Raw genomic sequence first — 461,373 nt, forward strand, 5'->3', positions numbered from 1 at the left:
GGCAGATTGGTGGAGGCGGTTGGCAAGGAACATATCGTCTTAGATCTTTCCGCACGCAGGGCAGATGACGATTATTTCATTGTGACAGATCGTTGGCAGCATTTTACCAAGGAAAAGATCACGACAGAGTTACTGGATCGGCTTTCTTCCTATTGTGATGAGTTCTTGATCCATGCGGCGGATGTCGAGGGCAAGTGCCAGGGGATCGAGGAAGATCTGGTTCGTCTTTTGGGAGACTGGGGCAAGATCCCGATCACTTATGCGGGAGGTATTTCTGATTATCAGGACATTACACACATCAAGGAGCTCGGTGACGGCAGGATCAATATCACGATCGGTTCGGCACTGGATCTTTTTGGCGGCAATCTCAATTATGAGACCGTACTAAAATATGTGCAGGATGTATAGAAAAGAGGAGTGCTGAGGGGAAGCAAATGGCGACAGTATTGCAACTAAAAGATTTTACAAAATCTTATGATGGACAAAAGCCGGCAGTGGATCATGTGTCACTTGAGGTAGAGGAAGGAGAGATCTTTGGCTTTATCGGGCACAATGGCGCCGGCAAATCTACAACGATCAAGTCGATTGTTGGCATCTTATCCTCCCATAATGGAGAAATCTATATCGATGGGAAAACACTTTGGGAAGCCAAGAAAGAATGCCAGAAAAAGATGGCATATATCCCGGATAATCCCGATCTGTATGAATATATGACTGGGATTTCTTATATCAACTTCATCGCAGATATTTATGAAGTGCCGACGGATGTGCGGACAGAACGTATCGAGAAGATCGCGGATGCCTTTGAAATCAAGGAAGCCTTGGGAGATCTGATATCTTCCTATTCCCATGGTATGAAGCAAAAGGTAGCCCTGATCAGTGCCTTTGTACACCAGCCCAGGTTATTGGTCTTAGATGAACCTTTTGTGGGCTTGGATCCCAAGGCATCTGCGGTATTAAAGCAAGAGATGCGCGCCTTGTGTGCACAGGGAAGTGCTATCTTCTTTTCGACCCATGTGTTGGAAGTGGCAGAAAAGTTGTGTGACAAGGTCGCCATGATCGATCATGGGCATATCGTTGTGAGTGGAAGTGTAGAGGAACTGACCAGGGAGGCTTCCTTGGAGGAGGTCTTTTTGGAACAGTTAGAACTCGCGAAAGCGCAGGTGGAAAGCTATGCGTAGTTTGGCACTTTTGGTGAAATTACAGTTGGATGGGATCTTTCGTTTTAGCGAATTCCGTTATGCAAAAAGCGGCAAAGCAAAAATCGCTTTCTTTTTGCGAAGTCTGGTGCCACTGCTTTTGGCATTTGTTCTGTATGGTGTCTGCTATTATCTGGGACAGACTTTGTCAAAGGGCGGGCTTGCAGGAGTCTTACCGGTCTTAGGCTATCTGCTGGGAAGCCTTCTCACGCTGATCTTTACTATGATCAAGATCAATGAACTCTTAGCCGGTGATGATAATGCCCTATTTCTTTTATCCTTGCCCATCAGTACCTTTTGGCATGTGTTTTTGATCTTTTTACGCTTGTATGTAGAATGTACCATACTGGTTCTTTTGAGCAATATTCCTTTTTTACAGGCATATCTGATGGCAGTTTCTGTAGATGGGGGCTTTTTGGGACGTTGGATCGTGGGGCTATGTTTTACCTGTCTGCCGATCACCGGGATCGCATCTCTGGCGGGTATTTTCCTGGCACTCATCCTTTGTTCCGTCAAAAACAGCAACTTACTGCATTCGATGATCATGCTGGCAGTGCTTTTTGTCATGGGACTTCTGGTGGGAAATTCCATAGGAAATGTATCCAATGCGGTGTCGATGCATAAAGATCAGTCTGAGATCATCCGGGCAATCTGTGCCAACTACTCCTTTGGCAGGATGTATCAAAATGGTGTTGTGGAAAATAACGGAGCCTTTTTCTTCCTGTTTTTGGTAGCCTCCTCCGTCTGGTTTTTATTCTTCTTTTTATTTATGCTGGTCGCCTATCAGGAAATCGTGCTGGCACTGCGCGCGCCAAAAGTATATAAAACGTTTTCTTATGGCACACAGGAGGCAAAAACCAAGCATCGGGCTTTGGAAGAAAGACTATGGAGTCAGTGGATCCATTCGCGGTCTTATATGGTAAGTACGCTGATCGGCCCCATGTATGCGCTTATGTCGAGTGCGTTTTGCCTGTTGAGGGCGCAGGAGATCAGGCAATTTTTATATGCTGACTGTGACAGAGGACGTGTTGACCTTGTGATCCTTTGTCTACTGTTGGCACTGCTCGGTATGGGAAGCAGTAGTTACTGCGGATTTTCCATGGAGGGAAAGCGGCATTGGATCATGGAATCTATGCCTATGGAGGAGAAAGATATGGAGGGACTGCTGGTCAAGAGAAACCTTTTTATCACCATTCCGGTTGCGGTCGTATCTTGTATTTTCCTGGGATTAGCGTTTTCTTTTGGCATATTAGAAAGTCTTGGTTTTCTCCTATGCAGCCTTGCTTACTGTTTGCTAACAGCCTTTTATGGTGCTAAGATAGATAAAAAATTTGCAGATTATTCTATGCTATCGGAGAATCAGATCTTACGGCAGAGCACATCCTTTTTCTTGGGATGGCTACCCGGTGTGGCAATACCGCTTCTTCTTGCGGTGGGGCTTGGAATCGGTCTTTGAGCAGGTCTGTTAGAAAAAGAAGAGAAAGGAACGTCATATGAAATTTACAAAAATGCATGGATGTGGCAATGACTATGTGTATGTAGATTGCACAAAGGAAGTCATTCCCAATATTTCAGAAACCGCCATTCGAGTGAGTGACCGTCATTTTGGCATTGGTTCGGATGGGCTGATCCTGATAAAAGCGTCTGATGTGGCAGACTTTGAAATGGACATGTATAATGCAGATGGCTCCCGTGGGAAAATGTGTGGAAACGGCATCCGCTGTGTTGCAAAATATGTCTATGACCATGGTCTGACAGACAAGACGACGATCACGGTCAACACTCTTTCCGGCATCAAGACATTGAAACTGACGGTAGAAGATGGCAAGGTCAGTAAGGTGCGTGTCGATATGGGAGAGCCGGAACTCATTCCGGCGCAGGTTCCCGTCAAAGCATCTGTCCTTGGCTTGGCGGACGATCGAAGGGAAGCGATCGTGGCGGAGCCATTAGAGATCAAGGGCAGGTCTTATGATATTACCTGCGTATCTATGGGAAATCCGCACTGCATCACCTTTATCGGGGAGGATGTCAGAGATTTTCCGCTGGAGGAAGTGGGGCCGGTCTTTGAAAAACATGAACTTTTCCCGGAGCGGGTCAACACCGAATTTATCAATGTGATCGACAAGGATCATTTGCGTATGCGCGTGTGGGAACGCGGTTCCGGCGAAACACTTGCCTGCGGTACAGGAGCCTGTGCTGTGGCAGTTGCGTCCTATCTTAACGGGTTCACAGGACGGAGTGTAGATATCGAACTTCTGGGCGGACATCTGGAGGTCGTCTATGACGAAAAGACCAACCATGTCTTTATGACAGGTCCGGCAACCGAGGTTTTTTCCGGGGAAATCGATTTATAGGAGTATAGAACTTGACAGCAAAAGTAACTTGTGAATGGACATAAAAGGAGAATGAAGATGTACAAGATCAATACGAATTATCAAAAATTACCAGGAAGTTATTTGTTCAGCAATATTGCAAAGAAAGTCAATGCCTTTACAGAGGCACATCCGGAGGCAGACATCATCCGTCTGGGTATCGGGGATGTGACCCAGCCGATCGCGCCGGCTATGATCGAGGCCATGCATAAGGCAGTGGATGAGATGGGAGATGCCAAGACCTTCCACGGCTATGCACCGGATTTAGGTTATGCCTTCCTGCGGGATGCCATCGTGGCACATGATTATCAGGCAAGAGGATGCGATATCTCTGCGGATGAGATTTTTGTATCCGATGGAGCCAAGAGTGATTCCGGTAATATTCAGGAGATTTTTTCTGTGGACAACCGTATCGCTGTCTGTGATCCTGTTTACCCGGTTTATGTTGATTCTAACGTTATGGCAGGAAGAACAGGTGTATACGATGCAAATACACAGATGTGGAGCAACGTGATCTATATGCCATGTACGGCAGAAAATAATTTCGTACCGGAATTTCCAAAGGAGAACCCGGATATCATTTACCTGTGTCTGCCAAACAATCCGACAGGAACCACACTGACCAAGGATCAGTTGCAGGAATGGGTTGATTATGCAAACCGTATTGGCGCTATTATCATTTACGATGCTGCTTATGAAGCATATATTTCCGAGAGCAATGTGGCGCATACCATCTATGAATGTCAGGGAGCAAAGACCTGTGCGATCGAGATCCGCAGTTTTTCAAAGAATGCAGGATTTACCGGCGTTCGTCTTGGCTTTACGGTCGTACCAAAGGATCTGGTATGTGACGGCGTTTCTTTGAACGGCATGTGGGCAAGACGTCATGGAACCAAGTTCAACGGCGCACCTTACATCATCCAGCGTGCAGGCGAGGCTGTATATTCTGATGCCGGACAGGCACAGATCAAAGAACAGGTCGGCTATTACATGAACAATGCCAAGACCATCTACACCGGACTCAAGGATGCCGGTTACGAAGTCTATGGCGGCATCAATGCGCCTTATATCTGGTTAAAGACACCGGAGAATATGACCTCGTGGGATTTCTTTGACTTCTTACTGGAGAAGGCAAATGTGGTAGGAACACCGGGAAGCGGATTTGGACCAAGCGGAGAAGGTTACTTTAGACTGACAGCCTTTGGCAGTTATGAAACTCTGTGCGCGCACTGGAACGTATCAAAAATCTATGAATACATTAACTTTAAAAAATCTTGTGGTCTATATAGAAAAAGAAAAATTCACACCACAGAATTATGAAAGACAAATGGCGTATTTGCAGGAAAATACGCCATTTTTTCAAAAGGTGGTCTTTTTGGAACCGGAGAATGCGGCAGGACTCTTTGATCTTTCGGATATGGCGGCGACCATCTGCCTGACGACTTCGCCGGATATGGCAAGGCAGATGCAGGGGTTGGGGATCGCTGTGCTTGGATTTCAGGCAGAGGAAGATGAAATGATGCAGGCAAACTATGTGGTGCTCAGCCTGGAACAGGTGACCTACCAGGATTTTGTCCGGGTCTTTGAAAGGTATCACGGGATCCCCTGGCAGATCTTAGAGACGAAAAGATGCCGCCTACGCGAATTCTGCATGGATGATCTGGACGACCTTTTTGCCTTATATGCCAAGCCGCATGTGACCGATTTTATTGAACCTTTGTATGAGTATGAGCAGGAAAGGCTGTATGAGGAGACTTATATCGAGCGTATTTACGGTTTTTATGGATTTGGTATGTGGCTGGTCTTTGAAAAAGACTCCGGCAAACTCATCGGGCGTGCAGGCCTGGAGTACCGGGAACCTTGTCGGGAAGGGGAGGCAGAACTGGGCTATCTGATCACACCGGAGCACTGGCGAAAAGGCTATGCCACGGAAGTCTGTCAGGCGATCCTTTCCTATGCAAAAGACGAACTCGGCATGGAGCGGATCATCAGCCATGTGGACGAAAAAAACCTGGCATCGCGGCAATTTTTGGGAAAAATGGGATTTCAGGGAAAACAAATGCCGGACGAATGGATCTATTCTTATAATTTGTAAAGGAATCCCGCGAGATTTGTTGCTTTTTTGGAGGATTTTAACTATAATCAAAGGTAAAATTTGTGCTACTTTTTGGTTTTGCTCGTGGAGAGTATCAGAAACAGAAAGGGGAGATGACGAATGGCAGATTTCACTGTAGAACAACTAGAACAGATGGAACAGAGTATCGACCGGGAACGCAAGGGCATTATCGCCACTGCGGATTTTGTTGAGCCGGAAGAACTGCATCGTGAACTGATCGAGCGCATCCGTAAGTATCACCCGAACACGGACATTACCATGATCGAAAAGGCATATCACATTGCCTATACAGCGCATGAGGGGCAGTGCCGTAAGTCGGGCGAGCCTTATATCATCCATCCGCTTTGCGTTGCCATCATCTTGGCAGATCTGGAAATGGATAAGGAGACGATCGTTGCCGGACTTTTGCATGATGTGGTAGAAGATACCGTTATGACGATCGAGGAGATCTCAGCAGAGTTTTCCGATGAAGTAGCGCTTTTGGTAGATGGTGTTACCAAGTTGGGACAGTTGTCCTATGATGCGGACAAGGTAGAAGTGCAGGCAGAAAATCTCCGCAAGATGTTTCTTGCCATGGCAAAGGATATCCGTGTTATTTTGATCAAACTGGCGGATCGTTTGCACAATATGCGTACTCTTAAATATATGACACCGGAGAAGCAGAAGGAAAAGGCGAGAGAGACCATGGAAATCTATGCGCCTTTGGCACAGCGTCTTGGTATTTCCAAGATCAAGATCGAACTGGACGACCTGTCGCTCAAATATCTGGAGCCGGAAGCCTACTATGATCTGGTGGAAAAGGTGGCACTGCGCAAGCAGGAGCGGGAGGCTTATATTGACGGTCTGGTTGCCGAGGTGTCACAGCACATGAAGGGGGCCGGTATCGAGGCTGACATCGAGGGACGTGCCAAGCATTTCTTTAGCATTTACCGCAAGATGGTCAACCAGCACAAGACGATCGATCAGATCTATGATCTTTTTGCCATCCGTATTATCGTTGAGACGGTCAAGGATTGTTATGCGGCACTTGGTGTCATCCATGAGATGTATACGCCGATCCCGGGGCGTTTCAAGGATTATATTGCTATGCCAAAGCCAAATATGTACCAGTCATTGCACACGACTCTGATCGGACCGACAGGTACACCGTTTGAAATACAGATCCGTACCTATGATATGCACAGGACTTCCGAATATGGTATTGCTGCACATTGGAAATATAAGGAGAGTGGCGAGGGTGCCACGATCAACAAAGAAGAAGAAAAGTTGAGTTGCTGCGCCAGATCTTGGAGTGGCAGAGAGACATGTCGGACAACAAGGAGTTCATGAGCCTGCTGAAAAGTGATCTCAACCTCTTTTCGGATATGGTATTTTGCTTTACGCCATCCGGTGATGTCAAGAATCTGCCGAACGGCTCCACACCGATCGACTTTGCCTACAGCATCCATTCAGCGGTCGGTAACAAGATGGTGGGCGCCAAAGTCAATGGCAAGTTGGTGCCGATCGATTATGTGATCCAGAATGGAGACCGTATCGAGGTGCTGACTTCCCAGAATTCCAGAGGACCGAGCCGGGATTGGCTAAATGTTGTCAAGAGTACACAGGCAAAGAACAAGATCAATCAGTGGTTCCGCAATGAGTTTAAAGAAGAAAATATCATCAAGGGCAAGGAACTCATGATGGCTTCTGCCAAGGCAAAGGGGATCAATTATTCCGATATCAACCGACCGGAATATCAGGAAAAGATCATCCGCAAGTATGGTTTCCATTGCTGGGATGACTGTCTTGCAGCCGTAGGGCATGGCGGCTTGAAAGAGGGGCAACTTGTCAACCGTATGTATGAAGCATACAAGAAGGATCATCCGATTTTGATCACGGATGAGGATATCTTGGCAGAAAATAACCAGCCGGAGGACAACACACCTGCGGCAAAGGAAAAACAAAAGGAACACAAGTCCAAGAGCGGTATTACCGTCAAGGGGCTTTATGATGTTTCTGTCCGTTTCTCTAAGTGCTGCACACCGGTGCCGGGGGATGAGATCGTTGGATTCGTGACGCGTGGACGAGGCGTTTCCATCCACCGTACGGATTGCATCAATGTGCTCAATCTGCCGGATAGTGAAAGAGAACGCCTGATCGAAGCAGAGTGGCAGCCGGATGCCATTGAACAGCGTTCCGGTGAAGTTTATCAGACAGAGATCCATATTTACGGCAACAATAGAACCGGGCTTTTGGTAGATGTTTCCAAAGTATTTACAGAGCGTGATATAGATATCAAGTCTATCTTTTCTAAGACCAGTAAGCAGGGCATTGCGACGATCGTGGTCAATTTTGGAACCAAGAGCAAGAACGAATTGCGTAGTCTGATCGAAAAGTTAAAGCAGATCGACTCTGTGATCGATGTGGAAAGGACGACAGGCTAGATGGGAGAAAGCATATGAGTGACAGACAGATTGTGCATCTGGTGGTAGGATCGGTGCAGACCAATTGTTATCTTGTGATGAACCAAAAGACAAAAGAGACGATTATTGTGGATCCGGGCGCGGAGGCTGACCGTATTGTATCTGCATTGACAAAGATGCAGGCAAAGCCGGTGGCCATTCTCTTAACCCATGGACATTTTGACCATGCCGGGGCGGCAGCAAGTTTGGCAGAAAAGTACGGCCTTTTGGTCTATGCCCATGAAAAGGAGGCAGAGACTTTGGCCGATAGCCGCATCAATTTGTCAGGACCTATGGCTGGCGGTGCCGTGACTTATCATGCAGATATCTTTTTAAAGGACGAGCAGGAGATCGACCTTGCAGGATTCCATATCCGGGTTCTGTTTACGCCGGGACATACACCGGGCGGATGTTGTTACTATTTTCCGAGAGAGGATATTGTCTTTTCCGGAGATTCTCTTTTTTGCGGTTCCATCGGACGCACGGATTTTCCGGGCGGAAGTGCGAGACTTCTTGTAGAATCTGTGCGAAACAAACTCATGACGCTTCCTGAGAATACCATTGTCTATCCGGGGCATGATGTGGAAACCAGCATTGAACAGGAGCGGATGTACAATCCATTTCTCTAAGAAAGTGAAGAGATAAATGATTACAGTAAAATTAAATGAAGCGAATTTTGAATACGATATCTACTCTTTGATCAAAGCCTTCTATCCACAGGAAGAAATTCTTGTGGATACGAATCCAAAGGCAGATCAGGAGAAGGTATCGTTTTCTTTTGTAGTGACCTATGCCATGGAGCAGATCACCATCACATGGAAGATAAAGGATGCTGAAACGACGAGAAGATGCGACGTTTGTTATCAGGATAGAAAAGATACCAAAAACAGACTGAAGCGCTTACTATATGAAATATTGCAGGAGATTTCAGGACGCGAACTGCCGTGGGGAACGCTGACAGGGATCCGACCGACGAAGATCCCACTGCGGATGCTGGAAGAGGGGGCCGATGAGACGGCAATTCGTACTTATATGAAAGATACCTATCTGATCTCCGAGGAAAAGGAGACGCTATGCACGGAAATTGCCAAGAAAGAGCATAGATTGTTAGCACCGGTGGATTATGAAAATGGATATAGTCTTTATATCGGGATCCCATTTTGCCCGAGTACCTGTCTTTACTGTTCCTTTACCTCCTATCCGATCGGTATCTGGAAAAAGCGTGTGGATGCGTATTTAGAGGCTCTTTTTAAAGAGATTGATTTTGTTGCAGAGCATTTTAAAGACAAGGTCTTAGATACCATCTATATTGGTGGCGGCACACCGACAAGTCTTAGTGCCGACCAGTTAGATCGGCTTCTGACCAAGATCGAAGAAAGCCTGGATTTATCTGATCTTTTAGAGTTTACTGTGGAAGCGGGAAGACCTGACAGTATCACCCGGGATAAATTGGAAGCCCTGCATCGACACGGAATCGGTCGTATTTCCATCAATCCGCAGACCATGAACCAAAAGACCTTGGATCTGATCGGAAGACACCATACGGTCGAGCAGGTGATAGACAGTTTTCATTTGGCAAGAGAGGTGGGATTTGCGACCATCAATATGGATCTGATCGTGGGATTGCCGGGAGAACATATGGAGGATGTGGAACATACCATGTCTGTGATAAAGGAACTGGATCCGGACAATCTGACCGTACATTCACTGGCGATCAAGAGGTCTGCAAGGCTGAATCTGGAATGGGATAAATATCAGGACATTCACATGGAAAATTCTGAGAAGCATATGGCGCTTGCACACCGGACGGCGCAGGCACTGGGCATGGAACCTTATTATCTCTACCGCCAGAAGAATATGACCGGAAATCTGGAAAACATTGGCTTTGCCAAGGAAGGCAAGGCTGGACTTTACAATATACTCATCATGGAGGAGAAGCAGTCGATCGTGGCGCTTGGGGCAGGAGCAGCCTGCAAATGTGTGAGTGACCATGGACTGACAGTGACAAGGTGTGAGAATGTCAAGGATGTTGGACTCTATATTGAAAGAATTGATGAGATGATTGAGAGAAAGCGGGAACTTTTTTCAGAAAGATGAATGTCTTTTTTGCACAGGCTCTGAAGCAGATCATTGTGCCCACTTATGAAAATGTGCTGGCGGTTTTCATCGCCCAATGCCAGAAGGATCTTCCGGCATTGGGCGAAGTCTTTGAAATGCGCAATGGTAAAGAAAATCGAGACCATTGCAGTGTCTTACATGCCGTGGAAAATAATCAAGAATTGCCTTGAACGAGATTGTATTTTGCGTATAATAAAAGGGAGACTTTGTGCTGAAGAAAAATGTAAGACTACCATGTATGGAGCGAAGATCATAGAAATGAGAAACAAAAAAGATGAGAAAAGATTTGAAGCCTCAGAGAATGTCGGGCTACAGCAATTTCATATTCTTGGAGCAGCCGGATGCATTGGAAATACGCTTGGATTTTTAGGTAATGTCATCATATACGGATGGACGGTTCCGTCGATTCTCTGTGCGGTCTGCGGCAGATCATGATGCCTTGACGGGACTTTACAACCGCAGATATCTCAACCATTACATGGAAAAGATCATGGGAGCAGCGCATGCGGATTTTTATACAGCACTTATGGATCTTGATTTCTTCAAAAAGATCAACGATAAATACGGTCACCTTTTTGGAGATGAAGTGCTGATTGGATTTGCGGATATTATGAACCGTTACCTGCCGGACGATGGTATTTCGGTACGTTTTGGCGGGGAAGAGTTCCTTCTGGTTCTACCGCAAATGACGGAGGAGCAGGTGCGCGATCTACTGGAAAAGATGCGTCAGGATTACAAGGCCTTTGGCAGACAAAAGTGTGGAGAAGACTTTACTTTCAGTTGCGGTATAGAGCGTTATGTAGCGGATATGGAGATTACAGCCTTGTTCAGTCGTGCAGATGACAAGTTATATCAGGCCAAGCAAAAAGGAAGAGACTGTGTGGTGTGATTTTGCGTCCTTCTGCAATTTGTAAAACGATCAAGTTGCTTCTTAAAAGAATACGGATTATAATGAAATGAAAATGTAAATACTGGAGGAAATGAAATGGCTTTAAGTAAGAAACCGGTCAATGGTATGAAAGATATTTTGCCAAGAGAGATGGAAATCCGTGATTACGTGACCAATGTGATCAAGACGACCTATCGTGAGTTTGGATTTACACCGATCGAGACACCTTGTATGGAGAATATCGCAAACCTGAGCAACAAGCAGGGCGGCGAAAATGAAAAACTGATTTTTAAGGTGTTAAAAAGAGGCGAAAAATTGCATTTGGACACTGCGAAGGAAGAAAACGATGTGGTGGACTTTGGTATGCGTTATGATCTTACTGTGCCACTTTGCAGATTCTATTCTAATAATGCCAATGATCTGCCAAGTCCTTTTAAGGCATTGCAGATCGGTAATGTATGGCGTGCAGACCGCCCACAGAGAGGCAGATATCGCCAGTTTACCCAGTGCGATATTGATATTTTAGGCGAGCCGTCCAATATGGCAGAGATCGAATTGATCCTTGCTACGACCACGACACTGGGGCGTCTTGGATTTTCCGGCTTTGAGATCCGTATCAATGAACGTCGTATCTTAAAGGCTATGGCTGCCTACAGTGGTTTTGAAGAAAAAGATTACGACAGTATTTTTATCACACTGGATAAGATGGACAAGATCGGCATCGAGGGCGTTTTGGCAGAACTTCTGGAAAATGGTTATGCAAAGGAAAGCGTCGATAAGTATCTTGGACTTTTTTATGCATTGGCAGACAAGAAAAACGTGGCTGAGGGCGTAGGATTTTTACAGGAGACCCTGGGTGGATATTTAGATGAAGAAATCTCCGGAAATCTGCGTGAGATCGCCCAGACGGTTGAGGCGGCTAAGGCTGCGGATTTTGCTTTGGTATTTGATCCGACTCTTGTGCGTGGTATGAGTTATTATACAGGAACCATCTTTGAGATCGCAATCCCGGAATTTGGCGGATCTTGTGGCGGCGGTGGTCGTTACGATGAAATGATCGGCAAGTTTACAGGGCAGAATGTACCGGCTTGCGGATTTTCCATTGGATTTGAGCGTATCATCTTACTTTTGATGGAGCAGGGATTTGAGATTCCGGAGCGTCCAAAGAAGGTGGCTTATCTGGTAGAAAAGAAGTACCCGGCAGAGAAACTGACGGGGGTCTTAAAGCAGGCAAAAGAAGCCAGAGAAAACGGACAACAGGTACAGGTCGTTCGTATGAACAAGAACAAAAAGTTCCAAAAAGAACAATTACAAAAAGAAGGCTACGAAGAATTCGTAGAATTTTTCAATAGAGACTAAGGCAGGAGGATAAGAAACATGGCAGAGTCTATGCAGGGGCTTCACAGAAGTCACCGGTGTACAGAAGTAAATAACACTATGATCGGCGAGGAAGTTACGCTGATGGGATGGGTGCAGAAAAGAAGAAATTTAGGAAGTCTGATCTTCATTGATTTAAGAGACCGCAGTGGTATGATGCAGGTAGTCTTTGATGAGCCTGTGATCGGAAGCGAAGGATTTGCCAAGGCAGGAACTTTGCGCAGCGAGTATGTGGTTGCTATCGTCGGCAAGGTACAGAAGCGTTCCGCAGCCGTCAATGAGAACTTAAAAACAGGAGATATCGAGGTGTTCGCAACGCAGATCCGCGTGCTTTCTGAGGCACAGACACCGCCATTCCCGATCGAAGCCGGTATCCAGACCAAGGAAGAATTACGTTTGAAATATCGTTATCTGGATCTGCGTCGCCCGGATCTGCAAAAGAATCTGATGATGCGGAGCCGTGTTATGGGCGTGATCCGTTCTTTCTTACAGGATGAAGGATTTTTAGAGATCGAGACACCGATCTTACAGAAATCCACACCGGAAGGAGCCAGAGATTACCTGGTACCGTCCCGTGTGCATCCGGGCAGTTTTTATGCATTGCCACAGTCACCACAGTTATTTAAGCAGTTGTTGATGTGCTCTGGGTATGATCGTTATTTCCAGATTGCAAAGTGCTTCCGTGATGAAGACCTGCGTGCAGACCGTCAGCCGGAATTTACCCAGGTGGATATGGAGATGTCTTTTGTAGATATGGAAGATGTCTTAGATGTTAATGAGCGTCTGATCGCCCGCGTATTCAAGGAGACACTTGACGTAGAAGTACCACTTCCGCTCAAGCGCATGACTTGGCAGGAGGCTATGGATCGTTTTGGATCTGACAAGCCGGATGTCCGTTTTGGCATGGAACTGATAGATGTATCAGAGGTTGTTGCCGGATGCGGTTTTGGCGTATTTACCGGTGCTTTGGAAAATGGCGGAAGTGTCCGTGGTATCAATGTCAAAGGTCAGGCAGCAATGTCCCGCAAAAAGATTGACAAGTTAGTAGATCATGCTAAGGGTTGTGGTGCCAAGGGACTGGCATATCTTTCTATCAACGAAGATGGCACTTACAAGTCATCCTTTGCCAAGTTTATGACAGAAGAAGAACTTGCCGCTTTGGTATCTGCTATGGATGGCCAGCCGGGAGATCTGCTTTTGTTTGCAGCAGACCGCAATAAGATCGTATGGGAAGTTTTAGGTTCCTTGCGTTTACAGTTAGGAAAAGAGTTTAATCTCTATGATCCAAATGAATTTGCTTTCCTTTGGGTTGTGGATTTTCCACAGTTTGAGTGGTCAGATGATCAGAACCGTTTTGTTGCCATGCATCATCCGTTTACCATGCCTTATGAGGAAGATCTGGACAAACTTACCAGTGATCCGGGTGCTGTCCGTGCAAAGGCATATGATATCGTATTAAACGGTTGTGAACTTGGTGGTGGTAGTATCCGTATCTATCAGAGCGATGTGCAGGAAAAAATGTTCAATGCACTTGGCTTTACCAATGAAGAAGCACATGAGAGATTTGGATTCTTACTGGATGCCTTCTCTTATGGTGTACCGCCACATGCAGGACTGGCATTTGGATTGGATCGTATGATCATGCTGATGATGCATGCAGATTCTATCCGTGATGTGATTGCTTTCCCGAGGTCAAGGATGCATCCTGTCTGATGACAGAGGCTCCGACACCGGTTGATCAGGCACAGTTAGATGAGTTGGGACTTGCGTTAGAAAACATAGAAGAATAATCAGGTACTAGAAAGGGTAGGGGTATAAATTATGGCAAAGAAACCAAAGAAAGCAATTGCACTTACACCGGAACAGACCGCCAGATCAAATAAATTAGGGGTGATGATCTACGGTATGTCTTTCCTAGGCTGGCTGCTGATCATGCTGATCACGCACACCATGTCTGCGCCGGGCATGGTAGTTATGCTGGTATGTTTTATATTGGCATCTTTCTGGGGATTGTGTAAGGGAAGCGAAGAAAATACGCATATCAAGATGTCAGTCATGTATCTGATTCCTTATATTGTTGTGACATTCACATCAGCAGCCAAAATATATCCGATTGTATTTATAACGGTGTATGCTTTGATTGTGTATCAGAATGTCCGTCTGGTGTCTTGCGGTACTACTGCAACAGTCATCATCAATCTGGTAAGTATTGGATATCGATCTGTACAGGGACAGATGACAGGGGAAGATGCAACCATAGAGTTGATCTCTACTATGCTGTTTGGTTTCTTTAGCATGTATACGGTACTTCGCATCTACAATGCAACCAAGGATAATATGGATCAGATCCAAAAGCAGACCAATGAAGCCATCGAGGTGGCAAATCAGGTGGGACAGATCTCACAGGACATTCTGGATAATTTCCATGTGATCACGGATGGCATGCATGACATCACAGAGCAGGCAAATGAAAATAAGGGTGCACTCAGTGATATTTCTTCCGCATCTTCCGTGAACAGTCAGGAAATGAGCCATCAGTCCGAATTGACACAGAACATTTATGCAATCGTGCAGGAAACACAGGCAAGTGCAGAACGTGTCCAGCAGAATGCGGAAGAAGTGTATGAAAAAGTCAGCGAAGGTGCTGTCCTTTCAGAGGATATGCGCACGCAGGCACAGGCAGTATCGGGAGATATCGAAGCGACCAATCAGATCATTACCGATCTGGTAGCACAGATCCAGGGCGTTTCCAGCATCACGGATGCTATTCTTTCCATTTCCAGCCAGACCAACCTCTTAGCCCTCAATGCGTCGATTGAGGCAGCCAGAGCAGGCGAGGCAGGCAAGGGATTTGCCGTAGTAGCCGATGAGATCCGTACGTTGGCAGAGCAGACCAAGAACTCTACGGAAGAGATTACACAGATTATGAACCAGTTGATCTCTGTGGCAAATCAATCTGTAGAAAAGATGAATCACTGCGTAGAGGGGATTCAGTTACAGAATACCAAGATCGCGGATGTCAACAGCAGTTTTGAACAGACCAAGGATAATGTCGGTAAGTTAAAGACTATGGTGGATGGTATCATTGATGGTGTCAATGAGGTGTCCAATAACACAGCCAAGATCGTTGACAGTGTAGTGAGTGTTTCTGAAAATACCAATCGTGTTTCTGAACTATCCGGAAACGGTGTAGATGGTGCTGTCATGATTTACGACACCATTCAGGATTTCTCCGATACGATTGGCAGATTGCATGGAAAAGTAGAAAAATTACAGGATACGATCTCAAACGAACAGTAATACATAAAAAGCCCGGGTGCAAACAGCATCCGGGCTTTTGGGTATGAGCATATATTAGCGGGCTAAGACATCTGTGATCTCGCCGATATACATGGTGTGCATATCGCCATCCGCATACCACTTGTCTGCGATAGTCGGATCAATGAACTGATCGGCTGTTATGCGGGTCGCAGATAATTTTTTACAGAGGATGACAAATTTGGCTTCGTCTAAAAACGGAGTGCCTGTCATGTGGTTGATATGCAGACGTGCTCCGGCGATCTTATCCTCATTGTGACCAGAAACCTTGCCCAGGTAATTCAGTGTGCTGTGCATATGATCATCTTCAAAGAAATTGATAGAAAATGTATCGCTTGCATCGATCAGTTCCTTTGTGTAACGGGAATCACGGATATAGATGGTGGCTACGTTTTTTCCCCACATGACACCGACACCGCCCCAACTAACAGTCATGGCATTGGCTTTGCCGTCTGCCTCTGCGGTCACGGCTGCCCATTCGCTACCGATCTTTTGAAAAGGATTAAATTCTAACATATTCATAGGATATGGTTGAAATGTATGCATAATGTACTCCCTTCGTATCTTTCTTATTTTTACCATTATATTATTTTTGAAAAAGGCTTTCAAGAACCATTACCTGTGGGGAATGAAAAAATATACAAAAAAGCCTAAGAAAAATGCAGGATAATTATAGACTGTATTCTTGACAAGCCTTGTAAAGAGGAAGATAATAAGAAAAACAGAGAAATTTTGCAGGATTTCATCTGCGATTATGCAATATATGGAGGAAGAAATCATGGAAATTAGATTTGAAGAACGTAAGCAGTTAAAGGAAAAGCCAGATCAGAAACATCTTGGATTTGGTAAGTACATGACAGACTATATGTTTATCATGGACTGGGACAAGGATCAGGGATGGCACGATGCTAGAATCGTACCACAGGGACCGATCGAATTGGATCCGGCATGTGTGACACTGCACTATGCACAGGAGACATTTGAAGGCTTGAAGGCATATCGTACCGCTGAGGGCAAGATCCAGTTGTTCCGTCCGGAAATGAACGCAAGACGTATGATCAATTCCAACGCAAGACTTTGTATGCCGGCATTCCCAGAGGACATGTTTGTAGAAGCAGTCAGAGCACTGGTAAAGCAGGAAGCAGATTGGGTTCCATCTGAGCCGGATACTTCTCTTTACATCCGTCCGTTTATGTTTGCTACAGAAGCAGCGCTTGGTGTGCATATGGCATCTTCTTACAAGTTTATGATCATTTGTTGCCCGGTTGGAGCATACTATGCAACAGGACTTGATCCGGTTAAGATTCTGGTTGAGGATGAATTGGTTCGTGCCGTAAAGGGTGGTACCGGATTTACCAAGTGTGGCGGTAACTATGCAGGATCTATCTTAGGACAGGTTAAGGCTGAGAAGATGGGCTATGCACAGGTACTCTGGCTTGATGGTGAGCATCGTAAATATGTAGAAGAAGTTGGTACTATGAATATCATGTTCAAGATTGCCGGCGAGATCTACACTGCACCGATCGAGGGAACCGTACTTCCGGGTGTTACCAGAGATTCCATGATCCATTTGCTTCGTGATTGGGGATACAAGGTCAACGAGACACGTCTTTCTGTAGACGATCTGATGAAGGCAGGGCATGACGGTACTTTGGAAGAAGTATTTGGTACCGGTACCGCAGCTGTTATCTCACCGGTTGGAGAACTTCGTTACAAGGATGATGTTGTTGTCATCAACGATGCCAAGACAGGCGAATTAACACAGAAATTATACGATACTTTGACCGGCATCCAGTGGGGCAAGATCGAAGATCCTTACGGATGGACACAGGTTGTAGAATAAGATCGCAGAATAGGATAAAGGAAGGGCTCGATCAGACAGGATCTGATCGGGCTTTTTTATTTTTGGGTCGCTGGAGGAAGCCTGCATATAATGGGCTTGACGTGGGTAAGGATAATACGATAATATTTAATTGGATAACTAGGATTTAAGATGAAAGAGGAGTATTTATGTTTGATAAGGTTTATGGTTATGTCAAAAAATGGGTGACGGAATTGTGTCACATTTTAGAGTTGATCGCAGCGATATTTGTTTTTATTGCGGTCGTGATCGCGCTGATCGCGCTGATCCCACATGTGGGTGAATTGTGGGAGAACCGTTCAACGGCTGGGGCAATGCTGGAGTTTTTAGAACAGGTATTTCTGGTCGTGATCGGTGTTGAATTTTTGAAAATGTTATGCAGGCCGACCGCAGATAATGTCTTGGAGACGATCATCTTTTTAGTGGCACGTCATATGATCGTTGTCACGACGACAACACCGCTGGATGATCTGATATCTACCATCAGTATTGTCCTCTTATGCTTTGTGCGAAGATATTTAAAGGAACATCGGATGAAGGACAAGATGCGGGAAGAAGATTGGCGCAGATTAGAGGAGTCAGATGAATCAGGAACTGCTGAATGAATTAAGACAGATCAGCGATGAAGAACAGGGCTATCTTAAGGGACAGGTCGATGTGGATCGCGGAATCTATATGGAGCCGGAGACCCATATGGTCGATTACAAGCGGCTGATCGAGAGTGGTAAGACCATAGAGATCCGTACCCATACCCGCTTTGTGCATTTTCCGGCGCACACACACAATTATGTGGAACTCATCTATATGTGTTCCGGACAGACCACGCATATCGTCAATGGTGATCGGATCGAGTTAAAGACCGGTGAAATGCTTTTTTTAAACCAGAACGCCACGCAGGAGATCTATCCGGCAGGCGAGGATGATATTGCTGTCAACTTTATCATCTTACCGGCTTTTTTTGACTATGCCCTCTCTATGATGGGCGAGGAGGACAACCTGATCCGTAAGTTTGTTCTGGAATGTTTAAAGAGTAAGGATGCGGATGTCTCCTATCTGCACTTTCAGGTATCAGGGGTGCTGCCCATCCAGAATCTCATGGAGAATCTGATCTGGACCATACATAACAAACAGCCCAACAAGCGGAGCATCAACCAGGCGACCATGGGCTTGCTGCTACTGCAACTGATGAATTATACCGACTTGGTCAGTGTTGGTAAAGACAATAAAAATCAGGAACTCTTGATGTCGGTATATCGTTATATCGAGGAGCATTACAAGGATGGTGAATTATCCGAACTGGCGCAGATGCTCCATTATGATGTGTATTGGCTGAGCCGCGCCATTCATTCCTTTACCGGTGCGACTTATACCGAGTTGGTGCAGCAAAAGCGTATGCGTCAGGCGGCATATCTGCTGGAAACATCCGGGCTGACCGTGGCGGATATCGCGGTGGCGGTAGGCTATGAAAATGTTTCTTATTTTCATCGGTTGTTTCAAAAGACCTATGGTATTTCGCCGCGCAAATACCGGACCGCAAAGCGGACAGATAAAGAAGAAAAGAATTTAGGATAGAGCATGGAAATCAAAGAATTATTGACAGAGATCACACAAACAGAAGAGGTAAGATCCATTTTGAGCAATCTGCGCAGTCAGATCAAGGAGGATAAAAAGGCGGCAGAGACCTATGTAGATGCAGCCTTTATCGGACGCTTAGGGGACTTGCTTTCCCATGCGGATGCTAAGACCAGAAAGAATGCAGCCCTTTTGCTGGGAGATCTTTCTGACCGGGTACAGGCACTGGAACTGGCAGGTCAGGTCACACAGGCACTCTGGGCGGCTTATGAAAGGGAAGATACCAAGTTTGTTTTGGCTTCTTATATCAAGGGACTTTCGGCTTACGACTGTGGAGAGATCTTGGAAAGCCTGCAGGCAGAGAGAAAGCGGCTGGGCGCAGAAGAGATCTGGGAAGAAGACAAAAAACATATGCGTCTTTTGCTGGAGCAGATGGATCTTTTGCTGGAGGCATACCAGGAGAAGGAAAACTACCGGTATCAGGGTATCCACAAGAAACACGCTCTGATCCTTACAACGGATCCTTATATGAGGGAGGCACTCCTGGCACAGGTGCAGGATCTGGGCTATGCGGATGCGAGGATGGTAGGGCGTGGGGTACGCCTGCTCACAGACTCCCTGGATAAATTGAGCCAGATCCGCATCTATCGGGAAATGCTCTTTGTCATTCGATTTCGCGGTCAGACCCTTGCGGCAGAAGAAAATCTGGCGCAGGCGATCGTACTTTCCGAACTTCTTCCCCTTTTGGAGGAGGTCTATGGAAAAAAGAAAAAATACCCGTTTGCCCTGCGGATGCAGATGGACGCTGACAGCAAGACGACCAAGCGACTTGCCTATGCTATAGAGGAAGGCAGTCAGGGAAGACTTGCTAACCGCCCAAAAGATGCGGTCATCGAACTTTTGCCGAGGCAAAAGAAAGATGGGACTTATGTGGTGTATGCCAGAGTCTTAGGACAGGCGGACAGACGTTTTATTTATCGAGAGCATGCCTTGCCGACCTCTATGGCGCCAGTCGTGGCGGCAGAGATGGTGGAGTTGGTCCGTCCATATTTAAAAGAAGAAGCACATGTGATCGACCTTTCTGCGGTCTTGGCACACTTTTGATCGAACGTATGCAGGCGGGAAGAACGCGTGATGTCTATGGCATTGACAGTTTTGGAGAAGCCATTTTTATGGCAGACAGGATGCCGAGAAGGCAAGAAAGAACATTTATTTTATCAATCGAGATTATTTTGATTTTACTTCATCGTATCTGATGGAGGAGGTGATCACGGAATTCCCACGCATGGAGCATAAGGAGCGGGAAGAAGTCGATCAATTTTATCGTAGATTTTTTGACAAGACCGGTGAGATCACGGCAGATCAGGCGATGGTATTTGCCCTTTCAACCGAGGAAGGGATCTTGAAAAAACAATTACGTCTGCATGAGGAGTTTCAACTGGTACGCCAGATTCCTATGCGTGGACGTGAGCAGATCTACATTTTGAAAAAAAGAGGGTAGGGTATGTATACAGATCATGAGGGACAGGAACAAGACTTACAAAAGAAAGATGTCATGAATTGTCTGGATCAGGAACAGATGCAGGCAATGCAGGATCAGTTTTGTCAGACACAGGGTGTCTATTGCGTATGCGTCAGCAGAAACATGCGCCGGCTGACATCTTTTTCTGGTACAAAGGAAGAACAGAACTTTATTGACCGCGTGTTTCCGGTGGCAACGCAGCGAAATTTGATCGCCAGTTTTTCGGATGTAGGGGGAGAAGATGTGATCGCGGTCGAATCCAGTATGCCATGTGTGCAGTTGCGTGGAATCGCCATCCGTGACGAGGATGGCAGATTTGACGGTGCGTGGGTACTGGTTGCTATCGACGCGGAATGCATCAGACCGGAGGATCAGGTGCCGCAGATCATGCGTAAAACAACGACAAAAGCCTTTGATGCGGCGGTGGCACTTTTGGATGTGCTGACAAAAAATTATTTTTCCAGCAAGATCCATCTGGCTGCGCAGGCAGAGGAGATCGCCCAGTTAGAAGCAAACGAAAAGCACATGGAGTATCTTTTGCAAAAGACAGAGGTGCTGACCGAGATCTTAAAGATGATGGAATCGGATGTCACTTTTGCACAGATCATGGAAGATATATTGGAGCGCGTGGGAACTTATATGCATCTGTCCAATGGCAGTCTTTTGAAATTGCAGGTGGACGAAGAACATGTAGAGATGATCTGTGAATGGGCAGATAAGCCGGAACATGAGCATATGCGGACTTACGGCAGCCTGCCGCTGGCAGAAGTACCTTTTATGACAGGACGCCCATACACGATCTCGTCAGAGACGATTATGCCAAAGCCATTTTTAGACTATTTCACCAAGTATGAGATTCGCTGTGGTGTATTTCTGCCTTTGAATGTCAACGGCAAATGCAGTATGTATCTGTGCTTTACCATGATGGAGGAAGACCGCAAATGGAGCGTAGAAGACCTGCGATTTTTAAATGACATCAAGCGCATCACGCAGACGATCCTAGTCAAACGTATCACGAAAAATTCACTGGCAAGTTCCTATGCGGCACTGGATGCGATCTTAGAAAATGCCGGCTGCGGCATCAGCGTCAATGACTTAAAGACCGGACAGATCCTATATGCCAATGATGCCTTTAAGGAAATGAGCATGACAGAGCAAGACCGAATCGAACTGGAGAAAGTGCTGACCATTTCCCCGGATGGCATGGAAGGCATTCATGAGTATCGGGTGGCAGGCAGTGACAAGTGGCTGGAGATCACGTTTTCAAAGATCGGCTGGGTGGACGGCAAAGAGGTGCGTCTGGCAACGATCTATGATATTTCCAAGACCAAACGCTATCAGGAACGCATTGAGCATCAGGCAAATGAAGATTATCTGACAGGCCTTTACAACCGTATGCGTTTTGAGGAGGATCTGACAAAAGAGATCCACGCGACCGTGCGCAGTGGTGGAGAGAGTGCCATCCTTTATATCGATCTGGATGACTTTAACCATATCAATGACGGGCTGGGGCATCATGTGGGTGACCTGCTCTTACAGAATGTGGCAGATGCTCTGGGACATATGGATGGTGTGGCAGGTCACTGCTATCGTTTGGGCGGCGACGAGTTTGCAGTGATCGTGACAACCCGTCATATCGAACAGAGGGATGCGATGATCCGAAATATACAGAATCTGTTTTCAAGACCATGGCTCTTACAGGGGACAGAGTATTACTGCACCATGAGTATGGGCGTTGTGCGTATCCCGAAGGATGGGATCGATCTGTCCTTACTTTTACAGAGAGCGGATATTGCTCTGCACTGGGCAAAGAGTCAGGGAAAGAATCGAGTCGAGTATTACAACAACAACCAGTGCACCAGTTCTGTGGAACGTCTGGATATGGAAAAATGCATGCGTGAGGCGGTAGAACAGGGCTGCAAAGAGTTTGAAGTCTACTACCAGCCTCTCATTGACATTAGCAAGCCGGAGCGTCCGTGCTGTGGGGCGGAGGCTCTGGTGCGTTGGAATTCACCGAAACTCGGCTTTGTGATGCCATCGGAATTTATCGCTTTGGCAGAGTATCTGGGACTGATCAATGAGATCGGCTATCATGTCCTGATCGAAGCCTGCAAGCGCTGCAAATACTGGAATGATTTCGGACATCCGGAGTATAAGGTAAATGTCAATCTTTCCGTCATTCAACTGTTACAGAATGACATTATTGATACGATAAAAAATGCACTGACAGAGACAGAAGTTCAGCCTTCTAATCTGACACTTGAGGTGACGGAAGGGCTTGCTATCAATGATATGAAACGCATGCAGGAGGTCTTAGGAGAGATTAAGAAACTGGGTGTGCGCGTTGCGTTAGACGATTTCGGAACAGGTTATTCTTCGCTGAATCACATCCGTAGTATGCCGATCGATGTGATCAAGATCGACAAGTGCTTTGTTGAGGATGTGGGAGAGGATGTCTTTTCGGAGGCTTTTGTCAAATCTGTTTCCCAACTGGCTGATGCTTTGCATATGCATGTCTGCGTTGAAGGTGTCGAGGACAAGAATCAGTGTGATGCCTTAAAGGATATGAATGTGGATCTGATACAGGGCTATCTGTTTGACAAGCCGCTTAGTGTAGATGATTTTGAACAGAAATATTTATATTGATAATGAAAAAAGGAATCCGAAAAGGATTCCTTTTTTGATGCAGGAGATGGGACTTGAACCCACACGATATTGCTACCACAGGCACCTGAAGCCTGCGCGTCTGCCAATTCCGCCACTCCTGCGCGCAAATAGTATTCTATCTGTTTTTACACATGAAGTCAAGGATAAATTGTAAACTTTTTACTGTAAAATCTGATTTATTCGATCACAAGGCTTCCGATCATGTAGCCGTTGGAGGTCAGAGGCATGGTATTTCCCAGTTTGATGACCTCTCCGCTAGCAGGATTCTGTACCAAAAGATAAAGGCTGTAAGTACCTTTGTCATAATCCCGCAGGGCAAGGGACTGCTTTAAGGTGGTCGTTTCCTGCGGATTCCAACTGCGATTATCCGTATCCAGTGGAAGGGTGATCATTTCTTCCGTGTCCTGATTGCGCATGAGCAGGCACACATCATATGGCATGTAAGAAACGGAAAAACCGACATTTTCTATGGAAAGCGTGAGACTTCCGCTTTCGTTTTTCCAGGTGTTAAAAGATAGGGCTGCATCCCGCAGGACATAGCGGTAACCCAGATGGGTCGTCATATAATCATACAGGGTAAGACCATTGTAGGCATCGGAAGAAGTGTAGGTCTGGCTTTTCCAGGATGTCAGCGTGCTTTCCGTCTGCTCGGCGTTCAGATAGGAAATATGGCGTGCCTGAAGCATCTGGATGGCGGTGGCTGCGTCTGCCAGCGAAGGGTCTGCCGCGACAGAGCCGCCGCATGGGGCAAAGGATGCGATCGTAGATGTGGCTTCTGCCTCTGCATTTGATAGGGCAGACGTCAGGCTATCGTTAAAAAGTCCCAGACGGTAGAAAAGGGTCTTGTCGGAAGTAAAAAGGGTCGGTGGTACACTGGTCTGTCCAATCGCCTGCAAATATTGCCCGGCATCGTGCAAGCCAGATAGAGCGATTTGTCGGTTAGGGAAGCATAGTAGTCTGTCAGGTCGGCAAGGGTGGCATCCGTCAGACTTGGCGATGAGAGTGTCTCACCCTGCGCACCGACAAATATCCCCTGCAACTGGTAGATGTGTGCGGCATAGTCATTGATGATGTCGGACACCTGTTCCATATGGCGATAGACGGTGGTCAGGTCGGAAGGCTCGCTGATGGAATTGTCGCCGGTCGTATCATAGCAGAAACGCAGGATCATCTGCTTGTCGGTCGCCGCCCAGGTGCTCAAAATGGCGCGGATGTCAGCCAGTCCATGATCGGATATGGCACCGGCGGCATAATTTTTGAGGTTGATGCGGACAAGACAGAGGCGTGTGGAATTATCCAGAACCAACGCATAGTCCACGGTGGATGGATCAAAAGATGTCTCGTCGGAGATCTCATACTCATAGGTGTGATACCAGCCGGTATAAGGATTTGCCAGAGTTTCGTTACTCTCGGCATAGTCCACCGGAGTAAAAGTGGCAGTGACATTGCGGCGCAATAAAAAAACAGTGCCGATGACACTGAGCGCTATTAAAAATAAGATCAGACCACACAAAAAGCGCAGACCGCGGTGCTTTTTCTTTATTTTTCCTGCCATGAGATGCTCCTTTGCTTTGATACAAGGAGTATATCATATTTATAGAAAGAAATATAAAAAATTGCCTAAAAATTGTCGTATTTGTTGGAGCGCAGGGGAGGGATATGATACAATGCTTTTAAGAGGATAATAGTAGGGGGCAGTATCATGGGGACAAGACTGGAAGAAAAAAAGAAAACGTTCAAACTCATAGTGGCACTCTTGTCAGCTGCGGCGACTTTGATCTGGGTTTTATTTTTTGCATGGATGCTATGCAAAAACTCGACATCATCGGAGGTCATGGAGTTGGCAGAGAACTGGCATGTCAGCGTGAACGGACAAGCGTTAGCGCAGGAGGACACACTGGCGGCATACAAGTTCTCACATTTACAGGTGGGGGATGAGATCGTCCTGATGGGAAGTTTCCCTAAGGATATGGCACGGCATCAGACCATGACATTTCTGTGTTATCTGTCCACGATCGATGTGGAGATCGACGGCAGACAGATCTATCATTATGGACAGGAGTATGCCGAGAAGAACTGGTTGGTAGGCAGCGGCTATCATTTTATAGACCTGCCGGACAATGTTTCAGGTAAAGACTTTGTCATTACCTTAAATGTGCGTGAGCCGGACGCTTTTACCAATATCACCAATCCGACGGTGACAGCGACCAGTGAGGTCTATCGGGAGTTTGCAAGACAGCATCTGCTCAGTACCTTTGTGGGGATCTTTTTGATCTTATTGGGAGCAGTCATGACCATTGTCAGTGCGGTCGCTGTCTGCTACAGCAAGTTGTATGTGCGTCTTTTGTATATCGGGATCTTTAGTTTTTTGATGGGCATCTGGTCCATGGGCAATATGAAGGTGTTTGAGATCTTCAAGATCGATCTGGCTTCCAACACGACGGTGGAGTACCTGACCCTGTATCTGGCACCGATCAGTTTTATCTTAATGATCGCGGAAATGCGAAAGCATGTGGCGATCTGGAAACAGCAACTGGCATATGCATCGGCTATGCTGATGGGACTGTTCTTTGTAGTTTCGACTATTTTGCACTTTTTGAATATCGAGCATTATCCGAGACTCTTGGGATACTTCCACCTCTTTGGCGGCATTTCCCTATTCCTGGTGGCGCTGACCGGATATGATAAAGAAAAAAAACGTGACCGTTCGGAAAGAGCCTTACATATCGGTGTAGTGATCCTGTGCGTGAGTGTGGCAATCGATCTGGTTCGTTTTAATCTGCAAAAATATGTCATGCAGGACAATGAACTTCTGACCATCAGTATCATTCCGGTGGGAACCCTGCTCTTTATCGTTATGCTGGTCGTAAGTTATATCTTCTACATCTATGGCATTCTGGTACATGAGGCAGAGCAGGAGTGGCTGGCTGACCGTGCATATCACGATGAACTCTGTGGTACTTACAACCGTACCAAGTGCAATGAGCGCTTTGACGAACTGGATGCAGGAGATGCGGAGTATGCCCTGATCAACATGGATCTCAACGGTTTAAAGACCATCAATGATTCTCTGGGACATGTCCAGGGAGATCTACTCTTGCAGGAATTTGCAGCCATCTTACAGGATGCCTTTTCCGGTATGGGTGAGGTATTCCGTATGGGCGGCGACGAGTTCTTAGTCTTAGTCCGCCAGGAACAGTTTCCACTGATCGACCAGTGCTTAAATAAAATGGTGCGTCTGGAGAAGCGGAGATCCAGCGAACTGACCTTTAATATTGAGGCAGCATATGGCGTGGCAAAAAGCAGCGAGTGTCCAAAGGAATCCGTGCAAAAAGTATATATGCTGGCAGACCGGCGTATGTATGATATGAAGACCAAGCAAAAGATCAATCAGAGACTGCGTTAGTTGTTGGTCTTTTTCGAGTACATGAGGTGGATTTATAGACAGTTTCCCTGAGCCGTGTTATATTACCAATATAAGATTGTTATTTTTTTGACAAAAGTAACAGACCAACCACACAAGTATTGAAAAAAGGGAGGAACCATACCAAATGTATGCTGACGAAAATGTAATTAAGATCAAACATGATGTACTTTATGAAGTAGCCAAATTAGCATTTGCAGATGAATTGGAAGAGAAGAGGGACGGCATTGCGCAGTCTTTGATTCCGGGACCAACACCGCAGTTCCGTTGCTGTATCTATAAAGAAAGAGAAATTATCCGCCAGAGAGTCCGCCTGGCAGAGGGAAAGGCACCGGGCATGCATGACGATGGCAATATCGTTCAGGTCATCAGTTCTGCATGTGAAGATTGCCCGATCTCCAGTTATGTTGTAACCGACAACTGCCAGAACTGTATCGGAAAGGCATGTATCAACGCATGTAACTTTGGTGCGATCGAGATGGGACGCCATCGTTCCCATATTGACGCTTCCAAGTGTAAGGAATGTGGTAAATGTGCCCAGGCTTGTCCTTACCATGCGATTGCAGCCTTAAAGCGTCCGTGTAAGTTCTCCTGTCCGGTCGATGCCATCAGTTATGACGAGAATGGCATTTCCGTGATCAACGAAGAAAAGTGTATCCGCTGTGGACTTTGTATTCACAGATGTCCGTTTGGTGCCATTGGTTCCAAGACCTTTATCGTGGATGTCATCAAGGCGATCAAGTCAGAGCATCCGGTATATGCATTGGTTGCACCGGCGACCGAGGGACAGTTCGGTGAGCATATCACCATGAACAGTTGGAAGAAAGCCATGAAGCAGTCGGCTTTACCGATCTTGTGGAAGTAGGACTTGGCGGTGATATGACAGCAGCCTACGAAGCAGAGGAATGGGCAGAAGCATACAAGAATGGCAAGAAGATGACCACTTCCTGCTGCCCTGCATTTGTCAACATGGTAAAGAAGCATTACCCGGAACTGATCGAAAATGTATCAACGACCATTTCACCTATGTGTGCCGTATCCCGTATGTTAAAGGCAAAAGAACCGGATGCGGTCACCGTATTTATCGGACCTTGTATCTCCAAGAAATCCGAGGTCAAGGATCATGCCATTGAGGGCAATGCAGACTATGCACTGACCTACAGTGAGATCCGTGCCATCATGCATGCGAGAAACGTAGAACTGGAGGAGGACGACAACTCTTATCAGGAGTCATCCATCTACGGCAAGCGTTTTGCAAATTCCGGTGGTGTTACCGAGGCAGTTTTGCAGAGTTTGAAAGAAAGCGATGATGAGATCGCAGCGACCGTCAACAAGTGTAACGGTGCCGCAGAGTGTAAGAAGGCATTGCTTTTGATGAAGGTCGGCAGATTGCCGGAAGACTTTATCGAGGGTATGATCTGTGAGGGCGGCTGTGTCGGCGGACCGAGTGCTTTCCGTCCACAGGCTTCTTTCAAAAAGAACCGTGAGACGATTCTTTCCGAAGCGGATGAGCGTGGTATCCATGAAAATCTGGATCATTACGATATGGATGCATTTTCCATGCATGCAAAGAGATAGAAGAAAACGAATACATAAAGACAACCGGAGCATCAAAACTCCGGTTGTTTTTCGTTTAGCCAGTCGACAAGAGCACAGAGACCTTCTTCGGAAAAGTCTGCTGTCTGGCGTGTCATTTTTTCTTCGTCCGTCTTAGCAAAGGCGAAAGGTCCCGGCCAGATGGTGGCTTGCAGTTTGACTTCTTTTTCATCCTCCGTATCCGGGATGGGGAACTCTATTTTTTCCACGCGGTAGCGCATATTGCCGTCGCTCCCGGTAAAGGGGGACTTTTTATAAAAATTGAGTGCTAATAAAGAATGACGATCAATCATGAAAAAATCCTTTCTTTGTATTATTTTCTTTTCTGTTTTCTATTATAATATATAGTAAGAAAAAGAAGTAAAAAATTTGCTTTTTTTCCGGTGGATTATGCTATACTATATTCTTATCATAATGGCACTTGGGGAAGTGCTTATAACAGGAGGTTTTTATATGAGGGGATTTTTCAGAAAATGGGGAGCAGTGGCTCTGGCACTGGTCTTGTCGCTATCGGTATTTGCCGGTATGGATGGATCAAGCGTGCAGGCGGCAGAAGATCATGCAGAGGATTGGATGGCAGACATTGATGGGGAAACGATGCTGAGTTCGATCTCCATTCCGGGCACGCATGACAGCGCGACACAGTATGTAGGCATGCGCTATATCTTTCAATGTCAGGACACCAGCATCGCACAGCAGTTGGTCGATGGCTACCGCTATTTTGACATGCGTCTGGTCTTAGACGGCAAGGAAGATGAGCAGACACTGATCTTGAAGCACAATTTTGCAAAGTGCAAAGAGGACGGCGGACTTTTTGCAAAAGCACTCAAACTGTCCAATGTCTTATCGGATGTCTATGCCTTTTTGCAGGAACATCCGTCCGAGACGGTCATTCTTTGTATGAAGGCGGAAAACAGCAAGGATGATGTGGCACAGGTACAAAAACTTTTGTATGAACAGATCGATCAGAATCCACAAATGTGGTATCTTGCCAACGAGATTCCGACTCTGGAGCAGGTGCGGGGCAAGATCGTTTTGGCAACACGTTTTGAGGATGCCATGGAACTTGGTCAGCAAAAGAGCGGACTGCATTTTTACTGGGAAGACCAGGGAGACCGGGAGATCGTGGATGTGCCGTATGCACTCTCTGCCATTAGTGACAGTGCCTCTTTGTGGGTGCAGGACCGCTATAATTATGACACGTCCGACAAACTGGATGCCATTGTGGATGACCTGGAAAATTGTCAGGCGGCGGATGATACCTTTTCCATTAACTTTACCTCGACCAGTGGCAGCGGTAAGGTAGGACATCCAAAGAAATATGCCACGACCATCAACGATTATCTCTTATCCTATGACTGGCAGGCAGGGACATCTTATGGTATTGTAGTGGTAGATTTTGCGACAAAGGATTTGGCAAAATGCATTTATGAGACCAATACCTTTGTAAAATAAGATAGGATAGAGGGTGAAGTTTATGCCGCAGGGCAGACCCATGCCGGGAGAGATCTACCGGCATTTTAAAAATAAGACATATCAGATTCTTGCCGTGGCAAGACATTCGGAGACCAGAGAATTATATGTCGTTTATCAGGCTTTGTATGGAGATTACCAGACTTATGTCCGACCATACGATATGTTCATTAGTCCGGTAGACCATGAAAAGTACCCGGAGGTAGAGCAGGAATATCGTTTTGCCTATATAGCATCCCCGGCAGAGACCATCTGCCAGCCGGAAGATATGGCATCCGCGGGCGACAGTACAAAAGCCATGACACAGGATCAGAAAGTGCTTGCGAAAAAAGCGGCAGGACAGCCGGAAAGACCTGTGGAAAAAGAACCGGAAGTTGACGCAGAATTACAGGGTGTCAACCCGCATTTTCTGGATTTTTTAGATGCAGATACCTATGGCAGAAAATATGATATCGTGACCGAGATGGAGGAGGAACTGGACGATCATCTGATCAATCAGATGGCGGCATCCATAGATGAGATCATTGAGGATGGGCGGCTGGAAGACCGCATCCTGCAACTGGAAGCCTGCCTTAGAACAAAGGCGCGGTATGAATTGAACCGCGCCAGATAAACTATTGGTAGAGAGCCATATTTACATTATGATAACGGCGATCCATGGTGACATCCTGACCGAACCAGTCCGGTGGCAGGAAGACATTGGCTTCCTCGATGGAGGCAAATTCCACCTCCGCCATGATGAGCGGTTCCATATCGCCATGAAAGACATCAAGTTCGATGGTGTGAGGCGCAAGCGGGATAAAATACCGGGTCTTGCTGATAATCTTACCATCGGCTTTGGTGCGCAGATGTTCATAGGCTTCTTTGGTAAGCGGGAATTCACTTTCCTCCCTTGCCATCATCCCTTTGGACTTGTAGGTAAGGATATAATCATCATCCTTCCTGCGGATGCGAAGTACAGGATTTTCATTTAAATAAGCCTGTTCGATCTGACTGCAGGGATAAGAGGTCAGATCCTTTGGCAGATCTTTGATCAAAAATTTACGTTCGATTTCCATGCGATTCTCCTTGGGCGCTTTTTCTTATATTATAGCGCAGGCGGGAGCCCATGGAAAGAAGGAAGAAAACAAAAGAAAGAAATGAGGAAAAGATATGAGTAAAGTAGCAATTTGTATGGCAGACGGCTGTGAAGAGATCGAGGACTTACCGTGGTAGACGTATTGCGTCGTGGGGGAATGGATATTGATACCGTATCCATTTCCGGTGATCCTTATGTGACAGGATCACACAATATTGCCTTTTGTGCAGATAAGCTGATCGCAGAGTTGAACTGGGCAGATTATGATGGGATCGTTTTGCCAGGCGGGATCCCGGGCACACCGAATCTGGCAGCAAGTCCGGCGGTGACAGATGCCCTTAAATTATTTGATGCAGAAGGAAAACTGATCGCAGCGATCTGCGCTGCACCGAGCGTCTTGGGACAGATCGGACTTTTGGAGGGCAGGGATGCAACTTCATATCCGGGCTTTGCAGAAAAGATGCCGGGCTGCAATTACAAGACAGATGCCGTTGTGCGGGATGGCAATATCATCACCAGCCGCGGCATGGGAACAGCGATCGAATTTGCACTAGCCATCGTAGAATATTTTTCAGACCATGAGACGGCAGTTGCTCTTGGCGATAAGTTTATCTACAGTTATGGTGCATAAGAGATACTAATAATTTCCAACTATATTTTCCCGTATTATGTTCATACTAGCATTAGATAAATCTTCTACAGAAGACATCAGACAAGATCCGGTGTCAGAAGATTTGTCTTAAAATAAATCTGGAGGTAATGAACATGAGCGGATCTTCAAACTCAAATTCTAACAGAATGGCAGTTCCTGAAGCAAAGGATGCCATGAATCGTTTTAAGCAGGAGGTTGCCAGCGAGATTGGCGTGCCACTTAAGGATGGTTACAACGGTGAGTTGACATCAAAGCAGGCAGGTTCTATCGGTGGTGAAATGGTCAAGAAGATGATCATGAAGCAGGAGCAGGAAATGAGCAAATAAGTTTGCCCAGACCTTAGAGAGCAGCCTCGGGACTATCCCGGGGCTGCTTTTTCCTTTTCCTTTATAAAAAAAATGTGAGGGATACATACATGAAAGAGTTTACAAAGGCTGCCATTGCAGATACTTTTATGGAATTGTTACAGGAGCACACGATCGACCATATCACGGTTAAGGATCTGGCAGAAAAATGCGGTATCAACCGGCAGACATTTTACTATCATTTCGCAGATATTTATGATCTGATGGAGTGGACGCTGGATAATGAGTTAAAGAAATTCTTAGAGCGTTATGACAAGACGGATGCAGACTGGAAAGAGCAGCTGCAGCAGTTGTTCGTCTTTTTCCGTTTTCGTGGACAGCAGGTCTTACATGCCTACGATTCGCAGAACCGTCTTTATTATGAGCAGTTTATTTACCGGCAGATGCTGCCCGCCATCCACAAACTGATCCTGACCTATGAGGAGGCAGAGACTTTGGCGGAGGGCAAGGCCGAATTCATCGAACATGTCTATACGCGCATGATCGTCAATTTCTTTTTGGATTGGCTGGATGAGGCATGCCGGATGAAGAAACGGTGCGCCTGAGTGATTATGTCCATTTTATGGAGGGTAGTTTACAGAGTACCCTGGTCACCTTCCAGGACAAAAATGTATAAAATTACTACAAATGTGCCTTGGTGTCAAAATTTTAGACATCTGGGCATTTTGTCTGTTTTATGAGGGAACGACCAGCGTTATAGTAATAAAAAATTTAAGGAAATGGCTGGTGTTTCATATGAACAGATCAAGTAAATTAGTTCAATTTGGACTGAAAAAAGCATTCGGATATATTGAAAAAGATCCGGAAAAGAATCTTGTCAAATTACTCGACATCGTCGATCAGTTTGCAGGCGATGATCCGAATATGATGGGAAAGCAAAGAGAGGCATTTCGTCGGGTCATCGACGATCCGGACAATAACATGAATCAGTTGATGATGCGTGTATTAAAGGATACTGATACCGAGGTCGTCAAAGCCATGTTTGAGAATTTCTTCCTCAATGCCAACTTTATCGGCTGGCAGACCCAGGAGGAAATGCGCAAGAAATATAACTGCAATATCCCGTGGGCGATCCTTTTGGATCCGACTTCTGCCTGCAACTTAAAATGTACCGGTTGTTGGGCGGCAGAGTATGGCAACAAACTGAACCTGACATTTGATGAGATCGATTCCATCATCATGCAGGGCAAGGAGTTGGGCGTATATCTTTATATCTATACCGGTGGCGAACCGCTTGTGCGCAAGAAAGATTTGATCGCACTTTGCAGAAAACACCATGATTGTCAGTTCCTGACCTTTACCAACGGTACTCTGATCGATGAAGAGTTTGCAGATCAGATGCTGGATGTCAAAAATCTGGTGCCTGCGATCTCTGTTGAGGGATTTGAGGAGGCAACGGATGGCAGACGTGGAAACGGTACTTATGAAAAGGCTGTCCGCGCGATGGGATATTTGAAAGAAAGAAACTTCCGTTTGGTATCAGTTGCTGCTATACCAGCCAGAACTTAGATTCCATTGCCAGTGATGCATTTTTTGACCAGATGATCGACTGGGGGGCTTACTTTGCATGGTATTTCCACTATATGCCGGTCGGAAATGATGCAGCACCGGAACTTCTGCCGACACCGGAGCAGAGAGAATATATGTACCACAAGATCCGGGAGGTGCGCGTGACAAAACCACTCTTTGCCATGGACTTCCAGAACGATGGAGAATATGTGGGCGGCTGTATCGCCGGAGGCAGACGCTATCTACATATCAATGCCAACGGAGATTGTGATCCTTGTGTATTTATCCATTATTCCAATACCAATATCCGCCACAATACCCTGCTTGAGGTATTACAGTCACCGATCTTTATGGCATATCATGATGGTCAGCCGTTCAACGACAACCATCTGCGCCCATGTCCGATGTTGGAAAACCCGGAGGCTCTGCAAAAGATGGTAGAAGCCACAGGGGCACGTTCCACAGACTTGCAGTCACCGGAGACAGTAGAGCATCTATGTGCTAAATGTGAGGACTACGCAAAGAACTGGACACCGACCGCAGAACGGCTGTGGAAAGACAGTTCCCGCAACCCGGCAAATCAAACACAAGCATAATTTTTGACAGGAAAAATAAATGGGGTTTTTCGAGGTCTGGATGCCTTGAAAAGCCCCTATTTTTCATTGGTTTTCCTTATTGCTATTTAAAATATGGTGTGATATAATATCCCAATGACTGCACAAGGGCTGAATGTCCTTTTTATAATAGAGGTTCTATTATAGGTGATTAGTACATGAGTTACAATTTTAAGGAGGAAATGAATTAAATGAGTGTACAGGTGAAACATTAGAGAAGAATATGGCAAAACTCACAGTTGAGATTGAGGCTGAGCGTTTAGAGAAGGCACTTGACGCTGCATACAACAAGCAGAAGAAGAGCATCTCTATGCCGGGATTCCGTAAGGGCAAGGTTCCGAGAGCCATGGTTGAGAAGATGTATGGCGTAGAAGTATTCTACGAAGATGCAGCCAACATCCTTTTACAGGAGACATATCCTGAGGCATATGACGAGAGCGGTCTTGAGATCGTTTCACAGCCATCTATCGATGTCGTACAGTTAGAGAAGGGCAAGCCATTTATCTATACAGCAGAAGTTGCTGTTAAGCCGGAAGTTACACTTGGCAAGTATAAGGGCGTTACCGTTACCAAGATCGACACAAGCGTTTCTGATGAAGAAGTAGACGCAGAGGTCGAGACACAGAGAAACAACAACGCAAGAACTGTTTCTGTAGAGCGTCCGATCGAGAATGGCGATACCGCAGTGATCGATTTTGAAGGATTTGTAGATGATGTAGCATTTGAAGGCGGAAAGGGCGAGAACTACGACTTAGAGATCGGATCTCATTCGTTCATTGATACCTTTGAAGACCAGTTAGTAGGCAAGGTTGCCGGAGACGACGTAGAAGTAAATGTTACATTCCCAGAGCAGTATCAGGCAGAGGAACTTGCCGGCAAGCCAGCAGTATTCAAGGTTAAGATCCATGAAGTAAAGGCTAAGGAACTACCGGAACTTGATGATGAGTTCGCACAGGATGTATCTGAGTTCGATACTCTTGCTGAGTACAAGGAAGATGTCAAGAAGAAACTGACAGAGCGCAAGGAAGCAGATGCACATCGTACAAAGGAAGATGAAGCAATCGAAAAGATCATCGATGATGCTAAGATGGACATCCCAGAAGCAATGATCGACAATCAGGTTAACAGCATGATCAATGATTTTGCAAATAACATGATGCAGCAGGGACTTTCTATGGAGCAGTATATGCAGTTTACCGGCATGACCATGGATAAGTTCAAGGAGCAGGTTCGCCCGGATGCTGTTAAGAGAATCCAGTCTTCACTCGTATTAGAGCAGATCGCTAAGGACGAAAATCTTGAAGTTACCGATGCTGATGTAGATGCTGAGATCGAAAAGATGGCAGCAGCATACGGCATGGAAGTTGATAAGGTTAAGGAATACATCCAGGATGCTGAGAGAGAATCTATGAAGAAGGATATCGCTATCCAGAAGGCAGCAGACTTCATCATGGAGAATGTCAAGGAAAGAGCAAAGAGAACCACAAAGAAGGCAGCCGCTGACGAAGAGAAAGAGCCGGCAAAGAAGACTACCGCAAAAAAGACAACAGCGAAGAAGACAACTAAGAAGGCTGATGAGACAAAAGACGCTGAGTAATCAGACGTAATAAGGTCAGGAAAGAGAGGTTCATAATATGGCAACAATACCTTATGTCATTGAGCAGAATAGTAGGGGAGAACGTTCCTACGATATCTATTCCAGATTGCTGAAAGATAGAATTATCTTTCTTGGGGAGGAAGTAAACGAGACAACTGCAAGTCTTGTAGTTGCACAGTTATTGTTCTTGGAGTCAGAAGACCCGAGCAAGGACATCCATCTTTACATCAATTCCCCGGGCGGAATGGTGACTGCGGGCATGGCCATCTATGACACCATGCAGTATATCAAGTGTGATGTATCAACGATTTGTATTGGTATGGCGGCAAGTATGGGAGCATTCCTCTTAGCCGGTGGTGCCAAGGGCAAACGTTTTGCACTTCCAAATGCGGAAGTCATGATTCACCAGCCATCCGGTGGTGCCAAGGGTCAGGCAACAGAGATCCAGATCGCTGCAGAGAACATCTTAAAGACAAAGAAAAAGTTGAATCAGATGTTAGCAGACAACACAGGAAAGCCATACGAAGTTGTGGCAGCAGACACAGAAAGAGATCATTGGATGAGCGCAGATGAAGCCCTAGATTATGGCTTGATCGATGGAATCATCACAAAGAAAGAGTAATGCATAAGAGGGTACCCCATATGGGATACCCTCAATGTGCATATCATAAGGAAATGAGAGAAGTAAAATGGCAGGAAGAATGAATGACGATAAGATGGTCAGATGTTCCTTTTGTGGCAAAACACAAAATCAGGTACACAAGTTGATCGCAGGACCCAATGGGGCGTTTATCTGTGATGAATGTGTAGACATCTGTACAGAGATCATAGAAGAAGATTTAATGGAAAAGGGACTGATGCCGGAGTATGATGAGCCGGAGCAGGAAGGAAAACATTCAGACGCTAAAAGAAAGGCAAATGAGGAATTTGAGATCAATCTTTTGACTCCACAGGAACTCAAAGCCTTTCTGGATGATTATGTCATCGGTCAGGATGAGGCAAAAAAGGTATTGTCTGTCGCTGTGTATAATCACTACAAACGTATCACATCCGGACAGGACATTGATGTGGAATTGCAAAAGAGCAATGTCCTCATGTTGGGACCGACCGGTAGCGGAAAGACATTGTTGGCACAGACACTTGCCCGTGTCCTTGGCGTACCGTTTGCCATCGCAGATGCTACGACACTGACAGAGGCAGGTTATGTAGGTGAAGATGTAGAGAACATCCTGCTCAAGTTGATCCAGGCAGCAGATTTTGATATCCAGGCAGCGAGATGGGCATTGTCTATATTGATGAGATCGATAAGATCACCAAGAAATCCGAAAATGTTTCCATTACCAGAGATGTCTCCGGTGAAGGTGTGCAGCAGGCACTCCTCAAGTTGATCGAGGGTACGGTTGCCAGCGTGCCGCCGAAGGGTGGACGCAAGCATCCGCAGCAGGAGTTGATCTCCATCGACACCAAGAATATCCTCTTTATCTGTGGTGGGGCTTTTGAAGGTCTGGACAAGATCATTTCTGAGCGATTGGACAGCAATGTCATTGGTTTCCAGTCAGAGACCAAGGAGCGCAATCAGGATGACCTTTCTACGCTCTTAAAGCAGGTATTGCCGCAGGATTTCATCAAGTTTGGTTTGATCCCTGAGTTTATCGGACGTGTGCCGATCAATGTTTCCTTACAGGAACTGACAGAGGAAGATATGGTGCGTGTCCTGACCGAGCCGAAGAACAGTCTGGTCAAGCAGTATCAGGCACTTTTTAAGATGGATGATGTGGACTTGGCTTTCGATCATGATGCCCTGGTTGAGGTTGCCAGAAAGTCCATCGAGCGTAAGACAGGTGCGAGAGGATTGCGTGCGATCTTGGAGAACGTCATGATGGATTCCATGTACGAAGTACCATCCGATAAAACGATCACAAGCGTGCATGTTACCAAAGAGATGGTGGATGAAAATCTCCTCTTGGAGGACAAAAGCGGAAGCATTACAGCCATCGGAGAAGAGCAGGAGAAGAGTGCATAATGGTCATTAAGAATGTGGAACTGGAGACGGTCTGTGGCGTGACGAGTATGCTTCCGGACAATAAACTGCCGGAAGTGGCATTTGCGGGCAAATCCAATGTCGGCAAATCGTCACTGATCAATGCGCTGATGATGCGTAAGTCATTGGCGCGGACATCGGCACAGCCGGGCAAGACACAGACGATCAATTTTTACAATATCAATAAAGAAATCTATCTGGTAGATCTGCCGGGTTATGGCTATGCCAAGGCTTCCGAAAAAGAACGGGAGGCATGGGGGCAGATGATCGAGCGCTATCTGAACACTTCAGAAAAACTGCGTGCGGTCTTTCTTCTGGTCGATATCCGGCATGCACCGTCTGCCAATGACAAGCAGATGTTTGAGTGGATGGCATATGTAGGATATGATCCGATCGTCATTGCAACCAAGTTGGACAAGATCAAACGAAGCCAGATTGATAAACAGATCAAGATCATCCGTCAGGGATTGGGCGCGGATAAAGAGACCATTATCGTTCCATTTTCTGCGGAGACAAAACAGGGAAGAGATATAATCTGGGATTTTATGGATCAGGTGATTGAGAATGAAGAAGAGGCATAAAGGATTATTTGTGAGTACGCTGCTTGCCGCCATTTTTGTGGTGGCATTTGGCTGTACTTTTTTTATTTATCAGAAACAGGAAAAAAATGCTAAGGCAGAGGATCTGACCGTGGTCACATCCTTTTACCCTATGTATATCGCAGCCTTAAATGTCTGTGATGGCGTGGAAGGCATACATTTGGAAAATCTGAGCGAGCCGCAGACCGGCTGCCTGCATGATTACCAACTGACACCGGAAGACATGAAACTTTTGCAGACGGCGGATGTTTTTATCGTTAATGGTGGCGGTATCGAAAACTTTCTTACCGATGTGGCAAAGGCATGTCCGAATCTGACCATCATCAATGCGAGTCAGGGACTGGATCTGATCGAGGACAATGCCCACGCATGGATGAGCGTTGCCCTGCATGAAAAGCAGGTAGACAATATTGCAGAGGGGCTGGCGGCAGCGGACGCAGACCATAGCAAGGCATATGCAAAAAATGCCAAGGCATACCAGAAAAAATTACAGGCGCTGGGAAAGCAGGAAGAAGAAATGACCCAATATACCAAGGGACGGTCTGTGGTTCTTTTTCAGGAAGCCTATGAATATCTGGCAAGGGATCTGGGGCTGGAAGTATCCTATGTCCTGGATCTGGACGAGGAACGTCAGGTCAGTGCGGGCGAGGTATCGGATGTCATGTCTGCCATTGCAGGAGACCGTATCCGGGTCGTTTTTGCGGATGATGTCTATGGCAAGGAGATGGGCGATATGGTGGAGGCAGAGACCGCAGCCAATACCGTCTATGTAGAGACTCTGGTCAGGGGAGACTATGACAAGGACAGTTATATAGAGCACATGCAGGAAAATTTGGATGCCATACAGATGGCTTTTGCTGCGAGATAGGAGATAGTATTTATGCATAAGATCAAAAAACCATGTGGTTTTCACTGTATCAAGATGAAAGATATCGGCGTGTCCTTTGGCGATCAGGTTGTGTTGGAACACATCAATCTGCATATCCACTGTGGCAGCCTGACGGCGATCATCGGACGAAATGGTGCGGGAAAGTCTACCCTGCTCAAGGCGATCTTAGGGGACATTCCCCATACGGGAAGTATTACTTTTTCCGATACCGAAAATGGAAAAATGAAAAAAATGAAGATCGGGTATGTGCCGCAGTCACTGAATTTAGAGCCAAATACGCCCATGAATGTATATGATCTGATCACGAGTTTCCGCTATGATTATCCGGTCTTTTTGAAGAATAAAAAGTTATATCAGGAGATCAAGGAAGCCTTGGCAGAGTTTGAGGCAGACCATCTGATCGACCAGCCGATCGGCAAGCTTTCCGGTGGAGAATTGCAGCGTGTCTTACTATCGCTTGCGGTCATGGACGAGCCAAATCTTTTGCTTTTGGACGAGCCGGTGTCCGGTATTGACAAAAACGGTATGGATCTTTTCTACGAAAAGATGGATTACCTGCGCAAAAATTACGATATGGCGATCATCATTATCTCACATGATCTGGACTATGTGGCAAAGTATGCCGATAAGGTCGTACTGATCGATAAGACCGTCACGGCAGACGGCAATCCCAAGGAAGTCTATGAAAGCCAGGCATTTCATCGCGTCTTTGGTGATGCGACCTATGCCTATGGCAACAATGTAGGACATGTGCGCAAGGTGGAAGCGAAAGAAGCCCCTTATGAGGCTGGCTATAAAGGAAAGAAGGAGGAAGCTTAATGACAGGTTATTTTACAGAGTTATTCCAATATGATTTTATGCGTCGTGCCTTTCTTGCCATCCTGATCATTACGCCGCTTTTAGGTATCTTGGGCACTATGATCGTCCATAAAAAGATGGCGTATTTTTCGGATGCACTGGGACATTCTGCCCTGACCGGTATTGCGATCGGCGTGGTCTGCGGTATCAGTGACACCAATCTGTCCATGGTGCTGTTTGCCATTGTATTTGCCTTTCTGCTCAATCAGATCAACCGTAAAAATCTGGCGGCGACCGATACCATCATTTCTGTTTTTGCCAGCTGCAGTACGGCGATCGGTCTGGCAATCCTATCTAAGGGGGGCAATTTTAGCAAGTATTCCGCTATTTTGGTGGGAGATATCCTGAGCATTTCTACGCGGGAGATCATTTATCTGATCCTGATCTTTGCGGTGACTCTGGTATTCTGGTGCTTTGCCATCAACAAGTTGAATGCTATCAGCATCCATGCATCCTTGGCAAAGAGCCGCAATATTTCCGTGCGTCTGGTGGAGGATATCTTTGCTATTATCATTGCGCTCATTGTGACATTGTCGATCAAGTGGATCGGTATTTTGCTCATCAATGCCCTTTTGATCCTGCCAGCGGCATCCAGCCGGAATATATCGGAAAACATGCAGGAATATCACCTCTATGCCGTGATCTTTAGTCTCTTTTCCGGAATCGTGGGATTGGTCATTTCTTATTTTACCAATGTGGCGACCGGACCTATGATCGTGATCGTGGCATCTGTGATCTATTTTGCAACCTATTTTTATGGAAAGAATAAGTAAGGAATAAGTAAGAGACGTTCCTTTTGCCACAAGGAGTGTTCCAAATGGTTTTAGACCTGTCAGTCTGACAGGTCTTTTTCTTTTGTAAAAAATGCATAGAGCCGGAAAAACTGGAAACAATAGTTAGAAAAGGAAAGGAATGATGGCAAGATGGGATATGATGGAAACAACGAGACCCTCTATATCAAATTAGACCGGTCTGCCCTGCGCTATGAAGCGGATTTTTACATCAAGGATCTGGGCGGGATAGAGTGCAGTAACAGTGATATATTAGCGAGGGTAAAGGCACATGCCGTTTACCATTTCAAACATCCGGCAATATGCCTGTATCCATTACCAAGGTGGTCGAGGAGATCCACAGCCTTTATCCTAAACTGACTGTGGTGAGTCTGGGCGAAACCGATGTCATCATGGAGTATCGGAGCAAGGAGCCGGAGCCCTTTATGCAAGTGGCAAAGACGGGATTCCTTTGCGTACTGCTCTTTGTCGGAGCAGCCTTTGCCATCATGGCATTTCACAACGATATCAGTATCACGGAACTCTTTGACCGTTTTTATTTGCAGGTCATGGGAAGCAAAAAGCCTGCGGTCAGTCCGCTGGAGATTGCATATTCGATCGGACTTGCGGTGGGAATCTTATTCTTTTATAACCATTTTGGCAAGAAGAAATTGACTCATGATCCGACACCGATCCAGGTGGAAATGCGCAAGTATGAGAAGGATGTAGATACTGCGATCATAGAAAATGGGGCAAGGAGAGGAGAAAATCTGGATGTTTCTTAAAAGGACGGTCATCATTGTCGCAGGGCTGATCTTTGGAGGCGCAACGGCAGCCGGTGTGATTGCCCTGCTCACGACCTTGGGGTTTGTCTCGCGTATGATCGCAAGGCTGCAACTGGCGAAAGATACCATGCATTGGGAGAATGTCATCATCTTAGGAAGCCTGAGCGGTTGCCTTTTATCGGTTTTTGAACCGAGCCCTGTGCTTTTCTCCTTTTGCCAGGGGATAGCCGGGAGAGTTTTTGCAAAAGGGCTGGGACTGCTGGCATTGGTTTTGATCGGCATCTGTGCCGGTATTTATGTGGGCTGTCAGGCAATGGCGCTGGCAGAGATCTTAAATATGTTTCCCATACTCTTTCGCAGGGTAAAACTGCAAATGGGGCTGTCTTTTGCCATCCTTGCCATTGCTCTGGGAAAGCTGGCAGGCAGCCTCTGGTATTTTATTTTTTCATATGCAAGTTCATAAAAATGAGGTGATAAGAGAATGAAACAGGAAGAAAAAGAGCAGATCAATGAGACTTATAATGACTATGTGGAGAGTGTGACGCCAAAGGCAAATCTTTGGCTGCGCATGGCAAAAGCTTTTTTGGTCGGCGGACTGATCTGCCTTTTGGGGCAGTGCATCATCAACATAGGAAAAAAATATGGCTTGGACGATCAGACGGCGGCAAGTTATTGCAGTCTGACCCTTGTATTCCTAAGTGCCCTTTTGACAGGCACGGGGATCTACCCGGTCATTGCCAGTTTTGGCGGTGCGGGAGCATTGGTTCCCATCACGGGCTTTGCCAACAGTGTAGCGGCTACCGCCCATGGTTTTAAGGTTGAAGGACATGTCTTTGGTGTCGGTGCCAGGATCTTTCAGATCGCCGGACCGGTGATCCTGTATGGGATTTTTTCGTCCTGGATCCTTGGTTTGATCTACTGGTTTATGACGACACTTGGTATGTGATTGAAAAAATACCATAAATTGTAGTTATAAATTTATAAAAACCACTAGATATTGTGCCGCACTTCCTGTATAATGAAAAACGCGCCAAGATGAAAAACATGTGCAAAGATTGTATCTAAATAAAAACTTGCACTTTTTTCAAAATCTTGTTATAAAATTAACGAGAGTTAGAAAAGCCTAACTCAAGTTATAAGGAACAAATCGTTTACTAGAATAGGAGGCAAACACAATGGTAGAAATGAAGGAATGGGACGGATTTGATGGACGACTTTGGAAGGAAGAGATCAATGTCCGCCAGTTCATCCAGGATAACTACACACCGTACGAAGGCAATGAGGACTTTTTGACAGGTCCGACAGAGTCGACCAACCGTTTATGGGATGCACTTCAGAAATTGCAAAAAGAAGAACGTGCCAAGGGTGGCGTGCTTGATATGGAGACCAAGGTGGTTTCAGGTCTGACCGCTTATGGTCCGGGATACATTGATGAAGACCTCAAGGATCTGGAAAAGGTCGTTGGTCTTCAGACAGATAAACCACTCAAACGTGCTTTTATGCCATATGGCGGTATCAAGATGGCGGTGCAGGCATGCGAGACTTATGGTTATGAAGTAGATCCTTTGTTAAAGGAAATCTTTACCAAGTATCACAAGACACATAATACTGCTGTGTTTGACGCATATACACCGGAAATGTTAAAGGCCCGCCACAATAAGATCATGACCGGTCTGCCGGATACTTATGGACGCGGACGTATCGTCGGCGATTATCGTAGAGTGGCGCTTTACGGTATCGACTTTTTGATCGAGGAGAAAAAGGAAGACAAGGCAAAATGCGGCAGTGGCAGCATGAAGGGCGAAGTCATCCGTCTGCGCGAGGAGATCGCGGAGCAGATCCGTGCACTGGAAGGCATGAAAGAGATGGCAGCCATTTACGGCTATGACATTTCCAGACCGGCAAAGGATGCAAAAGAGGCGATCCAGTGGCTTTACTTTGGTTATCTGGCAGCCATCAAGACCCAGAATGGTGCAGCCATGTCTGTAGGACGTGTCTCTACCTTCCTTGATATTTATTTCCAGAGAGATCTGGATAAGGGCATCATCACAGAAGAAGAAGTACAGGAACTGGTCGATCACTTTACCATGAAACTGCGTATGGTCAAGTTTGCCAGAATCCCATCTTACAACCAGTTGTTCTCCGGGGATCCGGTATGGGCAACACTGGACGTAGCAGGAACGGGCGTAGACGGCAGATCTATGGTGACAAAGACAGACTATCGTTTCCTGCATACCTTAGAGAACATGGGACCGGCACCGGAGCCAAACCTGACAGTATTGTATTCTTCCAGACTGCCGGAGAACTTCAAGAAATACGCATCCAAGATCTCCATTGCAACAAGTTCTGTCCAGTATGAAAATGACGATGCCATGAAGCCGGAATGGGGCGATGATTATGCCATCTGCTGCTGTGTTTCTGCAACACGTACCGGTAAGGAAATGCAGTTCTTTGGAGCCAGAGCCAACCTTGCAAAATGTCTGCTTTATGCCATCAATGGCGGTGTGGATGAAAAGACCGGCGATCAGGTCGGACCAAAGTATCGTCCGATCACATCAGAGTATCTGGATTATGATGAGGTCATGGAACGCTATGACGACATGATGGAATGGCTGGCAGATCTCTATGTCAATACACTGAACCTGATCCAGTACATGCATGATAAATATTACTATGAGTCAGCCGAACTGGCACTCATGGATACCAATTTGGAACGTACTTTTGCAACCGGTATTGCAGGATTTTCACATGTGATTGATTCTTTGTCCGCGATCAAGTATGCTAAGGTCAAGGTCATTCGTGATGAAAATGGTCTTGCAAAAGATTACGAGATCGAGGGCGATTTCCCAAGATACGGTAATGATGATGACCGAGCCGATGAGATCGGTGTATGGCTCTTAAAAACCTTTATGGATAAGATCAAGAGACATCATACCTACCGCAGAAGTATCCCGACCACATCCATTCTTACCATCACATCCAATGTGGTCTATGGTAAGGCAACCGGATCTATGCCGGATGGACGTAAGGCGGGCGAGCCGCTTTCTCCGGGAGCAAATCCAAGTTACGGAGCAGAGCAGAACGGTCTGCTGGCATCTTTGAACTCTCTGACCAAACTCCCATATGAGTGGGCGCTGGACGGTATTTCCAATACCCAGACCATCAATCCGGGCGCACTTGGCAATGCCGAGGAGGAGCGTGTGGATAATCTGGTACAGGTTATGGACGGCTACTTCGATCAGGGAGCACATCATCTGAATGTCAATGTCTTTGGCAAGGAAAAACTGATCGATGCGATGGAACATCCGGAGAAGGAAGAGTACGCAAACTTTACCATCCGTGTATCCGGTTATGCAGTCAAGTTTATCGACCTGACCAAGGAACAGCAGATGGATGTGATCGCAAGAACTTGCCACGATCATATGTAACATTCATCCTTTGAAAAGGATAAAAGTAAAGTCTAGGTAGAAGCAGGCCGCGGGATCTCATATCTCGCGGCTTTCTTAGAAAAAGGTGAAAATATGGAAAAAGAAATTTTGGGAAACATTCATTCCGTGGAAAGTTTTGGCTCGGCAGACGGTCCGGGCGTGCGCTATATCGTCTTTTTGAAAGGCTGTCAGATGCGGTGCAAATATTGCCACAATCCGGATACCTGGGCAAAAGCCTGTGGCAGTATGGATGCGCCCAAAGAGGGGGAAAACTGGCAGCGTGCGAAAGATGTGCTCGAAAAGGCAAAACGCTACAAAGCATACTGGAAAAAGAATGGTGGCATTACGGTTAGTGGTGGGGAAGCCCTTTTACAGATTGATTTTCTACTGGAATTATTTACACTGGCCAAAAAAGAGGGTATCCACACCTGCCTTGATACATCCGGGAATCCTTTTACGACAGAAGAACCCTTCTTTTCAAAGTTTGAGAAATTGATGGAAGTGACCGACCTTGTCATGCTGGACATCAAGGAGATGGATGCAAAAAGACACAGAGAATTGACCGGACAGGATAATGCTAATATTTTAGAGATGGCAAGATATTTATCTGACCATGGGAAGGTAATGTGGATCCGTCATGTCCTTGTGCCGGGTGTGACGGATCAGGAAGAGGATCTTTTGGCATTACGGGATTTTGTGGCTTCCTTAAAAACGGTAGACCGCGTGGAAATATTGCCATATCATACACTTGGCGTATTCAAATGGAAGGAACTTGGACTGTCTTACGGTCTGGAAGATGTCGAACCACCGACAAAGGAGCAGCTAGAACGCGCCAAGAAATTGCTTGGCATAGCCTAGTCTTTAATGTATTATTAACAAAACTATACTAGTATGGCAGATATGGGGAGAGAAGAGGGAAACGCATGGAAAAAGATTTTACAAAATACGAATATGTTAATGTGACCATCTTAAAAAGCCTTGCGGGTCTATGCAGGGAGTCCTACGAAGCCTTTGGTTGGGAAGTAATGGGAAATACAAGAGGAAAAGATGAGTGCATCCATATGCGCAGATCGCGCAATGTGCGTGAGCGTAACCGGCTGATGGCAGAGCAACGCAAGATGGAGGATGCGCTTATGGCGATTGAGAAATATGAGCAGAAAAAGAGTCTGACACCGGTGATGTTCGCAATTATGACTGGATTGATTGGTGCCGGCTGGCTGATCGCATCGGTCATCGCGATATCCTACCGACACATGATACTGTTTACCATTTTTGAAATCATAGGGTTTATTGTCTGTGCCATGGCGATGGTTGTTTACAACTGGGAATCGGATCGGCACAAAGACGATTATGCGGCAGAGGAAAACGCTTTGTATGACAAAATATATGAAGCCTGTGAAAAGGCTGACCGGATTCTCGGAAACTAAGGAGGATAAGATACATGATTACCATACTTGTTGTAGAAGATGATACAAAATTAAATTTTATCGTGAGCAAAAAATTAGGTGAGGAAGGATTTGAGGTAAAGCGTGCGGAAAATCCAATTCAGGCCTTTGATATCATGGAGAAGACCAAAGTTGATATGATTGTTTCTGACATTATGATGCCGCAGATGGATGGTTATGAGTTTGCCAGAGAAGTGCGGTCTTTTGATGACAAGATGCCCATCCTTTTCATGACAGCAAAAGATGATATTGCCTCCAAGAAAAAAGGATATGATATCGGTATTGATGATTATATGGTAAAACCGATCGATCTGGTGGAACTTGTGATGCGCGTGGAAGCCTTGCTTCGCAGAGCGGATATTGCGACCGAAAAGCAGTTGCAGGCGGGCAATCTGGTTCTAAAGGAAGAAGAGACTATGGCTTATTACGAGGGAGAGGAACTTCCACTTACGGTAAAGGAATTCCAGATTCTCTTTAAAATGCTTTCCTATCCCAAAAAGACCTTTACCCGTATGCAGTTGATGGATGAGTTCTGGGGCTTTGACAGTGAGAGTAATCCGAGAACGGTAGACGTTTCCATTACAAAACTCCGTGACAAGATCTCTGCTGTTAAGGAAGTGGAGATCCTGACGGTGCGCGGACTAGGCTATAAGGCGGTGATACATAGTGAAGATTAGTTACGAGGAACCGAAAGATCTGCGCATTGATGCCAAGCGTCCGATCTGGAGAGAGTTTTTCATGGTCTTTGTGGTGCAGACAGTATGTGTTTTCGCCGGCATTGGTCTGTATCAGAACCATGCCCTTTCCACGCTGGGAAATTGGGGCATTTATGTGGCATTGATCTTAAATACCATATTCTTGGCCGCAGTTTCCATGCTTTTCACCAAGATCAACTATCGTATGACCTTTTCAAAGCCTATACAGGAGTTGCGCGGTGCAGCCAGGCGTGTGGCTGGCGGAGATTTTACGGTTCGTATTCTGCCACAGCGTGGAGATGGCAAACGGATGAGATGGAAGTCCTGATCGAAGATTTTAATACCATGGTGACAGAACTTGCCGCCAATGAGACCTTAAAGAGTGATTTTATCGCGAATGTATCGCATGAGATCAAGACACCGATCGCCATCATACAGAATTATGCCCAGATGTTAGAGAGTCAACATTTGACGGAGCAAGAAAAAAAGGAGTACATTCATACGATCGTGGAGTCATCGGAGCGTCTGTCCGGTCTTGTCCAGAATATTTTGCGCTTGAATAAGATGGAGGGTCAGGCCATCGTTGAGAAGGAACGTTTCTGTCTGGATGAACAACTGGCAGAGTGCATTATCGCTTTCGATGAACCTTTTGATGAGAAAGAATTAGAGGTCAATATTGATCTGGACGAGGGAGTTTATATTGTAAGCGATGAGAGCCTCTTATCTATCGTGTGGAACAACCTGTTAAGCAATGCCATCAAATATACACAAGAAGGCGGCACGATCGATATTTCAATGAAAAAATATGGAGAAAATGGTGTCCTGGTTTCTGTGAAGGATAATGGTTGTGGCATGAGCGAGGAGGTTGTCTGCCGTATTTTTGATAAGTTTTATCAGGGAGATACTTCGCATACTTCCAAGGGAAATGGACTGGGACTTGCCATGGTAAAACGTGTTGTGGAACTTTTGGATGCCAAGATTTCAGTGGAGAGTGAGCCGGGAAAAGGGAGCACATTTACGGTCGAACTTTAAGGTTGTAAATACCCCTGCCGGATGGTATTCTTTTTACTATAATGTACAAAGAAAGGTACAAAATGAGAGGTGGGGTATTATGACAAAAGAAATTAAGACAGAGGCGAGACTGACCTTTTTTGAGGCGACCAGTATTATCGTCGGACATGGCGTGGGATCCGGCATTTTGTCGGTTCCTTTTTTGGCGTCCAGAAATGACTGGAAGGATATGCTCTGGATCGTTGCAGTGGCATATCTGATCAATCTGATCATGCATTATATGATCGCAGAACTTTCCTATAATAATGGGGGCGCGCAGTTTATCAAATGTTTTGAAAACGAACTGTTTGTTGGACGTTTCAAGAAATTTGCTACATGGGTGGCATTCGGACTTTTGGGATTGTCCGTTGTCCTCAATGTCAGTGGTTTTATTGCAGGAGCAGCAGCCGTATTTCATGCATGGTTCGGTCTGCCTAACTGGGCAGGCATGATCCTTTATTACATACTGGCTGCCAGTGTGATCTACTTTGGCATGAAACTGGTCGGTATCTGTGAAAAGATCTCCGTCGGTTCCATGGTGGCGGTTATCGGCATTTTGTTCGTAGCAACGCTGGTTTCCGAGATCAGCCCACTGCCGACCAAGTTTATTGCGACGACCAATCTGGTCGCACTTTACAGTATGATCTCCTTCTCCCTGTCAGCCGTGATGTCGGTGCCACAGGTGGTAAAGGGATTGCAGGGCGATATCAAACGGATCCGTGGAGCCATCGCGGCAGGAACAGGGATCAATACGGGCTTGATCCTTTTGATCACCTTTATGACATTGCTGGGGGCTGGATCGGATATTTCGGAAAACGGAGCATTGGTGGATCTGTCCGCACATCTGGGCGGCTGGGTCAGCATCATCGGTTATATTTTCTCCCTTTTGGCTTTGTCTACGTCTTTCTGGGCAAATACCTTAAATCTGCGTGACATCGTGCATGAGCAGACCAAGTGGAATGTCAAGGTCTCATGGCTGGTATCCAGTGTGCCGTGTCTTTTGATCGCACTGGTGGGCGTATCCAGTTTTGTAGGCTTTACCCGTTTGGCAAGTGTGGTACAGGTATTGACAGGTGTGGGTATCATCATCTCCTACAACCGTTCCAGAAGAAGGGAAAAGAATGCGCCGATCTGCGGTGTTTGGGGCACTTTACCATTTCAGATCCTTGTTGTGGTCAGTACGCTCTTTGCGACCATTGGTGCATTGGCAAAAGTGTACTAAAATCCGGCATCAGATTTGTAAATAATTTTGACACTGCCCGGAATTCATGCTATTATTTTCTCAGACAAAAAATGCATATTTATACAGAATAGATGAAGGAGATCGACATGGCTAAAACACCTTTTGTAACAAAAGAAAAAGTAGAAGAGATCGTGAAAAGTATCCCGACCCCGTTTCATTTGTATGATGAAAAGGGAATTCGTGCCAATGCGCAGGCAGTAAAAGAGGCTTTTGCATGGAATCCGGGATTTCGTGAATATTTTGCAGTGAAAGCCAATCCGAATCCTTTTCTGATCAAGATCTTGCAGGAGTATGGATGTGGGACAGACTGTTCTTCCCTGACAGAACTCATGCTCAGCAAAGAATTGGGATTTTCCGGGGAAGAGATCATGTTTTCTTCCAATGATACACCGGCAGAGGAGTTTGTCTATGCCGATGAGATTGGTGCGACCATCAATCTGGATGATTTTACCCATATTCAGTATTTAGAGGATACGATCGGACACATTCCGGAGACGATCAGTTTGCGTTACAATCCGGGCGGTGTCTATGAGATTTCTAATGGGATCATGGATAATCCGGGGGATGCCAAGTATGGCATGACTAAAGAGCAGCTTTTCGAGGGATACCAGATCCTGCGTGATAAAGGTGCAAAGCGTTTTGGCCTGCATGCCTTTTTGGTAAGCAATACCGTGACGAATGATTATTACCCGGCTTTGGCAAAGACTTTGTTTGAACTTGTAGTCGAGTTGAAAGAAAAGACCGGTATTGAGATTTCCTTTATCAATCTTTCCGGTGGCGTGGGGATTGCCTATAGACCGGATCAGACACCGAATGATATCCGCGTGATCGGTGAGGGCGTACATCGTGTCTATGATGAAGTCTTAGTACCGGGTGGTCTTACAGATGTCGCCATCTACACAGAGATGGGACGTTTCATGATGGGACCGTATGGAGCGCTGGTAACAAAGGCAATTCATGAGAAGCATACCTATAAGGAGTACATCGGCGTGGATGCCTGTGCGGTCAATCTGATGCGTCCGGCAATGTATGGCGCATATCACCACATCACAGTTCTGGGCAAGGAAGATGCACCATGTGACCACAAGTATGATGTGACAGGTTCTCTTTGCGAGAACAACGACAAGTTTGCCATTGATCGTATGCTGCCACAGGTGGAGATGGGGGATTATCTCTATATCCATGACACGGGAGCACATGGCTTCGCGATGGGATATAATTACAATGGTAAGTTAAAGTCTGCTGAGGTGCTTTTGAAGGAGGATGGTTCTTACCAGTTGATTCGTCGTGCAGAGACCCCGAAGGATTATTTCGCAACTTTTGACTGCTTCGATATCATCAAGGGACTTGTTTAAAAAGACTGAAAAAGATGAAAAAAGAGATTGACAATCTTATCATGTTGATATAAACTATTATTCGTTGATGGCGCATAGCCATAGTATCAACGAGCCGGTGTGGCGGAATTGGCAGACGCACAAGACTCAAAATCTTGCGGGGGCAACTTCGTGTGGGTTCAAGTCCCACCGCCGGCACTTTTGTTATTTGTTTGAAAACCCTTGATTTATAGGCAATCGAGGGTTTTCATTTTGTTTGGAAATGATATGATTTTTGGGTTACATTTTTGGTTGTTTTGGGTTACATTTTCCCTTTCCAAAATGTTTTCCATTTCTACGAGAAATTCATCATCATTTAGCGGTAAAGTATAAACCTCTTCGTTTATTTTCGCGGAATGCCCTAAAAATTTTGCGCGTTCGGAAACGCGGACACCATTTTTGGCTAATACATAAGAATTGAAGTATATTCTTATCGCGTGATTGTTTGTGCATTTCAGCCCCAATTCCTGCGCGGTGTGATAGAGAGCACTTTCAATCTGATTTGGATTTGAAAATGTTTCGTTTCTGCCAAAAACGAAGTCAGTCTCAATGCCATATTGTTTTTGCTTTTCCTTAGCCATCTGAAATATTGCCCTTAATTTTTTCGTTGTTGGTATGTATCTGCCACCGTTTTCATCCTCACGATATTTTTCATCTTTGGTTGTATTGATGTATTTGTATGTTTTTCCGTCGCGAACAATCTGACCGCATACATGAATTGTCTTTTCGGTTACGTGTTCCCACTTTAAACCGCTCAATTCTGCAATTCTCATTCCTGTGTTAATAGAACAGAGTAGTGCAAGTGCATTGATACATTGTATATAGCCTTTATTTCGCTCAATTCGGGCATTTAGCGTATTTTCTAGCATCTCTATATCAGCAGGGCTATATGCCTTATTTTCGACGTTGTTGCGATTGGGTTTACGCGTTCTAAAATGGCGGTCAAATAGGGCATTTTTAGGTAATGTAGTTACCTTGATTTCAATCTCAACGTCGATACAATAATCAATAACAACTTGAAAAACGTGTTTGGCTTTTTTCATTTCCTTGTCCGTGGCTTTTGTGCCTTTGCAATTTTCGTAAAAAGCCAGATAACTAAGGATATAATCTTTCACGTACTTATATGTGAGTAGACGTACATCCTTATTTCGTAGTTTTTCATCACATTGCAATAGGCGGTTATAATCAGCTAAATACGAACGTTTTGTTTCGGGCGTTCTGTCCATTTCAGCAATGGCAGTTTTATATATTGCTTCAAAATTATAGTCTGCGCGACCGAAATAAAATTCATAAATGGCATTGATAAAATCATCCTTTTTTGCTCGGGCAATTTTATTTTTTGAGCCTAATGGTTTATGGTACCAATAATCTCGATTGTTTTGTTTCGTTGGCTGATGATGATATATTTTTGGGTTGATTTCCTCCTGTAATCGTTGCATTTTTAGTAGTATGTCTGTTTGGTGTTGCATATTTTTTCTTGCCTCCTTTAATGATGAGGCATCACACTTCCTTGAGCAACATTATCGCCAAACATTTTCCACATGTCAATTAGTTTCATTACGTTTCATTATGAGCTCCTGTTTTCCTTTCGTTTATTTTTTTTCCTAGGATTTTTTTGACATTGCTTGATAGTTATCTAATCGAGGTTATATCAAGTAATGCCTATACCTTTAATATGTAAGTTTTTTGTAGAAAGGCATGGTTTTCCTTTACAGGTTTACGCAAAAAAGGAAGAGACAGCACTTTTACCAATTAAATGATAAAATCACTGTCTCTTTTTGTTTATCTTGCATAAATGTCCCGATTTTTTTCTTGTTTTTGTTCTTGAAGCATAGCCTCAATCATTCGGCAAACGTTTCTATATCCGTAATTTTTACATATGTCGGCAAAATCTTTGTTTAGATTTTTTGCCGTGGTTTCAACAAGCGAGTCAAAATTATCTTCCCGATTTTTTTGGTTTTTTTTCTTCTTTTCGAGTTGCTCAAGAATGTTATTAGCTTTAAATTCCAATTGCTCATAATGTTTATCTTTCTTTTTGACTTCCGCATCAAAATTTTCCTGTCGCAAGCCTGCTTGATAGAGTGCAGTGGCTGTATCAAGGTCTATTTTTATGTAATCTTTTTCACGACCAAAAATATCTTTTTGGGCTAATTGTTCTTTGATTTTTTTGTAGCCATCAATACATTTATCTTGTTCTGCTATGGCTTTTTCATTTTTGGCGAGTTCAATTTCCTGCTGTTCTATAATATACTCGTTTTTCTCTTTATGTTTTACGCCGCCTTTGGTTTTTTCGATTTTAAGGTTATATTCCTGTGCGATTTCTTGTATATAATCGCGCTCACGACGTTGCCAAGCCGCCATAAGTGTATCGTGGGGGATAGTCTTATCTGTGGTAATCCCCATTTCTTGGAGTGCTTTTGTCTGGCTGTTTCTTATGCTCAATCCTTTTTCATAATGACCTACAGGAATAAAATCAAGGTGCACGTGCATTTTTCCGTTCTCGTCATCATGTAAGTACGCGCCAATCTTTACAAAATTAGGATTTCTTTGTTGAAAATCATCCACATATCGCTTTAATATTTTTTCTTTGGTTGCCTCGTCAAGGTGCTCATTTTCTTTTTCATAAAGACCGATTATGACCTCATAAGATGCATTGAGCTGTTTATTTTTATTAACTTTATCGAGGTAATTACCTATTTTTCTATCTTGTCGTTTTTGAGAGGCATTATACTCCTTTACAGCACCGCCAAATATATTATCGTATGCTTTTTCAATGGGAATATCTTCCCACGCTTTAAAACGTGCAATTCGCCCATCTGGACGTATTTCTCCGTCCTTATATATCTTTGTTACGCCTTTCTCATTTTCGCGTCTAATCACGTTTAATTCGCGGCGATTGTGTCCGTATGCAGGGGAGTTAAATACGTGAAATTGCAAAGTTACTGTTTGCGAAATCATAATAATTCCATCCTTTCGTTATTACATATATTTTCTTGTAATATGATGAAATCGATGTTTTAAGATTAACTTTATTTTTGTTGTGCAAAAGTAATACCTCAATATTGGTTTTGGCACGTTGTTCCAAAACACATATTTCGCTCTGCCGAGGGCTTGCCTGCCTAATGGCAGGGTGGGCGATATGCGCCCATATGACACACCCTCTAAAGGGGTGTGATACCCAACCGCAAAATGAAATATATTTCATTTTTTGCTTGGGTTATTTTCCTCAACAACCGCAATGTAATTGTATATGGTTGGTCGTGATAAATTACACAACCGCGACATTTCGCTTATTCCAATTTTTTTATCTTTATATAGTTGATAGTATTTGAAAAACTTGTCGGGGATTTTATTGATATTTGTTTGTGGTCTACCTAGTTTTTTCCCTTTAGCTTTGGCGTTTGCTAATCCAGATTTGACACGTTGAGAAATAATATTACGTTCCATTTCTGAAAAAACACCCCACATCATAATCATACCTTGGGTCATTGGGTCTATTTCTCCTTTTGAACAATCAACTATAAATGAACCACCAATATTTAATACTAAGTGTTTATCCTGTACGAGTTGCATTATTTCACATAAGTGCTTTGTAGAACGTGTCAAACGTGACACTTCTGTTGTTATTATAGTATCTCCTGCTTTTACGATATCTAATAATTTGTTTAGTTCATTTCGGTCTTCTTTTGTTCCAGATTCATATTCCCAATATATTTTAGTTTCATCTTGAACACCTAGTTTTAATAGTTCTCGTTTTTGTCTATTTATATCTTGACGTTCCTCTGATGTTGAACAACGAGCATATCCATAAATAATATTAGTATTGTTTTCCATATTTTTCTCCTCTTGTAAATAAAAAGGGTAATTTATTTTCTTTACAAAAATAACCCTTTTTAATAGTTAATTGTTTATGTTTTAATTGTTAAGTTATACAGTTGTTTTTTATTACATAGTGTTTTTCATATAATTAAAAAGATATTTATTGTTATAAGGTATTTTTTTTGATGTTTTTTTGCTGACAAAATCGCTGTATCCCTTATGGCAGTAAGGCTCAAGGGCATTTTGGTGCGTAAAAAAGTTTTTTTACGTTTAATCGAAAGATACGCACTCGATTTTGGTTATCAATTCCCTATATTTTTGTAAGTCGTGATTATTATATACGGTGCTGTAATTTACAATTTTTTGTCTAAAACGTTTATAGATATAATACTTATTTTGTCGCGGTAAATTGAGAACATCAAGCCAATCTTTCATTTGTTCAATGTCGAACATCAAAGGGATTTCATGTATCATTTCGTAATCTGAGATTATATGAATGACGTTATCTATCCATTCATAGTCTGATTTTTTATAATTATCTTTTAAGATTTTTTTGACTTGTTTCTCTTGGAATTCGAGATGGTCGAAAAACGGATTGATGATATTTTTTGTGACATAATCAGAAAAATATTCTGTTATGATTTCGTCTGTTAAATCGCTTAAATTAGCAGAACCAAATCTGGTCTTGATTTTGTTCGCGTCATTGATAAGCTGTATTTCAATGCGCAATATATTGGCGTTGATTTCTTTTTTATGCTTTTGTTTTAATTGAGTTGCTTTATCGTATATTTTGAGTGTTTCCGTTTGGCTTTTATTTGACGCAGAGTAGGTCGTTGTGTCGGAGATAATCGGTTTTTTTATTTTGGATGCCGTAGTCGGCATTAAATTTATCATCGTTTTCACGACCCTGTCATATGCTATACTGTCTAGGGCTATTTCGAACGTTTTGTTTAATTCGATGTATTTAATTTTTGCATAATCAAAATTACATAAAATGCCTAAATCATCGGATAAGTAATGTTCCGCATTATCAATTTTTGTTTTTAATTGTTCCAGTGTGATGCAATTTAAATTACGCATTCCGTCTTTTCCATTTTCGGATAATTCCATTTTTGTATAGGGCTTGCCGCATTTAGAAAGAGCACATACAAACGTATCAAAATGTTCACATTTTTCTAATTCGATTTTTTGATATTGTTGACCGCTATTCGTTTCTATATAGCGCATTGGAGCGTTTTCGATTGTAATTAGATTTTTCTTTTTAAGTGCTTCGATGTCCTGGATATCCTCAACATCAAAGTTATAAATTGCGACTTTGTCAATAAGTACGTCGTCTTGATTTTTTATTACTTTATTTTTTTCCATACTGTCTCTTTTGGGAGCTCAAATGGAACATAATGGGTTACATGTGGGTTACATATGCATATAAAGGAAGTTGTAATGCCTGTTTTGGGCGGTTTGTTAATAACTGGAATTATGTTCAAGTCCCACCGCCGGCATTGTATTATAGAAACCTCGAATCCAAATGGGTTCGGGGCTTTTTTTCTATAAGGGGCTGGAATTTCAGTGGGATTTTTGCGGTAAACTCTATGATCCGAAGACAAGAGTGTTATATATTGCATTTTTTATACATATCAATTATTATATTGTTATTTGAAGAGACAGGAAAGTAGGTGAGCATATGCAGTTTCGCAAGATTGATGAACACAAGATCCATTGCATAATTTCGCAGGAAGAGATGAGCCAAAAGGGCATCCAGATTGAAGATTTCCTAGATCATCGAGACAAGACAGAGGCGTTCCTGCGTGAGATTCTTGCAGAGGCTAAATATGAACTGAACCTTGATGAGGATATGGGACGCTGTTTTAGTGTTCAGATGGCGGTTATGCCGGAAGGTGATGTTTCGCTTGTCATTAGTGGCGAAGATCACGGTAGCACCGAGGAGACGCTGACAGAGTTCGGCAAACGTCTGCAGGATTTCAAGGAGATCATGGAAGAAGCCAAACGAAAGTTAGATGCGAAAAAGGAAAAACTGCAAAAAGAAGCAGATGCGCTCGAAGGTGTGGAGACAGAGGAAGCCGGGCTGACAGCAGAGGAAGAAAAAACAACAGAGACCAGCCCGCAGGAGCAGGCACCACAAGAGGCGAAAAAGGAGAGGACGGTCTTAAATACACCGATCTGGGTCGCTTTCTCTAATTTAGATGATTGTATTAGTGCCTGTCATCATTTACAGTCACAAAAGGGGCTTTCCAGTGCTGCATACAAATATAAAGATACATATTATCTGCGTTTTCAGTTTTCAGAGGAAGAACATCAGGTGGCAGGTGTGATCCTGGTGGTGTCAGAGTATGGCAAGGAGATCCTGACGGATGATCATGGTGGAGCCGTGATCGCTGAGCATGGAAACATACTTTGCAAGGAAAATGCGGTCGAGACATTGGCTCGTTTATAATGCATGATAAGAGGTGGAGAAATGGCGAAAACACCGCCGTTTTCTCTATCTTTTTTATTGACAGACTGTTATCATATATGATAATATAAAAGAGGTTGGTGATGAAATGAAAAAGAGATACGAAGATGGCATAGTGCCACAGATGAATCAGGATATTCGAGCAGATTTTGCCAGACAGATCCGTGCGATCCGACAGAGTCAGCATTTGACGCAGCAGGTCTTGGCAGATCGTGTCGGCACGAAGAAATCCAATATTTCCCGGATGGAGAGCGGCAGATACAATCCTTCTTTGGATTTTATGGTACGGGTGGCTGCCAGCATGGGGAAGCAGGTTACGATCACAATAGAGGATGAGTAGAGGATATTTACATGAGACAGAGAGCACCAAAATTGGATAAGCATGTAGACAAGGATGTTGTTTTATGCAGCACGACGAACCGACGCGTGAGCAATCACACGACAGATATTTTATTGCAGGATGCGATTCCTTTTACCAAGAACTGGAAGCGGATCCCTTTTTACAAACGTGAGGAATATCGAGGTGCGGATCAGATCTGTGTCTTTTCGATCAACCGCAATCTGTACGGCAGGGCGAGACGCAGTATTTCGCAGTTGGATCGTATGGATCGCAATCGTTTGCTTTTAAATGTGATATAGGGCTTGTTGGGATAGGAGCAGATTATGTTACCGCTTGCATTTTGTGAGAGAATGAGGAGAATGTTAGGGCAGGCAGAGTATGAAACTTTTTTGAAAAGTTATGATGAGGATAAATACCAGGGCTTGCGCTTTAATATAGGAAAGGGAAAACAGGAGGATTTTCTGGCATTAGCAGAGGAGGCGTTTTCTCTGGAAAAGATCCCGTGGGCAGAGCATGGATTTTATTATGGTGCGGAGGCTGCACCGGGCAAGCATGCTTACCATGAGGCGGGTGTCTATTATATACAGGAGCCGAGTGCTATGGCACCGGCGGCTTATCTGCAAGCCAGACCGGGTGAGCGAGTGCTGGATCTTTGCGCAGCGCCCGGCGGTAAGACAACGCAGATCGCGGCACAGATGCGAGGGGAAGGACTGCTCGTGACCAATGAGATCCATCCGGCAAGAGTTAGGATCTTATCCGAGAATGTGGAACGCATGGGGGTGAGAAATGCCCTTGTCACCAATGCGGCTCCGGCAGACCTGCGCAGACATTTTGGTATGTTTTTTCATCGGATCATGGTGGATGCGCCTTGCTCCGGTGAGGGCATGTTCCGCAAGCAGGAGATGGCGGCAGATGAGTGGTCTTTGGAAAATGTGAGGACCTGCGCAGCGCGGCAGGACGAGATCCTGGAGGAAGCATACGCTATGTTGCTGCCGGGTGGGCGGATGGTCTATTCGACCTGTACTTTTGCACCGGATGAAAACGAGGGCAGTATCAGCCGCTTTTTAGCGATACACAGCGACATGCATCTGGTGGAGGTGCCAAAGTATGAAGGCATGAGCCCGGGACGGGCAGACTGGTACGAGGATTTTGCTATCCGCGAGAGCGCGTTTGCACCGGATCCCGAGGAAGTACTTCCGGTGGCAGAGCATCTGGAGCGTTCGATCCGTCTTTGGCCACATCTTTTACATGGAGAAGGACATTTCGTGGCAGTGATGGAGAAGGACGGAGCGTGTCCGCTCATAGACTATAAATTGGAAAAGACGGCTACATACAAAGAACAGAAAGAATTGCAGAAATTTGCAAAGGATTGTTTGGCAAAGGACTGGATGGAGACACTTGCGCAGGGACAGTATCTTACTTTTGGCGAGCAGTTATATCTTGTGCCAAAGGATATGCCGGCTTTAAAAGGATTGAAAGTTTTGCGCCCGGGACTGCATTTGGGAACATTAAAGAAAAACCGCTTTGAACCGTCACATGCATGGGCACTTACTTTATATAAGGAAGATGTTCGGCACGTGACGGATCTTTCGTCAAAGGACGAGACGGTCTATGCTTATCTGCGGGGAGAGACTTTACGGCAGACGGCGAGCCGGGATGGCATCTGATCACGGTGGATGGTTATGCGCTCGGTTGGGGCAAACTGACCGGAACGACCATGAAAAATCATTATCCGAAAGGATTGCGAATTACATATAAATAATTTAAAAAAATATAAAAAGTACTTGACGAAACACTTTGGTAAGGTTATACTATCAGTAGTTAGCAGGAACTAACCAAGAAAAATAAAAAACAGCAGGATATCGCACAGAATCCATTTGAAATCGTATGCCAACTTTTTCTCCTCTCGTGCGGACTGCTTTTTTTATGGCATATGAGTTAGAGACAACTAACTACATAATCCGACGAAATGGAGCACATACTAAGCACATGAAAGAGATGGAACAATATCTGATCTGCCACTGTTCTCCGACACTGGCATCGATCAAGACGGCAAATTTATTTTCCTGTTCCTTTGAGAGGCAGGAGGACTTCGCGGAATGTATCGCCTACTGGAACAAGCAGATGCATCCCAAGGGAATTGCAGTCACGGTTTTACAGCAGAAACCGAATTGGGCATTGGTCTATGTGCATCGTATAGCACAATTACAAAAGGATTTACAAAAACCGGGCGTTTCCTGTTTCTTAGAACAATATGGATATGTTGATCTGTGTGTGGAGAAGGCATTGGAACATTTGCAAAAGCGGATTGCAGCCAGTGACGGTTTCCCACATGAGATTGGTATTTTCCTGGATTATCCCTTGGCTGACGTGATCGGGTTTATCGAAAATCAGGGATGTAATTGTAAGTGCAGTGGCTGTTGGAAAGTATATCAGAATGAAGAAGATGCCTTGGAGACATTTGCCCGCTACAAAAAATGCACCCGGATCTACATGGAATTGTGGATGCAGGGGCGCAGCATCAATAAACTGACAGTTTCAGCGTAAAGGGCAGACTTGGCACGAGATCAGAATGGAGGATATGAGATGAGCAAAGTAGCAGTCGTATATTGGAGTGGCTCTGGCAATACAGAGGAAATGGCAAAAGCAGTTGTAAAGGGTGCACAGGATAAAGGCGCAGACGCAGAATTGATCTATTGCAGCGATTTTTCGGCAAGCAAAGTAGCTGATTATGATGCCATCGCCTTTGGCTGCCCTGCAATGGGAGCAGAGGTTTTGGAAGAAAGTGAATTCCAGCCGATGTTTGATGAAGTAAGTGTAGCACTCGGCGGCAAAAAGATCGCTTTGTTTGGCTCCTATGGCTGGGGCACAGGCGAATGGATGGAAAACTGGGAAAATGACTGCAAGGGCGCAGGTGCAAGTCTTGTCTGTGACAGTGTGATCTGCAATAACACCCCAGAGGATGAAGGACTGATGCAGTGCGAGGCACTCGGTGCAGCATTGGCATAGTCAGATGCCTGAAATAGGCAGATTTAATTTGTCATAAATGGATAGTTTCCGCTATTCATTTATATATAGTTCTTCCATAGGTAATGGAAGACTCCCTTTTCTTAATACTTATGTGTAAATAATCCTTCCGGAGTGTGGCCGGGGGGATTATTGCGTTGTGACTAACCATAAATAGCGTGGGCTGACAAGCGTTAAAACCCAGTAACCACGCTGGTTTGTGACATTTTTGTGAAATGATGGGATTGTATGAGAGAAGGTACAAAAACCCCCTTTTTTGACGTTGATAGACAAAAAAATAAGTGCTAGGATAGTTCATAAATAAAAATGCAATGTGCCATATAAAGAGCATTATATGGCAGTAAAATAAGAAAGAGAGGTATATGATTATGAGCGCAGGTAAAGGACGGGCAAAATTGTCCTTGGTATCCTTGGTATCTTGCAACCGACCACATCCGCACTCTTGCACAATACATCGGCCTTATTGATCGGATTGCATTCCATGAAAGATGTATCGCAAATTATAATGTATGAAAAGAAAAACAAGAACTATGTGAAATGTTTAACATGGTTCTTGTTTTTTTATACCCAGTATGCTACATTTTCCTTTGAGCGGTATTCATGGTATGAAACTGCATCAGATGATAGTGTGTTATCACAAGTGATGTGAGAAACAAAGGTAGCCGGTGGCACCAAAGCGAGAAACATCAAAACGACGGGTTCGTTTTAAAGGAAGGTGATGACATGAAGATAGGAATTATTGGTTCCGGTCGTGTAGGCTATTCCATGGGAAAGTACATGCAGGATCACGGGATCAGGGTGACGGGATTTTATGACCGGCACCGGGAGCGCGCACTTGATGCGGCACAATTTACAGGTACGGACAGCTTCGATAGGATCGAAGACCTGGTAGCAGCAAGCGATACCCTTTTTCTTACCACTTCTGATGGTGAGATAGCAAACGTATGGGATTGCATTCGGCATCTGTCTATTCAAGGAAAAATCATTTGTCATTTTAGTGGCTCATTATCATCCGATCAATTTCAGGGAATCGAAAAGACGAGGGCTTATGGTCTGTCGATTCATCCAATGTTAGCGTTCAGCGACAAATATACATCCTACAAACAATTACAGAATGCATTTTTTACCTTAGAAGGTCATGCGCAGGCACTTGCAGTCATGGAGCCTTTATTGCAAAAAATGGGAAACCCCGTGCAGAGGATCGCGCCGGAGCAAAAGGCATTGTATCATGCGGCGGCAGCAACACTGAGCAATCAGGTCGTGGCACTTCTGGCGAGCGGTTATGAGATGCTGGAAGCCTGCGGCTTTGACACAGAAAATGCGCGCCGGGCATCAGCGGCACTGGTGCGGGGTAATGTGGAAAATGTCATAGCGTCCGGCTGTGTGCAGGCTTTGACAGGACCCATAGAGCGCGGAGATCTTGTCACGGTAGAAAAGCACTTGCAGGTCATTCCTGCGCAGGGGAAAGAGATGTATATGGCGTTGGCAAGGGAGCAGATCAGGCTCGCAAAAAAGAAAAATCCGCACAGGGATTATACAGACATGGAATGTCTGTTGGCGGATGAAAAGAGAAGGAGACAAAACAATGAAGAATACGGTCGTAACATTTAAGGAAGCAAAGGCAAAGGGCGAAAAACTCACCATGCTCACTGCCTATGATTATTCTACAGCAAAGTTGGTCGATGGCGCAGGCATCAATTCCATCTTAGTGGGGGATTCTCTGGGAAATGTAGTTTTGGGCTATCCTGACACGATCTCAGTGACCATGGAAGATATGATTCACCACTGTGCAGCGGTCAGCCGCGGTATCAAAGATACACTTTTGATTTGTGACATGCCATTTATGTCCTATCAGGCAAGTGTTTACGATGCTGTTGTAAACGCAGGACGCCTCATGAAAGAAGGACGTGCGCATGCCGTCAAACTGGAGGGCGGTGTAGAGATGGAAGAGACCATCCGTTCCATCGTAAATGCCTCCATTCCGGTCTGCGGACATATTGGCCTGACCCCGCAATCCATCAATGCTTTCGGTGGCTTTAAGGTACAGGGAAAGGGCGAGGCGGCAGCGCAAAAACTTCTGGATGATGCCAGAGCCGTAGAGCGTGCAGGAGCATTTGCTGTTGTCCTGGAGTGTGTTCCGGCAGCATTGGCAAAGCGTGTGACAGAGGAGATCTCCATCCCGACGATCGGCATCGGTGCAGGCGCAGACTGCGACGGACAGGTGCTGGTCTATCAGGATATGCTGGGCATGTTTACGGACTTTAAGCCAAAATTTGTCAAACATTTTGCAAATGTAGGACAGATCATGACAGAGGCTTTCAAGGCTTATGATGCCGAGGTCAAGGCAGGAGAATTCCCGGCAGCAGAACATACTTACAAGATCGATGATAGTATTATAGAAAAATTATATTAAACACAAGGGAGAAAGAAAAAATGGAAATTTGTTATACCATAGCGGATGTCAGAAAACAGGTAAAAGAATGGAAAAAAGAGGGATTGACGATCGGTTTTGTACCGACCATGGGATATCTGCATGAGGGACACAAAAGTCTGATGGAAGAAGCCCGCAAGGAAAACGACAAGGTCGTTGTCAGCATTTTTGTCAATCCGATGCAGTTTGGACCGACAGAGGATCTGGAGTCTTATCCGAGAGATCTGAAAAAGGATGCGGCTCTTTGCAAAGATGTTGGCGTCGATCTGATCTTTCACCCGGAACCGGAAGAAATGTATCCGGAGGGTTTCTGCTCTTATGTGGACATGAACGGACTGACCACCGAACTCTGTGGCAAGAGCCGCCCGATCCACTTCCGCGGAGTGCAGACCGTTGTTTTAAAACTCTTTCACATTGTCTGCCCGGACAATGCATATTTCGGACAAAAGGATGCACAGCAGTTGGCAGTCATCAAGCGTATGGTCAAGGATCTGAGCGTGGATATCACCATTCACGGCTGCCCGATCATCCGCGAGCAGGATGGGCTGGCAAAGAGTTCCAGAAATACCTATTTAAATGAAGAAGAAAGACAGGCTGCCCTGATCTTATCAAAGAGTCTTGCGCTTGGAAAACAGATGATCGCTGAGGGCGAAAAGGACGCGGCTACCATCAAAAAGGCAATCGCAGACAAGATCGAAACCGAACCTTTGGCAAAGATCGATTATGTCGATGTCGTTGATTTTGCTACGATCACACCGATCGATCAGATCGCAGGAGAGACACTGGTTGCCATTGCGGTCTATATCGGAAAGACTAGACTGATCGATAATTTTATTGTTGAGGCATAAGAAAGGCAAAAAAATGGAAATCACAATGTTAAAAGGAAAGATCCATCGTGCTACCGTGACCCAGGCAGAATTGAATTATGTGGGGAGCATTACGGTCGATACCGAACTTTTGGAAGCGGCAGGCATTATGGAATACGAGTATGTGCAGATCGTCGATGTGGAGAACGGAAACCGTTTTGAAACCTACACGATTGCAGGAGAGGCGGGCAGTGGCATGATCTGTCTCAATGGTGCAGCAGCCAGACAGGTCATGGTCGGCGATCATGTCATCATCATGTCTTATGCATCCATGAGCCCGGAGGAGGCAAAAGACCACAAGCCGCATGTTGTTTTTGTGGATGATGCAAACCGGATCCAGCGGACCTCCCGCTATGAAAAACATGGGCTTTTGTCCGATAATCTGTAACGGGCGGGGCTTTTCTTTCTCGGACAGATGCGGTATAGTAAAGAAAAATATTTGATTAGGTAGGAAATGGATATGTTAGAGGGAAAGTGTATTGTGCTTGGCGTGACGGGAAGCATTGCAGCCTATAAGATCGCAAATCTGGCAAGTATGCTGAAAAAACAGCATGCGGATGTGGAAGTCATCATGACAAAGAATGCAACAAATTTTATCAATCCGATCACATTTGAAACGCTGACAGGAAATAAATGTCTGGTAGATACCTTTGACCGCAATTTTTCTTTTTCGGTGGAGCATATTGCGATCGCCAAAAAAGCAGATCTGTTTCTTGTGGCACCGGCATCTGCCAATGTCATCGCCAAAATGGCACATGGTATCGCAGATGATATGCTGACAACAACGATCCTGGCATGCAAATGCCCAAAGATCATTTCCCCGGCGATGAACACCGGTATGTTTGAAAATCAGATCGTACAGGATAACTTAAAGACCCTGAAAAAATATGGCATGCAGGTGATCGAGCCGGCCAGTGGCTACCTTGCCTGTGGCGACTCCGGTGCCGGAAAGATGCCGGAACCGGAAGTGCTCTTGCAGTATATCCTGCGTGAGGTCGCATACGAAAAAGACCTTGCCGGAAAGCATCTTTTGGTGACAGCGGGACCGACCAGAGAAGCCATTGATCCGGTGCGTTTTATCTCCAATCATTCGACCGGCAGAATGGGCTATGCCATCGCCAAAATGGCTATGCTGCGCGGGGCGGACGTGACATTGGTCAGCGGTCCGGTAGCATTGGAACCGCCTATGTTTGTAAAGACGGTTGCGGTGGAAAGTGCACAGGAGATGTATGAAGCCGTGATGGCAGAGGCGGATGATGCGGATATCATCATCAAATCTGCGGCTGTGGCAGATTATGCACCGGCTGAGGTCAGTCAGGAAAAGATCAAAAAAGCACAAGGCGACGCTGTGATCCCGCTTGTCCGTACAAAGGATATTTTAGCGGCATTGGGCGAAAAAAAGCGCGAAGATCAGTTTATCTGCGGTTTTGCCATGGAGACGGAGCATTTGCTGGAAAATGCAAAAGCCAAATGGGAGAAAAAGAAGGTCGATATGATCGTTGCCAACAGCATCCGCCAGAGCGGTGCCGGATTCGGCGGTGATACAAATGTAGCAACTTTGATCACAGGAGAGGGCATGCGGTCCCTGCCCTGATGAGCAAGGAAGCGCTGGCTATGGAGATTTTGGACGAAGCAGCCCGAGGTCTTCATTTACGATAGCAAGGATCTCTCTTGTAAAGTAGGTGGGAAAGAGCCACCAGGCAGTCTTGGCAGGGATCCCGTAGGCAGAAAAGCCGAGTTTTTTGGCAATGCAGAGACTGCGGTAAAGATGAAATTCATTTGAGACAAGGGCGAGATGTGGATCGAGCCCTTGTTTTTTTATGATGGCGGAGGAAAACAAGAGATTTTCCTGCGTGGTCCGTGACCGGTCCTCCATAAAAATACGGCTTTTGGGGATGCCATGACAGATCAGATATTGCTGCATACAGGCAGCCTCGGAAATGCTTCATCATCCCCCTTGCCGCCGGAAACAATGCATTTGCTGTCCGGATTGGCACGCAGATAGGCGATGGCGGCATCCATGCGTTCTTCTAGCATAAGGCTTGCCTTTGTGCCGTAGACCTTGCAGCCTAAAACAATGAGCGTGCATGCCTGCCGGGGATGCGCCTTTATGGCGGATAAGATGCGGCAGGCATTGATAAGAAACAGAAGGCAGGTAAGAGCAAGCAGGGCGAGAAAAAGGGCGCAGAGCAGGCGAGAAAATCCGGGCTGCGCGAGCGCCGCGGTCATGCCCTGCCGGATCTGCCTTGGAAAAATCCCGTAAATCGTCAGCAGGACGGAAAAGATAAGTCCGGTCACATTGCCGGGATTTAAGATTCTTTTGGTAAAAAAGGGCATGAGAAACCAGATACAAAATAGGATTCCTATAAAAAACAATAAAACATGCATATGTCGTGATCTCCTTTTCTGCAAGCATCATATCATATTTGGATTTTAAACGGAACTTTGGAAAATAAAATACTACATGCAATGAGACAATAATGGTACATGCTATGTGCTACCCTAAGGTCAACAAAAAAGACAGGTTGATCGAAAAGAGGAGGCAGCACAATGAAAGGATACACAGTAGGAAGCGGATTTATGGGATATGTAGATGGGGAATACATTTTATTTGCAAGTGAGGCGGATTACTACGAATTTATGGAAGAGGCGGCTTAGTTGTGGTATAATACATCAGTTAGATTTTATGAGTGGAACATGGCAGAAGTGTCATGTTTGCCTAGTGCAATAGAAAAGGAGATGTATGTATTATGAGCAAAAAAATCGATCCACAGGTCATCAATGAAAGACTGCGGCTCTGCGCCGCCTGATGCAGGAAAAGGGGATCATGGTCTATGTCGTTCCGACTTCCGATGATCATATTTCCGAGTATGTCGGAGAACACTATAAGTGTCGTGCTTATATCACAGGTTTCACAGGATCTGCTGGTACGGCGGTGATCACTTTAGAGGAAGCCGGTGTATGGACAGACGGACGTTATTTTGTACAGGCGGCTGCACAGGTGGCAGGCAGTGATGTGACCTTATACCGTATAGGAGAGCCGGAAGTGCCGACCGTCATGGAGTTTGTAGAGGAGCATCTGAAAGAAGGCGCTACGATCGGTTTTGACGGTGCCTGCATGGCAGCGGGAGAAGCCAAGGAGTTGCGTGGGATCGCTGAGAAAAAGTCCGGCAAGATCGCCATGGATGAGAATCTGATCGCCGAGATCTGGGAGAATCGTCCTGCCCTTCCACAGGAGCCGGTCTTTGTTTTACGTCAGCAGTATGCAGGGGAGTCTACCCAGGATAAATTGGCGCGTATCCGTGCAGAATTAAAGAAAAAGGGAGCAGACAGCCATCTGGTCGGCAGCCTTTATGATATTGCATGGATCACCAACTTGCGTGGCGGTGATATTTCGCATGTACCTGTATTTTTGTCTTTCCTCTTTTTGACGGGACAGGATGCTATCCTGTATGCCTTCTATGAGAAGTGGCCGGAGGAAGTCAGAGATTATCTGGCAGAATGTGGTTTTACACTGCGTCCGTATGATGCAGTTTATGATGAGTTGCCTCAGCGCGTGCAGGAAGCAGGAGGAAAGGTTCTCTTAAATCCGGGAACTATCAATGCCAAACTTATGAGCCTTGTCAGTCAGGATCAGATCCTTGAGGGACATGATCCATCAGAACTGATGCGTGCCATCAAGAATGAGACAGAGGTTGCAAACACGATCGAGGCCCATATTTATGATGGTCTTGCCGTGACTAAGTTTATTCATTATCTCAAGACCAATGTCGGCAGCGAACCAATGACAGAGATCAGTGCGTCTGATTATCTGCAGGAGCGCAGAGAGGAACAGCCGGGATTTTTGGATCTGAGTTTCGATACCATCAGTGCATATGGTGCCAATGCTGCCATGATGCATTATTCAGCAACACCGGAAGATCATGCAACACTTGCACCGGAAGGCATGCTGCTTGTGGATTCCGGCGGACATTATCTGGGGGGTACGACCGATATTACCAGAACCATCGTCTTAGGACCGATTTCCGATGAGATCAAAAAGATGTATACGCTGGTATTAAAGGGACACCTGCGTCTGGCACATGCAAAGTTTCCAAAGGGCGTATCCGGGACCAATCTGGATGCGATCGCCAGAGGACCGCTCTGGGATTTGGGCTTAGATTACCGTTGTGGAACCGGACATGGCGTAGGCCATATCTTAAATGTGCATGAAGGACCAAATGCATTCCGTTGGCGCACGACTGATATGTTCCCATCCCAGGAGTTGATCCCGGGCATGATCACAACGGATGAGCCGGGCTTCTACGAAGAAGGCGGTTATGGTATCCGCATCGAGAACGAACTTCTTTGTGTCGAGGCAGAAAAGACAGAGTATGGTCAGTATTATCAGTTCCAGAACCTGACCTTTGCCCCGATCGATCTGGATGCAGTACTGCCGGACATGATGACAGACAAAGAGAGGGACTGGCTCAATACTTATCACAGACAGGTCTATGATACCCTGAGTCCATATTTAGATGACAAGGAAAAGGAATGGCTACAGTATGAAACAAGAGCAATCTAATAAGTTATTACTCATAGATGGACACAGCATTTTAAACCGTGCTTTTTTTGGACTGCCGGATCTGACCAATGCAGCAGGACAGCATACCAATGCGGTCTATGGATTTTTAAATATCATGTTCAAGATCATGGACACGGAAAAGCCGTCCTATCTGACCGTAGCCTTTGATGAGCATGCACCGACTTTTCGTCACAAGATGTTTGCAGAATACAAGGGCACGAGAAAGCCTATGGCAGATGAACTGCGTCAACAGGTTCCTATGATGAAGCAGATGCTTACCGCAATGGGGATCACGGTGATCTCCAAAGAGGGACTGGAAGCGGACGACCTCTGGGTACTATGGCGCGCCTTGCTGAAGATCAGGGCATGGAAGTCACGATCGTCTCCGGCGACAGGGATCTTCTGCAACTGGCAACAGACCATACCAAGATCAGTATTCCAAAGACCAAAAAGACGGGTACGGAGATTGAGAATTATTATGCAGCCGATGTGGCAGAGCGTTATCTGGTGACACCGACGGAGTTTATCGATGTCAAGGCTTTGATGGGAGATACTGCGGATAACATCCCTGGCGTACCGGGGATCGGTGAAAAGACGGCGACAGCCATCATTTCCCAGTATCATCGATCGAGGCAGCACATGAGGCAGCAGATCAGTTACGCCCGCCGCGTGCCGCCAAGAATATCGTGGAGTTTTACGATCAGGCGGTCATGTCAAAGGAACTGGCGACCATTGAGGTGCACGCGGACATCACCTATGATTTGCAAGCGGCAAGACTTACGGATATCTTTACCCCGGAGGCATATGCGCTGTGCAAGGAATGGGAGTTCAAGAATCTTTTAGGCAGATTTCAGATCCAGGCACCAAGGAATGTAGCGGAAGATGCCTTCTCACAGGCAGAGGATACACAGAGCCTGACTGCTTTTGCAGAGGAATTGGCGAAGGGGCAGGCATCTTATATTGGTCTGTATCTGGTATGGAGACAGCGCAGTGCCAAGGAGTGGGAGGATGCGTCACTTGCCAAGGACGGCGATGGGCAGTTATCCCTCTTTACAAGTCAGAAAATATCGGAAGATGTTTGTCAGGAATACGAGATTTACGGTATAGCACTTTCAGATGGAGAAAAGAGTCTGTGGGCACCGATGGATGATATTTCCTGCATAACGCAGGTCTTAGAGCATCTGATAGCACGGGGAAAGCGTCTGGCATGTATGAATGTCAAGGAAGCCATAAAGATCTGTACACCGCATTTGCAGGAGCGGTTTTTACATTATGAGAATGTCTATGATGTGGCAGTGGCAGAGTATCTGTTGCAGCCGCTCAAGAATACCTATGTAGCAGAAGATCTGGCGAGCGAATATCTGGGTATCAGTGTGCCGGGCTATGGGGAGACCTTTGGCAAGAGAAGTCTGGCGCAGGCATTGGAAGAAATGCCAAAGGAATTTTGCTCCTTTGCCTGCTATGAGGCATATATCTGCAGCCGTGTGGCTGGTATGCAGTGGGAAAGCCTGAAAGAAAAGCAGATGGATGATCTGTATCGGGATGTCGAACTGCCGCTGATCTTTACACTGGCAGATATGGAACTGGAAGGCATTGCGATTGATGCTAAAGCCTTGGAAGAATATGGCGGACGCCTGATGGGACGTCTGGTGGAATTAGAGCAAAAGATCTATGACGAAGCCGGAGAAGAGTTCAACATCAATTCGCCAAAGCAGTTGGGACTTATCCTTTTTGAAAAGATGGGGATGCCGGGTGGCAAGAAGACAAAGACCGGCTATTCTACGGCGGCAGATGTCTTAGAAAATCTGGCACCGGACTATCCGATCGTGGCAGACATTTTAGAATACCGCCAACTGGCAAAACTGAAATCGACTTATGCAGAAGGACTTTCAAATTGTATTGCGCCGGACGGACGGATCCATTCTTCCTTCCAGCAGACCGTTACGGCAACCGGCCGTATCAGCAGTACGGAGCCAAATTTACAGAATATACCGATCCGCATGGAACTAGGCAAGTTGATCCGCAAGGTCTTTCATCCAAAGGATGGTTTTGTCTTTGTGGATGCAGATTATTCCCAGATTGAACTGCGTGTCTTATCCCATATGTCAGGGGATCAGAACCTGATCCATGCCTTTTTGCAGGGACAGGATATCCATAGGTCTACAGCGTCACTGGTATTCCACACAGCCTTTGAGGATGTCACAGAATTACAAAGACGCAATGCCAAGGCGGTCAACTTTGGTATCGTCTATGGGATCAGTGCCTTTGGACTGAGCCGGGATCTCGGTATCAGCAAGAAAGAGGCTGGCAAGTATATCGATGATTATTTTCTGGCTTATCCGCGCATGAAAGAATTTTTGGATGGGCTGGTAGCAGCGGGCAAGGAAGCAGGAGAGGTCAAGACCATGTATGGGCGTATCCGGCCGATTCCGGAACTTTCATCCAGCAATTTTATGCAGCGCCAGTTTGGTGAACGTATCGCGATGAACTCTCCGATTCAGGGAACTGCGGCGGATATCATCAAGATCGCCATGGTGCATGTGCATGACCGTTTACAAAAAGAAGGCTTGGCATCCAGACTTCTTTTGCAGGTGCATGATGAACTTTTGATCGAGGCAAAAGAGGAAGAGTTGCCGGTGGTAAAAAAGATCCTGCAGGAAGAGATGGAAGGTGCTGCAAAACTGGCAGTGCCGTTGACGATCGATATGCATACCGGCTATACATGGTATGATGCAAAATAACTTTGTTTTGCCTGTAGAAAATGATACAATGGAGTAGATTATGAAGTTTATAGGGATCACCGGAGGTGTCGGTGCCGGAAAGTCGACGGTACTGGCGTATTTGAAGGAAAATTACAAATGTCATATTGCTTTAGCAGATGATCTGGCAAAGTCATTGATGGAGCCAGGGAGCATCTGCTACGGTGCGCTGGTAGACCTGCTAAGTCCTTATCAGGTCTTTGATGGAGCCGGACGGATAGAAAAAGAGAGCATGGCGCGCCTGCTTTTTTCAAAAGAAGAGGTGCGCGCACAGGTCAATGCCATTGTCCATCCTGCGGTCAAGGAATGTGTATTGGCACAGGTCAAAGAGGCGAGAAATCAAGGCAGGTTGGACTATTTTTTCTTCGAGGCAGCGCTTCTTTTAGAGGATCATTACGAGGAAGTCTGTGATGAATTGTGGTATATCTATGCTTCAGAGGACGAGCGGAGGATGCGTCTGAAACGTGACAGAGGTTACACGGACGAAAAGATAGATCAGATCTTCGCCAGCCAGATGCCGGAGAAAGCCTTTCGGCAGGCATGTGCCCATGTGATCGACAGCAGTGGAAGTATGGAAGGGACGCAGGCACAGGTACGGCAGATCTTAGGATAGGAAAGTGATAGAGGAGAGCAGATTTATGAATGAAAAGAATCCATTGGAAGATATCATTTTTGGACTGGATATCGGAACGCGAAATGTCGTCGGAACGGTGGGCTATCAGGCGGACGACGGCTTTCATGTGATCGCCCAGTGTGTGAGGGAACACCAGACAAGATCCATGTTGGACGGACAGATCCATGACATCGGGCGCGTGGGAGATACCATCCGTGAGGTCAAGGAGGTCTTGGAAGAAGCGATCGGGACAAGCCTGACACAGGTATGTATCGCGGCGGCTGGTCGTGTCCTGCGTACGGTGACAACACAGGTGACCTACGAATATCCGGAAGAAACGGTTGTTACGGGCGAAGACTTACATACCTTGGATCTGATGGGGATCGATCAGGCGCAGCAGGAACTGCTTGCTGAGGGCGATAACAGATACAAATTCTATTGTGTCGGTTATTCTGTCATGAAATATTATCTGAATGATGAATTGTTCTCCAGTCTGGAAGGGCATAAGGCAAACAAGATCGACGAGATCATCATTGTGACTTTCCTGCCGGAAGATGTTGTAGATGGATTGTATTCTGCGGTAGAGCGTGCAGGACTACAGGTGGCAAACCTGACCCTCGAGCCTATTGCTGCTATCAATGTGGCAATCCCAGAGAATTTTAGGATGTTAAATATCGCACTGGTGGATGTGGGCGCCGGTACTTCCGATATCTGTATCACCAGAGATGGAAGCATCATCGCCTATGGCATGATCCCGTTTGCGGGTGATGAGTTGACGGAAGTGATCGTACAGGCATATCTGGTCGACTTTGCTACCGCAGAGCAGATCAAGTTGGATTCCAGTACTTTAGACGAAGTGACCTATGAGGACATCATGGGGATCTCCCATACTGTATCTGCAGAGGAAGTATGGAAACTGACTGAGGTCGTGCGTGAGAAAATGACGACAGAAGTAGCAAACAAGATCCGCGAACTGAATGGCGATAAGTCTGTTAGTGCGGCATTTATCGTTGGTGGTGGTGGCAAGATCCACGGCTATACAGAGTCCCTTGCCAAGAAACTGGATATCGTACCGGAGCGTGTTGCCCTCCGTGGCGAGGAAGTCATGAAGAATATCATTTTTGAGCAGGAAGGCATCAAAAAGGATCCGCTGCTTGTGACACCGATCGGTATCTGCCTCAACTATTATGAGCAGAAAAACAACTTTATCATGATCCATTTCAACGGAGAAATGATGAAGTTATATGACAATGGTCATTTGACAGTCGTAGATGCCGCTATGCAGGCAGGATTTACGACAGAGGAACTATTCCCGCGCCGTGGCCGTGAAATCCATTTTACGGTCAATGGAACGCCTCGTATGGTGCGTGGCGGCGAGGGCGAGTCTGCTGTGGTCAAGATGAATGATGTGACTGTCGGTATGAATACGCCGCTTGAGTTTAACTGTTTTATTACCATAGAGCCGTCAACGGCAGGAGAGGAAGCAGTCTGCACGATCGAGGAATTGGACGAGTATGTCGGCAATACCATGGCATTTGAAGTCTGTGGCAAACATGTGATGTGTCCGAAGTTCATGGAGGTCAATGGTTCATTAGAGCCGGGCTCTTATGAGATTCAGGAGGGCGATGTGATCGAGACCCGTAGTTTTTATACCGTAGGTCAGTTGGCAGAGTTTATGGATGTGGAGATCGACCCGGATCGTGAGATCCTGGTCAACAACCGACCGGCTACGCTGGAGTCTTTGATCTATGAGAATTTCTCGATCGACTGGACGGTACTTGCTTTTGGTGCAGCGCCGGTACAGGCAAAGGAGACAGGAAGCCAGGCGAGCAATATCTTAGATCAGTTAAAACATGCCAGCAAATACGGCTTTGGTTCTGAGGCACAGGCAGATGGCGGCACGCAGGCAGAAGCCCCTGACGAGGCAAAGCAGGCGGGCGCAGGTGCATCCGGCGGAGATAGTCCGGCAAAGGAAACCGCCGCAGAGGAAAAAGCACCTGAAGAAGCCGGGCTGCATGTAACAGTCAACCATGAACCGGTATATTTGAGTGGCAAGAGCAGTTATATTTTTGTAGACATCTTCAATGTGATCGATTTTGATGTGCACGCGGGTGGCGGCAGACCGATCGTAACGACGATCAATGGCGCGCCGTGCGGATATTCAGACGAACTTCACGAGGGGGATGATATCTTAGTTTATTGGAAAGAGTCATAAGATGGATTTTTTTAGTGTAGCCAGTGGCAGCAGTGGCAACTGCATCTGTCTGGGAAGCGATCAGTGCCACGTGATGATAGATGCCGGGATCAGCGGCAAGCGTATTGAGGAGGGAATGAATACATATGATTACACCACATCGGATATGGATGGGGTGCTGATCACACATGCACATAGTGACCATATACAGGGCTTGGGCGTGGTCGCGCGCAAATACGGACTGCCGATCTATGCGACAAAGGGGACGGCAGATGCCATCCTGCAATCATCATCGGTTGGAAAGATCGATCCGTCTTTATTTCATGTGATCGAGGCGGGCAAGACCTTTTTCATTGGAAATCTGGAGATCTATCCTATGTCGATCTCACACGATGCAGCAGATCCGGTCGCCTATCTTGTCTCAGATGGCAGACATCGTGTGGGCGTTGTGACAGATCTGGGCTATTATGATGCTGATATTGTCTCACATATGGAGGGCTTGGATGCCCTGCTGCTTGAGGCAAATCATGATATCCATATGTTGCAGGTGGGGGCTTATCCCTATCCTTTAAAGCAGCGCATCCTGGGTGAGCGGGGACATCTGTCCAATGAGACCAGCGGACAGTTATTGGGACAGATCCTTCACGATGGCATGCAGCATATTTTATTGGGACATCTGTCCAAAGAAAATAATTATGATGAACTGGCATATGAGACTGTCCGCTTAGAGATCTCCTTAGGGGATAATCCGTACCGGGGCAATGATTTCCCTATCGAGGTGGCAAAGAGGGACAGACCATCCAGTCTGATCCGGCTTTAGATAAAGACAGATTTTATTTGGCAGAAACTGAAATTGGTGTTATAGTTTATACAACTATAATCATAGATCAAAAATAAAAGGAGAATTGACATGGAGAAAAACACACAGAAAACAATTATCACAGTAGTAGGCAAAGATACCGTAGGCATTATTGCAGGAATCTGCACATACTTGGCAGAGAATGGCATCAACGTACTGGATATTTCACAGACCATCGTACAGGATTATTTTAATATGATGATGATCGTGGATTTTGCTGCATGTCAAAAACCTTTTGCAGAGTGCCAGGCAGATCTGCGTGAATTGGGAGAAAAGATTGGCGTTGATGTAAAATGCCAGCGTGAAGAGATTTTTGAAAAAATGCATAGAATCTAAAGGAGAGTATCATGATTAATTTTGGTGAAGTCAACGAGACAAACAAAATGGTAGAACAGGAAAATCTGGATGTGCGTACGATTACCATTGGTATCAGCCTTTTAGATTGTATGGATTCGGATCTGGATCAGTTAAATACCAACATCTACAATAAGATCACGACCGTAGCAAAGGATCTGGTCAAAGTCGGTAAGGAGATCGAGAACGATTATTGCATTCCGATCGTAAACAAGCGTATTTCCGTTACCCCGATCGCACTGGTTGGTTCCGCAGCATGTAAGAGCCCGGAAGATTATGTGACGATCGCAAAGACCTTGGATCGCGCGGCAAAGACCGTGGGCGTGAATTTTATCGGTGGCTATTCCGCACTGGTATCCAAGGGGATGACGCCTGCAGAGGAAAATATGATCCGTTCTATTCCACAGGCATTGGCATGCACAGATTTCGTGTGTAGTTCCGTGAATGTGGGATCTACTAAGACCGGTATCAATATGGATGCTGTCCGTCTGATGGGACAGATGGTAAAAGAAACCGCAGAATATACCAAGGAACAGGATTCTCTTGGTTGTGCCAAACTGGTGGTATTTTGTAATGCACCGGATGACAATCCATTTATGGCAGGGGCTTTCCATGGTGTGACCGAGGCAGATGCTATCATCAATGTCGGTGTCAGTGGACCGGGCGTTGTAAAGACAGCCTTGGAAGCTGTGCGTGGCGAGAGTTTTGAAGTCCTTTGTGAGACCATCAAAAAGACAGCTTTTAAGGTGACGCGTGTAGGACAGTTGGTCGCACAGGAGGCATCCAAGCGTCTGGGTATTCCGTTTGGTATTATCGACCTGTCCCTGGCTCCGACACCGGCGATCGGTGACAGTGTAGCAGGGATTTTAGAGGAGATCGGTCTGGAGTATGCAGGAGCACCGGGAACAACAGCAGCGCTTGCTCTTTTAAATGATCAGGTCAAGAAGGGTGGTATCATGGCATCTTCATACGTTGGTGGTTTGAGTGGTGCCTTTATTCCGGTTAGCGAAGATCAGGGTATGATCGATGCAGTTACCGCAGGTGCGCTTACATTAGAGAAGTTGGAAGCAATGACCTGTGTCTGCTCCGTAGGACTTGATATGATCGCCATTCCGGGCGACACCAAGGCAACGACGATCTCTGGTATCATCGCAGATGAGATGGCGATCGGTATGATCAACCAGAAGACGACCGCTGTTCGTCTGATCCCGGTTATTGGCAAGGGCGTAGGCGAGACCGTAGAGTTTGGTGGACTTTTGGGATATGCACCGATTATGCCGGTCAATCCGTATGGATGTGATGCCTTTGTAAACCGCAAAGGACGCATTCCGGCACCGGTACATAGTTTTAAGAACTAGAAAATATGATGGGAAATAAAAGTGGCAGGAAAACCTGAAGAAGGCTTTCCTGCACTTTTTATTGCTGTTTATCGAGCGATTGCATCAGTCTTAAAACGATAAGAAATCGATTCAGGCATGCAGTTCAACTGTAAGCGTCTTTGATGTCGGTGCGGTTTAAAAGATAATCTGTACTTGTATGATAATAGTTAGCCAATGTACATAGGGCATCCAAGGGAATGGCACGTTCCCCAGTTTCATATCTGGAATAAGCACGTTGGCTGATGTTTAATTGTTTTGCGAGTGTTTCCTGCGTTAGATCATTTTCTTCGCGTAAGTATCGTATGCGTTCATATCGTTTTTTCATAGTTGCCTCCGTTACACGAATTATATGAAGATAGAGTTTTTCCGTTTACATTTAGACCGATTTGGTCTAAAATGGAAATAATCACAGAATAGTCACATTCTTTTCACAATTTGAAGAATATGAAATTAAGAAGTATTTCATACAAGAAAGGGAGACGAAAGATGAAAAAAGAACTAGGAAAACGTTCATTGGCACTGTTGCTGAGTTTGTTGCTTGTGGTGACGATGACGCCGGCAAAGATGGTTATTGCTGAGGGTGCGGATAATTTGGAGAACAAGATTACGCTTACTGTGGACAAAAATGGCCTTAGCAATTGCTCGGTTAGTGCTGTGAAAGTGGCAGAGGGAGAAAATGAGCCTACAGTAGTTAGCAGCGATGCGAATGATGAAAATACGTATCAGGTGACTGCAGACACAAAACTTACGGTAACAGTCACCGTAAGCGCTAACACAGGCTATGACTTGAAAACGACTCCTATGGATGGCTGGACAGTGAGTGGAAGTGATTTTACATACACATATGAGAGTGGAATTTCGCAGATACAAGCTTGATCCTCCAAGATACGCTGTTTGTACAAGAGAAAGTAGAATCAGGTACAGACATTGGTATGATAGTAGGAAATCATGGAAAGGTATTGTGTGATGGTCAAGAGATTTCCGGATCAATAAATGTAAAAACGAACAAAACTTTTGTTGCAGTTCCGAATGTTGGATATTATGTGTCTACTGTTAAGGTGTCAGACGTCGAGTTGGCATTTGCTACTAATAATATCAACGCAGATGGATCTTATGATATCCCTTATGCATATACAGAGGGTAAATCAAACGATACCATAGAGGTTTCTTTTGCACCGGTGACAACAAAGCCAGTAGAAGAACTCAGTGTGTTTGGCGTTGATAGTAGTAAGTATTATAAAGAAGATACTTCTTTCTATACAAAAGATGCCCTTACATTGACAAATGCCAGAGTGACAATTAGTGCGACGGGAAATGGTGCAACATCATATGATTTTAAGCCTAGTCAGAGTATTGGTACATCATTTGAGGGTACATTCTATACATTCGATCAAGGGGCTGGTTCTTATGCGGCTATGATTAGCGGTTACACATTAACACTTAAACAGGACAATGAGGCTCCAACGATCAAAGATGCAAAGGGAAGTAGTTGGACGACAGATCAAAAGGTATGGATCGGTGGCAATCAGACAGGAGACACAGTAGAGGTCGGAGGAAAGATTCAGGATGATGGTACCGGCGTAAAGAGCGTTAAGTATATGCTGAGCGTTGGCGAACCAAGCGACTGGACGCAAGCAACAGAGATTTCTTTGCAACAGGATGGTACATTTTCACTTGCTATCGAAAAGAACATTCTGCTTAGTCAAACAGAAGCCAAGTGTTATATTCAGGCGCTTGATTTCCTTGGAAATGAAAGGGTAGTGCATTGTGCATTTGCCAAGGATGAGACAGCGCCAAAGTTAGAAATCACGGTCAATGAAAAGCATGGATCGTTGATATTTTCAAAAGGAACAGTGAAAGTATCAGTTAAGGCAAAAGATGAAGCCGGAGATAATGAAACGGACATCTCTGGCATTAATGCAGATACTTTTAAAGTATATGTCGATAATGTAGAGCAAGTTATTGATGGTGATGCTGTCAAAAAAGAAGGTAGCGGAAATACATATACAATTACAATAAAGGACGTTGGAAGAGCGGATCATGAGATTACGGCAGAAGTAGTGGACAATGCTGGAAATAGAACTTCGACAGGTGATAACAAGACGCATATTCGTTACGATGAGGAAAAGCCGGAAGTGGCAAACGTGACTGCGGCTGAGAACTCAAAACTGACACAAAAAGCAGATACGTTTTACTATAAAAATACAGATCAGTTGTCCGTTGATGTAGGATTGACTGATAATATCGGTATGCGTTCCTATGAAATTGAGACAAAAACATCTGGAGTTACATTATCAGACACAAATTATCCGGATAATAATACAGGAAAAATCACGCATACATTTGTAGATGCAAGTGAAGATATAGTGTATCACACAGATGAGCGGGTGAAGTTGAACTTCAATGTATCTGATGAAAATGTGTCTGTTATTACCTGTACAGTAAAAGTTATAGATTTAGCAGGCAATGAATCAGAGATTAGGACATTGACTTTTGAAAAAGATGATGTTGCTCCACAATTCACAACAGATGAGTCCAGTATTTTGAAAAAATCTGGACAGACAGCAACATTGACAGGGGATAAGTATTATATTGATGCCAGTAATAAACCGGTCACAGTAAGCACGATCGTTAAGGATGATAAGTCAGGTGTCGCAAAGATCCAGTTGTTAAATAATACGGAAGTATGTGCGGTATTTCCTTCCGAAAATGCGACATATGATTCAAAAACGGGCAAGGTGACCTTTAAAAATGTTGCATTAAACGATGGCGATAACTGGTTTACGGTTGTTGCAATGGACTTACAGGGAAATACGACGGAAAGCCCGGTTGGACTTTACACGGATAACAAGGCGGTTACCTACGATAGCAGTTTGCCTACCATCATTGCTACGATCACAGGTGATCAGAGTACGACGACAATAGCCAATCCGAATGCTGATCCGACTTTTTACTATCAGAATAGTAGAGATTTGGATAATGCGAACCTAAAGATTGTTGGTCAGGATAATGAGGGACTTGTAAGTCTGGTGGTAAAGACTGGAGAGACTGAGCATCCGGTAGACATCACAAAGCAATCTGTGAAGCAGTGGGAAGTTGAACTGACAGGATCTACTATTTATGGATGGTTAAATCAGTCAGATGGTGATGTCGCAATTATTGCAACGGACTTATCAGGTAATACATCCGCAGTAAAAACAATACATTTTGTGCAAGACAAGGCTGGCGCGGAAATTAACAATGTACAAGTTGCTGGTACTACAATTGATGCAAAGGGAGCAGATAATACTTACCAGTATTTCTTTCATGCTGGTTCCGTTACGATGACAGCAGATATTATTGATGCTTTATCAGGTGTACGAAGCATTACATATACAGTCGCAGATGAAAACGGAACGACAAGAAGTGGGGCTGGAGCAAGTGTTGCAATCGCAGCTCCGTTTAAGGGCATGGTTACCTATACTGTGTATGACAAGGTAAATAATAAGAGTGTCTATCAGACCAAGGGCATTGTGGTAACCAACGGAACTACAGGTAATGCAGTTATGACAACAAGCTCCACTGGTGTATCAGATGCAACTGGTAATCCACTATATGGAAAGGATACATCTGTCGCAGTTGATGTCGTAAATACATATGCTGGCATTGAAAGTATTTCTTATGCAGTTATTGCGCCATATAATACGGAGAATAATACAGAAGCAACGATTTTCCCTGGCACAGAAGGCTGGGAAACAGCAAGAGATGCTAATGGAATGGCAACAAAAATGACCGGAAGTATCCCTGTTACGAACAATAGTAACAATATTACGGTGTCTGTGACGATACGTGATAAAGCGGGAATTGAACAGACATTTAGCAGGACTATCAGTATAGATAAGACGGCGCCATCTATTAGTGTTAGTTATGACAACAACAATGTAGATAGTGGAAATCGCTATCGCGCCGATAGAACCGCTACTATAATCGTAAGAGAAAGAAATTTTAATGAGAATGATTTTAGATTAAATATTACAAATAGTGCTGGAAATGCCCCATCGTTATCGGGATGGACAGAATATTTGGATACAGAAAATCCGGATAACAGTGCACATGTTGCAACACTTACCTTTACCTCAGATGGTGATTATGTCATGGATATGTCATACGCAGATGTGGCTTCCAATGCAGGAAACCTTGTCGCAACACAGAGTTTTACGGTCGATAAGACAGCACCATCGATCAGTGTTACTTTTGACAATAACAGTGCTTCCAATGACCATTATTTTGCACAAAGCAGAGCAGTTACGATCACTGTCAATGAGCATTACTTTGATGCGTCCCGTGTCACTGTCAGTGGTACGGCAACAAATGATGGGACAGCCATTGCCTTTCCGGGAATCAGCGGATGGACAGATAATGGAGACCAGCATACCGCAACAATCAACTTTACGGCAGATGGGGATTATCAGTTTACTGTAAATGCACAGGATCAGGCAGGAAATGCTGCGCCGGAATATGCGGTAGCAGAATTTGTAGTTGATCAGACCGCACCTACTATTACCTTTGGTGGTGTAGAAGATCAGGCATCTTACAATGATGTGGTGGAACCGACGGTTACATTTGAAGATGTCAACTATGACAGCAATAATGTCAATATTACTCTGGTTGGTGCAAATCAGGGACAGGTAAATTATGGCAGTGGTGCTGGAGATTCTAACAATGGTCAGACCATTACTTACAGTGATTTTGAACACACAGCAGAAGTGGATGATATCTATACCCTGACAGCAACCATTACGGACATGGCGGGTAACAACTTTGAAGATAGCATTACCTTCTCTGTCAACCGCTTTGGTTCTAACTATGAACTGGATGACAGTTTGAAGGAGATTCAGGGAAAATATATCAAAGGGCCGATTGACGTCGTATTTACAGAGACAAATGTAAATACACTGACAGAGGGAAGTTCCAAGATTGTTGTAAGTACCAATGGAACACCGAAGACTCTTACGGCAGGCAGTGACTATCAGGTGGCAAATGCAGGTGGTGGCGGTTCTTGGAGCCGATACACCTATACCATTCCAAAAGATGTCTTTGATGCGGATGGTACCTATATTGTGTCTGTGTATTCTGAGGATACTGCCGGAAATGTAAATGAAAATGATGCCGAGGGCAAGGATGCTGAGATTACCTTTGGTGTGGATGGAACGGCGCCGGTCATTTCCATGACAAATCTGGAAGAAAACGGCAACTACAATGCGACGAATTATGATGCAACTGTGAATGTAAGCGATAACCTTGTTCTGGAGGATGTTTCTATTGAATTAAATGGTGAGAAAGTGGAGGCAAAGGTATCAAATGACAATTATACCTTTAGCATCCCAGAGTCTACCGACAAGCAGACGGTCACTGTCGTAGCGACTGATGCAGCAGGCAACTCTTTGACGCAGGAAGTGAGCGGCATTGTCGTAACAACAAATGCGTTTGTCCGCTTCTTAAATAATACAAAGGCTTTGGTAGGTACGATTGTCGGCGTAGTAGCAGTAGGTGGATTTACAGCCTTTATCGTTATCAACGGAGGCATTGGAAGTTTACGCTTCCGTCCAAAGAAGGAAAAGAAAAGCAAGTAGAATATTATGGCAGATACCTTGTTATCAGGTGGATGACAGGGTATTTGTTGTACCTAAAAATAGGAATAAGGGAGCAGAAGTATATGCAGAATTTCTATGCGTATCACACAGATATTGGAATTAAGAAAAAAACAAACCAGGATAGTTTACTAATCAAAACAGCAGAAACAAATCAGGGGAAAATACTTCTTATGACCATATGTGATGGTATGGGGGGACTCGCAAAAGGCGAAGTGGCAAGTGCATCTGTAATACGTGCATTTGACGAGTGGTTTGAAAAGGAACTTCCATATGTTTTGGCGGAAGAAGATGTTAAAGGAAAGATTAAAAAACAGTGGGATTCCATTCTACAAAAGATGAATCTGGAAATTACAAATTATGGTGTAAGAAAAGGAATTCAGTTGGGAACTACGGTCACATCTTTTCTGCTTTTGGAAAATGGAACTTATCTGGTATGTCATGTTGGGGATACTAGGCTTTATCGAATCACGGATACATCACTTACACAGTTGACAACAGATCAGACATTTATCGCAAGGGAAATACGCGAAGGTCGTATGACGCTTGAACAGGCAAAGTCAGATCCGAGACGAAATACACTTTTACAATGTGTAGGTGCATCACCGCAAGTGGATGTTGACTTTCTGGAAGGTAAAACTGAAAGAAATGACATTTATATGCTGTGTTGTGACGGATTCCGTCATGTATTGACTGACGATGAAATCCGTGTAAATCTGAGCCCGTCGGTTTGCACTGACGCAACGGTAGCAAAAAATCAACTGGTATATCTGGTTGAAACAAATAAGCAGAGAAAAGAAGAAGATAACATCACAGCGTTGCTTGCAAAAGTGTGGTAAGGGAGCAGGAAGTTGGCAGAAATAGGACAAGTTATTGATGGAAAATATGAAATTCTGACACTTATTGGTAAGGGTGGTATGTCAAAAGTATATCTTGCCAGAGATCAGAGATTAAATAAACAGTGGGCAGTTAAGGAAATCCAGAAGAACGCCAGAGATGAAAATGATGAGGCGGTATCGCAAAGTGCGATCGCGGAAGCGAACATGATCAAATCTTTGGATCACCCATATATCGTAAGAATAACCGACATTATCGAACTGGAGGATGTTATATATATTGTGGAGGACTTTGTCGAGGGGCAGACTTTAGGTGAAATCTTGGCAAAGGAAGGACCACAGCCACAGGAGCGAGTAATAAAGTGGGCAATTCAACTGTGCGAGGCACTGGAGTATCTGCATACCAGAGAGCATCCTATCATTTATCGTGATATGAAACCGGCAAATGTCATGCTTCGCACAGAGGGAGATAATTGGGATAATGACAAGATCAAAATCATCGATTTTGGTATTGCCAGAACCTATAAAGAGGATAACATTGAGGACACCAAGAGTCTTGGTACCAGAGGATATGCAGCACCGGAACAGTTCGGAGGTCAGGGACAGACGGATGCCAGAACGGATATTTATTGTTTGGGAAAAACGCTATATCATCTTTTGACAGGTAAATTTCCGTATGACAATATGGACCCGATCAGAACTTGGAATCCTATGCTTGATCCGGGCTTGGAAAACATTATTGAAAAATGTATCCAGCCGAAGCCGGAAGATCGTTTTCAAAGTTGTGCTGAACTGATTTATGCGTTTAAACATTATAATGAATACGGTGAAGCGTATCGAAACATGCAGAAGAAAAAACTGCATAAATTTATGGCTTCTGTGATGTCAGCACTGACTTTTCTTGTAGTGGGTATAGTCTGCTTACTGGTTCGCTCAAATATCAATAATGCGGATTACGATCAGAACATTTTACAGGCAGAAAAAGCAGCCACTGCGGAGGAAAAGATAGATTATTACGAGAAGGCAATCAACATTAAACCATCACAGATCGAGCCGTATACCGGTATGATCGAGGCAATGAAAGATGATGCGGTCTTTACCGTCGATGAATCCAATATTTTGACCAGTCAGATCACAACGAATGACGATGTCTTGCGTCAGCAGGATGGTTATCCTGAACTTGCGTTTGAAATAGGTAAGTTATACTGGTATTACTACGATTACGGAAATTCCGGTAATGGTGGAAGTTCGGATAATCAGGTCACAAGAATGAAGAGTGCAATTCAGTGGTTCAATGATGCAGTACAGTATGGTGATGAGAATGCATCTTATTATCAGATGAGTAAGGTATATGCTGCTATCGGAGAGTTTAATCGTGATATTACGATGAATGTGCAGGAGGCATCTGATCAAGGTCAGTATGAGGCATATTGGAACAATATCAAGGAACTGCTGTCTTATGTGGAAAACCTTGAGAATGCCAATGAGTTTGTACAATTGGAGATTTACAAATTGACATATTCCACCATTGAGACCTATGGAAAGAAATTGAAATCCGATGGTATCGAGCAGAGCGATATGCAATCCGTGTATGAAGAAGTGACGAAGGATATTAATGCTATGGAGACAACATCTGACACCACAGGAGATATTCAATCAGAATTAAAAAGTAGGGCGGTATCTGTACAGGATGCGATTACAAATGCCTACAGAGAGCAGGTGGTAAGTAATGAGTAGTGCGAATATTTTAATGTATGTAGCTATTGGTGCTTTTGTACTTGCCGCTGTATGTCTTGTTCTTGCAATTGTACTTTTTTTCCGACTTGACATTCGCGGTGTTGTCGGAGACTTAACAGGAAAAACTGTAGCAAGAGAAGTACAGACGATGCGTGCAGAAACAAAACAGTCAGAGGATTCTCACGAGAAAAAGCAGATTCCACATGGCATGACAACATCAACCAATCTTAGCAAATCAAAGTTGATAGATAAGAGAAAAAAAGCAAAAGAAGAGAACAAGGCAACAGATTTGGCTGGCAAGCAGGAATATATGATGTCCGATGAAAATGCAACAACATTATTAGATACAGATAATAATGCGACAACATTGCTGACACAGGAGGATGCTGCAACAACAGTTCTTTCATCAGAGGAAAATGCAACGACCTTGTTATCATCTGAGGGCGATGCAACCACACTGTTAAATAGCAGTCCTACAAGAGAGAAAGTATCTTTTAAGGTGTGCGATAGTATTATGATTCTTCATACAGAGGAAATGCTTGCATAAAAATACAGCGGATGGGAGAAGAAAATTATGGCAAATTACAAGGTGAGTAATCGAGGAGATTTTACAACAGTTACCTATCGACAGAAGGAAGCGTTACAGGTAAATCAGAGGGAGATGGGCTTGTTAGACCGAGGTCAGATCGCCGGTTTTATGAAACCTAGATGGGATATGGCAAACGAAATGTCCTTTTTGGCACCAACCTGTGTACCTCTCAAAAAGTATCTGGCAAAAGAAGGCACACTGGATAAGATATACAACGTGTTTGATAGAATTATTGGACTTATCTATCAGGTGGGAAACAATCAGTTAATGATTCAGAACTTGCTGGTGGATGTGAATTATGTCTTTGTTCGTCCCATGTCCAATGATGTTTTTATGATTTATGAACCTTATATAACCAACAAACCGCAACCCAATATTTTGGCATTCTTTATGCAGATCATATCGCTGGCGAAAATTAAGGATAAGGGACAGCAGATGCAATTGCAGCAGTTAGAGCATTTGTGTCTTCGCATACTCAGTTGCAGGAGTTGGAAGGTTATTTAAAGCAGGTGCGCCAACCACAGAATGGTATGATAAATCCGATGACCGGTATGGGTATGCAGGAACAGATTTTTGCGGGATCCATGGGAGGATTCCAACCGCAGCCACAGAATGATGTGATGGGAGATGAGGGGACGACCGTCCTGGGATATGAGGATGAGGGAACGACCGTATTGAACCCATCCATGCAGGAGACACCGGAGTTTGTAGAACCGGAGACGACCGTCCTTCGGAGAGAACCGGATGTTTTTCTGGTGAGAACAAAGGATGCTAGTAAAACGCAACTGGTCGGCAATGAGTTTTCCATTGGACGTTCTGCGGATAATTATATTGCGATTCGTGATAATACCGATGTAAGCCGCCAGCATGCAAAGATAACAATAGACCATGGAGTCTATGCAGTGACAGATTGCGGTTCTAAGAATGGGACAGTTTTGAATGGAAGAAATTTGATGCCGAATAATGCAGAATTGCTTCAAAATGGAGATGTTTTGGTGTTTGGTGGGGAAGAATTTACATTTGTGGTAGAAGAATAGAGTAAAAAGTGGGGCAAAGGTGGCTACAAATAAAATTAAGAAAAAGAAAAATGGAACAACTGTAATTTGGAAACGACTGCCAAAGGATTATATGACGAAAAATGATATTTATCTATTGGAGGATAAGGATATCAGAGGATTGTTTTTTCCAACAGAAATAAAAAGAAAAACAATCGTATATCAGATGCCAAAGGTTGAGTCACTTGAAGAATATTTAAAAAGAGAGATAACAGTATATCAATTTTATGCTGTTATTGTTCAAGTGCTTGAGATAGTTAAAAGCGCCGAGATATGTGGAGTACCACAGGAAAATATTATATATCAACCCAATCTTATCTTTGTAAAAAAAATGACAGAAGAAGTGTGCTTTCTATATTTAAGAGAACTGAGCCCCGGTATGAATGGAAATCCTTTTCAACTCATTCGTCAGTTGAGAGGGATGGTGGCAACAACAGATCGAAAAGCAATAAAAGAGTTTAATCAATTTCTCAAATATATAGAAGGAAATGCGCAATTGACCGTTCAGGTTGTAGAAACCTATATTCTTGAGAATTATCCCCAGATATATCAGCAAATAGAACGGATAGATGCTTGTAAGTTAAATAAAGCAGATGTGAGATATATAGGAGATCGAAAGAACAATAATCATAAAAGTGAATCATCCATGTGGAAATTAGTGAATGAAGTCAGTGGACAGGAAGTAATAGTTAATAAAACAAAATACTGTATTGGGAAGAGTACAGATAATGACTTGGTTTTAGATAGTGGAGCAGTGAGCCGGCATCATGCAATCTTATATAGACAGGAGACAGAATTGTTCGTAGAGGACTTGGGTTCGACAAACCATACATATATTAATGGACAATTACTAATTGGACATGTGAAAGGTAAACTGAACGGAGGGGATCAACTTCGTATTGCAAATATTGTGTTTCAAGTGATGAAGGAATAATGAGTATGGAAGAATATTTTGAAGGTTTAGTAACCGAGGTAGAAAATGATATTGAAACGGCATATGTATTAGAGAGTGAAAATCTGTTCTATGATATAGGATTTAGAGTTATGCAGAATGAAGAAAATCAAGCACTATTTCATTGTTATAAGTTGAAATACAATGGGAAGACTAAATTAGTGTATTTTACTAGCGAGTATCAATCTGTATATGATCTATGTGGACGAATTAGCATTGAGCGATTTTGTCTATTGATTGAAAAATTAACGCAGACCATCAATCAAATTGAAAGTTTGGGATTTTTAAATATGGCATTTGTAGATAATCGTTTGACACATATTTTTGTTGACCGTACAGAACAGAAGGTGAGAATTATCTATTTGCCTGTATCTGAGCAAAAGATCAGAAAAAATAAGAATATTTTTGAAAATGAGTTAAAATCTCAATTGATACGTTTAGTGGAAGAACGTTATCCGATGTCTGAGACGAAGACAGGAGCATTGCTTCAAATCTTAAAGGATGCAACCTTGACGTTACAACAAGTAGGAAGTATGGTTGCAAATATTGGCAGTGACATGAATGGCATGCAGTTAACTTCAACAGAGAAATTGAAGACGCAACTACTTAATCAAAGTGCAAAGGCGATGGCAGAAGAACATATTATGCACTCAAGTGGAATAAGAACAAATGATGCTGTGATGCCGATGGGTGAGTGGAGGTTAGAAGGAGTTAATAATCCATATATTTTTCTTATAGATAAACAGGAATATGTTATAGGGAAAAGTAAAGAACGCGTTGATGGTGTGATAACAGACAATCCAGCTGTAAGCCGCGTGCATTGTAAATTTGTAAAACAAAGAAGTTTATTGACGCTTACGGATTTGGGGAGTGCAAATGGAACTTATGTAGATGGAAAGAAATTAGTGGCAAATGTATCGCAGAATATAATGCCAGGAAACCGTATTCGAATAGCAAATATGGATTTTATTATACGAGGATAGAATGATGGAAAGACCTTTAGTTGTAATTGCCGATATGGATGAGGAATATTTAGCAACCTTAGAGTACAAATTTTTAGAACAGCTGGGTGATCAGATTGAACTTGAAGTGATTTCAGATGGAGCATATTTTCAATCTTATCTCAATCATCCAATTACGGCAGAAATATTTATTGTTGATGAGGAAATGTATTTGTCAGAATTGAAAAAGCATAATATAGGTCATTTATTTGTGCTTACAGATGAACAGAAACAAGATGGTAGCACAGAGGATTTGTCAACAACCAAAGTATATAAATACATGAGCATTCGGGAATTGTATAACGAAGTGACTTATATGAGTGAACAGGTTTTGCAAGGATATGCTGAGGATACGAAAAATACAGAAGTGATTGCATTTTACTCGGCTATTGGCGGATGTGGGAAGACATCCGTATCCTTAGCATTGGCAGGGTGTCTGGCAAACAAGCATAAGCGTATTTTGTATATTAATACGGAGTCAGTGCAAAATTTTGCGTATTATCTAAAAGATGCAAGTGGTTTGCCAGGAGAAGGCTATCGTGCACTGCGTGAAGTAAATGTGTATGAAAAAATCAAATGCTTTATTAGGAAAGAAAAGTTTTCATATCTTCCGCCACTTACTACAACGTTAGATGCCCGAAATCTTTCGTTTGAAGTTTATTATAAACTGATTCAAGATGCTCGAGATAGTGGTGACTATGATTATATTTTTGTGGATTTGGAATCAGGATATGAGAATGAAAGATTGCGAATCTTGCAGGATGCAGATCGTGTGATTATGATTGTTTTACAGGATGAATTTGCTGTGTATAAGACATATTATTTGCAACAATGTATGGATATAAGAAATCGAGAACATTATATGTTTGTGTGCAATGCATATAATGATGCAGGAGAAAATGCGTATGTGCAGTCAGATATGCAGGCAATGTTTCCAATCAAGGAATATATAGAACGGAGTGTTGTACCAATGAAATCATTGCAGCAACTAACAGAACTTGAGGGGATAGAAAAATTGTCATACGCATTTATTTAAGGAGGTATGAAAAATGTATCGGGATTTTACGGAGCAAGCAAAGAATCAGCTAAAAGGATATATTGATGATGTGACACCACAGGGATTCTTTGAGACTCTGGGAGACCGTATCACAGATTTTTTCAGAAATTTTGTGGAATCGGATATCACAAACTATGCCGGCAACTTTCAAGGGTATCAGAAACGAATCTTAGATGTAAAAAATGTAGGAAAGAGGAACATTGACAAACTTTTTGATAAAGAGTGGGGCATAGAAGATTCTTATAAGAATTGGCTGAGTGGTGCCTGTGATACTTATGATGATGAATTGATTAAGAGCTTCAGAGCATTGAGTAACATGTTGGATGCAAAGGGAGCAGGTTTTCATTTTAGTAGGCAAAATCTGGATGATTTCAAGAATGCAAGTGAGGCCGTTAGTGAATCCTCTGCTCAGATTGCTACGGCAAAAGAAGAGATCAAGACAAAAGAAAAAGAGATAGAGAAACTGAAGAAGGAGAAAAAGGGAAAAAGAGGTGAGTACAACCTCTTTAGTGCAGATCCAGTCAACCTTGCTACCGGAAACTTTATCTATGAGAAGACGGATATCAGACCAGAGGGAGAAATGGCGCTGTCATTCCGTCGTTTTTATAATGCTCAGGATAAGACTATGGGGGTGCTGGGACAGGGATATCGCCATAATCATGAGATTGCATTGCAAGAAGAAAAGAACGAAGTGGAAGTCATCATGGATGATGGAGGAGTCCGCTTTTTTGTAATGACAGAGGAAGGATATAAAGGAGTACTTGCGACCAGAGACCTGTTGGAAAAAGATAATGAGGGAGATGAGACGCAGTATGTCATGACGACACCGGAGGGGGAGAAGTATCGCTTCAATGCCCTTGGAAAATTGCTTGAACGAGAGGATTCAAATGAAAGAAAGATTTGTTATACTTATAATGAAGCGGATCAGCTTGTGCGTGCGGAGAGCGATAGGGGAGACTTTCTGATTTTTGACTATCATTCGAACGGTCGTCTGGCAAGTGTCACTGACAAGTCAGAGCGAATGGTACGCTATGTCTATGAGAACGAGCATCTGGCAGAAGTCATTATGGCAAATGGAAACCGATACTACTATCGTTATACACAAAGTGGGGAGATGCAGGAAATCAAAAATGCCAGAGAAGTCATAACGGTTAAAAATACCTACGATGAGTGGCATAGGATTATTCGTCAGGATTTTCCAGATGGAAGTAAGATGCTGTATGAGTATCAGGGGAATGAATTGATACTGACAGAAAGAAACGGAAGTAAGATTATATATACCCATGATGAGAAACTGCGTAATACAGATGTCAAGTATGAGGATGGTACATGGGAACACTATGAGTATAATGAAAAGAGCCAAAAGATACTGGTAAGAGACCGAAATGGAAATACAACAAGATACAGTTATGATGCCAAAGGAAATGTCGTCAAGGTAATCAATGCCTTAGGGCAAATTTCTACAATGACTTATGACGCTAGCAATAATTTATTAACTGTAAAGATCAATCGCGTAGAAATGGTCAAAAATGTTTATGATAAACGAGGCAATATGATTTCATCGACAGAAGCAGGTGGAGATCAAAAAAGTTATCAATATGATGACATGGGAAGATTAATTCATATAGAAAATGCAGATCATGAACAGACAGAAATCTTCTATACAGAAAATGGACAGATTGAAAAGACGATTGATAATGGTGTAGTGACAACTTATCAGTATGATGATAGAGGAAATGTTATTCAAGTCACAGATGCTTATGGGAATGTAACGAAATATGCTTATGATATTAATGACCAGATTATACATATTGAAAATGCCATTGGTGAAGAAGCATACTTAGAATATGATTTCTTGGGCAATGTAACGAAAATTACAGATTTTGACGGGCATAGTATTGAGACGCAATATAATGAACTTAACAAAGAAAGTAAGGTTATAGATAAAGAAGGCAATGCAATCACATATGAATATGATTCTATGTGGAACATTGCGGGGGTGTATTATCCAAACGAAACATCTATACAATATCAGTATAACCCCGATAATCACTTGGAAAGTGTTATGGGGTCTGCTTGTGATACGCAAAAATATCAGTATGATGCTAATGGCAATTTGATTAGTGAAGAAAACGGCAATGGAGAAAAGACCCGATATGTATATGACAGTTTAGACAGGATCAAAAAGGTGATTGATGCGCGAGGCTATACAACGGGCTATGCTTATGATGCCTATGGCAATATCATTGAGAAAATAGATGCCAAAGGAAATAAGTGGAATTGGGCATATGATAAAGAGGGAAGATGTATTTCAGAAACTGATCCAAAAGGTAACAGTACACATTATGAATATACCAGAGGCGGAAGATTAGAAAAAAAAGTATTACCGAATGGTGCATGGGAAGCCTACAAATATGAGGGAGGGCGGATTAAGGAACATCAAAAATCCGTAGGTGATGTAATTCAGTATACCTATGACAGAAACGGGAAATTGACTTCTCAAGAGAATTGCTTGGGTGAAAAAATCGAGTTTATCTATGATGTGCTTGGACGTTTAGAGAGTATTATTTTGCCATCAGGTAGTCAGAGAAAATTTATATATAATAGTGTAAATCGAGTGACAGAAATTCAGGATGAGAATGGAAATGTAACGCAATATACTTATTCCCCAAATGGCAATATGACATCGGTTACAGATGCCATGGGAAATAGGACAGATTACAAGTATGACTGCATGGGCAATCTGATTGAGATTACGCAGCACGGAGAACAGGAAGAGAGTCAGGTTACGAAATATATTTGGAATGAGAAAAGCCAGATTACGCAAATCATAAATCCGCTTGGAGACGGGGAAACTTATGCATACGATTTGGCGGGAAATCTTGTTTCTAAAATAGATGGAGACGGCTATGTGACACAGATGGCTTATGATGCCGTAGGAAATATAGAAAAGATAACATATGCAGATAATACGGCGGTTGGCTTCTTATATGATGAACTGAATTTGGTAAAAGAAATTCAGGATTGGAATGGAATTACTAGTATTGTAAGTGATGCGCTGGGACATCCAACTAAAATCACGGATGCAGAGGGAAAGAGTCTTGCATATGAATGGAGCAGTACCGGAGAAAGAAGCAAGGTTGTCTACCCAGATGGAAGTGAAGTCTCTTATCAATATGATGCGAATGGTCTGCTTTCGCATTTGGAAACGAAAGATGGAATCATTTCATATTACTACGATAAATTAGGACGACTGGTACAAAAAGATCTGCCGAATGGTATTAGTGAAGAATTAAACTATACGGTCAATGGTCAGATATCCCGGATGCAGAGTAAAGGAAAGGATCATTTTGAGGAATATCAGTATAGATATGATGCAGCAGGAAATAAGATATGGGCGCAAAAACAAAGAGGACTTGGGCAAACAATGCCGAAGGTGCAGGAGTACGCATATGATAGAATCAATCAACTTGTAAAGGTTGTAGAGAATGATGTGGTGCGCAGAGAATACCAATATGATTCCTTTGGTAATAGAACTGCATTGCGAGAATATATGGGTCAGGGGTCGAATCGACAAATCCAGTATTTGTATAATGTTGCCAATCAGCTGATACAAAAAACAGAAGATGGCAATCAATACACATATAAATATGATAAAAGAGGTAATTTATCAAAAGTCGCTGAAGAAAAACGGGAGATACGGAACTTTATCTTTGATGAAAAAAATCTTTTACGTAAGGTGCAGGATTTTAACGAAAATCATTATGATGAGATCGAATATCAATACAATGGCTTAGGTTATCGAACGCAAGCAACTACGAAAAGGCGTAATGAAAAAATCATGGCAGATACCTTTACGATTGATATGACCAAACAGTACAAAAATACGATTGGGATGGTAAGAACAAAAGAAAATAGTAAAGTTGAAACAACCAATTTCGTTTATGACTATAATATTGTGCAGTTTGACAAGGATAATGTCATCAATTATTATTTTAACGATGAACTAGGGTCGGTAATGAGCCTGACGGATGCATCTGGAAATGATCAGATATCCTATCATTATGACGAATTTGGAAATATTGACCAGACAGATTCGACAAAGATTGACTATCAGCCATTTGGTTATACCGGATATCAGTTTGACCCTTGTGAGGGACTTTATTATGCACAAGCTCGTCGCTATGATGCCCGAAATGGTCGATTTATCAGTCAGGATAAAGTGCCGGGAAGTCAGGAAATTGTCTTAGCATTGCATCGTTATATTTACTGCGCAAACCGTGTATTTTATTATGTTGATCCAGATGGTTTAATGCCACATATACTAGCTGGAGCACTGGTAGGGGGGATTGTCGATGGTGGGATGGAAATTATTACCCAGATTGTCGATGGAGAATTTGATCCTCTGGATATACATTCTTGGATGAAGGTCGGAGTTGCTTTCGGTGGAGGTCTTGTCAAAGGAGGTTTGACAGCTGCAGGTGTACCACCGACACTTGCCAATACTTTAGTGAATGCGGCAACTACCTATGGCAAAGACCTGATCGATGGAAAATCTAATGAAGAGATCGGTGTGGATGTGACGGCGTCGGTAGTTACGGATACTGTGATGGCTGTTGGAGGTGCAGTTGTAAAAAAGGCAGGGAAAGCAATAAAGAATACGAATGCAGCCAAGAAGTTGACCAAGATGGTTACAAAGTCAGAACCATACAAGGCAATTGACAATGTGCTTAAAAATAATCCGATTACAAAGGCGGCGAAAAAATCTGACCGTTATTACAGGATGGTTATAACCAAGGGACAAAAGTATAAGACTAGGGCACATGCAGCAACAATTGAAAATGGCGTCATAGCTGGATATTATAAAGGAATTATCGGAAAGATTAAAAAGATAATATTACCAAAAGACAGGCTCAAAGATGATGTGAAATCGCTGGTAAAACACAATTCTAAACTGGGAGTAGAAACTCTTATGGAGTGTGTAGCATGATGCTAAAAAAGGAGGCAAAGAGAAATGAAAACAAAAATCATTGCGAGTGGGGTTTCACTGATTGCATTATCCCTAATCAGTGGAATGATTGACCTACTTACCTATAGGAAAAACCCAAAGAACTATACCCGTTCTCTTAATAAGTTTACTATACGTACACCTGCGACAATGTGTATATATGGAATTATGGGTGTAGGTATGGCTTCGCTTTTGTTTATCGGATATTTCCTGTTAGCGAATGGTTTCGATGAAGGGACACCTTCTGGAACTACTATGATGGTGGTCATTATTGGGGTGGCTTTTGCATTAGGCTTGTTTGTTTTCTGTATCCTATGCCGGGATTTTGGGACATTGTTGTTGACGGAGATGACATTACGGTAATTAAATTATGGCTATTTAGAAAGTCGTTTAAAATTTCTGAAATTGACAAAGTCGTTATGAAAATCGGTGATATGCGTGTATACATAAAAGGAAAGAAACGCCCAGCATTCATGGTCGACGCTATGATGAATGGTGTGAATAATTTTCTGAAAAGAATGGATAAAGAGGGCATTCTCGTAGAAGATGACAGACCACAAGCAAATGCTGAAAAAGAAGAGTATCTGGATAAAGACCAAGAGGCGAAGATTACGGATAAGAATTATTTTATCAGTGTAGGGGTGGCAGTGCTTAGTCTGATTTATATGATAATGATAAGGCAGTTTATTTCCGTCTTTTTGATTTCAGCAGTCATACCATTTGTTGCATGGGGCTGGTTGGAATGCATCCGTTATACACCGCACAAGGAAGAAAAAGTCTATAAGGCGAATAAAGTGGCTGGCAAGATGAGTCTGATAGGCTTTATTCTGTTTGCTGTATTTGTGATAGTTGACATGATTTTTTAGTGGAAATTTAGATGGAAAGAATAGGTGATTAATCCTTCTCTTCTCATTTTTATTTTGTTTTTTAGACCAAAATGGTCTAAAATAATGATAAATATATATCAAAGAGATGAATCGAAAAAAGAAGGGAGAAACAAATGATTATTACTGTATTGACAATCGTAGCATTATGGAAAATGTTTACCAAGGCAGGAGAAGCAGGCTGGAAGTGTCTGATACCAATTTACAATGTTTATATTATGTATCAGATTGCGCGAAATGATGGCTTTGTAAAGATGATCATCTTTGCAGTAGCGGAAGGCTTGTGTTTTGCGCTTGGAGCAGGACTCATGGTGGCAGGTGCGATGGGAAGTCCTGTTGTGATGGTATTTGGTGTGTTAGCGTACATCGCAGGCATTGTAGCATGCGTCCTTTTGCTGATCGTTCAGTTTAGGATGTATGCAGATCTGGCACAGGCATTTGGGCATGAAAAAGGATTCGCATGGGGATTATTGTTATTGACCCCGATCTTTATCTGGATCATTGGACTTGGCAGTGATACATATGGTGGACAGGTTACTTATGGCAATGCAGGTGGTATGCAGAATATGGGAATGCCACAAGGAAATATGTCGCAGAATGGAATGGCACAAAACGGGATGCCACAGAATGGAATGCAGCAGTCCAACATGCCTCAGCAGAATTTGCAGCAGAACACAGGTGCCTATATGCCACCGCAGTATCAAAATAACGATCAGAAATAAAATAGACACAAAGCGGTTAAAACAACAAGAGAGGAATGAGTATGCAATGTCCAAAATGTGGTGCCTATAATGCAGATAATGCAACGAACTGCATGTCATGTGGAGCACCTTTAAACAGTCAAACAGCGCAAAATCCATATGGGAGCAATCCAGAGATGGCAGGGCAACAGCCAGCGACATCTGTTGTCAACAATATATGGGAAACTATGAAATGGCGTATTATTCGTGTGATGATAGGTGGAGTAATCGTCCTGGTTATTGCACTTGTCGCGAATTGGCTCCATCAATTTAAGCCGGATGAATATGTGCAGGCTATGTTTGATGTTGAGTTCAAGGCAGAGACGGAGGATTATGTTTCACAGGATATTGGTACGAAGGATGAGGTATTAGAGTGGCGCGGAGAAGAATTAGATGAAATGGTTGCTATGATAGTATCCAATTTTGAGGATGATGGTGTAGCGATTCCTGAAAAATCTCAGAAAAGATTATATAACATGTTTGATAAGTTGTTCCGTCAGGTTTCGTATGAAGTCAAATCAGCAGAAAAGATAGATGATCGGACTTACGGTGTGACAATCAGGTGTCAGAAGATGACCATTATGGATGATCTGCTTGATGATTTGTCAGAGGATGAACTGATGGGCAGGATATATAGCATGGATTTCTACAGTGTGTCATCGGAAGATGAAATGTGGGACATGATAGCAGAAGAGTATGTTGATTGGCTGGTGGACGGAGCCAATGCATGGCTGGATAATCCGGTATATGAGCAGCCGGAAGATCATATTGTATATGTGACAAAGAACGATCAGGATATTTGGGAAATCAGCAATGATGCTGACGAAATTTTAGATTGGTTGATGTAAAAGAGATGAGAAGGCAGGTCGAAGGACTTGCCTTTTTGATTGAGAAACAAATTATGGCAAGAAAAACACTATTAGTGTAAAATAGATTAGGATCAACTCGAATGAACAATTTCAGTAGAGAGGAAGCGGACTGATGATAAAGAAAAAACGATGGATCTTATTGGCAGCACTGCTTGCTGTTGTATGTGCGATACTGCTTGCTGGTTTTGCCTATAAAAAGCATAAGGAGACCTTGCCGGAAGAAGATATCTACGAACAGACAGATAATTCCGTGGCAGAAGATGATAAGGAAGCATCAGAGCCAATGGATACCGACCAGGATAAAAAACAGGACTCTGCGGTATCCGATGTGACAACCGAAGAACCTGCCGCCAATTCCCATGTGGTTGTGATTGATCCGGGACATCAAGGTCAGGGAGATAGCACAACAGAGCCAAATGGACCGGGCTCATCCACGATGAAGGCGCGTGTGGCAGGCGGTACACATGGTACGACCACAGGTGTATATGAGTATCAGTTGACCCTTGTTATCTCCCAGCAGTTGCAGGCGGAACTGGAAAACCGGGGCTATACGGTCTATATGACACGCACATCCCATGATGTCAATATCAGCAATATGGAGCGTGCGCAGTACGCAACAAGTGTAGGTGGTGAGATTGCAGTTCGCATCCATGCCAATGGGGTGGATAACGCTTCTGTCAGTGGGGCTTTAGCACTAGCACCATCGTCTTCTAATCCTTATATTGCATATTTATCAGACAGTAGTTGGAATCTGAGTAAGTGCATTTTGGATGCCTATTGTGCTGCTACCGGCATGCGAAATCAAGGTGTCAGCACCAGTGATACCATGACGGGCATCAACTGGAGTACAGTTCCGGTTACGATACTGGAGATGGGCTACATGACAAATCCGACAGATGATGTCAACATGGAAGATCCAGCCTATCAGGCACGCATGGTGCAGGGAATCGCAGACGGGATAGACGCGTATTTTGGTTTATGATAAGAATAGGAGAAGCAGGGATGGATCTTTAAAGATCTATCCCTGCTTTTTTATTGCTAACTGTCTTTGTGAAAAAATATACAAAAAAAGTAGGATATCTATACAAATCGTGTTATAATCATTCACGGATAAAATGTAGTAGAAAGGATGGAAAAATGGAAAGAATCAAGAGTTTTACCATAAATCATGATATTTTGATGCCGGGATTTTATATTTCCCGTGTCGATGGCGACATTACCACATACGATATGCGGACCAGACGACCAAATATGGGCAATTATATGTCAGATCTGACCATGCATTCTGTAGAGCATATGTTTGCCACATATATTCGTAATTCCGAGATCGCGGATGATGTGGTCTATTTTGGACCTATGGGATGTCAGACCGGCTTTTATCTGCTGATCCGTAATGCGGATGATAAGCAGGTCTTTGAGATCACCAAAAAGGTCTTGCAGGAGATCCTTGACCATGAAGGACCGGTCTTTGGCGCATCGGCTGTAGAATGTGGAAATTACCGCAATCTTGAACTTGCAGCAGCCAAGGAGGAGTGCAGGACTTATCTGGAAGTTCTGAAAAAGCAGACAAATATGGAATTTACCTATCCACAATAGGAAAACAAGAGAAATGGAGTAAAGGCAATATGAAAATTGGTATTATCGGAGCAATGCAGATCGAAGTTGACAATTTAAAAGCACATATGGAAGATGTGTCAGAGGAAGTTGTCAGTGGTGTTACTTTTACTAAGGGTACGATCGGTGGAAAAGAAGTGATCGCGGCGGTCTGCGGCGTTGGAAAAGTATTTGCAGCCATCTGTGCAGAGGCAATGATCCTGACTTATCATGTGGACTGTGTGATCAACATTGGTGTAGCAGGAACTTTGTGTGATGAACTGGGTGTTATGGATGTTGCCATTGCAAGCCGGGTTGTGCAGCATGACATGAACACATCAGCACTTGGAGATCCGGTTGGACTTTTATCCGGTTTAAATGAAGTATATCTGTCGGCAGACGAAAAGATTTATTCTGTTATTGAAAAATGTGTGGCAGCCAAGGGCATCAATCATAAAGTCGGCACAATAGCAACCGGTGATCTTTTCTTATCAAAGGAAAGCACCAAGAACCATCTGCACGAGCAGTTTGGTGCCATTGCAGGAGAGATGGAAGGCGGAAGTATCGGACAAGTATGTTATGTCAATCAAGTGCCATTTGCTATTTTGCGCAGTATTTCAGATGGAAAAGGCGCAGAAATGGACTATGCTACTTTTGCAGAAAAGGCAGCACAGGTCGGCATTGAAGTGATCCTTGATGTGATCGCAGAACTTGCCTAAGACAAAGATAGCATAGATAGAAATAGAATACGGAGGTAACAACATGAAAGTAGGAATTTTAGGTTATGGTAATCTGGGACGTGGTGTAGAAAGTGCGATCCGTCAGAATGATGACATGGAGTTGACCTGTATCATTACAAGACGAGATCCAAAGTCCATCACACCCGCAACGGAGGGAGTAAAAGTATATTCTGTAGACGAGATCGAAGATTTAAAAGACCAGATCGATGTACTGGTGCTCTGTGGTGGTTCCGCAACAGACCTGCCAAAACAGACACCGGAATATGCAAAGTATTTTAACGTGATCGACAGTTTTGATACACATGCAAGAATCCCGGAACATTTTGCAGCAGTTGATAAAGTGGCAAAAGAAAATGGACATGTGGCATTGATCTCTTGTGGCTGGGATCCAGGCATGTTCTCTTTGATGCGCTTATATGGTGCCAGTGTCTTACCGGAAGGTCAGGACTATACTTTCTGGGGCAAGGGCGTTAGCCAGGGACACTCTGATGCGATCCGCCGTGTTGCAGGTGTAAAAAATGGCAAACAGTACACGATCCCGGTAGAGAGCGCTTTAGAGGCGGTTCGTGCAGGCAAGAATCCGGAACTCTCCACGCGCGAGAAACATACCAGAGAATGTTTTGTCGTACCGGAAGAAGGGGCAGATCTTGCAAAAATCGAAGAAGAGATCAAGACGATGCCAAACTATTTTGCAGATTATGATACCACGGTACATTTTATCACGGAGGAGGAATTTGCAAGAGATCATGCAGGCATCCCACACGGTGGATTTGTCTTCCGCACAGGTGTGACAGGGCTTGAAAAAGAGCACAAGCATGTAATCGAATATAGTTTGAAATTGGATTCCAATCCGGAATTTACATCTTCTGTTATCCTGGCATTTTCCAGAGCCATCTATCGTTTGTCAGAAGAAGGGGTAAGCGGATGTAAGACCGTATTTGATATTGCTCCGGCATATCTGAGCCCACTTTCTGCAGAAGAATTACGTGCACATATGTTATAAGAAGACAATGCAAAACGCCTGACGGTTTATCCGTCAGCGTTTTTATTAAAGGAAAAAATATTAAAAAGATGTGAAATTAGCGAAATAATTTAGAAAAGAACGCCGATAGCATCTGCACAAAATTCTCCTTTTTTGCTATCAACTGATCGCAATAATCATAGCGCTCAGTTTTTACCCACTCAGGAGTAGGAGTACGAAATCCAAGTTCTGACAAACTATCAATGTAACCTACAGTAAGCATACCAAACACCTCCATCGATCTTCCTTCAACTTTTTCGTTGAACCTCTTTTCTGTTTACATCTATATTGTAGCACAAGAAATAGAGAAGACCATGGGTTGAAATCTTGAAAAAAAGCAAGAATTTTGTGACGATAGCACAAAAAGGTGCTATACTATAGCAAGAAGTAGGAAAACGCAGGACAAAAGAGACGATCTTTGGGAGAACACAAATGGGATTTACAGTGGAAGATATGCTGATCATTGCCAGAGACAAGTATAAAATGGAATTGGTGGCAGGGCAAAATGGCTGGGCAAATTCGATCTCCTGGCTGTTGATGGTAGAAGATACGACCATTATGGAGAATTTTAAAGGCAAGGAATTGGCGGTTACCATGGGGGCGGGTTTTCGCACGGAGCAAGATCTGCTTTCCCTCGTGGAGATCTTGGACAGGCATCATGCAGCAGGACTTGTGGTAAATACCGGATATTATGTAAAGGAAATACCGGCAAGTGTGCGCGCCTACTGCAATGCCCATGATCTGCCTTTGCTACAGGTTCCCTGGGTGATCGAGATGTCCGAGATGATCAAGGATCTGACGGTGCGGATCTTTTTGCAGACGGAGACAGATGAACAGATTTCGTCTGCCTTTATCAAATCCATCGAGAGTCCACAGCGCATCGAAGAATATCGTGAAAGATTATCGGCATCCTTTGATGTAGACGGGAAATTTCAAGTCGTGCTCATTACAACGGAGGGCTTGGACAGCATGGATACGCTGGATCGCAAGAGAATTGGCTACCGTTTGCAGATTTATATGGAAAATGTATCACATAATGCGCATTTCTTTTACTACAACGGCTATTTTGCCGTCATCATGAACGAAGTTAGCGAAACGCAGAAAGAAGACATCATACAGGGCTTTCTCATGCGGACGAGACACCGTATGCCGGATAAAACGATTTATTGTGGGGAAGGATCTGCTGTTTTGGATGTGGCAAATGTGCATATTTCCTTCGACAGAGCGGAATATGCCCTAAGATCAGCCATGCAAAGAAAACAGACCTTTTTACAATTTGACAAACTGGGCGTCGAGCGGATCCTGTATTCGGTAACGGATGAACTACTCATGCAGCAGATGGGGAGTCAGACATTACAGCCTCTTTTGGACTATGATGCAGGACATCATGCAGATCTTGTGGAAACACTCTTTTGTTATCTGAAAAATAATGGTAGTGTGAAAGCGGTCGCGGATGAGATGTTCATTCACAAAAATACCATCGTTTACCGTATGAGCAAGATCAAGGAATTGCTGCAGGCTGATCTGGAGTTGGGTGAGGAGCGCATGGCTTATTATCTGGCATGCCTGATCGTGAGAAAAAATCATTGACACTTTCTTTCGTGACTTCAAAGACAGAAAACGAAGAGTTATCAGGAAAAAGGTGAATTTTTATACGAAATGTAGAAAATGTGTACTCGTATTTTATTTGCCTGCGTTATGATATAGAAAACGAAGTGCAGAGGAGGAAAAAAGATGCATGATTTAAAAGATGGCGCTGATATTGTGCAGTTGATCAAAAAGACAAAGGAGTGTGCCGGTGAAGTCATTCTTCATACAGGTGAGGGGGATAAGTTGAACTTAAAATCTACATTATCTCAGTATGTATGTGTGGCAATGGTTGCAAAGCCTGAGATTCTCTTGAGAAGCAGCATTGAATGCTCTGAGGAGGACGCAAAGATTTTGGCTGACTTTGTAGAGGCATAATCAGACACAGTGCATTAGATATCGCCCGGGGCAGAATGAAACTCCCCGGGCGGTATTTTTATGTGCAAATGCATGCTTTTTCATTTAGTGAGAAGTATGCTATAATTCAAAAATATGCTTACACTAGACGAATTTATCAAAGAATTTCATATTATGTTAAATGACCAGCAACTGGCGGCGGTGCAAGCCATAGAAGAACCGACCCTGCTCCTGGCGGTTCCGGGATCGGGCAAGACGACAGTCCTTGTGACCCGCATCGGTTATATGGTCTACTGCAAGGGGATCGCACCGGAAGAAATATTGGTCGTTACCTACAACGTTGCCGCCAAGAGCGACATGCAAAGACGCTGTAAAAAGATGTTTGGTGAGGATTTATCCATGCGCGTGGAATTTCGTACCATCAATGGCATTTGTGCAAAGGCGATTGCCATGTATAGCCGTATGGTAGGGAAGCAGGCATTTGAACTGCTGAGTGATGAGGGAGAAAAGGCGCGGATCCTTGCAGGGATCTATCAGCGGATCGAACACGATTTTCCAAGTGAGAATGACTTGTCAGATCTGGCAACCCGCATCACCTATATCAAGAACCGCATGCTGTCTAAGGAAGAAATTGCCCGTCTGAATGCAGAGTGCGACTATGATCTTGCCAAGATCTATGAGGCATACCGGCGGGAAATGCGCGCACGCAGTCTCATGGATTTTGACGACCAGTTGGTCTATGCCTACACCATGTTTCGCAGTGCCCCGGCACTCTTGGATGCCTTCTGGGATCGTTATTCTTATATCATGGTGGATGAAGCCCAGGATACCTCCAAGATCCAGCATGCCATCATAGAACTTCTGGCAGGCAGGGAGCATCATCTCTTTATGGTAGGGGATGAAGATCAGAGTATCTATGGATTTCGTGCCGCCTATCCGGAGGCACTGCTTTCCTTTGAAGATCGCTATCCGGGGGCGCGTGTCCTTTTGATGGAGACCAATTACCGGTCGGATGCCGGTATTGTCGCGGCGGCGGATGCCTTTATCCGGCAGAATTCACTGCGTCACGAAAAACATATGCGTCCTTGGCACCAGGAGGCAGGCACGATCCGTACGATCGACATAGCCCGCAGAAAAGGGCAGTATGGATATCTGCTCAAAGTGGCACGGAACCTGATGGAAAAGGATGCGGGGGATCAAAAAACGACGGCGGTACTTTATCGCGATAATGAGAGCGCACTGCCTCTGATCGATCTTTTGGAAAAGCAGGAGATCCCTTACCGCATCAAGAATGCTGAGATCTCTTTTTTCTCTCACCGCATTGTAAATGATATCAGAAATATCATCCTCTTTGCCGCAGATACGACCAATGCGGAACTCTTTTTGCAGATTTACTATAAATTACAGTTCTTTATCAAAAAGGCGGATGCGGAAGCCATCTGCGCCCAGGCAAAAAGAGAGGAGATCAGTGTCTTTGATGCGGCACTTTCTTATTATGGCGAGGGCGATTGGACGGCAGGAAAAGTCAAAGCTATGCGCACCCATATGGCAAATATGATGCGGGAGCCCGCAGATAAGGCACTGTTCCGTATCCTAAATCCCATGGGATATCTGACTATGTCGAGCGTTCCGGATTAAAAAATACCAAGACGGAGATCTTACAGATGCTAGCACAGGGAGAAAGATCACCTTTGGCATTGGTAGAACGGCTGGATGCATTGGCAGAGATCCTGCGCAATAAGGAAGATGATAAAGAGGCAAAACTGGTCTTATCCACGATACACTCCAGCAAGGGCTTGGAATATGACACTGTCTATCTTCTGGATGTGGCGGATGGGATCTTCCCGGAGACAGTCCTGACATCTTACCGCAGTGCTGACAAAGAGGAGATTGCGGCGTATGAGGAAGAAAGAAGGCTCTTTTATGTGGGGGTCACGCGGGCAAAAGAAAATCTGATCCTCTTTCATGCAAAGACGAAATCGACTTTTTTAGAGCAGTTTCTGCCGGATCTGCGTGGAAGTGAGGCGGAGGCAGAACATATAGCCAAAAGACCCAATCCAAAGAAAACAAGTCTACAGGCAGATGGACAAAAGGCACTGGCGCGTTTTGCGTCCAGCAGAGAGTCCTATTCCAAGCAGGGCATCGTCCCTACCGTGCATCCGGGCGACATCGTGCTCCATAGCAAATACGGCAGGGGCGAGGTTGGAGCCCTTTTGGAAAAATCAGGAAAGATCCGTGTGTCTTTTGATGGCATCAACAAGACCTTTGCTTACCCCGGGGGCTTTTTGAACGGCAATCTGGTCGTGGAGGAGGACGAACTATAGTATATCAGGAAGGTCGCAGGCACTTTTTCTTCCATAAATTCGGTAAAATTTGCAAAAAGTTCTGCCTGGATCTTCTCTGCAACCGCATATTTATCGGCAAAATGATTACGATCCAATAGAGTAGAGAAATCCTTGAAAAATGTGAAAATAGTGTTATCATAGTTATAGATGACTAATTCGGGGGGAAATGGATTAGGAGCAGCAGGAATATGTGAGATCATGGGCGGTCTTTGGGTGTTCCTGCTGTTTTCGTACTATTTTTACATAAGATGAGGAAGGAAACAAACGGTATCATGGAAAGGTTTGAACCGGAAATCGAGGCATGCGTTGCAGAGGTAAAAGAGAGATTTCCAATGATCTTTACCCCTTTGTATCGGCAGTTTCGCAGATATTGCGAAAAGTTGTTTGAGTATGCGGCGAGAGAACAGTCTGATTATCTCTTCGCGCTTGCGTATTTTTACATGATGGAGTATTATGCCTCGGACAATGACTGTGTCAACGCGATCAGTTGTGGGCATGAGGGTATCAAATACCAGTTGGCAACGCAAGAGTATGAGTTGGTGGCACGGACATACAATGTACTTGGTGTATGCAATTTTGTCATGGGAAATTTTACCAAGGCGGTCGATTATTATTTATCCAGCATTGATTACAGCAAGGAATATCGTTTCGCGCAGATCCATGGGATGGCAGCATCCAATCTGGCAGATCTTTTCCGCTACAACAATGTCTACGAGAGAGCCATGTTCTATTATGCAGAGGCTGAGGAGTACATCATAAAGAGCGGGGAAGCGGAGACCAAGGAAACGACCTTTAATAATATGAACTGCATGCTTTGTAATAAGGGCTACTGCCTTTTAAACATCGGCAAGATCGATGAGGCGACTGAATGCGGTGAGCGCATCATAGACAATATTTACAAGAATCCGGATATTCCTTATGTCCAGTTTGGCGTACACACCTTTTTGGCGACTCTCTATCTGGCGCGTGATGAGCGGAGCAAGGCAGAGTTTCATCTTGGCATGGCGCAAAAGGATTTCCACCAGAGTGATAATTACACGGATTATCTGGATGATATCCGCGCCTATATTCAGGTATATATGGATCTGGAACAGTACGATGAGGTGACAAGGATCCTCAATTATTTCATCAAAAAGTGCGAGCAGGACAATGCGTCTTTCTTTATCTATAGTATGTTTATGGAAAAACGTATTCGTTGTGCCGCTATCCTAAAGGATCAGGTCGGCTATCTGGAATATACCAAGTGTTTTCTGGAAAGTTACTGGGAGCGTGGCATCTACAATCTGGAAGCCGTCGTGCAGGCGGAGAGTGCGCACAATGAGCACAAGCGCATCATGCATATGCAAAAGGAGATCACAGAGCAGAATGAAAAACTCATGATCAAGTCCAACCATGATGCCCTGACTGGACTGCCCAACCGTGCTTATTGGCACAGTTATGCAGAAGATGCGTTGGCAAAGGCGATCCGCAATGGTACGACTTTTGGCGTTGAGATCTTGGATATTGATTTCTTCAAATCGGTCAATGATACTTACGGACATATCGATGGCGATCATTATCTGGTGCATGTGGCAGATGCTCTCAGCAGTCTGGTGCAGGAAAATGAGGATGTATTTGCCGCACGTTACGGCGGGGATGAATTTGTCCTTGTCTATACCGGCAAGACAGACGAGGAGATCTGTCAGATGATGGCACATCTCAAAAGCAACATGGAGCGTATCGCACTGCCGGGCACAAGCCCTGTGGGCGTAGATTATATCACCTTATCGCAAGGATGTTGTCACTGCGTGCCGGAGACAAAGAACCGTTTGTGGGATTATCTGGCAACGGCGGACAAACTCCTGTATCAGGTCAAAAAAGACGGCAAGAATAATTATAAAGTAGGACGTTGGATAACAGAGTAGTTTCTGACAAAAAGAAGGCGATCCCTTATTTGGGATCGCCTTTTGTTAATGTATTATGCAATAATTTGAACCAGTTGGTCGGACCCATGGCAATAGCACTTGCCGGTTTTTTGATATGCAGCGCATGACGACCGGCAGGCTTCCAGGTTGGAAGATGGTCTGTATTTGGATCGCCTGTTTTGGCAAAAGCAACGATATAGGAGATCATTGCCTCAGAGACCTTGGTATCCTCGGCGTCGTAAGGTCGGTGGGATGCGTTCAGGGTTCCAAAGACATAACGAAGGTCGCTGGAATGGAAAGCACCATTATGGTCATTGCCGGGAGCATCAATGTCAAAGTAGTAAAGATAGGCGTGATTTGTCTTGGCATATTTGTGGGAGATATGTCCCATGATGATGGCATACATATCATTATTGGTGTAGCCCAGCATGTAGTCGATCGGCAGAGGGTGATCGATCAGAGTATCCACAGGTGCGCTGATCAGATAGCCGTCCACGACCGGCATGGTGTTGTAGGTGTTGTCCTTGCGACGGGATTTCAGTTCCTCGATCGCGGTAAAGATGGTCTTGGTATCTAAGACTTTTAGTTCATCTAAGGTTGAAACACCGGCGGTCGCCATCAGATCTTCCCAGTATTCATGGGTGTTTTCCGATGGGCGTGGCAGGGCAAATTTCGGGAACATGCCGCCACCGGATAACATGATGGCACGCTGGTAAAGTCCCTGGCATTTTGGACTGAGGCTTAAGTACTGGATGGAAATAGCACCGGCACTCTGTCCCATGACAGTGATGTTGTTGGCATTGCCTTGTAATCAGCGATGTTTGCCTTGATCCATTGCAGGGCGGTGAACTGATCGTCGAGTCCAAAGTTGCCGTCACGTCCGTATTTTTCCCGGATGTCCGGATGCGTCAGATAACCGAAGATGCTGACACGGTAGTGGATCGATACAAAAACAATGCCGCGTCTGGCATAGGCAGCACCGTCGATCGCACTGTCATAATTGGCACCGGAATCAAAGCCGCCTCCGTGGATAAAGACCAGTACCGGGAAAGGTCCGTCGCCGGCAGGGGAAAAGATGTTGAGGTTCAGGCAATCCTCGTCATAGTGGAAGGTCTGCCCCTGACGGAATTCATTGTGATAGAAAAGCCGTTCCGGGATTTCTAAATGTTCGTAAAAAGTGCGGTTCTGCGGACATACATTGCCGTAATGGGTGGCATCGTAAACGTCGTCCCAGTGTTCTACCGGCTCGGCATAGGCAAAACGCTCGGCGCTTGCGTAGCGGATACCAAGGTATTTATCGTAGCCGTCGCAGTGGATGCCACGGATCTGACCGCATTTGGTCTGGGTTGTGATAAAGTTCTCCATAATCGTCTCCTTATTTATACTCCTAAATTTGGATCTGTCTGTATTCTAGCACGAAAAGCCCAGTGTGGACAGGATTTTTTAAAAGAATTAAAAAATGTTAAAAAATTGCACAAAGTAACTTGCCATATGGAAAGAAACGTAGTAAAATGTAATAAATTAAATGAGTTAAATAATACAACTCGCGACATTATATTATTACAAAAAAGGAGAGTTATAATGGGGGAACAAAAAACACATGGTCTGACGACCAAGGAGAAAATGGCATATGCCTGCGGTGACTTTGGCGGGGTTTTGACTTTTTCTCTGATTTCATCTTTTTTAACAATGTTTTATACGGATTGCCTACATATTCCGTTGGCACAGATTACCATTCTGATGTTTGTGGCAAGAATTTGGGATGCAATCAATGATCCACTCTGGGGGGGCTTTATCGATTCCAGAAAGCCGACAAAGTGGGGGCGCTTCCGTCCTTATGTTATGTGGGCATCCATCCCACTGGCAGTAGCAGCGGTACTGATGTTTGTCAAGATTCCCGGACTGACGACCAACCAGTATCTGATCTACGCATATGTGACTTACATCTTATATGGTATGATGTACACAGGTGTCAACATCCCTTACGGATCTTTGGCATCCGTTATGACCGATGATCCGATGGAGCGTTCGTCTCTTTCTGTATGGCGTTCCGTAGGTGCAGGATTTGGTAATATCCCATCCATGATCTTACTGCCGCTTTTGGTATATTCTACTGTGATCGGTGCAGATGGTACCGAAACAAAGGTCTTAGATCCGACCAAGTTAGGATTTGCCGTACTTTGTATCGCAGTGGTATCTATTGGTATTTACAGCCTACATTTTAGAAATGTAAAGGAACGTATCACAGTTCCGCCAAAGCAGAAGCAGGAAGGTATGCATGTATTCCGTACCGTTGGGGATCTTTTTAAGAACCCGCCGTTCATTTTTCTGTGTCTGGTATCCATGCTTTTGATCGCATTCCAGATGTACACACAGACGACTTACAACTACCTCTTCCTGAACTTCTATGAGAAGCCGGGACTTTACAGTTTTGTGACCGTTTGTACTTATGTACCGATGGCATTGTTCTTACCGATCATTGGTAAGTTAGTCCGCAAGTTTGGTAAAAAGGAGATCTGTGCATTTGGTCTTGCTTTTGCCGCTGTTGTAAACTTTATCATGTATTTCCTCAAGTTTACACCGATGGTAAACAACCCATATGTCTTTATGATCCTCTTATTCTTCTCAGGCGCAGGACAGACATTCCTGACACTGGAAGTATGGGCATTGGTTATGGATGTTATCGATTACCATGAACTTCTTTCCGGCAGACGTGAAGAAGGTACATCTTATGCATTGTATTCTTTCACCAGAAAGTTAGGTCAGACCTTAGCAGGTGTTGGTGTACCGATCTTACTTGCAGTGATCGGCTACAATGTAGATGCAAGCAAGCAGTCAGCAGAAGTTGTTGCAAAATTATATGATATGGCAACACTGGTTCCGGCGATCGTGCTTTTGGTTATGTTCTTATTACTGACATTTGGCTATAAACTTTCAAAAGAAAAACTGGTTGATGTCTACGCAGAACTTGCAAAGCGCAGAGAGCAGGAAAATTAATAAATCTTTTTTGAGGGGCAGTCCCGAGTGAGGTATCTCACTCGGGACTTTTTGAGTGTAGAAGGGAAAGCGAGGAAGGGGGAGGCATTAGCCGGTCTGCCCCTATCCCCTCCCCCCTTCCTCGCTTTCCTTACCGCCATATTTATGCCATCGACTTGACAGCCTCATCTCCTTTGGTTATACTAGCACGAGTAATACACAAAATATCAAAAGTGAGGTATAAATACCATGATTAAGATAATTACAGATTCCGGATCGGATATTTTACAGGAAGAATGTGACAAGGTGCGGGTCCTTCCATTACATGTTTCTTTCGGAGAAGAACATTACCGTGATGGCGTTGATCTTTTACACGAGACCTTTTATGAAAAACTGATCGAGACTGATGTTTTGCCAAAGACCAGCCAGATCAGTCCTTATGAATTTATGGAGGCTTATCGGCAGGAACTGGATGCTGATGCATCGGCAGGAGAGGGGCAGATGAGCGACAAGCAGATCCTTGTTATCACGCTTTCCTCCAGGTTATCCGGTACTTACCAGAGCGCCTGTATCGCGGCAGAGGAATTTGAAGGTCAGGTCTATGTCGTAGACAGTGAAAACGTCACGGTGGGACAAAAATGCCTTGTCATGCGTGCGGTAGAACTGGTCGAGGCTGATTATGGGATAGATGAGATCGTAGGGATTTTGGAGGAGGAAAAGAAACAGATCCAACTGATCGCATTATTGGATACACTGGAATACCTGAAAAAGGGTGGACGGATCTCGGCAGCATCTGCTGCACTTGGTAATGCATTATCGATCAAGCCGGTTGTGGGAGTAGGTGCAGGAGAAATCCTTGTACTTGGAAAAGCGCACGGATCAAAGAATGGAAAGAACCTGCTGATGCAGCGGACCAAGCAGGCGGGAGGAATTGATTTTTCACGTCCTTTTTATTTAGGATATACCGGGCTTTCGGATAAGTTGATCTGCAAGTATATCGAGGATAGTCGTATGCTTTGGGAAAAGGCACACACAAAAGAGGAATTGCCGATCGTTTCCGTCGGGGCGGCGATCGGTACCCATGTAGGACCGGGAGCGATCGCGCTGGCATTTTTCGCACCGCAATAAAAAAGAATGTGCCAAAGCACATTCTTTTTATACATAATTTTTACGCCTCGGTATGGGCTTCCATATTCTTTGGCAAAACAAGATTTAAAATGATGGAAACGATAAATACGACGGCAACGCAGTTTTCTGCAAACACGGTCTGGATGATCTGCGGGAAAATAGCAAAGATTTCCGGTACCTGTGTAAAGCCGATGCCGACACTGAGTGAGAGTGCGGCGATCGTGATATTTCGCTGTGTAAAACCGGCTTTGCCCATCATTTGCAGACCGCTGATGACAATGTTACCAAACATCATCAGGGTACAACCGCCAAGTACGGCATCTGGCAGTGTGGCAAGCACAGAACCAAAGATCGGGAAGATACCGGCAAGGATCATGATCACAGCACCGGTAGCAATGGCAAAGCGGTTGACAACTTTTGTCATAGCGACCAGACCAACGTTCTGGCTGAAAGATGTGATTGGCATACAGCCGAAAAGACCGGAGAGTGCACTGATGAACCCGTCGCAGGCGATGGAGCCGGAGGTCTCTTTTAAAGTGGCTTCGCGGTTCAGACCGGAAGCGGCAAGTGCGGAGGTATCGCCGATCGTCTCGGTAGCGGACACCAAAAAGATCAGGGTCGTTGAAATAATGGCGTTGATATTAAACTCCGGTTTGAATGGCATGAGTGACGGGAAAGCAATGATCGCTGTGTTCTGCAGAGAAGAAAAATCAACTGCTCCCATAGCAATGGCAATCAGATAACCAACCACAAGTCCGAACAAAACAGATAACTGTTTGAAATAAGATTTTGCAAAAATATTAAATAGGATACAACATAAAAGTGTGATGCTTCCTAAGATCCAGTTTGTAGCGGAACCGAATGTTTCGCTGCCACTGCCACCGCCGAAAGAAGATGCTCCGACAGAAAGCAGGGAAAAGCCGATAGCGGTCACGACGGTCGAAGATACGATCGGTGTGATCAGTTTGATCCAGTATTTTGCCAGCAGTCCGAGAATACCTTCGATGATACCGCCGACAATGACGGCTCCGACAATGGCATTATAGCCATAGGCGACGCCAGATAGGTAAAGACAGAAACAAAGGTAAAACTGATCCCCATGACGATCGGAAGACCGGATCCAACCTTGTGGAAGATCGGGAACAACTGGATCAGTGTACCAATACCGGCGATCAGCATGGCTGACTGGATGAGCATGGCGGTATCCTGGGAAGAAAGTCCGCTGGCTCCGGCAACGATAAAGATCGGTGCGATATTGGATACAAACATGGCAAGAATGTGTTGCAGACCAAATGGTACTGCCTGCTTTACGGAAATCTTGCCATCAAGATGGTATAAATTTTCAATAGACGGGGTTTCTTTTGTAGATGTCATTTCTTATTATATATGGAACAATTCCATACAAGTCCTTTCTCTTAGTGTATTTGTCTGCTTATCCTACTGCTGACGAAAGACGATCTCTCCGCTTGTAGCGTCCATGCTCTCCACGATGGCGAGGGATTCCAGATGGAAACCGAGATTGCGAATGATGCGTCCGCCGTTCTGGAAGCCCTTTTCAACAGCGATACCGATGCCTTCTACGGTTCCGCCGGCTTCGTTGACAATGGAGATGAGTCCCTGCAGGGCACAGCCATTTGCCAAAAAGTCGTCGATGATCAGCACATGGTCATCCGGTCCCAAAAACTTGCGGGAAACAATGACGTTGTTCTTACATTTATGTGTGAAAGATTCGACCTCTGCCTTATAGACGTCGCCGTCGATGTTGATGCTCTTGGATTTTTTCGCAAATACGACCGGTACGTTAAAATGTCTTGCAACAATACAGGCGATACCGATACCGGATGCCTCGATGGTCACGATCTTATTGATATTTGCGTCGGCAAAGCGTTTCTTGAATTCAGCACCCATTTCATCAAAGAGGGCAATGTCCATCTGGTGATTCAAAAAACTGTCAACCTTTAGGACATTGCCTTCTTTTACAATTCCGTCTTTCACGATTCGTTCTTCTAAAAAGTTCATGATATCTTTTGTTCCTCCTGTTATGAACATTTTACAATTTTTTTGCTAAAAACAGACTATCAAAAAAAAGAGGAAAAAACAATCATTTTACAAAAATGCCTTCAACTGATTGCGCAGTTCTTCCTCGGCAGAAATGATCTTGCGGCAAAGATCTTTGATCTCGTCCCCGGCGCGTTCATATTCGTTCAAATATTTGCGCAGGGACTTGATGCCCATGTCACAACCGTCTGTGAGCAGGTCGGCGATGGTGGTGTCCTCGGCATCCAGTGCAATCTTGAGATTGGTGGAAAGGTAGGACATGCCGGAGAGGAGGGGATTCGGCGCGTCGCTTTCCTGCCCGTATTTTTGCAAGAGGGACTGTATTTTATCCTTCAGGTTCTCATGCGTATTTCTGCTTTTTTCTAAGACGGAGCGAAACTGGTCGTCACTGATCTTATCTGCCACCTGATGCATGGCAGAAAGCCCCATCTGTATGCCTTTGTCACATTCATGTAAGAGTTCGATGCTATCCTGTGAAATATTTTCTTGATCCATTTGATTATCCTCCAAAAAAATCTGTGATTTGTGTTATACTAAGACTACATATGGTTAATTTGTTACCAATGATGGAAAATTATACATGATAGCTCGCGCAAGTTGGGACAGGATGCGCGCAAATATAGAAATGAAAGGGAATAAGATGCAATATACAACAGTGCTTTTTGATCTGGACGGCACGCTGACAGAGTCGGCACCGGGGATTGTCAATTCGGCGGCGCATGCCTTGGAAAAATTTGGAATACATGTAGAAGACAAAAATGACCTTTTGTGCTTCGTGGGACCACCATTGATCGAGTCTTTTCAGAAATATTATGGATTAGATGAGGTGCAGGCAGTTCAGGCTGTTTCCTATTATAGAGAGTATTACAGCACCAAGGGCTTGTTTGAAAACAAACTGATCGACGGCATACCGGAACTTCTGCTTACCTTAAAAAGTGCAGGAAAGCAGTTACTGGTTGCGACAAGCAAGCCGGAGTTCTTTAGTGAGCAGATCATATCCCATTATGGGATACGTCCGTATTTTACCTATGTTGCGGGGGCAACGATGGATGAGACCAGAACGGCAAAGAGCGAAGTGATCGCCTATGCGATGGAGCAGATCCCGGGTGTGGCAAAGGGAAATATCGTCATGGTCGGAGACAGACATCATGATGTTGACGGAGCGATCGCCAATGGACTGGACAGCATTGGGGTGACCTTTGGCTATGGAGACCGGGCAGAACTTGCAGATGCAGGTGCCACCTATATCGTGGATTCCGTCGCAGAACTTCAGAATCTGCTCTTGCAAAATTCGTGGGATTTAAGTATAGTTAAGCATATGGAAACGAAATTATAGGATTTAGTTTCTTGTTGGCAATCATAAAGTAATCTAATTTACCCAATACACGTCAAAATACATTGTTATCTAAGCAATAAAAAGGAGGAGGAATAAATATGTTACAAGAAAGTATTAAAAAGTTGGTACAATACGGCATCAACACAGGATTGACCCCGGAGTGCGAGCGCATTTACACGACCAACCTGCTTTTGGATGTCATGAAGGAGGATGAGTACACGGATCCGGATTGTGATCTGTCTGACATTGTATTGGAGGATGTCTTAAAAGATCTTCTGGATGCGGCAGTAGAAAAGGGACTGATCGAGGATAGCGTTGTTTACCGCGACCTTTTTGATACACGTCTGATGAATTGTCTGATGCCACGTCCGGCGACTGTGCAGGCAAAATTTGCCGAAGAATACAAAAAGTCACCACAGGCAGCCACCGACTATTTCTTTAAACTCAGCCAGGACAGTGATTATATCCGTCGTTACCGTGTAAAGAAAGATAAGAAGTGGACCGTGGATACCAAGTACGGCACTCTGGATATCACCATCAATCTTTCCAAGCCGGAAAAGGATCCAAAGCGATCGCGGCAGCTAAGAATGCCAAGCAGTCTGCTTATCCCAAGTGCCTGCTTTGCATAGAAAATGAGGGATATGCAGGACGCGCCAATCATCCTGCCAGAGAGAACCACCGTATCATCCCGCTGACTATGAACGGCAGCAGATGGGGATTCCAGTATTCTCCATACGTGTATTACAATGAGCACTGCATCGTTTTCAACGGTCAGCATACACCGATGAAGATCGAGCGTGCGACTTTTGTGAAATTGTTTGATTTTGTAAAGACATTTCCACATTACTTCTTGGGCTCCAATGCAGACCTGCCGATCGTAGGCGGATCCATTCTCAGCCATGACCATTTCCAGGGCGGTCACTATACCTTTGCTATGGAAAAGGCACCGATCATTGAAGAATTTATGGTAAAAGGTTTTGAAGATGTCAAGGCAGGCATTGTGAAATGGCCGCTTTCCGTGATCCGGCTTTCCTGCAAGGATGAAAAGCGTATCATTGATCTGGCAGATCATATCTTGGGATGCTGGAGAACTTATACTGACGAAGATGCTTTCATTTTTGCCGAGACTGACGGAGAGTTACATAATACGATCACACCGATCGCCAGAAAACGCGGTGATATGTTTGAACTGGATCTGGCTCTGCGCAATAACATTACGACAGAGGAACATCCGCTTGGGGTTTATCATCCTCATGCCAAGTTGCACCATATCAAAAAGGAAAATATCGGTCTGATCGAAGTCATGGGTCTTGCTGTACTTCCTTCCCGTCTGAAAGGGGAGATGGAAGCCCTTGCGGATGCGATCGTAAATGGTAAGGATATCCGTGCAGATGAGACCTTGAAAAAGCATGCAGACTGGGTAGATGAATTTACTGCCGCATATGAGAAGCAGGGCATTAATATTGATGCGACCAATGTTGATGGCATTTTGGAACAGGAAGTTGGCAAGGTCTTCTGTCAGGTTCTGGAAGATGCCGGTGTCTTCAAATGTGATGAAAAAGGACTGGAAGAATTCCGTAGATTTATTGCTGTTCTTTAGGATAGAGTGAGGGACACTCCTTGTGGCAAAGGGAACGTCCCTCACGCACTTTTTACGCACAAAAATAGACCTGGCGATCTGCCGGGTCTTCTTAGGTTTATCAGATGAACGGCTTGCGCCGATTGTTTTCTAAAGTAGGTGCTTTTGGTAAATTACATATTACCAAAAGCATACTTGAAGAATGATACTGCATCTTCGCCGTTCTTTTCCTGTGCCTCTACATACTTATTGTAATTGTAAACTACATATCCAAGACTATTTGAGAATTCCATAATTCATATCTCCTTTCAAATCATGCTTTTAAAATTGAATCAAATCATACTGTAACTTTTCGTATCTCTTAGAACTGTCCTAAAGCAAATTTTAAGAGTGAAACTGGCTTCTGACCATTTGCGCTTGTTTTGTTAGCGTATGTGTTGTACTGGCTGAACAATTCACCGAATGCATCAAATTCGTTATACATATCTTTTCTCTCCTTTCGTTTTTTCTTTTTCAAAGGTGCTTTCCTTTGATGACCTTACTATAGCACCGCCTATAGGTAATGTCAACAAAAACTTTATGTTAAAATTGTGTAATGTGCATAAAAATAGGAGCGTTTACAAGCAAAATAACAAGTGGAGGAAAAATCACTGTGGTAAAAATACACAATATAGTAGTATATAAATTGTGCATAAACACAATAATAGATACGAAAACCGGAAAGGCTGTGAAAAAGAAAACGAGGAATTCGTACATTTTGCATAAAAATTTATTCTTTGAAATAATTGCCAAAAAAGGGGCGTTAAATTTGTAATATATGCTATGTTGCGGCAGGAGCAGACCGGTGTTACAATATAGGAAACGAAGAAACTGATTTTAGTTTTCTGGTTTCCTAAAGAGGAAAAGGGAGGACGCGGGATGGAGAAACGTATTATAGAAGGCGCTTTACATATTGTAGAAAAGCAGGGGGTCAAATTTACCATGGACGAGTTGGCATCGGAACTCGGCATGAGCAAGAAAACGATCTATACCGTTTTTCGAGACAAGAACGAACTTTTGATAGCAATGGTCGATTACGTCTTTGATTATATTAAGGAAAGCGAAGCTTTGGTCATGGAGGATAAGCACTTATCCCTCTTACAGAAGATTCGCAAGATCTTAGGTGTGATGCCGGAGAATTATACGGATTTTGATTTCACCCAGTTTTATGTTTTGCGGGATAAGCACCCGGAAGTCTATGAACGCGTCAGACAGCGTTTGGAGAGCGGATGGGAGATGACCAACCGCCTATTGGAACAAGGCGTAGAGGAAGGCTTGATCCGTTCGGTCGATTTCCGGGTTTTCCAGTTGGTATTTGAGTCTGCGGTAGAGCGCTTCATTATGGGAGACGAACTTGAACGCGAGGAAATCGACTACATGCAGGCATTAGAAGAACTTGTGACCATTATGGTTGATGGAATTGTGGTACACAGATAGAAAGAGGATGGCAAATATGAAAGATCGCATCTATTTGATGAGGGATTGGTTTTTTACCGAAGAATTTACAGAAGACATGATCGTCGATACCATGGATGTTTCCCTGGCACAGACCGTTTCTCTGCCACACACCTGTAAGGAAACACCTTATCATTATTTTGATGAGCATACCTATCAGATGGTATCCTGCTATCAAAAGATCTTATACGCACCGGAAGGCTGGCAGGGCAAACGCCTGCTTTTGACTTTTGAGGCGGTAGGACATGAGGCAGAGGTTTATGTCAATGGCAAAAAGATGGCAGAACACCATTGTGGCTACACCGCCTTTACGATCGATATATCAGAAGCCTTGCATTATGGTGCCGACAATCTTTTGACGGTGCGGGTAGACTCCAATGAGACATTGGATCAGCCGCCGTTTGGATTTGTGATCGACTATATGACCTATGGCGGTATTTATCGTGACGTTTATCTGGAAGTAAAGAATTCTATTTATATAGAAGATATTTTCTTAAAACCAAAGTTTGCAGAGACTGTAACGACCAAGGGTATGGATGCCAAGGCAATCGCACAGATGCAGGTATCCGGTATCTTGGCATCGGAAGTTACTTACTCGGTCAAAGCACAGGAAGCGATCAGTGCCGGTCAGGTCGGTATCCGTCAGATCGTGGATGATCAGGTCGTTTTGGAAGCCCCGATCGCAACGACATCCTTTAGCACACCAGTTGCGGATGTCATGCTCTGGGATATTGAAAGCCCAAGGGTCTATGAGGTGACCACCCAGTTGCTCTACCAGGGACAGGTCGTGGATGAAAAGAGGGTGACGGTCGGATTTCGGGAAGCCCTGTTTCGAAAAGACGGCTTTTACCTAAATGGCAGAAAGGTCAGGATCCGTGGTCTCAACCGCCACCAGTCTTATGCCTATGTCGGATATGCTATGCCGGAATCCATGCAGCGGCTGGATGCCAAGATTTTAAAGGAAGAACTTGCCGTCAATGCCGTGCGTACATCACACTATCCGCAGTCGCACTACTTTATGGATGCCTGCGACAGACTGGGACTTTTAGTCTTTACGGAAATGCCGGGCTGGCAGCATATCGGTGGTCAGGCTTGGCAGGATCAGGCAGTGGAAAATATCAAAGACATGATCGTGCAGTATCGCAATCATCCGTCCATTATCCTTTGGGGCGTGCGCATCAACGAGTCGCAGGACAATGATGCTTTTTACGAGAGAACCAATGCCACGGCACATGCCTTGGATGATACGAGACAGACCGGCGGTGTCCGTGCTATGAAAAAGAGTCATCTTCTGGAAGACGTTTACACCTACAACGATTTTGTCCACAGTGGTGCCAATGCCGGTTGTGAACCAAAGGAAAAGGTCACTTCCGATGTAGAAAAGCCTTATCTGATCACAGAGTACAACGGACACATGTATCCGACCAAGATGTTTGATTGGGAAGAACACAGACGCGAGCATATGATCCGCCATGCAAATGTCCTCGATGCTGTTGCAGGACAGGAAGATATCGCAGGTTCCTTTGGCTGGTGCATGTTTGACTACAACACCCACAAGGACTTTGGCAGCGGAGACCGCATTTGTTATCACGGTGTTTTGGATATGTTCCGAAATCCAAAACCGGCAGCTGCTGTTTATGCAAGCCAAGAAGACAGGAATCCGGTCTTGGAACTGTCATCGACTATGGATATCGGCGAGCATCCGGCTTGTAACCGGGGCGATACCTATCTGATATCCAATGCAGACAGTGTACGGATGTATAAGAACAACATCCTGATCAAGGAATACAAACAGAGTGATTCTAAGTATCAGAATTTAAAACATGGACCGATCCTGATCAATGATTATGTGGGGGATGCCATTGCAAAAGAAGAAGGCTATTCCAAGAGACAGGCAAAGATCGTCAAGGATTGTATGAACCATGTGGCAATGCATGGTATGCAGATCACACCAAAACTTGTCTGGAATGCTTTTCAGTTGATTTGTATCTACCATATGAACCCAAACGATGCGGTAGGTCTTTACAATAAATATGTAGGCGATTGGGGAGGCGAGTCCAAGCAGTATCGCTTTGACGCGATCAAGGATGGCAAGGTTGTCCGTTCCCTGATCAAGACACCGATGAAAAAAGCATCTTTGGCGGTTAGCCTGTCGGCAACGACACTGGTGGAAGATATTACCTATGATGTCATAGAGGCGCGCGTGCGAGCCGTTGATGAATATGGCAATCAACTTTATTATATGCAGGAATCACTTTCTGTCATAATAAGCGGTCCGGTCGAACTGATCGGTCCAAATGCAGTGCCACTTCGCGGAGGAGCCACAGGGCTTTATATAAAATCCATGGGGGAGCCGGGAGAAGCATCTGTCACGATAGCGTGTGCAGGCTTGGATCCGGTCACGATCAAATTAGAAGTGCAAAGCACAAGGAGGATAATTAATATGGAAGAAAAATCAAAAGTAATCTTTGGCAATGTCATGAGCGACAAGGTTTACAAGAGCGCTGTCAAATCTAAGAAAAAGTTTATCAAGAAGTTTGGAGATGACTCTAATGTAGATTACCCAATCTACATTCAGAAGAATGAGCATATCGGCGATTCACTTGGTGTCTATGACATCCTTTTAAAAGAGGGGGACAGCCCTGAAGAATTTGATCATGAAAAGGGTATCATTGTTGGGAATATCCGTATGGGATTCGGCCATTACCGTATTTCTATGGCAATGGCATCCGCTGCAAAAGCTATGGGATATATCCCGTACTGGATGGATCTCAACGGCTATCCACAGACCACCTGTACCAAGGTGATCAGTGCACAGAACGATCTCTATTCTTTGGGATCACGTCTTTCAAAAAATGCACTCTTTAACAAACTGGTCTGGGAGCCGACCAACTATGAGACCTTCCGTCAGTTGAAGTACAATGCATCCGATCAGAAGAATGCAGAACTGATGGCTCCGGTTTACCGCAATGTGCCAAAGGATATCCCGGTGATCGGTACACACGTATGGCCGGCACAGGCAGCCATTCATGCAGGCATGAAAAACGTTGTCAATGCCATTCCTGACAACTGGCCAATGGCACTGCATTTCGCAGAGGGAAGTGTACATACCATCCAGTGTAAAAATGCTTACATGGGCTACCTTATCTGTAACGGCATGAACGGCGATGAGGTCTGCAAGGAGATGCCAAATGAAGATCTGGTCTACACCGGACATTATATCGATCATGAACTGGTATCGAATATCGAGGCAGATTGCGATGCGAGAATGGCAAGAAAGGCAAAGGGAGCACCAATGCGTTTCCTTCTTACCATCGGTGGTGCAGGCGCACAGAAAGAGATCTTTGCAGCCATTATCAAATATCTGCTTCCGATGATCAAGGACAACAAGGCAGCCCTTTATGTCAATGTCGGAGATTACAAGAATGTCTGGGATGATCTTTCCAAGGATATCCCGGAAATGGCAGGCGTGGCAACCGAGCACTTTAATGAGTTTGAGGCAACAACAAAGTTTGCAGAAGAGGCACTGACCGGTGAGGTGACAGGCATCCATGCTTTCTATCATGAAAACATTTTTGAAGCCGTATATTGCACCAACCTTTTGATGCGCAGTGCGGATGTGCTTGTGACAAAGCCAAGTGAACTTGCTTTTTATCCGGTGCCAAAACTTTTTATCAAGCGTGTCGGAAAGCATGAAATGTGGGGAGCTATCCATTCTGCAGAGATGGGTGACGGAACACTCGAATGTCGCGATATCCCACATACTTTGCAGATGATCGACATCTTTATGAAGGATGACAAACTGCTGGGAGAAATGTGCGACAGTATCAGGTTGAACAAGTCCGTTGGTCTTTATGACGGTGCATATAAAGTAGTAGAGATCGCTATGGGCTTAAAAGAGAAGAATAAATAATCAAAGGGGTTTTTAAGGAGGTTTTCTAAAATGGAAGAAAAGAAGAACTTGAATGGCAAAGAGAAATTTGCTTACGGTATCGGTGCCGTTGGAAAAGACATGGTCTATATGCTGTCCGCGGCTTATATCCTTTATTACTATCAGGATATCATGGGCGTAAGTGCCATTGCCATGGGTATCATTTTGCTGGTGGCTCGTGTGTTTGATGCCTTTAACGATCCGATCATGGGCGTTATCGTTGCAAAGACCAAAACAAAATGGGGCAAATTCCGTCCGTGGCTGATGATCGGAACCCTTACCAATGCCATCATGCTATATCTGATGTTTGCAGCACCGCCTGCATTGAATGGTGGTGGACTCGTAGCATATGCAGCCGTTACATATATCTTATGGGGAATGACATACACCATGATGGATATTCCTTACTGGTCTATGATCCCAGCTTTCACCGAAGCAGGAAAGGAACGTGAAGGTTTATCAGCACTCGCAAGATCTTGCGCCGGTGTTGGTTCCGCATTGATCTCTATCGTGACGGTTATGGCAGTATCTGCCCTTGGTCATGCTTTTGGTACAGATGCAAATTATGAGCAGGTAGGTTACAAGTACATGGCACTTATCGTTGCAGTCCTGTTTGTTGTATTCATCACGATTACCTGTGTGACGATCAAGGAAAAGTCCTCTGTAGAAATGCAGTCCGCATCTGTTAAAGATATGTTCAAGGCTCTGATCCAGAACGATCAGGCAATGACCGTCGTTGTTGCGATCGTTATGATCAACACGGCACTTTACATTACCCAGAATCTTTTGATCTACTTCTTTAAGTATGATTTCAGCCCGGCAAACTGGGAAGCAAACTATACATTGTTCAATACCTGTGGTGGAGCATTCCAGATCCTGGCAATGATGATCCTCTTCCCATTGTTCCGTAAGTTCATGAACACAATGAAGATCTTTACACTGAGTTTTGCTATGGCACTTGCAGGTTACGTGATCATCCTTGGAATTTCTGCAAGCGGATCCAGCAACGTATATCTGTTACTGATCCCGGCATTCCTTATCATGGCTGCCATCGGTATGTTGAATGTCATTATCACGATCTTCCTTGCAAACACAGTGGATTACGGTGAGTTAAAGAATGATCGTAGAGATGAATCCGTTATCTTTTCTATGCAGACATTCGTTGTAAAATTAGCATCCGGTCTGTCAGCATTGGTAGCATCTATCGTTCTTGCCGTATTTAACATCAAGAAGAATGAAACCGGTACACTGACACAACTTGCCAGCGGTCAGAGAGTAGGACTCCGTGGCTGTATGACCCTGCTTCCGATCGTTGTTCTGATCATCGGTTATATCGTATATAAGAAGAATTACAAGTTGACCGATGAGAAACTGGAAGAGATCACCCAGGAATTAGAGGCGAAAAAGCAGGCATAAAACGAAAAAGAAAATAATTAATTTTTTGCAATCCGAGCGGCTTTCCTATTATAATGATAGGAGAGTCGTTTTGGACTAAAAGGATTAGGAGGTAGGAGAACTATGATAGAAATTCGGGATGGTTTTTATGCCCTGCACACCCTGCATACGACCTATGCCTTTCGTGTGATGGAGACAGGACAGTTAGAACATTTGTATTATGGCAGAAAGATTTCCTTGGGGGATGGCAGCAGCCTTGTAGAAAAGCATGCCTTTGCTCCGGGAAATACGATTGCCTACGATCAGGAACACTTGAATTTTACACTGGAAGATATGTGCCTGGAAGTTTCCGGCTACGGCAAGGGCGATATCCGCGAACCTTTTGTTGAGGTGATCTGTGACAATGGCAGTTCTACAACGGATTTTGTCTTTGTAGATGCGGCAGAAAAGAAGGGGAAAGCGGCACTTGAGACCCTGCCGAGTACCTATGACGTTTCCAAAGAAGCGGAACAACTCGTGGTGCATCTGCGCGATAAGAACGAGGGCTTTTTGCTGGAACTGGTCTATAGCGTATTTCCAAAGGAAGATGTCATCACGCGTTCCGCCAAGTTCATCAATAAATCAGATAAGCCGGTACGCCTGACGCGTCTTATGAGTATGCAGTTAGACCTCAACCGGTCCGGTTATGTCGTCACCTCTTTCCATGGCGGCTGGACAAAGGAGATGAACCGCTATGATACGACCGTCAATATCGGTAAGTTCGTCAATGCGTCCTATACGGGATCTTCTTCTAACCGCTGCAATCCCTTTATCATGGTAAGCGAGCCGGATACGTCAGAGACCATGGGCGATTGCTATGGATTTAACCTGGTTTACAGTGGAAACCACTATGAGGCTGTCGAGGTCAACAGTTTTGAAAAGACCCGTATCGTTACCGGTATCAATCCGACCAACTTTGCCTTTTTGCTGGCACCGGGAGAGTCTTTTGAGTCACCTGAGGCGGTCATGACATTTTCACACGAGGGATTTTCCGGCGTGAGCGCGCATATGCATCCTTTTGTCAGAGAGCATGTGGTAAGAGGAAGTTGGCAGCACAAGGAACGTCCGGTACTGCTCAACAGTTGGGAGGCTTCTTATTTTGATATTTCAGAGTCCAGTTTGCTTCGTCTGGCAAAGATGGGAAAAGACGTTGGCGTGGAACTCTTTGTCATGGATGACGGCTGGTTCGGCGAGCGTAACAACGATACACGTGCCCTGGGTGATTGGACACCAAATACCAAGAAACTGCCAAATGGTGTGGCAGGACTTTGCAAAAAGGTAAATGATCTGGGACTGGCTTTCGGTATCTGGATCGAGCCGGAAATGGTCAACACGGATAGCGACCTTTACCGTGCACACCCGGAGTGGAGCATGGAGATCCCGGGCAAGGACCATTCCGAAGGACGTAATCAGCGTGTACTTGATTTTGCCAATCCGACAGTGTAGATCATATGATCGAGCAGATGAAGCAGGTGATCGGTTCTGCAAATATCGCTTATGTAAAATGGGATATGAACCGTATTATCTCGGATTATTATTCGCAGTATCTGCCGAAGGACAGACAGCAGGAAGTAGCACATCGCTATATTCAGGGCGTCTATCGTCTGGCAAAAGAACTGACACAGGCATTCCCGGAGGTCCTGTTTGAGGGTTGTGCAGCAGGCGGCAACCGTTTTGATCTGGGGATGCTCTGCTATTTCCCACAGATCTGGGCGAGTGACAATACGGATGCCGTATGCCGTCTGAACATCCAGAATGGCTATTCCTATGGCTATCCGATGTCCTGTGTATCTGCCCATGTATCGGCATGTCCGAACCATCAGACCCTGCGTGTGACACCGCTGGAATCTCGTTTTGCAGTGGCATCCTTTGGGGTACTGGGCTACGAGTGCAATCTGTGTGATATGTCAAAAGAAGATCTGGAGAGCATCAAGGCGCAGATCGCACTTTATAAGGAATACAGAAATGTATGGCAGTTTGGCGATTTTTACCGGGTAGAAAGCGGAAATCATTACCAGTGGAATGTGGTATCCCAGGATAAAAAGACGGCTATCGGTATGATCATGCAAAGAGAAGTGCAGCCAAATACCATGTTCAAGAAATATCAGGCAAGAGGATTAGATCCGGCAAAGACCTATCATTTTGTCGGTCTGCCGCGCAAGTATAATATCAAGGAATTTGGCGATCTGGTCAATACGGCAGCGCCGATTCATGTAAAACCGGATTCACTGGTACACAATGTGCTTGCTAAGTTTGTCAAGATGGATGGAGAGACAGAAGACTATCTGTGCAGTGGAGATTCCATCATGTACGATGGTGTGAAACTGAAGCAGTCCTTTGTGGGAACCGGCTACAGTGATGAAGTCCGTCACTTCCCGGACTATGCGTCAAGACTCTACTTCATGACAGAGGAGTAAACGCGGCAGGACAGATGTGGGATATGGTAAGAAGGCGGGAGGCACTCCGGTTGGCGCAGGCACGTAACAGGAGATAGAGGCTCGGCACATTTTATCATGTAAAAAATTGGGAGCCAATTCGTCGCGTCTCTGAAAGAGGCAATTTGTTTGAATAGGAACTGTCTCTTGCACGGCTTCGACAGCCGGCAGGATGTGTCCGCCTGTGCCAGATATTCAGGGGCACCACTTATAAGAGGTTCTAAGAACTTGGGCATTGGTTACAATAACCAGTGGCAACCGGCGCAAACGAACATCATCCTAGACGGTTGTCTAACCTTGCAAAGACAGTTCTAATATAGAAAAACAAATGCCTCTTTCTTAGAGACGCAGAATTGCGCGACTTTTTATATGATAAAATGTGCCGTGCTGAATATCTGCTGTTACGTGCCTGAACCAACCGGAGTGCCCCTACGAAATCTGCATGCATCCCGCGTCTGCCCTTGTCTACTTGGCACTCTTGTCGATGAAGTTGGATTTGTACTTGGAGTAGACGATCTTCTGGCTGCTGTAAAGGCTGTAGTAACCGGATACGGTATAACTAAAGCCGATGGCAAGCAGGAAGAAAGGTGTCCCTTCAAATCCAAACAACTCAAAGCATATGAGCAGGGATGTGATCGGACTGTTGGTCACACCGCAGAAGAGTGCGCCCATACCGACAGCCGCACACAAAGATGGAGAAAAGCCGATCAGGTTGCCAAACATAGATCCAAAGGAAGCTCCGATGAAAAAGGTCGGTACGATCTCGCCGCCCTTGTAACCGCATCCAAGGGTCAATGCTGTAAAGAGGATCTTTAGCAAAAAGGCGAGGGAGGAAATGTCTCCCGCCATACAAAAGGTGATCATGGATGTACCGGTGCCGTTATAGGTCTGGTTGTCAATGCCGCCAACGGCAAAGGACAGTGCCAATACCGCACAGCCACCGACAAAGGCACGCAGGTAAGGATTGGCAAACAATTTCTGATAGAGGGCGCTGGTCTTATGCAAAGAGACACAGAAAAAGATACTCAGCAATCCGCAAAGGATGGAAAAACCGGAAATGATAAGTCCGGTATTTAAGTCAAAGGCTGGCAGTTCCAAGATTTCATAGGACGGCGATGCAATGCCAAAGACATACAGGGCAATGGCGCGCGCAATGAGCGAGGAGATCGCGCAAGGAAGCAGGGCTGCATAATGCATGATTCCGACGCTGACGACTTCCATGGAAAAGACAGCGGCTGCGATTGGTGTTCCGAAAAGAGCAGAAAAGGCAGCACTCATGCCGCACATGATCATAATGTTGCGGTCTTCTTTTTCACGAAATCCCAGATATTCACCAAAGGCATTTCCGATACTGCCACCCAGCTGCAGGGCAGCACCCTCTCGTCCGGCAGAACCACCGACCAAATGGGTCAAAATGGTGCTGATATAGATGAGGGGAGCCATGCGAAGGGGAATACGGTCATCGGAATGGATCGCAGAGATGACAAGGTTGGTTCCGGGATCTTTTTCGTGCAGGATCAGATGGTACATGGCAACGATCGCCATGGCACCGAAAGGCAGTCCGAACAAGAGATAGGCATGGCTGAGACGAAAAGCCGTCACTGCCTGTAAGAGATAGCCGAAGGATCCGCTGATCAGACCGACAACGATCCCGATGAGCACAGAGACTAAGAGCCAACGCAAAGTAGAGTTGAAACGTCTGACATTGTGCTCGGATTTTTGAAAGAACAGTGATTTATTAAACATAGTTTTATTCCTAACTTATTTATAGTAAAATGATAGTAACAAAGCAACTTGCGGATGCGAAGATGCATATGTATGTTATCACGTCTGGCACTATAATTCAAATGAGAAGATATAAGAGGAATACAAATGGATAAAACATACGATTTTATTGTCAATTTACATTCCAGGACAGGAAAGGCAAAGGAGATCTGGGAGTCTTTAGAGGAGATCTTAACCAAAGATGGGGTTTCCTACCGGATCCACATTACAGAATATGTCGGTCATGCGACAAAGATCGCCGAAGATCTGACCGCAGATGATGCATATCATTTTCTGGTGGTTGCCGGAGGGGACGGCACGATCAATGAGGTCTTAAACGGTATCCGCGATCTTTCAAAGGTCAGTTTTGGCTATCTGCCGCTTGGCTCTGCCAATGATTTTGCCAGAGGCTTACATATTACGGCAGAACCGGAAGTGATCTTAAGACAGATTCTGGCATCGGAGACAGAGGATGCCTATGATCTGGGGCAGGTCTGCTGTGGCGGACAGACGAGACGCTTTGCCATCAGTGCAGGCGCAGGCATTGATGCCGCGGTCTGCAGGGAAGCACTGACCTCAAGGCTCAAGGTCTTTTTGAACCGTTTTCATCTGGGTAAACTGACCTATGGACTGCTTACCGTCGCAGAACTTTTCCGTGCGCCTTTTGTATCCGGTAAGGTAGAACTGACGGACGGCAGAAAGTTTCATATGAAGAATATCATTTTTACGGCAGCCATGAACTTCCCTTGCGAGGGAGGCGGTGTTCCCATGGCACCTTCTGCGGATGCGCATGACGGTAAGTTATCTGCCTGTCTGGTCTATGGCATACCAAGATTTCTTTGTCTGTGTGCCTTTCCATTTCTGATCGCAGGCAAGCATGAAAATATCCGCGGCTTTGAGATCGTAGAAGCGGAGGAGTTGCATGTCGTTTTTGACAAGCCTATGGTGGTGCATGCGGACGGTGAGGACTGCGGTGACCAGACAGATGTGACTTTCCGCTGTCTGCCCGGAGCACTTCACATGCCACATTTAGATTAGTTTTACATGACAAAAGACACCTTTAGATGTATGATATAAAAATAAGGGGAAATGACATCAATGGGGGAAAGTTGATGGAATTACTATATAAGATCAAGGATCGTGTGCAGCAGGAGAGCATTGATTACATTGAGGAAAACAGATCCAGTGTTGTCAAGAACAACCAAAAGACCCTGTTTGCACTGAATATTATTTATTTCGTGGTCGTTGTCGGATATCTTCTGGCATCACTGACCGTCTTTTCAGAATGGCAGGTTACAGGCGTTTATGCCAGAGCCGTAGCCGTACATCTTGTTGTACTGCCGATCGTTATCATCCGTTATCGGAAAAAGACGAGATCCTATAAGGAAGTTTCGATCGTCTGCAAGGTCTTTCAGTTGTATGTGATGACCTTTGCCGGGATCATGAGTATCGTGCCGATCGAGATGAACCAGCCGGCAGTCTACTATATGCCGATGGCAGTAGCATTTGTCGTGGCATTTACCTATACCTTTTATCAGGCGCTGGAACTGGTACTTTTAGAGATGGCAGTCTATGTGCTGGCGTCCTTTTTGACCAAGTCGATCGAGGTCTTTTCGGTTGACCTCTTTAGTTGTATTTTTGGTACTATTCTTGCAGGCTATGTGGCAAAGATCTTGTATTCTTATCGCGCCAGCGAGAATGAGGCAAAGCAGCGGATCCGCCGTATGGGTATGATGGATCGCCTGACCTCGACCTACAACAAGGCAAGTACAGAGTTCCTTTGCAAGGAGTTTATGCGTTCTCATCCGCAGTCGGATTGTGTTATGCTGATTTTGGATTTTGACAATTTTAAAATGGTCAATGATACTTACGGACATCAGGCAGGGGATGAGGTCTTACGCAGTTTTGGCAAGATCCTGCGCCATTCGATCGGGACAGATGATATCGCCGGACGTTTTGGCGGCGATGAGTTTTTTTTGTTTTTCAAGAAGAAAGATATTACGGATGCCTTGATGAGCGTGGAGCGTGTCATGGAGCAGACCAGAGCCATGCGTGCACCGGATGGCAGACAGCCGTTTTCCTGTAGTGTGGGTATCGCCATCCGCCGTGCGACGGACGATACCATGGAGTCTTACGACCAACTTCTCGCCAGAGCAGACCGTGCGCTTTATGATGTCAAGCGCAGGGGCAAGAATAATTACAAGATTGATTCATAAATATAAGCCTCATCCCATATATTAGAGTAAATATGGGAGGGGCTTTTTCTTATGGGAGAAACAAGGTTTTCTTTATATAACGATATACAGAGCAGGACAAACGGAGAGATATACATAGGAGTTGTAGGACCGGTGCGTACCGGTAAGTCTACCTTTATCAAACAGTTCATGGAGCAGATGGTGCTTCCGAATATCAAAGAGGAAAATGCCCTGCGACGCACGGTGGATGAATTGCCACAATCAGCACAGGGGCGTACCATCATGACGACGGAGCCAAAGTTTGTGCCGAAAGAGCAGGTAGAGATCGAACTGGAGCATGACCTGACCTGCAAGATCCGCCTGATCGATTGTGTGGGATTTTTGATCCAGGGAGCCAAGGGGGCCATGGAGGGCGATAAGGAGCGTATGGTAAAAACGCCATGGTCAACCCGCGAGATCCCTTTTGAAAAAGCGGCTACGATCGGGACAGAAAAGGTCATTTCGGATCATGCGACGATCGGGGTGGTCATCACCTGTGACGGCACCTTTGGAGAGTTGGATCGCGAGGCATTTGTGGAGGCAGAAAGACGCACGGTGGAAAAACTGCGTGCCATCGGAAAGCCCTATGTTATGATCATCAATTCCGGGCATCCCCACAGCGAGGAGACCAAAAAACTGGCAGAGGCTCTGGAAGCGGAATACCGGTGCAGTGTGCTTCCTATGAATTGTCAGCAGATGGTCAAAAAAGATTTTGAAGAACTTTTGTCGCGTGTCTTATATGAATTTCCGGTCAGTGGCATCTCTTTTTCCATTCCAAAATGGGTGGAAATGCTGCCGGCAGATCATGAGATCAAGCAGAGCATTGCTTCTTATGCAAAGAGGATCTTAGCCGATACGACAAAAGTGCGGGATATTTTTGCCATTGATTTTTCCCAGCCGGAGGACTACATAGAGAAGACAACATTGACGGGCGTGGATCTGGCAACCGGACGGATCTCCATTTCCATCAGTCTGGAGGAGTCTTTCTACTATGAAAATATCTCGCAGTTAGCGGGCATGCCGATCACAGGCGAATATCAACTCTTATCCTACATCGGCAATCTGTCAAACCTGCGCAGATCCTATGAAAAGGTGGCAGATGCCATGCAGTCCGTGGAGCAAAAGGGCTACGGGGTGGTATCGCCGGAACTGTCTGATATCACCATGGAAGAACCGGTGCTGATCCGCCATGGTAATAAGTTTGGGGTCAAGATGAAAGCCTTATCGCCGTCCATTCATATGATCCGTGCCAACATTGAGACAGAGATCGCGCCGATCGTCGGCAGTGAACAGCAGGCGCAGGATCTGATCGACTATATCAAGGAGGGACAAAAGACCAAGGAAGGTGTCTTTGAGACCAATATCTTTGGTAAGTCGGTTGGTGAACTGATGGAGGACGGTATGCGCAGTAAGATCGCCGCCATGGATGATGAATGTCAGTTGAAGTTGCAGGATACCATGCAAAAGATCGTCAATGACAACAATGGTGGATTGATTTGCATTATTATATAGGTACAAATTCCAACTTTTGTGGTAATACGGATTTAATATATACTTTATGATACGGAATACAAATGAAAAATGCGTTCTCTTGTGCAAAAGATTGCGCAGGAGGATGACAAGATGGATCTGATGATCCGCGTTCATGACACCGGCAAGTACGGCAAAGATATTATGTGCAGAGTGGATCGCTGATTGGAAAGGATGCATTTTCGGATGCCGGTCGTGTAAAGACATTGGTACTGCCTAAGAGTGCAGATGTGACATTGGAGAAAGCAGGATTTTTTGGAAAAGGGGTGCATGATCGTAAAATGTGGCTGAAATTGCGATACGCACCCATCGCTTATGTGTGCAAAAATTAGACATAAAACCCCGCGTGTCGTACAAAATTCGACAAATTATTACACAATTCTAAACGAATGAGGAAGATTGTTTATATTTATTAAAAAAGTTTGAAATTATATAAACTAAGTGTTAAAATCATAACGAAATGAGGGATAAGTCCTCAAGAGAACAACGTATAAATACAAAGTAAGGGAGGAATGTAATTATGTTGTTTCAGATTTATGGCAGCACATCTGCTACACAGCTTTTAGGCTGGGTACTTGTGTTTGCAGGACTCATTATCATGAATGAGATTGGTCGTCGTACAAAGGCCGGCGGAATTTTAATTTTCGTTATCATTCCAATCATTCTGACAGTTTACTTTATTGGTATGCATTTAGGCGCATTTGGCGGTGCATCCAATACAACTATGGAGTACATGGATGGATGGTTCCATTACTTCAAACTCTATGCAGCAGATATCGGATGTGTCGGCTTCATGATGATCAAGTACAAGTGGGGCATTGGTGCCAAAGATTGGTTCAAGCCATTCCCATGGTTGATCGTAGCAGCCAACATCATGATCGCAGTTGTTTCTGACCTTGAGTCAGCAGTACATGCTTTCGCAATCACAGGCGACCTTTCAGGTGCTTGGTGGGCATCCAACGAAGGTGTATTCCTTTATGGTGGATGGTGGAACGTACTCAACGCTATCGCTGGTCTCATCAACATCTTCTGTATGACAGGCTGGTGGGGAATCTACTCATCAAAGGACAAGAACACAGAAGATATGTTGTGGCCTGATATGACTGTATGGTTCATTGTTGCATACGATATTTGGAACTTCCAGTATACATATGCTAACTTACCTACACATACATGGTATTGTGGTGTTGCACTTCTTCTTGCTCCTACATTTGCTAACGCACTTTGGAACAAGGGTGGTTGGATTCAGAACCGTGCTAACACACTTGCAATCTGGTGTATGTTCGCTCAGGTATTCCCATTGTTCCAGTTGAGCAAGACTTTCTCAGTTCTTCCATCTGTTTACGGTGGAGCAGCAGCAAAGGGTTACTCAGCACTTGATCTTTATGACAAGGCAATCGCTGTTTACAACAGTGGTGTAAATACTTCTAACGAAGTTATCGCTGACATGGGAATCACAGCAAACCCAACAGCACAGGGTGTTGTCTCAATCCTTGCACTTGTAGCAAACGTAATCTGTATCTCTGTTATCATCAAGAGATCTATTGAGCAGAAGAAGAACCCATACAAGAACGATATCTGGGTTGGTACAAGAGATTACGAGCAGGCTATGGCAAGAGCAGCAAAGTAATTTACTTTGTATAAGATACGATAAGTATGACGAGAGGTCGGGCAGTATTGCCCGGCTTCTTTTTTTATGTTAGACTTAGAAGTAAATTTGAAGAAGATGGAAAGCGGAGGAGAAGGGATGAATCCAGTATATGAAAAACTATGTGCCTGCTATGAAAGTATCCGTGCGCGTATTCCGTTTACCCCGGAAATAGCATTGGTACTTGGCTCTGGCTAGGTAATTATGCCAGCAAAATGGAAGTGGTCGAGCGGATCCCTTATGGGGATATTGCGGGATTTCCGGTATCGACAGCACCGGGACATGTCGGACAGTTTGTCTTTGGCTATGTTGAGGGGGTGCCGATCGTTGCCATGCAGGGACGTGTGCATTATTACGAGGGCTATGATATGACGGATGTGGTGCTGCCGATCCGTCTGATGAAGATGATGGGGGCAGAAATCTTATTTTTGACCAATGCAGCAGGCGGTATCAGACAGGGATTTTCTGCGGGAGATCTGATGATGATCACCGGGCAGATCGCGACCTTTGTGCCATCGCCACTGCGCGGTGCCAATATCGCAGAATTGGGAAATCGCTTCCCGGATATGAGCCATATCTATGATGAAGACTTGCAGCAGATCATCCGCAAGTCCGCCTGTCAGTTGGATATTCCTTTGCGGGAGGGTACTTATATCCAGTTGCCGGGACCAAATTATGAGTCGCCGCAGGAGATCGGTATGTGTCGCGTTTTGGGGGCAGATGCTGTAGGCATGAGTACAGCTTGCGAAGCCATCGCTGCCAATCATATGGGCATGAAGATCGCTGGGATCTCCTGCATTTCCAATCTGGCGGCAGGGATTTCACCACACCCTCTGACAGAGGAAGAAGTGATCGAAGCTGGTAAGATGGTTGAGCGTGATTTTTCTGCACTTGTGACCTGTGCCATCGGTCATATGCATGAAGCGGGTAAATAAGGACGGATCCGGTGGGGATTTAAGGATCCGATAAAATAGGAGAAAGGATATTTAGGGGAATGAATATACGTTTTTACAATGCAAAGATGCTCTTGCCGGGGCAGGGGCACGGCTTTGAGATCAAAGAAGGGGAATTGTGGGTCAGGGACAATGCAATCTGCTATATTGGGGATGGCAAGGATCTGTCGCATGTCTTTTCCGTGGACGAGATCGTGATCTGGGATCGTGAGATCGATGCCAAAGGCAATCTTTTGATGCCGGGATTTAAGGATGCGCATACGCATACGGCAATGACCTTCCTGCGCTCTTATGCAGACGACCTGCCCTTACAGCGCTGGTTAAATGAGGCAGTTTTTCCAAGGGAGGGACAACTGACGGCAGATGATATTTACTGGCTGGATATTTTGGGTATCATGGAATATCTGACGAGCGGAATCACCGCGAATTTTGATATGTATTTCTTCCCGGAGTCAAATGCCAAGGCTTCGATCGATTGCGGTTTCCGGACGGTGCAGACCTCGGGCTTTAATAACTTTTCCAGCAGTCTGGAAGAACTGGAAGAAGACTATTACCGCGTAAATGAGATGGGAGAACTGGCTTCCTTTATCCTTGGTTTTCATGCGGAATATACGACTTCAAGAGACCGTATGGAAGGACTGGCGGCACTTGCCAATAAGGTCAAATCTCCTGTCTTTTTACACAATGCCGAGACGGCACTTGAGGTAAAAGAATGTAAGGAAAGATGGGGCATGACACCGACCGGTCTGACGGATGCCCTGGGTATGTATACTTACGGCGGTGGCGGCTATCATTGCATCCATATGGAGGATGGCGATTTTGAGATCTTTAAGAAGCGGCAGCTGACCGCGGTGACCAATCCGGCATCCAACCTAAAACTTGCCAGCGGCATTGCACCGATCAAGCGTTATCTGGATGAGGGGATCGCGCTTGCCATCGGAACAGATGGTCCGGCAAGCAATAATTGTCTGGATATGTTCCGGGAAATGTTCCTTACAACAGCACTTGCCAAGGTAAAGGAGCAGGATGCGGCTTGTGTCCCGGCAGAAGAAGTACTTTATATGGCAACGGCGGCAGGCGCGCAGTGTATGGGACTGGCGGATTGCGATAGTCTTGCCGTGGGCAAGAAGGCAGACATTATCATGATCGATCTGATGCAGCCTAATATGCAGCCGGAAAATGATATTGCAAAGAATATCGTTTACAGTGGCAGCAAGCAGAATGTGATCATGACTATGGTAAACGGACGGATTCTTTATGAAAACGGACAGTTTGAGATTGGTTTTGATCCAAAAGAGATCTACGCCAAGGCGAATGCCGTTATCGGGCGTATGAAATAAAGAAGAAAGAGGACAGATTATGTTACGGGTTACTTATGTTTGGCACTCGTGTTTTGTAGTGGAACTGGATAAGAGCATTCTGGTCTTTGACTATTTCCCCAAGGAAGCCGTAGAGACAGTGCACTTTGAGGGAAAGATGCCGGAACTGGATGCGAATAAGCATATTTATGTCTTTGCCACCCACAGCCACAAGGATCATTTTTCTCTGGAGGTCTTGCGCTGGCGGGAAAAATATCCGCAGATCAGTTATATTTTTTCCAAGGATATCCGCTTGGGACGAGCATATCTTTTACGCAATGGACTTGACCCGGAGATCAAAAAGCAGATCCATTTTGTATCGGTTATCGAGAAGTATGAGATCGGCGATCTGGTGGTAGAGACGCTGCGCTCGACGGATGCAGGCGTGGCATATCTGGTGCAGGCAGAAGGGCTTAGTATTTATCATGCAGGCGATCTGCACTGGTGGAATTCCGGTATGGAAGGCGAACTTTACACCAAGACTTACGGGGATGCCTACAAGCGTGAGCTGAACCGCATCAAGAACCGTCACATTGATCTGGCATTTGTGGTTTTGGATCCGCGTCTGGGGGATGCCTATTATCTGGGCATGGAATATTTCCTTAAAAATATGGATGTGGATCTGGTATTCCCGATGCATATGTGGAAGCAGTATGACCTGATCGACCGCTTCAAGCGCAGACCGGAACTGGTAGGACTTTCACAAAAGGTTGTGGATATTGACCGGGAGAATATCATATTTGACTTGAATTAGGAGAAAAGAAAATGCATGTTACAATTTTTACAGACGGCGCAGCAAGAGGCAATCCTGATGGACCGGGAGGCTATGGTGCGATCTTACAGGTGAGAGACAGTGCGGGAAATCTGCATGAAAAGGAATTGTCCTGTGGCTACAAGAAGACAACCAATAACCGAATGGAACTTCTGGGCGTTATCCGTGCTTTGCAGGCACTCAACAAGCCTTGTCAGGTGACCATTTATTCTGATTCCAAGTATGTTGTGGATGCCTTTAACCAGCATTGGGTCGACAATTGGCTGAAAAAGAACTGGGTGAAATCAGATAAGAAGCCGGTCAAAAATGTCGATCTTTGGAAAACTCTTTTAGAGGCAAAAGCACCACATCAGGTGCAATTTGTCTGGGTCAAAGGCCATGACGGACATCCGGAGAATGAGCGGTGCGATCAACTCGCAACCAGTGCGGCAGACCAGCCGGAAGCATATTTATTAGATGATGTGCCACTCATTGCTGCAGATGAAAAACAGATGGCTCTGCCATTTTAAAGAAAAGATCCTGCTATCAGTAGTGATAGCGGGATCTTTTTGTGATAAGAAAGAAACTGGTCACACACAAAGCAAGTGCTTCGGCGACTAATACGGCAGACCAGATACCGTCGATGCCAAAGAAGACCGGCAAAAGCAGAATGCAGATGACTTCAAATACAAGCGTGCGCAGAAAGGATATAGTAGCAGAGACCATGCCGTTGTTCAGCGCTGTGAAGAAGGAAGATCCGAATATGTTAAAGCCGTTAAGCAGATATACAAAGGCATAGATGCGGAATCCGTGTATAGTCATGGCTAAAAGTTCGGAGTCGTAACCTACGAAGAAGCGGGCAAAAGGCAGGGCGAAGATATGGGAAATAATGGTCATGCCAATGCCCCAGACTGCGATGAGACGCAGGCTTTTTTTGCGCATATTTTTGAGTTCGTCGTGATTACCGGCACCATAATGGAAACTGATGATCGGCGCACTGCCGAGGGAGTATCCTAAAAATATGGCTACAAAGATGAAGTTGACATACATGATCGTACTATAAGCAGCAACACCATTTTCTCCGGCAATCTTCATCAACTGCGTATTGTAGAGTACAGTAACGACGGAGGAGGAGAGTTCTGTCATAAGTTCGGAGGAACCATTGGTGCAGGTCTTGAGAATGGATCCGGCATCAAAAGAAGTCCGTCCCAAGCGTAGAAGACTGTGATTTCTTCCAGCAAAATACAGGATAGGAACCAGTCCGCCAATAATCTCGCCGCAGACGGTTGCGATCGCAGCACCTTTTAAACCAAGTCCGAAAACAGCGACAAACAAAAAGTCTAAAACCATGTTGGTGATGCCGGCAGACAGGATGACGTCTAGTCCGAGTCGCGGCTTTTCAGCAGTAATAAAGAAACACTGGAAAACATTCTGCAACATAAAGCAGGGCATGGAGAGAAAGCAGATTCTTCCATATAAAATGCAGTAATCCAGTAACTGTCCGGAGGCTCCAAAGAGTCTGGATACTGTTGGAACCAGAAGAAAAGCCAGAGCGGACAGGAGAATGCCTACTATGGCTGTCGTATATACAATGAGGGAGAAGGTCTTGTTGGCTTTTTCTTTTTCTCCCTCACCAAGCAGTCTGCCGACGAGAGCGCTGCCGCCGGTTCCCATCATGAAGCCGAGTGCCCCGACAGCCATGATAAAAGGATAGATGATATTGATGGCGGCAAGTGCGGTCTTGCCGGCAAAGTTTGATACAAATAATCCATCAATGACACTATAGATAGAGGTAAAGATCATCATGATGATGGATGGAAATGTAAAACGGAGTAATTTGCTATAAGTAAAATGTTCTGAAAGTTGAATCTTCATTGTTTCGTGTCCTTTCCTAATAGATCTGAAAAAGCGGCGCGCAGATGCGAAATATACGTGTTACTTGATTGGAGCAGGACTTCTGCGTCCGCGGGTGTCATGGTATCGAAGGAGCGGTTCTCACAGTCGATGACAGGACGTATTTTTGCATAAATGATGTCCTGACCGAGTGGGGTGAGATAGATGTTTCTACTACGTCCCTTGCCCGGACGCAGGGTAATCAGTCCGTCTTTTTCCATCTGATGAATGGTGGAGTTGATGGTCTGTTTGGAAAGGAAGGTATGGTCTGCAATATCTTTTTGACGGCAGCCGTCGCCCAACTGGCAGATGGCATAATAGATATCAAAGGCACTGTGGGAAAGTCCAAGGCTTTGCGCAGTTTCCTGATAAATTAAATTGATCTCCCGAAAGATGCGATTGTATTCTTTGAGAGCAGTATTCATGGTTATAGATGAATTTTGCATCGTAGATCACTCCTTAAGTCTGATTTCGTACTTGGAAGATCATAGTCCGATTTCGTACTTATGTCAAGGACTTTTGATGCGATAGAAAAAATGGCAAAGACCAAGTTGGCAGAAGTAAAATAATGGATAGAGCATCTTGAAATGAAGATATGATTTCTATATAATAGTAATGTTACAAATACCATGTCATAAGGAGGCATAAGATATGATCGTAAGCAGTTTTTTGTCTTATCTGATATTATTCGTTATATTGGTAGCCATCGCTGTATGTGGAGCGATGCTTGGCGTTAAGTTAGCCAAGAGAAAAAATGCGAAGAATGCGCAGCAAAATACAGTAGCAGAAGATACAACTGCTCAAGAATAGAGTTTCGGAGGAAGATACGTTGAAGAAGTATGGAGTAAACGAATTAAGAAGAATGTACTTGGAGTTCTTCGAGAGCAAGGGACATCTTGCCATGAAGAGTTTTTCCCTAGTACCACACAATGACAATAGTTTATTACTGATCAATGCCGGTATGGCACCACTTAAGCCATATTTTACAGGACAGGAGATCCCACCAAGACGTCGTGTGACAACATGTCAGAAGTGTGTAAGAACAGGAGATATTGAAAATGTTGGTAAGACAGCACGCCATCTGACATTTTTTGAGATGCTTGGTAATTTCTCTTTTGGGGATTACTTTAAGGAAGAAGCGATCACATGGTCATGGGAGTTCTTGACAGAAGTTCTCGGCATGGAGCCGGACCGTCTCTACCCATCTATCTATGGAGAGGATGACGAGGCATTTGAAATCTGGAACAAAAAGATCGGTGTACCTGCAGAAAAGATCACTCGTTTTTATCGTGACCCGGAGACCGGAGAATGTGATAACTTCTGGGAGCATGGTGCAGGACCTTGCGGACCGTGTTCTGAAATCTATTATGATCGTGGAGAAAAATACGGCTGTGGCAAACCGGATTGTAAGGTCGGCTGTGAATGTGACCGTTTCATGGAAGTATGGAACAACGTATTTACACAGTTCTACGGCGATGGCAAGGGTGGCTACAGCGAGTTAGAGCAGAAGAATATTGATACCGGTATGGGACTGGAGCGTTTGGCAGTTGTTATGCAGGATGTAGATTCTGTATTTGATATTGATACCATGAAGGCTATCCGTGACCGCATCTGCGAACTCTGTGGCAAGAAATATCAGGTAGATGCCTTGGATGATGTTTCCATCCGTCTGATCACAGACCACATCCGTTCCTCAACATTTTTGGTATCTGACGGTGTTATGCCATCCAATGAGGGACGCGGCTATGTGCTCCGTCGTCTGATCCGTCGTGCAGCACGTCACGGCAGAATGCTTGGCATCAAGGATTCTTTCCTTGCAAATCTTTCCAATACGGTTATTGAGGAATGTAAGGACGGTTATCCGGAATTAGAAGAAAGAAAAGAGTTCATCTTCAAGGTGCTGACCGAAGAAGAAGAAAAGTTCAATAAAACGATCGATCAGGGTCTTGCCATCTTAGCACAGATGGAGCAGGACATGGTCGCAGCGGGATCCAAGGAACTTTCCGGCGAGAATACTTTCAAGTTGTATGACACTTATGGATTCCCGGTAGATCTGACACAGGAGATCCTGGAAGAAAAGGGATTCTCTTATGATGAAGCAGGATTTCAGGCCTGTATGGAAGAACAGCGTCAGAAGGCAAGAGCCGCTCGTAAAGCAACCAACTATATGGGCGCAGACGCATCTGTATTTGAAAATGTAGACCTTTCCATCACATCCGAATTTACCGGATACGACAAGTTGGAGGATATCGGTAAGGTGACAGTACTGGCTACGGCAAAAGAAGATGCCGAGGGCAAGGTGGTATCTGAACTTGCAGACCGCATCGCTGAGGGCGAGAATGGAACCATCGTATGTGATGTGACACCATTTTACGCTACCATGGGTGGTCAGCAAGGTGACAAGGGCGTGATCTATACAGATGGCGGCAAGTTCATCGTAGATGACACCGTAAAACTTGTTGGAGGCAAGTATGGTCATGTCGGACATATGGAACAGGGCATGATCGAGGTCGGACAGGAAGTGACCCTGTCTGTGGACAAGACCAATCGTATGAATATCTGCCGCAACCATTCTGCAACACACTTATTGCAGAAGGCTTTGCAGGAGGTATTGGGCAACCATGTAGCACAGTCCGGTTCTTTTCAGGACGGTGAGCGCACCAGATTTGACTTTACGCATTTCTCTGCTATGACAGCGGAGGAATTACAACAGGTCGAGGATATGGTAAATGCCAAGATCGCAGAGCATCTGCCGGTCGTAACAGAGATCATGACACAGGAAGAAGCCAAAAAGACCGGTGCTATGGCACTCTTTGGCGAAAAGTACGGCGAGAAGGTCCGTGTGGTTTCCATGGGCGATTTCTCCAAGGAATTCTGCGGTGGTACTCATGTTGCCAATACCGGAGATATCATGGCATTCAAGATTCTTTCTGAAAATGGCGTTGCTGCCGGTGTCAGACGTATCGAGGCACTGACCGGAGATAATGTACTTGCTTACTATGCAAATATGGAAGCAGAGATGCAAAAGGCTGCCAAGACCGTAAAGGCGACTCCAGCAAATCTGGTAGAGCGTCTGGAAAAACTTATGGCTGAGGTCAAGGAACTCCAGAGCGAAAACGAATCCTTAAAGGCAAAGGCAGCACAGAGTGCTCTTGGTGATGTTATGGATTCCGTGGTAGAAGTATCTGGTGTGAAACTTTTAGCAACATCTGTTGACGGTGTAGATATGAATGGTCTGCGTGATCTGGGCGATGATCTTAAGAATAAACTGGGCGAGGGCGTGATTGTACTTGCATCTGCAAAGGACGGCAAGGTCAATCTCGTTGCTATGGCAACCGACGGTGCCATGAAAGCCGGTGCTCATGCAGGAAACCTGATCAAGTCGATCGCAGGTCTTGTAGGCGGTGGCGGCGGCGGTCGTCCAAATATGGCACAGGCAGGCGGTAAGAATCCGGCAGGCATTCCGGATGCTATCGCAGCAGTAGCAGATGCACTTGCAGGGCAGTTGGCTTAAGGCTGATCTGCTGTTGAAGAAATTGACAGTTTCTGAAGAAAACTGTTGACGTGTCGCTATTTTATGCTATAATATTTTACTGTGCAAAGATATTTACCCAAACAGTTGAATATGCACAATACCCAACTGGAGGGAGGTTAGGTGTAAGACTATGTCAAGTGTAACAGTTAAAGAGAACGAATCTTTAGATAGCGCATTACGTAGATTTAAGCGCAATTGTGCTAAGGCAGGTATCCAGCAGGAGATCCGCAAGAGAGAGCACTATGAAAAGCCAAGCGTAAAGCGTAAGAAGAAGTCTGAAGCTGCTAGAAAACGTAAATACAACTAAAATTGAAATTGCGTTTAGTAAGAGATGTGATGCAAGTCACATCTCTTTTTTTTTTCGAGCGTTATCGGGTATAATAATAATCATGAAAACAATCGATGAAGATATCAAAACAGGACAATTTAAAGCAGCCTATCTTTTATATGGAGATGAGGATTATCTTAAGAAGCAATATCGGGACAAATTAACCAAAGCCCTCATGGGGCAGGGCGATACCATGAACTTTGCCAAGTATGAGGGCAAGGATTCATCCATAGAGGAGATCATCAGTTTTGCGGATACTATGCCTTTTTTTGCAGACAGACGGGTGGTACTGGTTGAGGATTCCGGTTTCTTTAAGTCTTCACAGGAGACTTTGGCAGACTATTTTTCCAATATCCCGGAGACGACCTGCATGGTCTTTGTGGAGAGTGACGTGGATAAACGTTCCAAGGCTTACAAAGCGATCGCAAAGGCAGGCAGTGCGGTGGATTTTTCCATGCCAGATGAGAGGATGCTGACTTCCTGGATGATGGCGCGTGTCAAGGCGGCGGGAAAGACGATGACACGGGATGCTTGGAATGAGTTTTTTGAGCGCAGCAATGATTCCATGGATCACATGGATATGGAAATGGAAAAACTTCTTTCTTATGTATATGATAAGGATGGAATCACTTTGGAAGATGTGGAGACGATCTGTACCAAACAGGTGCACACCAAGGTCTTTGACATGATCTCTTTTGTGGCATCCAAGAATCTGCCAAAGGTATTGGATTTATATCATGATATGCTGGCGACAAAGGAACCGCCGATCCGTATTCTGGCGCTGATCATCCGACAGTTTGACCAGATGTACGTCATGAAGGATATGGCATCGCAGGGGATGAATGTACAGACGATCGCAGGCAAGATGGGCATCCGTGATTTTATTGTGCGAAAGAATCTGGGACTTGCAAGGAATTTTACCATGGAACAGATCCGGGCTTTATTGGAAGATGCGGCAGATCTGGATGAGAGAGCAAAGACAGGACGGATCAATGACCAGTTGGCAGTCGAGATGCTGATGATCAAATGGGCGGGTTGAACCGGAAAAACGCGTAAAGAAAAACACCAGTATGACGGTACTGGTGTTTCTTTTTGTTTATGTTCAAAAAATTAAGCAATAGAATTAACAGCCTTGGTAAGACGAGATACCTTTCTTGCTGCATTGTTCTTGTGGTAGAGACCCTTGCTTGTTGCCTTGTTGATCTCAGAAATAGCAACGATGAGTGCTTCATTAGCAGTTTCCTTATCCTTGTTAGCAACGGCTGCTTCTACCTTTTTGATACAAGTCTTAACCTTAGACTTGATTGCTTTATTTCTAGCAGTCTTGATCTCTGTAACTAATACTCTCTTCTTAGCAGATTTAATGTTAGCCAATCTGTACACCTCCAATGTCTTGATATAAAAATAATAGTAACTCTGTTGTAACAAAGCCGGACACGGACAGTCTGTTACAAACATACTAGATTATTTTAGAGCAGTAAGCCTTGTCTGTCAATACATATTTCATAAAAAAGTGCAAACAATAAGGAAAAGATTTTAAGAAACGAGGGCATGATGCGGGATGTTTCAGATTCGAACAGACCTTGCGGTGGAAACATCGGAAAAACGACCGGATGGGAAGGAAGTATCCGGGATCCGGGTGGAGAAGAAAAAGAGAGGCGAGGATGTGGTCATCACAAAAGTATGCATTGACACACAAAAGGCGGCAAAGACACTGGGAAAGCCGCGGGGGACTTATGTCAGTATCGAAGCGGATCAGATGATGGAAGAAGACGGCGGCTACCATCGGGAAATCTCGGAAATCTTTTCCGAGCAGTTGAAGACCTTTTTGCCAAAAGATTATAGAAATGCCAAGATCTTAGTCATTGGTTTGGGAAACCGGGAGGTCACGCCGGATGCCCTGGGTCCGAAAGTGATCGATCATCTGTTTATCACCAGACATTTGTTGGAGGAGTTCGGAAAATATCTGGTGGAACTGGATCAGTGCTGCAGTATCAGTGGCATTGTGCCGGGGGTCATGGCGCAGACAGGCATGGAGACCGTGGAGATCCTGCGTGGAATTGTTGCCGAAACCAAGCCGGATCTGGTCATTGCAGTGGACGCGCTTGCCGCGCGCAGCATCAAAAGGCTCAACCGGACGATCCAGATCACAGATACAGGCATCATTCCGGGATCCGGTGTTGGCAATTACCGTAATGCCATTACCGAGGAGCATCTGGGCATCCCTGTGATCGCGATCGGTATTCCGACAGTCGTTGATGCAGCGACCATCATTGCGGATTTTTGTATGGGGCTCATGGAGGAAAACAAATCAGAACCGGAGGAGATGGAAGCCTCTGTGCGTAGCCTGATCTCACCCAAGTTAAATACCATGTATGTGACATCCAAAGACATTGACGAGGCGGTCAACCGCCTGAGTTTTACGATATCGGAAGGACTCAACATGACTTTTGTCCCAAGAGTCTAGCCACAGGGACGTTCCTTTTGCCATAAGGAGCGTCCCCTTTGGCATAGGCAGGCATATCTCGAAAAAAAACGCATATATTGGTGCGTGGGGAAAAGGAGAGATTTGTGAGTGCCAAGTGGTCTTTGTATTATCAATTATTAAAATTATGTGTGCCGGTGTTCTGCTTTCAAACGACAGAGGCATCTTTGTCAGACCTGCTCTTACAGCAGATGGAATTGGCAACACCGGTCATGGCATATGTCTATGGGGAAGATGAGTCAAAAGATGAACTGACTCTGCTGGCTGCCATAGAAAATTCCGGCAAGCAAGAAGATACAAAAAATGCCAACATAGAAATCAGTGCAGATGCGCAAAAGGCAAATGGGGATGAGGAGGAGACACAGGATCCGATCGCTGCGGCCGGGGCAGAAAATGTGGCTGCTACAGCGACACCGGTTTGGACAAAGCAGGCAGAGGTCAATCGGGATAAACTGCTGGACTTTGATTATCTGGTCAAAAACTTTTATCGGATTGACCGCACAACGACGATCGATTCCTCGGAACTGAATCCGGGGCAACTTTTAGCAAAAGATCTGACCATTGATACAAATGTGGGAGGACCAGTCATTTTGATCTATCATACACATTCACAAGAAGGATTTGTGGACTCGGATGGATCGGAAGGGATGACGGTCATGGGGCTGGGGGATCGCCTGACAAGCCTTTTGCAGGATACCTATGGGATTCCTGTCTTGCATCATCGGGGCAAATATGACGTGGATGGGCGCGATTATGCCTATTCCAACGCGGAACCGGAGATCAGGCAGGTCTTGGCGGACAATCCGACCATACAGGTTGTGATCGATCTACATAGAGATGGTGTGGGGGATGATGTCCATCTGGTGACGGATATAGGTGGCAAGCAGACGGCAAAGATCATGTTCTTCAATGGGCTGAGCAGAACGACATCGACCGGTCCGATCGATTATCTGCAAAATCCGAATCTGCAGGATAATCTGGCAACTTCTCTGCAAATGCAGATCGCGGCGGCAGAACTGTATCCGGGCTTTACCAGACCGGTCTTTTTGAAGGGCTATCGTTATAATATGCATATGTGCCCCAAGTCCATGCTGATCGAGGTGGGGGCGCAGACCAACACCTTTGAGGAGGTCTATAATGCCATGGATCCGCTCGCCAATATCCTTGCCTATGTACTATTGGGACAATCGCACACTTGAGAAGACGCGTATTCCTATGGTATAATCTAACCAAATGAGCAAATTTTCGATAGGAAATGCGGAGGATAAATTTTCATGGCAATAGATCAGAGCAAAATTCGTAACTTTTGTATTGTAGCCCATATCGATCACGGCAAGTCAACACTGGCAGACCGTATCATTGAGATGACGGGCCTGCTTACCGATCGTGAGATGCAGGCACAGGTCTTGGATAATATGGATCTGGAGCGTGAGCGTGGTATCACGATCAAGTCTCAGGCGGTGCGTATCATCTACAAGGCAAAAGACGGGGAAGAATATATTTTCAACTTGATCGACACACCGGGACACGTGGATTTCAACTATGAGGTATCGCGTAGTCTGGCGGCATGTGACGGCGCTATTCTGGTGGTGGATGCGGCACAGGGAATCGAGGCGCAGACGTTGGCAAATGTCTATCTGGCATTGGATCACGATCTGGATGTCCTTCCGGTCATCAACAAGATCGATCTGCCAAGTGCGGAGCCGCAGCGTGTCAAAGACGAGATCGAGGATGTGATCGGCTTAGAGGCGCAGGATGCACCGCTGATCTCTGCCAAGACCGGTCTGAATGTAGAGGAAGTCTTAGAGCAGATCGTTACCAAATTGCCGGCACCGACCGGTGATCCAAAGGCACCGCTGCAGGCATTGATCTTTGACTCTTTGTATGATGCATACAAGGGCGTGATCGTTTTTTGCCGTATCAAGGAGGGAACGCTTCGTCCCGGAGATCAGGTGCTGATGATGGCAACAGGCGCGACAGCGGATGTTGTAGAAGTCGGTTATTTTGGAGCCGGACAATTTATCCCTTGTGATGAACTTTCTGCTGGCATGGTCGGTTATATGACAGCCAGCATCAAGAACGTCAAAGATACCCGCGTGGGCGATACGATCACACACAAGAAGCATCCGTGCAAGGAACCTTTGCCGGGCTATAAAAAGGTCAATCCTATGGTCTACTGTGGTCTGTATCCGGCGGATGGAGCCAAGTACCCGGATCTAAGAGACGCATTGGAAAAATTGCAGTTAAATGATGCATCTTTACAATTTGAACCGGAGACATCGGTAGCCCTTGGTTTTGGTTTCCGCTGTGGTTTCCTTGGACTTTTGCATCTGGAGATCATCCAGGAGAGACTGGAAAGAGAGTATAATCTGGATCTGGTGACAACGGCACCGGGCGTTGTTTATCGTGTGTATAAGACGGATGGCACCATGATCGAGTTGACCAATCCATCCAATCTGCCGGATCCGTCAGAGATCGAATACATGGAAGAACCTGTCGTAGAGGCGGAGATCATGGTGACGAGCGAGTATATCGGAGCCATTATGGATCTGTGTCAGGAGAGGCGCGGAACTTACATCAGTATGGAGTATATGGAAGAAACGCGTGCCCTGCTCAAGTACACCCTGCCTTTGAATGAGATCATCTATGATTTCTTTGATGCCTTAAAATCCAGATCCCGCGGCTATGCATCTTTTGACTATGAGATGAAGGGCTATGTCAAGTCTGATCTGGTCAAACTGGATATCCTCATCAATAAGGAAGAAGTGGATGCCCTTTCCTTTATCGTATTCAGTGGAACGGCATACGAACGTGGGCGCAAGATGTGTGAAAAATTAAAAGAAGAGATCCCGCGTCATTTGTTCGAGATCCCGATCCAGGCAGCGGTCGGCAGTAAGGTCATTGCCAGAGAGACGGTCAAGGCTATGCGAAAAGATGTGCTTGCCAAGTGTTATGGCGGTGATATTTCCAGAAAGAAGAAATTGCTTGAAAAACAGAAGGAAGGAAAGAAGCGTATGCGCCAGGTGGGCAATGTAGAGATCCCGCAGGAGGCGTTTATGAGCGTGTTAAAATTGGACGAGGATTAGTAAATATGAAAGAGGTCAGTCTTTATCTACACATTCCATTCTGTGTAAAAAAATGTGATTACTGCGATTTTTTATCAGGAGCCTATGATAATGACATACAAAAAAGATATGCCGAAAGCCTCTGTAAAGAAATCGCTTACATGGGACAGCAACTGCGATCAGTTGCTGTTTCTTCTATATATATTGGTGGCGGTACCCCATCCTGGCTGGATGCATCGGATATGGGAAAGATCATGGATGCCCTACATAAAAAATTTACTATCGGTCAGGATGCTGAGATTTCCATGGAATGTAATCCGGGAACGGTAACGATGGAAAAATTTAGCGCATACCGTAAGATGGGGATCAATCGTTTAAGCATCGGTCTGCAATCGGCTAATGATGACGAACTGCGTCTCTTGGGACGGATCCATAGTTACGAACAGTTTTTGCGGACTTTTGATATGGCACGCAAAAGCGGATTTTACAATCTGAACGTGGATATTATGACAGGATTGCCGAGACAGACCCCGGAAAAATTGATGCATACTTTAGAGCAGGTCATTGCCCTGCGACCGGAACATGTCTCTGCCTACTCTTTGATCGTGGAAGAAGGAACCCCTTTTTATGATCGCTATAAATTTGATGCGGTCAAGCAGCATGCTGGGATGAAAACAGAATTTTTGCCGGACGAGGACGAGGAATACCGCCTGTCCAAGATGGCACAAAGCGTTTTGATCGCACACGGCTATCAGCAATATGAGATATCCAACTATGCCAGGGAAGGTTATGCCTGCTATCACAATACCGTTTATTGGCGGCGGGGCGACTATCTGGGACTTGGCATTGGCGCAGCCTCCATGGTAAGCGACCGTCGTATGGCAAATGTGCGGGACATCTATCAGTATATGGATCTGTGTGCGGACAAATTGTCTTCTAATAATATAGAAGAAACAGAAAATCTGACGTCGCCTTTATGGCAGGAAGTAACGAGTCTTTCTAAAAAAGATGCCATGGAAGAATTTATGTTTTTGGGACTGCGCATGAATGCAGGAGTTACCAGAGAGGATTTTGCCAAGTGCTTTTCCTGCTCGATAGAGTCCGTCTATGGCGAGACCATCAAACATTTGCGGCAGGAGGCTTTGCTAGAAGTGGCAGAGGGGCGGATCTTTTTGACCGACAAGGGAATGGATCTGAGCAATTATGCCCTGGCACAGTTCCTCCTGTAAGATCATCTGCGCCAAAGGGGACAGTCCATGTGGCAAAAGGAGCGTCCCTGCGCCACAAAAAATTCACAAAAATAAATAAAAAAAATTGTGAGAAGTGTTGACAAAGCAAAAGGGCAGTGATACATTAGGTTTAAAGATATTAGCACTCTAAGTTAATGAGTGCTAACAATCTTAGAAACAAGGAAATCAGATGAGGTATCCGATGGACGAATTAGGTGAGAGAAAAGAGAAAATTTTAAACGCCATCATACAGAACTATCTGGAAACCGGAGAGCCGGTTGGTTCCCGTACCATTTCCAAGATGTCAGATCTGAATCTGAGTTCTGCTACGATTCGTAATGAGATGTCGGATCTTGAGGAACTGGGCTACATCGTACAGCCGCATACTTCTTCAGGACGTATTCCTTCCGATAAGGGTTACCGTTTCTATGTAGATCACTTGATGGAAGTCAAGGATCGGGAAGTGACCGAGATGAAGGATCTGATGATCGAAAAGACGGAGAAGATGGAACAACTCTTAAAACAGGTCGTCAAGGTACTTGCCAACAATACGCAGTACGCCACGATGATATCTGCACCGAGTGTCCAGCGCAACCGTCTCAAGTTCGTACAGTTATCTGCCGTAGATGAACACCAGATCTTATCGGTGGTCGTTATGGAAGGCAACATCGTAAAGAACAAGATCATTCCGGTTGAGGAACCTCTGAGCAATGAGACTATGTTGAAACTCAACATGCTCTTGAACACCAACTTGAACGGGCTTACCGTCGATGAGATCAACTTAGGGCTCATCACCAAGATGAAAGAGCAGGCGGGTATTCACGAAGAGATCATTGCACAAGTCTTAAATACCGTGGCTGAGACGATTCACGAAGATGACGATCTGGAGATTTATACGAGTGGAGCAACGAATATTTTCAAATATCCGGAACTTTCCGATTCCCAGAGAGCAAGTGAGTTGATCAGTGCTTTTGAAGAAAAGCAGGCGCTGGCAGATCTGATCTCTGAGACACAGGGAGATGAAGAAACCGGCATTCAGGTATATATTGGAAATGAGTCACCGATCCAGACAATGAAAGATTGCAGCGTCGTGACAGCCACCTATGAATTAGGTGAGGGCGTGAAGGGCACGATAGGAATTATCGGACCAAAGCGTATGGATTACGAAAATGTCATGGATAACCTGAAAAATCTTAAGTCGCAGCTTGACAAGATCTTGAAAAGGGAATGACATAGGAAGGAGATGTAAAAGTGGCAGAGGAAAAGAAGCAGGAAGATAGGGAAGAAGTCAAAGTAGACGAGACAGTCGAGACAGAGACTTCCGAAGAAAAAGATACAGAAAGTACAGAGGCAGGAGAAGCCGCTGATACCAAAGAGGAGGCGGAGGAAAAAGAAGAATCCGCAGAAGAAGCTGAGGAAGAAAAAGGAAATGGAGGCTTTTTCAAAAAGAAAGAAAAGAAAGACAAAAAGGATGCACAGATCGAAGAACTGACCGACAAGGTCAGACGCCAGATGGCCGAGTTCGAGAACTTCCGCAAACGTTCTGAGAAAGAAAAATCACAGATGTATGAAGTGGGAGCAAAGAGCATCTTGGAAAAGATCCTTCCGGTCGTTGACAACTTTGAAAGAGGTCTTAAGGGCATGGAAGAGAGCGAAGATCCATTTGCACAAGGTATGCAGATGATCTACAAACAACTGATGACTTCCTTGGAGGAAGCAGGCGTGAGTCCGATCGAGGCGCTCGGCAATGAATTTGATCCGAATTTCCACAACGCAGTGATGCATGTGGAGGATGAAGAAGCCGGCGAGAGCGAGATCGTAGAAGAGTTCCAAAAGGGCTATATGTATCACGATACAGTGCTTCGTCATAGCATGGTCAAGGTTGCAAACTAGTCAAATTGGTAGCAATGCTAATTTAAAATAAAGACAATAACAATGTGATGATAAATAGGAGGAAAAAATCATGGGAAAAATTATTGGTATTGATTTAGGTACAACAAACTCTTGTGTAGCAGTTATGGAAGGTGGTAAGCCAACCGTTATCGCCAACCAGGAAGGTGCAAGAACAACACCGTCTGTTGTAGCATTTACAAAGACAGGAGAGAGATTGATCGGTGAGCCTGCAAAGCGTCAGGCAGTTACAAATGCAGAAAAGACAATTTCTTCTATTAAGAGAGATATGGGTACAGACAATGGTCGTACCATCGATGGTAAGAAGTATTCTCCACAGCAGATCTCAGCAATGATCTTACAGAAGTTAAAGAGCGATGCAGAGAACTATCTGGGTGAGCCTGTCACAGAAGCAGTTATCACAGTTCCTGCATATTTCAATGATGCGCAGCGTCAGGCAACAAAGGATGCCGGAAAGATCGCTGGTCTTGATGTAAAGCGTATCATCAACGAGCCTACAGCAGCAGCACTTGCTTATGGTCTTGACAATGAAAATGAGCAGAAGATCATGGTTTATGATTTAGGTGGTGGTACATTTGATGTATCTATCATTGAGATCGGTGATGGCGTTATCGAAGTTCTTGCAACAAGTGGTGATAACCGTCTTGGTGGCGATGACTTCGACCAGAAGATCACAGATTGGATGCTGGATGAGTTCAAGAAGGCAGAAGGCGTTGACCTTTCTACTGACAAGATGGCTCTCCAGAGATTAAAAGAAGCAGCAGAGAAGGCTAAGAAAGAACTTTCCGCTGCAACAACAACAAACATCAACTTGCCTTTCATCACTGCAACAGCAGAAGGACCAAAGCATTTTGATATGAACTTAACACGTGCTAAATTCGATGAATTAACACATGACCTTGTAGAAAGAACAGCCATTCCGGTACAGAACGCATTAAAGGATGCAGGTCTTACAGCAAGTGAACTTTCAAAGGTTCTCCTTGTTGGTGGATCAACCCGTATCCCAGCCGTACAGGATAAGGTAAAGGCACTTACAGGACATGAGCCAAGCAAGTCTTTGAACCCGGATGAATGTGTAGCCATCGGTGCTTCTATCCAGGGTGGTAAGTTAGCAGGTGATGCCGGTGCCGGTGAGATCTTGCTTTTGGATGTTACACCACTTTCTCTTTCTATCGAGACTATGGGTGGTATTGCAACCAAGTTGATCGAGAGAAATACAACGATCCCTACCAAGAAGAGCCAGATCTTCTCTACTGCTGCTGATAACCAGACAGCCGTTGATATCAACGTAGTACAGGGTGAGAGACAGTTTGCTAGAGACAACAAGTCCTTAGGACAGTTCCGTCTGGATGGTATTCCTCCAGCACGTCGTGGTGTTCCACAGATCGAGGTTACTTTCGATATCGATGCCAATGGTATCGTAAATGTATCCGCTAAGGATCTTGGTACAGGTAAGGAACAGCACATCACCATTACAGCAGGATCTAACATGTCTGATGAGGACATTGAGAAGGCTGTTAAGGAAGCTGCTGAGTTTGAAGCACAGGATAAGAAGCGTAAGGAAGCCATCGACACCAGAAACGATGCTGATGCATTTGTATTCCAGACAGAGAAGGCTTTGGAAGAAGTTGGCGACAAGATCGATGCGGCAGATAAGTCAGCAGTTGAGGCTGATATCGCAGCGATCAAGACAATCCTCGAGGCACATCCGGAAGCAGAGGCTATGGATGATGCAACCATAGCAGAATTAAAGGCTGCACAGGAGAAATTGCAGGAGAGTGCACAGAAGGTATTCACCAAGATGTATGAACAGCAGGCTCAGGCAGCAGGCGCACAGGGGGCAGGTCCTGACATGGGTGCCGGTGCAGGCCCTGATATGGGAGCAAACACCACTTACAATGCGGCAGATGATGATGTCGTAGATGCAGACTTCAAGGAAGTATAAAAAACATGGCAGAACAGAAGCGAGATTATTATGAAGTCCTTGGCGTAGATAAAAATGCCGATGACGCAACGATCAAAAAAGCATACAGACAGTTGGCAAAGAAATATCACCCGGATATGAATCCGGGTGATAAAGAAGCAGAGGTAAAGTTCAAAGAAGCCTCTGAAGCCTATGCTGTTTTGAGTGATCCGGATAAGAGAAGACAATATGATCAGTTTGGTCATGCTGCTTTTGACGGCGGTGCCGGTGGCGGCGGATTTGATTTCTCAGGCATGGATTTTGGAGATATCTTTGGAGATATCTTCGGTGATTTCTTTGGCGGTGGCGGCAACAGACGTACCAACAATGGACCGATGAAAGGGCAGAATGTCCGTGCAAGAGTCAATATCAAGTTTGAAGAGGCAGCATTTGGTTGTGAAAAAGAGATCGAACTGGTATTAAAAGATGAGTGTGCAACTTGTCATGGATCCGGTGCAAAGTCTGGAACCACAAAGGATACCTGTCCGAAGTGTGGCGGTAAGGGAAAGATCGTAGTTACACAGCAATCATTCTTTGGAACCGTACAGAATGTAACGTCTTGTCCGGAATGTCAGGGAACAGGGCAGATCATCAAAGAAAAATGTAGTGATTGCCATGGTACCGGATACATTTCCCGTAAAAAGAGAATTTCTGTATCTATTCCTGCTGGTATTGATAACGGTCAGAGTGTTCGTATCCGTGAAAAGGGAGAGCCGGGCATCAACGGAGGACCTAGAGGAGACCTTTTGGTTGAGGTTCGTGTGGCCCCGCATGCGATCTTCCAGAGAAGCGAATACGATATTTATTCTTCTGCTCCGATCTCATTTGCACAGGCAGCACTGGGCGGTGAAGTCATGATCGATACCTTGGACGGAAAGGTCGTATATGAAGTGAAGCCCGGCACACAGACCGATACCAGGATCCGCTTGCGTGGAAAAGGTATTCCGTCTTTGCGTAATAAGAATATGCGTGGTGACCATTATGTTACTTTAGTGGTACAGGTTCCGACTTCTCTTAGTCATGAAGCAAAAGAAACTTTGCGTAAGTTTGATGATGAGACAGGAAAGACCTTGAAAGCCGGAGGAACAGCGGTTAAGGAAGAAAAGAAGAAAAAAGGATTTATGGGCAAACTTAAGGATGCCGTAGACGATTTATAAAATGCGAAGAAGCGATGGCTTGGTATAGAAATATATCCCATCGCATTTTTGCGTATAAGAGAAAGAGGATAACATACATGAAAGTTTGGATTACAAGACATGGGCAGACAGATCTCAACAAAAAGCAGTTGATGCAGGGCGTTTATGACGAACCACTGAACGAAACAGGAATTGCGCAGGCAGAGGAAACACGGAAAAAGATTGGTGATATGAAGTTCGACGCTGTTTACTGCAGCCCATTGAAGCGAGCAAAGAAAACAGCCATGATCATCGGAGGTGTATCCGAAGAGGAATTGATCGTGGATCCGCGTATCATCGAGGTAAACTTTGGAAAATACGAAAAAAAGAGTTATAAAAAATTAGGACCATTTATGACCTTATACTGGATGCTTCCGGAAATCATACCGGCACCTAAGACGGTGGAGCCTGTTTCATCTATGGTGAAAAGAAGTCGTTCTTTTATCGAAGATCTCAAAAAAGAGGACTATGAAAACGTGCTTGTGGTCTGTCACGGTGGCATTATCCGGGCTCTTTGTGGAGTTCTTGAAAACCGTAGAAATGGAATCAAGTGGAGACCAAGACCACAAAATTGTGAAATTAGAAAATACGAGTTGTAGTTTGTAGGGACGTTCCTTTTGCCACAAGGAGCGTCCCTTTTGGCATACCGACAGGTGCAGAGCGGCGTCTTCTATTGATTTCGGTATTCTTTCGGCGTCATAACGGTCAATTTCTTAAATACATTCTGAAAATACCCCTGGGAGGAAAAGCCTAAATAGGTTGCTATCTCTAAAATAGAGCGATCAGTCGTTTTTAACAGAGACTTCGCTTTTTCGATTTTTTGTTCTTGAATATACTGTGACAAGGTCATACCGGTTTCTTTTTTGAATTTGGTTGACAGATAACTGCGACTTAAAAAAAGATCCTGAGCCATCTGATCCACAGAAAATTCTTCCGTTAAATGTTCCCGGATATATCCCGTTACGGAGCGCATAAATTTATCGTAACGATTTCCTTTTTTAATTTCATTTACAAGTGTTGTGTAGTCAATCACCATGTGATATTGCAAGTTCATGACTTGCTCCGGATTGTTATAGCTTTCAGCATGTTGGATATACTTATCACTTAAGGTCAAAGATTCCTCTACTGGAAGTCCTCCATCAATGGCAGCACGTGATAAAAGTGTGGCGGATGTTATGAAAATATTTTTTAACTGTCGCAAGTAAGTTGGTGCTACTTTGCCGGCACGACCGGCAGAATTCAGCTTAAAGAGTTCGTTGAGACGGTCCAAATCACCCTCACGGACACAGGAAATCATCTCTTTTTCAAAGAGATAAGTCGTGTGTGCAGGCGTAACGGCATCATTATAGTCATCAATAGAAGCATGTGCACTTGCAATGTCATTAATGCTGTGGATGTCGTTTTCACTCATAGGGCGCTTTCCTATATGGGAAATGTTTGTCATTTGCTCATTTGTTTCAATCGCTGTCTGGTTATCAATATTCTGTTTGGAAATATTGCTATGGGAATCGTATATAGCAACATCGGATAATTCTAGTTTTTTGTCACTGATATAGTAATAAATCAGGCAGAGCTCATGTAAAAATAGTTCAAGCGGCATAGGGGTTATACTGCTGAGCAATTGTTGGTATTGTTCCATGTAATTCATTTTTAAATCAAGAGAAAACATGAATTCCCGAATCTGATTTTTAGGCGGCGTAATCTGAAAAGTAGGTCCTAAAATGAGGGTATATTCACCATGTTTTATGATGCCATAAAAATGTTCATAGGGTGAAATATAGTAGTTCACCCCTTCGTTTACCTGTAAAAGTGTATCAATATAGGGTGACGCGGGATCTTTGGGGAAATTAGACAAATCATAATGAATGATTTCTTTGTTATTTTTATAAACGCGCATGGCGATTAAAGATAGCGAAGAAATGTTTTTGGCAATGTAATCATAATCAATTTCTCTCATAATAGCCTCCAATTTGTAAGACAGGCAAATCCGTAGGACTGCCTTTGATGTTTCTGTAAAATATCATACATAATTACAAAAAAGAAAACAAGAACTGAAAAAATACTTTTGAAAGATTCCTAAAATAATAGACGAAATCGTAGGTTATCAGGAAGAAGTCTGCGAGAAGTAAAGGAGTAAGAAAACCTTTTTTATATATAACCCTTCTGAAGAAGAGACTGGTGTGAAAGCAAGGGTCTCTTTTTCTATTACAAATTTTTGATATTTTTTCTAACAAAACATAGCAGGAAAATGTGCATATAGGAAAAGTTGATAAAACGCGAACATAATTACAAGAAATTTTGAAGTATCTGCTGTATAGTAAAATAAAGAATCATGCCGTAGATTTTTGGCTGCAGCAGCAAAATGTGTAATACAGGATTGTCAGGACACGAAGATAGAAATAGAAAAGGAAATGAATGTAAAATGAAACAACAGATTTATAACCCATATTTGCCATTGGAAAATTATATCCCGGATGGAGAGCCACATGTTTTTGGTGACAGACTCTATGTTTATGGATCCCATGATGAGGAAAACGGCACAGAATTCTGCGTATTAGATTATGAGTGCTTTTCGACTCCTGTGGATGATCTTTCCGATTGGAGAAGTGAGGGCATCATATATCGTGCTGAGCAGGATCCGGGGAGAAATGAAAAGGATAAGTATATGTATGCGCCGGATGTGGTACAGGGAAAGGATGGCAGATATTATCTTTACTATGCCATGAGTGGCGGACATTTTACAGGAGCAATCCATGTAGCAGTCTGCGATGAACCGGCTGGAAAATATGAATATTACGGTGAAGTAAGAAATACAGATGGCTCGACTTATGACAGGTGTATTACCTTTGATCCGGGACTTTTGAACGATAATAATCATATTTATCTATATTATGGATGGGCAATCGGAACAGGCGTAAGAAGCATACCAAGAATGATTAACGGAATGGTATCGGCTATATGTAAGCACTTTGTTTCGCCGAAATTATTTGAAAAGACAAAGGAGCAGATGGCGCGCGAAGCACAAGGCATTGAAGGTGGAAATGTCATTCGGCTGGCAGATGATATGCTTACAGTGATCGGAGAGCCGAAGCGTTTAGCACCAGGCAGTTTGATGCCATAGGAAGTCAGTGGGAAAGTCATGGCTTTTTTGAGGCGAGTTCTATGCGAAAAATAGGGGATACCTATTATTATATTTTTTCATCGCAGGTGAACCACGAACTCTGTTATGCGACCAGTAAATATCCGGACAGGGATTTTACATATCGCGGAGTAATCATATCGAATGGTGATATTGGCTATGGTGGGCGAAAGACGAAAGAACGTCTGGCTATGTCAGGAAACAATCATGGAAGTCTTGTCTGCGTCAAGGGGCAATGGTATATCTTTTATCACAGGCATACCAATAAAACGTGCTTTAGCCGTCAAGGCTGTGCAGAAAAAATAACTATTTTGCCGGATGGCAGTATTCCGCAGGTTGAGATGACATCACAGGGACTCAATGATGGACCATTAAAGGCAAGCGGCGAGTATCCTGCAGCAATCTGTTGTAATTTGTACAATTCGAAGCTTCAAAAAATCGGACATACACCTGTGATTGGAAATAGTGACCGCATCCCTTATGTGACTTGCCGGAATGAGGAAAGATTTGTGGCAGATTTCTGTGATGATGCTGTGGCTGGATATAAATATTTTGATTTTTCAGGGCAGACGCAGCTTACGGTTACCTATCGCGGCAGCGGAAAACTGCGCGTTTTTACCGAAGATAAGACCTTGGGCAAGATGACACTGACACCGACAGAGACATGGAAAACATCGACCATTTCTTTTACAGAAGAAGGAAAACATGCCCTGTATTTACAGACAGTAGGGGATACCATGTGCGACTTGCTGGAGATTGGTTTCTGTTAGAAAGAAGTTCAATTCTAAGGGGAAGAAAGGCTGCTTTTAATAATAAATATTTGACGTGCGTAAAATAAAAATGTATAATGTGATGTATAAAAATATTTGACGTGCGTAAAATAATATGAGGTGGTTTTATGCGAACAAGAGTAATCAGAGAAAAGCAGGATCTGACCTATTTGAATTGGTCCCATATTCGAAGTTCCAGTGGAACAGCAGGCACTTTTTTGAAATCAGAGTCTTCCTTATATGATAAAAAAATATATTACAAATTGTCTAATTTCGATCCTGTAAATGGTATTGTAGGACATGAGTGTGTCAATGAAATAATCGTCGATCGTTTACTGACGATACTTGGAGTGGAACATCTTCACTATGAACTTATCTATGCAGATATTGAAATTGAGGGAAGAATATATACGACATATGTGTGTGCGTCCGAGGACTTTAAGAAGCGTGGTGAGAGTAAGGTTGCCCTCGATGATTATTATCGAACCAATGCCATAAAGGGAGAGTCGCATTATGATTTTTGTGTGAGGCAAGGCTGGAAAGATTATATAGAGCAGATGATTGCTGTTGACTATCTCATATTAAATAGGGATCGGCATGGTGCAAATATTGAAGTGCTTCGAAATGCAAGAGCAAAAACAATTCGGATTGCCCCTTTGTTTGATCATGGCTTGTCTTTGTTATACTCCTGTACATCGGATGCTATGGTGAAAAATTTTGATGTGTCAGAGGATAAACGATGTCAGAACTTTATAGGTTCTTATTCCTGTTACGAAAATTTAAATCTGATTGAGAACAAAAAGAAGATATTTTCAAGGAAACTAAAAGAGAGTGATAAATCGGTTCTTTTGGAAGATTTGCAGGGAATATTATCGGAGACGTACTTAGATGCTATTTGGAATATGATTTATAAGAGGTATCAGGTCTATGAAAGCTTATGAAATATGGGATGATGAAAATCAGTTATCCATAGGGGTCTTACAATATTTTGATAAAGAGCAGAGATATATTATTGAACTTCAGGAGAATTTGGACGAGTGGACCGCCCCTCTTTTGTTTACCAATTATGTTAAGCGTGGAATCTATACCATACCAAGGCAGGAAAGCTATCTATGGGTAAAAGAAAGAGTGATTCCGAGTGGAAGACAAAATATAGATGACATCCTGCGCAATCATAAAATGGCAGCATATGATGAGATGAGGATGCTTGAACTGGCAAGGGGAAAATGTTCGCAGGATAGCATGTCGATAAAAAAGATAGATATATTGCCATCTTTTGTGGTAGAAAGGCAAAAAAAGAATCTTGTGGACTGCTGTATGTGCGATCATCATGTGGTTCTATGCTTTTTTGCAGATCATGTGGTAAAGAAACTCGCGTTAGAACAACTGAAAGATGTAAGTGGTATCGATAAAGTCATGCAAAATCAACCTCTTTTTGAATCCGGTATGGTGGGGACAGGGGGATATTGCCTGACATTCAATGATTCGATCGATATTCCGGCAAAATTCTTATATGATGTAAAAAACGAAATGCCTATAGAAAGTAAGGATTTTGAAACTTATGTGCAAAAGAATATCTGGGATACGACGCAGGTGTGTGATGCACTTTCCTGTACGCGTCAAAATCTTTCTTATATGCTTAGGAAAGAGAGCCTATCGCCTTTAAAAACAGATGTAAAGGGAAATTTATACATGAAAGGTGATGTGCTAAAAAATAAGTGGTAGAAAAAAGTTAAAAATTACAAACTCACTAACATAACTACAAGAAAAATGGCATATGGATGATTATAATACCTATAGAATCAAAAAATTCTATAGGTATTTTTAATACAGCAAGGGTTATAAAAAAGAAGAGGAGTGGAACGAATGAAAACGATTAGAGCAAAGTTCTTGGATGCAAAAGCATTCGACAGCCGGGTGAAATCACCGGATATGGAAAAGAAAGAAAAATGGATTGGTTATCTGTTAGGACCAGCAGGTGCGTTGCTATTGAATGCTGTTATGGCATCATATCTGAACGTATACTACACAGACGTGTTGAAATTGACAACGGTGTGGGGCGGAATGTTTCTTATGGTATTCCCGATTTTATCAAAGATTATTGATGCCATCACAAACGTTTTGATGGGATATATCATTGACCACACAAAAACGAAACAAGGAAAAGCAAGACCATATCTGCTTCTTGCAGGGGTACTGCTTCCAATTACCGGAATTCTGCTTTTTACCGTTCCGGAATCCAATGAAACATTAGAAGTAATCTGGGTAATGCTTTCTTACAACCTTTTTTATTCATTTGCATTTACCATTTACAATATGAGTCACAATCTGATGGTTCCATTGTCTACAAGAAATTCAGAACAACGTGGCGTTTTGGCAGTGTTTAACAATGTTGCAACCATTATGATTTCAGGAATCATTGTAGCATTGATTTTTCCAATGCTGATTTTGCCAAGATTGGGTGTCGATAAGAGCAACTGGATTCATATGGCAGTTATTTTGTCGATTCTTGCTTTGCCATTAACACTTTTGGAATATTACTACACAAAAGAACGTGTTACAGAAGAAAGTGCTGTGGATGAAGAAGTAAGTACGGTCACATTTAAGGAACAAATGAGAGCCGTGTTTGCGGATCGTTATATGTTCTGTTTATTATTTTATTTCCTTGTATATACCGTTGGATCAACGATGAAAAACATATCCCTTGTGTACTACTGCAATTATGTATTGGGATCTTACAATGACGGAATTACGCAGACAATGGTATCTGTGATTGGCGGTATCCCAATGGGAATTGGTATTTTTGCAGTATGGCCATTGGCAAAAAAGTTTGGTAAGAGAAATCTGACGATGGCAGGTTTTGTTTTATACGGTATTGGAAGCGCAATTTGCTGTCTGGCTCCAACCAATATGGTTATTGTACTTGTTGGACAGTTTGTAAAGAATATCGGTGGACTTCCTTGCGCTTATGTATTTATGGCATTGATGGCAGATACCTACGATCATCTGGAATGGAAGAATGGATTCCGTGTGGATGGTGCAGCAATGTCTATTTATTCGATTATTACAGTGACGATGACAGGTGTTTGTACAGGTGTGTTTAATTTATTGTTGTCAACGTCAGGGTATGTTGCACCAAGCCTTGTTGATGGCGTGACGGTAGCAGCAACGCAGGCTGATTCGGTAAAGAATATGCTGACTTTTTGTTTTGTAGGATTGGAAATAATAACTTCTATTATTGTGGTTGTTCTGCTGTCTTTCGTTAATGTAGAAAAGGGCTTGCAGGAAAAACAGGAAGAAATTGCAGCTCGTAGAGAAGCGAAGAATGCAAATAAGTAAACGGGATACAAGGAGAAAATATGAAGCATCAGGATATCATCAAAAAAATGACACTAGAGGACAAGATTGCGCTTTGCAGTGGTAAGGATTTCTGGCATACAAAGGATATGCCACAATACGGTCTTCCATCCATCATGATGAGCGATGGACCACACGGGCTTCGTAAACAGGAAGCGGAGGCAGATATGTTAGGCGTGAATGCGTCTGTACCAGCCACTTGCTTTCCAACGGCAGTGACAACGGGCAGTTCATGGAATGTTGCATTGATGCATAAAATTGGACAGGCAATCGCAGAGGAGGCCATTGCCTATCAGGTTTCTATTGTTTTAGGTCCTGGTGTAAATATCAAGCGGAATCCATTGTGCGGACGTAATTTTGAATATATCAGTGAAGACCCATATTTGGCAGGTAAAATGGCGGCAGATTTTATTCGCGGTGCAGAAGAGAAAGGTGTTGCAACATCGCTGAAACACTTTGCGGGAAATTCGCAGGAAACAAAGCGTTTTACATCAGATAGTGTCATTGATGAGAGAACATTGCGTGAAATTTATCTCACAGCATTTGAAATTGCTGTTAAAGAGGGAAGGCCAAAGACCGTTATGTGCGCTTATAACAAACTAAATGGTATTCATTGTAGTGATAATAAGAAACTGTTGACGGATATATTACGTGATGAATGGGGACACCAGGGAATTGTAGTGACAGATTGGGGTGCTATGAATGACCGCATCGAAGGATTTAAGGCGGGATGCGATTTGTCTATGCCTGGGGGAAGTGACTATATGGAATCGGATGTTGCAAACGCAGTCCGTTCCGGTGTTTTAGAGGAAGCGGTCATTGATGAAAATGTAGATCGCATGATTGATTTGATTTTACAAAGTGCTGCGCGTTTACAAAAGGATGCAGCATTTGATCAGAAAGCACATCATGAGCTGGCAAAAGCTGCGGCAGGAGAAGGTATTGTACTTTTGAAAAATAAGGACAACATCCTACCTTTGCAAGAAGGAACAAAGGTTGCATTGATTGGTAAGATGGCAGAAAAAACCCGTTATCAGGGAGCGGGTAGTAGTCATATCAATCCTACAAAATTGACACAGCCAAAGGATGTAATTTCTCATACGGCATTTGCAGTGGGATGTGATGAGCGTGGAAATACAAGTGAGGAAATGCTAAAGGAAGCAGAGCATGTAGCACATACGGCAGATGTTGCCATTGTTTTTGCAGGACTGACAGAGGTTTATGAATCGGAAGGATTTGACCGCAAAGATATGAAAATGCCAGAAGGACATGTGCGCATGATTGAGGCAGTTGCGTCTGCAAATCCAAATACCATTGTGGTATTGATGTGTGGTAGTGCAGTGGAGTGCCCTTGGGCAGATGATGTGAAAGGAATCTTATATGCAGGATTGTCTGGTCAGGCAGGAGCAGAAGCGATAGCAGATATCTTATATGGAAAAATAAATCCGAGTGGAAAACTGGCAGAATCCTGGCCGATGCGGTACGAAGATTGTATTACTGCAAAAGAGTATGCAAACCAGAGGGATGCTCTTTATAAGGAAAGTGTTTATGTAGGATATCGTTATTATGAAAGTGCTGAAGTAAAAGTCCGTTTTCCTTTTGGTTACGGATTGTCGTATACCACCTTTTCTTATGACCATTTGCAGGTGCAGCCACTTGCAGATGGAATGTATCAGGTTATTTGTGATGTTACCAATACAGGAAATATTGCTGGAAAGGAAGTCGTACAGGCCTATGTTGCGGCAGTAAATTCTAACATCTTTCGTCCAGCGAAAGAATTAAAAGCATTTGCGAAGATTGATTTGGAACCGGGGCAGACAAAACAGGTGGCGTTTGTGTTGAATGAGCGCAGTTTTGCGATTTATCTTGGAAAAACATATATGGATGCAATGGATGCGGGACAAGTTTTAGCGGAAGGCTGGTATGTGCCAAAGGGGCGTTATAACATCATGATTGGTAGCAGTAGTCAAAAAATAGAATTGATGCAGACGATTTCTGTTGATGGTATGGAACTTAAGAGTCCAAAGTGGCAAAAAGATTCCTGGTACGAGACACTTGTGGGAGAACCACAGCAGACAACATTTGAAAAAATTGTGGGTTATTCTTATACATGTAAGCAGCATCATAAGGGTGAATTTACGATGGAAGATACCGTTGAGGAAATGAAAAACGAGTCGTTTGTTATGAAACTCATGTATAACGCGTCGGCAATGGTTATAAAAAAAGGCGTGGGTGGAAAGATTACAGAGGATAATGAGGCGGATTATCGAATGATGCTTTCATCTTCGGTAGGAAGTCCGCTGCGTTCTATGATGATTAGTTCTGGTATGAAGAGCGGTCTGTTTTATGGACTCCTTGATATGGCAAATGGGCACTTCTTCCGTGGACTTGGTAAAATAATTGGCATTGCTAAGTGAAAATAGGAAACAGGTAGACATAGTTTTGGCAAAGGTAGGAAAATTATGAAAGCGACAAATTTAAGAGTAGAATATATGACGAATCCGATAGGCATAGATTATGTATGCCCACGTTTTAGTTGGATATTTGAACAGGGGACAAAGCAAACAGCATATCAAATTATTGCAAAAGACGATTTTGGAAATCTGTTGTGGGATTCCGGTAAGGTTGTATCAGAGCAGATGCATCTGATTCCGTGGGGAGCAGATGATCTTACAAGTCGTACTCGTGTAATCTGGTGTGTGACGACATGGGACGAAAATGATATACCAGAGACATCAGAAGAAGCCTATTTTGAAATAGGGCTATTGCATGGGAGTGACTGGAAGGCAAAATGGATTACAGGTGATTATGTTCCGAAGAAAAAAGAACGTTACCCGGTGGATTGCTTCAAAAAATCATTTTGCGTTACAGGCGATAAAAAGATAAAAAAGGCCAGAGCATATATGAGTGCCTGTGGTGTTTATGAGGGCAAAATCAATGGGAAAAAGATAGGCGAATTTGTTCTCGCGCCTGGAATTACGGATTATAGAAAACGTGTACAGTATCAGACGGTTGATGTGACGTCTTTGCTTGCAACAGGGGATAATGAACTTTCTTTTATGCTTGCAGATGGATGGTATCGTGGTTCTGTTGGGGCATGGGGTATGAAGAATTATTATGGCTCTGAAACGAAATTGCTGGCACAGCTGGAGATTACCTACGAAGATGGCAGCATGGATGTTGTTGCCACAGATGATCGTTTTGTCTGGACAAATGATGGACCAATTCGTTTTGCTGATAATAAAGATGGTGAAATTTATGATGCCACCAAGCAGGATTTTTTGCATGCCCAGTGGAAAAAGGCGAAGGTGACAAAACATCCTGTTGTTCCAACAGCATCAGATAATTTTATTATAAAAGAACAGGAAGTTTTCTCGAATCCAAGGCTTATCAAGACACCATCTGGAAAAACAGTGCTCGATTTTGGACAGAATATAGCAGGTATTGTAGCTTTTTCGGTAAATGCGAAAGCGAGACAACGCATCTATCTTCGCATGGGTGAGCTTATGAAAGATGGAGAGTTTACGCAGAAAAATATTCAGTGCGCGAGAAAAAATCTGATAACGCCTTTGCAGGAAATCACGTATTTCTGTAAGGATGGAAAAAATGATTACAAAACCACATTTGCAATCTTTGGTTTTCAGTATATTGAAGTGGAAGCAGATATGGAAATAAACCCGGCTGATTTCAAGGCAATCGCAGTATACTCTGATTTTGAGACAACATTTACGTTTGACTCCTCAAATGAATTGCTGAACCAATTTGTGAAAAATACACTTTGGTCTTTGAAAAACAATTCAGCAGATATTCCTACAGATTGTCCGACGAGAGAACGTCACGGATGGTCTGGCGATGCACAGATTTTTGTAAATACAGCATCTTACATGGTTAATTATGCACCATTTGCTTTAAAGTATGAAAATGATCTTTGTGATTGGCAGAAAGCAAATGGTAATTTTCCACAGATTGCACCAGAAGGTGGAACGGATCCTTATATGCGTCCAATGAATGGTTCTGTGGGCTGGTCTGATGCAGGAGTGTTGCTTCCGTATCGTTTGTGGAAAAAATATGGGGATCAGCGTATAATTGAAACCTATTATGAACCAATGCGTCGTTATGCCAAATATATGATAAGCCGCACAGGCAAAACAGAGCCATTTATTTCAGTAAAGACGGGATTATCAAAGGCAGATAAAAAGTATTTATATAATTTTGGTCAGCATTATGGTGAGTGGGCAGAACCAATAGATGTGCATAAAATGTGTTGGAAGGACTTTGCAACGTCACGTCCAGAAGAAGCAACAGCATATCTTTCATATATCATGGGAATTATGGTAGAGATTGCCGAGGTATTAGGCCATACAGAAGATATTCCACTTTATGCAGAATATCGTGATGGTGCCAAAAATACATATCGTAAATTAGTGCAGCAAGCGGCGTTTTCACTTGATACGGACCGGCAGGCAAGATTAGTCCGCCCATTGTATTTTGATCTGTTAGATGAGAAAGATACGGCATTTGCTAAAAAACGTTTGATTCAGGCGTTGGACAATTATCGTTGGCGCGTAGGTACAGGATTCCTTTCTACCCCATTTATCTTATATGTACTGGCAGAGATGGATCCGGAATATGCCTATCGATTGTTGGAAAATGAAGAAAAACCAGGATGGCTTTGTATGCCAAAGGCAGGTGCAACGACCATTTGGGAAGATTGGGAAGGACCAAACTCAGATAATGGCAAAGGCGGCGGTATTGCGTCTTTGAATCATTATTCTAAGGGGGCTGTCTGCGAATGGATCTTTGATGAAATGTGTGGTATCAAGATGGCAGGAGAGAATCGTTTTAGATCGCACCTGTGCCGGGCGGACATTTCAGCCATGCCGGTATGACTTATGACAGCGTCTACGGTAAGGTGGGATGCTCTTGGAAAAAGTACGCGGATGGAACGTATGCCTATCACATTCTTGTTCCACCCAATACAACGGCGGAGGTGAGCCTGCCGGGCTGCAAGGCGCAGACGCTTTCTGCCGGGGAATATGATCTGTGATTTGTGACAAAAAACTTAAAATCAATCTAAAAAAATAACAAAAAAGCGAATTTCCTATCGTGGGAATTCGCTCTTTTACGTTATACTGTAGACAGAATAAAAGAGCCAAAAGGGACACTCCATGTGGCAAAAGGAACGTCCCTACCAGACAAGGAGGATACAAAAAATGAGTAAATTTCCACAGGGATTTATGGTAGGTGCTTCTACCGCAGCACACCAGGTAGAAGGTAACAATATTCACAGTGATTACTGGGTACAGGAGAATGTAGAACATTCACAGTTCGTCGAGCCATCCGGCGATGCAGTCGATCATTACAACCGCTATGAAGAAGACATCAGGATGATGGCAGAAGCAGGGCTGACGGCATATCGTTTTTCCATCGAGTGGGCAAGGATCGAGCCAAAGAAAGGCGAGTTTGATGACAAGGAGATCGAGCATTATCGCAAGGTCATCGCCTGCTGCAAGGAAAACGGCATCGAGCCGATCGTGACCATGCATCACTTTACTTCTCCGGCATGGCTCATTTCCATGGGCGGCTGGGAAAATGAAGAAGTCGTTGATCTCTTTGCGAATTATGTAAAATATGTCGTAGAACGTCTGGGAAGCGAACTTAACTATATTTGCACCATCAACGAGGCAAACATGCGCTTACAGTTGGCTGCCATCATGAAAAAGTACATGGGCAGCATGGGCGGCGGAGCAAAAGATGCATCAAATGCAGATGCCATGAAGAAAATGGCTGAGGCTCCAAAGCAGGATGCACCAAAGGAAGGCGATGTGCAGGTTGGACTCAACCTTGGACAGGGCATGAATACCATGATGATGGGCATGATGGAATGTGCAAAGGCATTTGGCTTGCAGGATCCAAGAGGCATCCATACTTTTGTTTCCATGTGCACACCACAAGGGGATATTCTGGTCATGAAGCGCATCAGGCAGCCAAGAAGGTCATCAAGGAATTATATCCGGACATCAAGGTCGGTATCACTTTATCTTTGCATGATATGCAGCCGGAAGCAGGCGGCGAAGATGCAGCAGCAAAAGAATGGGATGAAGAATTCCGTCATTATCTTCCATATATTGCAGATGATGATTTCTTTGGCGCACAGTCTTACACCAGACAGTGCTTTGATGCTGAGGGCAACAAATATACACCGGACGGCGTGGAATTGACCCAGATGGGATATGAGTTCTATCCACAGGCGATCGCCAACGTTGTCCGTGCAGTGGCAAAGGATTTCAAGGGCGATATTATCGTTACCGAAAATGGTATCGCAACTGCAGACGACAGCCGTCGTCAGGAATATATCAAAACAGCAACGGCAGGTCTTCAGGAGTGTATCGCAGACGGTATTCCACTCAAGGGCTATATGCACTGGTCACTCATGGATAACTTTGAGTGGCAGAAAGGTTTCTCTATGCAGTTCGGTCTGATCGCAGTAGACCGCAGCAATATGAAGCGTACCGCAAAAGAAAGTCTTTATCTTCTTGGAAGTATGGCAACAAAATAAATAGACCATTAGGAAAAATCCTCTTGCAGATTTCTGCAAGGGGACTTTTTTCGACCTGTGTAAAATAGTGAGGACAATTTTGCTGAAAATGCAAAGAAAATCAGAAATTATGCATAATTTTCAGAAAAATCTTGTGTGATATGTCGAAAAAGTGCTATGATGGAAAAAGTAAAGGAGGAACGGAGTCCTATGAAAAAGAAAAAACAACAGAGGAAAAGAGGAATCGCGGAGGAGATACAGGTCAGTATCTTGTCAAAGGTAGTCATCGTATTTGTTATCGTTGCGGCAGTGGTTACCTTTATGGTGGGCAACATCAGTCTGAGTGCCCAGAAGAACGACCTGGAGATGCAATCCAAAGCAGCAGCATACCAGTTGGAGATATTCTTTGAGGAATACACGACGGTCGCAGAACAGATGGCACTAAACACAGATGTGCAGACTTTATTGGAGGAGACCGGACCGGGAGCCAATATTACAGAGTCAGAGCGTTATGCAACCGTATTCAATTCTATGAAAAAGACCGTGGCAGCAGACAGTGACAACATTCAGGCAGTCTGGGTCGGCGATATTGATGCCAATGTTCTGACACAGTCAGACGGCTATACCAGTGGCAGTGATTTTGAGATCACAGAGCGTGCATGGTATAAGGCAGTAGAAGAAGAAAAGACCATCCTTACGGATGCATATGTAGATGCCAGCACAGGCAATGTGATCCTGAGTGCGGCTACTCCGGTATATGACCAGAGCGGACAAAATATCATCGGTGTTGCAGGTGTGGATGTGGCACTGGATCATATCGATGAACTTTTACCGGAATACAAGATCGGAAACAATGGATTTGTTATTCTGGTTACTTCTGAAGGCAATGTGATCTATCATCCGAACACGGACAACCAGCAGAAGAGTTTGAGCGAGTTGAATGTAGACAAGACCTTGATCCAGACAGTTGAGGGAGGTAAAGATACTTCCGTACATTATTCCGCAGATGGAAAGAGCAAATACGGTTATGTCGGAAGAATTGGTTCGACCGATTATCTGACCATTTCCTGCTTACCGGCAAGTGAATATTTTGCAAGTCTGATCCGTTGTATCATCGTTGTATTGTTGCTTGTCATTGCAGGTATTGTCGTTATCATCATCACGATCCGTCATCTGGCAACCCAGTTGACTAAGCCGATCGTTGCTTTGAATGATGTGGCACAGGAACTGGCAGAAGGCAATCTGGATGTGACTCTTGATATCGCATCTGAAAATGAGATCGGGGAACTTGCAGATTCTATTCAAAAGACAGTAGATCGTCTGAAAGAATATATCAATTACATCGATGAGATTTCTTCGGTATTGGATCGACTGGCAGATGGTAAGTTGAAGTTTACCTTGAAGTATGATTATGCAGGAGAGTTTGCAAAGGTTAAGACCGCCCTGCTTCATATCTCAGGATCCTTTGAGCAGATGATCGAAGATATCATTGACAGTTCTACGCAGGTATCTATCGGTGCGGATGAACTTTCCAAGGCTGCACAGAATATCGCAGAGGGTGCTATGACGCAGGCTGCATCTGTGCAGGAACTTGTTGCAACAACCGAATCCGTATCACAGCAGGTAGAGGAAAATACCGAGGATGCGCAGAAGTCTGCAACAGAGACATCCCGTGTTACCCATATGATGCAGGATAGCAGAGAACAGATGAATCAGATGATGGAGGCAATGAACAAGATCACGGAGACATCCAATGAGGTTGTCAGTATCATCAAGACGATCGAAGATATTGCAGACCAGACCAACCTTTTGGCACTCAATGCTTCTATTGAGGCTGCCAGAGCCGGAGAGGCAGGCAAAGGTTTTGCAGTCGTTGCATCTGAGATCGGATCTCTTGCGGATGACAGTTCTAAGGCTGCAAATAATACTAGGGATCTGATCGAGATCTCCTTGCAGCAGATTGATCGTGGTTCCAGTCTGGCACAGAATGTTGTGCAGTCTATGCAGGATGTACTGGATGCCGTCGAAGAAGTCAATGGCATGATCGGTAAGAGTGCAGAGAACAACGAAGCACAGAACCAGAGCATGGAGCAGATCCGTGTCGGCATTGAAGATATTTCCAAGGGCGTTGAGGACAATTCCGCATCTGCCGAGGAGACATCAGCAACTTCTCAGGAGTTGGCAGCACAGGCGGCTACCTTGGAGGAACTGGTTAAGAGATTTGATCTTAAGGATCATGGTAGAGAAGAATAAAAGAACTTTAGTAAAATGCGGTTGCCCGGTGTGGTGACCGCATTTTTGCGCGTATTCACGCATTGTCAAAACGGGCAATCCATGGTACAATACATTAGTTTAGCAAGGCTATATGTTATAGAAAATGGAGAATAGATATGCGGTGGAATAAATACACGATAAATACAAGAACGGATGCAGAGGAATTGGTCTGTGCCATGCTATCGGAACTGGGCATTACCAGTGTAGAGATCGACAACTTTATCCCGGTTCCGGATGCGGACAGACAGGGCGGTGTATTTGAAGAACTGCAACCGGATCTGCCGGAGGACGATGGATCTTCACGCATTAGTTTTTATCTGGAAGAAGATGAGGCAGACGCATCCGAGATCTTGGAAAAAGTAAGACAGGCTTTGGACGATATGTCAACGTATGCCCAGATCGGCGAGGGTACGATCACGACTGAAATCTCAGACGAGGCGGATTGGCGTGACAACTGGAAAGCCTATTTTTCTTCTTTTTCCATCGGCAATATTTTTATTAAACCTACCTGGGAAGACATGCCGGAGGACAAATCGGATATGACACTTGTGGAGATCGATCCGGGCGTATCCTTTGGTACGGGAAAGCACGAGAGTACCCAACTGGTGATTCGCCAGTTACAAAAATACCTGCAAGAAGGCAATCAAGTCCTTGATGTAGGATGTGGCAGTGGTATCCTTTCTATCGTGGCATTAAAACTCGGCGCACAGCATGTGGTAGGCACAGATATTGATGAGGATTGCATTGCATCCTCTTATGATAATTTTGCAGTCAATCACTTAGACAAGTCTCTGGGCGATTTTTATGTAGGAAATCTCATTGATGATGAGGCATTGCAGGATAAGGTGGGAAAGGAAAAGTATGATGTCGTGGTAGCCAATATTTTGGCAGACATCATTATCCCGATGGCTCCGGCACTGGCTGCAAGCATGAAGCCGGGGGCAAAACTGATCACTTCCGGCATTATTGATTTCAAGGAGCAGGAAGTAGCGGATGCGCTGATTGCGGCAGGACTACAGGTGGTAGAAAGCAATGCGCAGGGAGAATGGCGCAACATCACGGCTTGTAAATAGAGCCGATGTTATGAGAATAAGGAGTTAGGATGCAACAGATTTTTGTGGATCAGTCGGTCAAGATCGATGATACATTTATGGTAGAGGCGAGGATGCCAGACATTTGCTACAGGTGCTCCGTATGCGCCAGGGAGAGCAGCTTCGTGTCAGCACGCATGAGGGCGACAATTATCTGTGTCAGATAGATTCGGCGGACAAAGGACAGGTCACGCTTCGGGTCTTGGAAGAAGTGGCATCTACCGAATTAGAAAAACGTATTTACCTTTTTCAGGCAGTGCCAAAGGGTGACCGCATGGAAACGGTGATCGAAAAGGCGGTGGAACTGGGTGTTTATGAGATCATCCCGGTGGAGATGAAATATTGTGTGGTAAAACTGGATGCCAAGAAAAAGGCTGCGCGCCTCAAACGTTATCAGGCGATCGCAGAATCTGCGGCAAAGCAGTCCAAACGCAGCCGCATCTCGGTCGTACATGATTTCATGACTTACCGTGATGCCATGGCTTACGCAAAAGAGTGTGATCTATGTCTGGTGCCTTATGAATGTGCTAAGGGCATGGAGGCGACAAAAGATGCTCTGACAAAGATCCGGGATGCAAAGACGATCAGCATCATGATCGGACCGGAAGGTGGATTTGCAAAAGAAGAGATCGATGCAGTAAAAGATTGCATGCAGGTCGTCTCTTTGGGAAGCAGGATCCTGCGCACCGACACAGCGGCGATCACGACCATGTCCATGGTCATGCTTGCGACAGAAATGCAATAAAATGCCTGTGGATTCTGGCAGGTATATGAATAAACTAAGAGTAATAGAATGATAGAATAGGAAAAAAGATGGAAGCATATTTAGACAACTCAGCGACCACGCAGTGCTCACAGGAAGCAGCAGATCTGATGATGCGCCTGCTCCGGGTGGATTACGGCAATCCATCCTCTCTGCATAACCGTGGTATGGAAGCCGAAAACTATGTAAAAGAAGCAAGAAAACGGATCGCGCAGACACTCAAGGTAAATGAAAAAGAAATTTATTTTACCTCCGGGGGGAGCGAGAGTAATAATCTGGCGATCGTGGGAAGTGCGCTTGCCAATAAAAGATCCGGCATGCATGTGATCACGACGGCGATCGAACATCCTTCGGTGGCAAATCCTTTTGCCTATTTGGAAGAACAGGGATTTGCCGTTACTTATCTGCCGGTGGATGCTTATGGCTGTATTTCCTTACAGGATCTAAAAGATGCCATGTGTAGCGATACCATTCTGGTATCCATCATGCATGTAAATAATGAGATCGGAGCCGTACAGCCGGTGGAGAAAGCGGCGCGTCTGATCAAGCAGACCAATCCAAACTGTCTCTTTCATGTGGATGCCATCCAGTCTTATGGCAAATTCCGCATTTATCCGAAGCGCATGGGAATCGATCTTTTATCCGTCAGTGGGCACAAGATCCACGGACCAAAGGGCAGCGGATTTTTATTTGTAAGAGATAAGGTCAAGGTGCATCCATTGATCCTTGGCGGTGGTCAGGAGAGAGGACTCCGTTCCGGTACGGAAAATGTACCGGCAATCGCAGGTCTGGGGCAGGCAGCCATGGAGATCTATCAGAATTTTGATGCCAAGATCATGCAAATGTATCGTCTGCGTGATTATTTTATCGCAGAAGTAGAAAAGATTGACGGCGTCAGTGTCAATGGTCACAAGGATCACAGTAACGCACCGCATATCGTCAGTGTCAGCGTATCCGGTGTGCGCAGTGAAGTGCTCCTGCATGCCCTTGAGGACAGAGAGATCTATGTCTCTGCCGGAAGCGCATGTTCTTCCAACAAGCCGGCGGTCAGCAGGACTTTGCAGTCGATCGGATTGAAACGCGAGTTGTTGGAGTCTACGGTACGGTTCAGTTTTTCCGTACACACGACAAAGGAAGAAATTGATTATGCGTTGGAGGCTATGGCAGAACTGGTTCCAATGCTGGCAAAATACAGAAGAAGTTAAAAAGGAGAAAATTATGTATAAGGCATTTTTGATCAAATATGCAGAGATCGGTATCAAGGGCAAGAACCGCCATCTTTTTGAGGATGCACTGGTGCGCCAGATCTGTTATGCTCTGCGCAGTGTGGATGGCACTTTTCATGTGCACAAGCAGCAGGGACGTGTGTTTGTGGAAACCGAAGGTGACTATGATTATGAGGAGACCATAGAAGCACTCAGCCATGTTTTTGGTATCACAGGCATCTGTCCGGCTGTCATGGTCGAGGACGAGGGCTTTGATAAATTGGCAGAACAGGTTGTTTCCTATATGGATCAGATCTACCCGGATAAGCACATGACCTTTAAGGTAAAGGCACGTCGTGCCAGAAAGAATTATCCGATGGATTCCATGGAACTCAATGCAGCCTTGGGCGAAAAGATTCTGGATGCGTTCCCGGATATGAGCGTGGATGTGCACGATCCGAATGTGATGCTTTATGTGGAAATCCGTGAGCAGATCAGTTTTTATTCCGAGGAGATCCCGGGACCGGGCGGTATGCCGGTCGGCACAGGCGGAAAGGCAATGCTCCTTTTATCCGGTGGTATCGACAGTCCGGTTGCAGGCTATATGATCTCCAAACGTGGTGTTGCCATTGATGCGACTTATTTCCATGCACCGCCTTACACTTCCGAGCGTGCAAAGCAAAAGGTCGTTGATCTGGCAAAGGAGATTTCAGCCTATACGGGTCCAATCGATCTGCATGTGGTCAACTTCACAGATATCCAGTTGGCTATCTATGAAAAATGCCCGCATGAGGAATTGACGATCATTATGCGCAGATACATGATGAAGATCGCAGAACATTTTGCAAAAGAAGATGGCTGTTTAGGATTGATCACAGGCGAGAGTATCGGACAGGTGGCATCCCAGACCATGCAGTCTTTGATGGCGACCAACGAAGTGTGTACCATGCCGGTATATCGTCCGCTGATCGGATTTGACAAGCAGGAGATCGTAGAGGTGTCCGAGAAGATCGGTACTTATGAGACATCCATCCTGCCGTATGAAGATTGCTGTACGATCTTTGTGGCAAAGCATCCGGTGACAAAGCCGAATGTGAATGTGATCAAAAAGTCAGAGGAGAAACTGGCGGATGTGATCGACGATCTGATGGATCAGGCAATCAGTACCGTCGAGACGATCCATGTAGAAGCATAGAAAAAAGCATCCTGCTATATGCAGGATGCTTTTAAAAGTAGTCAAATGAATTATTTGATAATGTATGGCTCAAGTGCTGCCATAACTTCTGTCGTGTCTTCATCGGTATGGATGGTAAGATCGATCGGCTTAGAGAGGTCTAAACTGAAGATACCCATGATAGACTTGGCATCGATCACGTATCTGCCGGAGATGAGGTCGAAATCGAAATCATACTGGCTGATCGTATTTACGAAAGATTTAACTTTATCAATTGAATTTAAAGAAATCACAACTTTTTGCATGTTATATGCCTCCTTCAATGTATTGATTTTATACGCTTATCGTAATTCATTGCATGGGAAAAGTCAATGAAAAACATGCACAAAAGGAACGGGTGATCTTAGCAGGGAAAAGGACAATGACAACAAGAAAAAGAGCCGCGCTTCATAATTTGGGGTGCAAGGTAAATGCATATGAGACGGACGCGATGCAGGAGTTATTGGAGCATGCCGGATATGAGATCGTAGCCTTTACAGATGTGGCAGATGTGTATGTGATCAATACCTGTTCGGTAACGAATATGGCAGACCGCAAGTCACGCCAGATGATCCACCGGGCAAAAAAGAAAAATCCCCACGCTATTGTCGTGGCGGCAGGCTGCTATGTGCAGACAAGCACAGAAGAAGTCTTGGCAGATCTGGCAGTGGATATCGTCATCGGCAACAACCAGAAAAATCATCTGGTGGAGCGCATCGCAGAATTTGAAGCCAAAAATCCAACCAGTCTTGCAGAGGGCGCCGAGAAATCGGCAGATGCCGGAGCGGTGGAAGAAAAGGTCGTCGACTGCGTGGACATCAATCAGGATGGGCAGGATTATGAGTATTTTCTGGTCAATAAGACTGCCGAACATACCAGAGCCTTCATCAAGGTGCAGGATGGCTGCAATCAGTTCTGTTCTTATTGCATCATCCCTTATGCCAGAGGACGTGTGCGTAGCCGCGCGATCGAGGACGTGGTAAAGGAAGTGGAAGGGCTTGCAAAAAGCGGCTACCGCGAAGTGGTTCTGACCGGGATCCATCTGAGTTCCTATGGTCTGACAGAAAATTATAACAGTGGATTTGAGCACAATCACTTATTGGAATTGATTGAAGCGGTTGCAAAAGTGCAGGGCATTGATCGCATCCGTCTGGGTTCTTTGGAGCCGCAGATCATCACGGAAGCATTTGCGTCCCGCCTGGCAAAGGTGGACAAGATCTGCCCGCATTTTCATCTTTCTTTACAGAGTGGATGCGATGCGACCTTAAAGCGCATGAACCGCAAATATACGGCGGCAGAGTATGAGGCAGGATGTGCCATGCTTCGCAAGTATTTTGATGCGCCGGCGATCACGACCGATGTGATCGTGGGATTTCCGGGCGAGACAGAAGAAGAATTTGAGACCACAAAAGAATATGTAGACCATATTGGCTTTTATGAAATGCATATTTTCAAATATTCCAAACGCAAAGGCACAAAGGCGGCAGTCATGCCGGATCAGGTGGATGAGAAGATCAAGGCCAGGCGCAGTGACATCCTGCTGACCTTGGAAGATGTCATGTCACATGCTTACCGCCAGTCCTATGTGGGGCGGGAGGTAGAAGTCCTGTTCGAGACCCCATGGGAGTGGGATGGCAGATCCTATTATACAGGATATACGAGAGAATACATCCGCGTGGCTTATCCGACAAATGAGGATCTTTCCAACCAGATCAAAAAAGGTATTTTAGGCGAGCAGATCGCGGAGAATATTTATCTTTTGCGGGAATAATACAAGGGAAAGACGCAGAGTTCTTTACAAATTTGTTACAATATACTAAAATGTAGTTAATTAGCTTGATAACAAAAGAGCAGATAGGTGCGGATTTATTATGCAGAATTTAAGTAACACACAGTATTTCAGAGTTGAAAAGGAGACACCGACTTCCGTTAAGGAGATCCTTCGTATTGTCTATGAAGCATTGGATGAAAAGGGATACAATCCGGTCAACCAGATCGTAGGTTATATCATGTCCGGCGATCCGACTTTCATCACCAGTCATAAGAATGCGCGTAGTCTCATTATGAAGGTAGAACGCGACGAACTCGTAGAGGAGCTTCTCAAGGAGTACATCGCAGGAAAAGCATGGGAACATTAGGAAGCGGTAGGCGTTAGATTGAGTAGAGTACTTGGATTAGATTATGGAACAAAAACGGTAGGGGTCGCTATCAGTGACCCTTTACTTTTGACTGCCCAGGGTCTTGAGATCATTCGAAGAGAAAAACCGAGTAAACTTCGTAAGACCTTGGCAAGGATTGATGAGCTAATTGCATCTTATCAGGCAGGTAAGATCGTGTTGGGATACCCCAAGAATATGAATGGCACAGAGGGAAAGCGTTGTGAAGAGACGCTCGCTTTCAAGGAGATGCTGGAGAACCGCACACATCTTGAGGTTATCCTATGGGACGAAAGATTGTCGACCGTCACCGCGGACAAGACGATGATGGAGACAGGCATCCGCAGAGAACATCGGAAAGAATATGTAGACGAGATCGCAGCCATGGTGATCTTGCAGGGCTATTTGGACTCGCTACAGGTATAAGTGGAAGGAAGATCATATGGAAAGCATTACATTAGTTGCCCCGGATACAGCAGAGGAGATTACTGTTTATGTGTTAGAGGAGACGACTTTAAATCAGCAAAAGTATTTACTGGTGACCGAGGACAGTCAGGGAGATACAGACGCTTTTATTTTAAAAGAAGTTGCAGCAGATGACACAGACTCCACTTATGAAGTGGTAGAGGACGATGTGGAGTTTGAAGCGGTCGTAAAGATTTTTCAAGAGTTAGTGGAAGATACTGACTTTGAGATGTAAAGAAAACAAAACAACAGGAGGTATATTTTGAACAAAAAACAACAACAGAATACAGGGAAATTAAAGATCATTCCATTGGGCGGACTGGAACAGATTGGAATGAACATCACTGCTTTCGAATATGGCGAAAGCATTATTGTCGTGGATTGCGGACTTGCATTCCCAGAGGATGACATGCTGGGAATCGACTTGGTTATCCCTGACATTTCTTACCTGAAAGAGAACGAGGACAAGGTCAAAGGTTTCTTTATCACCCATGGTCACGAGGATCATATCGGTGCTATTCCTTATGTTATGAAGGAACTCAATGTGCCGATCTACGCAACCAAACTGACCAATGGTCTGATTGAGAACAAGTTAAAAGAGCACAATCTTTTGACAAAAGTAAAACGCAAGGTCGTAAAGTACGGACAGCATATCAATCTTGGAGATTTCCGTGTAGAGTTTATCCGTACCAACCATAGTATCCAGGATGCAGCGGCACTTGCTATCTACTCACCGGCAGGTATTGTGGTACACACCGGTGACTTTAAAGTGGATTACACACCGGTTTATGGTGATGCGATTGACTTGCAGCGTTTCGGAGAACTTGGCAAAAAGGGAGTTCTGGCACTCATGTGTGATAGTACCAATGCAGAGCGCAAGGGCTTTACCCAGTCAGAGCGTACTGTAGGAAAGACGATTGAGGCGCTTTTTGCGGAACACACAAATTCCCGCATCATCATCGCGACGTTTGCGTCCAATGTAGACCGTGTGCAGCAGATCATCAATATTGCCCACAAGTTTGACCGAAAGGTAGTGGTGGAAGGACGCAGTATGGTCAATATCATTGCCACGGCATCAGAACTCGGTTATCTGAAGGTGCCGGACAACACTTTGGTCGATATTGAGATGTTAAAGAATTACCCGGATGAAAAGACGGTACTGATCACGACCGGCAGCCAGGGCGAGTCTATGGCAGCTTTGTCGCGTATGGCAAATGGCACCCACCGCAAGGTATCCATCAAGCCAAACGATACCATCATTTTCAGTTCCCATCCGATCCCGGGAAATGAAAAGGCGGTAACCAATGTCATCAATGAACTCTGCAAAAAGGGAGCCAACGTGATCTTCCAGGATGTGCATGTTTCCGGACATGCCTGCGAAGAAGAGATCAAACTGATCTATTCTCTGGTACATCCGAAGTATGCGATCCCGGTACACGGAGAGTACAAGCATCTGATCGCACAGGCAAAGATCGCAGAAAATCTTGGCATGGATAAGGACAATATCTTTATCTTATCTTCCGGCGATGTTCTGGAACTGGATGAAAACAGTGCAAAGGTGGCAGGTCATGTGCACACAGGTGCGATCATGGTCGATGGACTCGGCGTTGGTGATGTCGGCAATATCGTATTGCGTGACCGCCAGCATTTAGCAGAGGATGGTATCATTATCGTAGTGCTTACCTTAGAGTCCGGCAGCGGACGTGTCCTGGCAGGACCGGATATCGTGTCCCGTGGATTTGTCTATGTGCGTGGCGCAGAGGATCTCATGGACAGCGCAAGAGCAGTATTGAATGAGACCATGGATCGCCTGCAGGATAAGAATGTGACAGACTGGACAAAGATCAAGAGCGAGATCAAGGATTCTCTGGGAGATTTCGTATGGAAAGAGACACAGAGACGTCCGATGATCATGCCGATCATTATGGAAGTGTAAGATGATAGTAGATGAACGTTTCCTGACCTATCTAAGATCCTTAGAAGGTCAGGAGATTGATTATATTGCTGCAATAGAAAAGAGGCATTGGAAACCTATGTGCCTATCATCCGCAAAGATACGCAGACTTTTATGAAGTTCTTAATGCAGACCCTGCGTCCTGAGCAGATCCTAGAAGTCGGTACGGCAGTCGGGTTTTCTGCGCTTTTGATGGAGGCATATGATCCCGCCGATTGCCAGATCACGACGATCGAGAATTATCCGCCGCGGATACCGATCGCGCGGGCGAATTTTGCGCGGGCAAAAAAAGAGGCGTGTATCCATCTGATCGAGGGGGATGCGCAGGAGGTTCTGCCGACCCTGACAGGTTCCTATGATTTTATCTTTATGGATGCAGCCAAGGGACAGTATCCCATTTTTTTGCCGGAGATCAAGAGGCTGATGCATTCCGGCAGTGTTCTGGTGACGGACAATGTTTTGCAGGACGGAGATCTGATCGAGTCCCACTATGCGATCGAACGGCGCAACCGCACCATCCATAAGCGGATGCGGGAATATCTTTACAGCCTGACGCATGACGAGGATCTGGTATGCAGTATCCTGCCGGTCGGTGACGGACTTGCCGTCTGTACCATGAAATAAGAACGAATGGGATAGAATAGAATTTTAAAATTGGAGTCATACATGAGAAACATTGAGTTGCTGGTGCCAGCCAGCAGTCTGGAAGTATTAAAAGTAGCCGTGATCTTTGGAGCGGACGCGGTATATATCGGTGGCGAGGTCTACGGGCTGCGCGCCAAAGCCAAGAATTTTTCAAAAGAAGACATGGCAGAGGGCATCGCTTTTGCTCATGCGCATGGGGTTAAGGTTTATGTGACAGCCAACATCCTGGCACATAACGGAGATCTGCCCGGCGTGCGCCGCTACTTTGAAGAATTAAAGGAATTAAAACCGGATGCACTCATCATTGCGGATCCGGCGGTCTTTACGATCGCGCGCGAGGTCTGCCCGGAGATCGATGTCCATATCAGCACGCAGGCGAACAATACCAATTATGGCACTTACAATTTCTGGCATGGACTTGGCGCTACCCGTGTGGTATCAGCGAGGGAGTTATCTTTGAAGGAGATCAAGGAAATTCGTCAGAATATCCCGGATGATCTGGAGATCGAGACTTTTATCCATGGGGCTATGTGCATTTCCTATTCCGGCAGATGCCTGCTCAGCAATTATTTTACCGGACGAGATGCCAACCGTGGTGCCTGTACCCATCCTTGCCGCTGGAAATACGCGGTGGTAGAGGAACAGCGGCCGGGCGAGTATCTGCCGGTCTATGAGAATGAGAGAGGAACTTATATCTTTAATTCCAAAGATCTTTGCATGATCGAGCATATCCCGGAACTGATCGATGCGGGGATCGACAGTTTTAAGATCGAAGGTCGTATGAAGACAGCCCTTTATGTGGCGACGGTTGCGAGAACCTATCGCAAGGCGATCGACGATTATCTGGAATCCGAGGAAAAATACCATGCCAATATGCCATGGTATCAGGAGCAGATCTCAAATTGTACTTACCGCCAGTTTACCACAGGATTTTTCTTTGGAAAGCCTTCTGAGGAGGCACAGATCTATGATAGCAACACCTACATTAAGGAATATACTTATCTTGGCATTGTTGGGGAATGTAATGCCGAGGGCTTGTATGCGATCGAGCAGCGCAACAAGTTTTCTGTAGGAGAGACTATTGAAATTATGAAGCCAAATGGCGATAATATAGAAGTAGTCGTAAGACGTATTGTAAATGAGGATGGGGAAGATATGCCGAGCGCACCGCATCCAAAACAAAAATTATGGATTGACTTAGGACAGCCGTTAGATCAGTTTGACATCTTAAGGAGAAAAGAGGAGGACTAAGGATTATGGCACAGGAGAAGTATGTAGCATATGTAGGAACTTATACGCATGAGAATAGTATTGGTATTCATGTGTATGACATTGACATGGAAAAGGGAAAACTGACAGAGCGCAGTGTCGCACCGATCAGTAATCCATCCAATATTGCGTTGCACACAACGGCAAATATCTGTATTCCATTGAGGATGAGGGTGTTGCTTCCTTTTCTATCGATGAAAATGGGGATCTGACCAAGATCAATCAGGCATGGATCGGTGGCATGCGTGCCTGCTATGTAGAAATCGATTCCAATGACCGATATCTGTTTTTGGCGGGATTTCATGATGGCAAGGTGACCATGATGCGCCTGAATGAGGATGGAAGCATTGCCGGTATCGCAGATGGTGTCTTTCATCAGGCGTCGGTAAAAGTTCAGTAGAAAAGCGTATGGATCCGAGAGTGTCCTGCACCAAATTGACACCGGATGAGAAGTATCTTTGCGCAGTAGATTGGGGACTCAACCAGATCAAGATCTATGAGGTTGATTATGAAGAGGGCAAACTGCATTTATATGATATTTTGCGTTTCCCATTCAATAGTGCACCGCGTCGTATCCGTTTTTCCAAGGATGGCAAGTTTGCCTATGTATTGGAAGAGACAACGAATATGGTTGATATATATACCTATGACTTGCGTGAAGGCAAACCGGTATTTGAAAAGATCAAGACGACCTCCGTTCTGGAAAAAGAGGATTCACTGGCATCCGGTTCTGCGCTTGAGTTTGCACCGGATGGTAAGTATCTGTATGTATCTTTGGACGGAGCCAACGAGGTGGTCTGCCTTGCCGTAGGTGAGGATGGTCTGATTTCCATTGAGGAAACGACCAAGATCAGCGGGGATTATCCGAAGTGCATCACTATTTTGCCGGACAATAAGACACTGGTCTCTTTGAACCATGATTCCAATGAGATCCGTACCTTTACCGTAGATCATGAAAAGAAATGTGTTTTGATGAAAAATCCACCCGTTAAGGTAGATAAGCCGAATAGTATAGTGGTACACAAATTAGTATAGTTTTCGTCTGGTTATCCTGTGGAGAGTTCGCTTTTCATGGGATAATCTGGCATTGATAGGAGATAAAAGCGTATGGCTGGATCAAGTTTTGGTGAAGCATTTCGCATCAGCACCTGGGGGGAATCCCATGGCGCGGCACTTGGCGTTGTCGTGGATGGCGTTCCGGCAGGACTGAGGCTGGATACAAACAGAATACAGGAATTTATGGACAGAAGAAAACCGGGACAGTCCAAGTTTACGACGGCGAGAAAGGAAGCAGATGCCATTGAGATCTTATCCGGTGTTTTTGAGGGAAAGACAACAGGAACGCCGATCTCTATGATGGTAAGGAATGCAGACCAACATTCCAAGGATTATTCCAATATTGCGGAGATCTTCAGACCGGGGCATGCGGATTACACTTTTTATGAAAAATATGGAATCCGAGATTATCGCGGCGGCGGCAGATCCAGCGGCAGAGAGACGATTGGCAGGGTCGCGGCAGGGGCGATCGCCATACAGATTTTAGAGGAACTTGGCGTTGAGATGTGCGCATATACAAAGGCAATCGGACCGGTTGCTATCGCTTCTTTTGATGCAGATGAGATCAGGAAAAATCCACTTGCCATGCCGGATGCTGAGGCTGCAAAGAAAGCGCAGGCTTATCTGGAGGATTGCATCAGTAGACAGGATTCAGCAGGCGGTGTGATTGAGTGTCGGGTCAAGGGGATGCCGGCAGGCGTTGGTGAGCCTGTTTTTGATAAGTTAGATGCCTCTTTGGCGAAGGCAATGCTATCCATCGGAGCGGTAAAAGGCTTTGAGATCGGAGATGGTTTTGCGGTTGCAGCAAACAATGGATCTGTCAATAACGATGCTTTTTGTATGCAGGATGGGACTGTTAAAAAGGAGACCAATCATGCAGGCGGCGTGCTCGGTGGCATGAGCGATGGCGATGAGATTATCTTTCGTGTGGCAGTCAAACCGACACCATCGATCAGCCAGCCACAAAAGACCGTGAATGTGCATGGCGAGGAGCAGACAATTGAGATTCATGGCAGACATGATCCTGTCATCGTACCCCGGGCAGTGGTGGTTGTGGAGAGTATGGCAGCGATCACACTTGTCGATGCGCTTTTTTCAAATATGAGTGCGCGCATGGATCGTATCGTTGATTTTTATCAGAAAAAATAATTGTTATTATATATAGAAAGAACAGGAAAATGTACAAAGTTTTAAAAACAGAAGGAAGAGCAAAAAGAGCGGTCATGGAGACCGTACATGGAACGATTCAGACACCGGTTTTTATGAATGTAGGAACGGTGGCTGCGATCAAAGGGGCTGTATCCACCGATGATCTGCATGATATCGGTACACAGGTGCAACTGTCCAATACCTATCATTTGCATGTGAGAACGGGCGATAAGACAATCAAGGAACTGGGCGGTCTGCATAAGTTTATGGTATGGGATCGTCCGATCCTTACCGATTCCGGCGGATTTCAGGTGTTCTCCCTCAGAGGGCTGCGCAAGATCAAGGAAGAAGGTGTTTACTTCCAGTCACATATTGACGGGCATAAGATCTTTATGGGACCGGAAGAAAGTATGCAGATCCAGTCCAATCTGGGATCGACCATCGCCATGGCATTTGACGAGTGCCCAAGCAGTAAGGCAGACCGTAAGTATGTGACCGACTCTGTCAATCGTACCACGCGCTGGCTTGCCAGATGCAAGACAGAGATGGCAAGGCTGAATGGTCTGGAAGATACCATCAATAAGAACCAGTTGCTTTTTGGTATCAATCAGGGGGCGATTTATGAGGATATCCGTATTGAGCATGCCAAACGTATCGCTGAGATGGACTTGGATGGTTATGCCGTTGGTGGACTTGCTGTAGGCGAGAGCCACGAGGAGATGTATCATATCTTAGAGGAGACCGTTCCATATCTGCCGCAGGATAAGCCGACATATCTGATGGGAGTCGGAACTCCGGCGAATATCCTAGAGGGGGTAGAGCGAGGCATAGATTTCTTTGACTGTGTTTACCCTAGCAGAAACGGCAGACATGGTCATGTTTATACCGATCATGGAAAATTAAACCTCTTTAATCAAAAGTATGAAAAGGACATGCGACCGATCGAAGAAGGCTGTGGCTGTCCGGCATGCCGTACCTACTCCCGTGCCTATATCCGTCATCTGCTCAAGGCAAAAGAGATGCTGGGCATGCGTCTTTGCGTATTGCATAACCTGTATTTCTACAATCACATGATGGAAGAGATCAGGGATGCTTTGGATGCCGGAGATTTCGCCGGTTACAAGAAGCGCAAATTAGAGGGCATGGAAGCCGGAGAATAAATATTAAAGTTTTATAAACTGATGGGAAATTATGGACAAAACCTTGCGAAATGTATAGGGATTTAGTACAATAAATAGAGTTTGAGGCATAAAGTCTCATGATTAGGAGGAATTTTTATCATGAATATTTTAATGAGTTCATCAGCAGGCGGTAATGCTTTGATGCCAATCATCTGGATCGTAATCTTATTTGCATTTATGTATTTCTTTATGATCCGTCCACAGCAGAAGGAGACCAAGCAGAAAAATGCTATGATGTCATCCCTTGCTGTAGGAGATACCGTTCTTACCACAAGTGGTTTTTATGGTGTTGTCATCGACATCGCAGAGGATACTGTGATCGTTGAGTTCGGTAGCAACAAGAACTGCCGTATCCCAATGCAGAAGGCTGCTATTTCAGCAGTAGAAAAGCCGGAAGATGCTGTAGAAAAAGAATCTAAATAAGACATTTGTAAAGTATAAAGAGGTCAGGATGAAAAACATCCTGACCTCTTTTTTATGCCTCACTTTTCAATTGGATCAATGAATTTACATAGGTCTGTAAATGATCTAACTGCTGATTGGAAAGTGTCGAGACGAATTCGATTACTTTTTCCATATCTATGCCGGCATTTTTGTCTTCCGTGCCATACAAAAAATAATCTGCGGACTTGTCAAAGCATTTGCAAAGACTTGCCATCGTCAGTATTGACATATTCTTCTTTCCGTTTTCCAAATCGGAAACATAATTGATGGAGAGATCCATCTTTTCTGCAATCTCGGCCTGTGTCAGTCCAATGGACTTTCTACAGGATCGCATACGCTGTCCGATTTCTGTGGCAGATGTCATGTAATTCACAGGTCATTCCCCCTTTACCTAAGATTACTCAACTCCCCATGAATAAATTTCATAGATGTTAGGAAACGAAAATAGATTTAGCGTTCCCTATAAGGCACTTTTATCATATTGGCTGTATTTATAAATAGGAACAAACTAAAAGGAATGATAATTCGCCAATAGCGAAAAAACATAGACAAAAGATGGGTAAAGGGCTATAATAAATAACCGAATAAACATCTATCATGTGGAATGAGAGAGGAAATGCATCGGACATGGGAGTTCTGCTTGTTGCTTCTTTATCAAATCATTCCGGTAATTCTCCTCAATGATAGCGTGTTCCCGGAAGTAGCACATATCGCGGATGGTCTGATCAGCATTCATCTCGTAGAGGGTTTTGCTGGCTTCGGTCATGGCTTTGTCATTCTTTGTAATCATATGAAGTTCCTCCCAAGTCGTTGCTTTAAACAGGGTAGCCCATTTGTCAATGGCGTAGTGTTTATCTTCTGCAGTTGCCTTATCTATTTGTGTCAAGTCTAACACATGCAGAGCAAATTTTCCAGTATAAGTATCATTGATGAAAAATCTTGAACATATGATTTGATGGATGATATAATCGAACAAAGTATATTTCTGCTGGAGTAGAGATAAGATTTTATAGACGAAAGAGACGATATATGACAACGGAGTTATTTGAAGGAAATACTTTCATTTTATATTTGCTATTTGTATTGTCAGTGATTATCATTGATAAATTTAATGAGCGCCAAAAAATGGCAGTGATTTACTTGTGTACATATGGCATGTCTTTTCAGGAAAAGGCATCGTGCATACAATTATGTATTCTGCTTGCCATCATGATGTTTGCCATACAAGAGTATTTTACGTTGGATAGAAAAAAACTATCTATTTTTCACAAGTTACATTATAAATTGGCCGACTTTCTGTATATGAGTATTTTTCAGTACAAGTTATGGCTGGTTATCTTTGCACTCGTGCTGCGTGATCGCATGTGGATGGACGCAGGATGGATGACAGAATCGTTGGGGATTATTTTCTTCCTTTTATCCGTTACATTATTCATTGCGGCACTCATATGGATGTTTAACGTTCCGGAGGTTTTTTATTCCATCTCACATATCTATGAGGAAGTGTGGAACTTCCCATATTATAATGCGGATTTTGGTAGCGACTTACTGTGGCGATTGTATATTATTACAGAATTTGAGGATGACCTTATTTGGGATAGACAAAAGGCATATACAACCGCTTCTTTGGAATATGTCAAGGTCTGGTACCGAAATCGTTACTTGTCTGGAGAGGAGAGTGAAAAGGAAGCAGATGCACAGCGTGGGCGTGTGAGAATGAGGGATATTATACTCTTTTGCAAGCGGATGAAAGGACACTTACATGGGGTGTTACGGAGAGGGCATTCCACGATTCCAATGCAATTGATTCGGATTTTGAGTTATCGACATGGTTTGGTATTTAATTCTACAAAGAATGTAAGATTTAAAAAGTACAAACTTTTCAAAAGAAAGGTATATGAATGGATTTATGCCCGTATGTTTTTTGAAGGATTGAAAAACTATCTGAAATTGGAGTTGGGCAATGATCTTCTTGATTATAAAGCTTACTTGGTATATTTATATCCCCATATTGTTCAGTGTACGATAGATGGAATTACCTATGCACCTGCAATGAAAGCATTTCGGGATGACGAAGGAAAAGTACTTCCGATGCATGAATGGGATATTGAGAAAGTGTATAAAATGGCGTATGGTTTTAATGGGGAGACTATTACAGAAAAGAAAATTGCAGAGAAGAGGAAGAGAGTTGAGGAACGACGCGGGTTTAAGGAATAGATGACATGATATAAGCCCCCGCGTCTGTTGCGGGGCTTGTGTGATTGCGATTATTCGTTGTCTTTTGCTTGTAGTTGTGCCATCAGGTTAGCGATGATGTGATCTTTTGCGGTTAGTTCAGAGTCTTTCTCGGCAAGTTCAGAGTCTTTCTCAGCGATTTTTGAATCTTTTTCAGCAAGTTCAGAGTCTTTCTCGGCAAGTTCGGCTTGTTGCCTCTTTATCAAATCATTCCGATAATTCTCCTCAATAATGGCGTGTTCTCGGAAGTAACACATATCGCGGATGGTCTGATCAGCATTCATCTCGTAGAGGGTTTTGCTGGCTTCGGTCATGGCTTTGTCATTCTTTGTAATCATATGAAGTTCCTCCCAAGTCGTTGCTTTAAACAGTGTAGCCCATTTGTCAATGGCGTAGTGTTTATCTTCTGTAGTTGCCTTATCTATTTGTGTCAAGTCTAACACATGCAGAGCAAATTTTCCAGTATAAGTAAGCTGATTTTTCACATTTTGAAGTTCATATTTGGCATAGAATTCAGGTGCATCTTTAAAGAGGGTGTAATTCAGAATGCCAATATGTATGACAGGCTTAGCATCTATATATGCCTGTCCCTTATTTAACTGGTCAAAGGAACGACAGAGATAACTGAGAGAGCGCTCCGGCCAATCATGTAAGTCTATTGTTTGCAGTTCAAGATTGATGTAGGTATTATCATTTAGCAAAATGGCAAGATCTAGAATGAACTCCTTGTCATCATACGCTCTCCCAAGTTCAATCGGATTTAGAATTTTGATAGATTTTACGGATTCTGGTTTTAGGTGCAACAGAGAACAAACAAGGCCTTTTAGAGCGGTTTCATTTGTTTGGAAGATGGCACGAAACATGTAGTCATTGCGAAATCCATAGTCGATTTCGCCACTAGCAGTTGCGTAACCGTTGAATGCATTTGTTGTTTGATTGTTGTGTTGTTTCATTTGAATTTTTTTCATTAGACACCTCATTCTATCGTTGTTTGGCGAAAGGATGAGAGAGAAGAATCGCGTGCAAAACTCCCCAAACTCATCGCATCGCATTCATAAAATGGAATCGTCCTGATGAATCATCAGGTTAGAAAGATATCCAGATCGGATAACTATAAGGTGAGTATGACAGATGTAGAGCAGAAATGCAATGGAAAAAGTACAAATTTACACTATCATTAATTGTATAAAAGTTGCACTTCAGCTTAAATATAATTAGAATAGAAAATAATCGAAAGAGATCACAAGCAAACCATGAATACCAACCCACGAAAATCCCACAAATATAAACCAACTGCATACCTTATCCTTTCCATCCTCTGGATGCTCCTGATTTTTTCCTTCTCGGCACAGCCGGCGACGGAATCGACCAAGACAAGTCTACGCGTCGGCATGACGGTAGGAAGTGTCTTAGTACCGGATTTTTCTTCCATGTCAGAAATTGACCGGACAAAGTATGCCGAGAGCATCGAGTTCCCGGTGCGAAAGACCGCCCATGCGACGGAGTATGCCATTCTTGGTATTTTACTTACAGCCACTTTGTCATCCTTTGAAAAAAGACATTATGGACTTTGGGGCTGGCTCCTTGGGACAGGCTATGCGGCAACCGATGAGATCCATCAGCTATTTGTCCCGGGTCGGAGCGGGCAAGTGACGGATGTCATGTTAGATAGTGCGGGATGTCTGCTGGGATGTTTGTTACTTTGTACCATTTATCATCTTTCCAAACCCCGCAAATTATGATAAAATCATAAGGATTTACAACGTGTGTTCGAAACCATCCACACGTAAAACAAAACTAAGGAGAATTATATATGAAAAAAACAAGTGCGTTACGATTGACCCAGGCCGCAATGATTGCGGCTATTTATGTGGTACTGACTTATTTTATCAGTGCCTTTGGACTCGCAAACGGTGCGATCCAGGTAAGGATCTCAGAGGCTCTGACTATCTTACCGATCTTTACGCCGGCAGCGATTCCGGGACTTTTTGTTGGATGTTTGCTCAGCAACATCTTGACCGGATGCATGGCACTCGACGTGGTATTTGGCAGTCTGGCAACCCTGATCGGTGCGATTGGCACTTATCTTTTAAGAAAGACCAAGTTTGCCTTTACCTTGCCGCCGGTGATCGCTAATACCATCATTGTACCGCTCGTACTCCGCAATGTGTACGGCTTAGAGGATGCGGTATGGTATCTGATGCTGACAGTCGGCATTGGTGAAGTGCTTTCTATCTGTGTTCTGGGCATGATCCTAAAGAAAGCCTTATGGAAACATCGCTTCAAGATCTTTAAGACAGAAGAGTAATCCGACACCTGTCTCGTACATGGATTTATAATTAGTAGGAAGGGATAAGAATATGAAAGAAATCTTGGATTTGATCCGAAAAGAAATTACAGATGCTTTCGTGGCGTGTGGCTACGATGAAAAATATGGCAGAGTATCTTTATCAAACAGACCGGATCTGTGTGAATACCAGTGTAATGGTGCTATGGCGGCAGCCAAGGAATACAAGAAGGCGCCGATCGCGATCGCTACAGAGGTCAGTGAGAAACTACAGGATAACCCGATGTTTGAAAGTGTCATCGCCTGCCCACCGGGATTTTTGAATCTTATCCTTGCACCTGGCTATGTGACAGACTATGTCAATGCCATGGCAGAAGATGACAGAAAAGGTGTAGATAAGGTTGCAGAGCCAAAGACCGTGATCGTTGATTACGGCGGACCAAATGTGGCAAAGCCACTGCATGTCGGACATCTTCGTTCTGCCGTGATCGGTGAGAGCGTGAAGCGCATCGGCAAGTTCATGGGTGATAATATGATCGGCGATGTGCATTTAGGAGACTGGGGCTTACAGATGGGACTTATCATCACAGAACTTCGTTTGCGCCAGCCGGATCTTTGCTATTTTGATCCGGATTATACAGGAGAGTATCCGAGCGAACCTCCATTTACGATTAGCGAGTTGGAAGAAATCTATCCGACCGCCAGTGCAAAGTCAAAAGAAGATGCTGCTTACAAAGAGGAAGCCATGACGGCTACCTTTGAATTACAGCAGGGAAATCGCGGCTATCAGGCACTTTTAAAACATATTTTAGATGTGTCAGTCAGTGATCTGAAAAAGAATTATGAGAACCTGAATGTGTCCTTTGAGTTGTGGAAAGGGGAATCCGATGCACAGCCATACATTCCTGACATGGTAGAGAAGATGAAAAAAGATGGTTACGCCTATGTCAGTGATGGGGCACTGGTTGTTGATGTTAAGGAAGACACTGATACCAAGGAAATCCCGCCTTGCATGATCTTAAAATCAGACGGGGCATCCCTTTATGATACAACGGATCTTGCTACGTTGATCTGGCGTATGGAAGATTATCATCCGGCGAGTGTGATCTATCTGGCAGACAAGCGTCAGGAGTTACACTTTGTCCAGGTATTCCGCTGTGCAAGAAAGACCGGTATCGTACCGGATACGACAGAACTCAAGTTCATCGGTTTTGGTACCATGAACGGCAAGGACGGCAAGCCTTTCAAGACAAGAGAAGGCGGCGTTATGCGTCTGGAGACTCTGGTTTCTGAGATCAATGAAAAGATGTACGAAAAGATCATGGATAACAAGACCATGGAAGAGGACGAGGCGAGAAGGACAGCCCAGATCGTTGCACTTTCTGCGATCAAGTATGGAGATCTTTCCAACCAGGCGTCTAAGGATTATATTTTCGATATTGACCGCTTTACTTCTTTCGAGGGTAACACAGGTCCATACATCCTTTACACGATCGTTCGTATGAAGTCTATTTTGCACAAGTATGAGGAGAGTGGCAAAAAGGTTGCAGATGCAAAGATCCTGACCGCAGCATCCGAGAGTGAGAAGTCTTTGATGCTGGAACTTGCCAAGTTCAACAGTGCTATGCGTGGCGCATACGAAGAAAATGCACCACACAGGATCTGCGCATACATTTATGATCTTGCCAATGCATTTAATCACTTCTACCATGAGACCAAGATCATGACGGAGGAAGATGAGAAAAAGCAGGCAGGCTACATCCGCTTGTTGGAACTGACCAAGGAAGTCCTTGAAATCTGTATTGATCTGCTGGGATTTTCTGCACCGGAAAGAATGTAAGATGAAATATTATTCACTGAATGAGTACCTGCGCCATACCTTTGGCACAAAGGCATACAAGATCTCTTTGGATGCAGGCTGTTCCTGCCCCAACCGTGACGGACTTTTGGATACCAGAGGCTGTATCTTTTGCTCGGCATCCGGGAGTGGCGATTTCGCAGAGCATCTGGACATGCAAAAGATCCTGCAAAAGACCAGACGGGGAGAGATACTGACAGAGGCAGACCAAAGTGCCTTACGTCAGGCTGTGCAAAAGCAGTTGATCGCAGGCAAAGCGAGAGTGGAAAAAAAGAATAAAGCAGGCAAGTACATTGCCTATTTTCAGGCGTATACAGGCACGTATGCGCCTGTTTCTTATTTGCGCCCGATCTTTGAGGCAGCCATAGAGCCGGAAGATGTACTTGCCCTATCGGTGGCTACCCGGCCGGATTGTCTGGATGATGCGGTGCTGGATCTGTTAGAAGAACTTAATGCGAAAAAGCCGGTATGGGTAGAACTGGGACTGCAGACCATCCACCCGGCGACGGCGGAATACATCCGGCGCGGCTATCCGCTTTCTGTATATGATGCGGCGGTCGGCCGACTAAAAAAGAGAGGATTGGAAGTTATCGTGCATGTGATCTTAGGACTGCCGGGCGAGACTACAGATATGATGAAGGAGACGGTCTCTTATGTGGGAGTGTCTGGCGCTGATGGGATCAAGTTACAGTTACTTCATATATTAAAGGGGACAGATCTGGAAAAAGAATATGAGGCAGGAAGATGCCCGGTCTTTAGCATGGAAGAGTATGTTGGTTTAGTGGCAGATTGTATCAGTCTTTTGCCAAAAGATATGGTTATCCACCGCATGACAGGCGATGGGGATAAGAAGACCCTGCTTGCACCTTTATGGAGTGCGGACAAGAAGCGCGTATGGAACGCCTTGCAGCGTGAGATCGCCAGCCGCTAGATCTGGCTACCTGTCAGTAAAAAAGACCAAAGGGGACGTTCCTTGTGGCAAAAGGAACGTCCCTGACTTTAGACACATGGTGGGATGTGTATAAATTTTATGACACAGACAGACCTTTGTATATGCCAAAATATAAGTAAATATGTGGAAAAAATGAGAAATTTTTGTCAATTTTTTGACGAAAAAAAATTTTCCCAGACCACCTCTTGTTTCAAGAAAAAAACAATGTGCAATTTGCACAAAAGAGAGCGGAAAAATCCAAATGACAGGGGAAAGATACATGAAAAATAAGCAGGAAAAAGTCCTTTAAAGCCCGAAAAATCAATGATTGACATTAAATTTTTGCAAGACTAAAATCGTATCGTAAATAAGAAAATTATTACAAATTAAGAAAGGAGGTATACAGATGGATGCTCTGGTAAATGGTCTGATGGAAGAGTTGAATTGTGAGACTGTCTTTACCATTCCTCTCTTTGGTGGAATCCCCATTTATGAGTCTGTAGTCGTTACATGGATCATCATGGCGGCACTGGCGATCGTGTTCTTTCTCTTGGGCAGAAACTTAAGTGTAGAACACCCCGGACGCAGGCAGATCGTAGTGGAGACTGGTGTAAAGTTTTTACATGACTTCTTTGATGAGACCGTAGGAGAGAAGGGAAAAGCATATATTCCGTATCTCTCTGCTGTAGCCATCTACATTGGTGTGGCGAATCTGATAGGACTTCTGGGATTCAAGCCACCAACGAAGGATATGAATGTCACAGCGGCATTGGCACTGATGAGTATCGTATTGATCCAGGCTTCCAGCGTTCGTGCCAAGGGTACGAAAGGTTGGCTGAAAAGTTTTGCCGAACCTATGCCGGTCGTCTTACCGATCAATATCCTGGAACTTTTTATCAAGCCATTGTCCCTATGTATGCGACTGTTTGGTAATGTCTTAGGTTCCTTTGTTATCATGGAACTCTTAAAGATGGTCGTGCCGGCAGTGGTACCGGCAGTGTTTAGCTGCTACTTTGATATTTTTGATGGTCTGATACAAGCGTATGTATTTGTATTCCTGACCGGGTTGTTCATAAAGGAAGCAACCGAATAAACAAAATAAAATTTGAAAGAAAAAGGAGAAAACATTATGTCATCAACATTATTAGTAGCCATTGGAGCAGGTATTGCAGTATTAACAGGTATTGGAGCAGGTCTTGGTATTGGTAAGGCAACATCTTCCGCAGTAGATGCGATCGCAAGACAGCCGGAAGCAGAAAGCAAGATCTCTAAGTCACTTCTTTTAGGATGTGCCCTTGCCGAGGCAACCGCTATTTACGGTTTCGTTATCGCACTTTTGATCATTCTTTTCCTGAAATAATAAAGACGAAAGGAAGGCACAGTTATGCTGAGTATAGATCCATGGAACATCCTGTGGACGGTAGTCAATCTGTTAGTCCTTTATGCTATCTTTAAAAAGTTTTTATATCAGCCGGTCATGAATGTGATCAATGCCAGAGATGAAATGGTCAAGAGCCAGTTCGCAGATGCAAAAAAAGAGCAGGAAGATGCCAAGGCATTGAAGGCTGAATATCAGGATAAGTTGGAGAGTGCAAAGACAGAAGCAGACCAGATTATTCTGGAGGCAAGAGACCGTGCACAAAAGGAGCACGAGAGAACTTTGGAAAAGACCAGAGTTGAGGCAGATGCCATGCTTGAAAAAGCAAAAAGTGATATTGCAAATGAGCAGGAAAAGGCAACGAAGGCAGCGGAAGCAGACATTGCGAAGTTAGCGCTCATTGCAGCAAGAAAAATTGTAAAGACAGGTGATGCTCATGACGCAGGCAGCAGTAAATAATGCAAAAGTTTTGTACCAGTTGTCTGTAGAGCGTGCGGTTGTAGAAAAAACGGATGCACTCATCTTTTTGACACCGGAACTATTAGAGGTTCTGGAAAATCCGACCATTGACGAAAAGAAAAAGCAGGAGATCATCGAACGTGTATGTGCGCTGGAAGAGATCCCGCAGATCATGGTCAATTTCCTGAAAATGATGAGCCATCTGGGAAACTGTGATATGATGCGTCAGATCTTTGATGCTTATTACCAGTATTGGGATGAGCAGAATCACATCATGCGGGTGCAGATTATTTTTGCAGACCAGCCGGATGAGGCGACACGCCATGAGGCAGAACAACTGTTACAAGAGAAGTATCCAGATTATAAAATAGAAATGACGGAGAGTGTCGATGAGTCGCTTTTGGGCGGTTATCTGATCCGCGGCTTCCATGAGGAATTTGACAGAAGTTACGAGGGCAGACTCCGTCAACTAGAAAGAAAATTAACCGGGAGGTGACCCCTGTGGGCGCAATAAGTGCAACAGATATTATCTCCATTATTCAGGAAGAGATCGAAAATGCCAACTGGGATGACGAGAGCAAGGAAACAGGTCAAGTCATCTGGGTAGGCGACGGGATCGCAACGATCTACGGCATTGATCATGCAATGTATGGCGAGATCGTAATCTTTGATAATGGAGTCAAAGGAATGGTTCAGGATATCCGTGCAAATGAGATCGGCGTTATCTTATTTGGCAGAGATACCGGAATCAAAGAAGGAACAAAGGTTGTTAGAACCAAGAAAAAAGCAGGTATTCCTGTAGGCGATGCCTTTATCGGAAGAATCGTCAATGCTTTGGGTGAGCCGATCGACGGAACGGCGAGATCAAGGCAGATGGCTATCGTCCGATGGAGGAAGATGCACCGGGAATCGTAGACAGAAAGTCCGTTGATACACCAATGGAAACAGGTATTCTTTCCATTGATTCCATGTTCCCGATCGGTCGTGGACAGCGAGAACTTATCATCGGAGACCGTCAGACCGGTAAGACATCTATCGCAACCGATACGATCATCAACCAGAAGGGGAAAGATGTCATCTGTATTTATGTTGCTATCGGTCAGAAAGCATCTACCGTAGCAAAGATCGTATCTACATTGACAAAACATGGTGCTATGGATTACTCCATCGTACTTTCATCTACCGCAAGTGATCCGGCATCCTTGCAGTATGTAGCACCTTATGCCGGAACAGCATTAGCAGAATATTTCATGCATCAGGGCAAAGATGTTCTGATCGTATATGATGATCTTTCCAAGCATGCGGTGGCTTACCGTGCCTTGTCCTTACTTTTGGAGCGTTCTCCGGGACGTGAGGCATATCCGGGTGATGTATTCTACTTACATTCCAGACTTTTGGAGCGAAGCAGTCGTTTGTCAGAGGAACTTGGCGGAGGTTCTATCACAGCACTTCCGATCATCGAGACACAGGCAGGCGATGTATCTGCATACATTCCAACCAACGTTATTTCCATCACTGATGGACAGATCTTCTTGGAGAGTAACCTTTTCAACTCCGGTATGAGACCGGCAGTCAACGTAGGTCTTTCCGTATCCCGTGTTGGTGGTGCTGCACAGACCAAGGCTATGAAGAAGGCATCCGGAAGTATCCGTATCGATCTGGCACAGTATCGTGAAATGGAAGTATTTACCCAGTTCGCATCTGATCTGGATGATGCGACCAAAGCACAACTTACCCATGGTAAGGCTTTGATGGAACTTTTGAAACAGCCACTTTGCCAGCCGCTTTCTCTGCATGAGCAGGTCATGACCTTATGCCTTGCTAACCACGGTTTCTTTGATACCGTAGAGACAAAGCAGGTAAAGCAGTATCAGAAGGATGTTCTTTCCTTTATGGACTTAAAGCATCCTGAGATTGGCGAGGAGATCGAGACAAGCAAAGCCATCAATGAGGAACTGGTAGAGAAGATGCTTGATGCAGCAAAAGAATTTGTAGGATAGTAGGTGTTGTTATGGCAAATACGAAGGAGATACAGGATCGTATCAAAAGTATCAATGATACATTAAAAATCACAAATGCCATGTATATGATATCTTCTTCCAAGTTGAAGAAGGCAAAGAAGATGCTGGCAGATACGGAACCCTATTTCTTTACGTTGCAGTCGGAAATGAGCCGAATCCTGCGACATCTTCCGGACATGGAGGATATCTACTTTAAGTCCAACGAAGATAAGCCGATGGAAGAAAGAAAGGTCGGTTATATCGTTATCACGGCGGATAAGGGTTTGGCAGGTTCCTATAATCACAATGTCTTGAAACTGGCAGAGGAGCATTTGCTTTCGCATCCAAACCACGAACTTTTCGTACTGGGAGAACTGGGACGTCATTATTTTGAACAGCGTGGGATTGAAATTGAAAAGCAGTTCCATTATACCGTGCAAAATCCAACGCTGAACCGTGCGAGAAATATTGCCGAAGAGATCATCGAGATGTATCAGGAAGAAAAGTTGGATGAGGTCTATATCATATACACGACCATGGTCAATGCAGTGCAGGAAGAAACCCAGATCCTGCAGCTTTTACCGCTGAAAAAGACGGACTTTAATATGAAGTTGCCGATCGATATCCCGCATGAGGAACTGGCACTTCGTCCTTCTGCTGAGGCAGTGATGGATCGTATTGTTCCTGACTATGTCGTTGGCTTCGTATATGGTGCGCTGGTAGAGTCCTATTCCTGCGAGCAGAATGCCCGTATGATGGCGATGGAAGCAGCATCTAAGAGTGCAAAGGATATGCTGCATGAATTGGATATCCTTTACAACAGAGCAAGACAGGCTGCAATTACACAAGAAATTACAGAAGTGATCGCTGGTGCAAAGTCACAGAAGCGAAAACGTAAAAAATAAGGGAAAAGCTAAGATTAAGGAGGCTTTTTGATGAAGACAGGAAAAATCGTTCAGGTGATGGGACCTGTTGTCGATGTAGAATTTCAGGATGAAGATCTGCCGGCAATCAGAGACGCACTTGAAGTACAAAATGGTGACAAGAAGTGTGTGATGGAAGTCGCACAGCATATTGGCAATAAAACTGTCCGCTGTATTATGCTAGCATCCAGCGAGGGACTTTCCCGTGATATGGAGGTTATTGCTACAGGCAGTGGCATTAAGACACCGGTTGGCGAGCAGACCTTGGGACGTTTGTTCAATGTCTTGGGCGAGACGATCGACGGTGGCGAGCAGTTAGATGGTGGCGAAAAATGGGAGATCCACAGAGAGCCGCCAACATTTGAAGAACAGAACCCGGCAGAGGAGATCTTAGAGACCGGTATCAAGGTCATTGACCTGCTTGCTCCTTATGCAAAGGGTGGTAAGATCGGTCTGTTCGGTGGCGCAGGTGTAGGTAAGACGGTACTGATCCAGGAGTTGATCAGTAACATCGCAACCGAGCATGGCGGATATTCTATCTTTACCGGTGTTGGAGAGCGTTCCCGTGAAGGTAACGATCTTTGGACAGAAATGAAGGAATCCGGTGTTCTGGAAAAGACAGCCCTAGTGTTCGGACAGATGAACGAACCACCTGGAGCACGTATGAGAGTTGCAGAGACAGGACTCACCATGGCAGAGTATTTCCGTGATGAAAAGCATCAGAATGTGCTTTTGTTCATTGATAATATCTTCCGTTTCACACAGGCTGGATCTGAGGTATCCGCCCTCTTAGGACGTATGCCGTCAGCCGTAGGTTATCAGCCGACATTGGCTACAGAAATGGGTGAATTACAGGAAAGAATCGCATCTACCAAGAATGGTTCCGTTACATCCGTGCAGGCGGTCTATGTACCGGCAGATGACTTGACAGACCCGGCACCTGCAACTACATTCGCACACTTGGATGCAACGACCGTACTTTCCAGAAAGATCGTAGAGCAAGGTATTTATCCTGCCGTAGATCCATTGGAATCTACCTCTCGTATTCTGGAGCTGGATATTGTCGGTGAGGAGCATTATGAGGTAGCAAGAAAGGTACAGGAGATCTTACAGAAGTACAAGGAATTGCAGGATATCATCGCGATCCTTGGTATGGAAGAACTGGCAGACGAGGATAAACTTACGGTATTCCGTGCCAGAAAGATCCAGAAGTTCTTATCTCAGCCATTCCATGTAGCAGAGAACTTTACCGGTGTCAAGGGTGTTTATGTGCCTTTGAAAGAGACCGTTCGTGGCTTTAAGGCGATCATCGATGGCGAGATGGATGAGTATCCTGAGAATGCATTCTTCAATGTCGGTACGATCGAGGATGTCATTGAGAAAGCAAAGACAATGCAGTAGTTTTTCTGCTGGCAGAAAGGTGAAATGTTATGGCTGCAAGTAATACATTTTATTTAAAGATCATATCTGCAAACCGTGTTTTTTATTCGGGCAGATGTCGCTCTTTGATCGTGCCGGAATATGATGGACAAAAGGAAATCTTAGCCCATCATGAGGACATGGTCATCGCGATCGATGATGGCGAGATGCGTTTTCAGCCGGAGGGCAGTGAGAACTGGGAATATGCAGTTGTCGGCATGGGCTTTGTTGAGATCGTCAACAACCGTGTGACCCTTTTGGTGGAGACAGCAGAAAGACCGGAGGAGATCGACGTGGCAAGAGCCCGAGAAGCCAAGGAAAGAGCTGAGGAGCAGCTTCGTCAGAAGCAGAGCATCCATGAGTATTATCACTCACGCGCATCTTTGGCAAGAGCCATGGCTCGTCTGAAAGCGACCGCCGGCAAATAGCATAGCAGATGATTTGAGGGACGTTCCTTTTGACACAAGGAGCGTCCCTTTTGGTTTGCCCATTTCTTAAGAAAATTTAAGAAATAATAAAGGATTTCTATATTTCGTTTGTACTTCTAAAACGTTATAATGAAAAACAAGAATAGGAAATGCGGGGCATTTTCAAAATTAGATTCATACATAAGGAGTGGGCTATGTTAGAGAAAATCAAAAAGCATAAGAAACTAATGATTGCGATTGTAGTGATCGTGATTATTGCCATCGTGATCGGGATTCTTGTGCACCGTATGAGACAGAGTGCCAGTGAGATCACGCAGGTGGACAGTGGCATACAGGCATTTACCCTGCAAAAGCAGGACATGTCAAGTTCCGTAAGTACCAGTGGAACGGTGGAGAGTAGCAACGTGACAGAGGTTACGACAGAGGTTTCCAGTGCCATCAAGGAACTCAACGTATCTCTGGGAGATCATGTGGAAAAGGGACAGGTGCTCTGCACCTTTGATGATGAGCAGATCCGCCAGCAGATTGCAGACTTGGAAAAGCAGAATTCCGCTGCAAAAAAAGCCAGTGACAGCACGAAGCAAAAAGCACAGCGTGCCGTAGAGACCGCGCAGGCACAGGCAAATGCAAAGGCAGCAGCGGTCGCAGTAGCACAAAATGATTATCAGACCATCCAGAATCTTTTGGGATCATCAGACCAGTCAGCCGAGGAAAAGGCAAGTGCCTTAGCCCAGGCACAGGCAAACTTACAAAGCGCCCAGAGTGAATATGATGCCGCACAGTCAGCCGTGGCATCTGCACAGGAGGCTTTGGAGGACGCGGCTGGCACAACAGCAGATACCGGATCCTCCGACCTGACCAAGTTATATCAGCAGTTGAACAATCTGACCGTAGTGGCAGAGCAGTCAGGTGTCATCACCCAGTTAAATGTATCCAAGGGAAGTATTCCGACCAACGGATCTTTGATGCGGATTGAGGATGACAGTTCTTTGATGGTCAATGTCAATATCAAGGAAAAAGACATTTTGAAACTGGCACAGGGTCAGAAGGCATCTATCACTTCGGATGCGATCGGCAGCGATCAGGTCTTTAGCGGTACAGTAGATAAGGTCGTCAATTTTGCCTCCAAGAATGCAGGAAGCGATGGATCTTCATCATCTTCCGGCGGCTACAGTGCGACGATCACGCTGGAGCCTGGAACACCACTTTTACTTGGAATGTCAGTCAATGTGGAGATCATGCTGAATGAAGAAGGAGAGCAGTTGGCGGTTCCTTATGATTCTATCGCAACAGACGATGACGGGAATTCTTATGTATTCGTTGGTAAAGAAGGAAAAGACGGAAAATATAAGATCAAGAAAGTGATCGTGACAACCGGTATCTCTAATGATTATTATACGGCTGTTTCTTCCGATGACCTAAAGGAAGGAGACAGCATTATCAATTATCCATATGATGTATCGGAAGGAGAATCTTATGATCTGTATTTCCCGGAGGAACAGACAGATCTTGGAATGTCCGATGATGGCGCAGTGACGACGTTCTCTACATCAAATTAGAAAGGGGCTGGCGTATTTATGGAAAGAACAAACGTCATTGATATGCAAGGCATCGTGAAACGTTATTATGAGGGGGAGCCCAATGAGTTGGAGATTCTGCATGGGATCGATCTGAAAGTTTTTCAGGGCGAATTTGTATCGATCGTCGGGGAATCCGGTTCCGGTAAATCCACTCTGATGAACATGATCGGTGCTTTGGATCGACCGACGGAAGGACAGTATTTTCTGGGCGGACGGGATATCAGCAAGTTACAGGATGAAGAACTGAGCGATATCCGCAATCAGGAGATCGGCTTTGTCTTTCAGAACTTTTGCCTGATTCCCCGCATGAGCGCGGTGCGCAATGTAGAGATTCCGCTCATGTATGCCAACATGCCGCCAAAGCAGCGCAGAGAGCGTGCGATGGAACTTTTGGCACTGGTTGGTATGGAAGAAAGAGCGGATCACAAACCCAATGAATTGTCCGGTGGACAGAACCAGCGTGTGGCAATCGCACGTGCTATGGCAAATGATCCCCATATACTTTTAGCAGATGAACCGACGGGAGCGCTGGATTCCAAGACCGGACATCTGGTCATGGATATTTTCCATCGTCTGCATGAGGAACAGGATAAGACGATCGTGCTCATCACCCACAGTCAGGAACTGGCACATGAAACAGAGCGGATGATTACGATTTCAGATGGCCGCATTATCGCAGATAAGGAACTGGGAGGTGAGATGGAATGAATATAACAGAAAGTATACGTCTTTCCTTTGAAAGTTTGAAATCCAACAAACTGCGTTCCTTTTTGACTATGCTGGGTATCATTATTGGCATCAGTGCCGTGATTACGATTACAACGATCGGAAACTCTTTGCAAAAAACGATTGCGTCAACGATGCGCGAACTTGGTGGTACGAATCTGATCTATGCATATGTCAGTGCGATCACGCCGGAATTTGAAACGGATGCAGAGTGGGAAGCCTGGCAATATCCGGAAATGACGAAAGATGAGCAGTTGACATATGAAAGATTGTCAGAGTTTCAGACGGACTTTGCTGATAGGGTAGAGGCTGTGGTTGTGGAGGAAATGCTGATTTCTGCTGCCAGCAGTACAGGGGATAAGAGCAGTGCGAAAGTATCCGTCAACGGAGTGACACCGGGCTATCTTTCATCCTCCAAGTTGACTTTGATTGCCGGACGTGATATCAGTGACGCGGATAATAAACAGGCAAAAGCAACTGCTCTTGTATCAGATCTCTATGTCAAGTATGCCTGGGGCGGACAGAATCCCATCGGCAGACAGATCTTGGTGCAGTCCGATGAGGATGGTACGGTACAGAAGTTCTACGTTGTTGGCGTTTATCATTATGATGCCAGAAAGCAGGGCAGTGGAATCGATACCAAGACACCGGAAAAGGATACGGTCACGCCTATTTTAGTCCCTTATACCTATGCAGCCCAGACAAATCAGGCGAATGGTATGGAGAATGATCTGCAATCTTTTAATATCATGGCAAAAGATGGTGTAGATGCAACAGCCTTGTCACAGGATATCGCAACTTATTTCGACCAGAAGTATTTCAGCGCCAATGGTACCTTTGAACTGCAATGCTACGACATGGCATCGGAACTGGGACAGATCGATCAGGTCTTAAATGTACTGACGATCGCCATTTCTGTTATCGCTGCCATATCCCTTATCGTTGGCGGTGTCGGTGTTATGAATATCATGCTGGTCAGCGTGGTGGAAAGAACCAGAGAGATCGGTATCCGAAAGGCGCTGGGCGCCAAGAATAAGAGCATCCGCAGACAGTTTATGACGGAAGCGGTCGTGATCTGCCTTATGGGCGGTGTCATTGGTATCGTGATCGGTATTTTAAACGGATTTCTTTTGTCGCAGGTGGCAGGTATGCTGGTATCTTCTTACGAGCAGGAATTGGGCAGCATGCTGCATGTGACGGTCAGTCCATCGATCACAGCCATTATCATATCGGTTGTATTCTCTATGCTGATCGGTGTAGTCTTTGGCTATTATCCGGCAAAGAGGGCAGCAAACATGTCGCCGATCGATGCACTCAGATACGAATAAATTTCACAGTGGGGACACTCCTTATGGCAAAAGGAACGTCCCTTATATAAAAAGGATGTAAGCATTTCGCTACATCCTTTTTGCTGTATTTGATCGGTTAAAGAAATTATAACTGAGGACCTGCAGAAACAAGTGCCTTACCAGCATCGTTACCTTCGTATTTAGCAAAGTTCTTGTTAAATCTTGTAGCAAGGTCTTTTGCCTTTTCTTCCCATTCAGAAGCATCAGCGTATGTGTCTCTAGGATCTAAGATCGCTGGATCAACACCCGGAAGTTCTGTAGGTACTTCAAAGTTGAAGTAAGGAATTGTCTTTGTAGGAGCATCCTTGATGTCACCGTTTAAGATAGCATCGATGATACCACGAGTATCCTTGATAGAGATTCTCTTGCCTGTGCCGTTCCATCCTGTATTTACAAGATAAGCCTTAGCGCCGCTCTTTTCCATCTTCTTAACAAGTTCTTCTGCATACTTGGTTGGGTGTAACTCCAAGAAAGCCTGTCCGAAGCAAGCTGAGAATGTAGGAGTAGGCTCTGTGATACCACGCTCTGTACCGGCAAGTTTTGCAGTAAATCCTGATAAGAAGTAGTACTGTGTCTGCTCCGGAGTCAGGATAGATACTGGAGGAAGTACGCCAAATGCATCTGCTGACAGGAAGATAACATTCTTTGCTGCAGGAGCAGAAGAGATAGGACGTACAATGTTCTCAATGTGGTTGATCGGATAAGAAACACGAGTGTTCTCTGTAACGCTCTTGTCTGCGAAATCGATCTTTCCATCCGCATCCAGTGTTACGTTCTCAAGAAGAGCGTTACGCTTGATCGCATTGTAGATGTCCGGCTCAGATTCCTTGTCGAGGTTGATAACTTTTGCATAGCATCCGCCTTCAAAGTTGAATACACCGTTGTCATCCCAACCGTGCTCATCATCACCGATCAAAAGACGCTTAGGATCGGTAGAAAGTGTTGTCTTACCTGTTCCGGAAAGACCGAAGAAGATAGCAGTGTTTTCACCATTTAAGTCGGTGTTTGCTGAGCAATGCATAGAAGCCATGCCCTTAAGTGGAAGATAGTAGTTCATCATAGAGAACATACCCTTCTTCATTTCTCCGCCGTACCATGTGTTGATGATAACCTGCTCACGGCTTGTGATGTTGAAGGCTACACATGTCTCAGAGTTGAGTCCTAATTCTTTGTAGTTTGTAACCTTAGCCTTAGAAGCGTTGTAAACAACGAAATCAGGCTCGAAGTTTTCTAATTCTTCAGCGGTTGGCTTGATGAACATATTTGTAACAAAGTGAGCCTGCCAAGCAACCTCAACGATGAAACGGATAGCCATACGGGTGTCCTTGTTGGCACCGCAGAATGCATCTACAACAAATAATCTCTTGTTGCAAAGTTCCTTCTTAGCGATATCTTTAACAGCTTCCCATGTCTTTTCGTCCATTGGATGGTTGTCGTTCTTGTACTCATCGCTTGTCCACCATACAGTGTCCTTAGAGTTCTCATCAACAACGATATATTTGTCTTTAGGAGAACGTCCGGTGTAAACACCTGTCATTACGTTTACAGCGCCAAGTTCGCTGACCTGACCCTTTTCGTAACCTTCCAATTCCGGCTTGGTCTCTTCTTTGAATAATTCTTCATAAGAAGGGTTGTGAACGATTTCTGTGGTTCCGGAAATACCATACTTGCTTAAATTGATTTCTGCCATTTCTTTTAACCTCTTTTCTGTATGATTTGAAAATAGTAGATGTACTTTGTTAAAAAATAGACATTTCAAAGTACCCTCATCATATTATACAATAATCCCTCACAAAATCAAGAAAAATGCACGTAAAAAACAATCTGTTTTTACGTGCAGATGCTTAAAGAGAATGGAAACCCTTTCCAAATACTTCACTGGTGCTGGAAACAGACACAAATGCCTGCAGATCCTGATCGTGGATGAAATTTCGCAGTTCCACAGCCTGGGTGCGGGAGAGGGAAGTAAAGATGATATATTTTTTTCCATTGGTATAAGCACCGACGCCTTCTGTGATGGTGGCACTGCGGTTGAGTTTAGCGGTGATGAAACTACAGATCGGCTCCTTGTCATCACAGACGATGGTAATGGATTTGCGCAGGTTGATCGTGGTGATGATGTCATCGATCATGAAGGACTTGACGGCAAGACCGACAAAAGAGTAAAGGGCGGTCTTTAGATCAAAGACAAAGCAGGCAACCAGGATCATGGCGAGGTCTGTGGCAAAAAGGGCGATACCGATGTCTTTCATATTGGTATACTTTTTCAAAAGCATGGCGATCACATCCGTTCCACCGCTGGAAGCGCCGATATTAAAGAGAAGGGCAGATGCGATGGCGGGAAGGGCAATGGCAAAGATCAGATCCAGCATAGGCTCATTGGATAAGGGCTTTGTCAGAGGCATCCATTTTTCAAAAAAGACCAATAAGACGGATAAGAGCATACTGGCATAGGTCGTCTTTAGGGCAAAGGATTTTCCCAAAAAGATAAAGCCGATGACTAACAGGATGGTATTGGCGATAAAGGTAAAATTGGATGCGCTGATGGGCGTGACCTTGGCGACCACGGTAGCAAAACCTGTGATACCGCCAAAACAGAAATTGTCCGGGAATTTAAAAAAGTAAACGCCGACCGCCATGATAAAGGTACTCAGGGTGATCATGATAAGGCTTTGTATTTTGTGTTTCATGGTAAATCAAGAACTCCTTTTCTATATGTAACGCTTATATTTTATACACTTTTTCATTTTTTTTCCATAGTAGATGTGATAAACTATAGAAAAAAATTGCAGGATACGGGAGGTTTGGATGGAAGAGAGAAAAAACAAAAAGAAAAAGAAGAAAATGTCCTACAAAAAGCGGATCGCGATCATTGTGATCGCCCTCTTAGCAGCGATCACTCTTTTGATCGCCTATCTCTTTCTTGGCAACAGCGGAAAGGATGAAAAAACGGATGCCATGTTAGACGGCTATACGACCATTGCCTTTTTCGGCGTGGACAACCGTTCCAACGGCAATTTTGACAGCGGCAACAGCGATACGATCATGCTTTGCAACATCAATAATTATACCAAGCAGGTGGAACTGGTCTCAGTATATCGCGATACCTTGATGGATGTTGATGGCGAGGAGACCTTCCGCAAATGTAATTATGCTTTCAATCATGGCGGCATTGACAGTGCTCTTGCCATGTTAAACCGCAATCTGGATCTGAACATCACGGATTATGTAGCAGTCGATTTTATGGCGCTGGTAGCCGCGGTCGATGCGGTGGATGGCATTGATATCGAACTGACCGATGCAGAAGCGGAAGCCATGAACGGTGGCTATATCGGAGAAGTCGGAGCCATCGTGGGAAAGGACGCCAATCCGGTCTCTGCCGGAAGCCAGCATTTAGATGGTGTGCAGGCGACAGCATATTGCAGGATCCGTTCTACCGCAGGCGATGACTTTAGGCGTACGGAGCGGCAGCGTACTGTTTTGACCCAGATCATTGCCAAGGCAAAGAGCGCCAGTCCGACACAACTGGCATCTTTGATCACGGGTGTCTTCCCGGATGTCGATACCAGCATAGACATGGATCAACTCCTTTATCTTGCTAAGAATATGATGGATTACGATCTGGGCGAGACCAAGGGATTTCCATTTTCCAAGACTACAGACCGCTTTGGCGACAGCATAGGGGATGCAGTTGTTCCTTGCAGTTTAGAGTCCAATGTCGTGCTACTGCATCAGGAACTTTACGAAGACAGCGAGTATCAGGCACCGGACAGCCTCAAGAAGATCTCTGATGGTCTGATCGACTTTACCGGCTATGGGGCAGGCGACGGAGACGGATCGTGACTTTTGGATTGAAATACAGGGTAGAATGTGATAGAATAAATCGAATTTCATAGAGAAATAATTGGTGCCCTTCCAAGGAGCTTTATGCTTGAGAAAGGGTTAAAAGGGAAACAGGTGTGATTCCTGTACGATCTCGTCACTGTGATTAGGGAGTGCGGCTTTTGTTTATGCCACTGATGCCTTGCATTGGGAAGGTAAAAGCCGTGTGATGATCTTTCAGCCAGGAAACCTGCCAGTTGTTTGGTACAGGAGTCATTCCGGATCACGAGTAATTGGTCGTACTGTTTTATGTAACGCAAGCAAGTTGCATATCTTTTTGTGTGCGGATTTATTTGTTTACATAATATTTGATGATTACTCTGTTCTTAATTATTAATAGGACAGAGTTTTTCTTTTAGTGTCGCTTTTTCAGATCTGTATGCCCTGCGTCCTACCTATGGAAAAGCGATAAAAATTAGGAGGAAGACAATGAAGAAAAAAGTAGTATCACTCGTGATGGCATGTATGCTGGCCTTTGGTATGATGACTGGCTGTGGTGACAAAGATACCGCAAAGACAGACAATACCACAAGCGATCAGGAAGCAGCAGATAAGGTTGCAGATCTGATCGATGCCATTTATGTGCAGGAGAGAACAGACAAGACAGACGAGCAGTGCGAGGCTGCCAAGAAGGCATGGGATGCTTTGACAGATGCACAGAAAGAACTTGTCAGTGGTGAGAATGCAGATCCGGATTATTTTGGAAGAGATACCGGGGATGCATCTAAGGATGATCCTTTGAACCAGGATGACATCGGCGCAAATGAAATCCTTGTTGTAAGTTTTGGTACATCCTTTAACGATAGCCGTGTCGCAGACATCGGTGGTGTAGAAAAGGCGATCGCAGAGGCAAATCTGGGCTGGTCAGTAAGACGTGCCTTTACAGCACAGATCATCATCAACCATGTGCAGGCAAGAGATGGCGAAAAGATCGACAATATGGATCAGGCATTAGAGCGTGCTGTAGACAATGGCGTTAAGAACTTAGTTGTTCAGCGACACACCTTATGCATGGTGCAGAGTATGATGAGTTAGTAGAAGCAGTAAATGAATACAAGGATAAGTTTGATTCCGTAACGGTTGCAGAGCCACTTCTTGGTGAGGTTGGAGAGGATACAGCAACTGTCAATGCTGACAAGAAGGCAGTTGCAGAAGCAATCACAGCAGAGGCTGTAAAGACGGCTGAGTATGATTCTTTAGAGGCTGCAAAGGAAGACGGCGTTGCATTTGTATTTATGGGACATGGTACTTCTCATACAGCAAAGATCTCTTATTCCCAGATGGCTTCTCAGATGGCAGACCTTGGTTATGATAATGTATTTATCGGAACCGTAGAGGGCGAGCCGGAAGAGACCGCTTGTGAAAGCGTGATCGAGGCTGTAAAGGAAGCAGGTTACAAGAAAGTTATCCTTCGCCCACTGATGGTGGTAGCCGGAGATCATGCAAATAACGATATGGCAGGGGATGATGATGATTCTTGGAAGAGCCAGTTTGAGGCTTCTAAGGCATTTGATTCTGTAGAATGTCAGATTTCAGGACTTGGCGAAATCGAAGCAATTCAAAAGCTTTATGTACACCATACAAAGGATGCTATTGCATCTACTGGCCTTATTGTAGACCTTGCAGCAAACGCAGAAGGTACAACAAAACTTGCAGATGGTACTTATCAGGTAAAGTTTACAACCGACAGCAGTATGTTTCATGTAAATGAAGCAAACAATGGTATGGGAGAACTTACCGTAAAAAATGGCAAGATGACTATTCACATTTCTTTGACATCAAAGAAGATTGTCAACCTGTATGAAGGTCTGGCAGCAGATGCCGAAAAAGACAGCAAGAACGTATTGCAACCAACAAGTGATACCGTTACTTATAGCGACGGATCTACCGAAGAAGTTAATGGATTTGATGTTCCGGTACCATATCTGGACAAGGAATTTGATCTGGCACTTCTTGGAACCAAGGGTACCTGGTACGATCACAAAGTCAGCGTTGCAAGTCCACAGTAGACATTACTTGATATAAGGAAGTAAGACATCATGGAAGTACAGAGAAAACAAGGACATATAAAACAAGGACTGGCAGTCTCTCTCTTATCTGTCTTTTTACTGCTTTCCTTATGGGGATGTGGCACAAAAAAAGACGATAGCCTGGCGGATGGCACTTACAATGTGGAAGTGACATTAGAAGGCGGCACTGGACGGGCAACGGTCGTTTCCCCGACACAGATCACGGTCAAGAACGGTAAGATCACCGCAACGATCATCTGGAGCAGCAGTCATTATGACTATATGCTGGTCGGTGGAGAAAAGTATTTAAACGAGGCGGCAGACGGAGAGGGTTCGACCTTTACGATACCGGTAGACGATCTGGATCAGCCATTATCTGTTGTGGGTGATACGACGGCTATGAGCCAGCCACACGAGATTGAATATACCTTGAATTTTTCGTTAATAGACATTGAAGAATAGGAACCGTTGCAAGATGAGATTGAGATATAAAAGATGGATCAGTTTGCTGCTTGCTGTGGTTATGATGCTGACTCTGGGCGCATGTGGCGTGCAGAGTCAGTCTGATACTACGGACAAGATAGCCTTTGATAGTTTAGAGAAAACAGGTCAGATGACGCTGGCGTATGCGACCCAGTATCAGGTGGAATATTATGGAGATTATTCCCTGATCACCATAGGAGAGGACCAGCGCTTTCTGTTGGTGCCGGAGGGCAAAGACCTACCAAAGAATCTGCCGGAAGATGTTGTGGCTTTGCAGCAGCCACTGGATAAGACCTATCTGGTGTCGACCTCGGTCATGGACCTGATCCGCCAGTTAGACTGCATATCTTATATCCGCTTGTCCGGCTCCAAGGCAAAGGACTGGTATATCACAGAGGCAAAAGAGGCGATCGAGGCAGGCAATATGATCTATGCCGGCAAGTACAGTGCCCCGGATTATGAGTGCATCTTAAATGAAGGCTGCAATCTTGCCATCGAAAATACCATGATCTATCACACACCGGAAGTAAAAGAAAAACTGGAAGAACTGGGCATTCCGGTGCTGGTCGAGCGGTCGTCCTATGAAACGCATCCTTTGGGAAGGTTGGAGTGGATCAAACTCTATGGTCTTTTGTTTGATGCTCTGGATGAGGCAAACGCTTATTTTGACAGCCAGGTGGAACAGATCACGCCACTGCTTGATCAGGCAAATACCGGTAAGACAGTCGCCTTTTTCTCGGTCAATTCCAGTGGAGCCATCAATGTCAGAAAGCCCGGAGATTACATTACCCAGATGATCACCATGGCGGGCGGCAATTATGCTTTGGCAGATGTGGTTCCCGAGGAAGAAAATGCACTTTCGACCATGAATATGCAGATGGAAGATTTTTATAATGCCGCACAGAGTGCAGATATTCTGATCTACAACAGTGCGATCGAAGGAGAGATCACAAGCATAGACGAACTTTTGGCAAAAAACAGCCTGTTTGCGCAGTTTGACGCCGTAAAAAAAGGCAATGTCTATTGCACCGGCAAGAACTTTTTCCAAGAGTCGACCGGTATGGCAGAGTTTGTGGAGGACATGCATAATGTCCTTGGGGATGCGGATGCAGACCTGACCTATTTAAAGAAATTGAACTGAGGAAAAGACAGATGAAACGATTTATCGTGACAATGACAGGTCTTATCATAGCCTTGCTTTTGCTGGTGATCTGGAATGTCACTTCCGGCAGTGTGTCGGTGGATGGCATGCAGATGTGGCAGGTATTGCTCCGCCAGACAAGAGAAGGCACCTTTTATCATATTGTGTGGGATATTCGCATGCCCCGCCTTCTGGCGGCTCTCTTTTTGGGAGGAGCCTTGGCGGTATCCGGCTTCCTGCTCCAGACCTTTTTCCAAAATCCTATTGCAGGTCCTTATGTGCTTGGTATTTCTTCCGGAGCGAAAATGTTGGTCGCCGTGGCAATGATCCTGTGTTTGGAAAGAGGCATGCAGATATCCTCCCTTGGCATGGTGGCGGCAGCCTTTATCGGCTCCTTGCTTGCCATGGGCTTTGTCCTGCTCTTATCCATGCGCGTACAGAAGATGTCGCTTTTGGTCGTGTGTGGTATTATGATCGGCTATATCTGTTCCGCTATCACAGACTTTATGGTGACTTTCGCGTCAGATTCCAATATCGTCAACCTCCACAACTGGTCTATGGGCAGTTTTTCCGGTACGGACTGGAAGGATGTAGGCATGATCGTCGTCTTAGTCGCACTTACGGTCTTAGCCACCTTTTTTATGGCAAAACCGATCGGAGCATATCAGATGGGAGAAGCATACGCCAGAAACATGGGCGTCAACATTCGTCTGCTCCGCATCCTTTTGATTCTTTTATCCAGCCTTTTGTCCGGCTGTGTGACAGCCTTTGCGGGACCTATCTCCTTTGTGGGGATTGCCGTTCCGCATCTGGTCAAGCAGGCGATGAAAACGGCAAGACCGCTTTATCTGATCCCGGGTTGTTTTTTGGGAGGAGCGGCCGTGACCCTTTTTTGTGATGGCATTGCCAGAAGCCTGTTCGCCCCGACAGAGATCAGTATCAGTTCGGTGACGGCTGTGCTTTTGGTGCCGGTCGTCATCGTCATGATGGTCAAAAGAGAGGATGCGCGGGCATAGAAACGAGGTATATATGGAAGAAAAAATGCAAGGCATCCGGGCCAGTGATCTGGTTGTCGGTTATGAGGGAAAGAGTGTCTTAAAAGATGTAAACTTTTGGGTGCGCCCGGGACAGATCCTGACTTTGATCGGACCCAATGGATCCGGCAAATCGACCCTTTTAAAAAGTATCACGAGACAATTAAAGACGATCGCAGGTCAGGTCTATCTGGCAGAGGGGACGATGGATGCCTATACAGATGCCGCGCTGGCAAAACAGATGGCCATGGTGACCACAGAGCGGATCTCGCCGGAACTGATGACCTGTCGTGATGTGGTCGCAACCGGACGCTATCCCTATACCGGCAGATTTGGGGTATTGGGAAAGGAAGACGAGGAAAAAGTCCAGAAAGCTTTGGAAAGTCTGCATGCACTTGAGGTGGCAGACCGGCTTTTTGCCAAGGTCAGCGACGGACAAAGACAGCGCGTCATGCTTGCCAGGGCGATCTGTCAGGAACCAAAGATATTGATTTTGGACGAGCCTACGTCTTATCTGGATATGCATTATAAATTAGAGATCCTGCAGTCCATACGAAATATGGTAAAAGAAGAAAACCTGGCGGTCGTTATGTCTTTGCATGAACTGGATCTGGCACAAAAAGTTTCAGATCTGGTTGCCTGTGTGGATGGAGAGACATTAGCAAAGATCGGCAGACCGGAGGAGATCTTTTGCGGAGATACCATTGCATGCCTATATGGGGTCAACTCTCAGGCTTATGATGTCGTATCCGGCAGTATGTTTTTGCAGAAGGCAAAAGGAGAGCCAAAGGTCTTTGTGATCGGGGGCGGCGGCAGTGGGATTGCAGCCTACTATACCTTACAGCGAGACCAGATCCCCTTTGCGGCAGGCATCTTATCCGAGGGGGATGTCGAGTATAAGGCGGCAAAGGCACTGGCAAGTGCGCTTGTGACAACGCCTGCCTTTTATCCGATCGAGATCCGGCAGATGGCGCAGGCGCGCAAATGGATCGATGACTGCGACTATTGCATCTGTACGCTGGATGCTTTTGGACCACTCAATCAGGCAAATAAGGAGCTGCTTTCCTATGCAAAAGAGCAGGGCAAATGGATCAGAGAGGGAGAAAAACCATGGCAAAAGTAATTATGGTGCAGGGAACCATGTCAAATGCGGGAAAAAGTTTACTGGTCGCAGGGCTTTGCCGTGTCTTTGCCCAGGATGGCTACCGGGTAGCTCCCTTTAAGTCACAGAATATGGCACTCAATTCCTTTATTACCAAGGAGGGACTGGAGATGGGGCGCGCCCAGGTCATGCAGGCGGAGGCAGCAGGCATAGAGCCGAGCGTAGACATGAATCCTATCCTCCTAAAGCCGACCAACGACCATGGCTCACAAGTCATCGTGGCGGGAAAAGTCCTTGGCAATATGGAAGCGAGAGACTATTTTTCTTACAAAAAAAATCTGGTGCCGGATATCGTGGCAGCCTTTGGACGTTTGGAAGAAAAGGCGGATATCATCGTGATCGAGGGTGCCGGAAGTCCGGCGGAGATCAATTTGAAAGAAAACGATATCGTCAATATGGGACTGGCACATCTGGTGGATGCTCCGGTACTTTTGGTGGGAGATATCGACCGGGGTGGTGTCTTTGCCCAGTTGCTTGGCACGATGATGCTTTTGACTGAGAAAGAAAAGAAGCGGGTTAAGGGACTGGTCATCAATAAATTTCGCGGGGATGTCACGATTCTGGAGCCGGGCATTACTATGCTGGAAGAAAAAGCAGAAGTGCCGGTGGTCGGTGTCGTTCCTTATATGTCAGTGACCTTGGATGACGAGGACAGCCTTGCAGAGAGCCTTTTACCAAAGGACATGGATCTGATCAATATCGGGGTTGTACGCCTGCCACGCCTGTCCAATTTTACAGATTTTTCAGCCTTAGACCAGATCGCAGGCGTCAGCGTTCATTATGTGCGAGATCCGTATGAGATCGAGAAGATGGATATGGTCATTTTGCCGGGAACCAAGAATACCATGGGAGATCTGGCATGGATGCGGGAAAGCGGCATGGAAAGTGCGGTCAAGAAATTTGCCCAGTACGGACCGGTCTTTGGCATCTGCGGCGGTTATCAGATGCTGGGACAAAGGATCGCTGATCCGGAGGGGATTGAGAATGTCATCAAAGCAGACGGATCAGAAGGACTGCGGGGCTTGGAACTGCTTCCGATGGAGACAGTCTTAAAGCCGGAAAAAGTCCGCACACAGACCAGCGGCAGTATGGAGATCACGGAAGGCGCGCTGGCGGGATTTTCTTCTCACCGGATCCATGGCTATGAGATCCATATGGGAGAGACCATGGCAGTCGATGCCATCAAGCCTTTATGCCATCTGGATCAGAAGAATGATGTGGTCTGCCAGGAAAGAGACGGCGGGCAAAGAGACAATGTCTACGGCACATATGTGCATGGTATTTTTGATGATAAGGATGTGGCATATGATTTGTGCAGGCTTTTGGCAGAGAAAAAGGGATTGACCCTTCAGGCAGAGGCTGACACGGATTATCAGTCATTTAAGGAGAGTCAGTATGATCTGCTGGCAGAGGGCATAAGAAAGAGCATGGATATGGATGCCGTCTATGCCATGTTACAGGATGCCGCTATTTAGAGAGAAAGAAAAGATGCAGACAGAAAAGATAAGGATCGATGAGGTCTTAGAAAAAGAGTATAAATTGACGTCTTGGGATCATGACATCTTTCATAAGGTCATGGAGCATTGGGATGGCATTGCAAAGCCTTTGGATGGCATGGGACAGTTTGAACCTATGCTTGCAAAGATAGGTGCTATACAAAAGACGCTTGAGCCAAGGTTTGACGTGGGACGCTTACTTGTCTTTTGCGCGGATAACGGCGTTGTTGCGGAGGGGATCAGCCAGTCCCCACAGGAAGTGACGGCGACCTGCGCTAAAAATATTGCCGCAGGGCAGACGGCGGTCGGTCGTATGGCAAGCCTTGCGGGCTGTCAGATCCGGGTCTATGATGTTGGGATCAATACAAGGGAGACGCTTTGCAATGTCATTGATGAAAAAGTAGCCCACGGCACAAGAGACTTTTACAAAGAGTCGGCGATGGATGAGACGCAGATGCGGCAGGCTCTGCAATGCGGATTGGATGCGGTCTATGCCTGCAAGTGCGATAATCTTGACTATGTCTGCATCGGGGAAATGGGCATCGGCAATACGACGACTTCCAGTGCGGTCGCAGCCGCCCTTTTACAGAAAAAGGCAGAGGAGGTGACAGGTCGCGGGGCAGGGCTGGATGATGTAAAGTTACAAAAAAAGATCCGGGTCATTCAGGAGACCATCGAAAGATGTGATCTTTATCAGGCGTCTGCTACAGAAGTCTTAGCCAAAGTGGGCGGATTTGACATTGCAGCCATGGCAGGAGCCTGTATGGGGGCAGCCATCTATGAGATCCCGCTGATCTTAGATGGTTTGATCAGCATGGTAGCCGCCCTGGCAGCAGAAAGGTTATTGCCCGGAAGTAAAGACTTTTTGATCGCGTCCCATGCCAGCCGGGAGCCGGCAACGATAGCGCTTATAAAAGAACTTGCCCTGGCACCGGTCATTTATGCGGATATGGCACTGGGAGAGGGCACCGGAGCCATGATGCTGTTACCTATGCTTGCCATGGCAAAGGCGGTCTATGATGAGACTAATTCTTTTTCGGATGCAGGGGTAGAGACTTATCATAGATACGGAGAGAAGATATGATCGTATTCGTCATTGGTGGAAGCGGAAGCGGTAAGTCGCATATGCCGAAAAGCGTCTGCTTGCAATGGAGGCAGAAAAGAAACATTATATTGCGACGATGCGCGTCTTTGACGAAGAAGGGAAAAAGCGTGTAGAAAAGCATCGGACCATGCGCAGGGAAAAGGGCTTTCTTACCATAGAAAAGCCGATAGACTTAGGGGAGATTGCTCTGGATGCGGGGGATGCCTGGATGCTGGAATGTGTCTCCAATCTTCTGGCAAATGAAATGTTTACGGAAGATGGCATAAGGGATGAAAAAGAAACGGTAGACAAGATTTTAAAGGATATAGGCAGTCTGATAGAGCAGACTGCAGATGGCGTGATCGTCAGCAATAATATCTTTGAAGATGGAGAAAACTATGATGATGCCATGGCATCTTATATCAAGGCACTGGGGGGTATCAATCAGGCATTGGCAGCCATGGCAGATGAAGTCATAGAAGTGGTGGTCGGTATTCCGGTCACATTAAAGAGCCAGCAGGAGGAAAGTGAGGGCGGACAGATATGCGAAAAATAGCAAAAGCCATAGGCGTAGCCTTTTCCATGTATTCCAAGATACCCATGCCGCATTTCGTATGGGCGTCGGAAGATATGCGCTACCATCTGCTCTTTTTTCCTTGGATTGGTGCTGTGATCGGGGGACTGGAGATCGCCTGGTATCATCTGGCAGGCTATCTGGGAGTGGGAAAGATCCTTTCTGTGGCGCTGGCTGTTTTTTTGCCGCTCTTTGTGACCGGGGGCTTTCATATGGATGGCTTTATGGATACCAAGGATGCTCTAAGTTCCTATCAGGGCAAAGAGAAAAAATTGGAGATCTTAAAAGATCCTCATATCGGTGCCTTTGCCGTTATCCACTTGCTATCATATCTCTTACTTGCCCTTGGATTTGCTTCTGTCATTGAGGGAACAAAGGCTGTGGTCGCAGTCAGTGCTGCCTTTTTTCTCAGCCGTTGTCTCAGTGGGCTTTCCGTTATCCATTTTCCGGGAGCAAAAAAGGAGGGCAGCCTTTATACCGAGGCAGATACCTCCGGTGCAAAGGTCGTATCCATCGGGCTGGTGATACAGATGCTTCTTGTCGTGACCGCACTTTTTATCTATAGCGGTATGAATGGCATTTTGGTCACGGCAGCCTGTCTATTGATGTTTTTATATTATTATCTTATGAGCCGTCGCCAGTTTGGCGGAATCACGGGAGATCTGGCGGGCTATTTTGTCTGTATGGCAGAATTGTGGTCCGTGATTGTGGTCGGCATCTATCTTGTGTTAAAGTAAAAGGAGAATGCAATGGAAGGAAGGCTGGAACTTGTCATTGGTGGCAGGGCGCAGGGAAAAAGTGCATATGTCAAAAAAAAGTACCCGCACGCCGTCTGTCTGGATGAAAAGGATCTTACAGAGGGTGGCAGACTGACGGTCGGGGATCAGACGCAGGATATCATCCTATGGGATCATTTTCATCTGTGTGTCAGGAACTGGCAGCAGGCGGGCATGACGATGGATGAGATGCAGGATAGGATAGAGGCGATCTGCAGGGCATGCAGGCATCTTGTCATCATCAGCGATGAGGTGGGAAATGGCATCGTGCCATTGCAAAAAGGAGACCGCGTCTATCGGGATCTGGTCGGAAATCTTTTGATCGGGATTGCAAGTAAAGCAGAAAGGGTGGATAGAATCATATGTCAGATACCACAACAAATCAAGTAGAGATCGTATTGATCCGTCATGGAAAAACAGAGGGAAATAAGGAGAAGCGCTATATCGGCAGGACAGACCAGCCGCTTTCCGAGGAGGGAATCGCCGGTATCAAAGAGAACCTGGGGCGGTATCCATCCGTGGAAAAGGTCTATGCCAGCCCAATGAAGCGCACCAGACAGACCGCAGAACTGATCTATCCGGGACAGGCATCGGAACTCGTTGACGGTCTGCGCGAGATGGATATGGGTGTCTTTGAGGGAAAGAACCATGCCGAATTAAAGAACAGACCATCTTATATTTTATGGGTGGCGACCCGCGGAAAGATCAGCATACCGGGGGGCGAGTCCATGAAGGATTTTGGAAAACGTACCATGGATGCTTTCACACAGGTACTTGGCGATATGCAGGCAGAGGGGATCAAAAGATCGGCAGTCGTGGCTCATGGCGGTACGATCATGTCCATCGTTTCCCAACTGGCTGATGACGACTACTATAAATATATGGTAAACAATGGCGCAGGATTTCGTCTGACGCTGGATGACGACGGCAAACTGCTGGATCTCAAGCCGCTCTTAAAAGAAGATAACTGCATGCAGGATGCTTTAGAGGAGTTGGAAGATTGATCTATCATATGATTGCCTTTGTGGGTGGCTTTTTCCTCGACCTGATCATGGGAGATCCCTACAATTTTCCCCATCCGGTCCGCTGGATCGGCCGCCTGATCTCTGCCATCGAAAAGCATGATCTGGGCGAGGAAGATACCAAGGCTTTATCGGGAGAGCACAAAAGAAGATGTGGGCGCAGACTGGTCCTACTAGTCTGTGGAACAACTATTCTGGTGACGGCTTTTGTTCTGTTTTTGGCATATGGGATCCATCCTATGGCAGGATGTCTGGTGGAAATGTTTTTGACCTATCAGACATTGGCACTCCGCTGTCTTTGCAAGGAGAGCAAAAAAGTATATATATGCCTGCGGGATAAAACCTTAGAAGATGCCAGATATGCGGTATCTATGATCGTTGGCAGGGATACCAAGAATTTAAGCCCGACCGGGGTTGCCAAGGCTGCCATTGAGACGGTTGCGGAGAATACTTCGGATGGAGAGATCGCACCGATGCTATATCTGGCATTGGGCGGTCCTATTCTGGGACTCACCTACAAGGCAATCAATACTATGGATTCCATGGTGGGCTATAAGAATGACCGCTATTCAGATTTTGGCAGATGCGCAGCAAAACTGGATGATCTGGTCAATTTTCTGCCGGCAAGGATCAGTGCTTTATGCCTCTGGGTGGCATCGGTTTTCTTAGGCAAGGACTATGATGCAAAAAGGGCATGGCGGATCTATCGACGAGACCGTTACCAGCACGCCAGTCCCAATTCGGCACAGACAGAAGCCATGGCAGCGGGATCCCTTGGTATCCGGCTTGCGGGAGACGCTTCTTATTTTGGAAAAATCGTAAATAAGCCAACACTTGGGGATGCGACACGCGCGATCGTCTATGAGGATATTCTGCGCATGAACCGGCTGGCATATGGGGCGGCTGTTTTTTGCCTGCTCCTGTGCCTTGGGATCATGGGACTGATCTTGGCATTTTAAGAACATAGCAGATGATAGGAAGGAACGGCATGCACGGAGGAGATTGTTATCGCAATGAAGTGAATATGGATTTTTCAATCAATGTCAATCCGCTGGGCATACCGGAGGAGATAGCAGATGCCATGCAGCAGTCGCTGACGCAAGCCATGGTCTATCCGGATCCTCAGTGTCAGGCACTGCGTCAGGCAATCGGCGGAGTCTATCAAAAGGACGCAGCATGTATTGTCTGTGGCAATGGGGCATCTGACCTGCTGCTTGCTTTTGCCCGTGCTTTTATGCCAAAGAAGGCACTCCTGCCGGTACCGGGATTTTCGGGCTATGCCTATGCCCTAAAAAGTATTGGATGTCATGTTGCATTATTTGATACCAAAGAGGACGAGGATTTTGCCCTGTCCGAGGCCTTTTTGGATCGCATTAGATCGGAAGCACCGGATCTGGTGATCCTGACCAATCCCGGCAATCCCAGTGGACATATGCTGTCACAAGAATTTTTAACAAAAGTGGCATGGCTCTGCCGGCACATGAATATTCGGCTTTTGATCGATGAGTGCTTTATCGAACTGACCGGAGAAGGTAAAGACAATTCTTTCTTAAAGGCATCTTCCGGGACAAAGAATATCTTTATTTTACAGGCACTGACAAAGAGCATGGCGATCCCTGGTATCCGTTTGGGCTATCTGTTCTGTCCTAAGGAGCAGGATGCAAAAAAGGTGCAGGAACAGGTGAGTGAATGGAATGTTTCTGTTATTGCGCAGAGGGCGGGCATTGCGGGCATGCAGGTCTTGGCAGATGGAACTTATCTGTCGCAGACAAGGCAGCTTCTGGAAAGGGAAAGAGCGTATCTTACGCAGAGTTTGCAGGAAATCGGCGCAAAAGTCTATCCGGGGACAGCCAATTTCCTTTTGTTTTATGAAGACAGCATAGAATGGTATACCGCCTTATTAAAACAAAAGATACTGATCCGGGATTGCAGTGATTATGCCGGGCTCTCCAAGGGATTTTATCGCATAGCGATCCGCAGGCGGGAAGAAAACCAGGTCCTGGTGGAGACCATGCAGGCAGTCAAAGAGGGGAAGGAAGTCAGATGGAAATAGAAATCGTAAAACCGCAGGAGATCGAGAAGCGGAGTTTTGAGATCATTGAGGAAGAATTGAAGGAGCGAGGAATCGTTCTGCCGGAAAAAGAAGTGCCGATCACCAAACGTGTTATCCATACCAGTGCCGATTTTTCCTATGCCGAGACCATGACCTACTCGCCGGGAGCCATTGAGCAGGCGCTGGAACTGATCAAAGGTGGTGCACATATTGTGACCGATACCAATATGGCTAAGGCTGGCATCAATAAGAAGACTCTGGCTCGTTTGGGCGGACAGGTACACTGTTTTATGGCAGATGAAGCCGTGGCAAAAGAGGCAAAGGAACGCGGCGTGACGCGCGCGGTTGTCAGCATGGAGACGGCGGCAAGACTGCCCGGACCTGTCATTTTTGCTATAGGCAATGCGCCGACGGCATTGATCGAACTGCACGAGATGATTGAGCAGGGAGCCTATGTTCCGGCATTTATCATTGGAGTTCCGGTCGGCTTCGTCAATGTGGAGGCGGCAAAAGAATTGTTCCTTGACGGCGATGTGCCATATATCATTAACCGGGGGCGCAAGGGTGGAAGCAATATTGCGGCTGCCATCTGCAATGCCTTGCTTTATCTGGCAAGCAACAATATCAGAGATTAGAGGGTAGGTCTTTGGAAGAAAAACTGCGAAACGGATTTACAACAGGCTCCTGCGCGGCAGCCGCGGCGAAGGCGGCCTGCTATATGCTTTTGACCGGGAGAAAAAAAGAAAAGATCGATATCATTACGCCAAAGGGCATTACCTTTCATGCGAGTATTGTGGATATTTTGCGCGGTGAGAGGGCAGTGCAGTGTGCAGTCATAAAAGATGGCGGGGATGATCCCGACATTACGACCGGGGCACATGTGGTGGCAAAAGTTTCTTTTTTGGAGGGGCAAGAGGCAGGCACAGAGGGCAGGATACTGATCGATGGCGGGATCGGCGTCGGTCGTGTGACCAAGCCGGGACTGGATCAGCCGGTCGGAAATGCGGCGATCAATCATGTGCCAAGAGAGATGATTGAAAGGGAAATGCGTGAGGTCTGTCATGTTTTGGATTATCACGAAGACCTTGCGGTGGAAATCTCCGTGCCGGAGGGTCAGAAACTGGCAGAATCCACCTTTAATCCCAGACTGGGGATCCTGGGCGGTATATCTATCTTAGGAACCAGCGGTGTCGTAGAGCCTATGAGTGCGCAGGCACTCAAAGACACTATTGCGGTCGAACTGCGGCAGAAAAAGGCTTTGGGACAAAAAGCAGTGGCAGTCTCGCCGGGAAATTACGGTTTGGATTTTATGAAAAAGACCTATGACTATGATCTGGATCGCAGTGTCAAGTGCTCGAATTTTATCGGAGATACTATAGATATGGCAAAGCAGATGGGATTTGAGGCAATGCTTTTGACCGGGCACATCGGCAAACTCATTAAACTTTCCGGCGGCATGATGAATACCCATTCCAAAGAGGGCGACTGTCGTATGGAACTCTTAGCGGCGGCTGCTATTTATGCGGGCTGTCATGCCAAGACGGCAAAAGATCTTCTGGATGCAGTCACGACGGAGGAAGGCGTCAAACTCCTGTCGGAGGCAGGCATCTTGGAGGCGACCATGGAGCGTGCCATGGAGCGGATCTTATTTTACTTGAGAAAGCGTGCCGGTGATGGGATGCAGATCGAATGTATGATGTATGCGACAGATTATGGGCTCTTGGCAGAAAGTCCCGGAGCACAGAGTCTTTTACAGGAACTGAAAGGATAGAAGAATGGTTTATTTTGTGGGAGCAGGATGCGGTGCACCGGACCTGATCACGGTGCGCGGAAAAAATCTATTGGAGCAGGCAGATGTGATCATTTATGCCGGATCGCTTGTAAACCCGGAACTTTTAGGTTATGCCAGAAAAGACGCAAAGGTCTATAACAGCGCCTATATGACTTTAGAGGAAGTGCTTGCCGTGATCGAGGATGCCGAGAAAGAGGGGCTTAACACGGTGCGTCTGCACACCGGAGAACCCAGCATTTACGGCGCTGTGCGGGAGCAGATGGATCGATTGGATGATCTGGGGATTGCCTATGAGTCCTGTCCGGGAGTCAGTGCCTGCTTTGGAGCGGCGGCAGGTCTGAATCTGGAATTTACCCTGCCGGAAGTGTCTCAGACCCTCATTATCACAAGGCAGGAGGGAAAGACAGGCGTGCCGGACAAAGAAAAGATCCGGAGTCTTGCGGCGCATCAGGCGAGCATGGCAATCTATCTGAGTGCCGGTATGTTAGATACTCTGCGGGAAAATCTGATCGCCGGTGGCTATTCTGCCGATACGCCTGCGGCGCTGATCTATAAGGCGACCTGGCCGGAGGAAAGATCTTTTGTCTGTACCGTGGATACCCTGCCACTGGTAGCAAAGGAAAATCATATCTCAAAGACCGCCATGGTATTGGTGGGGCAGGTCATTGCACACAGCAATTATGCCAGATCCCGCCTTTATGCGCCGGACTTTGAAACCGAATATCGGAGGAAAAAACAATGATCTTAGGGGTGATGACCTTTTCTAAGCGGGGGCAAAAGACGGCAGAAGATCTTTTTGAAAAATGCAAGGAGATCAGTCCTTTGTATTATGATGGGGATATGCCGCGGGAGGCATGGATTAGGGACAAGTTCTCCTATCACATACCGCTTCTTTTTGTGGGAGCCACGGGGATTGCCGTGCGTCTGATCGTACCCTTTGTCGAGGATAAATTGCGGGACAGTGCGGTGATCGTCATGGATCAGAGAGGCAGACACGTCATTCCCCTCTTGTCCGGTCATATGGGCGGCGCCAATGAGATCGCGAGGAATTTAGCAGACCGGGTTGGGGCAGAGGTTATTTTGACAACGGCGACCGACGTGGAAGATCTCTTTGCCGTGGATGTCTTTGCAAGGAGAAACGGTTTTTGCATTTGTGACCGGGCTGGCATCCGCAGGATCTCCCAAAGGCTGCTGGAAGGTGAAAAAATCCGGCTTGCCATTGATCCTGCGATTACCTTTTTCAAGGAGGATCTGCCGGAAGGGCTGCATCTGGTAGAGGCAGGTGATGGAAATGTTGATCTGTGGATCGGGTGCAACCCCTTGGAACAGGAAACAGACCTGCAACTGATCCATAAACCCTATGTCCTTGGCATGGGCTGTAAGAAGGGAAAGTCTTTTGAAGCCTTGCAGACGTTTGCCTTGGAAGAATTGCAAAAGGAAGGAATTGCCATGGATCAGGTGGCTGCCCTTGCAAGTATTGACTTAAAGCAGGGAGAAATGGGCTTGGAGACCTTGGCTTGTTTTTATCATCTGCCCTTTTATACCTATGGGGCAGATGACTTACAAGAGGTGGACGGGCAGTTTTCCGAGTCTGCCTTTGTCTCACATGTGACAGGTGTATCCAATGTCTGTGAGCGGGCTGCACTGGCATGTGCAGGGCAGGGGGGACGGCTTTTGGTAAAAAAACAGGCAAAGGATGGTATGACCTTTGCTTTGGCAAAGCAGATCCCGCGGATCCAAACTTGGCAGACGAACGTATCAAAGTAAGAAGAAAGGCAAGCCATGAGCGAGAATAAGAAAGTGATCTATATTGTAGGTATGGGACCGGGCAGTATCAGCGGCATGAGTGGTGACGCTGTGGAGGCATTGCACAAGAGCGATATGATTATCGGTTATACGGTCTATGTGGATCTGGTGCGCCAGCATTTCCCAGATAAGGAATTTAAGACGACCCCTATGCGTCAGGAGATCGAACGCTGTCGCATATGTTTCGACTATGCCATGGAAGAAAAGCAGGTAGCTATGATCTGTAGCGGGGATGCCGGTGTCTATGGGATGGCGGCACCTATGTTTGAAATGGCAGAAGGCTATCCTGAGGTTGAACTGGTGGTCATTCCGGGCGTGACAGCGGCAAACAGTGGGGCGGCGGTACTGGGAGCACCCTTAAACCATGACTATTGTGTGATCAGTCTGAGTGATCTTTTAACACCTTGGGAAAAGATCGAGGCAAGACTGGTGGCGGCGATCCAGGGGGATTTTGCCATTGCCATCTACAATCCGTCCAGTCATAAACGGAAAGATTATCTGAAACGTGCCTGCGATATCATGTTGGCGGCTGGAGCCGATCCTATGCGCGCTTGTGGCTATGTAGAAAATATTGGACGTGAGGGATGCCAGAGTCATGTATGTACGCTGGCGGAATTGCGGGAGTGTCAGGTCAATATGTTTACCACAGTCTTTGTGGGAAATGAAAAAACAAGGATAGATGGGGACCATCTGGTCACACCGAGAGGATATAGGCTATGAAGAATGTCTTGATTTTTTCCGGGACAACGGAAGGACGCCGGTTGGCAGAAACTTTAGTGAAAAATGGGATTTTTTGCCATGTCTGTGTGGCGACTGAATATGGCGTACAGGTCATGGAGTCATCGGAACTTATGCAGGTGCATATGGGGCGATTGGATGTCGATGCCATGAAGGAATTATATGCAGACATCAGACCGGATGTGGTGATCGATGCGACCCATCCTTTTGCAAAGATCGTTTCGGAAAACATAAGAGAGAGTCTGCGGAACCGCGGGATTCCTTATGTGCGTCTGGAGCGACGGCTGGATGCGGAGGAAGACTTTGGAAAGGAAGAAGTCTTTGCGGACAGTCAGGCGGTCTGTCAGGCACTGCTTGCTAGGCAAGGGAATATTTTGCTTACGACAGGAAGTAAAGAACTGCATATTTTTTGCCGGGATGAAAGGCTGAGAAAACGTCTGATCGTGCGTGTCCTGCCGGGGATGGAGAGTTTGTCCCTCTGCTATGAGAATGGTCTGGAGGGCAATCAGATCATCGCCATGCAGGGACCTTTTTCCGAGGAGATCAATACTGCCATTTATAGGCAGTACGACATTCAACATATGGTGACAAAGGAGAGTGGCTCTATTGGTGGCATGGCAGAGAAACTTTCGGCTGCCAGAAAAATGGGGATCAGGTCTTATGTGATCGCGCGTCCGAAAACTGATACAGGTAACTGGCAGATCTATGATGAGAAAAAAATCTTAGCAGCCTTGGAAGATTTGCTGGGCTGTAGGCTCCAAGCAGATGATGGTCTGACAGAGGAAAATGAGGCAGAGGTTTTGTCGGAAGCAGATAAGGCATACGGGCAAATGCATGTGGCTCTTGTCGGCATCGGGATGGGGGCAGAAGATTATCTGACCTGTCGCGGAAAAGGTGCGATTTTAAATGCAGATTATATTTTTGGTGCAAGCCGTATAATCGAGCCTTTTTCGGCAGGCGTGGAAAAATATCCTTATTATCTGGCTGCGGATATTGTGCCGAAAATAAAGGAACTTCTTGCAGAAAAAAAGAGGGGAAATATTGCAATCCTATTTTCCGGTGATACCGGATTTTACAGTGGCTGTAAGAAACTCTATGAGGCTTTGCAGAATATAGAGGGGCTTTCTGTGGAGATCATTCCGGGGATTTCCTCTTTGGTCTATCTGGCATCCAAGATCCCGACTTCATGGGAGGATGCCAAGATCATTTCTACCCATGGTGTCGCGGAAGATAAATGGATCAGCCGTCTTTTATGGATCGGTCTGCACGAGAAAAAAGTATTCTTTCTGACTTCGGGACTGGAAGATGTCAGAAAGATCGGAAGCCTTTTTATGCGCTACGCACCGCAGTTAAAGATATATCTGGGCTATCAGTTGTCCTATGCAGAGGAAGATGTCTTATGTCTGACACCGAGAGAGTGTCTGCTTCTGGAAAAAGAGGGACTTTATGTGGGCATGCTTTATAATGATATGCCGCAGACGATCTATTCGGGCGCAGGTCTTTCGGATGAGTGGATGCTGCGTACCAAGGTGCCTATGACAAAGGAGGAGATCCGGCATTTATCCGTGGCAAAATTGCGTCTGACACCGGAGGCAGTCTGCTACGATATCGGTTGTGGCAGTGGCAGCATTTCCGTGGAAATGGCAATGTTGTCGCCGGGGATCCGGGTCTATGCCATAGATTCGGTGGAAGAAGCGGTTGCTTTGACGAGGAAGAATTCGGATCGTTTTGGACTGAAAAACGTGCAGGTGGTGCAGGGTATGGCACCGGAAGGGATGGAGAATTTCCCGGAACCGACCCATGCTTTCATCGGGGGCAGTCGTGGAAATATGGCAGCCATCCTAAAAAACTTGTATGCAAAAAATCCATCTATGCGTGTTGTCATCAATGCTATCAGTCTGGAGACCTTGAGTGAGATTATGGGCTGTCTGAAGACATGGAAAGTGACGGATCTGGACATTACCCAGGTACAGATCAGCAAAGCCAAGACTCTGGGAGACTATCATATGATGATGGGACAGAATCCGGTCACTATAGTATCTTTTCAATTTACGAGTAATTAAAGGATGATTTAATATATGAAAGAAATACAAAACAATCCTCACAATCGTATTATGATCGCAGCCCCACACAGTGGCAGTGGTAAGACCCTGATCACCTGTGGACTTTTGCAGGCGCTTTTGGATAGCGGCAAGAGCGTGGCGGCTTTTAAGTGTGGACCGGATTATATCGATCCCCTGTTTCATGAGCGTGTCTTGGGTGTGCCATCCAAAAATCTGGATCTGTATTTTACGGATGAGAAGACAACACGGGGGCTTTTTCTGGCAGAAAATGAAAGCCAGATCTCTGTGGTGGAAGGTGTCATGGGGCTGTATGACGGACTGGGTGGCATTGAGGAAAGAGCAAGCGCCTATCATCTGGCAAAGGTCTTGCAGACACCCATTATTTTAGTCATTGATGTGCATGGCATGGGGAGGTCTGTTCTGGCAGAAGTGAAGGGGTTTCTGGCAATGGATACAGGTCACCTGATCCAAGGACTCATTTTAAACCGCTGTTCTGTAAACTTTTATGAGCAGTTGAAAGGGATGATTGAAAAAGAAGTGGGGCTGGCGGTATTGGGATACTTCCCTGTGCGGAAAGATCTGCAATTTCAGAGCCGGCACCTGGGCTTACAGTTGCCGGATGAAATCCGGGATCTGCAAGAGGTCTTAGAACGGATTGCAGATCAGATGAAAGAGACGATCGATCTGGAGACGTTACTGGGAATCGCAGGACAAGCCGCTGATCTGGAGGGAGAGAAAATAGGACATATCTGCATGGGAGGACAAGATACTGCTATTCCAAAAGTAAAGATCGGGGTTGCCCGAGACGCGGCGTTTTGTTTTTATTATGCCGACAACCTGCGTTTGTTAGAAGCCGCGGGTGCAGAACTTTGCTATTTTTCTCCAATGGATGATGGGCATCTGCCAAAGGGAATCCAAGGGCTGCTCTTGGGGGGAGGCTACCCGGAACTTTATGCTAAGGAATTATCGGAAAACCTTTCTATGCGTCAGGACATCCGACAGGCAGTGGCGCAGGGTATGCCGATTCTGGCAGAATGTGGTGGATTTATGTATCTGCATAAGACATTGGAAACCAAGGAGGGGGAAAGATACAAGATGGTAGGAGTCGTAGACGGCGACTGCCATTATACAGGGCATCTGGTACGGTTTGGCTATGTGGGGATCACAGAAAAAGAGACCAATTTTTTGTCGGAAGCAGACCAGATCCGTGGACATGAATTTCACTATTATGATAGCAGTGATAATGGAAGGGATTGTATAGCAAAAAAACCGGTGGGCGGTCGTTCCTGGGAATGTGTGCATGAAAACCAAAAGCAGTTTTTAGGTTTTGCACATTTGTATTATCCATCCAATCCGGTCTTTGTGCAGCATTTTATAGAAGAGTGTCGAAGGGAAAAAGCATGGCAGGAATATTAGTTGGCGTGGGCGTCGGCCCGGGAGATCCGGAATTGTTAACGATAAAAGCATGTAGGGCATTAAAAGCGTGTGATCTTTTGGTTTTGCCAGCAAAGACAAAGGAGAAATGCTATGCCTATCAGATCGCAGTGCAGGCAGTACCACAACTGGCAGAGAAAGCCTGTCTTTATATGGATTTTCCTATGATAAAAGATCAGAAGGCTCTGGATGCACAGATGGATCAAAATACAAAGGAAATTATATCGTGGTTAAAGAAAAATGAAAATATTGTCTTTGTCACGATCGGAGATCCAAGTATTTATGCGACCTATCATTATATCCACAGACGTGTGGTGGCGCAGGGCTATGAGGCGAAGATCATCAGCGGGATTCCTTCTTTTCTGGCAGTGGCGGCAAGACTTGGTATCTCACTGGCAGACCGGGATCAGCAGATCCATGTGATCCCGGGATCCTATGATACGGAAGATGCAAAAGATTATCCGGGTACCCGCATCTATATGAAAGCAGGAAAAAGTCTGGCTCACTTAAAGGCAGGACTGCAAAGAGAAGTGGAAAGAGGGAAAACTCTGGAGGTATATGCCGTGGCAAATTGTGGTATGGAAAACGAAAAGGTCATGATCGGTCTGGATGTCTTGGAGGAGGATGCAGGCTATCTTACCACAGTCATTGTGAAATAGGATGAGATTTTAGCAAAAAAGTGCTACAATACAAGACAGATATATTTTGTGTGGTTTATAGAAATAAACTTTAGATTTAATAAATATGAGGTGAGCACAATGAAAGAAGCATTTGTAGATGGAGTTCTTTTGGATGGCAGACAGGATATGGTGCCACAGAAAGATCGAGTGGTCTTGGTGGAAGATGGCAAGATCACAGGAATTGTAGATAAAGAGGATAAGGAAGCATATCAGGACTTTCAGATCATTGATCTGCAAGGTGCATATCTTATGCCGGGACTGGTCAATTTGCATGTGCATTTAGCAGGATCAGGTAAACCCAAAAAGAAGCCGATCGACCCGGTCAAATCTGTCAAGCAGATCACATCCTCAGGACTTATGCGTGCGGTCGGTCATGCTATGGTGGCAAATTTTGCCAAGACCCAACTCTTGAGTGGAACGACGACGATCCGTACCGTGGGAGGAATTGCTGATTTTGATACAAGGATCCGTGATGAGATTAATGCGGGTAAACGTATCGGACCGCGTATTCTTGCCAGTGGTATGGCGATTTCGGTTCCGGGCGGACATATGGCGGGATCGCTGGCATACATAGCGCATAGTGCCGAGGAGGCAAGAGATTATGTGGATGTGATTGCAAAGGATAAACCGGATCTGATCAAACTGATGATCACAGGTGGCGTCATGGATGCAGAAGTGGTCGGAGAACCGGGTGTACTTCGTATGCCACCGGAGTATGTAAAGGCTGCCTGTGACCGGGCACATGAACTGGGCTTTCAGGTGGCTGCCCATGTGGAGAGTCCAAAGGGCGTTGCCGTAGCATTGGAAAACGGTGTGGATTCGATCGAGCATGGGGCAAAACCGGATGCGCACATTGCAGCATTATTTAAAGAAAACGGTGCTTTTCAGGTGGCAACACTGTGTCCGGCTCTGCCATATGGTCTTTTTGATTGTCAGGTATCGCATGCGACCAAGGAACAGAAGGCAAATGGTAAGGTCGTCTTTGACGGTATCATTGAAATGGCAAAAGAAAATCTGGCACAAGGGGTTCCGGTGGGACTTGGTACGGACACGGCTTGCCCGTTTGTGACCCAGTATGATATGTGGAGAGAACTGGATTTTTATGGAAAATATTGTGGGGTATCCAATGCCTTTGCTCTTTATACCGGAACACTTTTGAATGCGACACTTGCCGGGGTTGGTGATGTCACAGGATCTATTGAGGTCGGCAAATGTGCAGATATGATCGTGACCAAGGGTAATCCGCTGGAGGATCTTTCTGTTCTGCGTCATGTAGAGATGGTAGTAAAAGATGGCGTTATCTACGACCATCCGCAGGTCAAGAAGATCCCGGAAGTGGAAGTTGAGATGGATAAATTCAATCGGGTAAAGTAAGGAGCAGCCATGCAGTCAGACAGAGAACTAAGAGAGCAATTACGAAATATCGATCACAAGTCCTATCCGCAGTATAAGTCTTTAAAGGGCAGTTATCGATTTCCAAAATACATCTTACATATCGATCATGTGCAGGGCGACCCTTTTGCGGCACCGTCCGATGTGCGTGTGACCATCGATGCAACAAAGGCAGGATTTCCCGATTTTGCCATGAAAGATGGCTTGACGAGAGATCGGCTGGCAGATCTTTTAGTGCGGGAGTTTGCAAGACAGGTCAATGCCTTTTCTTTTAAGGCAAAAGGATCCGGTAAGAGTGGGCTGATCTCGGTTTCTCATCCGGGACAGGAAGTTTTGCGACGGACGGCATGCCAAGTCAGGACCAATGAGATCATCGTGCGCTTTTCCATTGGTTTTCCGGCAAATGGCAGAACGATCAATGCCAGAGAACTGGATAAGATCCTCTTTGATTTTCTGCCGGTCTGCGTGGAAAAGGCTCTGTATTATGAAAATCTGGATGCGACGCGGATAAAAGAAGCGATTGATCTGGCAGAAGACCAGAGAGCAATCCGGCAGCAGTTAAAAGAGAAAGGTCTGGTTGCTTTTGTTGCCAATGGTTCTATTCTGCCAAGAGAAAGCGGAATTTCTTCACGCCCTATGAAGGGGGCTAAAGCATTTGTATCGCCGGAGTCTTTACAGGTCACCTTGGAATTACCACATAAAGGAAAGTTCAAGGGCATGGGCGTGAAACAGGGAATCACCCTGATCGTCGGTGGCGGTTATCACGGCAAATCCACTCTGTTAAATGCTTTGGAACTTGGTGTCTACGATCATATTGCAGGCGATGGCAGAGAGTATGTCATTGCAGATGATACGGCGCTCAAATTGTGTGCTGAAGATGGAAGATTCATCAAAAATGTAGATATCTCTATGTTTATCAATGATCTGCCAAATGGCAGGGATACCCATGATTTTTCTACAAAAGACGCCAGCGGCAGTACATCCCAGGCGGCAGGAATCGTAGAAGGAATCGAGGCAGGCAGTCAACTGTTTTTGCTGGATGAAGATACCTCTGCAACGAATTTTATGGTGCGGGATGCTTTTATGCAAAAGGTTGTTAGTCCGGATCAGGAGCCGATCACGCCATTTTTGGCAAGAGCAAGGGAACTCTATGAAAAGATGGATATTTCGACCATTCTGGTTGCCGGGAGTTCGGGAGCATTTTTCCATATTGCGGACACCGTGATCCAGATGGATCAGTATGAGCCGGTGGATATCACCCAAAAGGCAAAAGATTTGTGCAGGGAATTTCCGATAACAGCGGATGTGGCAAAGCCTTTTGAAAATCCGGTGTTCCATCGTATCATGGAAAAAGATAAAAATGGAGCCGTCAAGCGCAGAGATTATCGGACCGGTGCGATCAAAGATGCCGGCGATCATCTTAAGGTAAAGATACTGGGTGTAGATGGTTTTGCACTGGGAAAACAAAACGTGGATCTGCGTTATTTAGAACAACTGATTGACAGCGAACAGACAGCGGCGCTGGGACAACTCTTAAAATATGCCGTAGAAAATCTGGTGGACGGGAAAAGAAGTATTGCGGATGTCGTGGAATATCTGCAAGTCAAACTGGAGCAGGAGGGCATGCAATTTACCGCAGGGCGCGGTACGCTTTCCGGAGGCTTGGCAATCCCAAGAAAACAGGAGATCTATGCCTGCTTTAACCGTTATCGCATATAGAAATAAATTTTACTCTGGATGAAAAAGCGGGGACTTCTGGGGATAGAATCATCGGATATGATAAAAAATGACATAAATAGGACGCTTTATGACATTTTCACGATAGAAGACAACAGATATAATACTTGTAAGATATGAAAATATACTAGCGTGAAAACAGAGGAAAAGAGGAGCGTCTATGAGAAAATCGATTTTAACCGGGACTGGACGGTGCAAAAAGAAGGGCAGGAGAGGGTAGAACACGTTAATCTGCCGCATGATGCCATGCTCTATGAAAAAAGGGCGAAAGAAAATAAGACAGCCAGCGCCAGTGCTTATTTTGAGGGTGGCAAGTACATTTATAAGAAGATTTGGGATGTGGATGCCCAGACAGCAGAGCAGACCAATATCTTGGAGTTTGAGGGAGTTTACCAGAATGCGCGCATCAGCCTCAATGGAAATCAGATCGCGGAAAGACCTTATGGTTATACGAATTTTTATGTAGATCTGACAGATCTTTTGACGGTCGGTCAGAATGAGATTCAGGTGATCGCGGATAATGCAGATGTGCCAAACAGCAGATGGTATTCCGGCAGTGGTATTTATCGCCCGGTGTCACTTTATACGGCGGGATCATCTTATATCAAGCCGGAAGGAATCAAGGTACAGGTATTGGATCAGGAATGTATCTGCCTGCGCCTTGCCTGTGTGGCGGAAAATGCCCAGGCAAAGATCACGATTCTGGATCAAAATGCGGTCGTGACGGATATGGTCGTGGAAGATCTGACACACTTGGAAACCGAGGGTATTACGATCATGATACCGAATGCGAAACCATGGTCTGCCGAAGATCCGCATCTTTACCGGGTAAGAGCAGAACTTGTGCAGGACGGCAGTGTGCTTGATTGTGATGAAAGTCATTTTGGTATGCGTACTCTTGCATGGGGAAAAGAGGGATTTCTTGTAAATGGAAAAGAAGTCCTCTTTCGCGGTGCATGTATCCACCACGACAATGGCGTGCTGGGCGCCTGTGGGTTTGCAGATGCTGAGACCCGGCGAGTGCGCATTTTAAAAGAAGCAGGATTTAATGCCATCCGGTCTGCACACAACCCGATCTCAAAGGCAATGTTAGATGCCTGCGATGTTATGGGTATGTATGTGATGGATGAGACTTTTGATATGTGGCTGATCCACAAAAATCCATATGACTATGCAGGTGATAAATTCAAGGAATGGTGGAAAGCGGATACGGAGGCTATGATCTCCAAAGACTACAACCATCCATCCGTTGTCATGTATTCGATCGGAAATGAGATCACAGAACTCGGTATGGAAGATGGACAGAAGCAGGCGAAAGTCATGGTAGATTTTTGCCATGAAAAAGATAAGACGCGTCCGGTGACCGCAGGTATCAACCTGATGCTTGCTATGATGGCTGGCGGCAAAAAGAGCATTTACGGAACGGATGACAAGGGACAGGTCAAGGACAGTGGAACTGGTGGCATGGATGCTATGCCAACCTCTGATTTCTTTAATCTGCTCATGAATAAGATGGGAAAACTGATGACTAAGGCTGCGTCTTCCAAAAAGGCAAATGCCGTGGCTGTCAAGATGCGTGAGATCTTTGATATTCCGGGATATAATTATGCGACCAGCCGCTATGAAAAAGATGCTAGAGATTGTCCAAACCAAGCAACGACCGGATCCGAGACCCTGCCACAATCTTTGTATGAAAACTGGCAACTGGTAAAGAAATTGCCAACCATGACAGGCGATTTCATGTGGACGGGCTGGGATTATCTGGGCGAGTCCGGTATAGGAACCGTGCGTTATGTTGATAAGAAGACAAAAGAAAACATTGATCCGGGTCTTATTATGACAGGCGGTCCCGGTATCATTGATATCTGCGGAAAGATGCGTCCGGAAGTGGGCTGGGGCAAGATCATCTGGGGCTTGCAGGATGTGCCGACGATTGGGGTAGATCCGCTGACCCATGCAGATCATTTCCAGTCGCTTTCCATGTGGCGTACCACGGATGCCGTGGAGAGTTGGTCCTGGGAAGGCTGTGAGGGAAAGCGCACGATGGCAACCGTCTATTCCGATGCGCCGGTGGTAGAACTTTTGGTAAACGGTCAGAGTCTGGGCAAGAAAAAGACCAAGCAGGATACGGCGAAGTTTAAGAAAGTGACCTATCAAGAGGGGCAGATCGAGGCAGTGGCATACGATGCTTCCGGCAAGGAGACGGGAAGGAGCAAACTGGTCTCTGCCAGTGGAAAGACAAAGATTTCTTTAAGACCGGAATGTCAGAGTCTACGGGCTAACGGGCAGGATCTTTGCTTTTTAAACATTGATCTGGTGGGCGAAAACGGTATTACCAAATCATCTGTCGATCAGGTCTTAAAGGTGGAAGTCACAGGTGCCGGGTGCTTGCAGGGATATGGCTCTGCGAGACCAAATATTGCAGATGATTTTGTGTCCGATCAGCACAAGACTTTCCTTGGCAAATCCCTTGCTGTTATCCGCGCTGGATATGAAACGGGCTGTATTCATGTGAAAGTTTCTGGAGAGGGCTTGGAACCGGTCGAGACGGACATAAGCGTTTCATAAAATAATCCGTTATTTTTCTTATAAAAGTATGTTAAAATGACATTAGTTAGCATGTGCCGGCTAATGTCATTTTTAGTTGGCGCGAGAATAGACGAAAGAATATGCCGCTTTACGAGAAGGAGGGGGTAAAATGGGGGCATTACATATCTTACTTATCATTGTGATCGTGCTGGTCGTACTGCTGTTTTTGGTGTCTGTCGGTCTTTGTACCTATGCAGTTTTTCCGAAAAGGTTTGGTCTGGAAGAAACCAGGAAAATTGAACTGGGAAAGCCATATTTAAAGGGGATGGATTTTCCGGCAAAAGAAACCTACACGGTACGGTCTTATGATGATTATGTCTTGCATGCGGAGTATATTGAGACAGACCCGCAGTCAAAAAAATTTGTGATTATCAGTCATGGCTATACTTATACCAGATATGGATCTTATAAGTATGTCTATCTATTCCAGAAGTTGGGATTCAACTGCATTATCTATGATGACAGGGGGCATGGCGAGAACAAGAGGTGTCGCTGCATGTTTGGCATCCGTGAGTCCAAAGATCTTTTAGCAATGATCGATGATACTTACAAGCGGTTTGGGGATGACATTCTTTTGGGGCTGCATGGCGAATCTATGGGCTCAGGGTTGAGTCTTATGGCTTTGCAGTACAAGCCGAAAGTTAAGTTTTTGGTAGCGGACTGCGGTTATGGCAGATTGTTGGAGGTCTTGTGTGGAAAGGTCAAAGAAATCTTCCATTTACCGGGGTTTTTTGCTTATCCGGCATCCTGGGTGTGCAGGATCTTGTATGGATTTTCTTTGGCAAAAGTCAGTCCGGAGGAGTCCTTGTATGACAATGAGATTCCGGTTTGTTTTATCCATGGGGAAGATGATAATTTCATTCCGTGCAGCCAGAGTCAAAGAATGCATAAGATAAATAAAGGCTATAGTGAACTGCATACATTTCCAAAAGCGGATCATGCGCAGTCACTGGATTCCGATGTAGAACGTTATGAGGACATTTTGAGGGATTTTGTAGCAAAGGTATTGTAAGAAAATGGGGGTAAAATGATGAAAGAAGAGAAGGTAAGCGTAAGCAGTAAGTTTTGGTTGTGCAGTGCAGACTGTTTGTGTGGAGCACTGTCCGGTCTGATCACAGGGGGAGGCATGACCTATTTTTATACCAAATATCTGGGATTGGATGAGGGACTGGCAAGTATCGTCTGGATGATCTTCGCTGTCTGGAATGCTTTGAATGATCCTTTATTTGGCTATATTTCGGACCGGACGAAATCAAAATTGGGACGACGGATCCCTTATATCCGTTATGGTGCGCTACTCTATGGCGTGATCTTTATCTTAAGTTGGTTCTTGTGGCCTCTGGGCGGCAGCCAGACGGCTCTCTTTGTGCAGATGTTAGTATCACTTTTCTTTTTTGATACGTTTTATACGGCAATCGCAACTTCTTTGTATGTGCTTCCTTATACAATGGCAGAGAGTAATCAGGCAAGGAGTGGGATCTTTGTCTGGAAGATCTTCTTTACGCTCTTGTCGCTGGCAGCACCGCTGGTACTCTTTCCTCTGGTCAGACCGGATGTAGGAGAGAGCGCAAGTCGTTTTCAGACCATTATGATCATGCTTGGCGTGGTTACGACTCTGGTGATCTTTTTATCCACCTTCTTTTATAAAGAAAAATATACGTCTGATGCTGAGGAAGCACCGGGACTCTGGGAGTCTATCTGTCAGTGCTTTAAAAACAGGGCATTTCTGGTGTATGAAGTCATTAGTTTTACGGTTATTTTTGTGCAGACCATTTTGATGCAGGGCGTGGTCTATTATTTTGATGAGTTCACGGTTCCGATGCCTTTGGCTTATGCCAGTCTTGGCGTTGGTGCGGTGTGCGGCATCATTCTTTGGATCAAGAGCATGGGAAAGATCGGTGTTGCCAAGTGTATTATCGAGATGAGTGTTGCCTTTGCGGCAGGTGCAACCTTGGTTATTTTTGCCGGACAATATGTCATTCCTGCCATGATCGCTTTCTTTATTATTGGTTTGGGCTTTTCCGGTGGTATGTATCTGGTGCCGCTGATGAACGGCGAGGTGATTGATTATGATGAAGCCAAGACCGGATTTCGTAGAGAGGGCATGTATGCAGGTGTGAATAGTCTGATCACGAAACCGGCGATCAGTTTTGCAAATGCAGCATTTGTCATGATCATTGGATGGTTTGGCTATGACAATGCCGTCAAGGCAGGGGCGCAGGATGCTATGGCAAAGTTTGGTGTTAAGGTTGCCTGGATGGCACTGCCGGCATTGCTCTTTATCATTTCTGCCATTGCCATGAAAGCCTATCCGCTGGTGGGCGCGGAATGGAAGAAGTTGAAAGAGGAACTGAGCCGGAAGCATGAAGTGGAGAGGTAAGGATTGATTCTGAACGGCATTTAGGAAAATATTCGCATGAGGAGGATTTTGTCTTGCCATTCTAAACAAATTCAAGTGTGCCATATGCGTTTAGCGAGGTGTTTCCTAAACTAACACTTGGAACATGGACATACATCTTTCAGGGACTTTTGGTGATTACACTTATGGTTCTCAAGAAAGGATGTGATACTTTGCATCGGCATAGCATTGTCAAACAAAACAAAGATAAAATACTTTTCATCTGCCATGCAGTGTTTAAAGGATGCCGTGAAAACCTTGATTTAAGCTTGCTGAGAAGTTGGAGCGTCTGTCAGCATTAAATGCCCTGCTTAACATGGATGAAAAGGGTAATGACGGGATTGATATGGATGATGAGCCGGAAGCTCCAAAGAGCGAAAAAGAGGTCGCAGACAGTCCGGTGAAGAATACTCCGCTTGCAGAGAAAACAGTGGGTATAGAGCAGGAGAAGGGGGGCAGACAGTATGCAGATGCACCTGCAGAAAGAGTGTCCCTGAAGGCGAAGCTGGAGGTGATGAAAGCAAAGGTTGCTGGAGAAGATTCAGAAAAGTCTATGCCACAAAAGACAAAGGGAAAAGAAGAAACTTATGAGATATTCTGAAGTTTTTTTATTTTTATTCCCAACTTTATTCCCAACATGTTATAATTAGTTCGGTTGGGAATAAAAGTTGGGTAAGAGCATACTAATGGATATTAAACAAATTGTTTTAGATTTATGTGCCTTAAGTGATGAACAGGAATGGTTTGAATTTAAGGCGAACTGGTTTCAGCCTGAAGTGTTAGGCGAATATGTATCTGCCCTGTCAAATGCAGCAGCATTTCATTATAAAAAAAATGCCTTTTTCATTTGGGGTGTAAATGATACAACCCATGAAATTGTAGGAACAACATTTAACCAGTATTGTGAATATAACAAGGAACCGTATCAGAATTATCTTGCAAGGAACTTATCTCCGAGTATCAATTTCAAATTTGAAGAAACTGAAATTTTAGGAAAGAGAGTTGTAGTTTTAGTAATTCCATCGGCAACTGACATTCCTACGGCATTTAAAGAAAAGAGGTTTTTAAGAATAGGATCATCAAAATGCAATATTAAGGATTACCCTAAGAGAGAAATTGAACTTTTCAAAATACTGGATGGAAGAACCGAAACGATAGAAACAGTACCGGCAAAATACCAGGAACTTACATTTCAAAAACTCTTTGGATATTACGGTTCCAAAGGTATTGTTCTAAATCAAAAGACGTTTATTAAGAATCTGGGGCTAAAAACAGAAGAAGGCGAGTTTAATATATTAGCGCAACTTCTGTCGGATAATTCTCATTTTCCGCTTCGTGTATCTATTTTTGATGGAGAAACAAAAGGCTCTAATCTTTTCTCTGTACGTGAATTTGGAAATGACTGTTTATTATACAGTTTGGATGAGTTGTTGCGTTATGGAGATGTATTGAACCTGATTCAGGCGGATGAGACAGACAGGGTCGTTGAACGAAAGGAGGTTCCGTTATTTGATAACAAGGCATTTCGTGAGGCTGTCATTAATGCCGTCCTGCACAATAAATGGGTGGAAGGAAATGAACCTATGATTTCGGTATTTTCCGACAGAATAGAGATACTATCAAGGGGAACACTTGCTCCGGCACAGACCATGGAGGGATTTTTCTTAGGAGAATCAATCCCTGTAAATGAAAAATTATCCGAGATATTTCTTCAACTGCATATAAGTGAGAAATCTGGTCGAGGAGTCCCTAAAATTACGGAAATGTATGGAAAAGATGCATTTTCATTTAGGGAGAATTCCATTGTTGTTACTATCCCATTTGAGAGAATAAATAAGGTTGGGAATAAAGTTGGGAAAAAGGTTGGGGATAAGAAACCTTTAAATTCCAGAAGGCAAAAAATTATTTCAGAAATGAGGGACAACCCGAACATTACAACTGCAGAACTTCATAATATATTAGGGGTGAGTGAAACAGCAGTAGAAAACAATATATCATTTTTAAGAGAAAATGGGTATATAGAGCGGGTTGGTTCAAAAAAGGCAGGATACTGGAAAGTATTGTAAGTGTTGTAAAACTATAAAACAAAGATAAGGTGTAATCGGATAACAAAAGAAAGGATAGTTGAGGAATATGTATCTTTCATTGTTGCAAATAAAGAATTTTAGATGTTTTGATGGAAATGAGCATAGTATTACTTTCAAAAAAGGTTTAAATGTTCTTGTTGGAGAAAATGATTCTGGAAAATCAGCAATCATGGATGCAATAAAACTAGTTCTTGGAACTACAGATATGAACTGGTATAGAGTGGAGCAGGAAGATTTTTACAAAGAAGATGCAACATTAGAAATTAAAATTACATGTAAATTTGAGGAATTGAATGAAGATGAACGAGGGGCTTTTTTGGAATGCCTCTCATATGAAGATGAAAATAAAAAGATTCCATGTTTATATCTACATTGGACGTGCAGATATTTATCATCATTCAATCCGCCTCGCCCAGTGGTAAATGTCTCAACAGGAATAGAAGGAAACGGACCATCACCATCTGCAGAAGCAAGAGAATTGTTAAGAGCTACATACTTGCGTGCCTTGAGAAATGCATATAGTGAAATGCAGGCTGGAAGACATTCAAGACTATCACAAATTATGCAACATATTTCTGTTGTAGATCAAGGAGTTGATGAGTATGAGGAGGGAATTGATATTCATAATCTTTCCATAGCGGGAATAGCAGATCTTTCAAATACACTTTTAGTAAAACATCCAGCACTGGATTCAATCAACGAAGAAATGACGACAATACTGCAAGAAAAAATGCTTTTGAAAAAGGATAACATAAGAACAAGATTGGAAGTTACAGGGTCAAATTCTAATAAAATAAAAAAAGAGATGGCATTATTGGAGAAATTAGATCTTGCAGTAGATAAAGATGCCAGTGATATGTGCGGTAGAGTTGGACTTGGGACAAGTAATATTATGAGTATGGCATGTGAGTTACTATTACATAATGAGGCAATAGGAGATAATAAATCCTGTTTTTTATTGATTGAGGAACCAGAGGCACATATACATGCACAAAGACAATTAAAATTAATTCAATCTTTAGAAGAAGAATCTGAGAAAGGGAATAGACAGACTATAATTACTACACATTCGCCATTATTGGCTTCTGTTGTAAAATTATCGAACATTGTGATTGTGAAATCGGGTAAAGTATATTCTCTTGAGAAAGAGCAGACAAAATTGGATGAAGATGATTATCTTTATTTGGAAAAATACCTTGATGCAACTAAAGCAAATCTGTTTTTTGCAAGAAGTGTAATAATTGTAGAAGGTCCTGGAGAGGCATTGCTGTTACCTACATTATCCAAATTATTGGGATGTAATTTTACAGATTATGGTACTTCGCTTGTTGATGTTAGAAGTACCGGATTGAGAAGATATGCAAGGATATTTCAAAGAAAAGATGAGAATAAACAGTTGGATGTAAATGTTGCATGTGTTACAGATAGAGATATTATGCCCAATTGTGCTCCAAGAATTTGTATAGATGAAAAATATACAGATGATAAGGATACATGGCCAGAAAAAAGTAAACGTGCATGGCGAGCAGAGGCTGATTATTCAGTATTAGGAGCAGAAAACCATGTTAATGAGATAAAAGAAAAAGCAGATGGACAGAAAGTAAAAACATTTGTAGCCAATCATTGGACACTAGAATATGACTTAGCGTATATAGGGCTACAGGATGAAGAAATGAAGGAAATATTAATTGATTCTGTAATAAATGTAAGCTATGAAAAAAAGAATAGACCAAGTAAGAAGGATAAATTAATTGAAAAGATAAATGCTTATAAAACTAAAGAAGAAAGAGCAGCTTGCTTTTATAGTTTTTTTACTTCAAAAAAAGCATCAAAAGCTGATTTCGCACAAGAATTAGCGATTAATCTTGAAAAGAAATATATAAACAGAGCTGAAGACTTGAAAAAGGTATTACCGGATTATTTGATAAGTGCAATTATATATGTTACTAAGGGGTGAATTGATTGGAAATTGAAAAATTAGCAAATATAGAGATTACTGACGAAGATATATTGTGGGTAGAAGAGATGATGGACGGAAAAGTTCATTTTGATTCTACTAGAGTTAATGTACTAAAAAATATGGATTCTGTTGATATACAGGCGTTTCCGGGAAGCGGTAAAACAACTATATTGGTTGCTAAGTTGGCAATTCTTGCAAAGAAATGGCCATATTCCAATGCTGGCATCTGTGTTTTATCGCATACAAATGTGGCAAGAGAAGAGATAGAAGAGCGATTAGGAAACACAGAGATTGGGCGAAAATTGTTATCGTATCCGCATTTTATAGGTACAGTGCATTCTTTTTTTGATACATATGTTTCTTTACCATGGTTAAAGTCAAACGGATATGAAATCAATATTATAGATACGGAGCTTGTCCACTCACTTAGATGGAATAAACTACCAAGAAATAAACGTTACTATTTAGAAAGGCAATATAAAAGTGAGACGATTTGTGAATATCGAGATAATATAGGGAATATCGAGAGAGTTAAAAATGAAGAAACAAATGAACTTTTGTTATCAGTTATTGAGAAAACTCAAAAAGATGGATATTTTACATTTGGGGAAATGCTTTTATATGCTCAAAAAGTTTTGAAAGAATGGGATGAGATACCTAAAGCTATACAGAGAAGGTTTCCTATATTGTTTATAGATGAAGCTCAGGATACAGATACGTTTCAATGGGATTTGCTCAAAAAGGCTTTTAATAGTGATGGAGAGTTGAGCATAAGGCAGGGATTTGGTGATAGTAATCAAGCAATATATGGGAATTTATATGCTGATGATACAACGGGAAATTTTCCAAGGGAAAATGCACTTGTTTTAAGTGAAAGCAGAAGATTTGATTCATCCATATCAAGTTTAGCCAATACTGTTGCTCTTTCAAAAACTCAAATGGATGGTACAGACAATGAATTTACGCAAAAGGGAATCAAACATACAATCTTTTTATTTGAAAAGGAGAATGCAGCTCAGGTAATAGATGAATTTGGACAACTTATATTGGATACGTTTAGTGATGAGGAACTGAAAACTTATGAAAAAGAAGGCGTTCATGTAATTGGGATGATTCATGATAAAAAAGAAGAGACAAAAGATAATCAATTTCCCAAAGGAATATATGATTATTGGAATGCTTATGAAGCTAGAAAAGCAAACAAGAGAACCACTCCCAAAAATTTGATTGATTATTTTAGGAAAGGAATTGAAGAATTTCAGAATAATGGAGAAAAATCAGAGCAGATTGAATGGATTTGTAAAGGTCTTAGACGATTAGTTAATAAAGCTAAGGAATGTAATTATATACCTGCTACGGGAAATTCAATCAATGCTATTATGAAACTATTATCAGATGAACAAAAAAAGGATTTCAGAAAGTTACTTATGTTACTTGCTGATTTTGGTAATCTAATTTCTAAAGAAGATTGGAAGTCTATGGTTATTATTATGAAAAAAATATTGTCTCTATTTGAAACTGAACCCAATGAGGATGTAAAAAAATTTGGAAAATGGGTGGAAGATCAAGAAAAGAGCAATGAAAATAGTGATGATAAAAAACTATTGCCAAATTATTATGTGTACTGTGACGAAGAGACAAAACGCGAGGTTGATATGGAATTTGGTAGTATCCATTCTGTTAAAGGAAGAACACATTTAGCTACTTTGGTGTTAGAGACTTTTATGAAATCACATAATATGAAATCAATACTTGATTATCTGTGTGGAGAACCACCCAAAAGGATGAAGAGTTCTTCAGAGAAAAGATTAAAATGCCAGTATGTTGCAATGACAAGAGCAAGAGCGTTGATTTGCCTTGCTATTCCTATTGATTTTGTGGATGATAAAATGCAGATGAAGTTACAACAGAAGGGATGGAATCTGAAAATTGTGTAGTCTTGTTTCATTAAAGTAAAGAAAGGGGTTATGAAAAAGTGAATTTATATATTTTGCCTGTACAACGTGTACTGTTAGAGTACGTATTAAAACTTGGAGATATGATTTTTTTCCCAGGAGATGTATCAAATGAGGCTATTGAATATAGTAATCTTTTAGATGATGAAAAGGAGAAATTAAGATTAATTGTAGAACACAATCGAAGTTTCTTTACAGAACAACTAACAGGTTTACCTTTTCTTTTATTATCATCTAAATATGATATTAGTGAGATAAATAATGATATTACTATTTTTGAGAAAATTCTAAATGATGCAAATAGACGGTTTGATTACATTAGAATATTAGAATGCCCATTTAATAGACCGGAATATACTATAGGAATCCCTGGGCTTATAGATGGTAAAAGAAGGCTATTTTCAATCAATGACGATTATTCAATCGGGGCATATATAAATGGAGAAGAAGAGTTCTATTTAATGCAAAAAGGAATTGGACTTGATCTGGGTGTGACAGAGAATAATGATACAAGATTATATAGAGTGATTTATTCACACAGAAATGACGAAGTATATAACTTATATAGGCGATATATAGCGAGGCATGCGAGGCATTGCAGATTATTGATGAGACAAGATGTTTTGTTTTTTTGTTTTCAAAAATAGATGGAATGGGACTTTGTGATACATATAGTTTTACTGATAACAAGAAAAGAATTTTATCAATTGTTGCTGAAAATCAATCAAATTTTGATGTTATTAGTTCGCAGTTATATTTTTACTCGAAAGAAATAAGAACGGAGGTTGTTCATAAGGGGAAAAGAATAGATGAATTAGTATCGATTAGAAAAGCACATGAGATAAATCAGGAGCTATTTAATATAATAATACGGTTTTGTACAAAGGTAATTGATAGTGAAATAACTAGTATTGAATCGCTAAAAGAATATATTTTAAATGAAGTAAGCAAGTATTCATACAAAATGCCACAAGAGCAATCACTTGCGGGATTACCAGTCGTTTATTCTCAAAGGACAACATATGTTGCAACGTTGGAAGGATTACAGATTAGCTATCCAGAGAAAAGGGGAAACTATTTACTTCTTCCAAGTTTGAATCAGTTCAAATATGATAGATACTATAAAAATTATGTATCAAAAGATTTGGGGAAAGATTATGAATCTATTTTTAATGATTTTTCAATAGAAGACTTTGAATATATTATAGAAATATTATATCGCTGTGAAAGAGCTGATGATGGATATCCGCGTGTTATAGGTTTAAATCTGCCTAAAATCAGTGATGAATACATGCGTTCACCAATAATAAGGGAGCAATTTGTGGATTACATTTGCAATGAGCTCAATGAATGTTTGTATTATGATATGCTATCAGGGGGTGATATTCTAAACGGAGAAGTATTACCTCCCAGAGTTGGGTTAAGAACAGGTATTAGGGCAATTTATGAGTTTGTAGAAGATAAGGAAGAATTGTTCTTACAATTTGTACCGGGAAGGGTATTCAGTGAGTATCAGATTCCTAGCGAGGCATATAATTGTATTAAACTTTATAAAGATGATATATATGAAATATTGTTTGGTAATGCAAATTATATTGATAATTTGTGTAAGCGTTCTTTGGTGAATATTTGTGAATCAGAATATGTCAGAGATTGGACACAACGAATTAGTTACTTATTTGATACTTTTGATGGAATCGATCCACGAAATTATAATAAAGAAAAGGTAATAAAGTTAGTTTTTACAATATTAGCTATTGATAAGGCGGATTATTTACGGAACAAACAAAAGTATGAGCAACTGAAAAACAAATATAGAAATCCGATACTTCATGGAGGAAAATCTATATTTGAAATTGAACCAGATATTAATGAAATAAAAAAGGTGGATACATATTTGCGAAAGACTATAATGGATTATTGTTTAAAGATCCATTCATTAAGTATTTCAACATGGGAAGAATTAGATAATGCATATAGAGTGCAGCAAAATTTCCTAAAATTATAACCTTTGATAGTTTATATAATCTATCAAAGACAAATATATTCATGATAATTATCAATAATAGAAAGGAGACAGGAGTAAATTGCAATAAGTAAAATCGAATTAGATAGTAATTTAGTAACAAGAAGTAAATAGCATATATTATGCAGAAGGCAGTCCAGAGCGGGCTGCCTTTTGTCGTGCAAAAAATGAAAATATGAAAGAATATTACGGTGAATGAATTGGTGGAGAGATACCTCAGAACTAAGGTGGAAATGCGACCGAACACATTAGCCAATTATAATTTTGTGAGAAATATTCTGAAAAAGGAGTCTTTCGGAAGTCAAAAGATTTCAAAAGTTAAGACATCTGATGTAAAACTGTTTCTTATAAAAATGCAGCAGGAAGACGGAAGAGGGCATAGCACGATAAAGACAGTGCGTGGAGTTCTCCGTCCGGCATTTCAAATGGCGGTAGATGATGATGTCCTTATGAAGAATCCTTTCCAATTTGAGCTTGCGGGAGTGGTGGTAAATGATGCTGTCACAAGGGAGGCAATCACAAAGGATCAGATGCGAAAATTCTTAAAGTTTGTACATGACGATGTAGTTTACTGCAAGTATTATGAAGTAATATACATTCTTTTTCATACAGGGATGCGTATTTCGGAGTTTTGTGGATTGACGATGAAAGATATTAATTTAGAGAAAAGAACCATCAATATCGACCATCAGTTGCAGAGAACTTCGAAGATGGAGTATGTGATTGAGCCGACAAAGACGAATGCCGGAACAAGGGTAATTCCAATGACAAAAGAAGTTACAGAAATGTTTCGAGCAATTATTCAAGACAGACCAGAATATAAAGTGGAGAAAGTGGTAGGTGGATACACTGGATTTCTTTTTCTGGATAAGAACGGAATGCCGCTAGTTGCCATGCACTGGGAACACAGATTTAACAGTATGGTGGGCAGGTACAACGAGATTTATAAGGTACAGATGCCAAATATCACACCCCATGTATGCCGTCATACATATTGTTCCAACATGGCAAAATCTGGCATGAATCCTAAGACATTGCAGTATCTCATGGGGCATTCGGATATAGCAGTAACTCTTAATGTTTACACCCACGTTGGACTTGAGGATGCGGAGAAAGAACTTCAGAAGATGCAGGGGGTGGAGAATGCCAGAAAAGAGATGGGGCTTTCGGACAAGGACGATAAGCCTTTGAAACAGAATATGTTCAAGGTGGTTTGATAATAGAATATTGATATAGATTTGTGGCACTCAGGCTTATAGCTTGGGTGCCTTTTTGACTGGTAAAAAAGAGACTTGAATGATATAATATAATTTAGTGATTTTGTAACCATTTTTGAGAGGTATAGCTTTGTAAAACCAAGAATTCAACCCGTATTCATATAGAAGTATAAGTGGCATCCGGGCGAGTTCTGGATGCTTTTTTATATGGAGGATTATAGATATGAAGAAATATGAAAACAAACGTTGGGGAGATATATGTGCAGAGGATAAAGAGATTCTTTTGAAAAATGCGGTTTGTAGAGATGTTTTAGTTGGTTCGCCAATGACTGAAGGATTCGGATGGGTCCATTTCTCTGAAACACTTACTGCTATGGGAACTATACATAATGGGATAATTAACATTGACGATGACGAAGTATTATATAATCCGTGCCTTGGAAAGAATGGAGAACCGATGAGTCAAGAAGAACTGGATGCTTTGTTTGAAGAATATGTTGAAAAAGAAACAGAGAGCAGGAATGATAAATTTATTAAGTATGAGATGTCATTTAAGAAACGCCCCCATGTTGTTTTGCTGGGAGCTGGAGCAAGTGTAGCAACAATTCCAAGAGGAGATAAGAATGGAAAGAAGATCTCTGCAATGAAAGGATTTATCGAGAAATTAGGAATGAGTTCAATCATTTCTAGTATATCATTGGCTACCGACAGTGATAATCTTGAGGATATTTATATGGAAATGTATGAGAGAGATGATTGTAATCAGCAGAGAAAATTACTTGAAGAAAGAATTGTAAGTTACTTCTCAGATTTTGAATTACCAGATGAACCTACGGTTTATGATATGTTAGTTTTGAGTTTGACAAAAAAGGATCTGATAGCAACGTTCAATTGGGATCCATTATTAGTGGAAGCATATAGTAGATGCACAAAAATAACAAATAATTTACCACAGCTCGCTTTTTTACATGGAAATGTAGCTGTTGCAACATGTGAAAAAGACACGGTTTTAGGAAATCCATATGACTATTGTCCAAAATGTGGAAAAAAGCTATCGGAGGTTCCGCTGCTCTATCCTATTAGAGAGAAAAACTATGAGCGTAATCCATACATAGCTTCTAGTTGGGAACAACTGTCTCATTATCTGGAGAACGCATATCGATTAACAATATTTGGATATAGCGCGCCCAAAAGTGATAAAGCAGCCATTGATATGTTAAAGAAAGCATGGGGAAAAGTTTCAGATAGAAATCTTGAAGAGATAGAAATTATAGATATTAGGCCTGAGGATGAAGTTATAACATCGTGGGAAGAATTTATTCATACACACCATTATTCGGTTTTTGACAATTTTTATGATTCTGCGTTAGGAAGATTTCCAAGAAGAACTTGTGAATTGTTATTTGATAATACGCAGGGGAATATGTGGATACATGGAGATAAGGGGTTTAAGAAAGAAATGAATTTCGAAGAAATAACAACTTTGCTACAAGCTTTATTAGAGGATGAAAAAACTGGAAATGATATTTTATCAGACCCGTATGTATTGTAGAAAAATTTCAGAGGGTGATTGAGTACTTTGGGGTTTGGAGGGATTGTATGGGATGTATATGTCCAAAGTGTAAATCGAATAATGTTATTCCCATCATGTATGGATATCCTGCTCCAGAAGCTATGGAAGAGGCAGAAAAAGGTAATCTCAAACTTGGTGGTTGTATGATATACGATATTGACGGTGGTGGAATGGCTGACCGTTATTGTGAGGACTGTGAGAACGAGTGGTGCGTTGATGATTTCTTAGTTGAGGATATCGTCAAGGTAAGATTTCGTTATTGGTCGAATTGGGAATGTTATGACCTCGAAACAATAAAAGAAGACCAATGGGCATTTGAAGTGTTCCCGGACGGAACTATTAAGTATTTTGCTTATCCGAGAGCAAGCAGACGAGTTCTTGATAAGGAAGTAGTCCATATTGAAACGGAAAGAGTTTTGGATTTTTATCAGAATGTAATATGGCTGTATCGTCCTTGGACGAAGATTATTGAATGCAAGGTGTGTGATGGTTGTAGCTATGAGTTAACTATTACATACTCAGATAATAGAAAGAGAAAGATGCATGGAGATTTAGGCGGGGGAACTGTAGATAAAACAGTAACAGATTTCCTTTGCACTATCCCGGAAATGAAAATAAAGCTAGAGGGGGAATACGATGATTAACCTTGGAACATTAAAGGAAATAACTGATTTAAGAAGTGTGTGGCCACATGAGGCTTTGAACTTTACTCCTTGGGTAGCAGAGAATGTTGAACTGCTTGCAGATGCTGTTGGTCTTGATATTACAGTTGATGAGACGGAATCATCTGTTGGAGATTTCAATGTTGATATTTATGCATCTGAAACAGGAACCGACAGAAAGATTATCATTGAAAATCAATTAGAAGACACGGATCATGACCATCTTGGCAAACTGATTACTTATGCATCTGGAAAAGATGCGGATGTAGTTATCTGGGTAGTAAAACATGCACGAGAGGAACACAAGGCAGCAGTTGAGTGGCTTAATAACCATACGGATGATAAGATAGGATTCTTCTTATGTGAAATAAAGCTGTTCCAGATCGGAGATTCTGATATTGCTCCATCATTTACAGTAGTGGAAAGACCAAATGATTGGACGAAGGAGATTAAGAAGACAACTGCTACAAATCCAACACAGCAGCAGAGACTGGAATATTGGCAGGCGTTCAATGATTATGCTTTTCAGAGCACAGAATTTAACAAAGCATTTAATAAGAGAAAACCAACGACAGATCATTGGATGGATTTTAGTATTGGATCATCAGCTTGTCATATCGCAGTATCTCAAATTCAGAAAAGAAATGCTATTGATGTTGAACTATACATAAATGATGATAAGGAACTTTTTAAAAGCCTTCTTTCTCACAAAGATGAGATTGAGTCAGTGATGGGAGTTGCTCTTGATTGGAGAGAACTGCCGGAAAGAAAGGCAAGTCGTATTATTATAGAAAAAGAAGTAACATTTGATGATCACGCCACATGGTCACAGCAGTTTGATTATATTATGGATATTTGCATGAAGATGAAGAAGGCATTTAAGAAATACTTATAGCATTAGAATGTAAATTCAAATTTTGTGATATAGATGTTTATCAAGCTGATGAATTTTGAGTTTTTCTTCAAAAAGTTATTGACTCCTACGCTGCGTAATAGTTTAGAGTAAACTTATCGAGAGGAGGGAATGACGATGATGACAGTGAATGAGGTAAGTAAATTAACAGGAGTGAGTATACGCACTCTGCAGTATTACGATACCATTGGACTCTTAAAACCTATAGAATATACAGAGTCAGGGTACCGGTTGTATGACGATACATCATTGGAAAGACTACAGCAAATTTTACTGTTTAAAGAATTGGAGTTTCCGCTTAAGGAGATTAAAAAGATAATCGATGCTCCTAACTTTGATAGAAATAAGGCATTAGAGCAGCAGATTGAATTACTTACTATGAAAAAGGAGCATCTTGAAAATCTTATTAGTTTCGCTCGAGGAATAAAAGGAATAGGAGTGAAATATATGGATTTTAAAGTATTTGATACAAAAAAGATTGATGAGTATTCTAAACGTGCAAAAGAACAATGGGGACAAACCTCTGAGTACAGGGAGTTTGAAGAGAAAACAAAGAACTGGACGAAAGATGATGAAACTACTGTTGCAAATGAGTTTATGCAATTATTTGTTGAATTCGGACAGATGAAAGAAATGAACCCAGAAGATGAACAGGTGCAGTTGCAGGTAAGGAAACTTCAGAATTACATTACAGATCATTTTTATACATGTTCGGATAAGATTTTATGCGGTCTTGGAAGAATGTATGCCGGTGGAGGAGAACTTACAGAAAATATTGATGATGTTGGTGGAGCTGGCACAGCAGAGTTTGCAAGTAAAGCTATTGATATATTTTATATGAGCAGAAAATAAAATACTGTTTGATAGATTAATGCAAAATCTTCAAACTTGATATTTTATCTTTTATAGTCGATAATAAAAAGGGTATGTAGATGATTTCTGCACACCCTTTTATTAAATAATGCACACCCCTATCCGTAGTCTGAACCCCCTTAACTGACTACGATTTGACTACTACACAAGGCATTGAATTGCTCCGTTTTGCATTATTTTGCAAAAAGTGTAGTTTTAGAGAAGAAAAATACGATGCCAGAAAAAGCTGATAAACCAACGCAAAACTCGGCATTACAGGGCATTTCAGAACAGGAGATTTTTATGATAAGAGTACTTTTCATCTGCCACGGCAACATCTGCCGCAGTACAATGGCCGAGAGTGTTTTTACCGACATGGTAGACAAGCTTGGCGTATTATCACAATTTGAAATAGATTCGGCGGCTACCAGCCGAGAAGAGATAGGCAATGCACCACATTATGGTACGCGCGCGAAACTTGCGCAGGTGGGAATCCCAGTTGTGCCCCATCGCGCACGTCAGATGACACAAAAGGATTACGAGTATTATGACTATCTGATTGGAATGGATTCTGCAAATATCCGTAATATGAAGCGGATTGCAGGGAATGCAGTGAACGGTGAAAAAATTTATAAAATGCTTTCTTTTGCAGATTATAAGAATAATCAGTGTTTAAAGGAAGCAAATGATGTGGCAGATCCATGGTATACGGGAGACTTTGAAGCAACATATCGCGATATTGTGGCGGGGTGTGAAGGCCGCTTGGAATATTTAGGGTACAGATAATTCTTTTTTTAGAATCAGACTTTTTCAGTGCCCTTTAAAATCAAGCTTTGTGGATTAAGTTGACCACAGTGGTGTCAGGCACTGTTAATGGCAAAAACGAATCATGTCATCTGTATTGCGGTGCCGAACCAGCCGGCAGGTCTTGACAAAGCGCTTGCGGTTATCGAAGAAAATAATATTTCGGTTGAGTACATGTATTCACTCAATTACATTATCGGAAACAAGGCGCTTATGGTGCTGCGGCTGAAATCCGATGAGATGGAAAGAGCGAAAATCGCGGAATTGCTTTGTGAAAATGAGATTGTGATGGTGACACAGAGCGACATCAATAAGTTATAATCCGGACAATGGCGAATCACATGGTTTGCCGGCAGCGGTATTCCTTTGGCGTGCATCCGTATTTTTCTTCAAATTTTTTGAAGAAGAACCCAGTATTCTCATATCCCACGGCAATGCTGATGTCGCAGGTCGGCAGCGTGGTGGTACGCAGCAGCATGGCGGCCTGTGATAACCGCTGGTTCTGGATGAGTTGTTTATATGTATAGTTTGTATGCTTTTTGATATACGAAGAGAGATAGTTCGGATGCATATGGAAGAAAGCCGCGGTCGATTCCAGCGTACAGTCTGCGTAGTTGGTTTCTATATAACGCAGGATGGAGTAAATATGGTTGGAGGAAGAGAGGCTTGCCAGCGCCATGTTGTGCTGGAAGTAATTGATTAACTCGCAAATCAATAAAGTCATCTGTGCGTCAAGGATGGCGACGGACGTAACGGAGGGCGAGTAGAATTCACACAGAAACTGGTTGGCAAATAATGTCAGCCGGTTTCTTTTTTGGGCGGAAAACAGGATATAGTTATCCCGTCGGGACTGGCTGTTGAGCGCCTCAATGAGAAATTGCGTGATAAAATTCTTTTTTGCGAATTTCTCAAAGAAGTTGTTTAAATATTTTTTGGTAATCAAAAAATTAATCATAATATCTTCTTCATTACATTTTGTCGTGCGGTGAGGCGTATTCGGGCTGATTAAAAGAATCTCTCCGGCAGATAAAGTGAGGGATACGTCATTGAGCGTAAATGTACAGCTACCAGAATAGACATAGCAAAGCTCCAGCCATTCGTGAATATGCAGGGGAACCGTCTCAAAGCGGTCCTGCTTGATGACTGCAAAATTTTGGTAATTGGCCAGAACCTTGTTCTCCGAGAGCGCCATCTGCATACTGAGCGGGGTAGGCGTGAAACAGTAGCAGAGTTCCCCCGACGCCGTAGTGATTGTCTCGATACCGGGATAATCATTGGTAGCTCCCAAGAGATTCTGTTCTTCCTGTGCAGTGTGTTTTCGCAGATAAGTATCCAGTCCGGAATCCGTCAACATTGGTATATCCTCCCATATTTTTAAAAATATTTAAAAATCCGCCTTCATCGGCTACCTTCGCATGTTTTTCAGGTTTCAAAGTCATGGCTTTCATGCAAATGCAAAGGTATGCTCTTTGGCACTTTGCATTTTTATCATTATAGAAAACATTTGCGGATGTATCAATATAAATCTTAAGTTTGGTAGGTAAAATGATTAAATACCGTAAATGATTTTATTTGGGAAATCCATTATACTCAAATTACAGTGGACACAATGAAAAAAGGAAGGAGCTTGGAAAACAGCAATATGAATCAGATTTACGCAGCAAAAACAAATCATATCACGAATCCGGTGGGATTTTTACTGAATCCGGTGGTTTTTTCGTGGAAGGTCAGAGACTGCAGGGGAAAGAACCAGAGATGTGCCAGAATCCTTGTGGCAAAGGATGAAACCTTCGCGGATGTTCTTTGGGACACCGGGGAGGCAAAGCTCGACAGTCTGGCTGTAAAAGCGGAGATGAATCTGGAGCCTTGTACCAGATATTACTGGAAGGTAATCGTTACTACGGACGCAGACGAAGTGCTGGAGTCCGAAGTACAGTTCTTTGAGACGGCAAAGAGGGACGAGCCATGGGCGGGGAAATGGATTACCTGCGACAGCAGGGAGCGCGCCATCCGATTTTTTCAAAGCAGATCACTCTCCGGAAGAAGGTGAAAAAAGCCCGTCTTTATATCTGTGGACTGGGTCTTTATGAGGCATATTTTACGGATGGAGACAAAGACCAAACAGACATTCCTCAATCCGCAAAATCGGTGAGGAGTATCTGACCCCGTACTGCAATAACTACAATCAGTGGTTACAGTATCAGACGTATGATGTGACCGCGCAGATGCAGCGCGAAGGTGTGTTGTCCGTTCTTTTGGGGAATGGCTGGTACAAAGGGAGGTTCGGGTTCAATCAGACAGAACAGAAAGGATTTTACGGCGACGAGTGGAAACTGCTGGCAGAGGTGCATCTGGAATATGAGGATGGCACACAAGAGATAATCGGCACGGATGACACATGGGAAGTGACAAGAAGCAATCTGTTTTTTTCCAATATTTATGACGGAGAGAAACGGGATGATACGCTGGAACCTGTCGCACCTGTCAGCGCGCAGCTTGCAGATGCACCGAAGGGTCATCTGACGGAGCGGCTGTCCCTGCCGGTGACAGCGCATGAGCAGTTCACACCGAAGGAACTGATCCACACCCCGAAGGATGAGTGGGTGTTTGACTTGGGACAGGAGATTACCGGGATTTTCAAACTACATGTCCATGAGCCGAAAGGTAAGGAGATCAGAATCCAGACAGGCGAAATCCTGCAGGACGGATGCTTTTATAACGAAAACTTAAGAACCGCTTTATCAGAATATGTGTATATCTCTGACGGAGAAGAAAAAGACATTATCCCACATTTTACATTTTACGGATACCGGTATGTAAAAATCAGCGGGGTAACCAATCTCTCCTGTGAAGATTTTACGGGAATGACACTCTACAGTGATTACGAAGGTACCGGCAGTATACAGACAGGAAATGAACTGGTAAATCAGTTGATTTCCAATGTGGAATGGGGCATGAAGGATAACTTCTTAGATGTGCCGACAGACTGTCCGCAGAGAGATGAGCGCATGGGATGGACAGGCGACACACAGGTGTTTTCGGGTACGGCATGTTATCTGGCGGATACCTATGCATTTTACAGAAAATATCTGTACGATTTGTATAAGGAACAGCTGATTGCCGGAGGGATGGTTCCGGAGGTGGTGCCGACCTTCGGTCCGTCGAAATGTTCCTGTGCATGGGGCGATGCGGCCTGTATCGTTCCGTGGAATGTCTATCTGTTCAGCGGGGATGCTGCCATATTGGAACAGCAGTTTGACAGTATGAAGGCTTGGGTGGACTATATCCGTAAGGTGGACGGAGAGCACCACGGATGGAGACATTCCTTCCATTACGGAGACTGGCTGGCGCTTGACCGGGTGGGAGCCGCGGCGGGAAATGTATACGGAGCGACCGATGAAGGCTATATTGCGGATATTTATTATGCGGCAAGCGCGGAGCTTACAGCGAAGGCAGCGGCGGTTCTCGGGCGAAAGGAAGAGGAAAAACAATATCGGGAAATCGCCGAAAAACAATGGCGTGTGGTAAAAGAAGAATATTTTACCCCGACCGGAAGATGCGCGGTAAAGACACAGACGGGACTTCTGCTGGCTTTGAAATATCATTTGTCAGAGGACGAAGATCTGACCAGAGAGATGTTAAAGAAACTTTTCCGCGAGAGCAGAAACAAATTGAATACCGGATTTGTGGGAACCTCTCTTTTGTGTAATGTGTTGACCGATAACGGAATGACGGATACCGCCTACCGCCTGCTTTTGAACGAGGAGTATCCGGGGTGGCTGCACGAAGTGAAACTGGGAGCCACCACAGTCTGGGAGCGATGGAATTCACTGGATGAAGACGGTAAGATATCCAGTACCGGAATGAACAGTCTCAACCATTATTCTTACGGGGCGATTCTGGAATGGATGTTCCGCCATGTGGGAGGAATCCATCTTTTGGAAGAATCTCCGGGAGGCAGAAGGGTTGCAATTTGTCCGAATGTCCATTATGACCTGAGACAGGTAAAGACCGTGTATGACTCGGCAAGCGGACGGTATGAGTGCGGCTGGGAAATTATGGAGGATAACAGGATTAGAATCAAAATTACGATTCCGTTTGGTGGAGAAGGCGAGGTGCGATTGCCGCATGCTCCGGAGATTCTGTTTGAAGATAAGACAAATCCACTATTCGCAACAGTGGTGAACGGTATTTGTTATATCACTGCAGGAAACTATGAAGTCGTATATGAGGCAACTGAGAAGTTAAAGAAAATATACAGCGTGGAGTCAAAGCTGGAGGATTTGCTGAACCATCCGCAGATACGGGCATTTTTGTCGACGATGACCGAGGTGGATATGATACCGGATGCGGTCTATGGATTGTCGTTTCGGCAGGTGGCGGAGATGTTTTCTGGACCGATGGATGAAGGACAGGCAGAGATGTTGAATACAGCATTATCACAATTTTAAGGAGGAGAGAACAAATGAGTGGGAAGAGTAAAGAACAAAAGGTTAGTATCGTGGAAAAAATGGGCTTATTCATGGTATGTGCGGGAAATATTCCACTGATGGGATTATTGTCAGGATTCTTTATGATTTACTATACGACTGTGGTTGGTCTGGAACCGGCAGCACTGGCGACCCTGTTTTTAATATCCAAGGTGGTGGATGGAATCAGCGACCCGATTATGGGATATTTGCTGGACAAATTTCCAGTCACAAAAATGGGGAAATTTCGCCCTATGATTATTCTGGGAACAATCATCTGTGTTATAAATTATATTTTACTGTGGTTTGGCGCAGTCTGGATTCCGGTCGGAAAATATGTGATTGTGTATGTGACGTATCTGCTGCTGGGCTGGACGTTTGATATTATGGATATCTCCAAGAACAGTCTGCTCCCGGTCATGAGCGCGGATGACAAGGAGAGAAACAGTTTGTCACTTTTCAACGCGTTGGGAACAATGATAGGTGGCGCGGTACTGGCTGTGGCAGCACCGATTCTTGTGGCGGAAGGAACGTTACAGAACTATTACGTGTTAATTTTCGGTTCCATGGCCATGGTGTTGGTTTTATCTATTGCAGGGGCTCTTTGTGTAAAGGAAAGAGTAGCTTTTGAAGGAAAAAAAGAAGAAAGTTATACATTCAGGGAATTGTTACAGTTTATGCGGTATAAACCTGTCTGGGCAATGTTTGTAATGGCACTGGTAGCCGGGGTGGGCAGTAATATAGCAGGAGGAGCCGGCGCTTATTTTTACACATATATAATGGGTGATATGACGCTTATGTCAGGGGTGTCACTTGTTTCAATGATAACTGCTCTGGTGGGAATTTTCCTTGGACCAATTCTGGCAAACCGGTTTGGAAAGAAAAAGATTTATGTAATGGCAATCGTCGTATCCATCCTGTTTACCGCACTGCGTTTGATTGATGTGAGATCTATGCTTTTGATCTATATTAGTACAGTGGCAGGAGGTGTGGCAGGCGGATGTATAGTACCGCTGACAACCAGTATACAGGCAGATAATACTACTTACGTGCAGTATAAAACCGGAAAACGTGCAGAAGCGGCAATCGCATCGTTTACATCTTTTATTACAAAAGTGGCGCAGGGAATCGGAGGAGCGATTCCGGGGTATGTATTGGCAGCTACAGGTTTTGTTACCGGCTCGGCTGTCCAGCCGGAGAGTATCAATACAGGAATTATCCTCTGCGTACTGATACTTCCGATTATCCTGACTTCCGCAGGGGCGATTCTTTTTGGTACACAGTATACGTTGGATAAAAAAGCAGTAGAGGAAATGAACACGGCAATCGCAGCGCGCAGCAATAAGTAACATATTGAAGGAGAATGCGATGGAACTGACAAGAGATAAGGAGTGAAAGAACATATGAAAATTCTGGCAATGATAATACTCGTGCTGCTCATTTTGGCAGTCGGCTTCGTGGGGTATGTTTATAAGAAAAATGCGATGTTTCTGCCGGCACTGTTTGGCATCGGCGGTTTTCCGAATATAAAAAAGGAAGATTATTATCAGGCAGACGGAACATTCCGGAAAGCGGAAAAAGATGATAAAATGGCATTTTTTATGCAGCATCCGGTGTTTGGCGGCTATAAGCATATGTTTTTTAATGTTGAGGATAACGTGTTAAAAGCGATTGCCCCGGCAAAATATGCAGATTTTCTAAAAGCGCAGGGCAGAAGTGATCAGATGGAAAATGCACTGGAGGCTTTTCATTACCTGACCCGGCTTGTGGAAAGTGGAGAGGCGCAGTTGATTTCCGATATTAACCCGAAGGAAATGATAGAACAGAATCCATATCAGTCTCATTTGACCGGAATGTTTTACAAAGGAAAGCAAGGAAAACCGTTGGCGGTGGTCGTTCCCGGAGGTGGATTTATCAGTAATGTGACGGATTGCGAGGGATATCCCGTGGCAATGAAATTACACAAGTTGGGGTACTCCGTATTGGTAATCAGTTACCCGATTGGCAAACAGCTGGGAGAAACGGAACAGGAAAAACAGGGGCAGGCAGCGGTCAGGGAGTTGGTGCAGGTAATCCGTTATCTAAAGGAGCATGAGCAGGAACTGTCTGTGGATATGGATGACTATGCGATATTCGGTTTCTCGGCAGGCGGCATGATGACTACGGCATATTCCTTCGCAAATTACGAGGACTGCTGTCACAAAGTAAAACTGCCGAGACCAAAAGTGATTTTCCCGATGTATGGTCTGGACTGGAATGTGAAAGCGCTTGAGCAGGATAAGGGACTGGCGGTATTTTCCATCGCAGGGCGCGAGGACGAATACGGATTCGGAAATGTAGAGAAGAGACTTCCGCAATTGAAATCCGTGTTGGGTGAGGACAATGTGTCTGTACGGATTTACGATAATCTCGGACATGGATTTGGTATTGGTTCCAATACCATAGTACCTCATTGGCTTGAAGAGGCAGTGGAATTCTGGGAGGCACATCGGAAATAATTTTTTCAAGAACAGGAAGAGTGAACTTTGAGAGGTCAAGTGTTTTATAAAATTATAAAACATTTGACCTTTTTAAAAGATGTTGGGGTCAAAAGCCCCCCAACTATGGTGCTCACATTTAGAACAGTGGTTTTTACCATAAGGACATCGCCATAAAAGACAACCACGGGCTTTGTCATAGCCATTGGGAGCCATGCGTTCTCCCTGTTGGCAGATAGGGGTTCCGTCCTTATCAATATGAATGTTATCCGGAATAGATTTCGGGCGACCACACTTAGCGTTAAGGTCAATAAAAGCATGAATATGCCGATCTTTTAACAGGTTATATGTTGGATAGTTATCCATGGCAGAATCAAGGCACATATTTGATATGTGCAGGTCGGGCATGTGTTTTTCAAATTCATGGAAAGCTACCAGAAAACTGACAGAATCATGTCTTTTGGCACTGGTAAACCGCAAAAGGAGTGGAATATCAACGTGTAGTGAATGGTTATGGCAGGACAGCTGAAAGAGGGTATATCCGTAATAGTATTTTTCCATATCGCTGTCCCATCCCCATGAGGCATCGGGGGCTGAAAAATGGCGAGGAACATCCGGGTTGTATGGTTTATCGGGGTCAGGATTTAAACGGTGTCCCTCGGGGTGGCATGAGTATGGACAGCGGTACCGTCGCCGGAAACCGTAAGGTTTTCAGAAGAAATCAGACCGCATTGAACGGAGGGAAGAACAGCAACGGAATAAAAGAGATGTTGAAGGGTAGCCTCGAAATTAAAATGAATAATTTTTCCGTTAAGCAGGCGGTTTACAAGAACCTCCGTAATTTTAGGCTTTATTTCCTGAGCTTTCCAAAGAGTAAGAGAGGGTGGAGTAAGTCCCATAGAAATGAGCAGAAAAAACAGGATAAAGAAACTCACAATTCACGAGAAATGTCAATAGTTTTTTGAAAAATTGCTGAAAAAATTTAAAATCCTTCTCTGAAAATGGGAGGAAACGAAAAAAGTAACAAGTACAAAAAGAGCGGAGATTCGGGCTTTATGGAGTTTCCGAGACCGTTCTGAAATAGATAAGGAGGGAAAAAACATGGGTAAGTACAAAGGGCTGTTCTGGCCGGCAATCTTAGGCGTCAAGCATATGCCGAAGGTAAAGGAATCGGAGTTTTACAATGACGCGGGAGGGTTCCGCAGGGCTACGATCAATGACAAGATGGCGTTCTTCCTGCAGCATCCCGTATGGAGGGCAGGCCGGAGCTTTTTATGAAGACCGGGTCGCCAAAGGAAATATATGCCATGTCAGGCATGAGCGTCCATGGTTTGTGCAATCTTATCGGGCAGCCCGCACAGGCGCAGAGCATCGTGGATGGTTTCAACTATGTCGTGGAGCAGAAAGGGCTGAAAAAGGTGCATTTCATCAGCGGGCTTTATGCGGAGGATGAGGTAAGGCGTGATCCCGACAAGGGAAAGGTACAGGGGATCCTGTTCCAGGGGAAGCCAGGGAAGCCCGTGGCTGTGCAGATTGCGGGCGGCGGGTTTGACGGCGTAGCCTCTTATTTGGAGAGCATCCCGGCAGCCATGGAGCTGCACAGGAGGGGATACAGTGTGTTTGTGCTGGTCTACCGTGTGAATGTGGAGCTGCATGAAACCGAACCGCAGGCCAAGGGCGAGGAGGCATCCAAGGATGTGCTGCCGGCGGTAAGGTATCTGATAGGGCATCAGGCAGAGTACGGCTATACGATGGACGGCTTTGGTATGTTCGGGTTCTCCGCTGGAGGCCTGATGACGACAGCCTACGCATTTTCTGATTATAAGGACTGCTGCCATAAACATAATCTGCCAAGGCCCGCCGCCATCTTCCCCATCTATGGCCTGCACTGGGAGCTTAAGGTTCACGAGAAGGACAAGGGGCTTGCTGTATTTTCCAGGGTCGGGCGGGATGACCCTACCGGTTTTGCGGCCGTGGAGAAAATCATCCCGGACATCAGGAAAGCGCTGGGGCAGGAAAATGTCGATATCGTCATGTATGATAAGCTGGGTCATGGCTTTGGCCTGGGGATAGATACTGCGGCAGATGGCTGGCTGCGGGATGCAGTCGCATTCTGGGAGAAGCATCGGAAATGTTGATTTGCTCTTCACGGATTTCAACCTTTCTTTTGCAGATTATAAGAAAAATCAGTGATTGCAGGAAACAGATGATGTGGCGGACCCCTGGTATACGGGAGACTTCGAAGCAACATATCGCGATATTGTGGCTGGATGCGAAGGGTTCTTAGAATATTTAGGATACAGATAAAAGATGCCTGCCGTTTCTGTGAGAACAGGAATGGCAGGCATTTGTGGGTTATTTTAGTAACCCCATTCACCTTCTACAAGGATTACTTTGATTCTGTTTTCGTCGCGACTGTTTCTGGTGATTACAATCTGATTACAGATGCAATCACCAGAGAGGCAGTCTCCGCAGCTTCCATTTGCAGTACAAGGTGTTTTTTTGTCAAATCGAAGAGCATTTGGTGGGGATGCGATATTTCTTGCGCGCACAATAGCACTATCTAAGTCATGGCAGACCTTGTTCATGCCGGCAATAACAATGACCTGCTTTGGTCCGAAGATAAGTGCAGCAACACGATTTCCTGTGCCATCAATGTTTACGAGTTGTCCATCAAGGGAAATGGCATTTGTACTCATGATAAAATTGTCTGCAGAAAAAGTTTTGCGATAGATTTCATCAATTTCTTCCTGCGAGTTTGCGTTAGCACGGTCATAGACAATCAAATCAGAGCGGTTGGCAATTACTTTGTCCAAACCAATTTCTTTCATGGTCATCGTACCACCCCAGGATACAGAAGAACCTTGTTTCATAAGCGAAGAAGCAAGGCTACATGCCTCTTCTGGTGTTTCACAGTAAAATCCTTCCATATGACGTTTTGCCAGATTTTTAATCAACTGATTGGCTAATATTTTGTGATGTTCTCTCTTTGGATCCATAGAATTACCCTCCATTTTAAAAAAATATTTTGTGGTTTTTGCATAATCTTTTTTTCCACAAAAGGAAAATTTCGACCATTGTACACAAATGGATTTATGCTATAATATATGTTGCTATATTTATAAGCAGAAAGTCAAGAGAAAGAAGGATGAAATTATGACAAAAATTGACATTATTTCTGGATTTTTAGGAGCAGGTAAGACAACATTTATCAAGAAAATGATTGATGAAGTTTACACTGGTGAGAAACTTGTATTAATAGAGAATGAGTTCGGTGAAGTTGGTATTGATGGTGGATTTTTAAAAGATTCCGGTATTGAGATTTCAGAGATGAACTCTGGCTGCATCTGCTGCTCATTGGTAGGAGATTTTGCAAAGAATTTACAGGAAGTTTTAGATAAATTTTCACCAGACCGTATTTTGATAGAGCCATCAGGTGTAGGCAAATTATCAGATGTTATGGCGTCTGTGATTGATTTAGAAAAGACACATGATGTTAAGGTAAACGCACTTGTTACGGTTGTAAATGCATTAAAGGCATCGAAGCAGATGAAAGCCTTTGGCGAATTCTTTAACAACCAGATTGAATATGCAACAACGGTTGTATTGAGCAGAAGTCAGAAGGCTACACCGGAACAGTTGGAGTTTTGCGTAAAACAGATTCAAAAGCTCAATCCAAAAGCTGCGATTATTACAACACCTTGGGATGAAATTCAGGGAAGTCAGATTTTAAAGGTTATCGAAGGACAGGATAATCTTGAAATGAAGACATTGGCAGAAGCAGCACACGAGGCACATGAGCATGAACATCATCACGACCATGACCATGGGCATGACCACATTCATGACCATGAGCATCATCACGACCATGACCACGAGCACGAACACCATCACGACCACGAGCATGAACACCATCATGACCACGAGCACGAGCATCATCACGAGCATGGCGAAGGATGTACTTGTGGATGTCACGACCATGACCATGAACATCATCATGCAGATGATGTATTCACAAGTTGGGGCAAGGAGACACCGCACATCTTTGAACGTGCAACGATCGAGAATGCTCTGAAGGCATTTGCTGAGACAGAAGACTACGGAACCGTCATCCGTTCCAAGGGTATGGTACAGTCTACTGACGGCACATGGATCTACTTTGATCTGGTAGATGGCGAGTACGAACTGCGTACCGGTGAGCCGGATTACACAGGACGTCTGGTAGTTATCGGTACAGATATTGACGAACATCAGTTAGAGGAACTCTTCGGTATCGCCTAAATATGGCGATACCTTATCTTCTGATAGGACATAGAATTATAAGAAAGAGGAAAGATTATGGCAGAAATACCGGTATATTTTTTCACGGGTTTTATGGATAGTGGTAAGACCACTTTGATCCAGGAAACCCTATTTGAAAATGGCTTTGCTGAAGATGATGACCGTATTCTCATCATTGCCTGTGAAGACGGCGATGTGGAGTATGACACCGAAAAGTTAAAGACGATCAACGCATCTGTCGCAACCATTGATACAGAAGCAGAGTTTAATACAGAGCATTTACAGGAAATTGCAGACCAGTACCGTCCGGATGTCGTTTTCGTTGAATACAATGGAACCTGGGGCGTAGGCGAAGTCTATGAGATGGAACTTCCAAAGAATTGGGTGATCGTGCAGTCCCTCGCTACTGTGGATGCAACGACTTTTGAGATGTATATGGCAAATATGCGTTCCATGATGATGGAGCAATTCTTTCAGGCAGAAGTTGTTATCTTCAACCGCTGTGATGACAACACGCCAAAGAGCAAGTTCCGTGGCAATATCAAGGCAGTCAACCGTCCGGCGCAGATCGTTTATGAGAGAGCCGATGGTACGATCGACGATCGTGAGGAAGAACTTCCTTTTGACATCAATGCAGATGTGATCGAGATTTCCGATGCAGATTATGCCCTCTGGTTTATGGACTGCATGGAAAATCCAAAGAAATACGATGGCAAGAAAGTGCATTTCTTAGGTTTGGTCTACAATCCAAAGGATGGTAAGTTAAAGCGCGGCGTTATCGTGCCGGGACGTTTTGCCATGACTTGTTGCGTGGAGGACATTACCTTCCTTGGCATGATGTGCAAGACCGGCATGGAAAATACACCGGAGCATCGCTCCTGGATCGACCTTACCGCACGTATCAAGGTTGAATTTGCAAGAGAATATAAGGGCAAGGGTCCGATCCTTTATCCGATCGAGATGAAACCGGCAGAAAAACCACAGGACGAGTTGGTTTACTTTAGTTAAAGACAGGCTTAACACAGGGTTAACAGAAGAATCGTATTTTATATGCTGTGTATTCCACTTAGGAGGCGAGAAATCCGCTAAGGATCGGCATATCAAATAGAAAATAAGAAAATGGGAGGAAAACTATGTATCCAATCGTAAAAAAAGAAAAACTTGCTGACAAGATTTTCTTGATGGATGTGAAGGCACCGAGAGTGGCAGATAATTGTCTGCCGGGACAGTTCATTATCGCCAAGATCGATGAAGTGGGAGAGAGAATTCCACTGACGATCTGCGATTATGACAGAGAGGCTGGTACGATCACGATCGTATTCCAGACCGTAGGAGCATCCACAGAGAGAATGTCACACCTTGCTGTGGGAGATGCCTTTATGGACTTTGTAGGTCCGCTGGGACAGCCGTCAGAACTGTGTGTAGAGGAGAACCTCGAGGAGACAAAGAAGAAAAAGATCGTCTTTATCGCGGGCGGCGTGGGGACCGCACCGATCTATCCACAGGTAAAATGGCTGAAAGAGCATGGCGTAGAAACGACCGTGATCATGGGATCCCGTACCAAGGATCTTTTGTTCTATGTGGATGAAATGCGTGAAGTTGCCACACAACTTTGTGTTACAACAGATGACGGTTCTTATGGCTTCCATGGAATGGGAACCAATCAGTTGCAGGCATTGGTAGACGAAGGTCAGGAGTTCAACTGGTGTGTAGCCATCGGACCTATGATCATGATGAAATTCGTCTGCAAACTTACCAAAGAACTTGGTATCCCGACGATCGTATCTATGAACCCGATCATGGTAGACGGTACCGGAATGTGCGGTGCTTGTCGTCTGGTTGTTGGAGATCAGGTAAAATTTGCATGTGTGGACGGACCGGAGTTTGACGGTCACTTGGTTGATTTTGATCAGGCTATGTCCAGACAGCAGCAGTATAAGACAGAAGAAGGTCGCGCGATGCTTGCTTTACAGGAAGGTGATACACACCACGGCGGATGCGGACATTGTGGAGGTGACAAGTAATGGGTGATGTTTTAGTAAAAGTTCCGGTCAGTGAGCAGGATCCAAAGGTTCGTGCCACTAACTTTGAAGAAGTATGTTTAGGATACAATAAAGAAGAGGCTATGGAAGAAGCATCCCGTTGCTTGAACTGCAAGAATGCACAGTGTATCAAGGGATGCCCGGTTTCCATTCAGATCCCGGATTTCATCGCAGCTGTAAAAGATGGCGACATCGAAAAGGCATATGAAGTGATCAGCGAGTCTTCTGCACTTCCAGCCGTTTGTGGACGTGTCTGCCCACAGGAGAGCCAGTGTGAAGGCAAGTGTATCCGTGGAATCAAGGGCGAAGCCGTTTCCATCGGAAAACTGGAGCGTTTCACGGCTGACTGGGCAAGAGAAAATGGCATCAAGCCACAGGGCGCTAGCGAAAAGAATGGTCACAAGGTCGCAGTGATCGGCTCCGGTCCTGCAGGACTTACCTGTGCCGGTGATCTGGCAAAACTTGGCTATGATGTTACTATTTTTGAGGCACTGCACGAAGCAGGTGGTGTACTGGTTTACGGTATTCCTGAGTTCCGTCTGCCGAAGAGCAAGGTTGTTGCCGCAGAAGTAGAAAATGTAAAGTCTCTTGGTGTTAAGATTGAGACAAATGTTATCATCGGTCGTTCCGTAACGATTGATGAGTTGATGGAAAAAGAAGGATTTGAGGCAGTCTTTATCGGCTCCGGTGCAGGTCTTCCTAGATTTATGGGAATCCCGGGCGAGCAGGCAAAGGGCGTATTCTCTGCCAATGAATTCCTTACCAGAAATAACCTGATGAAAGCATTTAAGGAAGGTTATGATACACCGATCGCACGCGGCAAGAAAGTCGTTGTTGTCGGTGGTGGTAACGTTGCTATGGATGCTGCAAGAACAGCACTCCGTCTGGGCGCAGAAGTACATATCGTTTACCGTCGTAGTGAAGCAGAACTTCCTGCACGAGTGGAAGAAGTACATCATGCAAAAGAGGAAGGCGTTATCTTTGATCTATTGCAGAATCCGACCGAGATCTTAGTAGATGAAAACGGTTGTGTCAAGGGCGTTCGCGTCATCAAGATGGAACTGGGTGAGCCGGATGAATCCGGAAGAAGAAGACCGGTGGAAATTCCTGGATCTGAGTATGAGATCGAGGCAGATACCGTCATCATGTCACTTGGTACTTCTCCAAATCCACTCATTTCTTCTACGACAAGAGGACTTGATGTGAATAAGAGAGGATGCATCATCTGTGAGGACGATGGCGCAACTTCAAAAGAAGCTGTTTACGCAGGCGGTGATGCCGTGACAGGCGCAGCAACAGTTATCCTTGCCATGGGTGCAGGAAAGGCTGCTGCAAAGGGTATTCACGAATACTTCCAGAATAAATAATTTATGAGAACAGAATAAAAGAGAAAGGCGTTTGCATCTTTTGCATTCGCCTTTCTCTTTTTTGCATCATATGAAATAAGTGATCTAACGTAAGAGACAATCCAAAAGCCGGTCGTTATCCGCAGGATCCATAAAGCAGAAGCGGATATACTTGTCATTTAAGAATGGGAAAGTCGAGCAATCCCGGATCATAAGCTTCGCGGATGGCGCGGTCAAACAGGATACCGCTGTTTAAGTCTTCATCCATAATGCGCATGAGCATGAAATTCGCAGTCGGCTTGTATGGATGGAAACGCTTGGAATTTAGCATTGTCTGATAACAGCGGGCGCGTTCCGTGCTGATCAGATCTCTGGTCGCCTGTATATATTCGTCATCCTGAAACATGAGTTCCCCGGCGATCGCAGCAAGTGAATTGATCATCCATGGATTTTTGCGCTGGTTCATATTACGGAGCAGGTCTTCGTTGCCGGTAATGGCATAGCCGAGACGAAGACCCGGTGCAGCAAAGAATTTGCTGGTGCCGCGCAGGATGATGATATTGTTGTAGTAGGCAGTCAGTGAGACGGCACTGGTATGAGCTACATCTTCAACGAACTCGATATAGGTCTCATCGACCATGACATAGATACCATGCTCCTTGCAGACATCTAGGATGGTACGCATATCATCCAGGGAAATGCAGCTGGAGGTAGGATTGTTTGGATTGCAGAGGATCAAAAGATCAATGGAATCATCCAGTTTTGAGGTAAAGTGGGTGGTATCCAGTTTAAAACCGCTTTCCTCCTTGAGCGGATAGTAGACGGTCGTCCCTCCACCGAGAGAGACTTCTCTTTCATATTCGGAATAGGTAGGTCCTAAGATCATGGCTTTCTTTGGATGCTCGATCTGTATAAAAAGGGAGATCAGTTCGGTAGAGCCGTTGCCGACAATGATGTTTTCTTTTTCTGTGCCGACATAATCTGCCATGCACTGACGCAGGGAAGAATATTCCCGGTCAGGATAGGTCGTGATACAGTCGATATGTTTTGCCAGATGCTCCCGCAACTTCGGTGAGATACCCAGGGGATTGACATTGGCTGAAAAACTTACAATATCTTCCTTGCGGATACCGTAGATCTGCTCTATTTTTTCTAAGTCGCTGCCATGGAAATGGTCTTTATGTGTAAGCATGCTTTCCTCCTGCAAAGGACAAAGTTTATTGCATGTCCTTCTTAAATAGTTTATAATTCATTATAGTCTTTTTGCGTCGAAAATTGCAACCGACAGAAGACAAAACGGCAGGAAAAGGGTGTCATATTTTGCGAAAACGAATCTGGCGGATGTCAGAAGATAAATTTGACAACAGAAGGCCGCAGATAGCATTTTCAGAGGAGACAGTTACCGTGCGTGGCAGGCAGGGAGAACGCTTACAGGGTGAGTTTTTCATGCACTCTACCAATGAGGTCTCTATCCGGGGAATCGTCTATTCTTCCAATCCATATGTGCGCATCGTAAAGCCGCAGTTTGACGGGATGGAAGCAACGATCCGTTTTGAAGTGCTGGGTCAGGATTATCAAGAAGGGGACAGGCTTACCGGTTATTTTACCATTGTATGTAACCAGAGGGAGTGTCGCCTTCCTTTTGATGTGCAATTTGAGGCAGACCGCCTGTATGCATCTACAGGCGAGATCGCAAGTTTATCCGATTTTGCAAGTCTTGCACAGGGACATTGGGCAGAAGCCATGCAGTTGTTTTATTCGCAGGCTTTTGAAAAGTTCATTGCAAGACAGGAAAAGGCAGTCCGCATGGTCTATACCGGCTATCGTAAGGCTTTACCGTCTTCAGCCAATTTAGAAGAATTTTTAGTGGCGGTGGGCTTAAAAGATGCCGTCGATTTTACGGTGCGCGAGCGCAAGGAAGAATTTTACCGCGTGAGCGAAAACCGCAAGGAGACCTTAGTAGTTGCCAAGAATACATGGGGCTATATTGAGATCACAGTGGAGAGTGACAGCCCTTTTGTCACTGTGGAAAAAGATCTGATTACGACAGACTATTTTCTTGGTTCTACCATGCTTCTCAATTATTATATACACAAGAACCGCATGCACGCGGGCATTAACCGTGCGCGGATCACATTCTCCTGCAAGGGAACGGTGCGTGTCATTGACATCATGGCGACCTTTGATCAGGAAGATGAAAAAAAGGAATTTCCATGGCGCAGGGATAAAGAGTGTCTGGCAGATTTGACGGATACCTACAAAGCGTATCGTTTCCGCCAGATCACGACAGGCGAGTGGTGTGATGGCTCGGTACAGATCTTAGATGAACTGTTAGAGCGCCGCCCGAATAATGCATGGTATCGCCTGATGAAGGCGCAGTGCCTGATCGTGGGCAAAAAGCGGCAGGAGGCACTTTGGATCATTTCCGATATGAAGCGGGAGATCGCAGACAAGCAGAGCGTTCTCTGGGCATATCTTTTGTATCTCTGCACCCTGATCGAGCAGGAAAAGTCCTATGTCGACCGCCTGACAAAAGAGATCGAGACTATCTTTCGAGAGCACCCGGAGGATGTCAGACTCTTCTGGTTTTTATCTTTTTTGCGGGAAGAATATATGGAAAATCCGGCGCGGAAACTCAAAGCCATTTTACAATGGATCGAAGCAGATAACGATACACCGTTTTTATATATTGAGGCATATGCCATGTATGTGCAGGATCCTTATCTTTTGCATGCCTTTGATGCGCATGCGACCAAGATCTTATACTGGGCAGCAAGACATGTGACCTTTACCAAAGATGTGGCAATGCAGGTCTTGCATGTGATGGAAAAGGTCAAAGATTTTGATCCGCACATTTTCTTGATCGCACAGAAGGCATACGAGGTGGAGCATAGCGAGGAAGCCTTTTCTGTTCTGGTATCTTATTTGTTGCGCAACCAGATGTTTCAGGAAAAGTATCTGGACTGGTATCGCGAGGCAATCCGTCTGGATCTGCGTCTGAGCGGCTTGTATGAGGCTTATATGCTTTCCATGCCGGACAACAGTACGGAAGAACTGCCGCAGATGGTGACTATGTACTTCCGCTATAGTTGCAATCTGCCATATCAAAAGAAGGCACTTCTTTATGCCAATATCATTTCGGAAAGACGCAAGGCACCGGGGCTTTATGAGCAGTATCTGCGCAACATCGAAACTTTTGCGATCGAGCAGATGAAAGCCAATCGTATGAATGACAATCTGGCGATCATCTATCAGAATGTTCTGGAGATGGGCGTAGTCGATGAGGAGATGGCGCATCTGATCTCGGGCATGGTCTTTATGAAAAAACTGGTCTGCCTTTATCCGGGCATCACCCGAGCATTTATCTATCAGGAGCAGTATGAAATGCCGATCGTGATCCCGGTACAAGACCATCAGGCATGTATTCCGATCCTGCCGGGACAGTACCGGTTACTGCTTGAGACGGGGAATGGCACCCTGATCAGCGATCACAAGGCATACACCCTACAAAGGCTTATGTACCCGGAGCGTTTTATCAAGAGGCTGGAACACTTGTCACCGCTTTCCCTTCCTTTTATCCTTGCGGATTTTGCGGAGAAAAAAGAAGCGGAAGACTATACCTTGGATGATGTAAAACGCATGCAGGTATTTTTGGATTCTTCGCTGGTTTCCAAGCGTTATAAACAGGAAAAATACAGTGCATTTATTGGCTTTTTACAGGATCATTGCAGGGAAGAAGTCTTAGAAGAACATTTTGCAAAGCATGTGGACTTTGGGCAGTTGGATGCAAGGACCAGAGGTTTTGTGATCTCCTTATTCATCCAGCGGCAGGACTATGAGAGAGCCTATGCCCTCATGCAGGACTATTACGGATTGCAGGTGGATGACCGCCTGCTCTTACAGATGTGCACCGAAAGGCTGTTGACGACTGAATTTGCAGAAGATGAATTTTTACTTTCTTTGTGTGGCTATTTATTGGGACAGAAGCAGACTTCACCGGCAACGGTATCCTATCTGGCAGAAAACTATGTGGGACCAAGCCCGGATATGATCTATCTCTGGCAGGCGGCAAAAGCAGAAGAAATGTCCGTGGTGGCGCTGGAAGAAAATATTTTATTCCAGACCTTGTATGCGGAAAACTGCATGGAGGAAACGGCGGCTATTTATGATTCCTATCTGGCGCGTGGCAAAGACCGCATGCTGATCGAGGCTTATCTGAATTACTGGGCGCATGCATATATGCTCTCAAAGGAACATGTGCCAGACAAGTTGTTTGACTATCTTTCCTATTATTTTGCAAAAGGCATCGAGTTAAAGGAAAGTTGCAATCTGGCATACATGAAATATCTATCCGGCAAGGATACCTTGGATGAAAAAGAGTTTGCCCTTTTGGATCAACTCTTGCAGTATTACATCTTGCGGAATGTCTATTTCCAGTTCTACAAGAATGTCGATCATAAACTGATCATCAAGTATCATCTGTATGACAAACATTTTGTGGAATACCGGGGCAATCCGGGAGAGCGGATCACCATCACCTATCGTTTTGATGATGGGCAGCCGATCACGGAAGAAATGATCGAGATGTACGAGGGAATCTTCGTCAAGCAGTTCGTTGTCTTTTTCGGAGAGACCATTCATTATGCCCTGTATGCAGATGCGGTAGCAGACCTGCCGGTATGTGCGGATGACCTGACCATTTCCAGTGATCTGCAGGAGGGTAATCTGGATCGCTACGATCTATTGAATGCCATGCAAAATGCCTACCTCTATCATGAAGACGGGCAGTTGTTGGAACTGATGAAGCAGTATCAGGGCTTGGATCAGGTGACAAAGGAACTATTTACGACAGTATAAGAGGCACTTATGGAACAGGAGAATGTGGGCTTGTATCTTGGTATGGATATCAGTGAAAAATATACCATGATCAGCATTTACCAACAGCATATGAAAGAGCCACAGACGATCAGCACGATCATGGGCAGCGAGTCCTATCAGATCCCGACCGCCCTTGCCAAGAAAAAGGGCGTTGGTCAGTGGTTCTTCGGACGCGAAGCAAAAGTGCGTGTTAAATCCGGGGAAGCGCTTGGCGTAGAAGATCTTCTTGATAAGGCGAGAACTGGGGAAGAAGTATTTTTGGAGCATGAAAAGTACGCGGCGAGTGATCTGCTTGCCATCTTTTTAAAGCGTGTCCTCTCTTTGGCAGGAAGCGCCCAAGCCATGATGCCTTTAGCAAAACTGGTCATCTGTCTGGACAAGGTCAGTGTGGAATACATGGAACTCTTTTCGGCTATCATGGTAAAACTGGGGATCGAGACAGACAAACTGCTTCTGATCGACCGCAGGGAAAGTTTTTACTATTATGCACTGAGCCAGGGACCGGAGACCTTTTTACATGATGTAGTCATGTTTGACTATACTGAGTCGGATATGGTGTCCTGCCGCTTGCGGCGTAATATGCATACGACACCTCAGGTCATCAACTTAGATCAGAAAAATCATGGCAAACTCTTAGACCAAAAGGACGGCGAGTTTCAAAAGATCGCCCAGGATGTGATCGACGGACAGGTCGTTTCGGCGGTTTATCTGATCGGAGATGGTTTTGACGGAGACTGGATGAAGGCATCTTTGCAGTATCTTTGCCATACCAGAAAGGTCTTTGTGGGAAAGAATCTTTACTCCAAGGGCGCCTGTTATGCAGGCTTTATCAAGGATGGGAAGCAGGATTGGCCTTTTGTCTATATCGGAGACAATGAACTCAAGTTAAATCTCTACCTCAAGGTCTTGGTGGGCAATGAAATGCAGTTTTTTACTCTGATCACAGCCGGACAGTCCTGGTTTGATGAGGTGGGCGAATGTGAGGTCATTTTGGACGGAACACCGGAGATCGAGGTCTGGATCCAACGGCCGGAGAGCAGGGAGGCTCACGTAGAACTTTTGGAATTGACGGACATGGTAGAAAGAGAACGCAGGACCAGCAGGCTTCGTATTACGGCAGAACCGATCTCTGACCGTAAGATCAAGATCACGATCCGTGACTTAGGCTTTGGGGAGATCGCACCATCGTCCAACCGTACATGGGAGCATACCGTCTGTCTGGAAGAATAAGGAGGCATCCGATGGGTGAATTGATTTTATGTAGACAATCCATAGCAGCCAATCCTTATTTTATCGAGGATGGCGCGCTGAATGTCTATTCTTTGGAAGAATTGAGTTATTATATTGCACACAATGTTTATCTTTTAAATGCAGAATTTGCATCCAAGGAACTCTGTCTGTGGATCGGCGGGGAACTGGGGGCACGTGATCTGGAAAAGCAGTTATTGGATACCCTATCCAATCAGGCACCGTTGCATATTTTTATCGGACAGATTCTAAATTACAGTGGTTATCTGACCAGTGTGGAGATCCGTGACCTGCTGCAGGCGATAGCGTCTTTTGAGAACAAGAGTCCGACAGAGTGCCAGAAAATGCGGGCAGACCGCCTGATGGAAAAAGATAAGATTGTGGATGCTATTTTTGAATATGAAAAGATGTTAGATGACCCGGCGGTCACACATGGACCGACCGCTTTTGAAGGAGATATCTGGCATAACTTGGGCGTTGCCTACGGAAGGTTGTTTTTCTTTGGCGAGGCATCCCTCTGCTTTGAGGAGGCTTACAAGCGCAACCACAAAACGCAGTCGCTCCGGTCTATGCTGGCGGCACTGCGCTGCAACAAGGATCAGAAGCATTTCGACGAACTGGTAGACAAATACTTTATCCCGCAGGATATGGTAGATGAGATCTGCGAGGAAGTCACCATGCTCAGTACCCTCGAAGAGATCCATGTTTTCGATGAAAAAATACAAAAGGCACTTGCGACCGAAACGGGCAGATCACAGGTGATCGGATCTATTTTGAGCAGTTGGAAAGTCGATTACAATCACTTGTGTCGCATTTAAAAAGACAGCAGCTGGGAGAAAGGCATGTTATTTTTTGGAAAGAAACGAAAAAAAGAACAGGAGATCGATGAGGCTTTTGCCAAGGTATATCAGGAGATCGAGACCATCGACAACTGGAATGATCCCAAGAAGTTGGAACACTACATTTTGGATTCCTGCGAGCAGATCATTGCCTTGACCAAAGAGATCGAGGAAGAAAAGGCAGAATACCGTGTTGTCACTTCCTATCTGACGGATATCCAGACCATTGAGGGGCTGCCGGATGAGACCAGACAGGCAATCCGGGAAGCGGCATCCAATATCGAGCAGTTGAATGCTGCGCGTCAGGCTTATGAGAATGCCTCTTACAATATTTCGGACAGCCAGTTCCTTTTGATGGAGCAGAATGAGGATGATGTACCGCAGACCATCCACCGGATGTTGGAAAACGAGCGTTATCAGGACAAGGTGCGGCGGGACAAAAATATCCTAGAGGCACAGAAGAACCAGTGGGAGATCGAGCGCGAGGACATTACCCAGGAACGCAAGATCATCAAGCGGGCATCTCTCTTAGTATTTTTGCTTTATGCAACGCTTTTGATCCTCTTATTTGTCATACAGTTTGCGACAAAGATGGATATGACGGTTGCCTTTTTGGTACTTTTTATCGTGGGTGCTCTGGGCGGCTTTATCATTTATTTCCGCAGCATTTATCTGCAAAAACAGATGCGGCAGGCGACTCGCAATGAAAATCAGGCGATCAACCTCTTAAATGTCGTATGCATGAAATATGCCAATGTGACAAAAGCGGTGGAATATACAAAGGATAAGTACGGCGTACACAATTCGACCGAACTCAATTACACTTGGGAACAGTATGTGACGGCTGTCAAAGAAAAGGAAAAATTCCTGCGCAACAATGACGATCTGGAATATTTCAACGGCCGCCTCATCCGACTTTTACAAAGGATCGATCTGTATGATCGAAAGATCTGGCTGGATCAGACCAAAGCACTCATAGATGAAGACGAGATGGTGGAGATCAAACACAATCTGGTAAAACGAAGACAAAAGATCAGGGGACACATCGAGGATAACCGGAAGATCGTGCAGAGTGAGAGAAATGAGATTGATCGTCTGATGACGGAACATGAACATTATGTACCGGAGATCATAGAGATCATTTCCTCCGTGGATAAATTGTGCGGTCTGAAGCAGGAGTAGTTTGTGGTTTGGACTGTGGAAAGGAGCGGAGGATGGAAGTCATTCATCTGAAAGCAGGGGAGAATGTAGCAAAGAGAAAAGATAAGGTAAGTGCCTGGTATATCGTACAGGAGGGAAATGTTACCTTACGACACGAATTTGAGGAGACGACACTGGGACCAAATGCTATCATAGGTATTTTGGAGCAGGACTGGTTTATCTGTGACTATTATGCCAGTACGGATGTTACACTTTATGTCTTTCCTTGTGAGGGGGTCAATGATCTCAAGCAGTTTCTGGCGGCAGAGCCAAAGATGCGCAGGATCTTTTTGCGCAGTGCCCTCTTGCAAAGGCACCAGTTGTTCTGTGCCTATGCGGACATGTATCACAAGGTCCGGCAGTTTCAAAATCTTTCGGATACTTTGTATGAGGAGTATGTTTATTTGTGTGCCCGCAGTAAGGTCGAGGCAAAGCAATCTCTGGATGTGGCAAATATCACGCCACTGGAGATGCAGCATAAGGCAGAAAACTGGGAGATCAACAATAGCAACAGCCTGATCCGTGGGGCACTGGATGCATATCTGAACCTTATGGAGACGGACGAGGACCTCTGCATTGGCTCGATCATGGAGCATCCGCCCAGATGCATCGAATCGCCAGAGGTATCCGGGAGATGACAAATTATCTGCGCAACAACCGGGATGCTCTCTTTAGTCAAGTACGAAGCGATCTTTTTCATGCTTCCCTTTTACTGCAAAGCGGAGTAAAGGCAAGAGGCGGGGATGATGGTGAGATCAAGAAACTGATCGAAAAGCAGTTGGGCTATGCCAAGGAACTGGGCATTTTTCAGGAGGAACTGCTGGTTTCCTGCGCAAAAGAATATGCGTCCAATACAGAAAAAGAGACGGCTGTGGACCAGGAGTGCAAGACAGATCTGGAGTATATCTTGCAGTTTGCCGGATACGAGGGAGACAAGTATCAGGAAATGCAGGAACTCTTTGTGGCATACAAAAAAGTCAAAGATGCAGACAATAAGGATGAGGTAGCCTATCGTCTGCGCAAGCAGGTGGGAAAAGTCTTTTATGAACTGTACTGGGACTGCTTTTTACAGGCAGTGGAGGGCAGGAAAAAGATCACGCCGGTCATGGAGATGTTTTTCAATTTTGCCTATATTGATCAGGGCTTTTTAGGCGAGGACAAGACCAGCGAACTTTACCAGTTGTCAGCCCATCTGGATATGTGTGCTTCCGACCATGTCTTTACCATTTTCCGTTGGCTGCGGGCAGTCTACGAGGGAGAAAAGGAGCCGTCCAAGAACGAGTTTGATATGGACTATACGGCTTATCTCAATGATGGTCTGCGCCGGGGCGAGTGGACAAAAGAGGAAGTGGCAAGGAGAAAGCAGGATCAAAAGGCAAAGGCACGCTATGAACTGGAAAATATGTTTACATCCGTCAACCGTGTGACCTATGGTAATATCACCATGTTCTCACCGGTTCTTTGCGAAAAAGATCTCTTTAACAGTTTAGATAAAATGGTCGTGACGGCAGATCGGATCGAGGATGCCTTTAACACGGTACGAAAGATAGATTATTCCCTCTTTTACCGTCCGATGCTGCCAAGGACCGGGACAAGTGATCTCATCAAAAATGAGATGGTCATGGAGGAAATCCTGCCGGATGTCATCCTCATGCCAAATGCCGGCACCAGAGCCATGATGTGGCAGGAGACGGCAAGTGTCAGGAACGATACACCGGCGCGCTTTATGATACCGATCTTTACCGCAGTGGATCTACAGGAGGCTATCTTAGAAAATTGTGGCAGATACCGCTGGGAGATGTGCCGAAAGATCCAGGGTGTGCGCTGGAATGATATCCGCGAACGGTCGCTGACAAGCGATTACTATGATTATCTGCAGTTCTACCGCAAGAACCGGGAATTGTCCGCAGAGACCAAAGACCAGATCAAGGGGGCTTTGGCCAGGGCAAAGAACAATTTCCGGGAGATCTTTGTCAAGGATTATCAGAACTGGATCAAATATGAGGCAAAGGGCGGCTTCCGTCTCAACCGTTATGTGCGCCAGATCATGTTTACCTATTGTCCGTTTTCCAAGGCATATCGTGCAGACCTAAAGACCAATCCTATGTTTGCGGATGCGATAGGTAAATTGGAAACAAACAATGCCAGAAATTACAAACGCCTGCAAGGCTTATATGAAAAGTATAAACGCGAGGGTGGTACGATCACACCGGAACTCCGTGAAAATCTGAATTTTTATCAGATGTAGAAAAATAGCAGAAAATGAGAAGTCTTATGACAGCAGAAAACCTGTTGTCGTAAGACTTCTTTTAGTTTTCAGGTCATCTTCACATAGCCATCACTTTGCCTTTTTAGAATAAAAGCAGATAAGGAGGTAGGGCATATGATCCAAAAAGTTTTTAACCGTTACGAAAAGAAATATCTGCTGGATCAAAAGACCTATGAGGTCTTTAAAAAGGAATTGGATGTCTATATGGCAGAGGATTCTACCTATTTTTTGAGATCAAGAAAAAATATAACGGACTGGTCAATAAAAGACGGATCCCCTTATCTAGGGAAGAAGCCAAAAAGTATCTGGAAGAAGGAGATGCGCCAAAAGAAACCGGTCAGATCTATCGGGAAGTGGATTACTTTTTTACCCATTATGGGATCCGACCAAAGCGCTATATCGCTTATGACAGGCTGACAATGTTTGGAAAGGACGACCCGGATTTCCGCGTTACCTTTGATGTGGCGATCCGCAGCCGCTCCGATAATCTGACTCTGCAAAGTGACGAGAACACGACACTTTTGCTGACACCGGGCTATTATCTGATGGAAGTAAAGATCTCAGATGCCATGCCAAAATGGTTCGTGGATCTTTTATCCAAATATGGCATTTACAATACATCATTTTCAAAATATGGCATGGACCAGTGGAGAGACTTACACTGTGACTGTGGACGGCACAGAAGACCAGCCTTTACGGTAGATTCTATGGTGATCTCTGCCGGAGGAAGCGTTGATACCATGGGCGGCGGACCTATGGATGGACAGGATATGAACGGCGATATGGGTGGCGGACCACAGGGTGATATGAGCCAGAATGGCGATATGCCACAGATGGGACAGGGCGGTCCTGCCCAGGGAGGCGGCAATATGCAGCCTCCACAGGATGCCAAGACCAATTAAGAGTCGAAAGACGGATTGAACATATAGTAGTTTTTGGAGTCCAGATGATCGCAGACGATGCGCATGGCTTCACCGAAACGCTGGAAGTGAACGATCTCACGGGCACGCAGGAAGCGGATCGGATCTACAATATCGGGATCTTTTACCATACGAAGAATATTATCATAGGTGGTGCGGGCTTTTTGCTCCGCCGCCATGTCTTCGTATAGATCGGCAATGGTATCGCCGGTCGATTGGAAGGTATCTGCGGAAAATGGTGTGCCGGAGGCAGCTTGCGGATAGACACCTAAGGTATGGTCTACAAAGTATTTATCATAACCGCTGGCCTTGATCTCCTCCGGGGACAGACCGTCAGTCAACTGGTAGACGATGGTGGAGACCATTTCCAGATGGCCGAGTTCTTCTACCGCGATATCAGTCAAAAGCCCCGCAACCTCACGATAAGGCATGGTATATCGCTGGGACAGATAACGGAGGGAGGCTCCGAGTTCGCCGTCGGGACCACCATACTGGCTGATGATGATGGCGGCAGCCTGCGGGTTTGTCTGCTTGATATGAATGGGATATTGTAATCTTTTCTCGTATTGAAACATTAGTTGGCACTCCTTTCCCATGGATTTTTTGACAGTCCCCAAGTCCACATATTCTCCGGATGTGCTGTAGACAGTGTCAGTGGCTCGTAGGCCTCAGCGTATTCTTTTAGGGCCTTTTGATAGAGAGACTGGTAATGGTTAAAATGATCCATTGCCGCCTCGTCGAAAGGATGCGTATCTAAATACTCGGTCAGATCCACGAGCATCATGCTGACCATGTCGATCCAATAGAGCAGTTGTTCCTGACTGCGATTTTGCATCATGAGCGTATTCTCCTTCCGTCAAATGGTTTGTTGAGTTCCGGAAAGATGGTACCGATCTTCAGTGCCTTATCTGGTTCGTACAAGTTGGACAGATATTGCCAGGGAACGTAGCCCATGGCAACAGCGAAGTTCTCCAGACTGCCGGGATGCATCTTTGCACGGCAGGAGGGATGATCTTGATTTTGTCTTTGCTTCATTCGCAAATCCTTTCTGCATGATTCATTCTTTAGCATATGAAATAATTAAGAAAAGGTGCTAGATTGATGTAAGAGAAGGGCAGATGGTAGAAGTGCTGGTATTTTCCCAAGCAGAGGAAGTAGAACAGGTATGTAATGGACAAGCGGTTGCCCGAAAAAGAGTCGATGGCGTAACACGCAGTCAGGAAATGTCAAATGCTGTATTGTTTGAACTCCCATACCATCCGGGAATACTCACAGCGATCAGTTATAAAGATGGACAGAAAGTATCGGAGAAGATTTCAGCGCAGAGATCCAAGTGCAGATCGGATAAAATAAATTGCAGGTTTTGCCATCTCCTGTTTGACAAAACCTGCCAACTTTCCTATGATGTATTAGATAGAAATTGTTAGATGAGGAAGGTTTTAAAATGAGCAAAGTAAGAACAAGATTTGCACCGAGTCCGACAGGACGCATGCATGTGGGCAATCTTCGTACCGCATTATATGCATATTTGATCGCAAAGCATGAGGGCGGAGATTTTATTCTCCGTATTGAAGATACAGATCAGGAGAGATATGTAGAGGGAGCGGTAGATATCATCTATCGTACCTTGAAAAGTACCGGACTGATCCATGACGAGGGACCGGACAAGGATGGCGGCGTTGGACCATATGTCCAGAGCGAACGTCAGGCACAGGGTATTTATTTAAAGTATGCCAAGGAACTGATCGACAAGGGCGAGGCATATTACTGTTTCTGCGATCAGGAGAGATTAGACAGTTTAAAGCAGACGGTTGCCGGCAAAGAGATCTCCATTTATGACAAGCATTGCCTGTCATTATCAAAGGAAGAGATCGAGGCCAATCTGGCTGCCGGTAAGCCATATGTCATCCGTCAGAACAACCCGAGAACAGGCACAACCACTTTTGAAGATGAGATCTATGGCGACATTACCGTAGACAATGCAGAATTGGACGACATGATCCTGATCAAGTCGGACGGCTATCCAACCTACAATTTTGCCAATGTTGTAGACGATCATCTGATGGGGATCACCCATGTAGTTCGCGGAAATGAGTATTTATCATCTTCTCCGAAGTATAACCGCCTGTATGAGGCATTTGGCTGGGAAGTGCCAATCTATGTGCACTGTCCGCTGATCACCAATGAGGAACATCAGAAACTCAGCAAGCGAAGCGGTCATTCTTCTTATGAGGATCTTTTAGACCAGGGATTTTTGACCGAAGCCATCATCAACTTTGTGGCACTTTTGGGCTGGAGCCCGGTAGACAATCAGGAGATCTTCTCTTTAGAGGAACTGGTAAAGGTATTTGATTATCACCATATGAGCAAGTCCCCGGCTGTTTTTGATACGGTAAAACTGCGCTGGATGAATGGCGAGTATTTGAAAGCCATGGATTTTGACAAGTTCTACGAGATGGCTGAGCCGTATATCCGTCAGGTCATCACCAAGGACTATGATCTTAAGAAGATCGCAGCCATGGTAAAGACAAGGATCGAGGTATTCCCGGATATCGCAGATCATATCGATTTCTTTGAGGCAGTACCGGAATACGATATTTCCATGTACGCTCACAAGAAAATGAAGACAAGCCCGGAATCTTCCCTTACTGTCTTAGAGGAGATCCTTCCGGTATTGGAAGCATTGGATGATTATTCCAATGATGCAATCTATGCATGCATCCGTGATTTCGTAGCGGAGAAGGGCTACAAAAATGGTTATGTATTATGGCCGATCCGTACAGCGGTTTCCGGCAAACAGATGACTCCGGGTGGCGCAACCGAGATCATGGAAGTCATCGGCAAAGAGGAATCCTTAGCAAGGATCCGTGCAGCGATCCAAAAGTTGCAGAGAGAAATCTAAAATCTATATAAGGTCTGAGGAAAAGTAAAGAAGAGTAGTAAGGAGTCTATATGCTGAGTCCATCGCAAGAGGAAGCAGTATGTCATGGTAGCGGTCCCTGTCTGACCCTGGCCGGTCCGGGCAGTGGCAAGACCTATGTGCTTACCAGACGTATCCAACATCTTATTACAAAAGGAGGCGTTCCACCGGAACAGATCCTTGTGATCACTTTTACCAAGGCCGCAGCACTGGAAATGAAGGAACGTTTCATAGGACTGATGGGGCAGGAGTACCCGGTCGTTTTTGGAACGTTCCATTCTGTTTTTTACGGCATGCTCAGGCAGGAACCGGGCTTTCGGACATATCGCCTGCTGGATCATAAGAGCAAGCAGGCAATCTTAAAAGAGACGGCTTATGTGGTGAAGATGTCCTGTGCAGAAGACGATCTTATGCATATGGAACAGGAGATCTCCTATATCAAAAATACCATGGTCGCTTTAGCCGAGTATGCATCACCCTATTTTCCCAATGAAAAGATCATAAAATTGTATGAACATTATGAAGCGAGAAAAGAGGTTTATCACCTTTTGGATTATGATGACCTTTTGGTAAAGACCAGAGAACTTCTTTACAAAGATCCATCTTTCCTTGCCAAATGGCAGAAGCGTTTTTCCTATCTTTTGCTGGATGAAGTGCAGGATATGAATGCCCTGCAATTTGAGATCATCCGTCTTTTAGCACTGCCGGACAATAACCTTTTTGCTGTCGGGGATGATGACCAGTCCATTTATGGATTTCGCGGTGCCAGACCGGATCTCATGTTTTCTTTTGAAAACTATTATCCGGGGGTAAAGATCTTACAATTACGGGATAATTACCGGTGCAAAGCCCGAATCTTACAGGCATCCCTTGCCCTGATCTCCCACAATGAAATTCGTTTTACAAAAGAGATCCTGGGACAGAAGGAGGGGAAGGGCAATTTAGAGGTCGTGTCGCTTGCGGATAAAAAGGCGGAGACCGCATACCTGGTGCAAATACTAAAGCAGCAGAGAACAGGAGGGAAAAACTGGGAAGATATGGCGGTCTTATATCGCAATCACGCCCAGATTGGATCCGTCATCGAGGCATTGCAGGATGAAAAGATTCCTTTTTATGTCAAGGATGCTGTGCCAAATCCCTACAAGCACTTTGTTATGTTAGACCTGATCGCCTATCTGCGTTTGGGCTCCCCGCTTTTGCACCGCCCGGATCTGTTCCGCATCATGAATCGGCCGGATCGTTTTTTACAGCGGGCAAGTGTGACGCGGGAATGGACGACCTTTGAGGCATGGAAGCATTTTTATCAGGATCAGCCCGGAATGCAGAGGACAATAGAAAAACTGGAAGGGGACATCAACTTCCTGCGCAGCCTGTCCGGTCCGGCGGCGATCACCTTCATCTGCAAAAGGCTGGGCTATGAGGCTTTTCTTAAAAAGCAGGCGAGGGATGATGCGGAATACCAAAAGTGGCAGGAGAGCATTGGACTATTAAAAGAGACAGCAAAAAATGCGAAAACGACCGGGCAGATCATAGAGCAGTGGGAGATAGAAAGAGACGCCATAGACCGCATCAATCAGGAGAAATCTCTGGATAAAGAGGGAAAGGTAGGACTATACACCCTGCACGGAGCCAAGGGCTTAGAGTTTGATACAGTTTTTATTTTAGATTGCAACGAGACCATCCTGCCGTCCAAAAAGGCGGATAGCAGGGAAAAGATCGAGGAGGAGCGCAGACTTTTTTATGTGGGGGTGACCCGGGCAAAAGAAAACCTCTATCTGCTTGCCATCCGGCAGGAACAGGCAAAAAAATGCACCCTTCCCGTTTCCTAAAGGAAATAGAAAAGGTGCAGACATAACTTAGTCCATGTCGTCAAATTCAGCCTCATCTAAGAGTTCGTCGAAGCGTTCTTCCACAGCCTCGTACTCCTCATCAGATTGGATATTTTCTAAGTCAGGTGTACCATCTTCTGCTTCGTGATAACGATAGATATAAACAGTATCGTCTGTGACTTCCTTGCCGTTTTCCTCATAAGGAAGAAGGGCGATGTAATCCTGATCCTTGACATCAAAGATGGTCAGGATCTCACAGGTCACCTCAGAACCGTCATCCATTTCGATGGTCACTACCACATCATCATCATTTTCATCTACCGGAAAAACTTCGTCTTTTGCCATAACCGTCTCCTTTTCTTGTTTTTTGTATGATATCTTATAGAAACAAACAAGATTATACGAAAGGATTTGGAAAAAAGCAACATTTCAAGTATAATGAATAGAGATTTTTGAGAGTTTTAAGCAAGCGTAAGAAGGGGCATATGAAAATAAGAATCGGAGATTTTGAAAGTTATGGTACAAAAGAAACAGCAGACGGCATGATGTTTACCTTTTTTGTAAGAGAGGACCAGCCTTGCGCCATCTGTTTGTATGACCGTAGATCCAAGAAACTGATCCAAACAATAGATTTGTCCGAGGCATATCGGATCGGCCAGGTCTATTCGGTAGAGATCTTGGGTAAGCATTGGGAACGCTGCTGTTATCGGATCCGGTGTGGGGAGCACTTTTTTGTTGATGCCTATGCCAGAAGCATTGTAGGGCGTGAAAAGTGGAAGGATGCATCGCGCATCGGAGCAGATGACGGTCTATATGGCGGCTTTGTATCCGGTGGGCAGGAGATTGCAGCACCCCGGCATTTTATTGAGGCGGGGGATATGGTCATGTATAAGTTACATATGCGTGGCTTTACCATGCAGCATGGCTATAAGGCATCCGAAAAGGGCAATGATGCCGGACTGATCGCCGGACTTCCTTATCTGCAGAGACTTGGAGTGACATCCATAGAATTTCAGCCCATCTACGAATTTGAAGAAGTCTTTTGTGAAAAGAAAACGCTTCTGGACGAAAAGGGAATCAGCCACACCCGGTGGCAGACATTGGATAAGACCAATTACTGGGGCTATGGCAATGCTTATTATTTTGCACCAAAGGCATCCTATTTTGGCGGCCGACATGCCGTAGAGCGGTGCCGGGTTATGATCCAAAGGATCCACGAAGCGGGCATGGAAGTGATTCTGGAAATGGCATTTGCATCAGAGGTTTCCCAGGACATGATGCTGGATTGTCTCTGGTATTGGGTAAGATATTATGGCGCGGATGGTTTCCACCTGCTGGGCTGTAATATCCCGATCAAGCGGATCGCAGGATCCTATCGTTTCCGTCATACCAAGATCTTTTGCGAAAACCTGCCGGAGGAGATCTTGCTGGAACAAAAAGGGAAAAAACACATCTTTTTGTATAAAGATGATTTTCAATATGTAGGCCGTCAATTACAAAATCACATGCAGGGGTCTATGGTGCAGTTTACCAATTATTTGCGCAGACAGAATGTCTCCTATGGATTTGTCAATTATATGGCGAATACGACAGGTTTTACCCTGCTGGATTCCTACAGTTATGGGGAAAAGCACAACCGGGACAACGGCGAGGAAAACCGAGACGGCAACAATTTTAATTGTAGTTTTAATTACGGCGCAGAGGGTGCGACCAAGAACAAACAGATCCAGAAGATGCGCTTCCAACAGGTCAAAAACGGATTATGTATGACCTTTTTATCACAGGCAGTACCGCTTCTTGTGGGCGGGGATGAGTGCCTCAATTCCCAGGAGGGCAATAACAATCCTTATTGTCAGGACAATCGCATTGGCTGGGTACAGTATCAGAACCGGTCTTCGGATGCCAAGGCGTTAGGCATTTTTGTAAAAAATCTGATCGCTTTCCGAAAAGAACACCGCGTGCTGCGACAGGAAAATGCCATGTGTTTTAACGATTACAAGCATCTGGGCATGCCGGATCTGTCTTATCATGGTGCAGAACCATGGCTCATGCAGGTCGGGGATGAGCAAAAAGCCATTGGCATCCTTTATGCCGGAGCCTATGCAGGGGAAGCAGAAGATGTCTATGTGGCATATAATTTTCATTATGAAAGGGCAAGGATCGCCTTGCCGCGTCTGTCGCAGGAAAAACGCTGGATGCAGGTCATGAATACGGCTGATCATATAGGGCAGACCTTTGAGCCGGTCGCTTTAGAGGAGCAGGGACATGTGGAGGTGGCACCGCAATCCATCAGTATTTTGATTTCTTGCGCGGAGCAGGGAAAGGAGTATAATGAAAGCGTTAGAGCACTTTAAGACGATCACCCATCACAGACATCTGGTCATGGGCTATTGTTTTAAATTAGGTTTATATAAACAGGGACTTTTGCATGATCTGTCCAAGTATGCCCCGGTCGAGTTTTTAGTCGGCTGCCGCTACTATCAGGCGACCGCAGTCCCAACAATGCGGAGCGGGAAGCCACAGGCGTATCGATGGCATGGCTGCATCACAAAGGACGCAACAAACATCATTTTGAATACTGGATCGACTATAGCCTAAATCCCGGGGAAGGCATGGTCGGTATGGAAATGCCGACACAGTATGTCGTTGAGATGTTTGTCGACCGGATTGCTGCCAGCCGCAATTATATGAAAGATGCCTATACGGATGCCAGTGCACTGGAGTATTATAAGAAGGGATGCCATAAATACATCATGCATCCAAAGACAGCGGAATTATTGGAAAAACTGCTTGTCATGCTAGCAGAAAAGGGCGAGGAAGAAACATTTTCTTATGTGAGATATCAAGTTTTGCATAATGCATAGATTTTATAGAAAAGAGAGGAAGGACAAAATGGAAAAAGAGAAAAAGGTATTATACAGTGGAATGCAGGCAACAGGAACTTTGACTTTGGGCAACTACTTGGGAGCACTCAAGAACTGGGTCAGCCTTTGCGATGATTACGAATGTTTTTATGGTGTCATGGATCTGCATTCTTTGACGGTACGTCAGAATCCGACAGAATTTCGTCAGAATGCCAGAAAATTATATGCCCTCTATGTGGCAGCCGGTCTTGATCCGGAGAAGAACTGCATCTATTATCAGTCCCATGTGCCGGCACATGCACAGTTGGCATGGGTTCTGGACTGCTTTACCTATATGGGCGAGTTGAACCGTATGACCCAGTTTAAGGATAAGGCAGCCAAACATGCGGACAACATCAATGCCGGACTTTATACCTATCCGGTACTGATGGCAGCAGATATCCTTTTGTATCAGGCAGATGTTGTACCAGTCGGTGTTGATCAGAAACAGCATCTGGAAATCACCAGGGATATTGCAGAACGTTTCAATAATTTATATGGTGAGGTATTTACCATTCCTGAGGCATATTTTGGAAAGAACAGTGCCAAGGTCATGAGTTTGCAGGATCCGACCAAGAAGATGTCAAAGTCCGATGAAAATGTCAATGCGACTATTTTGCTTTTGGACGACAAGGACACCATTATCCGAAAGTTCAAACGTGCCGTGACTGATTCAGAGGCAGAAGTCCGCTATGGAGAGGACAAGCCGGGCATCAGCAACCTGATGGAGATCTACGGCTGCATTACCGGAAAGACCGATGACGAGATCAGTGCAGAATTTTCCGGAAAAGGTTATGGAGACTTCAAACTGGCAGTCGGTGAGACGGTTGCAGATGAATTGGCACCACTGCAAAAGCGTTATGAGGAACTCTTAAAGGATAAGGCTTACATTGACGGCTGTATCAAGGAAAATGATGCGAAAGCAGCATATTTTGCCAATAAGACCTTGCGCAAGGTGCATAAAAAGATTGGCTTAACCGGATTGATCCGCTAAATTTTGGAGTGGAAAGGCACTTGCAGGGGGATGCGTACATACAATATAAAAAATGATTTTCTGAGGCGACATGAAAACATTTTTATCCCCCCTGAGCACAGAAGAGGAAGCAAAACTTTTGCGACAGATGGCGGATGGAGATCTGACGGCAAAGTCCAGTCTGATTGAGCACAATATGCGTTTGGTCGCACATGTCGCTAAGAAATACTATGGTTCGGGCGAAGATCCCGAGGATCTGGTATCCATTGGGACGATCGGACTGTTGAAAGCAGTCGATACCTACGATGGGACCAAGGGATACAAACTGGTCACCTATGCAGCAAGGTGCATCGATAATGAGTTGCTGATGTATTTCCGCGGGCGTAAGAAACAGGCAAAGGATGTTTCCCTCTTTGAACCGATCGGAAGCGATAAGGAAGGCAACCAGATCAGTTTGTATGATGTCTTGGAGCAGGAGCCTATGGATATCGCAGCCATGATGGATCAGCAAAATGATCTGCTTCGCCTGCGTGACATCCTGCCACAGGTCTTAAACGCCAGAGAACAGGAGATCATCTGCAAGCGCTATGGCATTGGCAGACTAAGCGCGGCGACGCAAAAAGAGATCGCTGGACAGTTAGGGATTTCCCGTTCTTATGTATCGAGGATAGAAAAAAGAGCCTTGGAAAAATTACGCGGGGCTCTTTTGAAAAAATCATAATTATTTCTTGAAAAAGGTGAAATTTATGTTATGATAATTTCATCTTTTTTCGTTATACCGTGATTCGCGGTGCTTTTCCAAGTGAGAAGAATACAAAGGGAGGAGTCTATGTATAGTGTAGTTCATACGGCTGTTTTGTCCGGCATTGATGCCTGTCTGGTGTCAGTGGAGGCGGATATCAGCAATGGTATGCCCATGTTTGAAATGGTGGGGCTTTTAGCGTCAGAAGTTCGTGAGTCCAAGGAGAGGGTGCGCACCGCCCTGAAAAATTGTCAATACGAACTGCCCATTAAGCGGATCACGGTCAACCTGGCACCGGCAAATATAAGAAAGTCTGGATCCGGATTTGATCTGCCGGTTGCCGTTGCGGTGCTGGCTGCCATGGAGGTATTTCCGACGGACATATTAGAGGATATGTTTTTTGCGGGGGAGATCTCCTTGGAAGGGAGGATCATTGGGATAAATGGAGTTCTTCCCATGGTCATCTGTGCCAAGGAGGCAGGCTTAAAGACCTGTATCGTTGCCAAAGAAAATGTCAAGGAGGCATCCTTGGTGCCGGGCATACGGGTGATTGGTCTGTCCCATTTGCAGGAGGTATTAGCCTATCTGCGTGGGGATGCAGAGGTTAGCGTAGATAAGGAAGAAAATAAGGAAGAGATCAAGAAAGAGACTATGGAAAAGGCCTATGATTTTGCCCGGATCCATGGGCAGAGACTCTTAAAAAGAGCCTGCGAGGTTGCCATTTCCGGTATGCACAATATGCTTATGGTAGGACCGCCGGGGGCAGGCAAGACCATGATCGCCAAATGCATCCCGACCATCCTGCCGCCCATGAGTCAGGAAGAACAATTAGAAGTATCCAAGATCTACAGTGTGTGTGGTGCCCTAAAGGGGATGGATCAGTTGATACAAAAACGCCCTTTCCGCAGTCCCCATCATACGATCACGGAACAGGGGCTGATCGGTGGCGGCAGTATGGTGCATCCGGGGGAGATCTCTTTAGCGCATGGCGGTGTCCTTTTTTTAGATGAATTAACAGAGTTTAAAAAGAGTACGCTGGAAGTCCTGCGTCAGCCGCTGGAGGACAAGCAGGTATGTGTGGCGCGCGTCAGCGGAAATTATTGCTTTCCAGCGGATTTTGTCCTTGTGGCAGCCATGAACCCCTGCAACTGCGGTTATTATCCGGATCTGGCAAAATGTCATTGCTCCAGACAATCTTTGTTGCGCTACCATAGCAAACTCAGCCAGCCCCTCTTAGACCGCATCGATTTGTGCGTGGAGGCGGCGGGCGTCGGTTTCATGATCTGCAAAAAAGCGATCATAGTGAGGAGTCTTCCGCTGCCATACGCCAGAGGGTCTGTCGGATCCATGCCTTACAAAGAGAACGTTTTGCAGGGACAGCAATCCGTTTCAACAGCCAAATCCCGGCAGAAAAGATGGAGGAGTATTGTGCACTGGGCACGGAGGAGGAAGCCTATATGGAACTTGTCTTTGAGCAGTTGGCATTAACGGCAAGAACCTATCACAAACTTCTGCGTGTCGCAAGGACTATAGCGGATATGGAGGGCAGTGAGAAGATCACGGTCAGCCATTTGCAGGAGGCGGTCTGTTATCGTGGAATTCAAAAGAATTATTGGGAGAGTGGGATATGAAATATAAATATTGGTGGATGTGTCTGCAGGGCTTGAGCAACCGGACAAAGCGCAACCTATTAGAAAGATACAAGAGTGCACATGCCATATATGATCTGTCCGAAAAATGCCTGCGCCAGGACGGACTTTTAGACGCCAGGCAGGCGGACATCTTTTTAAGGGAAAGGAAAAAGGCAGATCTTGACACGGCATATCAGACATTTTTACAGACAGGGGCATCTTTTGTGACACTTGAGGACACGGAATATCCCTACTATTTAAAAGAGGTCTTTGATGCGCCCTATGGCATGTATGTCAAGGGACAGATCCCGCAGACAAAAAAGATCGTTGCCATCGTCGGTGCCAGACGTTGTAGTGCCTATGGCAAAAAGATGGCGCAGGAACTGGCGTATCTTTTGGGAAAGCAGGGCTATGTGGTGATCAGCGGTATGGCAAGAGGGATTGATGCCTATGCCCATGAGGCTGTCTGCAGGCGGGACAAAAGACCATGGCGGTCTTCGGCTGTGGCGTGGATGTGTGTTATCCGACAGAAAACAGAAGCCTGTATGGACGCATCATGGAAAACGGCTGCCTTTTGTCGGAATATGCCATGGGCAGCCAGCCGATCGCCAAGCAGTTCCCGCCGCGCAACCGCCTGATCAGTGGAATCGCAAAATATGTGGTCGTTGTAGAGGCAAAGGAAAAGAGCGGGTCTTTGATCACGACGGATTTTGCCTTGGAACAGGGCAAGGATATCTATGTGATCCCCGGGCGGATCACGGATGCCATGAGTGCTGGATGCAACCGTCTGATCGCACAGGGAGCGGGGATCATCACCTCGCTGAGTGGCTTTATTGAGGAAATCGAGGAGTCACATTTTAGCGATCTGACCTGTGGCAATGCCTTTGAGGCAAATGAAATTATCCTTGAAAAAGATGAATTGTTGGTGTATAGTTGCTTTGATTTCTATCCCAAAAGCATTGAGACGGTGCTTGCGGAGAGTGGATTGGAACTCCTGTATCTATTGTCTGTCATCATGCGCTTGTGTGACAAGAAGATGTTACAGGAATGTTTTAAGAATCAATACGTCCGCTTACGATAGCGGATTACATATAAGGAGAGAGTAATGGCAAAATATCTTGTGATCGTGGAATCACCGGCAAAAGTAAAAACCATCAAGAAATTTCTGGGGAAAAATTATGAGGTCATGGCATCCAATGGACATGTCAGAGATCTTCCAAAGTCACAACTGGGCTTTGACCCGTCCAATGACTATGAACCAAAATACATCACGATCCGAGGAAAAGGGGAACTTTTAGCAGGACTTAGAAAAGAAGCAAAAAAAGCAGACCGCATCTATCTGGCAACTGACCCGGACCGCGAGGGAGAAGCCATTTCTTGGCACTTGACAAAAGCCTTGAAATTAGAGGGCAAAGATGTAGAGCGTATCACCTTTAATGAGATCACAAAGACGGCGGTCAAAAATTCTTTGAAGAATCCGCGTCAGATCGATATGAATCTGGTGGATGCACAGCAGGCAAGAAGAATGTTAGACCGTATGGTGGGCTACAAGATCAGTCCCCTGCTTTGGGCAAAGGTCAAAAGAGGGCTTTCAGCCGGACGTGTGCAGTCGGTAGCACTGCGTATTATCTGTGACCGTGAGGCGGAGATCGAGGCATTTATCCCACAGGAGTATTATACCTTAGATGTCGTTTTGGATAATCTGGATGCCAAGAAGCAATTTGTGGCAAAGTTCTATGGCGACAAGAATGGCAAACTGGATATCGGCGACAAGGCGTCCTTAGACAAGATCATGGACCAACTGCAGTCGGCAAGTTACCGGGTAGAGTCTGTAAAGACGGGCAAGCGAGAGAAAAAGGCACCTCTGCCATTTACGACCTCTACCTTACAGCAGGAGGCTTCCAAGGCATTGAACTTTTCTATCCAGAAGACCATGCGCATCGCCCAGCAGTTATACGAAGGTGTGGACGTCAAGGGCAACGGCACAGTTGGTCTGATCACCTATCTGCGTACGGATTCCACCCGTGTATCGGATGAGGCAAAGAGCGCAGCAGTTGACTTTATCTCACAGAATTATGGAGAGGATTATTTGCAGGAAGGGGCTGCCAAGGCAAAGGCAAACGGGACAAAAGTACAGGATGCCCATGAGGCGATCCGTCCTTCCGATATCACAAGACTGCCGTCCGAGATCAAGGACTCCTTATCCAGAGACCAGTTCCGTCTCTACCAGTTGATCTGGAAGCGTTTTGTGGCAAGCCAGATGAGCAGTGCTGCCTATGAGACTGTCAATGTAAAGATCGCAGCAGGCGATTATCGTTTTACCGTAGCAGATTCCAAGCGCGTTTTTGACGGCTTTATGTTAGTATATACGGCTTCCGATGAGGAGAAGGACGACAAGAAACTCAGTGCGCACGGATTACATGAAGATACAAAATTGGGATTTTCGTCCTTTGAAGAAAAGCAGCATTTTACCCAGCCGGCACCACATTTTACAGAGGCATCGCTGGTGCACACCTTAGAGGAACTTGGCATTGGACGACCAAGTACTTATTCGCCGATCATTTCGACCCTTTTGAAGCGTCGCTATATCACAAAGGAAGCAAAGAATATCTTTGTGACAGAACTTGGTGAAGTGGTCAACGGCATTATGAAAGAATCTTTCCCGTCCATCGTGGATGAACACTTTACCGCCAATATGGAAGGACTTTTGGATGAGGTAGAAGAGGGAACTGTCAACTGGAAGTCAGTCATCAGCAACTTCTATCCGGATCTGGAGGAAGCTGTTGAGATCGCGGAAAGCCAGTTACAAAAGGTCAAGATCGAGGATGAAGTAACGGATGTTGTCTGCGAGGAATGTGGCAGAAATATGGTTGTAAAATACGGACCGCATGGCAAGTTCTTAGCCTGCCCGGGATTCCCGGATTGCCGCAATACCAAGCCGTATCTGGAAAAGATCGGTGTGGCATGTCCGAAGTGTGGCAAAGACATCGTTATGAAAAAGTCCAAAAAGGGAAGAAGATTTTACGGATGTGAGGACAATCCAAACTGTGATTTCATGTCATGGGCACGTCCGGTGGCAAAGCCATGTCCGGAGTGCGGTTCCTATATGGTACGCAAGGGCAGCAAACTCGTATGTGCCAATGAGGAATGTCGGCATGTCGAGACAGCGGATAAAGACGAGGCTTAATTTAAAATATTCTCTCGTGTGACACAATTCGTATAAGTATATGGAGTTTTCAGAATACTCTTGTAATTGTTATGCTATTGTGCTAAAATCTCTTTAGTTATTAGGAAATGTAGTATGTTGCGCGAGGAGGAAGAACATGAGCGTTCAATTATTAGATAAGACGAGGAAGATCGGCAAATTATTGCATAACAACAATTCCTCAAAAGTAGTATTTAACGATATCTGTCAGGTCCTGACCGAGATTCTGGATTCCTGTATCCTGGTTATCAGTAAAAAGGGCAAGGTCTTAGGTGTCAGCCACAGCAAGTCTACACCGGACATCACCGAACTCATTGTTGATGAGGTAGGCGGTTTTATTGATCCGATGTTGAACGAGCGTCTGCTTGGCATCTTATCCACCAAGGAGAATGTCAACTTACAGACTCTGGGCTTTGAGGGGGCAGATATCAATCGTTATTCTGCCATCATCGCACCGCTGGATATTGCGGGTGAGCGATTGGGAACACTTTTTGTATATCGTTATGACAAGCCATATGATATCGACGATATCATTTTATGCGAGTATGGAACGACCGTTGTCGGACTGGAAATGATGCGGTCTGTCAATGAAGAGAATGCAGAGGAGAACCGCAAGATACAGATCGTGAAGTCAGCGATCAGTACGCTTTCATTTTCCGAATTGGAAGCCATCATTCATATCTTTGATGAACTGGAGGGAGAGGAAGGAATCCTGGTAGCCTCCAAGATTGCAGATCGTGTAGGAATCACAAGATCAGTGATTGTCAATGCACTCCGCAAGTTTGAGAGCGCCGGCGTGATCGAATCCCGGTCATCCGGTATGAAGGGAACCTACATCAAGGTATTAAATGATGCTGTGTTTGATGAGTTGGACAAGGTCAGACGCAATAGTTAAACTGCATAGAGCAAGGATGGATGATAGTAAAAGGGACTTATGGACGACCGTAGGTTCCTTTTCTTTTTTTACAAATACTTGTGTCGCCCTTTAGAAAATGACACAATATCATGTAAAAAACACTTGTGTTTTCATAGATATAATTTATAATATAATAAGATTAGGCTAAGTATGTACCAAAAGGAGGTAGGAGCATGATCAATTCAAATGCCTTTAGTTATATCAATGTGCTAGATCGGGCAGCAGATGCCAGTTGGACGCGCGAGACGGTGATCGGCAACAATATCGCTAATGTTGACACGCCCGGCTACAAGAGACAGGATGTTGCATTTGAAGATGTCTTAAAGAGAGAACTCAAAAGTTCTAAGTATGATACCCTGCAAAAAGCCGTGGACAATGTGTCCTTAAACAAGTTGGAAGGCAGGACTTATACTGATTATGCGTCTTATTCCTACCGCTTGGATGGCAACAATGTAGATATTGATACAGAAAATGTGGAACTGGCATCGGAACAGTTACGCTATCAGACATTGACGTCTGCGGTCAGCAATGAATTTACCCGCATGAACACGGCAATGCAGACACCATAAGGAGGTAGACCATGGGATTATTTCAATCATTTGACATCTGCGCATCCGGCATGAGCGCACAGCGTTTCCGTATGGATACGATCGCAGAGAATATCGCAAATGTAAATACAACAAGGACCGAGGACGGGACGCCTTACAGGCGTAAGATCGTCACTTTTCAGGAAAAGGAGATCACACCGTCGTTTTCAGATATCTTATCTGATACCAAGAAGTTTCAGGGCAATGGTGTCAAGGTCGCTTCCGTGACAGAGGATTATGAGACTGATTTTACCATGGAGTATGATCCGTCCCATCCGGATGCGGATGAGAATGGCTATGTCTCTTATCCAAATGTCAATACGGTAACCGAGATGACCAATCTGATCGACAGCAGCCGCGCCTATGAGGCAAACACGACCGCTTTTAATGCCATGAAGTCTATGGTACAGGCGGGACTTAACATCGGTCAGTCATAATGCATTAGGAGAAAACAATGGACGTTACATCAGCAGCAGCCTTAAACGGGCTTTACAAGACAACCAACAATCAATCTTCGGTCCGGCAGGCAAACCAGACTTCGGCTACGGACGGCAGTTTTGACACTATTTTGAGCAATGCCATGAAAATGGTGGATGATACCAACAGTCTGCAGAACAATGCCTCTGCTGAGGCGGTATCCTTTGCTTTGGGAGAATCGGACAATGTGCACGATCTTTTGATCGCAGAGCGGAAGGCGAATCTGGCACTGCAATATACAGTTGCGGTCCGTAACCAGTTCATTTCCGGTTACAATACGATTATGAATATGCAGATCTAAAGAATAGAAGGAAGTAAGTCATGCCTGAGAGAATACAACAGATATTAAATCGAATAGTGGAGTGGTGGAAGAATTTTAGCACCAGACAAAAGGTGCTGATTATCAGTATCGCGGCTGTCGTTGCCGTGGCATTTTCCATCTTGGGATTTGTCATGACAAGACCGACCATGGTCAATCTGATCACTTGTGATTCGGCAAAACAGGCATCTTCTGTCAAGGATCTTTTAGACAGTAACAGTATCACTTATGAAGTTTCGGATGACGGTCTTACCTACACGGTCAAGCAGGAAGACCGTGCCAATGCGACCATCCTCCTGGGAAGCAATGACATCCCATCGGACGGCTACAGCATCAGTGATGCCATCGATGGAAGTTTTAGTACGACTGAGGCGGACAAGAACAAAAAGTACCAGTTATATTTAGAGGAAAAGATGGCGGATGATCTGGAGACCATTTCCAATGTATCCAAGGCATATGTGACCTTGTCCCTGCCATCAGATGACGGCACCATCCTTTCCAAGGATGAGGAGGCATACGCCAGCATCAATCTGCAACTGAGTGATGATATGAGCGAGGAGCAGGCGGCAGGTATCGCCCGTTATGTGGCAACGGCTTTGGGCAACAAGTCGACTGAAAATATCGAGATCATTGATGGAGACGGCAATACGCTTTTCTCCGGCGGAGATGAATCCTCGACTGCGGGAAAGGCATCTTCCAATCTGACAGTCCAGCAAAAGGCAGAAGCCAATGTGACAAGTGCGGTCAAGAGCGTTATCTTGGGTACCAATGTCTATGACAATGTAGAAGTGGGTATGAATCTGGATATGAATTTCGATCAGCAAAAGGTTGAGGACTATCATTACTATGTTGACGACGGACAGACACAGGGCTATCTGGACAGCCGTACCGAGTCTACTTCCGAATCGACCTCGGGTGCCGGCGGTACACCGGGTACCGATACCAATGATGATGATACGACCTATGTCTTGGAAGACGGTACGATCACTTCCTCTACGACTTCGGACATTACAGAGGACTATCTGCCGAGCGAGACGATCACGACAACGGAAAAGGCAGTCGGAACGATCGATCTGGACAATTCTTCCCTGACCGTTGTTGCAACCAACCGGGTGATCTACAACGAGGACAAGTTAAAGGCAGACGGAACGCTTGATAATATGACCTTCGATGAATTTGTGGCACAGAATTCTGACCGTGTAAAGACGGATGTGGATCAGGATTTTTATGATATGGTATCCAAAGCGACCGGTATCTCTACCGACAATATTTCCATTGTTGCCTATGAGATCCCGATGTTCCAGTATTCTGAGGGCAGTGGCAGAGACTGGACGGATTATTTACAGATCATCTTGGCAGTGCTGATCTTTGCAATGCTTGCTTTTGTGGTATTCAGAAGTATGCGCCCACAGCAGGAAGAAGACCTTGCCGAGGAAGTTACCGTGGAATCTTTATTGGAGGCACAGGAAGACCAGTTGGATGATATCGGTTTCAATGAAAAGTCTGAGGCGAGAGTTCTGATAGAAAAATTTGTAGATGAAAATCCGGAGGCGGTAGCTCCTTGCTCCGCAACTGGTTAAATGATGATTGGGGTTAATTATGGCAAATGAAGAATTATCCGGTGTGCAAAAAGCGGCAATCTTATTGATCACATTAGGACCAGAAAAATCTGCGGACATTTTTAAACATTTAAAAGAAGATGAAATCGAAGAACTTACCTTAGAGATCGCCAATACACAGAGTGTATCTCCAAAATTAAAAGAGGACGTGATCAACGAATTTTATCAGGTCTGTCTGGCACAGCAGTATATCGCAGAAGGTGGTATCGGTTATGCCAAAGAACTTTTGGAGAAGGCACTGGGTGCGGATGAGGCAACACGTGTCATCACCAAGTTGACGGCTTCTTTGCAGGTAAGACCGTTTGAGTTTATACGAAAGACAGAGCCTTCACAGGTGCTCAACTTTATCCAGGATGAACATCCACAGACCATAGCCATGATCTTATCTTACCTGTCACCGGGACAGGCATCCATGATCTTGGGTGCTTTGGATCCGGACAAGCAGGCAGATGTGGCAAAACGTATTGCGACCATGGATCGTACTTCACCGGAAGTCATCAAGGAGGTGGAGCGCGTCTTGGAGCGAAAGTTATCATCCTCATCAATCAGGATTACACGATCGCGGGTGGCGTGGATGCCATCGTAGCAATCTTAAATACCGTAGACCGTGGTACAGAAAAGCGTATCATGGAGTCCCTCGAGATCGAAGAACCGGAACTTGCCGACGAGATCCGCAAGAAGATGTTTGTATTCGAAGATATCCTGCTTCTGGACGACAGAGCCATTCAGCGTGTTATGCGTGATGTGGATAACAGTGATCTGAGTGTTGCCCTAAAGGGTGCCAACGAAGAAGTGCAGGCTGCAATCTTCAAGAATATGTCTTCACGTATGGCTACCATGATCAAGGAAGATATGGAATTCATGGGTCCTGTCCGTATGAAGGATGTCGAGGAAGCACAGCAGAAGATCGTTGGTATTATCCGCAAGTTAGAGGATTCTGCTGAGATCGTAATCTCCAGAGGTGGAGGTGACGAACTCGTTGTCTAATATATTATATCGTGTGCAGATGGCACCACAGGAAGAACAAAAGACCTGCGTCATCGACTCCAATGAACTGGTCGGAGAAAAGATCGAGGAGAGACGACGCGAAGAAAAAAAACGTCAGATGCAGGCACTGAATTCTGAAGATGCCTTTGTACCTATGGACGGGGAGTCACTGGATGAAGATACAGAATGTCTTGGCCAGCAGATGCCGGGGGAGGCCGAGGAAGCGGAGCCGGAGATAGACTATGTCGCACAGGCAAAAGAAGAGGCGGATGCCATTCTTTCTGAGGCGAGAGAGCAGGCAGATGCTATCCTGGCAGAGGCAGGAGAACAGGCAGATGCCATGCGGTCCCATGCCGAAGCCGAAGGACAAAAAGAGGGCTATGAGCAGGGCATACAGGAAGCCGCTGCCAGACAACGGGAATTAGAAAGCCGGATGCAGGCAGAAAAAGAGCAGTTGCAGGCGGACTACGACCAGAAACAAAAGAACATGGAGCACGAGTTGGTGGATGTGGTCTGTGATGTGGTAGAAAAAGTTTTTCTGGTGCAGTTTGGAGATAAAAAAGAGATCATCTGGCATGCCGTCGATCAGGCACTTGCCAACATAGAAGGCAGTAAGGAGTTTATGATCCGTGTCGGCGAAGCCAATCTGGAATTTTTACGTGCGCATAAAGAGGAGTTACAGGCAAAAGTAGGGCAGGACATGACTTTAGATATTGTCTTAGATCCGCTTTTGGATGAGACACAATGCATGATCGAGACCGATGGTGGACTTTTTGATTGTGGCATGGATACCCAGATGCGCAATCTGATCAAGGATATAAAATCCCTTAGTTAATGGAGATATAAGGTGGAAATTGATCGTAACAAATATTTAGCACTTACAAATGAAACATATTTTGACTGTCTGGGCCGCGTCACGAAAGTGGTGGGGCTCACAATTGAGTCTGTCGGACCGGATGCTAAGTTGAACGATCTATGCCGTATTTTTGTAGGAGGCGACCGTTCGCAGGCTGTCATGGCACAGGTGGTTGGATTTCGTGATAAGCATCTGCTTCTGACACCCTTTGACAGTGTCGATGGCATCGGTATTGGTGCGGTTGTTGAAAATACCAAGGCACCGCTTTCCATTCCGGTCGGGGACGAACTTCTAGGGCACACCCTAGACGGCATCGGACGACCGACGGATGCAGAGGACCTCTATCTGCCCCAGCATTATCCGGTCGACGCAACGCCGCCGGAGCCTATGAACCGTGAGATCATTTCACAGGTATTGCCGCTGGGCGTAAAGGCAGTGGACGGACTGATCACGGTCGGCAAAGGACAGAGAATCGGTATCTTTGCAGGATCCGGTGTTGGAAAATCTACCTGATGGGTATGTTTGCACGAAACACCAAGGCAGATATCAATGTGATCGCCCTGATCGGCGAGCGTGGCCGTGAGGTACGTGAGTTCATCGAGAGGGACTTGGGATCGGAAGGCATGAAGCGCAGTGTCGTTGTGGTGGCGACATCAGACAAACCGGCGTCCATCCGTAAATGTGCGGCAAAGACGGCAACAGCGATCGCAGAATATTTCCGCGACCAGGGCAAGGATGTCCTTTTGATGATGGATTCGCTGACCCGTTTTTCCATGGCGCAAAGAGAAATCGGTCTTGCGGCAGGAGAACCGCCGGTAACAAGAGGTTATCCGCCGAGCGTTTATTCGGAGATGCCAAAACTCTTAGAGCGTGCCGGCAATTCCGATAAGGGATCGATCACCGGTCTTTATACGGTGCTTGTTGACGGCGATGATTTCAATGAACCGATTACGGATACGGCGCGTGGTATTTTGGACGGACATATTGTCCTTTCCAGAAAACTGGCACAGAAAAACCATTATCCGGCGATCGATGTCTTAGCAAGCATTTCCCGTGTCATGAGTTCGATTGCGACCAAGGAACATAAGACCATGGCGGGCAAATTAAAGAATGTCATGGCAACCTATCAGGAAGCGGAAGATCTGATTAATATCGGGGCTTACAAGGCAGGATCCAACAACAATATCGATTATGCGATCGAAAAGATAGATCAGGTCAATGCTTTCCTTTGCCAGAGTACAGAGGATAAGTTTGATTTTGACGAGGTAGTTGGCGCACTGGAGCAGATGTTCGGCGAGAGTGCATAGATATAGGAAGTGACGGCAGATGGCAAAATTCAGATATCGCATGCAGAATATTCTGGAAATCAAAGAAAAGATGGAAGAACAGGAAAAAGTGGCTTACGGTATCGCCAATGCAAGGCTTTTGGAGGAACAGGAAAAACTGCAAAAACTTTTTGTCCGCAAAGCCGGTTATGAAGCCAGATTAAAAGAACTAACAAGTGCAAAACTTGACATCGTAGAGATCCAGACCTGTAAGCGGGCAAGCGATTCCGTTAAATCCATGATCCGCGACCAGATGATCGCGGTACACACGGCACAGCGAAATCTGGAGATGGCAAGAAAGCGTTTGAATGAGGTCATGAAAGAGAGAAAGACCCATGAAAACCTCAAGGAAAAAGCATTTGAAGCCTTCAAAGAAGAATTGGCGGCAGAAGAAGGCAAGATGACGGATGAACTGGTAAGTTACACCTATCACAGCAAAGAAGAACAGGAGTAAAAGAATGGCAGACGAAAAGGAAGACAAGAAGGCAAAGAGACAGGCGGTAAAGGAAGCAAAGCGCGCCCGTAAGAAAGAAAAGAAAGAAGAAAACGGCGAAGAGGAAGAAGAAACCTTAGGCGGCAAAGTCCTGATCGGCGTTGTGGCTGTCTTTATCGTATTATTGTGGCTTTTGATCTTGGGATTGCTGGTAAAGATGGATGTCGGCGGTTTTGGCTCGACCGTCTTATATCCGGTTCTAAAGGATGTACCTGTGATCAATAAGATCCTGCCGGATGTGCAGGAATATGCAAAAGAGGACGAAGCCTATGCCTATGATTCTGTTGAGGATGCGGTAAAGCGCATCAAGGAACTGGAAAAGGAACTGGCGGATGTCAAGGCAAGCAAGGATGACTCGGATGCCCATGTGGCAGATTTAGAGGCGCAGTCACAGGAACTGCAGAACTATAAAGAAAACGAAGCCGCTTTTGAAGAAGAAAAAGAAAAATTCTATCAAGAGGTTGTTTTTTCGGACAATGCACCCGATATAAGTGCATATAAGGAATATTATGAGAGTATCGAGCCGGAAAAGGCAGAAGAGATATACAAGCAGGTGTAGAACAGTTGCAGGAAGATGAACAGATCAAGTCTTATGCATCGACGTATTCTTCCATGAAAGCCAAACAGGCAGCTGCTATTTTGATACAATGACAGATGATCTGCCATTGGTAGGCAAGATACTTTGGGCTATGGATGCCCAATCCAGAGGTGATATTCTGGGAGCCATGAATGCGGATACGGCTGCGGCTGTGACCAAGTTGATGGAGCCTTAAGAATATATAGTCTCATCTTATGAGACAGGTACATTGATAACTGCATATGGAAGGAGGAAGATGCCATGACAAGCACAGGAATAGCAAATATCCTGATGCCGACGGCTACGGTGGCAAATGCCAAGCAGACGAGTGCAAAAGACGCATCCGGTGGAGATTTCCGGCAGATGATGCAGATGCAAAAAAGTTCTGCAATAGCACCACAGGTAGTACAAAGTGCAGACAATGCCGGTAAGATTGAACGTGCTCCGCAGATGGAGAACAAGCGGTCTGATGTATCACTTGCAAAGCAGGATGATAAAGGCATGGCCCAGACAAAGGACGTCAAAGACAAGACCGATGCTTTTGCAAAGGATGTCAAAGATGCTATCAAGGACGAATTGGATGTGACAGATGAGCAGATTGAAAAAGCCATGGAAGATCTGGGATTACAATTTCTTGATCTGACAGATCAGTCGAATCTGGCAGCATTGGTAACAAAGTTGTCCGGCAGTGAGGATTCCGCAAGTCTTCTTGTAAGCGATGCTTTCCCACAGATCGTTTTAAAAGTGAATGATCTGGCTGGTGGACTGCAGGAAGATCTTGGAATATCTATGGAAGACTTACAGCAGATGGCAGAACTGGTAACGACCGATGTGGAGGAAGCAGGAACGACAGACAATCTGCATGAACCTGCCAAGGCAACAGAGGGGACAGAAGAAACCATGCAAAAGACAGAGGACGTCAAAGATACGGTGGTAGCCGAAGAGGCGACCGAGCAGGTAGAGATCCCGACAGAGGAAACGATCGAACCGACTAAGACGGACGAGACAGACGAACTTGTAACAGCAGGTTCCAAGGATGTGACGACCGAAAAGCAGACCGATCAGGGGCAGGAAGATGCCACAGATCAGGACACAGATGCTTTTTTAAAACAGCAGACAAAAACTGAGATCCATCCGACCCAGGATCTGACACCGATGCAGGCAGAAAGTCCGATTACGGAATTTGCCTCGCACATGGAACCGACCGTAGAACTGCCTACAGGAGAAAGCGTTTCCGTTCAGTCCATCATCGACCAGATCGTTGAGGCAAGCCGCACAACGATGGATGGCGATAAGACGACGGTTGAGATGCTTTTGCACCCGGAGGGGCTGGGAAAGGTCTTGATGGAAGTGACCGAGGAAAATGGTCAGGTCAGGGCTCATATCTACACACAGAATGAGCAGGTCAAGGAAGCCTTGGAAAATCAGATGTTCCAGTTAAAAGAGCAGATGAACCAGTCACAGACCAAGGTACAGTCTGTAGAGATTTCCGTGGGAACCCATGAATTTGAGAGAAATCTGGAAGCCGGTCAGCAGAATCAGGAACAGGGACAGGAAGGACAGAATCAACGTCCGAAAAAGATGAGAAACCTGAATATGAATGATCTGGATGATCTACAGGGACTCATGACACAAGAGGAAGAATTAGTAACAAAGATGATGCGGGATCAGGGTAACACCGTCAATTACACCGCATAGGAATATGAGAAAGGAGGAGATTTATGGCACTTGTACAGGAGATTAAAGATGGTAAAGTGGTCGATAGCAGCGCAAGTCAGTCAAAAAAGACAGACACGGACAGCAAGTCCAACACCTATGACAAGGAGATGTTTTTAAAGTTACTGGTTGCTGAAATGCAGTATCAGGATCCACTGGAACCGACAAGTAATACAGAGTATGTATCCGAACTTGCATCTTTTTCACAGATCGAAGCCGTACAGTCCGTACAGAGTCAGATGTCTACGATCGAGGCAAACTCACTGGTCGGAAAGTATGTTATCTTACTGGATGACGATCAGTACATTTCCGGAAAAGTAGATTATGTGATGACGGAAGACAATAAGATGTTCTTATCTGTGAACAACAAATTATACAGTATCGATAAACTGGATAGTGTTTGCGATGACGATTATTATGAAGGCGTGCTCAGTGCACAGACTTTTGCCGATATGATCAAGAAACTGCCGACGGTCTACACACTTACGACAGCGGATGAGGACAAGATCAAGGAAGCAAGACAGTTCTATGATGCAATGACAGATTCACAGAAATCATTTGTTTCTGCTGACACGGTCAAGTCACTGGAGAAACTGGAAGAACGTTTACGGGCACTCAAAGATGCAGAAGCAGAAGTCGGTAAGGACAGTACAGATGATACGACCACATCCGATGATACAACTACTGCAACAGAGTAAGGAGCGTGATGCAAATGAATCCGATCAACAATTCCTTTACCTCGATCGAGCAGGTCACCGGTCAGTATCTCAAGACGCAGGATAATAAGACAAAAGAAAAGACCACAGGACTTTCCTTTGAAGATGTCTTACGACAGCAGATGGGTGGCACGGCAGAGTCGACATCAGAACTCAAGTTTTCCAAGCATGCCAATATGCGCCTAGAACAAAGAGATATCGCTTTATCCGCAGACCAGAGCCAGCGCTTGGAAGCAGGAGTGGCAAAAGCCAGTGAAAAAGGAATAAAAGAATCCTTGGTTATCGTTGATTCTTTGGCATTTATTGTAAATGTCCCGAATCAGACAGTAGTAACCGCAATGGATCAGACAGAGTCTGACGAAAATGTATTTACAAATATAGACGGAGCTGTAATTATTTAGCCGGACCTTATGGAGGCTAATGCCGTTGACTGACAGATACGGCAACACAGCAATTTAGGAGGTCATTTATTATGATGAGAGCAATGTATTCTGGTGTATCAGGATTAAAAACACACCAGACAAAGATGGATGTTATTGGTAACAACATCTCAAACGTCAACACAGTTGGCTTTAAAGCGTCATCTACGACGTTTGCTGATATTATGTATCAGACAACATCAGGGGCTACGGCAGCCACAGCAACAACGGGTGGAAAAAATGCCATGCAGATAGGTCTTGGTGTATCAACAGCAGCAACAAAGGTCAGCATCACTTCTCCCGGTGCAGCACAATCCACAGGCGATGCCCTGGATATCCGCCTGACCAACGGAAGTTCTACCAATTTCTTTATCGTAAATAATGGAACAGAAAATCTTTTTACAAGAGCAGGATCTTTCTACTTAGATGGTGCGGGAAACCTTGCAATGACATCTACAGGTTATACTGTCATGGGATGGCAGGTTGATCCTTTGACAGGGGATATCCGCAAGGATACTGTATCTGCCTTCGTATCATGCAGGCAGATAATATGACAAGCGCACCTGAGGCAACAACAAAGGCAAACGTTTCCGGATTGATCGATAAGAACGATACCAACGTGACCAGCGATGCAGGTTATGTCCGTACCTTATCTTTCTTTGATAATCTGGGATATTCTTATACTGCAAAATTTGCATACAAGGCAGTTGATACGGATGCCGGTACATATTCCGTGGAACTGACCAATATTTATGACAGTGATAACAATGATATCCTTGCTGAGTGGCTGGATAAGCAGGGGCTGGACGCAGCCGGCAGTGATGCCCTTGACCAGATCTTCGGTAACGACACCACAGCGGTAAAATCCTTCTCCGTAAGCAAGAATTATACCTTGGACAACTCTACCAATCCGGCAAGCATTACCTATACGGAAAATGGTACGACCTATACCATGGTCACAGGTGCAGACGGCGCACCGGTCACCGTAGGCGGTGAACTGGGCTACAACTTTACGGATGGCGCCGGCAACCAGACCTTCCGTTCCATTGCAGATATCTATGGTATCGATGCAGATACGGCAGCGTCCGGAACACTGGCAGTAGATACGACAACCGGTATGTTGAACCTGACCTATGATACGACAAATTATACTTTGCAGTTTAATACCAGCGACGGGACTTTCCGTTTTATCGATTCCGCAGGAACGGCATCTGTTTCATTAAATATGTCACTTCTGGGTGATAACTTTGAGGATATTTCCATTGACTTCAGCCATCTTTTAAACCAGAATCATGGTGGAAGTTCTACAGCAGAGTTTGAAAAAGGCGCTGCAGAAAAGGCAACCGACGGAACCGGAAAGAAACTCGGACAGTTAACAGGAGTATCAATTGATGGAACCGGAAAGATTTATGGTTCTTATGATAACGGTAATACTGTTCTTTTGGGACAGATTCCGGTAGCGCAGTTTGCAAATGCATCTGGTCTGGAAAGTCTTGGTAATAACTGTTATGGAACAACATTAAACTCCGGTGATTTCGATGGTATTGGTGTTGAGGTTACAGCAGATGGCGGCAGCATGACAACAGGACAGCTGGAAATGTCTAATGTTGATCTTTCTGAGCAGTTTACAGATATGATTACGACACAGAGAGGTTTCCAGGCAAATTCACGAATTATTACAACTTCGGATACATTGCTGGAAGAACTGGTTAATCTGAAACGATAATGTATAAAAAATAGCCTGCTATAAAGTGGGCTTTTTTTTATTTAAATTTTCGCAATTTGTGTAGAAATATGATAAATAAATGGAATTACAAGTAGACAAGATAGATAAAATTTAGTAAGATTAAATAAACGTGTAACTATGGGTTTTTGTGTGAAAAACACAAGATATAGTATTTTATATGTAAGGCGGTGAATAGTTTGGATATAGCATCGTTAGTCGGTCTGATCTTAGGCGCGGTCATGGTTGTCTTTGGTATTTTGTCGTCCGGCGGTAATATTGTCGATGACTTTATGGATCTTCCATCTGTTATTATTACGATTGGTGGTTCCTTGGCGGGTACCTTGGCATCCCATAAGCTGGCGGATTTTATCGGCGGCCTAAAGAGTATTGGACTGGCGATGAAAGAACCATCCGTAGGTGATGCATCGGAAGTCATATCCAATATTATCAATTTATCCAATATATCTCGAAAAGAAGGCCTTCTGGCATTGGAAGAAGCGACACACGATATGGATGATGAATTCTTAAAAAAAGGTATCAATCTGGTTGTTGATGGTACGGATCCGGATCTTGTGCGTGGTATTTTGGAAACAGATTTGATTAATCTGGAAGCAAGACATAAAAAGGTCATTGGCTTCTGGGAGAAATGGGCAGAACTTGGTCCAGCCTGGGGTATGATTGGTACGTTGATTGGTCTGGTAAATATGTTGAAGAACTTAACAGATTCATCTTCAATCGGACCGAATATGGCGGTAGCACTTTTGACAACATTGTATGGTTCCTTGATTGCAAACTGGCTGGCAGGTCCGACAGCAGCAAAGTTAAAAGTGAACAATGATATGGAAATCATGATGCGAGAGATTACCGTAGAAGGTCTTTTATCTATTCAGGCAGGAGAGAACCCTCGTGTTATCGAAGAAAAGCTCAAGTCATTCCTAGCACCATCTGACCGAGATAATGCCGGTAGTGAAGACGGAGGTGAGGCATAGTGGCAAAGCGTAAACAGGAGGATCCGCCAAAAGGTTCCCCGGCGTGGATGTCGACCTTTAGTGATCTGATGAACTTGCTGTTATGCTTCTTTGTATTGCTCTTTTCTATGTCAACAGTCGATACAGAAAAGTTTGAAATGGTCGTGCAGTCTTTGCAGAGTACCTTTAGTATTTTACCGTCGGGCGGTTCGACGATCGGAGATGGCGAATTGATATCTTCCGGTGTGAGCATGCTGGAAAAGTTTGATATTTATTTCAATTCATCCTCAGCCCTTCCTAAGGGAGACGAGGAACCGGATGATTCGGTTACGAATCCGGATACGACGGTAACGACAGAAGAAGCGCAGGAGACACTGGAAAATGCCGGGCTTACGGAAAGTGAGCAGATGGCAGAACAGGTCAGCCGTCTTTTGCAATCCTATGGTCTTGAGAATCAGGTGGATGTAGAGTTCAATGAATACTACACGCTGATCAATTTAAACGGAGCCCTGCTCTTTAATTCCGGTGAGGCGACTATCCGGGAGGAAGTTCTTCCGGTCATGGAAAAGATCGCCGTGATCCTTAATAACTACACCAATAATCTGATCGAGATCGAAGGCCACACGGATAATGTGCCACCGGCGGCAGGAGAGCAGTATAGTGACAATGATATCCTTTCCATGTACCGTGCCTTGAATGTGGCAAATTATATCCGGGACAATACGACACTGGATCCGGCACATATCAAGTCATCCGGCAGAGGATCTTACGTGCCGATCGCAGACAATTCGACAGCAGAAGGACGAGCAAAGAACCGAAGGGTAGAGATCAAGATCTACAATTCGCTTAATTCAGAATCTTTAAATAATTAGAGAGGTCAATCATGAAGAAAAATCTTATTACTGTTATTACATTAGCACTCGTGGTTGTCAATTTGGTACTCACCGTGATCCTGACGATCACGATTTTGCCGGAGACACAAAAAGCAAATGAACTGATCACTAAGGTATGCAGCGCCATTGATCTGGATCTGGAGTCCGGCAGTGCGACCAGCAACGCCAATATCCCGATCGACCAGATCGAGGTTTATAATATTGATGATGAACAGACCATCAACCTTAAGCAGGATGGGGACGGCAAGGATCATTTCGCTATGATCACCGTATCTATCTCCATGGATACCAAGAACAGTGATTATAAGGATCTTAAGCCACAGGTCGAAGAAAAGGTCAATCTGATCAAGGGCGACATCAACAACATTGTTTCACAATATACGATAGACGAGATCAAGAATAATCAGTCAGCAGTTCAGGATGAGATCTTGAAAGATCTTCAAAAGATGTTTGGGTCTGATTTTATTGTAGCGGTAGGATTCCCAACGGCACAATATCAGTAAAAAGGAGAAATTTGCAGTGGGTGGTGAGAATACTTGAGCGATATACTTTCCCAAAATGAAATAGACAACTTATTACAGGCACTGAGCAGTGGTGAAGTAGATGCTGAAGAGATCAAGGCAAGCAGCGAGAAGCAGGTCAAGAACTATGACTTCTCCAGACCATCCAAGTTTTCCAAAGAACATTTACGAACCCTTGAGATTATTTTTGAACATTATGGCAGATTACTGTCTACCAACCTTCCGGTCTACTTGCGCAAGAACATACAGGTAGAGGTGATGAATTCGGAGGCAGTTACCTATATGGAATTTTCCAATTCCCTTTCCAATCCGGTCTTGCTTGGTATTGTCAACTTTGAACCCTTAGAGGGAAATATCATTGTAGAAATGGCATCCAAGTTGGGATATGCGATCGTGGATCGTATGTTAGGAGGCGAGGGAGAACCGCTTGATAAAGTACGAGAGTTTTCCGAGATCGAACTTCTGATCATTGAACGTATCATGACTGCCTGCGTACAGTTATTGCGTGAGCCTTGGACCAATGTTTTGGATGTACATCCGCGCTTGGAGCGTATTGAGACCAACTCCCAGTTTGCGCAGATCATTTCTCCATCGGAAATGATCGCGATCGTGACGATCAGCATCAAGATCGGGGATGTGGAAGGCTTTATGAACATCTGTCTTCCGTATATTACCCTAGAGCCTGTCATGGACAAGTTAAACACCAAGTTCTGGTATTCCAACATGCAGGAGCGGGTGGAGATGGAGTATGCAGACACCATCGAGTCTTTGATCGCAAAAGCGATCGTTCCGGTCAAGGCGATCCTTGGCAAAAGCGTGATCTCCGTTAACGATTTTTCGGGTTTGCAGGTGGGAGACATCATCCGCCTGAATACCAAGGTCAACCAGGAATTGGATGTCTATGTCGGAGATATCAAGAAATTTACTGCACTTCCCGGCGCAACCGGAGAAGATTATGCAGTTAGAATAACATCAGTCATAAGAGAGGAGCAGGAATAGATGAGTGACGGCGTATTATCCCAGGAAGAGATCAACGCCCTCCTGAGTGGTGGGATACCGGATGCTGACACGTCTGACGCGGCAGCAGGTGAAGAACTCACACCGGATGAAGTTGATACCATTGGTGAGATTGCCAATATCAGCATGGGAACGGCAGCGACAACACTGTTTTCCTTAGTAAATAAAAAAGTCGAAATTTCAACGCCCGTTGTTTCCATGGGAACGTGGGATGAGATTGTAGATAAATATGAAAAACCATGTGTTTTGGTACGAATCGCTTATACCAAAGGATTAGATGGAAGCAATATCTTAGTCTTACGGGAAAATGACGTAAAAATCATTACGGATCTGATGATGGGAGGCGATGGCTCAAACACAGATGGTGAGATTACAGAACTGCATTTGAGTGCAATCAGTGAAGCTATGAACCAGATGATGGGATCTTCTGCAACATCGATGTCATCCATGCTAAATACCATGATTGATATCAGCCCACCATCCTCAACCTTGATGGATCTGCAGGATACAACCGATGGAGGAGAAATCGAAGATTTTCTGGAGGGAAGATTCGTTAAGATTACCTTTAAAATGCTGATTGGTGATTTGGTGGATAGTGAGATCATGCAACTTTATCCGGTATCCTTAGCCAAAGACATGTGCCACAGTATTGTGTCAAATATGGAGAGTGATACAGCATCTACGGTGGAAGATGACATGCCGACACCGCAGCCGGAACCGGCATCACAGCCACAGGCGGCACCACAGACCCCACCGCAAGCGCAGGGGCAGATGCAGGAACAAGCCATGCTAGGGCAGATACCACCGCAACAGCCGATGCCGGATATGGGCATGCAGGGACAGCCGTATATGCAACAGTCATATATGCAGCAACCGTATCCCCCACAACAGCAGGTCAATGTGCAGCCTGCACAATTCCAACCTTTTGCCGGCAATTATCAGGCACCATACCAGCCGGAAAATATAGATCTGATCATGGACGTTCCATTGGAAGTGACTGTCGAGTTAGGCAGGACACACAAATCCATTCAGGATATTTTGGATTTTGCACCGGGAACGATCATAGAATTAAACAAGATCGCCGGCGAACCGATCGACGTATTGGTCAATGGTAAATATGTTGCAAAAGGTGAAGTAGTAGTCATTGAAGAATCTTTCGGTATTCGTATTACCGAGATAATGAAATAAGAGATAAAAAGGAGAGTAAGAGATGGCAAAAAATATTTTAATTAGTGATGATGCTGCGTTTATGAGAATGATGATCAAGGATATCTTGACAAAGAATGGTTACAACGTTGTAGGCGAAGCTGAAAACGGTAAGGTAGCAGTTGACAAGTACACGGAGTTGAAGCCGGATCTGGTGCTTATGGATATTACCATGCCGGAGATGGATGGTATCGAATCCTTAAAGGCAATCCGTGCAAAGGATCCAAATGCCTGCGTTATCATGTGTTCTGCAATGGGTCAGCAGGCAATGGTTATCGAGGCAATTCAGTCAGGTGCCAAGGACTTTATCGTAAAGCCGTTCCAGGCAGAGCGTGTTCTTGAAGCCGTAAAGAAGGTTATTGGTTAAGAATGATTTTACTATCATCGACAGGTGAGAATATCTTTCAACTGATCATTGTACTTTTTTGTTTTTTGATCGTTCTGGCATTGACTTACTATGTGACCCGATGGATTGCTGGTTACCAGAAAAGCCAGAGCATCAGCAAGAACCTTTCGGTTGTTGAGACCTTGAAACTGACGACCAATAAGTACATACAGTTGATACAGGCAGGCAAGGACACCTATTATGTCATTGCCATCGGCAAGGACGAGATCACAGTCTTGGGACAACTCAGCGGAGAGCAGTTAAAAGAAATGCCTTCCCAGAATATGACGATCCCGACGGCTAAGGGCGATTTTGCCGATGCCTTACAAAAGTTCAAAGAACATTTACCGAAGAAGTAGACATGAATATGAAAAACAAATTAAAAAAAGGATATTGTATCTTTAGTCTGATCCTGGCAACCTTTGCCATCTGTGTCAGCGTCTGGTATGCCTGTGGCAGTACAGTCTATGCGTCTTCCTACGGAGCAACGGACAATGCACCAAATGCCAGTGACTGGGTCACAGGCAAGGGCGGGGTATCATTGACCCTGGATTCAGATTCCGGATCTTTATCCGCAAATGTGCGTATTTTACTGATTATAACGATTCTGGCTCTAGCACCGTCCATACTGATCATGTTGACCTCTTTTACCAGGATCATCATTGTCCTGCATTTTGTTCGATCCGCGATCGGTACGCAGACATCGCCACCCAACCAGATTTTGATCGGGCTGGCATTGTTTTTGACATTCTTTATCATGTGGCCGACCTTTACGCAGATCAATGAAAATGCCATTACACCGCTGGACAATGGAGAGATCACACAGGAAGAGGCGCTGGATCGTGCCGTGGAGCCGATCCGTAATTTCATGTACGGACAGACGCAGGAAAAGGATCTCAAACTCTTTTGTGAGATCTCAGATACGACCTATGAAGATTATGATGATATCCCATTTGTCGTATTGGTTCCGAGTTTTATCTTAAGCGAACTGCGTACAGCCTTTATTATCGGTGTTGTGATCTATATCCCATTTATCGTGATCGATATGGTCGTTTCGTCCGTGTTGATGTCCATGGGTATGATGATGCTGCCGCCGACGACCATCTCCCTGCCGTTTAAGATACTTTTATTTGTGCTGGCAGATGGATGGAATCTTGTCATTGGCGGACTGGTCAAGACATTTTACTGATAAATAGAAAGAGAGCGTGATTTTTATGACAGAAGGACAGGTATTGGATATTGTCAGAGATGCGATCTACAATATCATCATATGTGCGGCACCGCTGCTTTTGATCTCTTTGATCGTCGGTCTGATCGTCAGTATTTTTCAGACCGTTACCTCCATTCAGGAACAGACGCTGACCTTTGTACCAAAGATCGTTGCCGTATTCCTGGGAATGCTGATCTTTGGTGCTTTTATATTGACAACATTGACAGATTACATGACGGAATTGTGGACAAACTTCAGCACGTTTTTAGGCTAGTTTTGGTATGTTACAATATACATTTGATATAAGTACATTTGAATATTTTTTACTGATATTGGTACGGATTTCCTGCTTTGTGTTTGTAGCACCTTTTTTTGGCGCGAAGGAAGTACCGGGGAGGGTAAAGATCGGATTATCTGCATTTGTGGCAATTCTTGTTTTTTATGCCGTCCCGGTAGAACATACAGCATACACCTCGGAAGTCGGTTATGCCATATTGGTGCTCAAAGAGGGAATTACAGGATTGCTGATCGGTTTCGCGGCATATATTTGTAATTCCATTATTTTATTTGCAGGTACGATCATTGATATGGATATCGGGCTTTCCATGGCTATGGTATTTGACCCGACGACAGGCAGCCAGGTCAGTATCACGGGAAATTTATATTCTTACTTTATCCTCTTGCTTTTGATCGTTTCCAATATGCATCAGTATATCTTGCGTGCGCTGATCGATTCGTTTCAGTTGTTTCCGCTGGGAGGAGCACAGTTTCAGATGGACTCCTTGCTTGCCTCCATGGTGCAGTATTGTACGGATCTTTTTGTCATTGGATTTCGTATTGTTTTGCCGGTCTTTGCCTGCATGATGATTCTCAACAGTATCTTGGGTATCATGGCAAAGGTGGCACCACAGATGAATATGTTCGCCGTTGGTGTCCAGTTGAAACTCCTGCTTGGTCTGGCAGTTTTGTTCATCACGACGTTTTTATTACCGGACATTGCCAATTTTATTTTTAAAGAGATCAAAGTCATGACAGTGTCATTTATAGAAGGAATGTATTAACTTGAAGGAAGACAAAGTGTTACTTCTGTCTTATGACCTGCAATGGTTCGCGCAGGACGGACCGGGCGGAGAAAAGACAGAACCGGCGACTTCAAAAAAATTAAAAGATGCCCGTGAAGAGGGTAAGGTTGCCCGAAGCCAGGAATTAAACTCGGCGGCAATGCTGATCGCTTTATTCCTGTCTCTGCGTATCTTTGTGTCCTATCTGGGTGAGGGCTTTATCAGTGTCTTTCACCTCTTTTATGGGATGATACCGGATGTCATCGATACCCAGCGGGATGGCATGACTGTACAGGCGGCGAGCGGACTTTTGACCCAGGGTTATCTGCAGCTGCTCCGTCTGGCAGCCCCTTTTTTGGCGGCAGGCTTTGTGTTTGCCATTGTGATCAGTATCGTACAGGTCGGCTGGCAGGTATCGACCAAGCCTTTAGAGCCCAAACTGGATAAGTTTAATCCGGTCAATGGCTTCAAGCGTATTTTTTCCAAAGATTCGCTTTTTAACCTTTTGATGTCCATCCTAAAGATCGTACTGGTCTTTTATGTGGCATATACCTGCATCAAGGGACAGGCAAATAATTTATTCATCTTATACGAGATACCGCTCAACCAGGCGATCTCTTTGATCGGCGATATCATCATAGATACAGGACTCCGTATCAGTCTTTGCTATCTGGTGGTAGGACTGGCTGATTATATTTACCAGCGCCATCGTTTTAACGAAGACATGAAGATGACCAAACAGGAAGTCAAGGATGAATATAAAAATACCGAAGGTGATCCGCAGATCAAGGGGCAGCAGAGGCAAAGGATGCGTGAAGCATCCCAGCGTCGTATGATGCAGGATGTTCCCAAGGCGGATGTCGTTATCACCAACCCGACCCATATTGCGGTAGCCATCCGCTATGATGCAGAGATTGAAAATGCACCGACGGTGGTCGCAAAAGGTGAGGATTATCTGGCGGCAAAGATCAAAGAAACCGCCAAGGAAAACGGTGTGGAGATCATGGAAAACAAACCGCTTGCCAGAGCGCTTTATGCGACGGTCGAGGTGGGAGAGCAGATTCCACCGGAGTTGTATCAGGCAGTGGCAGAGATCCTTGCGCTGGTTTACAGTAAAAGATAAATAGTTTAAGATAAGATGAGATGAGATATACGATGGAAAGGAGGAAACGGAATGGATCTATCCGGTGTTAAAAAAACCGATATCGGCGTTGCAGCATATCTATTGGCGGCAATTATTTTCTTCATTGTTCCGATTCCTTCTATATTATTGGATGTTATGCTGGCGCTCAATATTTCCGTCGCATTGATCGTTCTGATGAATGTCTTGTTTGTGCGGGAAGTTTTGGATATGTCCTTTTTCCCGACCCTGCTTTTGTTTACGACGATCTTTCGTATTTCCCTAAACGTTTCATCTACCCGTCTGATCCTAAGTACGGGTTCGCCGGGAAATGTCGTTGAGACGTTCGGACAGTTCGTTGGTGGAGGCGATCTGGTGATCGGTGCCATCATCTTTATTGTCCTTATCATTGTGCAGTTCATGGTTATCAATAAGGGTTCTGAACGTGTTGCTGAGGTTTCTGCCAGATTTACGCTGGATGCTATGCCGGGTAAACAGATGGCGATCGATGCAGACTTAAATACCGGAGCCATTACCGAAAAGGAAGCACGCGAGAGAAGACAGAAGTTACAGGATGAATCCTCCTTCTTTGGCTCTATGGATGGTGCGACAAAGTATGTCAAGGGAGATGCGACAGCAGGTCTTTTGATCACTTTTATCAATCTGATCGGAGGAACCTTAATGGGAGTTATGCGAAGTGGTATGGATTTTACGAGTGCCATCCAGCAATATGGTCTGTTGACGATCGGTGACGGACTTTGCTCCCAGATTCCATCGCTTTTGATCTCATTGGCAACCGGTATCTTAGTTACCAAGGGATCCAAAGAAGCCGATTTCAGCGGTGTTTTGATCAAACAGTTATTTGGTATTCCAAAGGTACTTTATATTGTTGGTGCATCTATGATCTTTTTGGGTCTGGTAACACCGCTGAACCCGGTCTTGTTCGGTGCCTTTGGTGCAGCATTTTTGATCTCCGGCTATTCGATCTCCAAGAGTATCGGCGAGGAGAGCATCGAGGAAGAAGTCGCGGCAGAGGAGTCCGAGGCAGAGGAGATCCGCAGACCGGAGAATGTCGTTTCCCTTTTGCAGGTGGATCCGATTGAACTGGAATTTGGCTATGGAATCATACCGCTTGCGGATGTCAATCAGGGCGGGGATCTTCTGGATCGTGTCGTTATGATCCGAAGACAGATCGCGCTGGAACTTGGTACAGTTGTGCCGATCATCCGTCTGCGCGATAACATCCAACTCAATCCGAATCAATATATCATCAAGATTAAAGGTATTCAGGTGGCAGAGGGCGAAATCCTTTTTGACCACTATATGGCGATGAATCCGGGTTTTGTGGAGGAGGAGATCAACGGAATTCCGACCTTTGAGCCGTCCTTCCATCTGCCGGCGATCTGGATTACAGACAGCCAGAGAGAACGTGCGGAAAGTTTGGGCTATACCGTAGTCGATCCGCCGTCTATCATTGCAACACATCTGACAGAGGTGATCCGCAGCCACATCGCAGAACTTTTGAGCCGTCAGGATGTGCAGAATCTGGTCAACAATCTCAAAGAGAGCAATCCGGCACTGGTGGACGAACTTACACCAAAACTGCTGGGTCTTGGCGAGATCCAGAAGGTCCTGCAGAATCTCTTAAAAGAGGGGATTTCCATCCGCGACCTGCTTTCTATTTTTGAAGTGCTTGCTGACCATGCAGCGACAACCAGAGATACCGATGTCCTGACAGAATATGTCCGTCAGGGCTTAAAACGTGCAATCTCCAGCCGTTACTTTGTGCCGAATGAAGTGACCTCCTGCATTACGCTGGATCCAAAGGTAGAGCAGGATATCATGGCATCCATCAAGCAGACGGAGCAGGGAGCATATCTGACCTTAGATCCGGAACGCATCCGTGCCATTATGGATTCTTTGCAGGCAGAGATCGCAAAGTTCGAGGAGACCGGCAAGACACCGATCGTTGTGACATCACCAATCGTGCGTATGTATTTTAAGAAAATGACAGAAGATTATGTAAAGGATCTGATTGTGGTTTCATATAATGAGATCGACTCCGATGTTGAATTACAATCAGTGGGGATGGTGACAGGATAAGATGACCATTAAAAAGTTTCAGGGAAAAACAAAAGAAGAAGCGATCGCTCTGGCAAAAGAGGAAATGGGCGCATCGGTTGTGATCATGAATGTAAAGGAAGTGCGGCAAAAGGGCTTTCTTGGCATTTTCAAGGGCAGCATGTACGAGGTGACAGCCGCACTGGAAGATGATGTCATGCCACAGCCTTCCTTTAGCATACCGCCGGCACCGTCAGCCAGACCGGCATCCCATGGCTTTGATGCCGTTGCAGATGAGGAGATCTCCCTACGCGATCTGGAAAGTCAGGAAACGGCTGACAATCGTATGGAGACACCAAAGGCAAGTCTGCGTGCAGCAAAGGCAGAACCGGTTCAAAAGACTTGTCCGGTGATACCATGGCATTAAAAGAGGCATTTGCCGCTGTCAACGAGGTCATGGAAAAGAACGGACACAAACCGATCGCTCCGCTTCGTGAATCACAGGCGGCGCAAATGGTAGCCGAGCCAAAGGCAGAGGAATTCCGTCCGCTTTCTTCCGTGGAATTTGTAGAAGATTTAGGATCAGAGAGAGACGAGCAGAGCCATCAGTTCTTTAAAGTCTTATATAAGGTTTTATTGGATAATGAAGTGGATGAGATCTACATCAATCAGTTCATGGATGATCTGGATCGTGTGTCCCACAGCACCAACGGGCTGGACTATCTGATCTCCAGTGTCTACCAGAAGATGATCTTAAAGTTGGGACAGCCGGAAGTGATCTCGCTGACCAAGAACAAGCCCAAGGTCGTATTTTTTATCGGACCGACAGGTGTAGGCAAGACAACGACCATTGCTAAGATCGCATCGCGTTTTAAAGTAGAGCAGGAAAAAAAGGTGGCACTTCTTACCGCCGATACCTATCGTATCGCGGCGGCGGAGCAGTTGCGCACCTATGCCAATATCCTGGATACTCCTTTATCCATTATCTATACACCGGAAGATATTGGAAAAGAGATCGAAAAATTTGCAGATTATGATCTGGTACTGGTGGATACCGCAGGATTTTCACACAAGAATGATGGGCAGAGAGAAGATATGAAACGTCTGCTGAAAAATCTTCCGGCACAATACGAAAGACAGATCTATCTGGTCTTAAGTGCGACCACAAAGTACAAAGACCTCATCGAGATCACAGATATCTATGATGAATTCTGCGATTTCCATCTGATCTTTACCAAGTTGGACGAAACCAGTGCATATGGTAATATATTAAATATCAAGTTGCACACGGGAGCGCAGCTTTCCTATGTGACAACAGGCCAGAATGTGCCGGATGACATTGAGGTCGTCGATACACAAAAACTGGTAAAACTCTTGTTGGGAGGCAGATAAATATGGATCAGGCCGAACAATTAAGAAATGTTATCAAACAAAAAAATCAAAATAATATTGGCAATGCCCGCGTGATCACGATCACCAGTGGCAAGGGGGGCGTTGGCAAATCCAATATGGCGGTAAACCTGGCGATTATGTTCCGTAAGATGGGGCAGCGTGTCATTATCCTGGACGCGGATTTTGGACTCGCCAATGTCGAGGTCATGTTTGGAACGGTACCAAAATACAATCTGAGTGATCTGATCTTTGGCGGGAAAAGCATCCGTGAGATCATCACGACAGGACCTATGGATATCGGTTTTATCTCGGGTGGATCCGGCATTGTCGGACTCAACAATCTGACAAAAGAACAGATCTCCTATCTGGTGCACAGCCTGTCGCTTTTAAATGATCTATGTGATGTTTTGATCATAGATACCGGAGCAGGTGTGGCGGACAGTGTCTTGGAGTTTGTGCTTGCTAGTCCGGAAGTGATCCTTGTGACGACACCTGAGCCAAGTTCCATCACTGATTCCTACTCCCTGATGAAGGCACTTTACAAAAATCCAAAGTTTATCCGCAATGGCACCAATGTGCATCTGGTTGCCAATAAGGTAACCTCGGAGGCGGAAGGCAATGCCGTTTATCAGAAATTAAATTCTGTCGTGGAAAAATTTCTGGATGGAAAATTGCATTATCTGGGCATGATACCGGTCGATCCGTCCCTGGAAAAGGCGGTGCGCAACCAAAAGACTGTATCGACGGTCGCGCCAAACGCAAAGTCTACCAAGGCATTTGAGATCATCGCTCAGAATCTTTTGACCGGCGATGACAAGAACCGCTACCGCTGGGGTATCACGCAATTATTTAATAATTTTATGGGGCGTTCTTAAAAGACAGGGAGCGTTCGGGAGTATCATATGAGAATGGAAGACTTAATGCCGGGCTGCAAGGTTGATATCCGCATTACCCAGTTGATGGAAAAAGAGGATGTAGACGCAGCACAGGGCATCTATTATACAAGTATATTTGATGTGACAAAAGACAGCATAGAACTGCAAATGCCTATGGTCGGCGGCAGGCTGCAGCTTTTACCAAAGAACATCCGCTATGAGTTTATCTTCTCCGCACCGATGGGACTTTACAAGGCGCAGGGGACGGTGACAGATCATATCAAAAAACAGCATTTTTATTTGTTAAAGATCGTACTGACCAGTCCTTTGGAAAAATTTCAGCGCCGGGAATACTATCGGATCACCTGTATGGTGCCGATGATCTTTATGGGCGTGACGGAAGAGGCGGCTATGGAGGGCACGATCGATGCCGTGAGAGAAAAAATGGCCGCAGGCAATGAGATGACGATACGCGGCATCGGAACCATCTTAGATATCAGCGGCGGTGGCGCAAGGTTTACATCCAGCAACTCTTTAGCCAATGTAAAATATCTCCTTTTAGAATTCCAGTTGCCGCAGGAGAACAAAAAAACATCTTTGGACATCGATGTGGTTGCAAAAGTGATCGATTCCAAGCAGACAGATGCCAAGGATAAATATACGCATCGTGTGAAATTCTATTTTAAGGATCCACGCATGAAAGAGCAGTTGATCGGCTATGTTTTTCAGGAAGAACGTAGGATCAGAAAGAAGGAACAGGAAATATAATGCAAAAGGTATTGATTGTTGATAACTCTGCACTCATGAGAAGGAAAATCTGTGATATAATCAATACAGACAAAGATTTTCAAGTGTCTGAGATGAGCATGAACACACAAGATGCTTACAACAAAATAGTAGAGAATGCCTATGCGATCGTTGTCATCGGTCTGTCGGCGCGCATGGATGTACTTACCTTTATGCGACAGTTACAGACTTTGGAGAACCGCCCGCGCGTCATCTTTTTGACGTCTTCCATTGCGGAAGATATGCAGACCATCCGTCAGGCGATGAGCCTGGGGGCTTATGATTATGTATATCGGGAGAATCGCCTGCATGGTATGACAGATAAGGTAGCAAGTGAACTCCTTCGTTCACTGCACAATGCATCCCGTGGTCTGCCGGCACCAAAGCATGCACAGCCGGTGGATCCTTATGAGGCTACCAAGCGTGTACGGGAGATGGTCCAGCGCGTATCTCAGAAACTGGATCGCTCCGTAGATACGACAGTGCACCGGGATGTGGACAAGGATGCGACCGCAACATCTTCCGGTATGCGGAAGGATACCCTGATCGCTCTGGCTTGTTCTACAGGAGGTCCGCAGGCATTGCAGGTATTGATTCCTATGCTTCCGGCAGATCTTCCGGTTCCGCTGGTTTTGGTACAGCATATGCCGGCAGGATTTACGGATTCTCTTGCCAGACGACTGGATCAGACAAGTGCCATCATGTCAAGCAGGCAGAAGATCAGGAGGTACTGAGGGCTGGCTGGGTCTACATTGCACCCGGCGGCAAGCATATGGAGATCGGCAAGGACAGAAGCGGTCGCCCTATGGTAAGCCTCAATGACAAACCGCCGATCGGCAGCCTCAAGCCTTGTGCAGATCTTATGTATGAGTCCCTTTGCCATTCGGATTACAAGGAGATCCTCTGCGTTGTCCTTACAGGCATGGGTGCAGACGGTACCAAGGGGATCCAGATGCTCAAAAAGCACAAGAAGATTTATGTGATTTCAGAAAGTCAGGACACATGTGTTGTCTATGGCATGCCCAGATCCATCGAACAACAGGGTCTGAGTGATAAAGTAGTTCCTATAAACCAAATAGCAGATGCAATTATTAAGAAACTGGGGGATTAAAAGATGGATGTAAGTCAATATCTCGACATTTTTATCGACGAAACAAATGGTCATATTCAAGCACTCAATGACAATATTATGATTCTGGAAAAAGAGCCGGAGAATAAAGACGTCATCAATGAGATTTTCCGTGCAGCACACTCTTTAAAGGGTATGGCTGGAACCATGGGCTTCAAGAAGATGCAGCGACTCACCCATGATATGGAAAATGTATTTCAGGAGATCCGCAATGACAATATCAAGGTCAACAGCAACCTGATCGATATCTTATTCAGTTGTCTGGATGCGATCGAGGAATACCTTGAGACGGTCAAGGCTACTTCGGATGAGGGAGACAACGGCAACGAAGCCTGATCCAGCAGTTAAATGATTACTTAAACGGCGGTGCCACAGCAGCACCGGCAGAGGAAGCAGTAGAGACCAAGGCTGCACCTGCCAAAGAAGAGGCTGCATCAGATGGACTTTCTCATATGGAAGTGGATGATGTGACCTATAGCAAGATCAAGGAAGCACAGGAATCCGGACTCCATATCTATGAATTTACCGTACATATCCAAAAAGACTGCCTCTTAAAGGCGGCAAGAGCTTTCTTGGTATTTAAGGCAGTAGAGGATTTCGGCGAGATTCTTGCTTACAACCCAAGTTCACAGGATATTGAGGATGAAAAGTTTGATCTGGATTTCAGTCTGGTTGTTGCATCCAGTCAGGAATTACAGCCGATCGTAGATGCGATCAAGGCAGTTTCCGAGATCGAGGGTGTGGATGCCAAGGAGTCCAGCCACGAAGAATTTATGCAGGAAGAAGAACCGGAAGCAGCACCGGAGACCAAGCAGGAAGAGACAAAGACAGAGGGCAAGCCTGCTGAGGCACCGAAGGCAGCCAAGGCAACAAAGACATCTGCCAAGTCTGCTAAGGCAAACAACAACAAGCCGGTGACAGCAAGAACCGTGCGTGTGGATATTGAAAAGTTAGACGCTCTGATGAATCAGGTCAGCGAACTTATCATCGCAAAGAACAGTCTGGTATCTCTGAGTGATTCCGAGCAAAACGGCGAGGGCAACAACCAGTCCTTCCATGATCAGATCGAGTATCTGGAACGTATTACGACCAATCTGCATGAGTCAGTCATGAAAGTGCGAATGGTTCCAATCGAGAGCGTTGTCAACAAGTTCCCTCGTATGATCCGTGATTTGAGCCGTAAACTCAACAAGCCAATGGAACTTTACATGTCCGGTGAAGAGACAGAGTTGGATCGAACCGTAGTCGATCAGATCGGCGATCCTTTGCAGCATTTGCTCCGTAATTCTGCAGATCATGGTATCGAGTCACCGGAAGAAAGAAAGAAGGCAGGCAAGCCTGAGACAGGAAGCATCATCTTAAACGCATTTCAGGAAGGCAACAATGTCATCATTGAGGTTAAGGATGACGGTGCCGGTATTGATACAGAAAAGGTTAAGGAAAAGGCAATCGAAAGAGGTCTTGTCACACCGGAACAGGCAGAAAATCTAACCCAGAAAGAGATCATCGATTTCCTCTTTATGCCAAGTTTTTCTATGGCAAAGAAGATCACAGACATCTCAGGCAGAGGTGTTGGACTGGATGTCGTTAAATCCAATATCGAGGCTTTGGGCGGTGATGTTACGGTCAAGAGTGTCAAGGGAACCGGTACAACCTTTATTGTCCGCCTGCCACTTACACTTGCCATCATCCAGGCACTCATGGTTGAGGTCAGAGACGAGAAGTATGCGATCGCTTTGGGATCTATCCAGAATATCGAGAATATTCCTGTCAGCGATATCAAGTATGTGCAGGCAGAAGAAGTGATCCACTTGAGAGGCATGGTCATTCCATTGATCCGTCTGGATCAGATGTTAGACTCTGCACCATCCGAGGAAGAGCCGGACAACTTGACCGTTGTTATTGTCCGCAAGGGCGACAATTACGCAGGTCTTGTCGTAGATGATCTCATCGGACAGCAGGAAATCGTTATCAAGTCACTTGGCAAATGTATTGACAACAATAAGATCATCAATGGTGCTACCATCCTTGGCGATGGCGAAGTCGCACTGATCATTGATGTAAACGCAATCTTTTAATAGGGGGTAGAAGGACATGAAAGACGAAAACGGATTAGATGTTGTAGAAAAAGAAACCGTACAATATATAGTTGTATCCATCGGAAATGAGCAGTATGGTCTGGATATTTCCTATGTAGATAATATCGTGCGCATGTGCAAGATCACACGTGTGCCAAAGGCTCCGGCACATTATATCGGCGTTATCAACCTGCGTGGTGAGATCGTTCCACTGATGAGCCTGCGTCGCAAGATGAACCTGGAGGATGATGTCTTTACAGACATTACCCGTATCATCATCTTAAAGACAGAGGAGCAGGGACTGGTCGGTATCGTTGTGGATGAGGTCAAGGAAGTCATTGCTCTTGCAGAGGATGAGATCGACCGCAATACACAGAACTCGCAGTCAGACAAGACACAGTACATCAACGGCATTGGAAAGAATGGAGATGAACTGATCTCTATCCTTGAAATCTCATCTATCTTAGATGAAGTAGATGCTTCATAAAGCGGGAGGAATACATGATTAGTTTACAGGAAGTAAATGAAAAATACCGTGATGTCTTAGCAGAGATCGGTAACATCGGTGCAGGCAATGCAACGACCGCTGTTGCTGATATGCTTGGACTTCGTATTGATATGAGTGTTCCACAGGTACAGTTTTTGCCGGTGGAAGAGATCGGAACATCGATCGGAGCAGAGGACGAGGTCATTGTCGGCATCATGCTTGGTGTTGGCAGTGATATTGATGGCAGCATGATGTTTTTGATGGACATGGAGTCTGCACATCATATTGTCAATCGCCTGATGATGCGTCCGGATGATTACATGGAAGATTTTGACGAAATGGATCTGTCCGCAGTCAAAGAAGTCGGTAACATCATAGCAGGATCTTATCTTTCTGCTTTGTCCGGTCTGACCGGGCTTACGATCACACCGACCGTACCTTTCGTAGCGGTGGATATGGCAGCAGCCATCTTGAGTGTGCCAGCCATTCAGTTTGGTATGTTTGGAGACAACGCCTTATGATTAAGACGGAGTTCAGCGATGAACTGCAGATCAACGGCTATTTCATTTTGATGCCGGAAGAAGAATCCTACGAGAAGATCTTATCTTCACTTGGATTGCCATTATAGGGGGAGTCTATGGGACAAGTTATAAAAGTCGGTATGGCAGATCTGAATATCTGTAAGTCGCCGGATGTGCTTACCACCATTGGACTTGGGTCATGTATCGGGATTGCCCTGTATGACCCGACGACAAAGATCAGTGGACTGGCACATATCATGTTACCGGATAGTACACAGATCAGAAATAATTCCAATATTGCCAAATTTGCCGATACGGGAATACAAAAGTTATACGATGATATGATAAAGGCGGGAGCAAACCGCAGCAAATTAGTAGCCAAGATCGCCGGTGGTGCCAAGATGTTTGAACTCAGCAATGCCAGTTCGCCGGGAACCAATATCGGAGAGAAAAATGCCATTGCATCCAGAGCCAAGTTAAAGGCACTGGGGATTCCGCTGATCGCGGAAGATACCGGATTGAATTTTGGACGGACCGTAGAATTATACAGTGAGACAGGACAGTTCTTGATCAAGTCCGTCGGTAGACAGGAAAAATACATCTGATGGAGGACCTATGAAAACAAAACAGATTCCGATCATTATAACTCTATTAGCGGCTGGAATCACATGTTTGGTTTCTGCCATCCAGGATGTATCCTTTTCTGTTTATACCAAAAGACTGTTCATTGCTGTGATATGTTTTGCATTGATCGGTACAGGGATCAAGGTACTTCTGGATCGTTCCTTCCGTGTCATGGAAGAAGATACAGAGGATAGCGAGTCCGGGGAAGCGGCAGAGGATGATAGCGCAGACTCGGAGGATAAGACAGACCAGGAAGAAGAATAAACGTCGGGGGCAGACACATAGATGAAGACGGTTGACAAAGAGAAGTTGTGGGAAGCTTTTCAAAAAAAGCCCACACCGGAGATAAGAGAGCAGATTATAATCGAATATGCGCCGCTTGTAAAAGTCGTTGCCGGACGTCTTAGCATGTATCTGGGCAATAACGTGGAGTTTGACGATCTGGTCAGTTATGGTGTTTTTGGCTTGATCGATGCGATCGACAAGTTCGATCTTGGCAAGGATGTAAAGTTTGAGACCTATGCCAGCCTGCGTATCCGGGGATCTATCTTAGATCAGATTCGAAAGATGGATTGGATACCGAGAACGGTAAGACAAAAGCAAAAAAAGATCGACGAAGCCGTCAAGGTGGTGGAGATGCGTACCGGAAAGACCGCTACAGATGAGGAGATCGCCGCAGAACTTGGCTTATCCGAGGATGAACTTGTAGACTGGCAGTCACAGTTAAAAGTGACCAATGTGGTGTCTTTGAACGAATTTGTCGAGCAAGGCACAGAACCGGCGATGGATACGCATCGCAATTCGCATTTCATCCAGCCGGAGGAAATGATCTCCAAGCAGGAATTAAAGCAGATGCTTTCTGAGGCATTGGAGACCTTGACAGAAAAAGAACGCAAAGTTGTGTTGATGTATTATTATGAGGATCTTACCTTAAAGGAAATCAGTATGGTACTTGAGGTATCAGAGTCCAGAGTGTCCCAATTACATACAAAAGCGATCGCAAAGCTGCGCAAGCGCATGGGCAATTATCTGGGGATCCTGACAAATATTGAATAGGGGGCTTTTATGGAGCAACGGAATGGGTATTTTAGAATTACTTGGAAAGAGCAATTAGCCGTATGCCATCTCTTTGCGCCAAAAGCAGAAGGTGTGCCAGTTTCTTATAAGGAACTGGCTTCTTTTTTGGACGATCATGGGATCAGCGGCTACAGGGAGCGCGAACTGGCGGAGGCAATCGCTATGGGAAGCGATTGCGTGGTGCCGGTAGGTAGTGGAGACGGACTGGAGTTTGCGGAGACCATGCATATGCATTGCTCTTTGGATAAGATGAAGATCACGGCAACCTTTTATCCGCCGTCACAGGGCGGCGCTTCCTTAAATGAGCAGGATATTCTTGCTTATCTTAAGGGGATGGGGATACGCTTTGGCATCTGTCAGGAAAATATTGCAGATTTTCTGGCAAATCCCATCTATTGCACACAGATCGTGGTCGCAGAGGGCAAGCAGCCGCGCCACGGACATGACGCAAAGATAGAATACTTTTTTAACATCAATCCATCCTTAAAACCAAAGCACAATGAGGATGGCTCGGTCGATTATCATGCCTTAAATACGATCTGTGCGGTCGAAAAGGGAGACAAACTGGCGACACTTCATCCGGTGGACGAGGGCGAGCCGGGCATGGATGTCTTTGGCAAGGCGCTGCCGCCGAGATCGGTCAAAAATAAAGTCTTGGAATACGGAAGAAATATTTCTATCTCCGAGGACGGACTGCATCTGTTTTCCGATGTGACCGGACATGTATCTTTGACGGGCGGCAAGGTCTTTGTATCGGATGTGTATGAAGTGCAGGCGGATGTAGATACCTCTACAGGTGATATCAATTATGCCGGAAGTGTGCATATCCATGGAAGCGTACGTGGTGGATTTGTCGTGACCTCGCGGGGCGATATCGTGGTTGACGGCAGTGTGGAAGATGCCATGTTACAGGCAGGTGGTGACATCATCGTCCAGTGCGGTATCCAGGGGATGCAGCGCGGACTGCTAGAGGCAAAAGGCAATGTCATCACCAAATACATTGAAAACGCCAAGGTCTTTGCCGGTGGTTATGTGGAGACCGGTTCCATTATCTATAGTGAAGTTTCTGCCGGTGAAGATGTCATTGTGGCAGAAAAAAAAGGATTTATCAATGGCGGTGTGATCCGCGCCGGTGGAAAGGTCGAGGCAAACAGCATCGGTTCTTCCATGGGAGCACATACCGTGATCGAGGTCGGTATGCCGCCGGAGAAAAAGGAACGATTCAACCAGTTGCAAAAGGATATTGCAGAAGACAAAAAGACCTTGGAAAAATATCGCCCGGTCATGGAAAAGTACGTTGCCTATGTCAAGACAGGTCAGCCTTTAGATGCAAAACATAAAATCTACTTTACACAGATCCTTGCGACGGTCAATGAAGCCAAGCGGCAACTGGAGGCAAATCAGACAGAATACGAAGCCTTGCAGCGTGAGATGATGACGGGAACGCATGCAAAAGTGGTGGTCAAAAAGGATATTTATCCGGGAACGCAGATCAGCATTTCAGATGCCTCCTGCGTGATGCAGGAAAAACGATCTTTCTGTTGTCTGGAACGCAAAAACGGCGAGATCGTCATCAACAACATGTAATAAGGAGTGATGTCTTATGTCAATTCGACCGGTGGATTTCAACGGAATGATTCAGAATACGCATGAGGTTTCTCAGGCAAAGGCGAATGAAGACAACAAAGCCAATCTGCAACAGCAGAATGTGCAGGTCGCGGTCATGCACGAGGAGCAGAATGCCAGTTCTATGGTGCAACAGATGGAAAAATCCCAGCAGCATGAGTATAATTATGAAGACGGCGAGGGCAATGGCAGAGGCTATGATGCCAAGGGGCGAAAGAGAGCCAGAAAGAAAAAACACATGGATAGCGATGGTGTCGTGCGCATCAAGACGGGACAGCCTTCGTTTGATATCAAGATATAAGGAGCACAGGAAATGACAGGGTTACAGATTGCCATGATCGTGATTGGCATGGTCTGCCTGATCGGTAGTTTTTTTGTTTCGGAAAAGTTATCGAAAGCAGATCTGGAAGAAATGAAGAAAATGAGCGAGCAGGAGATCAAAGTGATCTTGGATGCCAGAATGCAGGACGCTTCGGCACAGATCGATGAAAAGATCCAGGATAAGGTCGAGGATGCCGTGGCACAGATCGAGCGTGGCGGAGAAAAGGAGACCAATGAAAAGATCTTAGCCATCAGCGAGTATTCGGATACGGTGCTTACATCCATGAACAAGTCGCATGATGAGATCGTCTTTTTGTACGATATGCTAAATGACAAGCAGGAGCGGGTGACAGAACTCATGAAGGAACTGACCCTGATGCAGTCTGCGGTCGCACAGATGGAGGAGACACTGGATGACAAGTTGCAGGTGACCGGTGTTTCTATGGACGCGGAGGCAGAGACCTTAGAGGAAGAAATGGCGTCGCAGGAAGAAAAGCAGACTTCTTTAGAAGATGCTTTCCGTTCACAGGTAGTCACAGAGGATGAAAAAGAACAGACGACGGAACCCAAGAAGAATGCACAGATCCTTTCTATGTATAAAGAAGGCATGAGTGAGGTGGAGATCGCCAAGCAGTTGGGCAGAGGTCTGGGCGAGGTCAAACTGGTCTTGGGATTGTTTGGTGAGGAGCAGGCACATGAGGTTTAAATATTATTTACGGGGAGCCGGAATTGGCGTGATCCTGACGACCCTGATCTTTACGATCGCATTTGCCGTTTATAAGCCGACGCTTTCGGATGATGAGATCATGCAAAAGGCAGAGGCACTGGGCATGGAAATGCCGGCGGATGATAGCGACAGTGCAGATAAAAAAGATACAAAGACAGCAAAGGATCAAAAGGATGATGCCGATGCAAGTGACAGCAATACGGATGATGCAACGACATCAGAAGATGGCGGTCAAAAGAATGTCATAGAATTTACGATCGCATCCGGCGATACATCGGCTACGATCGCACAGCATTTGCAGGAGGTAGGACTTGTCGATAATGCCAAGTCGTTTGATCTCTATCTTTCAGACCAGGATCTGGACAATCAACTTTTGCCGGGGACCTATCAGATCCCGGAGGGAGCCACTTTTCTTGAGATCGGAGAATTGCTGACGACCAAGCAGGCACAGTAGAAAAAGTCCTTGCAATGCCATGGGGGCTGTGATATAATTGTCAACGGCTCAAAATTAATCACACATAAGGATTGGTAGATCGGTGCCCAAAATACGGGTCTTTTACCAAGATGAATTATGTGGAAGTAAATAACCAGGAGGTAAGAAAATGAGTGTTATTTCAATGAAGCAGTTATTAGAGGCAGGTGTTCATTTCGGACATCAGACAAGAAGATGGAACCCTAAAATGGCTCCTTACATCTACACAGAGAGAAATGGTATCTATATCATTGACTTGCAGAAGTCTGTAGGTAAAGTAGATGAAGCTTACGATGCAGTATTTGATATTGCAGAGCAGGGTGGAACAATTCTTTTTGTTGGTACAAAGAAGCAGGCACAGGATGCGATCAAGCAGGAGGCTGAGCGTTGCGGTATGTACTATGTAAACGAGAGATGGCTTGGAGGTATGCTTACAAACTTCAAGACAATCGAGAGCAGAATTGCTAGATTAAAAGAGATCGAAGCAATGGCTGAAGATGGAACATTTGATGTTCTTCCTAAGAAGGAAGTTACAAACCTCAAGAAGGAATTAGAGAAGTTACAGAAGAACCTTGGTGGTATCAAGGATATGGGAAGAATCCCAGATGCTATCTTTATCGTAGACCCTAAGAAGGAAAGAATCTGCGTACAGGAAGCACATGCACTTGGTATTCCACTTATCGGTATTGCAGATACAAACTGTGATCCGGATGAACTTGATTATGTGATCCCGGGTAACGACGATGCTATCCGTGCCGTAAAACTTATCGTTGGTAAGATGGCTGATGCTGTTATCGAAGCAAAGCAGGGAACTGTTGATGTAGATAACGCAGAAGAAGTAGAAGAGAACGAAGAAGCATAATTTTATTATTTGGAGGACATGACAATGGCTATTACAGCAGCTATGGTTAAGGAACTGCGCGAACTTACAGGCGCAGGTATGATGGATTGTAAGAAGGCACTTGGCGAGACTGATGGCGACATGGACGCTGCAGTAGAGTACCTTGCAAAGAAAGGTCTTGCAAAGGCTGAGAAGAAGGCTGGTCGTATCGCAGCAGAAGGTATCGTTGCATTAAAGGTATCTGATGATGCAAAGAAGGCAGTCGCCGTAGAAGTAAACTCTGAGACAGACTTCGTTGCTAAGAACGAGAAGTTCCAGAACTATGTAGCACAGGTTGCTGCGCAGGCAATGGATACAAAGGCTACAGATATCGAAGGATTTCTGGCTGAGACATGGTCTCTTGATACAACAAAGACTGTAAACGAAGAACTTGCAAGCCAGATTGCTGTTATCGGCGAGAACTTAAAGATTCGTCGTTTCGCTCAGGTAGAAGAGAACAACGGTTTTGTTGCTGACTATGTTCACATGGGTGGTAAGATTGGTGTTCTTGTTGACGTTGAGACAGACGTTATCAACGATGCTGTAAAGGAAATGGCTAGAAACCTTGCTATGCAGGTTGCAGCATTAAATCCTAAGTACACAGACAGATCTGAAGTAAGTGATGAATATCTTGCTCACGAAGAAGAGATCCTTCGTGCACAGATCGCTAACGATCCTAAGGAGTCTCAGAAGCCTGAGAAGGTTATCGAAGGTATGATCAAGGGACGTATCAACAAGGAATTAAAAGAAGTTGTACTTCTTGATCAGGTATATGTTAAGGCTGAAGATGGCAAGCAGATCGTTTCTAAGTATGTAGATGAAGTTGCTAAGGCTAACAACGCTAACATCAAGATCAAAGGATTTGTTCGTTTTGAGACAGGCGAAGGAATCGAGAAGAAGGAAGAAGATTTTGCTGCAGAAGTTGCTGCACAGATGAACGCATAATCGGATCTTTTCTTAAATATTGAAATGATTTTAACCCTTACGAATGGTGGTGACACGGTTCGTAGGGGTTATTTTTATGTGGGTTAAATATTCAGAAAATAATATTGAACAGAGCATACTTTTGCCATGCAAAGAAAATATCATAAAGAAGATATATGGAAAATATCTGAAAAATAGTACTTACAAAATTTTTGGCAGATATGGTACAAAGCGAGCATGATCCTTCTATTTTGTGCTATAATAAAATAATTATTGCAGACATAAGATAAGCAAGGAGGAAAAACACATGCCGGTGTTTGATTTTGTAGATAAACCAAAGGAAGACAAAAAGAGCCAATGTACCTATACGGTCTTTTCATCCAATGAACCGTACGCGGATGAAAAGCATCCGATCCTGATCCTCGATCATAGCAGACAGGAGTGGAAGCATCATTCCAACGGTACGTTTCTGAACCAGAATACGCAGACAGCCTTTGCCTTTGATGTGGATGGGATGACGATAAATGCAGATATTCTGCGCGTGGATGCCCGTTTTGTAAGCCTTTTAAAATGGCTGGGAGAAAACCACATTCAGGTGCAGTTATCGGGAGTCAATACGACCGTGGGCTATGCAGTTTACCGCATCCGCGAAATGGCTTTTGGTGGTGGCACCAAGTTATCTGCGGAGGACGGTTTTTTACAGTTTATGATGGAGAGGCTTTTTGCAAGTCAGGCACCGGTAGATCTGACTGAGGATGATGAGATGGATGAGTCCGGGGATGATATGAAACTGACCAGCATCCAGAGCATCACGGATTTTATGACCTGTGCGGGCAAGACCCTGCCGGATCATATCCGGCTTTGGGCAAGGAGAAATCTGGCAGTTGCCAAATCCCATGAAGTCTCACCAGAGGAGCGCAGACACGCGCAGCGCGCTCTTTCCATTATGATGAATATTCAATGGAAGAACCAATATTTTGAAGCCATCGATCCGGTAGAAGCCAGACGTATTCTGGATGAAGAATTGTATGGGATGGAGCGGGTAAAACAAAGAATTATCGAGACGATCATCCAGATCAACCGTACCCATACACTGCCTGCCTATGGGTTGCTTCTGATCGGACCGGCAGGTACGGGAAAATCCCAGATCGCCTATGCTGTGGCAAGGATCCTTCGCATGCCTTGGACGACACTGGATATGTCTTCCATCAATGATCCGGAGCAGTTGACCGGAAGTTCCCGCATTTATGCCAACGCAAAACCGGGTATCATCATGGATGCTTTTTCCATGGCAGGAGAATCCAATCTGGTCTTTATCATCAACGAGTTGGATAAGGCGGCATCCGGCAAGGGTAACGGCAATCCGGCAGATGTGCTTTTGACCCTTTTGGATAATCTGGCTTTACCGACAATTACATGGAATGTATGATCCCGACCAATGGCGTCTATCCGATCGCAACGGCAAACGACAAAGATCAGATCAGTGCACCATTGATGTCGCGCTTTGCCGTGATCGAGATCCCGGACTACACCGACGAAGAAAAGAAGATCATTTTCTCACGTTTTGCACTGCCAAAAGTATTAAAGCGTATCGGCATGCGGCAGGAGGAATGTGTCTTGTCTGAGGAAGCACTGGATAAGGTGATCGAACTTTACGCCAATACCTCAGGTATTCGTGATCTGGAACAGGCGGCAGAACATATCGCCGCAAATGCTCTGTATCAGATTGAGGTGGATCAGAAGAAGCAGGTCGTCTTTGACCCGCTTATGATCGAAAAATTATTAGGTTAGGAATAAGAAAAGATGGATAGATTTTCTGCAATCGTTACCCGGATGGATGATGCCATCTGGAGTATGCTTTTGGTGGCACTGTGTCTGGGCGTGGGGCTCTTTTTATCATTGCGCATGCGTTTTCCACAACTGCGCCTTTTAAAAGAGATGGGCCGTGTCCTTAAAAACGGCGAGGAAGACGGAAATGGCATCACGCCTTTTCAGGCATTTGCAACCACTGTTGGAGCAAGAGTAGGGATGGGAAATATTGCCGGTGTTGCATCGGCAATTTTTTATGGCGGTCCGGGCGCGATCTTCTGGATGTGGATCATTGCCATTATCGGCGCGGCATCTGCATTTACGGAATCGACGCTGGCGCAGGCATATAAAGTGCGCCATGCCGGTGGTGAGTTTGTCGGCGGTCCGGCATATTACATAGAACGTGGCTTAAAATGCAAGCCTTATGCCATTCTTTTTGCCGTGGTCGCATTCTTGGGACCGGGCGTTTTGATGCCGGGAGTCCAGATCAACTCTCTGGTAACGGTTTTTGAGGAGGCTTTTTCGGTTGATAAAGTCATTGTCGGTGTCATCTGCTGTATTGTGCTTGCGATTGTTGTCTTTGGCAGTATCAAGCGCATTGCAAAGATCGCAGAACTTTTGGCACCCCTGATGTGCGCCATCTATATGGGGCTTGCCATCGTCATTCTGGGCATGAATATCACAAGGGTTCCGGTAACCTTTGCCATGATCTTTCAGTCAGCCTTTGGTTTACAGCCTTTGTTTGGCGGTATCCTGGGATCAGCTATTGCCTGGGGTGTCAAGCGCGGCATTTATTCCAATGAGGCGGGTATGGGCTGTGGCGCCATCGTATCGGCAGCGGCAGAGTGTTCCCACCCGGCAAAGCAGGGATTGGTGCAGGCATTTTCCATCTATGTAGATACCCTTCTGGTCGGTACATCTACGGCACTGATCATCCTTTTGACCGGTACTTATGATGTGACGGACGGCGCGGGAAACCTGCTCTTAGACCAGACCGGAGGCATAGAGGCTGGAATCAAGTGGACCCAGCACGCCCTGATGTCTTCTTATGGTTCCTGGAGCGGTAAACTTTTAGCGGTTATTATCGTTTTGTTTGTCTTTACCTCCATGACAGGCTATTGTTACCAGGCTGAGGCGAATATCCGTTATCTGACCGGGGGCAACGAGCGTGCCATCACCTTATGCCGCATGATCTTTGTGCTGGCATCCTTTATGGGCTGTCTGGTCAGCGCAGATGCCATGTGGGCGTTGGGAGATATCGGTTATGGACTGATGGCATGGGCAAATATCATTGCCATTTTATTGTTATCCAAACAGGCTTCTGCCATTTTAAAAGATTACGAAGTGCAAAAAAAAGAGAAAAAGCGCCCGGTATTTGACCCGGCAAAATTTGGTATTTCCGATGACAGCGGGGCATGGGCGAAAGAAAAGTAGGAGAAAAGATGAATTTTTTTGTAGTTTTACAACAGATGCTGGCATTGTTTGCCATGATCTTTATCGGATTTTATGCATATAAGGTGCACTGGGTGACGCAGGATACGTCCGACCGTTTGTCAAAGTTACTGGTCAACATCCTAAATCCTGCACTCTTGATCAATGGCGTCTTAGATAAGACAGTCGTGGCAAAAAAAGACCTCTTGCTGGAAAATCTTTTCTATATCTTCCTTTATTTTGTGCTTTTGATCGGACTTTCTTTTCCAATCGCTAAAGTCTTGCGGGTGGGGAAGATGGAAAATCGTTACCAGTTGATGCTGATCTTTTCTAATGTAGGATTTATGGGCATTCCGGTGTTACGTTCCATTTTTGGAAATGGCTGTGTGATCTATATCACCTTTTATATCCTGATCTATAATATTTTAATCTATACGCTGGGGATCGCCTTTGCCCAGAGAAGTCTGCCCAAAGAGGAGCGGAAAAATGCAGTCAAAGAGATGATCAATCCGGGGACGGTCTCTGCTGTTTTTGCCATACTGATTTTTGTATTCCATCCAAACATCCCGCAGGGAGCCGTGACCTTCTTTGATTATGTCGGCAATGCGTGATTCCGTTTTCCATGATCATCATTGGCATATCCATTGCGCAGATGCCTTGGAAAGAGATCTTCGGGCATGTAAAACTTTATATTTTTAGTGCTATCAAACTTTTGGTCATCCCAATTCTTTGTGCCATTCTGCTGCGCCCACTCAAGAGGGATACCATGCTCTTTGTTATCTTTATCCTTATGCTTGCCATGCCGTCGGGCAGTATTATTGCCATGATCGTCCGGGAATATGGCGGAAAGACAGAAGAAGAGGACATATGCAGCAAGGGCGTTTTGATGACGACACTTTTTTCCATCATTACCATTCCAATCGTGGTGCTTTTTCTTTAAAAGATCAAAAAATATCGGTCAGTTCTCAAATGAGATGCGACTGATATTTTTTTAATTGTCGAAAATAGACGAAAAATGTAGAAATTATGCAGAATCAGTATATACATCCTGGAAAATTATGATAGAATAAACGTGAAATATTATATATTTTTACGGAGGAAGTCTCTATGAAGTTTAAGAAGATCGGGACAAAAATGTTAGTTGTTATTTTGCCGGTTGTGATTCTGGCAATGCTTCTTTTGACAGCCGTCATCGGTTTTTCCAGTCGTGATATCATAAACGACCAGATCGACAGCAGGATGCAGGAGGAGTTGTCTGCGCAGAGCGGCGTCATGGGCGAAGATCTGCACACAGTTTCTTCTATGGCACAGTCGATCTCTCGTGTGGTAGCGACTACCTACCAGACGACATCGATGGATACCTATGAGAAGATGTTAGGAGAACTGATTCAGGACAATGATATGGTATCCGGCAGTGGACTCTGGTTTGAGCCTTATGCTTATCAGGCAGATGCTGAGTATATGGGACCTTATGTATATAAGGATGGCGACCAGTTGGCGACGACCTATGATTACAGCAATGCGGAATACAATTATTTCGCCCAGGAATATTACGAACTTGCCAAGGCGTCTACCGAACCGGTATTTACCGATCCTTATTATGATGAAACTTCTGATAGTATTATGTCGACCTGTGCGATGCCGATCTTAGTCAATGATCAGTTTATCGGCTGTGTGACCGTAGATATCCAGTTGGATGCGATCACGACATTGATTGACAATATAAAAGTAGGCGATGCAGGCAGGGGCATGCTCCTTACCGCAGAGGGTGTCTATATCGGCGGTGCAGCGGGTGACAAGATTCAGAATAGCGTTGTGATCACAGAGGACAAGGATGCGCCGGCACTGGCAAAGGCAGCAGAAAAGATCTTAGCCGGTGATAGTGGAGAGACAAGTTATAAAGGCAGTGACGGACAGATCAATCTGTATTATTCCCGTGTGGATGCTACAGGATGGATACTGATTATCACTATGCCGAACGCTGAACTGACCCAGCCGATCATGCAGCTTTTGGCAAAACTGTTTGGTATCTGTATTGTTGCCCTGATCGTGGTAGCCCTGGTTATTATTTTCAGTGTTAATTCCATTTCCAAGGGACTGAACCGTGTCAAAGCCTTTGCGGGATCTTTGGCAGAAGGTGACTTTACCGTGGATCCGATACAGGTAAAGACCCAGGATGAACTTGGCGTCATGAGCGGCTCTTTGAATGCCATGTATGACAGCAACAAAGACGTAATCAGCAATATTGCGGAGCATGCGACAGATATTGACGAAGCAAGTACGAAATTGCGTAGTGCTACGACTGAATTATCCGAGAACTTTGCAGAGATCAAGAAGAATATAGAAGAAGTCAACAATGCGATGATGACGACCAGTGCTGCGACAGAGGAAGTCAATGCTTCTACCGAAGAAGTGCTTTCTAATGTCAATCTTTTGAACGAAGAGACGCAGAACAGTACGGCAATGGCACAGGAGATCCGCGGACGTGCCAAAGAGGTCGGCGAGACCAGCCGCAAGTCCTTTGAGTCAGCAAGCACATTGGCAAAGCAATTTGAAGAACGTCTGGCTGAGAGTATTGAGAATGCAAAGGTTGTCAGCAGTATCGAGGAAATGGCAAATGTCATTTCTGAAATTGCAGAGCAGATCAACCTCTTATCCTTAAATGCATCTATTGAAGCAGCCCGCGCCGGAGAGGCAGGTAAGGGATTTGCCGTCGTTGCATCAGAGATCGGATCTTTGGCAACCAGCACGGCAGAGGCTGTCGGACAGATCCAGAATACGATCTCACAGGTACAGAATGCCTTTGATTCCCTGACCAAGGATGCACAAAATATGCTGGGCTTTGTGGTAAATGATGTTACACCGGATTACAGCAATTTTGTAGAGGTGGCAAAGCAATACGGCGAGGATGCAGCATCCATCGAACGTACGGCAGAAAATATCTCCAATATGTCAGACAATATCAAGCAGATCATGCAGGAGGTCACTGCCGCAGTACAGAGCATTGCAGAAGCGACGCAGGATACCACAGAGGTCAGCGGCAATATGACGGAAAAGGTTGTAGTTGTGGCAGATCATGTGGACAATGTTTCTGAGATGGCAGAGAAAGAGGATGTCATCGCAAGAGAACTGACTGGCGTAGTCAGCAGGTTCAAACTGGAAGAAAAAGAAGACGGAGAAAACTAATATGAGCGAACAGGAACATAAAGTCCTGAAAGAGCAAAGGAATCGCAGAAAGCGTGTGCAACATATCAGAATAGGGATCATTACCGTGATCTCTGTCTGGATGATCCTTTCGATCGTGATCACCTGTATTCTTTGCGCCAAGGTTGTATCACTGCAAAAGCAGATCAACATCCTGACCGGGGACTACGATTCGTCCACGGCAGTATCAGCCAAGGTCAACCAGAGTGCATCGGATACGGCAGATATAAAACTGACCCAGAATACATCAGACAAAGAAAATTTGGCGACTGCAGAAGATCTGCATAAGGTCTATCTGACCTTTGATGACGGACCAAGTGATAATACCAATGCAATTTTGGATGTTCTGGATGACTATAACGTCAAGGCAACCTTTTTTGTGACAGGCAAAGAAGACGAGGCATCAAAGGCAGCCTACAAGCGTATCGTAGACGAGGGACATACGATCGCTATGCATTCTTATTCACACAAATACAGTGATATTTATGCATCCAAGGAGGCCTTTCAAAATGACTTTGAGCGCATCCAGAATCTGATCTATGACACGACTGGAGTGGAGTGCAGATATTACAGATTTCCGGGTGGCAGCAGCAATAAAGTCAGCAATACCGATATGTCAGAATTTATTTCTTATCTGAATGATCAGGGGATTACTTATTTCGACTGGAATGTTTCCAGCGGTGATGCAACATCACATGCATTTACTGCAGATGAATTAGTTGAAAATGTCATGTCGGATGTGGTAAAATACAAAACGTCGGTTGTTTTATTACATGATGCAACAGCAAAGACAACAACGGTACAGGCTTTACCGGCAATGATTGAGGCATTACAGCAATCCGGAGCCATGCTTTTACCGATTGATGAGGATACAACGGTCATACAACATGTCAGTATCCAACAATAATATACGGAGGAATGAAAATGGGATTTTTCAAGGATTTTAAGGATGACTTTTCAGAGGCAGTCAACGATCTTGTCCCTGGAGCAGAGGAATTAGATACAGAAGACACTGCAACAGATACATTGGATGAAGAGATCGATGTGCAATCCGAATTGTCAAAACTGGACGGTTTATTGGAGCAGGTTACAAAGAGAGTAGACGGCACACCGGAAGAGGCGGCACCGGCTACAGCAAAACAAGAAAACACAGTGGAGGATACAGTGACAATGGAAACAAGAGAAGTAGTAAATGAGCCAGTTCGCGAGGTGACACCAGCAGTCAATGTGACACCAAATCCGGTCGTAGCACCGAGCACACCTGTTGATGATGAGACAGCAGTGATCACCGCAGGCATGACCATCAAGGGTGATATCGAGTCTACCGGTTCTGTAGATGTCCAGGGTGGCATCGAAGGCAACATTACCTGCAACGGCAAGTTGGTTGTTACCGGTGTCGTTCATGGAAACAGCACATCTTCTGAGTTCTTTGCAGATGCAGCCAAGATCGAGGGAGAGGTCAATACATCCGGTACAGCCAAGATCGGTGTTGGTTCTGTTATCATTGGCAATATCACAGCAACATCAGCCGTTATCGCCGGAGCCGTAAAGGGTGATATCGATGTGCAGGGACCGGTTGTTGTAGATACTTCCGCAGTTGTTATGGGTAATATCAAGTCACGTTCTGTTCAGATCAACAATGGTGCTGTTATCGAAGGTTTCTGTTCACAGTGCTATGCAGATGTTGATGTAGAAGGCTTGTTTGCATAAGAGATAAGAAGGTAGAACGATGAAGAGAGTTTTATTAAAATTAAGTGGCGAAGCCTTAGCAGGTGAGAAGAAGACTGGATTTGATGAGGCAACCTGTATTCAGGTGGCCAAGCAGGTCAAGCAGTTGGTAGATGCCGGTACAGAAGTCGGTATCGTGATCGGTGGCGGTAATTTCTGGCGTGGACGTACTTCAGAGACGATCGACCGTACCAAGGCAGACCAGATCGGTATGCTTGCAACGATCATGAACTGTATCTATGTATCTGAGATCTTCCGTTATGTTGGGATGGATACCGAGGTACTGACACCATTTACCTGTGGTGCTTTTACAACCTTGTTTTCTAAGGATGCAGCCAATGCATGCTTCAAAGCAGGAAAGGTAGCATTTTTTGCAGGTGGTACGGGACATCCGTATTTCTCTACAGATACAGCGACCGTTTTGCGTGCGATCGAGATCGAGGCAGATGTGATTCTGCTTGCAAAGGCAGTGGATGGTGTGTATGACAGTGATCCAAAGACCAATCCAAATGCCAAGCGTTATGATGTCCTGCCGATTCAGGATGTGATCGACCAGAAACTTGCAGTGTAGATCTGACGGCTTCTATCATGTGTATGGAAAATAAAATGCCAATGTATGTTTTTGCATTACAGGAAGAAAATAGTATTGTAAAAGCAATCTCGGGCGACTTTAACGGCACAAAAGTGACCGTATAATGGAGGATAATGATGGACGAAAAATTAAAAGTATTTGAAGATAAGATGCAAAAGTCTTACAACAATTTGCTTGAGGAGTACACCACCATTCGTGCTGGTAGAGCCAATCCTCATGTTTTAGACAAGGTCGTAGTTGACTATTACGGTGCACCAACACCATTACAGCAGGTGGCAAATATCAGTGTGCCGGAAGCACGTATGATCCAGATCCAGCCTTGGGAGTCTTCTTTGTTAAAGGATATTGAGAAGGCGATCTTAGTTGCAGATCTTGGACTGAACCCGACCAACGATGGTAAGGTCATCCGTCTGGTATTCCCGGAACTGACAGAGGAACGTCGTAAGGAATTGGCAAAGGATGTCAAGAAGCATGGCGAAAATGCCAAGGTTGCTATCCGCAATATCCGTAGAGATGCAAATGATTCCTTTAAGAAATATGGCAAGGAAGCAGATGTGTCTGAAGATGAAGTAAAAGAATTGGAAAATCAGGCACAAAAGCTTACAGACAAGTATATTGCTGAAGTGGACAAGGCCATTGAGGCTAAGACACAGGAGATCTTAACGGTATAGTCTTTTGACGAAAAGGGGACACTTGCGTAAGTGTCCTTTTTTTACAAGCAGAAAGGAGACAATATGAGTGTTCCAAGACATGTTGCCATTATTTTAGATGGAAATGGCAGATGGGCAAAGGCGAAAGGTCTGCCGAGGACGGCAGGACACACCGCAGGAGCAAAAAATGTAGAGGTTGTCTGCGAGGAAGCATACAATATGGGAATCGAGTACCTGACTCTCTATGCGTTTTCGACAGAGAACTGGAACCGCTCCAAGGAAGAGGTTACAGCCCTGATGAATCTGCTGAACCAGTATTTGAAGAACTGTTTAAAGACAGCAAAGAAGAATAATATGCGTATCCGCGTGATCGGGGATATTTCAAGACTCGATCCATCCATGCAGGAAAAGATCTGCCTTTTGGAAAAAGAATCCGCATCCTATACCGGACTCAACCTGACCATCGCTATCAATTACGGTAGCCGGGATGAGATCGTCCGTGGCATCAAGCGGATGTATCAGGATGTAGAAGAACATAAATTAGATGCTGATGCCATTAGTGAGGATACTGTCAGCAAATATCTGGATACCGCGGACCTGCCGGACCCGGATCTGATGATCCGCACCAGTGGAGAGCAGCGCTTATCCAATTACTTATTGTGGCAGTTAGCGTATGCAGAATTCTATTTTACTCCGGTCGCATGGCCGGATTTCCATGGAGAGGAATTAAGAAAAGCTGTGGAAGCATATGAAAATAGAGATCGAAGATATGGAAAGGTTTAAGAGGTTTTACAATGTTTAAGACTAGATTGATCAGTGGTATCGTATTGGTTGCGATCGCCCTGGTAGTAATTATCACAGGGGGCAATGTCCTGCTTTCTGTTATGGGGATCATTTCCCTCATTGGTATGTTTGAGTTATACCGTGTATTTCAAATGGAAAAGTCATTGGCGGCAGTCGTTGGCTATCTGGCAGCCATTGCTTTTTATCTGAATTTATATTTTGGCTTTTTTACGGATCCTATGATCCTGCCTATGCTGTTTTTGATCCTGCTTTTGGCGGTCTATGTGTTCTCTTACCCCAAATATAAGGCAGATCAGATCATGGCTTGTTTTTTCGCCCTGTTTTATGTGGCAATGATGCTTTCCTTTATTTACCAGACCAGAATGTTGGACGGTGGAGAGTATCTGGTATGGCTGATCTTTCTCTGTTCCTGGGGAAGTGATACCTGTGCTTACTGTGTGGGTATGCTTTTCGGAAAGCACAAGATGTCACCGGTCTTAAGCCCGAAGAAATCTGTAGAAGGTGCCGTGGGCGGTGTGGTTGGAGCCGCACTTTTAACTGCACTTTATGTATCGATCTTCCGCAGCCAACTCGGCATTACGATAACAGAAGTCTGGCTCTTGGCAGGCGTTTCTGCCATTGGAGCGTTGATTTCTATGGTGGGAGATCTGGCGGCTTCTGCGATCAAACGTAATTACGATATCAAGGACTATGGAAAACTGATCCCGGGACATGGCGGTATTTTGGATCGTTTTGACAGCGTGATCATTACCGCACCGATCATATTCTTTTTAGCATCAAGAGTTTTGTAGGAGAAGATAAGATGAAAAATATTGCAATTCTTGGTTCCACGGGTTCGATCGGAACTCAGACACTGGATATTGTAGATCAAAATAAAGAAGACTTACAGGTGGTAGCCCTTGCGGCTGGCAGCAATATTACTTTACTGGAAAAGCAGGCGAGAAAGTATCGGCCGACTTTGGTTGCGGTCTGGGACCAGGCGTGTGCCAAAGAATTAAAAGAAAATTTAAAGGACACAGAGATCTCTGTTGTATCCGGCATGGACGGACTTTTGGCAGTAGCGACTCATCCGGCATCCGAGATCTTAGTGACGGCTATCGTTGGCATGCTTGGCATCCGTCCGACGATCGCGGCGATCGAGGCAGGAAAGGATATTGCACTTGCCAATAAAGAGACCCTGGTAACGGCTGGTCATATTATTATGCCTTTGGCAAAAAAATGCGGAGTATCTATTCTGCCGGTCGACAGTGAACACAGTGCCATTTTCCAGTCTTTGCAGGGCAATGCACACAATAAGATCAAAAAGATCTTACTGACAGCATCCGGCGGACCTTTCCGTGGAAAGACATACGAGGAATTGGAACATGTGACATTAGAAGATGCCCTAAAGCACCCGAATTGGAGCATGGGAAAGAAGATCACCATTGATTCTGCAACCATGGTCAACAAGGGACTGGAGGTCATGGAGGCAAAGTGGCTCTTTGGTGTAAAGCCTTCCCAGATCGAGGTCGTCGTACATCCGCAGAGTATTTTACATTCCGCAGTCATGTATGAAGATGGCGCTGTGATCGGACAGATGGGAACACCGGATATGCGACTTCCAATTCTTTATGCATTATTTTATCCAAATCGTCGTATGCTTTATGCAGAGGAACTGGATCTTTTCAAGGTAGGCAGTCTGACTTTTGAAAGACCGGATCGCGAGACATTTTATGGTCTGTCCCTTGCATATGATGCATTAGATGCCGGCGGCAATGTGCCGACTGTCTTTAATGCGGCAAATGAGCGTGCAGTAGCCAAGTTCCTGGACGGCAAGATCTCCTTTATCGAGATACCGGAGATCATTGCAGCCAGCATGGAAGAAATTTACTACAAGGAAGATCCGACCTTGGAGGAGATCTTAGATACAGAAGCAGCAACCTATGAATATATAGAGAGTCGGTGGTAAATTGAGTATTATTCTTGCAATTATCATTTTTAGTTTTATCATAATATTTCATGAATTGGGGCATTTTCTGGTTGCCAAGAAATGCGATGTCAAGGTCAATGAATTCTGTCTGGGACTTGGACCGACACTCCTTCATTTTACCAAGGGAGAGACAACATACTCCTTAAAACTTCTGCCTTTTGGCGGAGCCTGTATGATGGAGGGTGAGGACGAGGACAGTCAGGATGACCGTGCTTTTAACCATAAGCCCCTTTGGCAGAGGGCGGCGATCGTAGCGGCAGGACCTTTCTTTAACTTTATTCTGGCATATGTTCTGTCTGTTATTTTGATCGGGGCTATCGGCTATGATGTGCCGAAACTTGCCGGTGTCATGGAAGGCTCATCCGCAGAAGAAGAGGGACTTGCGGCTGGAGATACCATTCTTGCGCTGGACGGTTACCGTGTTCATTTCTATCAGGAGATCAGTGTTTATTCCTTTTTTCATCCGGGAAAGACCATGGATGTGACTTATGAAAGAGACGGTAAGGAATATAGTGTTCAGGTAACTCCGCAGTATAACGAGGAAGCGGGCAGATACCTCTTGGGCTTACAGGGGGACTACACCAGGATCAAGGGCAACATACCGACGACACTTGCCTATGGATTTTACGAGATGAAATACCAGATCTATGCGACTTTTGAGAGTCTGAAAATGCTGGTGACAGGGCAGTTATCTGTAAATGATATGTCCGGTCCGGTTGGGATCGTCAAGACGATCGGCGATACCTATGACGAGTCCGTATCTTCCGGTGCTTTTTATGTTGCCATGAATATGATCAATATTGCCATCCTCTTATCCGCCAATCTGGGCGTGATGAACCTTCTCCCGATCCCGGCACTGGATGGCGGACGGCTTCTCTTCTTTTTGATCGAGGCTATCCGGGGCAGGCAGATGAATGAGGAGATCGAGGGAAGGATCCATCTAGTCGGCTTTATGCTGCTTATGGTATTGATGGTCGTCGTCATGTTTAACGATATTCAGAAATTGTTCGTCTAGGAGGTTTTTGCTATGGAGCGAAAGATAACAAAAGAGATCCATATTGGAGATCGTGTGATCGGTGGAGGCAATCCGATCCTGATCCAGTCTATGACCAATACAAAAACAGAAGATGTCGATGCAACAGTCGCACAGATCCGGCAGTTGACACAGGCGGGCTGTGATATTATCCGTTGTGCTGTTCCGACTATGGAAGCGGCATGTGCTTTGGAAGAAATAAAAAAGCAGGTGGAGATCCCGGTCGTTGCAGACATTCATTTTGACTATCGTCTTGCGATCGCAGCCATGGAGCATGGTGCGGACAAGATCCGTATCAATCCAGGCAACATAGGGTCACTGGATCGTATCAAGGCAGTCGTGGATGTGGCAAAAGAGCGCAACATCCCGATTCGTGTTGGGGTAAACAGTGGTTCCCTGGAAAAAGAACTGGTAGAAAAATACCACGGCGTTACGGCGGAAGGCATTGTGGAGAGCGCACTGGATAAGGTGCATATCATCGAGGATCTGGCTATGATAATCTGGTCATCAGCATCAAATCATCTGATGTTCTCATGTGTGTCAAGGCACATGAACTGATCTCCAGCCAGACGGATTATCCGCTCCATGTCGGTATCACGGAATCGGGGACACTGACCAGTGGCAACATCAAGTCATCGATCGGTCTGGGACTGATCTTACACCAGGGCATTGGCGATACCATCCGCGTTTCTCTGACCGGAGATCCGATCGAGGAGATCAAGTCTGCCAAGTTGATCCTGCGCACTCTGGGGCTGCGCAAGGGCGGCATTGAGGTCGTATCCTGTCCGACTTGTGGACGTACACAGATCGATCTGATCGGACTGGCGAACCGCGTAGAAAATCTTGTGGCAGGTTATCCTTTGGATATCAAGGTTGCCGTCATGGGCTGTGTGGTCAACGGACCGGGCGAGGCAAAAGAGGCAGACCTTGGCGTTGCGGGGGGCATTGGCGAAGGCCTTTTGATCAAACATGGTCAGGTAGTCAAGAAAATGCCGGAAGAAGAATTACTCCCGGCATTAAAATACGAATTAGATCATTGGGGCGAGTAGCCCCTTAGTTGGAGTGAAGCAGATTGGATAAAAGTTTTCAGGAAGTTTTTCCATCCTTACAATTAGATAATGACTTAATGCAGATCATGCAGGGAGCAATGATTCAGAAGGTAAGTACGAACCGGGACAGAAGTGCCATTCGTATTTACCTTCATTGTGATTCCCTTGTTCCCAAGCGCCGTATCTGGAAGATGGAAGATGCGATCAAGAAACAGTGCTTTGCAAAAGAAAATGTAACGATACATATCATAGAGTCTTTTTCATTATCTGCATTATATACGCCGGAAAAATTATACGATATTTATAAGGACAGTATTTTAGAGGAGATCAATGCCTATAGTGCCCTTTTATTTGGCGTATTCAAAAAAGCGGATTTTACCTTTTCAGAGGATCATCTTCTGGTCACTCTGGAAGATACGGTCATTGCACATGGCTATGAGCAGGAACTGCACGATATCTTAGATAAGATCTTTTGTCAGCGCTGCGGGCAGAAACTCATCATTGATTTTTCCTATAAAGAACCGGTTGCAAGCAAGTATCGTGAAAATTCACAGATACTGATCGACAACCAGATCGCGGAGATTACAAGACAAAACCGCATGCGCCAGCAGCAGAAGGAACTGCTGAATGCAGAGGAAGGCGAGCAGGATACCGGCAGCGAGAAGCCAGCCAGTCCTGCCGGCAAAGATGTCGGAAACGAAAAGAAGTCCTTTGGCAAAGGCGGCGGCAGACGCGGTGGCTTTGCAGCGAAAAAATCAAACAATCCGGATGTTATTTATGGACGTGAATTTGATGATGAACCGATTCCAATTCAAGAGATTTCCGGTGAGATCGGCGAGGTAACCATCCGCGGACAGATCATCAGTTTTGAAAGTCGAGAGATCCGCAATGAGCGTACTATTTTAATGTTTGCCATCACGGACTTTACGGATACGATCGTCAGCAAGATCTTTGTGGCAAATGATCAGGTGGACGAGGTCTGTCAGGGAATCAAGAACGGTGCTTTTATCAAGTTAAAAGGCGCACCGATGATCGATAAATTTGACCATGACCTTACCATGAGTTCGGTCTTTGGCATTATGCGTATCCCGGACTTTACGACTTCCCGTCATGATCATGCCCCGGATAAGCGTGTAGAGTTACACTGTCATACCAAGATGAGTGATATGGATGGGGTATCGGATGTCAAGGATATCATCAAGCGGGCAGCCGGTTGGGGACATCAGGCGATCGCAATTACCGACCATGGAGCCGTACAGGCTTTCCCGGATGCAGACCATACCGTGCATGATCTGGATACGGACTTCAAGGTGATCTATGGCTGTGAGATCTATCTGGTGGATGATACCAAGGGTATTGTGACGGATTCCAAGAACCAGAGTCTGGATGATACCTATGTGTCTTTGACTTGGAGACGACAGGATTTCATGCAAAAAATAATAACATCATAGAGATCGGAGCGGTCAAGGTCGTTGGCGGGCAGATCACGGAACGTTTTTCCGAGTTTGTCAATCCGAAAGAACCAATTCCTTTCCGTATTACCGAACTGACCAGCATCCGTGATGAGGATGTCATTGATGCGGAGGATATTACAAAGATCCTGCCACGTTTTATGGATTTTTGCAAGGGTGCTATCATGGTTGCCCATAATGCAGACTTTGATATGAGTTTTATCAAGGCAAATTGCGAACGACTGGGACTGCCATGTGACTTTACCTATGTGGATACGGTGGCTCTGGCGCGTTATCTGCTTCCGTCACTCAGCAAGTTCAAACTGGACAATGTGGCAAAGGCAGTGGGTGTATCTTTGGAACACCATCATAGGGCAGTAGATGATGCGGGCTGTACCGCAGAGATCTACGTCAAGTTCTTGGAAATGTTAAAAGACCGTGGCTTTGAGACACTGGATGATGTCAACAAGGACGGTATGGCATCTGATGAGACCATCCGCAAGATGCCGTCTTACCACTGTATCGTCTTAGCAAAAAATGACATTGGACGTATCAATCTCTATCGTTTGATCTCCATGTCACACTTACAGTATTATTACAGAAGACCAAAGATCCCAAAGAGCCAGTTGCAGAAATATCGGGAGGGTCTGATCATCGGCTCGGCATGTGAGGCGGGAGAATTATACCGCGCCATCCTAAACAGCCGACCGGAAGAAGAGATCACGCGTATCGTGAATTTCTATGATTATCTGGAGATCCAGCCGCTCGGAAACAATGCCTTTATGCTCCGTAAGGATGACGGACTGATCAAGAGCGAAGAAGACCTGCGCAATATCAACCGCAGGATTGTCTCCTTAGGAGAAATCTTTAAAAAGCCGGTTGTTGCGACCTGTGATGTGCATTTTCTGGATCCGCAGGATGAAGTATATCGCCGTATCATTATGGCGGGCAAGGGCTTTTCGGATGCCGACGATCAGGCACCTTTGTATCTGCGTACTACCGAGGAGATGTTGGAGGAGTTTTCCTATCTTGGTTCTGCCAAGGCGGAGGAAGTCGTTATCACCAACACCAACCGGATCGCCGATATGTGTGAGCCGATCTCGCCGGTGCGACCGGACAAATGTCCACCGGTCATTGAAAACTCAGACGGCATGCTGAGAAAGATCTGCTATGATAGGGCGCATGCGCTCTATGGCGATGATCTGCCGCCTGTCGTAGAAGAGAGACTGGAAAGAGAACTCAAATCCATCATCGGCAATGGTTATGCCGTGATGTATATCATCGCACAGAAACTGGTGTGGAAGTCCAATGAGGACGGCTATCTGGTAGGTTCCCGTGGATCGGTAGGATCTTCCTTTGTCGCCACCATGGCAGGTATTACCGAGGTAAATCCGCTCAGTCCGCATTATCTGTGTGAATATTGTCATTTTGTTGATTTTGATTCCGAAGAGGTCAAGGCTTATTCCGGGCGTGCAGGTTGTGATATGCCGGACCGCAAGTGTCCGGTCTGTGGCAAGGATCTGAAAAAAGAGGGATTTGATATTCCGTTTGAAACTTTCCTGGGATTCAAGGGAAATAAGGAGCCGGATATCGATCTGAACTTCTCCGGGGATTATCAGTCAAAGGCGCATAAATACACCGAGGTTATCTTTGGGGAAGGCCAGACCTTTAAGGCGGGTACGATCGGTACGCTTGCTGATAAGACCGCTTTTGGTTACATCAAGAATTATTATGAAGAACGTGGCATACACAAGAGAAATTGTGAGATCGACCGTATCGTACAGGGTTGTGTGGGCGTGCGAAGAACGACCGGACAGCATCCGGGCGGTATCATCGTACTTCCGGTAGGAGAGGACATTTTTTCCTTTACACCGGTCCAGCACCCGGCAAACGATATGACATCCGACATCATTACGACCCACTTTGATTATCACTCCATCGATGCCAACCTTTTGAAACTGGATATTCTGGGACACGATGATCCGACCATGATCCGTATGTTGGAAGATCTGACCGGACTGCATGCGCAGGAGATTCCGCTGGATGATAAGACGGTCATGTCACTCTTTAAAAATACCTCAGCCCTTGGGGTCACACCGGAGGAGTTGAACGGCTGTCCGATGGGAACGCTGGGTATCCCTGAGTTTGGTACCGATTTTGCCATGGGGATGCTCCGGGATGCAAAGCCGCAGGAGTTTACGGATCTGATCCGTATTTCCGGCTTGTCCCATGGTACGGACGTATGGCTGGGTAATGCCCAGACTTTGATCGAAAATGGTACGGCTACGATTTCTACCTGTATCTGTACGCGTGATGATATCATGACCTATTTGATCCATATGGGACTGGATAGTGCGGAAGCCTTTGATATCATGGAAAAGACCAGAAAGGGTATCATTGCCAAGGGCAAATGCAAGCAGTGGCCGGAGTGGAAACAGGATATGCTGGATCATGGCGTGCCGGAATGGTACACCTGGTCCTGTGAAAAGATCAAATATATGTTCCCGAAGGCACATGCGGCGGCATACGTTATGATGGCATGGCGTATCGCCTATTGTAAGGTCTTTTATCCCCTGGCTTACTACGCGGCATTCTTTAGTATCCGCGCGACATCCTTCAGTTATGAACTCATGTGTCAGGGCAAGGATAAACTGGAATTTTATATTGCAGAATACAAGAAAAAAGACAAGTTGTCGGCAAAAGAAGAAGGAACTCTCCGTGATATGCGTATCGTACAGGAAATGTATGCGCGAGGTTTTGAATTTTTACCACTGGATCTGTATAAGTCAGATGCCAGATATTTCCAGATCGTCGACGGTAAATTATTACCGCCTTTCAACTCGATCGACGGCATGGGAGACAAGGCGGCAGAGTCGCTTGCCATTGCAGCCAGTGGCGGCAAGTTCTTATCCAAGGATGACCTGCGGGAGCGTGGCAAGGTAAGTAAATCGATCATTGAACTTTTATCCGATCTGGATATTATTTCGGATCTGCCGGAATCCAACCAGTTATCCTTCTTCGACTTTACGGCGTAGGATGAAGCAGTTTAGGAAATTCCACGGATTTTCCTATTTATAAAAAGAGATGATTATGAGAGGAATTACATGAAAGATTTAAGTGAGATCCGATGTGATATTGACGCGATTGACCGTCAGATCGTATCGTTGTATGTACAGAGAATGGGACTTGCTGCGGAAGTGGCAGAATACAAGATCGCTAACCATAAAAATGTCTATGACAAGGCACGCGAGGATGACAAATTAAAGACCTTGGCGGGGCTGGTGCCGGATGAATTTTTAAAGCAGGGCGTGGTCGAACTTTTTGAACAGATCATGTCGACCAGCCGCAAAAAGCAATACCAGATGTTAGCGGAAGCAGGACAGATCGAGCCGTTGGGATTTCGGGCGATCGATGCTCTGGATGCCAAGGATAAGCGGATCGTTTATCAGGGAGTCGAAGGGGCTTATGCCCAGATGGCAATGCAACAGTTCTTTGGCAAGGAATGTCCGGGTGAGGCAGTAGCGACCTGGCGGGATGCTATGGAGGCGATCCAGAGCGGATACGTGGATTATGCGGTCCTGCCGATCGAAAACTCATCCGCCGGTATTGTGGCGGAAAATTATGATCTTTTGATGGAATATGACGTGACGATCGTGGGCGAGCAGATCATTAAGATCGACCATGCACTCTTAGGTGTCAAGGGGGCAAAGATCGAGGATATTACCGTGGTATATTCCCATCCACAAGCCCTGATGCAGTGTGCGGACTATCTGGATGACCATGCAAAAATGGAGCGCAAGGCATTGAAGAATACAGCCCTTGCAGCCCAGAAGGTCAAAGAGGACGGTCTGAAAAACCAGGCTGCCATTGCAGGCATACATAATGCCGGTATTTATGATCTGGATGTTTTAGACCAAGCCATTCAGGATAATAAAGAAAATGAGACACGCTTTATCATTGTGGCAAAGGATAAGACCTATCTGCAATCTGCGGATAAGGTCAGCCTGTGCTTTGCACTCCCGGATGATGAGGCTGGTGCCTTGTATCGCATCATGTCACATTTTATCTTTAATGGGATCAACCTGACCCGTATCGAATCCCGTCCGAGCAAGGGCGGCTCCTGGGGCTACCAATTCTTTATCGATTTTGAGGGGAATCTGAGACAGGAAGCGGTCGTCAATGCTCTGCGGGGCTTAAAGGAGGAGACATCTTCTTTCCGCATTTTGGGAAATTACCAGTCTTTTGCAAAGGGAAATTAGATTTTTTAAAAATTTTATGGGGATTTTACATGGATATGTTAAGGTGGAGATTATGTAAAGGGGGATATTATGAAGTTATATGCATCGATCTATATTGGATCTTATGAGATTATTCTGAAAGTATTTCAGATCACACAAAAGAAACGCTTGAAGGAACTGGATTGCCTGCGTACGCCGATCGATACGGCACAGGATATCTATGCCAGCGGTCAGTTGAAAAAGGAGACTGTAGATAGGATCTGCAATGTGCTGGAAGATATGAAACGCACCCTTGCCCTGTATCGGCTGACGGAGGACTATCAGATCTATGCCGGCTCTACCTTTACGGCGGCAGACAACCGCCTCTTTGCCATGGAACAGATCAAACTGCGCACCGGTATGAAGGTGCTGGCGCTCAGCAATTCCGAGCATAGGTTTATGAGTTATCGCGCGGTGGCATCCCAGGATAATTTTGATGCCATGGTATCGGAGAGTGCAGCAATCGTGGATATCGGCGGTGCCAGTTTACAGATCACCCTCTTTTATCATGGAAAGGTCAGAACGACACAGCATATCGGTTTGGGAACGGTCATCATGAGCGAGAATATGAAACGTTTATCCTATATGACCAACCATAAAGAGCAGATCGCTCAGATGATGTATAAGGAACTGGATGCCTTTGTCACCATGCATATGCAGGATGTCAAGTTAAAATATTTGATCATCTTAGGCGACCATGTATCGACTTTGATGGAACGCGCCGTAGATGATGCGACCAGGGAACCGATCAGGATGGAGCATTACATGGAACTTCTGGAGAATATGCGGGATAAGACCTTGCAGAGCATCATCCGGGAATTTGATGTCTTAAACGATCATGAGGAACTGATCGAACCCTTTTTGATGCTGCATCATGCCATTGCAGAAAAACTGCCGGCAAAATATGTCTATGTGCCGGGCGTATCTGTCAATGACGGTATGGCATATCACTATTTTGCACCAAAACATTATCTGCAGGTAGAACATGACTTTGACCAGGATATCATCTCTGCGGCATGGTCGATCGCCAAGCGCTACGGCAGTTACCAGCCGCACTTAAAGGCACTGGATAAGATCTCGACCCAGATCTTTGATGCGACAAAGAAGTTTCACGGGCTGGATAAAAGGCAAAGATTATTGATGCGTCTGGTCGCGATCTTGCATGACTGTGGAAAATACATCAGTATCTCGGATGCGTCCGATTGTTCCTATATCATTATCATGTCATCGGAGATCCTGGGTCTATCCCACAAGGAACGTGAGATGGTTGCTACGGTCGTATCTTTGAACCGTAAAAGTCTGGAATCTTATGACAGCATGGCGGATCGTTTTAGCGTGGATGAGTATATGACGATCGTCAAACTGCTTGCTATCTTAAAAGTGGCTAATGCGCTCGACCGCAGCCACAGGCAGAAGTTCAAGAACATCAAGATGGCGGTGCGGGGCAATCGTTTGCACATCACCATTGAGGCGACGGATTCCATCGCATTGGAAAAAGGCATGTTTGAAGAAAAGGCAGACTTCTTTGAAAGTGTATTTTCCATCCGTCCGATCTTGCGGGAATTGCGCGTGTTTGAATAGAGGGGGATCAAAAAATGAGCAAGGCAGAAGAATTCAAAAATCCAAAATATTATGATAACCGAGAATTGAGTTGGATCAAATTTGAGCACCGTGTACTAAACGAGGCAAAGGATAAGGAGATACCGATTCTGGATCGCCTGAAATTTGTCAGCATCACATCTTCCAATCTGGATGAGTTCTTTATGGTACGTGTTGCTTCCTTAAAGGACATGGAGCATGCAGGCTATACCAAAAAAGATATTGCCGGCATGGATCCAACGGAACAGTTGTGTGCAATAGGAAAGGAAGTCCATGCGCTTGTTGAAAAGCAGTACAACACCTACAATCGTTCCCTAATGCCGATTCTGCGCAAGGAGGGCATTCGGATCATAGGCGCTTATGAGGAACTCAACGAAAAGCAGGCAACCTATGTAGATAAATACTTTATGGAGCATGTCTATCCGGTGCTGACCCCTATGGCGGTAGATGCTTCCCGGCCTTTTCCTCTGGTGCGCAACAAGTCCTTAAATATTGCGGCACTCATCAAGTCCAAGCATCCAAATTCAAAATTACAGCAGGGAAGTAAGCAGGAACTGGAATTTGCTACCGTGCAGGTGCCGTCTGTTCTGCCACGACTGGTGCCGATCCCGGGCGAGGACGACCGTTATACTTTTACACTCTTGGAACAGATCATAGAAAAGAATATGGCACAACTCTTTTTGAACTATGACCTTGTGTGTGCCTATCCTTATCGTATCATGCGAAATGCCGATCTGTCCTTTGATGAGGATGAGGCGAGCGATCTTTTAAAAGAGATCCAGAAGCAGCTTGTCAAAAGGCAGTGGGGTGAGGTGATCCGTCTGGAGATCGAACATAAGGCGGATAAACGCCTTTTGCAGGTCTTAAAAGAACAACTGGCTGTTAGCGGTAAGGATGTCTATGAGATCGCAGGACCTTTGGATCTTACCTTCTTGATGAAGATGTATGGGCTGTCCGGCTGTGATGATCTGCGGGAGAAACTTTTTGTACCGCAGAAAAATCCAAGAATCCTTCCGGGAGAGAGCATTTTTGACGAGATCAAAAAAGGAGATATTTTCCTGACCCATCCCTATGAGACCTTTGATCCGGTCGTTGATTTTATCAAGCAGGCAGCAGTTGACCCGGATGTACTTGCCATCAAGCAGACCCTGTATCGTGTCAGTGGCAATTCACCGATCATCGCAGCGCTTGCCAAGGCGGCGGAAAACGGAAAGCAGGTCACGGTCTTGGTAGAATTAAAGGCACGTTTTGACGAGGAAAACAATATTGTCTGGGCACAAAAGTTAGAGAAGGCGGGCTGTCATGTTATCTATGGACTGGTGGGCTTAAAGACCCATTGTAAGATCGCACTGGTCGTCCGCAGGGAAGAGGATGCCATCACACGTTATGTGCATCTTGGTACCGGCAATTACAATGACTCGACCGCCAAACTTTACACAGATTGCGGTATCTTTACCTGCAATGAAAATTATGGAGAAGACGCAACGGCTGTCTTTAACATGTTGTCCGGTTATTCGGAGCCGGCAAGATGGAATAAACTGGTCGTGGCACCGATCTGGCTGCGTGACCGCTTTATCGCCCTGATCGATCGGGAGATCGCTCATGCCAAGGAAGGAAAAGAGGCATATATCGTTGCCAAGATGAATTCCTTGTGCGACCGGCAGATCATTGAAAAATTATACGAGGCATCCTCTGTCGGTGTAGAGATCTACCTGGTGATCCGCGGAATCTGCTGCCTTCGTACCGGGATACCGGGCGTAAGCGAACATATCCATGTGACCTCGATCGTGGGGACTTTTTTGGAACATAGCCGTATCTTTTATTTCTATAATAATGGACAGGAAGATATATATATGGGAAGTGCGGACTGGATGCCTAGAAATCTGGATCGGCGTGTGGAGATCGTATTCCCGGTGGAAGATGATGTGATCAAGGATCGGATCAAGCATATCTTAGATGTTCTCCTGCGCGATAATTTAAAGGCATATGCCATGCTTTCGGATGGCACTTATGCAAAGATGAGCCGACGCGGCAAACAGGCGATCGGCGCCCAGATGACATTCTGTCGTGAGGCAATGGAAGGAGCGAAGGAGGAGACCACAGTTTGGAAAGGCAGACGCTTTATACCGATCTGGGCCTTTGATGAAGAAGAACACGAAGCCTAAGATTTTATTGTTAGATTTAAATTGTACAAAATTGTCCGAAAAACACAATATATAGTGCTTTTGCCTTGCACAAGGTACAAAAGCATGGTATGGTATATACAAGTATTGAAGAGGATACTTAGGAACCACTTAAAATATGCACCGAGGAGGGGATCAAAGCAATCGGTTTAGATGAGTATTTTAAGGTATCGGCGGTAGTCGAGTATTCCGGTTCCGAAGATTCCGGACAAGGACGACTGATATGGCATACTAGAAGAAGGGAGTCTTCTGGTGAATTCGGAAACATATTCAGAGTCGCCTGTGATGAATTAAAACAAGAGACAGGCAAGGTCTAAGGACAAGGGGGAAGACGGCAGGATTTCTGTCGTTTTCCTTTTGTGCGAATTTAGCAGAAAAATCCGAAAAAAGTATTGACGCCCCATAGAATCTGTGATAAAGTACCAATGTTGTGAAAACAAAGTAGAGTATCCACTCTCACCTGAGCACAGAGGTGACTCAGCGTTTATATTCCGACTTTTTGAAGTGTTGTGAGTTTGATTGTGGATAGTCTGCCTATCCACTTTTTTTATTTTAATCTGGAGGTATAAGACCATTAGCGATTTAATGATTAACGAGCAGATCAGAGACAGAGAAATTCGTCTGATTGGTTCAAACGGAGAACAGCTTGGCATTATGTCAGCAAGAGAAGCAATGAAATTGGCAGAGGAAGCAGAACTTGATCTTGTCAAGATTGCCCCGAATGCTAAGCCACCGGTATGCAAGATCATTGATTACGGTAAGTATCGTTACGAACTTGCACGCAAGGAAAAAGAAGCGAAGAAGAAGCAGAAGACAGTTGAAGTCAAAGAGATCCGCCTGTCACCGAATATTGATACCAACGATCTGAACACAAAGGTCAATGCAGCCAAGAAGTTCCTTTCCAAGGGCAATAAGGTAAAGATCACACTTCGTTTCCGCGGTCGTGAGATGGCGCATATCGCACAGAGTAAACATATCTTAGATGACTTTGCAAAGGAAGTCGAAGATATGGCAGTAGTGGAGAAAGCACCAAAGCAAGAAGGCAGAAGCATCAGCATGGTGTTGGCAGAAAAGAGATAATTTAAGGAGGAAAATAACATGCCAAAAATTAAGACAAAAAGAGCAGCTGCAAAGCGTTTTTCTACAACAGGAACAGGAAAGTTAAAGAGAAATAAAGCTTACAAGAGCCATATCTTAACCAAGAAGACAACTAAGAGAAAGAGAAATCTTAGAAAAGCAGCAATGACAGATGCTACAAATGTTAAGAATATGAAGAAGGTTTTACCTTACTGCTAATAAATAGGTTAAGGAGGATATCAAAATGGCAAGAATTAAAGGCGGAATGAACGCTAAGAAGAAGCATAATAGAGTATTAAAGATGGCAAAGGGCTACAGAGGTGCTAGATCTAAGCAGTATCGTGTAGCAAAGCAGTCAGTAATGAGAGCACTTACAAGTTCTTATGCTGGTAGAAAGCAGAGAAAGAGACAGATGCGTCAGCTCTGGATCGCTCGTATCAACGCAGCAGCAAGAATCAATGGTCTTTCATACAGCAAGTTTATGTATGGATTAAAGCTTGCAGGTGTTGAGATGAACCGCAAGATGTTAGCAGAGATGGCTGTAAATGACGCAGCAGCATTTGCTGAATTAGTTGAATTGGCAAAGACAAAGGTTGCCTAAAGATAATGCAGGACTCCGAACGTATTCGGAGTCCTTTTTTGTCAATTTTTTAACCAAATAAAGGTTTTTTTATAAAGGCACTTATGCTATAATGCCCTTTGGTGAGTGAAGAATATTTTAATTAGGAGGAATGACAGATGGCAATTTTAGTTACCGGTGGTGCAGGCTACATTGGAAGTCATACTTGTGTAGAACTTTTGCAGGCAGGATATGACGTGGTTGTTTTGGATAACTTATCCAATGCCAGTGAAAAGTCATTGGATCGTGTTAAGGCGATCACGGGCAAAGAGGTTACTTTCTACAAGGGAGACATCTTGGATCGTGACATCTTAAATGAGATCATGGACAAGGAGCAGATCGACTCATGTATTCATTTTGCCGGCTTAAAGGCGGTAGGTGAATCTGTTGAGAAGCCTTGGGAATATTATAACAACAATATCGCAGGAACATTAACACTGGTGGATGTGATGAGACAGCATGGCGTAAAGAACATCATCTTTTCATCATCTGCAACAGTTTACGGCAATCCTGCACAGATCCCGATCACAGAGGAGTGCCCAAAGGGACAGTGTACCAACCCATACGGATGGACAAAGTCTATGTTGGAGCAGATCCTTACCGATATGCAAAAGGCAGATCCGGAGTGGAATGTGATCTTACTTCGTTATTTTAATCCGATCGGTGCGCATCCAAGCGGAACCATGGGTGAAAATCCAAACGGTATCCCGAACAACCTCATGCCATATATCACACAGGTGGCAGTTGGTAAGTTGAAAGAACTTGGCGTTTTCGGTAACGACTATGATACACCGGATGGTACCGGTGTCAGAGACTACATCCATGTAGTCGATCTTGCGATCGGTCATGTCAAGGCATTAAAGAAGATCGAAGAGAATGCCGGACTTTGTATCTACAATCTGGGTACGGGTGTCGGCTATAGCGTTCTGGATATTGTAAAGAACTTTGAGGAGGCGACCGGCGTCAAGATCCCTTATGTGATCAAGCCGAGAAGAGCCGGCGATATCGCAACCTGTTATTCCGATGCGACCAAGGCAAAGGAAGAACTTGGATGGACTGCAAAGTATGGTATCAAGGAAATGTGTGCAGACTCCTGGAGATGGCAGAAGAACAATCCAAACGGCTATGAAGACTAAGAATTTTCTTGAATTTCAATTTTTTCAAAAAAATTGAAAAAAGTACTTGACGAGGAAGAGTATTTGATATATCATTGTCTTGTTGTCGCAATGCGGTAACAAGACATCATGGTTCGTTGGTCAAGCGGTTAAGACGCCGCCCTCTCACGGCGGAATCAGGGGTTCGATTCCCCTACGAACTGTTGAGCGCAAGTAGATATGTTGCTAGAATTGAGAGTGGACATTTTGTCCACTCTCAATTTTTTAAAAAAAGAAAGGTGGTGGACATATGTCACAAAGGGAGCAGTACGAAAAGAAGACAGAAGAATTGATCCTTCCGATTCTGGACGAAAAAGGCTTTGAATTGGTGGACGTGGAATATGTCAAGGAAGGTCAGGATTATTTCCTTCGGGCATATATTGACAAACCGGGAGGCATTACCATTGATGACTGCGTTGCGGTCAGCAGAGAGATGAATGTCCTGCTGGATGAACTGGATTATGTAGAGGGAGCCTATACCTTTGAGGTGAGTTCACCGGGATTGGGACGACCGCTCAAGAAAGCGCGGGATTTTGAACGCAGTCTGGGACAGGAAGTAGAGATCCGTACTTATAAAGCAATCGACGGTTCCAAAGAATTCTACGGTATCCTGCATGCCTATGATGATGATAGTGTCACTGTCCTATCCGAAGACGATGAAGAAGTTACATTTAATAAGTCAGACATTGCATTGATCCGTCTGGCATTTGATTTTTAGCGTACTATAACAAGAATTTTAGGAGGATGAACAAGAAATGAAGAACAATGAATTGTTAGAAGCGTTAAATGTGTTGGAGGCTGAAAAGAATATCAGCAAAGATGTCCTTTTGGAAGCGATCGAGAATTCGCTTCAGGTTGCCTGCAAAAATCATTTTGGAAAGAATGATAACATTACCGTGAACATCAATCCGGAAACATGTGAATATCATGTTTTAGCAGCCAAGACGGTTGTAGAAGATGTGGAAGATCCGGTAGAGCAGATCAGTTTGGAGGACGCACAGGCGATGGACGGATCTTACAATATCGGCGATGTGGTCAATGTTGAGATCAAGTCAACCAACTTTGGACGTATCGCAGCACAGAGTGCAAAGAACACGATCTTACAGAAGATCCGTGAAGAAGAAAGAAAGATGGTATTTGACGAGTATTATCAGTTGGAAAGAACGGTTGTGACCGGTATCGTACAGCGTTACATCGGCAAGAACATCAGTGTAAATCTTGGTAAGACCGATGCTTTCTTGGCAGAGAATGAGCAGGTCAGAGGTGAGCACTTTGAGCCGACAGAGCGTATCAAGGTATTGATCTTAGAAGTAAAGGATACGACAAGAGGACCGAAGGTCTTAGTTTCCAGAACCCACCCGGAACTGGTAAAGCGTCTGTTTGAAGAGGAAGTCGCAGAAGTACGTGACGGCGTTGTAGAGATCAAGGCGATCGCGCGTGAAGCAGGCAGCAGAACAAAGATGGCTGTATGGGCAGAGGATGAAAATGTGGATCCGGTTGGCGCATGTGTCGGTATGAACGGCAGCCGTGTCAATGCGATCGTAGATGAACTCCGCGGAGAAAAGATCGACATCATCGAATGGAATGAAAACCCGGCTATGCTCATTGAGCATGCCTTAAGTCCGGCAAAGGTCATTTCTGTTATCGCAGATGCAGATGAAAAGACAGCAAAAGTTGTTGTTCCGGATTATCAGTTGTCACTTGCCATTGGTAAGGAGGGACAGAATGCAAGACTTGCAGCCCGTCTGACAGGATTTAAGATCGACATCAAGAGCGAGACGCAGGCAAGAGAAGCAGGCGATTTCTTGGATTATGAAAACGAGTATGATGATGAGTATTATGACGACGATGAATACTATGATGATGAGTATGACGAGTCTGAAGATGATTATGTAGAAGATGACTACGATGATGATGCAGCATCAGAAAGTGAAGAATAAAATGAATGGCAAAAAAATTCCACAGCGCAAGTGTGTGGGATGTAATGAAATGAAAGACAAATCCCTTTTAGTCCGCGTGGTAAAGACACCGGAGGATACCTTTCTTGTGGATGCCAGCGGCAGAGCCAATGGCAGAGGGGCTTACATTTGTAAAGACATCGAATGTTTTCACAAGGCGATGAAGAATAAGGGATTGGAACGTTCATTGAAGTGTAAGATACCAGAAGATATTGTAAAACGATTGGAAGAGGAGATGATCTAAATGCAGGATAAGGCTTTGGCGATGCTTGGTATGGCAACAAAAGCGGGAAAAGTAGTCAGCGGAGAATTTTCCGTGGAAAAGGCTGTCAAAGAAGGCAAGGCATGGCTGGTGCTGGTTGCAGAAGATGCATCTGACAATACCAAAAAGAGTTTTACGAACATGTGTGAATTTTATGAGTGCGACCTTATTTTTTATGGCAAAAAAGAGAATCTGGGGCATGCAATCGGCAAAGAGTTCCGGGCATCCGTTGCGATCACAGATGAAAATCTGGCACAGGCTGTAAAAAAGAAAATCACATTGGTATAACAACTGAATAATGGAGGATATAGTATGGCAAAAGTTAGAGTATATGAATTAGCAAAACAGTTAGGTGTAGAAACAAAAGAAGTTGTTGCAACACTTGCTGCAAACGGAATAGAAGTAAAGAGCCAAAACAGCATTGAGGATGCTGCGATCGCGATCGTAGAAAAGAAGTTTAAAAAGGCAGAACCGGTCAAAAAAGAAGTAAAAGAAGCACCGGAGAAGAAGACAGAAGCAAAGAAAGAGGCAGCGGTAAAAGAAGAACCTGCAAAAGAAGGGGCAAAGACAGGGGAAAAGAAGGCAGAGCATAAGGAAGAAAATGCACGTCCGAAGAAGAAATCAAGCATTTCCGCTGTCTTTAATGCCCAGTACAGCAAGCAGCAGAGACCTCGCCGTGATGGTGACCGTCCGAGAAGAAGACCGGATGGTGACAGACAAAATGGCAATCGTGGTGACCGTTCCGGTTCCGGACGTCCGGCACAGGGAAGAATCACAATCCGTCCGGAGAGTGAGCGTACCGTCAGACCTTCCCACCGCGTACAGGAGGAGAAGGAACGTCAGGAGAGATTGGAGCGCAAGGAGCGTCAGGACAGACAGGAACGCCAGGACAGACGTGAGAATGGCAACCGTGGTGACAGACCAAACGGTAATCGTCCGATCCGTCCACGTCAAATGTCAGAAAATGACCGTCCGAGCAGCCGCGTAAACGCAGGCGACAACCGCAGACCGCGCAATAACGACGGCAATCGTGGCAACAGACCAAACGGCAACCGTCCAAACGGTGGTGGATTTGCCGGTGACAACCGCAGAAACAATGCTGCTCCAGCTGCGCCAGCTGCAGATATGAATGCAAAGGGAAGCCGCGACAACAACCGCAACAATAAAAAGAAACATGAGCACGATCAGTTTGGCTCTAAGAAGCAGGAACGCTATGTAAACTTGGAGAAGAACGGTGGCAAGAAGAAGAATAAGGCGCCACAGCCAAAGCCGGCAGAAAAGGACCCGAACGAGATCATTACACTGACCCTGCCTGAGCATATTACGATCAAGGAATTGGCTGACAAGATGAAAGTGCAGGCATCTGTGATTGTTAAGAAACTCTTTATGAAGGGCATCATGGTTACCGTAAACCAGGATATCGACTACGAGCAGGCAGAAGAGATCGCACTTGAGTTCAACTGCATCTGTGAGCCGGAAGTCAAGGTAGATGTGATCGAGGAACTTCTTCGCGAGGATGAAGAGTCAGAAGAAGATATGGTTGCCCGTCCACCGGTTGTCTGCGTTATGGGACACGTTGACCATGGTAAGACATCCCTTTTGGATGCTATCCGTGACACTAAGGTGACAGACCGCGAGGCAGGTGGTATCACACAGCACATTGGTGCTTACATGGTATCAGTCAATGGACAGAAGATCACCTTCTTAGATACACCGGGACATGAGGCATTTACCGCTATGCGTATGCGTGGTGCCAATTCTACCGATATTGCAATTCTGGTTGTTGCAGCCGATGATGGCGTTATGCCACAGACGGTTGAGGCGATCAACCATGCAAAGGCAGCAGGCATTGAGATCATCGTTGCGATCAACAAGATCGATAAGCCAAACGCAAATGTAGAACGTGTAAAGCAGGAATTATCCGAGTATGAACTGATCCCGGAAGATTGGGGCGGAAGTACCATCTTCGTACCGGTATCTGCACATACACATGAAGGTATCGATGAATTACTGGAAATGATCCTTTTGACCGCAGAAGTCTTGGAATTAAAGGCAAATCCAAAGCGTACGGCAAGAGGTCTTGTCATTGAGGCACAGTTGGATAAGGGCCGCGGTGCAGTTGCAACCGTTTTGGTACAGAAGGGTACCCTGCATGTGGGAGATCCGATCGCAGCCGGAAGTTCTTATGGTAAAGTCCGTGCCATGATCGATGAAAACGGACGCAGAGTCAAGGTAGCAACACCATCTACACCGGTAGAGATCTTAGGACTGAGTGATGTACCGAATGCAGGTGAGATCTTTGTTTCCATGGATTCTGAAAAAGAAGCAAGAAACTTTGCGGAGACATTTATTTCCGAGAGTAAGAATAAGTTAATTGAAGATACTAAGACCAGAATGTCATTAGACGATCTCTTCTCACAGATCCAGTCCGGTAATGTGAAGGAACTCAATATCATCGTCAAGGCAGACGTACAGGTTCTGTCGAGGCAGTGAAGCAGTCTCTGGTAAAACTTTCCAACGACGAAGTTGTGGTTAAGATCATTCATGGCGGTGTTGGTGCCATCAATGAAAGTGATGTTATCTTAGCATCTGCATCCAATGCCATCATCATCGGATTTAACGTCAGACCGGATGCCATGGCTAAGGCTACCGCGGACAGAGAAGGCGTAGACGTCAGACTTTATAAGGTCATCTACAATGCCATCGAGGATGTGGAAGCAGCCATGAAGGGTATGCTGGATCCTGTTTATGAGGAAAAGGTTATCGGTCATGCACAGGTACGTCAGATCTTCAAGGCATCTGATGTCGGAAATATCGCCGGATCTTATGTCTTGGACGGTTACTTCCAGCGTGGATGTAAAGTCCGCGTATCCCGTGAGGGCGAGCAGATCTTTGAAGGTGATCTGGCATCACTCAAGCGTTTCAAGGATGACGTGAAGGAAGTTAAGGCAGGATTTGAATGTGGTCTTGTATTAGACGGATTTAATGACATCGCTGAAGATGATGTGATCGAAGCATATATTATGGTAGAAGTACCGAGGTAGGATATGAAAAAAAGAAGTATTAAAAATACAAGGATCAATGAGGAGGTTCACCGCGAATTGAGCAACATCATCCGCGGTGAGATCAAGGATCCGCGTGTCAGTTCCCTTTGCAGTGTTGTGGCTGTAGAGGTGGCACCGGATTTAAAGACGGCAAAAGCTATATCAGCGTCTTGGGCGATGAAAAAGCCCAGGCTGATACGATGGAGGGCTTGCGCAGTTCTGCGGGCTATATCCGCAAACTCTTGGCATCCAATATCAATTTGCGCAATACACCGGAGATTCAGTTTATTTTGGATCAGTCGATTGAATATGGCGTCAGAATGTCAAAGATGATCGATGATCTGAATCAGGGCAACTAAGGAGGATCTTATGCAATTAGATCAGGAACTGCAAAATGTATCAAGTGTGGCGATCGCCGGACATATCCGCCCGGATGGAGATTGCGTGGGCTCCTGCCTGGCAACCTACAATTACATCACCACCTATTACCCACAAGTTAAGGTCTGTGTGTTCTTAGAGCCGATCCCAAGGATCTTTCAGTTTTTACAGGGCGCAGACAAGATCTTGGAGGCAAAGGATAGCGAGGAGTCGTTTGACCTTTGCATTGTCTTAGATTGTGGGGATGCGACAAGACTTGGGGATGCGGTCAAATTTTTTGAGACAGCAAAAAGGACGATCTGCATTGACCACCATGTCAGTAATCAGGCATTTGCGGATAAGAATAAGATCGTGGCAGATGCATCTTCTGCCAGTGAACTTGTCTACGATAGCATGGATCCGACTAAGATCACAAAGAAGATCGCCGAGTGCATATACACAGGCATGATCCATGATACCGGTGTCTTTCAGTATTCCTGTACTTCCAGTCATACCATGGAAGTTGCGGGGTGTCTGATGGACCTGGGGATAGATTATCCGACCATCGTAGATAAGACTTTTTATGAAAAGACCTTTGCCCAGAACAAGATCTTAGGGCAGGCACTCTTAAAGAGCCGGCTCTATGAAGATGCAGAGTGTATCGCTTCTGTGATCACACAGGAGGAAATGGCAGAATTTTCAGTTCTGCCAAAGCATTTGGACGGCATTGTCAGCCAACTCCGTATGACGAAGGAAGCCGAGGTGGCAATCTTTCTTTATGGTCTGGAACCGGGGGCTTATAAGGTCAGCACACGCTGCAAGGGAGACCGGGTCGACCTGTCACAGATCGCTATGAAATACCATGGCGGCGGACATAAAAAGGCCGCAGGCTTTACAGTCGAAGGGGATGATCCATGGGCATTGATCGATGGTATCGTGACGGATGTCAAGGAACAGTTAGCACAATAGGTAGCATATGAAAAGTGGAATTATAAACGTTTACAAGGAAGCCGGGTATACTTCGTTCGATGTGGTCGCGAAGATGCGCGGCATCCTTGGTATAAAAAAGATAGGGCATACCGGTACGCTGGATCCGGATGCCACAGGGGTGCTTCCGGTCTGTATCGGAAAGGCGACCAAGGTCTGTGATCTTTTGACAGACAAGGACAAGACCTATGAGGCGGTCATGCGGCTGGGGGTCGTTACCGATACGCAGGATATGACAGGGCAGGTCTTAGAGGAGCATGCTGTTACTGTGACAGAGGATGCGGTCCAGCGGGCAGTCGGGCAGTTTGTGGGGCAGATCGAGCAAGTTCCGCCTATGTACTCGGCTCTTAAAGTAGGAGGACAGAAACTCTGTAATCTGGCGAGAAAAGGGATCGAGGTGGAGAGAAAGCCCCGACCGGTCACCATTTATGAGATCCGAATAAAAAATATTGCACTGCCTCTGGTTACCATGGAAGTGCATTGTTCCAAGGGAACTTATATCCGTACCCTTTGTCAGGATATCGGACAGGCTTTGGGATGCGGAGGCTGTATGGAGAGTCTGGTGCGTACGCAGGTGGCTTCTTTTGCCTTGGCAGACAGTCTGACCTTAGCCCAGATCGAGGAAGCCAAAAAGGAAGACCGGCTGGATCAGATCCTGCTGCCGATCGATCAGGTCTTTTCTGCTTATCCCAAGGTATATGCATCAGAGGAAGCAGATAAGAGACTGGTAAACGGCAACGCGATCGAGCAGATGCAGGCAAGGGCAGACGAGGCGATCGATGAGGGAGATCTGGTACGCATATATCTGTCAGATGGCAGATTTGTTGGGATATATCACTTAAATGAGCATCAGTTCAAACTAAAAAAGATGTTTTTGGAGACGACATGAAGATAATTACTTCGCTGGTAAATGAGACGATTTCAGAAAATACAGCCGTCACGGTAGGTAAGTTTGACGGTATACATAAGGGGCATGAACTTTTAACGGAAAAACTGCGTGGGCAAAAAAAAAAGGGGTTGGCATCCTGTGTCCTGACTTTTGATGTATCACCGCGGATCCGTCTGAAAAAGGATATGACCAAACTCTTGATTACAAATGCAGAGCGGGCACATATTCTGGAAGAAGAAAAAATCGATTATCTGGCGCAGTGTTCTTTTGAAAAGGAGATCATGCAGTTGGAACCGGAAGAATTTATCCGCCTATTGGTTGAGAATTTTCACATGAAATACTTAGTCTGCGGCACCGACTTTTCCTTTGGCAGGATGGGACGGGGCAATGCCAAGATGCTGGAGGAACTTTCCAAGACCTATGGTTTTACCTTGGAGGTCGTGGAAAAACTGCAAAAGGATCACAGGGATATCAGTTCTACCTATGTCCGTGAAGAGATCGCTGCCGGTAATATAGAAAAGGGCAACGAACTTCTGGGCTATGAATACTTTGTCTGGGGCGAGATCGTACATGGCTATCATCTGGGAAGCAAGATGGGGATGCCGACGATCAATCTGATCCCGCCGGAGGACAAGTTACTGCCGAAAAACGGCGTTTATGTGACCAAGATCGAGATCGAGCATCATATATATCACGGTGTGACCAATGTTGGTGTCAAGCCGACGGTGACCGGGGAAAATCAAATGGGGATCGAGACACATATTTTGGATTTTGATCAGGATGTCTATGAAAAGGACGCGCGTGTGGTATTTCTTTCCCATATCCGTGATGAAAAGAAGTTCGACTCCGTAGAGGAACTCTTTGCACAGATGGAGAGGGATAAGAAACGGCACTTTCTTACTTTAATCATTAGTTTGTTACATAATTGTTACAAATTTGTTGACAGATGAAATATGTCTTGCTATAATGCAAAAAGACAGCAGTGTTTGCTGCTGTTTTTTTAGTGGAAATTTTGGAAAATTCAGTTTGGATTTGGGAGGACATTGTGAAGAATCGATTGATTAGTGCAATTTCGGTGGCATGTGCAGGATGCCTTATATTTTCTTTTTGCTATAGCAACAAACAGATGCAGTCGCAGGGATTGACTGCAGGTATCGTGGCATCTGCTGCAGTCAATGTAGAGGAAGCGGCAGCCATGCCGCAGGTATCGGATGCGGATGTGGCGACCACCGGTACGGCACAGTTAGATACCTTTGGCTATGTTAATTTAGGACTAGCCAATGTAGAGGGCAATATCAATATCAGAGAAGCAGCCTCAACCGATGCTTCTATGGTAGGCAAGTTACCGGAAAACGCCGGATGTGAGATCTTAGGCACAGAGGGAGACTGGACACATATTTCTTCCGGTGAGGTAGAAGGCTATGTCTTATCCGAATATCTTCTGACCGGTGATGCAGCGATCACCAAGGCAAACGAGGTGGCACGTTATACTGCCACAGTCAATACTGACTCTTTGCGTGTACGCTTAGAGCCAAATACCACATCTGAGATCTTAGCGACCATGCCGGAGGGCGAGGAGTTAGAGATCGTATCGGAGACCGATGGATGGGTGCAGGTCAATATCGATGGCGAATATGGCTATGTCAGCGGTGACTATGTGACATGTGCAACGACTCTTGCAGATGCCATGACTATGTCAGAGGCAAGATACGGACAGGGTGTATCGGATGTCCGTGTGGATCTTGTCAACTATGCGACCCAGTTTGTAGGCAATCCTTATGTCTGGGGCGGCACCAGCCTGACCAATGGTGCGGATTGTTCCGGTTTTGTCCTTTCCATTTTTGCAAAATACGGTTACAGTCTGCCACATTCTTCCCGTGCACAGGCAAATTACGGTACCAGAGTCAGCACTTCCGAATTGATGCCGGGAGATCTGATATTTTACGGCAGTGGCAAGAGTATCAGCCATGTGGCTATTTATATCGGCGGCGGACAGATCGTGCATGCCAGCACCGAACGTACCGGTATCATTATTTCCAGTGCCTTCAACAGATCACCGATCTGCTGCACAAGATTGTTAGATTGATACAATAAATATCTTTACAGGATATACAACCTGTGTTATACTCTTTTGGTATGATTTTACCCGTATTCGGTATTTGGAAACTCCGACCTTATGCTGAGTACAGGCGTATGAAATTTTAGGAGGTAGAAACATGATTTCAAAGGAAAAGAAAACAGCAATTATGGAAGAATACGCTAGAACACCTGGTGATACAGGTTCACCGGAAGTTCAGGTAGCAGTTCTTACAGCAAGAATCCAGGAGTTGACCGAGCATTTAAAGGAAAACCCAAAGGATCACCATTCTAGACGTGGTATGTTAAAGATGATCGGTAAGAGACGTAATCTCTTAGCATATCTTAAGGACGTTGATATCGAGAGATATCGTTCTTTGATCGAGCGTTTAGGTTTAAGAAAATAATTTGCTTGCATGGGCGGGGTAGTTTTCTATTCCGCCCAATTTTTCGTATGGGATTGCCCATAAGTTACCGGTTATCAGACAGGAGGATGATCCGAGACCACTGATAAGTGTCAGGCTGGCTTGGGATTTATCAGTAGTTTCGGGTTTCTGTCTTAACAAATATAATATAAGGAGATAAGAAATGACAAAGACATTTACAATGGAACTTGCAGGAAGAACCCTGCGTGTTGATGTTGGTCGTGTGGCAGCACAGGCAAATGGTGCAGCATTCATCCAGTATGGTGAGACAACCGTACTTTCAACGGCTACAGCATCAGAGAAGCCAAGAGAAGGTATTGATTTCTTCCCACTGAGTGTGGAATTTGAAGAAAAATTATATTCCGTAGGAAAGATCCCTGGTGGATTTAATAAGAGAGAGGGCAAGGCATCTGAGAATTCTGTGCTTACCGCACGTGTGATCGACCGTCCGATGCGTCCGCTTTTCCCAAAGGATTACCGCAATGACGTTACTTTGAACAACATGGTCATGAGTGTTGACCCGGAGGCTCGTCCGGAACTTGTTGCCATGCTTGGTGCAGCAATTTCAACCTGTATTTCCGATATCCCATTTGACGGACCTTGTGCTATGACACAGGTAGGTATGGTCGATGGCGAGTTCATCATCAACCATCACAGGCACAGTGGGACAACGGAGATCTGAAACTGACCGTTGCATCTACAGCACAGAAGGTCATCATGATCGAAGCCGGTGCCAATGAGATCCCGGAAGACAAGATGATCGAGGCTATCTACAAGGCACATGATGTCAACCAGACCATCATCGCATTTATCAACCAGATGGTTGCTGAAGTTGGTAAGCCAAAACATTCTTACACCTCTTGTGCCATTCCGGAAGAGATGTTCGCAGAAATGCGCAAGATCGTGACACCGGAAGAAATGGAAGAGGCTGTATTTACAGACCAGAAGCAGGTACGTGAGGAGAATATCCGTCAGGTTACCGAGAAATTTGAAGAAGCATTTGCAGATAAAGAAGATTGGCTGGAAGTCTTAGGTGAGGCTGTATATCAGTATCAGAAGAAGACTGTCCGCAAGATGATCTTGAAGGATCACAAGCGTCCGGATGGCAGACGTATCGACCAGATCCGTCCACTTTCCGCAGAAGTAGATCTGATCCCTAGAGTACATGGATCTGCTATGTTCACACGTGGACAAACACAGATCTGTGACGTTGTTACTTTAGCGCCGCTTTCTGAAGTTCAGAAGGTTGACGGTTTGGATGAGAACATTACCGTAAAGCGTTACATGCATCATTACAACTTCCCGTCATACTCTGTCGGCGAGACAAAGCCATCCCGTGGACCGGGACGTCGTGAGATCGGGCATGGAGCATTGGCTGAAAGAGCCTTGATCCCGGTACTTCCTTCTACAGAGGAGTTCCCATATGCGATCCGTGCGGTCTCTGAGACATTTGAGTCCAATGGTTCTACATCTATGGCATCTACCTGTGCATCTTGTATGGCACTTATGGCAGCCGGTGTACCGATCAAGAAGATGGTTGCAGGTATTTCCTGTGGTCTTGTTACAGGAGAGACAGATGATGATTATATCGTACTTACCGATATCCAGGGCTTGGAAGATTTCTTTGGTGATATGGACTTTAAGGTTACAGGAACCAAAGACGGTATTACAGCCATCCAGATGGATATCAAGATCCATGGTCTGACCAGACCGATCGTAGAAGAAGCGATCCGCAGAACCAGAGAAGCAAGATTCTTCATCATGGATGAGTGTATGTCAAAGGCAATCTCTGCACCTAGAGAGAGCGTTGGCAAGTATGCACCAAAGATCATCCAGATCCAGATCGATCCGGCAAAGATCGGCGATGTTGTAGGTCAGCGTGGGAAGACCATCAATGAGATCATTGAGCGTACCGGCGTTAAGATCGACATCACAGATGAAGGTAACGTATCTGTTTGCGGTACGGACAAGGAAAAGATGGACGAAGCCGTAGAGATGATCAAGATCATCACAACCGACTTTGAACAGGGACAGATCTTTACCGGTAAGGTCGTAAGTATCAAAGAATTCGGTGCATTCATCGAGTTCGCACCTGGCAAGGAAGGCATGGTTCACATTTCTAAGATCTCCAAAGAGAGAATCGAGCATGTAGAAGATGTACTTACCCTTGGCGATGTTGTTAAGGTTGTATGTCTTGGCAAGGACAAGATGGGAAGAATTTCCTTCTCTATCAAGGATGTAAAATAATCTATAAACACAGGAACTCTCATCGGTTTGAACCGATGGGAGTTTTTTTCATATACTGAAAAAAAGCGAAAAAATACAGATGAATCATGTAAGGCATTGGATAGGATTTGAAGAAAACATGGATCGGCTGGGGGATAGAGACCAGCCGGTTGGTGTTTGTATTTTGGATAGCGGTGTGGAGGCACACCCTGATTTTGGAAAACGTATTGTTTTGTTCCGGGATTTTGTAGAGGAACGTCAGGGTTTATATGACGATTACGGACATGGCACCCATATTGCGGGCATCAGTTCCGGCAGCGGACTGCGTTCCAAGGGCAGGTATCGCGGAATTGCGGCACATAGCAATCTGATCATAGGAAAGGTCCTAAATCACCAGGGCGACGGACGTATTGAGGACTTTATCGCGGCAATTTATTGGTGTATGCAGATGCAGGAAAAATTCCACATTCGCATTTTAAATATTTCGGTCGGTCTGATAAAAAGTGTTGCCAAAGACTGGCAGAGAGACCTGTTAGGCGCAGTGGAAGCCGCCTGGGACAAAGGGATTGTCACGGTATGCGCGGCAGGCAACAATGGACCGGGCAAGGGGAGTGTCACCATACCGGGCACCCAGCCCAAGGTCATAACGGTAGGCAGTGCAGATTACCGGCAGGGTACTTTTTCTCCAAGCGATTACAGCGGGCGCGGACCGACAGCGGATTGCGTCAAAAAACCGGAAATCTATGCACCGGGAAGTAATATCACCAGTTGCAGCAAGCAGGCTGGTATGTAAAAAAGACCGGCACTTCCATGTCAGTTCCTGTTGTAACGGGAGCCATTGCCTTGCTCTTACAACAGGAACCATATCTTAGCCCGGTCGATGTCAAACTCCGCCTCTATGAACGGGCGAAGCGGGGGCATATGGACGGTGGTGGCAACTGGGGCACCATTTACCTGCCGACACTCTTGGATACAAAGCAGTAATAGCAGAACATTTCCTGTAAAATATCTCCATAACCGGCGGCTGCAATGGACTCCTTGGCTACGACCGGGATGGATCCGATCTGCTTGTCACCCAGGTAATAGTCGATGGAGCCGACGGTATCACCTTTTTTGATGGGAGCCGTGAGGTTTTCAGGCAGGTTTTGTTTACTGGTGATCTGGCTGAGATCTGCCTTCTTTTGATCCAGATAGGAAAAATCCTGCTTGGCAACTGCATGCAGGGTATCGGCGACTCCTTTTTTGACCGGAATCTGCAGGATTTTTTCGGTCGTTTTGTCCTGATAGATGGCAGTGTTGGCAAAGCCATAGGCAAACAGTGACTGGGCATCCCGAATACGGTCTTTGGAGGTCGGTGCCGCCATGATCACAGCGATCAGATCGATGTTATCTTTGCTGGCTGTGGCGGACAGACAGAATTTGGCAAGACTGGTCGAACCGGTCTTAAGACCTGTGGCATAAGGATAGGATTTGAGCAGTTTATTGGTGTTGGTCAGTGTAAAAGGAGTCTGTCCTTTCTTGGTCGTATGGGTAATATCTTCCTGCCAGATCTGGCAATAGTCGTAGATGGCTGGAAAACGCAGGATCAACTGGCGGCTTAAAAGGGCAAGATCCTTGGCACAGGAGTAATGGTCAGTGTCATCCAGACCGCAGCAGTTTACAAAATGCGTGTTTTCCATGGAAAGCGCGGCGGCTTTTTCGTTCATAAGGGCAACAAAGGCTTCTTCCGAGCCGGCGACAGTCTCTGCCATGGCAACGGCTGCATCGTTGGCAGAGGCGATGCTGATACATTTGATCAGTGTCTCTACGGTCTGTATCTCACCGGCTTCCAAAAAGACCTGTGATCCGCCCATGGAGGCAGCGTGTTCCGAAACGCTGACCTGGGTTTCCGGAGAGATCTGTCCGTTTTCGATGGATTCAAAGATCAAAAGCAGGGTCATGACCTTGGTCACACTTGCCATGGGAAGTCTTGCGACCGCATCCTTTTCGTATAGGATACAGCCGGTCGAGGCTTCCATCAAAACCGCGGAAGGACAGGACAAGGTCAGGGCAGTATCCTGCGTCTCGTCTGCTTCTTCTGCAAGTGCGGGCATACAAAAAAGAGGCAGGAGCAAAAGAAGCGATAGAAGCAGACATAAGAGGGATTTATAGGATTTCATAAAATACCTCAGGAAATTACATTATTACCTAGTATATAAAAAGAAATGTCTCCTATGCCAAAAACTTGAAATTCATGGGAAAACCCAGTATAATAGAAAAGATTTTGCAAAGAGGTAGGCATATGGAATTAGAATTCAAGTTACAGGTGTTTGAAGGACCTCTGGATCTTCTTTTACACCTGCTAGATAAGAATAAAGTCAGCATTTATGATATTCCCATCGTGGAGATTACAAATCAATATATGGAATATATCCGACAGATGCAAAAACATGATCTGAATGTCGTCAGTGAATTTATGGTCATGGCTGCGACACTTCTGGATATCAAGTCCAAGATGCTGCTTCCGGCAGATCCTTCCGAGGAAGAGGATGAGGAAGATCCGCGGGCAGAATTGGTGCAACAGTTGCTGGAATACAAATTATATAAATGCATGGCGTTTGAATTAAAGGATCGCCAGGTGGATGCCTCCCATATTTTTTACAAAGAGCCGACCGTTCCGGAGGAGGTCCTGGCATACACACCGCCCATTGATACCAAGGAACTGGTATCAGACCTGACCTTGAACCAGTTGAACGATATTTTTAAATCCGTATTGAAACGACAGAAGGACAAGATCGATCCCATCCGTTCCAAATTCGGAGAGATCCGCAAGGAAGAAGTATCACTGGAGGACAAGATGGGCTATTTGTCAGAGTACGCCGGCCAGCATAAAAACTTTAGTTTTCGTCAGTTATTGGAAAAACAGAGCAGTAAGATGGAAGTGATCGTGACTTTCTTGGCGATATTGGAATTGATGAAATCGGGAAAGATTCTGATCTCGCAGGAGCATACCTTTGATGATATTCTGATCGAGTCGAAGATCGCGGCATAGAATAGGAGTGACGTTATGGATCAAAAACAGATGGAGTCCATCATAGAAGGGATTCTTTTTACCTTTGGCGAGGCGGTGGAACCGTCACGTATCGCAAAGGCACTGGAAGTAGAGACAAAAGATGTCGTAAAGGCATTGGAACATATGAAAGAAACATGGGCAGAAGAAGGACGCGGGGTGCAACTGACGGAACTGGACGGTTCTTATCAGATGTGCACGAAGCCGGAACTCTATGAATACCTGATCCGCATGGCAAAGCAGCCACGCAAGCAGGTGTTGACGGATGTCCTTTTGGAAACCTTATCCATCATTGCCTACAAGCAGCCGATCACCAAATCGGAGATCGAAAAGATCCGAGGCGTATCCAGCGATCATGCCGTCAGCAAACTGGTGGAATATTCCCTGGTGACCGAACTTGGACGTCTGGATGCACCAGGAAGACCGATGCTTTTTGGAACCACGGAAGAATTCCTACGTTCCTTTGGCGTATCTTCCATTGATGAACTGCCGACGCCGACGACCGACCAGATGGAGACCTTTAAGCAGGAGGCTGAGCAGGAAATCAAACTGGATGTAGGCGGAGAATAGTTTTTCTACCGAAAATGTCATAAAAGAAAGAAGATCTCATAGTTTTTTATAAAGTCTGTTTGGGAGGATTTTGTCTTGCCTTTTATAAAAAAGATGCGGTCTTTTTTTATTGTCCTTTTTGTCATCCTGTTATGGCAGCCGCAAACCATCTGCGCAGCAGAAAAGCAAACGATCGATGCAAATTCTATCCATGCCTTGTCTGCGGTACTTTTAGATGGAGACAGCGGCAGGGTGCTTTATGAAAAAGAGGGTGAGTGCAAGCGTGCCAATGCCAGCACGACCAAGATCATGACCTGTATTCTGGCACTGGAAAACGGAAAGGAAGATGATATCGTCACGGTATCTGCCTATGCGGCATCCATGCCCAATGTGCAGTTAAATATCGAGGAAGGCGAGCAGTATTACCTCAAAGACCTTTTGTATTCTCTTATGTTGGAATCCCATAATGATTCTGCCGTGGCGATCGCAGAACACATTGGCGGGAGTGTGGAGGGCTTTTCTGCCCTGATGAATGAAAAGGCAAAAGAACTGGGCTGCAGCAATACCTGTTTTTTGACACCAAACGGTCTGGATGCTTCGGTTGGAGAAGATACCCATGGTACGACGGCACATGATCTGGCGCTTATCATGCGTTACTGTAGCTGGCAGTCACCCCGGGCGGAGCGCTTTTTAGAGATCACGCAGACAAATGCTTATTCTTTTACGTCGCTGACGGAGCAGGCAGACGGCAGTATGATCCCGGGGACACGGAACTTTTCCTGTACCAACCACAACGCCTATTTGAGCCAGAACCCTGACTGCCTGTCGGGAAAGACAGGATTTACCGCGGATGCCGGATACTGCTATGTGACTTCACTTTCTTCCGGCGGGCGGAAATTTGTCATTGCCTTGCTGGCGAGTGGCTGGCCAAACAATAAGACCTACAAATGGCAGGACTGCAATAAGATCTACCAATATGCCACGACCTATTATCAGATGCGCAAGGTCATGGATCCGGCAGAGGGCTTACAAAGCGTAAGGCTCCAAAGAGCCCAGAACCCGGACTATGATCTCAAAACCCAAAAGTCTGCCATGCCACAACTGACGGATATGCGAAAGGAAGTCCTTCTGGCAGACTGGGAGACCATGGCGATCCGCTTACATTATCCGCGCAGTATCGAAGCGACAGGCAAGGGACTTCGAGCGATCGGAAACGCAGAACTTCTGGTGGATGATGTGGTCATAGATACCTGTGACATCCTTTTGGAGGATAGTCTTGCAGTAAAAAATATGCCATGGTTCTTCCAGGCGATCCTGAAAAAATGGGCTATGTTTTTCTAACAAAAGATAGCAAAATAACTTTGTAAAAATATAGTGAAATAATTAACAAAAGTGGTTGAAAAAGGAAGGACAAAACGTTATTATTACGGTAGAGAAATTTTGAATTTATATATATGGAGGAAAAGTAGCATGAGTAATGTAACAAACAATCCTGCTATTCAGAGGATGAATGAATTACTTGATGAGCACAGTTTTGTCGAATTAGGCGCGCTGGTAACATCAAGAAACACAGATTTTGATCTGAACCAGCAGCAGACACCTTCTGATGGTGTAGTGATCGGACATGGTCTGATCGATGGCAATCTGGTATTCGTATTCAGTCAGGATGCTTCTGTATTAAACGGAAGCATTGGTGAGATGCATGCAAAGAAGATCATGTCTGTGTATGATATGGCTATGAAGATGGGAGCACCGGTCATTGGACTTTTGGATTCCACAGGTGTCAGATTACAGGAATCTGTAGACGCACTTGAGAGCATCGGAGCCATTTATGCAAAGGCAGTTGCCGCATCTGGCGTGATCCCACAGATCATGGGTGTTTTCGGCTCTTGTGGCGGTGGACTCAGCGTACTTACTTCTGTCAGCGATTTCGCACTTATGACAAAGGATGCCAAGTTATTTGTCAATTCCGCAGATGCTATTTCCGGCAATCGTGCAGACAAACTTGACACAGCAAGCGCAGACTTCCAGTATGCAGAGGCTGGCAATGTTGATTTTGTCGGTGATGAGGCAGAGGTCATGGAAGAGATCCGTCGTTTCGTTACCATCCTTCCGGGATGCAATGTCGAAGAAGGCTGTGTTGAGGAATGTATGGATGATCTCAACCGTGCCGCAGAAGGCTTAGATGGCAAGGTTAAAAATCTTGCACTTTTTGCAGAGGAGATCTCAGACAATCATCTCTTTGTTGAGACCAAGGCTGGATTTGCAAAAGAAATGCTTACCGGTTTTATCAAGTTAAACGGTATTACCGTTGGCGTGGTAGGCAACCGTGAGGAGACTATGGCAGGTGATGAAGTCGTAGATCTTGGAACCAAACTTACGTCTGACGGATGCGAAAAGGCAGCAGATTTCGTTTCTTTCTGTGATGCTTTTGATATCCCGGTACTTTCACTTACCAATACAACAGGTTACGAGGCTTCCGTATGTGCTGAAAAGCATCTGGCAAAGGCACTTGGCAAGATGGTATATGCATTCGCAAATGCCACAGTACCAAAGATCTCTTTCCTCTGTGGACAGGCACTTGGCAGTGCTTATGTGACCATGAACGCAAAATCACTCGGCGCAGATCTTGTATTTGCTTTTGCTGATGCAGATGTTGCACCGATGGATGCTGAACTTGCAGCCAAGATCATGTACGCAGATGCTTCCGCAGATGTGATCGCTACAAAGGCTGAGGAATATGCAAACACGAATTGCGGTGTGGCAAATGCGGCAAGACGTGGTTATGTAGATCGCATTGTAGAGCCGGCAGATGCCAGAAAGTATCTGATCGCCGGATTTGAGATGCTCTTTACAAAGAGGGTAGATGGCCCATACAAGAAACACGGAACAAAATAGAAAGGTGAGCATATGAAAAAGAAAATCATATTAATGGTCAGTACTTTAGTATGTATGCTCGCGTTATGCTCCTGCGGTAAGAGTCAGGTAGATCTGAACGGTTTATCTGAGACTCAGTTACAAAGCGCATGTGAGCAGACAGCAGGAGTTTTGGAAGGACTCGATGCAAACGAGAGCGAACAGTACTATTCTTACTATGCATCACAGGATGATGGTAAGATCTATGCCGATCTGATGGAACAGTGGATTGACGTACAGCCACAGATCGGAGATTTCGTTGGATATAAGGACTTTAGCGTGACGAAGGCAGGAAAGACAATTTCTGCGGTAGAGACGATCTCTTATACCAAGCGAGACATCAAACTTACTTATGTTATCAACGCCAACAGTCTGGAGACGACAGCGATCAATGTTGAGATCGTTTATTCTCTGGGAGAGACGATGGCAAAGGCAGGACTTAATACGGTCATGTCAATCTCCATCGTATTTGTGATCCTGATCCTGATCTCACTGGTCATCAGTGCGTTTAAGGTGATCCCGGTCATTCAGGCGAAGTTCTCCAAGGAAGAAAGTGCTCCGGCAGTCAAGGTTGCCCCGGCTGCACCAGTTGCCGCAGAGGAGACGGATGATACAGAATTGATCGCAGTTATTGCTGCAGCAATCGCTGCAAGCACAGGAAGTTCTACAGATGACTTTGTAGTACGTTCCATCAAGAGAAGATATTAATTTAGGAGGAATTATAAATGAAGAATTATACAATTACTGTAAATGGAAATGTTTATGATGTTACTGTAGAAGAAAAGGGAAGCACAGGAGCAGCACCGGTCGCTGCAAGCGCACCTGCACCAAAGGCAGCAGCACCTAAGGCTGCTACAGGCGCCGGAAGCATCAAGATCGAAGCAGGCGCAGCCGGAAAGGTATTCAAGTTGGAGGCAACTCCTGGTACAAAGGTTAAGGCTGGCGATACCGTATTAGTTCTTGAAGTTATGAAGATGGAGACTCCTGTTGTTGCACCTAAGGATGGTGTGGTTGCAACAATTGATGTAGCAGAAGGACAGGCTGTAGAATCAGGCGATCTGCTTGCAACAATGAACGAGTAACAGGCAACAGGTATTATTAGGAGGAACAATTCATGAGTTACGTTACAGAAACGTTAAGTAACCTTCTATCCCAGACGGCGTTTGCAAATTTGGACTACAAGAACTTTATCATGATCGCAGTTGCATGCGTGTTCTTGTATCTGGCTATCCGCAAGGGATTTGAGCCATTACTTCTGGTTCCGATCGCTTTCGGTATGCTTCTTGTTAATATCTACCCGGATATTATTGCAAGCCCGGAGGAAACGTCTAACGGTGTAGGCGGTTTGCTTTATTACTTTTATACATTGGACGAGTGGTCCATCCTGCCATCCTTATTTTCCTTGGTGTTGGTGCGATGACCGACTTCGGTCCTTTGATCGCCAATCCGATCAGTTTCCTGCTCGGCGCGGCAGCTCAGTTCGGTATCTTTACCGCATATCTTCTGGCTATCCTGCTCGGATTCAGTGATCAGGCAGCAGCAGCGGTTTCCATCATTGGTGGTGCCGATGGTCCGACATCTATCTTCCTTGCCGGTAAGTTAGGACAGAGTAGTCTGATGGGACCGATCGCGGTGGCGGCATATTCTTACATGGCACTTGTGCCGATTATCCAGCCACCGATCATGAAGTTATTTACAACGAAAAAGGAACGTGCGATCCATATGGAGAACCTGCGTCCGGTTTCCAAGTTGGAAAAGATCTTATTCCCGATCGTAGTAACCATTATCGTATGTTTACTGCTTCCTACCACAGCACCACTGGTTGGTATGCTGATGTTAGGTAACCTTTTCCGCGAGTCAGGCGTGGTTCGTCAGTTGACCGAGACTGCATCCAATGCTCTTATGTATATCGTTGTTATCTTGCTGGGAACCTCTGTAGGTGCTTCTACAAGTGCAGAAGCCTTCCTGAACATCACAACGATCAAGATCGTTGTTTTGGGTCTGGTTGCCTTTGCGGTTGGTACCGCTGCAGGTGTACTCTTTGGTAAGTTGCTTTGCTTCCTTACAAAGGGCAAGATCAATCCGCTCATCGGTTCCGCAGGTGTATCGGCAGTACCTATGGCAGCACGTGTATCACAGAAGGTCGGTGCAGAAGAAGATCCTACCAACTTCCTGTTGATGCATGCAATGGGACCAAACGTTGCCGGAGTTATCGGTACAGCAGTTGCCGCTGGTGTATTCATGGCTATTTTCGGTGTATAATATAAGGAGGATGACATGGCAGAAGTAGTTAAAAAACCTGTAAAGATTACAGAAACAATATTAAGAGATGCACATCAGTCTCTGATCGCTACCAGAATGACGACAGAGCAGATGTTACCAATCATTGATAAAATGGATAAGGTTGGATATCACGCAGTAGAGTGCTGGGGTGGTGCTACCTTCGACGCTTCCCTGCGTTTCTTGAAAGAGGATCCATGGGAGCGTTTGAGAAAACTTCGTGATGGCTTCAAGAATACGAAGTTACAGATGCTTTTCAGAGGACAGAACATCTTAGGATACAGCCATTATCCGGATGATGTTGTAGAATATTTCGTTCAGAAGTCTATCGCTAATGGTATTGATATCATTCGTATCTTTGACTGTCTGAATGATGTCCGCAACTTACAGACAGCAGTAGATGCCTGCAAGAAGGAAAAAGGACATGCACAGGTTGCCCTTTCTTATACCTTAGGTGATGCTTACACACTGGATTACTGGAAAGAAATGGCAAAGCGTGTTGAGGATATGGGCGCTGATTCTTTGTGTATCAAAGATATGGCAGGACTTTTAGTTCCACAGAAGGCTGACGAACTTGTCCGTACCTTAAAGGAAGCAACTTCACTTCCGATCGACCTGCATACACACTATACTTCCGGTGTTGCTTCTATGACTTACTTAAAGGCTGTAGAGGCAGGCTGCGATATCATTGATACCGCAATCTCTCCATTTGCACTGGGAACCAGTCAGCCGGCAACAGAAGTTATGGTTGAGACCTTCAAGGGTACAGAGTTTGATACCGGATTAGATCAGAACCAACTGGCTGAGATCGCTGATTACTTCCGTCCGATGAGAGAGGAAGCATTGGCATCCGGTCTTATGAATCCAAAGGTACTTGGCGTAAACATCAACACCTTACGTTATCAGGTACCTGGTGGTATGCTTTCTAACCTGATCTCCCAGTTGAAGGAGCAGGGCAAGGAAGACAAATACGAAGAAGTACTTGCAGAAGTACCACGTGTTCGTAAAGACCTTGGTGAGCCGCCACTGGTAACACCTTCTTCCCAGATCGTTGGTACACAGGCTGTATTCAATGTCCTCATGGGCGAGAGATACAAGGTTGCTACCAAAGAGACCAAGGATATGCTTCTCGGAAAGTATGGACAGACCGTTCGTCCGTTCAATCCGGAAGTGGTAGAAAAGGTTCTTGGCGATGAGAAGGATCAGGCGATCACTTGTCGTCCGGCTGATCTTTTAGAGCCGGGACTGGCTAAGTTTGAGGAAGAAATGAAGCAGTGGAAGCAGCAGGATGAGGATGTTCTTTCCTATGCACTCTTCCCAAAGGTTGCTACCGAGTTCTTCAAGTATCGTGAAGCACAGCAGACAGGTGTTGATCCGGCTGTTGCTGATACAAAAAATGGTGCTTATCCAGTTTAATTTTTAAAAGAAAAGTAGTATAATAAAATCCATTGGTGTGTGTTGCGACATGCCAGTGGATTTTTTATGTTTAGAAGGAATCGTTATTATGTCAAATAAAAGTGATCTGAATACAAAGATAAACGAACTCTACAAGTCCATGAGCAAGGGACAGAAACTTCTGACAAATTACATCACGGACAATTATGATAAAGCGGCATTTCTTACGGCAGCAAAATTGGGTGAGACCGTCGGCGTCAGTGAATCTACCGTGGTGCGATTTGCCATGTTCTTAGGCTACAAGGGTTATCCGGAGTTTCAAAAGGCATTGGAGGAGACTGTCCGCAATAAATTAAATTCCGTGCAGCGTATGGAAGTTACCTATGGCAGGATCGAAAAAAATGCTGTACTCAGTTCTGTTTTGTCCTCTGATGCGGACAAGATCCGGGAGACCATGGAGTCTATGGATGAGGATGTCTTTGAACAGGCGGTTGATACCATTTTAAATGCAAGAAAGATCTATGTGATCGGTATTCGCAGTTGCGCACCGCTGGCATCTTTTCTGGCTTTTTACCTCAATCTGATGTTTGATAATGTCATCCTTTTGCAGACCAACAATTCCAGTGAGATCTTTGAACAGATGATACATATGAATGAGTCTGATGTCATCATTGGCATCAGTTTTCCGCGCTATTCCATGCGTACCTTAAAGGCGATGGAATTTGCCAACAACCGCAGTGCCAAGGTCATTACCTTGACAGACAGCGTACATTCCCCGATGAACCTCTATTCCTCCTGTAATCTGATCGCCAGCAGTGATATGGCATCTATTGTGGATTCCCTGGTGGCACCGCTGAGCGTGATCAATGCCCTGATCGTTGCCCTTTGCATGAAAAAACAGGATTCGGTCGCAGAGACCTTAGAAGCCTTAGAGGATATCTGGGACGAGTATCAGGTCTATGAAAATGACGAGATCGACCAGGTGGACGACTCGCTGAAGATGCGCTATGCAAAGATAGGAGATGGGGATGAGTAAGGTTCTTGTGATCGGTGGCGGTGCTGCCGGAATGATGGCGGCTTATGCGGCAGGTATGTGCGGTCATGAGGTGACCCTCTTAGAGCAGAATGAAAAATTAGGCAAAAAGATCTACATTACGGGAAAGGGCAGATGCAATTTTACCAATGCCTCGCCATTAGAAGAGATCATGCAGGCAGTGGTTTCCAATCCCAAGTTTTTGTACAGTGCCTTTTATACCTTTTCCAATGATGCGGTCATGGATTTCTTTGAAAATCAGGCATGCCCTATAAAATAGAAAGGGGCAACCGTGCCTTTCCGGTATCGGATCATGCATCTGATGTCATCCGTGCGCTGGAGCGTGCCATGAAGGAACAGAACGTGCGCATCCGTTTGCATACCCAGGTGCGTGAACTTCTTATAGAGGATGATAAGGCGACTGGTGTTCTTTTGACAGATGGGGATAAGATCATGGCAGACAGCTTGATCCTCGCGACCGGCGGACTGTCTTATCCGACGACAGGATCGACCGGCGATGGTCATACTATGGCAAAAAATAGTGGGCACAAAATCGTCACACCGAGACCGGCACTGGTGCCGCTGACGACGAAAGAAGAATACATCCTGCGGATGCAGGGACTTTCCTTAAAAAATGTCTCCCTAAAGATCAAGGATGAAAAAAGAGTTATTTATGATGCTTTTGGTGAGATGCTTTTTACGCATTTTGGTGTGAGCGGACCTCTGGTCTTATCTGCGAGTTCTGTATTGAGCCGGCATTTCCCGAGAGAATATCAGGCTTATATCGATCTGAAACCGGCGCTTTCCGAGGAAGTTTTGAATGAACGCTTGCTGCGTGAATTTTCGGAACGTCCAAACCAGCATATCAAGGCAGTTTTCCAGCAATTACTACCTGCAAAAATGATACCGGTTATGATAGAATTGAGTCAGATATCCATGGACAAACCGGTCAATGCGATCACAAAAGAGGAGCGCAGGCGTCTGGTCGGACTTTTTAAGGCATTTCCTTTTACCATCACCGGTACGCGGGGCTTTAAGGAAGCCATCATTACCCAGGGCGGTGTTTCGGTCAAGGATATCGATCCGGGGACCATGGAATCCAAGCGGATCAAGGATCTATATCTGGTCGGAGAACTGCTGGATCTTGATGCACTGACCGGAGGTTACAATTTACAAATTGCCTGGTCAACGGGATATTTGGCTGGGATCAGTATAAAATAAAGGTGGAAAGATTATGAGTATGAATATTGCAATTGACGGACCGGCAGGTGCCGGAAAAAGCACGATCGCAAAGAGAGTGGCAAAAGAATTGGGATTTATCTATGTCGATACCGGGGCAATGTACCGTGCTATGGCACTCTACATTTTGCGCCACGGTGTCAATGAAAAAGAAGAAAGTGCGGTTGCTGCAGTCTGCGACCGGATCGACGTGGCACTGCGCTATGTGGATGGCAACCAGATGGTCCTTTTGTGCGGAGAAGATGTATCTACAGAGATTCGTAAGGAAGAAGTCGGCAATATGGCATCCGTAACAAGCGTTTATCCTTGTGTGCGTCAAAAACTTTTGTCTTTGCAACAGGATTTGGCGGCGCGTGAGGATGTCATCATGGATGGCAGGGATATCGGCACCTGTGTCCTGCCGGATGCACCGCTTAAGATATATCTGACCGCAAGTGTTGAGACAAGGGCAAAGAGACGTTATCAGGAATTGCAGGAAAAGGGACAGACCTGTGATCTGACCGAGATCATGAAGGATATCGAAGACCGCGATTACCGGGATATGCATCGCGAGATTTCCCCACTTGCACAGGCAGAGGATGCCATTCTGGTAGATTCATCGGATATGACGATCGAGGAAGTGGTAGCAAAGATCATAGACCTTGCAAAGGAGCGTATGGCATGAAGGTGACATTGGCAAAGAGTGCAGGTTTTTGCTTTGGTGTAAAAAGGGCTGTGGATATGGTCTATGAGCAGATCGAGGATGCAAAAGAAAGACCTATCTATACCTATGGTCCTATCATCCACAATGAAGAAGTGGTAAAGGAACTTGCCGAAAAAGGTGTTCGGGTCATTGCGGAGGATGAAAATCTGCATGGGCTGGAACCGGGGACAGTCATCATCCGGTCTCACGGCGTGGGACGCAAGGTCAAGGAAGACTTGGAAAATGCAGGCTTTACCATTGTAGATGCCACCTGTCCCTTTGTGCAAAAGATCCACAGATATGTGGCAAAATATGCCGAAGAAGGCTATTTCGTCCTGATCGTCGGAAGCGAGAGCCACCCGGAAGTACAGGGGATCGTCGGCTGGATGCCAAACGATTCTTATGCCGTTATTTCTACGCCGCAGGATCTTGAGGATCTGGCTTTGGCTGGAGAAAAAATCTGTATTGTCTCACAAACGACATTTAACTACAATAAATTTCAAGAATTAGTTGAAATTATCCGAAAAAAAGGGTATGATATACTTGTTTTGAATACTATCTGTAATGCTACTGAGGAGCGCCAGAGCGAGGCGGCTATGATCGCAAGAGATGTAGATGCAATGATCGTGATCGGCGGCAAGCACAGTTCCAACACACAGAAGTTATTTGAAATATGCAAAAAAGAATGCCAAGATACTTACTATATACAGACAAAAGAAGATCTCGATTTGTCGGTACTTCAATCCATTAGCAACGTAGGTATTACCGCAGGGGCTTCTACCCCAAACAAAATTATTGAGGAGGTTCAAAAGATATGTCAGAAATGAGTTTTGAACAAATGTTAGAAGAATCATTTAAAACAATAAGAAATGGAGAGGTAGTTGAAGGTACCGTTATCAATGTTAAGCCTGATGAGATCGCTGTAGACATTGGATACAAATCAGACGGAATCATCCATCGTAGCGAATACACAAACGAATCAAACGTTGACCTGACACAGCTTGTATCTGTTGGTGACAAGATCGACGCTATGGTCATCAAGGTAAACGATGGCGAAGGACAGGTTGCACTTTCTTACAAGAGACTTGCTGCTGAAAAGGGCAACAAGCGTCTGGAAGAAGCATTTGAGAATCATGAAGTACTTACCGCTAAGGTGGCACAGGTATTAAACGGTGGTCTTAGCGTTGTTATCGACGAAGCAAAGATCTTTATCCCAGCCAGCCTTGTATCAGACACCTACGAGAAGGATCTGAACAAGTACAATGGTCAGGAAATCTCATTCGTTATTACAGAGTTTAATCCTAGAAGAAGACGTATTATCGGTGATAGAAAACAGTTATTGGTTGCTGAAAAGGAAAAACTTGCAGAAGAATTATTCGCAAGAATCCATGTTGGTGATGTTGTAGAAGGTACTGTCAAGAACGTGACAGATTTCGGCGCATTCATCGATCTCGGTGGAGCAGACGGACTTTTACATATCTCTGAGATGTCTTGGGGCAGAGTTGAGAACCCTAAGAAGGTATTCCATGTAGGAGATCAGGTCAAGGTATTCATCAAGGATATCAACGACAAGAAGATCGCACTTTCTATGAAGTTTGATGATGAGAACCCATGGAAGGACGCTTCTGAGCGTTTTGCAGTAGGAACAATTGTAACTGGTAAGGTTGCAAGAATGACAGACTTCGGTGCATTCGTTGAACTTGCTCCTGGTGTAGATGCACTTCTTCATGTATCACAGATCGCAAAGGAACACATCGACAAGCCTTCAGATGTTCTTTCTGTAGGACAGGAAGTAGAAGCAAAGATCGTAGAGTTCCGTGAGGAAGACAAGAAGATCAGCCTGAGCATGAAAGCACTTCTTGCAACACCGGAAGAAGACAAGGCTGCTGATGATGCGGAGTTCGCTGACGTTGACATCGATGCAGTAGCAAATGAAATGGAAGAGACAGAAGAATAATTCTTTTCTACTGGGGGACATATAAGTATGGATGATTATGAATCTTTCAAGAAAGCGGTATATTCGCTGACAAAGATCGACCTCAGTTCCTATAAAGAAAAGCAGATGCGCAGACGTATCGATTCTCTGGTGCGAAAGCGCAAATGCGCATCTTATGATGCTTATGTCAAGTTATTGAAGTCAGATCCGGTCGTCTTTGAGGAGTTTGTCAACTTCCTGACAATCAATGTGTCAGAGTTTTATCGTAATCCGGAACAATGGGATTTACTGGTACGGGAATTTGTACCGGAACTCATTAAGAAGTTCGGGACCAATTTACATATCTGGTCAGCAGCCTGTTCTACAGGCGATGAGCCGTATTCGCTGGTCATGGCTTTATCCAAGCATTTAGATCTGAGCAAGATCAAGATCACAGCAACGGATATTGACAAGCAGGTGATCGCGACAGCCAAGGTGGGTCTGTATTCCGAAAAGAGTATTGCCAATGTGCCGGATGAGTTCAAACGTAAATATTTTACCAAGGTAGGAAATTCATACCAGATCTCGGAACAGATCAAGAAGTGCGTGGATTTCAGAGAACACAACTTATTATCTGATCCGTATCCGAGAGACTGCCACATGATCGTGTGCCGCAATGTATTGATCTACTTTACAGAAGAAGCCAAGAATGAGGTTTACGAGAAATTCGCAAAATCTCTCAAAGATGGCGGTATCCTCTTTATCGGCAGTACAGAGCAGGTGACAGATTACAAGGGCATGGGCTATAAGCGTAGATATTCTTTCTACTACGAAAAAAGTCAGGAATAAAATAAAGATCCTAACTTCCTTTGGGAGGTTAGGATCTTTTTGTATTAAGAATACTCAATTTAGGAGACAGGAAATGTAGCGGGCGATGAAAGTCTCATCCACATAGGATTTCTGGTAAGGGATGAAAGATTTCTTATCCTTGTATGCTCTGGCAAAGAAATAGATGTCATCACTGCATTCTAAAGCATCCGGCACCATGAGATAGGTGTCGACTTTGGCAATGTAACATGTCGCCGGGGTGGCTTTCTGCTTTTTTTCTTTGGCAATATGGGATGCCAGTTCTTTGGGGATGACCATGTCTTCTTCCGGCAGGTAGACATAGGACTTTACATCCGGCAGGAAATGATACATTTTCTCGTGATAAAGTGAAATCGCGCCTTTGATGCTATCGTCTTCTAAGATGATGTAATATCATCCGTGTGCAGACGTAGGGGTGCGGGCAGACGAAAAGAAGTGGAAGCGGTAAAAGTGAGTTCCTGATGTTGTATGCCCTGATAATCGGTATAGGAGGACAGGGAGAGATCTGTAATCCTTATCTGCATGTCCTTTAAGTGGGCATAGGATAGGATGGGCAGGATCTCGACCATGCCAGCCACATCTTCGTAGTTATGTAGTTTCAAAAGTGTCAGAGCCTCGTCATCCGGCTCATTGCAGTAGGACTGGTAGACAGCGATCAACTCGCCGCCGGAGTATTTGTCCTCCCGGTGGATACCAAGGAAGGATTCGATGGCTTTTTGCCGGTAGGATGGCAGATTTAAGATGGATTTCATGCCGCGGCATGCCTTATAGATGTCAAAATGCTGATCGGGCAGAGCGTCGGTAGGAATTTGCAGTTTCTGACAGCGGTCAAGGATAAATCTTTCATCAAAACGGATGCCGTTAAAGGAAAGAAGACCTTGAAAATCTTTACACAGTTCCAAAAAGGCTTCTAAGACCTCAGATTCCTCGGCGGGTGTCTCAGCAAGGTATTGCAGTAAGGTAATCTCACTGCCCTTGTGATAGGCACAGCCGATCAGATATATGGTGTTATATTTTGCAGAAAGACCGGTGGTCTCGATGTCAAACAGGAGTTGATCTTCCTGCCAAAAGTCCAGTTCTTGATAGCGGGGCGTATAAGTATAGGTGTCCGTAAATGTAAGCATGAGAGCCTCCTTTTGGTTAAAAATTTAACAGACAAAGCCTGTATATTCCATAGTATAACACATATGGAAAAGGTACTCAAAAAGATACAAAAAGATGCGTCTGTATGTCTTGATTTGTTTACAAAAGTGATATAATGTATTCAAAGTGTGTAATCACATAAGTATCGAAAGAAAGAGGGGTACAGTTCATGGGCCTAAAGACATTTAAGGGCGGCGTTCATCCTAAGGATGGCAAAGACTTATCCAAGTCCAAGCCGATTAAAGAATTGCTGCCGGAAGGAGAATTAGTCTTTCCTTTATCTCAGCATATTGGTGCTCCAGCAACACCTATCGTTGCTGTTGGCGATGCTGTATTAAAAGGACAGAAGATCGCAGAGGCAGGTGGCTTTGTGTCATCTCCAATCTACTCATCTGTTTCAGGAACGGTCAAGGCGATCGAGCCTAGACGTGTAACTGTTGGTGATATGGTCAATTCCATTATTATCGAGAGTGACGGTGAGTTCAATGAGGTTACCTACGAAGAGACAGAAGATGTGACCAAACTTTCTAATGAAGAGATCATTGGAAAGATCAAGGAAGCCGGCGTTGTCGGTATGGGTGGTGCAGGTTTCCCAACCCATGTCAAGTTGTCTCCGAAGGAGCCGGACAAAATCGAGTATATTATTGCAAACTGCGCAGAGTGTGAACCATATTTGACATCCGATTATCGTAGAATGATCGAGGAACCGGAAAAGTTGGTCGAAGGTATGAAGATTATCTTGCAGTTGTTCCCACATGCCAAGGGTATCTTTGGTGTCGAGGACAACAAGCCGGATTGTATCGAAAAGTTACAGGCACTGGTTGCAGGAGAGTCCCGTATGGAAGTTTGTCCGTTGCAGACAAAGTATCCACAGGGTGGTGAGCGTCAGTTGATCTTTGCTACCACAGGCAGAAGCATCAACTCCAAGATGTTGCCGGCAGACGCAGGCTGTATCGTTGATAACGTAGAGACCATGGTCGCTATTTATAATGCAGTACGTTTTGGTCGTCCGCTGACCAACCGTATTTTCACAGTTACCGGTGATGCGGTATGTGAGCCGAGAAACTTCTATATCAGCATTGGTACAAGTTACAGCCAGTTGTTAGAGGCAGCAGGCGGACTGGTAGCACCAGCGAAAAAGATGATCGCCGGTGGTCCTATGATGGGATTTGCTTTATTTGGCGTAGATGTTCCTACAACAAAGACAACGTCAGCCCTGCTTTGTATGACAGAGGATGAGGCTTCTAAGTATGAGACAACCGCCTGCATCAACTGTGGACGTTGTGTGGAGGCTTGTCCTGAGGCATTGGTTCCATCCAGACTTGCTGATTACTCTGAGCACAAGCAGATGGATAAATTTGAAGAATGGTATGGTCTTGAGTGTGTAGAATGTTGCAGTTGCAGTTATGTATGCCCGGCACGCAGACCTTTGGCACAGTCAGTCAAGACAATGAAAAAGTTTGTTCTTGCTGAAAAGAGAAAGAAAAATTAGGAAGGGGTGAATCTTGTGAGTGATTTATTAAACGTTACATCTTCGCCACACGTTAGAGATAAAATGGATACCCAGAAGATCATGGCATTGGTAGTGATCTCTTTGCTTCCGGCATCTATCTTCGGTATCTGCAATTTTGGATTGCATGCACTGGTATTGATCCTTGTGACTATCGCATCCTGTGTGGCTTCTGAATGGATCTACGAGAAGATCGTACATAAAAAGAGCACAATCAATGATCTGAGTGCAGTTGTTACAGGACTTCTGTTAGCACTCAACTTACCACCAACATTACCATGGTGGCAGGCAGTCCTTGGCGGTGTATTTGCTATTGTTATCGTCAAGATGTTATTTGGAGGACTGGGACAGAACTTCATGAACCCGGCACTGGGAGCAAGATGTTTCCTTTTGATCTCCTTTACCGGATCTATGACAAGTTTTACTTATGACGGCGTGACAGGTGCAACACCACTTGCTGCTTTAAAGGCTGGTGAGAGCGTAGATACCATGTCAATGCTTCTTGGTACGACAGCCGGAACCATCGGTGAGACATCTGTTATCGCACTTTTGATCGGTGCGATCATCCTGATCTTATTCGGGGTTATCGATCTTCGTATTCCGGGATCTTATATCATTACTTTTGCCATCTTTGTATTGATCTTTGGTGGACATGGATTTGATATGAACTATCTGGTTGCACAGTTATGTGGTGGTGGACTTATGCTTGGTGCCTTCTTTATGGCAACCGACTACGTGACTTCACCGATCACACCAAACGGCAAGATCCTTTACGGTATCGTTCTTGGTATTTTGACCGGTATCTTCCGTATCTATGGTGCATCCGCAGAAGGTGTTTCCTATGCGATCATCTTCAGTAACCTTTTGGTTCCTTTGATCGAGCGCATCACAATTCCAAGAGCCTTTGGCGTTGTCAAGGAGAAGGGAGGCAACAAATAATGAATAAATTAGTAAAAGACGCATTAGTCCTTACTGCAATTACTCTTATTGCCGGTGTCTGCCTTGGTGGTGTATATGAGATCACAAAGGATCCGATCGCAAAGGCACAGGAGTCTGCAACCCAGGAGTCTTACAAGGCTGTATTTGCAGATGCTGCTTCCTTTGAAGATTTGGAAGGATTTGATGCTGACGCAGCAACAAAGATCGCTGCTGATGCAGGTTATACAGACGATGATATTACAAATTGCGTGGTTGCAAAAGATGATGCAGGGCAGGCGATCGGTTATGTCATCACGATCACATCTCATGCCGGATACGGCGGAGACATCACATTCTCTATGGGTGTGACAAACGATGGTACTTTAAATGGTTATTCCATTACAGATATTAGTGAGACAGCAGGTCTTGGTATGAAGGCAAAAGAAGATGGCTTTATGAGCCAGTTCGCCGGGATCCCTGCGCAGATCTTGGAAGTTACCAAGTCTGGCAAGACAGCCGATACAGAGATCGAAGCCATCAGTGGTGCAACGATCACATCTAAGGCAGTTACCTATGGTGTCGATGCTGGTCTTACTTATTACAACAGCCTTGTAGGAGGTGCGTCAAATGAATAAGATCGTAGAACGTTTACAGAACGGTATTATCAAAGAAAATCCTACCTTCGTCCTGATGCTTGGTATGTGTCCGACACTTGCTGTTACCACATCTGCGATCAACGGACTTGGTATGGGACTTTCCACAACCGTTGTACTTGTTATGTCCAACTTAATGATTTCCTTGTTGAGACATATTATTCCGGACCGTGTACGTGTGCCGGCATTTATCGTTATCGTTGCATCTTTCGTAACGATCGTACAGTTCCTGGTACAGGGATTTATTCCAAGTCTTTACTCAGCACTTGGTATCTATATTCCGCTTATCGTAGTAAACTGTATCATCTTAGGAAGAGCAGAGTCATATGCTTCTAAGAATCCTGTCATTCCGTCTATCTTTGATGGACTTGGTATGGGACTTGGATTTACCGTAGGTCTTACCTCTATCGGTATCGTACGTGAGATCCTGGGAGCAGGTCAGATCTTTGGTTTCCAGATCCTTCCGCTTGCAGATGCTGCAACAGGAAAAGCAGGTTATACACCGATCACTATTTTTGTTCTTGCTCCTGGAGCATTCTTCGTACTGGCATTCTTGATCGCACTGATGAATGTGATTCGTGCAAATGCAGAGAAGAAGGGCAAACATATCGCACCGGCTACCGGATGTCTTGCAGGAGACTGCGAGTCTTGTGGTATGGGATCTTGCTCAGGCAAGTCTAATGTCAGCGTAGCAAAGGCAGAAACAAAGACAGAAGCAAAGGATAAGGAATAGGAGGAAGAGCAATGAAAGAATTACTTTTGATATTGGTTGCATCTGCAATCGTAAATAACGTTGTGCTTAGCCAGTTCCTTGGACTGTGTCCTTTCCTTGGCGTTTCCAAGAAGATTGAGACAGCTGCCGGTATGGGCGGTGCCATTATTTTCGTTATTACCATTTCAAGTTTTGTAACAGGACTTATTTACAAGTTTATTTTGGAGCCGACTGGATTTTCTTATTTGCAGACGATCGTATTCATCCTTGTGATCGCTGCATTGGTTCAGTTTGTTGAGATGTTCTTAAAGAAGCAGATCCCTGCACTGTATCGGTCACTTGGTGTATATCTGCCGCTGATCACAACAAACTGTGCTGTACTTGGTATCGCACTTAAGAACGTAACCAAGGGATACAATATCTTAGAGGGCGTGATCAACGGATTTGGTACAGCAGTAGGCTTCACCATCGCTATCGTGATCATGGCTGGTATCCGTGAGAAGATCGAATTCAATGATATTCCAAAGCCATTTAAGGGATCTGCCATCGTTGTTGTTACAGCAGGACTTATGGCGATCGCATTCTTTGGATTCTCAGGAATTATTAAGTAGGAGGGCTGACAGATGAGCGTAACAGGAGTTATTGTAGCCGCTGTCATTGTCGGCTGCACAGGATGTTTGATGGGATTTTTCTTATGCTTTGCATCAGAAAAGTTCAAGGTTGAAGTAGACGAAAGAGAAGAAGCAATTATTGGTGTTCTGCCGGGAAATAACTGTGGTGGATGTGGTTATGCCGGATGTTCCGGTCTGGCTGCTGCCATCGTCAAGGGAGAAGCACCGGTCAATGGTTGTCCGGTCGGTGGCGCTGCGGTTGGAGCCAAGGTTGGCGAGATCATGGGCGTTGCTGCTGAAGACAGCGTTAGGCAGGTTGCTTTTGTAAAGTGTGCCGGTACTTGTGAAAAGGCTGGCAAGGACTATGAGTATGCCGGTGTAGAAGACTGCCAGGCAATGGCATTCGTACCGGGCGGCGGTCCAAAGTCTTGTAACTATGGATGTATGGGATTTGGTTCCTGCGTAAAGGCTTGTCCTTTTGACGCTATCCATATCGTAGACGGTATTGCAAAGGTTGATCCGGAAGCATGTAAGGCTTGTGGTAAGTGCGTGAGCACCTGTCCGAAGCATTTGATCGAACTGGTTCCTTACGAGGCTACCACATTAGTACAGTGTAGTTCTAAGGACAAGGGTAAAGATGTCATGAAGGCATGTTCGGTTGGATGTATCGGATGTCATCTTTGTGAGAAGAACTGTGAGCATGATGCCGTACATGTCATTGACAATGTGGCATACATCGATCAGGAGAAGTGCGTAGGCTGTGGTGTCTGTGCACAGAAGTGTCCGAAGAAGATCATTCTTTCCAAGTAAGATCATCTTTTTAAAAGAGTTTTGGAAAATAATAAAACGGATAGGAGAGATCGTAAATGTCTTTCCTATCCGTTTTTTACTTTACTACTATATTATAATCCTTATCTAATAATTCAAAAGGGATGGTTTTTCCGATGCCGGAAGTGTATTGGATGGATCCGTCGCTTGTCACAAAGATGGCTTCTACATCGGAAAGACTTTCTACATAGCAAGACCATCGTCAAGCCCCATGAGAAAGACCGTCGTGCTTAAGGCATCACAGGTAAGAGAGTCATGGCTGATGATCGTTACGGAATCCAGATCATTGTCACATGGATAACCGGTGGAAAGATCCAGGATGTGATGGTAACGCTTGCCATCTATTTCAAAGTATCTTTGGTAGGTGCCGGAGGTGACGACCGAGTCGTCAGCCACCTTTACTGTGGCAAGTGCCGTACCGTCCTCGGAAAATGGTTTTTGAATGGCTATCTTATAAGATTTTTCATCGCCGTCCTTCGGACCGACACATAAGACATTGCCCCCCAGATTGATCAGCCCACTTTGAACGCCCTGGTCATTAAGGTAGGCTTTCATCTGATCGGCGATGTAGCCTTTGGCGATACCGCCAAGATCTATGGCAGCATTCGGATCTGTCAGGCTGACCATATTGCCGTCAATGACAATATTTTGGTAGTTGATAGTGGCAAGGGCTTCCTGGATGGCTTCTACGGATGGGATTTCCTTGGAAGACGATTCGGAGAAATCCCAAAGGGAAGATAATTTTCCGACCGTGATATCAAACTTGCCATTGCTGGACTTGCTGTAAGCAATACCGGCATTTAGGATGTCGATTGTCTCATCACTGACTTCCACGGCTTGTCCTTGGCTGTGATTGATCTTCCAGATATCTGTACCTTCCTTTTGGGCACTGAAAAGATTCTCATATTTTTCTGCCATAGAAAAGCAGTGATCCAGTTCCTTTTCATAGGATGCGTCATATAAGGTAATGGTTATGACCGTATCAAAATAAAAGCCTGTCTTTGAGATTGGCTCTGTCGTCTTTCCACACCCGCCCAGTGAGAGCAAGGTCAAAAAGAGGCAAAAAGATAAGCCGAGTGCATGTATTTTTTTCATGGTAAACACCTCATTTTTATCGTCCTATTATGATAGCATAAATGAATTGCATAAAAAAGAGATATTCGCTATAATTACATTGGTTTATTAGGGATTTGGAAGGATAAGATCTTATGAAGAAAAATAGATTTAAAAATAAGAAGCGGATCGTTGTCAAGATCGGGTCTTCTTCTTTACAACATAAAAAAACAGGCCAGCTGGATTTTATCAAACTGGAAAAACTGGTCCGGGAACTTTGTGACTTGAAAAATCAGGATATCGATGTCTGCCTGGTATCTTCCGGTGCTATCGCCGTCGGACGAAAGATGCTCGGTATCACCAAGCGTCCCAAGAACCTTTCGACCAAACAGGCATGTGCTGCGGTAGGACAGGCCAGTCTCATGATGACCTATCAGAAACTTTTCGCAGAATACCACCAGCAGTGCGGTCAGGTCCTGATGACCAAAAAGACCATGATCGATAACGTATCCCGCAAAAATGCACAGAATACGTTTGAAGAACTCTTTCGTCTGGGCGTGATCCCGGTCGTCAATGAAAACGATACGGTAAACACCTATGAGATCCAGTTTGGTGACAATGACTCACTGGCAGCGATCGTTGCCTCTTTGATCGGGGCGGATCTTCTGATCCTGCTTTCCGATATTGACGGTCTGTTTACGGCAGATCCCAAGACAGATCCGGAGGCAAAACTGGTTGACGTGGTAGAACAGTTGGATGAAAAGTATCTGCATATGGCAAGTTCTAAGGCAGGCAGTGATGTGGGCACCGGCGGCATGACGACTAAACTCAATGCTGCGCGGATCGCTACTTATTCCGGCGCGGATATGATCATCGCCAATGGTAAGGAGGTGGGTGTCCTGCATCAGATTTTAGAGGATGATTTTGTGGGAACCGTCTTTAAAGCAGACAAAAAGGATGACTTTTTCATCGCAGATTTTATAGAGGAGAATATGAACTAATGACAGAGGAAAAGATTGCAAGGATCAATGAATTATATAAAAAGTCCAAGGCAGAGGGGCTGACAGAGGAAGAAGCAAAGGAACAACATGCACTCCGTCAGGAATATCTGGATAGTGTAAGAAAGAATCTGAGAAGTCAGTTAAACAATATTGATGTCAAAGAAGCAGACGGAACGATCGTCAACCTGGGAGAAAAATACGGCAAGAAGCATGAATAAGCAGGAACTGCGAAAAGAACTCAAAAAAAGGCGGGATGCTCTGCTACAAGATGTGCGGGAGACTTACAGCAGACAGATCTGTCAAAATCTGTTGGATCTGCCTATGGTAAAAGAGACAGATATTATCTATGCATATAGTGCCACCAGATCCGAGGTGTCTTTGCAGATACTGATTGAAGATGCTTTGGAGAGACATAGCAGGATAGGCATGCCCAAGGTCTTTGGTGATACCATGGATTTTTATGTTATCCGGCAACTGTTAGATTTAAAAAAAGGAGCCTTTGGTATCTTAGAACCGCAGGCGGACGAAAAAGATCTTTTGACGGACAATCGGGGCATATGCTTGGTCCCGGGACTGGGATTTGATGCTGCAGGCGGCAGGATCGGCTATGGCAAGGGCTATTATGACAGATATCTACAGGCATTTCCGGGGCTGATACGCATCGGATGCTGCTTTGAGGAACAGTTAGTAGAAAAGATTCCAAAAGAGGCGCAGGATATATCCATGGATTATCTGATGACGCCATCCGGTCTTTTGGTGTGCAAGGGAAATGAGGAGAGAGCATGAGTGATTTAAAACAATTAGGAAGTCTGGCAAAAGAGGCATCCAGAGTCTTAGCGACCATGGGAACAAATGAGAAGAACCATGCACTGACAATGGTTGCAGATGGTCTGGAAGCGGATGCAGCTGAGATCTTAGCAGAAAATGAAAAAGATATGGAAAAAGGCAGAGAGGGAGGCATGCCGGAGGGACTTTTGGACCGCCTGCTCCTGACCCCGTCCCGTATCAGGCAGATGGCAGAGGGCTTACGTCAGGTCGTCGCTTTGGATGACCCGATCGGAGAAGTACTTTCCATGAAAAATCGTCCGAATGGTCTGACCATCGGAAAAAAACGTGTACCGATCGGTGTGGTCGGCATGATCTATGAGGCAAGGCCAAATGTCACGGCAGATGCTTTCGGACTCTGCTTTAAGACCGGAAATGCCGTGATCTTAAAAGGCGGCAGTGATGCTCTTTACTCTAATATGGCAATGGTTGCCAGCATCAAACGAAGCCTGAAAAAGGCGGGCGTGACAGAACATGCATTAGAACTCATTACCGATACGGATCGCGAGGTTACCAACCGGTTTATGAAGATGAACGAATATCTGGATGTTCTCATTCCGCGTGGGGGAGCAGGACTCATCCGTGCCGTGGTGAACAATGCGACCGTCCCTGTCATTGAGACCGGAACCGGAAATTGTCATATCTATGTCGATGAGACCGCTGACCTTTCCATGGCGGTAGACATCATCGAAAATGCCAAGACACAGCGTATTGGGGTCTGCAATGCCTGCGAATCCCTTGTGATCCATAAGGATGTGGCAGAAAAAGTCCTTCCTATGATAAAGACGAGATTATTTGCCCACAATGTCGAGATCCGAGGGGATGCCAGAGCAAAGAATATCTGCCCGGATATTTCTATGGCAAATGATGAGGATTGGGGAACGGAATATCTGGATTACAAGATCTCCGTCAAGATCGTATCGGATATTGATCAGGCGATCGACCATATCAACAAGTATAATACCGGACATTCGGAAGCCATTATCACGCAGGACTATAACCATGCCCGGAAATTCTTAAATGAGATTGATGCAGCATGCGTCTATGTCAATGCGTCTACCCGCTTTACGGATGGCTTTGAATTTGGATTTGGCGCAGAGATCGGCATCAGCACACAAAAACTGCATGCCAGAGGTCCGATGGGCTTAGAGGCGCTTACCAGCACAAAATATATTATTTACGGAAATGGACAGATCCGTCCATAGCCTTTTGAAGGAGAATAACTTTATGATGAGATTAGAAGATGTGCTTTCGGAAGACAAGATTCCTGCTACCGAAGTAGAAAGACAGTATTATTTTATTGACGTAGCAAAGCAGATCCTGGAGGATAAGGAAAAGGAAGCCGGACGCAAACTGACCTTTTGTGTCAATACTTTCGGGTGCCAGATGAATGCCAGAGATTCTGAGAAACTGATCGGTATCTTAGAGCAGGTCGGCTATGTGCAGGCGGATTCCGAGGATGCGGATTTTGTGCTCTACAATACCTGTACCGTGCGTGAAAATGCCAACAACAAGGTCTATGGACATTTGGGCTATCTGCACAATAAGAAAAAGAAAAATCCTCATATGATGATCGCCCTGTGCGGTTGTATGATGCAGGAAGAGCATGTGGTTGAGACCATCCGCAAGAAATATCGTTTTGTCGATCTGGTCTTTGGTACACATAATATTTACAAATTCGCAGAACTTTTGGTGCGGTCGCTTTTATCCGAGTCTATGATCGTAGACATCTGGAAAGATACCGACCAGATCGTAGAAGACCTGCCGATTGAGAGAAAATACAGTTTCAAATCCGGTGTCAATATCATGTTCGGTTGCAATAATTTTTGCAGTTATTGTATTGTACCTTATGTCCGGGGCAGGGAGCGCAGTCGTAAGCCGATCGATATTATCCGTGAGATTGAAAAACTGGTCGCAGACGGCGTGGTAGAAGTCATGCTCTTGGGACAGAATGTCAATTCCTACGGAAAGAATTTGGACGAGCCGGTGACTTTTGCCCAGTTGTTGGAGCAGGTGGAGCAGATCGAGGGATTGGAACGTATCCGTTTTATGACATCCCATCCAAAGGATTTATCCGATGAACTGATTGAGGTTCTGGGAAAATCCAAAAAGGTCTGCAAGCACTTACACCTGCCACTGCAATCCGGCAGCAGCAAGATCTTGCAAAAGATGAACCGCCATTACACCAAGGAAGATTATTTGACTCTGGTAGATAAGATCCGCGCGGCAGTGCCGGATATGGCGATCACAACCGATATCATTGTCGGTTTCCCGGGCGAGACCGAGGAAGATTTCTTGGAGACTTTAGACGTCGTAGAAAAAGTGCGCTATGACAGTGCCTTTACATTTATCTATTCCAAGAGAACCGGTACGCCTGCTGCATCCATGGACGATCAGATCCCGGCAGATGTGGTAAAAGACCGTTTTGACCGCTTGCTTAGCCGTGTGCAGGCGATCTCCGCAGAAAAGGCAAAGGTCTACGAAGGCAAGACTGTAGATGTTTTGGTAGAAGAAATCAACCAGCATGATGCCAGCCTGATGACCGGACGCATGAGCAATAACTCTACCGTACATTTCCCGGGAGAAGCCGATCTGATCGGGCAGATCCTTCCGATAAAACTGGTAGAGTGTAAAGGATTTTACTATATTGGAGAGCAGGTTTGATGAGACAGCACTTTGGTAAGAGAGATTGGATTCTGTTGGGAGTCTTAGCAATCATTGCTATCGTTATCTGGGGCTATACGAGTTTTTGGCAAAAGGAAAGTGCAGAAAAAGCCATTGTCACGCTGGATGGTGAAACCTATGGTACGTATGATCTGAAAAAAGACCAGACGATCGAAATCAAAAAGGATGATTCTGTATGCAATGTCCTTTGTATTCAGGATGGAGAGATCTTTATGCAGGATGCCACTTGTCCGGACAAACTCTGTGAAAAGCAGGGGAAAAAGAGCCACGATAAGGAGACCATCGTCTGCCTTCCCAATAAGGTAGTGGTTACCGTGGTCTCTGCGGATACATCCGGGATTGACTCGGTGGCAAACTAGAGGTGGATATGAGAAAAAAAGTCGCATTGCTGGGTGTTTTTTTAGCACTGGCCTTGATCTGTAGTTATATTGAATCCCTGATCCCTTTTTATTTCGGGGTGCCGGGCATGAAACTGGGACTGACCAATATTGTCGTTGTGCTTCTTCTTTACTTTTATGGGACAAAAGAGGCACTGGCGGTATCTTTCATGCGTATTTTGCTTGCCGGTTTTATGTTTGGAAATGCCTTTAGTATCCTCTATAGTCTGGCGGGCGGACTGCTCAGTTTGTTTGTCATGGCACTTTTAAAAAAGACAGGCTGGTTTCATATGATCGCCGTCAGTATCTGTGGAGGGATAACCCATAATCTGGGGCAGATCTTGGTGGCTATGGTGGTCGTTAAGAATTACTATATCTTCGGCTATTTTCCCTTCCTTTTTGTCGGTGGCTGGATCACGGGACTTTTGATCGGACTTTTAGCCCAGGAAATCTATACGAGAACAAAACATTTTGTAAGATGATGGAGAGATTATGTATTCCTATATTTCAGGTCAGTTGGTTGAAGTAAATGAAGAAACGATCGTGGTGGATAATCATGGGATTGGCTATGAATTTTTTATACCAAAATCTGTGGTCTACCAGTTGCCAAATGTGGGCGGCAATGTCAAGATCTATACCTATTTGTATGTAAGAGAAGATGCTATGCAGTTTTTTGGTTTCCGCACCAAGGAAGAACTGGCTCTGTTTAAACTCTTGATCGGTGTCAACGGGATCGGGCCCAAGGGGGCTTTGGCAGTCCTTGGTGTCTTAAGTGCGCAGGATCTGCGCTTTGCCATATTAGCAGAGGATGCCAAGGCGATCGCGGCAGCACCGGGGATCGGTTCTAAGACAGCCCAGCGTGTTATCATTGACCTCAAAGACAAGATTGATAAGATCGCACCGGCGGGTAGTGCCAGCGGCATTCCGGTAAATGATGCTGCCTCTGCGATCAAGACGGATGTGATCGATGCAATGACCTCACTCGGTTACTCGGCATCCCAGGCACTGCGTGCCATGGAAGATATGGAGATCACGGAGGACGATACCGTGGAAGTGGTCTTGAAAGAAGTCTTAAAGAAAATGTCTTTTTTATAGGAGCAGGATATGGAAAAGCGTGTTATATCAACAGAAGTTCTGACAGAAGAACGCAGTGTGGAATCCTCCCTTCGTCCGGTCAAATTGGCGGAATATGTCGGGCAGGATCGCATCAAGGATAATTTAAAAGTATATATCGAAGCGGCAAAGAACCGTGGAGAGGCACTGGATCATGTGCTTTTCTACGGACCGCCGGGACTTGGTAAGACCACTCTTGCCTGCATCATTGCAAGTGAGATGGGCTCCAACATCAAGATCACATCCGGCCCTGCCATTGCAAAGACAGGGGACATGGCATCGATCCTATCCAACCTGCGCGAGGGGGATGTCTTATTTATTGACGAGATCCATCGTTTGAACAAGCAGGTGGAGGAATTTTTATATACCGCCATGGAAGATTATGCCATGGATGTTTTGATCGGCAAAGAAAATTCAGCCAAATCCGTGCGTATCGAACTGCCTCGCTATACGCTGGTGGGAGCGACGACAAGAGCAGGACTTTTGTCGGCACCGCTGCGTGACCGTTTTGGCGTGGTACATCATCTGGAATACTACAACGCAAAGGAGTTGCAGACCATTGTCTTACAGTCGGCGGGAAAATTAAATGTCAAGATTGATGAGGAAGGTGCCTACGAACTGGCAAGACGATCCAGAGGAACGCCACGTATCGCCAACCGCTTTTTGCGCCGTGTGCGTGATTTTGCGGAGGTACGTTATGACGGCGTGGTGACAAAGGAAGTGGCTGCGGCGGCACTTGACCTTTTGGATGTGGACTCTATGGGCTTAGATCGCAATGACAGAAGGATCTTAGAGACCATCATTCATAATTTTTCCGGTGGCCCGGTAGGTCTTGAAACCTTGGCAGCGACGATCGGCGAGGATTCGGGAACGATCGAGGATGTGATCGAGCCATATCTGGTCATGAACGGACTGATCATGCGGACGCCAAAGGGACGTGTGGCGACCGATCTGGCATATCAGCAGTTGGGATTGGAAAAATAAGGGAATAGTCTTGTAATTCTAAAAATAACCCGATATAATAGATATATTGTAGACAGTAGGAGGAAGCGTTTTATGGCTGCGAAAAAAAGCGCGGAAGTCATTATTGATGGTAAGGTATATACCTTAAGTGGATACGAAGAAGAAGATTATCTGCAAAAAGTAGGTGCCTACATCAACAATAAAATAAGCGAGTTTAATGAGATGGAGGAGTTCCGTAGATTATCTGCGGATACCCGGAGTACGCTTCTTGCCCTCAATATTGCAGACGATTATTTTAAGGCAAAGGAATCTGTCGACAAATATCAGATGGATATGGATCAAAAAGAAAAAGAGATCTATGATCTTAAGCATGACTTGATCGCAGATCAGATCAAACTCGAAAACTACGAGGAAAAGATCAAGGCTTTAGAAGCGGATAAGCAGGAATTGCTGGTCCAGAAGTCCAAGTTGGAGGCATCGCTTGAAGATGCATTGCTTGGAGATATAGCGGAAGATAAGTAAGGACAGTGTAAACTGTCCTTTTTGTATAATAGGAAAGAGGATGTATGAGAGCAAAAGAACTGGAACTATTGTCTCCGGCGGGGAATATTGAGATCTTTAAAAGTGCGATCGATGCCGGGGCGGATGCGGTCTATTTTGGGGGCGATCTCTTTGGTGCCAGAGCCTATGCAAAGAATTTCAGTATAGAGGAAGGAACAGAGGCTATCCGCTATGCGCATTTGTATGGCAGACAGGCATATCTGACGGTCAATACCCTTTTAAAAAATCTAGAGATCGAACGGGATTTATACAAGTATATACGTGCCTATTATGAGGCTGGGCTGGATGCGGTCATCGTGCAGGATATGGGCGTTTTTGCTATGCTCCGATCTTATTTTCCGGATCTGGCACTCCACGCCAGCACCCAAATGACACTTGCGGGAGCAGACGGAGCCGCCCTTTTACAAAAGCAGGGAGCCAGCCGTATTGTCACTTCGCGTGAGTTGTCTATTGCGGAGATCGCAGAGATCTACCAAAAGACCGGCATCGAGATCGAGACCTTTATCCATGGGGCGCTCTGTGTCTGTTATTCCGGTCAATGTCTGATGAGCAGTATGCTGGGCGGGCGCAGTGGTAATCGTGGTCGCTGTGCACAGCCATGCCGTCTGCCTTATGATCTGCTGGATGAACATGGAAAAAAATCCAGCATGCCGGGGCAGTATCTGCTCAGTCCCAAAGACCTCTGTGGCATAGATTATATCAAGGCACTGGCAGAGGCGGGCGTTTACTCCTTTAAGATCGAAGGACGCATGAAACAAAAGGAATATGCAACAGGTGTGGTTAGTTTATATCGAAGGTATATGGACGCTTATCTGGAGGGCAGAGACCTGCCTGTCAGCAAGGCAGACCGTCAGCGGATCTTTGATCTTGGCAATCGCAAGGGCTTTACCCACGCCTATTTTACCAGGCAAAATGACCCGGATATGATCACCTATACCAAGCCGTCCCATGAGAAGGCAGACCTTGCAGCCACGGAGCCTGTGGCAGAAAAATTAGGCGTATCCGGCAGATGTTACTTACAGATCGGCTGTCCTGCCAGACTCTGTGTGTCATATCAGGATGGAAAACGTGCGGCAAGTGTAGAAGTCTTTGGAGATGTGGTAGAGACTGCCGGTAAAACGCCGATCACAGAGGAACAGGTAGAGGTGAAATTAAAAAAAAACGGGAAACACACCTTTTACTTTTTCAGATCTGGAGATCACATTGGAATCGGGCGCCTTTCTTCCGATGGGGCGTATCAATGAAATCCGCCGGAATGCTTTAGATGCCTTACTGGAACAAATAGAAAAAGGATCAGGCAAGAGAGAAGCGGCACTTGACTTTGAAAAGTTGGAAATGGAGGAAAATGGACAAAAGGCGGACGCTTTGCTGCATCTGCTTGTCACCTGTCAGACCAAAGACCAGTATGTGCTTGCCTTAGAGGACAATCTGGTAAAAACAATCGGTCTGCCGCTTGCCTTCTTTATATGGGAGCAGGATAAGAGACTTTCAAAAGATGCATGTCTTGAAAAGGTAACAAGGATCTGCGAAAACGCTCACGCAAAGAATAAAGAGATCTATCTGCTAATGCCACCGATCTGTCGCAAAAAGGAGACAGATCTTTTGCGGGCATGGGATTTTCTTTTTGCGGATTCCTATTTTGACGGCATGATCGCAGCCTCCTATGATGGACTGGGATTTTTGGAAAGCATAGCATATCCTAGGAACCGCGTGATCTTAGATCACAGGCTCTATACGTTTTCTGACCGGAGCCAGCAGGCTTTTGCGCAGATGGGCTATCCACGCAATACAGCACCATTGGAACTCAATGCCAAAGAACTGCGCCACCGCTACAATGCAGCATCTTATATGTTACTCTATGGCAGGATACCGCTCATGATCACGGCAAACTGTCAGAACGCAAATGCAAGAGGCTGCGATCATAGGCCGCGGACATATTATCTGCAAGACCGCTACAAAGAGAGATTTCCAGTTAAAAACTGCTGTGCTTTTTGTTATAATGAGATATACAACAGCAAGATCTATCAGATCATTTCTGAAAACAAGACCTTAGAGAGTCTGGGCTTTTTCGGATATCGCATGGACTTTTCTTTTGAGACAAAAGAGGAGATGAAGCAGGTCTTAGCGCGATATGAGAATGCCTTTTATCATAAGGGTTTTGGCACAGAGGATGCCAAAGATGACGGTAACTATACCAAAGGCCATTTTAAACGAGGAGTAGAATAATGGTTCATTTGATCGTTTCGGTGAGTCGCTTTTCCATGCTTTTTATGATAGCGATCTATACCTATTATTGTTTTGCAACACTGAAAAAGAATATTTCGGAGCGCAGACAGACGAGGCTTTACAAAAAACAGACGACCCTGATGTATGGGCTTTTGATCAATGCCAATCTGGTATTGTATCTGGTCATGCAGGATATCCGGGTCTTAGGGCTTTGCCTGTGTGAGATCCTTTTGTTTGCCATCACGCTTTTGATCTATCAGAAGATCTATGCCCATGCCTCCAAGGCATTGGTAAATAATATGTGCATGCTGCTGGCAATCAGTTTTTTGATCCTGACAAGACTGGATATCGATAAGGCGATCAAGCAGTTTGCCTTTGCGGGCGTAGCGGTCGTGATCACCTGTTTTGTGCCGATTCTGGTTGCCAAGTTAAAGGTCTGGGATAAACTGGGCTTTTTGTATGGTCTGATCGGTATCGGTGGACTGGCTTTTGTATGCCTTGCAGCATCGACGACTTACGGTGCCAAACTCAGCATCAGCATCGGACCGGTCGTTTTGCAGCCATCGGAGTTTATCAAGATCTTATTTATCTTTTTCTCCGCATGCATGCTTTACAAATCGACGGAGTTTCATCATGTGGTAAAGGTGACGATCCTAGCGGCATTGCATGTTTTGATCCTGGTGGCATCGCGTGATCTGGGTGGGGCGCTGATCTATCTGATCACCTATCTGGTCATGCTCTATGTGGCGAGCCGAAAGCCCATCTATATGGTCTTGGGACTTGGCTCCGGGGCATTAGCCTCTGTTGTGGCATATCACTTGTTTGCCCATGTCAGAGACCGTGTGATCGCCTGGAAAGATCCTTTAAGCGTGATCGACGACCAGGGCTATCAGATCTCACAATCCCTCTTTGCCATTGGTTCTGGCGGCTGGTTTGGCGTCGGTCTGGGTCAGGGTATGCCGGATAAGATCCCGGTCGTAAAAACGGACTTTGTCTTTTCAGCGATCGCTGAGGAATTCGGCGTGGTATTTGCAATCTGTATCATCTTTATCTGCATTTCCTGTTTCCTCATGTTTTTCAATATCTCAATGCAGGTAAAGGACATCTTTTATAAATTGATCGCTCTGGGGATCGGTACCTTGTATGGCACGCAGGTCTTTTTGGCACTGGGCGGCGTGACAAAGTTCATACCGTCTACGGGAGTCACCCTGCCACTGGTAAGTTATGGTGGTAGTTCTCTGCTCAGCACGATCATATTATTTGCGATTATTCAGGGCTTGTATGTAATGCAGGTGGATGAAGGAGAGTCTGATGAAAGAATGGAACGCGCACGAAAGAAACGAAGATAAAGAAGTTGAGATCCTAGATTTCAACGATAAGCAGAAAAAGAAGCGCAGAGATAAAACAAAGACAAGTACAAGAGGGGCAAAGTACGAGCAGTCTCGTCAGATGCAGACACCGAGAAAGGCAAAGAATGAGCGGCGGACGACGACACGCAATAAGGAATATGCGATCGTCACCTATGTATTTTTGGCACTCTTTATCTGTATGACGGGCTGGATCATTTATTTTATGCAGTTTAAAAGCGAAGATTTTATCAATAATTCCTACAATGCGAGACTGGCAAAACTTTCCGATTATACCGTGCGGGGCGATATCCTTGCAAATGACGGTACGGTGCTTGCTACGACAAATGTGGATGAAGCGGGCAACGAGACCCGAAAATATCCTTATGGCAGTGTTTTTGCCCATGCCGTCGGTTATTCGGTCAATGGTATGTCCGGGGTGGAACTGGATGCCAACTACAATCTGCTCCGTTCCAATGCCTTTATCTTGACCCGTATTTTTAACGAGATCCGTGACGAGAAGAATCCGGGGGATGATGTCGTTACAACCCTGGATGTGTCCTTACAGCAGGCATGTTATGATGCCATGGGTTCCCAGGATGGTGCGGCGATTGTCATTGATCCTGCAACAGGCAAGATCCTTGCCATGGTCTCCAAACCGGACTATGATCCCAATACCATCGCACAGAACTGGGATTCTTATGTGGCGGCAGATTCCGATTCTACTGTGCTTTTGAACCGTGCGACACAGGGCTTGTATGCACCGGGATCGACCTTTAAGATCTTTACCTTGCTTTCTTATTTAAAGCAGGGCAATGATCCGAATGCATTTTCCTATGATTGTAACGGCACTTTTGAATACAACAATTATGCCATGCATTGCTATAATAATAAGGCACACGGCAGTGAGAACCTCATGGATGCCTTTGGCAATTCCTGCAATTGTGCTTTTTCCAATATCGGGCTGTCTCTGGATCTGGATGCTTACCATAAGTTGTGCCAGAAGATGCTCTTTAACCAGGACTTGCCGACAGCCTTAAAAAATACCGCCGTCAGCAAAATGACCTTGGAGGATGGAGCATCATCTTCTTTGATCATGCAGACAGCCATCGGTCAGGGAGATACCATGGTTTCGCCGCTGCATATGGCAATGGTCGCCAGTGCGATCGCAAATAACGGTACTTTGATGGAACCATATATCATCGATCATACACAAAACGAGAGTGGAACGATCGTCAAGCAGTTTGATGCGACTTCTTACGGCGAACTTTTGTCATCTTCGGATGCTGCGACTTTGCAGGAATATATGCGTTTTGTTGTCACGAACGGAACCGGCAGTGTCTTGAACAGTGACCTGTATGAAGCATACGGAAAGACAGGAACGGCTGAATTTTCATCCAACAAAAATGAGGATCACTCCTGGTTTGTAGCTTTGCCAAGAATGCGGAAGGCAAGCAGATCGCCGTGGCTGTTGTCATGGAGGGTGTGGAATCCGGCGGACATTATGCCGTACCGGCGACCAAAAAGATCTTTGATGCTTATTTTGGCGCATATTAGAAATAAAACCGGTAAATTCTGGATAAATGGGTAATACTATATGAGATGGTACAAGGATTTATATGTCAGTGAAAATATCACAGGAAGCCTAAAGTATATACAGTTTATGGTCGATCATGGCTTGCAGGTCAGACCCTTATATCTGATCGTCCTGTCTGAGATCAGTGACGGACAATTAGAGATCATTCCGGTTGCAACCTTAAAAATCCCGATTTTTCGCCATAAGTCTTATGATATCATTGGCGTGGCAAAGGGCTATTATCATGCAAGAAGTCTGGTAGAACGCATTTATGGGGATGTGTACAGTCAGACCGGAGACTGTCAGGTGAAAGCCTATTTCCGGCAGAAATTTGAGAAAGAGGAGCGTGCGTAAATGGGTGTATTAACAATTATCTTATCCATTTTAAAAGTAATCGGCATGATTCTTCTTATCCTGCTGGGCTTGGTCGTTTTCATCCTTTTGTACCTCTTGTTTTTGCCTTTCCACTATGAACTCTCCGGCAGTCATAGCATAGAGGACGGCTGGGAAGGACAGGTATATTTCGCCGGATTTTTGCATTTCTGGCAGTTGCGCTTTGCCAAGTTTGCAGAGGAATACGAAGTGCGGATCTATGCTTTCTGGGGGAAGTTGCAGATCTATCCTTGGAAGAAAAAGGCGAAGGCTGTTTCAGATGATGAGGCGGATGCAGAGGATTTTGCCGAGGATATGCCGGCGGAGGATACTCTGGATGAGGATGATATAGCGGAGATTTTAGAAGATAAAACCGTATCGAAAGCAGATGTAAAACGTATGGCAGAGTCGAGCAAGACGGCATCTGCGACAAAGGCGACATCTGCTCAGGCAGATCATGAGTCTGCGGAGGATGCCGGAAATCAGGCAGGGGCGCAGGAAAAACAGACGAAAAAGACTGCTGCAAAAAGAAGATCAAGTCCAAAACAAAAAAGCCGAGTGGCGGTCTGAAAGAAAAATGGCAGACATTTCATAAAAATGTGACGGATGAGCATAATAAGAATGCCGTATTCTTTCTGCTGCAAAAGGCACTCTGGATTTTAGGGCGCGTCAAGCCGACGATCATGGAAGCGGATGTCGATTTTTCGCTGGGAGATCCGGCACTGACCGGCGGTGCGACCGGAGTCATCAGCCTTTGCCCGGTATGTTATGGAAAGAAATGTCGTATCATTCCGGACTTTGAAAGCGCTGAACTATATCTTCTGGGCAGTATTTCCTTAAAGGGAATTGTATTTTTATGGCATTTCGTTTATCTTATAGTTAGCGTATATTTTAATAAAGATTGTAAAAAATTATTTCATTTATAAAGATGTACAGGGATGCAGAGATCATAAAGGAGAGGTAATATGGAAAAGAATAATGAAGTATTTAATGAGACAGTCAATACACTCTTTCAGGGGATGGATGGTTTTATTTCCACCAAGACCGTTGTCGGTGATGCCATCCATATCGGCGATACGATCATCGTACCGCTTGTCAATGTAACCTTTGGCGTGGCTGCGGGGGCATTTCGTGCAGAAAAGAAAAATAACTCCGGTGGTGGTATGGGCGGAAAACTCACACCGAGCGCTGTGCTGGTGATCCATAATGGCATTACCCGCATGATCAGTGTGGAGCGCAATTCCGGTATCGAAAAGATCCTGGATATGGTGCCTGACTTTGTAGACAAGTTCGTGAGCAAGAAGGAAGGAGCCGAGCAGGATCCTGAGGCAAGAAAGGCTGCCCATGAGGAGATGGAAGATATTTTAAGTGATGCTGTCAATAATGCTACGGTAGAGGAGTAGGTTTAGACAGAGCTGCGAAAGCTAACTTTATTTGGATCCAGAGCAAGTCAGACAAACAGATCTGATTGATGTAGGCCAGGTGGTGGAATTATATGCAGCGTAGAGATAGGATTGGAAAGTACAAAATAATTTTATAAATAGAGGAGACAATAATGGTAGTAGCAATTACTTATGACAAGGAAACAGGAAATGTAGGGCAGCACTTTGGTCATGCTGATTTCTTCAAATTGTATGAAATCGAAAATGGCAGGATCATGGATTCGGCAGTGGTAGCCCCTTTTGGACAGGGACATGAAGCAGTGGCAAGTACCATGGATGATTATTCGGTATCTTTGGTCATCTGTCAGAACATCGGTGACGGAGCCATGCAGGCACTTTCCGCCTATGACATTGCCGTGTGTCCGAATGTAGAAGGCTTGGCAGATGATGCGATCGAGGCTTTTATGCAGGGAAGCCTTTTGATCGAAAATGCACCGAATTGTGACTGTGATCATGGCGCGGGAAGTTGCTGCGGCGGAGAAAGTTCCTGCGGCTCCACTTGCGGGGGCTGTTGTCACTGATAGACAATAGCAAACAGCCCGAGTTCTTCCGGCGGCGGAGGTTCTGCCGATGGTGGATCCGGCGGTGGCGGCGTCTGGTAAAGGTTTTTTTCATGCAATAATGTAAAAGAAAAGGCATATAATATATGTAAGATCACATATTTTATATGTCTTTTTTATTATGAAAAAAGTAATCGGCTTCGGCATGTTTTTTACAGGCGTGGGGATTTTTATCGGAAATTGCATCGGAAACGGATGCATCTGTATTTTACTGACGATAGGACTTTTGTGTGTCGGATTTAAACTCTTTTGTTGTGACTGAGTAGAAGGGGAGAGCGTGAGGAGTATTTTGGTAACAAAAAAAGGAACTGTCTAAAAGACAATTCCCTGATTGACGAAATATTAAACTCGCTCAACTTTACCAGAACGTAAGCAAGAAGCACATACGTACAACTTCTTAGGTGTTCCGTTTACGTTACACTTAACAGACTTGATGTTTGATTTCCACATTCTGTTTGATCTTCTATGAGAATGGCTCACATTATTTCCGAAATGAGCGCCTTTTCCACAAACTGCACACTTAGCCATGACTGCACCTCCTTGGATTATGGTTTTGTAATTTCTGTATTCGATACAAAATCGCAACACGCATATTATATCAGAGCATTTTCTAAAAAGCAACGTTTTTTTGCTTCTTTTTTTCAAAAAATATAGGGAAAGCCAAAAATTAGATTGTATTTTATGGAAAAACGTTTATAATAAATACATATTATGTCATTTATATTATGGACGATTATTGTGGAGGTATATATATGCAAGGTCAAATGGAAACCAATTTGGGTAAGATCGTGATCGAATCAGACGTTATCGCAACTTATGCAGGATCTGTAGCAGTAGAGTGCTTCGGTATTGTAGGCATGGCTGCTGTCAATATGAAGGATGGTCTTGTAAAGTTATTAAAGAAGGATTATCTGAATCATGGAATCGCTGTCTCTATTGATGAAAACAATGAGATCACACTTGATTTCCATGTGATTATTTCTTATGGTGTCAGCGTGGCTACCGTTGCTGACAATTTGATGGAGACTGTCAAGTATAAAGTAGAATCATTTACCGGTATGACAGTCAAGGCAATGAATATCTACGTTGAAGGCGTAAGAGTAATTGACTAAGGAGGATATACGATAGTGGAAGCCAATACAATTAACGCATCTACATTAGCCAAGATGTTTTTAGCAGGTGCAAAGAACTTAGAGTCTAAAAAAGAATGGATCAATGAACTGAATGTATTCCCGGTACCGGACGGAGATACCGGAACTAATATGACAATGACGATCATGTCAGCAGCCAAGGAAGTCAGTGCATTGGAGCAGGTCGATATGAAGACTCTTGCCAAGGCAATCTCATCCGGTTCCCTTCGCGGTGCACGCGGAAATTCCGGCGTTATTCTTTCACAGCTTTTACGTGGATTTACAAAGGCTATCAAAGAGGTAGATCAGGTAGATGTCGATGTTTTGTGTGAAGCGTTGCAGCGTGCCGTTGAGACCGCTTATAAGGCTGTTATGAAGCCAAAGGAAGGAACGATCCTTACTGTTGCCAAGGGCGCTGCGGACAAGGCATTGGAATTAGTCGATACGACAGATGATATTGTTTACTTTATTGATGAAGTGATCAAAGAGGCTGATTATGTCCTTGGAAAGACACCGGATATGCTTCCCGTATTAAAGCAGGCCGGCGTTGTAGATTCCGGCGGACAGGGGCTTGTCGTTGTTATGCAGGGTGCTTATGACTGCCTGCTTGGCAAAGAAGTAGACTATACGATCGAAACAGAATCCGGATCCGGCAATGTGGCAAAGACTGCTCCGGAGGCTGAGGCAGAGATCAAGTATGGTTATTGTACAGAATTTATTATTGTTTTAGATAAACCATTGACTGAGGCACAGGAGCAGGAGTACAAGGGCTATCTCGAATCCATCGGTGATTCTATCGTCGTTGTTGCAGATGATGAGATCGTTAAGACCCATGTACATACCAATGATCCGGGACTTGCCATTCAAAAAGCCCTGACACATGGTTCTCTTAGCAAGATCAAGATTGACAATATGCGTGAGGAGCATCAGGAGCGTCTGCTCAAGGATGCAGAGAAAGCGGTTGCACAGCAGGCTGAGGAAAAGAAAACTGAAGAAGAGACACCTGCCAGCGCAGAACCGGAAAAGGAAATGGGATTTGTTGCCGTATCGATCGGCGAAGGTCTCAATGAGATCTTTAAGGAACTGGGCGTAGATTACATGATCGAAGGCGGTCAGACCATGAATCCTAGCACAGAGGATGTCTTGGGTGCGATTGCTAAAGTACCTGCCAAGACCGTTTTTGTATTGCCAAACAATAAAAATATCATACTGGCTGCAAATCAGGCGGCTTCTTTGTGTGAGGATAAGGAAGTCATCGTTCTTCCGACCAAGACGATCCCACAGGGAATTACAGCATTGATCAACTTCATTCCGGAGCAGAGTGCCAAGGAAAATGAAGATCGTATGATCGAGGAACTTTCCAATGTCAAGACCGGTCAGGTCACTTATGCAGTGCGTGATACCGTGATCGACGACAAGGAGATCCATGAGGGAGATTATATGGGTATCGGTGATGCCGGCATCCTTGCCGTGAATACTGACATCCAGACCGTATTCCTTGATATGATCGCTGAAATGGTAGACGAAGATTCTGCTATCGTTAGCATTTATTATGGTGCAGATGTGACAGAGGAAGATGCAGAGGCACTTGCCGCTGCTGTTGGCGAGAAGTTTGCTGATCTGGAGGTAGAGTTACAGATGGGTGGACAGCCGGTTTACTATTACATTGCATCAGTAGAATAGGAGTATTATGGATTTACATTCTTCATTACGCGAGATCAAGGGCGTGGGAGAAAAAACTGAACAGTTATTTCAAAAGATAGGAGTATATACCTTGGGGATATACTCCTTCATTTTCCCAGAACTTATCAGGAATATCCGCAGCCGGAAGACCCAGATGAGGAAAATATAGGGCAGATCGTGGCTGTCTGCGGTTCCCTTCGTACCCCAGCCATCTTTCGTAGGGGAAAACGCATGGATATTACTTTGGCAAGCCTCTTTTGTAAGAATCAGGTCGTAGAATGTGTCTGGTTTCATATGCCTTACATTGCCAAACAGTTGCAGGTGGGACAGCCCTATATTTTTATGGGCGGCTTTTGAAAGAAAAACAGGGCTACAAGATGGAACAACCGGCTATATTTACACTGGAAAAATATCTTACGCTTCGGGACAGCTTACAGCCGATCTATAGCCTTACCAAGGGTATGACACAACAGATGGTGCGCAAACTTACCCTGGCGGCATGCGATAGTCTGGCGGATTATTCTGAGGAAAACCTGCCGGATTTTGTAGAACAAAGAGAGGGCTTTCCTTCCTATATGCAGGCGATACGCCAAGTCCATTTTCCTATGCATTTTGAGGCATTGGCAGAAGGGCGTCGACGGCTCGTATATCAGGAGTTCTTCTACTTTATCTTACATAGCAGGATCTTAGAAGCAGGGACGACAGGCATTGAAAATCCCTGGCATTTTACAGAGACCGCACTGACGGATGAGACCATCCAAAAGTTACCTTACACTCTTACCAAAGGGCAGATGGATACACTATCACAGATCCGCAGCGACTTGCAGGGACCTTATGTGTCCCAGCGTCTGATACAGGGGGATGTCGGTTCCGGTAAGACGATTGTTGCCTTTCTTGCCATGCTGGATGTGGTTGCCAGCGGCTATCAGGCTGCCATCATGGCACCGACAGAGGTACTTGCTATGCAGCATGCGGCTGGTTTCCGGGAGATGTGCGCAGATTATGGGCTGCCTTATCAGGTTGTCTGCCTGACTGGTTCCATGACGGCATCCCAGAAGAAAAAGGCATATGAGATCATAGCGACCAGACCACAGATCTTTGTGGTAGGCACGCACGCCTTGATCCAGGAAAAGGTCGATTATCTGAATCTGGCATTGGTGGTAACGGATGAACAGCATCGTTTCGGTGTCAAGCAAAGGGAGAGCCTTTCAAAGAAGGGTATGACACCCCATATGCTTGTCATGAGTGCGACACCGATCCCGCGAACCCTTGCCATGATCTTATATGGGAATATGCAGATATCTGCCATCCATGAATTGCCTGCAGACCGTATTCCGATCAAGACCTGTGTTATCAAAGAAGATCTGCGGCAAAAAGCCTATGAAATGATTGGGCGGGAACTGGCAGGCGGGCATCAGGCGTATATTATCTGTCCACTGGTGGAAGCAAGCGAGCAGACGGAGGCGGAAAATGTGACCGACTATGTGGAGCGGATCCGTCCGATCTTTGGCGCACAGGTTTCCATCGCAGCCTTACACGGAAAGATGCCGCCCAAGGAGAAAAATGCGATCATGCAGGCATTCGCCGAGGGAAAGACGCAGATCCTTGTATCTACGACCGTTGTTGAAGTCGGGGTCAATGTCCCGAATGCGACTCTGATCATGATCGAAGATGCCAATCGATTCGGACTGGCACAACTGCATCAGTTGCGCGGTCGTGTCGGACGTGGAAAATGGCAGTCCTATTGCATACTAATGGACAAGTCCAAGGGAAAGAAAAAGACCGATCGTCTGGAAGTCATGCACAAGTCCAACGATGGATTTTTTATCGCCCAGGAAGACCTGCGTCTACGCGGACCGGGAGACTTTTTTGGCATCCGCCAGAGTGGCGAACTTGGTTTTCGACTGGCGGACATCATAGGAGATGCAGACTTGCTGCAAAAGGCATCCCAGGATGTGGCAGATTTTTTGAAGGAAGATGAGAGTCTGGAAAATTATCCTGCCATCCGAAAAAATCTGTCCTCTTTTGCAAGTGATAACAATATGATCTTATAAAAAAACTACCTGTGATTTTTCACAGGTAGTTTTTTCTTAGGGGTCTATTTTGTTTTTCTGGGACCGGATCATCTGCTGCACCATATAAGAGCCGATGGATTGTGAGTCTTTTGCACGTTGTACCTTGGTTTTCGAATGAAGAACCGTGCCGAGTTCTTGGGATAATTCGCATTTGAACTGTTGCAAAGCCTCTTTTGCCGCAGGATCCAGTCGTTTGGTCTCGGGCTTTCTTTTCATTTGTGCTCCTTGTTGCAGGACTATGGTTACAATCATAGTATATGAGCAAAAAATCATATCATCCTAGCACAATTTACTAGAAAAAACAAAAGTCTTATTTATCACTGACCAAAGTGACGTGCGCCAGAGATGGCGTTGCCACTAGGGAATAATTGGTGTAATAGACAACAAATCCCGGCGCGCTGCCGTTTGGCTTTTTGACGTTTTTCTTTTGCAGATAATCGATCTCCACTTTTTCGTTATCCCTGCCACTGGAGTAGTAGGCTGCAAGCGCGGCGGCGTACTCATAAGTGGAATCCGGCAATTCTTTGTTTTCGGATTTGACGATCACATGCGAGCCTGTCATCTGCTTGGCATGGAACCACCAATCATTGCCGGTCGCAAATTTAAAAGTCAACTGATCGTTCTGATAATTGTTCTTCCCGACATAGATATGAAAACCGTTGTCATCCACAAAGTGAAGGGGCTGACTTTTGGAAATCCGGTTCGTTTTCTTTCCACTGTGTTTTTTGATAAAACCGTATTCCTGCAATTCTTCCTTGATGGCGGCAAGATCGCCCTCTGTTTCAGCAATGGAAAGGGAAGTCTCGATCGACTCTAAATGTTTGATCTCGTTTTCAGTTTCTAGAATATAAGAGGAGAGGGCATTTCCGGTTCTTTTTAACTTGGCATATTTATCAAAATATTTCTTGGCATTTTCCATGGCATCCAGTGTCGGATCCAAAGGGATGACGAAAGGCTCGTTGGTATAATAATTTGTGACCTCGATGGATTTATCACCGGGGCTTGCGGCATAGCCGTAGGTGTGGAGCATTTCCCCGTAAATACGGTATTTATCCTTCTTCTCTGTATCAGCCAACTGCTTTTTCTGCAAAAGATATTTCTTGCGGTCACGCTCTAAATGAATGCTGACGATCTTGCGTAGGTCTGTGGACTTCTGATGGATCACAGTGTGCTTGTTGCGCTGCGCATAAAAGGCTTCCAAGACCTCGGATATAGAAGAAAATGTCTTATATTCCATGTCGGAATAGATAGTCAGTGGGATCGGGGCAAATTCTTTTGGCGCGCCGGTGACGGGATCGTAGTAAATACCATAAGAAAAATTCCCGTCGGACAGATCCTGTAATAAAGAACGAAAGACATCATACAAGCGCTCTACATCTGCCTGCGTCAGTGCGGCGGTAGAATCATCGGCATCCAAGCCGCTGCGATAGGCAAGTTCGGTTGCTATGATCGGTGAAAAACCGACTAAGGACGTATAGATCGCCTTTGCCACAGAGCAAGGTTTCTTTAAGATCTGCTCGACGAATTGTTCTTTTGCAATCTGCCAAGGATCGAAGCGATCCTGCTGTGCCGGGATAAAATAAGGTCGTCCCGGAAGGACTTCACGGATGGAACTCATCTGCCCGGATACATGCTTGATGCTGTCGATGATCTGCCCATCTTTATCACAAAAAATAATATTGCTGTGCTTGCCCATGATCTCCACATAGAGATATTTTACCGCAGGATCGCCCATTTCATCCAAATGCTCGATGGTAAAGCAGAGCACACGTTCCATAGAAGGCTGGCTGATCGCACTGATGCGTCCGTTTCCGATATATTTGCGAAGGAGCATACAAAAATTAGGCGCATTCAAAGGGCTGGTCTTGTTTTCTTTTGTCATATATAAAAAGGGCAGGGAAGCATTGGCAGAGATCAGAAGGCGGTTGCTGCCTTCATTTAATGCTTTAAAGGTAAAAAGCAGTTCCTCGCGCTCCGGCTGGGCGATCTTGCTAATACGCTGTCCTGCCAGTAGATGATTTAATTCCTGCATAATGCAATTTGTCGTGATCCCGTCAAATGCCATGAGATGATCTCCTTTTTCTTCTTATCTTTTTCTATTTATTATAAATGTTTATATTGAAAAAACAAATACAAATAATTTGACCTTTTGCCATGGATTTAATATAATATAGACATCTATGCATAGGTATTTATGCAAATGGGAGGTGCCGATGGCATGATAAAGAGCATGACAGGTTTCGGGAGAGGCGAAGCCGGTGATGAAACAAGAAAAATAGTTGTGGAGATCAAATCCGTAAATCATCGTTACCTGGACTTGAATGTGAAACTCCCTAGAAAATTAAACGCTTTTGAAGTGGAGATACGCAATTTTATCAAATCCCGTATTGTGCGCGGCAAGGTTGATGTTTATATCACCTTGGAAGAGACCAAAGAAGCATCCGATATCCTGCATTACAACACACATATCGCCGATATGTATATGGAAAACATCCGCAAGATGTCGCAGGATTACGGTATTCCTTTTGATGTCACAGCGACTTCGCTGGCGCGTTTCCCGGATGTCTTGGAGATGACGGATGCAGAGGATGATGATGAGATGCTTCACTTATTCCTTATGGATGCACTGACCGCTGCAACAGACCAGTTCGTTGAGAACCGTTCCCAGGAGGGCATGCGCCTGCGTCAGGATATGCTTGCCAAAATGGATGAGATGTCGTCTTATGTGACGACCTTAGAAGAACGTTCCCCGCAGATCATCGAGGAATACCGGGAGCGTTTACAGACCAAGATCACAGATCTCTTAGGAGATCATGCCATAGACGAGACCCGGATTGCATCCGAAGTTGTCTTGTATGCAGATAAGGTTTGTATCGACGAAGAAATGGTACGTTTGCGCAGCCATGTGGAAGAAACCAAGCACATGTTAGCAGATGGTGGCGAAGTCGGTCGTAAACTGGACTTTATCGCCCAGGAGATGAACCGCGAAGCCAATACGATCCTTTCCAAGTCTACAGATGTAGAGATCGCAGGCATTGGGATTTCTCTCAAGACCCTAATCGAAAAAGTAAGAGAACAGATCCAGAATTTAGAATAGGACAGACAAGAATATGGCATTTATCAATATCGGATTTGGCAATATCATCAATACAGATAAAGTGGTGTCTATCGTGACACCGGATTCCGCGCCTGCCAAACGCCTGGTGCAACGTGCCAAGGAGGCTGGCAATATCATTGATGCGACGCAGGGACGCCGCACCAGAGGAATCATCATTACAGACCAACACATCGTGCTTTCCGCGCTTTTGCCGGACACGATCGCGACAAGATCCAAAGAAGCAGCAACAAAAAAGAAGGAGGCTGATGTTTTATGACAAGGAAGGGAATGATCATTGTTTTATCTGGTTTTTCAGGCGCTGGTAAAGGAACGATCATGAAGAACCTGTTAAAAGCACATCCCGGTCAGTATCACCTGTCTATTTCTGCAACGACCAGACAAAAGCGTCAGGGCGAAGAAGATGGCAGGGAATATTTCTTTAAGACCAGGGAAGAATTCGATCAGATGATCGCAGATAATCAGTTACTGGAATACGCCACCTTCAATGGCAATTCTTATGGAACACCGCGTTCTTATGTGGAGCAGTTGGTAAACGAGGGCAAGGATGTCATCTTAGAGATTGAGATCCAGGGAGCGCTTCAGATCAAAAAATTATACCCGGAAGCCCTGCTTCTCTTTGTGATGCCGCCATCTGCAGATGCCTTAAAGGAGCGTCTGGTCGGCAGAGGAACCGAGACACCGGATGTGATCGCACAGCGTCTGGCAATCTCTTCCAAGGAGTCACAATACATGAATGGCTATGATTATCTGGTCATCAACGATCAGATCGAAAATAGTGTAGAACAAGTGCATGCTATTATTTCTTGCGAGCATTTTAAGACAGCGAGAAATGAAGATACAATAGACATGATCCAAAAAGATTTAAAGAAGTTTGAAGGGAGATAGGAAACATGTTACATCCATCATATGTAGAATTAATGAAAGTAGTAAACAAGAACAGCGACGAGATCGGTGAAGAACCGGTAGTAAACAGCCGTTACAGCATCGTTTGCGCTACTGCAAAAAGAGCAAGACAGATCATCGACGGACAAGAGCCGCTGATCCGCATATCTAAGGGAGAAAAGCCACTTTCTATCGCAGTAGATGAACTCTATCGCGGAGAATTACAGATCATCTCTGAGGATGATGAGGAGCAGGAAGAGGAAGCATAATGAAACTTCTTTTTATATCGCTTGGCTGTGATAAGAACCTGGTCGATACCGAGCATATGCTTTCTATGATCACAAAAGATGGCATTACCATCACCAATGATGAGAATGAGGCAGATGTCATCGTTGTCAATTCCTGTTGTTTTATCAGTGATGCCATGGAAGAAAGTATCCAGACCCTGATCGACATGGGCAGTCTCAAAGAAACCGCAAATCTCAAAGCTTTGATCGTGACCGGCTGTCTGGCAGAGCGTTACGCTAAAGAGATCGCAGAGCAGATCCCGGAAGTGGATGCCGTGATCGGCACTAATGCTTATGATGAGATCGTATCTGTCATACATGAGGTCATGGAAGGTCATAAGACCAGTGTCAAAAAGCCTTTGAACGGCTTGCCAAAAAACTATGCCGGCAGGACACTTACGACCGGCGGACATTTTGCCCACCTAAAGATCGCCGAGGGCTGTGACAAGCACTGTACCTATTGCGTGATCCCATCTATCCGTGGCAATTATCGTTCCGTACCGATGGAAGATATTCTGGCGGAGGCTGCATCACTTGCGGCAGACGGTGTCAAGGAACTGATCTTAGTTGCCCAGGAGACAACGCTTTATGGCGTGGATCTTTATGGCAAAAAAACACTGCCGACCTTATTAAAAAAGTTAAGCGAGATCGAGGGGATCCGCTGGATCCGTTTACAATATTGCTATCCGGAGGAGATCACAGACGAATTGATCAGGATGATGGCAGACAACCCAAAAGTATGCCACTATATTGATATTCCCATCCAGCATGCCAATGATGAAGTCTAAAACGCATGGGACGAAAGACTTCGCAGGCTGACCTGCGCCGGATCGTTGGCGCACTGCGTCAGGCTATGCCGGACATCTGTATCCGCACGACTTTGATCTGTGGATTTCCTGGTGAGACCGAACAGGCACATGAGGAACTCAAAACGTTTGTCAGTGATATGAAGTTTGACCGTCTGGGCTGCTTTGCTTATTCCAGACAGGAAGGCACACCGGCAGATACTTTCCCGGATCAGGTACCGGAGGAGATCAAGCAGGTGCGTGTGGCAGAGATCATGGAATTACAGCAGGATATCTCGGCTGCCTGCAATGAGACCTATATCGGCATGACCTTAGATGCCTTTGTGGAAGGCAAGGTTGCAGACGAGAATGTCTATGTTGCCAGAACCTACCGGGATGCACCGGATGTAGACGGTTATGTTTTTATTCAGACGACCAGAGAACTCATGACAGGTGATATCGTATCGGTTCATGTGACAGGTTCGTATGAATATGATTTGATAGGAGAATTAGCATGAATTTACCAAATAAATTAACCATTTTCAGAGTAATTTTAATTCCGTTTTTTGTTGTATTTTTGCTCTTGGATCCGTCCAACCAGACCTATCGCTATATCGCAGATGCGATCTTTATCATTGCAAGTCTGACGGATATGTTGGATGGCAAGATCGCAAGAAAATACAATTTAGTGACAAATTTCGGCAAATTTATGGATCCGCTTGCAGATAAATTATTAGTCAGTGCGGCTATGATCTGCCTGATCGCAACAGGACAACTAGCTGCCTGGATCGTGATCGTTATTATCAGCCGTGAGTTTATCATCAGTGGCTTCCGTCTGATCGCATCCGATAACGGTATCGTTATTGCCGCAAGTTATTGGGGCAAGTTCAAGACCGTATTTCAGATGCTTATGATCATTGTTTTGATTGCCAATATCCAGATGCCTTTCTTTACGGTTTTAGGTACGATCCTTATCTATGTAGCACTTGTGCTTACCATCGTATCTTTGATCGATTATATCGTAAAGAATAAAGACGTATTAAAAGAGCAGAACTAATGCAGGATATCATAGAAAAAATCGTAAAAGAATTAGAAAAAGCGCAGGCAACTGTTGCAGTTGCAGAGTCCTGCACCGGCGGAATGGTCAGTGCCAGTCTGGTCGATTATCCGGGCGTTTCCGCTTGTTTTAAAGAAGGCTATGTCACTTATTCCAATGAGGCAAAAGAGAAAAATCTCGGTGTCTTACATACGACTTTAGAAGCCTACGGCGCCGTCAGCAGGCAGACTGCAGAGCAGATGGCAGAGGGCGTGCGAAAACGGGCTGGAGCCACTTACGGACTTGCCACCACAGGCATCGCAGGACCGGATGGTGGGACAGAGGACAAGCCGGTCGGACTGGTATATATTGCGTGTGCCGGCAGCAAGAAAACACTTGTCAAAGAATGTCATTTTTCCGGTGGCAGGCAATGCGTGCGCAGGCAGGCGACAGAAATGGTCCTGCAATTATTACTTACATGTATCAAGGAGTTAAATTGCTAAGATGAGAGTGATTTCCGGTACGAGAAAACGTTTGCAGTTACATACGGTATCAGGCATGCATACCAGACCAACCCAGGACCGCATCAAAGAGACCCTTTTTAATATGATCCAGAATGACCTGTGTGATGCACAGTTTCTGGACGTTTTTGCAGGAAGCGGTCAGATGGGGATCGAGGCGCTCAGCCGGGGCGCGGCATGTGCTTATTTTATTGAGAACAACAAATTAGCCTTAGACTGCATCCATCACAATATCACGCATACACGTTTTGATGATGAAGCCTTTGTATTGCCGGGGGATGTGATTTATGAACTCCGCAATTTAGAGGGGCGGATGCAGTTTGATATTATTTTTATAGACCCGCCTTATCATGGTGGATATGAGCATGACGTATTAGAGACGATTGCACAATGTGATCTCCTGGCAGAGGATGGATATGTGATCGTAGAAGCAGATCTGCACACGGATTTTACCTTTGTCACGGATCTGGGCTATCAGATCTTAAACGAAAAGGATTACAAGACAAACAAGCATGTCTTTTTAGCAAAGGATGAGTAGAGACAAATGAAAAGAGCAATTTATCCGGGAAGTTTTGATCCGGTCACTTTCGGACATTTAGACATCATTGAGCGGTCTGCAAAGATCTTTGACGAAGTGATCATCGGTGTTCTCAACAACAGTGCCAAAAATGCATTGTTTACTGTCGAAGAAAGGGTTGCCATGATCGAAGATCTGGTTAGGCAGTATCCAAATGTGACCGTGGATTCTTTTGACGGACTTCTGGTCGACTATGCCAAGAAAAAAGAGGCTGCAGTCATCATCCGTGGACTGCGTGCCGTGACCGACTTTGAATATGAAATTCAGATTGCACAGACCAACAAAGTCGAGTATCCTGAACTTGAGACAATCTTTTTGACGACCGGATTGCACTATTCTTATCTGAGTTCGACCATTGTAAGAGAATTTGCTTCTTATGGTGGAGATATTAGTAGATTTGTACCTGCGGAGATCATTCCGCTGATTCAGGCAAAGTATAATTCATAAAAGGAGATTCTATTATGTCAAGTGGTATTGAAGAAATCATCGAAGAAATTGAAGAATATGTAGACGGATGCAAGCCATCTGCATTTTCTCCATCCAAGATCATCGTCAACAGAGACGAGTTAGAGAGTCTTTTGGAAGAACTGCGCACCAAGACGCCGGAAGAGATCAAGCGTTACCAGAAGATCATCAGCAATAAGGAAGCCATTTTGGCAGATGCACAGAACAAGGCAGATGCCATCATCGCACAGGCACAGATTCAGACCAACGAACTGGTCAGCGAGCATCAGATCATGCAACAGGCATATGCCAAAGCCAATGAGATCATTATGCTGGCGACCAAGAATGCGCAGGATATGCTGGACAAGGCAACAGAGGATGCCAACAGCATCCGTATGGGAGCCATTGCCTATACCGATGATATGTTAAATACCATCGAGAGCGTGATCTCCAATTCCATGGAGACAACACAGGCAAGAACAGAGACCTTCATGCAGACTATGCAGGGCTATCTGGATATCGTTGTTGCCAACCGTCAGGAACTGGCACCGCAGGAAGTAAAAGAGCCGGAAGCACCGGCAGACCAGCCGCAGACACCAGAACCAAAGGCAGAGGAGACGGCTTCTGAGGACAATGTACCGGCACTCGACATCCCGGAATCCTTCTTCAATAAAGAATAAAAAAATACAAGATGGTGAGCAGACCACTTATGAGGGCAAAGAGCAGGCGTTCTTTGATATAATTTCTCATAGAAAAGGGGGCGCCCATGCAAACGGACCAGGTCTGCATAGCCGTACATAAGCCGCCAAAGGAAAGCAAGGGGATGGCACACAGGTATTTGACCATACCGGATATTTCTAGTATGGATATCTCATGTATACCGATTGTGATCTCCAAAAAAGCAAGTATGCATGCCCGAAGCCCGGTCGGCAGAAATTGGATTTCTTTAACAAAGGCACAAAAGATACCAAAAAGGATCAGATAACCGCCAAGAATGGTTATGGTTTCAAATCCATTCATGATAGCGACATTTAAGATTTGAAAGCAGTTTCGAAGTCTTGGTGTCGCTTTTCTTGTCGTTTTGCCATAGGATGTGATATGTATTTTTTGTTCTGTAGTTGCCTCTTTTTTAGAGAAAAAACATACAAGACAAAGGATATGGGGCAGGTATAAGAGCAAAAGGCTGATGCCAAAGAGGTCGGGAAGGTCCAGTTTTTTCGTCAGGACATAAGAGCCGACGAAGGACGGTCCGATCAGATTACAGTGGTTTAAAAGGATCTGTCCTTCCCTGGCATCGATGAGATTTTTTTGATAGAGGTCTTTTGCCATTTTTGCACCGATCGGTAGTCCAAAGGTCAGTCCCGCTAAGACAGCAAAAAGGATGCGGATTTTTTTCGCACGCAGGGGTGACATCCGGGCAAAGATATATTCCTGCACAGGATCCGACAAGAGGATATTGGATAGGATCATAAAGGGAAGTAGGGTCGGCAACAACTGAAAAAACCAGATATTGAGACCGCTAACGGCTCCGGAAAAGGTGATCTGGGGCTGACACAGGGCGATCAGGATGGCAATGATTACGAAAACAAGTCCAAACTTCATATAGTTAATCTATGAAAGTGATACAGAAAATATGATGCGATTAGATAAATTTTTGAGCAATGCAGGGATTGCTTCCCGGTCTGAGATCAAGAAAATACTAAAAAAGGGCGCGGTCCGCGTCAATGGAAATGTCGTCAATGACGGTAAATTACAGATCGATGAAACTGCAGATCAGGTCTTATATCAGGGAAAGAAAGTGGAATATGAGACTTTTGTCTATTATGCCTTCCACAAACCGGCAGGCTGTGTCTGCGCCGCCAGGGATGCCCTGCATCCGACGGTTTTTAACTATGTACCCATGAATGCAAAGCAAGATCTTTTTACGGTAGGACGACTGGATCTGGATACGGAAGGGCTTTTACTGATCACTAATGACGGTGCCTTATCCCACGCTTTGCTCAGTCCCAAAAAACACGTAAAAAAGACTTATCTTGCCTATTTAGATGCGCCGGCAGATCCAGCAGATATCCGGCTTTTTGCGGAGGGGATCGATATCGGCGAAAAAAGACCAACCAAGCCGGCAGAACTTGTCATAGACCAAAATGATCCGACACACGTCTATATCACGATCTCGGAGGGGATGTATCATCAAGTGAAACGCATGGTGCACGCATGCGGCAAGGAAGTCCTTTATTTGAAACGTTTATCTATGGGCGAGTTTAGTTTAGAAGATACTTTGGACAAGGGTGCTTATCGCACATTGACAGAAAAGGAAATGAATTATGTTAGAGAATATAAAGGCAGTACTCTTTGATCTGGACGGCACACTGGTCGACTCCATGTGGGTCTGGAGGCAGATCGATCTGGATTATCTGGGAAAGCGGCATCTGCAAATGCCTAAAAGCCTACAAAAGGATATTGAGGGGATGAGTATGCGGGAGACCGCCTGCTTTTTTCAAAAACAGTTTGGCATCACAGATGATATTGATACCATGATGGCAGAGTGGAATGCCATGGCAATGGATGCCTATGCCAATCATGTGACTTGGAAGCCTGGGGCAGAGGCATTTTTACAAAGACTGCGCAGGGACGGCATCGCCACAGGCATTGCGACCAGCAATTCCAAGGAATTGTTACAGGCAGTCGCAGATGCACTGGGAATGCAGGACTATATTGATTATTTTTTGACCGGAAATGAAGTAGAACGCGGAAAACCGGCACCGGATATCTATTTAAAAGTGGCAGAGCATTTAGGCGTGCAGCCCAATGACTGTCTGGTATTTGAAGACATCTGTCCGGGCATCATGGCGGCAAAAAATGCCGGGATGAAGATCTGCGCGGTCTATGATGACTATTCCAAGGACATCACGGCAGAGAAGAAGACCCTGGCAGACTATTACATTACAGATTACAGGCAGATCGACTAGAACAGGACGTTAGTATGGAAGCAATACATGATTTTTTACCGATTTCAAAAGAAGATATGAAAAGACGCGGCATAGACCGGTTGGATTTTGTCTATGTATGTGGGGATGCCTATGTGGATCATCCTTCCTTTGGGCATGCCATTATCACACGTCTCTTGGAATCCTATGGCTATAGCGTGGGGATCATTGCCCAGCCGGACTGGAAAGACGATGCGTCTATTTCTGTTCTGGGAGAACCGCGTCTTGGCTTTTTGGTTTCCGGTGGCAATATGGACTCTATGGTCAACCATTATTCGGTATCCAAAAAGAGACGACAGACTGATGCCTTTTCTCCGGGCGGTGTCATGGGAAAACGTCCGGATTATGCATCCATCGTATATTGCAACCTGATCCGCCGGACTTACAAGCGCACACCGATCATCATAGGTGGGATCGAAGGCAGTCTGCGCCGTCTGGCACATTATGACTACTGGTCAAATAAGGTCAAACGGTCCATTCTGATGGATTCCGGTGCAGACTTGATCTCCTATGGTATGGGCGAGCGTTCGATCATTGAGATCGCAGAGGCACTTGCCGCCGGCATCGACGTTAAGGATATCACCTATATCCGCGGGACAGTCTTTCGGACACAAGACCCTTCCTTTATCGAAGATGCCATCCTTTTGCCGTCTTATGAGGAGATTTCGACCAATAAAGAGGCATATGCCAAGAGTTTTTATACCCAGTATCAGAATACAGATGCCTTTAGTGCCAAAAAGATGGCAGAAGCCTATCCGCACGGTGTCTATGTGGTGCAAAATCCACCGCAAAAGCCGCTTTCCATGCAGGAAATGGATGATGTTTATGCCTTGCCTTATATGCGCACCTATCACCCGATCTATGAAAAAGATGGCGGGATCCCGGCTATTTCCGAGGTCAAGTTCAGCCTGATCAGTAACCGCGGCTGTTTTGGCGGCTGTAATTTCTGTGCCCTGACTTTCCATCAGGGACGCATTGTGCAAACGCGCAGTCATGCTTCCATTCTTGCAGAGGCAGAGTGTATGATAAAGGATAAGGATTTCAAGGGCTATATTCATGATGTTGGAGGCCCGACCGCCAATTTCCGGCACCCATCCTGCCAAAAGCAACTGACCAAGGGTGTCTGCATGAACCGCCAGTGTCTTTTTCCAAAGCCTTGCAAAAACCTGACGGTCGACCACAAGGATTATTTAAAACTGCTCCGCAAACTGCGTGCTTTGCCGGGCGTAAAAAAGGTCTTTGTGCGATCCGGTATCCGTTTTGATTATTTGCTGGAAGATCCGGATGATTCCTTTTTCCGGGAATTGTGCCAATATCATGTCAGCGGCCAGTTAAAAGTGGCACCGGAGCATATCAGTGACAATGTCTTAAAATATATGGGAAAGCCGCCGGTAGCCGTCTATGATCGCTTTAAGGATAAATACCGCAAGATCAATGAAAAGATCGGAAAGAAGCAATACCTGGTGCCATATCTGATGTCGTCGCATCCGGGATCTACCTTAAAGGATGCCATTGCTTTGGCAGAATATCTGCGGGATCTTGGTTATATGCCGGAACAGGTACAGGATTTTTACCCGACACCGTCGACCATATCGACCTGTATGTACTATACGGGGCTGGATCCGGCGACCATGGAACCGGTCTATGTGGCGCACAATCCGCATGAAAAAGCCATGCAGCGTGCCCTCATCCAGTACCGAAATCCAAAGAATTATGATCTGGTCTATGAAGCACTTAAGAAAGAACATCGGGAAGATCTGATCGGTTTTGATAAGCACTGTCTGATCCGCCCGCGCAAATTAGCGGAAGAAAGGCAAGGGCAGAGCCGTAAGAAAAAGCAGGATAGTAAATATCAATCCAAAGATAAGCGGCAGCATAGTAAAAAAGCCACGCAGCGACCACGCGCAAACAGGAAAGGAAAACGATAGGTCTTATGACAGAAATTCAGATTACTTCCGGTCAGGAAAAACAACGTTTTGATAAGTTCTTAAAGAAATACTTTAAGGCTGCCAGTGGCGGATTTTTATATAAGATGCTGCGCAAAAAGAACATTACCCTCAACAAGAAAAAGGCGGACGGATCCGAGATCTTACAGGCAGGCGATATGATCCAGGTGTTTTTCTCCGATGAGACCTTTTCCAAGATGCGGGGGCAGGAGGCGGTTTCTTCAGAATATCAGAAACTACTTCAAGTACCTCATGAGCTTCAAGTGGTCTATGAGGATGACCTTATGCTGATCGTCAATAAGCCGAGTGGAATGCTGTCACAGAAGGCAAGCGAGTCGGATATTTCTTTAAACGAGAGCATCCTTTCTTATCTGATCCATGAAGGGCTCTTATCAGAGGAGACTTATGCCGTCTTTCACCCGTCGGTTGCCAACCGGCTGGACCGCAACACCTCCGGGATCGTGCTTGCCGGAAAGACCTTAGCAGGGCAGCAGTTCTTATCGGATATTCTGCGGGATCGCAGTGCCAAAAAGATCTACCATTGTATCGTTCGCGGCAAAGTAGAAGAAGAGATGCATTTAAAAGGCTATCTGCTAAAAGACGAACGATCCAATCAGGTGCAGATATTTTCCGATGAAACACAAGATGCCAAGCCGATCGAGACAGCCTATCGTCCGCTTGTCGTAGGACCGGATGCCACGCTTTTGGAAGTGCATCTGATTACAGGGCGCAGTCACCAGATCCGGGCACACCTGGCATCTATCGGACACCCGATCGCCGGAGATCCAAAGTATGGAGATATGGTCTGGAACAAAAAACTCCGTCAGGACTTTTCTGTCAGATCCCAACTGCTCCATGCTTATTCCATCACCTTGCCGGATGGACGTACCTTTATTGCAGACGAACCGGAAATTTTTTCACAGATCATGAGAGGATAATTATGGCAACATGGCATTCCAGAGGATTGCGTGGATCGACCTTTGAGGACTTGATCAACCGCACAAATGATATTTACGAGAATAGTAATCTTTGTCTGATTCAAAAAGTACCGACACCCATCACGCCGATCAACATTGATAAGGATACCAGACACATTACTTTGGCATATTTTGACAAAAAAAGTACCGTCGATTATATCGGGGTAGTACAGGGGATTCCTGTCTGCTTTGACGCCAAGGAATGTCACAGCGACCTTTTTCCCTTGCAGAACATCCATGACCACCAGATCAACTTTATGCAGACTTTTGAAAAGCAGCAGGGCATGGCTTTTTTTCTGCTCTACTTTACCCAGCGCGACGAATTTTATTATCTGCGCTTAGAAGAAGTCATGCGCTATTGGAAGCGCGGGCAGGAGGGTGGTCGCAAGAGTTTCCGCTACGAAGAACTGGATCCCGATTTCTTCTTTCATGCAAAGCCCGGTATCTTTGTTCCTTATCTGGATCCTTTGCAAAAAGATTTATCTATGCGAGATGCTTGACAGTTGTTCTGTCTTTTCCTATAATATGGATAGTTTAGTTATTTACCACTGCACCATGATAAAGTTTAAAGGAGCCATAAACTATGCAAAATAAGAGATTACATACCCCGGAAGGTGTTCGCGATATTTATAATGATGAATGTGAGAAAAAGCATTATATCTTAGACCGGATGCGACAGGTCATACAATCTTACGGCTATCGTTTCATTGAGACACCGACTTTTGAGTTCTTTGATATCTTCGGACAAGAAGTGGGTACTACGCCGTCAAAAGATCTCTATAAATTTTTTGATCGTGAGGGCAATACCTTGGTCCTGCGTCCGGATATGACCCCGTCCATCGCAAGGGCAGCATCCAAGTATTTTCCGATCGAGACCGAGCCGGTGCGCCTTTGCTATGAGGGCAATGTCTTTATCAATAACAACAGTTATCAGGGCAGGCTCAAGGAAAGCACCCAGTTGGGTGTCGAGTTCATCGGAGAAAATTCAGTCGATGCTGACGGCGAGATCATAGCCCTTGTCGTCAATAACTTAAAGGCTGCCGGCTTAGAACAGTTCCAGATCAGTATCGGTCATGCAGATCTTTTCCGTCAACTCATGAAAGCAGCAGATTTTGATGCAGAGGCAGAAGAAACCTTACGCGACCTGATCTTAAATAAAAACTTCTTCGGCGTGGATGAATTCTTGGAGCGTCATCAGGTAACAGATGATCTGCGCAGCCTCTTTTCCATGTTGGGAAAGATGTATGCCAGTCCAAAAGAATGGGCAGGGATGAAAGAAATCGCCCTTCGTTTCCCGGGTGTAGCGGATGCCCTTTCTTATCTTCAGGAACTTTATGAACTTCTTGAAGTGTATGATGTGACAAAATATGTTTCCTTTGAATTGGGATTGATCAGTTCTTACAGTTATTATACCGGTATCCTATTTAGCGGCTATACCTTCGGAAGCGGCGAACCGATCGTAAAGGGTGGACGCTATGACGGGCTTTTGTCCTACTTTGGAAAAGAGGCTCCGGCGATCGGCTTTGCCCTTATGGTAGACCAACTTTTACTGGCATTGGAGCGGCAAAAGATCGCCATTTCGGCAGGACAGGAAGCAGAGATCATCCTATACACACCGCAGCAGAGAAAGATCGCTGCCACGACTGCAGAGGAACTGCGAAATGCAGGCAAGATTGTCCGCCTGCATCTGATGAATCTGGACAGCCACAGCATAGCGGATTACCGCCAGCGGTATCAGGGACAAAAGATCATTGTATTGGAGGACGAATAAGATGGAAGAACAAAGATATCTGACTTTTGCCCTGGGAAAGGGACGTTTGGCAAAGCAGACGCTTGCCACTTTTGAAAAGATCGGCATTACCTGTGAGGAGATGAAAGATCCGGGCACCAGAAAACTCATTTTTGTCAATGAAGATTTAAAACTCCGCTTTTTCCTGGCAAAAGGACCGGATGTGCCGACCTATGTCGAATACGGCGCGGCTGACATCGGTATTGTTGGAGAGGATACGATCTTAGAGGAAGCCCGAAATATTTATGAGGTTTTAGATCTTGGCTTTGGTAAATGCCGCATGTGCGTCTGCGGACCAAAGGAATCCAAGGAACTCCTGCAGCACCAGGAATTGATCCGCGTTGCTACCAAATATCCGAGGATCGCTAAGAATTATTTTTATAACGAAAAACATCAGACGGTTGAGATCATCAAGTTAAACGGTTCGATCGAACTGGCACCGATCGTGGGACTGTCCGAAGTGATCGTAGATATCGTAGAAACTGGCTCGACTGCGGGAAAACGGACTGGAAGTCTTAGAGGAAGTTTGTCCTTTGTCCGCGCGGATGGTCGTCAACCAGGTCAGCATGAAAATGGAATATGAACGCATCACCAAATTGATCGGTGAGTTAAAACAGGCATTATCAATCGAAGGGTAGGTATGGGATATGAGGATCTTAGACTTAAATAAAGAAACAACAAGCAATATTTTGGAATCTCTCTTAAAGAGAAGTCCCAACAGTTATGGCGAATACGAATCACGCGTGGCTGCCATCATCGAGGAAGTGCGAAAGAATCGCGATGCGGCGGTTTTTTCCTACACCAAGCAGTTTGACCGTGCCGAGATCAATGCAGACAATATCGTTGTGACCGATGAGGAGATCAATGAGGCATATGCGACAGTTGCACCAGAACTTTTGGATGTAATCCGCAAGTCTTTGGTCAATATTCGCGCTTTTCACAGCAAGCAGTTGCAGAATTCCTGGTTCACCAGTGGCGAAAACGGTACGATCTTAGGTCAGAAAGTCACACCTTTGGATAAGGTGGGCGTTTATGTTCCTGGCGGAAAGGCTGTTTATCCGTCTTCCGTTCTGATGAATGTCGTTCCGGCAAAAGTAGCGGGCGTTCCTCATATTTATATGACAACACCACCTGGGGCTGATGGCAAGATTGCTGCCTCTACCTTAGTGGCTGCCAATGAAGCCGGTGTTGATACTATTTATAAAGTTGGTGGCGCCCAGGCGATCGCAGCCCTTGCTTTTGGTACGGAATCCATTCCGAAAGTAGACAAGATCGTTGGTCCCGGCAATATTTATGTGGCATTGGCAAAAAAGGCAGTGTTCGGTCATGTCAGCATCGACTCTATCGCCGGTCCGAGTGAAATCCTGGTTTTAGCCGATGAGTCTGCAAATCCAGAATATGTAGCGGCAGACCTTTTGTCACAGGCAGAACATGATGAAATGGCATCTGCTATCCTGATCACGACCAGCCGTGCTCTGGCAGATCAGGTTTCCAAGGAGATCGATTATTTTGTGGCAAGATTATCCCGCAAGGCGATCATTGAAAAATCTTTGGAAAACTACGGTTATATCCTGATCGCACCGGATATGGAGACTGCCATTGATACGGTAAATGAGATCGCATCCGAGCATTTGGAGATCGTGACCAAGAATCCGTTTGATACCATGACAAGGGTAAAAAATGCAGGTGCTATCTTCCTTGGCGAATACAGCAGTGAACCGCTTGGCGACTACTTTGCAGGTCCAAACCATGTACTTCCTACCAATGGAACCGCCAAATTCTTCTCTGCCCTCAGTGTTGATGATTTTATCAAGAAATCCAGCATCATTTCTTATTCCAGAGAGGCGCTGGAAGATGTCTACCGTGACATTGTGCAGTTTGCAGAGTGTGAGCAGTTGACGGCGCATGCAAATTCGATTAAAGTAAGATTTGAAGATGTTTAAGATTAAGTAGAAAGTAGGGATAAAGGGTGAGTGATGTAAGACGCGCCCACTGTGTGCGCACAACAAAGGAAACAGATATCGATCTGACATTTACGATCGACGGCAGTGGCAAATCGATGATCTCCACGGATATCGGCTTTTTCGACCATATGTTGGAGGGCTTTGCCAGACACGGACTTTTTGATCTGGATGTAAAGATCAAGGGAGACCTGATCGTGGACTGCCACCATACGATCGAAGACTGTGGCATTGTTCTGGGTGAGGCTATCAAGCAGGCACTGGGCGATAAAAAGGGAATCTGTCGCTATGGCTCCTGTATCTTACCTATGGATGAGACTTTAGTGCTTTGTGCCATAGACTTGTCCGGCAGACCTTATCTGTCTTTTGATGCAGAATTTACCACCGATCGGATCGGCTATATGGATACGGAGATGATCCGCGAATTTTTCTATGCCATTTCCTATAGTGCAGGCATGAACCTGCATATACAGGTATTAAAATCCGGCAACAATCATCATATGGCGGAAGCCATGTTCAAGGCTTTTGCAAAGGCTCTGGATGCGGCAACGACCAAGGATCCGAGAATCGCAGACATTCTTTCCACCAAGGGAAGTCTGGCTTAAAATCAATAGAAAGTGAACATACTAAGATGGAACACAAAAATATCGTAGCAACAATCTATTTAAAAGATGGGATGGCAGTGCGTGATCCAAAGCATACCGACGAAAAGCAGGATGTCTTAGAATTGGCACGCCTCTACAACGACAGTGGTATTGACAAGATCATTTGTTATGATCTTTCTTCGGAAGATGAAGAACATGAGAAAAACATTTTAGCCATCCGTGAGATCAACCGTAATATCGAGATCAAGACCTGTGGCGGCGGCAACATTAAGCGACTGGAAGATGTTAAGAAATTTCTTTATGCCGGCTGTGTGGAAGTCATTTTAAACGGCTCCAAGCCATCCGCGATCGAGATCTTAAAGGAAGCCAGTGCCCGTTTTGGAGCGGAGAAAATGCTGGTATCCCTGACAAATGTAGACTTTCTCTTTAAGACCAAAGATGTCCTGGAAGACCATGTCCATGAACTTGTGATCTATGATCGCACACTTTTAAACAGCATTGAGAGCATTACCAATGTACCTTACATTGTTGATGTAGATTCTTACAACTTTAAAGATGTGATCGACCTTTTAAAGTCTGACAAGATCCGTGGTATCTGTGGTTCCTTTATCAACGATACCCAGACCGATATCATGCAGGTCAAATGTGAACTTTCCGATGCCGGCATCAAGATGGACAATTTTGAGCCAAAACTTGCCTGGAGCGATCTGAAAGTAAATGCAGACGGACTGGTGCCTGTGATTGCGCAGGATTATCAGACCGGCGAGGTTCTCATGCTTGCCTATATGAATGAGGAAGCCTTTAACACGACGATCCGTATCGGCAAGATGACCTATTACAGCAGAAGCAGACAGGAACTCTGGATCAAGGGTTTGACAAGCGGACACACCCAATATGTCAAGTCGTTAACCGCTGACTGCGATTATGATACTATTTTAGCCAAGGTATCCCAGGTGGGCGGTATTGCCTGCCACACCGGCGCACCAAGCTGCTTTTTCAATGAGATCATCAAAAAAGAGTACACAGAACGCAATCCACTCAAGGTCTTTGAGTCCGTTTACCAGGTGATTGCTGACCGCAGGGAGCATCCAAAGGAAGGTTCCTATACCAATTATCTGTTCGATAAAGGTATCGACAAGATTTTAAAGAAAGTCGGAGAGGAAGCGACGGAGATCGTGATCGCTGCCAAGAACCCGGACAACGAAGAAGTCAAGTATGAAATGTCTGATTTCCTCTATCACATGATGGTCTTGATGGTGGAAAAAGGACTGACTTGGGAAGACATTACACGCGAACTTTCCCAGAGATAAAAGCGAGAGGAATTATACAATATATGAATAAATTAGCACTGTCAGATGATATCTTAATGCAACTCGATAAGCCTGCAAGATACATCGGCAATGAACTGAACATGGTAAAGAAGGATCCCTCCAAGGTCGATATCCGTTTTGCCATGTGTTTCCCGGATGTCTATGAGATCGGTATGTCTCATCTTGGCATCCAGATCCTTTATGAAATGTTTAACAGAAGAGATGATGTTTACTGTGAGAGAGTATATTCTCCCTGGCCGGATCTGCATAAGATCATGAAAGAGGAGGATATCCCTCTTTTTGCGTTAGAAACACAAGATCCCATCAAGGATTTTGACTTTGTTGGCATCACCTTGCAGTACGAGATGTGCTATACCAATATCCTGCAGATCTTAGACCTTGCCCAGATCCCTTTGTGGCAGAAAGACCGTTCGGATCAGGATCCGATCATTTTATGCGGAGGACCTTGTACCTACAATCCGGAGCCGATTGCTGACTTTTGTGATCTGTGCTATATCGGTGAGGGCGAGATCTCTTATGATGCGCTCTTGAGTCTATATAAAGATATGAAGCATGCCGGAAACTACACCAGAGCGGAATTTCTTCGCAAGGCTGCCCAGATCCCGGGCATCTATGTGCCATCTTTGTATGAAGTGACTTATCAGGAAGACGGAACGATCGCAGCCATGACACCGCGTTTTGCGGATGTCCCGGAAAAGGTAAAGCGTCAGGTACTGGTTAATATGGATGAGGGCGCCTATCCGACCAAGCCTTTGGTTCCGTTTGTGCGTGCCACACAGGACCGCGTGGTCTTAGAGATCCAGCGTGGCTGCATCCGTGGTTGTCGTTTCTGTCAGGCAGGTATGGTCTATCGTCCCAACCGTGAAAAGAGTCTGGATCTTTTAAAGACCTATGCCAAGGAAATGTTAGACTCGACCGGACACGAGGAGATCTCTTTGAGTTCCTTGAGTTCCAGTGATTATACCCAGTTGCCGGAACTGATCAATTTCCTGATCGACGACTGCTGTGGAGATGGTGTCAATATCTCCCTGCCATCCCTGCGTATCGACGCCTTTTCTTTGGATGTCATGAGCAAGGTACAGGATGTCAGAAAGAGCAGTCTGACCTTTGCCCCGGAAGCCGGTTCCCAACGGCTCCGCAATGTCATCAATAAGGGACTGACCAAGGATGACATTTTAAACGGTGCCGGTATGGCATTTGAGGGCGGCTGGCAGAAGGTAAAACTTTACTTTATGCTTGGCCTTCCGACCGAGACCGAAGAAGATATGCGTGCCATCCCGGAACTCGCCAATGAAATTGCGGTTCGCTATTATGAGATCCCAAAGGACAAGCGCAACGGCAAGTGCCAGATCACGATGAGCACTTCCTTTTTTGTACCAAAGCCTTTTACCCCATTTCAATGGGCACCTATGTATGAAAAAGGCGAATATCTCCGCCGCGCCAAAATTGTCAACGATACGATGAAGGAGCAGTTGAACCACAAAAGCCTGCGTTATAACTGGCATGAAGCGGATGTGACGGTATTAGAGGGACTTTTTGCCAGAGGCGACCGCAGACTTGCCAAAGCCATTTACGAAGCCTATGAAGAAGGCTGTATGTTTGATGCCTGGTCGGATTATTTTGATGTCGATAAATGGCATGAGATCTTGGAGCGAAACGGTATCTCTCTTGATTTTTATGTCTATCGCCAGCGTCCTTTGGATGAAGTTCTGCCATGGGATTTTATTGATGTTGGTGTGCGCAAGGAATTTTTTGTACGCGAATGGAAGCGTGCGACCATCGATCAGGTGGTAACACCAAACTGTAAAATGCAATGCTCCGGTTGCGGTGCAGCATCATTTGGAGGAGGCATTTGTTTTGAAGGTAAGAATTAAATTTAGCAAGAGCGGCAGTATGGTCTATATCGGTCATCTGGACATCATGCGCTATTTCCAGAAAGCCATCCGCAGAAGCGGACTGCCGATCAAGTATTCCGAAGGTTTTAATCCGCATCAGATCATGTCTTTTGCGGCTCCGCTGGGCGTTGGTCTGAGCAGTTCGGGCGAATATATGGATATTGAATTAAAAGAGTTTGTGCCAAGCCAGGAAGCCTTGCAGCGTTTGCAGGCTGCTATGGTAGACGGCATGGAAGTGACGTCTTTCCGCTATTTGCCGGACAATACGAAAAATGCCATGTCCTCCGTGAACGCCGCCTCTTATATTTTATCCTATAAGCACCCGGAGAAGTTTCCTTATACGATTACAGAGTTGCAGGCTGCCAAAAAAGCCTTTTTTGATGATGCAGGGACCATTCCCATCATCAAAAAGACCAAAAAGGGAGAGCGCGAATTGGATCTGAAACCTTTGATCTATGACTTTACCATCTCTGAGGTCTGCAATTCCTGCGGAGACAGCGGTATTATCTTTTCGCTTTTAGTCTCCACCGGCAGTACGGATAATATCAAGCCGGAACTGGTGCTGGATCACTTTTTTAGAAGCATGGGAAAGACCGACTTAGGCAGATATGACTTCTTTATCCATAGAGAGGATATGCTGACCGGTCAGGCTCCGGACTTTGTATCTTTGGGAGAGATCGGTCATGACAAAGAATAATCGTTGCTTTATTACAGAATGGACAAGCGGGCAAAAGCAGATGGAACTTTTGCTCTATCTGGACGCGCACGATCATCCCATCGAGATCCATCCATATGATACAAGTTCACCATCCTTGATCGGCAATATTTATGTTGCAAGGGTCGATCGGGTGATGCCCCAGATACATGCCGCCTTTTTGAAGGCAGATGACCTGACCTTCTTTTATCCTATGGAAGATACCGCTATGGAAAATATCATCTTTACCGGAAAGAACGGAAAGAAGGATGCCTTAGTGGAGGGGGATGAATTGCTCGTACAGGTCATCCGTGATGCAATCAAATCCAAGGAAATCTGCGTTTCGACCAACCTTTCCTTTTCTTCCGCGCATCTCTTGCTCACGACAGGCAACCGCTTACATGGGATCTCCAAGAAGATCTCTGGGGAAAGGCGAAAACAGATCCAGAGTGGTTTTCTGGACCGGGTTGCAGACGAAAATTTGGGGATCGTTGTGCGAACCAATGCGATGGAATGTGACGAGGATCTCTTATATGCCGAATACCGGATGCTGCAGGATAGCGTGAGTGACCTGCTTTCAAGAGCGAAGCACCTTGTCGCTGGATCACTTCTTTCGGTGCCGGGACAAAGGCATCCTTTTTTTGAGCATATAGATCGTTTTCAAAGAGAAGGTCTGACAGAGATCGTAACCGATGATCCTGTCTGGTATGACCGGTTAAAAGAAACTGATACCGAGGGCATACCGGTACGCCTGTATGCAGATCCTGCCTATTCCCTCAAACAGCTTTACGGCATAGAGCAGATGCTGACCCAGGCGCTTGCCCAAAAGGTCTATCTTTCTTCCGGTGGCTACCTTGTCATTGAGCCGACGGAGGCACTGACGGTCATTGATGTCAACAGTGGCAACAATACCAAAAAGAAAAAGAAGGATGATTATTACCTCTCCAACAATATGGAAGCTGCCAAGGAGATCGCCAGACAAGTGCGTCTGCGCAATATCAGCGGCATCATTGTGGTCGATTTTATCAATTTGAAAAATAAGGAGCAAAAAGACGCACTGACTACTTATATGAAGTCCCTCTTAAAAGAGGATTATGTCAAGGCGAATGTTGTGGATTTTACCCGCTTAGACCTTATGGAGATCACACGCGCCAAGAAATATCAGTCCTTGCAGCAAGCACTTTCATATTGTACGCAATAAAATACAAAATATCGACATTATTTCCGACAAACGATTGACGAAAGTATATTCCTATGCTAATATATCAAGGTATGCCGCACAACGAGGTTTAAGTTGCATTTTGCACACCGTAGTTGGCGAGTAATGATAATAGGAGGTGCCATATGTACGCAATTATAGCAACAGGTGGTAAGCAGTACAAAGTATCTGAAGGCGATATCATTACCATTGAAAAGCTTGGAGTAGAAGCTGGTGAAAAGGTTACATTTGATCAGGTTCTGGCTATCAGCGATAACGGATTAAAGATTGGTAATCCGACCGTTGAAGGCGCAACTGTAGAAGCTTCTGTCGTTAAAGAAGGCAGAGGTAAAAAGGTAATCGTTTACAAGTACAAGAGAAAGACTGGCTATCACAATAAGAACGGTCATAGACAGGCGTTCACACAAGTACAGATCAATAAGATTAATGGATAATCGATAGGAATTGTTATGATTTCGATAACGATTTTCAAAGATCAGGAGCAGTATCGGGGCATCCGTTGCAGTGGACATGCAGGATTTGAACAAGCCGGCAAAGACATTGTCTGCGCGGCAGTATCCATGCTGGTGATCAATACCATCAATGGGATCGATCAATTCACAGAGGATGCATATGCTTTGGATAGCAAAGAGGACGATACCAAGACATCGAAAAAGAAAAGATTTTTTCTAGGAAAAGAGGAATCCGATAATCTGATTGATTTCCGATTTACGGAGGCCGTTTCCAAGGAATCGAACTTACTTATGGATGTTCTGGTCTTAGGCTTAACAGAGATTTATAAGCAATACGGTGATTCGTATCTTACACTAAAATTTGAGGAGGTGTAGACATGTTAAAGTTGAATCTTCAATTTTTCGCCCACAAAAAGGGAGTTGGTTCTACTAAGAACGGACGTGATTCAGAGTCTAAGAGATTAGGCGCAAAGAGAGCGGACGGACAGTTCGTTAAGGCTGGAAATATTCTTTACAGACAGCGTGGAACAAAGATTCATCCGGGTACTAACGTAGGTATCGGTGGTGATGATACATTATTTGCAACAGCAGATGGTATTCTTCGTTTCGAAAGAAAGGGCCGCGACAAGAAGCAGGCTAGTGTTTATCCAGTAGCAAGCGAAAACTAAGAACATTTTGGTAGACTCGACTATTGTTTAGCCGAGTCTACTTTGTTATATAATAGTATTTAGAAAGCGGATACTACTATATAACAAAGTAATGTATACCAAGTATTTTTTGAAAGGTGTAATCATATGTTTGCAGATCGTGCACGAATTATAATCAAATCAGGAAAAGGCGGCGACGGACATGTCAGTTTCCGTCGCGAGAAATTTGTACCAAATGGCGGTCCGGACGGCGGTGACGGCGGAAAGGGCGGCGACATCATATTTGAAGTTGACGAGGGCTTAAATACCTTGACAGACTATCGCCATCGCAGGAAATTTGCCGCACAGGCAGGCGAAGAGGGCGGTAAAAAGAACTGTCACGGTAAAAATGGAGCCGATCTTATATTAAAAGTACCGGAAGGCACCGTGATCAAGGATGCAGAGTCCGGCAAAGTCATTGCAGACATGTCCGGCGACAACAAACGCCAGATCATTTTGACCGGCGGACGTGGCGGCCTCGGCAACCAGCATTATGCGACTTCCACCATGCAGGCACCAAAGTATGCCCAGCCGGGTGGCGAATCCATTGAGATTGAGGTACAGTTGGAGTTGAAGGTCATTGCTGATGTCGGACTGGTCGGATTTCCAAATGTCGGCAAATCCACCTTCCTTTCCCGCGTGACAAATGCCAAGCCAAAGATCGCAAATTACCACTTTACTACCTTAAATCCAAACCTTGGTGTGGTAGATTTAGATGGCAACGGCTTTGTGATCGCGGATATTCCGGGATTGATTGAGGGTGCCTCTGAAGGCATTGGTCTGGGGCATGAATTCTTACGTCACATTGAGCGTACCAAGGTCATCATCCATATGGTAGACGGTGCTTCTGTTGAGGGTAGGGATCCTCTTGAGGACATCAAGGCGATCAATAAGGAATTAGAGGCCTATGATCCGGCGATCTTGGAAAAGCCACAGGTGATCGCAGCCAACAAGATGGATGTCTGCATGGAAGGCAGTGAGGAGATCATCGAAAAACTCCGCAAGGAATTTGAACCAAAGGGCATCGAAGTCTTTTCCATTTCCGCCGTCAGCGGGCAGGGTGTAAAGGAACTTTTGTATCACGTACAGGAACTCTTAAAGACCTGTCCGGAGGAAGTGACCGTCTATGAGCCTGAATTTGATCCGGCGCTGCGTTTCTTTAGCGAAGAACCATTTACCGTTGAAGTCAACGAAGAAGGCGAATATGTGGTAGAGGGACCTCGTATCGAGAAGATGCTGGGCTATACCAATATTGATTCCGAAAAGGGCTTCCTTTTCTTCCAGCGTTTCTTGAAAGAGCAGGGCATTTTAAAGCAATTAGAGGAACTTGGCATTGAGGAAGGCGATACTGTTCGCATGTATGGTCTGATGTTCGATTATTATAAGTAAGGAGCAAAAGAATGATGAATAACAAACAAAGAGCCTATTTATCGGGTTTGGCAAGCAAAATGACACCGATATTACAGATTGGAAAATCTTCTCTGACACCGGAGATCATTACTGCCGTAGATGAAGCCTTAGAAGCAAGAGAACTGATCAAGATATCCGTGCTCAAGAATTGTTTTGATGATCCAAGAGCCATTGCAGAGACCATGGCAGAGCGTACCCACAGCCAGGTAGTCCGTGTGATCGGTAGAAAGATCGTTCTTTACCGTGCGGCGAAAAAGCCAAAGATCGAACTTCCAAAATAAAAAAAGGTTGCTTGCTGTGAAAAAGATCGGAATTTTAGGTGGGACCTTCAATCCCATTCACGAAGGACATTTGAATATTGCAAGATGTGCCAGAGATTTTCTTTCCCTGGATGAAGTTTGGTTTTTGCCGGCGGGAACACCGCCACACAAGGATGTTGCAGAACATGTGTCTGCCTGGCACCGTAAGAATATGGTAAATTCTGCGATCGCGTCTGAACGGGCATTTTTGCTCTGTGATATTGAATTAGAAAAAAAGACACCGTGTTATTCCTGGGAGACCTTGGAAGAATTACATGCGCAGTATGGTCAAAATGCAGATTTTTATTTTATCATTGGCGAAGATTCTTTTGCCATGTTCGATCAATGGGTGCATCCGGAGCGCATCTGTGCCGTCTGTAAAATTGTCGTCGCCAAACGTCCACTGGATAAGGCTGCTATCAAAAAAGCCCATCCAATGGCATTTAACGAGCGTATAGAGGCATATCGGCAGAAATTCTCGACGGAATTTATTGAGATGCCGGTAGAGGTGATGGATATTTCTTCTTCCTATATCCGCAAATGTCTGCAAGCAGGGGAAATGGAAACGATTTTATGCATGCTACCGGATGCGGTGCTTTCTTATATTGCTGAGCATCAATTATATCAGGCAGACTATCCGCTTTCTTTGATCGATACTTTACAAAAAAAGGTCAAAAGGGAGTTAAAACCGGAACGTTTTGAACATACCTTGGGAGTCATGTATACGGCAGGCAATCTGGCATCCGTCCATGGCTATCCGCAGATAAAGGCCATGGTTGCCGGTTTACTGCATGATTGTGCTAAATGTCTCAGCGACGAAAAGCGATTAGACATCTGTCATAAGCAAAAAATTACGGTTACAGATATCGAGAACCGGCATCCGCATTTATTACACGGAAAAGTCGGTGCTTACCTTGCAAAAAAGAAATATGATATTACAGATCCACAGGTCCTGCATGCAATTGCTGTGCATACGACCGGCTGTCCGGATATGAATCTTCTGGATAAGATCATTTATATTGCGGATTATATAGAGCCGCACCGTGACAAAGCGCCACATTTGGAAGAGATACGCCGTAAATCTTTTGCAGATATCGATGCCGGACTTTTTATGATCTTGGAGGATTCTGTCCAATATTTAAGTCAGAGTCCATCCGATATGGATCCGATGACTTTAGAAACATATGAATACTATAAAAACTTGCAAAAATAAAAAAAGGAGCAAAATTTATGGAAATCAAGGAAATGGTGAAATTGGTATGTCATGCTTTGGACGAAAAGAAAGCAGAAGACATCAAAGTAATTGATATTAAGGGACTTTCCGTTATGGCTGACTACTTTATCGTTGCCAGTGGCGGAAGTCAGAACCAGTTGCTTGCTATGCAAAATGAAGTAGACAAGGAAATGTATGAGCATGGGATCCACGCAAAGCAGGTTGAAGGAAATCGTTCTTCTACCTGGATCCTGATGGACTACGAAGATGTGATCGTGCATCTGTTTTCACAGGATGACCGGCTTTTCTATAATTTGGAAAAGATCTGGCAGGATGGACGTGTTCTCTCCGCAGAAGAACTGGATAATTTATAAAATGATAAGTCGTAAGGTATAAGAAAACGCAAGGATCCGATCATAGATCCTTGCGTTTATAATTTACGGCATTTGCCGCCTGACGCTTGTGTTCATCCTCCATGGCAGCATAATAATCAATGGTGGTATTGATATTTTCATGCCCTAAAACATCGGCTACCAGGCGGATATCGCCTGTCTCACGGTAAAGGGCTGTGCCATAGGTACTGCGCAGTTTGTGCGGTGTGATCTTTTTGTTGGGCACCGCCATCTGTGCATAACGCTTTACCAGACGTTCGATGGAATCTACGCTCATGCGCCGTCCTTGGATAGAGTAGAAGAGGGCAGGAGCATCCGCCTCATATGGCGTGATCAGGGCGCGTTCCGAACAGATATAGTCATCTAAGACCTGATGGATTTCATCACTAAAATACAAGACATCCTGCCCACCACCTTTGCGGACAATGGTCATAGAATTGACATTAAAATCCAGATCGTTTAAATCCAGGCCGCGACATTCCGAAACACGGATGCCGGTGCCAAGCATAAGGGTCATGATAGCAAGATCTCTTTTCTGGGTCTTGGCGGCATATTTTCTTTGTCTTTCGGTCATAGGCACGCCGGCATTATTTTCAATGACATTTAAAAGTGCCTGCACCTCATAATTGTTCATGCGGACAATGTTTTTATCCTTTTTTAACTTTGGCAATTTGACCAGTATCATCGGATTATCTGAAATATTCTTGCGTTCATAATGATACTGGAACAAACCTCGCAGAGGCGACATTTTCCGTGCGATGGCTTTCTTGCCGTTTTCATGCATTTCACCATCTAAATTTAACTCCAGATAACGTTGGTATTCCACAATATCTTCTGATTGTAAGTGATCCAGGACGGACAAAGGGATTTCTGTCAAAGAAAGATCCTTTAAAGTTGAATTATGCGTCTGTAAAAAGCGAAAAAACGTCAGCAGATCGTAACAATAAGATATCAAGGTGCTGGGCTGTGTGGTAAGTTCTTTACTGTAGATATAATCTGCAGCAAAACTCGGCAACTGGTCGATAAGACCGCGCAGTTTGACTTTCTGTGATCTTGTTTTTGATTTGTAATAAGCAGAATCTTTTCCCATAATAAATCCTCATCCATATATAAAAACATTAGGAACTCATAAGAAAACACATAGCATGCATAAAAGCCTTTGGGTGCGTTTCTATATATAATTATATCATCTTCTGTCTTTTGACACAATATCTTTCGGAAAAACAGATATTTATCCGCACGATAAATTTTCAAACAAATACTGCTATGTCACCTAATCATAGATACCATAGCAGTTTCTTATACATCCGAAGAAAACTTGATAGCCCTTCATCGGATCATAATTGTTGTATTATCTTATACCGATCAGATCGATGCCTGTCAGCCGGCATCCACAGCAAAGTCTGCCATGCGGGCAATGATGCGCTGGCGAACCAGTTTGGCAATTTCCGGTGTCTTCATATCTTTATACTCGTCATAATAGATGGCTGGTAAAAAAACAACCTTGGTCGTAACTGTTCCAAATTCCAAACTGTTGAAAGGCTTGTAGGAATCGATCAATGCAACCGGTACGATCGGTGTTTTGGAACGAACCGCACATTTAAAACTTCCCGGCTTAAATTGCTGTACCTTGTTGCGATTCCTATCATAACCACCTTCTGAAAACAGGATGTATTTCTTGCCCTGCTTGACTTCCTCTGTGATCTCATTGATAACGGTAAGATTTTGTCTGACATTATCCAGTTCCAGACGCTTGGCACCCAACATATCGACCAGTTCCTTGACCAAAAAGGAATTGGACTTTGCCTTGTCCATAACAAAGGAACAGGGCTGCTTGTGAGCATATATAATCCCTAATGCATCATACTTGCCCTGGTGGTTGGGATACATCACATAACCGCCCTCTAAAGGTAAATTCTCGGTGCCATAGACTTCCGTCTTGATCTTGCCGGAAGATTTCATGTAATTGATCAGTTTCTGTGCAAATGCATAACGTACCTGCTCGGAATAACGCTCCGGATGATGGAACATCTTTCGCATCTTGGGAATCAGATATGGTCCACGCTTTACATTGGCAAGTACTACTAAAATAAATCGTAACATAAATTCAATTTCTCCCTCTATCCTGTAGGTAAATATAATTTAACTACAATCTATATTATACTGGTAATAGTGGGAAAAGACAAGCAAACTACTGTACTTGTGCGGAATAATAAGGTATCGTCAGATACTCTCCTGCATGAATGTCATCCCCGGAGATATGGTTGATCTGCTTCACCTCATCAATATAATCGGTATAAGATGCGTAAGAGTCTACGTCAGAGTACTCCTTGGCGATAGACCAAAGGGAATCCCCATCCTCTACCTGGACGCTGGTATAATACTTGTACATATTGTGGTCTTGCTTGGCATTGGATGTCATAGCAAAGGCACAGATAACGGTAACCATAATAGCGATTGCCATCAACAAATAAAATAAAATACACTGCTTTTGCTGGATTCTCTTTGTCATATCTCTCATCCTCTTTCTCAAAATGTATCAGAACGAACCTTTGTTCTGGTATTAGAATACAACGCGAACAGATGTTTGTCAAGAAGTTTTTCGAACAAATTTTCGGAATGTATGTTTGCTTTTTATACTTTCCTATGCTATAATCTTAATAAATCATTTATCTATTTGTTTACGAAGGGAGTTTTCTATGGAATACGGACGCATTACACCAAAGCAGCGTGAAATCTTAGAATACATCAAGCAGGAGATCTTAAATAGAGGCTATCCGCCTACCGTCAGAGAGTTATGCGATGCAGTACATTTAAAGTCTACATCTTCTATCCACTCTCATCTGGAATCCCTGGAGAAAAACGGCTATATCCGCAGAGACCCATCCAAGCCGCGTGCGATCGAGATTGTGGATGACAGTTTTAATCTGACCCGGCGTGAGATGGTCAACGTTCCGATCATCGGTTCTATTGCCGCAGGTCAGCCGCTATTAGCCATTCAGAATATCGAAAATTATTTCCCGATCCCTGCAGAATACATGCCAAATCAGGATACCTTTATGCTCCGTGTCAAGGGCGAAAGCATGATCAATGCCGGTATCTGTGATGGTGATGTGATCATTGTCAAGCAGCAGAATACGGCTTCCAACGGTGATATGGTCGCTGCCCTGGTGGATGATTCTGCTACGGTAAAGACTTTCTATAAAGAAGACGGACACATACGCCTGCAGCCGGAAAACGACAACATGGATCCGATCATCGTCCCGGATTGCCAGATCCTCGGCGTTGTATTTGGTGTCTTCCGCTTCTTCTGATTTTTGCATGGCATATTTATTTACAGGGCTTTGCCCGTTTTCCTGTACCAGGAATTATATAAAAGCATAAAACGGACATTGCCTTGTCATGTAGGATTTCCATACAGACCAAGCGGTGTCCGTTTTCTTTTAAAACATCTGTATTCTTTTTTAGATTAGCCTTCTATTCCGGCAATATCTCCAGTAAATATTTGAAATAATCCGGTAATGGCGCCTCGACCTCCAGATATTCCCCGCTGGTCGGATGCACAAAGCCAATGACCGCGGCATGCAGTGTCTGTCCCTGTAATTTGTAAGGACACTTCTTTGGACCATATAGGACGTCTCCCAATAAAGGATGTCCAATGGACGCCATATGCACACGGATCTGATGTGTCCGACCGGTTTCTAACTTAAATTCCATATAGGAATAATCTTTAAAACGCTTGAGCAGGCGGTAATGTGTAATGGCATCTTTACCATTCTTCTCATTGATCGCCATTTTCTTTCGATCATTAGGATTGCGCCCGATCGGTGCGTGTACCAGTCCCTCATCCTCTACCGGATGACCGATCACGATTCCCCGATAAATACGGTTGATCGAATGTACCTTGATCTGTTCCGCAATCTTGATATGCGCCTGATCATTCTTACATACGATCAGAGATCCGGTCGTATCCTGATCGATTCGGTGGACAATGCCCGGACGGATCTCTCCATTGATGCCGGACAGCGACTCCTTACAGTGATACATAATGGCATTAACCAGTGTACCATCGGGATGCCCCGGTGCCGGATGCACGACCATGCCCTTTGGCTTATTGACGATCAGAAGGTCTTTATCTTCATATAAGATATCCAAAGGGATATCCTGTGGCTGGATGGCTACTTCTACCGGTTCCGGTACAAATAAAGCGATCGTATCTCCCTTGTTGATGCGATAATTTGCCTTGCAGGCTTTCCCTTGGACGAGGACATTGCCGTCTTTGATCCATTTTTGTATGGCACTTCTGGAAACATCCGGCTGACACTTACATAAAAATTGATCGATGCGCATGCCCTGGTCCTGCTCTGTCACATGATACTCTGCCATAACTACTTGCGCTCCTTTTTCCTGCCAAGTGCTGCCGCAGAGATCTCTTCAAACTCCTTGTCCGAATAGACAAAGAGGATCAAAAAGAAGAGGCAGATCACCCCACAGGTCACATAGATATCCGCTACATTAAAGACCGGAAAATTGATCAGTGAAAAATAAATAAAGTCAATCACATAGTGATAAGAGATCCGATCGATAAAATTGCCAATGGCTCCGGCTAATAAAAAGACCAGGATCAGACGCAGAGAGCCATATTCTTTTTTATCCGGCAATTTGATAAAAAGACAGATCATCAGAGCACATAAGATCGGCGTAATGATGCAAAAGAAGATTGTCTTATTCTCCATAATGGAAAAGGCTGCTCCCGTATTTTCCAGATAATGTAACTGCAATACGCCGGGGATCAATATGATATTCCCCTGATCCATCAGATGACTTACTGCCAACTGCTTGGTCCACTGATCAAGAAATACCAAAATTGCAAAGCCGATGAGTGCCAAAATATATTTTTTTGCAAGTGATCTTTTCATCCTGTTACCTCATTCATCTGTAAGTAGAACCTGAATGCCCTCTAATAATTCCTGATCACTAAAGGTCATGTCGATAGCTGCCTGCCCGATTTTTTCCAATACAATAAATTTGATCTTATCGCCCACCATCTTTTTATCGGACTTGGTGTTGGCAAGGATCTCCCCTGCATCATAGTCGGATACACTGACCGGCAGATCAAAGCCTTGAATCATCGCCAAAATATCCTCATACTGGTCTTTTGTGATATGTCCCCGTTTGAAAGACAGATATGCTCCACTGTGCATACCGATTGCCACGCATTGCCCATGATACAAAGAAAAATCAGACATCTTTTCAATGGCATGTCCTATGGTATGGCCAAAATTCAAATAGGCACGTATGCCCTGTTCCTTTGGATCAGTCTCAACCACATTCTTCTTGATCAGACAAGAACCGTAGACCATTTCTTCCAGAATATCCTCATCATGCGCCTGGATGGCAGCCTGATGATCTTTGAGCCACTGATAATAAGATGCATCCCGGATCAGTCCATGTTTGATGATCTCTCCCATCCCAGAAGCAAATTGTAAGTTTGGCAGAGACAAAAGACTATGGATGTTGATATAGACCATACGCGGCATATAAAAGGCACCGACCATATTTTTATATTGTAAAAAGTCTACACCGGTCTTACCTCCGATACTGCTGTCAACCTGCGAAAGCAGGGTCGTTGGCATCTGGATAAAATCAATACCACGTAAATAGGTAGCGGCTGCAAATCCGGTCAGGTCACCGACAACACCACCGCCCAAAGCCAGAAGCAAATCCTTGCGATCAAAGTGGCGTTTTATTAAATATTCATATAATTTCTCTACTGTAGCCATGTTTTTAGAGGATTCGCCAGCATCAAATACAAAGTATTCGACGACTGGAAATGCATTTTTGCAGATCTCTGTCACTTCATTTAAGTATAGTTTTGCCACGTTAGTGTCTGTGACAATGCATATTTTCCGATCTCTGGCAATGCCTTCCTGCTCTAACGCATCCAAAAATCCGTCAAAAGAGTGGTTTAAAATGATCTTATAGCAGGGTTTCTCCTGATAATTTACCTGAACCTGTCGTGCCATATCTGTCTCTCCTTTTTATACATACCAGGCATACCTTATATGCAGTCTGCCCTTTTTTGTTGTATTTAAAAATGCCTCGAAACGTAACTTGCCATGACCACGCAGGGAAACGACATCCCCCTCTGCTAAACCCTGATTATGATTCGTCACAAGTGCGCCGTTAATAAAGACATTCTCTCCCAGGATAAATTGTGCTGCCTGCGCCCGGGACAATTTGCATGCCTGTGCCACAAAAGCATCCAGACGATTGGAGGCAATAAAGCCCTCTTCTGTACGGTACTGCATCTCAATATGCAGATCCACAGGCTTTACGCGCTGGGTCATGACCTGGGTATGTTTGATCTTGTATAGTTCCTTTGCGATAAAATCAGCCATCTTCTCTACACAGAAAATATAAGCCGACTTATCCTTTATAAGGATATCTCCGATCAAAGACCGGTCGATACCCAAGTGCATCAAAGCCCCTAATATATCCCTATGGGACAGATCCTCGGAAAAACGATGGTTAAGTGGCTCTACCTGCACGCAGGAAATCGGATATTCCCAATTATAATAAAGAGCATCAGGCTGGAATGCTACCATCTGACGCTCTGCTTCCTGATAACCTCCATATAATGAGAACCCGGTATAAAAAAGGTTCTCATTCTGATGTAAAAGGTTAATTTCATACATATTGAGGAAATTACTAAATAATACGATCCCTTTTCGGTCTGCCTGATTGGCGAGATCTAAAAAGCGATGTAGGATCTCATCCGGATTGTCACTTTTGCTCATGATCTAAAATCCTGTCTGAATGCCGGAAAAGTCAAAGGCATCCACGATTCCCTGCAGATCACCCGAAATATCAACGGCTGCCGGGGTAATGATAAAAATATAATTGCTTACCTTTTGCAGGTTGCCATCGATCGCATAGCAGCATCCTGAGGTAAAGTCAATGATACGCTGGGCAAGACCAAGATCCAGACCTTCCATATTTAAGATCACGGTACGATCTGCCAATAATGTTTCGGATATCTCTCTTGCATCTTCAAATGAAGACGGCTTTATAACACATACTTCCATATTTGTACTATTACCCTTTCTACTAGAGCGCATTGGTGTGATCTTTGATGAAGCCTTGGCTACCGGTTTCTCCTTGACGCTTGGTGTCGGCTTTGCCTTGACTACACGAGGCTGCTCATCTTCTTCCTCATCCTCGTCATCGTCTTTCTTGCCGAACAGATGGAAGATAGAATGATCATCGTCATCATCGTAATCATCATAATCGTCGTCATCATACATCTCATCATCGTCGTAGTAATCGTCTTCATCTTCGCCTAATTTCATCACATCAAGCATACGATCAAAAAAAGCCATGATTTATCTCTCCTTAACTAATATCCTTTAGGTGTTTTGATAATTTCTTTTGCCAAAGATTCCTGTCCCGACGCGCACCATGGTCGCTCCCTCTTCGATCGCAACTTCAAAGTCACCCGTCATTCCCATAGACAGAATATCCATAGATACATTATCAATGTTTTGTTTTGCTATGTCAACAGATAACTCCTTTATTTTGCGAAAATAAGGGCGATTTTCCTCGGCCTCTACAACATATGGTGCTATTGTCATGAGACCCTTGATCTCGATCGCATCCAGTGTTGCGATCTGTCTGACTAATTCCATGGCATCTTCTCTGGTAACACCAAACTTGCTTTCTTCTTCTGCGATGTTGACCTCTACCAGGATCGGTACGACAATACCCTTTTTCTTTGCCTGGATATTGATCTCTTCCGCCAAGCGGAAACTGTCAACCGAATGGATCAGGCAACATTGCCAACAATATATTTGACCTTGTTACGCTGCAAATGGCCGATCATATGCCACTTGATGTCCTGTGGCATAACTTCCATCTTTGCACACAATTCCTGTACTTTATTTTCGCCAAAATCACGTTTGCCGGCATCATAGATCTCCTGTAAGTCTTCTACCGGTTTGGTCTTGCTTACAGCGATCAGTGTAACCTCACTCACATCGCGTCCGGCTCTTTTACATGCAGCCTCAACGCGTCCTTCAACTTCTCTTAGATTTTCTTTTAACATGCCTTTCCTCCTCAAAATAAATGTATGGATCGATCAACGAATGATCTGATTTTCCTTTACCAGATCTCCCTGCAACACAATGTGGTCGTACAGGGAAAGTCCATAGGTTGTGCCGGTACTGATAATGGCATAATCCTCGTTCTGATATAAGATATTGATCTGCTTAAATACCGCATAGCCCTTATTGATATTATACACGCCCTGTAAAGATGCTGTCTCAGAACCGATGGTGTAGGTTTCCTGCGAATCCGGTTTTAAAATAACGGTATCCTTTTTGACATCCTCGGAATCAATATAGTAATAATCGTCCGTCTCATAATAGATCGTCGGTGCTACGAACTGCGAATCGCCCTTCTTATCCCGCACCATCAGACCGGAAGAATCGGAATCATTTCCCATAAAGAAATAAGCCTTCGGAACAGTGAAAAATTCTTTTTCCACGATAGCACTGTTTGGAATCTTGAGCCCCGACTCCTCATTTAACAAAAGTTCGATCGGGATAAAACGGGAATCCCCATAACGGGCAACGCTATCATCCAGACTCAGCACCAGATAGTAATCGCCTGCCTTTTCCGTGATGCTGCATGCCGCCCAGGTCGTCGCATTGTCCGCGGCAAAACGGATCTCGATATATTCCATCTTCTCGTCCTGGATGATCTTGACCAGGTCTTCATCGATCGGCATGATCATATTCCAGTCGTCGGAGGTGATGAGTTTATATGCCGGTTTCCCTGCTTCTACACTCTCCTGCGTCTTTAGATTGGTCACGGAAAGATTGCCTGTATCAAAAGATTCTGATGTGACCTGATCCAATGTCAGCCCCTCATAGCCATCCGTCTGGTAGACGACCACACCTGAGGTCGGTGCCGTATAAATGGAAAATTTTCTTCCTGCGTCGCCTGTTCGATCTGCGGTGCAATCTCTGACATGAGACTATTGCTATAATACTGTTGCAGATTGGAAGAAAGATCTGACTTAAAGGAATAGACCTTCTGGAACTGATTGCTGTCATAATCATAGACAAAATCACCGATCTGCTTTTGTAGGCGGCTCATATCATTATCCGTCAGTGCTGTCGTATCCGTGGCATGGCTCTTTAACTGCTTGGTGATCTCTCCCGAAGTGTCAATAGAGTAAATATTGGATTTGACTCCTACCTGATCCAGATTGGATGCATAATAAAAAATATCTCCGGAACTATCCGCGTTGACAACCTGCTCCTGACGGATTGCCAGCGCCTGATAGATGTAATTCTGTGCGATCGTCCCCTCCTGTACCTCGTAGACCGTGATATTATCCGAAGTCATATAACTGAAGATATGGAAAAGTACATAAATAAAGATAATACCAAAAATGATCAGTCCGATATTGATCTGTATCTGCTTATGAAATTTTATAATATTATCATTTCTTTTCAAAAAACTGCTCCTTGGCATGTATAATCGCGCCTTACCTGTCCCATACTATCTAAAAAGGAGGTTATCATGAAAGGTTTAGATTATACATTACTCACTCTTGTAATCATCGGTGCAATCAACTGGGGGCTGATCGGCTTCTTCCAATTTGACCTCGTGGCCTTTATCTTTGGCAATATGTCATGGCTATCACGTATCATATATGCCCTTGTCGGTCTGAGCGGACTATACATGATCAGTGCCTATGGCAGAATCCGATCCAATTAAACTTTTATCATGTAAAAAGGTGTTCTCATATAACGAACACCTTTTTTGATACCTTTATCTAAAGTGATAAACAAATCTTTGCATTTAATTCTTCCGGCAATTTTTCCTCTTTTTGTGAAATGCTGAGGACAAAATTCACATGGAATGTCTTGCTGATCACGGATAACTTGTCGATCGCCAGACGAAGTCCTTCTGAGGTGTCAATGTATGCCAGTGTGAGAAAACTATCAATAAAGATCTTCTCAATGCTATTGTTCTGCGAGATCACACCACATAAAAATCCGATCAGTTCATCCGTATCATTGATCGGATAATCCGGCATATTGATCATGCGCACACGAGAATCCAACTGGTACATATATTTGGGACTCTTATCAATGTAAACAAGTGTCCCCTGCACTGTTTTGATCTCCTGATTGACGCGCTCCAACATGTGCTTTGTCTTTCCCGTTCCTTTTTCTCCAACAATAATCTCTACCATAGCGTCCACTCCTTATCTGTGCTTTACGATGGTGCTTCTCCGAATGTATATAACAATTCATTCATGAGATAATATAAATTCAGCGTACAATCTGAATTATATACAATGGAAATGATCGGCTGATTCTGGTCGTTATAAGAGTAAAGGACCAGACAATAGCCGGCTTCGTAGGTCGTACCGGTCTTGCCGCCAACTACGGTAAACCCTGCCGGTGCGCTCTCCTTGCCATTTAGATAACGATTGGTCGAAACCCAGGTCTGTGACTTTGCCTGCCCGTCTGCCCCGGTATAAGAGACATCATAGGACGGCGTACTGATGATCTGTAAAAAAGTCTCATTCTGTACGGCTGCCTGAAAAATCAGATACATATCATAAACGGTCGTATAATGATCGTCCTCATGTAAGCCGTGCGGTGTCACAAAATGGGAATGTGTTGCCCCAAGTGCGGCTGCCTTTTCGTTCATTAACTTTGCAAAGCCTTCTTCACTGCCACCGATCGTCTCTGCTATGGCGATAGCGGCATCATTACCGCTGCGGAGCATCAGCCATATAATAGGTCTTTTAGTGTCATGGCATCCCCTTCCGCCAGATTGGCTACGGAAGAATCCGCTGTCTGGTCGGCTGCATGGGCACTGACCGTCACCTGCGTATCTAAGTCTGCCTGCTCGATCGCAACCAGACAGGTCAGTATCTTGGTCGTGCTTGCCGGATACATTTTGCCAAATAAATTCTGTCCGTAGGTACACTGACCGGTCGCCAGATTAAAGACGCCTCCGGCTCCGGCAACCTGGGAATCCACCTGATCGATCCCGAAATTGTCCTGATCGGTCACACACAGATTGCTACCGTAAAAAGATACATCCGATATATTATTGACCTTTGTGATCCCGTATTGATAGGAAGTCGTCTCCAGATCATATGATGTCTGATCAGTGCTCTCACTCCCGCAGGAGACAAGCCCCAATCCAAGACAGGCGACTAACAATAGGGAAAGCAGTTTATCGATACATTTCACGCCACTCAAGATCTCCTCTATCTAAGGATTTGATTAGAAGTTCCGCTGTCGCAAGATTCGTTGCCAATGGGATATTGTTGGCATCACAACAGCGTGCGATCGTGTTGACATCCGGCTCATGGGATTTGGCAGTGAGCGGATCGCGCAAAAAGATCACAAGGTCGATCTCGTTGTGCTCGATCTGTGCAGCCAACTGCTGGGTTCCTCCCAGATGTCCTGCCAGATATTTATGTACGGAAAGATTGGTCACCTCTTCGATCAATCTTCCGGTCGTGCCTGTGGCATACAGGTCATTTTTGGATAAAATCCCACGATAGGCAATACAAAAGTTCTGCATTAATTTTTTCTTTGAATCATGTGCTACTAAACCGATGTTCATAATGCAAATCCCCCTAATTTAATATTTTTTCGCTTGTAATCCAACATTTAATACAAATCCCATACCAAAATACATGGTCACCAGGGATGTCAGACCATAACTGACAAAAGGCAGTGGTAATCCGGTATTTGGAAAAAGTCCCGTAACAACGCAGATATTTACAAAAGACTGGAAACCGACCAGGGCTGCCATACCGGAGCAGATCAACTTACCGGAAAGATCTTTTGCCACCTTTGCCGTCTGGATACATTCATAAACAATAAAAAGAAGTAATAAAATGATCAAGACCGAGCCCAGAAATCCCATTTCCTCACCGGCAACCGAAAAGATAAAGTCGGTGTGGGGCTCTGATATATAATTACCGTTCTTGACGGAATCTACACTGTTATTGTAAAGTCCCTTGCCAAAAAACTGACCGGATCCGATTGCCATGATGGAATTCTGCTGCTGGTAAGCCGTCTCGGGATATTCCTCCGGTTTGAGCCAAGCCAAGATACGCAGGCTCTGGTAGCCCTGTAAAATGGAACTTCCCTTGTTTACAATGACAAGAAGTAAAATGGCAATGGCAGGGATCGTGATCCCCAGTACAATGCCGACCAACTTGTAACTAAGTCCGGTCACAAACATAAGGGATGCAATGATCAAAAAGGTAACGATAGTCGTCGACAGATCCGGCTCTTTTACGATCAGTGCCAGTGGAATGGCTGCTAAGATCGCTGTCTGGATGATAAACTTAGGATTATTGATCTCATCCTCATTACGCATCAGATAAGAGGCAAAGAAAAGGATCAGCAGAACCTTTCCAAGTTCCGAAGGCTGGAAACGGATACCAACATCGATCCAACGGGTCGCGCCCTTGGAACTATCTCCTACCAAAAGAACCAGAGCCAAAAGTCCGATCACGGCAACATAGTAAAGCCGCGAGAACTGTAGGACAAAATCATAATCAATCAGTGCCACGATCCCCATGACGATAATACCAAGGATCATACCTAAGATCTGCTTGTTCTGGTAGTCCGCATCAGCAGAGCCGATGATCAAGATCCCCAGGATTGTGAGTGCCAGAATCCCGATGATCAATTTTATATTCAGATTTTTTAATTTGTAAGTTCGAAACATAAACTACTCTCTTCTATTCTGTCTCTTTTGCCGGCATCAGGATGGTCCGACAGATCGGTAGGATCTCCTTGCCCCGGGTCAGAAAATCTGACGGCATAGCGCATTTCTTATGCATATCAGGCAGACTGCCCAAATACTCTGCATGAAAGGCATGTCTTGCCATCTCCTGCAGCCTGCTGCGGTTGCGTCTTTTTGCCATATCAGGTCCCATCTGATTAAAAATAAGACGGGCTGGAAGTCCTTGCTTTTGCAGAACATGGCAAAAGGATAAGGCATCAGCCAGAGAGGCCTGACTCATGGTCACGACCACAAGTGCCTGATCTACATAGGGAAACATAGCCTGATGTATCGGCGTGATCCCTGCCGGCGTATCGATCAAGACAATATCAAACTGCGCCTTTAATTTTTCGATCAGGCAGGAAAAGGCATCTTCCGGTAAGGAAAAATCATAATTCCTGCTGCCCGGCATAATATAAAATGTACGATTGGAATCCAGTGGTAAAAGAGCCTGCCGATAGGAACAAACGCCCTTTAATACATCCACCAGATTATATATGATCTTATTTTCCAAATGAAAATATAAGTCGAGGTTCCTTAGTCCGAAGTCTGTATCCAACATGACAACGGTCTTATCCATGCGTGCGAATTGGCTTCCAAGCATGGCACACAGTGTCGTCTTTCCAACGCCACCCTTGCCCGAAGCGACCATAAACACATCGCCCACAACAAATCTCCTTATAAATGTTTTAATAGTCCACTCCGAAGTGGCTCCGCCAGAAGTTCCTGTTCCCAGACAACGACCGCATATGGCTCGCTCTCACTCTTTCTGGAGCGGAAAGACCATTTACTCGCCACCTTGACATCGCCTGCGACCTTGCCGATCTGCATGTGAGCGGCATTGATCTGATTGGCAGCGATATAGCATTTGTCATCCTCAGGATAACCGGCATAAACACTGCCTTCCAGGCTGCCCATAACGATGACATTGCCGGCGGCCTGAACAATCGCCTTTGACTTGACATCACCAAGGATCACAATGCTTCCGTCTGACGTCACGACATCCTTCTTTGTCACACTACCCATAATAATTTTAGCATTCTCATAAATATTTTCATAGTAGAATCTGTCGATTTTTTCTTTCATTTCGATATTCTTTAATTCGTTATCTTCCTCGATCAAAGAAATCGTAATGTCCGAATTTAACTGGATCGCCTCCACGATGACCGCGGCTTCCTCAGCACTGACCGGACGTCCCTCAATGGAAAGCACAAGTGTGGCAGTTCCAAAGAAACTGCGCGATGTGGCAAATTTTTTGCAGATCTCCCGCACTAATTGTTCAAAAGAAATCTCCCGATCCAAAACCAGTGTCAGTCCATAAGGACTGCTCTTGATCACTACAGAATCTTTTTTAACCATAAGCGCCTCCCTTTTAATCTGTCACACTGTTGGTGGTAGTCTCTGTGTTGGCACCACTCTGCGCAATGTTTTCCAGCGTCTTTTCGCCGAAGTAATAAGACATGATCTCAGCCGCAACAACGGATGCATTGCTGGATCCATATCCATGTGCGATACGGGTCGCAACCGCGATCTCCGGATCTGTATATGGTGCATATCCTACAAAAAGAGCGTGGTTTGGTCGAAGCAGGGACTCCTGCGCCGTACCTGTTTTTCCGGCTGCCGCAACGCTGGTTCCCTTAAATGCCGACAGGTCTTCTACGACCATACGAAGGCCGGAATTTAAGGTCGACCATTCACTGTCCGTCAATGCCGTGATCTGATTTTTCACAGATGGACTGTATGTTGCAACGGTCTCTCCGCTCGCCGGATCCTCCACATGGTCTAAAAGTGTCAGATCGTAGACAGTTCCGCGGTTGGAAACTGCCGTGATATAACGTGCCAATGAGATCGTCGTAAAGTTGTTATCAGACTGACCGATGGCAGCCATGACTGGGAATTCCGTTGCCGGTGTCGGCGTAGACTCATCGATCTCTACGCCCGTCTTGGAATCCAAGCCATACATAGATGCATATTTGGCAAGTTTTTCAATACCCTGACTGTCATTATAATTATTGCTGTTGCCACCAGCCAGATCATACCCCACTTCATAAAAGAAATAGTTGCAGGAAAAACGCAATGCCTCAGCCACATTGATCAGACCATGTGTACTTCGCGGATAGATCCAACATTCCGGTTTATTGCTGACTTTTTCAAACTTACCCTGATCCAGGATCTGGGTTGAAGTCGTAATGACATTTTCTGCAAGCCCGGCGGTCGCACTGACGACCTTGTAGGTAGAACCCGGTGCCGTCTTCTGCTGGGTCGCATGGTTATAAAGCGGTTCCGACTTACTGTTGGTCAGATAAGCATAATAGGTAGAATCCACCGAATTTGCCAGTTTGTTGTTGTCATAGCCCGGATAAGAGACACAAGCCAGAACCTCGCCGGTCTTTGAATCAATGACGACAGCAGATCCGGAACAAGGATCCAGTCCCAACTGCCCCGGTGTGATCTCAAGGTTCTTGATCTTATCCAAGACAAAACTGTAAGCAGAGATACGACCAGACAAGAGTGCATCGTGTGTCGTATCATCCTCCGGCAGAACGCCCTGCTCATATAAAAGAGCACACAACTGGTTGCCGGATATCATATCCTGCTGAATAGCATATTTGTAGACCAGTTTTTCAAAAGATGCATCGGTCTGCAACTGATCCAAGACATAGTCAATCAAAAGACCGTACAATTCATCCGTATCCACATACTTGGTATCTTTTGCATATTTTGTAATGTCGATCCAGTTCTGCTCGATCGCATAGAGTAAGTATTCGTTGACACTCAAAGACTCACTGGTCCATTTGGTCTGCATCTCATCCGAGGCGTCGATCGCATCTTTATCAAAAATGCCCTGTTTTTTCAGATAGGTCACAATGTAAGTCGCATAATCCTGATATTCCTCGGACAGATCCTTATAGACCGTACCGGTGGTCGGCTTAAGCTGGCTTTGCAACTGGCTGAATACATCCGCTGTCTTTTTATCATAAGCAGACTTTACTGCCCTCTCTGTATCCGTTGCATCCGCATCGGAAAACTTTGAGGTATCGATCAGGTTGTTATTGATAAAGGAATGATAGACATCATAGACCGGGATCATGATATCCGATTCTTCTCCTGTCGTATGATAGGTCTTGATATTGGCGATCTTGGAATAGACAATACTTGCGATCTCTTTTTCCAGAGCGCGATAGGTCGCCTCCTGTAGATCCTTGTCGATCGACAGATAGACATCATCCCCGGATTCCGGCTCCTCATAATCCGATACCTGGATCAGATTACCGACACTGTCTACATAAAGTTTTTGTTTGCCCTTGGTACCGGACAGATAATCGTTCATGACCTGTTCGATGCCGGATTTACCAACTACATCCGTCAGTTCGACGGAATCGTCATCCTTCTTTTTTTCGTTGTATTCATCAGTAGAAATGGTACCGGTATAACCGATGATATGTGCAAAATACTCGCTGTCTACATATTTACGGATCGAAGTTTCCTTGATGTCTACGCCGGTCAGTTCATTGCTGTTTTCCTTGATATAGGCAACAGACTCATCACTGACATTGCTGGCTATGGTCGTAGCAATATATTTCTGATAAGAATTCTGTCCGATATTGTAACGCACGATACAGATCTTATAGCGCATTTCTCCATCATATTTGTCGGAAATGTTGTAGCGTTCCTCTCCCATCAGATAGTCCATGATCTGATCCGGTGTGGCTTCCGCTTCATCAAATCCCAGTTTGTCATTGTATTCCAGATCATCAATGCTTGCATGTCCAAAAACATCCGCACGGAAACGCTGTAATGCTGTGCCGCTGTCATTGACAAAGGAATATTGACCGGAAGAAGACCGCGTAATACCAAAATTATTGTCAATACTGTCACCGTTCGCCTCGATATGGGTGATGATGTCAGAAATCTCCTGGTTCATCTTTTTATTGCGGTCTTTTCTGTTCTCATAAGTGCCGTTGTCTTCAATGGTAATGGCGTAGGCAAGTTCATTGTAGGCAAGGAGTTTGCCATTGCAGTCGTATATGTTGCCACGGGTCGCTGCGATCGTCTCATCCTTTTCTACAGTCAGGTCATAATTTTCCTGATAATCGGCACCGCGGACGATCTGCAAGACAAAAAGACGGGTGATCAGTATGCCCGCAAGCAAAACCATAACAGCCGTCAATACACGCAAACGCGACGTAAATATTCGATTCGTCAAAAAATCTTTTATTTGCTCAAACAAGTTTTCTAGAACTCCTTTTATTATCTTTGTCCAATCGCTGATTGATCTTTAAGATGACATAATAAATCGGGATGGCAACCAAAATCGTATAAGTGACCTCCGGTAAAATAAGGTTGGTCAGATAAAAGAGGAAGTCGTATCTTCCACGGAATAAAAACAGAACGACAAAGACTGCAATCCCATAGATCAGGTCACTCAGACCGATCAGGGCAAGCGGTAATTTGATATCATCACCAAAGAAGATCTTCTTGAACAGACCACACAAAAATCCCAGATAAAGATAGAGGATCGCATATAATCCAAAAGTCGTACCGCTAAAGAAATCCAAAATCAGTCCACTGCAAAAGCCTATGATCATCCCTTGTTTGCGTCCTCGCATCAATCCGTAAGAAGTGATGATGATGACCATGATATTGGGTGTGACACCTCCCAGTTCCATGTGTGGGAACACGGTCGTCTGCAATAAAAATCCTACAATGACGATAGCAAGAACCACAAGAATATATTTTATGATACCCTTGATCTCCATGACTACTTACCTGTCTCCTTTAACTGCATGATCACAAGCACATCCTGTAAATGTTTAAAATCGACCACCGGTGTGATCTCGCCCGATTTGGTCAGATTGTTATTGTCCTCTGTGATATCTGTCACATAGCCGATCAAAAGTCCTGGCAGATACTTGTCACTGATGTTGCTGGTAACAACAGAATCTCCTGTGGAAACCTTATCCTCACTGTCTTCTAAATTAGAAAAAGTGATCATGTTGGATTCCGTCATGGACTTGAGATTACCGGATACGATACAGTTGTCATTGTTGGATAAGATCATACCGCTGACATTGCTGGTATCATCGATAATAGCACGTACTACCGCATAATTCTTGCCCACATCTGTCACGATGCCGACCAGTCCGCTTCCTGCGATGACGTTCATATCTACCTTGATCCCATCCTTGGAGCCTTTGTCGATCGTAAAGGTGTTAAACCAGTTGCTGGTTCCCTTGCCGATCACGTGTGCCCCGGTCGTCTTGTAGTCTGCATAAGTCTGATCCAGATCATACAACTCCCGCAAAGTATCCAGTTCGGATTGCTGCAATCTGGTATTGGTCAGTTGTGTGGAAAGTTCGTCTATCTGCTCCTGTAACTGCGCATTCTCTGCGATCAACTGCTCCTTGGTCTTGGTATCATCACTGTTGATGGAGATAGATTCACCCACATAGTCCAAGCCCTTTTGCATTGGCACAAAGACATAGTTACAGATGGTCCGTATCGGTTCTCCCGCATAACCGGTCGCATAGCCGGCAAAGAGCAGCATGATACAGATCACCGTCAAAAGCAATAAAATATATTTACTTGGAAAAGAAGATTTTCCTCTGCGCTTCATAAAATCCTACCTTTATTTAAAAATTCTTGTTCGCATACTATAGCCAAAGCGTTTGTATTTGGCATCTGTCAAAACTTTTTCCAGTCCCAGAGCCGTTGTCTCTTTTGCATGCTCACTAACATTAACCTTAATGTTTGTCACTTCTGTGAACAGATCGGAAAGATCTGCGATGGCTGCACTGCCACCGGTCAGATAAATACCGGAATACACGATATCTTTTGCGAGTTCCGGCGGAACCTTCTCCAAGATCATCTTGATGGAATTGCAAAGATTTTCCAGATCAGACTTGATACCGTCATAAACGGTAGATGCCTGCACTTCCATTTCGATCGGCAGACCGCTTACCACATCACGTCCGACTACCGTCATAGAAGCCTCTTTGCCAGGCATTGCACTGCCGATATTCTCTTTTAACTGACAGGCTGTCTTGCGTCCGATCAAAAGATTAAACTTGCGCTTCATGTGTGTCACGATGGCATCATCCAGATGATTGCCGCCAAATGGCAATAATTCTGTCAGTACCAGTCCGCCCAGGGAAATCACAGAGATCTCTGTCGTATCGGCACCAAAATCAACGACCATGACACCGGTCGGTTCTGTGATATCCAGATCCATACCAATGGCATCTGCCAGTGGCTTTTCACATAAAAGCACACTGTGTGGCTTGGTCTTGGACCGGGCAAACATATCGTAAAATGCCTTTTTTTCTACCTCTGTGATGTCGGTAGGAACGGCAACCACGATGTCCGATCCCTTGATCCTTGCCTTTGCTTTCTTTTCTAAGACCTCAAATAACATGGTCTGCATATTATCAAAATCAGCAATCACACCAGATACGATCGGAAATGAGACAGCGATCGTCTCCGGTGCCTTCTCATACATAGAATATGCATCATCGCCATAGGCATACATCTGATCTTTGTCTACAATGGCGATGGTATTTTTCACATTGATGATCTCACTGCTGTTGCTGCTATAAATTTTAAGGTTATTGGTTCCCATATCAATTCCATATGAATTGCTCATTTGTTCTTCCTCCGTTGCCTTTGTCAAAACGTTCTTGGCTACATTATTTTATATTAGCATAATTAAATACCCTTAACAAGATTGGCATCATAAAGTTTTTGCAGTGCCATCATGATACCGAGTTTGCCGTGATACCAGGTAAGTCCGCCCTGGAAAAAGGCTGTATATGGCGGGCGGAGCGGTCCGTCTGCGCTGAGTTCGATGGAAGATCCCTGGACAAAAGCACCTGCCGCCATGATGACCTGACTGTCATAGCCCGGCATATCCCACGGCTCCGGTGTCACATAGGAATCTACCGGTGCTGCTGCCTGGATCCCCTGGCAAAAAGCGATCAATCCTTCCGGCTTTTCAAAAGTCACTGCCTGAATAATGTCATGTCTGGACGCACTACCGTTCGGGATAACGGCAAAGCCAGTCGTTCAAATACATTTGCCGCAAAGATGGCACTCTTTAAGGCTGCGTTTACCACCGTTGGAGCCAGGAAAAATCCCTGGAAGAAAGACTGCATCATGCCAAGGGATGCACCGACTTCCTTGCCCAGTCCCGGTGAGGTCAGACGGTATGCCGCATTTTCGACACATTCTTTCTTTCCGACAATATAGCCGCCGATCGGTGCCAGTCCACCGCCCGGGTTTTTGATGAGGGAACCGACGATCATATCAGCGCCGACTTCCAGTGGCTCTCTCTTTTCTACAAATTCGCCATAACAATTATCGACCATACAGATGACATCCGGCTTGACCTCCTTGATAAAGGAGATCAACTGACCAATGCGTTCTACCGATAATGTCGGTCTGGAAGCGTAGCCCTTAGAACGCTGGATGGTCACGAGTTTTGTGCGGTCATTGATGGCATTTCTGATCCCATCAAAATCAAATCCGCCATCGGCAAGCAGATCGACCTGGGCATAGGTCACACCATATTCTGCCAAAGATCCCTTAGATGGGCGGATACCGATCACCTCTTCTAAAGTATCGTATGGTTTTCCGACCGGGGATAAGATCTCGTCACCCGGACGGACATTTGACATCAGTGCCAATGCCAGCGCATGTGTCCCACAGGTGATCTGCGGACGTACCAGTGCGGCTTCTCCTTTAAAGCAGGTCGCATAAACCTCCTCTAAGGTATCACGCCCCAGATCGTTATAGCCATAACCGGTGGTTCCGTTAAAGCACTCGGCACTCACGCGGTGTTTCTGCATGGCTGCCAGCACCTTCATCTGATTGTACTCTGCAACCTCATCCAGTTTTTCAAATCTATCTTTGAGGGATGCCTCCACCTCCAGACAAAAATCTGAAACGGCATCCGCGATCCCAAAGTTTTTATACATTTCTTTCATATCTGATCTATTCTCCTAGTTTTCTTTTTGCATATTTTTTATCATGTAGGTCAAAATAGCGGCATTGTCATAGGAAAAATCCGCCTTATTGATCCAGATAACTTCCGGTTTGCTGTGAAACCAGGTCAACTGCCGTTTGGCAAAATGTCTGGTATCTCTTTTGATGCGGTAGATACCTTCCTCCAGACTGCAACTTCCATCTAAAACATCAAAGAGTTCCTTGTAACCCAGTCCCTGCATAGACACCATATCCTTGGTATAGCCCATTTTCTGCAAATGATCGACCTCATCCAAAAGTCCTTCTTCCATCATCTGATCCACTCGCTTATCAATGCGTCTGTAAAGATTTTCCCTGTCGTCATTTAAAACAAAATAACGGAAATCATAAGGTGATTCTTTTTGTCTTTGTTCCTGATTATGTAGGGAGATCGGCTTGCCGTGCATCCGGTAATATTCCAGTGCCCTTATCACACGTTTGATATTATTGGGATGGATGGCATCCGCGCTGGCAGGATCAACCTGTCGCAGACGATCGTGCAAGGCAAGTGCACCCTCCGCCTTTGCAAAGCTTCTAATTCCGCCCGGATCTTTCCGTCACTGTCTTCTTTGGAAAAATCCGTATCATACAAAAGTGCCTGAATATAAAAGCCCGTACCGCCGACTGCAATGGGAATATGCCCGCGCTCATAGATCTCTGCCATAGCCTCTTTTGCCATAGCGACAAAGCGCGCCACATGAAATTCCTCATCCGGCAACAACTCATCTACCAGATAATGCCTGATGCCATCCATTTCCTCCGGCCGGATCTTGGCGGAACCGATATCCATATATTTGTAGACCTGCATAGAATCACAGGAAATGATCTCGCCTCCGATTGCTTTTGCAAGAGAGATAGAAAGTTCTGTCTTTCCTACTGCCGTTGGTCCGGCAAGGATGATCAAAGGTGGTTTCTTGCTCATAATTATACGATCCTCTTAAATTTCTTCTCTAATTCATATTTGGTCATGGCTATGATCGTCGGTCTGCCATGTGGGCAATGGTAAGGATTTTCCAAGGATAACAATTCATCCAGCAATTCCTCGATCTCCGGATAAGACAGGCGGTTGTTTCCCTTGACCGCCGCCTTGCAGGACATGGAAGCCACTTTTTCTACGATCATATCGTGACCGTCATTGCCTTTTAATTCGCCGCAGGAAGCCAGCAGTTCCATAAAAAATTCTTTGACATCAAAGGAAAAGAGATTGCCCGGCACACCCTCAATGGCAAATTCATTGCCACCAAAAGAGGAAATGACATAGCCCAATTCCGAAAAGACTTCCTCGTAGCGTTTCAGGATATCCTGCTCTGCTCTGGTCAGCGATACAATGATCGGCGGGCTGACGTATTGTGTCGTCATCTCCTTATCCTGCAACTGCTTCATCATGCGCTCAAATAAGACTTTTTCATGGGCGGCATGCTGGTCGATAATATACAACTTATTGTCATGCTCGATCAGCCAGTAGGTATCAAAGACCTGTCCGATGATACGGTGCTTGGCACGCGCCTGCTCGGATAAAAACGAGGTCTGCTCATAAGTAACCTTTTCCTCCCGGCTCTGGTCCTGCTCTTTTTCCTTTTCCTGATAATACTCCTGGTACTTTCTTTCGTATGGCGTGTCCGCATGGATCTGTGCCGTGATCTTCTGGCGCATTTTTTCCAGACGGGACTTTTCAAAAGGTTCCGGTGCCACTTCTATTATGGTTTCTTCTTTTTTGCTCTCCGGTTCGCATGTCATAAACTCACTCCCCGGATCTGTCGCATCGTTCTCTGTCGTCTTACGCAAAGGAGCAGCCTGCACATTTTCATCTAAGGTCACCTCGGCAATGTCCTCTCTTTGATGCAGACGTTCAAAGATCAGCGACTTAAAGATGTCCGCGATTGCCATCTCATCATCAAAGCGGACTTCCTGCTTGGTCGGATGTACATTCACATCCACAGATGCTTCCTTGGTCGTGATCATCAGGACACAGAAAGGATACTGATGCTGCATCAGATAGCCCACATAGCCTTCTTCCACAGACTTGGAAAGCAGGGGACTCTTGATATATCTGCCGTTGATATAAAAATTCTCCAGACTGCGGTTGCCGCGCGCCACATTGGAATTACCGATAAAACCACTGACTTTTAAAAGATCGGTCTCCTTTTCTACCGCAAGCAGGTTGGATGCGATCAGTCTGCCGTAGATCTGATAAATGGTATCCATGAGATTGCCATTGCCGGAGGTATGTATCTTTTCTTTTTTATTGGAAATAAAGCAGAAAGAAATATCCGGGTGCGACAGTGCCAGCCGCTCCATCAGTTCGGAAATATAGGAGGCTTCCGTCGTGTCTGTCTTTAAAAATTTCTTGCGTGCCGGGGTGTTAAAGAACAACTGATAGACCATGATCGTCGTTCCATCCGGTGCCCCGATCTTATCCAAAGATACTTCCTTAGAGCCCTCGATCACATAGCGCACGCCCATAAGGGTATCTGCCGGTTTGGTGATCATTTCTACCCTGGAGACCGCACTGATGCTGGAAAGCGCCTCACCGCGAAAGCCTAGGGTATGGATATCCGCCAGTTCGGATGCGTCCCGGAGTTTTGACGTAGAATGGCGCATAAAAGCGACAGACAATTCGTCCTCCGGGATGCCACAGCCGTTGTCTGTAATGCGGATATAGGATTTGCCGCCATCCTTGATCTCGACCGTGATGGCAGATGCCCCTGCATCGATCGCATTTTCCACAAGTTCCTTTACGACAGAGGAAGGTCTTTCAACGACCTCTCCTGCCGCGATCTTATCTATTGTCGATTTTTCCAGAACCGCTATCTTATTTCTTACCATCGATTTCTTACCTTTACCTGTAGTTCATTGAGCGCATTCATTGCTTCCAGTGGTGTCATATGACTGATGTCCAGATTGCGGAGTTCGTCAATGATCGCATCATCACTGACCGTATCCAAAAAGGACATCTGTGCCTTGTCTACATCATCCAGTGGCTTGGTCTGTTTTTTGCTGCCTGTCGTCTGCCCTTCGACCGCAATATTTTTTGCCAGGTCTACAATATCATTTTCACAAAGCTGGGTCACAATGCGGTTGGCACGATCAATGACCTCATCCGGCAGACCTGCCAATTTGGCAACCGCGATACCATAACTCTTGTCCGCGCCGCCCGGGACGATCTTTCGTAAAAATACAATATCATCACCGTTTTCTTTTACGGCAATGCAGTAATTATGTACACCCTCTAATTTGCCTTCCAACTCTGTCAATTCGTGATAATGGGTGGCAAATAAGGTCTTGGCTCCGATCAGTTTGACATTGCTGATATGCTCGACTACTGCCCAGGCAATGCTGAGTCCGTCAAAGGTACTTGTTCCCCGTCCGATCTCATCCAAGATCAAAAGGGAGTCCTTGGTAGCGTTGCGCAAAATGTTTGCTACCTCATTCATCTCTACCATAAAGGTGGACTGTCCGCTCGCCAGATCGTCCGATGCACCTACACGGGTAAAGATACGGTCTACAATACCGATATTTGCTGACTTTGCCGGAACAAAGCATCCGATCTGTGCCATGAGTACGATCAATGCACTCTGGCGCATATAGGTAGATTTTCCTGCCATATTTGGACCGGTAATGATGGAAACACGCTGTTTTTTGTTGTCTAAATAGGTGTCGTTATCAATAAAGAGCTGCTGATCCATCATCTGCTCGACCACCGGATGTCTACCACCCTTGATGTCAATCAGGCCGCGCGTATTGATCTTTGGTCTGCAATAATGGTTCTTTTCTGCCACATAGGCAAGGGATGCATAGACATCCAGTCTGGCAATGGCTTTTGCCGTTGTCTGAATACGGGACACCTCCGACGCAATGCGGTTGCGCAACTGCCGGAACAATTCGTATTCCAAGGAGATCAGTTTATCTTCCGCTCCCAAAATGGTATCTTCCAACTCTTTTAATTCCGGGGTAAAGAAACGTTCTGCATTGGCAAGCGTCTGTTTTCTCTGATAATCCGCCGGTACCAGATCCTTATAGGAATTGGTCACTTCCAGATAATAGCCAAAAACCTTGTTGTATTTGATCTTTAGATTTTTGATCCCGGTACGCTCTCTTTCTTTCGCTTCCAGTTCTGCCAGCCACTTTTTGCCCTCGGTCTTGGCTTTTCTGAGGCGGTCTACTTCCTCATTGTAACCATCCTTTAAGATGCCGCCGTCTCTGGAAGATATCGGTGGTTCTTCACAGATTGCCGCATCAATATCTGCACAGATATCCGATAAACTATCGATATTTTCAGAAAGTTCCACCAGATTTTTTGACTTAAAGTCTGCCAGCACGGTCTTGATCGCCGGCAGCATGGCAACCGAATTTTTAAATGCCAGAAGATCACGCGGATTTGCCGTCTGATATACGATACGGGTGTTCAAACGTTCCAGATCATAGATCGGATTTAAGTATTCCCGCAATTCTTCTCTTGCCATCATATTATGTAAAAGTTCGTCTACGGCATCCAGCCGGTCAGTGATCAGGTCGGCATTGGTCAGGGGCTGTTCGACATCAGAACGGAGCATTCTTGCTCCCATGGCAGTCTTGGTCTTATCCAAGACCCAGAGCAGGGAACCTCTTTTTTGCTTTTCCCGCAAGGTCTCGACCAATTCCAGATTGCGTCTGGTCGAAGAATCCAAGAGCATAAAATTGCCATTGAGATAAGGCTGCACATGGTTGAACTGTTCCAAGGATGACTTCTGGATCTCGATCAGATACTTCATCAAAGCACCGGCAGAAATACTTCCCATAGGAAACTCTTCCAGACCAAGGGCAGACAGCCGACTGGTGTGGAAATGTTCCAGCAAGACAGCCACAGCCAGACGGTCATCAAAATAATGAGCATCCAATTTTGCGATGGAGATCTGCATGCGTTCTCTGAGATCCGCAATATCGATACCGCTGATGGTAAAATTCTCATTGCAGATGATCTCCGATGGCACATATTTATTGATCTCGTCCAGACAGGAACGGTTGGAATCCACTTCTGTAACAAAGAAATCCGCCGTCGTCACATCTGCGATCGACAGACCGTATTTGTCACCGTCGAAAAAGATGCCCATAATATAATTGTTCTTGGACTCGTCCAAAGACATAGCATCCATATTGGTGCCCGGTGTTACGATACGGGTCACGGCACGCTTTACCATGCCCTTGGCTTCTTTTGGATCCTCGATCTGTTCGCAGACAGCCACTTTATAACCTCTTTGTACCAGGCGTGTCAGATAGGTC

The 461,373-nt window shown here is 45.1% G+C and carries 421 protein-coding genes, 3 tRNA genes, 44 pseudogenes and 1 riboswitch (2 of these 469 running past the window's edge); of the genes and pseudogenes, 396 read left to right on the forward strand and 72 right to left on the reverse strand.

The features are described from left to right. From hisA to DW996_RS00710, 14 genes and pseudogenes are all read left to right on the forward strand, one after another. Window positions 1-408, forward strand: partial view of a phosphoribosylformimino-5-aminoimidazole carboxamide ribotide isomerase gene (gene hisA / locus DW996_RS00645; protein WP_118534558.1) — the 3' portion only. 372 nt of this gene lie to the left of the window's left edge; only the last 408 of its 780 coding nucleotides appear in the window; its start codon lies beyond the left edge, outside the window; it ends in the stop codon at window positions 406-408. 26 nt (window positions 409-434) lie between these two features. Then, entirely contained in the window at window positions 435-1,181 is a 747-nt protein-coding gene (locus tag DW996_RS00650) for an ABC transporter ATP-binding protein (protein WP_118534559.1), read from the forward strand. Beyond that, window positions 1,174-2,655, forward strand: a complete 1,482-nt coding sequence (locus DW996_RS00655; protein WP_118534560.1) for a hypothetical protein — start codon at window positions 1,174-1,176, stop codon at window positions 2,653-2,655. Before DW996_RS00650 ends, DW996_RS00655 begins: the two co-directional genes overlap by 8 nt. 37 nt (window positions 2,656-2,692) lie before the next feature. Next, the gene (dapF, locus tag DW996_RS00660) at window positions 2,693-3,553 is read left to right on the forward strand and encodes a diaminopimelate epimerase (RefSeq protein WP_118534561.1); all 861 of its coding nucleotides are present in this window, start codon (window positions 2,693-2,695) and stop codon (window positions 3,551-3,553) included. A 57-nt stretch (window positions 3,554-3,610) separates the two neighbouring features. Beyond that, window positions 3,611-4,824 (forward strand): annotated as a pseudogene (locus tag DW996_RS00665) (LL-diaminopimelate aminotransferase). Continuing rightward, window positions 4,821-5,666, forward strand: a complete 846-nt coding sequence (locus DW996_RS00670) for a GNAT family N-acetyltransferase (RefSeq protein WP_158575127.1) — start codon at window positions 4,821-4,823, stop codon at window positions 5,664-5,666. Before DW996_RS00665 ends, DW996_RS00670 begins: the two are co-directional and overlap by 4 nt. Window positions 5,667-5,819: 153 nt before the next feature. Beyond that, window positions 5,820-8,110, forward strand: a pseudogene (locus tag DW996_RS14665) (RelA/SpoT family protein). 14 nt (window positions 8,111-8,124) lie between these two features. Continuing rightward, window positions 8,125-8,757 carry an MBL fold metallo-hydrolase gene (locus DW996_RS00680; protein WP_118534564.1) on the forward strand — a complete coding sequence of 211 codons (633 nt, stop codon included), beginning with the start codon at window positions 8,125-8,127 and terminating at the stop codon, window positions 8,755-8,757. Between the two features lie 16 nt (window positions 8,758-8,773). Further along, complete coding sequence (gene hemZ / locus DW996_RS00685) at window positions 8,774-10,225, forward strand: coproporphyrinogen dehydrogenase HemZ (protein WP_118534565.1); 1,452 nt, start codon at window positions 8,774-8,776, stop codon at window positions 10,223-10,225. After that, window positions 10,222-10,416: a hypothetical protein gene (locus DW996_RS00690; RefSeq protein WP_118534566.1), complete on the forward strand. Its 195-nt coding sequence runs from the start codon at window positions 10,222-10,224 to the stop codon at window positions 10,414-10,416. Before hemZ ends, DW996_RS00690 begins: the two co-directional genes overlap by 4 nt. A gap of 203 nt (window positions 10,417-10,619) precedes the next feature. Next, complete coding sequence (locus DW996_RS00695; protein WP_118280825.1) at window positions 10,620-11,135, forward strand: GGDEF domain-containing protein; 516 nt, start codon at window positions 10,620-10,622, stop codon at window positions 11,133-11,135. 96 nt (window positions 11,136-11,231) lie between these two features. Beyond that, entirely contained in the window at window positions 11,232-12,494 is a 1,263-nt protein-coding gene (gene hisS, locus DW996_RS00700) for a histidine--tRNA ligase (protein ID WP_118534567.1), read from the forward strand. An 18-nt stretch (window positions 12,495-12,512) separates the two neighbouring features. Further along, window positions 12,513-14,302: pseudogene (gene aspS, locus DW996_RS00705) on the forward strand (aspartate--tRNA ligase). A 31-nt stretch (window positions 14,303-14,333) separates the two neighbouring features. Then, the gene (locus tag DW996_RS00710) at window positions 14,334-15,812 is read left to right on the forward strand and encodes a methyl-accepting chemotaxis protein (RefSeq protein WP_118534568.1); all 1,479 of its coding nucleotides are present in this window, start codon (window positions 14,334-14,336) and stop codon (window positions 15,810-15,812) included. Between the two features lie 54 nt (window positions 15,813-15,866). Here the strand turns inward: DW996_RS00710 and DW996_RS00715 are convergent, their stop codons facing one another. Continuing rightward, window positions 15,867-16,376 (reverse strand): flavin reductase family protein, encoded by a 510-nt coding sequence (locus DW996_RS00715; RefSeq protein ID WP_118534569.1) that lies wholly within the window; start codon window positions 16,374-16,376, stop codon window positions 15,867-15,869. 232 nt (window positions 16,377-16,608) lie between these two features. Between DW996_RS00715 and DW996_RS00720 the strand changes: the two genes are divergently transcribed. The 6 genes from DW996_RS00720 (at window position 16,609) to DW996_RS00745 (ending at window position 23,431) form a co-directional block, all read left to right on the forward strand. Continuing rightward, window positions 16,609-17,673: a branched-chain amino acid aminotransferase gene (locus DW996_RS00720; RefSeq protein WP_118280830.1), complete on the forward strand. Its 1,065-nt coding sequence runs from the start codon at window positions 16,609-16,611 to the stop codon at window positions 17,671-17,673. A gap of 167 nt (window positions 17,674-17,840) precedes the next feature. After that, window positions 17,841-18,296 (forward strand): hypothetical protein, encoded by a 456-nt coding sequence (locus DW996_RS00725; RefSeq protein WP_118280831.1) that lies wholly within the window; start codon window positions 17,841-17,843, stop codon window positions 18,294-18,296. Further along, window positions 18,274-19,263, forward strand: coding sequence for an AraC family transcriptional regulator (locus tag DW996_RS00730; protein ID WP_118280832.1), 990 nt, complete (start codon window positions 18,274-18,276; stop codon window positions 19,261-19,263). Before DW996_RS00725 ends, DW996_RS00730 begins: the two co-directional genes overlap by 23 nt. 3 nt (window positions 19,264-19,266) lie before the next feature. Further along, entirely contained in the window at window positions 19,267-20,367 is a 1,101-nt protein-coding gene (locus DW996_RS00735) for a hypothetical protein (RefSeq protein WP_118534570.1), read from the forward strand. A 181-nt stretch (window positions 20,368-20,548) separates the two neighbouring features. Then, entirely contained in the window at window positions 20,549-20,764 is a 216-nt protein-coding gene (locus tag DW996_RS00740) for a hypothetical protein (protein ID WP_118534571.1), read from the forward strand. Window positions 20,765-20,767: 3 nt separating this feature from the next. Further along, the gene (locus DW996_RS00745; protein WP_243098624.1) at window positions 20,768-23,431 is read left to right on the forward strand and encodes a putative bifunctional diguanylate cyclase/phosphodiesterase; all 2,664 of its coding nucleotides are present in this window, start codon (window positions 20,768-20,770) and stop codon (window positions 23,429-23,431) included. A gap of 38 nt (window positions 23,432-23,469) precedes the next feature. Here the strand turns inward: DW996_RS00745 and DW996_RS00750 are convergent. The 3 genes from DW996_RS00750 to DW996_RS00760 form a co-directional block, all read right to left on the reverse strand. Continuing rightward, window positions 23,470-23,553: transfer RNA gene (locus DW996_RS00750), tRNA-Leu, on the reverse strand. Window positions 23,554-23,628: 75 nt separating this feature from the next. Beyond that, window positions 23,629-24,348, reverse strand: coding sequence for a DUF4832 domain-containing protein (locus DW996_RS00755; protein ID WP_158575129.1), 720 nt, complete (start codon window positions 24,346-24,348; stop codon window positions 23,629-23,631). Beyond that, complete coding sequence (locus DW996_RS00760) at window positions 24,255-25,007, reverse strand: DUF4874 domain-containing protein (protein WP_118534573.1); 753 nt, start codon at window positions 25,005-25,007, stop codon at window positions 24,255-24,257. Before DW996_RS00760 ends, DW996_RS00755 begins: the two co-directional genes overlap by 94 nt. Before the next feature lie 147 nt (window positions 25,008-25,154). Here DW996_RS00760 and DW996_RS00765 point away from each other — a divergent pair, with 147 nt between their 5' ends. Together DW996_RS00765 and DW996_RS14670 are read left to right on the forward strand one after the other, a co-directional pair. Beyond that, complete coding sequence (locus tag DW996_RS00765) at window positions 25,155-26,858, forward strand: GGDEF domain-containing protein (protein ID WP_118534574.1); 1,704 nt, start codon at window positions 25,155-25,157, stop codon at window positions 26,856-26,858. 145 nt (window positions 26,859-27,003) lie between these two features. After that, a pseudogene (locus DW996_RS14670) lies at window positions 27,004-28,454 on the forward strand (4Fe-4S dicluster domain-containing protein). Window positions 28,455-28,486: 32 nt separating this feature from the next. Here DW996_RS14670 and DW996_RS00775 read toward each other — a convergent pair. Beyond that, entirely contained in the window at window positions 28,487-28,765 is a 279-nt protein-coding gene (locus DW996_RS00775; protein WP_118280837.1) for a hypothetical protein, read from the reverse strand. A gap of 160 nt (window positions 28,766-28,925) precedes the next feature. On the opposite strand from DW996_RS00775, the gene DW996_RS00780 reads away from it, so the two are divergent. Both DW996_RS00780 and DW996_RS00785 read left to right on the forward strand, forming a co-directional pair. Beyond that, entirely contained in the window at window positions 28,926-29,927 is a 1,002-nt protein-coding gene (locus DW996_RS00780; RefSeq protein ID WP_158575131.1) for a phosphatidylinositol-specific phospholipase C, read from the forward strand. A gap of 22 nt (window positions 29,928-29,949) precedes the next feature. After that, window positions 29,950-30,558 (forward strand): DUF1653 domain-containing protein, encoded by a 609-nt coding sequence (locus tag DW996_RS00785; RefSeq protein WP_118534576.1) that lies wholly within the window; start codon window positions 29,950-29,952, stop codon window positions 30,556-30,558. Between the two features lies 1 nt (window position 30,559). On the opposite strand, the gene DW996_RS00790 is transcribed toward DW996_RS00785, so the two are convergent. Further along, complete coding sequence (locus DW996_RS00790) at window positions 30,560-31,003, reverse strand: CYTH domain-containing protein (protein WP_118280840.1); 444 nt, start codon at window positions 31,001-31,003, stop codon at window positions 30,560-30,562. A gap of 150 nt (window positions 31,004-31,153) precedes the next feature. Between DW996_RS00790 and DW996_RS00795 the strand changes: the two genes are divergently transcribed. The 24 genes and pseudogenes from DW996_RS00795 to DW996_RS00905 all read left to right on the forward strand — a co-directional run bounded on the left by DW996_RS00795 (window position 31,154) and on the right by DW996_RS00905 (window position 51,095). After that, window positions 31,154-31,654 (forward strand): DJ-1 family glyoxalase III, encoded by a 501-nt coding sequence (locus DW996_RS00795; RefSeq protein WP_330428687.1) that lies wholly within the window; start codon window positions 31,154-31,156, stop codon window positions 31,652-31,654. A gap of 134 nt (window positions 31,655-31,788) precedes the next feature. Beyond that, entirely contained in the window at window positions 31,789-32,001 is a 213-nt protein-coding gene (locus DW996_RS00800) for an alpha/beta-type small acid-soluble spore protein (RefSeq protein WP_118280842.1), read from the forward strand. Between the two features lie 89 nt (window positions 32,002-32,090). Next, the gene (locus tag DW996_RS00805) at window positions 32,091-32,585 is read left to right on the forward strand and encodes a TetR/AcrR family transcriptional regulator (protein ID WP_118534577.1); all 495 of its coding nucleotides are present in this window, start codon (window positions 32,091-32,093) and stop codon (window positions 32,583-32,585) included. Between the two features lie 190 nt (window positions 32,586-32,775). Further along, window positions 32,776-34,145, forward strand: a pseudogene (locus DW996_RS14675) (radical SAM protein). Window positions 34,146-34,386: 241 nt separating this feature from the next. Then, the gene (gene tig / locus DW996_RS00815) at window positions 34,387-35,760 is read left to right on the forward strand and encodes a trigger factor (protein ID WP_118534578.1); all 1,374 of its coding nucleotides are present in this window, start codon (window positions 34,387-34,389) and stop codon (window positions 35,758-35,760) included. A 37-nt stretch (window positions 35,761-35,797) separates the two neighbouring features. Beyond that, a complete protein-coding gene (gene clpP, locus DW996_RS00820; protein ID WP_118280846.1) occupies window positions 35,798-36,382 on the forward strand; it encodes an ATP-dependent Clp endopeptidase proteolytic subunit ClpP in 585 nt (194 codons plus the stop codon). Window positions 36,383-36,449: 67 nt separating this feature from the next. Then, window positions 36,450-37,783 (forward strand): annotated as a pseudogene (gene clpX, locus DW996_RS14680) (ATP-dependent Clp protease ATP-binding subunit ClpX). Continuing rightward, complete coding sequence (gene yihA / locus DW996_RS00830; RefSeq protein ID WP_118280848.1) at window positions 37,783-38,382, forward strand: ribosome biogenesis GTP-binding protein YihA/YsxC; 600 nt, start codon at window positions 37,783-37,785, stop codon at window positions 38,380-38,382. Before clpX ends, yihA begins: the two are co-directional and overlap by 1 nt. Beyond that, window positions 38,366-39,268 (forward strand): metal ABC transporter substrate-binding protein, encoded by a 903-nt coding sequence (locus tag DW996_RS00835; RefSeq protein WP_118534579.1) that lies wholly within the window; start codon window positions 38,366-38,368, stop codon window positions 39,266-39,268. Before yihA ends, DW996_RS00835 begins: the two co-directional genes overlap by 17 nt. Window positions 39,269-39,280: 12 nt before the next feature. Continuing rightward, a complete protein-coding gene (locus DW996_RS00840; protein ID WP_118534580.1) occupies window positions 39,281-40,108 on the forward strand; it encodes a metal ABC transporter ATP-binding protein in 828 nt (275 codons plus the stop codon). Then, complete coding sequence (locus DW996_RS00845) at window positions 40,108-40,920, forward strand: metal ABC transporter permease (protein WP_118280851.1); 813 nt, start codon at window positions 40,108-40,110, stop codon at window positions 40,918-40,920. The genes DW996_RS00840 and DW996_RS00845 overlap by 1 nt, the downstream gene beginning before the upstream one ends. Before the next feature lie 150 nt (window positions 40,921-41,070). Then, window positions 41,071-41,298, forward strand: a complete 228-nt coding sequence (locus DW996_RS13540; RefSeq protein WP_118534871.1) for a stage V sporulation protein AA — start codon at window positions 41,071-41,073, stop codon at window positions 41,296-41,298. Further along, a complete protein-coding gene (locus DW996_RS00855) occupies window positions 41,241-41,702 on the forward strand; it encodes a stage V sporulation protein AA (RefSeq protein WP_118534581.1) in 462 nt (153 codons plus the stop codon). The genes DW996_RS13540 and DW996_RS00855 overlap by 58 nt, the downstream gene beginning before the upstream one ends. After that, complete coding sequence (locus DW996_RS00860; protein WP_158575133.1) at window positions 41,692-42,165, forward strand: stage V sporulation protein AB; 474 nt, start codon at window positions 41,692-41,694, stop codon at window positions 42,163-42,165. The genes DW996_RS00855 and DW996_RS00860 overlap by 11 nt, the downstream gene beginning before the upstream one ends. A gap of 18 nt (window positions 42,166-42,183) precedes the next feature. Then, window positions 42,184-42,648, forward strand: a complete 465-nt coding sequence (locus DW996_RS00865) for a SpoVA/SpoVAEb family sporulation membrane protein (protein ID WP_118534583.1) — start codon at window positions 42,184-42,186, stop codon at window positions 42,646-42,648. Window positions 42,649-42,877: 229 nt separating this feature from the next. Further along, window positions 42,878-45,130 (forward strand): formate C-acetyltransferase, encoded by a 2,253-nt coding sequence (gene pflB, locus DW996_RS00870; RefSeq protein ID WP_118280855.1) that lies wholly within the window; start codon window positions 42,878-42,880, stop codon window positions 45,128-45,130. 93 nt (window positions 45,131-45,223) lie between these two features. Further along, on the forward strand, window positions 45,224-45,988 hold the full coding sequence (gene pflA, locus DW996_RS00875; protein ID WP_118280856.1) for a pyruvate formate-lyase-activating protein: 765 nt from the start codon (window positions 45,224-45,226) through the stop codon (window positions 45,986-45,988). Between the two features lie 65 nt (window positions 45,989-46,053). Continuing rightward, window positions 46,054-46,557: a hypothetical protein gene (locus tag DW996_RS00880; RefSeq protein ID WP_118534584.1), complete on the forward strand. Its 504-nt coding sequence runs from the start codon at window positions 46,054-46,056 to the stop codon at window positions 46,555-46,557. A gap of 14 nt (window positions 46,558-46,571) precedes the next feature. Further along, complete coding sequence (locus DW996_RS00885; RefSeq protein ID WP_118280858.1) at window positions 46,572-47,252, forward strand: response regulator transcription factor; 681 nt, start codon at window positions 46,572-46,574, stop codon at window positions 47,250-47,252. After that, entirely contained in the window at window positions 47,242-47,598 is a 357-nt protein-coding gene (locus DW996_RS12945) for a HAMP domain-containing protein (protein WP_158575135.1), read from the forward strand. The genes DW996_RS00885 and DW996_RS12945 overlap by 11 nt, the downstream gene beginning before the upstream one ends. Beyond that, window positions 47,586-48,302 carry a sensor histidine kinase gene (locus tag DW996_RS00890; protein WP_158575137.1) on the forward strand — a complete coding sequence of 239 codons (717 nt, stop codon included), beginning with the start codon at window positions 47,586-47,588 and terminating at the stop codon, window positions 48,300-48,302. Before DW996_RS12945 ends, DW996_RS00890 begins: the two co-directional genes overlap by 13 nt. Window positions 48,303-48,381: 79 nt before the next feature. After that, the gene (locus DW996_RS00895; protein ID WP_158573019.1) at window positions 48,382-49,542 is read left to right on the forward strand and encodes an aromatic amino acid transport family protein; all 1,161 of its coding nucleotides are present in this window, start codon (window positions 48,382-48,384) and stop codon (window positions 49,540-49,542) included. A 107-nt stretch (window positions 49,543-49,649) separates the two neighbouring features. After that, a complete protein-coding gene (locus DW996_RS00900) occupies window positions 49,650-50,918 on the forward strand; it encodes a diaminopimelate decarboxylase family protein (RefSeq protein ID WP_118534586.1) in 1,269 nt (422 codons plus the stop codon). A gap of 93 nt (window positions 50,919-51,011) precedes the next feature. After that, a tRNA-Leu gene (locus tag DW996_RS00905) sits at window positions 51,012-51,095 on the forward strand. A 29-nt stretch (window positions 51,096-51,124) separates the two neighbouring features. Here the strand turns inward: DW996_RS00905 and DW996_RS00910 are convergent. The 4 genes from DW996_RS00910 to DW996_RS00925 all read right to left on the reverse strand — a co-directional run bounded on the left by DW996_RS00910 (window position 51,125) and on the right by DW996_RS00925 (window position 56,120). Then, complete coding sequence (locus DW996_RS00910) at window positions 51,125-52,405, reverse strand: tyrosine-type recombinase/integrase (protein ID WP_118534587.1); 1,281 nt, start codon at window positions 52,403-52,405, stop codon at window positions 51,125-51,127. Between the two features lie 313 nt (window positions 52,406-52,718). Continuing rightward, window positions 52,719-53,894: a plasmid recombination protein gene (locus DW996_RS00915; RefSeq protein ID WP_118534588.1), complete on the reverse strand. Its 1,176-nt coding sequence runs from the start codon at window positions 53,892-53,894 to the stop codon at window positions 52,719-52,721. Between the two features lie 243 nt (window positions 53,895-54,137). Then, on the reverse strand, window positions 54,138-54,770 hold the full coding sequence (locus DW996_RS00920; RefSeq protein WP_118534589.1) for a recombinase family protein: 633 nt from the start codon (window positions 54,768-54,770) through the stop codon (window positions 54,138-54,140). 255 nt (window positions 54,771-55,025) lie between these two features. After that, the gene (locus DW996_RS00925; protein ID WP_118534590.1) at window positions 55,026-56,120 is read right to left on the reverse strand and encodes a hypothetical protein; all 1,095 of its coding nucleotides are present in this window, start codon (window positions 56,118-56,120) and stop codon (window positions 55,026-55,028) included. Between the two features lie 316 nt (window positions 56,121-56,436). Here DW996_RS00925 and DW996_RS00930 point away from each other — a divergent pair, with 316 nt between their 5' ends. The 12 genes and pseudogenes from DW996_RS00930 to coaBC all read left to right on the forward strand — a co-directional run bounded on the left by DW996_RS00930 (window position 56,437) and on the right by coaBC (window position 65,548). Continuing rightward, window positions 56,437-57,207, forward strand: coding sequence for an adaptor protein MecA (locus DW996_RS00930; protein WP_118534591.1), 771 nt, complete (start codon window positions 56,437-56,439; stop codon window positions 57,205-57,207). 106 nt (window positions 57,208-57,313) lie between these two features. Further along, window positions 57,314-57,565, forward strand: a complete 252-nt coding sequence (locus DW996_RS00935) for a helix-turn-helix domain-containing protein (protein ID WP_118280863.1) — start codon at window positions 57,314-57,316, stop codon at window positions 57,563-57,565. An 11-nt stretch (window positions 57,566-57,576) separates the two neighbouring features. Next, window positions 57,577-57,864: a hypothetical protein gene (locus DW996_RS00940; protein ID WP_118280864.1), complete on the forward strand. Its 288-nt coding sequence runs from the start codon at window positions 57,577-57,579 to the stop codon at window positions 57,862-57,864. A gap of 24 nt (window positions 57,865-57,888) precedes the next feature. Next, window positions 57,889-59,232: an RsmF rRNA methyltransferase first C-terminal domain-containing protein gene (locus DW996_RS00945; RefSeq protein WP_330428692.1), complete on the forward strand. Its 1,344-nt coding sequence runs from the start codon at window positions 57,889-57,891 to the stop codon at window positions 59,230-59,232. A gap of 5 nt (window positions 59,233-59,237) precedes the next feature. After that, entirely contained in the window at window positions 59,238-59,327 is a 90-nt protein-coding gene (locus DW996_RS14685) for a methyltransferase RsmF C-terminal domain-like protein (RefSeq protein ID WP_334294509.1), read from the forward strand. Between the two features lie 227 nt (window positions 59,328-59,554). Then, window positions 59,555-60,112, forward strand: coding sequence for a DUF3793 family protein (locus DW996_RS00950; RefSeq protein ID WP_243098625.1), 558 nt, complete (start codon window positions 59,555-59,557; stop codon window positions 60,110-60,112). 39 nt (window positions 60,113-60,151) lie between these two features. Further along, window positions 60,152-60,574 carry a flavodoxin gene (locus DW996_RS00955; protein WP_118534592.1) on the forward strand — a complete coding sequence of 141 codons (423 nt, stop codon included), beginning with the start codon at window positions 60,152-60,154 and terminating at the stop codon, window positions 60,572-60,574. Window positions 60,575-61,237: 663 nt separating this feature from the next. Next, the gene (locus tag DW996_RS00965) at window positions 61,238-62,203 is read left to right on the forward strand and encodes a Rossmann-like and DUF2520 domain-containing protein (protein WP_279220137.1); all 966 of its coding nucleotides are present in this window, start codon (window positions 61,238-61,240) and stop codon (window positions 62,201-62,203) included. After that, the gene (gene panB, locus DW996_RS00970; protein ID WP_118280868.1) at window positions 62,178-63,005 is read left to right on the forward strand and encodes a 3-methyl-2-oxobutanoate hydroxymethyltransferase; all 828 of its coding nucleotides are present in this window, start codon (window positions 62,178-62,180) and stop codon (window positions 63,003-63,005) included. Before DW996_RS00965 ends, panB begins: the two co-directional genes overlap by 26 nt. A gap of 20 nt (window positions 63,006-63,025) precedes the next feature. Further along, entirely contained in the window at window positions 63,026-63,871 is an 846-nt protein-coding gene (panC, locus tag DW996_RS00975; RefSeq protein ID WP_118534595.1) for a pantoate--beta-alanine ligase, read from the forward strand. 13 nt (window positions 63,872-63,884) lie between these two features. Beyond that, window positions 63,885-64,277, forward strand: a complete 393-nt coding sequence (panD, locus tag DW996_RS00980; RefSeq protein WP_118280870.1) for an aspartate 1-decarboxylase — start codon at window positions 63,885-63,887, stop codon at window positions 64,275-64,277. A 72-nt stretch (window positions 64,278-64,349) separates the two neighbouring features. Next, window positions 64,350-65,548, forward strand: a pseudogene (gene coaBC / locus DW996_RS00985) (bifunctional phosphopantothenoylcysteine decarboxylase/phosphopantothenate--cysteine ligase CoaBC). On the opposite strand, the gene DW996_RS00990 reads toward coaBC, so the two are convergent. Together DW996_RS00990 and DW996_RS00995 are read right to left on the reverse strand one after the other, a co-directional pair. Next, window positions 65,502-65,813: a YdcF family protein gene (locus DW996_RS00990; RefSeq protein WP_118534596.1), complete on the reverse strand. Its 312-nt coding sequence runs from the start codon at window positions 65,811-65,813 to the stop codon at window positions 65,502-65,504. The pseudogene coaBC and the gene DW996_RS00990 sit on opposite strands and share 47 nt — an antisense overlap. Beyond that, window positions 65,798-66,277, reverse strand: coding sequence for a hypothetical protein (locus DW996_RS00995; protein ID WP_118534597.1), 480 nt, complete (start codon window positions 66,275-66,277; stop codon window positions 65,798-65,800). The genes DW996_RS00990 and DW996_RS00995 overlap by 16 nt, the downstream gene beginning before the upstream one ends. Before the next feature lie 409 nt (window positions 66,278-66,686). Here DW996_RS00995 and DW996_RS01000 point away from each other — a divergent pair, with 409 nt between their 5' ends. The 7 genes and pseudogenes from DW996_RS01000 to DW996_RS01030 all read left to right on the forward strand — a co-directional run bounded on the left by DW996_RS01000 (window position 66,687) and on the right by DW996_RS01030 (window position 76,590). After that, window positions 66,687-68,453, forward strand: coding sequence for an aminopeptidase P family protein (locus DW996_RS01000; RefSeq protein ID WP_279220142.1), 1,767 nt, complete (start codon window positions 66,687-66,689; stop codon window positions 68,451-68,453). Continuing rightward, a pseudogene (gene polA, locus DW996_RS01005) lies at window positions 68,434-71,194 on the forward strand (DNA polymerase I). Before DW996_RS01000 ends, polA begins: the two are co-directional and overlap by 20 nt. Before the next feature lie 40 nt (window positions 71,195-71,234). Beyond that, complete coding sequence (gene coaE / locus DW996_RS01010; protein WP_118280875.1) at window positions 71,235-71,825, forward strand: dephospho-CoA kinase; 591 nt, start codon at window positions 71,235-71,237, stop codon at window positions 71,823-71,825. 25 nt (window positions 71,826-71,850) lie between these two features. Continuing rightward, entirely contained in the window at window positions 71,851-74,040 is a 2,190-nt protein-coding gene (locus DW996_RS01015) for a cell division FtsA domain-containing protein (RefSeq protein WP_118534598.1), read from the forward strand. A 1-nt stretch (window position 74,041) separates the two neighbouring features. Next, on the forward strand, window positions 74,042-74,839 hold the full coding sequence (locus DW996_RS01020; protein ID WP_118534599.1) for an MBL fold metallo-hydrolase: 798 nt from the start codon (window positions 74,042-74,044) through the stop codon (window positions 74,837-74,839). A gap of 90 nt (window positions 74,840-74,929) precedes the next feature. After that, window positions 74,930-75,214 carry an ACT domain-containing protein gene (locus DW996_RS01025; RefSeq protein ID WP_118280878.1) on the forward strand — a complete coding sequence of 95 codons (285 nt, stop codon included), beginning with the start codon at window positions 74,930-74,932 and terminating at the stop codon, window positions 75,212-75,214. Window positions 75,215-75,225: 11 nt separating this feature from the next. Further along, entirely contained in the window at window positions 75,226-76,590 is a 1,365-nt protein-coding gene (locus DW996_RS01030) for a PFL family protein (RefSeq protein WP_118534600.1), read from the forward strand. Window positions 76,591-76,714: 124 nt separating this feature from the next. Here DW996_RS01030 and DW996_RS01035 read toward each other — a convergent pair whose 3' ends face one another. Next, complete coding sequence (locus DW996_RS01035; protein ID WP_118534601.1) at window positions 76,715-76,936, reverse strand: helix-turn-helix domain-containing protein; 222 nt, start codon at window positions 76,934-76,936, stop codon at window positions 76,715-76,717. A 161-nt stretch (window positions 76,937-77,097) separates the two neighbouring features. Here DW996_RS01035 and DW996_RS01040 point away from each other — a divergent pair, with 161 nt between their 5' ends. From DW996_RS01040 to DW996_RS01130, 20 genes and pseudogenes are all read left to right on the forward strand, one after another. Then, complete coding sequence (locus DW996_RS01040) at window positions 77,098-77,487, forward strand: hypothetical protein (RefSeq protein WP_118534602.1); 390 nt, start codon at window positions 77,098-77,100, stop codon at window positions 77,485-77,487. 56 nt (window positions 77,488-77,543) lie between these two features. Beyond that, window positions 77,544-82,223: an Ig-like domain-containing protein gene (locus DW996_RS01045; RefSeq protein ID WP_147403504.1), complete on the forward strand. Its 4,680-nt coding sequence runs from the start codon at window positions 77,544-77,546 to the stop codon at window positions 82,221-82,223. An 83-nt stretch (window positions 82,224-82,306) separates the two neighbouring features. Continuing rightward, window positions 82,307-83,080 carry a PP2C family protein-serine/threonine phosphatase gene (locus tag DW996_RS01050; RefSeq protein ID WP_118534604.1) on the forward strand — a complete coding sequence of 258 codons (774 nt, stop codon included), beginning with the start codon at window positions 82,307-82,309 and terminating at the stop codon, window positions 83,078-83,080. A gap of 12 nt (window positions 83,081-83,092) precedes the next feature. Further along, the gene (locus DW996_RS01055) at window positions 83,093-84,814 is read left to right on the forward strand and encodes a serine/threonine-protein kinase (protein WP_118534605.1); all 1,722 of its coding nucleotides are present in this window, start codon (window positions 83,093-83,095) and stop codon (window positions 84,812-84,814) included. Beyond that, window positions 84,807-85,361 carry a hypothetical protein gene (locus DW996_RS01060; RefSeq protein WP_118534606.1) on the forward strand — a complete coding sequence of 185 codons (555 nt, stop codon included), beginning with the start codon at window positions 84,807-84,809 and terminating at the stop codon, window positions 85,359-85,361. The genes DW996_RS01055 and DW996_RS01060 overlap by 8 nt, the downstream gene beginning before the upstream one ends. 27 nt (window positions 85,362-85,388) lie before the next feature. Beyond that, window positions 85,389-85,907, forward strand: a complete 519-nt coding sequence (locus DW996_RS01065) for a DUF6382 domain-containing protein (protein ID WP_118534607.1) — start codon at window positions 85,389-85,391, stop codon at window positions 85,905-85,907. Next, entirely contained in the window at window positions 85,865-86,440 is a 576-nt protein-coding gene (locus DW996_RS01070) for an FHA domain-containing protein (RefSeq protein ID WP_147403505.1), read from the forward strand. The genes DW996_RS01065 and DW996_RS01070 overlap by 43 nt, the downstream gene beginning before the upstream one ends. A 19-nt stretch (window positions 86,441-86,459) precedes the next feature. Beyond that, on the forward strand, window positions 86,460-87,392 hold the full coding sequence (locus tag DW996_RS01075; protein ID WP_118534609.1) for an FHA domain-containing protein: 933 nt from the start codon (window positions 86,460-86,462) through the stop codon (window positions 87,390-87,392). A gap of 5 nt (window positions 87,393-87,397) precedes the next feature. Next, entirely contained in the window at window positions 87,398-88,393 is a 996-nt protein-coding gene (locus DW996_RS01080) for an FHA domain-containing protein (RefSeq protein WP_158575139.1), read from the forward strand. Window position 88,394: 1 nt separating this feature from the next. Further along, a complete protein-coding gene (locus DW996_RS01085; protein WP_118534611.1) occupies window positions 88,395-89,447 on the forward strand; it encodes an AAA family ATPase in 1,053 nt (350 codons plus the stop codon). 13 nt (window positions 89,448-89,460) lie between these two features. Further along, window positions 89,461-94,458: a DUF6531 domain-containing protein gene (locus DW996_RS01090; protein WP_118534612.1), complete on the forward strand. Its 4,998-nt coding sequence runs from the start codon at window positions 89,461-89,463 to the stop codon at window positions 94,456-94,458. A gap of 24 nt (window positions 94,459-94,482) precedes the next feature. After that, on the forward strand, window positions 94,483-94,839 hold the full coding sequence (locus tag DW996_RS01095; protein WP_118534613.1) for a hypothetical protein: 357 nt from the start codon (window positions 94,483-94,485) through the stop codon (window positions 94,837-94,839). Next, the gene (locus DW996_RS01100) at window positions 94,791-95,342 is read left to right on the forward strand and encodes a hypothetical protein (protein WP_147403506.1); all 552 of its coding nucleotides are present in this window, start codon (window positions 94,791-94,793) and stop codon (window positions 95,340-95,342) included. The genes DW996_RS01095 and DW996_RS01100 overlap by 49 nt, the downstream gene beginning before the upstream one ends. A gap of 134 nt (window positions 95,343-95,476) precedes the next feature. After that, window positions 95,477-96,082, forward strand: coding sequence for a DUF5684 domain-containing protein (locus DW996_RS01105; RefSeq protein WP_118534615.1), 606 nt, complete (start codon window positions 95,477-95,479; stop codon window positions 96,080-96,082). A gap of 41 nt (window positions 96,083-96,123) precedes the next feature. Next, window positions 96,124-96,189, forward strand: a pseudogene (locus DW996_RS14985) (zinc-ribbon domain-containing protein); the annotation flags it as partial. Window positions 96,190-96,237: 48 nt separating this feature from the next. Then, the gene (locus DW996_RS01110) at window positions 96,238-96,948 is read left to right on the forward strand and encodes a hypothetical protein (RefSeq protein WP_147403507.1); all 711 of its coding nucleotides are present in this window, start codon (window positions 96,238-96,240) and stop codon (window positions 96,946-96,948) included. Window positions 96,949-97,081: 133 nt separating this feature from the next. Next, window positions 97,082-97,951, forward strand: coding sequence for an N-acetylmuramoyl-L-alanine amidase family protein (locus DW996_RS01115; RefSeq protein WP_118534617.1), 870 nt, complete (start codon window positions 97,082-97,084; stop codon window positions 97,949-97,951). Window positions 97,952-98,106: 155 nt separating this feature from the next. Then, window positions 98,107-98,565 (forward strand): S-ribosylhomocysteine lyase, encoded by a 459-nt coding sequence (locus tag DW996_RS01120; protein WP_118534618.1) that lies wholly within the window; start codon window positions 98,107-98,109, stop codon window positions 98,563-98,565. Window positions 98,566-98,594: 29 nt separating this feature from the next. Further along, on the forward strand, window positions 98,595-99,281 hold the full coding sequence (locus DW996_RS01125) for a 5'-methylthioadenosine/adenosylhomocysteine nucleosidase (protein WP_118534619.1): 687 nt from the start codon (window positions 98,595-98,597) through the stop codon (window positions 99,279-99,281). A 43-nt stretch (window positions 99,282-99,324) separates the two neighbouring features. Further along, the gene (locus tag DW996_RS01130) at window positions 99,325-100,305 is read left to right on the forward strand and encodes a diaminopimelate dehydrogenase (protein ID WP_118534620.1); all 981 of its coding nucleotides are present in this window, start codon (window positions 99,325-99,327) and stop codon (window positions 100,303-100,305) included. Window positions 100,306-100,381: 76 nt separating this feature from the next. Here the strand turns inward: DW996_RS01130 and DW996_RS01135 are convergent, their stop codons facing one another. Continuing rightward, entirely contained in the window at window positions 100,382-100,561 is a 180-nt protein-coding gene (locus DW996_RS01135) for a hypothetical protein (protein ID WP_118280884.1), read from the reverse strand. Between the two features lie 194 nt (window positions 100,562-100,755). Here DW996_RS01135 and DW996_RS01140 point away from each other — a divergent pair, with 194 nt between their 5' ends. The 5 genes from DW996_RS01140 to DW996_RS01160 all read left to right on the forward strand — a co-directional run bounded on the left by DW996_RS01140 (window position 100,756) and on the right by DW996_RS01160 (window position 106,516). After that, a complete protein-coding gene (locus tag DW996_RS01140; protein ID WP_118280885.1) occupies window positions 100,756-101,913 on the forward strand; it encodes a PucR family transcriptional regulator in 1,158 nt (385 codons plus the stop codon). A 144-nt stretch (window positions 101,914-102,057) separates the two neighbouring features. Then, window positions 102,058-102,288 (forward strand): polya polymerase, encoded by a 231-nt coding sequence (locus DW996_RS01145; protein ID WP_118280886.1) that lies wholly within the window; start codon window positions 102,058-102,060, stop codon window positions 102,286-102,288. Window positions 102,289-102,441: 153 nt separating this feature from the next. Beyond that, entirely contained in the window at window positions 102,442-103,905 is a 1,464-nt protein-coding gene (locus tag DW996_RS01150) for an ATP-dependent helicase (RefSeq protein ID WP_158575141.1), read from the forward strand. Window positions 103,906-103,931: 26 nt separating this feature from the next. Continuing rightward, entirely contained in the window at window positions 103,932-104,591 is a 660-nt protein-coding gene (locus tag DW996_RS01155) for a 3'-5' exonuclease (RefSeq protein WP_118534622.1), read from the forward strand. 293 nt (window positions 104,592-104,884) lie between these two features. Continuing rightward, the gene (locus DW996_RS01160; protein WP_158575144.1) at window positions 104,885-106,516 is read left to right on the forward strand and encodes a tetratricopeptide repeat-containing diguanylate cyclase; all 1,632 of its coding nucleotides are present in this window, start codon (window positions 104,885-104,887) and stop codon (window positions 106,514-106,516) included. Window positions 106,517-106,541: 25 nt separating this feature from the next. Here the strand turns inward: DW996_RS01160 and DW996_RS14990 are convergent, their stop codons facing one another. Together DW996_RS14990 and DW996_RS01170 are read right to left on the reverse strand one after the other, a co-directional pair. After that, on the reverse strand, window positions 106,542-106,946 hold the full coding sequence (locus DW996_RS14990; RefSeq protein ID WP_442969906.1) for a carboxylesterase family protein: 405 nt from the start codon (window positions 106,944-106,946) through the stop codon (window positions 106,542-106,544). 18 nt (window positions 106,947-106,964) lie between these two features. Beyond that, a pseudogene (locus tag DW996_RS01170) lies at window positions 106,965-107,881 on the reverse strand (carboxylesterase family protein); the annotation flags it as partial. Between the two features lie 216 nt (window positions 107,882-108,097). Between DW996_RS01170 and DW996_RS01175 the strand changes: the two are divergent. Further along, complete coding sequence (locus DW996_RS01175) at window positions 108,098-109,513, forward strand: MFS transporter (protein WP_158573022.1); 1,416 nt, start codon at window positions 108,098-108,100, stop codon at window positions 109,511-109,513. 228 nt (window positions 109,514-109,741) lie between these two features. After that, entirely contained in the window at window positions 109,742-110,620 is an 879-nt protein-coding gene (locus DW996_RS01180) for a DegV family protein (RefSeq protein WP_118534627.1), read from the forward strand. Between the two features lie 40 nt (window positions 110,621-110,660). On the opposite strand, the pseudogene DW996_RS01185 reads toward DW996_RS01180, so the two are convergent. The 3 genes and pseudogenes from DW996_RS01185 to DW996_RS01195 form a co-directional block, all read right to left on the reverse strand. Further along, window positions 110,661-111,994, reverse strand: a pseudogene (locus DW996_RS01185) (uracil-xanthine permease family protein). Between the two features lie 63 nt (window positions 111,995-112,057). Further along, complete coding sequence (locus tag DW996_RS01190) at window positions 112,058-112,639, reverse strand: xanthine phosphoribosyltransferase (RefSeq protein WP_118534628.1); 582 nt, start codon at window positions 112,637-112,639, stop codon at window positions 112,058-112,060. 87 nt (window positions 112,640-112,726) lie between these two features. Next, window positions 112,727-113,173, reverse strand: a complete 447-nt coding sequence (locus DW996_RS01195) for a DUF2383 domain-containing protein (RefSeq protein ID WP_118534629.1) — start codon at window positions 113,171-113,173, stop codon at window positions 112,727-112,729. A 145-nt stretch (window positions 113,174-113,318) separates the two neighbouring features. Here DW996_RS01195 and DW996_RS01200 point away from each other — a divergent pair, with 145 nt between their 5' ends. Then, a complete protein-coding gene (locus DW996_RS01200) occupies window positions 113,319-114,014 on the forward strand; it encodes an HAD family hydrolase (protein ID WP_118534873.1) in 696 nt (231 codons plus the stop codon). A 98-nt stretch (window positions 114,015-114,112) separates the two neighbouring features. After that, window positions 114,113-115,614 (forward strand): annotated as a pseudogene (galT, locus tag DW996_RS14690) (UDP-glucose--hexose-1-phosphate uridylyltransferase). Between the two features lie 340 nt (window positions 115,615-115,954). On the opposite strand, the gene DW996_RS13545 reads toward galT, so the two are convergent. Beyond that, window positions 115,955-116,077 (reverse strand): hypothetical protein, encoded by a 123-nt coding sequence (locus tag DW996_RS13545; protein ID WP_256386574.1) that lies wholly within the window; start codon window positions 116,075-116,077, stop codon window positions 115,955-115,957. Between the two features lie 434 nt (window positions 116,078-116,511). Between DW996_RS13545 and DW996_RS01210 the strand changes: the two genes are divergently transcribed. From DW996_RS01210 to DW996_RS13800, 6 genes and pseudogenes are all read left to right on the forward strand, one after another. After that, window positions 116,512-117,069, forward strand: coding sequence for a TetR/AcrR family transcriptional regulator (locus tag DW996_RS01210; protein WP_118280896.1), 558 nt, complete (start codon window positions 116,512-116,514; stop codon window positions 117,067-117,069). 91 nt (window positions 117,070-117,160) lie between these two features. Continuing rightward, window positions 117,161-118,717 (forward strand): annotated as a pseudogene (locus DW996_RS14695) (glycoside hydrolase family 2 protein); the annotation flags it as partial. An 813-nt stretch (window positions 118,718-119,530) separates the two neighbouring features. Continuing rightward, window positions 119,531-121,000 carry a DUF6937 domain-containing protein gene (locus DW996_RS14700; protein WP_243098650.1) on the forward strand — a complete coding sequence of 490 codons (1,470 nt, stop codon included), beginning with the start codon at window positions 119,531-119,533 and terminating at the stop codon, window positions 120,998-121,000. A 30-nt stretch (window positions 121,001-121,030) separates the two neighbouring features. Beyond that, window positions 121,031-122,434, forward strand: coding sequence for a glycoside-pentoside-hexuronide (GPH):cation symporter (locus DW996_RS01220; protein WP_118280899.1), 1,404 nt, complete (start codon window positions 121,031-121,033; stop codon window positions 122,432-122,434). A gap of 168 nt (window positions 122,435-122,602) precedes the next feature. Then, window positions 122,603-124,374, forward strand: a pseudogene (locus DW996_RS01225) (alpha-galactosidase); the annotation flags it as partial. A gap of 141 nt (window positions 124,375-124,515) precedes the next feature. After that, on the forward strand, window positions 124,516-124,869 hold the full coding sequence (locus DW996_RS13800; RefSeq protein WP_334294515.1) for a GH36 C-terminal domain-containing protein: 354 nt from the start codon (window positions 124,516-124,518) through the stop codon (window positions 124,867-124,869). Window positions 124,870-125,352: 483 nt separating this feature from the next. On the opposite strand, the gene DW996_RS01230 is transcribed toward DW996_RS13800, so the two are convergent. Further along, complete coding sequence (locus tag DW996_RS01230) at window positions 125,353-126,633, reverse strand: chloride channel protein (protein WP_118280901.1); 1,281 nt, start codon at window positions 126,631-126,633, stop codon at window positions 125,353-125,355. A gap of 126 nt (window positions 126,634-126,759) precedes the next feature. Here DW996_RS01230 and DW996_RS01235 point away from each other — a divergent pair, with 126 nt between their 5' ends. From DW996_RS01235 to rnhA, 9 genes and pseudogenes are all read left to right on the forward strand, one after another. Next, the gene (locus DW996_RS01235; protein ID WP_118534631.1) at window positions 126,760-127,689 is read left to right on the forward strand and encodes a diacylglycerol/lipid kinase family protein; all 930 of its coding nucleotides are present in this window, start codon (window positions 126,760-126,762) and stop codon (window positions 127,687-127,689) included. 74 nt (window positions 127,690-127,763) lie between these two features. Then, window positions 127,764-128,867, forward strand: coding sequence for a diguanylate cyclase (locus DW996_RS01240; RefSeq protein ID WP_158575146.1), 1,104 nt, complete (start codon window positions 127,764-127,766; stop codon window positions 128,865-128,867). Between the two features lie 51 nt (window positions 128,868-128,918). Then, entirely contained in the window at window positions 128,919-130,397 is a 1,479-nt protein-coding gene (gene spoIVA / locus DW996_RS01245) for a stage IV sporulation protein A (RefSeq protein WP_118534633.1), read from the forward strand. Between the two features lie 164 nt (window positions 130,398-130,561). Next, complete coding sequence (locus DW996_RS01250) at window positions 130,562-130,747, forward strand: hypothetical protein (protein ID WP_118534634.1); 186 nt, start codon at window positions 130,562-130,564, stop codon at window positions 130,745-130,747. A gap of 188 nt (window positions 130,748-130,935) precedes the next feature. Beyond that, complete coding sequence (locus DW996_RS01255) at window positions 130,936-132,045, forward strand: DUF5692 family protein (RefSeq protein ID WP_118280906.1); 1,110 nt, start codon at window positions 130,936-130,938, stop codon at window positions 132,043-132,045. 117 nt (window positions 132,046-132,162) lie between these two features. Continuing rightward, a pseudogene (locus tag DW996_RS01260) lies at window positions 132,163-132,998 on the forward strand (purine-nucleoside phosphorylase). Between the two features lie 59 nt (window positions 132,999-133,057). Further along, window positions 133,058-134,356 (forward strand): amidohydrolase family protein, encoded by a 1,299-nt coding sequence (locus tag DW996_RS01265; RefSeq protein ID WP_118534635.1) that lies wholly within the window; start codon window positions 133,058-133,060, stop codon window positions 134,354-134,356. Window positions 134,357-134,375: 19 nt separating this feature from the next. Beyond that, a complete protein-coding gene (locus DW996_RS01270) occupies window positions 134,376-135,128 on the forward strand; it encodes an MBL fold metallo-hydrolase (protein WP_118534636.1) in 753 nt (250 codons plus the stop codon). Window positions 135,129-135,139: 11 nt separating this feature from the next. Continuing rightward, window positions 135,140-135,655, forward strand: a complete 516-nt coding sequence (gene rnhA, locus DW996_RS01275; RefSeq protein ID WP_118280909.1) for a ribonuclease HI — start codon at window positions 135,140-135,142, stop codon at window positions 135,653-135,655. 16 nt (window positions 135,656-135,671) lie between these two features. Here rnhA and DW996_RS01280 read toward each other — a convergent pair whose 3' ends face one another. Further along, on the reverse strand, window positions 135,672-137,000 hold the full coding sequence (locus tag DW996_RS01280) for an MATE family efflux transporter (RefSeq protein WP_118534637.1): 1,329 nt from the start codon (window positions 136,998-137,000) through the stop codon (window positions 135,672-135,674). Then, window positions 136,997-137,464 (reverse strand): MarR family winged helix-turn-helix transcriptional regulator, encoded by a 468-nt coding sequence (locus tag DW996_RS01285; RefSeq protein WP_118280911.1) that lies wholly within the window; start codon window positions 137,462-137,464, stop codon window positions 136,997-136,999. Before DW996_RS01285 ends, DW996_RS01280 begins: the two co-directional genes overlap by 4 nt. Window positions 137,465-137,669: 205 nt before the next feature. Here DW996_RS01285 and DW996_RS01290 point away from each other — a divergent pair, with 205 nt between their 5' ends. The 4 genes from DW996_RS01290 (at window position 137,670) to holA (ending at window position 141,920) form a co-directional block, all read left to right on the forward strand. Then, window positions 137,670-137,828, forward strand: a complete 159-nt coding sequence (locus DW996_RS01290) for a vanadium nitrogenase (protein WP_118280912.1) — start codon at window positions 137,670-137,672, stop codon at window positions 137,826-137,828. 19 nt (window positions 137,829-137,847) lie between these two features. Further along, window positions 137,848-140,532: an alanine--tRNA ligase gene (alaS, locus tag DW996_RS01295; protein ID WP_118280913.1), complete on the forward strand. Its 2,685-nt coding sequence runs from the start codon at window positions 137,848-137,850 to the stop codon at window positions 140,530-140,532. A 151-nt stretch (window positions 140,533-140,683) separates the two neighbouring features. Then, window positions 140,684-140,860 carry a 30S ribosomal protein S21 gene (gene rpsU / locus DW996_RS01300; RefSeq protein ID WP_118280914.1) on the forward strand — a complete coding sequence of 59 codons (177 nt, stop codon included), beginning with the start codon at window positions 140,684-140,686 and terminating at the stop codon, window positions 140,858-140,860. An 82-nt stretch (window positions 140,861-140,942) separates the two neighbouring features. Next, window positions 140,943-141,920: a DNA polymerase III subunit delta gene (gene holA, locus DW996_RS01305; protein WP_118534638.1), complete on the forward strand. Its 978-nt coding sequence runs from the start codon at window positions 140,943-140,945 to the stop codon at window positions 141,918-141,920. Window positions 141,921-141,991: 71 nt separating this feature from the next. Here holA and rpsT read toward each other — a convergent pair whose 3' ends face one another. Continuing rightward, window positions 141,992-142,255 (reverse strand): 30S ribosomal protein S20, encoded by a 264-nt coding sequence (rpsT, locus tag DW996_RS01310; protein ID WP_118534639.1) that lies wholly within the window; start codon window positions 142,253-142,255, stop codon window positions 141,992-141,994. A gap of 187 nt (window positions 142,256-142,442) precedes the next feature. Between rpsT and gpr the strand changes: the two genes are divergently transcribed. The 9 genes from gpr (at window position 142,443) to DW996_RS01355 (ending at window position 153,308) form a co-directional block, all read left to right on the forward strand. Further along, on the forward strand, window positions 142,443-143,348 hold the full coding sequence (gene gpr, locus DW996_RS01315) for a GPR endopeptidase (protein ID WP_118534640.1): 906 nt from the start codon (window positions 142,443-142,445) through the stop codon (window positions 143,346-143,348). A 104-nt stretch (window positions 143,349-143,452) separates the two neighbouring features. After that, window positions 143,453-144,565 (forward strand): stage II sporulation protein P, encoded by a 1,113-nt coding sequence (spoIIP, locus tag DW996_RS01320; protein ID WP_243098627.1) that lies wholly within the window; start codon window positions 143,453-143,455, stop codon window positions 144,563-144,565. 75 nt (window positions 144,566-144,640) lie between these two features. Then, window positions 144,641-146,452, forward strand: coding sequence for a translation elongation factor 4 (gene lepA, locus DW996_RS01325; protein ID WP_118534641.1), 1,812 nt, complete (start codon window positions 144,641-144,643; stop codon window positions 146,450-146,452). A gap of 5 nt (window positions 146,453-146,457) precedes the next feature. After that, window positions 146,458-147,660, forward strand: coding sequence for a radical SAM family heme chaperone HemW (gene hemW, locus DW996_RS01330; protein ID WP_118534642.1), 1,203 nt, complete (start codon window positions 146,458-146,460; stop codon window positions 147,658-147,660). 202 nt (window positions 147,661-147,862) lie between these two features. Further along, complete coding sequence (gene hrcA / locus DW996_RS01335) at window positions 147,863-148,891, forward strand: heat-inducible transcriptional repressor HrcA (RefSeq protein ID WP_118534643.1); 1,029 nt, start codon at window positions 147,863-147,865, stop codon at window positions 148,889-148,891. Between the two features lie 20 nt (window positions 148,892-148,911). Next, the gene (grpE, locus tag DW996_RS01340; protein WP_118534644.1) at window positions 148,912-149,553 is read left to right on the forward strand and encodes a nucleotide exchange factor GrpE; all 642 of its coding nucleotides are present in this window, start codon (window positions 148,912-148,914) and stop codon (window positions 149,551-149,553) included. A 70-nt stretch (window positions 149,554-149,623) separates the two neighbouring features. Continuing rightward, window positions 149,624-151,516 (forward strand): molecular chaperone DnaK, encoded by a 1,893-nt coding sequence (gene dnaK, locus DW996_RS01345; protein WP_118534645.1) that lies wholly within the window; start codon window positions 149,624-149,626, stop codon window positions 151,514-151,516. A gap of 5 nt (window positions 151,517-151,521) precedes the next feature. Continuing rightward, a complete protein-coding gene (gene dnaJ, locus DW996_RS01350; protein ID WP_118534646.1) occupies window positions 151,522-152,691 on the forward strand; it encodes a molecular chaperone DnaJ in 1,170 nt (389 codons plus the stop codon). A gap of 77 nt (window positions 152,692-152,768) precedes the next feature. Then, window positions 152,769-153,308 carry a histidine phosphatase family protein gene (locus DW996_RS01355; RefSeq protein WP_118534647.1) on the forward strand — a complete coding sequence of 180 codons (540 nt, stop codon included), beginning with the start codon at window positions 152,769-152,771 and terminating at the stop codon, window positions 153,306-153,308. A 71-nt stretch (window positions 153,309-153,379) separates the two neighbouring features. On the opposite strand, the gene DW996_RS01360 is transcribed toward DW996_RS01355, so the two are convergent. Then, window positions 153,380-154,666 carry an AraC family transcriptional regulator gene (locus DW996_RS01360; protein ID WP_118534648.1) on the reverse strand — a complete coding sequence of 429 codons (1,287 nt, stop codon included), beginning with the start codon at window positions 154,664-154,666 and terminating at the stop codon, window positions 153,380-153,382. Window positions 154,667-155,131: 465 nt separating this feature from the next. On the opposite strand from DW996_RS01360, the gene DW996_RS01365 reads away from it, so the two are divergent. From DW996_RS01365 to thiI, 15 genes are all read left to right on the forward strand, one after another. Beyond that, entirely contained in the window at window positions 155,132-155,830 is a 699-nt protein-coding gene (locus DW996_RS01365) for a family 43 glycosylhydrolase (protein ID WP_118534649.1), read from the forward strand. 41 nt (window positions 155,831-155,871) lie between these two features. Next, window positions 155,872-156,618 (forward strand): hypothetical protein, encoded by a 747-nt coding sequence (locus DW996_RS01370; protein ID WP_118534650.1) that lies wholly within the window; start codon window positions 155,872-155,874, stop codon window positions 156,616-156,618. A 128-nt stretch (window positions 156,619-156,746) separates the two neighbouring features. Beyond that, window positions 156,747-157,559, forward strand: coding sequence for a hypothetical protein (locus tag DW996_RS01375; protein ID WP_118534651.1), 813 nt, complete (start codon window positions 156,747-156,749; stop codon window positions 157,557-157,559). Then, window positions 157,546-158,343: a hypothetical protein gene (locus DW996_RS01380; RefSeq protein WP_118534652.1), complete on the forward strand. Its 798-nt coding sequence runs from the start codon at window positions 157,546-157,548 to the stop codon at window positions 158,341-158,343. Before DW996_RS01375 ends, DW996_RS01380 begins: the two co-directional genes overlap by 14 nt. 141 nt (window positions 158,344-158,484) lie before the next feature. Then, entirely contained in the window at window positions 158,485-159,957 is a 1,473-nt protein-coding gene (locus DW996_RS01385; protein WP_118534653.1) for an MFS transporter, read from the forward strand. 20 nt (window positions 159,958-159,977) lie between these two features. Then, on the forward strand, window positions 159,978-162,392 hold the full coding sequence (locus DW996_RS01390) for a beta-glucosidase (protein WP_243098628.1): 2,415 nt from the start codon (window positions 159,978-159,980) through the stop codon (window positions 162,390-162,392). Window positions 162,393-162,437: 45 nt separating this feature from the next. Further along, the gene (locus DW996_RS01395; protein WP_118534654.1) at window positions 162,438-164,864 is read left to right on the forward strand and encodes a family 78 glycoside hydrolase catalytic domain; all 2,427 of its coding nucleotides are present in this window, start codon (window positions 162,438-162,440) and stop codon (window positions 164,862-164,864) included. Then, entirely contained in the window at window positions 164,831-165,022 is a 192-nt protein-coding gene (locus DW996_RS01400) for an alpha-L-rhamnosidase C-terminal domain-containing protein (RefSeq protein WP_118534655.1), read from the forward strand. The genes DW996_RS01395 and DW996_RS01400 overlap by 34 nt, the downstream gene beginning before the upstream one ends. A 166-nt stretch (window positions 165,023-165,188) precedes the next feature. Continuing rightward, window positions 165,189-166,196 (forward strand): family 1 glycosylhydrolase, encoded by a 1,008-nt coding sequence (locus DW996_RS01405; protein ID WP_330428697.1) that lies wholly within the window; start codon window positions 165,189-165,191, stop codon window positions 166,194-166,196. Further along, window positions 166,187-166,534, forward strand: coding sequence for a family 1 glycosylhydrolase (locus DW996_RS13805; RefSeq protein WP_330428698.1), 348 nt, complete (start codon window positions 166,187-166,189; stop codon window positions 166,532-166,534). The genes DW996_RS01405 and DW996_RS13805 overlap by 10 nt, the downstream gene beginning before the upstream one ends. Window positions 166,535-166,723: 189 nt before the next feature. Beyond that, window positions 166,724-168,766, forward strand: a complete 2,043-nt coding sequence (locus DW996_RS01410; protein ID WP_118534656.1) for a methyl-accepting chemotaxis protein — start codon at window positions 166,724-166,726, stop codon at window positions 168,764-168,766. A gap of 137 nt (window positions 168,767-168,903) precedes the next feature. Further along, window positions 168,904-169,860, forward strand: coding sequence for a 50S ribosomal protein L11 methyltransferase (gene prmA / locus DW996_RS01415; protein ID WP_118534657.1), 957 nt, complete (start codon window positions 168,904-168,906; stop codon window positions 169,858-169,860). Window positions 169,861-169,972: 112 nt separating this feature from the next. Next, window positions 169,973-170,623 (forward strand): RsmE family RNA methyltransferase, encoded by a 651-nt coding sequence (locus tag DW996_RS01420; protein WP_243098651.1) that lies wholly within the window; start codon window positions 169,973-169,975, stop codon window positions 170,621-170,623. Between the two features lie 68 nt (window positions 170,624-170,691). Beyond that, entirely contained in the window at window positions 170,692-171,846 is a 1,155-nt protein-coding gene (locus tag DW996_RS01425; protein ID WP_118534658.1) for a cysteine desulfurase family protein, read from the forward strand. Window positions 171,847-171,859: 13 nt separating this feature from the next. After that, on the forward strand, window positions 171,860-173,041 hold the full coding sequence (thiI, locus tag DW996_RS01430; protein ID WP_118280958.1) for a tRNA uracil 4-sulfurtransferase ThiI: 1,182 nt from the start codon (window positions 171,860-171,862) through the stop codon (window positions 173,039-173,041). Between the two features lie 50 nt (window positions 173,042-173,091). Here the strand turns inward: thiI and DW996_RS01435 are convergent, their stop codons facing one another. Further along, a complete protein-coding gene (locus DW996_RS01435; protein ID WP_118280959.1) occupies window positions 173,092-173,325 on the reverse strand; it encodes an HPr family phosphocarrier protein in 234 nt (77 codons plus the stop codon). Window positions 173,326-173,441: 116 nt separating this feature from the next. Here DW996_RS01435 and mtaB point away from each other — a divergent pair, with 116 nt between their 5' ends. The 12 genes and pseudogenes from mtaB (at window position 173,442) to yajC (ending at window position 183,357) form a co-directional block, all read left to right on the forward strand. Next, window positions 173,442-174,830 (forward strand): tRNA (N(6)-L-threonylcarbamoyladenosine(37)-C(2))-methylthiotransferase MtaB, encoded by a 1,389-nt coding sequence (gene mtaB, locus DW996_RS01440; protein ID WP_118534659.1) that lies wholly within the window; start codon window positions 173,442-173,444, stop codon window positions 174,828-174,830. 100 nt (window positions 174,831-174,930) lie between these two features. Beyond that, a complete protein-coding gene (locus DW996_RS01445) occupies window positions 174,931-175,197 on the forward strand; it encodes an IreB family regulatory phosphoprotein (protein WP_118280961.1) in 267 nt (88 codons plus the stop codon). A gap of 18 nt (window positions 175,198-175,215) precedes the next feature. Then, window positions 175,216-175,641 carry a Holliday junction resolvase RuvX gene (gene ruvX / locus DW996_RS01450; protein ID WP_118534660.1) on the forward strand — a complete coding sequence of 142 codons (426 nt, stop codon included), beginning with the start codon at window positions 175,216-175,218 and terminating at the stop codon, window positions 175,639-175,641. A gap of 16 nt (window positions 175,642-175,657) precedes the next feature. Then, window positions 175,658-175,915, forward strand: coding sequence for a DUF1292 domain-containing protein (locus tag DW996_RS01455; RefSeq protein ID WP_118280963.1), 258 nt, complete (start codon window positions 175,658-175,660; stop codon window positions 175,913-175,915). Window positions 175,916-175,942: 27 nt separating this feature from the next. Next, window positions 175,943-177,616, forward strand: coding sequence for a ribonuclease J (locus DW996_RS01460; RefSeq protein WP_118280964.1), 1,674 nt, complete (start codon window positions 175,943-175,945; stop codon window positions 177,614-177,616). Between the two features lie 132 nt (window positions 177,617-177,748). Continuing rightward, window positions 177,749-178,258 carry an O-methyltransferase gene (locus DW996_RS01465; protein ID WP_334294510.1) on the forward strand — a complete coding sequence of 170 codons (510 nt, stop codon included), beginning with the start codon at window positions 177,749-177,751 and terminating at the stop codon, window positions 178,256-178,258. 42 nt (window positions 178,259-178,300) lie between these two features. Next, a complete protein-coding gene (locus DW996_RS01470; RefSeq protein WP_118534661.1) occupies window positions 178,301-179,530 on the forward strand; it encodes a peptidase U32 family protein in 1,230 nt (409 codons plus the stop codon). A gap of 86 nt (window positions 179,531-179,616) precedes the next feature. Next, window positions 179,617-179,948, forward strand: a pseudogene (locus tag DW996_RS13810) (lactonase family protein). Window positions 179,949-179,956: 8 nt separating this feature from the next. Next, window positions 179,957-180,583, forward strand: a complete 627-nt coding sequence (locus DW996_RS13815) for a lactonase family protein (RefSeq protein WP_330428699.1) — start codon at window positions 179,957-179,959, stop codon at window positions 180,581-180,583. Window positions 180,584-180,655: 72 nt separating this feature from the next. After that, on the forward strand, window positions 180,656-181,753 hold the full coding sequence (aroC, locus tag DW996_RS01480) for a chorismate synthase (RefSeq protein ID WP_118280968.1): 1,098 nt from the start codon (window positions 180,656-180,658) through the stop codon (window positions 181,751-181,753). Window positions 181,754-181,782: 29 nt separating this feature from the next. Continuing rightward, on the forward strand, window positions 181,783-182,913 hold the full coding sequence (tgt, locus tag DW996_RS01485; protein WP_118534662.1) for a tRNA guanosine(34) transglycosylase Tgt: 1,131 nt from the start codon (window positions 181,783-181,785) through the stop codon (window positions 182,911-182,913). Between the two features lie 120 nt (window positions 182,914-183,033). Next, a complete protein-coding gene (gene yajC / locus DW996_RS01490; protein ID WP_118280970.1) occupies window positions 183,034-183,357 on the forward strand; it encodes a preprotein translocase subunit YajC in 324 nt (107 codons plus the stop codon). A gap of 52 nt (window positions 183,358-183,409) precedes the next feature. Here the strand turns inward: yajC and DW996_RS01495 are convergent, their stop codons facing one another. Together DW996_RS01495 and DW996_RS01500 are read right to left on the reverse strand one after the other, a co-directional pair. Then, window positions 183,410-183,742 carry a helix-turn-helix domain-containing protein gene (locus tag DW996_RS01495; protein WP_243098652.1) on the reverse strand — a complete coding sequence of 111 codons (333 nt, stop codon included), beginning with the start codon at window positions 183,740-183,742 and terminating at the stop codon, window positions 183,410-183,412. Between the two features lie 231 nt (window positions 183,743-183,973). Next, complete coding sequence (locus tag DW996_RS01500) at window positions 183,974-184,354, reverse strand: PD-(D/E)XK nuclease family transposase (RefSeq protein WP_118534664.1); 381 nt, start codon at window positions 184,352-184,354, stop codon at window positions 183,974-183,976. A gap of 53 nt (window positions 184,355-184,407) precedes the next feature. Here DW996_RS01500 and DW996_RS01505 point away from each other — a divergent pair, with 53 nt between their 5' ends. Beyond that, window positions 184,408-185,595 (forward strand): hypothetical protein, encoded by a 1,188-nt coding sequence (locus DW996_RS01505; protein WP_118534665.1) that lies wholly within the window; start codon window positions 184,408-184,410, stop codon window positions 185,593-185,595. A gap of 50 nt (window positions 185,596-185,645) precedes the next feature. On the opposite strand, the gene DW996_RS01510 is transcribed toward DW996_RS01505, so the two are convergent. Next, entirely contained in the window at window positions 185,646-186,581 is a 936-nt protein-coding gene (locus DW996_RS01510; protein WP_158575150.1) for an Rpn family recombination-promoting nuclease/putative transposase, read from the reverse strand. Window positions 186,582-186,866: 285 nt separating this feature from the next. Between DW996_RS01510 and DW996_RS01515 the strand changes: the two genes are divergently transcribed. From DW996_RS01515 to DW996_RS01585, 15 genes and pseudogenes are all read left to right on the forward strand, one after another. Then, window positions 186,867-187,355, forward strand: a complete 489-nt coding sequence (locus DW996_RS01515; protein ID WP_118534667.1) for a VanZ family protein — start codon at window positions 186,867-186,869, stop codon at window positions 187,353-187,355. 71 nt (window positions 187,356-187,426) lie between these two features. After that, complete coding sequence (locus DW996_RS01520; protein WP_118534668.1) at window positions 187,427-187,921, forward strand: QueT transporter family protein; 495 nt, start codon at window positions 187,427-187,429, stop codon at window positions 187,919-187,921. A gap of 52 nt (window positions 187,922-187,973) precedes the next feature. After that, the gene (argS, locus tag DW996_RS01525; protein WP_118534669.1) at window positions 187,974-189,740 is read left to right on the forward strand and encodes an arginine--tRNA ligase; all 1,767 of its coding nucleotides are present in this window, start codon (window positions 187,974-187,976) and stop codon (window positions 189,738-189,740) included. A gap of 1 nt (window position 189,741) precedes the next feature. Beyond that, entirely contained in the window at window positions 189,742-190,689 is a 948-nt protein-coding gene (locus tag DW996_RS01530; RefSeq protein WP_118280976.1) for a TIGR01212 family radical SAM protein, read from the forward strand. A gap of 406 nt (window positions 190,690-191,095) precedes the next feature. Continuing rightward, complete coding sequence (locus tag DW996_RS01535) at window positions 191,096-191,782, forward strand: F0F1 ATP synthase subunit A (RefSeq protein ID WP_118280978.1); 687 nt, start codon at window positions 191,096-191,098, stop codon at window positions 191,780-191,782. A gap of 36 nt (window positions 191,783-191,818) precedes the next feature. Further along, window positions 191,819-192,049 (forward strand): ATP synthase F0 subunit C, encoded by a 231-nt coding sequence (gene atpE / locus DW996_RS01540; RefSeq protein WP_012743658.1) that lies wholly within the window; start codon window positions 191,819-191,821, stop codon window positions 192,047-192,049. A gap of 24 nt (window positions 192,050-192,073) precedes the next feature. After that, window positions 192,074-192,526: a F0F1 ATP synthase subunit B gene (atpF, locus tag DW996_RS01545; protein ID WP_118280979.1), complete on the forward strand. Its 453-nt coding sequence runs from the start codon at window positions 192,074-192,076 to the stop codon at window positions 192,524-192,526. Continuing rightward, window positions 192,504-193,022, forward strand: a complete 519-nt coding sequence (atpH, locus tag DW996_RS01550) for an ATP synthase F1 subunit delta (RefSeq protein WP_118534670.1) — start codon at window positions 192,504-192,506, stop codon at window positions 193,020-193,022. Before atpF ends, atpH begins: the two co-directional genes overlap by 23 nt. A 5-nt stretch (window positions 193,023-193,027) precedes the next feature. Further along, window positions 193,028-194,526, forward strand: a pseudogene (atpA, locus tag DW996_RS01555) (F0F1 ATP synthase subunit alpha). Between the two features lie 11 nt (window positions 194,527-194,537). Beyond that, the gene (atpG, locus tag DW996_RS01560; protein ID WP_118280982.1) at window positions 194,538-195,431 is read left to right on the forward strand and encodes an ATP synthase F1 subunit gamma; all 894 of its coding nucleotides are present in this window, start codon (window positions 194,538-194,540) and stop codon (window positions 195,429-195,431) included. A 30-nt stretch (window positions 195,432-195,461) separates the two neighbouring features. After that, a complete protein-coding gene (gene atpD, locus DW996_RS01565) occupies window positions 195,462-196,850 on the forward strand; it encodes a F0F1 ATP synthase subunit beta (protein WP_118534671.1) in 1,389 nt (462 codons plus the stop codon). 29 nt (window positions 196,851-196,879) lie between these two features. Continuing rightward, on the forward strand, window positions 196,880-197,296 hold the full coding sequence (atpC, locus tag DW996_RS01570; RefSeq protein WP_118280984.1) for an ATP synthase F1 subunit epsilon: 417 nt from the start codon (window positions 196,880-196,882) through the stop codon (window positions 197,294-197,296). Window positions 197,297-197,490: 194 nt separating this feature from the next. Continuing rightward, a complete protein-coding gene (locus DW996_RS01575) occupies window positions 197,491-198,855 on the forward strand; it encodes an efflux RND transporter periplasmic adaptor subunit (RefSeq protein ID WP_158575152.1) in 1,365 nt (454 codons plus the stop codon). 18 nt (window positions 198,856-198,873) lie between these two features. Further along, the gene (locus tag DW996_RS01580; RefSeq protein WP_279220138.1) at window positions 198,874-199,584 is read left to right on the forward strand and encodes an ABC transporter ATP-binding protein; all 711 of its coding nucleotides are present in this window, start codon (window positions 198,874-198,876) and stop codon (window positions 199,582-199,584) included. Continuing rightward, window positions 199,581-200,930 carry an ABC transporter permease gene (locus DW996_RS01585; protein WP_118280986.1) on the forward strand — a complete coding sequence of 450 codons (1,350 nt, stop codon included), beginning with the start codon at window positions 199,581-199,583 and terminating at the stop codon, window positions 200,928-200,930. Before DW996_RS01580 ends, DW996_RS01585 begins: the two co-directional genes overlap by 4 nt. A gap of 106 nt (window positions 200,931-201,036) precedes the next feature. Here DW996_RS01585 and pckA read toward each other — a convergent pair whose 3' ends face one another. Further along, window positions 201,037-202,641 carry a phosphoenolpyruvate carboxykinase (ATP) gene (gene pckA, locus DW996_RS01590; RefSeq protein ID WP_118534673.1) on the reverse strand — a complete coding sequence of 535 codons (1,605 nt, stop codon included), beginning with the start codon at window positions 202,639-202,641 and terminating at the stop codon, window positions 201,037-201,039. A gap of 154 nt (window positions 202,642-202,795) precedes the next feature. Beyond that, window positions 202,796-203,641: a YitT family protein gene (locus DW996_RS01595; RefSeq protein ID WP_118534674.1), complete on the reverse strand. Its 846-nt coding sequence runs from the start codon at window positions 203,639-203,641 to the stop codon at window positions 202,796-202,798. Between the two features lie 118 nt (window positions 203,642-203,759). On the opposite strand from DW996_RS01595, the gene DW996_RS01600 reads away from it, so the two are divergent. The 41 genes and pseudogenes from DW996_RS01600 (at window position 203,760) to DW996_RS01800 (ending at window position 248,666) form a co-directional block, all read left to right on the forward strand. Next, window positions 203,760-204,794, forward strand: coding sequence for an LCP family protein (locus DW996_RS01600; protein ID WP_118534675.1), 1,035 nt, complete (start codon window positions 203,760-203,762; stop codon window positions 204,792-204,794). Between the two features lie 45 nt (window positions 204,795-204,839). Next, window positions 204,840-205,045: riboswitch (cobalamin riboswitch) on the forward strand. 217 nt (window positions 205,046-205,262) lie between these two features. After that, window positions 205,263-206,434 (forward strand): annotated as a pseudogene (locus DW996_RS01605) (sirohydrochlorin cobaltochelatase); the annotation flags it as partial. Between the two features lie 438 nt (window positions 206,435-206,872). Next, window positions 206,873-207,304, forward strand: coding sequence for a hypothetical protein (locus tag DW996_RS01610; RefSeq protein ID WP_118280991.1), 432 nt, complete (start codon window positions 206,873-206,875; stop codon window positions 207,302-207,304). A 13-nt stretch (window positions 207,305-207,317) separates the two neighbouring features. Beyond that, on the forward strand, window positions 207,318-208,466 hold the full coding sequence (locus DW996_RS01615) for an ABC transporter substrate-binding protein (protein ID WP_118280992.1): 1,149 nt from the start codon (window positions 207,318-207,320) through the stop codon (window positions 208,464-208,466). Window positions 208,467-208,477: 11 nt separating this feature from the next. After that, window positions 208,478-209,482, forward strand: coding sequence for a FecCD family ABC transporter permease (locus DW996_RS01620; protein WP_118534676.1), 1,005 nt, complete (start codon window positions 208,478-208,480; stop codon window positions 209,480-209,482). 13 nt (window positions 209,483-209,495) lie between these two features. Then, a complete protein-coding gene (locus DW996_RS01625; protein ID WP_243098629.1) occupies window positions 209,496-210,623 on the forward strand; it encodes an ABC transporter ATP-binding protein in 1,128 nt (375 codons plus the stop codon). Next, window positions 210,611-212,137: a cobyric acid synthase gene (locus DW996_RS01630; RefSeq protein WP_118534677.1), complete on the forward strand. Its 1,527-nt coding sequence runs from the start codon at window positions 210,611-210,613 to the stop codon at window positions 212,135-212,137. Before DW996_RS01625 ends, DW996_RS01630 begins: the two co-directional genes overlap by 13 nt. Before the next feature lie 13 nt (window positions 212,138-212,150). After that, window positions 212,151-213,242, forward strand: coding sequence for a nicotinate-nucleotide--dimethylbenzimidazole phosphoribosyltransferase (cobT, locus tag DW996_RS01635; protein ID WP_118534678.1), 1,092 nt, complete (start codon window positions 212,151-212,153; stop codon window positions 213,240-213,242). A gap of 64 nt (window positions 213,243-213,306) precedes the next feature. Then, on the forward strand, window positions 213,307-213,798 hold the full coding sequence (locus DW996_RS01640; RefSeq protein ID WP_334294511.1) for a bifunctional adenosylcobinamide kinase/adenosylcobinamide-phosphate guanylyltransferase: 492 nt from the start codon (window positions 213,307-213,309) through the stop codon (window positions 213,796-213,798). Continuing rightward, window positions 213,786-214,553 (forward strand): adenosylcobinamide-GDP ribazoletransferase, encoded by a 768-nt coding sequence (locus DW996_RS01645; protein ID WP_118534679.1) that lies wholly within the window; start codon window positions 213,786-213,788, stop codon window positions 214,551-214,553. Before DW996_RS01640 ends, DW996_RS01645 begins: the two co-directional genes overlap by 13 nt. A gap of 12 nt (window positions 214,554-214,565) precedes the next feature. Continuing rightward, window positions 214,566-214,982, forward strand: a complete 417-nt coding sequence (locus DW996_RS01650) for a bifunctional adenosylcobinamide kinase/adenosylcobinamide-phosphate guanylyltransferase (RefSeq protein ID WP_118534680.1) — start codon at window positions 214,566-214,568, stop codon at window positions 214,980-214,982. Next, window positions 214,955-215,596, forward strand: a complete 642-nt coding sequence (locus DW996_RS01655; protein WP_118280999.1) for a histidine phosphatase family protein — start codon at window positions 214,955-214,957, stop codon at window positions 215,594-215,596. Before DW996_RS01650 ends, DW996_RS01655 begins: the two co-directional genes overlap by 28 nt. Next, complete coding sequence (cbiB, locus tag DW996_RS01660) at window positions 215,593-216,573, forward strand: adenosylcobinamide-phosphate synthase CbiB (protein WP_118534681.1); 981 nt, start codon at window positions 215,593-215,595, stop codon at window positions 216,571-216,573. The genes DW996_RS01655 and cbiB overlap by 4 nt, the downstream gene beginning before the upstream one ends. A 29-nt stretch (window positions 216,574-216,602) precedes the next feature. Beyond that, the gene (locus DW996_RS01665) at window positions 216,603-217,667 is read left to right on the forward strand and encodes a pyridoxal phosphate-dependent aminotransferase (protein ID WP_158575154.1); all 1,065 of its coding nucleotides are present in this window, start codon (window positions 216,603-216,605) and stop codon (window positions 217,665-217,667) included. Continuing rightward, window positions 217,658-218,302, forward strand: a complete 645-nt coding sequence (locus DW996_RS01670) for a precorrin-8X methylmutase (RefSeq protein WP_118281002.1) — start codon at window positions 217,658-217,660, stop codon at window positions 218,300-218,302. Before DW996_RS01665 ends, DW996_RS01670 begins: the two co-directional genes overlap by 10 nt. Window positions 218,303-218,325: 23 nt before the next feature. Beyond that, window positions 218,326-219,438, forward strand: coding sequence for a cobalt-precorrin-5B (C(1))-methyltransferase CbiD (cbiD, locus tag DW996_RS01675; RefSeq protein WP_118534877.1), 1,113 nt, complete (start codon window positions 218,326-218,328; stop codon window positions 219,436-219,438). 4 nt (window positions 219,439-219,442) lie between these two features. After that, window positions 219,443-220,201: a precorrin-4 C(11)-methyltransferase gene (gene cobM, locus DW996_RS01680; protein WP_118534683.1), complete on the forward strand. Its 759-nt coding sequence runs from the start codon at window positions 219,443-219,445 to the stop codon at window positions 220,199-220,201. Continuing rightward, window positions 220,198-221,226 (forward strand): cobalt-precorrin 5A hydrolase, encoded by a 1,029-nt coding sequence (locus DW996_RS01685; RefSeq protein WP_118534684.1) that lies wholly within the window; start codon window positions 220,198-220,200, stop codon window positions 221,224-221,226. Before cobM ends, DW996_RS01685 begins: the two co-directional genes overlap by 4 nt. A 15-nt stretch (window positions 221,227-221,241) precedes the next feature. After that, a complete protein-coding gene (cobJ, locus tag DW996_RS01690) occupies window positions 221,242-221,985 on the forward strand; it encodes a precorrin-3B C(17)-methyltransferase (RefSeq protein WP_118281005.1) in 744 nt (247 codons plus the stop codon). Continuing rightward, window positions 221,982-224,066, forward strand: a complete 2,085-nt coding sequence (cobK, locus tag DW996_RS01695) for a precorrin-6A reductase (protein ID WP_118534685.1) — start codon at window positions 221,982-221,984, stop codon at window positions 224,064-224,066. The genes cobJ and cobK overlap by 4 nt, the downstream gene beginning before the upstream one ends. Before the next feature lie 15 nt (window positions 224,067-224,081). Next, window positions 224,082-225,482 carry a cobyrinate a,c-diamide synthase gene (locus DW996_RS01700; protein WP_118281007.1) on the forward strand — a complete coding sequence of 467 codons (1,401 nt, stop codon included), beginning with the start codon at window positions 224,082-224,084 and terminating at the stop codon, window positions 225,480-225,482. After that, window positions 225,467-226,159, forward strand: a complete 693-nt coding sequence (gene cobI / locus DW996_RS01705; protein ID WP_118534686.1) for a precorrin-2 C(20)-methyltransferase — start codon at window positions 225,467-225,469, stop codon at window positions 226,157-226,159. The genes DW996_RS01700 and cobI overlap by 16 nt, the downstream gene beginning before the upstream one ends. 99 nt (window positions 226,160-226,258) lie before the next feature. Continuing rightward, window positions 226,259-227,554 carry an amidohydrolase family protein gene (locus DW996_RS01710; protein ID WP_118534687.1) on the forward strand — a complete coding sequence of 432 codons (1,296 nt, stop codon included), beginning with the start codon at window positions 226,259-226,261 and terminating at the stop codon, window positions 227,552-227,554. Window positions 227,555-227,563: 9 nt separating this feature from the next. Next, window positions 227,564-229,291, forward strand: a complete 1,728-nt coding sequence (locus DW996_RS01715; RefSeq protein WP_118534688.1) for an ABC-ATPase domain-containing protein — start codon at window positions 227,564-227,566, stop codon at window positions 229,289-229,291. 150 nt (window positions 229,292-229,441) lie between these two features. Further along, complete coding sequence (locus DW996_RS01720) at window positions 229,442-231,877, forward strand: glycoside hydrolase family 2 TIM barrel-domain containing protein (protein WP_118534689.1); 2,436 nt, start codon at window positions 229,442-229,444, stop codon at window positions 231,875-231,877. A gap of 130 nt (window positions 231,878-232,007) precedes the next feature. After that, a complete protein-coding gene (locus DW996_RS01725) occupies window positions 232,008-232,910 on the forward strand; it encodes an alpha/beta hydrolase (RefSeq protein WP_118534690.1) in 903 nt (300 codons plus the stop codon). An 18-nt stretch (window positions 232,911-232,928) separates the two neighbouring features. Continuing rightward, window positions 232,929-234,278, forward strand: a complete 1,350-nt coding sequence (locus DW996_RS01730; RefSeq protein ID WP_158575156.1) for an MFS transporter — start codon at window positions 232,929-232,931, stop codon at window positions 234,276-234,278. Between the two features lie 71 nt (window positions 234,279-234,349). Further along, window positions 234,350-234,457, forward strand: a pseudogene (locus DW996_RS14705) (DUF6198 family protein); the annotation flags it as partial. A gap of 185 nt (window positions 234,458-234,642) precedes the next feature. Next, complete coding sequence (locus DW996_RS01740) at window positions 234,643-234,897, forward strand: hypothetical protein (RefSeq protein WP_147403509.1); 255 nt, start codon at window positions 234,643-234,645, stop codon at window positions 234,895-234,897. A gap of 85 nt (window positions 234,898-234,982) precedes the next feature. After that, window positions 234,983-236,362, forward strand: coding sequence for an RNA-binding domain-containing protein (locus DW996_RS01745; protein WP_118534694.1), 1,380 nt, complete (start codon window positions 234,983-234,985; stop codon window positions 236,360-236,362). A gap of 67 nt (window positions 236,363-236,429) precedes the next feature. Next, on the forward strand, window positions 236,430-238,340 hold the full coding sequence (locus DW996_RS01750; protein WP_118534695.1) for an ATP-dependent nuclease: 1,911 nt from the start codon (window positions 236,430-236,432) through the stop codon (window positions 238,338-238,340). A 5-nt stretch (window positions 238,341-238,345) separates the two neighbouring features. Then, the gene (locus tag DW996_RS01755) at window positions 238,346-240,280 is read left to right on the forward strand and encodes a UvrD-helicase domain-containing protein (RefSeq protein WP_118534696.1); all 1,935 of its coding nucleotides are present in this window, start codon (window positions 238,346-238,348) and stop codon (window positions 240,278-240,280) included. 38 nt (window positions 240,281-240,318) lie between these two features. Then, window positions 240,319-240,945 carry a hypothetical protein gene (locus DW996_RS01760; RefSeq protein ID WP_118534697.1) on the forward strand — a complete coding sequence of 209 codons (627 nt, stop codon included), beginning with the start codon at window positions 240,319-240,321 and terminating at the stop codon, window positions 240,943-240,945. Next, the gene (locus DW996_RS01765; protein ID WP_147403510.1) at window positions 240,894-242,306 is read left to right on the forward strand and encodes a hypothetical protein; all 1,413 of its coding nucleotides are present in this window, start codon (window positions 240,894-240,896) and stop codon (window positions 242,304-242,306) included. The genes DW996_RS01760 and DW996_RS01765 overlap by 52 nt, the downstream gene beginning before the upstream one ends. Window positions 242,307-242,506: 200 nt before the next feature. After that, a pseudogene (locus DW996_RS01770) lies at window positions 242,507-243,541 on the forward strand (tyrosine-type recombinase/integrase); the annotation flags it as partial. Window positions 243,542-243,764: 223 nt separating this feature from the next. Then, window positions 243,765-245,093, forward strand: a complete 1,329-nt coding sequence (locus DW996_RS01775; protein ID WP_199642607.1) for a hypothetical protein — start codon at window positions 243,765-243,767, stop codon at window positions 245,091-245,093. 47 nt (window positions 245,094-245,140) lie between these two features. Continuing rightward, entirely contained in the window at window positions 245,141-245,758 is a 618-nt protein-coding gene (locus DW996_RS13065) for a hypothetical protein (protein WP_199642608.1), read from the forward strand. Further along, window positions 245,751-246,671 carry a DUF4268 domain-containing protein gene (locus DW996_RS01785; RefSeq protein WP_118534699.1) on the forward strand — a complete coding sequence of 307 codons (921 nt, stop codon included), beginning with the start codon at window positions 245,751-245,753 and terminating at the stop codon, window positions 246,669-246,671. Before DW996_RS13065 ends, DW996_RS01785 begins: the two co-directional genes overlap by 8 nt. A gap of 135 nt (window positions 246,672-246,806) precedes the next feature. Further along, window positions 246,807-247,541, forward strand: a complete 735-nt coding sequence (locus tag DW996_RS01790; RefSeq protein ID WP_118534700.1) for a MerR family transcriptional regulator — start codon at window positions 246,807-246,809, stop codon at window positions 247,539-247,541. A 303-nt stretch (window positions 247,542-247,844) separates the two neighbouring features. Next, complete coding sequence (locus tag DW996_RS01795) at window positions 247,845-248,327, forward strand: low molecular weight protein-tyrosine-phosphatase (RefSeq protein WP_118534880.1); 483 nt, start codon at window positions 247,845-247,847, stop codon at window positions 248,325-248,327. An 87-nt stretch (window positions 248,328-248,414) separates the two neighbouring features. Further along, on the forward strand, window positions 248,415-248,666 hold the full coding sequence (locus tag DW996_RS01800; RefSeq protein WP_118534701.1) for a hypothetical protein: 252 nt from the start codon (window positions 248,415-248,417) through the stop codon (window positions 248,664-248,666). A gap of 16 nt (window positions 248,667-248,682) precedes the next feature. On the opposite strand, the gene DW996_RS01805 is transcribed toward DW996_RS01800, so the two are convergent. Next, the gene (locus tag DW996_RS01805; protein ID WP_118281032.1) at window positions 248,683-249,699 is read right to left on the reverse strand and encodes an AraC family transcriptional regulator; all 1,017 of its coding nucleotides are present in this window, start codon (window positions 249,697-249,699) and stop codon (window positions 248,683-248,685) included. 288 nt (window positions 249,700-249,987) lie between these two features. Here DW996_RS01805 and DW996_RS13135 point away from each other — a divergent pair, with 288 nt between their 5' ends. The 4 genes from DW996_RS13135 to DW996_RS01820 all read left to right on the forward strand — a co-directional run bounded on the left by DW996_RS13135 (window position 249,988) and on the right by DW996_RS01820 (window position 255,312). Beyond that, complete coding sequence (locus DW996_RS13135; RefSeq protein WP_243098630.1) at window positions 249,988-250,395, forward strand: glycoside hydrolase family 78 protein; 408 nt, start codon at window positions 249,988-249,990, stop codon at window positions 250,393-250,395. 109 nt (window positions 250,396-250,504) lie between these two features. Next, on the forward strand, window positions 250,505-252,796 hold the full coding sequence (locus tag DW996_RS01810) for an alpha-L-rhamnosidase (protein ID WP_243098653.1): 2,292 nt from the start codon (window positions 250,505-250,507) through the stop codon (window positions 252,794-252,796). Window positions 252,797-252,810: 14 nt separating this feature from the next. Next, entirely contained in the window at window positions 252,811-254,163 is a 1,353-nt protein-coding gene (locus tag DW996_RS01815; protein WP_118281033.1) for an MFS transporter, read from the forward strand. A gap of 54 nt (window positions 254,164-254,217) precedes the next feature. Continuing rightward, entirely contained in the window at window positions 254,218-255,312 is a 1,095-nt protein-coding gene (locus DW996_RS01820) for an alpha/beta hydrolase (protein WP_118281034.1), read from the forward strand. 72 nt (window positions 255,313-255,384) lie between these two features. Here DW996_RS01820 and DW996_RS13140 read toward each other — a convergent pair whose 3' ends face one another. Beyond that, window positions 255,385-255,852 carry a hypothetical protein gene (locus DW996_RS13140; protein ID WP_243098631.1) on the reverse strand — a complete coding sequence of 156 codons (468 nt, stop codon included), beginning with the start codon at window positions 255,850-255,852 and terminating at the stop codon, window positions 255,385-255,387. Between the two features lie 113 nt (window positions 255,853-255,965). On the opposite strand from DW996_RS13140, the gene DW996_RS13145 reads away from it, so the two are divergent. The 4 genes and pseudogenes from DW996_RS13145 to DW996_RS14710 form a co-directional block, all read left to right on the forward strand. Further along, complete coding sequence (locus DW996_RS13145; protein WP_243098632.1) at window positions 255,966-256,256, forward strand: hypothetical protein; 291 nt, start codon at window positions 255,966-255,968, stop codon at window positions 256,254-256,256. 136 nt (window positions 256,257-256,392) lie between these two features. Further along, complete coding sequence (locus DW996_RS12950) at window positions 256,393-256,569, forward strand: hypothetical protein (protein ID WP_158575158.1); 177 nt, start codon at window positions 256,393-256,395, stop codon at window positions 256,567-256,569. Further along, window positions 256,566-257,429 carry an alpha/beta hydrolase gene (locus tag DW996_RS01830; RefSeq protein WP_118534702.1) on the forward strand — a complete coding sequence of 288 codons (864 nt, stop codon included), beginning with the start codon at window positions 256,566-256,568 and terminating at the stop codon, window positions 257,427-257,429. Before DW996_RS12950 ends, DW996_RS01830 begins: the two co-directional genes overlap by 4 nt. A gap of 70 nt (window positions 257,430-257,499) precedes the next feature. Further along, window positions 257,500-257,598, forward strand: a pseudogene (locus DW996_RS14710) (low molecular weight protein-tyrosine-phosphatase); the annotation flags it as partial. 53 nt (window positions 257,599-257,651) lie between these two features. Here the strand turns inward: DW996_RS14710 and DW996_RS01840 are convergent. Next, entirely contained in the window at window positions 257,652-258,290 is a 639-nt protein-coding gene (locus DW996_RS01840) for a lactate utilization protein (protein ID WP_118534703.1), read from the reverse strand. 157 nt (window positions 258,291-258,447) lie between these two features. On the opposite strand from DW996_RS01840, the gene DW996_RS01845 reads away from it, so the two are divergent. From DW996_RS01845 to gltA, 4 genes are all read left to right on the forward strand, one after another. Further along, window positions 258,448-259,572 carry a CobW family GTP-binding protein gene (locus tag DW996_RS01845; protein WP_118534881.1) on the forward strand — a complete coding sequence of 375 codons (1,125 nt, stop codon included), beginning with the start codon at window positions 258,448-258,450 and terminating at the stop codon, window positions 259,570-259,572. 54 nt (window positions 259,573-259,626) lie between these two features. Continuing rightward, window positions 259,627-260,580 carry a TIGR03943 family putative permease subunit gene (locus DW996_RS01850; protein ID WP_118281037.1) on the forward strand — a complete coding sequence of 318 codons (954 nt, stop codon included), beginning with the start codon at window positions 259,627-259,629 and terminating at the stop codon, window positions 260,578-260,580. A gap of 125 nt (window positions 260,581-260,705) precedes the next feature. Further along, complete coding sequence (locus DW996_RS01855; protein ID WP_118281038.1) at window positions 260,706-261,596, forward strand: sulfide/dihydroorotate dehydrogenase-like FAD/NAD-binding protein; 891 nt, start codon at window positions 260,706-260,708, stop codon at window positions 261,594-261,596. Next, window positions 261,596-262,981 (forward strand): NADPH-dependent glutamate synthase, encoded by a 1,386-nt coding sequence (gene gltA / locus DW996_RS01860; protein ID WP_118281039.1) that lies wholly within the window; start codon window positions 261,596-261,598, stop codon window positions 262,979-262,981. The genes DW996_RS01855 and gltA overlap by 1 nt, the downstream gene beginning before the upstream one ends. A gap of 84 nt (window positions 262,982-263,065) precedes the next feature. Here gltA and DW996_RS01865 read toward each other — a convergent pair. After that, window positions 263,066-264,152 (reverse strand): annotated as a pseudogene (locus tag DW996_RS01865) (pyridoxal phosphate-dependent aminotransferase). 128 nt (window positions 264,153-264,280) lie between these two features. Between DW996_RS01865 and DW996_RS01870 the strand changes: the two are divergent. The 7 genes from DW996_RS01870 to DW996_RS01900 all read left to right on the forward strand — a co-directional run bounded on the left by DW996_RS01870 (window position 264,281) and on the right by DW996_RS01900 (window position 274,296). Then, window positions 264,281-267,817 (forward strand): DUF5717 family protein, encoded by a 3,537-nt coding sequence (locus DW996_RS01870; protein WP_147403512.1) that lies wholly within the window; start codon window positions 264,281-264,283, stop codon window positions 267,815-267,817. Between the two features lie 9 nt (window positions 267,818-267,826). Beyond that, entirely contained in the window at window positions 267,827-269,068 is a 1,242-nt protein-coding gene (locus tag DW996_RS01875) for a DUF5716 family protein (protein WP_118534705.1), read from the forward strand. Between the two features lie 11 nt (window positions 269,069-269,079). Further along, entirely contained in the window at window positions 269,080-269,904 is an 825-nt protein-coding gene (locus DW996_RS01880) for a hypothetical protein (RefSeq protein WP_118281043.1), read from the forward strand. A 24-nt stretch (window positions 269,905-269,928) separates the two neighbouring features. After that, a complete protein-coding gene (locus tag DW996_RS01885) occupies window positions 269,929-271,107 on the forward strand; it encodes a hypothetical protein (protein ID WP_118281044.1) in 1,179 nt (392 codons plus the stop codon). 8 nt (window positions 271,108-271,115) lie between these two features. Next, window positions 271,116-271,763, forward strand: coding sequence for a cyclic nucleotide-binding domain-containing protein (locus DW996_RS01890; protein WP_147403513.1), 648 nt, complete (start codon window positions 271,116-271,118; stop codon window positions 271,761-271,763). Next, the gene (locus DW996_RS01895; protein ID WP_147403514.1) at window positions 271,730-273,373 is read left to right on the forward strand and encodes a cyclic nucleotide-binding domain-containing protein; all 1,644 of its coding nucleotides are present in this window, start codon (window positions 271,730-271,732) and stop codon (window positions 273,371-273,373) included. Before DW996_RS01890 ends, DW996_RS01895 begins: the two co-directional genes overlap by 34 nt. Before the next feature lie 293 nt (window positions 273,374-273,666). Beyond that, complete coding sequence (locus DW996_RS01900; RefSeq protein WP_243098654.1) at window positions 273,667-274,296, forward strand: VTC domain-containing protein; 630 nt, start codon at window positions 273,667-273,669, stop codon at window positions 274,294-274,296. On the opposite strand, the gene DW996_RS01905 is transcribed toward DW996_RS01900, so the two are convergent. The 3 genes from DW996_RS01905 to DW996_RS01915 are packed head-to-tail and all read right to left on the reverse strand — an operon-like array spanning window position 274,293 to window position 275,349. Continuing rightward, window positions 274,293-274,889, reverse strand: coding sequence for a manganese catalase family protein (locus tag DW996_RS01905; RefSeq protein ID WP_118281047.1), 597 nt, complete (start codon window positions 274,887-274,889; stop codon window positions 274,293-274,295). The genes DW996_RS01900 and DW996_RS01905 overlap by 4 nt on opposite strands. After that, window positions 274,889-275,152, reverse strand: coding sequence for a spore coat protein CotJB (locus DW996_RS01910; protein ID WP_243098633.1), 264 nt, complete (start codon window positions 275,150-275,152; stop codon window positions 274,889-274,891). Before DW996_RS01910 ends, DW996_RS01905 begins: the two co-directional genes overlap by 1 nt. Continuing rightward, window positions 275,149-275,349, reverse strand: a complete 201-nt coding sequence (locus DW996_RS01915) for a spore coat associated protein CotJA (RefSeq protein WP_330428706.1) — start codon at window positions 275,347-275,349, stop codon at window positions 275,149-275,151. Before DW996_RS01915 ends, DW996_RS01910 begins: the two co-directional genes overlap by 4 nt. Before the next feature lie 83 nt (window positions 275,350-275,432). Here DW996_RS01915 and DW996_RS01920 point away from each other — a divergent pair, with 83 nt between their 5' ends. From DW996_RS01920 to DW996_RS01930, 3 genes are read left to right on the forward strand one after another with little or no spacing between them, the layout of a single operon-like run. After that, window positions 275,433-275,741, forward strand: a complete 309-nt coding sequence (locus DW996_RS01920) for a DUF4982 domain-containing protein (protein WP_118534710.1) — start codon at window positions 275,433-275,435, stop codon at window positions 275,739-275,741. Between the two features lie 17 nt (window positions 275,742-275,758). Further along, window positions 275,759-277,216 carry a glutamate--tRNA ligase gene (gene gltX / locus DW996_RS01925; RefSeq protein WP_118534711.1) on the forward strand — a complete coding sequence of 486 codons (1,458 nt, stop codon included), beginning with the start codon at window positions 275,759-275,761 and terminating at the stop codon, window positions 277,214-277,216. A gap of 50 nt (window positions 277,217-277,266) precedes the next feature. Next, window positions 277,267-279,063 (forward strand): ATP-dependent helicase, encoded by a 1,797-nt coding sequence (locus DW996_RS01930; RefSeq protein WP_118534712.1) that lies wholly within the window; start codon window positions 277,267-277,269, stop codon window positions 279,061-279,063. Window positions 279,064-279,090: 27 nt separating this feature from the next. On the opposite strand, the gene DW996_RS01935 is transcribed toward DW996_RS01930, so the two are convergent. Next, on the reverse strand, window positions 279,091-279,408 hold the full coding sequence (locus DW996_RS01935) for a DUF1292 domain-containing protein (RefSeq protein WP_118534713.1): 318 nt from the start codon (window positions 279,406-279,408) through the stop codon (window positions 279,091-279,093). A gap of 140 nt (window positions 279,409-279,548) precedes the next feature. Here DW996_RS01935 and DW996_RS01940 point away from each other — a divergent pair, with 140 nt between their 5' ends. The 91 genes and pseudogenes from DW996_RS01940 to DW996_RS13560 all read left to right on the forward strand — a co-directional run bounded on the left by DW996_RS01940 (window position 279,549) and on the right by DW996_RS13560 (window position 365,448). After that, a complete protein-coding gene (locus tag DW996_RS01940) occupies window positions 279,549-281,417 on the forward strand; it encodes an alpha-amylase family glycosyl hydrolase (RefSeq protein WP_118534714.1) in 1,869 nt (622 codons plus the stop codon). Further along, window positions 281,395-281,927 (forward strand): annotated as a pseudogene (locus DW996_RS01945) (DUF5662 family protein). The gene DW996_RS01940 and the pseudogene DW996_RS01945 overlap by 23 nt, the downstream one beginning before the upstream one ends. A 28-nt stretch (window positions 281,928-281,955) precedes the next feature. Further along, the gene (trpS, locus tag DW996_RS01950; RefSeq protein WP_118534715.1) at window positions 281,956-282,960 is read left to right on the forward strand and encodes a tryptophan--tRNA ligase; all 1,005 of its coding nucleotides are present in this window, start codon (window positions 281,956-281,958) and stop codon (window positions 282,958-282,960) included. Between the two features lie 70 nt (window positions 282,961-283,030). Beyond that, window positions 283,031-283,660 carry an RNA polymerase sporulation sigma factor SigK gene (sigK, locus tag DW996_RS01955; RefSeq protein ID WP_118534716.1) on the forward strand — a complete coding sequence of 210 codons (630 nt, stop codon included), beginning with the start codon at window positions 283,031-283,033 and terminating at the stop codon, window positions 283,658-283,660. Between the two features lie 108 nt (window positions 283,661-283,768). Beyond that, window positions 283,769-284,884, forward strand: a pseudogene (locus DW996_RS01960) (YifB family Mg chelatase-like AAA ATPase); the annotation flags it as partial. Window positions 284,885-284,931: 47 nt separating this feature from the next. Further along, a complete protein-coding gene (locus DW996_RS13825) occupies window positions 284,932-285,312 on the forward strand; it encodes a hypothetical protein (protein WP_330428707.1) in 381 nt (126 codons plus the stop codon). Between the two features lie 17 nt (window positions 285,313-285,329). After that, a pseudogene (gene dprA, locus DW996_RS13155) lies at window positions 285,330-286,393 on the forward strand (DNA-processing protein DprA). Between the two features lie 24 nt (window positions 286,394-286,417). Continuing rightward, a complete protein-coding gene (gene topA, locus DW996_RS01975) occupies window positions 286,418-288,499 on the forward strand; it encodes a type I DNA topoisomerase (RefSeq protein ID WP_118534719.1) in 2,082 nt (693 codons plus the stop codon). 136 nt (window positions 288,500-288,635) lie between these two features. Continuing rightward, window positions 288,636-289,412, forward strand: coding sequence for a GTP-sensing pleiotropic transcriptional regulator CodY (codY, locus tag DW996_RS01980; protein ID WP_118281060.1), 777 nt, complete (start codon window positions 288,636-288,638; stop codon window positions 289,410-289,412). A 194-nt stretch (window positions 289,413-289,606) separates the two neighbouring features. Next, window positions 289,607-290,002, forward strand: coding sequence for a flagellar basal body rod protein FlgB (gene flgB, locus DW996_RS01985; protein WP_118281061.1), 396 nt, complete (start codon window positions 289,607-289,609; stop codon window positions 290,000-290,002). 11 nt (window positions 290,003-290,013) lie between these two features. Further along, on the forward strand, window positions 290,014-290,457 hold the full coding sequence (flgC, locus tag DW996_RS01990) for a flagellar basal body rod protein FlgC (protein ID WP_118281062.1): 444 nt from the start codon (window positions 290,014-290,016) through the stop codon (window positions 290,455-290,457). Between the two features lie 17 nt (window positions 290,458-290,474). Next, on the forward strand, window positions 290,475-290,798 hold the full coding sequence (gene fliE / locus DW996_RS01995) for a flagellar hook-basal body complex protein FliE (protein WP_118281063.1): 324 nt from the start codon (window positions 290,475-290,477) through the stop codon (window positions 290,796-290,798). A gap of 20 nt (window positions 290,799-290,818) precedes the next feature. Beyond that, a complete protein-coding gene (locus tag DW996_RS02000) occupies window positions 290,819-292,396 on the forward strand; it encodes a flagellar M-ring protein FliF C-terminal domain-containing protein (protein WP_243098634.1) in 1,578 nt (525 codons plus the stop codon). 19 nt (window positions 292,397-292,415) lie between these two features. Beyond that, window positions 292,416-293,422 (forward strand): annotated as a pseudogene (fliG, locus tag DW996_RS14715) (flagellar motor switch protein FliG). Further along, a complete protein-coding gene (locus DW996_RS02010; protein ID WP_243098635.1) occupies window positions 293,415-294,257 on the forward strand; it encodes a FliH/SctL family protein in 843 nt (280 codons plus the stop codon). Before fliG ends, DW996_RS02010 begins: the two are co-directional and overlap by 8 nt. An 18-nt stretch (window positions 294,258-294,275) precedes the next feature. Further along, window positions 294,276-295,585 (forward strand): annotated as a pseudogene (gene fliI, locus DW996_RS02015) (flagellar protein export ATPase FliI). 19 nt (window positions 295,586-295,604) lie between these two features. Then, window positions 295,605-296,057 (forward strand): flagellar export protein FliJ, encoded by a 453-nt coding sequence (fliJ, locus tag DW996_RS02020; protein ID WP_118281067.1) that lies wholly within the window; start codon window positions 295,605-295,607, stop codon window positions 296,055-296,057. Between the two features lie 4 nt (window positions 296,058-296,061). Beyond that, window positions 296,062-296,655 (forward strand): hypothetical protein, encoded by a 594-nt coding sequence (locus DW996_RS02025; RefSeq protein ID WP_243098636.1) that lies wholly within the window; start codon window positions 296,062-296,064, stop codon window positions 296,653-296,655. 88 nt (window positions 296,656-296,743) lie between these two features. Further along, the gene (locus tag DW996_RS13550) at window positions 296,744-296,869 is read left to right on the forward strand and encodes a hypothetical protein (RefSeq protein ID WP_279220139.1); all 126 of its coding nucleotides are present in this window, start codon (window positions 296,744-296,746) and stop codon (window positions 296,867-296,869) included. Between the two features lie 65 nt (window positions 296,870-296,934). Continuing rightward, window positions 296,935-298,371: a flagellar hook-length control protein FliK gene (locus tag DW996_RS02030; RefSeq protein WP_118534720.1), complete on the forward strand. Its 1,437-nt coding sequence runs from the start codon at window positions 296,935-296,937 to the stop codon at window positions 298,369-298,371. Between the two features lie 23 nt (window positions 298,372-298,394). Continuing rightward, a complete protein-coding gene (locus DW996_RS02035) occupies window positions 298,395-299,087 on the forward strand; it encodes a flagellar hook assembly protein FlgD (RefSeq protein ID WP_118534721.1) in 693 nt (230 codons plus the stop codon). 14 nt (window positions 299,088-299,101) lie between these two features. After that, the gene (locus tag DW996_RS02040) at window positions 299,102-299,506 is read left to right on the forward strand and encodes a TIGR02530 family flagellar biosynthesis protein (protein ID WP_118281071.1); all 405 of its coding nucleotides are present in this window, start codon (window positions 299,102-299,104) and stop codon (window positions 299,504-299,506) included. A 71-nt stretch (window positions 299,507-299,577) separates the two neighbouring features. Further along, window positions 299,578-300,078 (forward strand): flagellar hook-basal body complex protein, encoded by a 501-nt coding sequence (locus DW996_RS12955; protein WP_158575160.1) that lies wholly within the window; start codon window positions 299,578-299,580, stop codon window positions 300,076-300,078. Then, the gene (locus DW996_RS13555; protein ID WP_279220140.1) at window positions 300,075-301,250 is read left to right on the forward strand and encodes a flagellar hook-basal body complex protein; all 1,176 of its coding nucleotides are present in this window, start codon (window positions 300,075-300,077) and stop codon (window positions 301,248-301,250) included. The genes DW996_RS12955 and DW996_RS13555 overlap by 4 nt, the downstream gene beginning before the upstream one ends. Before the next feature lie 197 nt (window positions 301,251-301,447). Continuing rightward, window positions 301,448-302,239, forward strand: coding sequence for a motility protein A (locus DW996_RS02050; protein WP_118534722.1), 792 nt, complete (start codon window positions 301,448-301,450; stop codon window positions 302,237-302,239). After that, window positions 302,239-303,090, forward strand: a complete 852-nt coding sequence (locus DW996_RS02055) for an OmpA/MotB family protein (RefSeq protein WP_118534723.1) — start codon at window positions 302,239-302,241, stop codon at window positions 303,088-303,090. The genes DW996_RS02050 and DW996_RS02055 overlap by 1 nt, the downstream gene beginning before the upstream one ends. An 11-nt stretch (window positions 303,091-303,101) precedes the next feature. Continuing rightward, the gene (locus tag DW996_RS02060; protein WP_118534724.1) at window positions 303,102-303,614 is read left to right on the forward strand and encodes a flagellar basal body-associated FliL family protein; all 513 of its coding nucleotides are present in this window, start codon (window positions 303,102-303,104) and stop codon (window positions 303,612-303,614) included. Between the two features lie 33 nt (window positions 303,615-303,647). Further along, a complete protein-coding gene (fliM, locus tag DW996_RS02065) occupies window positions 303,648-304,631 on the forward strand; it encodes a flagellar motor switch protein FliM (RefSeq protein WP_118281076.1) in 984 nt (327 codons plus the stop codon). Beyond that, window positions 304,632-305,837, forward strand: coding sequence for a flagellar motor switch phosphatase FliY (fliY, locus tag DW996_RS02070; RefSeq protein ID WP_118534725.1), 1,206 nt, complete (start codon window positions 304,632-304,634; stop codon window positions 305,835-305,837). Window positions 305,838-305,859: 22 nt separating this feature from the next. Further along, a complete protein-coding gene (locus DW996_RS02075) occupies window positions 305,860-306,222 on the forward strand; it encodes a response regulator (protein WP_118281078.1) in 363 nt (120 codons plus the stop codon). A gap of 2 nt (window positions 306,223-306,224) precedes the next feature. Beyond that, entirely contained in the window at window positions 306,225-306,599 is a 375-nt protein-coding gene (locus tag DW996_RS02080; protein WP_118281079.1) for a flagellar biosynthetic protein FliO, read from the forward strand. 8 nt (window positions 306,600-306,607) lie between these two features. Further along, complete coding sequence (gene fliP / locus DW996_RS02085; RefSeq protein ID WP_199642612.1) at window positions 306,608-307,429, forward strand: flagellar type III secretion system pore protein FliP; 822 nt, start codon at window positions 306,608-306,610, stop codon at window positions 307,427-307,429. Between the two features lie 25 nt (window positions 307,430-307,454). Continuing rightward, complete coding sequence (gene fliQ / locus DW996_RS02090) at window positions 307,455-307,724, forward strand: flagellar biosynthesis protein FliQ (RefSeq protein WP_118281366.1); 270 nt, start codon at window positions 307,455-307,457, stop codon at window positions 307,722-307,724. 7 nt (window positions 307,725-307,731) lie between these two features. After that, complete coding sequence (fliR, locus tag DW996_RS02095; RefSeq protein ID WP_118534727.1) at window positions 307,732-308,511, forward strand: flagellar biosynthetic protein FliR; 780 nt, start codon at window positions 307,732-307,734, stop codon at window positions 308,509-308,511. Beyond that, window positions 308,507-309,634 (forward strand): flagellar biosynthesis protein FlhB, encoded by a 1,128-nt coding sequence (gene flhB, locus DW996_RS02100; protein WP_442969909.1) that lies wholly within the window; start codon window positions 308,507-308,509, stop codon window positions 309,632-309,634. Before fliR ends, flhB begins: the two co-directional genes overlap by 5 nt. Window positions 309,635-309,685: 51 nt before the next feature. Further along, window positions 309,686-311,734, forward strand: coding sequence for a flagellar biosynthesis protein FlhA (flhA, locus tag DW996_RS02105; RefSeq protein WP_118281082.1), 2,049 nt, complete (start codon window positions 309,686-309,688; stop codon window positions 311,732-311,734). A 1-nt stretch (window position 311,735) separates the two neighbouring features. Continuing rightward, the gene (locus DW996_RS13840) at window positions 311,736-312,119 is read left to right on the forward strand and encodes a Jag N-terminal domain-containing protein (protein ID WP_118534728.1); all 384 of its coding nucleotides are present in this window, start codon (window positions 311,736-311,738) and stop codon (window positions 312,117-312,119) included. Beyond that, on the forward strand, window positions 312,110-313,084 hold the full coding sequence (locus DW996_RS02115) for a DEAD/DEAH box helicase family protein (RefSeq protein WP_118534729.1): 975 nt from the start codon (window positions 312,110-312,112) through the stop codon (window positions 313,082-313,084). Before DW996_RS13840 ends, DW996_RS02115 begins: the two co-directional genes overlap by 10 nt. 2 nt (window positions 313,085-313,086) lie before the next feature. Then, window positions 313,087-313,959: a MinD/ParA family protein gene (locus DW996_RS02120; RefSeq protein WP_118281084.1), complete on the forward strand. Its 873-nt coding sequence runs from the start codon at window positions 313,087-313,089 to the stop codon at window positions 313,957-313,959. A gap of 33 nt (window positions 313,960-313,992) precedes the next feature. Then, window positions 313,993-314,727 carry a flagellar brake protein gene (locus DW996_RS02125; protein WP_158575162.1) on the forward strand — a complete coding sequence of 245 codons (735 nt, stop codon included), beginning with the start codon at window positions 313,993-313,995 and terminating at the stop codon, window positions 314,725-314,727. Beyond that, window positions 314,727-315,856 (forward strand): annotated as a pseudogene (gene cheB / locus DW996_RS02130) (chemotaxis-specific protein-glutamate methyltransferase CheB). Before DW996_RS02125 ends, cheB begins: the two are co-directional and overlap by 1 nt. Before the next feature lie 3 nt (window positions 315,857-315,859). Beyond that, window positions 315,860-316,210 carry an Hpt domain-containing protein gene (locus DW996_RS14995; RefSeq protein WP_330428710.1) on the forward strand — a complete coding sequence of 117 codons (351 nt, stop codon included), beginning with the start codon at window positions 315,860-315,862 and terminating at the stop codon, window positions 316,208-316,210. A 116-nt stretch (window positions 316,211-316,326) separates the two neighbouring features. After that, window positions 316,327-317,952: a chemotaxis protein CheA gene (locus DW996_RS02140; protein WP_330428711.1), complete on the forward strand. Its 1,626-nt coding sequence runs from the start codon at window positions 316,327-316,329 to the stop codon at window positions 317,950-317,952. 16 nt (window positions 317,953-317,968) lie between these two features. After that, complete coding sequence (locus tag DW996_RS02145; RefSeq protein WP_118281088.1) at window positions 317,969-318,439, forward strand: chemotaxis protein CheW; 471 nt, start codon at window positions 317,969-317,971, stop codon at window positions 318,437-318,439. Between the two features lie 14 nt (window positions 318,440-318,453). Beyond that, window positions 318,454-319,067 (forward strand): annotated as a pseudogene (locus DW996_RS02150) (chemotaxis protein CheC). A 9-nt stretch (window positions 319,068-319,076) separates the two neighbouring features. Further along, the gene (locus tag DW996_RS02155) at window positions 319,077-319,565 is read left to right on the forward strand and encodes a chemotaxis protein CheD (RefSeq protein WP_118281090.1); all 489 of its coding nucleotides are present in this window, start codon (window positions 319,077-319,079) and stop codon (window positions 319,563-319,565) included. Between the two features lie 10 nt (window positions 319,566-319,575). Then, window positions 319,576-319,848, forward strand: a complete 273-nt coding sequence (locus tag DW996_RS02160) for a hypothetical protein (protein ID WP_118281091.1) — start codon at window positions 319,576-319,578, stop codon at window positions 319,846-319,848. Window positions 319,849-319,869: 21 nt separating this feature from the next. Then, entirely contained in the window at window positions 319,870-320,640 is a 771-nt protein-coding gene (locus tag DW996_RS02165) for a FliA/WhiG family RNA polymerase sigma factor (protein ID WP_118534733.1), read from the forward strand. Between the two features lie 9 nt (window positions 320,641-320,649). Further along, a complete protein-coding gene (locus DW996_RS02170; protein ID WP_118534734.1) occupies window positions 320,650-322,248 on the forward strand; it encodes a FapA family protein in 1,599 nt (532 codons plus the stop codon). Between the two features lie 16 nt (window positions 322,249-322,264). Then, entirely contained in the window at window positions 322,265-322,588 is a 324-nt protein-coding gene (locus DW996_RS02175) for a hypothetical protein (RefSeq protein WP_118281094.1), read from the forward strand. Window positions 322,589-322,600: 12 nt separating this feature from the next. Then, window positions 322,601-323,314: a DUF6115 domain-containing protein gene (locus tag DW996_RS02180; protein ID WP_118281095.1), complete on the forward strand. Its 714-nt coding sequence runs from the start codon at window positions 322,601-322,603 to the stop codon at window positions 323,312-323,314. Next, entirely contained in the window at window positions 323,304-323,789 is a 486-nt protein-coding gene (locus DW996_RS02185) for an endolytic transglycosylase MltG (RefSeq protein WP_118281096.1), read from the forward strand. The genes DW996_RS02180 and DW996_RS02185 overlap by 11 nt, the downstream gene beginning before the upstream one ends. Before the next feature lie 148 nt (window positions 323,790-323,937). Further along, window positions 323,938-324,669 (forward strand): 30S ribosomal protein S2, encoded by a 732-nt coding sequence (rpsB, locus tag DW996_RS02190; protein WP_118281097.1) that lies wholly within the window; start codon window positions 323,938-323,940, stop codon window positions 324,667-324,669. Between the two features lie 24 nt (window positions 324,670-324,693). After that, on the forward strand, window positions 324,694-325,632 hold the full coding sequence (tsf, locus tag DW996_RS02195; protein ID WP_118281098.1) for a translation elongation factor Ts: 939 nt from the start codon (window positions 324,694-324,696) through the stop codon (window positions 325,630-325,632). Window positions 325,633-325,918: 286 nt separating this feature from the next. After that, window positions 325,919-327,402, forward strand: a pseudogene (locus DW996_RS02200) (AAA family ATPase). Between the two features lie 12 nt (window positions 327,403-327,414). Next, a complete protein-coding gene (locus tag DW996_RS02205; RefSeq protein ID WP_118534735.1) occupies window positions 327,415-328,854 on the forward strand; it encodes an alanine/glycine:cation symporter family protein in 1,440 nt (479 codons plus the stop codon). An 8-nt stretch (window positions 328,855-328,862) separates the two neighbouring features. Continuing rightward, window positions 328,863-329,462 (forward strand): AEC family transporter, encoded by a 600-nt coding sequence (locus tag DW996_RS02210; RefSeq protein ID WP_158575164.1) that lies wholly within the window; start codon window positions 328,863-328,865, stop codon window positions 329,460-329,462. 11 nt (window positions 329,463-329,473) lie between these two features. Then, complete coding sequence (locus tag DW996_RS02215; protein ID WP_147403515.1) at window positions 329,474-329,791, forward strand: AEC family transporter; 318 nt, start codon at window positions 329,474-329,476, stop codon at window positions 329,789-329,791. 167 nt (window positions 329,792-329,958) lie between these two features. Beyond that, on the forward strand, window positions 329,959-332,037 hold the full coding sequence (locus DW996_RS02220) for a methyl-accepting chemotaxis protein (protein WP_118534738.1): 2,079 nt from the start codon (window positions 329,959-329,961) through the stop codon (window positions 332,035-332,037). A 1-nt stretch (window position 332,038) separates the two neighbouring features. Continuing rightward, window positions 332,039-332,962: a polysaccharide deacetylase family protein gene (locus DW996_RS02225; RefSeq protein WP_118534739.1), complete on the forward strand. Its 924-nt coding sequence runs from the start codon at window positions 332,039-332,041 to the stop codon at window positions 332,960-332,962. A gap of 17 nt (window positions 332,963-332,979) precedes the next feature. After that, complete coding sequence (locus tag DW996_RS02230) at window positions 332,980-333,765, forward strand: polymer-forming cytoskeletal protein (RefSeq protein WP_118534740.1); 786 nt, start codon at window positions 332,980-332,982, stop codon at window positions 333,763-333,765. Between the two features lie 19 nt (window positions 333,766-333,784). Next, window positions 333,785-334,479: pseudogene (pyrH, locus tag DW996_RS02235) on the forward strand (UMP kinase). A 12-nt stretch (window positions 334,480-334,491) separates the two neighbouring features. Next, window positions 334,492-335,046: a ribosome recycling factor gene (frr, locus tag DW996_RS02240; protein WP_118534741.1), complete on the forward strand. Its 555-nt coding sequence runs from the start codon at window positions 334,492-334,494 to the stop codon at window positions 335,044-335,046. A 30-nt stretch (window positions 335,047-335,076) separates the two neighbouring features. After that, window positions 335,077-335,808 carry an isoprenyl transferase gene (locus DW996_RS02245; RefSeq protein ID WP_256386587.1) on the forward strand — a complete coding sequence of 244 codons (732 nt, stop codon included), beginning with the start codon at window positions 335,077-335,079 and terminating at the stop codon, window positions 335,806-335,808. An 11-nt stretch (window positions 335,809-335,819) separates the two neighbouring features. Further along, window positions 335,820-336,620, forward strand: a complete 801-nt coding sequence (locus DW996_RS02250) for a phosphatidate cytidylyltransferase (RefSeq protein WP_118534742.1) — start codon at window positions 335,820-335,822, stop codon at window positions 336,618-336,620. A gap of 11 nt (window positions 336,621-336,631) precedes the next feature. Continuing rightward, the gene (dxr, locus tag DW996_RS02255) at window positions 336,632-337,777 is read left to right on the forward strand and encodes a 1-deoxy-D-xylulose-5-phosphate reductoisomerase (protein WP_118534743.1); all 1,146 of its coding nucleotides are present in this window, start codon (window positions 336,632-336,634) and stop codon (window positions 337,775-337,777) included. A gap of 1 nt (window position 337,778) precedes the next feature. Beyond that, window positions 337,779-338,813 carry an RIP metalloprotease RseP gene (gene rseP / locus DW996_RS02260; RefSeq protein ID WP_118281110.1) on the forward strand — a complete coding sequence of 345 codons (1,035 nt, stop codon included), beginning with the start codon at window positions 337,779-337,781 and terminating at the stop codon, window positions 338,811-338,813. Window positions 338,814-338,825: 12 nt separating this feature from the next. Beyond that, window positions 338,826-339,880 (forward strand): annotated as a pseudogene (gene ispG / locus DW996_RS02265) (flavodoxin-dependent (E)-4-hydroxy-3-methylbut-2-enyl-diphosphate synthase). A gap of 23 nt (window positions 339,881-339,903) precedes the next feature. Continuing rightward, window positions 339,904-344,366 (forward strand): annotated as a pseudogene (locus DW996_RS02270) (PolC-type DNA polymerase III). 69 nt (window positions 344,367-344,435) lie between these two features. Continuing rightward, window positions 344,436-345,590: a prephenate dehydratase gene (pheA, locus tag DW996_RS02275; RefSeq protein WP_118534744.1), complete on the forward strand. Its 1,155-nt coding sequence runs from the start codon at window positions 344,436-344,438 to the stop codon at window positions 345,588-345,590. Window positions 345,591-345,659: 69 nt separating this feature from the next. Next, a complete protein-coding gene (locus DW996_RS02280; RefSeq protein ID WP_118281114.1) occupies window positions 345,660-347,189 on the forward strand; it encodes a Ppx/GppA phosphatase family protein in 1,530 nt (509 codons plus the stop codon). Between the two features lie 14 nt (window positions 347,190-347,203). Then, window positions 347,204-349,372: an RNA degradosome polyphosphate kinase gene (locus DW996_RS02285; protein ID WP_118534745.1), complete on the forward strand. Its 2,169-nt coding sequence runs from the start codon at window positions 347,204-347,206 to the stop codon at window positions 349,370-349,372. Window positions 349,373-349,975: 603 nt separating this feature from the next. Then, window positions 349,976-350,470 carry a translation initiation factor IF-3 gene (gene infC / locus DW996_RS02290; RefSeq protein WP_118281116.1) on the forward strand — a complete coding sequence of 165 codons (495 nt, stop codon included), beginning with the start codon at window positions 349,976-349,978 and terminating at the stop codon, window positions 350,468-350,470. Between the two features lie 18 nt (window positions 350,471-350,488). Continuing rightward, entirely contained in the window at window positions 350,489-350,686 is a 198-nt protein-coding gene (gene rpmI, locus DW996_RS02295) for a 50S ribosomal protein L35 (RefSeq protein WP_118281117.1), read from the forward strand. Window positions 350,687-350,711: 25 nt separating this feature from the next. Then, the gene (rplT, locus tag DW996_RS02300; protein ID WP_118534746.1) at window positions 350,712-351,068 is read left to right on the forward strand and encodes a 50S ribosomal protein L20; all 357 of its coding nucleotides are present in this window, start codon (window positions 350,712-350,714) and stop codon (window positions 351,066-351,068) included. Window positions 351,069-351,205: 137 nt separating this feature from the next. Further along, window positions 351,206-352,222, forward strand: a complete 1,017-nt coding sequence (galE, locus tag DW996_RS02305) for a UDP-glucose 4-epimerase GalE (protein ID WP_118534747.1) — start codon at window positions 351,206-351,208, stop codon at window positions 352,220-352,222. A 110-nt stretch (window positions 352,223-352,332) separates the two neighbouring features. Further along, window positions 352,333-352,404, forward strand: a tRNA-Glu gene (locus DW996_RS02310). Between the two features lie 86 nt (window positions 352,405-352,490). Continuing rightward, window positions 352,491-352,958 carry a ribosome maturation factor RimP gene (rimP, locus tag DW996_RS02315; protein WP_118281120.1) on the forward strand — a complete coding sequence of 156 codons (468 nt, stop codon included), beginning with the start codon at window positions 352,491-352,493 and terminating at the stop codon, window positions 352,956-352,958. 37 nt (window positions 352,959-352,995) lie between these two features. Next, complete coding sequence (gene nusA / locus DW996_RS02320) at window positions 352,996-354,180, forward strand: transcription termination factor NusA (RefSeq protein ID WP_118281121.1); 1,185 nt, start codon at window positions 352,996-352,998, stop codon at window positions 354,178-354,180. Window position 354,181: 1 nt separating this feature from the next. Next, complete coding sequence (rnpM, locus tag DW996_RS02325) at window positions 354,182-354,442, forward strand: RNase P modulator RnpM (RefSeq protein ID WP_118281368.1); 261 nt, start codon at window positions 354,182-354,184, stop codon at window positions 354,440-354,442. Continuing rightward, complete coding sequence (locus DW996_RS02330; RefSeq protein WP_118534748.1) at window positions 354,443-354,748, forward strand: L7Ae/L30e/S12e/Gadd45 family ribosomal protein; 306 nt, start codon at window positions 354,443-354,445, stop codon at window positions 354,746-354,748. It begins immediately after the preceding gene. 24 nt (window positions 354,749-354,772) lie between these two features. Continuing rightward, window positions 354,773-357,504: pseudogene (infB, locus tag DW996_RS02335) on the forward strand (translation initiation factor IF-2). A 3-nt stretch (window positions 357,505-357,507) separates the two neighbouring features. Continuing rightward, window positions 357,508-357,863, forward strand: a pseudogene (rbfA, locus tag DW996_RS02340) (30S ribosome-binding factor RbfA). 10 nt (window positions 357,864-357,873) lie between these two features. Beyond that, window positions 357,874-358,830 carry a DHH family phosphoesterase gene (locus DW996_RS02345; protein WP_118534749.1) on the forward strand — a complete coding sequence of 319 codons (957 nt, stop codon included), beginning with the start codon at window positions 357,874-357,876 and terminating at the stop codon, window positions 358,828-358,830. A 7-nt stretch (window positions 358,831-358,837) separates the two neighbouring features. Then, entirely contained in the window at window positions 358,838-359,737 is a 900-nt protein-coding gene (truB, locus tag DW996_RS02350; RefSeq protein WP_118534750.1) for a tRNA pseudouridine(55) synthase TruB, read from the forward strand. Continuing rightward, window positions 359,734-360,687 (forward strand): bifunctional riboflavin kinase/FAD synthetase, encoded by a 954-nt coding sequence (locus DW996_RS02355; protein ID WP_118534751.1) that lies wholly within the window; start codon window positions 359,734-359,736, stop codon window positions 360,685-360,687. Before truB ends, DW996_RS02355 begins: the two co-directional genes overlap by 4 nt. Window positions 360,688-360,782: 95 nt before the next feature. Next, complete coding sequence (locus DW996_RS02360; protein WP_243098638.1) at window positions 360,783-361,823, forward strand: C40 family peptidase; 1,041 nt, start codon at window positions 360,783-360,785, stop codon at window positions 361,821-361,823. Window positions 361,824-361,953: 130 nt separating this feature from the next. Continuing rightward, a complete protein-coding gene (gene rpsO / locus DW996_RS02365; protein WP_118281128.1) occupies window positions 361,954-362,220 on the forward strand; it encodes a 30S ribosomal protein S15 in 267 nt (88 codons plus the stop codon). Window positions 362,221-362,401: 181 nt separating this feature from the next. Continuing rightward, window positions 362,402-364,485: pseudogene (locus DW996_RS02370) on the forward strand (polyribonucleotide nucleotidyltransferase). A 79-nt stretch (window positions 364,486-364,564) separates the two neighbouring features. Then, a complete protein-coding gene (locus tag DW996_RS02375) occupies window positions 364,565-365,257 on the forward strand; it encodes a S8 family serine peptidase (RefSeq protein ID WP_118534752.1) in 693 nt (230 codons plus the stop codon). Then, on the forward strand, window positions 365,233-365,448 hold the full coding sequence (locus DW996_RS13560) for a S8 family serine peptidase (protein ID WP_118534753.1): 216 nt from the start codon (window positions 365,233-365,235) through the stop codon (window positions 365,446-365,448). Before DW996_RS02375 ends, DW996_RS13560 begins: the two co-directional genes overlap by 25 nt. Here DW996_RS13560 and DW996_RS02385 read toward each other — a convergent pair. After that, a complete protein-coding gene (locus DW996_RS02385; RefSeq protein ID WP_118534754.1) occupies window positions 365,415-366,623 on the reverse strand; it encodes a D-alanyl-D-alanine carboxypeptidase family protein in 1,209 nt (402 codons plus the stop codon). The genes DW996_RS13560 and DW996_RS02385 overlap by 34 nt on opposite strands. 122 nt (window positions 366,624-366,745) lie before the next feature. Here DW996_RS02385 and DW996_RS02390 point away from each other — a divergent pair, with 122 nt between their 5' ends. The 14 genes and pseudogenes from DW996_RS02390 (at window position 366,746) to DW996_RS02455 (ending at window position 380,371) form a co-directional block, all read left to right on the forward strand. Next, window positions 366,746-367,495 carry a segregation and condensation protein A gene (locus DW996_RS02390; RefSeq protein ID WP_118534755.1) on the forward strand — a complete coding sequence of 250 codons (750 nt, stop codon included), beginning with the start codon at window positions 366,746-366,748 and terminating at the stop codon, window positions 367,493-367,495. Between the two features lie 15 nt (window positions 367,496-367,510). Continuing rightward, a complete protein-coding gene (gene scpB / locus DW996_RS02395) occupies window positions 367,511-368,083 on the forward strand; it encodes an SMC-Scp complex subunit ScpB (RefSeq protein WP_118281133.1) in 573 nt (190 codons plus the stop codon). Window positions 368,084-368,158: 75 nt separating this feature from the next. Beyond that, window positions 368,159-369,403, forward strand: a complete 1,245-nt coding sequence (locus DW996_RS02400) for a D-alanyl-D-alanine carboxypeptidase family protein (protein WP_243098639.1) — start codon at window positions 368,159-368,161, stop codon at window positions 369,401-369,403. Window positions 369,404-369,532: 129 nt separating this feature from the next. Further along, window positions 369,533-370,960, forward strand: a complete 1,428-nt coding sequence (locus DW996_RS02405) for an acyl-CoA carboxylase subunit beta (protein WP_118534756.1) — start codon at window positions 369,533-369,535, stop codon at window positions 370,958-370,960. Window positions 370,961-370,972: 12 nt separating this feature from the next. Next, complete coding sequence (locus DW996_RS02410) at window positions 370,973-371,686, forward strand: OadG family protein (RefSeq protein WP_118281135.1); 714 nt, start codon at window positions 370,973-370,975, stop codon at window positions 371,684-371,686. Window positions 371,687-371,703: 17 nt separating this feature from the next. Beyond that, window positions 371,704-372,060, forward strand: coding sequence for a biotin/lipoyl-containing protein (locus tag DW996_RS02415; RefSeq protein ID WP_118281136.1), 357 nt, complete (start codon window positions 371,704-371,706; stop codon window positions 372,058-372,060). A gap of 32 nt (window positions 372,061-372,092) precedes the next feature. Further along, window positions 372,093-373,240, forward strand: a pseudogene (locus DW996_RS02420) (sodium ion-translocating decarboxylase subunit beta). 15 nt (window positions 373,241-373,255) lie between these two features. Continuing rightward, complete coding sequence (locus DW996_RS02425) at window positions 373,256-374,674, forward strand: oxaloacetate decarboxylase subunit alpha (protein ID WP_118281138.1); 1,419 nt, start codon at window positions 373,256-373,258, stop codon at window positions 374,672-374,674. 88 nt (window positions 374,675-374,762) lie between these two features. After that, the gene (locus DW996_RS02430; RefSeq protein ID WP_118534757.1) at window positions 374,763-375,689 is read left to right on the forward strand and encodes a MurR/RpiR family transcriptional regulator; all 927 of its coding nucleotides are present in this window, start codon (window positions 374,763-374,765) and stop codon (window positions 375,687-375,689) included. After that, window positions 375,682-376,907 (forward strand): annotated as a pseudogene (locus tag DW996_RS02435) (NAD(P)/FAD-dependent oxidoreductase). Before DW996_RS02430 ends, DW996_RS02435 begins: the two are co-directional and overlap by 8 nt. A 10-nt stretch (window positions 376,908-376,917) precedes the next feature. Continuing rightward, a complete protein-coding gene (cmk, locus tag DW996_RS02440; RefSeq protein ID WP_118534758.1) occupies window positions 376,918-377,589 on the forward strand; it encodes a (d)CMP kinase in 672 nt (223 codons plus the stop codon). Next, entirely contained in the window at window positions 377,586-378,434 is an 849-nt protein-coding gene (gene ispH, locus DW996_RS02445) for a 4-hydroxy-3-methylbut-2-enyl diphosphate reductase (protein ID WP_118534759.1), read from the forward strand. The genes cmk and ispH overlap by 4 nt, the downstream gene beginning before the upstream one ends. Next, a complete protein-coding gene (gene rpsA / locus DW996_RS02450; RefSeq protein WP_118281143.1) occupies window positions 378,422-379,564 on the forward strand; it encodes a 30S ribosomal protein S1 in 1,143 nt (380 codons plus the stop codon). The genes ispH and rpsA overlap by 13 nt, the downstream gene beginning before the upstream one ends. A 27-nt stretch (window positions 379,565-379,591) precedes the next feature. Beyond that, window positions 379,592-380,371, forward strand: a complete 780-nt coding sequence (locus tag DW996_RS02455) for a CheR family methyltransferase (RefSeq protein ID WP_118534760.1) — start codon at window positions 379,592-379,594, stop codon at window positions 380,369-380,371. Between the two features lie 54 nt (window positions 380,372-380,425). Here the strand turns inward: DW996_RS02455 and DW996_RS02460 are convergent, their stop codons facing one another. Both DW996_RS02460 and DW996_RS02465 read right to left on the reverse strand, forming a co-directional pair. Next, the gene (locus DW996_RS02460; protein ID WP_118534761.1) at window positions 380,426-380,722 is read right to left on the reverse strand and encodes a hypothetical protein; all 297 of its coding nucleotides are present in this window, start codon (window positions 380,720-380,722) and stop codon (window positions 380,426-380,428) included. A 44-nt stretch (window positions 380,723-380,766) separates the two neighbouring features. Beyond that, complete coding sequence (locus DW996_RS02465) at window positions 380,767-381,513, reverse strand: ribonuclease H-like domain-containing protein (protein ID WP_118534762.1); 747 nt, start codon at window positions 381,511-381,513, stop codon at window positions 380,767-380,769. Window positions 381,514-381,701: 188 nt separating this feature from the next. Between DW996_RS02465 and rsxC the strand changes: the two genes are divergently transcribed. The 6 genes from rsxC to DW996_RS02495 are packed head-to-tail and all read left to right on the forward strand — an operon-like array spanning window position 381,702 to window position 386,746. Continuing rightward, window positions 381,702-383,024 (forward strand): electron transport complex subunit RsxC, encoded by a 1,323-nt coding sequence (gene rsxC, locus DW996_RS02470; RefSeq protein ID WP_118534763.1) that lies wholly within the window; start codon window positions 381,702-381,704, stop codon window positions 383,022-383,024. Between the two features lie 15 nt (window positions 383,025-383,039). Continuing rightward, window positions 383,040-383,981 (forward strand): RnfABCDGE type electron transport complex subunit D, encoded by a 942-nt coding sequence (locus DW996_RS02475; protein ID WP_118281147.1) that lies wholly within the window; start codon window positions 383,040-383,042, stop codon window positions 383,979-383,981. Further along, window positions 383,981-384,595, forward strand: coding sequence for an RnfABCDGE type electron transport complex subunit G (locus DW996_RS02480; protein ID WP_118534764.1), 615 nt, complete (start codon window positions 383,981-383,983; stop codon window positions 384,593-384,595). The genes DW996_RS02475 and DW996_RS02480 overlap by 1 nt, the downstream gene beginning before the upstream one ends. Further along, window positions 384,588-385,346 carry an electron transport complex subunit RsxE gene (rsxE, locus tag DW996_RS02485; protein WP_118281149.1) on the forward strand — a complete coding sequence of 253 codons (759 nt, stop codon included), beginning with the start codon at window positions 384,588-384,590 and terminating at the stop codon, window positions 385,344-385,346. The genes DW996_RS02480 and rsxE overlap by 8 nt, the downstream gene beginning before the upstream one ends. Before the next feature lie 11 nt (window positions 385,347-385,357). Next, window positions 385,358-385,936, forward strand: coding sequence for an electron transport complex subunit RsxA (rsxA, locus tag DW996_RS02490; RefSeq protein ID WP_118281150.1), 579 nt, complete (start codon window positions 385,358-385,360; stop codon window positions 385,934-385,936). A gap of 12 nt (window positions 385,937-385,948) precedes the next feature. Then, on the forward strand, window positions 385,949-386,746 hold the full coding sequence (locus tag DW996_RS02495; RefSeq protein WP_118281151.1) for an RnfABCDGE type electron transport complex subunit B: 798 nt from the start codon (window positions 385,949-385,951) through the stop codon (window positions 386,744-386,746). Window positions 386,747-386,947: 201 nt separating this feature from the next. Here the strand turns inward: DW996_RS02495 and DW996_RS02500 are convergent, their stop codons facing one another. After that, window positions 386,948-387,859: an FAD:protein FMN transferase gene (locus DW996_RS02500; RefSeq protein ID WP_243098640.1), complete on the reverse strand. Its 912-nt coding sequence runs from the start codon at window positions 387,857-387,859 to the stop codon at window positions 386,948-386,950. A 113-nt stretch (window positions 387,860-387,972) separates the two neighbouring features. On the opposite strand from DW996_RS02500, the gene proB reads away from it, so the two are divergent. The 19 genes from proB (at window position 387,973) to DW996_RS02595 (ending at window position 402,825) form a co-directional block, all read left to right on the forward strand. Beyond that, window positions 387,973-388,818, forward strand: coding sequence for a glutamate 5-kinase (gene proB / locus DW996_RS02505; RefSeq protein ID WP_118534765.1), 846 nt, complete (start codon window positions 387,973-387,975; stop codon window positions 388,816-388,818). Then, window positions 388,818-389,036, forward strand: a complete 219-nt coding sequence (locus DW996_RS02510) for a DUF896 domain-containing protein (RefSeq protein WP_118281154.1) — start codon at window positions 388,818-388,820, stop codon at window positions 389,034-389,036. Before proB ends, DW996_RS02510 begins: the two co-directional genes overlap by 1 nt. Further along, entirely contained in the window at window positions 389,029-389,604 is a 576-nt protein-coding gene (locus DW996_RS02515) for a 5-formyltetrahydrofolate cyclo-ligase (protein ID WP_158573030.1), read from the forward strand. Before DW996_RS02510 ends, DW996_RS02515 begins: the two co-directional genes overlap by 8 nt. Continuing rightward, the gene (locus DW996_RS02520; protein WP_118534766.1) at window positions 389,601-390,848 is read left to right on the forward strand and encodes a glutamate-5-semialdehyde dehydrogenase; all 1,248 of its coding nucleotides are present in this window, start codon (window positions 389,601-389,603) and stop codon (window positions 390,846-390,848) included. The genes DW996_RS02515 and DW996_RS02520 overlap by 4 nt, the downstream gene beginning before the upstream one ends. A gap of 22 nt (window positions 390,849-390,870) precedes the next feature. Beyond that, window positions 390,871-392,307, forward strand: coding sequence for a tRNA (N6-isopentenyl adenosine(37)-C2)-methylthiotransferase MiaB (gene miaB, locus DW996_RS02525; protein ID WP_243098641.1), 1,437 nt, complete (start codon window positions 390,871-390,873; stop codon window positions 392,305-392,307). Next, window positions 392,307-392,687, forward strand: coding sequence for a NusG domain II-containing protein (locus DW996_RS02530; RefSeq protein ID WP_118534768.1), 381 nt, complete (start codon window positions 392,307-392,309; stop codon window positions 392,685-392,687). Before miaB ends, DW996_RS02530 begins: the two co-directional genes overlap by 1 nt. Before the next feature lie 8 nt (window positions 392,688-392,695). Next, window positions 392,696-393,187 carry a Gx transporter family protein gene (locus DW996_RS02535; RefSeq protein ID WP_118534769.1) on the forward strand — a complete coding sequence of 164 codons (492 nt, stop codon included), beginning with the start codon at window positions 392,696-392,698 and terminating at the stop codon, window positions 393,185-393,187. 10 nt (window positions 393,188-393,197) lie between these two features. After that, a complete protein-coding gene (gene ruvA / locus DW996_RS02540) occupies window positions 393,198-393,800 on the forward strand; it encodes a Holliday junction branch migration protein RuvA (protein ID WP_118281160.1) in 603 nt (200 codons plus the stop codon). 9 nt (window positions 393,801-393,809) lie between these two features. After that, the gene (ruvB, locus tag DW996_RS02545; protein WP_118281161.1) at window positions 393,810-394,802 is read left to right on the forward strand and encodes a Holliday junction branch migration DNA helicase RuvB; all 993 of its coding nucleotides are present in this window, start codon (window positions 393,810-393,812) and stop codon (window positions 394,800-394,802) included. A 72-nt stretch (window positions 394,803-394,874) separates the two neighbouring features. Next, window positions 394,875-395,303, forward strand: coding sequence for a cell division protein ZapA (locus DW996_RS02550; RefSeq protein ID WP_118281162.1), 429 nt, complete (start codon window positions 394,875-394,877; stop codon window positions 395,301-395,303). 44 nt (window positions 395,304-395,347) lie between these two features. Next, the gene (locus DW996_RS02555) at window positions 395,348-396,586 is read left to right on the forward strand and encodes a peptidase U32 family protein (protein WP_118534770.1); all 1,239 of its coding nucleotides are present in this window, start codon (window positions 395,348-395,350) and stop codon (window positions 396,584-396,586) included. After that, complete coding sequence (locus DW996_RS02560; RefSeq protein ID WP_243098642.1) at window positions 396,546-397,568, forward strand: DUF3656 domain-containing protein; 1,023 nt, start codon at window positions 396,546-396,548, stop codon at window positions 397,566-397,568. Before DW996_RS02555 ends, DW996_RS02560 begins: the two co-directional genes overlap by 41 nt. Next, entirely contained in the window at window positions 397,568-398,917 is a 1,350-nt protein-coding gene (locus tag DW996_RS02565; protein ID WP_118281164.1) for an FtsW/RodA/SpoVE family cell cycle protein, read from the forward strand. The genes DW996_RS02560 and DW996_RS02565 overlap by 1 nt, the downstream gene beginning before the upstream one ends. Then, window positions 398,880-400,505: a peptidoglycan D,D-transpeptidase FtsI family protein gene (locus tag DW996_RS02570; protein ID WP_158575166.1), complete on the forward strand. Its 1,626-nt coding sequence runs from the start codon at window positions 398,880-398,882 to the stop codon at window positions 400,503-400,505. Before DW996_RS02565 ends, DW996_RS02570 begins: the two co-directional genes overlap by 38 nt. 6 nt (window positions 400,506-400,511) lie before the next feature. Beyond that, window positions 400,512-400,844 carry a hypothetical protein gene (locus DW996_RS02575; protein ID WP_118281165.1) on the forward strand — a complete coding sequence of 111 codons (333 nt, stop codon included), beginning with the start codon at window positions 400,512-400,514 and terminating at the stop codon, window positions 400,842-400,844. After that, a complete protein-coding gene (locus tag DW996_RS02580) occupies window positions 400,845-401,432 on the forward strand; it encodes a hypothetical protein (protein ID WP_118534773.1) in 588 nt (195 codons plus the stop codon). A gap of 29 nt (window positions 401,433-401,461) precedes the next feature. Further along, window positions 401,462-401,788, forward strand: a complete 327-nt coding sequence (locus tag DW996_RS02585; protein ID WP_118534774.1) for a hypothetical protein — start codon at window positions 401,462-401,464, stop codon at window positions 401,786-401,788. Between the two features lie 39 nt (window positions 401,789-401,827). Further along, complete coding sequence (locus DW996_RS02590) at window positions 401,828-402,265, forward strand: GerW family sporulation protein (protein ID WP_118281167.1); 438 nt, start codon at window positions 401,828-401,830, stop codon at window positions 402,263-402,265. A gap of 152 nt (window positions 402,266-402,417) precedes the next feature. Next, complete coding sequence (locus DW996_RS02595; protein ID WP_118534775.1) at window positions 402,418-402,825, forward strand: NifB/NifX family molybdenum-iron cluster-binding protein; 408 nt, start codon at window positions 402,418-402,420, stop codon at window positions 402,823-402,825. Between the two features lie 381 nt (window positions 402,826-403,206). Here the strand turns inward: DW996_RS02595 and rpmB are convergent, their stop codons facing one another. Then, window positions 403,207-403,392: a 50S ribosomal protein L28 gene (gene rpmB, locus DW996_RS02600; RefSeq protein WP_118281169.1), complete on the reverse strand. Its 186-nt coding sequence runs from the start codon at window positions 403,390-403,392 to the stop codon at window positions 403,207-403,209. 224 nt (window positions 403,393-403,616) lie between these two features. Between rpmB and DW996_RS02605 the strand changes: the two genes are divergently transcribed. The 4 genes from DW996_RS02605 to DW996_RS02615 all read left to right on the forward strand — a co-directional run bounded on the left by DW996_RS02605 (window position 403,617) and on the right by DW996_RS02615 (window position 407,731). Beyond that, on the forward strand, window positions 403,617-403,976 hold the full coding sequence (locus DW996_RS02605) for an Asp23/Gls24 family envelope stress response protein (RefSeq protein ID WP_118281170.1): 360 nt from the start codon (window positions 403,617-403,619) through the stop codon (window positions 403,974-403,976). A 15-nt stretch (window positions 403,977-403,991) separates the two neighbouring features. After that, complete coding sequence (locus DW996_RS02610; RefSeq protein WP_118281171.1) at window positions 403,992-405,677, forward strand: DAK2 domain-containing protein; 1,686 nt, start codon at window positions 403,992-403,994, stop codon at window positions 405,675-405,677. A 231-nt stretch (window positions 405,678-405,908) separates the two neighbouring features. Next, entirely contained in the window at window positions 405,909-406,034 is a 126-nt protein-coding gene (locus DW996_RS13565; RefSeq protein WP_279220141.1) for a hypothetical protein, read from the forward strand. Next, window positions 406,031-407,731: an ATP-dependent DNA helicase RecG gene (locus tag DW996_RS02615; RefSeq protein ID WP_243098643.1), complete on the forward strand. Its 1,701-nt coding sequence runs from the start codon at window positions 406,031-406,033 to the stop codon at window positions 407,729-407,731. Before DW996_RS13565 ends, DW996_RS02615 begins: the two co-directional genes overlap by 4 nt. Before the next feature lie 36 nt (window positions 407,732-407,767). On the opposite strand, the gene DW996_RS02620 is transcribed toward DW996_RS02615, so the two are convergent. Further along, window positions 407,768-407,968, reverse strand: coding sequence for a small, acid-soluble spore protein, alpha/beta type (locus DW996_RS02620; RefSeq protein ID WP_158573031.1), 201 nt, complete (start codon window positions 407,966-407,968; stop codon window positions 407,768-407,770). A gap of 94 nt (window positions 407,969-408,062) precedes the next feature. Beyond that, on the reverse strand, window positions 408,063-409,817 hold the full coding sequence (locus tag DW996_RS02625; protein ID WP_118534778.1) for an Rqc2 family fibronectin-binding protein: 1,755 nt from the start codon (window positions 409,815-409,817) through the stop codon (window positions 408,063-408,065). A 153-nt stretch (window positions 409,818-409,970) separates the two neighbouring features. Here DW996_RS02625 and DW996_RS02630 point away from each other — a divergent pair, with 153 nt between their 5' ends. The 10 genes and pseudogenes from DW996_RS02630 to DW996_RS02675 all read left to right on the forward strand — a co-directional run bounded on the left by DW996_RS02630 (window position 409,971) and on the right by DW996_RS02675 (window position 416,082). Continuing rightward, entirely contained in the window at window positions 409,971-410,849 is an 879-nt protein-coding gene (locus DW996_RS02630) for a YicC/YloC family endoribonuclease (RefSeq protein ID WP_118534779.1), read from the forward strand. Window positions 410,850-410,862: 13 nt separating this feature from the next. Next, window positions 410,863-411,126, forward strand: a complete 264-nt coding sequence (locus DW996_RS02635; RefSeq protein ID WP_118534780.1) for a DUF370 domain-containing protein — start codon at window positions 410,863-410,865, stop codon at window positions 411,124-411,126. Continuing rightward, the gene (gmk, locus tag DW996_RS02640; RefSeq protein ID WP_118534781.1) at window positions 411,123-411,755 is read left to right on the forward strand and encodes a guanylate kinase; all 633 of its coding nucleotides are present in this window, start codon (window positions 411,123-411,125) and stop codon (window positions 411,753-411,755) included. Before DW996_RS02635 ends, gmk begins: the two co-directional genes overlap by 4 nt. Window positions 411,756-411,760: 5 nt before the next feature. Continuing rightward, window positions 411,761-412,021 (forward strand): DNA-directed RNA polymerase subunit omega, encoded by a 261-nt coding sequence (rpoZ, locus tag DW996_RS02645; RefSeq protein WP_118534782.1) that lies wholly within the window; start codon window positions 411,761-411,763, stop codon window positions 412,019-412,021. Beyond that, window positions 412,021-413,342 (forward strand): annotated as a pseudogene (gene rimO, locus DW996_RS14720) (30S ribosomal protein S12 methylthiotransferase RimO). Before rpoZ ends, rimO begins: the two are co-directional and overlap by 1 nt. Further along, a complete protein-coding gene (gene pgsA / locus DW996_RS02655) occupies window positions 413,339-413,881 on the forward strand; it encodes a CDP-diacylglycerol--glycerol-3-phosphate 3-phosphatidyltransferase (RefSeq protein ID WP_118281180.1) in 543 nt (180 codons plus the stop codon). The pseudogene rimO and the gene pgsA overlap by 4 nt, the downstream one beginning before the upstream one ends. Continuing rightward, window positions 413,881-414,363, forward strand: coding sequence for a CinA family protein (locus DW996_RS02660; protein WP_118281181.1), 483 nt, complete (start codon window positions 413,881-413,883; stop codon window positions 414,361-414,363). Before pgsA ends, DW996_RS02660 begins: the two co-directional genes overlap by 1 nt. Before the next feature lies 1 nt (window position 414,364). After that, window positions 414,365-414,919, forward strand: coding sequence for a 16S rRNA (guanine(966)-N(2))-methyltransferase RsmD (gene rsmD / locus DW996_RS02665; protein WP_118281182.1), 555 nt, complete (start codon window positions 414,365-414,367; stop codon window positions 414,917-414,919). A gap of 6 nt (window positions 414,920-414,925) precedes the next feature. Beyond that, the gene (gene coaD / locus DW996_RS02670) at window positions 414,926-415,405 is read left to right on the forward strand and encodes a pantetheine-phosphate adenylyltransferase (RefSeq protein ID WP_118281183.1); all 480 of its coding nucleotides are present in this window, start codon (window positions 414,926-414,928) and stop codon (window positions 415,403-415,405) included. A 14-nt stretch (window positions 415,406-415,419) separates the two neighbouring features. Beyond that, window positions 415,420-416,082 (forward strand): ATPase, encoded by a 663-nt coding sequence (locus DW996_RS02675; RefSeq protein ID WP_118281184.1) that lies wholly within the window; start codon window positions 415,420-415,422, stop codon window positions 416,080-416,082. On the opposite strand, the gene DW996_RS02680 is transcribed toward DW996_RS02675, so the two are convergent. Beyond that, window positions 416,069-417,004 (reverse strand): hypothetical protein, encoded by a 936-nt coding sequence (locus tag DW996_RS02680; RefSeq protein ID WP_118281185.1) that lies wholly within the window; start codon window positions 417,002-417,004, stop codon window positions 416,069-416,071. The genes DW996_RS02675 and DW996_RS02680 overlap by 14 nt on opposite strands. Window positions 417,005-417,035: 31 nt before the next feature. Between DW996_RS02680 and DW996_RS02685 the strand changes: the two genes are divergently transcribed. The 20 genes and pseudogenes from DW996_RS02685 (at window position 417,036) to rsfS (ending at window position 435,240) form a co-directional block, all read left to right on the forward strand. Next, on the forward strand, window positions 417,036-417,758 hold the full coding sequence (locus tag DW996_RS02685) for a pseudouridine synthase (protein ID WP_118281186.1): 723 nt from the start codon (window positions 417,036-417,038) through the stop codon (window positions 417,756-417,758). Then, window positions 417,727-418,371: an HAD family hydrolase gene (locus DW996_RS02690; RefSeq protein WP_118281187.1), complete on the forward strand. Its 645-nt coding sequence runs from the start codon at window positions 417,727-417,729 to the stop codon at window positions 418,369-418,371. The genes DW996_RS02685 and DW996_RS02690 overlap by 32 nt, the downstream gene beginning before the upstream one ends. 14 nt (window positions 418,372-418,385) lie before the next feature. After that, window positions 418,386-420,317 (forward strand): YgiQ family radical SAM protein, encoded by a 1,932-nt coding sequence (locus DW996_RS02695; protein WP_118281188.1) that lies wholly within the window; start codon window positions 418,386-418,388, stop codon window positions 420,315-420,317. Window positions 420,318-420,322: 5 nt separating this feature from the next. Further along, complete coding sequence (locus DW996_RS02700) at window positions 420,323-421,273, forward strand: RluA family pseudouridine synthase (RefSeq protein WP_118281189.1); 951 nt, start codon at window positions 420,323-420,325, stop codon at window positions 421,271-421,273. Window positions 421,274-421,275: 2 nt separating this feature from the next. Next, window positions 421,276-421,812, forward strand: a complete 537-nt coding sequence (locus tag DW996_RS02705; protein ID WP_118281190.1) for a Holliday junction resolvase RecU — start codon at window positions 421,276-421,278, stop codon at window positions 421,810-421,812. Window positions 421,813-421,895: 83 nt separating this feature from the next. Then, on the forward strand, window positions 421,896-423,083 hold the full coding sequence (gene hisZ / locus DW996_RS02710; protein WP_118534783.1) for an ATP phosphoribosyltransferase regulatory subunit: 1,188 nt from the start codon (window positions 421,896-421,898) through the stop codon (window positions 423,081-423,083). A gap of 1 nt (window position 423,084) precedes the next feature. Continuing rightward, window positions 423,085-423,739, forward strand: a pseudogene (gene hisG, locus DW996_RS02715) (ATP phosphoribosyltransferase). Window positions 423,740-423,748: 9 nt separating this feature from the next. Beyond that, window positions 423,749-425,044 (forward strand): histidinol dehydrogenase, encoded by a 1,296-nt coding sequence (gene hisD / locus DW996_RS02720; protein WP_118534784.1) that lies wholly within the window; start codon window positions 423,749-423,751, stop codon window positions 425,042-425,044. A 26-nt stretch (window positions 425,045-425,070) separates the two neighbouring features. After that, window positions 425,071-425,667 carry an imidazoleglycerol-phosphate dehydratase HisB gene (gene hisB, locus DW996_RS02725; protein ID WP_118281194.1) on the forward strand — a complete coding sequence of 199 codons (597 nt, stop codon included), beginning with the start codon at window positions 425,071-425,073 and terminating at the stop codon, window positions 425,665-425,667. Window positions 425,668-425,693: 26 nt separating this feature from the next. Beyond that, on the forward strand, window positions 425,694-426,977 hold the full coding sequence (gene hisIE, locus DW996_RS02730; protein WP_118281195.1) for a bifunctional phosphoribosyl-AMP cyclohydrolase/phosphoribosyl-ATP diphosphatase HisIE: 1,284 nt from the start codon (window positions 425,694-425,696) through the stop codon (window positions 426,975-426,977). Between the two features lie 23 nt (window positions 426,978-427,000). Continuing rightward, window positions 427,001-428,872: a TIGR03960 family B12-binding radical SAM protein gene (locus tag DW996_RS02735; protein ID WP_118534785.1), complete on the forward strand. Its 1,872-nt coding sequence runs from the start codon at window positions 427,001-427,003 to the stop codon at window positions 428,870-428,872. Further along, the gene (locus tag DW996_RS02740) at window positions 428,856-429,590 is read left to right on the forward strand and encodes a TIGR03936 family radical SAM-associated protein (protein WP_118534786.1); all 735 of its coding nucleotides are present in this window, start codon (window positions 428,856-428,858) and stop codon (window positions 429,588-429,590) included. The genes DW996_RS02735 and DW996_RS02740 overlap by 17 nt, the downstream gene beginning before the upstream one ends. Then, window positions 429,577-430,788 (forward strand): ribonuclease E/G, encoded by a 1,212-nt coding sequence (locus DW996_RS02745; protein ID WP_118534787.1) that lies wholly within the window; start codon window positions 429,577-429,579, stop codon window positions 430,786-430,788. Before DW996_RS02740 ends, DW996_RS02745 begins: the two co-directional genes overlap by 14 nt. A 143-nt stretch (window positions 430,789-430,931) precedes the next feature. Further along, window positions 430,932-431,240, forward strand: a complete 309-nt coding sequence (rplU, locus tag DW996_RS02750) for a 50S ribosomal protein L21 (protein ID WP_118281199.1) — start codon at window positions 430,932-430,934, stop codon at window positions 431,238-431,240. A gap of 15 nt (window positions 431,241-431,255) precedes the next feature. Then, window positions 431,256-431,633 (forward strand): ribosomal-processing cysteine protease Prp, encoded by a 378-nt coding sequence (locus DW996_RS02755; RefSeq protein WP_118534788.1) that lies wholly within the window; start codon window positions 431,256-431,258, stop codon window positions 431,631-431,633. A gap of 2 nt (window positions 431,634-431,635) precedes the next feature. Further along, the gene (gene rpmA / locus DW996_RS02760; protein ID WP_118281201.1) at window positions 431,636-431,926 is read left to right on the forward strand and encodes a 50S ribosomal protein L27; all 291 of its coding nucleotides are present in this window, start codon (window positions 431,636-431,638) and stop codon (window positions 431,924-431,926) included. A 126-nt stretch (window positions 431,927-432,052) separates the two neighbouring features. Beyond that, a complete protein-coding gene (gene obgE, locus DW996_RS02765) occupies window positions 432,053-433,333 on the forward strand; it encodes a GTPase ObgE (RefSeq protein WP_118534789.1) in 1,281 nt (426 codons plus the stop codon). A gap of 14 nt (window positions 433,334-433,347) precedes the next feature. Then, window positions 433,348-433,635 (forward strand): ribosome assembly RNA-binding protein YhbY, encoded by a 288-nt coding sequence (gene yhbY, locus DW996_RS02770; RefSeq protein ID WP_118281372.1) that lies wholly within the window; start codon window positions 433,348-433,350, stop codon window positions 433,633-433,635. A gap of 16 nt (window positions 433,636-433,651) precedes the next feature. Then, the gene (gene nadD / locus DW996_RS13880) at window positions 433,652-434,866 is read left to right on the forward strand and encodes a nicotinate-nucleotide adenylyltransferase (RefSeq protein WP_330428726.1); all 1,215 of its coding nucleotides are present in this window, start codon (window positions 433,652-433,654) and stop codon (window positions 434,864-434,866) included. Window positions 434,867-434,883: 17 nt separating this feature from the next. Continuing rightward, window positions 434,884-435,240, forward strand: coding sequence for a ribosome silencing factor (gene rsfS / locus DW996_RS02780; RefSeq protein WP_118281204.1), 357 nt, complete (start codon window positions 434,884-434,886; stop codon window positions 435,238-435,240). Window positions 435,241-435,280: 40 nt separating this feature from the next. Here rsfS and DW996_RS02785 read toward each other — a convergent pair whose 3' ends face one another. From DW996_RS02785 to yneA, 3 genes are all read right to left on the reverse strand, one after another. Next, window positions 435,281-436,348 (reverse strand): tyrosine-type recombinase/integrase, encoded by a 1,068-nt coding sequence (locus DW996_RS02785; protein ID WP_118534791.1) that lies wholly within the window; start codon window positions 436,346-436,348, stop codon window positions 435,281-435,283. Between the two features lie 290 nt (window positions 436,349-436,638). Further along, window positions 436,639-437,361, reverse strand: a complete 723-nt coding sequence (locus DW996_RS02790) for a lysophospholipid acyltransferase family protein (RefSeq protein WP_118281206.1) — start codon at window positions 437,359-437,361, stop codon at window positions 436,639-436,641. Window positions 437,362-437,449: 88 nt separating this feature from the next. Continuing rightward, complete coding sequence (gene yneA, locus DW996_RS02795) at window positions 437,450-437,770, reverse strand: cell division suppressor protein YneA (RefSeq protein WP_158573032.1); 321 nt, start codon at window positions 437,768-437,770, stop codon at window positions 437,450-437,452. Between the two features lie 187 nt (window positions 437,771-437,957). Between yneA and lexA the strand changes: the two genes are divergently transcribed. Continuing rightward, on the forward strand, window positions 437,958-438,572 hold the full coding sequence (gene lexA, locus DW996_RS02800) for a transcriptional repressor LexA (RefSeq protein WP_118281208.1): 615 nt from the start codon (window positions 437,958-437,960) through the stop codon (window positions 438,570-438,572). A 163-nt stretch (window positions 438,573-438,735) separates the two neighbouring features. Here the strand turns inward: lexA and DW996_RS02805 are convergent, their stop codons facing one another. The 8 genes and pseudogenes from DW996_RS02805 to DW996_RS02840 all read right to left on the reverse strand — a co-directional run bounded on the left by DW996_RS02805 (window position 438,736) and on the right by DW996_RS02840 (window position 444,780). Next, window positions 438,736-439,644: an RluA family pseudouridine synthase gene (locus tag DW996_RS02805; protein ID WP_118534792.1), complete on the reverse strand. Its 909-nt coding sequence runs from the start codon at window positions 439,642-439,644 to the stop codon at window positions 438,736-438,738. Window positions 439,645-439,646: 2 nt separating this feature from the next. Further along, the gene (lspA, locus tag DW996_RS02810; RefSeq protein ID WP_118534793.1) at window positions 439,647-440,177 is read right to left on the reverse strand and encodes a signal peptidase II; all 531 of its coding nucleotides are present in this window, start codon (window positions 440,175-440,177) and stop codon (window positions 439,647-439,649) included. A gap of 9 nt (window positions 440,178-440,186) precedes the next feature. Continuing rightward, window positions 440,187-441,284 (reverse strand): 3-dehydroquinate synthase, encoded by a 1,098-nt coding sequence (gene aroB, locus DW996_RS02815; RefSeq protein ID WP_118534794.1) that lies wholly within the window; start codon window positions 441,282-441,284, stop codon window positions 440,187-440,189. A gap of 15 nt (window positions 441,285-441,299) precedes the next feature. Then, window positions 441,300-442,058, reverse strand: coding sequence for a YlmH family RNA-binding protein (locus tag DW996_RS02820; RefSeq protein WP_118534795.1), 759 nt, complete (start codon window positions 442,056-442,058; stop codon window positions 441,300-441,302). A 3-nt stretch (window positions 442,059-442,061) separates the two neighbouring features. Beyond that, complete coding sequence (locus DW996_RS02825) at window positions 442,062-442,640, reverse strand: cell division protein SepF (RefSeq protein ID WP_118534796.1); 579 nt, start codon at window positions 442,638-442,640, stop codon at window positions 442,062-442,064. 27 nt (window positions 442,641-442,667) lie between these two features. Next, a pseudogene (locus DW996_RS14725) lies at window positions 442,668-443,362 on the reverse strand (YggS family pyridoxal phosphate-dependent enzyme). A gap of 33 nt (window positions 443,363-443,395) precedes the next feature. Then, the gene (locus DW996_RS02835) at window positions 443,396-444,214 is read right to left on the reverse strand and encodes an HlyD family efflux transporter periplasmic adaptor subunit (RefSeq protein WP_147403516.1); all 819 of its coding nucleotides are present in this window, start codon (window positions 444,212-444,214) and stop codon (window positions 443,396-443,398) included. Further along, window positions 444,178-444,780: an HlyD family efflux transporter periplasmic adaptor subunit gene (locus DW996_RS02840; protein ID WP_118534798.1), complete on the reverse strand. Its 603-nt coding sequence runs from the start codon at window positions 444,778-444,780 to the stop codon at window positions 444,178-444,180. The genes DW996_RS02835 and DW996_RS02840 overlap by 37 nt, the downstream gene beginning before the upstream one ends. Window positions 444,781-444,846: 66 nt before the next feature. Here DW996_RS02840 and DW996_RS02845 point away from each other — a divergent pair, with 66 nt between their 5' ends. Next, window positions 444,847-445,044, forward strand: coding sequence for a DUF378 domain-containing protein (locus tag DW996_RS02845; RefSeq protein WP_118281216.1), 198 nt, complete (start codon window positions 444,847-444,849; stop codon window positions 445,042-445,044). Window positions 445,045-445,102: 58 nt separating this feature from the next. Here DW996_RS02845 and DW996_RS02850 read toward each other — a convergent pair whose 3' ends face one another. The 14 genes and pseudogenes from DW996_RS02850 to mutS all read right to left on the reverse strand — a co-directional run. Beyond that, window positions 445,103-445,525, reverse strand: coding sequence for a twitching motility protein PilT (locus DW996_RS02850; protein WP_118281217.1), 423 nt, complete (start codon window positions 445,523-445,525; stop codon window positions 445,103-445,105). 23 nt (window positions 445,526-445,548) lie between these two features. Beyond that, window positions 445,549-446,240 (reverse strand): annotated as a pseudogene (locus DW996_RS02855) (D-alanyl-D-alanine carboxypeptidase family protein). Window positions 446,241-446,523: 283 nt separating this feature from the next. Continuing rightward, a complete protein-coding gene (gene mgsA, locus DW996_RS02860) occupies window positions 446,524-446,919 on the reverse strand; it encodes a methylglyoxal synthase (RefSeq protein ID WP_118281219.1) in 396 nt (131 codons plus the stop codon). Between the two features lie 18 nt (window positions 446,920-446,937). Next, window positions 446,938-448,038, reverse strand: a complete 1,101-nt coding sequence (locus tag DW996_RS02865; protein WP_118281220.1) for an FtsW/RodA/SpoVE family cell cycle protein — start codon at window positions 448,036-448,038, stop codon at window positions 446,938-446,940. Between the two features lie 13 nt (window positions 448,039-448,051). Further along, entirely contained in the window at window positions 448,052-448,762 is a 711-nt protein-coding gene (locus DW996_RS02870) for a nucleotide-binding protein (protein WP_118534799.1), read from the reverse strand. A gap of 11 nt (window positions 448,763-448,773) precedes the next feature. Continuing rightward, window positions 448,774-449,454 carry a septum site-determining protein MinC gene (locus tag DW996_RS02875; protein ID WP_118534800.1) on the reverse strand — a complete coding sequence of 227 codons (681 nt, stop codon included), beginning with the start codon at window positions 449,452-449,454 and terminating at the stop codon, window positions 448,774-448,776. A gap of 13 nt (window positions 449,455-449,467) precedes the next feature. Further along, a complete protein-coding gene (locus DW996_RS02880) occupies window positions 449,468-452,326 on the reverse strand; it encodes a penicillin-binding transpeptidase domain-containing protein (protein ID WP_243098644.1) in 2,859 nt (952 codons plus the stop codon). Then, window positions 452,319-452,855 carry a rod shape-determining protein MreD gene (gene mreD, locus DW996_RS02885; protein WP_118534801.1) on the reverse strand — a complete coding sequence of 179 codons (537 nt, stop codon included), beginning with the start codon at window positions 452,853-452,855 and terminating at the stop codon, window positions 452,319-452,321. Before mreD ends, DW996_RS02880 begins: the two co-directional genes overlap by 8 nt. Window positions 452,856-452,857: 2 nt before the next feature. Next, a complete protein-coding gene (mreC, locus tag DW996_RS02890) occupies window positions 452,858-453,712 on the reverse strand; it encodes a rod shape-determining protein MreC (RefSeq protein ID WP_118534802.1) in 855 nt (284 codons plus the stop codon). Window positions 453,713-453,724: 12 nt separating this feature from the next. Continuing rightward, window positions 453,725-454,738: a rod shape-determining protein gene (mreB, locus tag DW996_RS02895; RefSeq protein ID WP_118281225.1), complete on the reverse strand. Its 1,014-nt coding sequence runs from the start codon at window positions 454,736-454,738 to the stop codon at window positions 453,725-453,727. Between the two features lie 62 nt (window positions 454,739-454,800). Continuing rightward, window positions 454,801-456,077 (reverse strand): annotated as a pseudogene (locus DW996_RS02900) (methionine gamma-lyase family protein). 15 nt (window positions 456,078-456,092) lie between these two features. Continuing rightward, a pseudogene (miaA, locus tag DW996_RS14730) lies at window positions 456,093-457,036 on the reverse strand (tRNA (adenosine(37)-N6)-dimethylallyltransferase MiaA). 2 nt (window positions 457,037-457,038) lie between these two features. Next, window positions 457,039-458,940, reverse strand: coding sequence for a DNA mismatch repair endonuclease MutL (gene mutL, locus DW996_RS02910; protein ID WP_118534803.1), 1,902 nt, complete (start codon window positions 458,938-458,940; stop codon window positions 457,039-457,041). Beyond that, on the reverse strand, window positions 458,934-461,373 hold the 3' portion of the coding sequence (gene mutS, locus DW996_RS02915) for a DNA mismatch repair protein MutS (protein ID WP_243098645.1). The gene runs 233 nt beyond the window's last position; the window shows 2,440 of its 2,673 coding nt (coding positions 234-2,673); its start codon lies beyond the right edge, outside the window — the gene reads right to left on this strand; the stop codon is at window positions 458,934-458,936. Before mutS ends, mutL begins: the two co-directional genes overlap by 7 nt.

It is taken from the genome of Roseburia sp. AM51-8 (genome assembly GCF_003478275.1).
GTDB lineage: Bacteria > Bacillota > Clostridia > Lachnospirales > Lachnospiraceae > Pararoseburia > Pararoseburia lenta.

Bases quoted from the DNA above. Each gene is read 5' to 3' on its own strand.
- DW996_RS00650 (WP_118534559.1), top strand. From the start codon at position 435: ATGGCGACAGTATTGCAACTAAAAGATTTTACAAAATCTTATGATGGA.
- DW996_RS00655 (WP_118534560.1), top strand. From the start codon at position 1,174: ATGCGTAGTTTGGCACTTTTGGTGAAATTACAGTTGGATGGGATCTTT.
- dapF (WP_118534561.1), top strand. From the start codon at position 2,693: ATGAAATTTACAAAAATGCATGGATGTGGCAATGACTATGTGTATGTA.
- DW996_RS00670 (WP_158575127.1), top strand. From the start codon at position 4,821: ATGAATACATTAACTTTAAAAAATCTTGTGGTCTATATAGAAAAAGAA.
- DW996_RS00680 (WP_118534564.1), top strand. From the start codon at position 8,125: ATGAGTGACAGACAGATTGTGCATCTGGTGGTAGGATCGGTGCAGACC.
- hemZ (WP_118534565.1), top strand. From the start codon at position 8,774: ATGATTACAGTAAAATTAAATGAAGCGAATTTTGAATACGATATCTAC.
- DW996_RS00690 (WP_118534566.1), top strand. From the start codon at position 10,222: ATGAATGTCTTTTTTGCACAGGCTCTGAAGCAGATCATTGTGCCCACT.
- DW996_RS00695 (WP_118280825.1), top strand. From the start codon at position 10,620: ATGTCATCATATACGGATGGACGGTTCCGTCGATTCTCTGTGCGGTCT.
- hisS (WP_118534567.1), top strand. From the start codon at position 11,232: ATGGCTTTAAGTAAGAAACCGGTCAATGGTATGAAAGATATTTTGCCA.
- DW996_RS00710 (WP_118534568.1), top strand. From the start codon at position 14,334: ATGGCAAAGAAACCAAAGAAAGCAATTGCACTTACACCGGAACAGACC.
- DW996_RS00715 (WP_118534569.1), bottom strand. From the start codon at position 16,376: ATGCATACATTTCAACCATATCCTATGAATATGTTAGAATTTAATCCT.
- DW996_RS00720 (WP_118280830.1), top strand. From the start codon at position 16,609: ATGGAAATTAGATTTGAAGAACGTAAGCAGTTAAAGGAAAAGCCAGAT.
- DW996_RS00725 (WP_118280831.1), top strand. From the start codon at position 17,841: ATGTTTGATAAGGTTTATGGTTATGTCAAAAAATGGGTGACGGAATTG.
- DW996_RS00730 (WP_118280832.1), top strand. From the start codon at position 18,274: ATGAATCAGGAACTGCTGAATGAATTAAGACAGATCAGCGATGAAGAA.
- DW996_RS00735 (WP_118534570.1), top strand. From the start codon at position 19,267: ATGGAAATCAAAGAATTATTGACAGAGATCACACAAACAGAAGAGGTA.
- DW996_RS00740 (WP_118534571.1), top strand. From the start codon at position 20,549: ATGGAGCATAAGGAGCGGGAAGAAGTCGATCAATTTTATCGTAGATTT.
- DW996_RS00745 (WP_243098624.1), top strand. From the start codon at position 20,768: ATGTATACAGATCATGAGGGACAGGAACAAGACTTACAAAAGAAAGAT.
- DW996_RS00760 (WP_118534573.1), bottom strand. From the start codon at position 25,007: ATGGCAGGAAAAATAAAGAAAAAGCACCGCGGTCTGCGCTTTTTGTGT.
- DW996_RS00765 (WP_118534574.1), top strand. From the start codon at position 25,155: ATGGGGACAAGACTGGAAGAAAAAAAGAAAACGTTCAAACTCATAGTG.
- DW996_RS00775 (WP_118280837.1), bottom strand. From the start codon at position 28,765: ATGATTGATCGTCATTCTTTATTAGCACTCAATTTTTATAAAAAGTCC.
- DW996_RS00780 (WP_158575131.1), top strand. From the start codon at position 28,926: ATGAGGGGATTTTTCAGAAAATGGGGAGCAGTGGCTCTGGCACTGGTC.
- DW996_RS00785 (WP_118534576.1), top strand. From the start codon at position 29,950: ATGCCGCAGGGCAGACCCATGCCGGGAGAGATCTACCGGCATTTTAAA.
- DW996_RS00790 (WP_118280840.1), bottom strand. From the start codon at position 31,003: ATGGAAATCGAACGTAAATTTTTGATCAAAGATCTGCCAAAGGATCTG.
- DW996_RS00800 (WP_118280842.1), top strand. From the start codon at position 31,789: ATGAGCGGATCTTCAAACTCAAATTCTAACAGAATGGCAGTTCCTGAA.
- DW996_RS00805 (WP_118534577.1), top strand. From the start codon at position 32,091: ATGAAAGAGTTTACAAAGGCTGCCATTGCAGATACTTTTATGGAATTG.
- tig (WP_118534578.1), top strand. From the start codon at position 34,387: ATGGCAAAACTCACAGTTGAGATTGAGGCTGAGCGTTTAGAGAAGGCA.
- clpP (WP_118280846.1), top strand. From the start codon at position 35,798: ATGGCAACAATACCTTATGTCATTGAGCAGAATAGTAGGGGAGAACGT.
- yihA (WP_118280848.1), top strand. From the start codon at position 37,783: ATGGTCATTAAGAATGTGGAACTGGAGACGGTCTGTGGCGTGACGAGT.
- DW996_RS00835 (WP_118534579.1), top strand. From the start codon at position 38,366: ATGAAGAAGAGGCATAAAGGATTATTTGTGAGTACGCTGCTTGCCGCC.
- DW996_RS00840 (WP_118534580.1), top strand. From the start codon at position 39,281: ATGCATAAGATCAAAAAACCATGTGGTTTTCACTGTATCAAGATGAAA.
- DW996_RS00845 (WP_118280851.1), top strand. From the start codon at position 40,108: ATGACAGGTTATTTTACAGAGTTATTCCAATATGATTTTATGCGTCGT.
- DW996_RS13540 (WP_118534871.1), top strand. From the start codon at position 41,071: ATGGGATATGATGGAAACAACGAGACCCTCTATATCAAATTAGACCGG.
- DW996_RS00855 (WP_118534581.1), top strand. From the start codon at position 41,241: ATGCCTGTATCCATTACCAAGGTGGTCGAGGAGATCCACAGCCTTTAT.
- DW996_RS00860 (WP_158575133.1), top strand. From the start codon at position 41,692: ATGTTTCTTAAAAGGACGGTCATCATTGTCGCAGGGCTGATCTTTGGA.
- DW996_RS00865 (WP_118534583.1), top strand. From the start codon at position 42,184: ATGAAACAGGAAGAAAAAGAGCAGATCAATGAGACTTATAATGACTAT.
- pflB (WP_118280855.1), top strand. From the start codon at position 42,878: ATGGTAGAAATGAAGGAATGGGACGGATTTGATGGACGACTTTGGAAG.
- pflA (WP_118280856.1), top strand. From the start codon at position 45,224: ATGGAAAAAGAAATTTTGGGAAACATTCATTCCGTGGAAAGTTTTGGC.
- DW996_RS00880 (WP_118534584.1), top strand. From the start codon at position 46,054: ATGGAAAAAGATTTTACAAAATACGAATATGTTAATGTGACCATCTTA.
- DW996_RS00885 (WP_118280858.1), top strand. From the start codon at position 46,572: ATGATTACCATACTTGTTGTAGAAGATGATACAAAATTAAATTTTATC.
- DW996_RS00890 (WP_158575137.1), top strand. From the start codon at position 47,586: ATGGAAGTCCTGATCGAAGATTTTAATACCATGGTGACAGAACTTGCC.
- DW996_RS00895 (WP_158573019.1), top strand. From the start codon at position 48,382: ATGACAAAAGAAATTAAGACAGAGGCGAGACTGACCTTTTTTGAGGCG.
- DW996_RS00900 (WP_118534586.1), top strand. From the start codon at position 49,650: ATGGCTAAAACACCTTTTGTAACAAAAGAAAAAGTAGAAGAGATCGTG.
- DW996_RS00910 (WP_118534587.1), bottom strand. From the start codon at position 52,405: ATGCAACACCAAACAGACATACTACTAAAAATGCAACGATTACAGGAG.
- DW996_RS00915 (WP_118534588.1), bottom strand. From the start codon at position 53,894: ATGATTTCGCAAACAGTAACTTTGCAATTTCACGTATTTAACTCCCCT.
- DW996_RS00920 (WP_118534589.1), bottom strand. From the start codon at position 54,770: ATGGAAAACAATACTAATATTATTTATGGATATGCTCGTTGTTCAACA.
- DW996_RS00925 (WP_118534590.1), bottom strand. From the start codon at position 56,120: ATGGAAAAAAATAAAGTAATAAAAAATCAAGACGACGTACTTATTGAC.
- DW996_RS00930 (WP_118534591.1), top strand. From the start codon at position 56,437: ATGCAGTTTCGCAAGATTGATGAACACAAGATCCATTGCATAATTTCG.
- DW996_RS00935 (WP_118280863.1), top strand. From the start codon at position 57,314: ATGAAAAAGAGATACGAAGATGGCATAGTGCCACAGATGAATCAGGAT.
- DW996_RS00940 (WP_118280864.1), top strand. From the start codon at position 57,577: ATGAGACAGAGAGCACCAAAATTGGATAAGCATGTAGACAAGGATGTT.
- DW996_RS00945 (WP_330428692.1), top strand. From the start codon at position 57,889: ATGTTACCGCTTGCATTTTGTGAGAGAATGAGGAGAATGTTAGGGCAG.
- DW996_RS00950 (WP_243098625.1), top strand. From the start codon at position 59,555: ATGAAAGAGATGGAACAATATCTGATCTGCCACTGTTCTCCGACACTG.
- DW996_RS00955 (WP_118534592.1), top strand. From the start codon at position 60,152: ATGAGCAAAGTAGCAGTCGTATATTGGAGTGGCTCTGGCAATACAGAG.
- panB (WP_118280868.1), top strand. From the start codon at position 62,178: ATGAAGAATACGGTCGTAACATTTAAGGAAGCAAAGGCAAAGGGCGAA.
- panC (WP_118534595.1), top strand. From the start codon at position 63,026: ATGGAAATTTGTTATACCATAGCGGATGTCAGAAAACAGGTAAAAGAA.
- panD (WP_118280870.1), top strand. From the start codon at position 63,885: ATGGAAATCACAATGTTAAAAGGAAAGATCCATCGTGCTACCGTGACC.
- DW996_RS00990 (WP_118534596.1), bottom strand. From the start codon at position 65,813: ATGCAGCAATATCTGATCTGTCATGGCATCCCCAAAAGCCGTATTTTT.
- DW996_RS00995 (WP_118534597.1), bottom strand. From the start codon at position 66,277: ATGCATGTTTTATTGTTTTTTATAGGAATCCTATTTTGTATCTGGTTT.
- coaE (WP_118280875.1), top strand. From the start codon at position 71,235: ATGAAGTTTATAGGGATCACCGGAGGTGTCGGTGCCGGAAAGTCGACG.
- DW996_RS01015 (WP_118534598.1), top strand. From the start codon at position 71,851: ATGAATGAAAAGAATCCATTGGAAGATATCATTTTTGGACTGGATATC.
- DW996_RS01020 (WP_118534599.1), top strand. From the start codon at position 74,042: ATGGATTTTTTTAGTGTAGCCAGTGGCAGCAGTGGCAACTGCATCTGT.
- DW996_RS01025 (WP_118280878.1), top strand. From the start codon at position 74,930: ATGGAGAAAAACACACAGAAAACAATTATCACAGTAGTAGGCAAAGAT.
- DW996_RS01030 (WP_118534600.1), top strand. From the start codon at position 75,226: ATGATTAATTTTGGTGAAGTCAACGAGACAAACAAAATGGTAGAACAG.
- DW996_RS01035 (WP_118534601.1), bottom strand. From the start codon at position 76,936: ATGAAAAAACGATATGAACGCATACGATACTTACGCGAAGAAAATGAT.
- DW996_RS01040 (WP_118534602.1), top strand. From the start codon at position 77,098: ATGAAAAAAGAACTAGGAAAACGTTCATTGGCACTGTTGCTGAGTTTG.
- DW996_RS01045 (WP_147403504.1), top strand. From the start codon at position 77,544: ATGATAGTAGGAAATCATGGAAAGGTATTGTGTGATGGTCAAGAGATT.
- DW996_RS01050 (WP_118534604.1), top strand. From the start codon at position 82,307: ATGCAGAATTTCTATGCGTATCACACAGATATTGGAATTAAGAAAAAA.
- DW996_RS01060 (WP_118534606.1), top strand. From the start codon at position 84,807: ATGAGTAGTGCGAATATTTTAATGTATGTAGCTATTGGTGCTTTTGTA.
- DW996_RS01065 (WP_118534607.1), top strand. From the start codon at position 85,389: ATGGCAAATTACAAGGTGAGTAATCGAGGAGATTTTACAACAGTTACC.
- DW996_RS01080 (WP_158575139.1), top strand. From the start codon at position 87,398: ATGGAAGAATATTTTGAAGGTTTAGTAACCGAGGTAGAAAATGATATT.
- DW996_RS01085 (WP_118534611.1), top strand. From the start codon at position 88,395: ATGATGGAAAGACCTTTAGTTGTAATTGCCGATATGGATGAGGAATAT.
- DW996_RS01090 (WP_118534612.1), top strand. From the start codon at position 89,461: ATGTATCGGGATTTTACGGAGCAAGCAAAGAATCAGCTAAAAGGATAT.
- DW996_RS01095 (WP_118534613.1), top strand. From the start codon at position 94,483: ATGAAAACAAAAATCATTGCGAGTGGGGTTTCACTGATTGCATTATCC.
- DW996_RS01100 (WP_147403506.1), top strand. From the start codon at position 94,791: ATGCCGGGATTTTGGGACATTGTTGTTGACGGAGATGACATTACGGTA.
- DW996_RS01105 (WP_118534615.1), top strand. From the start codon at position 95,477: ATGATTATTACTGTATTGACAATCGTAGCATTATGGAAAATGTTTACC.
- DW996_RS01110 (WP_147403507.1), top strand. From the start codon at position 96,238: ATGGCAGGGCAACAGCCAGCGACATCTGTTGTCAACAATATATGGGAA.
- DW996_RS01115 (WP_118534617.1), top strand. From the start codon at position 97,082: ATGATAAAGAAAAAACGATGGATCTTATTGGCAGCACTGCTTGCTGTT.
- DW996_RS01120 (WP_118534618.1), top strand. From the start codon at position 98,107: ATGGAAAGAATCAAGAGTTTTACCATAAATCATGATATTTTGATGCCG.
- DW996_RS01125 (WP_118534619.1), top strand. From the start codon at position 98,595: ATGAAAATTGGTATTATCGGAGCAATGCAGATCGAAGTTGACAATTTA.
- DW996_RS01130 (WP_118534620.1), top strand. From the start codon at position 99,325: ATGAAAGTAGGAATTTTAGGTTATGGTAATCTGGGACGTGGTGTAGAA.
- DW996_RS01135 (WP_118280884.1), bottom strand. From the start codon at position 100,561: ATGGAGGTGTTTGGTATGCTTACTGTAGGTTACATTGATAGTTTGTCA.
- DW996_RS01140 (WP_118280885.1), top strand. From the start codon at position 100,756: ATGGGATTTACAGTGGAAGATATGCTGATCATTGCCAGAGACAAGTAT.
- DW996_RS01145 (WP_118280886.1), top strand. From the start codon at position 102,058: ATGCATGATTTAAAAGATGGCGCTGATATTGTGCAGTTGATCAAAAAG.
- DW996_RS01150 (WP_158575141.1), top strand. From the start codon at position 102,442: ATGTTAAATGACCAGCAACTGGCGGCGGTGCAAGCCATAGAAGAACCG.
- DW996_RS01155 (WP_118534622.1), top strand. From the start codon at position 103,932: ATGCTAGCACAGGGAGAAAGATCACCTTTGGCATTGGTAGAACGGCTG.
- DW996_RS01160 (WP_158575144.1), top strand. From the start codon at position 104,885: ATGGAAAGGTTTGAACCGGAAATCGAGGCATGCGTTGCAGAGGTAAAA.
- DW996_RS14990 (WP_442969906.1), bottom strand. From the start codon at position 106,946: ATGCTGGGCTACACCAATAATGATATGTATGCCATCATCATGGGACAT.
- DW996_RS01175 (WP_158573022.1), top strand. From the start codon at position 108,098: ATGGGGGAACAAAAAACACATGGTCTGACGACCAAGGAGAAAATGGCA.
- DW996_RS01180 (WP_118534627.1), top strand. From the start codon at position 109,742: ATGATTAAGATAATTACAGATTCCGGATCGGATATTTTACAGGAAGAA.
- DW996_RS01190 (WP_118534628.1), bottom strand. From the start codon at position 112,639: ATGAACTTTTTAGAAGAACGAATCGTGAAAGACGGAATTGTAAAAGAA.
- DW996_RS01195 (WP_118534629.1), bottom strand. From the start codon at position 113,173: ATGGATCAAGAAAATATTTCACAGGATAGCATCGAACTCTTACATGAA.
- DW996_RS01200 (WP_118534873.1), top strand. From the start codon at position 113,319: ATGCAATATACAACAGTGCTTTTTGATCTGGACGGCACGCTGACAGAG.
- DW996_RS13545 (WP_256386574.1), bottom strand. From the start codon at position 116,077: ATGTATAACGAATTTGATGCATTCGGTGAATTGTTCAGCCAGTACAAC.
- DW996_RS01210 (WP_118280896.1), top strand. From the start codon at position 116,512: ATGGAGAAACGTATTATAGAAGGCGCTTTACATATTGTAGAAAAGCAG.
- DW996_RS14700 (WP_243098650.1), top strand. From the start codon at position 119,531: ATGGAAGAAAAATCAAAAGTAATCTTTGGCAATGTCATGAGCGACAAG.
- DW996_RS01220 (WP_118280899.1), top strand. From the start codon at position 121,031: ATGGAAGAAAAGAAGAACTTGAATGGCAAAGAGAAATTTGCTTACGGT.
- DW996_RS13800 (WP_334294515.1), top strand. From the start codon at position 124,516: ATGCAAAGAGAAGTGCAGCCAAATACCATGTTCAAGAAATATCAGGCA.
- DW996_RS01230 (WP_118280901.1), bottom strand. From the start codon at position 126,633: ATGTTTAATAAATCACTGTTCTTTCAAAAATCCGAGCACAATGTCAGA.
- DW996_RS01235 (WP_118534631.1), top strand. From the start codon at position 126,760: ATGGATAAAACATACGATTTTATTGTCAATTTACATTCCAGGACAGGA.
- DW996_RS01240 (WP_158575146.1), top strand. From the start codon at position 127,764: ATGGAATTACTATATAAGATCAAGGATCGTGTGCAGCAGGAGAGCATT.
- spoIVA (WP_118534633.1), top strand. From the start codon at position 128,919: ATGGGAGAAACAAGGTTTTCTTTATATAACGATATACAGAGCAGGACA.
- DW996_RS01255 (WP_118280906.1), top strand. From the start codon at position 130,936: ATGTTGTTTCAGATTTATGGCAGCACATCTGCTACACAGCTTTTAGGC.
- DW996_RS01265 (WP_118534635.1), top strand. From the start codon at position 133,058: ATGAATATACGTTTTTACAATGCAAAGATGCTCTTGCCGGGGCAGGGG.
- DW996_RS01270 (WP_118534636.1), top strand. From the start codon at position 134,376: ATGTTACGGGTTACTTATGTTTGGCACTCGTGTTTTGTAGTGGAACTG.
- rnhA (WP_118280909.1), top strand. From the start codon at position 135,140: ATGCATGTTACAATTTTTACAGACGGCGCAGCAAGAGGCAATCCTGAT.
- DW996_RS01280 (WP_118534637.1), bottom strand. From the start codon at position 137,000: ATGAAGATTCAACTTTCAGAACATTTTACTTATAGCAAATTACTCCGT.
- DW996_RS01285 (WP_118280911.1), bottom strand. From the start codon at position 137,464: ATGCAAAATTCATCTATAACCATGAATACTGCTCTCAAAGAATACAAT.
- DW996_RS01290 (WP_118280912.1), top strand. From the start codon at position 137,670: ATGATCGTAAGCAGTTTTTTGTCTTATCTGATATTATTCGTTATATTG.
- rpsU (WP_118280914.1), top strand. From the start codon at position 140,684: ATGTCAAGTGTAACAGTTAAAGAGAACGAATCTTTAGATAGCGCATTA.
- holA (WP_118534638.1), top strand. From the start codon at position 140,943: ATGAAAACAATCGATGAAGATATCAAAACAGGACAATTTAAAGCAGCC.
- gpr (WP_118534640.1), top strand. From the start codon at position 142,443: ATGTTTCAGATTCGAACAGACCTTGCGGTGGAAACATCGGAAAAACGA.
- lepA (WP_118534641.1), top strand. From the start codon at position 144,641: ATGGCAATAGATCAGAGCAAAATTCGTAACTTTTGTATTGTAGCCCAT.
- hemW (WP_118534642.1), top strand. From the start codon at position 146,458: ATGAAAGAGGTCAGTCTTTATCTACACATTCCATTCTGTGTAAAAAAA.
- hrcA (WP_118534643.1), top strand. From the start codon at position 147,863: ATGGACGAATTAGGTGAGAGAAAAGAGAAAATTTTAAACGCCATCATA.
- dnaK (WP_118534645.1), top strand. From the start codon at position 149,624: ATGGGAAAAATTATTGGTATTGATTTAGGTACAACAAACTCTTGTGTA.
- dnaJ (WP_118534646.1), top strand. From the start codon at position 151,522: ATGGCAGAACAGAAGCGAGATTATTATGAAGTCCTTGGCGTAGATAAA.
- DW996_RS01355 (WP_118534647.1), top strand. From the start codon at position 152,769: ATGAAAGTTTGGATTACAAGACATGGGCAGACAGATCTCAACAAAAAG.
- DW996_RS01360 (WP_118534648.1), bottom strand. From the start codon at position 154,666: ATGAGAGAAATTGATTATGATTACATTGCCAAAAACATTTCTTCGCTA.
- DW996_RS01365 (WP_118534649.1), top strand. From the start codon at position 155,132: ATGAAACAACAGATTTATAACCCATATTTGCCATTGGAAAATTATATC.
- DW996_RS01370 (WP_118534650.1), top strand. From the start codon at position 155,872: ATGCGAAAAATAGGGGATACCTATTATTATATTTTTTCATCGCAGGTG.
- DW996_RS01375 (WP_118534651.1), top strand. From the start codon at position 156,747: ATGCGAACAAGAGTAATCAGAGAAAAGCAGGATCTGACCTATTTGAAT.
- DW996_RS01380 (WP_118534652.1), top strand. From the start codon at position 157,546: ATGAAAGCTTATGAAATATGGGATGATGAAAATCAGTTATCCATAGGG.
- DW996_RS01385 (WP_118534653.1), top strand. From the start codon at position 158,485: ATGAAAACGATTAGAGCAAAGTTCTTGGATGCAAAAGCATTCGACAGC.
- DW996_RS01390 (WP_243098628.1), top strand. From the start codon at position 159,978: ATGAAGCATCAGGATATCATCAAAAAAATGACACTAGAGGACAAGATT.
- DW996_RS01395 (WP_118534654.1), top strand. From the start codon at position 162,438: ATGAAAGCGACAAATTTAAGAGTAGAATATATGACGAATCCGATAGGC.
- DW996_RS01405 (WP_330428697.1), top strand. From the start codon at position 165,189: ATGAGTAAATTTCCACAGGGATTTATGGTAGGTGCTTCTACCGCAGCA.
- DW996_RS01410 (WP_118534656.1), top strand. From the start codon at position 166,724: ATGAAAAAGAAAAAACAACAGAGGAAAAGAGGAATCGCGGAGGAGATA.
- prmA (WP_118534657.1), top strand. From the start codon at position 168,904: ATGCGGTGGAATAAATACACGATAAATACAAGAACGGATGCAGAGGAA.
- DW996_RS01425 (WP_118534658.1), top strand. From the start codon at position 170,692: ATGGAAGCATATTTAGACAACTCAGCGACCACGCAGTGCTCACAGGAA.
- thiI (WP_118280958.1), top strand. From the start codon at position 171,860: ATGTATAAGGCATTTTTGATCAAATATGCAGAGATCGGTATCAAGGGC.
- DW996_RS01435 (WP_118280959.1), bottom strand. From the start codon at position 173,325: ATGCAAAAAGTTGTGATTTCTTTAAATTCAATTGATAAAGTTAAATCT.
- mtaB (WP_118534659.1), top strand. From the start codon at position 173,442: ATGACAACAAGAAAAAGAGCCGCGCTTCATAATTTGGGGTGCAAGGTA.
- DW996_RS01445 (WP_118280961.1), top strand. From the start codon at position 174,931: ATGCAGAATTTAAGTAACACACAGTATTTCAGAGTTGAAAAGGAGACA.
- DW996_RS01455 (WP_118280963.1), top strand. From the start codon at position 175,658: ATGGAAAGCATTACATTAGTTGCCCCGGATACAGCAGAGGAGATTACT.
- DW996_RS01465 (WP_334294510.1), top strand. From the start codon at position 177,749: ATGAAGTTCTTAATGCAGACCCTGCGTCCTGAGCAGATCCTAGAAGTC.
- DW996_RS01470 (WP_118534661.1), top strand. From the start codon at position 178,301: ATGAGAAACATTGAGTTGCTGGTGCCAGCCAGCAGTCTGGAAGTATTA.
- DW996_RS13815 (WP_330428699.1), top strand. From the start codon at position 179,957: ATGGATCCGAGAGTGTCCTGCACCAAATTGACACCGGATGAGAAGTAT.
- aroC (WP_118280968.1), top strand. From the start codon at position 180,656: ATGGCTGGATCAAGTTTTGGTGAAGCATTTCGCATCAGCACCTGGGGG.
- tgt (WP_118534662.1), top strand. From the start codon at position 181,783: ATGTACAAAGTTTTAAAAACAGAAGGAAGAGCAAAAAGAGCGGTCATG.
- yajC (WP_118280970.1), top strand. From the start codon at position 183,034: ATGAATATTTTAATGAGTTCATCAGCAGGCGGTAATGCTTTGATGCCA.
- DW996_RS01495 (WP_243098652.1), bottom strand. From the start codon at position 183,742: ATGACATCTGCCACAGAAATCGGACAGCGTATGCGATCCTGTAGAAAG.
- DW996_RS01505 (WP_118534665.1), top strand. From the start codon at position 184,408: ATGACAACGGAGTTATTTGAAGGAAATACTTTCATTTTATATTTGCTA.
- DW996_RS01510 (WP_158575150.1), bottom strand. From the start codon at position 186,581: ATGAAAAAAATTCAAATGAAACAACACAACAATCAAACAACAAATGCA.
- DW996_RS01515 (WP_118534667.1), top strand. From the start codon at position 186,867: ATGAATACCAACCCACGAAAATCCCACAAATATAAACCAACTGCATAC.
- DW996_RS01520 (WP_118534668.1), top strand. From the start codon at position 187,427: ATGAAAAAAACAAGTGCGTTACGATTGACCCAGGCCGCAATGATTGCG.
- argS (WP_118534669.1), top strand. From the start codon at position 187,974: ATGAAAGAAATCTTGGATTTGATCCGAAAAGAAATTACAGATGCTTTC.
- DW996_RS01530 (WP_118280976.1), top strand. From the start codon at position 189,742: ATGAAATATTATTCACTGAATGAGTACCTGCGCCATACCTTTGGCACA.
- DW996_RS01535 (WP_118280978.1), top strand. From the start codon at position 191,096: ATGGATGCTCTGGTAAATGGTCTGATGGAAGAGTTGAATTGTGAGACT.
- atpE (WP_012743658.1), top strand. From the start codon at position 191,819: ATGTCATCAACATTATTAGTAGCCATTGGAGCAGGTATTGCAGTATTA.
- atpF (WP_118280979.1), top strand. From the start codon at position 192,074: ATGCTGAGTATAGATCCATGGAACATCCTGTGGACGGTAGTCAATCTG.
- atpH (WP_118534670.1), top strand. From the start codon at position 192,504: ATGACGCAGGCAGCAGTAAATAATGCAAAAGTTTTGTACCAGTTGTCT.
- atpG (WP_118280982.1), top strand. From the start codon at position 194,538: ATGGCAAATACGAAGGAGATACAGGATCGTATCAAAAGTATCAATGAT.
- atpD (WP_118534671.1), top strand. From the start codon at position 195,462: ATGAAGACAGGAAAAATCGTTCAGGTGATGGGACCTGTTGTCGATGTA.
- atpC (WP_118280984.1), top strand. From the start codon at position 196,880: ATGGCTGCAAGTAATACATTTTATTTAAAGATCATATCTGCAAACCGT.
- DW996_RS01575 (WP_158575152.1), top strand. From the start codon at position 197,491: ATGTTAGAGAAAATCAAAAAGCATAAGAAACTAATGATTGCGATTGTA.
- DW996_RS01580 (WP_279220138.1), top strand. From the start codon at position 198,874: ATGGAAAGAACAAACGTCATTGATATGCAAGGCATCGTGAAACGTTAT.
- DW996_RS01585 (WP_118280986.1), top strand. From the start codon at position 199,581: ATGAATATAACAGAAAGTATACGTCTTTCCTTTGAAAGTTTGAAATCC.
- pckA (WP_118534673.1), bottom strand. From the start codon at position 202,641: ATGGCAGAAATCAATTTAAGCAAGTATGGTATTTCCGGAACCACAGAA.
- DW996_RS01595 (WP_118534674.1), bottom strand. From the start codon at position 203,641: ATGAAACACAAAATACAAAGCCTTATCATGATCACCCTGAGTACCTTT.
- DW996_RS01600 (WP_118534675.1), top strand. From the start codon at position 203,760: ATGGAAGAGAGAAAAAACAAAAAGAAAAAGAAGAAAATGTCCTACAAA.
- DW996_RS01610 (WP_118280991.1), top strand. From the start codon at position 206,873: ATGGAAGTACAGAGAAAACAAGGACATATAAAACAAGGACTGGCAGTC.
- DW996_RS01615 (WP_118280992.1), top strand. From the start codon at position 207,318: ATGAGATTGAGATATAAAAGATGGATCAGTTTGCTGCTTGCTGTGGTT.
- DW996_RS01620 (WP_118534676.1), top strand. From the start codon at position 208,478: ATGAAACGATTTATCGTGACAATGACAGGTCTTATCATAGCCTTGCTT.
- DW996_RS01625 (WP_243098629.1), top strand. From the start codon at position 209,496: ATGGAAGAAAAAATGCAAGGCATCCGGGCCAGTGATCTGGTTGTCGGT.
- DW996_RS01630 (WP_118534677.1), top strand. From the start codon at position 210,611: ATGGCAAAAGTAATTATGGTGCAGGGAACCATGTCAAATGCGGGAAAA.
- cobT (WP_118534678.1), top strand. From the start codon at position 212,151: ATGCAGACAGAAAAGATAAGGATCGATGAGGTCTTAGAAAAAGAGTAT.
- DW996_RS01640 (WP_334294511.1), top strand. From the start codon at position 213,307: ATGGAGGCAGAAAAGAAACATTATATTGCGACGATGCGCGTCTTTGAC.
- DW996_RS01645 (WP_118534679.1), top strand. From the start codon at position 213,786: ATGCGAAAAATAGCAAAAGCCATAGGCGTAGCCTTTTCCATGTATTCC.
- DW996_RS01650 (WP_118534680.1), top strand. From the start codon at position 214,566: ATGGAAGGAAGGCTGGAACTTGTCATTGGTGGCAGGGCGCAGGGAAAA.
- DW996_RS01655 (WP_118280999.1), top strand. From the start codon at position 214,955: ATGTCAGATACCACAACAAATCAAGTAGAGATCGTATTGATCCGTCAT.
- DW996_RS01665 (WP_158575154.1), top strand. From the start codon at position 216,603: ATGCACGGAGGAGATTGTTATCGCAATGAAGTGAATATGGATTTTTCA.
- DW996_RS01670 (WP_118281002.1), top strand. From the start codon at position 217,658: ATGGAAATAGAAATCGTAAAACCGCAGGAGATCGAGAAGCGGAGTTTT.
- cobM (WP_118534683.1), top strand. From the start codon at position 219,443: ATGGTTTATTTTGTGGGAGCAGGATGCGGTGCACCGGACCTGATCACG.
- DW996_RS01685 (WP_118534684.1), top strand. From the start codon at position 220,198: ATGATCTTAGGGGTGATGACCTTTTCTAAGCGGGGGCAAAAGACGGCA.
- cobJ (WP_118281005.1), top strand. From the start codon at position 221,242: ATGAGCGAGAATAAGAAAGTGATCTATATTGTAGGTATGGGACCGGGC.
- cobK (WP_118534685.1), top strand. From the start codon at position 221,982: ATGAAGAATGTCTTGATTTTTTCCGGGACAACGGAAGGACGCCGGTTG.
- DW996_RS01700 (WP_118281007.1), top strand. From the start codon at position 224,082: ATGAAAGAAATACAAAACAATCCTCACAATCGTATTATGATCGCAGCC.
- cobI (WP_118534686.1), top strand. From the start codon at position 225,467: ATGGCAGGAATATTAGTTGGCGTGGGCGTCGGCCCGGGAGATCCGGAA.
- DW996_RS01710 (WP_118534687.1), top strand. From the start codon at position 226,259: ATGAAAGAAGCATTTGTAGATGGAGTTCTTTTGGATGGCAGACAGGAT.
- DW996_RS01715 (WP_118534688.1), top strand. From the start codon at position 227,564: ATGCAGTCAGACAGAGAACTAAGAGAGCAATTACGAAATATCGATCAC.
- DW996_RS01725 (WP_118534690.1), top strand. From the start codon at position 232,008: ATGGGGGCATTACATATCTTACTTATCATTGTGATCGTGCTGGTCGTA.
- DW996_RS01730 (WP_158575156.1), top strand. From the start codon at position 232,929: ATGAAAGAAGAGAAGGTAAGCGTAAGCAGTAAGTTTTGGTTGTGCAGT.
- DW996_RS01740 (WP_147403509.1), top strand. From the start codon at position 234,643: ATGGATGATGAGCCGGAAGCTCCAAAGAGCGAAAAAGAGGTCGCAGAC.
- DW996_RS01745 (WP_118534694.1), top strand. From the start codon at position 234,983: ATGGATATTAAACAAATTGTTTTAGATTTATGTGCCTTAAGTGATGAA.
- DW996_RS01750 (WP_118534695.1), top strand. From the start codon at position 236,430: ATGTATCTTTCATTGTTGCAAATAAAGAATTTTAGATGTTTTGATGGA.
- DW996_RS01775 (WP_199642607.1), top strand. From the start codon at position 243,765: ATGAAGAAATATGAAAACAAACGTTGGGGAGATATATGTGCAGAGGAT.
- DW996_RS13065 (WP_199642608.1), top strand. From the start codon at position 245,141: ATGGGATGTATATGTCCAAAGTGTAAATCGAATAATGTTATTCCCATC.
- DW996_RS01785 (WP_118534699.1), top strand. From the start codon at position 245,751: ATGATTAACCTTGGAACATTAAAGGAAATAACTGATTTAAGAAGTGTG.
- DW996_RS01790 (WP_118534700.1), top strand. From the start codon at position 246,807: ATGATGACAGTGAATGAGGTAAGTAAATTAACAGGAGTGAGTATACGC.
- DW996_RS01795 (WP_118534880.1), top strand. From the start codon at position 247,845: ATGATAAGAGTACTTTTCATCTGCCACGGCAACATCTGCCGCAGTACA.
- DW996_RS01800 (WP_118534701.1), top strand. From the start codon at position 248,415: ATGGCAAAAACGAATCATGTCATCTGTATTGCGGTGCCGAACCAGCCG.
- DW996_RS01805 (WP_118281032.1), bottom strand. From the start codon at position 249,699: ATGTTGACGGATTCCGGACTGGATACTTATCTGCGAAAACACACTGCA.
- DW996_RS13135 (WP_243098630.1), top strand. From the start codon at position 249,988: ATGAATCAGATTTACGCAGCAAAAACAAATCATATCACGAATCCGGTG.
- DW996_RS01815 (WP_118281033.1), top strand. From the start codon at position 252,811: ATGAGTGGGAAGAGTAAAGAACAAAAGGTTAGTATCGTGGAAAAAATG.
- DW996_RS01820 (WP_118281034.1), top strand. From the start codon at position 254,218: ATGAAAATTCTGGCAATGATAATACTCGTGCTGCTCATTTTGGCAGTC.
- DW996_RS13140 (WP_243098631.1), bottom strand. From the start codon at position 255,852: ATGGAAAAATACTATTACGGATATACCCTCTTTCAGCTGTCCTGCCAT.
- DW996_RS13145 (WP_243098632.1), top strand. From the start codon at position 255,966: ATGGACAGCGGTACCGTCGCCGGAAACCGTAAGGTTTTCAGAAGAAAT.
- DW996_RS12950 (WP_158575158.1), top strand. From the start codon at position 256,393: ATGGGTAAGTACAAAGGGCTGTTCTGGCCGGCAATCTTAGGCGTCAAG.
- DW996_RS01830 (WP_118534702.1), top strand. From the start codon at position 256,566: ATGAAGACCGGGTCGCCAAAGGAAATATATGCCATGTCAGGCATGAGC.
- DW996_RS01840 (WP_118534703.1), bottom strand. From the start codon at position 258,290: ATGGATCCAAAGAGAGAACATCACAAAATATTAGCCAATCAGTTGATT.
- DW996_RS01845 (WP_118534881.1), top strand. From the start codon at position 258,448: ATGACAAAAATTGACATTATTTCTGGATTTTTAGGAGCAGGTAAGACA.
- DW996_RS01855 (WP_118281038.1), top strand. From the start codon at position 260,706: ATGTATCCAATCGTAAAAAAAGAAAAACTTGCTGACAAGATTTTCTTG.
- gltA (WP_118281039.1), top strand. From the start codon at position 261,596: ATGGGTGATGTTTTAGTAAAAGTTCCGGTCAGTGAGCAGGATCCAAAG.
- DW996_RS01875 (WP_118534705.1), top strand. From the start codon at position 267,827: ATGGAACAGGAGAATGTGGGCTTGTATCTTGGTATGGATATCAGTGAA.
- DW996_RS01880 (WP_118281043.1), top strand. From the start codon at position 269,080: ATGGGTGAATTGATTTTATGTAGACAATCCATAGCAGCCAATCCTTAT.
- DW996_RS01885 (WP_118281044.1), top strand. From the start codon at position 269,929: ATGTTATTTTTTGGAAAGAAACGAAAAAAAGAACAGGAGATCGATGAG.
- DW996_RS01895 (WP_147403514.1), top strand. From the start codon at position 271,730: ATGCATCGAATCGCCAGAGGTATCCGGGAGATGACAAATTATCTGCGC.
- DW996_RS01905 (WP_118281047.1), bottom strand. From the start codon at position 274,889: ATGTTTCAATACGAGAAAAGATTACAATATCCCATTCATATCAAGCAG.
- DW996_RS01910 (WP_243098633.1), bottom strand. From the start codon at position 275,152: ATGATGCAAAATCGCAGTCAGGAACAACTGCTCTATTGGATCGACATG.
- DW996_RS01915 (WP_330428706.1), bottom strand. From the start codon at position 275,349: ATGAAGCAAAGACAAAATCAAGATCATCCCTCCTGCCGTGCAAAGATG.
- DW996_RS01920 (WP_118534710.1), top strand. From the start codon at position 275,433: ATGGTAGAAGTGCTGGTATTTTCCCAAGCAGAGGAAGTAGAACAGGTA.
- gltX (WP_118534711.1), top strand. From the start codon at position 275,759: ATGAGCAAAGTAAGAACAAGATTTGCACCGAGTCCGACAGGACGCATG.
- DW996_RS01930 (WP_118534712.1), top strand. From the start codon at position 277,267: ATGCTGAGTCCATCGCAAGAGGAAGCAGTATGTCATGGTAGCGGTCCC.
- DW996_RS01935 (WP_118534713.1), bottom strand. From the start codon at position 279,408: ATGGCAAAAGACGAAGTTTTTCCGGTAGATGAAAATGATGATGATGTG.
- DW996_RS01940 (WP_118534714.1), top strand. From the start codon at position 279,549: ATGAAAATAAGAATCGGAGATTTTGAAAGTTATGGTACAAAAGAAACA.
- trpS (WP_118534715.1), top strand. From the start codon at position 281,956: ATGGAAAAAGAGAAAAAGGTATTATACAGTGGAATGCAGGCAACAGGA.
- sigK (WP_118534716.1), top strand. From the start codon at position 283,031: ATGAAAACATTTTTATCCCCCCTGAGCACAGAAGAGGAAGCAAAACTT.
- topA (WP_118534719.1), top strand. From the start codon at position 286,418: ATGGCAAAATATCTTGTGATCGTGGAATCACCGGCAAAAGTAAAAACC.
- codY (WP_118281060.1), top strand. From the start codon at position 288,636: ATGAGCGTTCAATTATTAGATAAGACGAGGAAGATCGGCAAATTATTG.
- flgB (WP_118281061.1), top strand. From the start codon at position 289,607: ATGATCAATTCAAATGCCTTTAGTTATATCAATGTGCTAGATCGGGCA.
- flgC (WP_118281062.1), top strand. From the start codon at position 290,014: ATGGGATTATTTCAATCATTTGACATCTGCGCATCCGGCATGAGCGCA.
- fliE (WP_118281063.1), top strand. From the start codon at position 290,475: ATGGACGTTACATCAGCAGCAGCCTTAAACGGGCTTTACAAGACAACC.
- DW996_RS02000 (WP_243098634.1), top strand. From the start codon at position 290,819: ATGCCTGAGAGAATACAACAGATATTAAATCGAATAGTGGAGTGGTGG.
- fliJ (WP_118281067.1), top strand. From the start codon at position 295,605: ATGGCAAAATTCAGATATCGCATGCAGAATATTCTGGAAATCAAAGAA.
- DW996_RS02025 (WP_243098636.1), top strand. From the start codon at position 296,062: ATGGCAGACGAAAAGGAAGACAAGAAGGCAAAGAGACAGGCGGTAAAG.
- DW996_RS13550 (WP_279220139.1), top strand. From the start codon at position 296,744: ATGACAGATGATCTGCCATTGGTAGGCAAGATACTTTGGGCTATGGAT.
- DW996_RS02030 (WP_118534720.1), top strand. From the start codon at position 296,935: ATGACAAGCACAGGAATAGCAAATATCCTGATGCCGACGGCTACGGTG.
- DW996_RS02035 (WP_118534721.1), top strand. From the start codon at position 298,395: ATGGCACTTGTACAGGAGATTAAAGATGGTAAAGTGGTCGATAGCAGC.
- DW996_RS02040 (WP_118281071.1), top strand. From the start codon at position 299,102: ATGAATCCGATCAACAATTCCTTTACCTCGATCGAGCAGGTCACCGGT.
- DW996_RS12955 (WP_158575160.1), top strand. From the start codon at position 299,578: ATGATGAGAGCAATGTATTCTGGTGTATCAGGATTAAAAACACACCAG.
- DW996_RS13555 (WP_279220140.1), top strand. From the start codon at position 300,075: ATGACAAGCGCACCTGAGGCAACAACAAAGGCAAACGTTTCCGGATTG.
- DW996_RS02060 (WP_118534724.1), top strand. From the start codon at position 303,102: ATGAAGAAAAATCTTATTACTGTTATTACATTAGCACTCGTGGTTGTC.
- fliY (WP_118534725.1), top strand. From the start codon at position 304,632: ATGAGTGACGGCGTATTATCCCAGGAAGAGATCAACGCCCTCCTGAGT.
- DW996_RS02075 (WP_118281078.1), top strand. From the start codon at position 305,860: ATGGCAAAAAATATTTTAATTAGTGATGATGCTGCGTTTATGAGAATG.
- DW996_RS02080 (WP_118281079.1), top strand. From the start codon at position 306,225: ATGATTTTACTATCATCGACAGGTGAGAATATCTTTCAACTGATCATT.
- fliP (WP_199642612.1), top strand. From the start codon at position 306,608: ATGAAAAACAAATTAAAAAAAGGATATTGTATCTTTAGTCTGATCCTG.
- fliQ (WP_118281366.1), top strand. From the start codon at position 307,455: ATGACAGAAGGACAGGTATTGGATATTGTCAGAGATGCGATCTACAAT.
- fliR (WP_118534727.1), top strand. From the start codon at position 307,732: ATGTTACAATATACATTTGATATAAGTACATTTGAATATTTTTTACTG.
- flhA (WP_118281082.1), top strand. From the start codon at position 309,686: ATGGATCTATCCGGTGTTAAAAAAACCGATATCGGCGTTGCAGCATAT.
- DW996_RS13840 (WP_118534728.1), top strand. From the start codon at position 311,736: ATGACCATTAAAAAGTTTCAGGGAAAAACAAAAGAAGAAGCGATCGCT.
- DW996_RS02115 (WP_118534729.1), top strand. From the start codon at position 312,110: ATGGCATTAAAAGAGGCATTTGCCGCTGTCAACGAGGTCATGGAAAAG.
- DW996_RS02120 (WP_118281084.1), top strand. From the start codon at position 313,087: ATGGATCAGGCCGAACAATTAAGAAATGTTATCAAACAAAAAAATCAA.
- DW996_RS02125 (WP_158575162.1), top strand. From the start codon at position 313,993: ATGGAAGACTTAATGCCGGGCTGCAAGGTTGATATCCGCATTACCCAG.
- DW996_RS14995 (WP_330428710.1), top strand. From the start codon at position 315,860: ATGGATGTAAGTCAATATCTCGACATTTTTATCGACGAAACAAATGGT.
- DW996_RS02140 (WP_330428711.1), top strand. From the start codon at position 316,327: ATGGAAGTGGATGATGTGACCTATAGCAAGATCAAGGAAGCACAGGAA.
- DW996_RS02145 (WP_118281088.1), top strand. From the start codon at position 317,969: ATGAAAGACGAAAACGGATTAGATGTTGTAGAAAAAGAAACCGTACAA.
- DW996_RS02155 (WP_118281090.1), top strand. From the start codon at position 319,077: ATGGGACAAGTTATAAAAGTCGGTATGGCAGATCTGAATATCTGTAAG.
- DW996_RS02160 (WP_118281091.1), top strand. From the start codon at position 319,576: ATGAAAACAAAACAGATTCCGATCATTATAACTCTATTAGCGGCTGGA.
- DW996_RS02165 (WP_118534733.1), top strand. From the start codon at position 319,870: ATGAAGACGGTTGACAAAGAGAAGTTGTGGGAAGCTTTTCAAAAAAAG.
- DW996_RS02170 (WP_118534734.1), top strand. From the start codon at position 320,650: ATGGAGCAACGGAATGGGTATTTTAGAATTACTTGGAAAGAGCAATTA.
- DW996_RS02175 (WP_118281094.1), top strand. From the start codon at position 322,265: ATGTCAATTCGACCGGTGGATTTCAACGGAATGATTCAGAATACGCAT.
- DW996_RS02180 (WP_118281095.1), top strand. From the start codon at position 322,601: ATGACAGGGTTACAGATTGCCATGATCGTGATTGGCATGGTCTGCCTG.
- DW996_RS02185 (WP_118281096.1), top strand. From the start codon at position 323,304: ATGAGGTTTAAATATTATTTACGGGGAGCCGGAATTGGCGTGATCCTG.
- rpsB (WP_118281097.1), top strand. From the start codon at position 323,938: ATGAGTGTTATTTCAATGAAGCAGTTATTAGAGGCAGGTGTTCATTTC.
- tsf (WP_118281098.1), top strand. From the start codon at position 324,694: ATGGCTATTACAGCAGCTATGGTTAAGGAACTGCGCGAACTTACAGGC.
- DW996_RS02205 (WP_118534735.1), top strand. From the start codon at position 327,415: ATGGATAGATTTTCTGCAATCGTTACCCGGATGGATGATGCCATCTGG.
- DW996_RS02210 (WP_158575164.1), top strand. From the start codon at position 328,863: ATGAATTTTTTTGTAGTTTTACAACAGATGCTGGCATTGTTTGCCATG.
- DW996_RS02215 (WP_147403515.1), top strand. From the start codon at position 329,474: ATGATCATCATTGGCATATCCATTGCGCAGATGCCTTGGAAAGAGATC.
- DW996_RS02220 (WP_118534738.1), top strand. From the start codon at position 329,959: ATGAAGTTTAAGAAGATCGGGACAAAAATGTTAGTTGTTATTTTGCCG.
- DW996_RS02225 (WP_118534739.1), top strand. From the start codon at position 332,039: ATGAGCGAACAGGAACATAAAGTCCTGAAAGAGCAAAGGAATCGCAGA.
- DW996_RS02230 (WP_118534740.1), top strand. From the start codon at position 332,980: ATGGGATTTTTCAAGGATTTTAAGGATGACTTTTCAGAGGCAGTCAAC.
- frr (WP_118534741.1), top strand. From the start codon at position 334,492: ATGGACGAAAAATTAAAAGTATTTGAAGATAAGATGCAAAAGTCTTAC.
- DW996_RS02250 (WP_118534742.1), top strand. From the start codon at position 335,820: ATGTTTAAGACTAGATTGATCAGTGGTATCGTATTGGTTGCGATCGCC.
- dxr (WP_118534743.1), top strand. From the start codon at position 336,632: ATGAAAAATATTGCAATTCTTGGTTCCACGGGTTCGATCGGAACTCAG.
- pheA (WP_118534744.1), top strand. From the start codon at position 344,436: ATGAAAGATTTAAGTGAGATCCGATGTGATATTGACGCGATTGACCGT.
- DW996_RS02280 (WP_118281114.1), top strand. From the start codon at position 345,660: ATGAAGTTATATGCATCGATCTATATTGGATCTTATGAGATTATTCTG.
- DW996_RS02285 (WP_118534745.1), top strand. From the start codon at position 347,204: ATGAGCAAGGCAGAAGAATTCAAAAATCCAAAATATTATGATAACCGA.
- infC (WP_118281116.1), top strand. From the start codon at position 349,976: ATGATTAACGAGCAGATCAGAGACAGAGAAATTCGTCTGATTGGTTCA.
- rpmI (WP_118281117.1), top strand. From the start codon at position 350,489: ATGCCAAAAATTAAGACAAAAAGAGCAGCTGCAAAGCGTTTTTCTACA.
- rplT (WP_118534746.1), top strand. From the start codon at position 350,712: ATGGCAAGAATTAAAGGCGGAATGAACGCTAAGAAGAAGCATAATAGA.
- galE (WP_118534747.1), top strand. From the start codon at position 351,206: ATGGCAATTTTAGTTACCGGTGGTGCAGGCTACATTGGAAGTCATACT.
- rimP (WP_118281120.1), top strand. From the start codon at position 352,491: ATGTCACAAAGGGAGCAGTACGAAAAGAAGACAGAAGAATTGATCCTT.
- nusA (WP_118281121.1), top strand. From the start codon at position 352,996: ATGAAGAACAATGAATTGTTAGAAGCGTTAAATGTGTTGGAGGCTGAA.
- rnpM (WP_118281368.1), top strand. From the start codon at position 354,182: ATGAATGGCAAAAAAATTCCACAGCGCAAGTGTGTGGGATGTAATGAA.
- DW996_RS02330 (WP_118534748.1), top strand. From the start codon at position 354,443: ATGCAGGATAAGGCTTTGGCGATGCTTGGTATGGCAACAAAAGCGGGA.
- DW996_RS02345 (WP_118534749.1), top strand. From the start codon at position 357,874: ATGCAATTAGATCAGGAACTGCAAAATGTATCAAGTGTGGCGATCGCC.
- truB (WP_118534750.1), top strand. From the start codon at position 358,838: ATGAAAAGTGGAATTATAAACGTTTACAAGGAAGCCGGGTATACTTCG.
- DW996_RS02355 (WP_118534751.1), top strand. From the start codon at position 359,734: ATGAAGATAATTACTTCGCTGGTAAATGAGACGATTTCAGAAAATACA.
- rpsO (WP_118281128.1), top strand. From the start codon at position 361,954: ATGATTTCAAAGGAAAAGAAAACAGCAATTATGGAAGAATACGCTAGA.
- DW996_RS02375 (WP_118534752.1), top strand. From the start codon at position 364,565: ATGAATCATGTAAGGCATTGGATAGGATTTGAAGAAAACATGGATCGG.
- DW996_RS02385 (WP_118534754.1), bottom strand. From the start codon at position 366,623: ATGAAATCCTATAAATCCCTCTTATGTCTGCTTCTATCGCTTCTTTTG.
- DW996_RS02390 (WP_118534755.1), top strand. From the start codon at position 366,746: ATGGAATTAGAATTCAAGTTACAGGTGTTTGAAGGACCTCTGGATCTT.
- scpB (WP_118281133.1), top strand. From the start codon at position 367,511: ATGGATCAAAAACAGATGGAGTCCATCATAGAAGGGATTCTTTTTACC.
- DW996_RS02405 (WP_118534756.1), top strand. From the start codon at position 369,533: ATGAGTAATGTAACAAACAATCCTGCTATTCAGAGGATGAATGAATTA.
- DW996_RS02410 (WP_118281135.1), top strand. From the start codon at position 370,973: ATGAAAAAGAAAATCATATTAATGGTCAGTACTTTAGTATGTATGCTC.
- DW996_RS02415 (WP_118281136.1), top strand. From the start codon at position 371,704: ATGAAGAATTATACAATTACTGTAAATGGAAATGTTTATGATGTTACT.
- DW996_RS02425 (WP_118281138.1), top strand. From the start codon at position 373,256: ATGGCAGAAGTAGTTAAAAAACCTGTAAAGATTACAGAAACAATATTA.
- DW996_RS02430 (WP_118534757.1), top strand. From the start codon at position 374,763: ATGTCAAATAAAAGTGATCTGAATACAAAGATAAACGAACTCTACAAG.
- ispH (WP_118534759.1), top strand. From the start codon at position 377,586: ATGAAGGTGACATTGGCAAAGAGTGCAGGTTTTTGCTTTGGTGTAAAA.
- rpsA (WP_118281143.1), top strand. From the start codon at position 378,422: ATGTCAGAAATGAGTTTTGAACAAATGTTAGAAGAATCATTTAAAACA.
- DW996_RS02455 (WP_118534760.1), top strand. From the start codon at position 379,592: ATGGATGATTATGAATCTTTCAAGAAAGCGGTATATTCGCTGACAAAG.
- DW996_RS02460 (WP_118534761.1), bottom strand. From the start codon at position 380,722: ATGTATCATTTCCTGCCGGATGTAAAGTCCTATGTCTACCTGCCGGAA.
- DW996_RS02465 (WP_118534762.1), bottom strand. From the start codon at position 381,513: ATGCTTACATTTACGGACACCTATACTTATACGCCCCGCTATCAAGAA.
- rsxC (WP_118534763.1), top strand. From the start codon at position 381,702: ATGGGCCTAAAGACATTTAAGGGCGGCGTTCATCCTAAGGATGGCAAA.
- DW996_RS02480 (WP_118534764.1), top strand. From the start codon at position 383,981: ATGAATAAATTAGTAAAAGACGCATTAGTCCTTACTGCAATTACTCTT.
- rsxE (WP_118281149.1), top strand. From the start codon at position 384,588: ATGAATAAGATCGTAGAACGTTTACAGAACGGTATTATCAAAGAAAAT.
- rsxA (WP_118281150.1), top strand. From the start codon at position 385,358: ATGAAAGAATTACTTTTGATATTGGTTGCATCTGCAATCGTAAATAAC.
- DW996_RS02495 (WP_118281151.1), top strand. From the start codon at position 385,949: ATGAGCGTAACAGGAGTTATTGTAGCCGCTGTCATTGTCGGCTGCACA.
- DW996_RS02500 (WP_243098640.1), bottom strand. From the start codon at position 387,859: ATGAAAAAAATACATGCACTCGGCTTATCTTTTTGCCTCTTTTTGACC.
- proB (WP_118534765.1), top strand. From the start codon at position 387,973: ATGAAGAAAAATAGATTTAAAAATAAGAAGCGGATCGTTGTCAAGATC.
- DW996_RS02510 (WP_118281154.1), top strand. From the start codon at position 388,818: ATGACAGAGGAAAAGATTGCAAGGATCAATGAATTATATAAAAAGTCC.
- DW996_RS02515 (WP_158573030.1), top strand. From the start codon at position 389,029: ATGAATAAGCAGGAACTGCGAAAAGAACTCAAAAAAAGGCGGGATGCT.
- DW996_RS02520 (WP_118534766.1), top strand. From the start codon at position 389,601: ATGAGTGATTTAAAACAATTAGGAAGTCTGGCAAAAGAGGCATCCAGA.
- miaB (WP_243098641.1), top strand. From the start codon at position 390,871: ATGATGAGATTAGAAGATGTGCTTTCGGAAGACAAGATTCCTGCTACC.
- DW996_RS02530 (WP_118534768.1), top strand. From the start codon at position 392,307: ATGAGACAGCACTTTGGTAAGAGAGATTGGATTCTGTTGGGAGTCTTA.
- DW996_RS02535 (WP_118534769.1), top strand. From the start codon at position 392,696: ATGAGAAAAAAAGTCGCATTGCTGGGTGTTTTTTTAGCACTGGCCTTG.
- ruvA (WP_118281160.1), top strand. From the start codon at position 393,198: ATGTATTCCTATATTTCAGGTCAGTTGGTTGAAGTAAATGAAGAAACG.
- ruvB (WP_118281161.1), top strand. From the start codon at position 393,810: ATGGAAAAGCGTGTTATATCAACAGAAGTTCTGACAGAAGAACGCAGT.
- DW996_RS02550 (WP_118281162.1), top strand. From the start codon at position 394,875: ATGGCTGCGAAAAAAAGCGCGGAAGTCATTATTGATGGTAAGGTATAT.
- DW996_RS02555 (WP_118534770.1), top strand. From the start codon at position 395,348: ATGAGAGCAAAAGAACTGGAACTATTGTCTCCGGCGGGGAATATTGAG.
- DW996_RS02565 (WP_118281164.1), top strand. From the start codon at position 397,568: ATGGTTCATTTGATCGTTTCGGTGAGTCGCTTTTCCATGCTTTTTATG.
- DW996_RS02570 (WP_158575166.1), top strand. From the start codon at position 398,880: ATGAAAGAATGGAACGCGCACGAAAGAAACGAAGATAAAGAAGTTGAG.
- DW996_RS02575 (WP_118281165.1), top strand. From the start codon at position 400,512: ATGAGATGGTACAAGGATTTATATGTCAGTGAAAATATCACAGGAAGC.
- DW996_RS02580 (WP_118534773.1), top strand. From the start codon at position 400,845: ATGGGTGTATTAACAATTATCTTATCCATTTTAAAAGTAATCGGCATG.
- DW996_RS02590 (WP_118281167.1), top strand. From the start codon at position 401,828: ATGGAAAAGAATAATGAAGTATTTAATGAGACAGTCAATACACTCTTT.
- DW996_RS02595 (WP_118534775.1), top strand. From the start codon at position 402,418: ATGGTAGTAGCAATTACTTATGACAAGGAAACAGGAAATGTAGGGCAG.
- rpmB (WP_118281169.1), bottom strand. From the start codon at position 403,392: ATGGCTAAGTGTGCAGTTTGTGGAAAAGGCGCTCATTTCGGAAATAAT.
- DW996_RS02605 (WP_118281170.1), top strand. From the start codon at position 403,617: ATGCAAGGTCAAATGGAAACCAATTTGGGTAAGATCGTGATCGAATCA.
- DW996_RS13565 (WP_279220141.1), top strand. From the start codon at position 405,909: ATGGATATTACTTTGGCAAGCCTCTTTTGTAAGAATCAGGTCGTAGAA.
- DW996_RS02620 (WP_158573031.1), bottom strand. From the start codon at position 407,968: ATGAAAAGAAAGCCCGAGACCAAACGACTGGATCCTGCGGCAAAAGAG.
- DW996_RS02625 (WP_118534778.1), bottom strand. From the start codon at position 409,817: ATGGCATTTGACGGGATCACGACAAATTGCATTATGCAGGAATTAAAT.
- DW996_RS02630 (WP_118534779.1), top strand. From the start codon at position 409,971: ATGATAAAGAGCATGACAGGTTTCGGGAGAGGCGAAGCCGGTGATGAA.
- DW996_RS02635 (WP_118534780.1), top strand. From the start codon at position 410,863: ATGGCATTTATCAATATCGGATTTGGCAATATCATCAATACAGATAAA.
- gmk (WP_118534781.1), top strand. From the start codon at position 411,123: ATGACAAGGAAGGGAATGATCATTGTTTTATCTGGTTTTTCAGGCGCT.
- rpoZ (WP_118534782.1), top strand. From the start codon at position 411,761: ATGTTACATCCATCATATGTAGAATTAATGAAAGTAGTAAACAAGAAC.
- pgsA (WP_118281180.1), top strand. From the start codon at position 413,339: ATGAATTTACCAAATAAATTAACCATTTTCAGAGTAATTTTAATTCCG.
- DW996_RS02660 (WP_118281181.1), top strand. From the start codon at position 413,881: ATGCAGGATATCATAGAAAAAATCGTAAAAGAATTAGAAAAAGCGCAG.
- rsmD (WP_118281182.1), top strand. From the start codon at position 414,365: ATGAGAGTGATTTCCGGTACGAGAAAACGTTTGCAGTTACATACGGTA.
- coaD (WP_118281183.1), top strand. From the start codon at position 414,926: ATGAAAAGAGCAATTTATCCGGGAAGTTTTGATCCGGTCACTTTCGGA.
- DW996_RS02675 (WP_118281184.1), top strand. From the start codon at position 415,420: ATGTCAAGTGGTATTGAAGAAATCATCGAAGAAATTGAAGAATATGTA.
- DW996_RS02680 (WP_118281185.1), bottom strand. From the start codon at position 417,004: ATGAAGTTTGGACTTGTTTTCGTAATCATTGCCATCCTGATCGCCCTG.
- DW996_RS02685 (WP_118281186.1), top strand. From the start codon at position 417,036: ATGATGCGATTAGATAAATTTTTGAGCAATGCAGGGATTGCTTCCCGG.
- DW996_RS02690 (WP_118281187.1), top strand. From the start codon at position 417,727: ATGTTAGAGAATATAAAGGCAGTACTCTTTGATCTGGACGGCACACTG.
- DW996_RS02695 (WP_118281188.1), top strand. From the start codon at position 418,386: ATGGAAGCAATACATGATTTTTTACCGATTTCAAAAGAAGATATGAAA.
- DW996_RS02700 (WP_118281189.1), top strand. From the start codon at position 420,323: ATGACAGAAATTCAGATTACTTCCGGTCAGGAAAAACAACGTTTTGAT.
- DW996_RS02705 (WP_118281190.1), top strand. From the start codon at position 421,276: ATGGCAACATGGCATTCCAGAGGATTGCGTGGATCGACCTTTGAGGAC.
- hisZ (WP_118534783.1), top strand. From the start codon at position 421,896: ATGCAAAATAAGAGATTACATACCCCGGAAGGTGTTCGCGATATTTAT.
- hisD (WP_118534784.1), top strand. From the start codon at position 423,749: ATGAGGATCTTAGACTTAAATAAAGAAACAACAAGCAATATTTTGGAA.
- hisIE (WP_118281195.1), top strand. From the start codon at position 425,694: ATGGAACACAAAAATATCGTAGCAACAATCTATTTAAAAGATGGGATG.
- DW996_RS02735 (WP_118534785.1), top strand. From the start codon at position 427,001: ATGAATAAATTAGCACTGTCAGATGATATCTTAATGCAACTCGATAAG.
- DW996_RS02745 (WP_118534787.1), top strand. From the start codon at position 429,577: ATGACAAAGAATAATCGTTGCTTTATTACAGAATGGACAAGCGGGCAA.
- rplU (WP_118281199.1), top strand. From the start codon at position 430,932: ATGTACGCAATTATAGCAACAGGTGGTAAGCAGTACAAAGTATCTGAA.
- DW996_RS02755 (WP_118534788.1), top strand. From the start codon at position 431,256: ATGATTTCGATAACGATTTTCAAAGATCAGGAGCAGTATCGGGGCATC.
- rpmA (WP_118281201.1), top strand. From the start codon at position 431,636: ATGTTAAAGTTGAATCTTCAATTTTTCGCCCACAAAAAGGGAGTTGGT.
- obgE (WP_118534789.1), top strand. From the start codon at position 432,053: ATGTTTGCAGATCGTGCACGAATTATAATCAAATCAGGAAAAGGCGGC.
- yhbY (WP_118281372.1), top strand. From the start codon at position 433,348: ATGAATAACAAACAAAGAGCCTATTTATCGGGTTTGGCAAGCAAAATG.
- rsfS (WP_118281204.1), top strand. From the start codon at position 434,884: ATGGAAATCAAGGAAATGGTGAAATTGGTATGTCATGCTTTGGACGAA.
- DW996_RS02785 (WP_118534791.1), bottom strand. From the start codon at position 436,348: ATGGGAAAAGATTCTGCTTATTACAAATCAAAAACAAGATCACAGAAA.
- DW996_RS02790 (WP_118281206.1), bottom strand. From the start codon at position 437,361: ATGTTACGATTTATTTTAGTAGTACTTGCCAATGTAAAGCGTGGACCA.
- yneA (WP_158573032.1), bottom strand. From the start codon at position 437,770: ATGACAAAGAGAATCCAGCAAAAGCAGTGTATTTTATTTTATTTGTTG.
- lexA (WP_118281208.1), top strand. From the start codon at position 437,958: ATGGAATACGGACGCATTACACCAAAGCAGCGTGAAATCTTAGAATAC.
- DW996_RS02805 (WP_118534792.1), bottom strand. From the start codon at position 439,644: ATGGCAGAGTATCATGTGACAGAGCAGGACCAGGGCATGCGCATCGAT.
- lspA (WP_118534793.1), bottom strand. From the start codon at position 440,177: ATGAAAAGATCACTTGCAAAAAAATATATTTTGGCACTCATCGGCTTT.
- aroB (WP_118534794.1), bottom strand. From the start codon at position 441,284: ATGGCACGACAGGTTCAGGTAAATTATCAGGAGAAACCCTGCTATAAG.
- DW996_RS02820 (WP_118534795.1), bottom strand. From the start codon at position 442,058: ATGAGCAAAAGTGACAATCCGGATGAGATCCTACATCGCTTTTTAGAT.
- DW996_RS02825 (WP_118534796.1), bottom strand. From the start codon at position 442,640: ATGGCTTTTTTTGATCGTATGCTTGATGTGATGAAATTAGGCGAAGAT.
- DW996_RS02845 (WP_118281216.1), top strand. From the start codon at position 444,847: ATGAAAGGTTTAGATTATACATTACTCACTCTTGTAATCATCGGTGCA.
- DW996_RS02850 (WP_118281217.1), bottom strand. From the start codon at position 445,525: ATGGTAGAGATTATTGTTGGAGAAAAAGGAACGGGAAAGACAAAGCAC.
- mgsA (WP_118281219.1), bottom strand. From the start codon at position 446,919: ATGAACATCGGTTTAGTAGCACATGATTCAAAGAAAAAATTAATGCAG.
- DW996_RS02865 (WP_118281220.1), bottom strand. From the start codon at position 448,038: ATGTTTCGAACTTACAAATTAAAAAATCTGAATATAAAATTGATCATC.
- DW996_RS02875 (WP_118534800.1), bottom strand. From the start codon at position 449,454: ATGGTTAAAAAAGATTCTGTAGTGATCAAGAGCAGTCCTTATGGACTG.
- mreD (WP_118534801.1), bottom strand. From the start codon at position 452,855: ATGGAGATCAAGGGTATCATAAAATATATTCTTGTGGTTCTTGCTATC.
- mreC (WP_118534802.1), bottom strand. From the start codon at position 453,712: ATGAAGCGCAGAGGAAAATCTTCTTTTCCAAGTAAATATATTTTATTG.
- mreB (WP_118281225.1), bottom strand. From the start codon at position 454,738: ATGAGCAATTCATATGGAATTGATATGGGAACCAATAACCTTAAAATT.
- mutL (WP_118534803.1), bottom strand. From the start codon at position 458,940: ATGGTAAGAAATAAGATAGCGGTTCTGGAAAAATCGACAATAGATAAG.